The following is a 449696-nucleotide window of genomic DNA, read 5'->3' on the forward strand; positions in this document are numbered from 1 at the left end:
ATTACGCCGGCTTCGGCAGTGGCTCTGACCGAAATCATCGAGCGGCAGGATATCCCCAAGGGTCTGTTCAGCCTCGTTATGGGGTCTGGGCGTAGCATCGGCCAACGGCTGGTCGAAAGCCCGAAGGTCGACGCAATTTCCTTCACCGGTTCCGTGCCAGTGGGCAAGGGCATCGCCGCCGCCGCCATTCAGAACCTGACCAAAGTACAGATGGAGATGGGGTCCAAGAACGCACTGGCCGTGATGGACGACGCCGATCTGGATTTGGCGGTGACGCTGGCCTTGGGCGGCGCATTCGGTGGCACAGGGCAGAAATGCACAGCCTCATCGCGGTTGGTGGTCCATGCGGGTATCCACGATGCGTTTGTCGAAAAACTGGTGGCAGGCGCGCAGGCGATGAAGGTTGGGCATGCGCTGGAAGAGGGCACTCAGATGGGTCCCGTTGTCAGCCAGCAGCAGTTGCAGGAAAACCTCGCCTATGTCGATCTGGGCAAAACCGAAGGGGCCGAGCTGGCCTGTGGCGGTCAGCGTCTGGAAATGCCGCATGACGGGTTCTACATGTCGCCGGGCGTGTTCCTGAACACCAATAACGAAATGCGCATCAACCGCGAGGAAATGTTCGCGCCGCTGACCAGCGTCATCAAGGTCGGCAACTATGACGAGGCGCTGAGCGTGGTCAACGACACCAATTTCGGCCTGACCTCAGGCATCGTGACCAAATCGCTGGCCCGGGCCACTCATTTCCGCCGCAACGCGCGCACCGGTGTGGTGACGGTGAACCTGCCCACCGCAGGCACCGACTACCACGTGCCCTTTGGCGGACGCGGCGACAGCTCCTATGGTCCGCGCGAACAGGGCAAGGCGGCGGCGGAATTCTACACTACCGTCAAAACCGCCTATATCAGCGCAGGCCCGGTCTGATGCTGATTGACGGGCTGCAATATGCCAACTGGTCGGAGAAGATTTTCCGCCAACTGCGCGAAGGCGGCGTGGACGCGATCCACGTCACCATCGCATATCACGAAAGCTTCCGCGAAACGGTTCTGAATTTTGAAAAGTGGAACCGTTGGTTCGAACAATACCCCGACCTGATCATGAAAGGCCGCTGGGCCAGCGACATCGACACCGCGCGCGCATCCGGACGGACGGCTGTGTTCTTCGGGTTCCAGAACCCCAGCCCCATCGAGGACGATATCGGGTTGGTCGAGATACTGCATGACCTGGGTGCCCGCTTCATGCAGCTGACCTATAACAACCAGTCGCTGCTGGCGACCGGCTGTTACGAGGCCGAAGACACCGGTATCACCCGCATGGGCAAGCAGGTAATCAAAGAAATGAACCGTGTAGGTCTTGTTGTCGACATGAGCCATTCGGCGGACCGGTCGACCATCGAGGCCGCCGAACTGTCCGAGCGTCCCATCGCTATCACTCACGCCAATCCGCACGAATGGTCACCCGCGTTGCGCAACAAGCGCGACGACGTGATCCGTGCGGTTACACAAAACGGTGGGATGCTCGGCTTTTCGGTCTATCCTCATCACCTGAAAGACAAGTCCGACTGCACGTTGGAGAGTTTCTGTGAGATGATCGCCCGCACGGCTGAGAAATACGGTGCCCACCATCTGGGGATTGGCACCGACCTGTGTCAGGATCAGCCCGACAGCGTGGTTGAATGGATGCGGGTCGGACGCTGGACGAAACAGATCGATTACGGCGAAGGCTCGGCCTCGGCCCCCGGTTTCCCGCCGATGCCGGGCTGGTTTCAGGACAACCGCGACTTTGGAAATATCGCATCCGGCCTGCGCGCCGCAGGCATGAACACCGAAGAGGTCGCCGGGATCATGGGTGGCAACTGGTATCGCTTCTTCACCGACAATTTCGGCCCCCAAAGCGCATGACCGATCAAAGCCCTCATATCGCGCGCCGCGACCCGGCCTTGGTAATGCGCCTGTCGCGATTGGGATCGCTGCATCAATGCCGCCTCAGCTTCATGCGGCAACTGACCCGCCGGATGGCGGCTGAGAACTGGACGTTCACGCGCGCGGTCTTCCAGATTGACGACAAAGGTGTTGGCCACGCGGTCTATACCGCGCAAGGCCCGGAACGGGCCTATTCGCTGGTGGCGTTCGCCCATGATTTGCCGCCTGAGCAACGCTCGGATCGCGTGATTGCCGAAGCCTGGGACGCGACCTTCGCGCTTTTCGACGGTATCCCGACTGAAGATGACATCGACCGCCTGTCGCGGAACGTGCCCCTGCAAGAGGCCGGGCGGGTGAGCGAAAACGAACTGTCTCTGTCGCGTGCCAACCGTTCGGTGCGTCTGTGGGCGCATGTGGTAGACCGTCTGGCTGCCGGTCAGCAACCCGATCTCGAACAGATTTACAAGGTCGGCTACTTGATGCGGACCACCGCCGTTTACGGCTCGGGCAAATTCGGCGCAGCGGATCGCGAGAAGATTGCAGACCGTGATGAGGTCAGCGCGCCATTTCAGGCCGAGATGCTGTCGGTCTATCTGACACGAACTTTCGTGCGTGATCTGGTGCAGCACATGGCCCGCGCCAAAGGCGGCGACCAGACGGCAGAGCTGGACCCCGACATCGCGCGCTGGCTGGGCATCGGCAACTCGACCGGGCTGGGCATGGCGCCCTTCATCGTCAACCATCCCGTTCTGTTCAACAACTGGATCATGGTGCGGGAAGAGGCCATTGCCCGTGTCCGGTCCGTCGAAACAGCCTCAGAGGCTGAATTGGCCTGCTTTCGCGATGTGTTTGAGCGCAGCAAGCTTTCGACCTCGTGGTGGCGGTCCGAACACCCCATTCAGATCGGGAAACTGGCCGCGCTGAATACCGATCTGGGCGCAATATCCGAGTATCTGGACCAAACCGACCTGACCCGGAATTATCCGTGGAACCGGCTGATCCTCTGGTCGCAGGATGCGCTGAGCGAGGAAGGGCAGGAACTGCTGGCCTCGCTGATCCTGGAACCCTACGGCGATCTGGTCGATGGGCTGACCAGCTGTATGGCAGACAGCAGCCGGACGGCGCATGTGATAGACGGCGCGATGCCCGTTGCTGGGGTGCGTGACCTGATCCGCGCCAGCTTTGGCTGGGCGCTGGATCTGGACTGGAGCGCGCCCGAACACTGCGCGCGCGCCTGGTATGTGTCGGAAGAAAAGCTCGAACCGCGACTGGGCGAGCGATTTGATGAGCCGATTGCAGACTATGAACAGCCGCTTGCACCAGCGCGCGATGCCGCTCTGGCTCACAAGTTGCTTTCTCAATGGCCGGAAACAGCACCCGTTGCCGATTTTCTGCTTGAGCATCCCGAACACCGCCACACAATTCGCCGCGCACAAATGAGCCGCGTCGCGCCCTACGGCGAGATCCGCGACAACACGATCAGCGCCGATGTTCTGCCGATCGACATGCTGCGTGCCAAACTCTCGTTTTTTGGTGCAACCCATTTCGACCCCCGTTCGGATCGTTGGGTGCGCATCTGCATGTATGCTGGCGCGCCGTATCCCGAGGATCTGAACAACCGAACCGCTGATATGTGGGTCTATCCGGAGCTTGCACCGTGAATGTGTCGCTGAACGAGATCGAAGCCACCGCCAAGCGCGCCACGCGCGGGGCCGGTTACCCTTGGGGGTTGGCGGAAGAGGCGGGCAAGGCCACGCGCTGGCTCTGTGCGCAAGGGATGGATGGCGCGAAATCCCTGGCGCAGCTGCTCGAACAAGGTCTGGCTGCCTCGCTCAGGGACCATCGACCGGTCGCGGCGCACGCGGATTGGGCCGGGCAGGGCGCGCTTTGTCCGATCATCACGGGCGCTTTACTATCCGATCGATCTGACCTGCTGCGCGCGGGTCCGATACGTATCCGAAACCTTGCGGCACCGATCCTTCTGATGCCCTTCGCGGCGTCTGCGGCCCGCGCTCAGAATTTGGTGATCACCCTTACGACCGGCCAGTTCATGGCCACAACGGACGGTGGATGCCTCACTGCCGGGCAGGACTGGCCCGCGCTTTCTGATGGCGTTGAAGTCGCGCTGGGCGGTCAGATCACCACCCCTCGACCACAAGCAACCCGCGCGACGCCGGATTCGGCAAGCTGGGATACGCTCAACCGATTTGCCCATCGCACCTATGCGCCCGCGACCGAAGAATCCCGCCTGTTGGGGGCCGGGGCTGGCCTATCCGATAACGACTGAATGAGAGACCGACATGATCGAAACCCGTACCCTCACCCTTGCTGAAATCGAGGATTTGTCTTTCCGCGCATTGGTGGCTGCGGGCACCAGCCCCGAGAACGCCCGGCCCCTGGCTGTTGCAACCGCAGCGACCGAGGCGGACGGGGTGGCAAGCCATGGCTTGGCCTATATCCCGATCTACGCCGAGCATGTTCAGTGTGGCAAGGTGGATGGGCAAGCCACGCCTCAACTGTCCCAGCCGCGCCCCGGCGTGGTGACGGTTGATGCAGCGACCGGGTTCGCCCATGCAGCGATTGACAAAGGTTTCGAGGCGCTGATCCCTGCGGCGCGCGCGCAAGGCGTCGCGGTTCTGGCGATCCGCAACAGTTATAATTGCGGCGTTCTGGGCTATCACACCTTCCGGTTGGCACAGTCGGGCCTTGTGGGGCTTGGCTTCACCAATGCACCTGCCTCTATCGCTCCGTCCGGCGGCGCCAAGCCCGTGGTCGGGACCAACCCATTCTCAATCGCGGTCCCCGGAAACGATGGCCAACCCGCCCTGCTGATCGACCAAAGCGCCAGCACCATCGCCAAAAGCGAAGTCATGAAGCATGCGCGCGAAGGCAAACCGATCCCGATTGGCTGGGCGCTGGATGCCGATGGCAATCCGACAACCGATCCGAATGTGGGGCTCAAAGGCTCCATGGCACCATCGGGTGGCTATAAAGGCGTGGGCGTGGCCCTTCTGACCGAGATTCTGGCTGCCGCGCTGACAGGGGCGACGCTGGGTATCCACGCCTCACCCTTTTCGGGAACGGCGGGCGGCCCACCCAAGACAGGGCAGTTCTTCATTGCTATCGACCCAGACGCAACCGCATCCGGCGGTTTCCCGGAAGGTATCGCGCAACTCGTGTCTGCCATTCACACCCAAGAAGGCGCGCATTTGCCCGGAGACGGCCGCCGAAGCTGCCGCGAAACAGCCGCGCAACACGGCGTCGCCGTCAACACCGCTACGCTGTCCAAGATCGAAGCGCTGCTGGGCTAGGTCTGTTCAGGGCACTAGCATAGCATGGGGTGGTGAGATTACGGCAAGTGGGCGGCTTACGCCCACCAACCGTCACAAATCCCGCATCCAGAACTGTAGCGGCTTTTGGCTTTCGCTGTCCTCGCCCACATCCTTCCAGGCGAACTGCGCGACCACCCCGGGCAGAGGCGCGTAGCCTCGGGCGCGCCAGAATGTATTCAGCGGGCGGTAGCCATCAGGCCGCATCGGGTGATCAGCGGGACGTTGCACGCTGCAGAAGGCGCATTTGGTGAAACCCAAAGCACGGGCATGCGCCTCGCGCTGATCAAAGAACTTATGCCCGACACCCTGCCCCCTGTAGGCGGGCAACAACACGGATTCAGCACAATAGAAGATCTCGGAAAGGATCAGATCCGTGTTTGCGAAGGCGGCGGCGAAATCGTCGGCGTGATCGGTCAGCGGGGCACCGGTTGAGGCACCCACCAGCCGGTCGCCATCAAAAGCGCCGACAACGATGGCCTTGTCGCTGTCGCGGTAGGATTGCAGATATTCGCGCTCATAGGCCAGATCACCGTCGTAGAGATAGGGCCAGACCCGGAATACCTCGATCCGCAGACGGGCAACGTCGTCCAGCGCAGCCCCGAGCGCCGCTCCGGTCAGGGGGCGTACATCGGTGATTTCAGCCATTCGAGACCTGTTTGGTCCAATCGGCAAGATTGTAGAAGGTGGTCACGCGGGTAATCTTATCATTTTGAAGATCAAAGAACGAACCCGCCGGAAGGCGATAGGTCTGACCATGCGCGTCGGGCAGGCCCTCATCGGTTTCCAGATAGGTGCCGTTAACGATGAATTCGGCGGCAGCGCGTGTGCCGCCTTCGGCCTCGAAAATCACGATATCAGTCAGATTCTCGCGATAGCAGCGGTTCATATGGGCGCAGAAGGCGGCAAATTTCTCTTTGCCCACGCGAATCTGGCCCTCGTTCACGTGATGGGCCACATCATCGGACAGGCAGGCCAGCATGCCGTCCACATCACCGGCGTTGAAGGCGTCGAAATAGGTTTTCACGGTCAGGTTCATGGTCACTCCGTCGGTTCGCCCCAGCGGTCTTTCAGATGCGAAACGATCTGATCGCGGGTTTGTCGGTAGTGGTGTAGCTTGGCTTCCCGTGTCTCTCCCATCCCGGTAGGGTCCATAATTGGCCAATAATCGACATCGAGGTGAAAAATCCGCGTCAGTTCCAACGCCCGGCGCTGGCTGGCCGGGGACAGCGCGACGATCAGGTCGAACGAACTCAAATCGTCCCCCCATTCCTCCATCTCGTCGAAGGATCGTGTGCGATGGCGGGACAGCTCGACGCCGATCTCCTGGCAGACCGCGATGCAGAACCCATCGATATCCAGATCGCTGTGCACTCCGGCAGACTGTACGTATGTACCTGTGCCGTAGAATTTCTTCATGATGCCTTCAGCCATGGGCGACCGGACCGAATTGTGGTCGCAACAGAACAGGATGGACTGCGGCAGCGGCGTCACCCGTTAGCCTCCGAAATGCAGCACGCAGATCAGCGTGAAGAGGCGGCGGGCAGTATCGGTATCGACCTCGGCTTTGCCCTCCAGTCGCTCCTGCAACACGCGGCTGCCTTCGTTGTGAATGCCGCGCCGGGCCATGTCGATGGTTTCGATCTGGCTGGGCGGCAGGTTCTTCACCGCGTTAAAATAGCTTTCGCAGATCTGGAAGTAATCCTTGACTACCTGCCGGAACGGGCCGAGCGACAGGTGAAATTCGGCCGCCTTCTCACTGGCTTCGGTTTCGATGTCGAAGACCAGCCGTTTGTCGCGGATCGACAGCTGCACATGGTAAGGTCCGTCCGGGATCGCCCGGTCGTCACGCGCTGGAAGGGTGAATGAGTTCTCCTCAAGCAGATCATAGATGGCGACCTTGCGCTCCTGCTCGATCTCGGGGGTCGGCGGAGGCAGGTTTCGGTCATCCAGTTCGATATGCGAGATACGGGTCATCTTAACGGTCACAATCCTTACGTCTGCACAGACCTATAACAACGAATTTCAATGGGCAACGCACAGAAGCGCCATGCGTGCCGGGTCTTTGCGTCACTTCAGTCATTCAGCCGGTTCAGGCGCGCGGAAACGGACAGGCCATGCGCTTCGAGGCTTTCGGATCGCGCAAGCGTTTCCGCCGTCGGGCCGATGGCGCGCAGGGCCTCGGGCGTCATCTGGCTGAGCGTGGTGCGTTTGAGGAAATCCATGACGCTGAGGCCGGACGAAAAGCGCGCCGAACGCGCGGTAGGCAGCACGTGATTGGGGCCGCCGACATAATCGCCAATGGCCTCGGGCGTGTACTGACCGAGGAAGATAGCGCCTGCGTGGATGGTTTGCTGGCTCAGCGCTACCGGATCGGCCACGCAGAGTTCCAGATGTTCGGGCGCGATACGGTTGGACAGCGCGGCTGCCTCGTCCAGATCGCGCACGGTGATCACGGCGCCATAGTCGCGCCAGCTGGCCCCGGCGATGGCGCGGCGTTCCAGGGTTTCGAGGCGTTTGTCGACCGCCTGCGCAACGGCCTGACCAAAGCCCGCGTCGTCCGTGATCAGAATGGACTGGGCGCTTTCGTCATGTTCGGCCTGGCTGAGCAGGTCCAGCGCGATCCAGTCGGGCTCGTTGTCCTTATCGGCGATCACTAGAATCTCTGACGGCCCCGCGATCATGTCGATGCCAACCTTACCGAATACTCGGCGTTTGGCGGCGGCGACAAAGGCATTGCCCGGCCCGGTGATCTTGTCGACCGGCGCAATCGTATCGGTGCCATAAGCCAGCGCGGCCACCGCTTGCGCGCCGCCGATGCGATAGATCTCATCCACGCCCGACAGCTGCGCTGCCAGCAGGACCAGCGGGTTCGCCTGACCGTCAGGTGTTGGCACAACGATGGCCAGCCGCTCGACCCCCGCCACCTTCGCCGGGATCGCGTTCATCAGAACCGACGATGGGTAAGACGCCAATCCGCCCGGCACATAGAGCCCCGCAGCCGACACCGCCGACCAGCGCCAGCCTAGCGTAGCGCCAGACTCATCGGTCCACCGATGATCCTCAGGCATCTGCTTTTCGTGATAGGCCCGGATGCGCGCGGCAGCCAGTTCAAGTGCAGCGCGGTCCTCGGGCGTAACCTGTGCAACAGCCTCGGCAATCTCTTCGGCAGAGAAGGCCATGGTCTCGGGCGTCAGCTCCAACCGATCGAATTTGGCGGTCAGTTCGATCACCGCCGCATCGCCACGGGTCCGCACATCATCGATGATCTGCGCCACGACCGCATCCACATCGGGGCTGTCCTCACGCTTGGCGGACAACAGCGCCTGAAACGCGGGCTCGAAATCGGCGGAGGTCGTGTCGAGGAAAACGGGCATATAAGGGACTCCGAAAGCGTTCCCACGGGTCTTATCGCCGAGACCGGGCGGCCTCAACCCTTAGCCCAAGGGGTGCAGCGATTTGCGCATCGGGAATTGCGGGATGCCGTGCCACTCGGTTGGGCCACCATCATCCTGCCAACCCTGCTTGCGATAGAACGCATGGGCGGTTTTGGTTGCCTGCAAGTGTGCCTCGGTACAGCCTTGCGCATGCAGTTCATTCTCCAAACGGCACAACAGCGCCGTGCCGAGTCCGCAACCGGAACAATCGGGATCGACATAGAGCAGCGATATCTCACCCTCTGCTCGCAACCCGCCAACAGCTGCGATCCCATCCCCCCTGGTCGCGACCCATAGAGAGGCGCCGGCCTCGATCCAGCCCCGGACCGAGGCCGGGTCCTTGTTGGCGATCCACAGAGCAAGCTTTTCGGGGTCACCCAGATTATCCGCCTGACACAGATTGCGGATCGAACGGATCAGGGTGCGACTGATATCGAACACATCAAACACGGTTGCCCGCCGCACTGCAGTGCCTTGCGGCGGGTTCGGGAAGGCCTGCGCTATGCCGCGTTTGTTGTTCACTCGGGGTGATGAGGGGCGTGGCCGGACGGTGCCTTGTAGGGGCGCGTGACATCTTTCAGCGTGGCATCAATGGCCTCGACCGACAGGCGGATCGCGCCATCGCCCGCCAGCGTCAGCAGGATTTGCCCTGCGCCATCTTCCGACGGTTCGAATTCGACCGACAACAGCGACAGGATCATGTCCTTGTCGCTGCGGTCGATGCCTTGACTGGCCACCGACAGAACCGAGCCGAACATCAAAACGGCCTGCACCCGCTCAAACGCACGACCGCGCCGGGCGGCGGCATCCTTGTCTTCCCAGCGAAAGCGATTGAGCAGCAGCGCAAAGCGGCGCTGGCTGGGTTGCCATGTCATCTCGGTGACCGGGAAAATCGCGTCCTGTGTCAGGGTCGCGATGACCTTCAGGTCATCCTCATCCTCGGCCCCAAGGTTCAGTGGTGCCTCGCGGCCGTCTTTGAAACTCGCGTCTGTCATTGACCCTTAATCCGTTCGATCTTTGCGCCCACGCCTTCCAGCTTGCGCACCACATGCTCATATCCGCGATCCAGATGATAGACCCGGCTGACCACCGTCTCACCTTCCGCCGCCAGACCGGCAAGGATCAACGAGACCGAAGCCCGCAGATCCGTCGCCATGACCGGCGCGCCTTTCAAACGCTCAACCCCGGTCACGGTGGCGGTGCCGCCATGCACCTCGATATTCGCACCCATGCGCACCAGTTCGGGCGCATGCATAAAGCGATTCTCGAAAATACGCTCTTCAAGAACGGACACACCTTCGGCAGTGCACATCAATGCCATCATCTGCGCTTGCAGATCGGTCGGGAAACCGGGGAACGGTTCGGTGACCACATCGACCGAGGTCACACGCCCGTTCTTGCGGGACACTTTCAACCCGTTGTTGGTCTCAGAGACGCTGATCCCCGCCGCATCCAACTTGGCCGCAAAGCTTTCGACCAGCGACATGCGCCCGCCCAGCAATTCGACCTCGCCCCCGCAGATGGCCGGGGCCAGCATATACGTTCCAAGTTCGATCCGGTCGGTCACCACCTGATGGGTCGCGCCATGCAGCCGGTCGACGCCTTGAATCTCAATGGTCGAGCTGCCTTCGCCCGAAATCTGAGCCCCCATCTTGCGCAGGCATTCGACCAGATCGACAATCTCGGGCTCGCGCGCGGCGTTCTTCAGCACTGTGGTGCCTTTGGCCAGTGTGGCCGCCATGACGATGTTCTCGGTGGCACCCACGGAGGCAAAGCGCATCTCATGCACCGCGCCTTTCAGACCGCCCGGGGCCTTGGCGTGCAGATACCCGTCTTTCAGCTCGATCTCGGCCCCCAACGCCTCAAGACCTTCGACATGCAGATCCATCGGTCGCGCGCCGATAGCGCAGCCGCCGGGTAGCGAGACAACAGCCTGCCCCAGCCGCGCCAGCATTGGTCCCAACACCAAATTCGAGGCACGCATCTTGCGCACAATTTCATAATCCGCTGTGTGGCTGATCAAGTCATGGCTGGACATCGCCAGCACCTGACCATCCTGCAGCGACGAGACCTCGGCCCCCAGCGATTGCAGCAGCGCGGTCATCGTCTTGATGTCGCTTAGACGCGGCGCATTGGTCAGCGTCAGCGGTTCTTCGCTGAGAAGCGTCGCGGGCATCAGCGTCAGGCACGCATTCTTGGCCCCCGCAATCGGGATCTGCCCGTTCAGCGGGCCGTTGCCCGTTACCAGAATCGAATCCATCTGCTCTTATCCCTCGTCCTTGCCGGCCTTGTCCTCGGATGCCGCCCGCGCCTTGGCCTGCGCCTTGCGCCGCGCCATATTCGCCTTGAGCGCCGCCTTCAGCCGCTCCTCGCGTGCATCACCGGGTTTGCCGTGTTTTTTGGGTGAATTTTTGTCTGCCATTGCCTTTCTCTACAGGAGTGGAAAAAAACCGTCCAGACACCCTTGCGCCGCGTTTCGTTTGAGTCTAATCACCCGCCCACGGCGCTGCTGTAGCTCAGAGGTAGAGCACTCCCTTGGTAAGGGAGAGGTCGAGAGTTCAATTCTCTCCAGCAGCACCATCTCTCCATTCTGACCGTTAAAATTCTTCAACACCTTGAAGAAAAAGGCAGTTTTTATAGTTTCTCGCGCACGATTCCCATCGTGTTGCATCGGCTCTTCAAGGGTCAAATTGAGCGTGGTTTGCACGGCGATATGACCGCTATTTTCATATATACCCCAATGCCTTGAGGGGCATCCCGAGGTAAATACAAAACTTTCCTCAAACCTGACGGTGTTCGGACGTCACCCTTCCGCCTTTGCGACGAGTTCCAAGTTTTTGTTGCCGATCTTGGCTTCTGCCGCGTTGAGCGCTGTCTGTTCTTTCGGACTCGACTATCTAAGGCATTGCAACTGGCCTATACAGCCACCGAATGCGCACCTTAATGTAGCGCGAAATAAACCGTTAAGGATTTCGGGCATGAAAGTCGCAACCGCTGCATATGATCTCGACTGGTTCGACAGCTGGGCGCAGTACGAAGACAAGCTGAATCGTTGGGTGTCCGAGGCCGCGAGGCAGGGGGCCGGGCTGCTGGTCTTTCCCGAATACGGCGCGATGGAGCTTTCGACGCTTGATGGTGCAGCTGCAGCTGGCGATCTGGAACGCTCGATCCGGGCGGTTTCCGACCGCATGGAAGATGTACAACACATACATCAGCGCCTCGCGAAAGAGTACAACACATACATTCTGGGTGCCTCGGCCCCTGTTGTGGATGGACCGGGCCGACCGGTGAATCGGGCCACGCTCTATGCGCCCGACGGTGGCGTTGACCATCAGGACAAGCAGATCATGACCCGGTTCGAACGTGATGCCTGGGACATCGCGCCGGGCGGTCCGCTGAAGCTCTTTGATACGGCTTTGGGAAAGATCGGCGTGCTGATCTGTTATGACAGTGAGTTCCCATTGCTGGGTCGCGCCCTGCAGGATGCCGACCTGATCCTGGTACCATCCTGCACTGAGGCCCTATCAGGATATTGGCGTGTACGCATTGGTGCGATGTCAAGAGCACTTGAAAATCAATGCGTTACAGTTATGTCGTCACTTGTCGGCAACAATGAGTGGTCTGAAGCCGTGGATATGAACACCGGCATGGGCGGTGTTTTTGGCCCGCCCGACAAAGGCTTCCCGCAAACCGGTGTTCTGGCCGAGGGGGTCCTGAACCAGCCGGGATGGACCTATGCCGATGTCGATCTGGGCGCAATCGCTGCTGTCCGCGCTGATGGTCATGTGCTCAATCGTGCTCATTGGGTCGAACAGGGTCCCAGAGTCGATTCAGTCACAATATCACCCCTTTAGGTGATTCCGCCCTTGAAATAAGGCCGAAATAAGCTCATTTAAGCGCACACCCTCGCAGATTCTGCGAGTGCAACTTAGATGTGGAGACAACATGGCCAAGGAAGATACGCTCGAATTTCCCGGTGTCGTGAAGGAACTCCTGCCTAATGCGACGTTTCGGGTCGAGCTGGAAAACGGCCATGAGATCATCGCACATACGGCAGGCAAGATGCGCAAGAACCGCATCCGTGTTCTGGCTGGCGACAAGGTTCAGGTCGAGATGACCCCGTATGATCTGACCAAGGGTCGGATCAACTACCGCTTTAAATAACGCTTCGCCCAATGGCGTTTATCCTCGGATCGGGCAGCCCAAGGCGGCTGGACCTGCTGGCGCAGCTTGGTGTTCATCCTGATGCGATACACCCTCCTGAGATCGACGAAACGCCTTTGAAAGGCGAGTTGCCGCTTCCCTATTGCAGTCGCATCACGCGCGAAAAAGTGCAGGCGGTTCAGGCGGATAGCGGTGATGTCACCCTTTGCGCGGATACCACCGTTGCATTGGGCCGCCGTATTCTGGGCAAGCCTGAAAATGCAGGGCAGGCCGCCGAATTCCTGCATGCGTTGTCCGGCAGACGCCATCGTGTGATCACTTCGGTTGCCGTACGCCGCGGTGAGAAAATTCTGCAACGCGACGTGGTTTCACAGGTCAAGGTAAAGCGCCTCTCGGACACAGAGATCAACGCTTATCTGTCGACGGGGGACTGGCAAGGCAAGGCCGGCGCTTATGCCATCCAAGGCCCCGCCGGAGCGTTCATCCCATGGATTTCTGGTTCGTTCACCGGCATCGTGGGCTTACCTCTGGCCGAGACTGCCTCGCTTTTGCAAGGCATCGGTTACCCCTTGTATCGTGGTGAGGTGTCATGAAAGGCCGCACAATCGTTCTGGACCATATCGAAGGCCGCGAAGCCGCCGCACTCATGATGGATGGCGCACTTGAGGACTTTCTGATTACCGGAGAGGCACCTCCTCCGGGCACCATCTATCGTGCGCGCGCCGAGCGCCCGGTCAAAGGGCAGGGCGGCATGTTTCTGACCACCCCCGACGGCCCCGCTTTTCTGCGGCAGGTCAAGGGGTTGGCTCCGGGGGCGTTGCTGCTGGTCCAGATCAGTGGTTACGCCGAGCCGGGTAAGGCGATACCGGTTACCAACCGCGTTCTGTTCAAAAGCCGCTTCGCCATTGTCACGCCCGATGCACCCGGCCTCAATATCTCGCGCAGCATCCGCGACGAAGACGAGCGAGACCGCTTGCTGGAAATCGCGCACGAGCAGATGGAGGACAGCCCGCATGGCCTGATCCTGAGGTCTTGCTGCGCCGGGGCGGAAAGCGACGAGATCGCGGAAGACATCGCTGCGATGCGTCTCCAGGCCGAACAGGTTCTGAACGACCCGGGCGACCAGCCTGAAACCCTCAGCGAGGGTGATGGCCCGCATATTCTCGCCTGGCGCGACTGGACTGACCCAGCCGAGGTCGTCACCGCCCCGGGTGGTTTCGAGGATCACGGCGTGCTGGATGCGCTGGACGTCGCGCGCGGCATCTCCGAACCTCTTGCGGGTGGCGGGCACCTCTATATCCAGCCCACGCGGGCACTGGTCGCGGTTGATGTTAATACCGGGTCGGACAGTTCGCTGGCGGCAGGAACCAAAGCCAACTTCGCCTGCGCCAAATCACTGCCTCGGGTGCTGAGAGTGCGCGGGCTTGGCGGACAAATCACGCTGGATCTCGCCCCAATGCCCAAGAAAGACCGCCGTGGGTTCGAGGCCGCCTTGCGCGCTGCCTTCAAAACCGATCCCGACGAGACCATTCTGGCCGGCTGGACCCCGCTTGGTCATTATGAATTGCAACGCAAACGTGCTCGCGTTCCGCTGACTGAGGTGCTGAAATGAGTTGCCCGATCTGCGGCGAAGATTCCGTCCACAGCTTCCGCCCCTTCTGTTCAAAACGCTGCGCGGATCTTGATCTGGCCAAATGGCTGAACGGGTCATACTCTGTTCCTTCACAGCGCGAAGAGGATGCGGATCCTGACGTTTCAGACGATGATCAAGGACAACCGCGTCAACATTGAAAAAATGTCAAAAAGCCTCTGGACACTCCCGATGGCAAATCATAGAACGCCTCCACCCAACGGTAAGTTCCGTTCCCGTGCCCGGGTAGCTCAGGGGTAGAGCAGTGGATTGAAAATCCTCGTGTCGGTGGTTCGATTCCGCCCCCGGGCACCACTTAAATGCATGAAATTGCTTGATTTATATTTCATTCCTTAATTCCCTTCTTGTTCAGTTTGACGTTAATTGGCTGGGGTTTGACAGTCTTTGAGCGCTTCTCGTTTTCTTTTTCAAGAGTCGCCACAGTCTCGCGATTTTTGTCTGCAAGGTTCGCCGACCGTGAATAGTGCCGCGCCATTGATGGGGTTTTTTGCCCAAGAAGATCCGCAATGCGCCGTTCGTCTAGTCCTGCTTCGCGTAGGGTTGTTGCCACGGTATGGCGTAGACCTTTGAGCGTAAGGCCCGGAGCAACCAGCCCTTCTTTCTCCAAGTCGCTCTTGAAACGGTGCCACACAGTCGAGAACCCATTGTACGTCCAGGCTTCGCCTCGGGAACTGCAAAGAACAGTTTCGGCTTCATGTTCTGGGATGCTCTTTAGAGCTAACTGCAAAGTTGGACTCACCGGAATTGCAATTTCCTCGCCTGTCTTTCCGCGTAAGCCCCAAATCGTTTCGCCATCGATTTGGTCCTTACGCAATTTCAGCGCGTCGGATGGGTCTAGGCCTGTATTCATCATCAACGTCAAGGCAACCTGCACGTGCGGTTTTGCGTGAAACAGAACTATGTTTCGCTCATCCATGCTCCAAGGGCGGTTGGCATAGGCTTGATCGCGTGGGCGACGCTTCGGAATCACATCCTTGGCATAGTTAGCGTCAATCAGACCTTTGGGGATATTGTGGCGAAAGACTTCACTCAGAAGTGTCCTTACCATGTTGGCACGTCGCCAACCGATCTTCTTAGCGGCCTTGTCGTGAATTCCGGCAACTAAAGGAGTGTCGATTACGTGAATTGGTGTGTTCTTGATTGGCTCAAGGAAGGCGGCGCATTTTAGGTAATCGCCGCGTGTGGCGTCGGCAAGATTCTGATAGTGTTCCGTGTCGAAGTAATTCCTTATCAACTGTGCAAGCAACGTGCCATGTGATTATTTCAAAGCATCCCGGCGTGGTCAAAGAGCCCTTGTATCTATAACCAGCAGGGTGGCCAGGTATCAGATTTTCCGGGGACATCACAATTTCTGGTATCACGAATTGCCCCTTGGCTGGGACGTGGTCTAGCAAGCTTTCCATTTCAACATTCGCCGCGCCGTTCTCTACTAGCACTGCAATTACGAGCAAATCGCCGTCGTCGGATTGGTGCACGAAATGGATTTCCGCATAGCTCTTGGCCAGATGGATCACGGCCAATCGAAGAGCATCATCGTTCTTCTCTTCGGCCTGGTATTGCATGGAGCTGCGTGTAAGGCCGACCACCTTGCAGGTGCGGCGCTCTGATGTGCCGAGCTTCTGGCGAGCATGAATGACGGCCTGACGAAGTTGGCTCGTCGTCAGGCCCTCGGTTTTAGGTAGGTCAGACTTTCCTTGAGGATCAGCTTGTCCAGCTCCAGTTCGGCCACAATCTTCTTCAGCCGGGTATTTTCTTTCTCCAGGCTGCGCAACTCCGACAGTTGCGACTTGCCCATGCCACCGAACCGACGCCGCCAATTGTAGTAGGTCGCATCGCTGACACCGACACCACGACAGGCCGTCCGAACATCCTCGCCATCTGCCAGCTTCAGTTCAATCTCACGCAACAGCTTCAGAATGTCTTCGTCTGAGTAATGCTTCCGCGCCGTCTCTTGTCCCCCTTCTCGGCCAAAGTAGTGGCCCAATTTTAGGGGGAAAAGACGTACGACTTTGTTCTAAGTTTTTGTGACCAATCATTACGCAATGAGGCGCATCCGTCCAATGACGCTCTGGTTCCCGTCGGTTATTGGAGTGTGTTCTCACGCGATGGCGGTTACCGGTCTCATTTTGGGTATCCTGAAGCCGTGGGAGCTTTCGTGGTTGCACTTGTTCGGTCTGCGTATCCACGGCTCACCGCCATTGAAACACAAGAACGAATTATCAGGACTACCCGGAAGTTACCTGACCACAATGTTCCACAGTTAGATGCACTCGCTGCAATTGTGCAAAAGTAGAGCCCAGATTAGACGAACAGCAGGCGCCCTTGATATCTTCTGAGTTATCGTCGAATTTAGATACTATGTGAGACGCGAATATTCTCTTAGGGACCCGCAAGACCGGGGCTGGAGAAGACCAAAGAACGAATAGTCTAGGAACTGTGCATCATTGACTTAGGATGGGTTGAATGAGCAATTATTCTTCCATCCAAGTCTCTTCGTAAACATGTGTAGAACGCAGAGTATCCCCCTCAAACTGGATACTCAGGCCATAGTACTCCTTTCCATCGATTCTGCTTGTTCCGATATCGACCAGTAGATCATTGTCGAAATCATCAAGTGAAAAAACCAGGAAGTCTTCTGGGAATTCCCCCCTGTGGCTCCACGTGCCTGTCAACACTATGCCTGTCGGTGTACGCCACCATAGAACCCCACCCTCCTTCAATTTTAAGAGATTTAAATCGTTTCTCAAAGCTAATTGCGTAATCTCTGAGAGCCGCGGGTCTGGGGCCGAAAGTCCAAGTTTGCCCTTAGCCCGTTCTTTTTCCATGCCGCACTCCAAACTTGTCGTGATGCTCGCGACGCCGTAAACTAAAGAAACTATCAAAAAGGCGTTTACAAGTCCAGGGGGACGGTCGCTGAGAGCAGGCTGTGTCGCCCCTTAAGAACTGTGCAAAGTTACCTATTTCAAATAAGTCCAACTAAAATATGAGGAGACCAAAGTGGCCAACTTTTTCTTGGACCCCGATCAACCTGAAGAAATGGCGATTGTTCCCAATCCTCCGACAGAAAGTCAGCTCGAAGAGTTGCTAGAAAACGCAACAGTTTTTGAAGACGAGGAGGGACGGCAGGTCGTTCAAATAGACTGCATGCGCTTCTTGCTGAACGACATTCGGGTTCGGGGCTTTACAGGCCGTCGCTGGACGAATGGCGAGGTATATTACGCATTTGACGGCAATGTTTCAGCCGACAATAAAGATAAGTTTCGAGACGCAACTCGCGTCTGGAGCCGAGTTGCGAACGTAGCTTTCATAGAATCCACCGCAACAAACTACATTCATGTCAAGGACGACCCTGGGAACTGGTCTTATGTCGGAATGATTGGTGGAAGGCAGGAGATGGGTATTTATAACTGGGGATGGAAGTACATAATTGCACATGAGATAGGGCACGCCCTCGGCCTAAGTCATGAGCAAAGCCGTGTCGACAGGGATACATTTGTGCGGATAAATACCCAAAATATCATTAGCGGAGCGGAGCGCAATTTCGCTAAACGTAACACGGTAAATTACTCGGATTACGATTTTTGTTCCATAATGCACTATGGGCAATATGCTTTCTCAAAGAATAACCTACCTACTATTGAAGCTCAGCCGGGATATGAGAGCAAGGAGCCTTGTATGGGCAACCGCAGATATCTCACCGATCTCGACGGCGCCGGAATGGCTGCAAGGTACGGCAATCGTCAATGGAAGGTATGAAAGGAGCCTAGGTTAGTCCGTTAGTAAAGATATTAGTGCTTCAAAGCATCACCCAGGATGCCAGCGCCATGGCCAACTTCTGTCGCGCCGATTGCAATATTCACACCCCGATTGCTAGTCTTGAGTATAATTTTAGAAGTCCGCGATGCGGCAATGTCGGTCGGGCTCGACCCGATCCCATGTGAAGTTGATGCGAAAGGAAAACTAATCTGGATCGACCAAATCGACAATACCACGCGCTGCCTCAAACCGTCATTGTACGACGACCAGTCCGTCCTCTTGTATAACTGCTTGAGGGCTCCAACTATCATGCTGGGTATCCCCGACCCGGATTCGTCCAACAAATCCACTTATTAGAAAAAGGAAAGCAGCCTCATTCTTCTTCATCAAGACCAGCCAACTGCAAGAGCGCCTCCGCCAAGCTCTCCGACAGGTCATCAAGATTGTTCGATAACACCCTCTCGAGGCTGCTAATCAAGAATGGAGGCTCAATAGCAGTTGCCACATCGATCTTAAATGTAGCAGTTTGTCCTGGTGGCGGAGCGGCCATCATCGGCATGTCCGAGAATCTAGGTCGACTCTCCCGTCTGATTAACAGTCCGCTTTCGCTCGCAACAGAAAGTGGCAATTTGGTGGAAATCACCTGAACCGGGATCTCTTTGCGTCGAGTGCTTTGTACAAAATAAATCGGTTGTACCGACATAACAACAGCCATTATCGTTTCAGAGTCAACCTTGTCCGCGTCCGATGCAATCTTTGGCTGGAACTTCGATGGATCGAACCAGATTGGCTGCAGCTTGATTCCGGTGCCGGGGTAGGTCTGTACCTTAAGTAACAAGATAGGATCAAGTTTGTATTTGACCGCGACACATGCCGATCCTTCTGTTGGGAGTTGGCTCTCGCTGAGAAGACTTGTTTCGCGTGTATATTTTGCTAACTGCTCTTTCAATCGTTGATTGAGGTACTTCAAGGCAAAGTCAGCAAGTTCTCCTGCAATTGCAGAGATGATAGTTGGAACTAAACGACCGGTCGCCGAGCACTCATTATGCGATGCTTTCGCAAAACTCATAGGTTGCAACGCTTGGGAAACGATCCGCGAAGCCACAGGTTTTTGATGGTCATCCAGAAGCGTCGGATTGAAACCTGAGCGACCGCATCCGACCAAAACACTCAAAAGAATACCTAAGCAAAAAACGACATGATAATTCATGAGTATTTCAAAATTCCTCTAGGAATGAACAAAGTGTACCGTGACTTTGAAAGATGAGCCCGGCCAATCGTTCCCATGTGGGCCTACTCTCAGAAACTCGGCGCCGGTTTTGCTGCGGGGAGCAAAACCCAGTTCGCCAATGATGATATGCTTCTGTTTCACTCATAGCTCTGGCGCAACCACAAAGCAACAAAGCCACAAAGCAAATATTATGCAAATAGGTGCGCTGCGAAACTTCATACGAGATCGTACGGGTAAGTTAGAGATACGTCTGGAAGTTGATCAAACGTCAGAGAAATGGCGTAGGTACCTCCACTTTTGATGTTTGCATATCCAATAAGAAGCTTACCGGAAGCCGGATCGCCAGACCTATTTTGTCCCGTGAACTCAACCAGGTAGTCTATACTTGTATCTTTCGCGAAATACTGGGCGTCAATAAGATCAGTGAAAATAGACATTTCCATTCGTCGGCCATCAACGAAAGTGATTGTAACTGCTTCAGAAACGAAGGTTTTTTCAGCAAGCTCACCCACATCAAAGGGCGGTCTTAAGGTAAATTCAAAATCCATCAAATAGCCTTTCTATATGCGCCGGAATCGAACGAGTTTTCTGGGCGCTCCCACCGAAATTATTCATCTTCAGGAAGTATGATCGGGCCTCCGAGCGAAACGGGCGAGCTGGCCATAGAGAACAAAGCTTCTATCTCGTCGCCGCGCTCGTTCAAGACGTCACCGGCCGCTGACGCTAACGCCGCTACTTTCACATCGAAGATGCTCGAGAACCAGTTAAAGGGGTACGAAATTGATCGCTTTCCGTCGCTTGAACCAGCATAATTTACTGCACATGCATAGTTGTTACTTTTTCGAAGCCATATAGAACCCGAGTCACCGGGTAGGCTTATAGGTTTTGAGGAAAGTATAACGGTCTGGCTCTTGAAGCCGATCGTGCCTAATCCGCCGTAGCTACCATAGTTGACCGACAAGTCGGTATTCACGGAATCTACGCGGCCGGTTTGCGGTCCAGTAGTGCGACCGACTTTGAACAATGTCCAACCAACCCTATAGGTTTCATAGTGCCCGGGTAACTGACCAACCGTAGGATAGTCCGGGTTCAGCAAGCTATTACTATCTGGTATCGACATAGCGGCATCAAGGTAGTTGTCAGTTTTCTTCAGCGGAACGTAAGAGTAAGCGCGGCCGATTTTATCACTACCGACAGTACCACCGTCGGCCGCGCCTGGTTGCAACGTGGCGTAATAGCGACTGTCGTTGTTGCCATTGAGAACATGACAGTTGCTTGCAACGTAGAACTGGGTGCGGTCGCTAGAAATCACTATCAGCCCACCAGTGCCAGAGCTTGTAGTTGGGCCAAAAGAGTATCCTGGTTGCGCTGGTCGAATCTTCTTGGAATAGATTGGGTGAGCTGTAGCGCCTGTTCCACTCGGCGTCGCGCTCACCATGTTTGCGGTGAACTCGCCAACCACCTCGATACGGATCGGAATTTCTTCATCAGGTGATGCCCGAGAGACCAACGAACGGATGTCGTTGCTATCGGATGCCGAAAGATCGGTTCGAACGTAAATGACTAGAGCTGCTTCATCGGAGTCAGAGTCTATGTTCTCTAGACCAACGCCAACGCCAATAACGTTATCTTGCTCTAGTAGAGTTGGCGAAACAGTTTCTTTAGTCGATGTTACGGAAGAAATAGACGCCATGTTTACCGCCCTTTTCTACGATGGTTAGTTTCTTTGGTGTTGGCGGTGAGTCATCGATCTATAACGGACCTAGTCCAAACCAATAACGCCGCCAGCTACATTACAATTTGGCGTGATAAGAAATACTGCGCCGGAGCAGTCACCGTTGGCATCTGGCTCAGTGCAAACCAGAAAGTTGAAGTTATTATCACGGCACGACACAGAAAGGACGGTGCTCCATTTCTTATTGTCAAAGCAGCTGTCAAATGTTTCACTCTCGGGGCAAGTACGCCCTGTTCGAGGTATGGGAAAGGGCGTTCCAAATCCACCCCCCTGATCAACTGCACCAAGTACCAACACTAGATTGCTACGGTTTATCAAATTCACATAGTACGTGGTATCGTCACTTGCGGTGACGTTAGGATCATCCGAAGGGATGTTATGGGTTCCGGAAGATTGCAAATCGCCTCGCTCTAGCGGAGCGTTCCATTGAAGATCTTGACCAAAACTTCCAGTGCCAACGAGGATTGCGGTAGCAGCAATAAAGTGAATCTTAAGAAATTTCATCGACCACTCCATAAACTATACAAACTATGAAGAAAGTGTCGGCAGAATCCACGCTGTAGTCAACATTTTTGTTGTAGTTGTGCGTTTGGATAACCTTTAGCCCTTCGCTTAACCACCTGTAAAAACGGCGACTTCTGTTCTCCCTCGCACCTCGCTGCAGCGTCGGAATGCTAGCCATCACAGAACCCGATCGCAAAACCACTAGGGTTTCGCCACGTTTACGCTCACCGGTGTGAGTGGCCGTTCGCTGCAGACTGACCAAGGAACAAGTCGGGCTCTTCCGACACCTTCGCCGCGTTTTGCAGGAATGGCGGTTCTCGCTAACGTACGATCCTGCCCCCTCCCGGAGCAGACCCCAAGTTAGCGCTGTCTGTTCTTGCGCAACTGCACTAAACCAGACTTCAAGATACCAGCCTGTGTAGGAACGCATCCAACGTCTAAAGCTTCCAGAATCATATGGTCAGCTACCTGGCTGGCCTCGTCAAAATTTCCAGCGCGCAAAAAGGCGTCGGCTCTTTGAAACGCCGAGGAAATTTTGGCATGATGCACGGGAGGCAATAACACCCCGATGGCTTCGGCTTCTCGCGGCTCATGCTTCAAAGCGCCTGACCCATAAGAGCGGCCTGCAATTTCAGCGGATATTTGAGAAAACGTTGAAATAGTTGCCAGCGACAGTAGTTTTTTTTGTGCGTTAGGAAGGTTTTGGGTGAAATAAGCGCGATGAATCGAGTTTGTACAATTCACCTTAGCAGTGTTCAGTACTAGCCGAGGGCCATTGTGCTGCATTACCGGGAAAAACGCATCTGGTATAGCGCCATCGTCGGTCTGGCACCATGACGCTCTCTTTTTGAAAGTCGAGCACTTGGCTATTTCTTCTTCAGGGTAAGAGGGATTGAGTTGGCCGGTCCTGTCGTTGGCGAACTGTACCGAAAGCGCTGAGGCAACTGCCTTAGTTGACGAGTTGAGGTCAGCGCATTGCAGAACGGCCTTGAGCCATTCAAAGCGATTGAGCCTAGACATATGCGCCTCCCACGATTGCGGACAGGCTGCGAATTTGGTATTCTGTTCGTGCAGATAGATTTGCATTGCCGTTGAGGTGGGTGGCCGCCCCCTCAGCGGTTTTTCTTTGGCCAGATTGCCCCGCAGATTGGTTTGACAAACAGCGGCTAAGTCTTTGATATTTGGTAGCCGGTTTGACAGTTTGTTCTGATTTAAGATCTTGAAAAGACTGTATTAGTTTTGGATTGAAAATCCTCGTGTCGGTGGTTCGATTCCGCCCCCGGGCACCACTCCCAACAGGTAAACTGCTGTTTCCCTTCAGCTTTAACCGGAGCTGACCAAGGGCGTAGTACGTGCTGGAGAACAAAACCGTTCACTTCTCATTCGTGAAAGCAGGGGCCTTCTACTTCGCGCGGCGGGTCAAGCATTTGCTTTGGCCACTGGGTCGGCTTGTGCTCGGCGGCATGTTGAGCGTTTTGACAAGTCAGCTGGCTTGATGCAGAATTTTGTGAAGCGTGCGGATTTACAAAATTAACAGCTTTTTTCGATGTGCCGTTGGTTGGGAAGTGACAGGTTGTGAGCAATCTAAAAGCCTGGTTGGCCTCCATAAAAATGGAAAAATACCTCACAGTTTTTGAGGAAAACTCTGTTGACCTCGATGTTGTGGCCCTGTTGACCGAAGAAGACCTGATCCGTCTCGATATCCCCTTGGGTGATAGAAAACGTCTCATACGGGCGGCGCAATCGTTGGAACTAAGCACAACTGTTGCGTCGATTCACGACCAAGAACCAACTGTGAAGGACAACCACAAGGAAGCGAGCACCTCTGAAAGGCTGATCGGCGAACTGCGTCAGATGACAATAATGTTTGTGGATTTAGTGAACTCGACTGGCCTGGTTCAGGAACTTGGTGTTGAGGCTTATCGGGATATATTAAAAGAGTTCCAATATTGTAGCACCGAGGCCATTCATGACAACTTTGGGTATTTTGCCCAATTTGTTGGTGACGGGGTCGTTTCTTATTTTGGTTTCCCATACGCGAATGAAGATGATGCTGAGCGAGCGGCATTAAGTGCATTGCAGATAAAGGAAAAAATTCGTCTTTGGGATTTAGAGTCGCCACAGGAGCTATCAGCGCGTATCGGCATCGCTACCGGTGATGTTGTTATTGAAGACTTAGATCATGTTAGTCAGTCAATGGACAACATCGCATTGGGAGATATCCCTAATTTGGCTGCTCGGCTTCAGACAATCGCGACACCTGGCCAAATTGCGATTTCTGAACGTACGCAGCAGATGCTGGGAAGCAATTTCCAATGCAAGGCGATTGGTGCCCACCGATTGAAAGGGTTTGCCGATCCTATTAAGGTTTGGTTGGTTGAGGGGGCCAAAAACACAGAACTTCGCTTTGACAAGCGTAAACGTGGCGATCTGACCCCTCTGGTCGGGCGCAAGCAGGAGCTCGACCTAATACATGGTCGTTGGATGATGTCTTGCCAACGGGAAGGGCAGGCAGTCTTTCTTTCCGGAGAATCCGGAATAGGAAAATCGCGCCTTGCGGAAGAAACCCTTAAGCATTTGGCCGTAGCGAATGGGCGACGCCTGGTGTTTCAGTGTTCACCATATCATCAAAACAGCCCGTTTTATCCGGTCAAGTCGCACCTTGATTATGTTATCGGTCTGGATGATGGGGACACCCAGGAAACGAAACTGAAGAAACTTCAATCATTTGTGGCGTCGGGCGAACAATACGCAAACGAGTTTTTTGCACCGCTTTCAGAATTCCTGTCGATCGAAGGAATTGAAAATAGTGATGTTTCGTCACCCGAAGGAACTAAATCTAGAATAACGAATGCGCTGCTACGTTACGTTGAGAAGATGTCTGAACAAAGTCCAGTCCTTATCCTTTTTGAGGATCTGCACTGGGTAGATCCATCATCAGAAGAATTGCTGAACACTTTGATCGACCGATTGGACGAGTTACGCGTGATGGTGCTTGGCACATATCGGCCTGAATATATTCCGCGTTGGCATGGTAACTCTAAGGTCACTACCCTTTCGTTGTCACGATTGAGCAATCATGAGACGCGTCAGCTTGTGGAGGTACTACTAAATTCGAGCGAATTACTCCGTACCGTTGAAGCGACAATAGCCAAGCGATCAGAGGGTGTTCCGCTGTTTATTGAGGAACTGGTTAACATGTTTCAGCGGGTTGGTCTGGATGGTGTTAATAACGCTCCGCTAAGCGACGGTTCAGTTTTTCCGACAACTTTAAAAGACCTGTTTCGCGCCCGGTTTGATCACCTTAACGTGGCGCCTGATACGATTTCAGTTTGCGCTGCCATGGGAAGAAGTTTTTCATCCCAATTGGTGGCGGCTATGGCTGATCGCGATGTACTTGAAATCGAACAGGAACTCAGCACTCTTGTTCGTGCACAGATTCTGGTTGCGAAATCAGGTAGGACAGAAGCCAGTTTTTCCTTTAGACATGCTCTAATTCGCGACACTGCCTATGATGCGATACTGCCTCAAAAGGCCAAGCAATTACATCTTCGTATCGCAAAAGTTATGATGCGGGATTTCCCCAACTACTGTGATCGCAACCCGGAGATTCTTGCTCTTCATTTAAGAGAAGCCGAAAACCATGCGGCAGCTCGGGATCAATGGAATCTGGCAGCTCAAGTAAGTTTGCAAAAATTTGCGAGCCAAGAAGCGGTCGCGCACCTTTCAGCTGCTCTTGAAGCGCACAATAATCTGGACTGGGAAGCTGGGTCGGATGAGATCGAAATCGATCTGCGACAAAATCTATACCTGGCACTCGAAATGCGTGGCTGGGGATCTCCTGATATTGGCGTAAACCTCGACCGGTTGATCCAACTCAAAGAGAAAGTTGGAGATAAAGAGGCCGTTTTCACCAACCTTAATCAACTCGCAGGGGAAAATCTCATTGCAGGACGGCCAGATGTCGCGTGGGAGCACTGTGAACGTATGGCGCTTGTCATAGAATCCGAAACGTCATCAGCTATGCATACGCTTTGTCACCATTATAAGGGGATGGCGTCCATTCTGTTGGGTGAATTTGACCGAGCGATTTCTCATTTTGATCTCGCCTTGAAATTACACAAACAATCAAACCCCGAGGATATGCACCGCTACTATCCTGCGAACTCAGCCGTCGTTGACACTGTGATGCGGTGTTGGGCCATCGCGCTGAAGGAATTGACGCTCGAAGCGATACAAGATGAGCTTGAGGCCGCGATCGCGCTCACCAACTCGCAGTCAAGCGAGTTTACCAGATGTTATGCGCTTAGCATCATCGCCACGATCTACTGTACAATAAACGACCCTGAACGATCCCGTGAGTTTGCCTCCGAAGCACATCGTATTAGCGAAAAGATCGAGTTCCAGTATTGGGAAGCGTGGTCAAGCATCATTCTGGGGTGGGCAGAAGCCAAATGCGGAAGCGCGGATGGCGGCATCGAAAGGATACGGTCGGGTTTAGAGCGATACAAAGCTACTGGGTCGGGTCAGATCGTAGCTTTTTCTCACACATTGCTTGCCTCAGCATGCCTTTGCAAAGATGAAGTGGAGGAAGCAGCAAGTCAGATTGCCAAAGCAACGAGTCTCTTGGAGGATTCTCCGATAAGATTTCACGATCATCTGACGGACCAAATCGTTAGAGAAGTCGAAACCCAATTGGGCTCGATGGGATCGAATAGCTGATCCAAATTTCGGTCCACGATAGTACCAAGATGCAATTTTTTTAAAATCACTGAGTTTTTAGAGCACTTTGTGGTATGTGTATAACTTACTGTTTTGTCTGGAGGCGATTATGCGAAAGTACTTGTTAGGGACAATTTTGGTGACATCCTTGGGACTTGTTCTGTCTGGTTGTACACCGGGGCCAATTAACCCGAAAACGGGAGAAATTTTTAGTGTACAGGATATACCGGTACAAAAATTTCTTGCCGGAGGATCTAACGGTAATCGTAACGACCTTCCAAAGAAAGTAACAGAGTTGGATGAGCAAGAGTTCGTAAACGTATTTCATGTACTTGCACCGGATCTGTGCGAAAAAAATGGTTCATTGAACGCTTGTATTCAAAGACTAAAGAACAACACCAAGAAGTTTGAAAGCTTATCGGGGATTTCAGGTCAATCTTTGGTTAGAGTTGCGGAAACGACCAGGAAAGCAAACGGGAAAAGGGAGGTCGTCGTTAAAGGCCAAATCCTAGACAGATGCGCTCATGACCCACTTCTGCCAGGCTACCAGTACGAGAATGGCAACTTACGGCTGTGCGTTCTAATGGTGACCGAAATTCCCAAAGCAAAGATTAAGAATAACAAGTTCCGGTATCAGTATTTTCACGTTGAAGCATCAAACGCTCGCGTCGACAAAAGGAACAACAATAATCCTGATGACATTTTTCCGGTCGCGGCTAAGGCAACGGGATTGGAAATAAAGGCTTCTCCAGACAATCAAAACTTTAATTATAAGTTGTACGCAAATGGGCGAAACATTCGCATCGTAAACTACTGGGAGGCGAACGCTAAAGGCGGAAGCAGTAATCCAAAATGGGATATGTACACCAAAACCACTTCGGGTATGCCTCCTCGCATCGCTGCGTACTTCGAGCTCGACCCTGATGCGTGTGTTGACATGCTGTTTCCCACAACTCCACCGACGAAGTTACAACCCGGCGACGCTGCCGGCGTACATTACTGTTTAGGACGCTGCAGAAATCCACCGATCGTGAATACGAAATAAGCCAGCAACACTCTGCGGCGGAAGAGACATGTTTCCAGGCTTTCACCGCAGATAAAGCTCACCACTCGAAGATCGGCAAGTGCGTGAGATATCAATGAGAATGCTACATAACGACAGCCGCAAGAATGAATGGACAAGAACGCTGGCGCGATCATACACGCTTTGGGTTTGTCGCGTTTCTGTGCGGCTCGAAGTGCTCGCTTAGGTTACTTGTTGTTCGAAAGCGACAGGGCTTTTCCAGCCCCAACCTGAGTGCTTTCGGCGTGGACTGCACAAACCGTTGTCTTAGGCGCTTTTAAAGGTGTGTCGGCGGTTGTGACTGAAAGGTGGCGAAGTTTCGGGCATCGACGAGGATGGTGCCCTAAAGCCGACATCGGTTTTGTACTAGTGAGTGTGAAAGCTGCGTAAGTAGGCACTTGTAGATTTCGCGAGGTCAGTGCCCGGTTCTAAGCCGATGCGGTCATATTTTTTCTGATAGAAGCATATGGCCGGCCAGGCCACCGAGGCTGGCAGATGTATCCAGTTTCAGCTGGCTGCCGTATGCGTGCAACAAGTCAACTGTTATGGCCAATCCCAAGCCAGTTCCGCTTACAGAGGTGTCCAGTCGTCCTCCGGAACGCAGCACTCCTTCACGTGCGTCTTCCGGAATTCCTGGCCCGTCATCTTCGATGGATATCTCAATTCCACCCGCAACACGTTTCGCGGTTATGTGAATGCTTGTTCTGCACCACTTGAGGGCGTTGTCGAGTAGGTTTCCAATTACTTCTTCAATGTCCTGAGTGTCCATTCGGACCTGCAGGCCATCCTCGCAATCGGTTGTAAGTGACTTCCCTTCGCGCTCTGCCATTACCGAAAACAGTCTGGATAGTCTGGCGATCGAATTCGAAAGATCAGTTCGGGAGTGCGTAAGTTCAGCGGTGTTTGACGCACGCATGCGCGCGAGAGAACGCTTGAGCTGGGCATCAATCCTGTTCAGCGCGTCTTCGGCAGGTTCTGTATTTGCTCCGTTGTCCGACAAACTTGTCAATTCGTTTCGAAGTATAGCGGTTGGAGTTTTAAGTGCGTGCGCCAAGTCCGCCGCCTGCCGTCGGGAGCCTGATACAATTTCGCGATTTCTGTGCAGCAACTGATTGAGGTCTTCGACAAGCGGTGAAACCTCCTCTGGATAGTCTTCCGGGTTCAGGTCGTCTCCCTTGTCCCAGCGATGCGTCACATCCGTGCGTAGCTTCGTGAGCGGGCCGACAATTGCAGACATTAATAGCAGAGAGCCGGCAACTCCGATTAAGCCGACCAACCCGAAAACCGGAAGTAAGTTGTTTTGAGCAGCCCGACGTTCGCGGATCAACTCAAGCCTGCTTTCGGCGACGGTCACTCCCCATTCGGTTCCGTCTTCAAACGTGATTTTCTGATAAACGCTGCGAACGGCCTCGTTATCCGGGCCTGACGTGTTCCACACGACTGCCTCTTCCTTCGCACGTGCGGGTTCGGAAATTGTTTCGTCAAACAATGAGGCAGAAGTAAATGCAGCTCCGTTTCCGTCCGTCACCTGCCAGTATCGGCCTGAGTACGGCGTACCATAGGCCGGGTCGAACATGAGATCGCGCAAAGCCTCAGGGTCATCCGTGGTCGCGCTCAACCCAACAACGAGTTGGGTGTGCCTATCGCGCAGCGTCTCGTCGAACTGGCCAAGAACGCGGGTGTTGATGTAGGAGAATACAATCAGAGTTCCGACGCCGACAGAAAGCGCTCCGGTGGCGAGGCCGCCAAGCAAAGCGCGTTGGCGCAGTGATAACATCAGACGGTATCGATCATGTAGCCGCGCCCTCTGACCGTTGTGATGAGGTCCGAGCCCAGTTTCTTACGCAGGCGGGTTATGAAAACAGCGATAGTGTTGGAATCCCGGTCGCCGTCGTATTCGTAGATGTGCTCTGACAATTCTGTGCGCGACACCATGCGTCCGATATTGTGCGCAAGGTATGTCAGGACCGCGATCTCCTGCGCGGTCAGATCAACGGGAATTCCGCCCACGCTGACCCGCCCGTTTCGCGTATCCAGGGAAACGTCCCCCATCTCGATCACAGGGTTCAACTGACCGCTCTGTCGACGCAGGATTGCGCGGACACGTGCGGCCAATTCTGGCATATGAAACGGCTTGGTCATGTAGTCGTCCGCACCAGCATCAAGGCCATCCACGCGTTCGCTCCATCCATCGCGGGCCGTAAGGATCAACACCGGTGTCTTAACCCCAGCGCCGCGCCATTCACGCAGGACAGAGATGCCGTCGCGTTCCGGTAAACCAATGTCGAGGATGATCATGTCGTATGGTTCGGTCGACCCCAGGTGAAGCGCGTCCGTTCCATTGTCGGCCACATCTACCACGCGGCCTTCTGCATTTAGAAGTTTCTTAATCTGCTCGCACAGCTGCGGCTCATCTTCGGCCAGAAGTACTCTCATACTCGAAAACTACAGTCACTACCGGTTTGGTTTAAGCTTTATTTTTTACCGTTTCCTTTACCGTTCCCGCCAGAATTGCCGCCACCGTTTCCGCCACCGTTGCCATTCCCGCCACCGTTGCCATTCCCGCCGCCGTTGCCATTGCCACCTCCGTTGCCATTGCCACCTCCGTTGCCGTTGCCATTGCCGCCGCTATTGCCGTTCCCTTTGTTTCCGTTGTTTCCACGGCTCGCTGAGGCTCCGCGGTTGCTATTGGTATTGCGATTGTTCGCTTTAGTGGGATTTGAACGGGCAGCTTTCGATATTTGACGACCAATACTGGATCGATTGGAAACGACGGTACCGGTTTGGGCATTCACAATCACGCTGACGATTTTTCCATCAGGCTTTTTGACGAGAATGCGATAGTAAATCTGATCAGCCTGAAACGCACGCGCATCGACCGGGGTACCGCCATAGGCATTCTCTACACCATCGATAACCCGTTTTAGCCGGATTGTGCCTCCTGTCAGGGTCGCCTTGCGCAGTTCACCTTGCTTGAGCTCGCGTGTTTGGGCAGTCGCTTCCCCATTGGGTGAAGCAACAAGCACGCTTGCAGCCAGCAAGAATACATACGCACGCATGAAAGTCCTCGTATTTCCTGGCGCAAGATTACGCGGCCCGACATGAACCGATGATGAACAAGCAGTTAGCTCTGCGTTCAAGCACACTCAAGTTCAATGGCCAAGAAGATGAACGATTCGTGCATGAATCGAGACCTTCGAACACTGTCATCTGGTTCTGAGAACTGGTGTTTGCTGCCGTCCGGCGAGGAGATCGATATGAAGACCACTACTTTGGGACTGATAAAAGCCTCAACCTTGGCAATCGCTTTGCTGGGGTCGACAGCTATTGTCGCCACCATTGCCGCTCCGGACGTTGCTTTTGCTAAGGAAGGCAAAGGCAAGGGGGGGGGAAACGGCAACGGTGGAAACGGTAACTCCGGCAAAGGAGACCGCGGTGACAACAGCTCTGCCGGAAACAAGGGCGGGAAAAAGGGTGCCGAAAAAAACCGAGTTGGCCGAACTGCAGGAAAATCCAAAGTCGGCAACTCAAAGTCAAAATCTTCGCGTTCTACTACGGGTAAAGCTGGCCGTTTTTCATTGAAGGACATCTTCGGCAGCAAAGACAAATCGCGAACATTAGCTACTTCAAAGAAAAAATCGATCATCGGTGGTGGAAAGCAAAAGCCAAGGACGCAAAAGAAGCCTTCAAAAACAGTGATTGTTGAAGAATCCATTCGCCCAGAAGTCCGGACTAAAGGTAACAGGATAGCTGCGCTTCTTGGTGCCCACCCGTCGGAGTTGGGTGCTTTGAACGCGGCCAACGCCAGCCCAACTGCATTGGCGAATGCATCGCCCAATTCTCGGGTTGGTCGAATCGCCAACTACCGCGATACCGTCTTGGCTGGAGATGCATTGCGTGAGGAGCTTGCAGAACAACTTGAACAGCTCACCGATCTGGAGCCACCGGCGCGGACAGTTCCTGAAATCGAGGAAGATCTGCAAACTGCGCTGGACAATGTTCAGGAAAACCAGGTGCGCGTCGGGGAGCTTGAACAAGCGTTGGAGGACGCGGGTGGAACCGACCCAGAAATAGAAGAACAACTCGAACAAGCGCGCGCAGATTTGGAGAGTTCGGTCGAAGAAGCACAAGACCTGAACGATGAAAGACAAGCCGCAGTTGAGTACGAAGAAGCGACTGAAGAGGTTCAGGAGTTGGTCGATCTGGTTGAAGAACAGGAATTGATCGAACGGGAAGCTTTGGAAGCCGCAGCCAACAAACCTGTCACCGATGCCGTTGAGGCGGAGGTCAAGTCTCTTCTGGGTCTGTAAGCACAGACCAAAGCTCCCTCAGCTCATATAACCCACAGTGCTGACTACTCACGGAAGTACTGAATGCTGGGCCAGCCGCATGCTTCGTAGGGATGGGAAGTGGCTGGCCCACATTATTTCGGGCCTAGCCAAGCCGGCGTAGGCCGCAAGCGTTTTTCGTAACGTGCCAAAAAAAGAAATCCCGCCCCAAAACGGAGCGGGATTTAGTTTTCAATTCCAATAATCAGGACAGATATCGGGAATTGTGTGGGGGTCTGCTGAACTGCCTTCAGACGTTGTTATGTGCCTCGGAAAGCCGCTTGTTTTTGACGATCTGTGTTAATGCATTTTCGATAGGAGGGAAGCGACCACTGCTCGATTTGGTCGTGGTTGACAAACGTTCTTCGGCGCTTTTGCCGGGAGTTTGCATCACAGCTGTTGTGCTGGACTCTTCAGTCACAAAGGCAGGCTTTATCATGCGTTTCCCCTTGTCAGCGATCAAATGGTTTACCACTCGTTTGATCCAACAAGAACACTATGCCTCAGCTTGGTTGAACACTTTGAGAATACATTGTTCACATTCGGTTAATGTTGTTCTCGAAACAAAGACAAACGAACTACCGGGCGGCATGGTGGGTGAAAAGGATCTACTCTGGCCTCTTTGGGGGTAGAGAGAAACGCCCAGCGTTAGCCCCTTTGGTTGCCGACATGGCCGCCGCGCCGAGGACATCGCTTCGCCGATATACTCGTCAATGCCCGTTCACGAGCAATCTGGACCGTTAAGCTGATGAAGGGCGCTGGGAATGATAATAGCTGTTGGAATTTTGACGATAACTTTGACCCTGCAGGGCACGTCAATTGGAAGTTCAAATCACAGATAGTTGGGCTTTGGCACCGGGTAATGTCGTGGAGCCGACACAACTGCGCCTATGCTTGCGAAATCCAAGCCCAGACATTGCCCCTTAGGCCCGCAAAAAAAGGCGACGCAGTGTGTCCCGCTCGGGAAGGCTAAGAACTATCACCGGGTGACTACATCTATGAGGGGTATGTCCGGGACGACGACCCCAGCTGATGGGGATTGCGGTGCAAAGGATATTATGTGCGAGTCGGAGACTAAGTTTGCGATGTAAACCGTGACATGTTCCAAGTGTTGAACCAAATCGGGGCAATCGCCGGTATTCTGAATTGAATGCTTTGGCAGTTCCTCGCACTAAATTCAGTTCGCGACCACAGGTTGTCTTATGGCATTTGAAAGTATGGGATCATAACCGCCGTTTTTTACATGCAGAATAAACGTTATCATCCTGAGAGCCGCACCGAGAGCTCGGAAATCGCCGGGCTCGTTAAGAATACGCGTTTACTTTGTATTCCCCGAGTGATGAAATCATCAAAATTCTTAGCATTCGTGCGGTGGCCGAAGCGCAAGTAAGAAACCGAAGGCAAATATGGTTCAGGAAATCTGGCTGCATATTGGCACTGCCAAAAGCGGTACCACAGCGCTTCAGCACTATTGTAATGAGAACTCTGCCACGCTCGAAGATACAGGGCTATTATATGCTACTGCCAAAGGGCATTCCTCGGTCAATAAGCTTGCTGTTGCGATTAACAAGCACCGTCTGGAGCAGCTAGAAGAGATCTCCTCTCATCTGACACAGCAAATTCGAACTAGCACAGCCCGAAAGGCTCTGATTTCGTCAGAGATGCTGTTTGGAATGTCGCCCGCCGATATCATGGAAGCGCTTCCTGTGCTTGGACAGTATCCTTTGAATTTGTTGGTCTATTTCCGTCGGCAGGATCGCTATATCGAAAGTAAATACCTGCAGAAAATGAAGAACGGTCGATTCCGGGGGACGATCTGGGAATACATCGATAAGTTCGATGGTTCCGGATCGGATTACTACGCGGAATTGCGGCCGTGGTTCAATCTGGAATGCGATATCCATCCACGTATCTGCGAACGCGACAGTCTGATCGGGGGATCGACAGTGACGGACGCTCTGTCAGTGATGGGTTTCGATGACCTGGCGGGTTTGGTGCCCAAGACGCGGGTTGAGAACACCTCTCCCTCCCTTGGGCGCATTCAGTTGCTGCAGGCCTTGGCAGAAGCAGGGCATCCGAAAATCCGTCAAATACAAAGGGCATTGCCACCGGATCAGAGCGGAAAGGCGCGGATGCTGACGCAAGCTCAACGCCGGGACTACGTGAGCAAATATGAACAGGGCAATGAGGCGCTGCGCCAGTCCTTCTTCCCCTCTTTACCGCAGCTGTTTTCGACTGATGATCTGGAAAATGGTTCGGATCAGGTATCTTCGGGCTATACACCAGAGCAGATCGCAGAGATCAAACAAGTGTTTGAAGCGGTATTGCGATCGAAGGCCTGAGTTGAATAAACGCCATACGCGGGTGCGCGTTAGCACGTTTCGGACAATGTTGGGATTTTGGTAGCGGAGGAGGGACTTGAACCCCCGACACGCGGATTATGATTCCGCTGCTCTAACCAACTGAGCTACTCCGCCATGAGTGAGAGGCGATTTAAGCGAGGGGCCGGGGAGGGTCAAGAGGGAAAAGCGTGCCCGTCGAGATTCTTTGCTTGGTCTCTCAGCGAGTGCTACGTTTTGTTGTGAGGCCGTGGGTTTTCTCGGCGATTTGGCGAATGAAACGCGCACAGGCTTCGGGTTCGGTGATCAGGATCATATGGCCGCACTGCTCTAATTCCTCAAAGGTCAGGCCAAATTTCGTCATTGCCGCGCCGTGGACCCTGGCTGACAGGATTGGGTCTTCGCTGCCGTACAGGATACCACCGGGCGTTTGCAGTTCACCATAACGCTGGTTCAATGCGCCCATGCTGGATTCGACACCGATGACGTCTTGCGATGCGGTAATGAAGGCCGAGGGGCGCAGGCCGAGGGCACCTCCGGCACGATCCAGAAAATCATTGGGCGCGGGTTCGGGGGCGAAGACGTCTTTCAAGACGAGGGGCGCAGTTTTTCGGGCCATCGGGACGGCGATCGTGTTGCCGATGAGGTTGCGCAGCCACTCGGTGCGGATTTCCAGTGGTTTGAAGACGGCAGGCGGTGTGGGCATTGCCTGAGTCAGGGGAGCCAGCAGCGCCAGCGCCGCCGTTCTGTCCGGGTAGTCCAGAGCCATTGCCAGTGACACGGCGCCGCCGAGCGAGTGACCAACCAATATGGCTTGATCGACATTCTTGGTTTCGAGAAACGCGTGGATCATGCGGGCCTGTTCAGGCAAGGCCGCCAGTTGAGCAGTATCGCGGGTGGAATAGCCACAGCCCGGACGGTCGACCGCGAGAACGTGATAATCCTGCGCAAGGTCATCCATCAGCGCATAGGTGAAATGCTGCAACTGGCCCGAGAGGCCGTGGATCATGACGATGGTCGGGTTGGCGGGGTCGCCTTTTTCGACATAGTGGATGCTGCCACCCGGAACAGGAACGATCTGTCCCAGTTGCGGCACCATCTCGGTACCCTGCCGCGTCAGGCGGCGGGTCCAAAGGTGCATGCCCAGCAGGCAAGCCGCCAACAGCAAGACAATCGTTAGCAGGATCGACATCAGGGATCTCCGGTTGTTTCTGTTAGGGCATGGTATTGCTCGAGCCCCGATCGCACCATGCGTTTTCTGAACTCGGAGACTGTGCCCGGCCAGAGCGTCGTGTTGCGCCCGTTGGCGTCCTGATACCACGAGGTGCAACCGCCAGATTGCCAAACGCTCTCAAGGTGGCGCTCTTGCATTTCTTGCGTGAACGCAGCCTGCTTGTCGGCATCCGGGGTAATGATGCGGAGGCCATTCGCACGCATCCCCGACAGAACGCGGCCGATATGGGCGACTTGCGCTTCGATCATGAGCACAACCGAATTGTGCCCCAGCCCGGTATGGGGTCCTAGAAGGATGAAGAAGTTGGGAAACCCGGCGATTGCGGTGCCAAGGTTCGCCTTCATGCCATCGGTCCAAGCTTGTTTCAGGGTCAGACCATCAGCACCCGTGATGTCGAGATTGTCGACCATGTCAGTCACATGGAACCCGGTTCCCCAGATCAGAACATCGGCCTCGATCTCATCGCCGTTGCTTGCCGTAAGACGGTTTCCGTCAATCGAAGTGACCGCACGCGGCACCACATCCACGTTGTCTCTGGCCAGTGCCGGGTACCAGTCGTTTGAGCTTAGGATGCGTTTGCACCCGATTGTGTAATCGGGCGTCAGCGCCGCTCTCAGTGTTGGGTCGGATATCGCGCTCTCCAAGGCCTGTCGCCACATTTTCATTGCAAAGTCGACGGCGCGGGGTTCGCCTCGGAATACGCGGTGGCGAAACTCGAACAACATATAGATCAATTGGCGCCGGATGCGGGGCAGCAGCGGAAGGTGCGCGTACAAGCGGCGCACCCATGGAGCAATCGGGCCGTCCGGGCGAGGCAGAACGTAGGGTGCGCTGCGTTGGAAAATGGTGACGCGGGCTGCGGTTTTAGCGATCTCGGGGATGAATTGAACTGCTGAAGCTCCGGTCCCGATAACGGCGATCCGTTTGCCGCTCAGCGAAACGTCATGATCCCATTCCGCGGAATGAAAGCTGAGGCCGGGAAAGCTACTGGCGCCTGGTATCTGCGGAATGCGCGGCACATGCAGTGCGCCGATGGCCGAGACCAGAAAGCGCGCTGACCAGCGGTGGCCATCCTCTGTTTCAACTTGCCATCGGGAGCCGTCCCAATGGGCGGATTTGAGTTTCTGATGAAAATGGCAGAGCTCATATAGCCCTTCGTCCCGCGCGATACGCTGCAGATAGGACTGGATCTCAGGGCCACCGGCATAGGCGCGGGTCCAATGCGGGTTGAGGTGGGTTGCCATTGAATAAAGATGCGAGGGTACATCGCAAGCAACGCCGGGATAGGTGTTTTCGCGCCATGTCCCGCCGATATCGTCGGCTTTTTCCAGAATGGTAATGTCCGATAGCCTGCGCTTGCGTGCCTCAAGCGCCATAGTCAGGCCTGAGAACCCGGCTCCGACGATCAGCATGTCGGTTTGCGCCGTCATCTCTGCCTCCCCTTCGTTTGCGCACTGCATTGATGATAGGGGCAGGCACGCAGTTTGAACAGACTGCCGTATAGTCAGCCATTCCCACTCAGCACGGCTGCCGAAGGGCGCGGTAACACGTCAAGCAGGCCAAACACACGGTCACGGCATGCGGGACCGACCCAGTCCGAAGGGTAGAACCCCGGGGGCAGATCCGGCTGGCGCAGCACAACACGCCGCCATCGATGCACCAGCAGGGTGCGCAAAGTCGCGCTCTGCAAGGGTGTTGGCGTCCACGCCTCGGGGCGGGACTTCGCAGCCTTTTCGACCGCTGCCAAAAGGGTCTGACACGAGGCGCGTAACTCAGGTGGGCACAACCGATCCTGAACCCATTTCGGGGCTGTGTGCGGGAATATGTCCAGAGCGAGCAAGCCATCCCCCTGACTCGGAGCCACGCCTGCGCCCATGGCAACATTGCGCCCTATGGGGATGTAGTCATCGCTGAGCATCACATCCTCAAGCACTTGCGTCCCGGATCCGTCTTCGGCGATCAGCAGATGCCAATGCTCGATGGGTGCCGGACCGCGCGCATAGATGCGCGGCGTGACCATGGCCGATTGGGTTCTGCCGAACTCCGAAAGAACATGGCGCGAGACGCGGCCAATCCGGTCACTCTCGATCCAGCCATCCTTGCGCAAGCGATGTACAGCGACGCGGATGGCTTCGGGCTTGATGCCCATCGGCTCAATAATTCGCGTCAGAGCACCGCCCGATATCTGGGCTCCGGGCTCCTGCGCCATGTCTCCAAACAGCGAGACAATGATCGACCACACCCGCTGGTCTTGCGGGTCCGTCAGCTCGGCCACAGCCGTTTCGAACCACGAGCTTTGGTTGGTCATACGACCAGTTTAACCCATTAGGTCCAATAAGAAAAACAGGTATGTACAGCCCTTCAGCGCGCGTTCATGGTCAGAAGCTCGTATTCTGCAACCGGTTCGTCATCCTGATTGGTCAGGGACACGTGCCAGCGGACCTCACCATAGTCATCATTGCGCGGGGTTTTCTGCTTTACCGTCAGGCGTACCTTGATGCTATCTCCGGCAACAACGGGTTTCATGAAGCGCAGCCCGCCCAGCCCGGTATTGGCCAGCACCGGCCCCTCGTTCGGCTCAACAAACAGGCCCGCAGCAAAGCTCAGCAACAGATAGCCATGCGCCACGCGGCCCGGGAAGAACGGATTTCGCGCTGCTGCGTCCTCGTCCATATGAGCATAGAACGTATCGCCGGTGAAATTGGCGAAATGTTCAATATCGTCCAGCGTGATTTTGCGCGAGGCGGTGTGTAGCGTCTCGCCGATCTGTAGCTCTCCGAACTTGCGGGTAAAGGGGTGTGCAGGGCCATTAACTTCGGTCGCTCCCGGCACCCATTTGGTTCCGATGCTGCTGAGCATCTGCGGTGATCCCTGAATGGCTGTGCGCTGCATATAGTGTTTCACACCGCGCACACCGCCCATTTCCTCACCACCACCCGCACGGCCCGGCCCACCATGCACCATATGCGGCAGCGGAGAGCCATGACCGGTCGATTCCGCCATCGAGTCGCGGTTGTTGATGTAGATACGTCCGTTAAAAGCCGCAGATCCCATCACCACGCCGCGCGCGACGTCGGTGTCATGAGTGATCAGCGACGTGACCAGAGACCCCTGACCGCGATTGGCCAGCGCCACCGCGTGATCCAGATCGCGATATCCCATGAGGGTTGATACTGGGCCAAACGCCTCGGTGTCATGGACTCGCTGCGCTTTGTCTGGGTCGGCGCAGTGAAACAGCATCGGGGGGACGAAGGCTCCGGTCTCGGGGCCGTGCAGGTCGAACGCGTCCGGATCGCCGAAGACCCGTTCAGCCTCTTGTCCGATCAGAGCGGCCTTTTCCAGCACGTCGGCCTTCTGCCCGTTAGACACAAGCGCACCCATGCGCGTGGTCTCGGCCCGCGGGTCGCCGATGGTGATCTTCGCCAGCCGCGCTGACAGCGCGTTGATCACCGCATCGATCTGGCTGTCGGGTGCGATGATGCGTCGAATGGCGGTGCATTTCTGACCCGCCTTGGTGGTCATCTCGCGGGAGACTTCCTTGATGAACAGGTCGAATTCGGGCGTGCCGGGTTTTACATCGGGGCCGAGGATCGAGGCGTTCAAGCTGTCCTGCTCGGCAACGAACCGGACCGAGTTCTGCAAGATCGCAGGTGTCTGCCGTAGCTTCAACGCGGTGTTCGCCGAGCCAGTGAAGCTGACCACATCCTGACAGCCCATGTGATCCAGCATGTCTCCTAACCCGCCCGAGACCAGTTGCAGCGCACCTGCGGGCAAGATGCCGCTGTCCAGCATGATCCGTACAGCGAGTTCGGTGACGTAACAGCTATTGGTGGCCGGTTTCACGATGGCGGGGACGCCCGCAAGCAGCGTCGGGGCCAGTTTCTCCAGCATCCCCCAGACCGGGAAGTTGAACGCATTGATATGAACTGCCACGCCCTGCAGTGGTGTGCAGATATGTTGCCCAAGAAAGGTGCCGTTGCGCGAAAGCTGCTCAATCTCACCGTCTAGGTAGACTTGAGCGTCCGGCATCTCGCGTCTGCCTTTAGAGGCGAAGACAAACATCGTGCCGATGCCGCCGTCGATATCGATCAGGTGGTCCTTCTGCGTGGCCCCGGTCTCAAAGCTCAGGTCGTAAAGGGCCTGCTTGTGCGCAGACAACGCTTGTGCCAACGCCTTGAGCATCCGGGCGCGGTCGTGGAACGTGAGCTCGCGCAGAGCGGGGCCGCCGGTGTTGCGCGCGTAATCCAGCATGGCCTGCATGTCGAGCGCCGCGTTTCCTGCGCTGGCAAATGGTGCGCCGGTGATGGCGGATGCGATGGTGCGTGCGCCTTCGCCGGGCGCGACCCAAGTGCCAGCGGCAAAGCTGGAAATCTGATGCAGGGACATGGTGTTCTCCTGTTTAATGAGGCGGGGCTTAGTGCCCTAATGCGCCCATTTGCTGCGGCAGGTACAGGACCACGATGGGCACCAGCACGATCAGCGTGAGGCGGAAGATATCGGCGATCCAGAATGGTGTAACGCCGCGAAAGATGGTGCCGGTCGAGACATCGCCCACCACGCCTTTCAGGATGAAGACGTTCAGGCCCACAGGCGGGGTGATCAGCGAGATTTCGGTGACAACCACAACAACGATGCCAAACCAGATTGGGTCATAGCCCAGAGACGTGACCAACGGGAAGAAGATCGGAACCGTCAGCAACAGCATCGAGAGAGATTCGAAGACGCAACCCAGAATGATGTAGATACCAAGGATCATCAGGATCACGACAAACGGCGCCACATCATAGGCTGTGACCATTGCAATCAGGGCTTCGGGCAAGCCAGCCAGATTGATGAAGTTCGAAAATATCTGCGCGCCGATCAGCACCGCGAACAAGGCAGACGCCGTAAAGCAGGTCTCTTTCAGCACCTCAAAGGTTGAGCCAACAGTCAGACCACCTCGAAATAGGGCGATCAGAAAGGCTCCCGCGGCACCCATGCCTGCGGCCTCAGTCGGTGAAAAGGTCAGGTTTAGGGGTTCAAAGTCAAAGGCTCCGTACAGCCCGCCGATCACCAGAAAGAACAACAGCAGCACGGCCCAGACCGAGCCCAGTGCACGGATACGCTCCGACCAGGTGGCGCGCTCCCCGGCCGGCCCGGACTCGGGATTGCGCCAAACGGTCCAGCGCACCGCGAAAAGGTAGAAGAGGATACCGAGAATGCCAGGTATGATCCCCGCCATGAACAGTTTCCCGATCGAGGTCTCGGTCAGCAGCCCATAGATGACCAGAATGACCGATGGGGGGATCAGAATGCCCAACGTGCCACCAGCGGCAATCGAGGCGGTCGAAAGTTCGTCGGAATAGCCATAGCGTCGCATCTGCGGCATCGCGACCTTTGACATGGTCGCAGCGGTGGCCAGAGACGAGCCGCAAATGGCCGAGAACCCACCACAGGCTGCGACCGTGGCCATAGCGATTCCGCCGCGCATGTGACCCAAGAAAGCATTGGACACTGCATAAAGCTCGCGCGCCATGCCACCCTTGTTCACGAACAGGCCCATCAAGATGAAAAGCGGAACAACGGATAGACCATAATCCTGAGCAGTATCAGTGATCTGGCGGCCCACCATGGACATGGCAGCCTTCAACCCGCGCTCATCAAAGATCGAGCCGCCACGTTCGTAGGCGAAGCCCAATGTGCCGACCAGTCCCATGGCAAAGACGATGGGCAGGCGCACCAGCACCAGGATCAATACAATCGCAAATCCGATCAGTGCTGCGGTCATTACATAGGCTCCGTCAAAGTATTTGGGGCGAAGGCCTTTAGCAGCCCGGTGGCGATCATCACCAGTGCGGTGATGGCAACAGACAGGGTAATGAACCAGCCGATCAGGTAGGTGGGGATTGAGAGATATTCGGTCACATCCCCATAATCCCGCGCGCGTTCAGCCAGGACCCAAACGCGTTGGACCGGCCAGAACAACATGATGCCGCTGACCACATAGATCACCACGTCCTGCGCACGCGACAGATGCAGACGGTGGAAGAACCCGTCCGTCAGATCGACTGCGATATGGCCGTTGGTGGTTGAGACGATCGGGAGGACTGAAAACACCAGAATGGCCATCAGAATCCGCGTCAGTTCGGTGGCGGCCTCAATGGGCGCATTTAAGACCGAACGCAGGATCACATCGCAAAATGTCATTGCCATCAGGATGAACAGGGCGATGCACGCCACGATCACGGGAAGGGCGCTGGCGCGTCGCACAAGCTGGATTATCGGGGTCATGGGAAACTCGCGCAGGGTAAGTCAGGGCGGCGCAAAGGCCGCCCTGCAGTCGGATCAGTTCGAGGACATTTCCGATTTGATCATGTCATAGGCGGCCTGAGCGTCGACACCTGTTGCGTCAACCTCGGCGATGACCTTGCCGCGGATGTCTTCAGCGATGGCCGAGAACTTCTCCATATCCGCGTCTGTGGCAGCGTTGATGGCATTGCCTTCCGCCGCTTCGGTCGCCTCGCGACCTGTGGCATCAATCTCATCCCAGATCTTGCCGATCTCACGGCTCAGCGGTTCACCGAATACGTTTTCTTCCAACGCCGTCTGAAGCTCGGGTGGCAGATCTGCGAAGGTGTCTTCGTTCATGATGAAGGCAAACGAACCACGATAGAGGCCACCGGGCATCTCATAGACGTTCTGCGCAACCTCGGTTAGCTTGAAACCCTTGCGCGATTCCAGTGGCATGACCACGCCGTCAGCGGCTTTCGATGCCAGCGTCTCGTAGACCTTCGGGGCAGGCACCTGAATGCCGGTTGCACCAAGCGCTGCGCCTACGTCACCGCCAACGCCACCGGGGATGCGCACCTTCAGACCCGATACTTCCTCCAGAGAGGTCACGGGGGTGCTGGAATGCAGCTGTGCAGGGCCATGGGTGTGCAGGGCAATGACCTTCACACCGCGATGTTCGTCAGCAGCTTTGAGGTGCTGGTCATATGCGCGCCAGTAAGCCACCGAAGCGTCCTCGGCCGAACCTTCATAACCCGGCAGCTCGATCAGTTTGGTGGTGACGAAGCGACCCGGCTGATAGCCGTGGAAGATGATCGAGGCATCGGCAGCGCCGTCCATGATCAGGTCCATCTGTGCGGGCGGTGGTGCGATGCCCAGTTTCAGTTCCGCAGTGACCTGCCCGTCGGTGGCCTCTTCCACCATCTCGACGAATTTGGGCCACATCTTTGCGTTGATGCCATGGGTGGGCGGTGCCCAGCTGGAAATCGTCAAAGTGTAGTCGGCAGCAAAGGCGATGGTGCCGGACACCGCCAGCGTTGCCGAGGCCAACAGGGTGGTGAGCTTGGTGAATTTCATGACCGGATCTCCTCCTCAAAAGCGCAAGTCGTGAATTTGGTATTGGTTCGTTTTGTAACTATCAACGGGGCTAAACAGATGTCGTTGACCCGCCGATTCACAAAAGCTTGGAGAATTTATTGACCAACCGTTCGGTTTATGCAAGAAGTTTGTTGTTACTTATGAAAAGCGAACCGGGTATGTCCGACACGATTATTTCGCAGAATATGGGGCAATGGGTTGAAATTACACTCAATCGCCCAGATCGCCTGAACAGTTTCACTGATGAGATGCATTATGCCCTGCGCGCTGCGCTTGAAGCCGCGCGCGACGAAGGCGCCCGTTCTGTGCTGCTGACTGGCGCGGGTCGTGGGTTCTGTGCAGGGCAGGATTTGGGGAATCGAAACCCTGCAACGATGGAGGGGCCGCCTGATCTCGGCCACACAGTGCGTACGTTTTATGCGCCTTTGGTCCGCCTGATCCGGTCGCTGGAATTTCCCGTTGTTTGTGCCGTCAATGGTGTCGCTGCCGGGGCAGGGGCGAATCTCGCCTTGGCCTGCGACGTGGTACTTGCCGCCGAATCTGCGAAGTTCATCCAATCGTTTTCCAAAGTTGGTCTGATCCCCGATACCGGCGGCAGCTGGCATTTGCCGCACCTGCTGGGTGAGGCGCGGGCCAAGGGTCTGGCCCTGACCGGGCAGCCGTTGCCAGCGCAGGAGGCGGCAGATTGGGGGCTGATCTGGAAAGCGATTCCCGACGCCGATCTGGTGGCCGAGGCGCGCGCGCTGACGGAACAATTCGCGAATGGTCCGACGCTGGGGCTTGGCCTGACGAAGCAGACGATACAAGCGGCTGCCACGCATACTCTGACCGATCATCTGGAGATTGAGGCGGACGCAATGAAAACCTGCGGTGAAAGCGCGGATTATGCCGAAGGCGTAACTGCGTTTCTGGAAAAGCGCGCGCCGGTGTTTCGGGGGGAATGAGATGACACCGAAGGAACGCGCCCAAAAAGCCGCCGCTGCCATGTGGGGGCGGGACAATGCCTCGCAATGGGCAGGCATGGAACTGGTCGAGATGGATGAAGGTGTTGCAACGTTGGCGCTGCAGGTCGCCGAGCATCACTGCAACGGGCACGGGATCTGCCATGGCGGCGTGACCTTCATGTTGGCCGACAGCGCCTTTGCCTTTGCCTGCAACAGTCGCAACCAGTCCACAGTGGCGCAGCACAATGTGATCAGCTACGTCGCGCCTGCGCGCTCCGGTGACCTGCTGACGGCCCGCGCAACGGAACAAAGCCTGACCGGGCGCAGCGGCATCTATGACGTAACCGTAACCAACCAGACCGGCCAGAAGATCGCAGAGTTTCGGGGCTTTTCCCGCGCGGTCAAAGGGCCAGTGTTTGATGAGACCTGAGACGAGGGGGATGGCATGAAGGATCTTACTCCGAACAAGGCGGATCTTGATCCGATCGAGATCGCCTCGATTGATGAAATCCGCAGCTTACAGTTGGATCGGCTGAAATGGTCGCTGCGCCATGCCTATGAGAACGTACTTATGTACCGGCAGCGGTTTGATGAGGCCGGGGTGCATCCTGACGACCTGCAATCCCTCAGTGATCTGGCGCGGTTCCCGTTTACCTACAAGAACGATCTGCGGGAAAACTATCCGTTTGGCCTGTTTGCCGTTCCGCGAGAGCAGATCATTCGGGTCCATGCCTCGTCGGGGACCACGGGCAAGCCGACTGTAGTTGGCTATACGCAGGGCGACATCGACAATTGGGCGGATTTGGTGGCGCGGTCCTTGCGGGCCAGCGGCTTGCGCCGGGGCGACATGGTGCACAATGCCTATGGCTATGGCCTGTTCACCGGCGGTTTGGGCGCGCATTACGGGATCGAACGTCTGGGGGCCACGGTCGTCCCGATGAGCGGCGGGCAGACCGCAAAGCAGGTTGATCTGATCACAGATTTCAAACCGGACGGGATTATGGTGACACCGTCCTATATGCTGAACATTCTTGAGCAGTATCATAAGGTTGGCCTTGATCCGCGCGAAAGCTCTCTGGCTGTTGGCGTCTTTGGTGCCGAGCCATGGACGGATTCGATGCGCGCCGAGGTTGAGCAAGCTTTCGACATGCATGCCGTCGATATCTATGGCCTATCCGAGATCATGGGACCGGGCGTCGCAAATGAGTGCGTCGAAACTAAAGACGGTCCGGTGATCTGGGAAGATCACTTCTATCCCGAGATTATTGACCCCGTGACTGGCGAGGTCCTCCCCGATGGCGAGATTGGTGAGCTAGTCTTTACCACTCTGACCAAAGAGGGCCTTCCGATGATCCGCTATCGTACCCGCGACCTGACCCGGCTGCTACCCGGCACCGCGCGATCGATGCGACGGATGGAGAAAATCACCGGGCGTTCGGATGACATGATCATTCTGCGTGGTGTCAATGTCTTCCCCAGCCAGATCGAGGAGCAGGTTCTGGCAACCGGCGGTCTCGCGCCCTATTACCAGATCGAGCTCTACAAAGCGGGTCGGATGGACGCGATGCGCATCCATGTCGAGGCAACGCCGGACGCAGCAGATGAGCTGAGCAAAACCGCTGCTGCCCGGATGCTATCGCGCCGGATTAAAGAGGTGGTTGGCATCTCGACCGAGATCGATATAGGCGAGCCGGGCGAAGTCGAACGCTCGCAGGGCAAAGCCCGGCGCGTGATCGACAATCGGGACAGTTAACGCAGAGACGGAGTGTAGTGTATTGGCGCGCACGATAGCAAAAGACCATGACCACAAACGGGCTCGCATCCTGAAATCCGCCGCGCGCGTTTTCGCGCAGGAAGGGTTTGATCGGGCGTCCATGTCTCAACTGGCGCGGGAATGCGGGATATCGAAGGCCAACATCTATCATTACTATGACAGCAAGGATGCCATTCTGTTCGATATACTCGACAGCTACCTGCTGCAGCTGCGTGACCAGATTTGCGGCCTTGACCTTGATGGGCTGGAGCCTGCGGAACGCCTGAGGCGCGTCGTACGGGAAATTCTGCTGGCCTATCAGGGCGTGGATGATGAGCACCGGGTGCAAACCAGCGGCATGTCGGCCTTGCCCGAGGATCAGCAGAAACTGCTGCGTGGATATCAAAGAGATCTGGTGGTGTTCGTAAGCGACATCATCGCCAGCACCTCGCCTGCAACCTTCAAGGATGACGCAGCCAAGCTGCGAGCGACCACCATGTCCGTGTTCGGGATGCTGAACTGGTTCTACATGTGGAACGCAGGCGCAGATACCGATGCACGCAGCGACTATGCCGCGCTGGTGAGTGACCTGACCTTGTCCGGCGTTGACGGTCTCTAACAGGCGTTTGGCGCAGAGTTGATTTGGTTTCGCAGCACGGATCGGTTTGAATGAGGGCGGAGGCCCCTTATGCAACGCCCTGATCGTTTCGATAAATTCTATTTCGCCAAAGTAGGTCTGGGCGAAGCCTGTGGCTGCGCCGAGCGGGTGATTGACGTCTTCGAGTTCAACCGGAAAAGTGGTGCTCAATCGCTGAAGGCATTGAAGACAGATCGGCGCAACCGTCGTTCACTTCGCGGATTGGCCGTGAAGTATGGGTTGCTGAGTCGCAAGCGCCAACCTTGAAAGCTAGGGCGCTTTGAGGCCCAGTTTCTCGACCTGTTCGGTCGCTCTGGCCACCCACTGATCTTTCATTTCAACCCCGGTCAGCTGCCGCAGCCCAAGCTTGCGGAGCGTTTCGGTTTTCTCGGTGGTGCCGACCCCGAAACTGGCCGCGACGCGGGGCCACCAATAGTCGACTGACGCTTGCATCTCTGCAGCCTTTCCCTGTTCGATCAGCTTGCCCGCACCCTCAAAGGCCAGCTCACCGTGGCGTGCCTCGATCGGGGATATCTCGCGGAAGGCTTCGGCCAGAGGTTGATAGGATATCTGCGAAAACTGAGAGAGTTGAACGGCAACCGCCTGACTCATCAGCAGATTCATCACCACAGCGTCTTCCCACCCCTCGATCGGATAGTTGAACACCGCAAGGCGCATGTCATGCTCAGAGCGGGTCGCCCCGATATCTGCATCACGATCCAGACGCGTGGTCCAGGGGTGGTGATTTGCATAGCGATCCGTATTGGCTCCGAACTCGCCCATGATCTTCAAAACACGATCCGCATTGTCGGTCTTTTCCAGCACAATCTTGGCCGCCGCGATGCGTTCTTTGATGCCGGGGCCCTGATTGATGATATCGGCAAAGCCTGCTGCGCCGGCCAGTTCGCTGTCTACGAAAGTTGCCATCAGCTTCATCAGCTCCGCGCGATAGCGCGGCGGAACATTGGTCGGGTTGCTTAGAACGCCACCTGCTGCGAGATAGCTCTCGATTGTCATGTCTTCAGCCATCATTCCCTCCGTCTACTGGTCGTAGTCCACGACCACGGTGTCGGTCAGCGGATAGGCCTGACAGCTCAGGACATAGCCTTTCTCGACCTCGTAATCTTCCAATGCGTGATTGGCGACCATCTCGACATCGCCTTCAAGCACCCGGCATCGGCAGGTTGAACAGACCCCGGCCTTGCAGGCGTAAGGCGCGTCCATCGCGTTTTCCAAAGCCGCATCAAGGATCGACTGATCCTTGGGCATGGTGACTGTCTGCGTAGCCCCGTCCATCGTGATCGACGCTTTGGTCTGGTTGGCCTGAGATGACGTGTCTGCTCCACTCACCTTTCGCTTGGCGCGACCAGGTTGGGCGCTGGCGAAGAGCTCGAACTTGATCTGCCCGTCATTCAACCCATGTGCGCGCAGCGCTGAGGCAATACCCAGCATCATGGGCTCGGGGCCACAGATAAAGGCTGTGTCGACGTTCTGGATGTCGATCCAGTGCTCAAACAGTTCGGCGCATTTTTCCTGCGTCACCAGACCAGTGAATAGTTCGATCTCTTGCGCGTCTATTTCCAGAATATGGATGACGTTCAGACGCTCCATATAGAGGTTCTTAAGGTCTTCCAGCTCCTCTCGGAACATGATCGTGTTCACGCCTTTGTTGGCATAGACCAACGTGAACCGGGAGTGTGGCTCTCGGGCGAGTGTGGTTTTCAGGATCGACAGAACCGGGGTGATGCCCGACCCACCGGCAAAACCCAGATACTGCTTTTCGGCGGACGGATCGATTGCGGTGTGAAAGCTGCCCATGGGGGGCATCGCCTGCACCGTATCGCCGACCTTCAGATCGCTGTTCGCCCAGGTTGAGAACGCGCCACCATCCACACGCTTGATCCCCACCTGCAGAATTCCGTCATCCTTGCCTGCGCAGATCGAATAAGAGCGACGCAGCTCTTCCCCGTCGAAATCGCGGCGGAAGGTCAGGTATTGGCCTTGGGTAAAGTCGAACTCCTCAGCCGAGCCGTTCATCGGCTTCAACGTCACCACCACCGCATCGCGGATGGTTTTGTGAATGTCGGTGACTTCCAGATCGTGAAAGCGTGCCATCCGGTGATCCTCCCTCAGATGCACTTGAAATAGTCAAAAGGTTCCAGGCAGTCGGTGCAGCGCCAATGGGCCTTGCATGGGGTCGAGCCGAACTGGCTGACCTTCTCAACCGCCTTGCTGCCGCAGTGCGGGCAACGTTCGGGGCCGCCTGCGGGCTGGGGCGGGGCGATGCCGTAATCTTCAAGTTTGGCACGGCCTTTTTTGCTGAGCCAATCGGTGGTCCACGCCGGCGAGATGCTGGTCTCGATCCGCAAATCGCTGATCCCGTGGTCACGTAGTGCGGTTTCGATGTCCATGCTGATCACCGAGGTCGCCGGACAGCCAGAATAGGTCGGCGTGACCGTGACCTTCAGAGTGTCATCATCCCATTGAACATCGCGCACGATACCCAGATCGACGACCGAGATCACTGGAATCTCGGGGTCTGGTACGGCGTCGAGCCATTGCCAAACCTGATCCGTTGAGGCCCGCATCGATCCTTACCACTTTGCGCTGGGATAGGCGCGTTGCAGCCACTGCATTTGCGTCAGCAAGTGGCCCAGATGCTCGGTATGCATGCGACCATCGCGTCCGCCTTTGTGGGCAAAGCGGCTTTCTGGAATGGTCAGGGTCGCTTCGGTCAGGATGCGCTCGACTAGAGCGTCATATTCTGCGCGCAGATCAGCCGGGCTCGGGGCGATCCCCGCCGTAACCATCTCGGCATCCACGTCGTCGCTGGCAAACATCTCGCCCACATAGGGCCAAAGGTAATCCAGCGCCTCTTGCATGCGGGCATGGCTTTCTTCGGTCCCGTCGCCCAGACCGACGACCGTATCGCCCGAACGTTCGAGGTGATAGGTGACCTCTTTGCTGGCTTTGGCAGCGATCGCGGCAACTCGTTCGTCGGATGATTTCATCAGACGCCCGAGCATGATTGAATGCCACGCATCAAACAGGAACTGACGCATCAGAGTGCGTCCGAAATCTCCGTTGGGAACTTCTACCAGCAGTACGTTGCGGAAATCCCAGGCGTCGCGCAGAAAGGCTAGATCATCAGCGCTCTTGCCGCCATTGATCTCTCCTGCAAGGCCCAGCCACATCTGGGTCTGACCGATCAGGTCCAGCGCGGTATTGGCCAGAGCGATGTCTTCCTCAAGCACCGGTGCATGGCCGCACCATTCGCTGACGCGATGGCCAAGGATCAGGGTGTTGTCCCCCATTCGCAGCAGGAACTGCAGCAAAGCGTCATTGGAAACCGGAGCACTCATTACATCGCCCCCACTTCTTCGGGAATGTCGAAGAAGGTTGGATGGCGGTACACCTTGCTTTCGCTGGGCTCGTACAGCGGACCTTTGTCGCTGGGCGATGAGGCCGAGATGTTGTTGGCCTCAACCACCCAGATCGAAACGCCTTCATTGCGGCGGGTATAGACGTCGCGGGCATTTTTGATCGCCATCTCGGCGTCTGGCGCGTGTAACGATCCGACATGGCGGTGGCTCATGCCATGTTGTCCGCGGATGAAGATTTCCCACAGGGGCCATTCGTTGTTCATTTGGTATCCTCCTCAGGGCAGTCTTATTCTGCAGCCAGATTTGTAGCGCGTTTCTTGCGGGCATGGGCCAGCAGCCCGTCACGAACCCATTTACCGTCGTCCCAGGCCTTGTTGCGCGCGGCCAAACGGTCGACGTTACATGGGCCGTTGCCCTTGATCACATCGAAGAACTCGGACCAGTCCGGGTCGGTGTAGTCGTAGTGGCCCCGCTCTTCGTTCCATTTCAGGTCCGGGTCGGGAATGGTCAGACCTAGATACTCGGCCTGTGGCACGGTCTGGTCCACGAACTTCTGGCGCAGCTCATCATTGGTGTTGATCTTGATCTTCCAAGCCATGGATTGCGCGGAATGCACGCTTTCCTTGTCCGATGGCCCGAACATCATCAGCGACGGGTACCACAGACGGTTCATCGCGTCCTGCGCCATCCTGCGCTGTTCGGGCGTGCCTTCGGCCATCTTGCGGATCGCGTCATAACCCTGACGCTGGTGGAACGATTCTTCCTTGCAAATGCGGATCATCGCGCGCGAGTAGGGTCCGAAGGACGTCCGCTGCAACGGAACCTGGTTCATGATCGCGGCCCCATCGACCAGCCATCCGACCGCACCGATATCGGCCCAGTTCAGCGTTGGATAGTTGAAGATCGACGAGTATTTCATGCGTCCATCCAGCAGCATCTCGGTGATCTCATCGCGGCTGACGCCCAGCGTTTCGGCGGCGCAATAGAGATACAGGCCGTGCCCGGCTTCATCCTGCACCTTTGCCAGCAGGATTGCCTTGCGCTCCAGCGTGGGTGCGCGGGTGATCCAGTTGCCTTCGGGCAGCTGACCGACGATCTCGGAATGCGCGTGCTGTCCAATTTGACGGATCAGTGTCGCGCGATAGTCGTCGGGCATCCAGTCCTTGGGCTCGATCTTGATATCGGCGTCAATCTTGTCCTGAAAGGCGCGCTCCTGCTCGGTCATCTCCTCGCGGGATTTCACGCCTGTTCCGGCTGTCTTGATCATCTGAGCATACATGTGAGGTCTCCTCCCTTACACGCGTTCGAGAATAAGTGCGGCCCCCTGGCCAACGCCCACGCACATGGTGCAAAGCGCATAGCGCCCGCCCGTGCGGCGCAGTTGATAGGCGGCGGTCATCACCAGCCGCGCACCGCTCATCCCAAGCGGGTGACCGATCGCAATTGCGCCGCCGTTCGGGTTCACATGCGGCGCGTCGTCTGCCACGCCCAACTCGCGCAACGTCGCCAGCCCTTGTGAGGCAAAGGCCTCATTCAATTCTATCACATCCATCTGTTCGATGCTCAGCCCGGCGCGGGCCAGCACCTTTTGGCTGGCCGGAACCGGGCCAATGCCCATCACGCGCGGTTCGACCCCGGCAACGGACATGCCGACCACACGGGCAATCGGGGTGAGATTGTTCTTTGCTGCGGTTGCCTCATTTGCCATCAGAATGGCGGCGGCCCCGTCGTTTACGCCCGAGGCATTCCCAGCGGTCACGGTTTTGTCCGGTCCGTTGATGCCCTTCAGGCCTGACAGTTTCTCGGCTGTAGTTCCCGGGCGCGGGTGCTCGTCCGTGTCAACCACGACAGGGTCGCCTTTGCGCTGGGGGATTGTGACCGGGGTGATCTCCTCCTGAAACACCCCGGTCTGGTGCGCCGCGGCCCAGCGGGCCTGGCTGCGTTCGGCAAAGGCGTCCTGATCGGAACGGCTGATACCATAAGCTTCCGCTACGTTATCTGCTGTTTCGGGCATCGAGTCGATACCAAAATTTTGCTGCATTTTGGGATTCACGAAGCGCCAGCCGATTGTGGTGTCATAAACCGCATTGGCTCGCGAGAAGGCCGAGGTGGCTTTGGGCATCACAAATGGCGCGCGGGACATGCTCTCGACGCCGCCAGCGATCGCCATGTCATAATCCCCGGCCCGGATTGCACGGGCCGCCATGCCGACCGCATCCATGCCGGAGGCACAAAGCCGGTTGATCGTCGTGCCAGGTACATCCACAGGCAGTCCCGCCAGCAGAGCAGCCATCCGCGCAACGTTGCGGTTGCTTTCCCCGGCCTGATTGGCGTCGCCGTAGATCACATCGTCCACGCTTGTCCAATCGACCTGTGGGTTGCGCGCCATCAGGGCCGAAATCGGGATTGCTGCCAGATCATCCGTGCGCACCTGGCTGAGGCTTCCGCCATACCGTCCGATTGGGGTGCGCTGAGCGTCGCAGATAAAGGCGTCCATAGGGCGAGGGCTCCGAATTTGATGTCACGTCATTAAGTGACCGATGGGTCGGTTAATAGTCATGAAGATGATTCGCGGCAAGTAAAATGTAACGTGATTGCTCCTGTGGTGAAAAATTGGTAACATATTAGCGCAGCCCAAAGAAAAACCCGCAGGGATGCGGGTTTCTCTGAAAAAGGCGATCAAGGTTGGTTAGATCACGTCCGCTATGACCAGACGCACAATGTCTTCGCGGCGCAGGCTGCGGGCGGCCAGCTCTGCGTCGGACAGAGACCAAAGCGCTTGAATCCTGTGAACTTTTACTCGTGCCTCTCCGATTTCTGTGAAGGCCTGCAAAATGCCTCTGGCGATGTCGGTGGTGGCTTCGAAGGCTGACTGCAGCGAGAGGTTTTGCGTTGCTGATGATCGCATATGTTTGAGCCCCGTTGATCGTTGAGTTTCGGGAACGTGTGTATCGCGGGCCAGACAATACAACCACAGCACCCATGACATAGCAGCTGTGCGGCGTGCGCAATTCAAAGCGCGAAAGTGGAATATTTCCCCTAAAAATATGGGCAAAGCCGAAGCTTCGCCCACACGATGCGTCAATTTGCCTACAGATGTCTCAGACCATTGCGAAGATGCGCGCCGGTCCACCCGTTCCGCCACGATGCGCCGGAGCACCCACAATGAGCGTCGCGCCGCTGGCGGGAACCTTGTCGAGATTGGCCAGGTTCTCGATGCCATAACGATTGGTCGGCAGCCACGCATAGTGGGTTGCGAAATCTGCAGATGGCCCATGATCCAGAGACAGAGAGTCGACGGCCAGCGCAACCGCGCCAGTCTCATCTATCAACATCTGAGCGGCTTCGACATGGAATCCAGGGAAGTGCATTTTGCCCTCATCATCGGTATTCCGGAAACCCGCTGTGGCGGTCTTGGTTCCCCAGCCGGAATGCATCGCCACGCAGGCGCCGTCGGGTATTGGGCCGTTTGCGTCAATCCAGACCTTCAGGTCATCCGGGGTGACCTGCGCATCCGCATTCTCGGTCGCCTTGGCAGCGATATCGACCACGCAGAGCGGGCAGACAAGGTTCGATACCGGGATCTCGTCAACCGACTGACCGTCTGCCGAGAAATGCAGCGGCGCATCAATATGCGTGCCGGTATGTTCGTTGACCGCAAGATTGAACAGATTAAATCCGTGATCCTTGAAATTGAAGGATTGCGTGGCTTCGATGCCGGGCTCGCCAAAGTACGTTGGGAAGTCGGCGTCATAGATGTGGGTCATGTCCACAACTTCCCGAAGGCCAGCCGCCAATGCCGGAGGCGCACTGGCCGTCCCAAGCGCTGTACCGGCTGCCACAGCCGCGCCCGCCTTGAAGAAGGATCGCCGTGACATCATCCGATCCTTGACGGCGTTCATTACGCATACATCACACATTTCATGTCTCCCTGTTTTGGTGCCGGTCCAACGAAATTGTCCGGTACGTCCGCGTAGGCTCAATTGAGCTTATTTTGCTCAAGTTAGCGCGTTGGCATGCAGGGGGGCGTCACATAAGCGTTAGAGAGCTCATAATTTAAAAACCGAACGGTTGGTCGAAAATATACTTGAATACGCGGCCCGACCAGTTCAGTCTCTGTCAAATAAGTGACGCGGGTAGAGAGGTCATGCGCATGTCCCAGGTGATCAGCTATGAGAAAATCGAAGATATCGCGGTGCTGGCCGCACAGAATCCGCCCGTAAATGCGCTGGGCGTCGACATGCGCCGCGGCATTCTAGAGGGGGTCGAGCGCGCCGAGTCCGAGGGCGCGCGCGCCGTGCTGATCTATGGAGAGGGACGGACATACTTTGCAGGCGCCGATATCCGGGAGTTCGGCAAATCGCCGCAAAAGCCTTATTTGCCTGCGCTTTGCGACCGTATCGAGGCATCGCCTCTGTTGGTGGTGTCGGCTTTGCACGGGACTGCTCTGGGCGGCGGGCTCGAGGTGGCTTTGTCGTGTCACTACCGTATCGCGGTGCCATCGGCCAAGGTCGGGCTGCCCGAGGTTAATCTGGGTATCCTGCCCGGCGCAGGTGGAACGCAACGCCTGCCGCGCGTAACGGGGGTCGAGAAGGCTTTGGACATGATCACAACCGGGCGGCACGTGCTCGCCCCCGAAGCATTGGAGATGGGAGTGCTGGATCGCGTGCAAGAGGGTGATCCCCGCGAAATCGGGTTGGCCTATACACGTGAACTGCTCGACAGCAACGCGCCGCGCCGCGCAGTCTGCGACATGCCCAAGCCCGCACCAATTGATTTTGACGCTGCTTATGACGCCGTGCTCAAGAAGGGGCGGGGCCAGTTGTCGCCCGCGGTCGCCGTTCGCGCCGTTCAGGCCGCCTGTGAAGCAGAGGATTTCGCAGCGGGCCTGACGCGCGAGCGGGAATTGTTCATGGAGCTCATGGCCTCAGACCAGCGCAAAGGGCTGATCCACGCCTTTTTCGCCGAACGCGCAGTTTCAAAATTGCCGGAATTGGAGGGGGTCGCACCGAAGGAACTGCATCAAGTCGGGGTCATCGGCGGTGGCACCATGGGCGCGGGTATTGCAACGGCGGCTTTGCTGTCAGGCCTGCCGGTCGTTCTGCTCGAAATGTCGTCGGAGGCGGCGCGGGCGGCCAGAGAGCGGATCGCGGGGAATCTGGCTGGCGCAGTGAAACGCGGCAAGCTGAGCCCCGAGGATCATGACGACATACTGCAGAACAAGTTGGTTCTGGCGACCGATTACGAGGCACTGAGCGCTACGGATCTTGTGATCGAAGCCGTCTTTGAAGACATGGACGTCAAGAAACAGGTCTTCGCGCAGCTGGATGCTGTTTGTAAGAAGGGGGCGGTTCTGGCGACCAACACCTCTTATCTCGACATCAATGAGATTGCGGGTTTGATCAGCCGGCCAGATGCGGTCATCGGGTTACACTTTTTCTCGCCTGCCCATGTCATGAAGCTGCTGGAAATCGTTGTGGCTGATCAGACAGCGCCCGAGGTGGTCGCGACTGGCTTTGCGCTGGGCAAACGATTGGGCAAGGTCTCAGTCCGCGCTGGTGTGTGTGACGGGTTTATCGGCAATCGGATCCTCAGCGCCTATCGGGCGTGTGCCGATCACATGGTTCTGGATGGCGCGTCACCGTTTCAGATCGACAAGGCTCTGATAGAGTTCGGGTTTGCGATGGGTCCGTTTGCAGTTTCGGATCTGGCCGGTCTGGATATCGGCTGGGCCACCCGTAAGCGCAAACGCGCGGCAGGTCTAGACCCGCGAGCGCGGGATAGTTTTTATGTCGACAAGCTGTGTGAGGCTGGTCATTTTGGTCAGAAAACCGGCAAGGGGTACTATATTTATCAGAAAGGGCAACGCGGCGGCACTCCCAACCCGGAGGTCATGAATCTGATCGAAGCCGACCGGGTGGCGCAGGGACTGACTGTGCGAAGTTTCTCGGATGAGGAAATTGTGCGACGTTACATGGTTGCGATGGTGAACGAAGCGGCGCGCGTCGTGGGTGAGGGGATTGCACGTCGACCGTTGGATGTGGATGTTACGTTGCTCTACGGTTACGGCTTTCCGCGCTTTTGGGGCGGGCCGCTGAAATGGGCCGACCTGCAGGGGCTGCCGGACCTGTTAAGCGATATTCGCGAATGGTCAGAAGAGGATCCGTATTTCTGGCAACCTGCGCCTTTGCTGGAGCAGTTGGTTGCCGAGGGTCGCAGCTTTGATGACCTGAATAAATCAGAGTGACAACGCCCGCTGGTGTACTCCCGCGCCCGCGCAACATTGGCTGCGCCAATACCGCTTACGGCCTTGGGCCCGGCATCGCGCGTCGCGCGATGCCGGGCCCAACAGGAGGAGGCATTCCGTCAGGAATGTCGATGACTGGCGGGAGCGCTTGTGCTCAGCCGATGGCGCTTTCAGCAGCAGTGCGTACGGCACGAATGTTGTCGCCGTAGACCGACGGATTGGTCACCGATCCGCCTTTGAACACCGCAGACCCGGCAACTAGAACATCAGCACCTGCAGCAGCGACCAGAGGGGCCGTGGCGGGATCAACGCCACCGTCAATCTCGATATGCACGGGGCGATCGCCGATCATTTCGCGCAGTCGACGTACTTTGGCCGTCATGTCGATGAACTTCTGACCGCCAAAGCCGGGGTTTACGGTCATCACGCAGACCAGATCGGTCAGCTCCAGCAAATGCTCAACCGCCTCCGCCGGAGTGCCTGGGTTCAGCGCGACACCTGCCTTCATACCGGCACCGCGGATGGCCTGCAGCGTCCTGTGTGTATGCGGTCCGGCCTCAACATGGGCGGTCAGGATGTCGGCGCCCGCATCGGCATAAGCCTGAATGTAGGGATCGACCGGAGAGATCATCAGGTGCACGTCCATCACTGTTTTCACATGCGGACGGAACGCTTTGACAGCAGGCGGGCCGAAAGTGAGGTTTGGCACGAAATGCCCATCCATCACATCGACGTGGACCCAATCCGCCCCTTGTGCTTCGATGGCCTGAATTTCCTGTCCGAAATTGGCGAAATCGGCAGACAAGATGGAAGGTGCGATCTTGATGGAGCAATCAAAGCTCATGGCGGGCCTCATGTGAGATCTGGTTTGCGAGGCCATATAGCTGCCTGAGGCTTCGATGGGTAGCCCCTACGCTCGTGATTTGGGGCAATCCTCTCTCAAGCGCCCAAGGGGATGCGTTCCAGCAGGTGAAATCGGCCATCAGAAGCTTCTCCGACCAGTGCCAGATCACGGATCTCCAGTGGTTCGGGCAGTATCGGATGTAGCCTCGCCTCTAGCAGGGTTTGAACCTGTCGCAGGGTCGGTTTGCTGAGCTTGCTGCTCAGAGTGATGTGAAAGCGAAAAGTACCCATTACATGCGGATACCCCCAACGGATCAGATTGCTTTCCTGCTCTGTCGTTAGTCTGGCCGTGCGACGGCGCGCCAGTTCAGAGTCAGTCAATGGCATTCGGAACCTGTCCAGATCGCGTACGCAAGCGGCGGCAAGTGTGTTGACAGCTGTGGTGTCACCACCCGGCACAAGAGCCAGAAATCGACCCAGCGGGGCGATGTGCAATCCTGATACAACCGCCAGTCGCTGCGTTTGCGCAAGTTCTCTGCAGGCAGCTTTCAAAGCAGCCAGAGTTTGCCCCTCTCGCAGACGAAATGGTGGCTTCAGGGTCGCGTGCAGGCCGTATCTGCGCGGCGTTTCTGTTGTGGCAGCAACATCAATATCGGAAAGATCTGGATGGGGAATTGGCTGGCCTTCGTCCACGTCCCAGCCCAGCCATGCCTTGCAGAATCGGACCCATTCAGCCTCAGGCGGTGGCAGGAAATAGACTGCGTAGCGTGTGAACTCCATCTCGGTTTCTCGATACATCCTTGCGTCAAATCAGGCGCGGTAGAAAAGATACCGGTCCGGAGCGATGGTTTCGGGTCCCGCGATTTGGTCGAACCCGACCAAGGGTTGGCCCGAGATCAGCAACGCTCCGGGGCGCATCACCTGCGCTATCAAGGGGCTGAGGCGCGCGGCCTCTGCCACATCCTCGGATTTGATGCCGCGCCCGAAATCATAATGCGCCAACGCTATGGTTCGCCCTTGTGTGGCCAGCTTTTCCAACATGGGTTCCGCCTCACCCTGCAGGAAATCCTCTTCCGGAGGCGTACTATCGGGGTGACATTGCAGGACCCGATCCATCACCCAGATTCGACGCGCAGGTAAGATTTCCCGAAGATGATCGTAAGTGCGGCCATTGCCCAACCCCATGTCCAAAACATCGCCATCCTCGCCTTCGATCTGCGCAGCGGCCCAGTTCAGCCCGTCGCGCTGAGCCGTCAGGCGGCGCAGCATTGAATCAAGTCTGCTCATTCGGGCTTTCCTTCCAGTTGAGGGTCTTATGCAGCGGTCCAGGGTTTACCCGGCCCATCGAGCAATCGTTGCAGCAAGTCTCTCGTAAAATCCCAGATGTCTTGATCATGGACCAGATGGTGCGTCAACACACCAAACGGTTCCGTGTTGTCAGTCCGTCCTTCACGGCGATCCTGCAAGAGCTGCACGGTTTGCAAGACAAGGTGCTCGGGGTCGGCCAGACCGCGCGTGCCGTGCCAGTCGATGGGATCCAGATGAGTGTTCACTTGTTTCAAACCCGGCGCTGCCAATTCGGATTTGCGTGGCGTAGACGTCGAGAGAATGCGATAGCCCAAAGCGGGCAGGCGCTCCGCGGCTTCAGGCGCGATCCGGTTCCAGGGGGGAACAAACATCGGGCGCAGGTATTCGCCGAACAACATCTTGAGCCGCATCAGACCCGCCTCAGCGTCAGCGGTGATTGCCTCGATTGGTCGATGGAGGCGAAACTCCGCCTTTTTCTCGCCTTGCGGTGCATGGTTCCGATGCGCCCAACCGTGCACGACCGGGATCAAAGCAGGACTGGCTTGCACATAAGCTACGAGTTCAGCTTCAGCGCCTTGCGGGATCACCGCCAAGTGGGCGGGCAGACCAAGCTCATCAGACAGCGCCGTCAATTGATCGAGCTGCCGGGTGACTGAAACGGCATCGTCGTCTCGCCACCAGAGTGGCAGAGTGAGGCCCGCCTTGCGCCAAAGATCCAGTTCTGCTTGCAAGGGTCGCCAATCGGGGGTCATCCTTTGGCCCTCCGCAAGCTGGTCGCGATCTCCACCGCGCGTTGGGCACCGTTGAATCCGTGGGTCATGGGCGCGCGATCCGGTCCTGACATGACGCGTGCCAATGCGTCAGCAAGGGACGCGCCATCCAGATCGTCACTTTTCAGAACAGTGACGCCATCCAACTTGGCAAGACTGCCTGCGCGCAGACTTTGTTCGACTTCTTTGCCGTCATCGAAGGGTATGAGAACCGAAGGCGTGCCGCTTTGCAGCAAATCCATTGCCGTGTTGTAGCCGCACATACTGACCGACGCGGCAGCAAGCGGCAGCATTTGCCGAAAGTCTGATCGAACAGGTTCAATGGTGATCGGGATATCTCCGGCAAGAGCCGACAATTCATTAATGCGCGACCGTGCGTCTTGCCCACCTACCAACAGGCGCCAACGCCTGTTGGGCATCTTTCGCGCGGCCTCGATGGCCGAGCGAAAGATCGGTTGGCCAACTGACCCTCCGCCTGCGCTGACCACAATTTCATCCTGCCCCAGGCCTTCGGGATGCGGCAGCGGTGCGGCTGCCGCAACAAAGCCTGTATAGTGCAGGCGTGCGGCCAGTTGATCCGATACAGGCCAGCTTATCTGCAGCGGGGCGATGTCGGGATCGGAATGAACAAGAACACTGTCGTAGAACTGTGCAATGATTTCATCCGCGCGTTCGGCTTTAGCGGGTTTCGAGGGCGGCGCGAGGATATCGCGGATCGAACTGAGAATGACTGGCGGGGTCGGCAAGGCTTGTGCGACCTCGAGCGCCGCCAGAAATTCGGGCGCAAGCGAGCGACGGCCGAACGGATAAAGCTCAGTGATGAATATCTCAGGTTGAAACCTGCGCAGCGCCTCTGTCAGTGCGGTAACACGCGCGGCCAGATAGTCCGGGTCTGCCACCTCTCCGCTCTGGTCCAGAAGGCGCGTAAAGTTGGTGCCATCCGATCGCAGCGGCGGCAACCCCAGCAATGTCATCCCGCGCGTGTCAAGCTGTGGCGCAGGCATCCCGCCTGAGATCACAAAAACCTCATGGCCTTGCTGAACAAAGGCGCGACCCAAAGTCAGTGCGCGGCTCAGGTGCCCGGTTCCCAACAAATGAGTTACGGTGATCATGACCCTCATGGATGGGCCTCGCTTCGGATCAGTCTGATTGGTTCGACCTCGGCCCGCATGGTGCTGAGGTCCACGATATATAGTCTGTTTCGCTTGATCTTGAACGGGGCGGGGCCTGAGAAATCCCAGTCCCATGCCTTGGCAAGGATCACCCGCATGATGCCGATGTGGCAGACGGCAAGCGTGTCACCCTGAAGGGTCTCCAGCCATGGTGCAATCCGAGTCCAAAGGTCTGCCGGGCTTTCGCCTCCGGGGGGCCGGAAGCCCCAGCCCCAATCCTCTATGTGCCGGTAGCCGCTGTCCGGTATCTGGATAAGGTCGACGCCACGCTGCCCTTCCCATTCGCCCCAGTTCATTTCGGTCAAGGCTTCGGATGTTTTTGGGGTCTGACCCGAGACCAGCAGCGCGGTTTCCGCTGCTCGTGATAAGGGGCTGGACCAGACCGATGCCGTGTCCCATGGGGCAGGCAGGCAATATACTGACAGTTCGGCGCGTGCATCGGCATCAAGCGGTATGTCACTGCGTCCTTGAATGCGGCCCGCGCGGTTCCAGTCCGTATGTCCGTGGCGTAGTAGCGCTAAACGGCTCATGGTTGATCTTCCAGCAACGGGCGAACGGCGGACCAGAAGGTATTTGTCGCAGCGGGCATCAGATGTCGTTTGGCAATGTGCGCGCGCGCGCGTTCGCCTTCTCTGCGGCGCAAATCAGGATCAGCGCAAAAGGTCTGTATACGTGTGGCCAGCCCGGCCGTTCCGGCCTCAACAGATGGATAATCGGAAGGCAGAAGAACATCGCGCACGCCGGGGCGATCTTGCGCCGCCACGGGTATGCCGCTGGCCTGCGCCTCAAGGTAGACCATTCCGTAAGCTTCATTGAAACCAGGCCAGATCAACAGTGATGCGCGCTCGTAGACCTGTTGCAATGTCGCCCGGTTCAACTGCCCGAGAAACCGGACACGATCTTCAAAGGGTGCCATCAACGCTTCAACCTGTGGGCGGGCGGGACCGTCACCCGCGATGTCCAGAACCCAGTCACCGGTCAGATGCGCCAGAGTTTCAGCCAGAATGGTGTATGAGCTCAGCTTGTCGCCGTCTCGCATCATTCCTACGGTCAGCATGGGGCCATCTTGAGATGAAGCTTTCGGCAGGTCTGTGATCGGCAGGAACGGGGGTAGCTCGGTAAGCTGCTGATTGCCGTAACGCTCTCGCTGCAATGTGATCAGGTCGTTTGCCGTATGGTAGAAGATAACCTGCGCTGCATCACAGGCCGCATGGGCGTAGTGGGCGAAGCGATCCCAAGGGCCGTTCAGCCGACTTGTGGCGCGGGTGCTTTCAAGCTGTACGTACGGGATGCCACGCGCACGGCAGATTTCCGGCCCCAACAGGTCAGGGGCCTTGTAGTAATTGTGATAAGTCACCCAAAGGTTTGTATCAGCAGGCAGGCCCTGAACCAGTCGCTCGGTTTCCGCCTGTGCTTGGGCCAGAAACGTCTCTTGCACCTGTGAATCACCCGTTTTGTCGTAGATGCGGAGTTGCGAGGCGAGCTCGACGCTGTCCCCCTGCGCCGCGATCGCTGTCATGAGGTTCCGTGCCATTTCGCGATCGCCCGAGGGTTTAGGGCTGTCGGGGGATTTCATCGGCGCATAGAATGCAACCCGCGCCATCAGACGTCATCCGTACACAAGGTTTTCAGCCGCTCAGACAGGCGGCGAATGCCTGGGTCCATCTGGAAGTCCGCGATCAACCGATCATGAGCGGCCGCGGCCATACAGATTGAAGTATCGGGATGCTCGGCTAACTTGATGATCGCGCTGGCCAGTGCCGTCGGTTCGTCGCTGGACAAGACGCCGTGGACGCCATCTTCGATGAACTCGGGTATGGCCGAAATCGGAGTGGAGAGGATCGGCAAACGTTGAGACGCCGCTTCCATCAGCACGTTCGGTAACCCGTCCCGGTCGCCGTCTTCCGCGATACGGCTGGGCAGGACAAACAGATCTGAGTGCTGCATTTCGGCAATCACCTCGGGCTGATCGCAGGCTCCCTTCCACGTGATCCGCGAGGTCAACCCCGCCGCATCGGCTTGGGCTTTCAGCGCATCGCCGAGTGTACCGCCGCCGATATGGACCCAGTGCCAATCCAGCGTCTTCGGCAAAAGCGCGAGCGCCTCAAGAAGCCGGTCAATACCTTTCTTTTCGACCAGACGCCCGACCGAGAGCATGCGGAACGGCGAACCCGCCTGACGTGGTGCGCGTTGAGGAGGGGCGGGAAACCGTGACAGATCCAGCCCGTGATAGATCAGGTCGACCCGTTCCGGATCGTCGGCAAGTGAGCGCAAATGCGCGGCACCGATGGCTGTGCAGGTCGCGCCAAAGGCCGCCCCATATGTTGCCGCTTGCAGCTTCTCACGCTTTTCCCAATCGGGTGAGGTCCAGATGTCTTTGGCGTGGGCCGAAAAGCTCCAGGGCAGGCCGCGTATGATTGCGGCATAGCGCGCGACCGATGAGGGCGTGTGCATGAAATGCGCATAAAGCGCTTGTGTCTGCTCGGGAAGCTCGGCAGCCAATACGCAGGCCTGGCCAAAGCGGCGGATACGGTTATGGGAGGGATCGCGTCGCAGATCCTGCCGCCAGATGTCATAGGCTTGTTGATAGCCGGGCAAGCGCATTGCGATCTGGCGCGCAGCCTGCAGACGTTGCGGTTCATCATACAGATATTCCGGCAGGTAATGAACCTGCCCCTGAAATCTGTCGTGCAGCGGGTGGCGTTTGGTGTCGGTGGGGTGGCGCAGGGACCAGATATCGAACTGGTGCCCGGCGTCCTGCAGGGCCACCAGTTCCTGTGCAATGAACGTCTCGGACAGGCGCGGCCAGCCTTTGACCAGCACCGCTAGCTTGGGGGATTTGGCCGTCATCCGATGGCGCGCTCTTGTTCCGCACCCAGCAGGGCATCGATACGATGGGTGACGTATTTCAGGCCATCCAGCAACCCCGCACGAATGGCTTGTGAGGGGAGGGGCTGGTCTGACAGATCACGGATCGCTTGGATCATTGCGTCCGCCGTCAGTCCGTCGCGCGTTTCATCCAACATCTGCACAAGGCCCAGATCTTCCGCGCGTGAGGCGCGGATCCATTGTTCAAGCCGTGGGGTCGTACGCGGCACGATTACGGCGGGCTTGTCGAAGGACAGAACTTCGCAGAAGGTGTTGTATCCGCCCATGCAGACAACACCGGCGGCACCGGCAAAAAGCGTCTCGATCTGGGATTCGAAGCCAACCGCCGTAACCCGGCCGTTCAGTGCGGCGACGCGGGTTTCGAAATCCTCCCGCAGCTCGCCCGACAGGAACGGACCATAAACCAGAACTGCGCGAGGTGACAGATCGGGGTCCTTTTCGTAGGCCGAAAGAACGAGGTTGACCATCGCCTTGCCGTCGCCACCACCGCCGGGGGTGATCAGGATATAAGGCTGCTCGGGCGGCTCACCGACTGGTCCCAGATCGCGCCGCAAGTAGCCTGTCCAATGTATCCGCTGCTGCGTCGCGGGGCTGAGGGGCAACCCTTGCGTGGGATCATAGATCGAGCGCAGGCCATAAACCCAGATTTCGTCGTAGAACCGTTCGGTCGCTGCGATTGCGTCCTTGCGTTGCCATTCAGCGGCCAGAACTTCGGGTTCATCCAGCACGTCACGCAGGCCGAGTACCAATTTTGTCGAGCGAGAATACTCCAGATATTCGAGCGTCGGCAGCAGCTCTCCGCGAAACCCGGTGGGTTCCTTGTCGACGATCAACACGTCAGGATCGAATTGCTCAACCGCGGTCTGGATCAGGCTGGATCGCAGCTCGGTGACTTCCTCGATACCCATGCCGATAGTCCGCGACGCGTAAGAGCCGTCGGCACGCTTGGTAACACCAGGCAGGCGCACATGGTCCACGCGACGCGGGAAAGTGAAGCGCCCGGCCACCGGAGAACCCGTCAGAATCAGAGCTGAGGCGCGCGGATCCGCCTGCGTGATAGCGGCAGCCAATGCCCGGGACCGTCTTAGATGACCCAGACCGAACGTATCGTGACTGTAGAGCAGGATGCGCGGGGCGCGGCCGTGTTTTTCGTGTGCTGTTCTTAGGCTCATGCTTTGCCTGTTTCGGGTTCCAGTGCAATTCCGCGCGTTTGCATCTGTTATCTTATATGTTCCGTGCCTGCTTGCCAAAGCGGCAGAGCGCACCGTGCAAATGTGGCAAACATTGCGAATTGGCAACAGCTTTTGCTGGCCAAGCCATCTGTGGGCCACTTTGAACAGGGGTTTTCGAGGCAGGTCTCCAACATCGTATTTCTCTGAGTTGTCATATTCAATTTTCGTTGGCTTGAAAACACCTTATAGCCAGCGGTGTCACGAGAACACGGATGCAGGACGATGTTGTGATGGCGTGTGGTGAGGATTTGAACCAGCTCGACAGGTTCTATAGGCTGCCCTGCAACCGCGAATTGGATGAAACGTATCATGAAAAAGAAAGTTCTTGCCGGATTGGTGCTGGTGTTTTGGGCGCTGTCGCTGGCATTTGTTTCAGCGGCGGCGGCGCAGTCGCTTATTCCAGGCTATCCCATCGGAGGGACGGAAGAGTCCGGTACCGCGACCTCAGAGAATGAGGATGTGGCGGCGGCTATCCGGGCTGCATCCGAGGCGGGGGCCAGCGTTATCGTGATCGATAGTGCCGGTCAGGTGGTTTCAACACCCGCCTCAGGCAGCGCGGCGAATGAGTCGTCAGCTGCTGACTCCATGGGTGAGGGATCACAGCTTATGAAAGCGCAGGAGCGCTTTTCTGACTTCCGCGAATCCGTTCGTTCGCGACTTGAGGCGCTGCCCTACTCAGTTTTTGAAGTAAAATATGTCCTAAGACAGACCAGCCCGGATGGTCGCATCCAAACCTATGTCGAAGTGCTGTTCTGGAACATTTTATTCCTGTTGCTGGGGCGCTGGTTGTCGACGGAAATCTACGGCAAACGTATCGCCAAGCGCTTTGTCGTGGCGCGGATCAAGGAACAGCCTCATGGCTATCGCGAGAAGATGCCGTTCCTGGTGTTCCGCTTCTTGATGGGGATTGGCGGTACGGTCTTTGCCATGCTCATGGCGCTGATCGTCGGATATCTGTTCTTTGGCGAGGCCGAGGATATCTCGATTCAGTTCACCGTAACTGCGATCTTCACGGCGTTCTTCCTGTCGCGCACAGTGTCGGACCTGTGGCGCATGGTTCTGTCGCCCTACCTCAGCCAATATCGATTGCCGCCCTTCTCGGACCGGGATGCGAAACGGTTGTATGTCTGGGCATCGGCGCTGGCGACCTATGATATTTCGGTGGTTTTGTTCTCGACCTGGGTCGCTGATTTCGGTCTGAACTACAATGTCTATGCCATGGTGTACGGCTCGCTGACCCTGGCCGGGGCGTTGGGTAATGTGTTGATGATCCTGTTCAACGCGCGTGCCATTTCAAATGCGATCCGGGGCGGGCGAGCCCCCGATCAGGTGTCGTGGATTTTGCGTTTCATCTCGTTCGCCTGGGCACCGGTATTGATCCTCTATTTGGTCTTCAGCTGGCTCAAGCTGGCAGTCGATCTTGTGCTTGAGGTCGAGGACTCGATCCCGATTGTGGCCAGCAGCTATGCGATCTTTATGTCGGTTGTCGTGGCCTACGGGGCGATGAACTATCTGCTTGAGCGCTATTTTGATCGCAATCGCAAGATTGAAGAGTTGAATGCGGAAGCGGAAGACGCGGAGGCCAAGGCCGAAGCAGAAACCGCCACACTTGAGGCCGAAAAGCGTAAATACGCTATCCTGACTTACGAGGATCTCGCCCGCCGTGTGGCCGGTATTCTGGCTTTTGTCGTAGGCCTCTATGCCTTGGTAGTGATCTGGAACCCGCAAGCGAACTGGAGCGAGGATCTGCCGGTTGGTCGGGCGCTGGATGTGATGGTAATCCTGTTCATCGGCTATATCCTGTTCCACTTTTTCCGGGTCTGGATTGACAGCAAGATCGCCGAGGAGGTTGACGACGGAGGCGCAGAGGCGGAGCTGGGTGACGAAGGCGGCGAAGGCGGGCAAAGCCGTCTGGCGACGTTGCTGCCCCTGTTTCGCGGGGCGATATTGGCGGTGGTCGTGGTGACGATTGCGCTGATCGTGCTGATGGAACTCGGCATCAATGTCAGCCCCCTGTTTGCAGGTGCCGGTGTCGTCGGTTTGGCCGTTGGCTTTGGGTCGCAGACTTTGGTTCGAGACATCTTTTCGGGGGCGTTCTTCCTGATGGATGATGCGTTCCGGAAGGGCGAATATATCGATATCGGCGACGTGAAGGGAACGGTTGAGAAGATCTCGGTCCGGTCGTTCCAGTTGCGGCATCACCTTGGGGCGCTGAACACTATTCCCTTTGGTGAGATCAAGGTTCTGACCAACTATTCGCGTGATTGGGTGATCATGAAACTGCCCTTGCGGGTGACCTATGACACCGACGTTGAGAAGGTGCGCAAACTGATCAAGAAGCTGGGGCAGGAGTTGCTGAGCGATCCTGTGATCGGCGATAACTTCATCCAACCGCTGAAGTCTCAAGGCGTGATCGAGATGCAGGATTCGGCGATGATCATCCGGGTGAAGTTCATGACCAAGCCGGGCGATCAGTGGCTGGTGCGCAAGAAAGTCTATCAGGATATACGCGAGCTGTTTGCCCGGGAAGGCATCCGTTTCGCGCATCGTGAGGTCACGGTGCGTCTGGCGGATGACAAGGAGGCTGAGGACCTGACACCAAAGCAGCGCGAAGCGGTAACCGGAGCGGTGCAGGCGGCGATTGATGAGGATTATCTGGACGATATCGGACCGGCTGGTGGCGACGATCGGTAAGGTCCTCTCCCGCCCCTTTGATCTGCGTCGCTGACGCGACGCGGCCCAAAGCGTTGGGCCAAGCCGCGCGTTCCGCGCGGCGATTGCGCTAGGCTGAGGGGGTCGGCCAGGCCGCGTCAGACGTCCCGAGTTTGGCGGCGGGCAAGCGCCAGGTCATTGCGGCGGGTCCGACTGTGAGGGCCGGTTTCAGGCGGTGGCCTGGCCCCCAGCCGGAAGCTTCGGTCTGTGCGGCGTAATCTGAAGAAGCTGCGGTGGTAATGTCTTCACCGCCGCTGTTCTTAGCGAGGGTCGCCAGCAGTTCTGCGGTGCGGGCGAGCGATAGGCGGGCATCCATTACAGTGTGACCCGTAGCGGCCTCGGCCATGGCTGAGAGGACTGCCGCGGCCATCAGATAGCCCGTGGCGTGATCGAGAGCTTGCACGGGCAACGGTGTGGGCTTGTCTGCAGAGGCCCAGGCCATACCGGCATGGGCGATCCCTGAACTCATTTGCACAAGGCTGTCGAACCCGCGCCGAGTGGCCCATGGACCTTGCCAGCCATAGGCATCCAGAGTGACCTCGATCCGGTTAGGGGCAAGTTGGTCACGGGTTGCTTTGCCCAGCCCGAGCGCGTCCAGTGCGCCGGGGCGATAGCCATGAACCAGCACATCGGCTTGTGCCAATAGGTCTTTCAGCTGATTCAGCCCGTCCGGCGTTTTCAGATCCAGATAGGCGCAGCGTTTCCCTAGTGAGATATCGGGGATCACTCCGGGTTCATCCCAACCCGGAGGGTCGATGCGCAACACGTCCGCCCCGAATGCTGCAAGTGTCCGTGTCGAGACCGGACCGGCCAGAATGCGGGTCAGGTCGAGTACACGAAGCCCGGCCAACGGTCGCTCGCCCGACGCTTCGGGACGATCACGCAGAGTGACATTGTGCGGTCCGTGCCAGCCGATCAGGGGCTCGCGGGCGACGGCGCGCCCTTGTGGGTGGTCCTGCCATTCGGAGCGGTTGCGCATGGCGGCGGCGACACCTCCCTCAGCGACGATGGCAGCTTCCAGATCGATGATGGACCAGTCTTTGATCGCGCGTGTCACGGTGTCCCGGTCCGCTTCCACCTGCAGTACCTTGAGCGCGGCGGCGCGGTGGTGGGGCAGGTTGGTGTGCAACCTGATCCAGCCATCTGCGGCCTTGTAATCCCCGGCAATGGTATCCCACAAGCTGGGCATCTTCCACCCTTCGGGCTTGAACGAAAAGCCATACCACAAAGAGGCGAGCCGGTGATCCACGGCTATCTCAGGCGGCGTGGCTGACAGGTTGAGGGCTGTCATCAGACGGGCCAGTTCCTGACCCACTGCGGCAAAGCTTGCCGTCGCCAGTTCGGATACCGCAAAGGCGCTGGGGCGGGCTCCGACCCCGATGACCTTGTAGCTGTCGGTTGCGGGCAGGGCAGAGAGCAGGGTCATTGCTGATAGGGATCCAGACTGTCGCGCAATCCGTCACCGAGGAAGTTGAAGGCCAGCACAACGACGATGATCGGCAGCATCGGGATCGCGGTCCACGGGTAGATCTCGATCGAAGCGAGGTTCTGCGCGTCGTTCAGCATCACGCCCCAACTAACCGCTGGGGCCCGCAGGCCAAGGCCAAGGAAGCTGAGTGCGGTTTCGCCAAGGATCATTGCGGGAATCGACAGTGTTGCTGACGCGATCAGGTGTGACATGAAGTTCGGAAGCAGGTGCTTGCGGATCACCCGGCCCGAGCTCGCGCCCATCATCTCGGCGGCGCGCACATATTCCTCTTCCCGCAGCGACAGGAACTTGGCGCGTACAGAGCGGGCGAGGCCTGGCCAGTCGAGTATGCCGAGGATGATCGAGATGATGAAGAACACCGCAACCGGGCTCCAATTCGATGGAACAGCGGCGGACAAGGCCAGCCAAAGGGGCAGTTCCGGCAGCGAGCGCAGGATTTCAATTACACGATTGATGACCCAGTCGATGCGCCCTCCGAAATATCCGGCCATCGAACCGAACAGGATACCCAGGAAGAACGACACCGAGATGCCGATCAGACCCACGGTCAGCGACAATTGCGCGCCATAGAGGATGCGGCTGAAAACGTCTCGACCCAATCGGTCCGAACCCCAAAGGAACAGCGTGGCGCCCTCGGGCGCGCAGAACAGGTGCGTGTCGGATTTGATCAGGCCCGCCAGCTTGTACTCGGACCCTTCACAGAAGAACCGGATCGGGCGCGGGTCCTCGGTATCGGGGACGAATTTCCACTGGAAGGTCTCAAGGTCAGCCTCTGCCACGATGGGATAGACGTAAGGGCCAACGAATTCACCCTCATGGAACCAGTTGATGGATTGAGGCGGGGCGTACAGGTGCTCGCCGTTCCGATCATTGGGACCGTATGGTGCGATGAAACCTGCAAAGGGCAGCATCAGGTAACAGAGCAGCAGGAAGATGCCAGATATCAGGCCCAGCTTATGGGTCTTGAATTTGCGCCAGACCAGCACCCAGTTGGGTGCGTCCAGATCGGCACGTTCCAGCTGTTGGATCGAGGCCTGTGGGTCGAAAGGGGCTTCGTCGACATAGCGACCGTCGGGACGTTGGGTCATGCTTCACGCCCCTCATATCTGATGCGCGGGTCGAGCATGACCAGCAGGATGTCCGAGATCATGGTGCCGATCAGGGTCAGCAAGGCCACAAACATCAGGATGAAAGCCGACAGAAACTGATCCTGTGTTTTCAGCGCCGTCAGCAGGGTCGGGCCGATGGTTTGCAGGCCCAGAACAACCGAGACCAGAACCGAGCCTGATACCATGGACGGCAGCAGGTTGCCGATGTCGGCCACAAAAGGGTTGAAGGCCACGCGCAGGGGGTATTTCGTCAGCATCCGCGATGGCGCCATGCCCTTGGCGATAGCAGTTTCCACATAGGGTTTGCCAAGCTCGTCCAGCATATTGGCCCGCAGGCGCTGCATCATCGCTGACGCGCCCGAGGTGCCGATCACAAAGGTTGGCACGATCAGATGAAGTAGGATGGATTTGAGCTTGTCCCAGCTCATCGGTTCGCCTTCGAACTTTGGGTCCATCAGGCCGCCGATGGGCAGGTTGAAATACTGATGGCCATAGTAGAACAGGATCAATGCCAGCAGAAAGTTAGGCGTGGCGAGGCCCAGATAACCCACAAAGGCCGAGGTATAGTCGATCCATGTCCGCGATCGCGCGGCGGCGATCACGCCGAGGGGCAGGGCGACTGCGTAAACGAAAAGGATAGCGGCCAGATTGACCACGACGGTCAGCCATAGCGTATCGCCGACAATCTCGGACACCGGGCGATCGAATTCGAAGGACCAGCCATAGTTGCCTTGCAACAGCCCTTCGAACCCATGCGGTCCGGGCCAGAAGCCCATCCAGATCAGGTATTGTTCCGGCAGAGACCGATCCAGCGAATATTCCTTTCGAAGGAATTCCGCCTTGGCGACGCCAGCCGATTGCCCCGAGGCCTGCAGCTCGGCGATCTGGTTGCTGAGGTAATCGCCGGGGGGCAGGTTGATGATCACGAAGATCAGGACCGATACCACCAACAACGTCAGCAGCATCGTGAAAAAGCGATACACCGCATAGCGCAGCATGACCATTTAGCTGCTCCTGATCAGTCGGCGAAGAAGAACTCGTCGGGGCGGTGAATGCCGAAATGTGCGCCGGGCTCCCACGCCCACATGGCTTGTTCGGGTACATTGCGCAGACGGTTCGACACCACGACGGGCTGCGGTGCGCCATTCAGAATGCCGATCGCATAAAGTTGCTGAGCATGGATATCCAGCATTTCGCGCCAGGCAGCTTCGCGCTCTGCATCGGTGGTGGCGATTTCCCAGTTGTGCGCCAGCTCCATCAGACGTTCAGCCTCGGGCATGTCAGGCGCCTCGCCCGCATCGCCGCCGGTCTGATAGTATTGGCCCCATTTCGGCCAAGCCAGAAACACCTGATCCGTGGGTGCCAGATAGGCCGGAGAGGTGTGGCCCTGCGGGATCCCATCATCCCAACCGAACCAGACCGATGCCATTGTGTTGCCGGAAAAGACCCGGTTACGCAGGATGTCCCGGTCCAGAGGCCGCATCACCAATTTCACACCAATCTCACGCCAGGTATCGGTGACGATCTGCAGTGCGTTTTCGACCTCTTGCCGTTCTCCGGCGGTTTCGATCACCAGTTCCATCGGGCGACCATCGGGCAGCAGGCGGATGTCATTCTTGTCGCGCTGGCTGAGACCGGCATCATCCAGCAGGGCGTTTGCCATATCGATGTCGTATTGCGCCCAGGCTTGCGCGTTTTCTTCGCTATAGTAGGGCGAAGCTGGCAGAACCGACATCGCACCGGGCTGCGCCAGCTTGAAATAAAGCGCCTGATTAATCGTCTTGCGATCAATTGCCAGCGACAGGGCGCGGCGCACACGCACATCGCGCAGCACGTCACGCCAGGCTTCGTCCTCGAAATTCAGATTGGGGTAGATGGCGATCTGTGACGCAACTCCGGTTTTCCACAGCAGCGTCTTGTACTCGCCCTGCGCCTCGCCCTTTTTCAGGATCGAAGCGTCCCGGAAGGCCAGCCCACGCCCCTGCAGGTCGCTTTCGCCTGCATTGGTCTTCGCGGCAACTAGACCGGGAGCCACGATCTCCATCTCGACTACGTCCATATAGGGCAGTTGCACTCCCTTCGTGTCGATGCGGTGGTAGTAGGGATTGCGTATGAAGCTATGGCGGATTTTCTTACCCGAGCTTGCGTTCAGCCAAGGCTGCAGCGTCGGCAATTCGTGGTTGTCGAACTTATAGAGATTGTCGAGCTTGTTGTGCAGCGCGGCCCAGCTTTTGACACGGGCGTCTTCAACCTGAAAGGCCAGCTCTTCGGGGTCGGCGAATTTCTCGTGATATTGCTTGAGAAACTCGGATGGCCGGTAAATGAAGGGTGGGCGGGCCTGCGCCAGCGATTGCAGGAAGTTCGGGTTCGGGTCCCCCCATTCAAAGATCACCGTTGTCTCATCCGGGAAGCTCACCGCTGGTGGCTGGCCTTCGACAAGCAGGAAATCCGGCGGGCCGGAGGGGCTGAGTAGTTCGTTATTGGCAACATCCTCCCACCAATAGCGGAAATCCTCCGAAGTGAAGGGTGTGCCGTCTGACCACTTGTGACCGGGGCGCAGCTTTAGCGTGAATTTACGATTGTCTTCATTTTCGAACGCGGCCAACAGGTCGGGCACGATGTTGTATTCATGATCGAAACCGACAAGCCGTGCATAGCCGTAAACCACCATCTGCCGGATGTCTTTGGACCGGGTGACCATTGTGCGTAATGTGCCGCCCTGGGTCCCGAACTCGCGCCCTTTGGCGGAAAGGTCAACAATAAGCGGGTCTTGTGGAACACGTTCGGCGGCAGGGGGCAGGTTTCCGCTGTCAACTTCGGACTGCCAGAAGGCGCTCTCTTGCAGGTTTGAGGGAACTTCTGCCATCGCGGATAGAGTGCCCGCAAGGACCAGCGTGGTGGCCAGAAACAATCGGTGAGTGGTCTTAAACATGGCAACGTACCTTATGGCCGGGCTCCATTTCTACCAGTGAAGGTACCACGGAGTCGGAAAATCGGAAGGCATCATCCCAACTGTCCGGCGAACCCGCGCCTAAAGCGACCAGTTTAAGGTCGATCGGGCGATTGATATCGGGCTCAGGCTGGGCAGCGATGAGTGCCTTGGTGTAGGGGTGGTGAGGATTGTAGAACAGGGTTTCGGGCGGGGCCTGTTCAACAACAAGGCCCTGACGCATCACGGCGACCTCATCAGCGATCCGGGCCACAACAGCCAGATCGTGTGAGATGAACAGGTAGGACAGATTCAGACTGTCCTGTAGATCTTCCAGCAGGGTCAGGATCTGTTCTTGCACGGACACATCCAAGGCCGAGGTCGGCTCGTCACAGACAATCAGCGCGGGGTCCAGCATCATCGCGCGCGCGATTGACAGGCGCTGGCGCTGACCGCCCGAGAAAGCATGGGGATAGCGTTTGAGCATATCGGCACTCAGCCCGACCCGTTGCAGCATTTCGGCTGCTTTGTCTCGCTGTTCAGCGGCCGTGCCCAATTTATGGATCTCAAGCGGCTCGGTCATGGCGTCCTGAATGCGCATTCGGGGGCTGAGTGAGCTGTAAGGATCCTGAAACACCATCTGTGCCTTGCGCTGAAAGGCGGTGCGCTCGGCGCGCGACATCTTGTGGACGGTGATCGGCTCGGCATCCACAGAGGTGCGGAATAACACCTCGCCTCCTGGATCGGGCAATTCCGCGCCCAACGCGATCCGGGCGGCGGTGGTCTTGCCTGAGCCGCTTTCGCCTACAATCGCCAGCGTCTTGCCGCGGGCCAACTTCATGTCGACCCCACGGCAGGCATGGATCAGCTTGTCGGCCTTCCAACCCTTGCTGGACCGCATCGTGTAGGTCTTTGATACACCCTTCATCTGCAGGATCAGATCCTCATCGGGCATCGGTAGCCCCACGGCATCCTGATCCGGAATCTCGGGTGCTGCATCAAACAGCTGTTTTGTATAGGGATGCGCCGGTTCGTTCAGAATCGGTGCGGCAGGTCCGGCCTCCATCACGCGGCCCTTGTGCATCACCACGACCTGCTCGGCCATATTGGCGACAACGCCAAGATCGTGGGTCACGAGGATCAGTGCCATACCGGTCTCGCGCTGAAGTTCCTTGATCAGTCCAAGAACCTGCGCCTGCGTCGTCACATCCAACGCGGTTGTCGGCTCATCCGCGATCAACAGTTCGGGTTTTGAGACCATGGCCATGGCGATCATCGCACGTTGACGCATACCACCAGACAGCTCGAACGGGTAACTGTCATAGGCGCGCGCAGGGTCTGGGAAGCCCACGCGTTCGAACTGGGTCAGAACTTCTTTACGGGCCTGAGCCTCGGATGCGCCGCGATGCAGCCAAAGAACCTCACTGACCTGATTGCCGATTTTATGGAGCGGCGACAGCGAGCGCATCGGTTCCTGAAAGATCATCGAAACCCGATTGCCGCGAATGCCGCGCATCTGTTTCTCGCTGATTTCGGTGAGTTCTGCCGTGCCCTTGGAATCGTTCAGCCTGATTGATCCGCTGCGAATCTGTGCCGTACGTGGCAGAATTCTCAGCGCGGCCCTACACGAAATTGTTTTGCCCGATCCTGATTCTCCGACCAGGGCCAGCGTTTGACCCGGTTCAACGTCAAAGTTGACATCCCGAACAACGGCTTCGCCCGCGCCAAAACCTATGCTCAGATCCCGGACGGACAACAATGCATTCATGCGGGAATTCCACCCGGCTGGCCGCTTGATAACATCGGCTTAGTAATCTCCCTGACTTTTTTGACGCAGTTTCGCGCGGTTGGGGCGGCCTAGTCAAACACCTTCTTGCGCAGAAACGTCGCGGAAATATGAAATGCATGCCGGGGCACCTACACAAAGTCTTGAGATTTTGTCATCTAAGGCGCAACCGATGCCTATTAGGCTTGTCCAAAACAATGAGGTTTGCCCGTGTCCCAGCAACAAAGCCGACTGGATCTGTTCATCGATCGCATGGTGTCACAGCGTGCCTGCCTGGATTTTGCGATTGCGCAGACAGCAGGCCAGCCCGGTCCCGTGTTTGAGTTGGGTTTGGGCAATGGGCGCACCTATCACCATATGGTGCAGTATATTCCGGATCGTTCGATCTATGTATTCGAACGTGCGATCGCCTCACATCCGGATTCAACCCCGCCCGACGATCTGGTGATTCTGGGCGATGTACGCGAGACGCTGCCTGCCTCGGTCGAACGGTTCGGTGCATCTGCCAGCCTAATTCATGCCGATCTTGGTGGACATAATCGGGAAAAGAATGACGCTTTTGCCCGCTTCGTCTCGCCTCTGATCGAGCCGTTGCTGGCTCCGGGCGGGCTGATGGTGTCGAGCGACCGGATGTATTTCGAGGCTTTGAAGGAACTGCCCTTGCCAGAAGGCGCGGTTGAAGGGCGCTGCTTCATCTATCAACGCTGAAATGCCGTAGGGTAACTTGCGTATTTAACCGGAAGGGCCGCTAACCTTCGAGATGTCATGCCTCGAAGGAAGTTGCGTCATGTTATTCTACGATTGCTCGACCGCCCCCAATCCACGCCGCGCCCGGATGTTTATCGCCGAGAAGCGCATTCAGATTGAAACGCGTGACATTTCAATCGCTGAGGGAGAGCAGCTGAGCGATGCGTTTCGCGCTGTGAATCCGCGTGCCACCTTGCCCGTTCTGGTGACGGATGAGGGGTCGGTCCTGACTGAGAATTTGGGTATCGCGGCCTATCTCGAAGCACGCTTTCCTGAACCTGCCCTCATGGGTCAAACGCCGGACGAAAAAGGCATGGTGCTGATGTGGAACGCGCTTGTTGAGCAGCAAGGCGGCTTACCGATTGCCGAAACGCTGCGAAATGCGCACCCGGCCTTTAGGGACAGGGCGATTCCCGGCCCGGTGAATTATGCGCAGATCCCCGAGCTGGCGCAGCGCGGGAGCGACCGGGTGCACAAGTTTTTCGATCTGCTCGAAAGTCGTCTGCGCGAGAGTGCGTTCCTCGCCGGTGACGCGTTTTCGCTGGCCGATATCTCGGCCTTTGTCTTCGTCGATTTCGCTCGCGTCATCAAAATGCGTGTCCCCGCCGGGAACACCGCAACGCAAGCTTGGTTTGACGTAATCAAAAGCCGCCCCAGCGCTCAGCTTTAGGTTATTTTTGCATCAAATCTCATCAGGCACAGGACTGTACAGAAATGTCTAGACAGAAGTGAACAGTGCTATTAGCGTCCTCTGCGAGTCATGCAGGGGAGTGCAGGATGAAATCTCAGTATCGTGTCGTAGTCATCGGTGGCGGCGTGGTTGGCGCCTCGGTTCTGTATCATTTGGCCAAGTTCGGTTGGTCCGATGTGGTTATGCTGGAGCGGCGGCGCTTGGCGTCCGGTTCGTCCTGGCATGCGGCCGGTGGCATCCATGCCCTGAACGCCGATCCCAACATGGCATCGCTGCAGGCCTACACCATCGACTTGCTCAGCGAGATCGAAAAGGAGTCGGGTCAGAATATCGGTCTGCACATGACCGGCGGCCTGACATTGGCCGGCACGCCTGAGCGGTGGGAGTGGCTGCAGGCCAATTACCGCATCTTCCAATCCATCGGCATTGATGATTGCGAGCTACTGACCCCGGAAGAAGCACAGCGCCGTTGCCCGATCATGTCTACTGATGGCGTATTGGGCGCGATGTGGGCGGATCGCGAAGGTTACATCGACACCACCGGCACAGTGCAGGCTTATGCCACCGCAGCCAAGAAGCGCGGTGCTGAGTATTACGAAGAGACCAAAGTCGAAGAGCTGATCCAGACCGACGATGGCTGGCAGGTGGTAACCGACAAAGGCACGATCACCTGTGAGCATGTGGTCAACGCTGCTGGTCTCTGGGCCAAACAGGTGGGGCGTATGGCTGGCGTGGAACTGCCTGTTTCGCCGCTCAAACACCACTACCTGATCACTGACTCTGTCCCAGAAGTGGCCGAAGCCGACTTCGAGATGCCGATGACGGTCGATCTCGAAGGCTTTACTTATATGCGGCAGGACCAGAAGGGCGTTCTGGTTGGCATCTACGAGGTTGATCACGAACACTGGGCTATGGACGGTGCGCCTTGGAATTATGGCGAGGAGCTGTTTCAGGAACAACTCGACCGGATCGAAAATGAACTGACGCTGGGCTTTGAGCGTTATCCTTCGATCCAGAATGTGGGCATCAAGACATGGGTGAACGGCGCGTTTACCTTCTCGCCCGATGGAAACCCTCTGGTCGGTCCCGTGCCCGGCAAGCGCGGCTATTGGTCAGCCTGTGCCGTAATGGCCGGGTTCCTGCAAGGCGGTGGCGTCGGCAAGACGCTGGCCGAATGGATGATCCATGGAGAGCCCGAGGCTGATGCGTGGCCGATGGATGTGGCACGATATGGCGATTTTGCACAAAACAAACGCTACATCCGCGAGACGACCGGTCAGTTCTATTCCCGCCGTTTCGTGATGACCTATCCGAATGAGCAATTGCCGGCAGGCCGTCCGCTAAAAATGGCTCCGGCTCATGACGCAATGACCGAGGCGGGTTGCAAATGGGGTGTGAGCTGGGACCTCGAAGTGCCGCTCTATTTCGCGCCGAAAGGGTTCGAGGAGACGCCAACGCTCAAGCGGTCGAACGCACATGATATTGTGGCCGAGGAATGCAAGGTGATCCGCGAAGGGATCGGTCTGTTGGATATCTCGGGCTTTTCACGATTCGAGGTCACTGGGCCGAATGCCGAGGCATGGTTGGACAAGGTCATGGCCTCAAAACTCCCCGCGCCGGGTCGGGCCAAGCTGGCGCCGATGCTGGGTGAGAACGGGCGTCTCAAGGGTGATCTCACCGTGTTGAACTGGGGCGATGGCACCTGGTGGATCATGGGCAGCTACTACCTGCGGGCTTGGCATATGCGCTGGTTCGACGATCATATGATGGATGGCGTTACCGTGCGCGATCTGGGCGAGGAATATTGCGGCTTCGCCGTGGTGGGGCCGAAATCGCAGGCAGTGGTTGAGAAGCTGGCTGAGCAGGATATCTCGGGCCTGAAATTTATGGGCTGCGGTGATTTCGATATCGGTCTGGTTCGCGCCCGCGTTGCGCGCATGTCGGTGACGGGCGAAAAAGGGTATGAGATCAACTGCCGCTATGGCGATCATATCAAACTGCGCCGCATGCTGCTGGACGCCGGAGCTGACGAGGGCATCCGCGAATGTGGTTTCAACGCAATGTTATCGACAAGGTTGGAGAAAAGCTTTGGCATCTGGTCGGCAGAGTTCACGCAGCTCTACACGCCGGGCATGACCGGTATGGATCGCTGGATCGACTGGGATAAGGACTTCGTCGGTAAAGAGGCGGCACTGGCCGAACGTGATGGCAATGGCCCGGCGCAGGTTCAGGTGACACTTGAGGTCGACGCAGATGACGCCGATGCCAGCGGGTATGAACCGATATGGGCCGGAGGAGAGCGTGTGGGCTTTGTCACCTCGGGCGGCTACGGCCATTACACCGGCAAGTCGTTGGCAATGGCTCTGGTCGATCGCGACAAGGCTGAGCCAGGGATCGAGCTGTCGGTCCATGTGGTCGGCGTTGAACGCCCCGCCCGCGTGGTTGCGCCGTCGCCTTACGACTCGCAGGGCAAAGCGATGCGAGGCTGATCATGGAGGCAGAAGTCGGAAGACGCCGTCGCCGGGGGCGTGGGGCCGAGACGGCTCCACAGCCAAGTCGTGATGTGAACTATCGCCAGCTTCGCAATCCGTTTCCGCAGATGGAAGTATTTCCGGCGGATCAGATCGCGGACATGCACGACACCGCCCTGCGCACACTGGAAGAGCTGGGTGTAAAAGTCCTGCTGCCCGAGGCACGCCGGATTTTTGCGCAGGGCGGTGCACGCGTGGATGAAGACAACGAGATGGTCTTTATCGGTCGCGACATGGTCGAGGCTGCAGTGGCTTCTGCCCCCAAATCCATAGCCTGTCGCGCGGGTGCGCGGCGGCGGGATTTCACGTTGGAGCTGGGCTCTTTGGTGTTTCAGCCCGGGGCGGGGGCGCCGAACGCAACTGATCTGGAACGTGGGCGCAGACCGGCGAGCGGACAGGATTATCTGGAGTTTCTCAAGCTCACGCATCACTTCGATGTCTTCCAGATGATCTCGCCCCAAGTGGAGCCGCAGGACGTGCCGACTAACGTGAGGCACTACTTTACGACACAGGCGCAAATGGAGCTGACGGACAAGTTCCCGTTCTTCTTTTCGCGTGGAACGCCGCAGGTGATGGACTGTTTTGAGATGCTGTCCATGGCGCGCGGGCTCAGCGATGATGATTTCCGGGCCAATCCGCATTGCTATACGATCATCAATACCAATAGCCCCCGAACGTTGGATATCCCAATGGCGCAGGGGCTGATCGACTTTGCCCGCCATGGGCAGATGTCGATCATCACGCCGTTTACGCTGATGGGGGCGATGGCACCAATCACCGTTGCCGGGGCCATCACCCTGTCGCATGCCGAGGCGCTTGCGGCTTTGACCCTGACGCAACTGACAAACCCCGGTGCCCCCGTGTGCTATGGGACCTTCACCAGCAATGTTGACATGAAATCCGGTGCACCCGCTTTTGGAACGCCGTCGCATTTCCAGGCCTCGCTGGCTGCCGGTCAATTGGCCCGGCATCTCGGACTTCCCTGGCGCTCAGCAGCCGGGTCTGCGGCCAACATCAACGACGTACAGGCCGCCAATGAAAACCAGTTTGGATTATGGGGCTGCCTGATGGCCGGGGCGACGGTGATCATTCACTCGGCTGGATGGCTCGAAGGTGGCCTGACCGTGTCCTTCGAGAAGATGATCTGCGATGCCGAGGTGCTGAACATGGTGGCCGAGCTATGTGCTGGCGCGCAGGCCGGTGGGGCCGAGATCGGGTTCGACACTGCCCTCAGCGAAGTAGAGCCCAGTGGTCATTTCTTTGCCACCAGCCAAACGATGGAGCGCTATAACACCGCGTTTTATGAGCCCCACCTGCATGATTATGCCAATTTCGGTACTTGGACCGAGCGCGGCTCGATCGATGCCAACCACCGCGCAACGGGTGTGTGGAAGGATATCCTGGCCAATTTCAAAGCGCCGTCGTCGGATATGGATCGCATCGGCGCATTGAAGGATTTCATCGCACGACGCACGGAAGAGGGCGGCGCGCCGCCGGAGAGTTGAATGAACACCAAACCCATCCTTCATCGTGATGACCCGAAGGCCGAGCCGCTGGTCGGGAACATCAAGGTCACGCGTGACGATTGGCTGAACGTGGCGATGGACGTACTGATCTCGGACGGTGTGGATCAGATCAAGGTCCTGAACCTGGCAGAGCGGATGGCCGTGTCGCGGTCATCTTTCTATTGGTATTTCAAATCCCGGCAAGAACTGCTGGACGCGCTGCTGGCACGCTGGCAGGCGATGAACACGGCGGCTCTGGTGGCGCAAGCTGAGGCTCCGGCCGAGACCATAACAGGTGCGGTCTGCAATGTGCATCGCTGCGTGGTGAATACCGATCTGTTCGACACCGCACTGGACTTTGCCATTCGCGACTGGGCGCGTAAATCCGGCAAGGTGCGCCGCGCGCTGGACCAGTCCGATGCACGGCGGCTTGAAGCGTTGCATGCGATGTTCACGCGCTATGGCTATACCGAGGTTGAGGCCGAGACCCGCGCGCGTGTCCTCTATTATATGCAGATCGGTTATGACCTCGCGCAGTTGAATGAACCCATCTCGGTGCGAATCTCGATGGTCCCCCATTACCTTTATGTTTTCACCGGGGTCGAGCCGCGCGCCGAAGAAGTCGAAGAATTCAGCAGATATAGCCGGAGCCACTGGAAAGGAGACCCCGCATGAGTCAGCCAGATGCAATCATCATCGGCACTGGCGTGATCGGCGCAGCCATCGCGTTCGAGATGTCGAAGGCCGGGTGGAAGACCCTGTCGCTGGATCGCAATACGCAGGTCGGACATGGCTCCACCGCCGGATCTTGCGCCATCATCAGAATGCATTACTCGACATTTGATGGAACTGCGTTCGCGTGGGAGGGCTATCATTATTGGCGGGATTGGGCAGAGTATCTGGGGCTGCCGGAGGATGCCAATCTGGCCCAATTTCGGCAGACCGGCTGTCTGGTCATGAAGACCGGAGCCAACGGGTATCTGGACAAACACAAAACCAACAGCACCGAATTGGAGTGCCCGTTCGAGGAATGGTCACCGGAGGACATTAAGAAACACTTGCCGATCTATTCGCTTGATAGCTTTGCCCCGGCAAAGCGCATGGATGATCCCGAATTCGGACAACCCAACGGAGAGAAGATGCAGGGTGCTGTGTTCTGGCCCAAAGCGGGCTATGTCACGGACCCGGCCTTGTCGGCGCAAAACCTGATGGATGCCGCCAAACAACACGGCGCAAAAGTGTGCACAGGTGTTGAGGTGGTGGAGATCCTCACCGACGCTGGGCGTGTCTCGGGCGTCAAACTGGCCTCGGGCGAGGAAATCCACGCGAAAGTCGTCGTGAATGTCGCGGGCCCCGGCTCGGCGATCATCAACGGCATGGCTGGGGTTCTGGACGACATGACCATCGAAACCCGTCCGCTCCGGCAGGAAGTGGTGCACGTTCCAGCGCCCGAAGGTTTTGATTTCGAAAGCCAGGGTACCATCGTTTCGGACAGCGATATCGCGCTTTATTGCCGACCTGAACATGGCAATCACATCCTGATCGGATCTGAAGACCCGGAATGCGACCCGCATCAGTGGTGCGAGGACGATAAGACCTACAATCAAGACTTTACTGATCAGTGGACCACGCAGGCGATGCGATATGCGCAGCGGGTTCCGAGCCTTGGCATTCCATCGAAAACCCGCGGTGTGGTCGATCTCTATGATGCGTCAACCGACTGGATTCCGATCTACGACAAATCTAGCCTTCCGGGGTTCTACATGGCCTGCGGCACCAGCGGGAACCAGTACAAGAACGCCCCGATCGCGGGCAAGATGATGGCGGCCCTGATCGATTATTGCGAGGGCGGGGCGGATCACGATGCAAATCCGCTGCGGTTCGAGCTGCCCTATATCGGGCGCAGCATCGATGTCGGGTTCTACTCGCGCAAACGACCGATCAATAACGAAAGCAGTTTCTCGGTTCTGGGCTAGACGGCAGCGTGGGTCGGCCTGACTTTCCGGGGAACTGGAAAAAAGGCCGTTCCTATGACAGATCAAGCCCCGCATGTTCTGCTCCATGGCCGCGTAAACCCTTCATGCATATTATCACCATCAACAACGCATGGTGTCTCTGCAGTGATTGGGGATTCCTCATCCACCCTGAGAGCTTTCCTGCCGACATCGATATGTTCGACAAACGGTGGCTCAAGATCTTTCGATCCTCATGTCCGCATCAGGTCGCCTGACCGGATTGGCCTTTCAGCAGTCCGTCAGCCTTGAGGCGCGCCGCGCGGGCGGCCTCGATGCGGACCGGACCATATCCCCGGACCTCATCGGCGCAAGCCAACGCATCATACCAAATGGCGTCATCCTCGGAGGAATAGGTTGCCTGCAACTGATCCAGCAGTGACTGATACCATCCCAACATATCCCGATGCAGACGCGCCTCAGCGTGATACCCAAAGGGGTTAAACGCTGATCCGCGCAAACCACGCAGCTGTGATAACCTCTGAAGAACCGGGCGCATCCACGGACCCAATGCAAATTTGAGCGGCCTTCCGCGTTCATCTTTTCGCCAGCTGAACATCGGCGGGGCGAAGTGGTATTTGGTTTTGAAGTCACCCTCGAACTGCTGCGCAAGTTCATCCGTGAAGGCAGAGGATGTGTGCAACCGGGCCACTTCGAACTCGTCCTTATAAGCCATGAATCGGAACAGGTTGCGGGCCACGGACTCCAGGACACGACCAGAAATTTCCGGCTTGGATGCACGGATTGCTTCGATCTGCTGCGCATAGCGTTCAGCATAAGCTGCGTCCTGATATTCTGTCAGATACGCAACCCGACGCGCGATCATCTGATCGAGCGTTTCTTCTGCCTCGGTCGGTTGCGTCAGCCCCTGAACCCGGCCGGGATCAACTGCCAGGCATCGCCCAAGTGCGAAAGCCAGTCGGTTCTTCTCGATCGCGACACCGTTGAGCAGGATGGCCTGAGCCAGCGCGCTGTGCGAGATGGGTACCAGTGCTTTTTGCCACGCGTAGCCCAACATGATGACATTGGCGAAGACCGTATCCCCAAGTAGCGCCTCGGCGATTGCGTTTGCATCAAGGCTGGACAGATTGTCAGCTCCCACCACATCGGCAATGGCCTGTTCCCGTGCATCGACCCGAAGCTGAGCATCACGCCGCAGCACAAGATCTCCGGTCGGCATCTCGGCCAAGTTCAGCACGACCTGTGTGCCATGCGTATAATGGGCGGAGGCTTTGGGTGCCGAACTGACGACCACATCGCAGCCAATCACCGCATCCGCCGCGCCCTGATCAATACGAACCTGGTTAAGCGCATCGGGTGCGGTGCCAAGGCGAATATAGCTCAGCACTGTTCCGAATTTCTGGGCAAAGCCGGTGAAATCAAGAACCGAGGCCCCTTTGCCCTCCAGATGCGCCGCCATGGTGATCAAGGCTCCAACTGTAACTACGCCGGTGCCGCCGACGCCCGTTACCAGAAGATCGAATGGCTTATCCAGTGAGTGAACTTCAGGATTGGGTAAATCCGCCTCAATCACATTGAAGTCCAGTTCGATGGTCTGCTTTCTGCGGGTTGCGCCCTCGATGGTCACGAAACTCGGGCAGAACCCGTTCAGGCACGAGAAATCCTTGTTGCAGGAACTCAGATTGATTTTGCGCTTGCGACCCAGCGGGGTTTCGCGCGGTTCAACGCTCAGGCAATTCGACGCGACTGAACAGTCGCCGCAGCCTTCGCAGACGAGATCGTTGATCCAGCCGAAGGTCGAGGGGTCCTCCATCGTGCCACGCTTGCGGCGGCGGCGCTTTTCGGTGGCGCAGGTTTGTTCATAGATCAGAACCGTGACACCGGAAATGTCGCGCAACTCTCGTTGCAAACTGTCCATCTTTGCCCGGTCATGAAACGTGGTTCCCGCCGGGAAATTGGCGCGGTCGAATTTGGAGATATCATCCGAGACCAGCGCGATCCGTTCTACCCCTTCGGCGCGACAGGTCTGGGCAATACCCGCTACGCTGACAGGTCCATCTACCGGCTGCCCTCCGGTCATCGCGACCGCATCATTGTAGAGGATTTTATACGTGATGTTCGTCCCGGCGGCGACCGCCTGACGGATAGCGAGAGAGCCCGAATGATACCACGTTCCCTCACCAAGGTTCTGGAAGATGTGCTTGCCACCGTTGAATTGCGAAGCCACCACATGGGGCACGCCTTCGCCCCCCATCTGCGCATAGCCGACCGTCTCGCGATCCATCCACGAGGCCATGACGTGGCAACCGATTCCGCTGGCGGCGGTGGAGCCTTGGGGAACCTTGGTCGAAGTATTGTGCGGGCAACCCGAGCAGAAATAAGGCGTCCGCGTTGCGCCGGAAACACTTATGACGGGCGGAGGTGTTTCAGTCAGAGCGCGCGCCTTGGCGGGCAGGTTTTCTTCCGGAAAGAACGTATCAAGGCGGGCGGCCACGATGGGGGCTAGCATCAAGGGGCTGAGCTCCCCGGTCCACGGGATCAGCGGCTCACCATGGCTGTCATACTTCCCCACCATTTTGTGGGGTTTGTCACCGGGCCAGTCATAGAAGTATTCCTTAAACTGGCTTTCGATAATGCCGCGCTTTTCCTCGACGACCAGAACCTCGGCTTTGCCCTTCACAAAGCGCAATGCGTTGCGGCGCGCCAGCGGCCAGACCATGCCAACCTTGTAGATGTCGATCCCCAGACGGCGGCAGGCGGCCTCATCCAGACCCAGCAGACGCAAGGCCTCCATCAGATCCAGATGCCCCTTGCCGGTGGTCACGAAGCCGAACTTCGCATTGTCGATGTCATAAATGCGCCGGTCGATGGGGTTCTCTTCGGCAAAGGCCCGTACGGCACGCAGCTTGTGTTGGATACGAGTTTCAATCTCGGGTGAGGGCAGGTCTGCGGTCCGCACATGCAATCCGCGTTCGGGCAGGTCAAGTCGCGGCAGTGTGAAGCTTCGGTCTGGACGCAGGTTGACGGAGCGTGCGCTCTCGACTGTTTCCGAGATGGCCTTGAACCCGACCCACGTGCCAGAAAAGCGGGACAGGGCGAACCCGTATTCCCCGAATTCGAGATATTCCCCGACCGAGGCGGGGTTCAACGTGGGCATGAACCACGCCATGAAGGCCACATCCGACTGGTGCGGCATCGAAGAGCTGACGCAACCATGGTCATCGCCAGCCACAACCAACACGCCGCCTTTTGGTGCAGAGCCGTAGGCGTTGCCGTGTTTCAAGGCATCCCCGGATCGGTCGACACCGGGGCCTTTGCCGTACCACATGGAAAAGATACCCTCGACCTCGCAATGCGGATCCAGTGTTGCCTGCTGCGCCCCAAGCACAGCCGTCGCCCCGAGGTCTTCGTTCACTGCGGGCATGAAGGTGATGCGGTCGGTTTTTAACCGCTCCTTGGCGCGCCAGAGTTCGAGGTCCAATCCACCCAGAGGAGAGCCGCGATATCCCGAGACAAAACCGGCTGTGTTCAGACCTGCGTCCCGGTCCCTGCGTGCCTGATCCATCATGATCCTAGCCAAAGCTTGGGTGCCCGTCAGAAAGACCCGGCCTTGGGTCAGGGCATAGCGGTCCTCAAGCTGATAGATGCGGGGGTTGGGGTCGTGGTGGCTCATTCCGGCGATCCATGGGTGTTAACTGTAAGAGTTGGAAGTTTATCCCGGCGAGGCTGAATAATTTTGCCTAAAATCGCGAGATATGTGAGTAAACAGGATGAGTATCTCGATTCTTTGAAAGAAATCGGATAAATAAACCACTATGACTGAACTCGATGACAGAGATCGCCGCCTCCTCACTCTGCTGCAAAGTGATTGCCGCATGTCCAATGCCGAATTGGCCGATACCGTCGGAATGTCGGCTTCGGCCCTTTGGCGCAGGGTCAGAGCGCTGGAAGAGGCGGGGGTGATCGAGCGTTATGGTGCATTGGTAAATCCTCCCGCTATAGGGCTTACCTTCGAGGCTATCGTGCATGTACATCTGACGCGCCACGACCCCGAGAAGATCGTGGATTTCATCCGGGCCGTTGAGACCAGCAAGGAAGTTCAGGAGTGTTATGCCACGACCGGGCAGGCGGACTATCACTTGCGCGTTCTGTGCCGCGACCTTGCGGCCTATAACGTTTTCCTCGAGGATTTTTTGTTCCGCTTGCCAGCCGTTGCCAGCGCGCAAACCAATGTCGTGCTGCGCCCGATCAAGCGGAATCGTCCGGTAGTTCCCTGAGTATCAGGTGGCGAAGGACACCCAGGCCCAAGCCATGCCGATATAAGTCAGGTTGTGCATAAGCTGATCCAGACCGGCAGCGCGCCAGAATGCGGCCTGATTGGGTTGCAGCTGCTTTCGCTCTGAATAATGCGCTTTAGCGAAGTCGATGTGGAAATGCACGATCCACTCTAGCGCGGCAATGATCAGGATGAATTCTACCGGCGCGCGAAACAGCGCGAAGATAAGGACTGAGCCCACGACATGCACAGCTGCGTGCTGCGCGCGCCCCACATGGAAATACGAGCCTCGCCCGGAAAGCATTTTGGGCGTCTGTAAATAATAATCGGCAAACATATGTTTGATCTGAAGCAGACAGAGCAACAGAAACACAGCGCCAAAACTGGCAGGCAAATTAATCCTCCCGATATCGTCCTGAATCAGAAGACTAGGGGGTAATTGGCTGCCGCGCAAATGAACTTGTTCACACAAGGGTAATTCGGCGCAATTTGGAAATTTAATTGCGTCCACGGATACGATTGCGGTAACTTCGGGCTGTTGTATTCACGCCAAAAACATCGATTTGAGCGGCGGATCAAAAGCAGGGGCGGGTTCCATAGAACGAACGATTTTTCGGTTCATCTGGAAATACTCCAAGCGCGACCAGTTGATCCTGCTGGCCGTGACGGCGACGCTGTTTCCGTTGTTGTATCTGACGCTGGAACTGCCCAAGCGTATTATCAACGATGCGATCGGCGCGACCAGCGATATTGTCAACGTCTGGGGTTATGCGCTGCCGCAGACGACGTTCCTGATGATCTTGTGCTTTGCCTTCCTGGCGGCCGTTTTGGCCCATGGCTTGATGAAGATGCGCATCAATACCATGAAAGGTGTCCTGAGCGAACGGATGCTGCGCCGTTTCCGGTATCAGTTGATCAGCCGCGCGCTCCGCTTTCCGCAACCCTATTTCGAGCGTGTGAGCCAGGGCGAGATGGTCTCGATGATCACCGCCGAAAGCGAGCCGATGGGCGGGTTAATGGGCGATGCGATCAGCCAGCCAGTGCTGCAGGCCGGGCAAATGATCACCATCCTGTCGTTCCTGTTTTTACAAAGCGTATGGTTCGGGTTGGCAGCGGTTGCATTGATACCTTTGCAGGCTTGGTTGATTCCGCGCTTGCAGCGCCAAATCAATCTTCTGAACAAGAAACGCATACAAGAAGTCCGCGTACTGGCTGCTCAGATCGGCGAGAACGCGGCGGGTGCTTCGACCCTGCGGGCCAATGGCGGTTGGCGCTATCGTCGGGCGATGATCTCGGATCAGTTGGGCCGGTTATTCGGCATCCGGTTCGAGATTTATCAGAAAAAATTCTTTATGAAGTTCATCAACAACTTCATCTCGCAACTGACGCCGTTCATGTTCTATCTGGTGGGTGGCCTGCTGGTGTTGCAGGGTTCGGTTTCGCTAGGGGCGCTGGTGGCCGCGCTGGCGGCGTATAAGGACCTGAGTTCTCCATGGAAGGAATTGCTGACCTATTATAACCAGACGCAGGATATGTCGCTGCGCTGGGAAGTTGTGATTGAACGTTTCGCGCCGGACGGGATGATCAACGAGTCCCTTTTCGATGGCGAGCCCGACCAGCGTCCGCATTTGAATGGCGATATCGTCCTTAACCGGATTTCGGTACGCGATATCGACGGTAATCAGGTGCTGGACGATCTGGATCTGACCTTTCCTGCGGGCCAGACCATCGGTATCGCGGCCCCCAGCGAAGAAGATCGCCACGCCCTGACCGAATTGCTAACGCGCGAGGTTTTGCCCACCTCAGGAAGGCTTGAGGTTGGTGGGGTCGATATGTCAGGGCTGCACCAAAGCGTTGTTGCAGCGCGGATCGGTCTGGCGACCTCGCGCCCGGTCATGTTTCAGGGAACGCTGGGCGAGAACGTCATGATGCCGATCCGGTCGCGTCCGATGTCTACTGCGACCGAGGATCCCGATTTCGCCGAGACATTGCGGGCGGGCAACAGCACAGATCCCTTTCAGGCGGAATGGTTAGACCCCGGACTTGCCGGTTTCGACGATATCACTCATCTGCGTGAATGGTGGCTTAGACTGATCGACGGCATGGGTTCGGGTGCAACGCTGTTCCAGCGGGGCGCCGAACAGGTTTTCAATGCAAAAGAGCGACCGGAACTTGCAGCCAAGTTGGTTGAATTGCGCCCATTGGTGCAAAAAGCTGTGCGCGAGGCTGGGCTGGAACAGCAGGCGTTGGTCTTTGACCGTTGCGCTTACAACCCCGCGCTGCCTGTGGTAGAGAACCTGCTGTTCGCGACCCCTCGTGTGCCGGTCACACAGCAACTGTTGGCAAAACAAACGGTGTTCCTGGGGCAACTGCGGGAGCTAGGGCTGGATGAAACACTGGCCAACCTGACCCGAGATGTAATCGAAATGCTGCGCCAGATCTTTGGATTGGACGGCACAGATCATCCATTATTCCGCAAGCTGGGCCTTGAGGTCACAACCTACGAGGCGGCAGTTGAGCTGGTCGAACAGACCCGCAAGGAAGGCGTCAGCGGGCTAGATGACGAGCAATTGGCCAACCTGCTGGCTGTGCCCTTCGTGATTTCGGCGGAACAGATCGGCCCGGCTTTCTCGGACGAATTGAAGAACCGCATTCTAGAGCTGCGACACAGCCATTCCGAGAAACTGCTGGAACGGTTGCACAACGTCTTTGTGCCACTGGATGAGGCCACCTTTGCACCGGGTTTGACGGTGATGGAGAACGCGCTCTTTGGCAAGGTCAGTCAGATTGGCGGCGCGCGCACGGATGAGGCACGCAAGCTGATTGTGGATGTGTTGGCCGAAAACGGCGCACGCCCGATGGTGGTCGAACTGATCTATGACGTGCCGGTGGCGTTGGGTGGTCAGAACCTGCCTGCAGTTTTTGCCGAACCTCTGGCCTTTACCCGTGCTGCGATCAAGAAGCCGGATATCCTGATCCTCGAAAACGCGCTGGCCAGTTACGATATGCAGACGCAGGTGGCGGTGTATAAGAACCTGCGCGAATTGCTGCCAGAAGCGACCGTTATCTATCTGAATGACCAATTTGAAAGCCCGGACGTATTCGACATGTACGTTGAAATCCGGCAAGGTCGCGTCGTGACGGATGAAGGACCCACCGATGTCGAAGGCGACGGCGCGGCCTCGGCTGACCTTGGGCGCAAGCTGCGGGCGCTGGAGCAGACGCCGCTGTTCTCTGGTCTGGACCGTCGTCAGTTACGCCTGCTGGCCTTTGGTGCGCGCTGGTTCGATGCAAAGCCGGGGCAGGTGATCTTCCTCAAGGATGATCAGCCGACGGATGGTGCTTATGTCATTCTGGAAGGCGAAGCGGGATTGTATCTGCCCCATCCGGGAGAGGCAGATCAGTTAATCACCAAGGTCGGGGCAGGGGCTTTGGTCGGAGAGCTTGGCCTGATCCGCAAGGAGCCACGCGCGCTGAGTATGATCGCCGAAACCGATCTGTCGTGCCTGCGCATCGGGGAAGAGGAATTCCTGGCGGTTGTCGAAAACGATGCCGCGACAGCATTCAAGCTGTTGCAGGTGATTGCGGGATACGTCTCGAACTGACCGGATCAGCTTTCTGGCTGGCAGAACAGGTCATAGAGTAGCGCTATGACGCGTTCGGTCTTGCCGTCGTTCAGTGCGTAGTAGATTGTTTTGCCTTCGCGGCGTGCTTTGACCAGCTGTTCTTCGCGCAAGCGGGCTAGCATCTGGCTGACTGCTGCTTGCCGCATCCCCAGCAGAGCTTCCAATTCGCCCACGGATCGCTCACCTGCACCCAGGTGACACAGGGTCATGAGACGGCCTTCGTGCGCCAGCGCTTTCAGGAACGTGGTCGCTTGAGTGGCGCTTTCTTTCATGTCAGCCGAGGTATCTGCGGATGGTGTCTTGGTTTCAGGGGGCTGCGTCGTCACTTAATAAACCGATATGCCATTAGGGGGTTCGCATAATATGCCCCAACTGGTCGCGGATTGTCACCCCTCGGTTGCCGGAGCACCACCCTGAAAGGCGTTTCCATGCTCATAATCGCAAGGATCTTCCTGCATCTGCAGGTGCAACCCGTCGCCTGAATAAGGGTTGGCGCGGGCAAGGTCCTCGTCCACATCGATCCCCAGGCCGGGTGCGCTCGGTGGGGTGACGAAGCCGTTTTCGACCCGGATCGAGCTTTTGATCAACTGGTCATGGAACGGGGTTTCGATGGTTTCCAGCAGCAGGAGATTTGGAATGGATGCAGCCAGATGGATGTTGGCCGCCCACTCTACCGGTCCGGCGTAGAGGTGAGGTGCCATTTGGGCGTTGAACACTTCGGCCATAGCGGCGACTTTTTTCATCTCCCAGATACCGCCAGCGCGACCAAGCGCGGGTTGCAGGATTTCGGCGGCACCAGCACGCAGAACCGCGCCGAATTCAGCTTTGGTGGTCATCCGCTCACCCGTTGCAACAGGGATGCGTACAGCGCGGGCCACGCGGGCCATGTCCTCGATCATGTCGGGCGGGGTCGGCTCCTCGAACCAGAGCGGCGAATAAGGCTCAAGCGCCTGACCCAGACGAATCGCGCCGGCGGTATTGAACTGCCCATGGGTTCCGAACAGCAGATCGGCTTTGTCGCCCACGGCCTCACGAATGGCTTTGCAGAAGGCCACCGACATTGAGATATCGGTCATCGCAGGCATATGCCCGCCCCGGATGGTATAAGGGCCTGCAGGGTCGAATTTGACGGCCGTATAACCGCGACGCACCATTTCAGCAGCACATTCCCCGGCCTGTTCAGGTGAGGTCCAGAAGTCTGTCAGATTATGCTGAGGCAGGGGGTAGAGATAGGTATAAGACCGAATGCGATCATTCATCCGCCCGCCCAGCAACGCATAAACCGGACGATCCCGGTCTTTGCCAAGGATATCCCAGCAAGCGATCTCAAGCCCTGAAAATGCGCCCATCACGGTCAGATCAGGGCGTTGGGTGAAGCCACTGGAATAAGCGCGGCGGAACATCAGTTCGATATTTTCGGGGTTCTCCCCCATCATGTGTCGTTCGAACACATCGCGGATGACATGGGTCATGGCTTCGGGACCGACGGAAGAGGCGTAGCATTCGCCCCAACCGATCACGCCCGTATCGGTCGTGACCTTGACCAGTATCCAATACCGCCCGCCCCAACCGGGTGCCGGAGGCGCGGTGACGATGACATCGAGATCCTGCAGTTTCACTTGGTATTCCCCCGGTTATCAGTCCCTGTCGAACAGGATCACATTGCGCTTGGCAGCACCGGTTTTGGTGTCCTCGATCGCCTCATTGATCTGCGACAGTGACCAACGACCCGAGATCAGCTCATCCAGTTTCAAACGCCCCTGTTCATAAAGATCGATCATCCACGGAATGTCCCGCTGGATCACAACGTCCCCCATTTTCGAACCGACCATACCCTGTCCCAGCGCGGCGAGAACGACGGGTTCATAGCTGGACATATCGCCCGAATGCGGCATCCCGATCATGATCGCCTTGCCGCCCCGACCCAGATAACGCGGGGCCTGATCATAAGCAGGGATCGCGCCGACGGTGATCAGAACCGCATCCGCGCCACGCCCGCCGAGGGCTTTATATGCGGCCTTCCACGGCGCATCGAGGCTACCCAAAACGCCATGTGTTGCGCCGAATTCCTTGGCGATCTCGAGCTTTTCTTCGGTCATGTCGACCGCAACGATCCGCCGCGCCCCGGCGATGCGTGCGCCCTGTATGGCGTTGAGGCCAACCCCGCCCGCACCAATCACGACAACATCCTGTCCGGGGCGCAACTCTGCGGCGTTCACCGCAGCGCCAACCCCGGTGATCACGCCACATGAAAGCAGGCTGGCGAGGTCCTTTGGCAGTGTTTCAGGGATTTTTACGATCTGACGATGGCTGACCACGACTTTCTCGGCAAAGGCTCCGCAGGCCATGGCTTGTTCCAGAGCGCCGCCGTCAGCGGTGCGCAGTGGGCCCTTAACGGTGTCATACGGCGTTTCGCAAATGGTAGGCTTGCCGCCTGCACAGGATGGGCATGATCCGCAGGCGCGGATCAGGGTCACGACCACGGGATCGCCTATCTTGAATGCCCCGGCGCCCTCTCCGATTGCCGAGATGACACCCGCAGCCTCATGTCCGTAAACGGCGGGCAGATGTCCGCCCCACGCCCCGCTGGCGAAAGAGATGTCCGAGTGGCAGATCGCCACCGCATCGAGCGTGACCTCGACCTCGCCCATACCGGGTGGTGCGATCAGAATATCCTCGATCACCAGTGGCGCGCCGAATTCCCGGCACACGGCTGCTTTGATGGATTGCATGTCTTTCCCCGTTCCTTTTTCAGTCACGGTGACCCGTTGCGGATCAACAGGCAAGGCGGAATCCGCCACCCGGGTGTCGCTGTTGTGCTGAAAGGCAAACGAGGAGGGCGGAAACGCCTAATACACGCCTAAATTCGCTGCGATATCTGGTGCAGCAGTCCGGCCAGATGCTCCGGATGCGAAAAAAACGGTGAATGAGAGCTGTCGATGGTCAGGCTCAGGTTCGGATTTGCGCAATGTGCCATCTCGGCCTGATACTCGGTCGGAACGGTACGATCATCCGCTGTACGGATATAAGCCTTGGGTACGCGTGCGAAATTCTCACTCAGATCCAGCGGAGTATCTTGTGGCGCGATTGCTTGCGGGCAAAGACGCCCGAGAGCATAGGCAACAACTTCGCGCGGACAGTCATGATAGAACAACCCGTGCACCCGGTCCGGCAAAACACTGTAGGACAGACCATCTGCAGATTTCTCGACCGCATCCCCGATCAGCTGGCGCGGTGCACGTTTGCGCATTTCGATCATCGAAAGACCGGATTGCGGGACATATGCGCAGAGATAGACCAAAGCCCGCATCGCGTCGGGCGCGGCTTCGGCTGCCGCGCTGATCGGGTAACCGCCCCAGGAATGCCCAACGATAATTGTCTCTGGCTTTGAGGCATTCAGTACCGCATCCCGGCAAGATTCCAGCGTGACATCGGGAATGGGCGTTGGATCAGAGCCGTGGCTGGGCATGTCGATGGCGCGCGCAGTATGTCCGAACGTGGAAAGCTCGGGGATCAGATCGCGCCAGCACCAGGCACCATGGCAGGATCCGTGAACCAGCAAGAAATCAGCCAAGTCTACACCCCCTCACACATGACCGGTCTCGGCCAGAAAACCGTTAAGAAGTTCGGCATACTCTGCCGGCCGCTCTACACAGGGCAGGTGGCCTGCCTTGCGGATCAGTGCAAATCGCGAGCCGGGGATCAGATCAACCGTTTCGCGCACGAGATCGGGTGGGGTCGAACCATCTTCGCTGCCAGCTACTCCAAGCGTGGGCAGGCGCAGGCCACTGGTCGGCGTATAGAAATCAGTTCCCGAAATTGCCGCGCAGCAGCCGAGATACCCTTCCAAGGGTTGCCGCACCATCATGTTGCGCCACAACTCCAGGTCGACATTGGCGCGGAAGGGTTTTGAGAACCACCGCTCCATGGTGGCATCCGCGAGCGCCTCGATCCCACCTGCGCGGGCTGCGTCCATGCGCTCCTGCCAGATCTTTGGCGTACCGATCTTGGCGGCAGTATTGGAAAGGACCAGCGCCCGGATTTGATCCATGCGCTTTACCGCCAAGCCCTGCGCAATCATCCCGCCAATCGACAGGCCGATAAACATGCAGTCTTTGACTTCAAGATGGTCCAGAAGTCGTTCGGTGTCGCGGACCAACGCCCCCATGGAATATGGACCATCGGGTTGCGAAGACAGGCCATGGCCGCGCTTGTCAAAGCGGATGATGCGCAGGCCTTTTGGAAGCAATGGCAGGATCGGATCCCAAAGGCGCATGTCGGTGCTGAGGGAATTGCCGAAGACCAGTGGCGCACCATCTGGGTCCCCGTCAATGCGGTAGTGTATCTTGACGTCTCCAAGATCGGCGATGTGCATGTGAGAGGTCCCGAGCAAATGGCTTCGAGCTACAATAGTGCACGTGTTGCACGCGCTTGTCAGGTCAGGAATTCCAACGCTTGTTCAAAAATCTGCGGGTCCACATTGCCACCCGAGGCAACGACGATCACCGCATCGCCTTCGATTTCATTGGCCCGAAACAACGCCGAAGCCAGCGACACCGCACCGCCGGGCTCCAATACGATCTTGAGGCGCAGGAATGCCATGGCCATTGCGCGCAGTGCCTCCTGCTCGGTGACCGAAAACCCCGGTCCGCAGAGCCGGTTTAGGATCGGAAAGGTGATCTTTCCCGGTTCTGGTGTTAGGATCGCATCGCAGATATTGCCGGAAGACGCGGTATTGTTCTGAATTGAGCCCGAAGCGAGCGAGCGTTTGACGTCATCAAATCCCTCCGGCTCACACGGGCGGGTGCGCAGACTGGGGGCGTGGCGCTCCAACGCCAGCGCGATGCCCGAGGTCAAGCCGCCGCCGCCGCAACAGATCAACACATCCGCCTGCGTGACGCCCTGCGCCTCAGCTTGTCGCGCCAGTTCCAGCCCGACCGTGCCCTGCCCCGCGATCACCTGTGGTTCGTCATAGGGCCGGATCAGGGTCAGTCCGCGCTGGGCGGCCAGCGCCTCGCCGATCTCCTCCCGGCTTTCATTGGCGCGGTCATATAGAACGACCTCGCCCCCAAGTGCCCGCGTGTTCTCGATCTTCAGCTGCGGCGCGTCCGACGGCATGATGATGACCGACGATATCCCGTGCTGGCTGGCTGCATAAGCAACCCCCTGTGCGTGGTTGCCCGAGGAATAGGCGATGACGCCCCGCTGTCGCGCAGTGTCATCCAGAGCCGAAATCGCGGACCACGCGCCGCGAAACTTGAAACTGCCGGTGTGTTGCAGACATTCAGGTTTCACCAGCACCCTGCGTCCGGCAATCTCGTCCAGAAACGGTGAAGACAGCAGCGGCGTTTCGCGTGCATGTCCCTTCAGCCGCTCTGCGGCGGCTTCGATCATCTCAATACTGCTCATGTCGCGTCCAATGTCTTGCGGATTACGTCGAGGGAGGCGGGCTCATCCAGAAAGGGTACATGCCCCCGATCAGCGATCTCGGCCCAGATCAGGTCGGGATGACGGCTTTGCATTTCGCCGAGCGTAGCGGCTCCGAACACGTCAGAATTTGCGCCCCGGATCACGCCAGTCGAGATATCGCGTAACGCGTCGAACAAGGGCCAGAGATCGGGCGGTAGCCCCGCGGCGGCCTGCTGGATCAGAGCTTCGCGCAGGGCGCTGTCATAGCGCAGATCGAGGCCTGTTTCAGATTGCAGATATTGATGTTCAACCTGCTGACGCCAGATGGTGAGCGGCACGCCGGGAAACCGCGAATCCATGATCTTTTGTAGCGTCTCTGCCGCCTCGTCATAGGTTTTTGCGACGGGCTGTTTGCCCACATAATCCATGATCTTGGCGATACCCTCAGCTTCGATCACAGGCCCGACATCGTTCAGGATGACACCAGACAGACGTTCGGGGTGACTGGCGGCCAGGGCCATGGCGATCAACCCACCGCGAGAAGTGCCGAGGATCGAGACCATTTTTAAGCCCAGATGATCCAGTAACTCGATCACATCCAGCCCTTCGCGCAGGATATTGTAGTTCATGAAATCCGGGTCGTGATCGGACTGTCCGCGCCCGCGATAATCCATCGTGATCATCCGCAGATCGCTGATATGCGGCGCGAGGAACGAGAAATCTCGACTGTTGCGGGTCAGGCCCGCAAGGCAGAGCAAAGGCTGGCCCGATCCGGTGTCTTCAAAGTAGAGGCGTTTGCCATCAGAGGTCGTGAAAAACGCCATCAAAGCCCTGCCAGCTGAGGTATCGCTGTCAGATCAGACATTACATGCGCCGGTTTCCACGGCAGACGGTCCATTGGCTCACCCGCACGGTTGACCCAGGCCGTGACAAAGCCGTAGCCACTGGCGCCGGCGGCATCCCAGCCGTTGGAGCTGACGAACAGAACCTCGTCTCGGGCGCAGCCAAACCGATCTTGGACCAGGTCATAGACGCGGGCATGCGGCTTGAAGACGCCTACGCTTTCGACGGACAGTACATCGTCCAGAACCTCTCCGATCCCGGCAGATTGCACCGCACCATCCAGCATCGGGGGCGATCCGTTGGACAGGATGGCCGTCTGTAAACCACCTGCTTTCAACGCCTTCAGCATCTCGGGAACCTCGGGGTAGGCCTGCAACTCCCAGTAAAGGTCCAGAAGACGTTGGCGCAGAGTGTCATCACCCTGCAAGCCAACCGCTTCTAGCGCCCAATCGAGCCCGTCTTGCGTCACATCCCAGAAATCGCCATGCGCATCAGCAACCGCGCGCAACCAAGTGTATTGCAGCTGTTTCAACCGCCAGTGATTTGCCAACTCAGGCCACTTGTTGGCCAATCTCTCGAACCCCGGCTCGGAGGCGGCCTGTCTTGCTGCGGCGGCAACGTCAAAAAGCGTGCCATAGGCGTCGAATACACAAGTGGTGATTGCCATCTGATCCTCCCCTGATCGGGCGCAGGTAAGCACAACCGCTCCACAGGTTAAAGAGGGCAGGGTTTACAATAGCGTGTCAGCCTATACGCTGCGCCGCTCATTCCCCTTGAGGCCGGAGGCCACCATGACCGCAATCAAACAAGGCGACACCGTTCGCATCCATTACACCGGAACTCTGCTGGACGGTAAAGTCTTTGACAGTTCCGAGGGACGCGATCCGCTTGAGTTTGCGGTTGGCTCAGGTCAAATCATTCCCGGTCTGGACGTGGCGTTGCCGGGTATGGAGATCGGTGAGAAGAAGCGGGTCGAGATCGCCTGCGTCGACGCCTATGGCCCGATCAATCCGGGCATGCGTCAACAGATCCCGCGTGAGGGCATCCCTGATGATATTCCGCTGGAACCCGGTACGCAGCTACAAATGCAGACCCCCGACGGGCAAGCCTTGCCTGTAACGGTGGTAGAGGTTGATGACGCAACCGTGACGCTTGACGCCAATCACCCGCTGGCCGGGCAGGATTTGATCTTCGATATCGAAATCGTTTCGGTCAACTGATCGCGCGGGAGGTTAAAGCCCCGGAATCTGTGCCAGTAACGGCTCAACCGCATCCCGGACATGCGGTTGGGTCAGGAACACCAATGCGAACAACAATATGCTGAGAGTAAGCAACAGCACGCCCGCATGCATGCCTCCGACCTTCCGCCGGAAGTTGAGCGACCGCCCATTGCTGGCAAGGATCTGTTCTAGTTTGCTCATATGCAATCCCTGCAGGCCAAAGATGGTCAAATCTTGACACCCGCAGGGAAAGAAATGGTCACATCGCTTCGGGTTGTGGCATGCCCAGGATGTGGTAACCGCCGTCGACGCGAATGATTTCGCCCGAGGTATATGTTCCTGCATCCGAGGCGAGATATACAGCGGTGCCGCCTACCGCCTCAAGCGTCGCGTTCGAGCGCATGGGCGCGTTCTGGTCGCAGAACTTGTATGTCTTGCGCGCACCACCGATGGCCGCACCAGCCAGCGTCTTCATCGGGCCGGGAGAGATGGCGTTCACGCGAATGCCATCGGGGCCCAGATCATTGGCCAGATAGCGGGTTGCCGATTCCAGTGCCGCCTTGGCCACGCCCATGACATTGTAGTTGGGAACCACCTTGTTCGAGCCCTGATAAGTCAGCGTCAGCAGCGTGCCGCCATTGTCTTTCATCAGCGGATAAGCGCGACGCGCGACTTCGATGAAGGAATAGGCCGACACGTCCAATGAATGTTTGAAATTTGCCCGCGTGGTATTCAGGAACCGACCCGTCAGTTCAGACTTGTCAGAATAGGCGATGGCGTGGACCACGAAATCGATGGTCGGCCAGCGCGTGGCCAGTTCATCGAATGCACGATCCAGCGATTCGTCATTGGTGACATCTGCGTCGACCATGAAATCGCTACCCAGGCTTTGGGCCAACGGTTCCAATCGTTTGCCGAACGCATCGCCCTGATAGGTGAAAGCCAGTTCTGCGCCCGCCTCATGCATGGCTTTGGCGATGCCCCAGGCGATCGAGCGATCATTTGCGACACCCATGATCAGGCCGCGTTTTCCTTTAAGTTGATCTGACATCTTGTTCACCCGTTATACTTCGACAAGATCATGGATCCGTTGGTGCCACCAAAGCCGAAGCTGTTGGTCATCACACTATCCAAGCCTGCGTTTTCAACCAGTTGAGTTGCAATTTCACCGGGCACGATGCCTTCGGCAAGTGTGTCGACATTGATCGACGGTGTTATGAAATCATTGTCCAGCATCAGCAGGCAGAAGATCGTTTCAAGTGCTCCCGCCGCACCCTGTGCGTGGCCGGTCATAGACTTGGTCGATGAAATCGGTGGCACGTTGCCCTCGCCGAAGATGCGGCGAACGGCCTCAACCTCACCGACATCGCCAACCGGGGTCGAGGTGCCATGGGCGTTGATATAGCCGACCTTGCGGCCCTCGGGCAGGGTGGACAGCGCCAGACGCATCGCGCGCTCACCGCCTTCGCCGGACGGGGCCACCATGTCGTGACCATCTGAGGTCGCGGCATAACCGGTGACTTCGGCATAGATCTTTGCGCCGCGCGCCAGTGCGTGGTCCAGATCTTCAAGCACGACAATTCCGCCGCCGCCGGAGATCACGAATCCGTCGCGATTCTCGTCAAACGCACGCGAGGCTTTTTCTGGTGTGTCGTTGTACTTGGACGACATCGCGCCCATCGCGTCGAACAGGCAGGACAGGGTCCAATCCAGTTCTTCGCCACCACCAGCGAACATCACATCCTGCTTGCCCAGCATGATCTGTTCCGCCGCGTTGCCGATGCAATGCAGCGAGGTCGAGCAGGCCGAGGTGATCGAGTAGTTGATGCCTTTGATCTTGAACGCAGTCGCAAGATTCGCCGAAATGGTCGAGCACATGCATTTCGGAACCGCAAACGGGCCGATCCGCTTGGTCGCGCCGTTTTTCAGCACCGTTTGGTGCGCGGTCAGCATGGCGCTGGTTGACGGCCCTCCCGATCCGGCTACGAGGCCGGTGCGGGGATTGACCACCTGTTCTTCGGTCAGACCGGCATCGGCAATCGCCTGGCTCATCGCGATATGGGCATAGGCTGCACCGGGACCCATGAAGCGCAGCGTGCGTTTGTCCACATGCTCGGCTACGTCGATCTTGAGCGTACCGGCGATCTGGCTGCGAAAGCCATGTTCAACCATCTGCTCGCAGGCCTCGATCCCGGATTTGCCTGCTTTGAGTGAGGCCAAGACCTCTTCGGCATTGTTCCCGATGGAGGAGACGACCCCCAGACCGGTGACGACGACGCGACGCATAAGCGTACTCCTGTGTTCCTTGGTTCAGTTCCCTGTCCAACAGCTGGGGTCAGCTTTCGGACAATGCAACTTTCATGTCCTTGACCTGATAGATCACCTCGCCGTCGGCCTCGACCCGGCCATCGGCGACGCCCATGGTCAGGCGACGGGTTTGAACGGCTTTTGTAAAATCAACGTAGTAAGTCAGCATCTTGCGATCGGGCCGGACCATGCCGGTCAACTTGACCTCGCCCACACCCAGCGCATAGCCGCGTCCTTGCCAGCCACGCCAACCCAGGTTGAAACCCGTCAACTGCCACAGGCCGTCCAGACCCAGACAGCCGGGCATGATTGGGTTTCCCGGGAAATGGCAGTCAAAGAACCAAAGGTCCGGAGTGATATCGAACTCGGCCACCACATGACCCTTGCCATGCGCACCGCCATCACCCGAGATATCGGTAATCCGATCCATCATCAGCATCGGCGGAGCAGGCAGTTGAGCGTTGCCGGGGCCGAATAACTCGCCTCGGGCGCATTTCAGCAGATCGTCCTTGTCAAAACTGCTCGGGAATTGGGCCATTCTGCCGCCTCTCCTGCCAGGGGTCTGTTTTGTTACATCTGGCCTCGTCTAGCACCCGTACGCAAGGTCCTGCAAGAGCGGGACGCCATATCATGTTGTGCTTACGACATTCTTTGCGAATGAATTTCATTTGAAATTACGGTGCCAGCGCACTTATATATGGGGTAGCAAAACACAGGTATCGGATTGATGACACCTCAGAGCCGGGAAATCGCTACGAATTGGTTGGTTGGCGCAGGATTGCGACCGACACGTCAGAGGGTTGCTCTGGCGGAACTGCTCGTTGGCGATGGGCTGCATCGTCATGTGACCGCCGAAAGCCTGTTTGAGTCGGCCAAGAACAAGGGCGACGCAGTTTCGCTGGCCACGGTCTACAATACCCTGCGGGCCTTCTGCGAGGCAGGCGTTTTGCAAGAAATCACCGTGGATGGATCCAAGAGCTATTTCGACACCAACACGCATGATCACCCACATTTCTTCTGGGAAGATGAAAGCCGCCTGAGCGATGCGCCCTCGGACCAGTTGGTGATCCAGCAACTGCCCGAAGCCCCGGAAGGGGTTGAAATCGCTTCGGTCGATGTGGTGATCCGCCTGCGCAAAACACAGTAACTATCCAGTCTGCAGTCTTGCGGTGAGCGTCTGTTCAGCCGCTGCAATAATCGAGTCGGTTGGTCCGCTGCCATGACGGGCAAGGACGACGGCCTCACGCGCGCCGGGATCGCTGATCGGCAGGCTGATCAATGGCAACCGGTCATAGCTGTACGTGTTCGCAGGGTTCGCATAGCTGATCCCGACACCTTCGCCATGGGCCGACAAGCTGCGCAGAATCTCAAGCGATTCAGCTCGATGCGAAACCGTTGGGTTCAGGCTGAGTTGTTTGAACAATCCAAGGACATGTTGGGCAGAGAGCCCTTCTTTGGACAGAATCAGCGGATAGGTCTCAAGTTCTTCCAGTGTTGTCTGACGCGATTTCGCCAGAGGGTGGTCCGGACAAACCAATGCACATGGGCTGCTGTCGAACAGCTTTGAACGGGTAAATCCGGCGTCCATGCCCAAGTCATACGTCAATGCAAGATCGAACCGACCTTCGATCAAACCGGTGATCAGATCCTCAAAGCTCTCGACGCCATGGGTCACTTCGACCTCTGGCAAATTGTCCCGAAGTGTGTGAAGGGCCTGGGCCAGCAGAAATGGCGCCAGATCGATGAAACAACCCAGTCGCAGCCTGTTTGCGCCTGCAACGGGCTCTTTCGAAGCTTCCAGCAGGGCGGCACGATTCAGCAGAGCCTCGGCTTCTTCAATGAATTTTCTGCCCTGAGGTGTCAGTACCATTGCCGCCCCGCGTCTGCGTGAGAACAAAGGATAGCTAAGATGCGATTCGACACGGGTCAGGGCGTTGGACAAGGCGGGCTGCGATACATTGACCTGCTCCGCCGCCAAAGAGAGGCTGCCACACCGACCAATGGCGCAAATGTATTCGTATTGGCGTAGAGAAATATATAACATGAAGTTAATAGTTAGTTTGAAAGATATGATTTGAACAGTGGGCGCAATCATGTGCAGATCATGCTGAGCTGTTTATGGAGGCCGACATGCCGCACCGCCTTGTTTCCCAAGAGATGATCGACACCTATCAGTCCGATGGCGTCGTCCTGGTCAAAGGCCTTTTTGCCGATCACGTTGAAGTCTTGCGCGACGGGATAGCGGCCAATATGGCCGAGCCGGGACCCTATGCGTCGGAAAACAAGAAAGAGGGCGAGTCGGGCCGATTCTTTGACGATTATTGCAATTGGTCGCGCATTCCCCAGTTTCGCGACGTGATCCGAGCCTCACCTGCAGCTGAGGTTGCTGCAGACCTGATGCAGTCGAACAGGGTGCAGATGTTCCATGATCATGTGCTGGTGAAAGAGCCGGGCACCTCGATGGCCACACCGTGGCATCAGGACGGGCCGTATTACTTTGTCGAAGGCCAGCAGACGATCAGCTTCTGGTCACCGCTGGATCGGGTCACACATGCGACCTTGCGCTGCGTTGCGGGTTCGCATCGGTGGGAGAAAGAGGTGCTGCCGACCCGTTGGGTCAGCGAAGAGGGGTTCTTCCCCGACGAAGGCCAATACATCCCCGTTCCGGATCCGGACGCCGAGGGTATGCGGGTGGTTGAGTTCGAAATGGAACCCGGTGATGCGGTCGCATTCAACTATCGCACTCTGCATGGTGCGCGGGGGAACCAATCTGATAGTCGTCGGCGTGCGTTCTCTCTGCGGCTGGTGGGGGATGATGCGCGCTATGTCGAGCGCCCGGGTCGCACGTCGCCCCCGTTTCCCGGCCATGACATGGTGCCGGGGCAGCGCTTGCGCGAGGATTGGTTCCCGGTCTTGTTGCAACGGTGAAGCTAGGGGGCTCTGCCCCCGGCCGCGGCGGGCCGCGACTCCCCCGAGGTATTTTTAGCCAGATGAGGAACGGATCAGAACCATTGCCCCGGTTCAATCAGGCCCAGCTGTAACAATTGGGCCGATGTCCATTCGAAGGGCACCGAATGGGTCCAGCGAAAGTCGGAGATGCCGAAGGCGGAGCCCGCATTTGTCTTGAGTGCTTTGGCCGCGCGGAACGAACAGATCGCCGCTGTAAGGTTGTTGTGCCAGGGACAGGCATAGGTGTTGTATTCGGCCTCGTTGAACGTGTGATCCGGATGCAGTTTCAGATCGGGTTTAGTTCTGAACAGCCCGATCCGGTCGATGCGGCGGCGCGCATAGGGGATGTGGTCTTCGAACCTCCAGCGCAGGCCGCCGGACATATCGAGTTGCCGTTCAAGAGGTCTGCCTGCAGCGTCGTGGCGGGTGTGTGCGTAATATCCTGTGCTGTCGAGCATCGCCCGATCCGGGGCCACTCCGTTGGGAAACGCCGTCAGGTCATCGGCATAAAGATCAATCACGTGGGTCAGCATTGCCGAGCGCCGCTCTTCGGTATGGAAGGCCAGCAACTCTCCGATCGTTCGCGTCTCGCAGAACGGAAAGATCAGGTATTCGGCGTTGTAGCAGTAGAACATCCAGAGATCCGGTGCGGTCTGGATGATGCGGTTGATCGTGTCGAACACCACTGTGCGTGGCGCACAGGTCAGAGAAACGCGATGGATCTGATCCGTGAGTTCGTCGCTAAGCGGGAACGCATCGGGCATGAAAGCGATAACGGGATTGAAACCCAGTCTCAGATGATGCCGCAAGGTGCCATCCAGTTCGACGTCATCCTCTGCAAAGATCAGCGCGATGGGACCTTTGCCAAGTGCAGTTTGGCCGGTTTGCAGGAAGTGATCGAGGGATTCGTAGTGCATCGCCTGTCCGGGTTTCGCCTTGCTGGAAGTTCCCGTCAAATTCGGGTAATTGCGCCGGCATTGCAAGCGGCGTTCGTTGCGTATAGACGACGCCGATCCAGCGAACCCAGAGGCCCGATCCATGTCCGAACCGAAGAAGCTGTTTATCAAGACCTATGGCTGTCAGATGAACGTCTATGACAGTGAACGCATGGCCGAAGCGCTGGGCGGGCAGGGCTATGTCGAAACGAAATCCGCCGAAGATGCGGACATGATCCTGCTGAATACCTGCCATATCCGCGAGAAAGCGGCAGAAAAGGTGTATTCGGAACTGGGGCGCTTTAAAGGGCTGAAGGCCGACAAACCTGATCTGAAGATCGGTGTTGCTGGTTGCGTCGCGCAGGCCGAGGGCGAAGAGATCATGCGCCGCCAGCCGCTTGTCGATCTCGTGGTTGGCCCGCAAAGCTATCACCGTTTGCCCGAGATGGAAGCGAAGACCCGCGCGGGCGAAAAGGCACTGGAGACCGACTTTCCTGAAGAGGACAAGTTCGAGAAGCTCAAGAACCGGCCCAAGGCCAAACGTGGTCCCACGGCCTTTCTGACGGTTCAGGAAGGGTGCGATAAATTCTGTGCCTTCTGCGTGGTGCCCTACACCCGCGGGGCCGAGGTCAGCCGACCCGCCGATCGTATCATCCGCGAGGCGCAGGATCTGGTCGAACGGGGCGTGCGTGAAATCACTCTGCTGGGCCAGAACGTCAACGCCTATCACGGGGCAGGCCCGAATGGAGACATGACACTGGCCGCTCTGATCTGGGAGTTGAACAAGGTCGACGGGCTGGAGCGCATTCGCTTCACCACCTCGCATCCCAATGACATGAGCGATGATCTGATCGAGGCGCATGGAACCTGCGAGAAGTTGATGCCTTATCTGCACCTGCCCGTGCAGTCGGGATCGGACAAGATCCTTAAACGGATGAACCGCAGCCATACAGCCGAAAGTTACCTGCGTCTGATCGAACGTATCCGCGAGGCGCGCCCCGATATTCTGATGTCGGGCGACTTTATCGTCGGTTTCCCCGAAGAGACCGAAGAGGATTTTCAGGCGACGCTGGATTTGGTGGAAGCGGTTAAATACGGTTATGCCTATTCGTTCAAATATTCGACTCGGCCCGGTACACCTGCGGCAGAACGGCCACAGGTCGATGCTGAACTGGCCGACGACCGCCTGCAGCGCCTGCAGGCGATGATCACACGTCACCAACGCGAGATTCAGGACGCGATGGTAGGTCGTAGTGTCAGCGTTCTGTTTGAGAAGCCGGGACGCCAACCGGGCCAGATGGTTGGGAAATCCGAATATCTGCACGCGGTCCACGTCGCGAATGCAGATGTGGAAAGTGGCGATTTGCGTCGGGTAAGAATCACCGCTTCTGGCGCGAATTCACTGGCCGGAGAGCTGGTTTAGGCCGTCGTATCTGCGTCATAGGGGAAAAATTCAGTGGAATTTAACCCTTGATTTATTAATCGCAGTCATGTTCCGAGAAAGACCAGATTTCACAGGGATAGGACTCTGGGTGTTTTAATCTGCGCGGGTTGAATGAAACCCTGTCGCGGTGGAGGTATGAGTGGTGAGCCGGATGCGTTTCCCAAGATCAGGACCATTTCGGATTTTGATGTCGGTCGCCGTGATGTTCGGCTGTGCCGCGCCTTCGTTGGCGGGTGATGTGACTGGGGGCGTGGAAGAACCGGAAGTGGTTTCGGCAAACCGTTTTGCACGGGACGTCAGCGCGTTCTATTTGGGTGTGAGCGGTGGTCGCGCCTCGGGCGGCTCAGACGAATTCGGCCTGAGGGTCAATGGCGCAACCCTGTTTGGCCTCGGAGAGTTGAACCCCAGTGGAAATTTCGGCGGCTTCCGCGGCGGTTGGCGTGGTGTTCTGCCTGCCTGGGGTGGGCGAGATTACGTCTATGGTATCGAGCTTGGATACGACTACGGAACGCTGGATGACAGCACAACAACCACGATCGGAGGGGCGGTCGTCTCGGGCAGGTCGGCAATCTCGGATGTATTTTCGGTGCGGTTGAAAAACGGCCTGACCAATCGCAGCGGCAGTGTCTTATATTTTGCGACACTGGGGTACGTGCGGGGCGACATAACCACATCGACCTCTATATCCGATCCCGGCGGGTCATCGCGGTTTGAAGATGTCGACCGGCGTCAGGGGTTTTCGGCAAGTCTGGGCGCGGAGCACAAGCTGAACGAAAACTGGTCGATCACGGGTGAGATCGAATACCTTCAGTTCGATTCGAAAACCGTCGATCTTGGCCCGACGTTCTCCACCAAATCCACACCCAGCTATCGCGGTTTGCGATTTGGATTGAACTACACCTTCTGATCAGTCGGAAAGATCAGTTGCAGCGCCTGGGCTTGCAACACAAATCGACGGTTTTACCATCGGTCCTGCAAAAATTGAATCTGCGGCTTGCGTCTACCTCAGAATGTTGTCTACGCTCAGGTTGAAACGCCAAGACAGGAGAACGGATTGGCCATCGGTGCCCTGACCCCACCGCAAGATGACATGCCCCAGCGTGAGGCGCTTGTTGAATTTCCAGATAACAGATTACTGATCGATCTTTGTGGTGAATATGACCGCAACCTGACTGATATCGAGCAAAAGCTCTCGGTCCAGATCGTTCGGCGCGGCAATCAACTGGTCGTGCTTGGTGACGAAGATTCGCAAAAGCAGGCGATCGAAGTTTTGCAATCGCTCTATACGCGCCTCGAAGGCGGGCGCGATGTCGAAGCCGCAGATGTAGATCGCGAGCTGCGCATGGGTAACTCTGAGGCTGGAACTGGCACTCGGGATGGCGATCAGCTTGAGATGTTCAAGGGCGGCACCGTTGAGATCAAGACCCGCAAGAAACTGGTTGAGCCCCGCACCGACGCCCAGAAAGCCTATGTGCAGTCGCTGTTCAACAATGAGCTGGCCTTTGGCATTGGCCCAGCGGGAACCGGCAAGACCTATCTGGCCGTCGCTGTTGGTGTTTCGATGTTCATCGGCGGCCATGTGGACCGGATCATCCTCAGCCGACCGGCGGTCGAGGCGGGGGAAAAGCTGGGTTATCTGCCAGGCGACATGAAGGATAAGGTCGATCCTTATATGCAGCCGCTTTATGATGCGCTGAACGACTTCCTTCCGGGTAAGCAGCTGGCCAAACTGATCGAGGAAAAACGGATCGAGATTGCGCCGCTGGCCTTTATGCGCGGGCGCACGCTCGCGAATGCCTTTGTTGTCCTGGATGAGGCGCAGAATGCCACCACGATGCAGATGAAGATGTTCCTGACCCGTTTGGGTGAGGGCAGTCGGATGGTGATCACTGGCGACCGGTCTCAGGTTGATCTGCCGCGCGGGGTGCAGTCGGGTTTGGCGGATGCCGAGCGGCTGTTGAAGACGATTCCGAATATCAGCTTCAACTATTTCACTTCGAAGGATGTCGTGCGCCACCCGCTTGTCGCCGCCATCATCGAAGCGTATGAGGCCGACGCGGGCCGCGAAACCGGATAACCTTCGGGCCCAACGATGTTTGGGCCCGGGATCACTGGTATGAATCTGGAAATTACTCTCGAAGATGGGCGTTGGCTCGGTCTGGACGAGCTGGCGACGCGTGCAATCGTGGTCACCCTGGTTCATTGCGATTTGGATGCCGACCTGTGTGAGGTCAGCTTGTTGGGCTGTGACGATCAACGAATCTCGGAACTGAATGCTGAGTTTCGGGACAAGTCCAAGCCGACCAATGTACTCAGCTGGCCTGCGGAAGATCTGGCCGCCGACCGGGCCGGTGATACGCCGCCGCCGCCGCAACCGGATTTCACCGGTGAAATAGCGCTGGGCGACATAGCGATCTCATACGATACCTGCGCGCGCGAGGCTGCAGAAGCAGGTAAAGATATGGACAATCACGTCGTCCATTTGATCGTTCACGGAACATTGCATTTGCTGGGTTACGACCACATTCGTGACCTCGACGCCACTTTGATGGAGGCGGTCGAGGTCGAGATACTTGGCAAACTGGGTATAGATAACCCATATAATGTATGACAGGGGCAGCTTTGCCCGATCATTTGGAACAGGATAATGGGCGATACAGACGGCAGTTCTAGGGCGGCGCAGAGCGCGCAATCTCAGAACAGCAGCAATGATGGCGACGAAAAAGGCGGACTGTTGTCACGCATCTTCGACGCTTTTTCTTCACAGGGTGATGAGGCGGATCAGGCAAACGGTGCCGAGGTCAGCATCCAACAACCCAGAGGCATGATCAACCTGCGCAGGATGCGGGTGGAAGATGTTGCAATCCCGACCGCCGAGATTATCTCGGTCCCCTCGACAACCCCAAAGGATGAGTTGGCGCAGATATTCCGCGACAGCGGCTTGTCCCGAATCCCGGTCTATGAGGGAACGCTCGATACGCCACTGGGATTTGTTCATCTGAAGGATTTCGCACTGACGCACGGGTTCAACGGCAACTCGACCGAGTTCGATCTGAAGTCGATGCTCAGGACATTGCTGTTCGTGCCCCCATCGATGCCGATTGGTGTACTTCTGACCAAGATGCAAACCGAACGACGTCACATGGCGTTGGTCATTGATGAATATGGAGGGGTCGACGGTCTGCTGACCATCGAAGACCTGATCGAGCAGGTCGTAGGTGAGATCGCCGATGAACATGATGCTGATGAAGATCAGTTGTGGATCCAGGAAAAGCCGGGTTGCTACGTTGTTCAAGCCCGTGTCCCGCTCGAAGATTTCGAGGCCGAGATCGGTCGCTCTCTGACCAGCCACGAAGACGTGGATGAGGAGGAGATCGATACGCTGGGTGGTCTGGTCTTCATGCTTTCTGGCCGGGTGCCTACGCGCGGTGAAGTTGTTTGCCATCCCGAAGGCCCCGAGTTTGAAGTGCTTGACGCAGACCCGCGCCGTATCAAGCGTTTGCGGGTCATGCTGCCGGATAGTGCTGCATGAATGCTGCCCGCCGGTGGCCTATGTGGTTGCGGACTGCGTTGGCAGCCGTGCTTGGGGCTATCGGGGCCTTGGGTCTTGCCCCTTTGGGATACTGGTTGGCTACGCTTCTGGCTTTGCTGCTGATCGCACCGCTTTATCTGACCTGCGAGACACCCCGCCGTGCCGCCGCGCTGGGGTGGGCTTTTGCGACCGGGTATTTTGCCCATGCCCTCAGCTGGATTGTCGAGCCGTTTCAGGTTGATGCAGAACGACACGCCTGGATGGCGCCGTTTGCGCTGCTGTTGATGTCCGCCGGTCTCGCTCTGTTCTGGGGTGCGGCTTTCGGCGTTACAAAGCGGATCGGAGGACGACCCGTCGCGCAAGCCGCCATATTGGCCGTAGCACTATCCCTCGCCGAGTTTGGGCGTGGGTATTTGCTGACGGGGTTTCCGTGGGCGGGCATTGCCCAGATTTGGGTGGATACACCGGTTGCCCAACTGCTTTCGCTTATGGGGCCTTATGGCGTTGGTGCATTGACACTGCTGGCGACGCTTCTGTTGGGTGCTGCGCTGTTCAACGATCGCTCGCCGCGCGGGCTGATGATACCCGTCGTCATAATCACTGGATTTGTTGCAGTGACGATCGCTTATGCTTCGACGCGACCCTCTGTCGAACAATCCAGATATATTGTCCGATTGGTCCAGCCCAACGCGCCGCAGCATCAGAAGTGGGACCCGGCATACGCCCCGTTGTTCTTCGCGCGTCAGCTCGAATTTACGGTAGCGGAGCCCAGGCCTGATCTGATCGTCTGGCCTGAAACTTCAGTACCCGCCTGGCTGGGCAGCGCGCAGCCTCATCTGTCCGCCATTGCCGATGCCGCCCAGGGCACGCCGGTCTTTTTGGGTATCCAAAGGGCTGAAGGGCAGCGGACCTACAATTCGATGATCTACCTGGACGCCGAGGGTCAGCAGCAAGGGCTTTATGACAAGCACCATCTCGCTCCGTTTGGCGAATATGTCCCGTTCGGCAATCTGATGGCTCGCTTTGGCATACACGGGATGGCTGCAACTACGGGCAACGGGTTCAGTGCTGGACCGGGTGCTGCGTTGATGGAGGCTGGCCCTCTGGGCAAGGCGTTGCCGTTGATATGCTACGAGGCAGTGTTTACGCAGGATGTCTTGTCCGCACCGGGACGCGCTGATTTCTTGCTCCAGATCACCAATGACGCTTGGTTCGGGACGTGGTCCGGCCCCTATCAGCATCTGGCTCAGGCGCGGATGCGCGCGATAGAGCAGGGGCTGCCGATGATGCGCGCGGCCAATACCGGAATATCGGCCATGATTGACCCTTTGGGGAGGATCACCGCATCCCTACCTTTGGAGCAGGCGGGTTTCATTGATGCTGAATTGCCGCTGGCCCAGCGCGCCACCGTCTATTCCCGGATCGGAGACAATCCGATCCTCTTGGCACTACTGGTGCTGTTCGTGCTGCTCTGGCACCACAACCGTCGCGGCCGAAACCAATTACCGATTGACCCTGACTGATAGCACGCGTATTCGGTCGGTCGCCCGTCACAACGGCTTCCTGGCGTGACGGAGAAATCTTAATGGAGCACTTTCATGTCCCGACAGAACTACACTTTTACTTCGGAGTCTGTATCCGAAGGGCATCCGGACAAGGTCTGTGACCGTATCTCGGACGCCGTACTTGACGCGTTTCTGCGTGAAGAACCCGAAGCCCGCGTCGCGTGTGAGACCTTTGCCACGACCGACCGCGTGGTCATCGGTGGTGAGGTTGGCCTGTCGGATCAGGAAAAACTCCACGATTATATGGCGCATATTGATGACATCGCGCGCGCCTGCATCAAGGATATCGGATACGAGCAGGACAAGTTTCACTATGAAACCGTCGAGGTGACAAACCTGCTGCACGAACAATCCGCCCATATCGCGCAGGGCGTGGACGCGTCGGATAACAAGGACGAGGGCGCTGGCGATCAGGGCATCATGTTTGGCTATGCCACAACTGAAACGCCCGCATTGATGCCCGCGCCGATCCAGTATTCGCACGCGATCCTGCGCCGTTTGGCTGAGGTTCGTAAGAACGGTACCGAACCAGCGCTGGGCCCTGATGCCAAATCGCAGCTCTCGGTGGTCTATCGTGATGGCAAGCCGGTCGGCGTCAGCTCGATCGTGTTGTCGACACAGCATCTTGATGCTGCGCTGACCTCGGATGACATCCGCGCCATTGTTGAGCCCTATATCCGCGAAACCCTGCCCGAAGGCTGGCTGAGCAACGAAACCGAGTGGCACGTCAACCCTACGGGAAAATTCGTCATTGGTGGTCCTGATGGGGATGCTGGTCTGACCGGACGTAAGATTATCGTCGACACTTATGGCGGGGCAGCTCCGCACGGTGGTGGTGCGTTCTCGGGGAAAGATCCAACCAAGGTCGATCGCTCAGCCGCTTATGCCGCGCGCTATCTGGCCAAGAATGTCGTGGCCGCTGGCATGGCCGAACGCTGCACGATCCAGCTGAGCTATGCGATCGGCGTCTCCAAGCCGCTGTCGATCTATGCGGACACACATGGCACCGGTCAGATCGCTGACGCCGTGATCGAAAAGGCAGTGGGCCAGGTTATGGACCTGACACCGCGCGGGATTCGCGAACATCTGCAGTTGAACAAACCGATCTATCAGCGCACCGCAGCTTATGGCCATTTCGGCCGCGAGCCGGATGCTGACGGAGGCTTCAGCTGGGAACGCCCCGATCTGACTGCGGCGCTGAAGTCTGCTGTCTGATCGACTGCTATATCGCGCGCCCTGATAGGCGCGCTATGCATTCTCTTCGAAATTACAGCACGAGCGTGGAGGTTGCCCTCCACCTCTTGCCACATCGCGCGCACCGCAGTATGGCGACCGCCATGAGCACGCAGACCCCACAACGCCCGCGCAGAAACTTTTACGGTCGCTTCAAGGGCAAAACCCTGAAGCCCAGCCAAAAGACCTATCTGAACGAGGATCTTGCTGCGCTGTCCCCCGGTGCCGTCGATTGGGATAGCAATCCCGAACGAAACCCGCTGGATCTTGATGCGCTGTTTGGTGGCAAACCGGTCTGGCTTGAAGTCGGCTTTGGCGGCGGCGAGCATCTTATTCATCAGGCGCAAAGCAACCCCGATATCGGGATCATCGGGGCCGAGCCCTATATCAACGGCGTAGCCATGCTGCTTGGTAAGATCCGTCAGGCGGGTGTCGAAAACCTGGCCGTGCATCCTGGCGATGCGCGTGACCTGTTCGACGTGCTGCCTGAGGCCAGTATCTCGCGTGCGTTTCTACTCTATCCTGATCCCTGGCCCAAGAAGCGACATCACCGACGCCGTTTCGTAACCCCAGAACATCTCGAGCCTCTGGCGCGGGTCCTGAAGCCCGGCACGATCTTTCGCGTTGCAACCGATATTCCGGATTACGTCCGCCAGACCTTGGAAGAGGTGCCGCGCGCCGGGTTCGAATGGCTGGCCGAGCGCCCGGCGGATTGGCGTGAGCCGTGGGATGACTGGATTTCCACCCGCTATGAACAGAAAGCCCTGCGTGAAGGGCGCACGCCTCATTACCTGACCTTCCGCCGCAAAGGCTGATTGCTGCTGGACCATCGGCCCTCAATTCGCTAATCCGCCTTGAACTGATAGCGAAAACAGGAGCCCCCATGTCCGGACACGGCACGCCCATCCCGATGACGTCGCACCCCTGCGGCCCGCTGACCGGCACGGCAGAGGTGCCCGGGGACAAGTCGATCTCGCACCGGTCGCTGATCCTGGGCGCGATGGCTGTGGGTGAGACCCGGATTTCGGGCCTGCTAGAAGGTGAGGATGTTCTGGACACCGCCAAAGCCATGCGCGCCTTTGGGGCTGAAGTGACGGATCACGGCGGTGGTGAATGGACGGTGCACGGCGTGGGTGTCGGTGGGTTTGCCGAGCCGGATCAGGTCATTGATTGCGGCAACTCCGGCACCGGTGTGCGGTTGATCATGGGCGCGATGGCGACGTGCCCGATCACGGCAACGTTCACCGGCGATGCAAGCTTGAACAAACGCCCGATGGCGCGGGTCACCGAGCCGCTTTCGTTGTTTGGGACGCGGTCCGTTGGCCGATCTGGTGGGCGCTTGCCGATGACGATCATCGGCGCGGCGGATCCCACTCCGGTACGATATGAAGTCCCAGTTCCATCGGCGCAGGTGAAATCGGCTGTGTTGCTGGCTGGTCTTAATGCGCCCGGCAAGACTGTGGTGATTGAGAAAGAGGCGACCCGCGATCACTCGGAACGCATGCTGGCCGGGTTTGGTGCTGAGATCACTGTCGAAGACACGGAGGAAGGGCGCGTTATCACTCTAACAGGCCGGCCAGAGCTGAAACCCCAGGTCATCGCCGTGCCGCGCGATCCGTCCAGTGCGGCCTTTCCAGTTTGCGCCGCGCTGATCACACCGGGCTCGGATGTGCTGGTTCCCGGCATCGGTCTGAACCCGACGCGCGCGGGCCTGTTCACCACGTTGCGCGAAATGGGTGCCGACCTGACCTATGAAAACGAGCGGGAAGAGGGTGGCGAACCTGTTGCCGACCTACGGGCGAAATACTCTCCGAACATGAATGGGATCGAGGTGCCAGCGGAACGTGCGGCCTCGATGATCGACGAATATCCGGTGTTGTCTGTCGTTGCCGCGAATGCCACCGGAACCACCATGATGGGTGGCGTCAAAGAGCTGCGCGTGAAGGAAAGCGACCGGATCGACGCCATGGCCAAAGGTCTGCGCGCCAATGGTGTAACCGTGGAAGAGGGCGAAGACTGGTGGTCGGTCGAAGGCCTGGGCATCGGCAACGTTCCCGGCGGCGGCACCTGCGAAAGCTTTCTGGATCACCGCATCGCCATGTCCTTCATGGTGATGGGCATGGGCGCCAAAGCTCCGGTTTCGGTAGATGATGGCGGCCCCATCGCGACCTCTTTCCCGATCTTCGAGCCATTGATGGCTGCGCTGGGGGCCAGGGTCGAACGCACATGAGCTTTACCGTCGCAATCGACGGCCCGGCAGCGGCGGGGAAGGGGACCATCTCGAAAGGTGTGGCCGCGCATTTCGGTTTCGCACATCTGGATACGGGTCTTTTGTACCGTGCTGTCGGTCGGCGCACTCTCGAAGGTACAGACCCGGTCGAAGCAGCGCAGGCCCTGACGGCGGAAGAACTTGGGCGGGGTGATCTGCGCACCGCCGAGATCGCGCAGGCTGCGTCCAAAGTGGCTGTGATACCCGAGGTCCGCGCCGCTTTGGTGGACTTCCAACGCAGCTTTGCACGTCGCGCCGGAGGCGCTGTGCTGGATGGGCGCGATATCGGCACGGTGATTTGCCCCGAAGCCGAGGTGAAGCTGTTCGTTACCGCCAGCGCCGAAGTTCGGGCCGAGCGCCGGTATCGTGAGCTCAGCGCCAAGGGATCGGATGTGAAGCCAGAGCAAGTTCTGGCCGATGTGCGCGAACGCGATGCGCGGGATGCCGAGCGCAGCACTGCGCCGATGAAACCAGCCGAAGATGCCATTCTACTGGATACTTCTGAGCTGAGCATTGACGAAGCGTTGGCGCAGGCCATCTCGCTCATCGCAGAAAAAATGCCCGCGGCGTAGCTTCGCCACGGGCACCAACAAGGTTTACAGTTCGCCGACTGCGATGCTCTTGATGTTGGCCCACTGGTCGTCCGCGGTTTTCGCGGTGCCGGTGACGTCCTTCAGGAACGCGGTGCGGGTTTCGGCATTCAGGAACAGGTACAGCTTGCCGTCCGCAACCAGGTATTGATCCGGGTCACCATCGAACTTCTTGCCTACGGACACACCGAACGAGCAGTAGCCGCCATGCTGAGGCAGATAGGCCGCCGGATTGGCCTCGAACGCTTCGCGGTTTTCCGAGCTGGTGAAATAGTAAGACGCGCCGTCATAGGTGGCAGAGTGGGTGGCAAAACCTTCAACCGGGTTGCCGTTGGTAACGAGCGCGACCAGATCGACACCATGTGCGGCCAGGGGGGCACCAGCCGCTGAGATGCCTTTTGAGACGTTGATTTCATCCGCCGCAAAAACCGGAGCCGTCAGGGCCAGTGTTACAGCAAGTGCAGTGAGAAACTGAGATTTCATGGCAGTAGTCCTTTCTGTTTTCAGATCGGGGTCAGTGTGCACCTCGACCGATGTGACAAGGTTAGGAGGATCTGATCGGACGTTTAATTGCAGATATGCCGTGAAACATTGCAGATCATTCGAATGGCTGGATTTGTCGTAAAAACTGTTCACACAGCTTTGTTTAGCCAGCCGCTGTCTTGCCGCCTAAAGTCAGGGGGCAATCGCAGGAGTGGCCTCATGATCCGACTAGCATTGATTTTGTTCTTCGTCGCGGGCGGGCTTGCCGCACAAGAGGCTGAGGCCCCGACGCCTGAGGCTGAACCTCCGATGACTTACGAGCGTCTGGGCAAGATCATCTTCGCGCTCGATCCTGAGGCGCGACCGGTTGGGCCGGGATTTGAAATGACGGTCTCGGACGTAACAGTGCTTGTCGTGACGGATACCAATGCGGATCGGATGCGCGCGATGGTTGCGATTGGGCGGGCCGCGGATTTATCGCCTAAAGATCTGCAACGCGTGATGCAGGCGAATTTCGACAGTACGCTGGATGCACGGTACGCCATTGCCAATGGCACCTTATGGGCTGCGTATATTCACCCATTGTCTCCATTGCAAAGGGACCAACTGATCTCAGGGTTGGCCCAGACTGTGAATATCGCCAATACATACGGCACCCTGTATTCCGGGGGAGCGGCGGAGTTCGGCGGGGGCGACAGTCATGATTTGCAGCGCGATCTGATCGAAGACCTTCTGAAGAAGGGCGAGGAGATCTGAGATCGGCAGAGTTCTCCATATTCGCCGATATCATAAGAGCATGTTGATGTGGGAGCGCGGCGCGGCGGCCTCTGACGCTTCTCGCTCTGGCACCGCCTTGGTCTTACGGCTGTGTCAGCACGGATCAAAGAAGCCACAGTGGCACTCTCACCAAAAGCCTTAACCCTAGCTGGATGCGGGAAAGCTGTTATAGTTTCCGATACGCCATGAGGGAAAGCTGCAAAAAAGCTCAAAAAAAGGGCAGCAGCTAAATAATCCCTCAAGCCAACAGGGACAGAATAATATGAATAATCGTTTGCGTAAGATCACCATAGTAGGTGGTGGCACGGCTGGTTGGATGACCGCGCTGATACTTGAGATGGTGCTTTCCCGCACGTCGGGACCCAAAGATCGCCCGCGCATATGCCTGATCGAAAGCCCCAATATCTCTACAGTCGGAGTCGGCGAGGCCACGGTGCCACGAATGCCGGTCACTCTGCGCCAGGCCGGCATTTCCGAGCGGGACTTTTTCCGCGAAACCAACGCGTCGTTCAAGCTGGGAGTGAAGTTTTGCAACTGGAACAACGATGCCAAGGGCAATCGCATCGATTATGTGAACCCGTTTGCGCATGGCCAGATGATAGAGGGGTTAGAGGCCGCTGAGTATTTCCTGCGCTTTGGAAATGGCGATCGGGATTTTACACAGTCCATCGCGCCGCATGATGATCTGGCACGTCTGTGCAAGGGCGCGCGGCCTTTGGGTGCCCCGGAGTTCGAGCAGCGGTTCGGCTATGCCTATCATCTGGACGCTGTGAAGTTTGCGGGCATGCTGACCAAGGTCTGTACCAATCGCAGCGTTGAGCACATTCAGGATGAGGTGCAAGCGGTTGAGCTGGATGAGCAGGGTAATGTCAGCCATCTGATGCTGGAGCGGAAGGGCCGTCACGATATCGAGATGGTGGTCGATTGCACCGGTTTCCGGGGGTTGATCATCAACCAAGCTCTGGGCGAGCCGTTTATGGATTATTCGGAATATCTGCCGAATGATCGCGCCATGGCCCTGCAGGTCGAGCATCCTGATCCGGAAAAGATCGAAAGCGTCACACGGTCTACGGCACTTGGCGCAGGCTGGACATGGCGGGTACCGCTCTACAACCGTGTCGGCACGGGCTATGTGTTTTCATCCGCGCATCGCACGGACGATCAGGCGGCAGATGAGTATCTTGAATGGCTGGGGGACAGCGGTAAGGGCCTGACGCCGCGTGTAATCCCGATGCGTGTCGGGCGTGTGCGCAATGCATGGGTCAAGAACTGTGTGGCGATCGGTCTGTCCGGAGGTTTCATCGAGCCATTGGAGAGCACCGCGATCCATATGATTGATCATGCAATCCGCTGGTTTGCCGAGCATTTGCCCACTCAGGACATAGAGCCGTCGCTCAGAGACAGATACAACCGCCAGATGGATAAGCTCTATAATGAAGTTCTGGAGTTCATCTGTCTGCATTATCGGCTGGGCAATCGTACGGATGACCAATATTGGATCGACGCGCGTACCGAGATGAAGTTGCCGGATCGTTTGGCCGAGAATCTTGATTTGTGGCAGTACCGTTTGCCGATGGAGCACGATATCGAGTTCGCGACCCTGTTTGACCATCGCGTCTATCAAACGGTTCTTTTGGGCAAGCGGGTCTATGATACAGGCTATGGACCCGGCATTCGTGATCGTCTGCGACCGCTGAAGAAGCCGATCTGGTTCCAGGGAATGAAGACTGCGAAGGCGCATCTTGCGCAGGTTCTAAAAAGGATGCCAGACCACAAGAATCTGTTGCGCGACATCCGGGGAGAGCTGGATCGACCGGCCTTTAAAAAGGCAGCAGCGAAGCCGACGGTGGCGATGCCGGGTGCGAAACCTGCATCTTTGGTGGTCCAGAACATGCCGAACCTCGCAGAAATCCAAAGCGGTCAGAAGGATCTGCAACTGTTCTAGAAGACCTTTGCTCCTGGTGCAGAGCGTGTCTTGAGAAACGCATAGAGACCGTGAGTTGAGCCTCTGCCTTCGCGATAACCGTCGCGGAGGCGTTAGTTTTTGCGCGTATGATGACTATCAGTAAAAGTGGGGGACTATTTTGCCCTGGCGACCGTTCAATCTACATTGTGCTTGATATTTAGATATGTAATATCATTACGATATGAGAAAGTCGAGAATTGAACAGCGTCCATCTGCTAAGGCTCGTAACCTTCGTAGTGATCTGAAGCGTCGTCGGCGTCGGGGTTCGCCGATGCAGACCTATGATGCTCTGCCGCAAGCACTGCGACAGTGGTTGGCGCAGGCTTGTCTGCCATGGAGCCCGACCTCGGCCCTGAAAATCTGGCGGCAGACAGGTGGCGACAGTGACCCCGCGACCGCGATTGCTCGACTGAACGCAGTCGAGCTTGCAATGCTGCAACGGGATACGAGGGTCTGGGTTCAAAAAGGCTAAGTGCACAACGGTGGCGATATCTGGCCGGGCCTTGGAAATATGGGCTTTGCCCTTGCGCTGCTGGTGAAATCCGCCTATACGCGCGCTGTCGATACAAGGGCGGTCAACGTCCGGATGACGTTTCTGAGCAGGGCCGGGAAACCTCGGCCCTTTGTGTTTGTTTGCTCAGGGGCGCACCGGGTCACGCCTGAAGGCACCATGAAACAAGACCGGCGGAGACAACCGCTCGGCCAGCAAAAACGTACTGTAAAGGAAAATGACGCCACATGGCTAACGCATCCATGGAGGAATTCGAAGCCCTCCTGAATGAAAGCTTCGAAATGGACACGCCCGAAGAGGGTTCTGTTGTCAAAGGCAAGGTTCTGGCGATCGAAGCCGGCCAAGCCATCATCGACGTAGGCTACAAAATGGAAGGCCGCGTTGATCTGAAAGAATTCGCAAATCCCGGCGAAGCTCCTGAAATCGCTGTTGGTGACGAGGTCGAAGTTTACCTGCGCGCCGCAGAAAACGCCCGTGGCGAAGCCGTCATCTCGCGCGAGATGGCCCGCCGTGAAGAGGCATGGGACCGTCTGGAAAAAGCATATGCCGACGACCAGCGTGTCGAAGGTGCTATCTTTGGTCGCGTCAAAGGTGGTTTCACTGTCGATCTGGGTGGCGCAGTTGCGTTCCTGCCCGGCTCGCAGGTTGATGTGCGCCCCGTGCGCGACGCTGGCCCGCTGATGGGTCTGAAGCAGCCGTTCCAGATTCTGAAAATGGACCGCCGCCGTGGCAACATCGTTGTTTCGCGCCGCGCCATCCTGGAAGAATCGCGTGCCGAGCAGCGTGCAGAAGTCATCGGCAACCTGTCCGAAGGTCAGACCGTTGAGGGTGTCGTCAAGAACATCACCGAATACGGTGCGTTCGTTGACCTGGGCGGCGTTGACGGCCTGCTGCACGTCACTGACATGGCATGGCGCCGTGTGAACCACCCGTCCGAGATCCTGACGATCGGCGAAACCATCAAGGTTCAGGTCATCAAGATCAACAAAGAAACCCACCGCATCAGCCTGGGCATGAAGCAGCTTCAGGAAGATCCATGGGATCTGGTTGCTGCCAAGTACCCGCTGGGCTCGGTCCACCAGGGTCGTGTCACCAACATCACCGACTACGGCGCGTTCGTCGAACTGGAAGCTGGTGTGGAAGGTCTGGTGCACGTGTCCGAGATGTCCTGGACCAAGAAAAACGTCCACCCCGGCAAGATCGTTTCGACCAGCCAGGAAGTCGACGTTATGGTTCTGGAAATCGACGGCGCCAAGCGTCGCGTTTCTCTGGGCCTGAAGCAGACTCAGCGCAACCCGTGGGAAGTGTTTGCAGAAACACACCCCGAGGGCACCGAGGTCGAAGGCGAAGTCAAGAACATCACCGAATTCGGTCTGTTCATTGGCCTCGAAGGCGACATCGACGGCATGGTTCACCTCAGCGACCTGTCCTGGGACGAGCGTGGCGAGGATGCCATCCAGAACTACCGCAAGGGCGACATGGTTTCGGCCGTCGTCTCGGAAGTTGACGTTGAGAAGGAGCGTATCTCGCTGTCGATCAAAGCCCTGGGCGGTGACAAGTTCGCCGAAGCCGTGGGCGGCGTGAAGCGTGGCTCGGTCATCACCGTCGAAGTCACCGCAATCGAAGATGGCGGCATCGAGGTCGAGTACGAAGGCATGAAGTCGTTCATCCGTCGTTCGGACCTGAGCCGTGACCGTGCCGAACAGCGCCCCGAGCGTTTCTCGGTCGGTGATAAGGTCGACGTTCGCGTCACCAACGTTGACAGCAAGACCCGTCGTCTGGGCCTGTCTATCAAGGCACGCGAGATCGCCGAAGAGAAAGAGGCCGTGGAACAGTATGGTTCTTCCGACTCGGGTGCATCGCTGGGCGATATCCTGGGTGCGGCGCTGAAGTCCGGCGACTAAGCCTAAGGCTTCAACCCAAGCCGATATTTCGGCCCCGCATGCCAGTGCGGGGCCGTTTTTGTTGCGAATCAACATCTTCCAAATAACCGGCTTAATTCGCCAATCATTCGCGCTTGAAGTGTGTAAATCAGCCCCACGGGCAAAATTTCGCGTGAGTTTGCCGCAAAATGCCGCCTTTGCTGGCAGAGTATCCGTTCCCCCGATCCGGGTTTTTTCCTATACTGTCAGAACAGTAGGCTTGTCACATCGTCCGCCTGGGAGGGTATTGCGAATGATCCGTTCAGAATTGATTCAGAAAATTGCCGACGAAAACCCGCATCTCTATCAACGCGACGTCGAGCGGATCGTGAACACTGTCTTTGAAGAAGTCACCGACGCGATGTCGCGCGGTGACCGTGTCGAGCTGCGCGGCTTTGGCGCGTTTTCGGTGAAGAAGCGTGATGCGCGCGTAGGTCGTAACCCCCGCACCGGCGAGACCGTACAGGTCGAAGAAAAATGTGTTCCGTTTTTTAAAACGGGCAAGTTGCTAAGGGACCGTTTGAACGGTAAAGCCTAAGCCATGATGCGCTACATTCGTTACGCCTTTTTGGCTGCCTTGGGAATTATTCTGGTTTCTGTCTCGCTGGCCAACCGCCAGATTGTTGAACTGAAACTGATGCCGGACGCTCTGTCCGAATTGCTGGGGTTCAACCTGACCACATCCCTGCCGCTGTTTCTGGTGGTGCTGGGCGGCGTTGTGGCCGGTCTGGTTATTGGCTTCCTCTGGGAATGGCTGCGCGAGCACAAGCACCGCAAAGACGCGACCGTTAAGACAGGCGAAGTGCGCAAGCTTGAGCGCGAGGTCAAAAAGCTCAAGAAAAAGCAGAATGAAGGTCAGGATGACGTTCTGGCTCTGCTGGATGAGGCAAGCTGAGGCCCCACCATGCCTTCTGATATTCGTGTCAAAATATGCGGCCTGACCGCCCCTGATCACGTGCGCGCCGCGGTAGATGCCGGTGCGGGCTATTTGGGGTTTAACTTTTTCCCGAAATCACCCCGGTATGTCGCACCTGCCGAGGTTGCCGCTTTGACGTCCGAAGTTCCCGCAGGGGTGGCAAGTGTGGCGCTGGTGGTGAACGCTTCAGACGAACTTCTGGATAGCATCACGCAATCTGCGCCGTTCGATATGCTCCAATTACACGGCAGTGAGAGCGTTGAGCGTGTTCGAGAGATCAAGCAGCGCTATGGATTGCCAGTGATGAAAGTCATTGGCGTGGCCGAGGCCGAGGATCTGGCCAAAATCGATACCTATAGCGAAGTGGCCGATCAGCTCTTGATCGATGCCAAAGCTCCGAAAAACGCGGTTTTGCCGGGCGGAAACGGTTTGGCGTTTGATTGGCGCCTGTTGGCAGGGCGAAAATACTGGCGCAAGCCGTGGATGCTTGCCGGTGGATTGACCCCTGACAATGTGGCCGAAGCGATTCGAATGACAGGAGCGCGTCAGGTAGACGTTGCATCTGGGGTCGAAAGTGCTCCGGGGGTCAAGGACGCGGAGCTGATCCGCGCCTTCATCGAAGCTGCCAGCTGATCCCATTGCCGCACCACGTGCTTACGTTTTGCGATGGCAAATCCTAGCGCTACCTCCTATGAACATCAGGTACGACGAGGGAGATATCCATGGCTAACGATCTATTTAATTCCTTCATGTCCGGCCCGGATGAGCAGGGTCGCTTCGGCATCTATGGCGGACGCTTTGTCAGCGAAACGCTGATGCCGCTGATCCTGTCGCTGGAAGAGGAATACGACAAAGCCAAGGACGACCCCACTTTCTGGGCCGAAATGGACGATCTGTGGGCTAACTACGTCGGTCGCCCCTCGCCGCTGTATTTCGCAGAACGCCTGACCGAACATCTGGGTGGCGCGAAAATCTATCTGAAGCGGGATGAGCTGAACCACACCGGTGCGCATAAGATCAATAACGTGTTGGGCCAGATCATTCTGGCACGCCGTATGGGCAAGACCCGGATCATTGCGGAAACCGGAGCAGGGCAGCATGGCGTCGCCACTGCAACTGTCTGCGCCAAGTTCGGTCTGAAATGCATCGTTTATATGGGTGCCCATGACGTACAGCGTCAGGCCCCCAACGTGTTCCGCATGCGTCTGTTGGGGGCCGAGGTGATCCCGGTGACCTCGGGCCGTGGCACGCTGAAAGATGCCATGAACGATGCGCTGCGCGATTGGGTGACCAATGTGCGCGACACCTTCTATTGCATCGGTACCGTGGCTGGCCCGCACCCGTACCCGGCTATGGTTCGCGATTTCCAGTCGATTATCGGCAAGGAAGCCAAAGAGCAGATGATGAAAGCCGAGGGCCGTCTGCCCGATACCATCATCGCTGCCATCGGCGGTGGCTCGAACGCGATGGGGCTGTTCTACCCGTTCCTTGACGACAAGGATGTGAACATCATCGGCGTTGAAGCGGGCGGCAAAGGCGTGAACGAGAAAATGGAGCACTGCGCCTCGCTGACCGGCGGTCGACCGGGCGTGCTGCATGGCAACCGTACCTATCTGCTGCAGGACGATGACGGGCAGATTTTGGAAGGCTATTCGATTTCGGCCGGCCTCGATTATCCCGGTATTGGGCCCGAGCACTCCTGGTTGCATGAGATTGGCCGCGCCAACTATGTCTCGATCACCGACAAAGAGGCGCTTGAGGCGTTCCAGCTGTGCTGCGCGACTGAGGGCATCATCCCGGCGCTGGAACCCAGCCATGCGTTGGCGCATGTGATGAAAATCGCGCCCGAGCTGCCAAAGGATCACCTGATCTGCATGAACATGTGCGGGCGCGGTGACAAGGATGTGCAGACCGTGGCGAAATATCTGAACTTCGATATGTCGGATACTGAGGGGCGTACAGCTGACTGACCCTAGGGCTATGCGTTCCGATTGAATTGTGTCAGGTTGCGCCCATGCGCAACCCGTCCCATTCCATCAGGTCTGAGCGGCTCGATCAGAAATACGATGCCGCTGCGCCCGGATGGGCGGACAAGATGCGGTTGCTCGGTTATTTCGACGCCTACCTTGGATTTCTTTCGTCTGATCCCTCGGCGCACTACGGGCATAATGTCCTCGACGTTGGGTGTGGAACGGGTGCCTTTGCTGAGGCGCGCGCGGTGGTTCAAACGGACGGTTCGGTAACCTTGCTGGAACCGTCAGAGAAAATGCTGAGTCAGGCCAAAAGCGCGTTGGCCAAACGTGGTATAGATGCGGCGATAGACAACACTCGGCTGGAAGATTTCAAAGCGACGCAGCCCTTTGATTGCATCTTAGCTGCACATGTATTGGAGCATTGCCCGAACCCGGTCGATGCCTTGCGCCGGATGCGTGATCTGGCTGCCGCGGGCGCGGCGTTGTGGTTGGTCGTAAGCAAACCGCATTGGTGCAATGCAATCATATGGTTGCAGTGGCGACATCGGACATATCGACCTGAGGCGGTGGCGGATATGCTGGCGCGCTCAGGTTGGGAATTGTTGGCTGAACACAGTTTCCCCACCGGCCCCCCATCGCGCACATCCCGCGGGTATCGGGCAAGAGCGATCTAGTCTTCGACCCGTTTGGCTTTCAGAACGTCCAGCGGCACGATATCCAAGGCACTTTGGTGCGTCGCCTCAAGATGTACCATCGGGGCGCAGCCTTCGTCGTAGGCCTGAAGAAAACGGCCCGCACAGAGGCACCAGCTGTCCCCCGGCTTGAGGCCCGGGAAATCGAACTCAGGGCGTGGGGTGCTCAGGTCATTGCCGACATATTTGGAGAAGGCCAGAAACTCGGCCGTCATCACCGCGCAGACCGTGTGGCTGCCCTGATCTTCAGGGCAGGTGTTGCAGGCACCATCGCGGAAGAACCCGGTCAGAGGATCGCGCGAACAGGGTGCCAGCACGCCACCCAGGACATTGATGCTGTCTTGCTTTTGCATGCCGCCACCTTACAGGCTTTCCGCGAGCTTGCGGAACATTTCGACATTCTGCGCGCTGACGCCCGGTTCGCGGAATTTGCGATCGGCACCTGTTGTGACGATCAGCAGGCCGCGCGGTTGGTCGAAATACAGGTATTGCCCATAAACGCCGCGCGCCATGAACTCTCCTTCATGCGCGTCAACGGGTACCCACCATTGGTAGCCGTATCCGATCTTGCCCGGTTCAGTGGGGGCGCTGGGCCATGTTGAATCACTGATCCATCCGGCTGGAACTACCTGTTGCCCATCGCGCGCGCCGTTCTGCAAAATCAGCTGCCCGAAACGTGCAAAGTCCTTTGTCGTGAAGTTCAGCCCGCCCAGCACAAAGGCCACACCCGCGCCGTCGGTGATGTAATACCCATCCCGTTCAAGCCCAAGCGGTTGGATGATTTTCTCGGTCAACAGGTCCGCCACGCTGCGCCCGGTCGCACCGCGAATGACCATCCCGATGACATGAGTGTCGATCGATACATATTGCCAGGCCTCGCCAGGTGTGGCGAAGCTGTCCTGCAAAGAGGCGGCGAAATCATCCAGTTCTCCGCCCAGTGCCACAACGCGGCCCATCCTGTTAATGTCTGAATTGTAGTCCAGATAATCCTCGTCAAAGGTCACGCCGCTGGCCATGTTCAATACGTTGCGGATCGTGGCGGCCTCATAGGCGCTGCCCTTTAGCTCGGGGGCATATTGTACAACGGGATCATCCAGAGATGTAATTGCGCCTTCCTCCATCAGGATACCGAACAAGGCCGACAGATAGCTCTTTGCGACCGACCATGAGATCCTGCGGTCCTCAGGCCCAGTATCCAGATAGTACTCCTCAAACCTGATCTCACCATTCTGCATCACGAGCAGCGAGGTCACGGCGCGTTCCTCAATCCACTGATCTGTGCCTGCGGGCAGGTCGAAGCCGGGACCATAGGGCAGCTCCCATGTCGGACCGGTGCCGCGTGGCAGGTCGACGGTCAGGAAGGCCTTATCCATATTTGAGAAGTTGTGGATGATTTTGTCTTCGGAAAACAAAGAGTTCACCGCCATTAACCGCTGAATCTCTTCGCGTTTCCAGACCCCGACAACAACCGCTGCCAGCACCAGCATCAAAACGATGCGCAGCACCCACTTCAACAGTGTTCTCATATGTCCTCTCCCAAACGGCTGCCGTATTGGAGCGTGCCGAATGTCGATCCGCAATTACGACGTTGCGGCAACAGCCAAAGATCTATCTGAATTTATCAAGCAGCTTTTGCATGGCCGAGCGGTCATCAACCTCGGGTTCTGGCGCAGGTTTGGGAGCTGCTTTCGCCTTCTCGGCAGGGGTTTTTGAAGACCTCGGCGGGGCGGTGCGTAGCGCGACCGCGTTCATGAACTTTCCGCCATCTCCATCGGCTAAGTATCCCGCACCATCCGATACTCCACGCAACACGTCGTCCAGCCAGTCTGCATCGGCCTTGGCGAAGTCCCCCAGAACGTAGGGCGAGACCATCTCTTTCCGCCCCGGATGCCCAATCCCCAGCCGAACCCGGTCGTAGGCCGGGCTGATGTGTTCGTGGATTGAGCGCAATCCGTTGTGACCGGCATGGCCTCCGCCCGCCTTGACGCGCACCTTTCCGGGCGCAAGATCCAGCTCGTCGTGAAAGACGGTCACGTCGGTCGAATCTAGCTTGTAGAACCGCATCGCCTCGCCCACGGACTGGCCGGAACGATTCATAAATGTCTGGGGTTTGATCAACAGAACCTTTTCGCGACCGAGCCGCCCCTCGGCAATCTCGGCCTGGAACTTGGATTTCCACGGGCCGAAACCGTGATCTTCAGCGATCCGATCCACGGCCATAAAGCCGATATTGTGCCGGTTCCGGGCATATTTTGATCCGGGGTTTCCCAATCCGACAAACAGTTTCATGGGCTCGTCCTTGTTCGCTGAAACCAGTGCAGCAGGTTGATGGCACGGAATGCCCCCGGTTTTCCAGCCCGGGCGACAAAAGAAAACGGGGCCCGATAGAGGCCCCGTTTCAAACTCCGGTATGTTCCGACCGGGTTTATTCCTCGGCTTCTTCTTGGCCGACGACTTCAACCTCGTCTGCGGCCACTTCTTCGCCTTCCTCTTCATCGTCGGTCGACAGGCCTGTCGGTGCCGAGATGTTGGCGATCACGAAGTCACGGTCGATGGTCGGCTTGGTGCCCGTGGGCAGGTCAACCGATGAGATGGTGACAACATCATTAATGTTCAGACCGGTCAGATCAACGGTGATCTTCTCGGGAATGTCACCAGCGGTGCACATCAGTTCGACTTCCGGACGGACAACGGTCAGAACGCCGCCCTTCTTGATGCCGGGGGCTGCTTCTTCGTTGACGAACTCAACAGGAATGAACAACGCGATCTTCGTGGTCCGACGCAGGCGCATCAGGTCCAGGTGGGTCGGCAGATCTTTGACGACGTCACGCTGAACGTCGCGGCAGATGACGCGAACGTCTTCGTGGCCTTCAACCTTCAGGTTCCACAGGGTCGACTTGAACCGGCCCGCTTTCAGGCGCTTGAACAGGACGTTGAACGGGATTTGGATCGGCAGCGGCTCTTTGTCGCCACCAAAAACAATGCCCGGAACCATGCCGTCGCGGCGTGCCTGACGAGCGGCGCCCTTGCCTGTCCCCGTCCGTTCCAGAGCTACGAGATCAGGAATCTCTCCAGCCATGATAATTCTCCAATGTTAGGGCGGGCATCCTCCAAGGCTGTATGCCCGCGTGAAGCCGCGTCCTTAGCTTGATTCACCCAGTTTGGAAAGGGCTTTTTGGTCAGCAGGGAATTTTGCGAGGCTCTGCCTCGCGCTCCGAGATATTTATAGCCAGATGAAGAACGGATCCCCTGCTTCATCTGGCTATAGATATCCCGGGGGAGACGCCCGAAGGGCGGCGGGGGCAGAGCCCCCATCCTTGATTGCGGCTGCAAATCAATCCTGCCAGCGACCGCCAAAATCCTCGGGTATCAGAAGATTATGACGCCCCAGATCAGCCACGTTGCGTTCGCCGCAGAGCGCCATTGTCGTGTCCAGCTCTTTCTGGATCACTTCCAGAGCGGTCGTCACGCCTTTCTGGCCCATCGCCCCCAGACCGTAGACAAAGGCGCGGCCAATGAAAGTGCCCTTGGCGCCAAGCGCCAGCGCTTTCAGCACATCCTGACCCGAGCGGATGCCGCTGTCGAGATGCACCTCGACGTCGCCGCCGACCGCGTCCATGATCTCAGGCAAAACTCGGATCGAGCTGAGTGCGCCATCCAGCTGTCGCCCCCCGTGGTTCGAAACCACGATTGCATCCGCACCCAGCTTGGCGGCCATTTTGGCATCTTCCGCATCCAGAATGCCTTTGAGGATCACTTTGCCGCCCCATTGCTCCATCAACTTCTCGACCTTACCCCAGTCGAGGCTAGGGTCGAACTGCTCTGCCGTCCACGTGCCCAGTGATCTGGTGTCGGTTACGTTGTCGACATGACCGACGATGTTGCCGAATTCTCGCCGCTTGGCGCCGAGCATCTCGATACCCCAAGCCCATTTTGTCATCAGGTTGGCAATGGTTTTGGGGGTTAGCTTCGGCGGGGCGGAGAGGCCGTTTTTCAGGTCTTTGTGCCGTTGACCCAGGATCTGCAGGTCGAGCGTGATGACAAGGGCTGAACATTTTGCGTCTTTGGCCCGCTGGATCAGTCGACCGACATAGTCCTGATCCTTCATGGTATAGAGCTGGAACCAGAATGGTGCCGAGGTGTTTTCGGCGACATCCTCGATCGAGTTGATCGACATTGTCGAAAGCGTAAACGGAACACCAAAAGCTTCGGCAGCTTTGGCCGCTTTGATCTCACCATCGGCGTGCTGCATCCCGGTCAGGCCCACAGGTGCCAACGCGACCGGCATCGACACATCCTGCCCAATCATCTGCGATGCTGTCGAGCGTCCGGTCATGTCGACTGCAACCCGCTGCCGCAGGCGAATGTCTTCGAAATCCGAGCTGTTCTCGCGGAAAGTCTGCTCAGTCCAGCTGCCGCTTTCGGCATAATCATAAAACATACGTGGAACGCGACGTTCGTAGATTCGTTTGAGGTCTTCGATATTGGTGATCACGGGCATGACATCAGGCCTTTGCAGGATTGGTTAAGTTTCTTTACCAATTCTTGAAGCCCTGTGCAACATCGCGTGAATGCGGTGGGTTGCCGCGCTGATCACGAGGTCCAATGACAAAGCCCCAGCCGACAGGATGTCCGCTGGGGCTTGTAGAAAAAGTTGTAACTCAGAAGGTCAGTCAGGCTGAATGCGCGCCGTCTGCCAGAGACTTGACGAAATCAAGGACCTCAGCCGCCGGTTTGCCCGCGCCAATCTGGCTGACAATGGCCGAACCAACCACTGCTCCATCGGCGACACTGGCGATTGCGCGCGACTTTTCGGGCGTGTTGATGCCAAAGCCGACAATGACGGGCAGGTCGGTCTTGGCCTTGATCCGTGACACTTCGGGGCCGACATCGGTCGCCTGAGCCTCGGCAGCGCCTGTGATGCCCGTGATCGAGACATAGTAGACGAAGCCAGATGTGTTCTGCAAAACGCGTGGCAAACGTTTGTCGTCGGTGGTTGGCGTTGCCAGTCGAATGAAGTTCAGACCCGCGGCCTGTGCTGGGAGGCACAGCTCCTCGTCTTCCTCAGGCGGCAGATCGACCACGATCAGCCCGTCTATCCCCGCTGCTTTGGCGTCTTCCAAAAAGGTGTCGACGCCCCGGCTGTAGATCGGGTTGTAATACCCCATCAGCACGATCGGGGTTGTATCATCCGTTTCGCGAAATGCGCGCGCGAGATCCAGAGTACGCTGCAGGGTCATACCACCATCAAGCGCGCGCTGACCTGCGGCCTGAATGGTTGGCCCATCTGCCATCGGGTCGGTAAACGGCAACCCCAGTTCGATCACATCAACCCCTGCACCGGGCAAACCCTTGACCACCTCAAGCGACGTTTCATAGTCCGGATCACCGGCCATGATATAGGCAACAAAGGCCTTCTTCCCTTCGGCTTTCAAAGCGGCGAATTTGGCGTCGATACGGGTCATCGGAATTCCTTGCACACGAGGTTTGGACCTGATGTGCAGAAACTTGACCCGAAAATCAATCCCGGTTGCCTCAGAACGCGTAATGATATCTCAGGAACACCGAGTTCACGCCCGGATTGTCATCCTGGGTGCTGGCGTTCGAGATGTGCGTGATTGCCAGGGACACCTTGTTGCCGCTGTCGAGCGTATACCCCAAACCCAGCAGGCTGCGGATCTGGAAGCTACCACCCAGATCGTTTGCTGCGTTTGATTCATTATAGTAGCCCGGGAAGACGCTTCCTTCGACGAACCAGCGATCTGCAAAACTGTAGAGCCCGACCAAACCGGCACCCAGATGCGTGTCACCATCGGAATCGACTGTCAGGGCAGCCCCCCATGTGGCGCTGAACCGGGTTGCCTCGTGAAACGGGCGGTGCTGATATTCCAGCGAGAATATTGCCTGATCGTCACCCGAGCCAGCCGAGTAGTCCGCATATCCTGCGCCAAAGATAACAGATTGTGCCTGAGCTGCACCTGCTGCAGCCAGTGTAAATGCCAATACAAGAAGGGATTTCATCTTCACTACTATGTCCGTCGTTTTCTGATTACTTTTATTGGTGACTGTAAGTGCGTGATTTCAATACGCGCAAGAACACAATGCGATCTCGCTTTCGTGATGTGGCAGAATGGACTCGGCGCAAGACGGACACCCATGCCTTGCGCATTGCCGCTGACCTGCATAGAAGCAGCGCGCAACCGGTATGCAGGAGGCCGTGATGGGCTTTAAAATGGGAATTGTGGGTCTGCCGAATGTGGGCAAGTCGACCTTGTTCAACGCGTTGACCAAAACCGCAGCCGCGCAGGCGGCGAATTTCCCCTTCTGCACCATTGAACCCAATGTGGGCGATGTAGCCGTTCCTGATGATCGGCTGGACAAATTGGCGGCGATTGCGTCATCCAAGCAGATCATTCCCACGCGGATGACATTTGTGGATATCGCCGGTCTGGTAAAAGGGGCCTCGAAAGGCGAGGGTCTGGGCAACCAGTTCCTGGCGAATATCCGCGAGACTGACGCCATTGCCCATGTGCTGCGTTGTTTCGAAGATGGTGACGTGACCCATGTCGATGGCCGCGTTGATCCGGTTGCCGATGCCGACACGATTGAGACCGAGCTGATGCTGGCCGATCTGGAAAGCATCGAAAAGCGCCGCGCCAATCTGGTGCGCAAGCTGAAAGGCAACGACAAAGAGGCGCAGCAGCAGGACCGCCTGTTGGCCGAGGCACAGGAAATGCTGGAAAGCGGCAAGCCTGCGCGTCTGGTCGAGGTGTCGGACGAAGACGCCAAGGCGTGGAAGATGCTGCAACTGCTGACCACAAAACCGGTGCTCTATGTCTGCAACGTGTCCGAGGAAGAAGCCGCCGAAGGCAACGAATATTCGGCTAAGGTTGCCGAGATGGCAGCGGAGCAGGGCAACTCTCATGTCATCATCAGTGCCAAGATCGAAGAAGAGATCAGCCTGCTGGAAGACGACGAAGCGCAGATGTTCCTTGAGGAGATGGGTCTGGAAGAACCCGGTCTCGACCGCCTGATCCGCGCGGGCTACGACCTGCTGAAACTGGAAACCTATTTCACCGTCGGCCCGAAAGAGGCCCGTGCCTGGACCATCCGCACCGGAACCGCCGCGCCGCAGGCGGCAGGTGTGATCCATGGCGATTTCGAAAAGGGTTTCATCCGCGCCGAGACCATCGCCTATGACGACTACATCGCCGCGAATGGTGAGCAGGGAGCGAAAGAAGCGGGCAAGATGCGGGCCGAGGGCAAGGGCTACATCGTCAAGGACGGTGATGTGATGCACTTCCTCTTCAATACCTGAAGCGGTGCAATTGCTTCGAGAAATGTGCTATCTGCAACGGAGTTTTTTCTAAACTTGGTTGGGTTGGGATGGAAAACGCAACTCTCGAAGCAAACAAGGCCGTTGTGAAGAGATATATCGACGAAATACAAAACGGTCATTCGCTCGACGCTATTTACGACATTTTCGCGGAAGACTTCGTCGATCACACATCGAGCGGGGGAGGTGCGTTTGTCGGCGGCATTGAAGGTCTAAAAAATGGATATGCAACTTTCTTGCAGGCGTTCCCCGATTTACATGCAACTGTAGAAATGATGATCGCCGAGGGCGATAACGTTGTCGCGTACAAGACGCTTACGGGAACGCATACGGCTGAGTGGTTGGGCGTTCCTGCGACCGGGCACCCGGTAAAGTTCAAGATTATCAGTATCTATAAAATCAAAGACGGAAAGCTCTCCGAATTTTGGGGATTGCAGGACGAGAATACGCTCAGGCAGCAATTGGCAAACACTCCAACTGGTTAGTCAAAGCACGCGCACTATAGCCCTAAAATGCTATCTGTGTTTGAAATCCAAGCGCCGGGTTTCAGTAACATAATCAGGACGCTAAGAAGAATAGATGCGGGCTTACTTTTTTCCGTCCGATACGCTGTAGTGTTGGGCCGACCCGTAACCCGAGAAAAGATAGATGATTGAAATCCGTGACCTACAACTCCTCAGCGCCTTGGCGCGGCATCGGCATTTTGCCAAGGCGGCGGAAGAATGCGGAATTTCTCAGCCTGCGTTTTCAATGCGCATCCGCAATCTTGAGGATCGTCTGGGCGTCTCCATCGTCCGTCGCGCCAACCGGTTTCAGGGCCTGACTGAAGAGGGCGAGATGATCGTGCAGCGTGCGCGGCGTATCCTTGACGATACCAAGGCCCTGGAGCAGCAGGTGCTTGCCTCGAAGGGTGAAATTACAGGTACATTGATCTTGGGCGTGATTCCGACGGCGATCGCCTTCACTGGCCGGTTGATAAAGCGCCTGCAGTTGGCGCATCCGCGTATTCTCTCTCGAATCGAAACCATGTCCGCGACAGCGATCCAGCACCGGTTAGATGAAGGCAGCCTGGATGCGGGCATTACATATGGCGACAGTATCGGCACAGATTTGAGGCAGGTGCAGCCGCTCTATGAGGAAACTTATGTTTTGTTGGTTCCATCGCATATGACGGATGAAACCGACCCGATCCCGTGGGCGCGGGTTGCCGAGTTTCCCATCAGCCTGTTGGAGCCGCAGATGCAGAACCGACGTATTCTGGATCGCATTTTTGCCGAGCAGGGCCTGCATCCCCATGTGGTTGCCGAAACCAGCGGTTTTACCGCCTCGATGGTGATGGCGCGCGAGGGGTTGGCGGCTACCGTGGTTCCTCGGGTGTTGGTCCGCGCGCTGGGCGATTTGAAGGGGACAAAAGTGCTGCCTTTGGTCGATCCTCTTGTCAGCAAACCGATTTGTCTGGCGACCCTGACCCGCGATCCTGAACTGCCAACGGTCGAGGCTTTGCGTGCCGTGGTGACGTCTTTACGGTGATAAGCTGTCGTTATCGTGCGATTGCGACAAGCGATTTGACGATATGCTATTCTGATGAGACACGGAGCCTCAATCGGAGGGCATCATGGCACCATTAGATACCAAGCCATCAGGCGCGCCAAAGGGCGTCTGGAAGTCAGGTAAAGGCAAGGGGCGGCACACGCCCAAAGGCCGTCAATTCTCGGATGAGGCACAGGCAGAGATTCATCGCCTGCTGGGTGATCGCCCGCGCCGCCGCGACCTGCTGATCGAATTCTTGCATTTGATACAGGACGAACACGGCCACATCAGCGCCGACCACATCGCAGCACTTGCGGTTGAGATGCGCATCGGTCAGGCCGAGATCTATGAGACCGCCACCTTCTATGCCCATTTCGACGTCGTGAAAGAAGGCGAGACGCCTCCTCCTGCGTTGACGATCCGCGTCTGTGATTCTCTGTCCTGCGAGATGGCTGGTGCCCAACAGTTGCAGAAAGCTCTGGAAGACGGTCTGGACCCGGCTGAGGTGCGCGTTGTCCGCGCGCCCTGCATGGGCCGATGCGACACGGCTCCGGTGCTTGAGATCGGTCACAACCATATCGATCATGCGACCCCCGAAAAGGTGCAGGCCGCAATTGCCGCCGATGATACCCATGCGCACCTGCCCGTCTACGAAACCTTCGCGGCCTATGAGGCGGATGGCGGTTACGCCAAGCTGAAAGAACTGCGCGATGGCGGTGATTGGGAAAAGGTGCAGGAAGATGTCCTGACCTCGGGCCTGCGCGGTCTGGGCGGCGCAGGATTCCCGTCCGGCAAGAAATGGGGCTTCGTTCGCATGAACGAAGGTCCGCGCTATCTGGCCGTGAACGGGGACGAAGGCGAGCCCGGCACGTTCAAGGACCGTTACTATCTGGAACGCACGCCGCATGTCTTCCTTGAAGGGATGCTGATCGCCGCATGGGCGGTCGAGGCCGAGACCTGCTTTATCTACATGCGTGACGAATATCCGGCGGTTCTGGAGATTCTGCGTCGGGAGATTGCTGCGCTGGAGCAGGCCGGGATTGTTGAGCCCGGTTACATCGATCTACGCCGGGGTGCTGGTGCTTACATCTGTGGTGAAGAGTCCGCGATGATCGAGTCGATCGAAGGCAAGAAGGGCCTGCCGCGCCATCGTCCTCCGTTCGTGGCGCAGGTTGGGGTCTTTAACCGCCCGACCTTGGTGCACAATGTTGAGACGCTCTATTGGGTCACCAAAGTGTGCCGCGAGGGGCCGGAATGCCTCAACAGCACTGAAAAGAATGGCCGCAAAGGTCTGCGCAGCTATTCGGTCTCGGGCCGAGTGGCCAAGCCGGGGGTCTACCTGCTGCCTGCGGGGTCAACCATTCTGGATGTGATCGAAGCTGCTGGAGGCATGGCCGAAGGTCATGTGTTCAAAGCGTATCAGCCGGGCGGCCCGTCCTCGGGCCTGCTGCCCGCATCGATTGACGATGTGCCGCTGGACTTCGACACCTTGCAGCCGCTGGGCACCTTCATCGGCTCCGCCGCCGTGGTGGTTCTGTCCGATCAGGACACCGCGCGGGATGCGGCGCTGAACATGCTGCGCTTCTTCGAAGACGAAAGCTGCGGCCAGTGTACGCCCTGCCGTGCCGGCTGTGAAAAGGCGGTGAAGCTGATGCAGGCCGACAAGTGGGATCAGGACCTGCTGGAAGACCTGTGTCAGGTGATGGGCGACGCCTCGATCTGCGGTCTGGGGCAGGCGGCCCCGAACCCGATCCGCCTTGTCATGAAACACTTCGCTGACGAAATCTGAGGGAGACAGAGCCATGCTTGATGCAAGCCCAAACAAGACCGTCACCTTCAACCTGAACGGCGAAGATGTCACCGTGCCCGAAGGCTGGACCATCTGGGAAGCCGCCAAGGGGCAGGGGTTCACCATCCCGCACCTGTGCCACAAGCCACAGCCGGGCTACAAGCCCGATGGCAACTGCCGCGCCTGTATGGTCGAGGTGGAAGGCGAGCGCACGCTGGTCGCCTCGTGCATCCGCCCTGCAGCGGACGGTATGGTTGTGAAGACCGACAGCGAGCGTGCTGAGAAGTCGCGTGCTATGGTCATGGAGCTTCTGGTAGCTGACCAGCCTGAAGAAGCACACGACACGTCCAGCCATTTCTGGGACATGGCCAAGCTGAACGATGTCAGTGAAAGCCGTTTCCCAGCCAAAGAGGCCGAGAAGATCCCGCTGCTGGATGACAGCCACGTTGCGATGCGTGTCAATCTGGATGCCTGCATCAACTGCAACCTCTGCGTCCGCGCCTGCCGTGACGTGCAGGTGAATGACGTAATCGGTATGGCCGGTCGCGGTCACACTGCGCAGGTGGTGTTCGACCAGAACGATCCGATGGGCGCCTCGACCTGCGTGGCCTGTGGTGAATGCGTTCAGGCCTGTCCGACAGGAGCGCTGATGCCCGCTACGGTGCTGGATGACCAGCAACAGGGCGACAGCAAAGACTACGATTCCGAGACCGAAAGCGTCTGCCCGTTCTGCGGGGTTGGCTGCAAGGTCTCGCTGAAGGTCAAAGATGGTAAGGTCAAATATGTCGAGGGCATTAACGGTCCCGCCAACGAAGGCCGCCTCTGCGTCAAAGGCCGCTTTGGCTTTGATTACATCCACCACCCGCATCGCCTGACCAAACCGCTGATCCGACGCGAGGATGCGCCTGAGAAAGGTCTGAATGTCGATCCATCGGACCTGTCGACCCATTTCCGCGAAGCGACATGGGAAGAGGCGATGGATTTGGCTGCCTCCAAACTGATGGCCTTGCGTGAGGAAGACCCGCGCAACGTTGCAGGCTTTGGCTCGGCCAAGTGTACCAACGAAGAGGCCTATCTGTTCCAGAAGTTCATCCGTCAGGGCTTCAAACACAACAATGTCGACCACTGCACCCGTCTGTGCCACGCGTCGTCTGTGGCGGCTCTGATCGAGAACGTTGGCTCGGGTGCCGTGACCGCGACTTTCAACGAGATCGAAAACGCGGATGTGGCGATCATCATCGGGGCCAACCCGATTGAAAACCACCCCGTTGCGGCCACCTACTTCAAGCAGTTCACCAAACGCGGCGGCAAGCTGATCGTCATGGACCCGCGCGGCGTTGGCATGCGCAAGTTTGCCGATGAAATGCTGCAATTCCGCCCCGGCGCGGATGTCTCGATGCTGAACGCGATCATGAACGTGATCGTCGAGGAAGAGCTGTATGACAGCCAGTATATCCATCGCTGGACCGAAAACTGGGAGGCAGAGAAAGAACACCTGCGCCAGTTCACGCCCGAGGCGATGGCGCCGATCTGCGGTATCGAACCGGATCAGCTGCGCCGTGTTGCGCGCACCTTTGCGCAGGCCAAGGCCGGTCTGATCTTCTGGGGCATGGGCGTCAGCCAGCACATCCACGGCACGGATAACTCGCGCTGCCTGATCAGCCTTGCGTTGATGACCGGTAATGTCGGCAAACCCGGTGCGGGTCTGCACCCGCTGCGTGGTCAGAACAACGTGCAAGGTGCGTCTGACGCAGGCCTGATCCCGATGTTCCTGCCGGACTACAAGACGGTCACGGATGACAGTATCCGGGCGCAGTTTACGGATGTCTGGGGCTCGGACGATTTCTCGAACGAGAAGGGGCTGACCGTTACCGAGATCATCGACCAGGCCTATGAAGGCAACATCAAGGGTATGTACATCATGGGTGAAAACCCGGCCATGTCCGACCCTGATGTGGGCCACGCGCGCGAGGCTCTGGCCAAGCTGGAGCTGATGATCGTGCAGGATATCTTCCTGACCGAAACGGCGAACTATGCCGACATCATCCTGCCCGCCTCAGCGCTGTATGAGAAGAACGGCACCGTGTCGAACACCAACCGTCAGGTTCAGCGGGTGCGCCCGGCTGTGACCCCTCCGGGTGAGGCGCGCGAGGATTGGCGGATCACCGTCGAGCTGGCGCAGCGCATCGGATTGAACTGGGATTACACCGATGTGTCTCAGGTCTTTGCCGAGATGAAGCTGACCATGGAGTCGCTGAACAATATCACCTGGGAACGGCTTGAGAGCGAGACGATCACATACCCGTCTCTCAGCGAAACCGATCCAGGGCAGTCCATCGTGTTCGGCGACGGGTTCCCCCGCGCGGATGGTAAGGCCAGATTCACACCGGCCAGCATCATCCCGCCGGATGAGGCCCCGGATGAAGACTATCCGATGATCGCCACCACCGGACGTCAGCTGGAGCATTGGCACACAGGTTCGATGACTCGACGTGCAACCGTTCTGGACGCGGTGGAACCCGAGGCGAACTGCTCGATGAACCCGCGCACGCTCAAACTGATGGGGATTGAGCCGGGTGAAACGATCCGTCTGACCACCCGTCGCGGTTCGATTGAGATCATGGTTCGCGCGGACCGGGCGATTGCCGAGGATATGGTGTTCATCCCGTTTGCATATGTCGAGGCGGCGGCGAATATCCTGACCAACTCGGCCATCGATCCTTATGGTAAGATCCCAGAGTTCAAGTTCTCGGCAGTCCGGATTGAAAAGATCGAAGACGCCATCGCTGCGGAATAGCGGAAGCAGTGATTTGACATAATTTTTAGGGCGGCTCTGAACAAGGCCGCCCTTTTTTGTTTCACCATCGAAACCCGCGATAAAGATGTTGAATTTGCTGGCTGCCAACGTTCGATTGCCCAGTGCAATCGCTCATGAGAACGGACGGGTTCATCGGAAAAAACGGGCCATTAATCACTCAATGTAACGTTTCAATGGTTGGTAAGACACACGATAACGTTATGCCGAAATCTGTGACTTTCAGGCCGCGTCGAAGGCTGAGAAACAAAAGGCATTTTGCGAGTATAGCGCAATCGAAAGAATGGGATTTGACAAGTGAAGTCGCGCGAATCCTGATATAATAAGTTATATTTATCAAAATGTTATGAGTGCATCGTGGGCGAATTTATGGACCTGTCATGTGGCCCGATTTCTGTTTTTTTGTGAATTGATCTTCATTAAGCACATCCGATCCAGAGGGGCAGATATCGTGTGGTCTTTCCTGAATTGACCCGGGCGTATTGCAGGTCAATCGGATTTGACCGATGAGGACCCGTGCCAGCTTTTGCAGCAAGCTCATTCACTCAAATTACGGAACACGACATGAAACATGTTCTCTTCGCTTCTGCGGCGCTGTTTGCGACCGCAAACGTCGCCGTGGCTGACGTAAAGTTCAGTGGTTTTGCCCGCTTTGGTATCGGCTATCAGGAAGATCGCTCAGCTGATGAAAATGTTGACGACACCATTTTGGTTTCGCGCTTCCGCCTGAATCTCGACGGGGATGCGGAAACCGATACAGGCATCAAATTCTCGGCACGAGTTCGTCTTCAGGCGGACGAAAGCAGCAGCACTGGTGAGGCTAATCAGGCCGGGCTGAACGGCGCGCGGTTCTCTGTCATCTATGGCGGCCTACGAATTGATGCTGGCAACGTTGCAGGCTCCTTTGACAACTCGGACCTCTATTTCGGGAATGAGCCGGGTCTGGAAGAATTTTTGGGTCAGTATTCGGGGGTCGATTATGAGTTCCTTGAATATTCATCGACCGGAGCAGGTTCGAACGCCGTATTCTTCCAGTACCATATTGATGGTTTTTCCTTCACCGGGTCCTATGATTCCGATAGCGAAGAAGGTGCAGATCGTTGGGATGTCAGCGCTATTTACGCCATAGACAACATTTCAGCCACGCTGATCTACGGTAAGACCGATGGTGTAAACGGAGAGAGCAGCCAGAATCTTGTCGTTCTGGCTTTGGGTGCCGATTTTGGCGATTTCAGCGGCACCCTGCTTGTCGGTCGTGACGGTGATACGCCTGACAATGATTTTGGTGAAGAAACTGATGGTACGACCTATGGTCTGTCACTGGCCTATAACATTGGCGCAGCGACCACATTGACTGCGGCATATGGTGATGGTTCTGCCGAAGGCGATACGCAGCAGTATGGCGTTGGTATTATTCACGATCTGGGCGGTGGTGCCTCGCTGCGCGGCGCTGTTGGGCGCGAAAAAGTTGGCCGTGAAGGTGACGGCCAGGTGCTTGCCGATTTTGGTGTTCGCTTCAATTTCTGAGCCGTTTCGAAACCAAAGAGGGGGTTGCCCATAGGGCAGCCCCTTTTTTTGCCCTAGTAGTCGCGCTCGAAAAAGATACCCAGTCCGGTCTCGCCACGCCCGTCTACTGTGCCCCGAACCGTGAAGCTGTCGGTGACATCCAGATTCAGATTCACTTCGGTATCGCCCTCAGTGTTGACGGTGAAATCGGTATAAAGGTTATCGCTGAGATAGGCACCGGCGCCCAGACGGCCTGCGCCGCCTTCGGTCGCGCCAATATCGATCGTATCTACCCCGGTTGCATCGCGCACGCCTTTGGTGGCATCCCCGCCCGCGCCGCTGAGTTGTGCCAGCGAGGCCGCCATCTGCGCAATCACGAACGGCGAAAGCTCTGAGAAACGGTTGCCGAACAGCAGCATCGCCAATGCCTCTTCAGTGGGGCGTTCAGGGTCCGAGAATACATCGATTTCCGGTGCATCCAACGGACCTTCAATCTCGATGGTCGCGGTGCCATCGGATGTGCTGGTTGAGGATTCGAATTCGATATAGGGCGTCAGGTCACCCTGCAGCGTGACCACACCCTTGGTTAATGCCAGACGGCGGCCCAATATGTCGATGCTGCCCCGGATCAGTTCGATCTGACCGGAGGGAACGACCGCTGTCGTCGTGCCGCCGATCTGAATGCGTCCGCCCAGTTCCGCGTTAACGCCACGGCCCCGCACAAAGACCGCCTTCGGGGCGAGCAGAGCGATATCCAGCGCGATGCGAGAGTTGCTCTTTTCAGCGTCCTCGCGTTCTACCAGATTGGCGCGCTCTCGGGTAACGAAGCTAGCCTGGCTTTCGTTGAGATGTTCGATTGATGGGATCGGGGCGGCACCAACCGCGCCGGACGCTGCGGCAAGGTTGATGTTTGTCTCGCCGAAATTGATCTGTCCGGCGACCGAGCTGTTGCCCGCCAATGCCCCTGTCATCGCAATCTGGCCGTTCAGCGTAGTTTCGAACAGCAACTTATCAGTTAGAACCAGATTGTTGATTGCCGTGGTGATCTGTGCGTTGAACGGTGGCGTCAGATCGACCGGGCCTCTGACTGTAAAGCCGCCTCCGGCGCGCACGCCGCCTTGCAGGTCGATTGTGGCACGGCTCTGCCCGAGCGTGACTGCGCCGCTGATACCGGTGATTGTCTGACCGACTTCCGGCAGCGCCATTGATGTGCCCGAGGTTGAGATCGTTCCACTGAGCGCGCCAAGCGATGGCGCTCCGTTCAGGGCGAGGTCGAATTGCGCAGTGCCCTGCAAACTGTTCGGGGTGATAAAGGTATTGGCGATGCCAATATTGACGCCGCCCCGCATTTTCAGATCGGCGGTACCGCTGGTTTCATCAAACGTGCCGGTGACCGTGCTGTTGATCTGTGCCGGACCTTCTGCCCTGGCATCGATAACCCATTTGCCCGCATCGCGTTGGGCCTTGCCCGTCGCAGAGATGGTGCCGGGGAAATCCGGTGCAAACCGTTCAATCCGATTGAGTCGGGCATCAAAATCCAGATTGGCCGAGCCATTGGTATCGAAATCTCCCGACAGGCTGGCATATGAACTCTCTGGCCCCAAAAGCCGCGCGGTCCCTTCCAGCCCAGACGCCGTGGGGGCAACATTACCTTCTAACCGCAACGGACCCGACAGGGTGGGCGAGAGACGGGCCATATCGTCCAGCGCTGCTGAAAAGGTCAAGCCGCCAGCCGAGCGATCCAGTTGACCCGAGGCGTTTGCGGTCAGCGCTGTGCCATTCAGGCGGAAGGTGCGAATGTTCAGCCCTTGATCGTCATTCACGGCATCCACGTTGAGCGTGGTCCGACCCTGAACAAGGTTGTCAACCACATCCATCCCGGTGCCGATGTCATCGGCCGTTACGTTGCCTTTCACGTCGAAGGTCCTGGATCCTTGAGCACCCTTTCCCAAGAGGTCGGCATTGACCGATCCAGCCAATTCACGCCCCGCGAGGCCGGAAAACAGTGACAGATCAGGCACATCTACCTTGGCTGAGCCATCTACAGCGAAGTCTCCCGTGGGGTCGTCAATCGTTGCTGAGACCTGCGCTGTCAGAGCTTTGCCGTTCACTGTGGCATCGCGAATGACGATCTGGTCCCCCGAACGCGCACCATCGAAGCTGATCGTGATGCGGCCCGTTAGCAAGGGATCGATATCGCTCATCCCGGTCTGGATATCGGTGCCGATCACGCTGGCCTGGCCGTCAAACTCAAGCGTCTGAACGGTACCTTTGCCGTCCAGCCGTGCCTGAACAGTTCCGGCCAATTCGCGTTTGGCCAGACCAGAGAAGACCGAAAGATCAGGCGCATTTACGCTAGCCTGACCGTCGATAGTGACATTGCCATCAGGTGTTGTGACAGTGCCGCTAGCCTGAGCGGTCAGTGCGTCGCCGTCGATGCTGAACGCTCGGATGGTGACGCCATCGGACCCACGTTTGGCATCCAGTGTGATCTCGGTCTCGCCCGTGATCACCGGATCGATATCATCACGACCTGTCGACAGGTCACGTCCGTTGACGACCACCGTGCCGTCAAAGCTGCGTTCGAGCGGTGAACCCTTGCCCTGCACCCGAACCGAAGCCTCGCCACCCAGCTGAAGCTGTGCCAGATCGGAAAACCGTGACAGATCGGTGGCCTTTAGCGTTGCAGCGCCGTCGACCTGCAATCCCGTTGCAAGCCCACTGATCAACGCATCCGCGCCGAGCGTATAGTCGCTGCCTACCAGCTCGAACTCGGAAAGCTGCAGGGACTGATCGCTGCCGTAGTCAAATTGTCCGTCCAGTGTGACCTGATCCCCAACGGCTTTGTTGAGCGCCGGATCGGCGAGGTCGATACCGTTCAGGGCCGCCTGTAGATCGCCCTCGATCGACAGCCCGTCGGTCTGATCCAGCGTGCCTTGGCCAGAGATCCGAGCATCGTCCAGTTTCAGATTAGGCGTTGTGACCGCGTTCGTGGTCAGGCTCAAATCCCAGAGGTTGCCGTTCTCGGCGTTAAACAGGGCCGAGATCTGTGCCGCTCCGATTGAGGTGTCGCCACCACTGATCGGCAGCACGACACTGTCTCCTTCCGGCGGCGTTATCCGGCCTTGCAACGCGGCCAGTTCCAGTGTGCCTCCTGCCCCAAGGCTGAGCTGGCTTTTCAATTCCAGTGCCTGCGACGTGATTTCGATATCCGAGATATCCAGCGCGCCGTCCGGATGTGTCCGCCCATCCACGAACAGCTTGGTATCGGTGCCAAAGAATGTGTCCATCTCTTCGGCCAGAAACGGGGTCAGATCGCCGCCCAGATCGGCAGTGAAGGCGATGCCGTCCGCCGCCGTGCCGCCCTCGACAGCGCTACGCAGCCGAACCTGTCCGGTGACCCGCAACTGCTGATCGCTGCTGAGACCGATATCAGCGGTGAAGTCACTGACAGGGCCTGACCCTTTCGCGGTCAACTCGATTGGCGGCGTGTCGGGAACTCCTAGCGCGGTGGCAATCAACCCGCCCGATGCCTCGGCAACGGTCAGGTCAAGGTCTATCTGGCGGCTTGAGTTGTCGAACCCGGCAGTCAGATCGATAGTGTCACCTGCTCGGTCCAGCCGGTCGATGTCGAGCGTGGTATCCAGCGCACCATCGGCCAGCGAAAGGTTCCCATTGACCTGCAATTCGGCGGCAACACCGATCAGGGGTTCACCCAGCGACAGATCATCGATACGAAGCTCTCCGATCTCTATCGAGACGGGCAGTTCGGGCAATTGGAACGGCTGTGTTTCGGCAGAGGGAGGGGGCGCATCCTTGGTTGTCGTTCCGGGCGCGCGCGCGATGTCAATCTCTTGCGCTGTCAGCGCATTGACTGAAAAACGGCCCCGCAGCAGCCCCAGCCGGTTCCAGTCCAACTCGGCATTTTTGATGGTCAGCCAGACGCCTTGATCATCGGCAACTGTGATCTCCTGGATGGTCGCGCGCGAACTCAGCGCGCCTTGCAACCCGATCACGCGGACATTCTGATCGTCGCCGGACAGGGTATCCTGTAGGAAGCGTTCGATCATGCTGCCACCTTCGTCCTGCGCGGCCACAGGGACAGGTGCGGTGAAGGCCACCGAGCAGAGCAGCAGGGGATATGTCACGCGACGCATCAAAAGGCCTGTCCGATCCCAAGGTAGAATTGCAGCCCGCTGCCGGTATCGCCCTGAACCGGTACTGCAAGGTCAAAACGCAGGGGGCCAAAACCACCCAGATCATAGCGGATGCCAATCCCCGCGCCAGAGTGTTCCTGTGACCCGTTACCCACGAAGGATGAAGTGTCGACAACGCCATAGTCATAAAATCCGACCAGAGAGATGGCGTCGGTCACGCGTCCCCGTACTTCGGCAGACAGACCCAGAAAGGATCTGCCGCCTGCGACTTCGTCGCCGATGGGGATGCCGAGGCTTTCAAACGGCTGCCCGCGTACGGTGCCCGCACCACCCGAGAAGAACAGGAAGTCCGGGGTCACGCCATCGGCAGGCGGCCCCAGGACCGAGCCCAGCTGGACACGTCCCGCCAGCACCAATCGCCCACCTGTGCCCAGATCATTATAGGCGCGCCCGTCAAAGAACATTCGCAGGCCTGAGTCCGAGCCCGAAAAGCCGACAAATGGCATGATCTGCGAATCCAGATAATAGCCGCGCGTGGCGCTGACCTTGCTGTCGCGTTCATCCCATTCCGATCGGAACGGAATGATGAAATACCTGAACTTTCGCCCATCCCCATAGGCGTCATCCGCATCCGACCACTGGAAGCCAGCTGATGCTTCGGCATAGAGCCGGTCCGAGAACGTGCGTCGCGCACCATAGGCAAGCGAAGCGACCGAGACGTTGTAATTCTCAGTATTGCGACGCTCCAGCAGTGCGCTCCAGAAGGTATTGTCGTCGGGGCCCAGCCGGTCGGGCTGATCCAGACGCAGGCCAATACGTCCGTCGATATCCTCGGCCCCGCCGATATTGCGGATGGCGGCCTCGAACCGCAGACGCTCGGCCCGGCGAAACACGTTGCGATGGGTCCATGTGGCTGTCACATCGACCCCATCGCGCGAGGCAATCTCAGCCCCGAATGTCAACCGGCGCGGCGGCAGGTCTTCGAATGTGGCATCGAAATCCAGGGTGCCATCGGGGTTTGGTGTCTCGCGTTCCTGTATCGACACAGTGCTGAACGTGCCTGTGCGGCGCAGCCGGGTCCCCACCTTTTGTACCTGTTGTGGAGAATACACCTCACCCGATGGGAAACCGGCGATATCTCTGATCGATTTGTGCCGGACTCGCGTATCGCCCTGAATGATCATCTTGCCGAATGTCAGACGCCGCCCCGGATTCAGATCAATTGTTGCATCCAGCCGGGCCTGCGCATGACGGGCAATCACTTTCTGATCTGCAACTTCTGCTTTGGCATGGCCTGCATCTCGCCAGCCTTGAACCCCGGCCGAGGCCGCCTGCTGAATAGCGCCGGTCGTTGCCAGTTTGCCGGTCGAAAAATCCTCGGGCAGAACCGTTTCGGGGGCCAGAGGTTGCACGACCGCTGTGCCGAACTTGAATTTCGGTCCAGATTGAACGGATATCGTGGCGCGGCCAAATTGCGCCGGCACGTTCAGCGAGTTGATCTTGGTTGCTTCTTGCCCGTCCAGTTTGATGCTGACCACGGGACTGAAATATCCTTCGTCATACATGATCTGCACGATGGTGCGATAATCCGATAGTGCCGCCGATAGAATCTCAAGCGAGGTATCCAGATCTCGTGAGTCTGCGTTGAAGACCGAAGACGTCTCCTCCAGTCGTTCAACAAGAGCTTTCGATGCGCCCGGTGCGGACAACGTTGTTTCCAGCGCAGAAGCAAGGGTGGGGGACAGGGCTACAAGCGTACCAAAAAACCAGCTTTTCAGAGCGCTGCGCGGTCTGCTCCCTGTCATTCTATGGCTCCAACTGCCCCAAGTCGAAATCACTACAGCCGCGAAGTACATTACCGCAGCTCGTTGAGTTCTTGTTAGAGCATCTGAAGGCGCGTAGGGGAAGCACTAAACGCCAGAACCACAGGATTAATGGCTTATAGATCGGCGTTGCGGAACCAGCGAATGATCGCTTCGCGGTCCTCGGGTTCCATATAGGTCACATTGGCCGGAGGCATGGCATGGGTCACGCCCGATTGCAGATAGATCTGCTGTGCATTTCTGGCAATGTCCGCTTCGGTTTCCAGCAGAACGCCTTTCGGGGCCCATAGGATGCCTTCCCAAACCGGTTCGCGCGCGTGGCACATCGAGCAGCGGCCCAGCACAACGTCATGCGCCTCTTCAAACCCGTCCGCAGCAGCAAATTTCTGTTCATAGGGTGTGAGCGTTGCGGCCTCGGCCTCTTCCAGAGTTTGGTGCATCGGCGCGGTCGACAGCCACATGATGGCGATGAACAGCAGCGCGGTGACGGCCCAGGTCCAGGTGGGATTCCCGGCGCGGGCGTGGCGGGTGTTGAAGTAATGCCGGATGGTGACCCCCATCAGGAAAACCAGCGCAGCGATGATCCAGTTATATTCCGTCGCAAAGGCCAGCGGATAATGGTTCGACAGCATCAGGAACACGACTGGCAGGGTCAGATAGTTGTTATGGGTCGAACGCAGTTTGGCGATCTTACCGTATTTCGGATCCGGCGTGCGGCCGTTCTTGAGATCATCCACCACGATGCGCTGGTTTGGCATGATGATAAAGAACACGTTGGCGGTCATGATCGTCGCAGTGAACGCGCCCAGATGCAGCATCATCGCGCGACCGGTGAAAATCTGGTTATACCCCCAGCCCATGGCAACCAGCAGGACGAACAGCAGAACCATCAGCAGCGTCGGTCGCTCACCCAGCCCGGATTTGCAAAGGAAATCATAGACCAGCCAACCAATAGTCAGTGACGCAGCCGAGATCAGAATACCTTGCCACAACGCCAGATCGGCCTTTTGGGCGTCGATCAGATAGAGCTCTCCACCCACCCAATAGACAATCATCAACAGCGCCGCACCGCTGAGCCAGGTTGCGTAGCTTTCCCATTTGAACCACGTCAGATGCTCTGGCATCCGTTCCGGGGCCACCAGGTATTTCTGGATGTGATAGAAGCCGCCGCCATGTACCTGCCATTCTTCGCCATCCGCCGGGCCGGGGATGTTGCGGTTCAGGCCAAGGTCCAGCGCAATGAAGTAAAAGGACGATCCGATCCAGGCGATGGCGGTGATGACATGCAGCCAGCGCACACCAAAACCCATCCAATCCCAGAAAACGGCGAAGTCGTACATCGATTAGGTCTCCGATAAGTTACCGCCACACTAGGCAAACGGGCTTTTCTTCGGTATTCCCGTATATTGTCAAACTGTATCAAAAAAAACGATAAGATGTCCTATCTCGACAATATTCGCACCTTCGTCAGAGTTTACGATCTGGGTAGCATGTCTGCCGCTGGGCGTGACCTACGGATTTCGCCAGCTGTGACCTCGGCGCGAATTTCTCAGTTGGAAGATCATCTCGGCGTGCGCCTGTTTCAGCGCACAACGCGCAACCTGTCTCCGACCGAGCAGGGCAAGGCTTTTTACCCCGGTGCCGTGGCGGTGCTGGATGCGGTGGACGAGGCCGAGGCGCAGGTTACCCATCTGACCGAAGCGCCACGCGGTTCGCTGTTCGTTGCCGCGCCTTTGGGTGTAGGGCGACGGTTGTTGGCACCCTATGTGCCTGATTTTCTGTCGGAATATCCGGAGATCGATGTCCGCTTGCGATTGACGGACCGATCGGTTGATCTGACGACCGAGGGGCTGGATCTGGCTTTCTTCATTGGTCAGCCCGAGGATAGCACCTTGCGCATTCGTAAGATCGCCGATTGCCAGCGCGTGCTCTGCGCGGCCCCCGAATATGTTGCACGACGAGGCATGCCAGCGACCGGTGCCGATTTGATCGCAGATAAGCATGAATGCCTGAATCTTCGCTTTCCCGGCGCGACAGAATTTCAGTGGATGCTGGAAACGCCTGACGGTCCGAAGCGGTTTGCAGTGTCCGGGCGTTTTGAATGCGATGACGGAGACGTCCTGACTGATTGGGCGCTGTCTGGACAGGGCATCGCCATGAAACCAGTGTTTGAAGTATCAGACCACCTGAAAGCGGGTAGTCTGGTGCCAGTGGCTGCCGAGACGCCGCCAGTCTCAGTTCAGATGGCGTGCCTTTATACCCATCGGCGCCATCAAGACCCCAAGGCCCGCCTTTTTATGGACTTCATGATCGAGCGGATCGGCAAGGTGGTCCGTACTGCGGAATATTCATCCTAGGAATGCTCCCGCCCCTGTTTGTGCCGTTCCGGCACCGCACAGCGTTGGGCCGGGCGCCGCGGCAAAGCCGCGGCGCAGTTGCGCTCTGAATGCGCGCGTGTACGTGCGGATACGTGCGAAGCCGCAGCGCGCCAGCATGGCGCGCTGCCTCGCCCAACGGGAGGCGACCCCGCAAGGGGGCGTCCGACGGGCGGGAGTGTTTGGGATTAGCTGCCGCGATAGGTGGAGTAGCCGTAAGGCGATAACAGCAGCGGCACATGGTAATGTGCGTCGGGGTCGGACATACCGAAGCGGATTGGCACCTGATCCAGAAACAGCGGATCATCGCCATCCTGACTGGTTGCACGCAAGTAGTCCCCGGCAAAGAAGATTAACTCGTAGGTGCCGGTTTCGAACACATCCTGTGGCAGGATCGGGCTGTTGGTGCGTCCGTCCTCGTTCGTTTCTGTCTCGGCGAGTTTGTGGTGCTCTTCGCCGGAAATCCGATAGAGCGTAATGCGCAGTCCCTCAGCCGGACAGCCGCGCGCCGTATCAAGAACATGGGTCGTCAGATAGCCTGCCACTCGCCTTCTCCTATGATTTGTCTTTCGGTTTGCCACAGTCTGGCGCAAAGTTCCAAACAGTGGAAATGCCGAAAGAACCGGAAACAGCGTTCGGATTGATTTGATAATCCCGCCAGACTTTCTGGGCTATGGCTGTTGGGAACAGAAAATGAAACTGGAAGAGACCATGCAGCCGCCTCGTTACCCAAGGGACATGATCGGACACGGAGCCACCCCGCCGGATGCCAAATGGCCGGGCGGCGCAAAGTTGGCGGTGCAGATTGTGCTGAATTATGAAGAAGGCGGCGAGAATTGTGTGCTGCACGGCGATGCCGCGTCCGAGGCCTTTCTGTCCGAGATTGTCGGTGCCGCGCAATGGCCGGGGCAGCGGCACTGGAATATGGAATCGATCTATGAATACGGCGCACGCGCCGGGTTCTGGCGGTTGCATCGGTTGTTGCAGGACCTACCGATTACCGTTTATGGCGTCGCGACAGCTCTGGCGCGCTCGCCCGATCAGGTCGCCGCAATGAAATCCGCCGGGTGGGAGATCGCCAGCCACGGGCTGAAATGGGTCGATCATAAAGATATGCCCGAAGACGACGAGCGGGCACAGATCGCTGAGGCCATCCGTCTGCACACCGAAGTGGTCGGAGAACGGCCGCGCGGTTGGTACACCGGGCGCTGTTCCGACAATACGGTCCGTCTGGTGGCGGAAGAAGGCGGCTTCGCCTATGTGGCAGACACTTATGCCGATGATTTGCCGTACTGGATGCAGACAGGTGGGCGTGATCAATTGATTGTGCCCTACACGCTGGATTGCAACGACATGCGCTTTGCCACGCCGCAAGGGTTCAACGCGGGCGAACAGTTCTACTCCTATCTCAAGGACAGCTTTGATGCGCTTTATGAAGAGGGTGAGGCCGGTGCGCCGAAGATGCTCTCGATTGGTTTGCACTGCCGCCTGATCGGACGCCCCGGACGGGTCATGGCGCTGAAACGTTTTCTGGATTATGCGCGCGGTTTCTCGGATGTCTGGTTCGCCACGCGGCTGCAAATTGCTGAACACTGGGCCGAGACGCATCCACCCGCGCAGCACCCCAAACCATCGCAGATGGATCGCGCCGCGTTTGTAGCCGCTTATGGGGGTATCTTTGAGCATTCGGCATGGATTGCCGAACGGGCCTATGATCTGGAATTGGGACCAGCACATGATACGGCTGGCGGGCTGCACAATGCGTTGGTGCGGATGTTTCGCTCAGCCTCTGAGGAGGAACGCCTGGGCGTGCTAACCGCCCATCCGGATCTTGCAGGCAAGCTGGCGCAGGCCAAGCGGCTGACACAGGAAAGCACATCCGAGCAGGCCTCGGCAGGGCTGGATGCGTTGACGGATGCCGAGCGTGCGCGCTTTACCGAACTGAACCAGCGCTACACCGAAAGGTTTGGGTTTCCGTTCATCATTGCGGTGCGGGATCATGACAAGGCTTCGATCCTGCAGGCTTTTGAACGGCGGATTGATCAGGATCGGGACACGGAGTTTGCCGAAGCCTGCCGTCAGGTCGAACGTATCGCCGAATTCCGCCTGCAAGACCTGTTGCCCTCATGACGCGCATCGTGGTTGAGCCGATCTCGGTTGAGGAATTTGCACCCTTTGGGGACCTCATTGAAGTCGCGGGGGAGCCGGACAAGATCATCAATCAAGGGCAGTGCGGGCGGTATCATGACCGGGCATCGTTGGAGTTTGCCGAGGGGCGCGCGGGCCTCAGTTTGTTCAATGCCAATCCGCGCGCTCTGCCCTATCGGCTTGAGATGGTCGAACGGCATCCAGAAGGCAGCCAGGCATTTGTCCCAATGACACATCAACCGTTTCTGGTGATTGTCGCCCCGGATGCGGGCGGACGACCGGGGCGTCCTCGGGCCTTTGTCACGCAACCGGGGCAGGCGGTGAACTATCATCGTGGTATCTGGCATGGTGTGCTGACGCCGCTGCATGGTCCGGGCCTGTTTGCGGTGGTGGACCGGATCGGTGAAGGCGACAATCTGGAAGAGTTCTGGTTCGAGACACCTTACGATGTGGCCCAAGGCTGAGCCGGGATGCTCCCGCCCGGTCGGGGTGCATCGAAGATGCCCCAAGACCGGTTGGGCCAAGCAGCGCGCGGGCAAGCCCACCCGCTGCGGTCAGGCGCTGATCATCAGGCGGGCCACATCCAGCATCCGCGCCGAGAACCCCCATTCATTGTCGTACCATCCGAACACGCGGATCTGATGGTCTCCGATCTGACGGGTCTCGGGGCCTGCGAGGATCAGGGATTCGGCGCGCGCGCGTAGGTCGGATGAAACGAGGGGATGATCTGTCCAGCCAAGAACAGCGGTCGCAGCAACCGCGTCTCGCAGCGCGTCGTCGAACTGCTTGGCGGTCATGCCGCGTTCGAGCGTTGCCACGAGGTCAACGGCCGAGACGCTGGCAGTGGGAACCCGAACCGCCGCACCCGAGATGCGACCGGCCAGATGGGGCAGGACCACATCGATCAGATGTGTGGCACTGGAGGTCGTCGGGACCATCGACAGCGCGCCTGCGCGGGATCGCGCAAGGTCGCCGCGCGGGGCATCGACCATGGGCTGGCTGTTGGTATAGCAGTGGATCGTGGTCATATGGGCCGAGACCAGCCCGCCCAGCGTATCAAGCAGTTTGACCAGCGGTGCGAGGCCGTTTGTGGTGCACGAGGCATTGGACACGATTCGCGCGTTACCAAGCTGATCCTCGTTCGCACCCAGAACCACCGTCACTTCGGCGGCGGGAGAGGGGCCGGAAATCAGGACTTTGCCAGCACCCGCGCTCAGCCCTCGACTGGCGACATCAGAGGTCCGTGCGATGCCGGTGCAATCCAGCATGACGTCTACGCCGGACAGATCTACGCGCGCCAGATCGGTGCTATGCGACATGGGAATGGCGCGCCCATCGACGATCAGCGTGGCGTCCTGATGTGTGACGGAGCCGGGGTAGGGTCCGAAGGTGCTGTCGTATTGAAACAGATAAGCGCAGGTCTCGATCGGCGCGATGTCGTTGATCAACACCAGCTCAATATCCGAATACTGCGGCAGGCTGAGGACCTGACGCAGAAGCGTGCGGCCAATGCGGCCGAATCCATTGATCGCTATTCTCATGGCCAAGCTATGGCAGGCCGATTATGCGACCTCAATGATTGGATTGTACCAATTTTCAGCTGCAGCTGACCTGCGAGAAGAACTGGCCAGAGATGTTCTGATACATGCTGGAAACAATAACCTTACAGCCCGTTGCCTGCTGAATGGCGGCAATCGCCTGGATCGTGCGCAAACGTGGCGGAGGGCCGAACGGGTTCAGATTGTTGTTGTCGCGCGTTGCGCGATAGACCACCGGCGCGTCCGCGACCTGCGTAACCGCCCAGGTGCGGCTCATGACGAAGACGGACTTGGTTTCTTCCTTGGCCGCGACCGGAGCCGCGTTAAATGCCGTAAGCCCAAGGGTGGCCGCCAATGCAATCATCGTTCCGCGCAGTAACATCGAACTATCTCCAGTGCTGAAAACTCATGTGATTTCATCAGATTCCAGCGATTCTGGGAACCCCTGTACGGCAATTTGACCATGAGGCGGTCAATCGCGGATCAGCGGGCAGGCATCGAAAGCGGCATGTGGCGGTTTACGTCCTTATAGAGCAGATAGCGGAACCGGCCCGGACCACCGGCGTAACAGGCTTGCGGGCAGAAGGCGCGCAGCCACATGTAATCGCCTGCCTCAACCTCAACCCAATCCTGATTCAACCGATACACGGCCTTGCCTTCAAGCACATAAAGCCCGTGTTCCATCACGTGGGTTTCGGCAAAGGGAATCACGCCGCCGGGCTCAAAGGTGACGATGTTGACATGCATGTCGTGGCGCAGGTCTTCGGGGTCGGCAAAGCGGGTGGTGGCCCAACGCCCCTCGGTTCCGGGCATCGGTGTAGGTGCGATGTCGCGCTCGTTGGTGATGATCGGGTCAGGGGCGGGCAGGCCGGGCACTGCCTGATAGGCTTTGCGTACCCAATGGAAGCGGGCAACCGTCTCGGACAGGTTGCGCAGCGTCCAATCGCTGCCGGGCGGGATATAAGCGTAGCCGCCGGTATCCAGTTCATGCGTTGATCCGCCGAGCGTCAGTGTCACGCGCCCTTCAACCACAAAGATCACCCCTTGTGCGTTCGGATCGGTTTCGGGCTGATCGCTGCCGCCATTGGGCTGAACTTCCATGATGTATTGCGAGAAGGTCTCGGCAAACCCGCTGAGCGGGCGGGACAGGACCCAAAGGCGCGTTCCTTCCCAAAATGGCAGAAAGCTGGTGACGATGTCGCGCATAGTGCCTTTGGGGATCACCGCATAAGCATCAGTAAACATGGCGCGATCGGTCAGAAGTTGCTCTTGCCCTGGATGCCCGCCGGTGGGCGCGTAATACTGTGGATGTGTCATCGAAAGCCTCTGCTGCGTCTTGCGTCACTATCTGCTGAATGCCGCACGCATCCTAGCGGCTGCCTTGCGATAGGTTTGTTCGGGATAATTTGAAGGTGGCAGGCTGGGGCTTGGCCGCGGTCGCTTGGCGGTATATCCTTGAGAGCAAATGTATTTCAGCTCAGAGAGACGCTCATGAAAGCCCGAATTTCTGTTGTATTGGCTGCCGCATTGGCCTTCGCCGCAGGCGGAGCCGTGCAGGCCAAATCAATTTCACGGATCATCGCCGAAATGGGGTTGAGCCCCGCCGATTTCGAAGTGGTGAGCGCCACATCGAACGGGTTGCTGAACGCGGGCACGCCTTCAGTCGGAGCAGAGAGGGCTTGGGTCAACGAAGACACAGGTTCAAACGGGACGGTTCGCATTCAAAGCGTACAAGGCAACTGCGTGGTTCTGCAGCATGTTGTCCAACCCGAGGGCACTGGCAATACGCGCGACATCAGAACCCGTCGGTGCAAGAGCGCAGATGGCAACTGGTTGCTGGCGCCGTAAGCTTCAGTAACCCAACTGCCGGTCGACCTCGTGCAGAAGTGCCGTGCCGGATTGCAGCCTGCGGAAATTCTCGGCCACATCCGACAGCGCATCGCCCAGATGCCAACCCGAGACGTGAGGTGTAATCGTCACGCCCGGATGCTGCCAGAGAGGGCTTTCCGCGGGCAGCGGCTCTTGTCGTGTGACATCTAGAACCGCGTGGGCGGGCGTGCCCTGATCTAAGGCGCTGATCAACGCTGCCTCGTCAATCAGATCTCCGCGACCCGCGTTCAACAGGTGACTGCCGGGCTTCATAGTGGCCAGCATACGCGCGTCGAACAGATTCACCGTTGCGGGCGTCGACGGCAGAATGGCGCAGACATGATCGCATTGGCCTAGCAGTTCAGGCAGGGCGTCATCGCCATGCAGGCATGTGACACCTTCGAACTGTTTGGGTGAGCGGCTCCACCCCATCACCTGAAACCCCACGGCGCGCAGCATATCGGCGGTTCGTCCGCCGATATGTCCCAGCCCCAAAACGCCGACCACGGTATCTGGCGTAAAGATCGGAGCTTGCGGAGCCCATTCAGCGCGCGCTTGCGCGCCTTCGTATTGCGCCATATGGCGCTGGGCACGCAGAATATAGGCCAGAAACCACTCGGCGATACCCTGTGCCGGAGCGTCGGGCTTCAGGCGCGTCACGCGGACATGATCGGGCAGGCTGGGATGGCCGACGATTGTCTCAACTCCCGCCCCGAGCTTTTGCACCAGTTTCAGATTGGACAGCCGTTGGGGGAGGTCCGCTTTCAAGACCGAGACTGCGATCATCGTGATCTCATCTACGTTCCCCACGGTTTCGGGGGTGCGCACATCTGTCTCCGGATCGTGCTTCTGGATTTCGCGCGCGATTTCTTCGTTGCTCAGCCAGCCCGAAAGGCCTGTATCCACCAACAACGCCATTTGCGCCGCTCCTTCATTCATTTTGTCCAAGTGACGTGCCGTCACTCAACTGGACAGCGCCCCAGCAGCTAAGCCATCCTCTTGGCAAAGGTAAAGGCCGGCGCGCCACCGGACGGAGGATTTTTCATGACCATGACATTCGGACTGCGCGAGGAAAACCGCGCCCTGCTGCAGCGTGTTGCCGACATGATCCGTGATGAGGTCATGCCGCTGGAGGGAGAATACCAAGCCGAGATCAACAAAGGTGATCGCTGGCAATATACCGAGCGCCAGTCTGAGATACTCGAAGGGCTCAAGGCTAAGGCCAAGGCGGCGGGCCTGTGGAACTTCTGGTTGACCGACAGCGACAAGGGTTTTGGCCTCAGCACGGTTGAATACGCTTATTTTGCCGAGGAGATGGGCAAGACTCCATTAGGCGCGGAAGTGTTCAACTGCTCGGCCCCAGACACCGGGAACATGGAGGTTTTTGAACGCTACGGGTCCGACGCGATGAAAGAGCAGTGGCTGAAGCCGTTGCTCGACGGGCAGATTCGGTCTGCCTATCTGATGACCGAGCCTGATGTGGCCTCATCAGATGCCACCAATATCTCGATGTCCTGCGTACGGGACGGGGAGGACTACGTTCTAAATGGCGAGAAATGGTGGTCTTCTGGCGCAGGTGATCCACGCTGCAAGGTCTATATCGTGATGGTCAAAACGGGCGGAGACGATCTGCCCAAGCATCAGCGCCAGTCGATGATCGTGGTTCCAGCGGATGCTCCGGGGATCGAGGTGCTGCGCCCGATGGAGGTTTATGGTCACGACGACGCCCCCCACGGGCATATGCACATACGGTTCACGAATGTCCGGGTGCCGGCTGAAAACATACTGCTGGGTGAGGGGCGCGGATTCGAGATCGCCCAAGGCCGGTTGGGGCCGGGCCGTATTCATCATTGCATGCGCGCCATCGGTCAGGCTGAGGCGGCGCTGGAACAGATGTGCAAGCGCGCGCTGCAGCGCGAGGCGTTCGGAAAGAAGCTGGCGCAATTGGGCGCAAACTACGACATCATTGCCGAATGCCGGATGGAGATCGAGATGGCGCGTCTGCTCTGTCTGAAGGCGGCGTGGTACATGGATCAGGGTGATGCGCGTGCAGCGGCCCCATGGATCAGTCAGATCAAGGTTGTGGCACCTAAAGTGGCGTTGAAGGTGATCGACGAGGCCGTGCAGATGTTCGGCGCACAGGGGATCAGTCAGGATACACCGTTGGCGAATGCCTGGACTCATGTGCGTACCCTGCGTCTAGCGGATGGGCCAGACGCAGTGCATCGCCGTCAGGTCGCGCGCGCAGAATTGAAGAAATACACGCAAGAGAAAGTCTGAGGCGACAGAACCACGATGGCATTGGATGTGTTGGGGCAAGCGTATTTCCATCAGAATGCGCAGGGTGTGTTTGTCGGCAATGATCCCGCGCGCGGGCCGTGGTCTGCGGATCACTGCCACGCGGGGCCTGTCAGTGGTCTGATCGTGCGGGCGGCAGAAACCGAAGTGGGCCCTGACAAGATGCTGACCCGGCTGACAGTCGATCTGCTGCGTCCGCTGCCTTTGGCGGGCCTGAGGGTTGCCGCCGAGACCACGCGCCATACCAAGACGCTGGCGACCACGCGGGTTACGGTACATGACCTTGATGACACGCTTTGCGCCACGGCCACCACGATGCACATGATACGCAAAGACCTTGGGTCAGTGCCCGATGTCGACCTACCCGCGCCGCGGGTCGAGGAAATGGTCGACGGGCCGTTCCCAATTGGTGAAATGCGGCATGATCTGCCGGGCTTCGCCCATCACTCCCAAATCGGCTATCCCGCAGGCGGCAATCAGGGGGCGGGTCCCAAAACGGTCTGGATGCGCACGCCCCCATTGCTGGACGGAGAAGAGCCGTCGCCTATTCAGGCCCTTTGTCCGCTGGCTGATTGCGGCAATGGTATCTCGTGGAATGCGCCCACGACCGAGATGGGGTTCATGAACACGGATCTGACAGTGCAAATTCACCGAGAGCCGGTTTCGGATTGGCTGGCCTCCGAGTCGATCTCGCATTGGCAATCCTCTGGCATTGGCATGTCGCAGTCGGTGCTGTTTGACACGCAGGGACCAGTTGGGACGGCGCTGCAGACATTGGTTCTGTTCCCGCCAGGCTAAGGCGGCGGGTTTCTGCACGATTTCGCGCAATCGGATTGCCGATGCCTGTCGTCTGGCCTATCTTTTTGCCATGCGTTGGCTTGCCCTCTCTCTGACCTGCTGCCTGCCGATTCCGGCCTTGGCCCACCCGCATGTCTTCATCGACACGGGGTTGGAATTCATTGTGGACGACGCAGGCAATCTGACCCATGTGCGCGTAACTTGGGCCTATGATGAGTTCTACTCGCTACTGGTTCTCGAGGAATACCGTTTGGATCAGGATGCGGATGGCGTCCTGACCGAAGCAGAAGAACAGCAGCTGTCGGGTTTCGATGCGCAATGGGTCGATGGTTATAATGGCGATCTGGTCATCCGCATAGGCGAGACAATCGTCCCGCTTTCTGGTCCGTTGGAGCCTCAGGCCACGACCGAGGATGCGCGCATCGTCACCACCCATCTGCGCGCGGTCGAAGGTGGGCCGGTTCCGGCAAACGCCCTATCGATCAAAGCCTTCGATGAGAGCTTTTATACCGCATATGAAATGACCCGTCCCGTCACGGTCTCGGGCCCTACGACCTGCGAGGTCGAGCGGACCGACCCGGATATAGATGCAGAGCTGGCGCAGATGCAGGCATTCTTGCTGACGCTCGATACAAATTACGATCTTGAGGAAAATGATATCCCGCTGGTCGGCGAGAAATTCGCAACCGAGATTCGGCTTTCATGTCCAAATACCTGATCGTCCCCGTTGCCATCGCTTGCGGGGCGCTTCTGTGGTTCTGGGGCAGCGGCGGCTTTGACCATCTCGCCGCCTGGGCCGCCGGAGAGCAGCGGGAATTCCAGAACCAGATCGCCCGCGCTCTGCGCGCGGCGCGTGCCGAACAGCCCGAGGCTGTCGCGACGCTACTGACTGTCTGTTTTGCTTATGGGTTTTTCCATGCCATCGGGCCGGGCCACGGCAAGGTCCTTATCGGAGGTTATGGGCTGGGTCGTCGCGTGGCGTTCTGGCGGCTGTCCGCGATCAGCGTCCTTTCTAGCCTTGGGCAATCCGTAACTGCCGTTGTGCTGGTCTATTCAGGGGTTCTGGTATTCCAGACGTCGCGCGAGTCGCTGGTGAGCACCACCGAACAGGTTATGGCCCCGATCAGCTATGGCGCGATTGCTGCAATTGGCTTGTGGCTGATCTTTCGCGCGCTTCGCAGTTTCGCGCGGCGTCATAGAAACCGAGGATCGCATCTGCATGACCACGATCACCATGCGCATGATCATGACCACCACCATCACGATCATGAGGTCTGCTCGGATTGCGGCCACCGCCATGGTCCGACCGCCGAAGAGGTCGCTCAGGTCGGCAGCCTGCGCGAGGCGCTGGTTCTGATCGCAGGCATCGCCGCACGCCCCTGCACAGGCGCGTTGTTTGTGCTCATCCTGACATGGCAAATGGGTATCGCGATGGTTGGTATTGCAGGTGCATTCGCCATGGCGCTGGGCACCGCAACTGTCACGACTCTCGTCGGGTGGACGTCCTTTGGGTTGCGCGGTGGATTGTTGGCCTCAGCCTCGGCCACGCGCTTTGCATCGGTGCTGGCCCCGACCATCGAACTGGTGGCAGGTCTTATCATCGCCGTGATTGCAAGCGGGCTTTTGATGCGCGCTTTGTAATCTTAGTCGAAAACCGGCTCAGGATACCCGACCCGTGCCAGATAGAGCCCCTGCGGGGGGCAAACCGGGCCACAAGCCGCACGATCAACCGCCTCCAGAGCATTACGCACATCCTCCGGCGTCCATGCTCCGGCCCCCACACGCTCTAACGTGCCAACAAAGCTGCGTACCTGATTGTGCAGAAACGACCGGGCGCGGACGTGGAAATGGATTTCGGGGCCCGAGAAGCCTTCAACCTGCTCTACGCGCAGCTCATCCAATGTTTTGACCGGGCTGGCGGCCTGACAGATGGAGGATCGGAAGGTAGTGAAGTCATGTCGTCCGATCAGCATATCCGCCCCGGCCTGCATCGCCGCGACATCGAGCGAATGATTGATCTGCCAGACTTGCCCCCGATCATGGGTCGCGGGCGCACGGCGCATCAGGATGCGGAACAGATACTGCCGCTCGAGCGCTGAAAAGCGCGCGTGCCAGTCGTCATCGACCCGCGCAGCTTTGATAATGGCGACAGGCTGCGGCTTGAGGTGATAGTTCAACGCTTCGGACAGGCGGAACGGGTCCCAGTCCTTGACCAGATCGCAATGGGCCACTTGCCCCAACGCGTGAACGCCCGCGTCAGTACGACCGGCGGCGGCGATGGTGTGGTCTCCGGGTTCGATCCGTGACAAAGCCTGTTCGATTGCCCCCTGAGCTGAGGGCAGTTCTTTCTGCCGTTGCCATCCGGCGAACGGTTCCCCCTGGTATTCGACTTTTAACGCATATCTGGGCATGGGGCGCTGGTATCGCGCCTTGGGCGGGCGGGCAAGAGGGCGAAAGCTCTGGCATGTGCCGCGACCGCTACCTATCTTGGGCGAAACGATAATTGCGGGGCGACGGCTTGGTCATCTCATCATTGGCAGACAGCTTGGTGCGCGGCGTCGAATCCGTGGGCGACCGCGTGTCTGAGACATTCTTCGAGCCGGTTATCCGGTTGGGCGTCACGGGATTGGCGCGGTCCGGCAAGACGGTGTTCATCACATCTCTGGTGGCCAACCTGCTGGATCGAGGCCGCATGACCAGCCTTGTTGCGCAGCAAGAGGGGCGGATCACCGCCAGCTATCTGCAACCGCAACCCGACGATACCGTGCCCCGGTTTGATTTCGAATCCCACTTGGCCGCTCTGACCGATCCCACTCCGCACTGGCCGGACAGCACCCGCGCCGTGTCCGAACTGCGCTTGTCGTTCAAAGTCCAGCCTGCGGGGTTGTTGTCAGGTCTGCAGGGGCCTCGCACGCTGCATCTGGACATCGTGGATTATCCCGGCGAATGGCTGCTGGATTTGGCCCTGCTGGACAAATCCTACGAGGCTTGGTCGCGGGATACGCTGGACCATATTTCGAACCGTCCACAGGCCGAGGCATTTCTGGCTAAGGCTCAGGCGGTCGACCCAATGGCCCCACATGATGAGCCGCAGGCCCAGGACCTTGCTCGCCGCTTCACAGCCTATCTGAACGCCGCGCGCGAGGCAGGGTTCTATGATTGCACTCCCGGTCGGTTCCTTCTGCCGGGGGACCTCGCTGGTTCCCCTGTGCTTACCTTCGCGCCTTTGTCGGTGTCGGAGGCGTCGCGCCGCCGGTCCCTGCATCGCGAGATGGAGCGGCGTTATGAGGCTTATAAATCGCAAGTGGTCAAACCGTTCTTCCGCGATCATTTTGCCCGGATCGACCGTCAGATCGTACTGGTCGATGCGTTGGGCGCGATCCACAAAGGCCCGCAGGCGGTCGAGGATATGCGCCGCGCAATGGCCGATATCCTGTCGGCCTTCCGCCCCGGTCGCAACGCATGGCTGAACAAGCTGCTGCTGGGCAAGCGGGTTGAGCGTATCCTGTTTGCCGCCACCAAAGCCGATCACCTGCACCACCTGCAGCACCCGCGCCTGACCTCAATCATCGAAGCCCTGACCCGTGAGGCGCGTGATCGCGCCAGTTTTGCCGGGGCTGAGACGGCGGCGCTGTCGCTGGCCTCGCTCCGGACCACCACGGAAGAGATGCGCAGCCATAACGGCGTCGAACTTCCTTGCGTGCGCGGCACCTTGCTGGACAGCGGCAAGCAGGCGGCTTTTTATCCCGGTGATCTGCCAGAAGACCCGGCCCATCTACTGGGCCCTGCGCGCAACGGGGCTGAGGGTTGGTTGGACGAGGATTATGGTTACATGGCCTTTGCGCCCGCCCATCTGACCCTGAACCCTGGCGACGGACCCCCGCATATCCGGCTAGACCGAGCCGCGCAGTTTCTGATCGGAGATCGGTTGTGAACGCGATCCTCCGCCCTGCGCGCAGCACTGATGCTGGAACCACAGGCGCGATTCTACATGGGTTCGCGCGCGAGAACGACTGGATGCCAGAATTGCATTCCGAGGCTGAAACCATCGCGTTTTGTGGCAAGATGATCGATCTCGGCTGGGTCACGGTGGCTGAAATGCAGGGGCGGGTGGTCGGATTTCTTGTGCTGAACGGCGACGAGGTGCAGTCACTCTATCTGGCAGCCCCGGCGCGCGGGCAGGGGATCGGGCAGAAGTTGCTGGATCACGCGAAAGCACAACACATAGAGCTCAATCTCTATGCGTTTCAAGCCAATCACCCCGCCTGCCGCTTCTATGAACGCAATGGATTTGCCGAGGTTTCACGTGGCGATGGGTCCGAGAATGACGAAAACCTACCCGACATCAAATATATCTGGAAACGCAAGGAGGTGACCGATGGCTAAAGGTCCGGTCCTGATCGATCTGGAAGACGACCCGCAGGCAGCGGACGTTTCAACCGCACCTCCGGTACCCGATATCACGCCGCCGCAGGGGCAGGCGATGCAGGCAGCGGCACGGTTTGCGGCACGGAAACCTTCGGCCTTGGCACGCTGGTTCTGGGGTTTGGCTCTTGCGGTCGTGGGGGCGGTGGTTTCGGTCGCGGCTTGGGATTTCGCCATCTCGCTACTGGAGCGCGCACCAATTCTGGGTTGGATCGTTACCGGTCTGATTGCCGCTCTGCTGCTGGTCGTGCTGATCATTGCGTTGCGTGAACTGGCTGCAATCAGCCGCCTGTCTCGCGTAGATGGGCTGCGCCGCGCCGCTGATGCCGCATTGGCGGATGAAGACCTGTCGCAAGCTCGCGCCGTCACCAATCGCCTGATCACATTCTACAACGGACGCGACGAAACGCGCTGGGGTCGAGATCGCCTGAAGGAGCGGATGGGTGAACAATTCGATGCGGCAACCCTTCTGACGCTGGCCGAAGACGAGCTTCTGGCCCCGCTGGATGCTGCCGCCAGCCGCGAGGTTGAGGCCGCAGCGCGGCAGGTTGCGACCGTGACCGCTCTGGTTCCGCTTGCGCTGGCTGATGTCGCGACGGCGCTGGCAAGCTCATTGCGCATGATCCGGCGGATTGCGGAAATCTATGGCGGGCGCGCAGGTGCCTTGGGCAGTTGGCGCCTGACCCGTGCCGTATTCGTACATCTTGTGGCAACCGGTGCAGTGGCGGTTGGGGATGATCTGCTGGAACCGATTTTGGGCGGTTCAGTCCTCAGCAAACTGTCCCGCCGGTTCGGCGAGGGGCTGGTCAATGGCGCGCTTACTGCCCGCGTGGGCGTTGCCGCGATGGAGGTCTGCCGCCCGCTGCCTTTCTCGGCACGCCACAAACCCTCGACCCGCGGCATGATCAAACGCGCGCTCAGCGGGCTGTTTTCCAGGACTTGATCTGGCGCAAGGCCGTGTTTGGTGCCGTCCTGCATAAACAGGGCGGAGCCAGCCATGACCGACCACGGCCACAGTCAGCAAGAGATTTCCGAGCGGATCAACGCCCCTCCGGGACGTGGGGTGCTGCGCGATGTGGTTTATGGCGGCATCGATGGCTCGGTCACAACTTTCGCCATCGTTGCAGGTGTCGCAGGTGCAGGGTTATCGCCTTTTGTCATTGTTGCTCTCGGGCTGGCCAATGTGCTGGCGGATGGATTCTCGATGGCGGCGGGGAATTATTCAGGAACCAAAGCCGAACTCGACAACATCTACCGGATTCGCGCGATCGAAGAACGGCATATCAAGCTTTATCCGGATGGAGAGCGCCAAGAGGTAAGGGAAATCCTTGCTCAAAAGGGCCTTTCGGGCAGCGTGCTGGACGAGGCGACGGATGAGATCACCTCCAACCATGACAACTGGATCAACCTGATGATCGAAGGCGAATATGGGCTGGGAAGCGTCGATCCGCACCCCCTCAAAGCCGCGATGGCGACATTCTTTGCCTTTCTGGTCGCGGGGATGATCCCGTTGCTCCCGTTCATTTTGTCGATCGCGAATGCATTCACCGTGTCAGCGTGGATGACGGCAGGCGTGTTCTTTGCCATCGGTGCGATGAAAAGCCGTTGGTCCCTTGCGCCGTGGTGGCGGTCAGGTGGTGAAACTTTGTTGATCGGAGGGGCTGCGGCGACCATCGCCTATTGGGTTGGATCACTGTTTCACCCGTGATGGGCAATGGTGTCGCAGATGTAAGACCAAAGCTGGTGCGAGCTGTATGACCCGCTAGGGTGTTTCAAACAGCTCCGATGAGACAGGCGTTTATCATGCGCGAGACAAAAACCGTATTGGTTCTGGGTGCTTATGGCTTCATCGGCGCATCTGTTGTGAGGCGATTGCGGGCCGAGGGAATTGCGGTCAGGGGTTTGGTGCGAAACCTCGGCATCGCTACTCGGGTTTTGCCAGATGTTGAACTTATCCAGGCTGATCTTCGAACGCTCACGCAAGTGCACGACTGGCAGGCCATCCTGCGCGAGATTGAAATCGTGGTGAATTGCTCCGGGGCATTGCAGGATGGCGGGCAGGACGATCTGCGCGCAGTGCATCAGCTGGCAATCGCAGCTCTGGGACAAGCCTGCACGGACAACGGGGTGGCGATCATTCAGGTCTCGGCCATCGGGGCCTCGCCTGACGCTACAACCACATTCATGCGCAGCAAGGCCGAGGGCGATGCAGCCCTGCGCGCCAGTGGTGCCGTATTGTGGGTGCTCAGGCCCGGTCTGGTCATCGGGCAGAGCGACTATGGCGGCACCGCTCTGCTGCGCATGCTGGCGGCGGTGCCTGTCGTGCAACCCGTCGCTTATCCGCAGACACCGGTTCAATGCGTCGGCATGGAGGACCTATGTACCGTGATCCTCTCATGCGTTCAGGGCGATCTGCCCGAAGGCGACTATGATCTGGTTGAAGACAGTCCACACACGCTGGCTGAGGTTCTGGCGGCCACCCGCCATTGGCTCGGGTTTCCTGTCGCACACCGTGTCATATTGGTGCCTTCTGTACTGACCAAAGCGGTTGCTGGGGCTGCCGACCGGCTCGCGCGGCTGGGGTGGAGGTCGCCCTTGCGCAGCACGGCGATGATGGTGATGGAACAGGGCGTCGTGGGTGACCCTGAACCTTTCCGCGCTGCGACTGGTCGGTCCCTGCGCGGACTTAGCGAGATTTACGATAACTTAACCTGCGCGCGTGAACACCGGTTGAGCGCTCGGATGACACTGCTGATGCCCGTAGTGATCGGAGCGCTATGCCTGTTCTGGTTGCTGTCGGGGTTGTTTGGCTTAATAGGGCTGTCGCAAGCATCCGAGATTCTCACCCGTGCCGGGTGGTCCGCCGGATGGGCAGGCACATGTGTCGTACTGTGGTCGCTGGTTGATATTGCATTGGGGATGGCGTTGCTGTGGCGACCCTGGGCGGCGCGAGTCTGTCTGGCTCAGGCCGCGGTCGCTGCTTTTTATTTGATTGCAGCGACACTGTTGGTGCCTGCGCTATGGCTCGATCCGCTGGGGCCACTGCTCAAGGTCATCCCGGCGCTTTTGCTGTCCGTGGCCGCAATCCCCATGCTTGAGAGCCGCTGATGGATCCCAACCTTATCCTGCGTTGGTTACACGTGATCGGGGCTTGCGTATTGCTGGGAACCGGCGCTGGGATTGCGTTCTTCATGTTGATGGCACATCGCACAAAGGACGCGCGCGTTATTGCCCACACTGCGGGTATTGTCGTGCTGGCCGATCTACTGTTCACGAGCTCGGCGGTTGTGCTGCAACCTCTCACAGGCTTTCTGCTGGCGTGGCGGCTTGGATGGTCGCTTGGTGAAAGTTGGTTGCTGATGTCGATCCTTCTTTATGTCGTGACCGGCCTGTTCTGGCTGCCGGTGGTCTGGATACAAATCCGCCTGCGCGCTTATGCGCAGCACGCTGCAAGCACCGGTAGCGAACTCCCGCTGGCCTATTTCCGTCTGTTTCGCATCTGGTTTGCCTGCGGCATACCAGCTTTTACTGCGGTATTGGCGATCCTGTGGTTGATGCTATCGCGACCCGATCTTGCGCTGTTTTAACCTGCCTGAGCAACTGGTCGTAGGTATCGGGATTTCCAGACTATTAACCTCAGCGCGCGAAGCGTAGATTCGAGACATCACTGCGCGGAGGTCTCGATTGGAATCCTTGCTTGTCCTTGTTGGTCTGATCGTATTGGCCATTCCTGTATTGATCATCGTTTTGTTGGTTGGCCAGTCCCGGCTGCGCAAGCGTGTTGAGCAGTTGGAGCGGCAACTGGCCGGGCAATTGCCTGAGATCCCAGCTGAAACCGAGGCGCCGGTTGCACTGCAAGCCAAGCCAGGGCCATGGGCAGCACGGCCGAAAGAGGATGTCTTCACCGAAGAACCTAAGGAGGCTTCCGAAAATGTGCCCTCTGCCGCGATCGTCATGCGCAAGGATCGTTTTGCAGCGCTTGGCGCATGGCTGCGCGAGAACTGGTTTTACGCGGTCTCGGCGCTGTCGTTGGCGCTGGCAGGGATATTTCTGGTTCAGTACGGGGTCGAGAACGGATTGCTGCCTCCGACCGCGCGCGTTGCAGCCGCACTGATCTTTGGCGCGTTGCTGATCACCGCCGGAGAAGTGGTGCGCCGTCGCTTTGGCGATGACGAAAGTGCTGCGACCGCGTATCTGCCTTCGGTTTTCTCAGGCGCCGGGCTGGTGACGCTGTTCGGTGCCATTCTAGCCGCGCGTCAACTGTATGACCTCATAAGCCCCGAAATTGCCCTGACGGGTATGATCGCCGTTGCCCTGATTGGCTTGGTGCTTGGCTGGTTCCACGGCCCGCTGCTGGCAGCGGTTGGCCTGATCGGAGCCTTCACGGCCCCTTTTGTCGTTGGCGGATCATCAGATGACCCCACGTGGCTCTATGGTTATTTCTTCGTGATCACTGTTCTCGGACTGGGTATCGACACAGTCCGGCTCTGGGCCTGGATATCCGTTCTGACGCTTGTCGGAGCTTATGGCGCGGCGTTTCTTTTGGTGCTGTCCTCACCACTCACCGAGCCCGGATACCTGACCTGCATTACAGCCTTCGCATTGATTGCCATCGCGATCCCGGTCCGGCGTTTTTGGCCCAACCACTTCGGTCCGATGATCGCGGAAGTGGTTCGACGACAAAAAGGTGATACTTGGCCTGAGTTTCCTACTCGATTAGCCTTTGGTGCGGTCGCGGCCAGTTCGGTGATCCTGTCGATGCATTGGGCGGATTCGGCCAGCGAGTTTTGGCAGGGCGTAATACTGCTGGCCGGACTGACGTTGGCTCTGATTCTATGGGCAAAAGATGCACGTGCGTTGCAGGATCTCACGGTGCTGCCCGCGCTGGGGTTGGTCTGGTTTGTATTGGTGCATGGTCTGGATTTTGGCGCAGCGGCGCGCGCTTTTGCAGACACTTATGCGGAAACCGTTGAGGCCGATTTTCCGCTAATTGTCACTCTGCTGGTGGGATTGGGTGCTCTGATTTCGGTATTGGCGGCATGGCGATCTTTCTCAGGCGGGCGCGTGGCTGTGATCTGGGCTGGGGCCGCAGTTTTATTCGCACCGCTGATGGCGATTGCGCTCGAGGTTGGGTGGCGTCCGGCTGAGGTGATCGGAGCCTACCCTTGGGCACTACACGCCATCGCACTGGGGGCGATGATGGTTTTTCTGGCCGAGCGGTTTGCGCGGGTGGACGGAGACAACCGCATGCGGGCTTCTCTGGCCACGCTCTCAGCGCTGTCCTGTCTGAGCTTTGCCTGCATCATCGTACTCAGTTCAGCAGCGCTGACAGTAGCATTAACCACCATGATCGTTGTAGCCGCAGCTTTGGACCGGCGTTTTGCACTGCCGCCAATGAGCTGGTTCATCTGGGTCGGAGTGCTCACGGTGACGGTCCGGCTGGTACTGGATCCGGGCCTGGATTGGGCCAACACCGCACCGCTGGCCGAAATGGTGCTGGTCTATGCCGCCGCCGTGATCGGGTTCGTGGCAGGCTGGGCTTTGCTGAGGCCGCTGAACCGACCCATTGCGTCTCTGCTGCTGGAAAGCGCGGCCTGGGCGACGGCGGGCATCCTGCTGTCGCTGCTTCTGTTGCGCTGGCTTGAGGGGTTCGGCGAAGGTGGGGCGAAAGACAGTCATTGGGGGCTGGGCCTGCTGGCGGTGATCTGGTTGCTGTTGGCCTATGCGCAGGTTCAGCGCTTTTCGCTCGGCGGAAAGTTGAACTACGCACGCTATCTGCTGGCTGGTTTTTTTGCTGCGCACGGGATCGCGCGATTGGCGCAGGCGCTGTCCGAGGCGAACCCGTTGCTGAATCCGCTGACAGACCCTGTGCTTGGCCCACCAGTTCTGAATACCCTTGCGGTGGCTTATCTTGTTCCTGCGCTGGCTATCGGCTTTTCCGCTTGGCGTATTCCAACGATGCCGGTTTTACTGCGGCAGGCCAGCTATGGGGGCGCCTGCGCTCTGACTGCTGTCTGGCTGGGGCTGGCGATCCGGCATGTCTGGCAGGGCGCTGGTGGCATGTTCGAGGGCAATGGCGTCACGCAGCCTGAGCTTTACACTTATACCATCACCTTGCTGGTGGTTGGGGGCACACTGTTCTATCAGTCGTTGGCACGCGGGTCCGATCTGATGCGCAAGGCAGGGCTGGCCGTGATTGGGCTGGCCGTGGCCAAGGTGTTTCTGATCGATATCGCAGGGCTGGGCGGGTTGATCCGGGTCTTCTCACTGCTCGCGTTGGGCCTCGCGCTGGCGGGGTTGGCGTGGCTCAATCGCTGGGCCAAACTGCGCCATTCGCCGCAAGGCTCGGAACCTCTGGACCATTAGGCTGTGGCGTCCTATAAGCCCGCCATGCATGACCGTTTGGCCATCATTATTCGAATTATATCCCCGGCGCTCTGATATCGCGAGACGCCGGGCAAAGGTGCTTGAGATATCGCACTGACCGCTTCGATCCATACACGACCCGAACATCCTGAGGACGCCCCAAATGTGCGCCGACACGACCCAAGCACCTGATTACAAAGACACGCTGAACCTGCCCAAGACCGACTTCCCCATGCGCGCCGGATTGCCCAAGCGCGAACCCGCATGGCTGGAGCGTTGGGAAAAGATCGGCGTCTACGACCGCCTGCGCGAGAAAGAGGGCCGCAAACCCTTTACCCTGCATGACGGCCCTCCTTACGCGAACGGTCACCTGCATATCGGCCACGCGCTGAACAAGACCATCAAGGACATGATCGTGCGGTCGCATCAGATGATGGGTTTCGACTCGCGCTATGTACCCGGCTGGGATTGCCATGGTTTGCCCATCGAATGGAAGATCGAGGAGCAGTACCGCAAGAAGGGCAAGAACAAGGATGAGGTGAACGTTGTCGACTTCCGTCAGGAATGCCGCAAGTTCGCCGAAGGCTGGATCGACATCCAGCGGGAAGAGTTCAAGCGTCTGGGCATCACCGGCAACTGGCCCGATCCCTATATCACCATGGACTATCACGCCGAGGCCGTGATCGCGGACGAGTTCATGAAGTTCCTAATGAACGGCACGCTTTATCAAGGCTCGAAACCCGTGATGTGGTCGCCCATCGAGAAGACGGCTCTGGCCGAGGCCGAGGTCGAGTATCACGACAAGGAAAGCTTCACCATCTGGGTGAAGTTCAAGGTCGTGAACACGGGCGATGTAACGCTGGACAATGCCTATGTGGTGATCTGGACGACGACCCCATGGACCATGCCGTCGAACAAGGCTGTGGTGTACGGTGAGGACATCTCCTACGGTCTCTACGAGGTTACAGGTCGCCCCGAGGAGTGCTGGGCGCGGATCGGTGAGCGTTATCTGCTGGCCGATGATCGCGCGGCGGACGTGTTTGCGCGTGCGCGTCTGGATGACTCGATGTACCGCCGTTTGTGCGATGTCACGCAGGAAGATCTGGCCAAGATCCAGCTGACCCACCCGCTGGCCGGGGCCGAGGGTGGCAATGGCGAATGGGACGACATCCGCGATTTCCGCGCTGCTGAGTTTGTGACCGACACCGAAGGCACCGGCTTTGTCCACTGTGCGCCGTCGCACGGGATGGAGGAATTCGAGCTCTACCGCGATCTGGGCATGTTGGAGCAGGTCATCACTTACAACGTGATGGACGATGGCAGCTTCCGCGCCGATCTGCCGTTCTTTGGCGGCAAGTACATCCTGTCCCGTAAAGGCGGCGAAGGTGATGCGAACAAAGCGGTCATCGACAAGCTGGCCGAGGTTGGTGGGCTGCTGGCGCGCGGCAAGATCAAGCACAGCTACCCGCATTCATGGCGCTCGAAGGCGCCGATCATCTACAGCAACACGCCGCAGTGGTTTGCATCGGTCGACCGCAAGCTGGACGATGGCATGGGTGAGATGGGCGACACGATCCGCGAACGCGCCCTGCGCTCGATCGACGAGCTGGTGAAATGGACCCCGCAGACCGGCCGCAACCGCCTGTATTCCATGATCGAAGCGCGCCCGGATTGGGTTCTGTCCCGCCAGCGCGCCTGGGGCGTGCCTCTGACCTGCTTCACCAAGAAGGGTGCGCTGCCGACAGATGCGGATTACCTTCTGCGCAACGAAGACCTCAACGCCCGCATCAAAGCGGCGTTCGAGAAAGACGGCGCGGATATCTGGTACACCGACGGCTTCAAAGAGAAGATCCTCGACGGCATCGCGAACCCGGATGACTACGATCAGGTCTTCGATGTGCTGGACGTATGGTTCGACTCGGGTTCGACCCACGCTTTCGTTCTGCGCGACCGCGAGGACGGAACCAAGGACGGCATCGCCGATGTCTATATGGAAGGTACCGACCAGCACCGCGGGTGGTTCCATTCCTCGATGCTGCAGGCCTGTGGCACCAAGGGCCGCGCGCCATACCGAAACGTGGTGACCCACGGCTTCACGCTGGATGCCAAGGGCAACAAGATGTCCAAATCGCTGGGCAACACCATCGTGCCGGAAGAGGTTGTCAAGCAATACGGCGCCGATATCCTGCGCCTGTGGGTGGCTCAGACCGACTACACCGCCGACCAGCGGATCGGGCCCGAGATCCTGAAAGGCACCGCAGACAGCTATCGCCGCCTACGCAATACCATGCGGTTCATGTTGGGCTCACTGGCCGACTTCACCGAGGCTGACCGGGTGGAGCCGCAGGATATGCCGCGTCTGGAACGTTGGGTGCTGAGCCGTCTGGCCGAACTGGATGAACAAGTGCGCAAGGGCTATGCCGCGTTTGACTTCCAGGGCGTATTCAGTGCCGTGTTCACCTTTGCCACGGTTGACTTGTCGTCTTTCTACTTCGACGTCCGCAAGGATGCGCTCTATTGCGACGGCGATACGTTGCGCCGCCGTGCTGCGCGAACTGTCCTCGATATCCTGTTCCACCGCCTGACCACATGGCTGGCACCGGTACTGGTCTTCACCATGGAAGAGGTCTGGCTGGAGCGTTTCCCCGGCGATGACAGTTCTGTTCATCTGGTGGATTTCCCCGACACACCCGCCGACTGGCGCGATACAGAGCTTGAGGCCAACATGGCCAAGGTGCGCCGCGTGCGCCGCGCCGTAACCGCCGCCCTGGAAGTGCAGCGGCAAGAGAAGGTCATTGGTTCAAGCCTTGAGGCCGCTCCGATCGTCTATGTCGCGGATGCGGAAACGCGCGATTTGCTGGCCACCTTCGATGTGGATGATCTGTGCATCACTTCGGGATTGACCGTCACGGGAGATCCGAAACCTGCCGAAGCATTCCGTGTGCCGGAAATCGAAGGTGTCGGAGTGGTGTTCGAGCAGGCCGAGGGGGCGAAATGCCAGCGCTGCTGGAAGATCCTCCCCGACGTCGGACTTCACGCGCATTCGGGTGTCTGCGGAAGGTGTGACGAAGCACTAAGCTAAATCAGCGGCGGAGCGCATTTGGTAGGGCCTATTGTAAGGCCCTCCCGCGCTCCGACGCATTTTTGAACGGAAGACGCAGTGGTAGCGCATGATCCGGGTTGCGCTTTACCTGCAAACGCTGTCAGCATCTGGCCATGCCTATGATTGCAGTGGATACCCGGTTCGGACGCCTTGGGATTGAAGAAGAGGGCGAGGCGGTAACGCGCCTTGTCTGGAACGGTCGTGATGAGGGTACCAGGACGCCCTTGTTACTTGAGGTGGCGGCGCAACTGCGGGCCTATGATGAAGGGCGACTAACGCGGTTTGATCTGCCCTATCGCGTGGATGGGTCTAGGTTTCAACAGCAGGTTTGCGACATCATGTATGCCATCCCGTTTGGTGAGACGCTAACCTATGGTGATATTGCCAAGCAGCTGGGGCAGCCGGCGCAGCCCGTGGGTCAGGCCTGCGGTGCAAATCCTATTCCCGTGATCATTCCGTGTCACAGGGTTTTGTCTGCAACGGGGTTGGGAGGGTTCTCTGGAGCCGGAGGAGTTGAAACCAAAGTGGCTTTGCTGCGCCATGAGGGCGCAGCGAGCCTATTGATCTGAGACCGCAAATAGCTGTTGCAATCAAAGAGGCGCGGTTCCAACTTATACCAAATACCGAATTTGAAGGACCTGATCATATGACCGGCCAGACAGACCCTGCAGCACGTAAGAAAGCCATTATCGATCATCTGATGTCGCTTGAGGCGGAAGAGCTTGCGACGGCACAGGCCCACTACGATGCGTTCCTGAAGGATTCCCAGCTGGATGACCGGGAAGGACACGATAAGGACGATATTGCCGCGTCGCGCGAAAATGCAGATTTGGCTGCGGCTTTCGACGCGCCGGTGCATGCGCATCATGCCAAGATCGACGTAATCGAAAACACTGATTTCAGTTTGACCGACAGGGTGCAGCCTGGTGCCGTGGTTAAGTTCAACAACCGATGTTTCGTGGTTTGCGTGTCGACCACACGGTTCGAGGTGGACGGGAAGACCTATATGGGCATTTCAACCCAAAGCCCGATCTATCTGGCCATGACTGGCCTGCAGGAGGGGGATGTGTTCACCCACAACGGTACCGAATTTGAGGTTCAGGAGGTTCTGTAACCTCAGGCCTTGCGTGGCGGGATGATCTGCTGCGCAATACCCGCGAAGACCAGATAGAGGCTGGTGATCACCAGACCCCAATGGGCCCAGCTTTCGGGGTGGAAATCAACCCATGCAGCCCAGCCGGCAAAGAAGGTCCAGCCGAAGGCCATGGGTAGTGTCAGGGACCGCCAACGCTCGGTTCTGACCGGATGGACGAACTTCAGCGGGACGAACATCGCGATCGACAGTAATGTCACCAGCATCAGGATCACCCAGAAATTCGGCTCAAGCGCGAAGATCACGATGACGAACATGTTCCAACAGCCCGGAAAGCCAGAGAAAGAATTGTCTTTGGTTTTCATGCGCGTATCGGCGAAATACATTGCGCTGGCGAAGGTGATGACAATGATGGCAAACCAGCCTGTCCATCCGTCCATCAGGCCCGATTTGAACAGCGCAAAAGCCGGGATGAAAACGTAAGTCAGGTAGTCGATGATCAGGTCCAGAAGCACTCCGTCAAACTCGGGGGCGTTCTTTTTGACGTGGTAGTGACGCGCCAGCGGCCCGTCGATCCCGTCGACGATGAACGAGACCACCAGCCAGAGATACATTAGGCTCCATTTCTCCTCGACAGCGGCCAGCATGGCCAGCATCGCGAAAACGGCTCCGGTAGCAGTAAATAGATGAACGGAAAGAGCTTTGAATCTGAGTGTCATGGGCGTGTCATGTACGATGCGTGCGGCAGATGCAAAGCAAAAAGACGTACGGTGAAGGGATTTACGTCAGGCTTTGGGATGGGCGCGATTGTAGACTTCCATCAGGCGGGCGGTGTCCACGGCGGTATAAGTCTGAGTGGTTGAGAGAGAGGCGTGGCCCAATAACTCCTGAATCGCCCGCAGATCACCTCCGGCGGATAGAAGATGGGTGGCAAAGCTATGGCGCATGGCATGGGGGGTGGCGGTTGCAGGCAGGCCGAGTTGCATGCGTGCCTTGGCCATCACACCCTGGATTGCGCTCGGGTTCAGCGCGCCACCGCGGACGCCTCGGAACAAAGGGGCCTCGGGCGAATGGGGGTGAGGACAGAGCCGCTGATAGCGGTCGACAGCTGCGCGGGCAGCAGGGATGACCGGGACGATCCGCTCTTTGTCACCTTTGCCGAGGATGCGGAGTGTTTCTGGTAGCGGTGCGTCCTGTCCCGTCAGCGACAGGGCCTCGGAGATGCGCAAGCCGCAACCGTAAAGCAAGGTCACGACCGCGACATCGCGCGCTGCGACCCAATCCGAGGTCGACTGCATCTCGACCGTTTCGATCATGGCGCGGGCAGCGTCCTCGGCCAGAGGGCGGGGGAGCTTCTTGGTGAACTTGGGCGCGCGCGTGGATAGGACGGCGGTGGGCTCGAACCCTTCCCGTTCGGCGAGCCAGCGGTAGAAGCTTTTGACAGCTGAAAGCTTGCGGGCAAGCGATCGTGCGCCGACGCCCGAACCGCGCTGATCTGCCATCCACGCCCGCATATCCGAGACGGTGATGCGTTCGAGCGCGGCCAGCCCCTGTCGTTCGCTATGGTGCAGGGTCATGAACGAGAGGAACTCGGTCACGTCCCCACGATAGGCGTTCTGGGTATTCTCGGACCGGCCTTCTAGCGCCCGCAGGCTGTCCAGCCAGTGCTGTAATGCATCGCGACAGGCTGGTGAAATCAGGCTCACGACAGCCAGTGGCGCATGGAGCGTTCGAATACGCCTGCGAAGAATGACAGAAGATCGGTACCCAATTGCGGCGTGAAATGCCGTGGATCGCGGGCGCCCATGACGATCATGCCGGGCAGCCGACCGGTGCCGAGGTCCAGCTTGAGGCAGGCCTCGGACCGCAAATCCTCGGCTTGTGTGCCATAGACCTGAGGGTTGGGGCGGCTGATCTCGCGCAGAGTGACATCTAGCGTGGCGCCGCTACGGTCGGTGCTGAGATAGCCGTCGATAAAGTCAGGCTCAACGATGGTCAAAACACCGCCCAGCTGAGCCACGGCGGGATCGTCCTGAACGACGGTGGTTTCCAGCACCAAAGTAATGTGATCGACGCGCAGGATTTCGGCGACGTCATTGCCCAGAGCGCGCAGGAAGTCCTCGAACACCGTGGGCTCCAGCAAGCGCAGAATGGCGCGGTGGACCTGATTGGTGCCCGCCAAGTTCTCATAGGCTGCTGCGATGACCGAGCGGTGGGTGTCTTCCAACCGGTCCAGACGTTCCTCGAGCCGCTGCATCGCGATTCCGCGCAGATCGATAACGTTATCGCCGCGCGCCTGTTCGTTGGCGGCAACAAGGGCCTGCATCAGATCTTTGTCGTCCAGAACGGCGTCAGGCTCGGCCAGAATCGCCGCGCGGAGGTTGTCTTTCAATTTGGGGTCGCTGCTCATGTCCCGTCCGGTCGTTTTTTTGTTTTGCGGGCTTATACCATGAGTTGCCGGATTTGCCTTGGGAAAAATGCACGCAAAGGGCGAAATTCGTTTGCGCTGTGGCGGGGCTCCCGCCCGCCATGTGCTGATCAGAGATCAGCTTTGGCCGTTGGGCCGGGCGCGATGCCTGACGGCATCGCGCGGCAGCACCAGTGATCAGAGGATTTTCTGACCGGTTTTGGCCCAATCGGCTAGGAAGGTTTCCAGACCTTTGTCGGTCAGCGGATGGTCGGCCAGTTTTTTGATCACGGCGGGCGGCGCAGTGATCACGTCAGCCCCGATGCGGGCACTGTCAGTCACATGGTTCACAGTGCGGATCGACGCGGCGAGGATTTCGGTTTCGAACCCGTAATTGTCATAAACCTGACGGATGTCTGCGATCAGATCCATGCCGTCGAGGTTGATGTCGTCAAGGCGTCCGATGAAGGGCGAGATGAAGGTCGCGCCCGCCTTGGCGGCCAGAATCGCCTGATTGGTCGAGAAGCACAAGGTCACGTTGACCATCTGACCTTCATCGGTCAGCGTCTTGCAGGTCTTCAGGCCAGCCCATGTCAGTGGCACTTTGACGGCGATGTTCGGGGCGATCTTAGCCAGCTTGCGGCCTTCGGCGATCATGTCTTCGGCTTCGGTGGCGACAACTTCGGCCGAGACTGGACCGTCGACCAGATCGCAGATCTCTTTGGTCACTTCCAGAATGTCGCGGCCCGATTTCAGGATCAGCGAGGGGTTGGTGGTCACGCCGTCCACCATGCCCAGATCGTTCAGTTCGGCGATGGCGTCGATCTCGGCTGTGTCTACGAAGAATTTCATGCGGGCAGTCCTTTGATGGGTTGGCCTTGGTCGCGGATGGCTTTACCCCAAAGAGAGACATGCTGAAACCCCCCGGCCAAGGATATGCGGTGAGCGTTCAGGAGTATTTCGACCAAGGTGAGCTGGTGGCGGTGCTGACCACGCAGCCGCTGGACCGGACGCTGGATTATAAAGCGCCTGAGGGTGGGTGCTTTCTGGGCGCGTTTGTCGAGGTTCCGCTGGGGCCGCGCAAGGTGCTGGGTGTGGTCTGGGGGCCGGGGCGGGGCGGTTTTGATCTGGCCAAGGCGCGGTCGGTGATCCGGGTGCTTGAAGTTGCACCGATGCGCGAAGAGATGCGGGTATTTCTGGGCAAGGTGGCCGACTATACCCTGACACCGATGCCTGCGATGCTGCGACTGGCAACCCGCGCGCCGGGGTTGGGTGATCCTCCATCGATGCGCAAGATCTACCGGTTGGGGGACGCGGAACCGGATCGGATGACCGATGCGCGAACCCGTGTGCTGGAAGTGTTGCGCGAGTATGGCGGGTTGGCCTTCACCTTGAAAGAACTGGCCGAGCAGGCGGGGGTGACTTCGTCCGTGGTCAAGGGGCTGGTGAAACAGGGCGCGGTAAGGGAAGAGGACAGCCCGCGCGATCTGCCCTATCCACATCTTGATCCCGATCTGCCGGGGAAAGATCTGACCGAAGATCAGGCCACCGCAGTTGCCTGTCTTCAAGCCGGGCAGCGGACCGGAGATTACGGCACTACGTTGCTCAAAGGTGTGACCGGATCGGGCAAAACCGAGGTGTATCTGGAGGCTGTGGCCGAAGCGCTACGCATGGGGCGGCAGGCGTTGGTTCTGCTGCCTGAGATCGCTTTGACCGCCGAATTCTTGACCCGCGTTGAGGCGAGGTTCGGCGCGCGTCCGGCTGAATGGCATTCCGGGGCCACCATGACCGAGCGCCGCCGGGTCTGGCGCATGGTTGGGCAGGGGGAGGCGCAGTTGGTCGTGGGCGCGCGGTCGGCATTGTTTCTGCCATTCCGTGATCTGGGGCTGGTCGTCGTCGATGAGGAACACGACACCTCGTACAAGCAGGAAGACGGGGTGCATTACAGCGCACGGGACATGGCGGTTCTGCGGTCCTCAATCTGCGGCGCACGGGTTGTACTCGCCAGTGCGACGCCTTCGCTGGAAAGCTGGGCCAACGCCGAGGCCGGGAAGTACGAGCGGCTTGACCTGACCTCGCGCTTTGGGGCGGCGGTACTGCCTGAGATGAAGCCCATCGACATGCGGGCCGAGCAGATGCAGCCAGGGACGTGGATTTCTCCATCTCTGCGACAGGCGGTGCGGCAACGGATCGAAAAGGGCGAACAATCGTTGCTGTTCATCAACCGCCGGGGCTATGCGCCGGTTACGCTGTGCCGGGCCTGCGGGGAGCAGATCGCCTGTGATCATTGCGATGCGCGGATGGTGGAACATCGGTTCCTCAAACGTCTGATGTGCCACCAATGTGGTGAGACCAAACCGATGCCCGAGGCCTGCCCGTCTTGCGGGGTCGAAGGCAAGCTGGCTCCGGTCGGGCCGGGGATCGAACGGCTGGCGGAAGAGGCCGAGGTGACTTTCCCCGAGGCCAAAATTGCGATGCTCAGCTCTGACCTGTTTGGCTCGGCGCGGGCGCTGAAGGCCAAGATCGAAGAGATTGCCGAGGGGGACGCGGATATTGTCATTGGCACGCAGCTGGTGGCCAAGGGGCATAACTTTCCCAAGTTAACCCTGGTGGGGGTGATTGACGCAGATCTCAGCCTGCATGGCGCTGATTTGCGCGCGGCAGAGCGGACATTTCAACTCATGCGGCAGGTTGCTGGACGGGCAGGCCGGGCGGATAAGCCGGGTCAGGCGCTGTTGCAGACCTTTCAACCGGAACATCCGGTGATCCGCGCCATTCTATCAGGCGATGAGGAGGGTTTCTGGAAAGCCGAAGCCGCCGGTCGACAAGCCGCCGGAGTGCCGCCCTATGGGCGCATGGCGGGCATCGTCTTGTCCGGGCCCGAGGTCGGGCCGGTGTTTGACATCGGCAACGCGATGGCGCGAAACGATGCGCCTCTGCGAGAAATCGGAGCGCAGGTGTTTGGTCCGGCACCAGCGCCGATTGCGCGCATCCGAGGCAGACACCGCGTGCGCCTGCTGGTCAAAGCCCCCAAAGGTGCGCCCATTCAGGACGCCATCGCGCGTTGGATCGCGCCCCTGCGTCTAAAAGGTGACATTCGCCTTGCCGTCGATATCGACCCGCAAAGCTTCTACTGACCCTGCGCCAGTGCAGAGCCAATGTGCGCCGCGCCCTAGGCCCTCGCCAAAGCGCAAAAATGGGCGTAGACGGAGTCCCATGTTGAAACCCATGCCGCTTTCCGAGGCGAAGAGCCTGCCATTCTGGCGCCGTCCCATGACGCTCCTGTTCATGATGGCGTTGATGATGCCGATTGCGTTCAACGCGTGGAGTGCGCTGCTCAATAACTTCGTCATCGAGGTGGCGAATTTCGACGGGGCCGACATAGGTCTGCTGCACACGGTGCGCGAAATTCCCGGTTTTCTGGCCGTTGGTGTGATCGCAGTGATCATCTTTATCCGCGAACAGGTTCTGGCCATGATCTCGCTGATGATGCTGGGGGTTGCGACGGCGGTCACGGCCTGGTTCCCCAGCCTGGGCGGGTTGTTGTTCGTGACGTTGTTCAGTTCGATCGGCTTTCACTATTACGAGACCGTAAATCAGTCACTGCAACTGCAATGGCTGCCCAAAGACCGCGCACCGCAGATGCTGGGATGGCTGGTGGCGATGGGTTCCGCCGCGACGGCGGTGGTCTATGGGTTGATCGTGCTGACATGGGATCGTTTCGATCTGTCCTATAACTATGTCTTCATCGCGGCGGGTGGTGTGACTGCCCTGCTGGCGCTGTTCTGCTTGGTCGCCTATCCGCAGTTCGAAGCTCCCACGCCGCAGACCAAGAAGCTGATCCTGCGCAAACGGTATTGGCTGTATTACGCGTTGCAGTTCATGGCAGGTGCCCGACGGCAGATATTTGTCGTTTTCGCTGGCTTCATGATGGTCGAGAAGTTCGGCTTCAAAGTGCATGAACTGACAAGCCTCTATCTGATCAATCTGATGATCAACATGATGGCAGCGCCTCTTCTGGGCAAAGCAGTGGCCAAGTTCGGTGAGCGCCGCACGCTGATCTTCGAATACACCGGTTTGGCCATTGTCTTTGCGGCCTATGGCGGGATTTATTGGTTCAGCTGGGGCGTGTTGCTGGCCGCAATTCTATATGTGATCGACCACGTGCTGTTTGCTCTGGCGCTGGCGCTGAAGACCTACTTTCAGAAAATCGCCGATCCGGCGGATATCGCACCCACCGCCGCCGTAGCCTTTACCATCAACCACATCGCCGCTGTGTTCCTGCCAGCGCTGTTGGGGTTGCTGTGGGTGGTGTCTCCGGGTGCGGTCTTTGGGTTGGCGGCGGCGATGGCGTTGGTCTCTCTGGCCTTGTCCCTGCTGATCCCGCGCCATCCGGAACCGGGCAACGAAACCATTTTGTCGAAATATGCCCCTGCACCCGCCGAGTGAGCACCGCGCTTGACCTTGGCGGCCTCTGGGCCTAGGCGCTGTTTCAAATGAAACAGGAGGCCTCCATGCCCACATTCACCGCGCTGACCACTCTGACCGGCAAGAAAGCGGCCGAAAGCCTGGGCGAAGCCATGGGACGTCTGGAACCCGAACCCACCGGCGTAGGTGTGTTCGAGGTTGAGGATGGTTCGGGTCTGTGGGAAGTGGGCGGCTATTTCACCGAAACCCCGGACGAGGCAGCGCTGGCCCTTCTGGCCACCGCGTTTGAGGCCAAGCCTTTCGTAGTCTCGGAACTACCCGAAACCGATTGGGTTGCCCATGTCCGTCGTGAGCTGGCCCCGGTCGAGGCCGGACGCTTCTTTGTCTATGGCAGTCATGATGCAGATAAGCTGCCTGAAGGCATCATTCCGTTGCTGATCGAGGCCGCGATGGCCTTTGGCACCGGTCATCACGGAACGACTCTGGGCTGTTTGAAAGCTCTGGATTTTCTTCTGGACCAGGGTTTTTCGGCCTCCAGGGTCGCCGATATCGGGTGTGGTACCGCCGTGTTGGCGATGGCGGCAGCTCGGGTCTGGGATGGCGATATCATCGCCAGTGATATCGACGAGGTTGCGGTTGATGTGGCCGAGGCCAACCTGAGGGCAAATGGTATGGCCGGTCAGGTCCACTGCGTCGAAGCCGCCGGTTTCGATCACCCGGAACTTAAGGCCCACGCGCCTTATGATCTGATCTTTGCCAACATTCTCAAAGGCCCGCTTGTGGCACTGGCCCCCGAAATCGGGGCGAATCTGCGCGCAGACGGTAAGGCGATCCTGTCGGGAATCCTCAATGAACAGGCCGATGACGTGATCTCGGTTTATCTGCAAAACGCGTTCAATCTGGTCCGCAGGGATGAGATTGGTGAATGGACGACGCTAATCTTAAGCAAACAGGGCTAAATCTGGGCCATTTGCAGGAGTTTTGTGGTTTTTTGCCACGTTTTCGTCGCATTCTCTAATTACCGTCTTTGGATGCAATCGGGGGGCGGTTTTCGGAGGCTGCCATGACAGGAAAACAACTCGAATTCGATCAGCGCATCACGCGTCTGAACAAGAAACACCAGAAACTCAGCCGGGGCTATCGGGCCACGATGCGCTCGGATGGACTGGTTGTTATGAAACCTCAGCGGATGAGATCGGCCATCCCGGCGAAGGTTCTGGTTCTTTGTTTGCTGGGTTTCTTCGGTTTCAAAGCATTCTTATTGTCGAATATCGGCGCATCTGCGTATGACACACGCGTTGCAAGCCTGGATCAGGGTACACCCGTTGAAAAGGCCGGAGCCTGGATCATGCAGGCGGATCCGGTTACTCAACTCCTCGCAGCCCAGCTGACCAAGGTTCTTTACTAAGGATAAGATGTCCTTCCTAACGAAAACACCGCGGGCCATTCGGCGCGCGGTGTTTCTGTTCGCCCCACAGGGAGGAGGAAGGGGCGTGAGCGGTATTGCGTTGACTTAGTAACGGCGGCCTTCGGCAACAACGTCGATGTCGCCGCGGCACAGACCGATATCGTCCAGCTCGCGGTCGGTCAGACCGCTCAGCGCGTTGCGGGTTGCGCGGGCGTCATTCCATTCTACAACGGCGTTTGCGACCGATGCGAAAGTTACGCCGATACGGCCGACGAGGCCGAATGAGCCAGTGGTGGTGCGGGTGGTATCCAATGCAGCCATATCCTGTTTCCTTCTGGTTTGCGTTAATCTCTGATCTTGCGATCTGACGGGCATCTAGGGATGTATACCGCCCCATGCAAGCGCAGAATTTGCATGTGTCCTATGCGTTTTTTGCAATGCTCGAGATTCATGAAAGCCCCTTAATTCATTGATTAATTCCAGTTTATAAAAGCGTCGAAAACATACGGATTGCTGTCGCAAACAAGCCTCCATGCTGCAGGTGCGACATGGATGTCGTTTTCAGATCGTGTGTTGAATTCCTTGGAAAATGTTCACGCTTCGTGCTAATCGATGGAAAAAGGTCACACGAACCCGAGCAGGCCAATACAAAATATGCGAATTCTGGGCATTGATCCGGGTCTCAGGACCCTGGGATGGGGCATCATCGAATCGACAGGCAGCCGTCTAAGTCACGTGGCGAACGGCTTGTGCAAATCCGACGGCGATGATCTGGGTGAACGGCTTCTGTCGCTGCACAACCAGATTGTCGAAGTCATTGCCGAGCATCAGCCCGATCAGGCCGCCATAGAACAGACCTTTGTCAACAAAGACGGGGCAGGGACATTGAAGCTGGGTCAGGCGCGCGGTGTGGCGTTGTTGACCTTGGCGCAAGCGGGCCTGCCTGTGGGCGAATACGCCCCCAATCGGGTCAAGAAAACTGTGGTCGGCGTCGGCCATGCTGAGAAAGAGCAGGTTCTGCATATGGTCAAGTTACAGCTGCCGGGGTGCTCTCCCAAGGGTGCGGACGCTGCGGATGCTCTAGCGATCGCGATCTGTCATTCCTACTATGGGGCCACCCCGCGGGCGCGGGTGAAAGAGGTGCGTGCATGATCGGCAAACTTACGGGACGGCTGGATTACCGCGCCGCGGATCATGTTCTGATCGACGTGCGCGGGGTCGGTTATATCGTCTATTGCTCGGACAGGACCATGGCAGCTTTGCCGGGTGTGGGTGAGGCGGTCTCGATCTACACCGACATGGTCGTACGCGAAGACCTGATGCAGCTTTATGGGTTTCTATCCTTGGTTGAGAAAGAATGGCACCGCCTGCTGTGCTCGGTTCAAGGTGTGGGCGCCAAGGTGTCGCTGGCCATTCTCAGTGCGCTGGGGCCGGATGGCGTGAGCCGCGCGATTGCGTTGGGCGATTGGGGCGCGGTCAAGGCGGCCAAAGGCGTTGGCCCGAAGACGGCGCAGCGCATTGTGCTGGACCTCAAGGACAAGGCCCCGGGCGTGATGGCCATGGGGGGCACCGTGACCGAAGCGATGGATGGACCGGCGCTGGAAGTGGTCGAAACTGAGCCTTCGCCTACACCGGCGCGCGTGGCGAAACCGGTCTCGGGCTCAGCGGCGGCCTCGGCCGGGGCGCTGTCTGCGCTGGGTAATTTGGGCTATGGCCCGTCCGAGGCGGCCTCGGCGGTGGCTGAAGCAGCGGCGAACCTGCCCGATGCAGGTGAGGCCGAACTGATCCGCGCCGCGTTGAAACTGCTGGCTCCGAAAGGGTGATTGAATGGTAGACGCCGACCCCACCCTGCGTCCCGAGCCGATGCCCGAGGACAATGACCGCGCCTTGCGTCCGCAAGGCCTGGATGAATTCATCGGTCAGGCAGAGGCACGTGCAAATTTACGCATCTTCATCCAATCGGCCCGACAACGGGGCGAGGCGATGGATCATACGTTGTTCCATGGCCCTCCGGGATTGGGCAAGACGACGCTGGCGCAGATCATGGCGCGGGAATTGGGGGTGAATTTCCGCATGACCTCGGGGCCGGTGTTGGCCAAGGCGGGTGATCTGGCGGCGATCCTGACCAATCTGGAATCGCGCGATGTGCTGTTCATCGATGAGATCCACCGCCTGAACCCGGCGGTCGAAGAGGTGCTGTACCCCGCGATGGAGGATTTCGAGCTGGATCTGGTGATCGGCGAAGGCCCTGCCGCCCGGACCGTCCGGATCGAGCTGCAGCCGTTTACGCTGGTCGGGGCCACCACGCGGATGGGGTTGCTGACAACCCCGCTCCGGGATCGCTTTGGCATTCCGACACGATTGCAGTTTTACACCGTCGATGAGCTGCACGAGATCGTCACGCGGAATGCGCGCAAGTTGGGCGCACCCGCCGATGATGCGGGCGCGCGCGAGATCGCGCGGCGCTCGCGTGGAACACCGCGGATTGCAGGGCGCTTGCTGCGACGGGTTGTGGACTTTGCCATTGTCGAGGGCGATGGGCGGATCACACGCGATCTGGCAGACGGGGCGCTGACCCGGCTTGGCGTGGACAATCTGGGGCTGGACGGGGCGGACCGCCGCTATCTGAAACTGATTGCCGAGAACTACGCGGGCGGTCCCGTGGGGATTGAAACCCTCTCGGCGGCCTTGTCCGAAAGCCGGGATTCGCTGGAAGAGGTGATCGAGCCCTATCTTCTGCAGCAAGGCCTGATTCAGCGCACACCGCGCGGGCGGATGTTGGCGCAGAAGGCCTGGACCCATCTGGGAATGGCGGCACCCAAAGGGCAGAGCGATCTGTTTGGTTGAAGCTGTGCGCTTAAGAACTTATGCCTCTCGGCGAGAGATTTGTTAGAATGAAGGGCCAAGCGTGACTCCGGAAGAGATTGAGGCGCTGTTCACCCGCGAAAGTGGAGAATTCCTGTTTGCGCGTTGGGGGCGCCCCATCGTGCCGATTGTGTTCGGTGTCGAGGATGAGACGCTCTCGACCGTCAAGGGCGCGTTTGAGGCGGTCGTCACGCTGGCCGGTCACAAGATGGCCGAGACGGATCCCGAACTCGGCGCCAATTGCATGGTTTTTTTCTTCCGCGATTGGCAAGAGCTGCTTGAGGTTCCCGATCTGGACCGGCTTATCCCGGATTTGGCACCGCTGGTTGAACGACTGGTGGCTGCTGACGCCAACCAGTACCGTATTTTCCGGTTCGAGGAAGATGGCGCCATACGTGCGGCTTTTGTATTTCTGCGCATGGACAAAGAACTCTCTAAAGTGCCGGCAGAGACCTTGGCGCTCAGCCAGGTGGTGCAGACCATCCTGCTGTGGTCCGATGCTGCATTTCGCAGCACTTCTCCTTTGGCTATCGCCGGTGAGGCGACGATCCTGCGGCCCGATATTGCCGCGTTGATCCAGGCCGCCTACGATCCTATTCTGCCCGGTGCTGCGCAGGACCCCTCTCATGCGTTGCGCTTGTTCGCCAGATTGGAGCCGCCGCAATGAAGCATCACTACCCGGTCCGTGTTTATTACGAAGACACCGACATGGGCGGCGTGGTCTATCATGCGAATTATCTGAAATTCATCGAACGCGCCCGGTCGGACTGGGTGCGTAAGCTGGGTAATGATCAGAACGCGATGCGGGACGCAGGTATCGTCTGGGTCGTGCGGCGGATCGAGGCGGATTATCTCGCAGCCGCTAGGTTTGAAGACGAGCTAATGGTCGAGACCGAGATGGTCTCGCTCTCGGGTGCGCGGCTAACGATGTCCCAGTCGGTCAAACGCGGCGAGACGGAAGTTTTCCGCGCCGAGGTGACGGCTGTCTGCATGAATGCCGAGGGCAAACCGGTACGCCTTCCGGCAGAGATTCGCGCATTGATGTAACAATTTCACCCTTGGGGGTGGTTCTGTTGGCTTTTCACATCCATCTGCGCTAGCGTTTGGCAAAACAAGGCCAAATGGCCATCAGGCAAAACAAAGAGCAGGTTCATGGAAGCTGAAACGCTGGCGCTGGCGCAGGAGATCGATTTCTCCATGTGGGGGCTGTATGCCCGCGCGACCTTTATCGTCAAACTGGTAATGCTGATGCTGATCGGTGCATCCATCTGGTCCTGGGGCATTATCATTCAGAAGCTGATCAACTACCGCGCTGCGCGTCGCGAGGCGCAGGTGTTTGACGAAAGCTTCTGGTCTGGCAATCCGCTGGATGAATTGTTCGAGCAGATCGGAACGCAGCCCGATGGCAGTTCTGAGAAGATTTTTGCGGCTGGAATGATAGAATGGCGGCGCTCACACCGCACCGATGGCGGGCTGATCGCAGGGGCGACTGCGCGGATTGACCGGTCGATGGATGTGGCAATCGCCAAAGAGGCTGAGGGGCTGCAGAAGGGGTTGCCCATTCTGGCAACCGTGGGTTCGACAGCTCCGTTCATCGGTCTGTTTGGCACGGTCTGGGGTATCATGAATGCCTTTATCGAGATTGCCGAGCAACAGAACACAAACCTCGCCGTCGTGGCCCCCGGCATTGCCGAGGCGCTGCTGGCCACGGGTCTTGGCCTGCTGGCTGCGATCCCGGCGGTGATTTTCTACAACAAGCTCAGCGCGGATAGTGATCGGATCGTGGGCGGCTATGAGGCCTTTGCCGACGAGTTCGCCACCATCCTGTCGCGTCAGTTGGATAGCTGACGATGGGTGCGGCGGTTCAGCAAAGCTCGAGCGGGAACGGACGCAGGCGTGGGCGGCGGCGTGGGCGCGCGCAGCCGATGGCCGAAATCAATGTGACGCCTTTTGTCGATGTCATGCTGGTGCTGCTGATTATCTTCATGGTGGCCGCGCCACTTCTGACGGTTGGCGTTCCGGTTGATCTGCCCAAGACGGCTGCCAGCGCTTTGCCCGGTGATAACGAAGAACCGCTGACCGTGACCCTGACGGCCGATGGTCGGGTACAGATTCAGACCACTGACATTCAGCGCGAAGAGTTGATTGGCAGGCTGCGCGCGATTGCGGCAGAACGCAGCAGCGACCGGGTGTTCCTGCGCGCGGATGGTGCGATCCCGTACGCGCAAGTGATGCAGGTGATGGGCGCGCTTAATGCGGGTGGGTTTTCCAATGTGGGCCTTGTGACCGATACCGGCGGGCCAACGCTGGACGATGGGTGAGAGTGAGGTCGCACGGTGGATACCGGCACCAAGATTTCAGCAATTGCGCATGTCAGCCTTATCAGCTGGGCGCTGTTCGGAGGCACGTTCCGATCCGAGCCGCTGCCGATGGCTGTGCAGGATGTCTCGGTGATTTCATCCGAACAGTTTGCGGCGCTGAGCGCGCAGCGCAATGCACCCGAAATGCCAACCGATCCGGAAGAGCTCGAGCAGCCCGAGACCCCGGATCAGATCACCGCACCGGACCCCGTGCCGGACACTCCGCCAGAGCCGGAAGCTGTACCGCAACCGGAGCCAGAGCCCGAGCCGGAGGTCCAGCCGGAAACCGTCGAGATCGCGCCTGAACCTGAACTGATCGAGGAGCTGCCAACGCTGGATCAGCCCGAACCGGAAGTGGCCGCACTGCCTGTGCCTCCGGGCCCTGAGGCTGAGCCGCAGCCTGCGGACAGAGTTGCACCTGAGGCGATTGCACCGCCTCCGCCAGAGGCGAAACCGGATGACATCGAAACCCCTCCGGTCTCATTGGACGAAGGGGCAGAGACGCAGCAGGAGCAGCAGGATCAGACCGCGCCGGAAGAGGCCGCGCCCGAGATCGTGACCGAGGCGGAAGAAGTTGAAGATCCGGCCCCGCGCACCTCTCCGCGCCCGCGTGTGCGCCCCAATCGCCCGACGCCTGAGCCCGAACCCGAGGTGGCCGAGACGCCCGAGCCCGCGCCGACAGAACCTGCACCGACCGAGCCCGTTCAGGATGAGCAGGCCATCAATGACGCACTGGCCGAGGCATTGGGGAGTGGCTCCGAGCCTTCAGGTCCGCCGCTGACCAGCGGGGAAAAGGATGCGATGCGGGTGGCCGTGTCGCAGTGCTGGAATGTCGGATCGTTGTCGACCGACGCGCTGCAGACCGTGGTGGTCGTCGGTTTCTCGCTGACACCAGATGGTAAGGTAGTCGGCGGTAGCCTGAGGATGCTGGATAGTACTGGTGGCTCTGCAGCGTCTGCCAAACAAGCTTATGAAGCTGCGCGTCGCGCGGTTTTACGCTGTGGGGCAAAAGGATACGACCTGCCTGCTGACAAATACAGCCAGTGGCAGGATATTGAGATTACATTCAATCCCGAGAGGATGCGGATCAAATGATGAAACTTCTGACCAGCCTCTTTATTGGCCTGACCCTGCTGACGGCTCCGGCCTATGCTCAAAGCGGGCCGCTTCGTCTGGAAATTGACGAAGGCATTATTGAGCCGATGCCCTTTGCGGTCCCAAACTTCGTCCCGGACAACGCGGCGGCTGCGCAATATGCGCAGGATATCTCTCGCGTGGTGGTGTCGGACCTGACGGGAACTGGCCTGTTCCGCGAGATTTCGTCGGATGCATTCATCAGCCGGGTCAGCAGCTTTGATGCTCCGGTGCAGTTCGCGGATTGGAAGGCGATCAACGCGCAGGCACTCGTGACGGGGGCCGTGAATGTCTCGGGCAAGCGGCTGACGGTGCGGTTCCGGGTGTGGGATGTGTTCTCGGGTCAGGAACTGGGCAACGGGTTGCAGTTTGCGGGCACTACGGACGGTTGGCGGCGCATGGCGCATAAGGTGGCTGATCAGGTCTATACAAGGATAACGGGCGAGGGGGCCTATTTCGACAGCCGTGTGGCCTTTGTTTCGGAAAGCGGGCCTAAGGATCAGCGGCTTAAGCGGCTGGCGATCATGGATTATGATGGCGCGAATGTACAGTATCTGACAGACAGTGCGGCCATCGTGTTGGCCCCTCGGTTCTCGCCCACCGGCGATCGGTTGCTTTACACCGGCTATGAGACTGGCCAACCACGGATCTATCTGCTGGATGTGGGGCGCGTACAACGTCAGGAATTGCCGACACTGGAAGGTACCATGAGCTTTTCTCCGCGCTTTTCGCCGGATGGGCGCTCGATTGTCTATTCGCTGACGCAGGGCGGGAATACCGACCTTTGGAAAATGGATCTGGCCTCGGGCCAAAGCGCGCGCTTAACCAATACGCCGGCCATTGAAACCGCGCCCAGCTATTCGCCGGATGGCAGCCAGATCGTGTTTGAAAGCGACCGCTCGGGGACGCCGCAGCTCTATGTCATGCCCGCAAACGGAGGTGAGGCAACGCGGATCAGCTTTGGGCAAGGTCGCTACGGCACGCCCGTCTGGTCCCCGCGCGGCGATCTGATTGCGTTCACCAAACAGAACAAAGGCCGGTTCCATATCGGTGTAATGCGCACCAACGGAGACGAGGAACGTCTGCTGACCGCTTCGTTCCTTGATGAGGGGCCGACGTGGTCACCCAATGGCCGTGTCATCATGTTCACGCGCGAAACGCAGGGGGCCAGCGGTCGCTCGACACTGTATTCGGTCGATATATCGGGCCGTAATCTACGTCCGGTCCGCACGCCGGACGGGGGTAGCGATCCATCCTGGGGTCCATTGCAGAATTGATCTGTGCTGGCTGTGGATAACGTTCACAACGAAGATGCGGTGTGATAGAAACGCGCCAATAAACAAACGAAACACGAGGCACCTGAAATGAAACTATTGAGCAAAATCGCGGCTGTCGGGGCGCTGACCCTGATCGCCGCATGTTCCAACAATGATCCTTCCGCATTGGGCGGTGGTGGTCCCGGCGCCAACGGAGCGCTGGTGCCGGGTTCGCCGAGTGATCCGCGCTCGCCAGCCTATTTCCAGCAGACCGTGGGAGATCGGGTTCTGTTTGCGGTCGATCAATCCACGCTCAGCCCGCAGGCCCAGACCGTTCTGCAAGGGCAGGCCGACTGGCTACTGGCCAACCCCGATTTTGTGGCCAACATCGAAGGTCATGCGGATGAGCAGGGCACGCGGGAATATAACCTTGCCCTGGGCGCGCGCCGGGCGAATGCGGCGCGTGAATATCTGATCTCGCGCGGGGTGGCGGGCAACCGTCTGACCACGGTCAGCTTTGGTAAAGAGCGCCCGATTGAAATTTGCAGCACCGAGGAATGCTATTCCAAGAACCGCCGCGCGGTGACGGTGCTGACCGGCTCAACCTTGGGGTAAGATGATGCGATTTGCAGGATTGGTTCTGGCGACGGTTGTGACCGTCGCTGGTGTGGCACGGGCACAGGATCAGCAAACGCTGGCGGATATCCGTCAGGAGTTGACGGTGCTGCATGTGGAAATCCAGCGCCTCAAGCGCGAGTTCTCGACCACTGGTTCGCCCGCGCCCAACCTATCCGGCAGTTCCGTGCTGGAGCGCGTTGACGCCATCGAGGCGGAACTGCAGCGCCTGACGCGTCAGACCGAGCAATTGAACCAGCGGGTCCAGAATATCGTTACCGATGGCACCAACCGTATCGGCGATCTGGAGTTCCGTCTGGTCGAACTGGAAGGTGGCGATCTCAGCACACTGGGTGAGACCTCGACGCTGGGTGGTGAGACGTCGACCGAGGTTGCAGTTGCCCCGACGCCCCCCCAGCCCGAGGTGACTGAACAAGGTGAGTTGGCGATCGGAGAGCAGGCAGATTTCGATGCGGCCTCACAAGCGCTCGTGGATGGGGATTTCCAGACCGCAGCCAATCTGTTCTCGCAATTTGATCAGGCCTACCCGGGCAGCCCGCTGGCGGCACAGGCCAACTTGCGGCGCGGTCAGGCTTTGGAAGGGTTGGGTGATACGCGCGAGGCTGCCCGGGCATTCCTGGCCAGCTTCACCGGTGATTCCGAAGGACCGCTGGCCCCCGAAGCTTTGTTTGAGCTGGGTGCGGCGCTTGGACGTCTGGGCCAGACCGATCAGGCTTGCATCACGCTCGGCGAGGTTGGCGTGCGCTTCCCAAGCTCGGCCCCGGCAAGCTCGGCCACGCAGGAAATGGCGGCGCTGGGCTGTTCTTGACCTCTGACACCGATACGCTTCGGTCCGAAATTCTGGCACGCCTGCCAGACCCGCTGCCGCGCCGTCTGGGTGTGGCCGTGTCCGGTGGCAGCGATTCGACGGCTCTGTTGCATCTGCTTGCAAGCATCGCTCGGGAAACGCAGGTCGCGTTATTTGCAGCAACTATTGATCATGGGCTGAGGCCCGAATCGGCTGCCGAGGCTGCATCGGTTGCGGTATTGGCGCAAAGCTGGGGCATTCCGCATCAAACCTTGAAGTGGCGAGATTGGGACGGGTCCGGCAATCTGCAGGATCAAGCGCGACGAGCGCGATATCGGTTGTTGGTGGAATGGGCAGATGATCTTGGGCTTGAGGCTATCGCATTGGGACATACGGCAGATGATCAGGCTGAAACCGTTCTGATGCGGCTTGCCCGGTCGGCGGGCGTTTCTGGCCTGTCCGGCATGGCGGGAGAACGTGCTGAGGGCGGTGTCTCCTTGCTACGCCCGATGCTTTCGATCACGCGTGCGCGGCTGCGCGACTACCTGACAGCGCAGGGGATCAAATGGATCGACGACCCTTCGAATCAGGACGCGCGCTTTGATCGGATCAAGGCGCGCGACGCACTGACCCGGCTGGATCAGATCGGTATTACGGCTGAAGGTCTTTCGCGCGTTGCTGACAATCTCGCACAAGCTCGCGAGGCTTTGGCGCGATACGCGCAGGAATCCGCCCGTCATCATGTGAAGGTTGTGGACGGCGATTTGTGTTTCGATCGAGAGGGTGCCACGGCGTTGCCGCACGAGATTCGACGGCGTCTTTTGGTGGCTGCGGTCATGTGGCAGGCAAACAAAGACTATCCACCCCGTCAAAGCGCCATTGATCAGGCGGTTCAGGCGCTGCTGAAAGGTCAGGCGACCACTCTGAGCGGCTGTCACCTGATTCCGGATGGTAAAAATACGTGGATTTGCAGAGAGCTAAATGCCGTCAGCGCCCAGACAACACGTCCCGGCACCGTGTGGGATGGGCGCTGGGTTTTGACAGGACCCGAAGCATCCGGTGCTGAAATTCGCCCTCTGGGTGAGGATGGCATCCTGCAACTGACGGATTGGCGGTTGGTGACCAAGCCCCGCGCGGTATTGATGTCGACACCGGCTGTTTGGGTCGATGAAACCGTTCTGGCCGCCCCATTGGCCGGTTTTTCCAATGGATGGACGGTAAATGCTCCCTCTGGCAGGCCTGACTTCTATGCCGCAATTTTATCTCATTGAACCTGCCACAATCCTCTCTATTTTAAGGAACAACCCCGGCGGGTCCCCATCCGCCGAAACCTTCTAGGAGAATTTCCTTGGGCAACGCTCGCAACATCGCCTTCTGGGTCGTTCTGTTTCTGCTGATCCTGGCACTGTTTAACCTGTTCAGTGGCCCCAGCGGATCGCTTCAGAACAACGAACGCACTTATTCCGAATTCGTCAGCGCCGTGGACGCCGGAGACGTCACCAGCGTGACGCTGGATGGCGAACAGATCCGCTATCGCACGAATGACAATCAGGATTATGTCACCATCAAACCCGGCGATGCCGAGGTGACCAAGCTGCTGATCGACAAGAACATCCCCGTGCGTGCTGAAAAGCAGCAGCAATCCGGGTTCCAGTCGTTCCTGATCACGCTTCTGCCCTTCCTGCTGCTGATCGGTGTCTGGGTCTATTTCATGAACCGGATGCAAGGCGGCGGCAAAGGTGGCGCGATGGGCTTCGGCAAGTCCAAGGCCAAAATGCTGACCGAAAAGCATGGCCGCGTGACGTTTGATGACGTGGCAGGCATCGACGAAGCCAAGGAAGAGCTGGAAGAGATCGTGGAGTTCCTACGCAACCCGCAGAAGTTCTCGCGCCTTGGTGGCAAAATCCCCAAAGGCGCGTTGCTCGTTGGCCCTCCGGGGACTGGTAAGACGCTGCTCGCCCGCGCCATTGCGGGTGAGGCGGGCGTGCCATTCTTTACCATTTCGGGTTCGGATTTCGTTGAGATGTTCGTCGGTGTCGGTGCATCCCGTGTGCGCGACATGTTCGAGCAGGCCAAGAAGAACGCGCCTTGTATCGTTTTCATCGACGAGATTGACGCCGTGGGCCGTCATCGTGGTGCCGGTTATGGCGGCGGCAATGATGAGCGCGAACAAACCCTCAACCAGTTGCTGGTTGAAATGGACGGGTTCGAGGCCAATGAAGGCGTGATCATTCTGGCGGCCACCAACCGTAAGGACGTTCTCGACCCCGCGCTGCTGCGTCCGGGCCGGTTCGACCGTCAGGTCACTGTTGGCAACCCCGATATCAAAGGCCGCGAGAAAATTTTGGGCGTTCACGCGCGCAAGACACCTTTGGGCCCCGATGTCGATCTGCGCATCATCGCACGTGGCACTCCGGGCTTCTCGGGTGCCGATCTGGCGAACCTCGTGAACGAGGCCGCTTTGATGGCCGCGCGTGTGGGCCGCCGCTTTGTCACCATGGAAGACTTCGAGAACGCGAAGGACAAGGTGATGATGGGGGCCGAGCGCCGCTCGATGGTGCTGACCCAAGACCAGAAGGAAAAGACCGCCTATCACGAGGCCGGTCACGCCGTGGTTGGTCTGGAACTGCCGCTGTGCGACCCGGTTTACAAGGCGACGATCATTCCGCGCGGTGGTGCGCTGGGTATGGTTGTGTCTCTGCCCGAAATGGACCGTCTGAACTATCACCGCGATGAGTGTGAGCAGAAGCTGGCCATGACCATGGCAGGCAAGGCCGCCGAGGTCATCAAATACGGTGAAGATCACGTTTCGAATGGACCTGCGGGTGACATCATGCAGGCCAGCCAGTTGGCGCGCGCCATGGTGATGCGTTGGGGTATGTCGGACAAGGTCGGCAACATCGACTATGCCGAAGCCCATGAAGGCTATCAGGGCAACACAGCCGGCTTCTCGGTGTCCGCTCATACCAAAGAGCTGATCGAGGAAGAAGTGAAGCGCCTGATCCAACAAGGCTATGAGCGCGCGCACCAGATTCTGAGTGACAAGAACGAAGAATGGGAGCGTCTGGCGCAGGGTCTGCTGGAATACGAAACCCTGACCGGGGATGAGATCAAGCGGGTCATGAATGGCGAGCCGCCCAGCGAAAGCGATGATGAAGGCGATAAGCCGGACGAGGGCAACGCGCCCAGTGTCACCGCGATTCCGAAAACCAAGGCCAAGAAATCTCCGCCCGAAGGCGGAATGGAGCCGGAACCTTCGACATAAACGTAAAAACCCGGGTCTTGACCCGGGTTTTTCTTTTCAATCTGCGCCGGGTGATCTCTGGCGCATTCATACGCGATGAGAGAGAGGTACCATGCCGGTCCTGATAGAAACCGAGTTTGTGGCCGAAACCGTCTGGCTGGGACATGTTCCAGCGGGTCAATCGCTGCGGGCGCAACCTGTCGAGGCATTAACGCTCGGCTTCTCGGGCGACCAGGGTGCGCGGCATGAGGGAGAGACACGAGCGTCCTGCGTGCGGGTCAAGAATCTGTATCCCGAGGGCACCGAAATTCGCAACGTACGCCAATTGTCGGTTCTTTCTGCTGAAGAGGTGCAGATGATTGCGGACGACATGGGATTGGATCAACTGGACCCGGCCCTGATGGGGGCCAGCATCGTGTTGTGCGGTATCCCGGATTTTACCCATGTTCCCCCCTCGTCACGCCTGCAGGCAGAAAGCGGTCTAACCATAGTGATCGACATGGAAAACCGTCCCTGTGTTTTGCCGGGGCGCGAGATCGAAGCGGAAACGCCGGGTAAGGGCGCGGCGTTCAAACCTGCCGCGAAGGATCGCCGAGGTGTAACCGCCTGGGTGGAACGCCCCGGCTCTCTGCGTGTCGGAGAAAAAATGAAGCTGTTCGTTCCGGATCAGCGCCCGTGGGCGCCTGTGGTTTCCGATTAGAAACTGTTGATTGATCTTACGACGCTTCGCGACACCAGAATGTCGGAAACCAGAGTTATCTGAATGGTACACAACGGTATGGATTGCGCAGCGCCGACGCCCTGCGTCGGTTTTGCACGGCATTCAACTAAGGACTCCGGCCAATGAGCTATAAATCCGACATCGAAATCGCTCGCGAGGCGAACAAGAAGCCGATTCAGGAAATCGGTGCAAAGATCGGCATCGAATCTGCGGATCTGCTGCCCTATGGCCATGACAAGGCGAAGGTTAGCCAGGACTTCATCAACTCGGTTCAGGACCGCGAAGATGGCAAGCTGATTCTCGTGACCGCGATCAACCCGACCCCCGCAGGCGAAGGTAAAACCACGACCACCGTTGGTCTGGGTGACGGCCTGAACCGCATCGGCAAGAACGCGATGATCTGTATCCGTGAAGCCTCGCTTGGCCCGAACTTCGGCATGAAAGGCGGCGCTGCAGGTGGCGGTTACGCGCAGGTTGTTCCGATGGAGGAAATGAACCTACACTTCACCGGTGACTTCCACGCGATCACCTCGGCCCACTCGCTGCTGTCGGCGATGATCGACAACCACATCTACTGGGGCAACGAAGCTGAAATCGACACCCGCCGCGTTGCATGGCGTCGTGTGGTCGACATGAACGACCGCGCTCTGCGTCAGATCACGGCGTCTCTGGGCGGCGTGTCGAACGGCTTCCCGCGTGAGGCAGGCTTTGACATCACCGTGGCCTCCGAAGTTATGGCGATCCTGTGCCTGGCGAACGACCTGAAAGATCTGGAAAAGCGTCTGGGTGACATCATCGTTGCTTACCGCCGCGACAAGACCCCGGTTTACTGCCGCGACATCAAAGCAGAAGGCGCAATGACCGTTCTGCTGAAAGACGCAATGCAGCCGAACCTGGTTCAGACGCTGGAAAACAACCCGGCATTCGTCCACGGCGGGCCTTTCGCGAACATCGCGCACGGCTGTAACTCGGTCATCGCAACCAAAACCGCCCTCAAAGTGGCCGACTACGTTGTGACCGAAGCGGGCTTTGGTGCGGACCTGGGTGCTGAGAAGTTCATGAACATCAAGTGCCGCAAGGCAGGCATCGCCCCGTCGGCAGTGGTTCTGGTTGCCACCGTTCGCGCGATGAAGATGAACGGCGGCGTTGCCAAGGCCGATCTGGGTGCTGAAAACGTCGACGCCGTGAAGTCGGGTTGCGCCAACCTGGGCCGTCACATCGAGAACGTGAAATCCTTCGGTGTTCCGGTTGTTGTCGCCATCAACCACTTCGTCACCGATACCGATGCCGAAGTTCAGGCGGTGAAAGACTACTGCGGTGAGCACGGGGTTGAAGCGATCCTGTCGCGCCACTGGGAACTGGGTTCGGAAGGCTCTGCGCCGCTGGCCGAGAAGGTTGTCGAGATCGTTGAAGGTGGTTCCGCGAACTTCTCGCCGATCTATCCAGATGAGATGCCGCTGTTCGCGAAGATCGAAACCATCGCCAAGCGTATCTATCGTGCCGACGAAGTTCTGGCCGACAACAAGATCCGCAATCAGCTGCGCGAATGGGAAGAAGCCGGATATGGCAACCTGCCGGTCTGCATGGCGAAAACGCAGTACTCGTTCTCGACCGATCCGACCCTGCGCGGCGCGCCGACCGGTCACTCGGTTCCTGTACGTGAGGTTCGCCTGAGCGCCGGTGCTGGCTTCATCGTGGTTGTCTGTGGTGAGATCATGACCATGCCCGGCCTGCCGCGCAAACCAGCCGCTGAGACGATTCGCCTCAACGAAGAAGGCCAGATCGAGGGCTTGTTCTAAGCGCTTGAATGATACATCTCGTGGTCCGGGGACTTCCCCGGGCCGTGAGGAGAATAGAATGCCCACTCTGACACCGCCGCGAGACTGTCATACGATGCAGGAATTGCGGCCTCAGATCGACAAGCTGGACCGCCAACTGATCGAATTGTTGGTAACGCGCGCAAGCTACATCGACCGCGCGTCCGAGCTGAAACCCGGCGAGGGGCTGCCCGCCCGCATCCCGGAACGTGTCGAAGATGTGGTGCAGCGCGTGCGCAAGAGTTCGGATGAATTGGGTATGGATCCCGATCTTGCAGAGAAACTCTGGCGCATCTTGATTGATTGGTCGATCGCTCGCGAAGAGCGTGTGCTCGGCCCCGACTGAAGACCCGGGCGCTTTCGGCGCCCGATCCGTTTTTGAAAGAAGGGATCAAAGGATGGTAGCGCAGGTTATCGACGGTAAGGCTTTTGCGGCCAAGGTTCGCGCTCAGGTGGCCGATCAGGTGGCAAAGCTGAAGGAAGAAAACGGTATCACGCCTGGTTTGGCTGTGGTGCTGGTGGGTGAAGACCCGGCGAGCCAGGTTTATGTCCGCTCGAAGGGAAAGATGACCGTTGAAGTCGGCATGAACTCTTATGAGCATAAGTTAGATGCCGACACCTCGGAAGAGGACCTGCTGGCCCTGATCGACAAACTGAACAACGACCCTGCCGTCCACGGCATTCTTGTACAGCTGCCGCTGCCGAAGCATCTGAACGAGGATCTGGTGATCAATTCGATCGACCCGGCCAAGGATGTCGATGGGTTCCACATCTCGAACGTGGGCTTGCTGGGCACTGGCCAGAAGTCGATGGTCCCCTGTACCCCTCTGGGCTGCCTGATGATGCTGCGCGATTACCACGGCTCGCTGTCGGGCATGGATGCGGTTGTCATTGGTCGTTCGAACATCGTGGGCAAACCGATGGCGCAGCTGCTATTGGGCGACAGCTGTACGGTGACCATCGCGCATTCGCGCACCAAGGACCTGCCGGATGTTGTGCGCCGCGCCGATATCGTTGTGGCCGCGGTTGGCCGCCCCGAGATGGTTCCGGGCGACTGGATCAAGGAAGGCGCGACCGTCATTGACGTGGGCATCAACCGGATCGAACGTGACGGCAAGAACAAACTGGTTGGCGACGTCGACTATGCCAGCGCCGCCGAACGCGCGGGCGCGATCACACCGGTTCCGGGTGGTGTAGGTCCGATGACCATTGCCTGCCTGCTGGCCAACACTCTGACCGCCTGCTGCCGCGCGAATGATCTGCCCGAACCAGAAGGCCTGACAGCGTAACTCTGCTTTACAGGGGCTTCGACGCAACCCCTGACATCTCATCCGGGCCGGAAAGCACCTGCGCTTTTCGGCCCGTTTTGCATCTGCATCCCAGAAAATTAATTCGCATATTAACGGGTTTGACTTAACGTCAACCGGTGATAAGCCTTCTGCTCCAGCTGGTTAGGAGGATAAGATGCCTTCCAACTAAGCGAATTCGAGAATGCGTTAGGGGCGCGCGGGTTTGTATGAGATCTAAACTGGAACCTATATTGGCGCAGGTCTACCTGCAGCGCATTCTGGCTGGCCTCGTATTCATTCCGTTGATGGCCTACTCATTCGCGCCATTTCGGGACATGACCCTATCTTTCGTCGAACGACTGGTGTTCTGGTCGGGTGTCATGCTGTTGGCCCTGGCGGCGACCTGGGCCGCGGGCAAGCTGGTGCGCGACCGATTGCTGCGCGCAGGCCTGTTGCTGCGTGACCTCGCGTTTGCGCTGTTGATCCTGATACTCTTCGCCCCGGCGTTATGGGGGCTGACCTGGGTTCTGTTCACGCTCAACGGTCTGATGGCGCCCGGATTGTTGGTGGTTGTGCCATATGGTGTGCTGTTTGCTACGGGCCTGTTGCTGGTTCGTGAGCGGGATCAGCCCGATGTGCTGGAGGAAGAGGTCAAACCACGCCTGTGCAGTCGGCTACCGTCTGGTTTTCAGGGTCAGATCTATCGGCTAACCGTCCGCGATCACTCTGTCGACGTTGTGACGTCAGAGGGGACCTTCACGATCCGCTCACGCTTTACGGACGCGATTGCCGAGATGGAGCCCGTGTCGGGCCATTGTACCCATCGGTCGCATTGGATCGTGGATGCGGCAATTACCGGGATTGAGAAGCAGAACGGCAAGACTTTCCTGCGTTTGTGCAATGATGACCTTGTTCCGGTTAGCCGGAAATACAAACCAATGCTGGAAGAGGACGGACTTCTCTGATCCTCACCTTGGCATTGGAACCATCCGGGGATGAGCTCCGGTCAGGATCGCCCGTGCATCTGCAGCCATCAGATTGGACAGCGCAACATCTGAGCTGCGCAACCCACCGGTATAAGTGCCATAGGCCGGTAAGATCAGGCGTTTATGATCGATAAGGAAAGCTGGGCGGGTGACGTGACGGCCACGCACGGATAGGCCGACTTTGGGATGATAATGCCCCGAGATCTCACCCTTCCCACGGGGCTCGGCGATATGACGGAATGTCAGCCCCTCGCAAGTCCACTCGGCCAGATGCGTTCCACCCAGTTCAACCGGACCGGGGTCGTGATTGCCCTCAATCCAGATCCAGTGCCGTCCGGCCTGTAGGGTGGCGATCTGCAGCCGGTCTTCCCGTGGTAGTGATTGAGAAGCACGCAGATCATCAAAACTGTCGCCCAGACAGATGACGATGGCCGCATTCGTCAGCGCCAAATCAGTTGTCAGTCGGGTCAGGGTTTCGCGGTTGTCATACGGAGGCAGGGCAGGGCCGCCTCTGCGGGCTGCCCGCTCGGACTTGCCCAGATGCAGGTCTGAGACACATAAAAGCTTCTGATCTGGCCACCACAAGGCGCCAGAGCCCAGGGCAGACAACCCATGATTCATGAACGTAAAGTCAAGCGTGTTCATGATCCGTTCTTTGCGTGTTTTCGCGTTTCGTGCAAGCGGAATCAACCGGGCACCAAGCCAGCCGCTTGCATTAACCGGGCGCTTTCTTCGGCCAGAAGACGCTCTTCGGCTTCGCCTTTGACGGGGACTTTGCCGACCTCGAGAAAAAGAGGTGCGGCCAATGGTGAGACCCGACTCAATCGTAACAAATCAACACGATCCCCGATCCGGGCAATCATCGCTTCGATTCGCCCGAAATCGACCAGCCCGCGCATGGCCTCTTCGCGAGTGATCTGCATCAGCAGGTGGTCGGGGTCGTATTTCAGTAGCGTGTCGTACAGGATATCGGATGAAAACGTCGCCTGCCGCCCGCTTTTGCGTTGCCCGCCGGTGTTGCGTTCGATCAGGCCCGCAATGGTGGCTGAGGCGCGAAATGTTCGCTTCATTACGGCATTGCCCGCCAACCACGTTTCCAGCCCGTCTCGCAGCGCATCAAGCTGGAACAAAGGGCGCGGATCGGTCACCGCATCCAGCCCCCAGATCAGCGTGGCGTAGTCGGTGGCGACAAAGCCCAGAGGGGCGAGCCCTGTCTCCTCCATCCGCTTGGTCAGCAGCAGCCCCAGTGTCTGCTGCGCATTACGACCGGCAAAGCCATAGACGCATAAATGTTCACGCCCGTTATCAGGAAAGCTCTCGATCAACAGGCGGTCGCGTTGTGGCAGCCGCGAAACGTCGCGCTGCAAAGCCAGCCAATCGGCAGTGTGGGTGGGCAACTGAGGCCAATCGGGCTGTGCAAACATGCGCAGAATGCGATCGCTCAGCTGTGTCGAGGTGGCGAATTTCGTGCCCATGAAGGTCGCGATCTTGGGTTTCTTGTCCGCGCGACGGCTGACCTCAACCACCATCTCGCGCAGACCTTCATAGCGGACGATCTGGCCGCCGATCAGAAACGTGTCGCCCGGTGTCAAAGACGCGGCAAAGCCTTCCTCCACCTCACCCAACGGTTTGCCGCCGCGATTGCGTCTCAGCCGAACCTTCAGGGTATCGGTGTCTTGGATCGTACCCAGATTCATCCGGATGCGTTGTGCGGCGCGCGGGTCACGCAGCTGCCAGCGCCCGTCAGGCCGCTGCTGCAGGCGTTGCCAACGATCATAGGCGCGCAGGGCGTAACCTCCGGTGGCGCAGAAATCCAGACAAGCGTCAAACGCGGTGCGGGTGAGGGAGGCATAGGGCCCCGCTGCGGTCATCTCAGAGAAAAGTGCATCGGCCTCAAATGGCCCTGCTGCAGCGGCGATCAGGATATGTTGGCAGAGCACGTCCCGAGGGCCCGGTCCGCGAGGATCGCCGTCCAGATCATGCTCTTGCACCGCTTGCAGCGCAGCGACGCATTCGACCACTTCGAACCGGTTGGCGGGCACCAGAAGAGCCTTCGACGGCGCGTTGTAGCGATGATTTGCCCGCCCGATCCGCTGCACCAGCCGTTTGACATTTTTTGGCGCGCCGATCTGTATCACCAAGTCGACGTCACCCCAATCGATCCCAAGATCGAGGCTGCCTGTGCAAACGATGGCGCGCAGGTCACCACGCACCATCGCGGCCTCGACCCGCTCGCGTTGCTGCCGATCCAGACTGCCGTGATGGATGCCAATCGGCAGACCCTCGTCATTGGCGAGCCACAGGTTGTGGAAGAATATCTCGGCTTGCGCGCGGGTGTTGTGGAAGATCAAAGTGGTCTTGTGCTGCCTGATTTGCTCCAACACTGCGGGGATGGAATAGGCGGCGCCACCGCCAGACCAAGGGGGCATTTCTTCGGTCTGCAGCATGGCGATATCGGGATCGGGGCCTGGATCGGCCTGAATAATCCTGCAAGGGTCTGGATGACGGGCCAGAAAGCGCGCAATGCCCCCCGGGTCTTCCACGGTTGCCGACAGACCTACGCGACGCAGATCGGGGCAGAGCGCCTGCAACCGTGCCAGTGCCAGCATCAGTTGATCGCCGCGCTTGCTTTCGGCCAGAGCATGGATTTCATCGACAATAATGCGCTGCACCCCGGCAAACATGCGCGGGGCGTCTTCGTACGAAGTCAGCAAAGCAAGGCTTTCGGGCGTGGTCAGCAGGATATGCGGAGGATCGGCGCGTTGACGTTTCTTTTGGGTTGCAGACGTGTCGCCTGTGCGGTCCTCAATCCGGATGGGCAGGCCGATCTCATCCACTGGGGTGCGCAGGTTGCGGCGAATGTCGGCTGCCAGCGCCTTGAGCGGAGAGACATAAATGGTGTGCAGCCCGTCATGCGCACCGTCGGACAGCTCGGATAAGGAAGGCAGAAACCCCGCCATCGTCTTGCCACCCCCTGTAGGGGCAATCAGCAACGTCGCCGGGTCCTGTGACCGGTCGAACATCGCTTGCTGATGCGGATGGATGGACCATCCTTTGGCGACAAACCAATCGTTAATCCGGGCGGGAATCTGCTTCATCGCTGCAGATTACCCGCCCGGGATCAGAAGGACAGGGGGTCAGTGAATGATCTTTTCTTCCTTGACGAACATGTTCGCCCAGGCGCGGTCGATCAGATCGGGGTTCATCTGGTAGGGGATGCCTTCGAATTCGCAGATCGAGATCATCTGATCGATCAGGAAGATCGGCTGGTAGTTCGCATAAATGTTGTTGATCGTCGGGTATTTGACCTTCAACAAGTGCACCAGTGCGGCCTCGTCCAATGGCATCCCGCGCTTGCGGGCCACCATGGCGAAGATCTTCAGGAAGTTCTCCTGGTTCGGACCATCGATCTTGATCTTGAAGAAGATCCGGCGCAGGGCCGCTTGGTCGAAGATCTCGTTCGGGTGGAAGTTGGTCGAGAAGATGACCAGCGTATCGAAGGGAACCTCGAACTTTTCACCCGATTGCAGACCAAGGATATCCTTGCTTTCTTCCAGCGGAACGATCCAGCGGTTGATCAGGGCCTGAGGGGGTTCGGCCTGACGTCCAAGGTCGTCCACGATGAAAATGCCACCGGTGGACTTCAATTGCAGGGGGGCCTGATAGGTCCGCGCGGTGGGGTTATAGACGAGGTCGAGCATGCTCAGCGACAGTTCACCACCGGTTACAACGGTGGGACGTTCGCATTGCACATACCGTGTATCGAAGCGTTTGCGGCGGCGCAGGCTGTTGGGGTCGTCGGCTTCTTGTTCAATCGCGGTGTGCACGATCGGGTCATAAACCGTAATCACCTGTCCAGCATACTCGATAGCCCACGGGACATAAACATTGTCACCCAGCGCGTCCCGGATCCCGTTCGAGATTGAGGACTTACCGTTACCCGGCGGGCCATACATCAGGATCGAGCGGCCAGCACTCACCGCTGGGCCCAGATGATCCAGCAGGCTGTCGGGCAGAACCAGATGGCCCATCGCCCCGGTCAGCTGATCGCGTGTGACCTGAATATTGCGGATCGATTGGCGTTTGACTTGCTCGCGATAGATGTCCAGCGGCACGGGCATCGCGCCGAAATATTCCGATTGGCTGAGGGCGTCCAAAGCACGCGCCTTGCCTGCATCAGTCAACTGATAACCCATCTCATTGCCTGAGTTGGCATTCAGGGTGCCCGTCGCCTCCAGCAGTTTCTGTTCGCGCGCAATATCGATGAGTTCCTGCGTGACCGAACCGGGCAGACAGATTGCCGCCGCGATCTCGGTGACTGTGTCTACATTCTTGCGAAAGATCGTTTTCAGCAGAATGTCACGCATCATCACCAGCGGAAGCTGCATCTCAGCCAACCCTTTGGGGGCAGGGGGGGCCATAACGGAGGTCGTCTGCATGTTCATGAGCGGGGCTCGTCTGTCAATGTTCACACCAAAGGCCCCCTAAAGGGCCGTTTGAGGAAAATTTGACGCGGCTTTGTGGCAGGACCAAGGCGCGGGCAAGGCGCACAGATGATTGTTTACGATCCGTGAATTATGCCCAAGATCAGATAGATGGCGAGACTTCCTGCCAGAGGGAGGCCCATAGGAAACTTCTTACCCTGATCCCAGCTTTCCCAGTCCGGCGCGACTTGGCGTAACTTGGTGTGCTTGGCCAATCGGTGGGCTGTAACGGCGCCAAGCGTTGTCGCGGTCAGGATCACTATCACAAACATCAGGTCTCCCGTCCAGATAAACGGCGCAGCGGCAGCGCAGAATTTGGCATCTCCAGCACCCATCACCCCGGCGGCGTTCAGGACAATGCCAAGCAGCAAAATAACAATGATGTGAAGCAGTTGCCAACCATAGACCGGAAGTGACACTGACAGCGGGCCAAAGCTCCCAGCCACCCAGTCACCGGACCATGGCGGCAGGACAAAGAGTCCGACAACAACAAAGACCAAGGCCAGCGCCATGACTGCGTGGTTCTTGATCTTCATCTCGCGCATATCCGTGAACGCGACATAGAAACAGATCGGCAGCACGAAAGGCAAAAACCACGCCGCTGCTGCCGCTGGGATGATCATGGATCAGGCTTCCTCAAGCGCGCGGAGCGAACGGACGGCCTCGTCAAAATGCTGTGGATGGGTCGCGATGGCTTCGCGATACAGGTTTTTGGCGAGGTTGATGTCACCCTGTTTGACGGCAGAAATTGCCAGCGTATTCAGCAGCCTCGCTCGTTCGGCCTGAGTCATGGGCACTACAGGTACGCTGTAATTCCCTTGCGCGCTGCGCGCCAATACCAGGTTGTTCTTTGCGGTGAACAAAGACTGATCATGACGGATGGCTTCTGTGAAAAGCCGTTCTGCTTCGGCATATTGTCCGCGAGTCAGCTTGGAATACCCCCAGTTGTTCATCACACCTGCTGGGCGGGTCGTCAGACCAACAGCCGTTTCGTAGAAGTGGTCGGCGCTTTTCCAATCCTTTCTGGAATCAGCAACCAGCGCTTCGAGCCTATAACGTTTGAAGGTTTCATAAGTCGGGGGGATGCTATCGAGAGTTGCTTTCGCGCCGTTCCAGTTTCCGCTGCGCACTTGTGCGTCCGCGTATTCAACCTGGTCAGCGTTGTTGGCACCCTTCATGGTCAGCACGCGTTTCCACGCGGCGGCGGCCTCGGTATTGCGCTTTGCACGGGTCAGGCTGATCGCCAGCCCGCGTTGCAGATCGATGCGGTCGGGGTTCTTGATAGCTGCACCTTGGAAATAGGTAGCGGCCTCGTTGGGGTCGGCCGCGTTCAGCATCACGTCATTCAGGTTGGTCTCGTCGATGACGTTGACTTCCTGAAAGGTGCGCTCGACCTTTTCCTCTTCGGTTTCTTTGGCACAGGCGGTCAAAACCAACCCGCACGCAAACATCGTCGGAATCAAGAAGGGGTGGCGCATTTTTTGCGTCCTTTTACTGCTCTGCCTCTGTTGCCGGGTTTCTGCGCAGAACGAATTCTCCGTTACCGCGCTGCTCCAGCTCAAATTCTTGTTCTTGAGGGGTATTATTAACAGGATTTTCCATTTTTGCGAGTGCTAACCGTAAATTGTCACGGATTGCGTCACTTTCGCCATTGTCCAGCGCAAAGGCCTTGCGGAACACCTGCGAGGCCTCGGCATATTGCCCAGTCTCCATCAGGAAAACGCCCAGATTGTTCCAGGCGACAGGCCAGTCCGGATCATCTTCGACCGCACGGCGCAGCAGGGGTTCTGCTTGCCCAATCCGGCGCAGACCCAGATTGGCAGTTCCGAGCGAGGTCAGGATTTCCGGGGTCATGCCTTGCTGAAGGGCAGCACGTGTGAACGATTCCAGCGCCAGTTCATACTCACCCGCTGCCATCAGCCGATTGCCGATCGCAACCTCATCTACCGCAGGACCATCGGGATCAACCCCCGGTGCAAACGGACCATTGGCAGAGGGCGTTTCAGTGCAAGAAGCCACCATGGCAAGAACCATGGTGGCCAATATCGTTTTGCGAAGGCTCCGATCAGAGCGCCGATTGCCTTGCTTGATCGGGAATTGTTCTACCCTAGTTCCCAAAGTCCGCGATACCTTTTGCCGAAGGGCCAACAAGGATCACCAATAGCGGAGGAACGGTCAAAGTCATAGTTGCGAGTGTCATTTTGGTAGGCAATTTGTTGGCGGCCTCTTCTGCGCGCATCACGCGCTTGTCGCGCATTTCATCGGCATAAACCCTGAGCGCATCGGCGATTGGAGTACCAAATGAGGCAGATTGGATCATGACTGTGACAAACGCGCTCACGTCCTGGACACCACATCGTGTCGCGAAATCGCGCAGGACGACGTCTTTCTCTTTACCAGCTTTCATCTCGTGAGCGACAACCTCGAACTCATCCGCAATGTCGGGGTATGAAGCTTTCATTTCTGCAGCGACCCTGACGATCGCCTGATCCAACGATTGCCCAGCTTCGACGCAGACAAGCATCAAATCGAGTGTATCCGGAAATCCAGCGGTAATAGCCTCTTGGCGTTCAGCCACGCGCCGAGTGATCCAGTATTTTGGAATGAAGTAGCCGATTGCACCCGGGACAAGCACGCGGATGGCCATATCTTGAGTTGTCAGTTCTTCTCCATTCGAGAAGACGGTCACGAATAAAACACCCAGGATTACTCCGATAATTCCAAGAGCAAATTGAGCAAAGTGATAGAAGCGGACTGCGTCTTTCGATTGATACCCGGCCTGGCGGAGCTTGAGTTGAACCGCTGAATATTCCTCTTTGTTTTGCGGCTCGAGGAAATTTGCGAATTTCTCAAGCTGTTCGTTACGCCCTGCCGCCCTCAACCGGTCCTTTTTATTTTTCTTGGTCTTTTTGGGAGCTGCCGTCGATCGCTGCAGCTTCTTTAGCGGATCTTCCGGCTGATTCAGTATTAGCGGGATGGTGACCAGTATCATGAACAGCCCTAGGACACCGGCGACGATCAAAGGCCCGAATTCGCCAAGATTTTCTGTGAGCATATCGTTTATTTGGGTCAGAAATTCCATTGATATGTCCTCAGACTTTGATGTTCGTGAGAATGCGCATGACGATCAGGTTCAGCGTCAGCATGATACCGACAAAGAAACAGGCCGGTATGAAAAGTGAGTGGTCAATTACGTTGTCGTAATAGCCGGGGTCTTTGACCATAATAAAGACAAGACAGAACACGGGAAACCCCGACAGGAATTTGCCCGACCATTGCGCTTCTGCAGTGATCGCCTTGACGCGTCGGAATAGGCGGAACCGGGCGCGGATGACTTTAGCCAAACCCGCGAGAATTTCGGCAAGATTACCACCGGACTGCTGTTGAATCGAAACAGCAACCGCCAGAAAACGTAAATCCTGCATGTCCAGACGCTCCGCCAGATCCTTGAGCGCTTCGCCGACATCCCGGCCATAAGCACATTCATCCGATATGACACCGAACTCGGTCGCAAGTGGGTCTTCTACCTCGTTGGCAACGATCTGCACGGAAGACACAAACGGGTTACCGACACGAAGTGATCGCACCATCAGTTCAACGGCGTCGGGCAACTGCTCTTCAATCAGCGCCATACGCTTCTTTGCCTTATTGTTTACCCACGCATAGACAGCGCCAACCCCGATCGCGATAGAGATGGCGACGCGAAGTGATGTCTCAGTGGCCGTACCTATGCTCAGCCCCAGAAAGGCAAGGACTGAGACCAGAACCATAATCAAGATCAACTGCTTGGGCGAAAAGGCAATTGCAGCTTTTTGGGCCTTATCAGCAAGCAGAGAATACAGAGGTATCGTCTGCGACTTCATATGCTGCTGCATTTCTTTGCGCAGCTGCTCGAGAACCTGATCCCGCGCAATACCTTTGTCGATCATGTCCAGGCGTCTGTTGACGCGGCTGTTCAGGCTGATCGACTTACCAAAGGCAACCAGATAGATGCCCTCGACCAGGGCCAGAACCCCGACGAAGATACCGATATAGATAAGAGCCTCAACGGGCAGTTGCATTTCTCCGGTCTCCTACATCGTGGTTGGGTCGTAGATCGACGGTGGCAGGTCAAAGCCCCACAGACGGAAGCGTTCGGAATAGTGGCTGCGCACGCCGGTGGCTGTGAAATGGCCGATGATCTTGTTGTCAGGTGTCAGTCCAACCCGTTGAAACCTAAAGATTTCTTGCATCGAAATCACATCACCTTCCATCCCGGTAATCTCGGTGATCGAAGTCATACGACGTGAACCATCCTGCAGACGGCTGGCCTGTACGATCAGGTTCACAGCCGATGAGATCTGGCTGCGGACCGCCTTGATCGGCATCTCGATGCCTGCCATTGCGATCATGTTTTCCAGACGAGAGATGCCGTCCCGGGCCGAGTTGGCGTGGATCGTGGTCATCGAGCCGTCGTGACCGGTGTTCATGGCCTGCAGCATGTCAATCACCTCGGCACCACGCGTCTCGCCCACAATGATGCGGTCAGGGCGCATACGCAGGGCGTTCTTCAGACAGTCGCGTGGACTGACCTCGCCTTTGCCTTCCACGTTGGGCGGACGGCTTTCCATCCGGCCCACATGGGTCTGCTGCAGCTGAAGTTCCGCCGTATCCTCGATGGTCAGAATGCGTTCAGCGTCATCAATGAAGCTGGACAGGGCGTTCAGTGTTGTTGTTTTACCCGAACCTGTACCGCCCGAAACGATGATGTTCAGTCGAGTCGACACTGCGGCTTGAAGATAAGCGGCCATTTCTTCGGTAAACGCGCCGAAATTGACCAGATCGTCGATGCCCAGTTTGTCTTTTTTGAACTTACGAATGGAAACCAGAGAACCATCCACCGCGATCGGCGGCACCATTGCGTTGAAACGCGATCCGTCAGCAAGGCGGGCGTCGACATAAGGGTTCGATTCATCGACGCGACGACCCACGGCGGAGACGATCTTGTCGATGATCCGCATCAGATGCTTTTCATCTTTGAAGGTGATGTCGCTGATTTCCAGCTTACCCGCACGTTCCACAAAGATCTGCTGCGGTCCGTTCACCAGAATATCGTTGACCGTGTCATCCTGCAGCAACGTCTCAAGCGGGCCGAGGCCCGTGACCTCGTCGTACAGTTCCTTGTTGAGTTGGCTGCGATCTTCTCGGTTCAGAACGATGTTGCGCGCTTCCAGAACTTCGCTTGCGATTGCGCTGATCTCGGTGCGTAGCTCGGCCTCACTGGCCTTTTCGAGGGCTGCGAGATTGAGATTTTCAAGCAGTTCGCGGTGCAGTTCCAGCTTGATCTCGCCCAACCGTTCTTTGCGTTTGCGCTCTTTGTCGTTACTTACAACCTCGGCTGCTTTCTTCTGCACCGGTTTGCGGGCGACGGCCGTTGCAGTAGGGGGTGCAGCAGGCGCAGCGGGCGCGGCCGCGGGGGCAGCGGCGGGCGCTTTGGCTTCAACCGGCTGAGCCGAGGGCTGTTTCTTGTATCTTGAAAACACGGGCAGCTCCCCTTCGTGTTATGCGGCTTCGGCGTCGCTGCTGCCGAGGCTATGGAGCGATTGAGCCAGTTTGGCGATTTCCCGACGGAGCGGGTTCTTGGCTGCTGAACTGGCCAGCGGCAGGCCATGATCACCGGCTTGCATGACCGATTTGCCGCCATCGGGCAAAAGCAAGTCGATCGAAATGCCCAGGCTTTCACCCATGCGCTTGACCCGGCTCTTGCCGTTCAGATCGGTGAATTTAGGCGCCCGGTTCATTGCAAAGCGCAGTTTATTGAAAGGCAGCTCTTCGGCTTGCAGCGCGCGTTTCAGGCGCAGCGCATTCTGGGCCGAGCGCATATCCAATTCGATCAGGGCGAAATAGACATGCGCCGCATTCAGGATCGTCTCGGACCACTGAACAAGCGTTTTGGGCATGTCGACCACCACATAGTCGAAATGCGCGCGCGCGGTATCGATCACGCGCTGAATATCTTCCGGAGTGATGATGTCGAGCGGGATCATGTCCGAAGGGGCGGTCAATACCTGCAGCTTATCCTCAAAATTCTGCAGTGCCTGACCAAAGGATTCTTCGTCCATCGAGTCGGTATCCGATAGCATTTCGAAAACCGCTTCGTGGCGTGGCAGGTCCAGGTAGGTGGAAACCGTGCCGTATTGCAGATCCAGATCGATCAGACAAACCTTGGGCGCTTCCTTGGCCGAAACGGTTGCCAATTCCCAGGCGAGGTTTACAGCCATAGTTGTCGACCCAACGCCTCCGGCAAGCCCTTGAACCACAAACAGTGCACCTTCCTTTGATGCGCCACTGGCAAGAGGTGCAGCGGCGGGCTGAGGTGCAACAACCGGATCAGGTTTGTTCATCCGGTCGATTGCTTCCTGCAATTCATTCTCTGGAAGGGGGTAGGGCACGAATTCGTCGGCGCCTTTGCGCAGCAATTGATGCAGCGAGGCCGGCGTGACATCTTCTGCGATCAGGACAACCTTGATGCCTTTTTCTTTGGCCCGCACGATGATCTCGCCCATCAGCGTCAGATTGTCTTCGTCATCACCGTCCAGTGCCAGTGCCACGAATTGCAGCGATTGAGCTTCCGGTTGACTGAAAAACGCAAGCGCTTCTGCAAATCCAAGATCGCCCCAGCGCTCACCCAGCGCGGCTTCCATATCTTCGATCAAAAGATCGAAGTTCTGAACATCCCGGCTTATGGTGCAAGCCAGAATGGCGGTATTTTCGTCTTGCGGCGTCGCGCTCGTCATTAACACAATCCTCGTCGAGAGGGCTGAGCAAACCGATTGAACGCGTGGAAGGTCAGTTCTGGTTTGCTGTCGCCCGGTGCGGTCAATTTTGGCCGCAGGTCACCCAATTGTTCACAACGTCGCTTGGAAGTTGGGCAAGAATTGGGCGCAAAAGAACCAATTGTAGGGAAATGGGCGACAATGCCGCCCATGACTTGAGTATTATTCGCTGCCGCTGGTGTCGCCGTCGCGCTGAATATAGCTCAGTGGAGTGGCGCTCGCGATGTATTCTCGATAGATCACGCGGGCATATTTTCCGTCCAGCAGGTTCGGATGACGATCCACAAACCCGGATACCTCGGTTACAGTGCGACGGTTGCGTCGGTCGCGATCTGGTGTCGCCACAAGTGGTCTGGATTTTCCAAAGGAAACAACTGCTTCAAGCCTTGAGCGTGAAATCCCTTGTTGTGTCAGGAAAGCGACGGCGGCGTTCGCACGCCGCTGCCCCAAACGCTTGTTGTACGAGTCAGATCCAACCGCATCCGTATGACCATAAACGCGGAAGCGCGCCTCGGGGAATTGCTTAATCCAAGCCGCTTGCTGCAGTAGGATTCGCTGCGCCGAGACATCAAGCTTTGCACTATCAAACGCAAAGTTGATCTGTGTTGGAACTTCAGCTGCGAACCGTTGTGCCAGAATCTGGCTATACGTCAGTTCGCCATTCATGACCTGGATGTTGTTCAAGGTCGCATTGCCGAAGGTGCCAGCATCGATCTCATATCCGGCTTCGCGTGTACAACCTGCGACAGCAACCGAAAGAGCCAGTGTAATGATCCACTTATCCATTGGTTCTATCCTCTCCTATCAATCCAGGACGTAGCCATAAGACTGACCGAAATCCTGCTTGGCTACTTCGGACGCGGCACCGTTTCCAGCACGTTCTGTTCGGGCGACCTTGCCGTTTACAAAGAGATCAAACTCGCTCGGTGGTTTTACCCGGTCAGTTGGCAGAGCCAGAGCTTCGCCACGCGTTGGTGATACCAGATGTGCGGTGACAATGATGATGAGTTCGCTTTGTTCGCGTTGATACTGAGCGCTGCGGAACAGGGCACCTAAAACCGGTACATCACCCAGCCAAGGTACTTGGTTACTCAGATCGGCGAAATCATCCTGGATTAAACCCGCGATTGCAAAGCTCTCACCATCGCGAAGCTCGACAGTAGTCTTGGTTTGACGCACGATGAAGCTTGGAACGTTGTCCCCGTTGATGGTGAAGTTAGAGTTCGGGTCGATACTCGAAACTGTTGCCCCCATCTCGAGATTGATCAGATTACCGTCGACCACACGAGGCACGAACAGAACCTGCACGCCGAATTGGCGATATTCGATAGCGACGACCCCATCATCTTGCGGTACAGGGATCGGAACCTCGCCACCTGCTAGGAATTCGGCTTCCTGACCTGACAGGGCTGACAGATTCGGTTCAGCAAGGCTTCGGGCCAACCCTTTGGATTCAAGCGCTTCCAACAGCAGACGAACCTGAGTGGAGCCCGCCCCGAAACCAAAGAGGATGGCGCCGGTATTGGTTTGCACCAGCGGAATGTTGTTGCTCAAAGCGTTGGTCAGCGAACCCTGGTTGTTCAAGGTATTGAAACCAGCAGTTACGTCGCCGCCGCCAAAGCCCAGCGAAGCAGACAGGTTCTTCGCGACCGAGCGATTCATTTCTGCAAAGCGCACCTTCAACATGACCTGCTGCACGCCGCCAACATTCATCAGATTTGATACACGTTCAGGCGCGTAGCGTTCGGCCAGCTCAAGAGCGCGTGCAAGACGAGCGCTGCTGGAGACTGTGCCCGACAGGACGATGCCGTCATTGGCCGTGCGCACTTCGATCTGCTCATTTGGCAGGATCTGGCGCAGCCTTTCTTTGAACTCAGTGACATCCGGTGCAACCCGTACCCGTACATTGGTCAGAAGGTTGCCCGCTCCGTCGAACAGGGTCAGCGTGGTCATGCCTGGGGCGCGACCTAATACATAGATTGTCCGATCCGACAGCGTCGAAACGTCCGCGATTCCCGCATTTGCGATGCTGATCTCAGCAAACGGTTCTTCGCTCTCCACAACGATTGCGCGGTTGACCGGGACGTCCAGCGATTCTGCCGTCCCTTTCTTGACCACGCGAAGATTTTGGGCCCAAGCGGCATCGCCGATTGAGCTCACTACAAGCGTCAACCCCAGCAGGGTTGCGCTGATCCAGGAACGTATTGTCATGTGACCTGCCTCTCCGATCACCACTCGATTTTATGGGTCTTATGCCCTCTATCCGGAAACCCTGCGCGAAAACCGGATTTATTGCAATAATCAATGGTTTCTGGAATTTTCTTTATGTGGACAATGCGCAACATCACAACGAAATAGGCCGCGCGTAATGCGCGGCCTTTGGTCCGTAACAGACTGAATTGACGTTAGTTTGTGCAAGGGATTGGGGTTTCGACGATTTCGTTCCCACGTCGAGTTCGGACGGTGCAGACTTGTTTCTTGGGTGCCTGCGGCGCCGGGGCTGCTTCTTTGATTCCAAGCAGTTTTCGTTGATCGACTTCGATAGCGCTCGCAACCGCTTCATCCTGCGCTCCAACCAGAGCCAATGATAGCCGTCCAGTGTTTTGGGCTTGCGCGAGCGCTGCAATTTGTTCAGGTGTCGCTGCAACAGTGACCGTACGTGCAATCGTCGCACCGGTTATGTCCGATCCAGCGATTTGATCGACCGCGATCAACTGGATCTTGCTTTGAATTAAGCGCGTGATTTCCCCCTGAGCGCCTTCAACCGCGCCACGCAACGAGCCTGTCCAATAGACATCAATGTTATCTCCAGGGCGCAGAAAGCCCGATACGCCGGAGGCGACGTCAACACTGATGGCGAACGCGCGCATTCCTTTTTCAAGTTGCGACGTAAGGCCTGCGGCTTCACCGGGCCTTGTAACTTTCACCTTCATGAGTGCTTCGTCTTTTTCCATCGCTCTGAGAACGAAGCGTTCGCTGTCATCGGTCTCAGGAAAAAGCACGGCTATGTCAGTGAAGCTGCCTTCAGGCACTGCTGATTCAGGCCATTGAACCATACGGACATCATCTTGCGACAGAGGTTCGCCATATCTTAGCTTACGATTCGATACGACTACGCCGACGGTTGGAACAACGCCTTCTTTGGCGCTGGCCAGCGCCTCTTGCGCCGCCAGCCGCTCGCGGGCAAGTGCACTCTGATGCTCAGTTATATAGCCCCGCGCCATATAAACTGCGCCGCCTGCCAGGACGACGCCGATGATTAAGACAAGACCAAACATAGCTCGCATATTATTACCTCACGTTCATCGTCGCGCGGATGAGTATTCAAAGCGGATGGGATGTTTTGATTGTACCCCAACGTGTTCGCGATCAACGCTAGCTTTGAATTGTGTCGAAATAAGGGACAATAAGAACAAATTCATTGTCGTATTGAGGTCGTATACCAATCGCCCCAGTTGTTTGCCGCTAAGAAAGAATAGAAAAGAGCCACATCAGATCTCTCTGATATGGCTCCAAGATTTGGCTTAGCACTAGCCGTGCTTCGATATCTTAGCCGCCGGTGCCGCTGTCAGAGCTGTCAGCGCTTGTTGCTCCGGTAACGCCACCAGCCGATGTGGTGCTTACAGTTGCGCCGGTCATCGCTGCTTCCACATTGTCAGCCATGCCCGAAGCACCGCCTGAGATGCCGCTGTATGCAACAGCTGCCAGGCCCACAACAGCTGCGGTCAGAACGACCCAGTCTACAGTTACGGCGCCGTCTTCGTCTTTGCGGAAGTTCTTGATGAACTTGATCATGTTACGTCCCTCCTAAAGGATCAAAAAGTAATTAACCTCGGCGTCTTCCAGAGCTTTCTCTCTCAGTCCGCTCCCGATCGTCTCGGCATGGATATATGTTTGACCCTTGTGCGTGGCAGGAATTGGGCCAATCGCGATTTTTTTCACTCAAAGCTTAACTTTTTGATGAGAAATATTGTAACATACGGAAAATAAACGAAAAAAAATATCTCCTTTTTACTTCCACCCGCCACGAGCGATGCAAAATAGCGGCAAATGAGGCGAAATTGCCCCAATTCGCGTTGTTTTTCTGGTGTAATGAGCTGTTCTCAGGTTCAAACTGTTCCAAAAGATAAAAATCGAGGCAGGCAAATGTATCTCCGGGACGCACTTATATGCGCCGGCGCGGTCGCGTTGCTAATAGGTGGCGCAGCGCAGGTCTTTGCGACCGAGCAAGAACCGCGCGGTGTTTACAAGCGGCTCTCAGCCCCCAAGCCGGGAGCGCGCGTGCGAGTCACCATCCAAATCACACCAGAACAGCATGCGACTGCTCCTTCGGCCCCCAGCACCGGGGCTTTGCTTGAGGTGCCAGACGATGTGACGCCAGCAAAGGTGCCCGCCTCGACGCCACCCAAGATTGCCGGGGCTGGGACCGGGATCGCTAAGCCTGTTGGATCCTACAAAGCGTTCTGGAATCGGGTGTCGCCCGAACTGGCGCAGGCAAATGCAGGGCGGTTGCGTGAGGCTGTGCAGGCGCTGACCGCCACGGGTGTTGCTGCGCCACGCCTGCAGACATTGCAGGAAATCGTCAATCAGCGGGGTGTTGATATTCTGCGGTCCACCGTGGGCACCAATGTGTCACCCGCGCTGGTGCTGGCCGTGATCTCGGTAGAATCGGCAGGAAAGACTGAGGCCGTGAGCTCTGCGGGTGCACAGGGCCTGATGCAGCTGATGCCGGCGACGGCCGAGCGCTTTGGGGTAAAAGACAGTTTCAAGCCCGAACAGAATATCGAGGGCGGCGTACGGTATCTGCATTGGTTGATGGAAGAGTTTGGGCAGGATCCGATTCTGGTCCTGGCTGGCTATAACGCGGGTGAGGGAGCCGTGCATAAGCACAGCGGAGTGCCGCCCTACGCCGAAACGCGGGATTATGTGCCAAAGGTCCTTGCGGCGTTTCAGGTTGCCAGCGCCTTATGTACGACGACACCTCAATTTGTCTCGGACCCCTGCGTCTTTCAGACCACCAACTAAAAAAGGCCCGCATAGCAGCGGGCCTTCTGATTCATAGACGGGGCACTCAACCGACAATCGTCGCCTGAGTGGCTGCGCGCATATCGTCTTCGCTGACACCATCGGCCAGCTCTACGATCTTAAGCCCGCCTTCGACAACATCCAGCACGCCAAGATTGGTGATGATGCGATCAACGACGCCCTGGCCAGTCAGTGGCAGAGTGCACTCTTTCAGCACTTTTGAATCGCCGTGCTTGTTGGTGTGATCCATGACCACGATTACGCGGCCCACACCGGCCACCAGATCCATCGCGCCGCCCATGCCTTTGACCAACTTGCCGGGAATCATCCAGTTCGCCAGATCGCCTTTCTCGTCCACTTCCATCGCACCCAGAATCGCAGCGGCGATTTTACCGCCTCGGATCATGGCAAACGAAGTCGCGCTATCGAAATAGGACGTGCGAGACAGTTCGGTGATTGTCTGTTTCCCTGCGTTGATCAGGTCCGCGTCTTCCTCGCCTTCGAACGGGAAGGGGCCCATGCCCAGCATGCCGTTCTCGGATTGCAGCGTAATATCCTTGTCACCCACATAGTTCGCCACCAGCGTCGGAATCCCGATGCCGAGGTTTACATACATGCCGTCTTCCAGCTCTTCTGCCGCGCGTGCGGCCATCTGATTGCGATCCCAGGGCATTATGCGTCCTCCTTCTTGCGGGTGGTGCGCTGTTCGATGCGCTTTTCGTGGCTGCCTTGAATGATGCGATGCACATAGATGCCGGGCAGGTGGATCGAATCCGGTTCAAGTGAGCCGCGCGGGACGATCTCTTCGACCTCAGCCACACAGATTTTACCGCAGGTCGCGGCGGGCACGTTGAAGTTACGAGCGGTCTTGCGGAACACGAGGTTCCCGGTGTCATCGGCTTTCCACGCCTTCACGATGGCGAGGTCGGCGAAGATGCCTTCCTCCATGATATAGGTCTCGCCGTTGAATTCCTTGTGCTCTTTACCCTCCGCAATCACCGTGCCTACACCTGTCTTGGTGTAGAACCCGGGGATGCCAGCACCACCGGCGCGCATCCGCTCGGCCAGCGTGCCTTGCGGGTTGAATTCCAGCTCAAGTTCACCGCTCAGGTATTGGCGCATGAACTCGGCGTTTTCGCCGACATATGAGCTGATCATCTTCTTGACCTGCTTGGTCTGCAGCAGGATGCCGATACCGAAATCATCAACACCTGCGTTGTTCGAGGCAAAGGTCAGATCCTTGGCACCCGAGGCCTTGATCGCCTCAAGCAGCATCTCTGGGATACCGCACAGCCCAAAGCCGCCCGCCGCGATGAGCATGCCGTCCGAGATCACCCCATCGAGCGCCTCATCGGCATTGTCATAGATTTTCTTCATGGAAAACTCCCCCAATGACATGGTGTTGGGCCGAGTTGTGCCGTCACGTCATTGGGAAGTCAATGAAACCCGGGCGAGGGTGGTATTTCTACCTAGCCCGCCGCCTTCTTTTTCGGCGCTGCCTTTTTCTTGGCACCCTTCTTGGCCGCGCGTTCATTGACCAGTTCGATGGCCATTTCCTGCGTCACATCCTCGGGCTTGATGTCCTTGGGGATGGTCGCATTGACCTTTTCCCACTTCACATAGGGCCCATAGCGCCCATCCAGAACCTGCATTGTGCCGCCGTCGGGGTGCTCACCCAGTTCTTTCAACGGTTTTGCCGCTGCGCGCCGCCCGCGCCCCGGATTAGCGCGCTTTTCGGCCAGCAGCTCCACGGCGCGGTTCATACCGATCTCGAATACATCATTGGGGTCTTTGAGGTTGGCATAGACCGGTTTGGCCTCGTCGGCGAGCTGATGCATCAGGTACGGGCCAAAGCGGCCAAAGTTTGACGTGATCATACCGCCTTCAGGATGTTCCCCGATCTGACGCGGCAGGCTGAGCAGCGTCAGCGCTTTCTCCAAATCCATGTCATCCTTGCTCCAGCCGCGGGGTAGGGACGCACGCGGGGGCTTCTTATTCTCGGGCGTGGGTTCGCCGCGCTGAACATATGGCCCGAACCGGCCGGATTTCAACCAGATTTCATCGCCCGCATCCTCGCCCAGCAGCCGTTCGTCGCCTTCTGCGCCTTCGCCCGCGATGGGGCGGGTATAGGTGCATTCGGGGTAGTTGCCGCAGCCCACAAAACCACCGGTGCGAGAGGTCTTCAGGTGCAATTGACCGACACCGCATTTCGGGCAGATGCGCGGATCAGAGCCGTCTTCGCGCGGCGGATACAGCTGCGGTGCCAGCGCCTCGTCCAGCTTGTCTAGCACCTCTGAGATGCGCAATTCCGACGTCTCGCCAATCGCCGCCGAGAAATCACGCCAGAATTTGCCCAGCAGATCCTTGTAGTCACGGTCACCCGCACTAACGTCGTCAAGTTCCTCTTCCAGATTGGCGGTGAACTCATAGCCCACATATTGCCGGAAGAAGTTCAGAAGGAAGATCGTCACGATCCGGCCCTTCTCCTCGGGGATTAGCCGGTTCTTGTCTTTGCGCACATATTCGCGGTCCTGAATCGTGGTCACGATCGAGGCATAGGTCGAGGGCCGCCCGATCCCCAGCTCTTCCATCCGTTTGACCAGAGTGGCCTCGGTATAGCGCGGAGGCGGCTGAGTGTGGTGCTGCAATGCAAGTACGGCCTCATTGTCAGACAGGATCGCGGCTTTGTCCGAGTCGCCGGTGGCCTTGGCAAACTGATCGCGCAGCGATGTTTTGGCAAAACGCGCCGGATCGCCCTGCATGATCTGTGGCAGGCGCTTGTCATCATCGTCGACAACGTCATCGCGGCCTTCTTCATAGACACGCATGAAACCATCGAACAGTACCACCTGACCGGTGGCGCGCAGACCAACCTGACCGTCTGTGCTGGTGATCTCAACTGTCGTACGCTCCAGCCGCGCGGCGGCCATCTGGCAGGCGATGGTGCGCTTCCAGATCAGATCATAGAGCTTGCGCTGATCCTCATCGGTCACCTTCAGCGCCTTGGCATCGCGCGACATATCTGTCGGGCGAATACACTCGTGCGCTTCCTGCGCGTTTTTGGCTTTGTTCTTGTAGATGCGCGGGCTGTCCGGCACGTATTCCGCACCATAACGGTCGGTGATCGCATCGCGCGTCGCAGCCACGGCCTCGGGGGCCATGTCGATGCCATCAGTCCGCATATAGGTAATGTATCCCGCCTCATAGAGACGCTGCGCCACCTGCATCGCATGGCGTGCACCCATCCCGAACTTGCGGCTAGCTTCCTGCTGTAGGGTCGAGGTCATGAACGGGGCAGAGGGGTTACGGGCGGCAGGCTTGGCCTCGACCGACGACACACTTAGATCGCGGCTGGTGATGGCTTGGACGGCCAGTTCAGCTTGCGTTGCGTTTGTCAGATCATGCTTGTCCAGCTTTTTACCGGCCAGAGTGACCAGACGTGCCTCATAGGTCTGACCCCGGGGCGTCTCGAACACAGCCTTGACCGACCAGTATTCGACCGGCTTGAAGGCTTCGATCTCCATCTCGCGTTCGACGATCAGGCGCAGGCAAACCGACTGCACGCGCCCCGCCGAACGCGCTCCCGGCAGTTTGCGCCACAGAACGGGCGACAGGTTGAAGCCCACCAGATAATCCAGCGCGCGGCGGGCCAGATAGGCCTCGACCAGAGGCATATCGACCTCACGCGGGTTCTGCATCGCCTCGGTCACGGCGTCCTTGGTAATGGCGTTGAACGTCACACGACTGACCGGCGTGTCCTTCTTGATCGAGCGGCGCTTGGTAAGCGCTTCCTGCAGATGCCAGCTGATCGCTTCGCCCTCGCGGTCAGGGTCAGTTGCGAGGATCAGAGCGTTGTCTTCTTTGAGAGCGTCTGCGATGGCTTTGACATGCTTTTTGCTGTCATTGCCGACCTCCCATTTCATCGAAAACTCGTGCTCAGGATCGACTGAACCATCTTTCGGCGGCAGGTCCCGCACATGGCCGTACGAGGCCAAAACCGTGTAGTCGGGGCCGAGATATTTGTTGATTGTTTTTGCTTTGGCCGGAGATTCTACAACAACTACAGGCATTTAAGTGGAAACCTCGCTCGACGAATTGGGCGCCTTCTATGGTGGTGCAAAATGTGTGGGGCAAGACAGAATTGTCAATGCGTTCCTTTTACCGCCTGAAAAGCGGCGTGATTTCAGCATGCTAGGGGGCATTTGAGCGATATGCGCGCATCAAAACATCAGCCGATTCAAAGGACGCGCCTCAGCTCGCCAGGGATAATAGCCCGCCCGGTTGGCGCTGGATCCGCCCCTCAAGCTCAAGATCAACCAGTGCAGGGCCCAGCTCTCCGGCGGTGGCGGCAATGTCGCGCAGCAACTGATCCTCGGCAATAGGTGAAGGGCCAAGGCGATCGAGGATCTGCGCATGAATTGCCTGCACAGGGTTGCGTTTGGGGGCTGCGGTTGGCGTTTCAGGTTCCGAGAAATGCGCGACCTGTGCTGGCAGGGCTTCGAGAACATCGTCGGCGGACCGCACGAGCGTTGCCCCGTCGCGAATCAATAAATTGCATCCAGCGGCTCTTGCATCAAAAGGATGACCTGGAACAGCCAGCACCTCGCGCCCCTGATCCAGAGCGTCCCGGGCGGTAATGAGGCTTCCTGACTTGGCAGCAGCCTCAACCACGACAACCGCCTGTGCCAGCCCCGATATAATGCGATTGCGGCGGGGGAAGTGGCGCGCCTGGGGCGTCATACCCATCGGCTGTTCGGACAGGCGCAGACCCTTGCGGGCGATATCATGCGCCAGATCGGTGTTCTCTGCCGGGTAAATCACATCAACGCCCCCGGCAATGACCGCTATTGTGCCGGTCTCCAACGATGCCAGATGCGCTGCGGTATCGATGCCGCGCGCCAGCCCTGAGACGATGGTATGTCCTTTGTTGCCCAGATCAGAGGCTAACCCCCGCGCCATGCGCGCGCCTAGAGAGGAGCAATTGCGGGCTCCCACCATGGCGATCGCAGGTTTTTGAAGAAGCGACATGTCCCCGACGGCCCATAGCAAGGGCGGAGCGTCGTTCAGATCATCCAAGGCAGCAGGAAAATCGGCGGCCCCAAGGCACAAAAGCCGCGCCTTGGCGGCTTTTGCAGCCTTGAGCTCCGCCTCGATGACGCCGGGAGGGCAGATTTCATACCCTTCTATTCCGACAGCGCGTGCCATTTCGGGCAGCGCGACCAGCGCGTTCTGCGCCGATCCATGTTCACGCAGCAGCCTGCGAAATGTCGCTGGGCCAACCTTGCGTGAGCGCAACAGGCGAAGCCACGAAAACCGGTCCTCTTCCGTGGTGGGTGGGAGTGGGGGGTGATTGGAAGAAAGCTGCTCCTCGGTCATCCGGTGCTCCGCCTGATTGCAGAACTGGTTTACGGGTTCGGGGGTTAACAGCCTGTAAATTGCGGAAAATTAGATGCGATTTGTTGAAGGAATTTGGTTGAAGATCTATCTATGGTTTTGAAAATAGATGAGAAAATTCGTGCGAATTTTCTTGGCCCGGTTGGCGGACGGATTGCGCTCAGGCGAATTGGAAGGGTAACGTGTTAACGGTGCGCCCATGTATTTTTTCTTGGGTCCGACTCAGGCGGCAGACCCACCGACAGTCAGGCCATCCATCAAAACGGTTGGCTGCCCGACACCGACCGGCACCCATTGCCCGTCTTTGCCGCACGTCCCCATGCCGGGATCCAATGCCATATCATTGCCCAGACCGCGGATACGCTTCAATGCCGAGGGCCCGTCGCCAATCAACGTAGCACCTTTAACGGGTGCGCCGATCTTGCCGTTTTCGACGCGGTAGGCCTCGGTGCAGGAGAAGACGAACTTGCCGTTGGTAATATCGACCTGACCGCCGCCGAATCCCACGGCCCAGATTCCGTCCTTGATATCGGCGACCAGCGCCGCCGGATCGGAGTCACCGCCGAGCATGATGGTATTGGTCATGCGTGGCATGGGTTTGTGCGCATAACTCTGCCGGCGCCCGTTCCCGGTAGGTGATACCCCCATAAGGCGGGCGTTCTGGCGGTCTTGCATGTAACCGGTCAGGATACCGTCCTCAATCAGCACCGTTCGCGAGCTTGGTGTGCCTTCGTCATCCACGGTTATCGAGCCGCGCCGATCAGCGATGGTGCCATCATCCACCACAGTGACGCCCTTTGAGGCAATCTGCTGCCCCATCAGACCAGCAAAGGCCGAGCTTCCCTTGCGATTGAAATCGCCTTCAAGCCCGTGGCCGATGGCTTCGTGCAACAGGATACCGGGCCAGCCGGGGCCAAGCGCAACCTCCATCACACCGGCGGGTGCGGGGATTGCATCTAGGTTCACTAGTGCAATCCGTAGCGCCTCGCGTGTCTTGTCCTGCCAGTCAGCAGGGTCGATCAGGCCGTCCAGCCCCACACGACCTCCGCCCCCGGCCGAGCCGCTCTCACGTCGTCCGTTCTGTTCGACGATGACCGAAACATTCAGGCGTGTCATCGGGCGCACATCGCGCACCAGCACACCGTCGGGGCGCAGAATTTCAACTTCTTGAACTGCGGCAGCGATGGTGGCGCTGACCTGCACCACGCGCTGGTCCAGATCGCGGGCAAAGGCGTCAACCGCACGCAGGGTCTCTATCTTGACTGGGAAATCGGCAGATTCGATGGGATCTTCATCCGTATAAAGCCGGATATTGGTTGATCGCGGAGGCTCAGCCAACGTACCGCCACCATCACCTACCGCAAGGCGTGCCGTTTCCGCGGCGCGTTTCAGGGCAGGGATCGAAACATCTGTTGAATGAGCATATCCCGCCACTTCGCCCTGAACAGCGCGTAGACCGAAGCCTTCGGATGCGTCATAAGATGCTGTGCGCAGACGCCCGTCATCGAACACCAGAGACTCGGACTTTCGGCGTTCGACAAAAAGCTCTCCGTCTTCGGCCCCGGCTGTTGCGGACTGCAAGACAGCAAGCGCTTCGTCTTGCGGAAGAGTGCTCTCAAAAGGGCGAAATGGGGCCTGAGTCATGGGTTGCGACCTTTCGGGTTTGATCCAGATCAAAAATAGCGTCTGTTTGACGCAAGCATTTTGCTTTATCTACCTCCCGGAATATGGTTTTTAACGCGGCCAAAGACAACGGGAGAGGTGCGACCGATTCACACCTTTTCGCCAGGGACGCAAAGATCAAACGATCAGGACAGAACATGAAGAATGCTTTGATGCTTTCGGGGCTTGCAACAGCCCTCTCCAGCCTTCCAGCCATGGCTCAGGAGCTTGAGATTATTGGCAAGCCGGTCGATGGTGGCATGGGTTTCCAGCCTGCCGCGACAAGCCTCGCGGAAGGTATCCAGCGGTTGGACGGAATGATTCTCGTGATCATCACCGCAATCTGCCTGCTGGTCGCGGGTCTGCTGGTGTACTGCATCATGCGCTACAACCAGCGCGTCAACCCGAATCCTGCGCGATTCTCGCACTACACCCCGGTTGAGATTGCGTGGACGCTTGGCCCGATCCTGATTCTGGTCTTTATCGGAGCGTTTTCGCTGCCGGTGCTGTTCAAGCAGCAGGAAATTCCGGAAGGTGACGTGGTGATCAAAGTCGTGGGCAACCAGTGGTACTGGACCTACGAATATGTGGATCACGATTTTGCCTTCGACAGCTATCTTCTGGGCCATCCGGCCACTCTGGATGAGGGCGCGCGCCCGGCGGATGCCGACGTAACGCCGTTTGTTCTGGACGATGCGATGCGTGCGAAGCTCGCGGATTCCGGTTATGGCGACGATGAATGGCTTCTGGCCACCGACACGGCTGTTGTCGTACCGGTTGGCAAGATCATCGTGATGCAGGTCACGGCGTCGGACGTGATCCACTCTTGGGCCATCCCTTCCTTTGGCGTGAAGCAGGACGGTGTACCAGGTCGCCTGGCCGAGCTGTGGTTCCAGGCCGACAAGGAAGGCGTCTATTTCGGCCAGTGCTCGGAACTGTGCGGCAAGGACCATGCCTATATGCCGATCACGGTGAAAGTGGTCAGCGAAGAAGCCTATGAAGAATGGCTGCAAGGTGCTCTGGAAGAGTATGCAGGTCAGCCTGCTGCTTACCAGGTGGCCTCGAACTAAGCCCATCGCGGGCTAGGTAAACACAAGCGGGCTGCGCGGTAATCGCGCGGCTTTTGCCCCAGAAGGACCGGATATGAGCGACGCAAGCTTCAATGCCAGCACCGTTTCTGCACAACCCCGTGCGGATGAGGCGGGCTTTGGTGATTATTTCGCCTTGCTGAAGCCGCGCGTGATGTCGCTGGTGGTGTTCACCGCTCTGGTCGGGCTGCTGGCCGCGCCGGTTCCTGTGCATCCGTTTGTCGGGTTTTGCGCCATTTTGTTCATTGCTATCGGTGGCGGCGCATCGGGTGCGCTGAACATGTGGTGGGACGCGGATATCGACCGTGTCATGAAGCGCACCAAAGGCCGCCCGATCCCGTCCGGCAAGGTCGAAGAGGGTGAGGCATTGGCGCTGGGTCTGGCTCTGTCCGGCCTGTCCGTCATCATGCTCGGCTTGGCGACGAACTGGTTTGCAGGCGCGTTCCTGGGTTTCACCATTTTCTTCTATGTCGCCGTCTACACCATGTGGCTCAAGCGCTCGACCCCGCAGAACATCGTGATCGGTGGCGCGGCCGGGGCGTTCCCGCCGGTGATCGGCTGGGTCGCCGCGACGGGATCAATGTCGATCGAACCGTGGCTGATGTTTGCTCTGACCTTCATGTGGACGCCGCCGCATTTCTGGGCGTTGGCGCTGTTCATGCGTTCGGACTACGATGATGCGGGCGTGCCGATGCTGACCGTGACTCATGGACGTCGGGCGACGCGCTGGCATATTCTGGTTTACACGGCTTTGCTGGCCCTGCTGGCCGTCGGCACAGCCTTCTCGGGCATTGGCGGGCCGATCTACCTGACTGTTGCAGTGGTAATGAACGCCCTGTTCCTGCGTGGCGCGTGGCTGATTTTCCGCCGCAGCGAGGATGACTCAGAGGCTGACAATTTCAAGGTGGAGCGCAGCTTCTTCAAGCTGTCGCTGGTGTATCTCTTCCTGCATTTCGGTGCGATCCTCTTTGAGGCCTTGCTGAAACCCTATGGATTGGGAGGCTGGTCATGAGCCTGCGCAAAACCCATGAGCTTCACCAGCGCCGGTTCAGCCGCAATCTGGGCGTAGGCCTGACGCTGGCGGCCTTCATCGTGATCATCTTTGGTCTGACCGTCGTGAAGGTGTCGGGCACGGACTTCAACATGGCGACGCAAGAGGTGCAGAACTGATGGCGCTTTCGGGTCCTCAGAAGACTGTTGCCCAGACTGTGGGTGTTGTGGTGCTGATGGGCAGCCTCGCTTGGGCGGCAGTGCCGTTCTACGACTGGTTCTGCCGGGTTACCGGATTTGGTGGCACTACCGGTGTGGCGGAAACCGCACCCGAAGATATTCTGGATCGCACCATCACCGTGCGCTTTGACGCCTCAAAGGCCAAGGATATGGACTGGGAGTTCAAGCCGGTTGAGCGCGAAATGGAGGTGCGTATCGGTGAAACCGGTCTGGCCTTCTATGAAGCCTACAACCCCACCGATCGCCCGATTGCCGGGCAGGCGTCTTACAATGTCGCGCCCTATTCGGCGGGTGGATATTTTCAGAAAATCGCCTGTTTCTGCTTTGAAGAGCAGGTACTGCAACCCGGTGAGCGGGTTGAGATGCCGGTGACTTTCTTCGTCGCCCCCGAAATGGTCGAAGATCTGGAAGCCAAGTATGTTCATACGATCACGCTGTCGTATACATTCTACGAAATTGACCTGCCCGAGGGCTATGCCGCCCTTGACGTGCAGGCTGATACAAACAAGAACTAACGCCTGTAGGTGAGGGACGCTGATGGCACACGCAAAAGACCATGATTATCACATTCTGAACCCGTCGATCTGGCCACTGGTCGGCGCGGCGGCCGGCTTTGTGATGCTGTTCGGAGCTGTTCTGTGGATGCACGGGGTGACCCCGTGGATTTTCTGGATGGGGCTGATCGGTGTTCTGTACACCATGTTTGCCTGGTGGTCCGAAGTGGTGGTCGAAAGCCGCCAGGGCGATCATACGCCGGTTGTGCGCATCGGCCTGCGCTATGGCTTCATCCTCTTCGTGATGTCCGAGGTGATGTTCTTCTTCGCCTGGTTCTGGTCGTTCTTCAAACATCGCATGTATCCGATGTACGACTATGCTGGAACCGAATACATCCAGCCGAACATCCATGCGGTCGACCCGTTCCACCTGCCGCTGATCAATACTCTGGTCCTGCTGCTGTCGGGCTGTGCGATCACATGGGCGCACCATGCGCTGGTACATAACAATGACCGCAAGGCGTTGGTGCAGGGTCTGGCGATCGGGATCGCACTGGGCATCGCCTTTACCGCGCTGCAGGGGTTCGAATATTACGAACTGCTGGCTCATGAAGGCTGGAAATTTGGTGGCGACCAGTTCTACTCGAACTTCTTCATGGCGACCGGTTTCCACGGCGCGCATGTGATCATCGGGACGATCTTCCTGTCGGTCTGTCTGATCCGGGCGCTAAAGGGTGACTTCACCCCTGAGAAACATGTCGGGTTCGAAGCCGCAGCCTGGTACTGGCACTTCGTCGACGTCGTCTGGTTGTTCCTGTTCTTCGCCGTCTACATCTGGGGTCAGGCCCCGCTGATGTAAGTCGCGTCAGGTGATTCAATTGCAAAAGCCGCCCCTCTGGGGCGGCTTTTTCTCGATTAGGGGCGCAAGATTGCGCCCCGTACAATTGCATGGTTGCAATTCAGCCCGCGCGCGCCTTAACAAGACGCCGGTTCCCGATACGAGGTTTTACCCTGACATGCGCCGCACCCTGTTCCTGCTGATCATCGGCCTTGCCGGATTGGGCATATTGCTGTCGCTGGGCACCTGGCAGATTCAGCGGCTGGCATGGAAACAGAGCATACTGGCCGAAATCGAAGCCCGTATCGCGGCCGCTCCGGTGACCTTGCCTGAGGTGGTTTCAGAGGATGCAGACAAGTACCTGCCCGTGACCGTGACCGGCGAGATGCTTCCGGGTGAAATCCATGTCCTGGTTTCGGTCAAGCAGGTGGGGGCAGGGTACCGGGTCATTCAGGCTTTCCGCAGCGAAGATCGGGAAATCTTGGTGGATCGGGGTTTTGTACCGACGACCGCGAAACAGACCGAACGGCTGACCGGGCCGATGGAGATCACGGGAAACCTGCACTGGCCGGATGAAGTGGACAGCTATACCCCTGAGGCGGATACCAGCAGCAACATCTGGTTCGCGCGGGATGTGCCCTCTCTGGCTGCGGCGTTGAAGACCGAGCCTGTGCTGCTGATTGCCCGGTCTGAAACCGACCCGAATGTGACGCCCTTGCCTGTGGACACGGCGGGCATCCCGAACGATCACCTGCAATATGCAATCACATGGTTTGGCCTGGCCCTGGTCTGGGCTGCGATGACCGGATACTTCCTGTGGCGCAACCGCGCCAATTCTGAGAGTGACGCGATATGAAATACATCTCGACCCGTGGGCAAGCGCCCGAACTGACCTTTGAAGAGGCGATGCTGACCGGGCTTGCCCGTGACGGGGGCCTGTACTTGCCCGCCGAGATTCCGGTGATGACACAGGACGAGATCGCCGCTCTGGCCGGTCTGCCTTATGAGGAAATCGCGATTCGCGTCATGTGGCCCTATGTCAGCGGCTCCTTTGCCGAGGATGAGTTCAAGGCGATCATCACCCGTGCCTATGAAGGCTTCGGCCATGACGCCCGCGCGCCGTTGAAGCAGCTCAACGAGAACCACTTCCTGTTGGAACTGTTCCACGGCCCCACGTTGGCCTTCAAAGACTTCGCAATGCAGTTGATCGGCCAGCTGTTTCAAGTGGCCCTTAAGCGGCGCAATGACCGCGTGACCATCGTTGGCGCGACCAGCGGCGACACAGGCTCAGCAGCTATCGAAGCGTTCCGGGGGCTGGACGCGGTCGACGTATTTATCTTGTTCCCGCATGGTCGCGTGTCCGAGGTGCAGCGCCGTCAGATGACGACGCCTGCAGACAGCAATGTGCACGCGCTGGCCGTCGATGGAGATTTTGACGATTGCCAAGCCGCGCTGAAGGATATGTTCAACGATTTCGACTTCCGCGATGGTGTGAAACTGGCCGGGGTGAACTCGATCAACTTTGCCCGGGTGTTGGCGCAGATCGTTTATTACTTTTCGGCCGCCGTCAGCCTCGGCGCGCCGCACCGGAAGGTCAGTTTCACTGTGCCAACCGGCAATTTCGGCGATATCTTCGCAGGCTATCTGGCCAAACGCATGGGTCTTCCTATCGATCGATTGGTGGTGGCAACCAACCAGAACGACATCCTGCATCGCTGTCTCTCGGGCGAGGGCTATTTCAAGGGCGACACCATCCCCTCGATCAGCCCGTCGATGGACATTCAGGTCAGCTCGAACTTTGAGCGTGCGCTGTATTATGCCTATGGCGAAGACGGCGGCGCGGTCGCGCAGTTGATGGATGAACTCAAGACCGGGGGCTTCAACGTCAGTCAAGGCGCGATGGAAGCGCTGCGTGAAAGTTTCGATTCAGGCCGTGCGTCCGAGGACGAGACGCTTGAAACGATTAAGCATACTCTGGCCCACAGCGCTGAACTGGTCTGCCCGCACACTGCCGTTGGTATCAAGGTTGCCGAAGAACGCCGCGCGGCAGAGGTGCCGATGATCACGCTGGCCACCGCGCACCCTGCAAAATTCCCGGCAGCGGTCGAGAAGGCGAGCGGCGAACATCCGCCTCTTCCATCCCGCATGTCTGATCTGTATGAACGTCCGGAACGGGTGACCCGCATTGCCAACGATCTGGGCGCCCTTGAGGATCATATCAAAAGGCACATCGCTGAGTGACTGTCAGACAAGACCAACTGAAGAACGGCTTTCGTATCGTCAGTGAACATATGCCGGGGCTGCAATCTGCGGCCATCGGCATCTGGGTGACCGCCGGCGGGCGGCATGAGCGGATCGAACAGAACGGAATTGCGCATTTCCTTGAACATATGGCGTTCAAAGGAACCGAGCGACGTTCCGCGCTGCAAATCGCCGAGGCCATCGAGGATGTGGGCGGCTATATCAACGCCTATACCTCGCGTGAGGTCACAGCCTACTACGCGCGCGTCTTGAAAGACGATGTGGCGCTGGCGATGGACGTGATCGGTGACATCGTTCTGAACCCGGTCTTTGATCCGCGCGAGATCGAGGTTGAGCGTGGCGTGATCCTGCAGGAGATCGGTCAGGCCTATGACACGCCCGACGATGTGATCTTTGACTGGCTGCAGGAGCAGAGCTATCACGACCAGCCCCTTGGCCGCACCATTCTGGGACCGACCGAGCGCGTCAGTGCGTTTTCACGCGAGGACTTGTCGGGTTTCGTGGCCGAACACTACGGGCCGGAACAGATGATCCTGTCTGCCGCAGGGGCGGTGGATCACGACCAACTGATGAAAATGGCCGAAGAGATGTTTGGCCATCTGCAGCCGCGCAAGGGTTTGACGCCCGACGCCGCGCGGTTCACAGGAGGTGAAGCTCGGCAGGAAAAAGAGCTGGAGCAAGCCCATTTTGCACTGGCGCTGGAAAGCCCAGGGTATCGCGATGACGCGATCTATACAGCGCAGATCTATTCGACGGCATTGGGTGGCGGCATGTCCTCGCGCCTGTTTCAGGAAGTGCGCGAGACGCGCGGGCTGTGCTATACGATCTTTGCTCAGACCGGGGCCTACGCGGACACCGGGACGACCACGATCTATGCCGGGACCTCGGCGGATCAGGTGGGCGAGCTAGCGACGATCACCATCGACGAGATGAAGCGCGCGGCGGAAGACATGAGCCCTGAAGAGGTCGCACGTGCCCGTGCTCAGATGAAAGCCGGGATGCTGATGGGGCTGGAAAGCCCGTCGAACCGGGCCGAACGACTGGCGCGGCTGGTGCAGATCTGGGGGCGGGTGCCTTCGCTTGAGGACACGGTCGCCAAGATCGATGCGGTCAGCACCGAAGATGTGCGCGCCTTTGCGGAAGAAATGGCAGTGCAGGCCCCGGCGGCGCTGGCGCTTTATGGCCCCATCTCGGGCGCGCCGACATTGGGGGAACTGCAGGAGAGGCGTGCGGCGTGATGCTGTTGGGCAGACGCAAGCTGAAACTCGAAACCGAGCGCCTGACTCTGCGCCCGCCCATCCATTCCGACTTCAACGACTGGACCGCGCTGCGGCGGTCGTCAAAAGATTATCTGGTGCCGTGGGAGCCTGTCTGGGCCAACGATCATCTGAGCCGGAAATCGTTTACCAACCGGGTCTATTGGGCGCAGCGTTCGGTGGCCAGTGGAACGGCGATCCCGTTGTTTCTGTTCCGCCGCAGCGATGATGTGCTGCTGGGGGCGATCACGCTGGACAATATACGGCGGGGTCCGGCGCAGGCGGGAACGCTGGGCTATTGGACCGGTGAGACCTATGCGCGGCAGGGCTTCATGCGTGAGGCGATCGGGGCGGTTGTGCATTACGCCTTTACCCGGCTGGATCTGAGCCGGATCGAGGCGGCCTGTCTTCCGGAAAACAAGGCCTCTCGCGGGTTGTTGGAAAGCTCGGGGTTCAAATACGAAGGCGTGGCGCAGTCTTATCTGCAGATCAATGGGCGGTGGCGGACGCATGTACTCTATGCCTCTTTGCGGTCCGATCGGCGGGGCAAGACGGACGCTGGGTAGGGGCTCTGCCCCCGCCGCGGCAAGCCGCGTCTCCCCCGGGATATTTTTGGCCAGATGAACAAGGGGCATGACTTGGTTGCGTTCTGCGCTACACTCCCTTCATGCGGTGGATTGTTTTTGGGCTGATGATGTTTGCAGGCGGGGCGGTGGCGCAGGAGCGTCGGCCAAGCCATTGCATAGCTATCGCGGATGCGGCGCCCGGGATCGAGTATCTGCACAAGGCGGCCTGGCAGGATCCGGTGCCCGAGTTTTCGGTGCGGATCAGCTATGTCGCCCATGCCTCGTTTCTGATCCAGACACAGGGCGGGTTGAATGCGGTTACGGATTTTACCGGGTTCATCGGAGGCGCCGATCTGATTCCGGATGTGGTGACCATGAATCACGCGCATAGCACCCATTGGACGGCGTACCCTGATCCAGCTATTCCACATGTCTTGCCGGGCTGGGGCGAGTTCGGGCAGGGGGTCGACCACTACCTCGATCTGGGTGAGATGCTGGTGCGCAATGTCTCGACCGACATTCGGTCAACCTATGGTGGGGTCGAGGAACGCGGGAATTCGATCTTCGTGTTCGAAGTAGAGGGGCTGTGTATCGGGCATCTGGGTCATCTGCATCATATCCCCTCGGACGAGCAGTTTGCGGCGCTTGGGCGGCTGGATGTGGTCATGGCAGCGGTGGATGGCGGCACGACGATGCCGTTGCCCGAGATGATCGAGGTGCTGAAACGGCTGAAAAGCTCGGTGATCATACCGATGCACTGGTTCTCGGGCTTTTCGCTGGAGCGATTTCTGGTGGATATCCGGGATACGTTTCCGGTGCAGCGCGATGGGGTGTCCGAGATCGTTGTTTCGTTGCGGACCTTGCCGGACCGTCCCACCGTAGTGGTGTTGGAGCCGCAATATCTGATCGATCTGGAATAGGGCTTGTCGCTGGTGATCGCCTTTGGCAGGGATGGGGTATGGAACTGAACCCCGCCGATGAAAATTTTGCCCGCGTTATCCGCGATGCGCTCGGCAATGATGTGCTGCGCCCGCTTGAGGATAGCTATCTCGAAGAACCGCGTCGGCGGTTTGTCGGTCGGGGCGGTTTGCTGGCGATGCCGCGTTCGGTTGAGGAAGTCTCGGCGCTTGTGCGATATGCGCATAAGTCGCGAGTCCCGGTCGTACCTTATGGCGGCGGGACCGGGCTGGTTGGCGGTCAGGTGATGGCAGAGGGTCCTGTGCCGTTGATCCTGTCACTGGAGCGCATGACCGCGATCCGTGCGATCTATCCAACCGAGAACATAATGATCGCCGAGGGTGGTGCGATCCTGGCGGATATACAGGCCTCAGCAGAACAGGCTGACCGGTTGTTCCCGCTGTCACTGGCGGCGCAGGGCTCTTGCCGGATCGGCGGCAATCTGGCCACCAATGCGGGCGGAGTGAACGTGCTGCGCTATGGCAACGCGCGCGATCTGTGTCTGGGGCTTGAGGCGGTTTTGCCCAGTGGCGAGATCTGGCATGGGCTGAGCCGGTTGCGCAAGGACAACACCGGCTATGATCTGCGCAACCTTCTGATCGGGTCCGAGGGAACGCTGGGCATCATAACCGCAGCGGCGTTGAAGCTGTTCCCGCGACCCAATGCGGTCGGAACGGCGATGTTTCAGGTGGCATCACCCGAAGCCGCGATTGACCTGCTGTCACTGTCGCGCGATCGGGTGGGCGAGGCCGTCAGTACCTTCGAGCTGATCCACCGGCAAGGTTTGCAATTTCTGACCGAGGTTCTGCCTGATATCCGGCAACCCTTTACGGAGCAGCCCGAATGGTCCGTTCTGATCGAACTCGGCCTGTCAGAGGGACAGGCCCCTTCTGAGATCCTTGAGACGCTTTATGCGAATGCCGAGGCACGCGGGTTGGTCAATGACGGCGTGATTGCCCAGAGCGAGGCACAACGTGCCGAGCTTTGGGCCGTGCGCGAGAATATACCGGAAGCCAACCGGTTGATCGGGTCCGTGTCCAGCCACGATATTTCGGTTCCGATCTCTGACATCCCCGAGTTCATTCGGCAGGGTGAAAAGGTTGTCGCCGCACTAGGGTCTTTTCGCCTGAATTGTTTTGGGCATCTGGGGGACGGTAATCTGCATTACAACGTCTTTCCTCCGCCGGAGCATGACCGGGCGGAATACGTTGGGCAAAGGGCCGCAATCAAACGCGCCGTGCATGACCTTGTGCATGCGTTTGGCGGCTCGGTCAGTGCGGAACACGGTATCGGGCGTCTGAAGACGGAAGATCTGGCGCGGTATGGCGATCCGGTCAGGTTGAGCGCGATGCGGGCCATCAAGGATGCATTGGACCCGCTCGGGATCATGAACCCCGGCGCCGTATTGCCGGGGTGACCGCGGCCCGGGACAGGGCCAGGCCGCGATCCTGCGTTAGGACGCCGGCAAAATGACTTTGTCGATCACATGGATCACGCCATTTTCAGCCTCGATATCGGCCTGGACGACGTTGGCGTCATTGATCATCACGCCGTTATCCAGATCCACCGTGATATCTCCGCCCTGAACGGTTGCAGCGGTCATATCGTCGGACAGATCGCCCGACATCACCTTACCCGGCACCACGTGATAGGTCAGAATGGCGACCAGCTGATCCTTGTTTTCCGGCTTCAGCAGGTTTTCCACCGTACCTTCGGGCAGGGCAGCGAACGCTTCATCGGTGGGGGCAAAGACAGTGAAAGGGCCTTCACCCTTCAGCGTATCGACCAGCTCGGCGGCCTGGACCGCAGCAACAAGTGTTTCAAAGCTGCCCGCGTTCACCGCAGTGTCGACGATATCTTTGGAGTGGCCGTCCGCGAGGGCTGCGGTGGACAACAGAATGCCAGCTACTCCGGCAACAGCGTATTTGCGCAACATGATAAGGTTCCCTGGTTGAGAATGCCCTAAGTGGCATCAACCAATCTACGCAGTCGGGTCGCTGGGGGATCACAGATTTTGAACGCTGTTGTTTCTTGAATAAAGCGGCTTGCGCGCTAAGCCATCGGGCCGCTCAAATTCCAATCACAAGTTTGTGAAAAGCGTGACGGTCAGAGCCCTTCGAACTCGCACAGAACATGCACGTCCATGCCCAGATCTTCCAGAACTTTGCGCCCGCCCAATTCGGGCAGGTCAATGATGAACGCGCAGGAAATGATTTCTCCGCCCAGCCGTTCGATCAGTTTGATCCCAGCTGCGGCGGTGCCGCCGGTGGCCAGAAGATCATCGACGACCAGGATCTTCTCGCCCGGCTGGATGGCGTCGTCGTGGATTTCCACGATGGCCTCGCCATATTCCAGCTTATAATCCTGACTGATCGTGGTGCCCGGCAGTTTGCCTTTCTTGCGGATCGGCACGAAACCAACGCTCAGTTGGTGCGCTATGGCGCCGCCCAGGATGAAGCCTCGCGCCTCAAGGCCCACAACCTTGTCGATCCGCTCGCCCGCATAGGGGTGCAGCATCTGGTCAATCGCCATGCGGAATCCGCGCGGGTCGGCAAACAGGGTGGTGACATCGCGGAACATGATCCCCTCATGCGGGAAATCGACGATGGTCCGAATGTAATCCTTGACCGTTTTGTTTCTGGACATGGGTCACCCTTTTGGCATCAAACACGCGGGGGTGTTTGGCCCATCAGGGACGGTCATGCAAGAGAACTTTGGGCCCTGCGGCTACTTGCGGCGGCGGCTGATGACGTTTGGCAGGCCATAGTACCGATACAAGGCGTCCGGCAACCATGACAGGTGCGGTTTACGCCAGTTGCGTTGATCCCGAAGAAGAAAAGCCTGCGCGACATGAAGGTTCATTGCTTTAATCTCACTTTTGTTGTTATGTGCCCGATATCTACATTTTCTATGCTATGTATATACATTGCATCGCGATATGAATCAAGGTCTGAACGGGGTCAGGGCGCGTGGCTAAGAAAGACGGAAAGAAATCCACAAAGAAAAACAGTCAGTTGGTCCTGCGTCTCGATAAGGATGAGCGGGACGCATTTGTAGAGCTGTGTAAGGAACTGGACACGTCAGCCGCCCGCGAAATCCGCCGGTTCATCCGGGGATTCATGAAGGAAAACGCGGAAGAATAAGTTCAGGCCGGGCGACGCAGGACTGCGGTGGCGACGCCCATTCCGATCAAGGTCAATCCTCCGAACCGGGTCATGGCGGTGATGACGCTTGCGCGCCCGATCATGCGGCGCAACCGGTCCGCCAGCAGCGCATAGGCCAGCGCGTTCAGCCCAGCTAGGCCAACAAAAGTGGCAATCAGGATCGCGAACTGCGGGCCGAGCGGGTCCGCCGGGCGCAGAAACTGCGGCACGAACGCGATGAAGAACGCGATGGATTTCGGGTTCAATGCGGTTACCGCCGCGGCGTGGCCAAAAACGCTGCGGGCGGTGACATCGCGTTTGGTCTCGACAGCCTGCAACCCGCCCGAAGGTGCACTGCGCAGCAGCTTGATGCCCAGCCAAACCAGATAAACAGCACCAACCCATTTCAGCACAGTGAACAAAGTGGCTGAGGCCAGCACCAGCGCGCCCAATCCCAATAGCGACGCAGTCATCGCCACCAGATCACCCAGAGCCACGCCGGTCGCCGAGGCAACGGCGACGCTGCGCCCTTTCGACAACGCATAGCTGAGTACCAGCAACACGGTGGGGCCGGGGATCAGCAGCAGCGCTGTCGATGCGGCCACAAAAGCCAGCCAGAGTTCTAACGACATGGGTTATCCTATCGGTGCGTTTCCGACACCAAGCCCCGTTGCGACGGCAACGTCAACCCTTTGCGCGCTCGGTCACACGCCGCATCACCGCCTCTAACGGGCCGCGCTTGAATCTAAGGGACCAAAGTCGTGCAAAAACTGAAGACAGCGCGCAAAAAAGCAGCGCGAGTAGCGCAATCTGCGGTGCGCTCAGCGACCCGTCGAGCAACCCTAACCCTTCCAACAGGCCCATCCCGATCAGAATATGCGCCATGTAAAGCGTCAGGCTCTGCCGCCCCGGTGCGGTCAGGAACGGACCGATCCGGCTGCGCTCGACCAATGGCCAGAGTTTCAGCAGCAGACCGATCACGACGCAGGCTGTGCCGGTCCCCGCCACGATATAGAACGGTCCGGGTGGGATGGATGCGGTTCCCAGATAGGCGACCAATTCAGGGTCTGATGTCATCATCTGTGGAAACAGCGCCAGCACCGCAGCGCCAAAGCCCCACATGATCAACCGATGCTGAATGCAAAGCGTCCGGATATCGGATCGCGCAATCGCCATCCCGATCAGCAGAAAAGCGGCCCAAGGCAGCACCGGGTGCCAGCCGTTGAACATTGTGTTGCGCAGAAAACCGGGCAGGGTCCAGAGGTCGGTATAAACCAGTGCCTGCCAATCCCAGCCCCGGTCATAGTCAAGAACCAGATTGGCGATCACCGCGAGCATAACGATCCCCAGCGCGCCCAGCCATAACCCGCGTTGCGAGGCTGTCAGAAACATCGCCCCCACCACAAAATAGAGCGCGTAGAAATGGAGGATATCGGCATCAAACACTGTCATGTTGATCAGGCCGATTACAAACAGAAACGCAGCACGGCACAGCAGCACTCCCGCCGGGATGCGCGACAACCCGATGCCGATCCCCGCCAGAACAACAAATAAAGCCGCTGCGCGCCCTTCAAGTGCATTGATCAGGATCGAGGCCCAATCTGTGCCTGGTGCAACCTCAGCGGCGATGCGGAAATTCACCAAAACCATGCCGCAAAAGGCCAAAAACCGGGCCGCGTCCAACGCCTCTAATCGTTTCATCAGACCTCGCAAATTTGGTGGTGGGCGGCTAAGTGCCTGCTCTTTCTCTGATATTCAGCATCAACATGGCAAGGCATGAGGCCAATTCAACCTTTTACGAGCGCAATAGCCGGGTGTTCTGACACCAGCGCAATAGGCTTAAGACTGGATGAAGCTTGATTCATATATCTTGAAACCTCCCTATGAGCCCCCAGACTCGCAGTGCAACCCAAAGGAAGAGGCGATGGCAGAGACGCAGTATTCAGATGCGAGATTGGGCAACGTCCATTTCGGTGTCGGGCGCGCGAAACGCGTTTTGCTTGGCCTCCTGCTGGCCGGGGCCGTTATCTATGCCTCTGTCCTTGGCTATATGTATTTCAACCAGCAATCGCTGCTATACAAGCCCGATGGCGAGTTGCCTGATCCGGCTTCTGTCGGGTTGGCGGATGTCGATGCGTTGTCGCTGCCAATGGCCGATGGCACCGTGCTGACTGTCTGGGCTGCTCCTGCTGCAATCGCTGATGCGCCGACGGTTCTGTTCTTCCACGGTCAAAGCGGCAATCTGGGCGACCGGGCCGACCGGCTGCGTGAGATCCTCAACTCAGGATACGGACTGCTTGCGCCCAGCTATCGCGGATTTCCGGGTAGCGAGGGCGAACCCTTTGAACTGGCTCTGATCTCTGACGGTATTCAGCTTTACGATAGGCTGATCGGAGAAGGCGAGAAAGTGGTCCTGCATGGTCAGAGCCTCGGCACCGGCATCGCTGCTGCCGTAGCCCAGCAACGGCCCGGCGCAGAATTGTTAGTACTTGAGGCTCCGTTCACCGCAACCGTCGACGTCGCGGCTGAACGTTACCCGCTGCTGCCGGTCTCAGCGCTGATGAAAGATCAATTTGCAACGCGCAATCTGATCGAAAAGATCACAGTGCCAACGCTGATCTTCCATGGCACCATGGACGAGACCATCCCCCTGCACCACGGACAAGCCCTGGCCGAGATGTCCGACACCGCGCAGCTTTATGTGATCCCCGACGGCACTCATAACGACCTCTGGTCACATGGTCTGTGGGATAATGTACAGCAAACCCTGTCGCAAAACTGAGGTCAGAGCACCCGCCCAGCCACCGCATCCAGCTTGGCCAGCAAAGCCGGGTCGCGTTTTTCAGGGGCGGTCAGGATGGCATATTCCAATGCCCGGTCACAGCCATGCGGGCAGGGCTCACGCTTGGCCCCCAGCAAGGCGGGCAGGCCCTTGACCAGCGCCCGGCCTTTCTCGGCATTGCCGGTCAGCGTGGCGATGATGGCGGCCACGTCGACCTCGCCGTGATCCGGGTGCCAACTGTCATAGTCGGTGACCATGGCGATTGAGGCATAACAAAGCTCGGCTTCGCGGGCCAATTTCGCTTCGGGCATGTTCGTCATGCCGATCACGTCACACCCCCATTGCTCGCGATACATCTTGGATTCCGCCAGCGAGGAAAACTGCGGCCCCTCCATCGCCAGATAAGTGCCACCGCGATGGATGGTAATGCCGGCGGCCTTGCCTGCGGTTTCGCAGGCATCAGACAGGCGCGGGCAGGTGGGATGCGCCACACTGACATGGGCAACGCAGCCGGTTCCAAAAAAGCTCTTTTCCCGCGCAAAGGTCCGGTCGATGAACTGATCCACAATCACGAAGTCGCCCGGTGCCATATGTTCGCGAAACGATCCGCAGGCCGAGACCGAGATCACATCCGTCATCCCCAACCGCTTCAGCGCGTCGATATTGGCGCGATAGGGCACCTCGGTAGGGGAGTGCACATGGCCGCGCCCGTGTCGCGGCAGGAACGCCATCTCGACCCCGCCCAGCGATCCGGTCAGGATCTGATCTGACGGCGCGCCCCAAGGCGTTTCCACCATAACCCATTCGGCATTTTCCAGACCATCGATGTCATAAATGCCCGATCCTCCGATGACGGCGATTTTTGTTTGGGTCACGATCATTCTCCGTTGAAAATTCCTGCTGAGAGAGTTCTGCGGGCCACAGCCGTTTTTGACAAGTGGCTTCAACGGTTTGCGCGCATTTCGCGCAAGCTATGCGCGCGACGCATGTCTGGGTCCCACCAGGCGCAGTATCTCAAGATGCTTTTGACCGCTAGAAGGCCCCTTTCGCGCGAACATAACCGACCGACAGGACTGATCCATGCCCCGAGCCTTGCTGGCAAGCTTTGCCAATCGCCTAGCCATACCCGATCTGCGCTGGGTGCCCGACGAAGGGCTGACCTTCTCCCGCCTGCGGATCGAGCTGCTGTCAGGTCTTACCGTTGCTCTGGCGCTCGTACCCGAAGCCGTGGCCTTCGCCTTTGTTGCAGGGGTGCACCCGCTGGTCGGCCTGTATGCCGCCTTTCTGGTAGGCCTGATCACGGCGCTGATCGGTGGTCGTCCGGGCATGATCTCAGGCGCAACCGGCGCGCTGGCTGTGGTCATGGTAGCGCTGGTCGCACAGCACGGGGTCGAATATCTGTTCGCGACTGTAGTGCTGATGGGGATCATGCAGATCATCGCGGGGGCGATGCATTGGGGCCGCTTCATACGCCTTGTTCCGCATCCGGTGATGCTGGGCTTTGTGAACGGCCTGGCGATTGTGATTTTTCTGGCGCAGTTGGGTCAGTTCAAAGTCCCCGGCACCATGGAAAACACGGGCCACGGTATGGGCGGCGGAGAATGGCTCTCGGGCATGCAGCTTTATACCATGCTGGGTCTGGTCGCGCTGACCATGGCAGTGATCTGGGTCATGCCCCGCATCACCCGCATCATCCCCGCGCCTCTGGCCGGCATTGTGGTTGTGGCCGCATTGGTCATCGGCATCGGGCTGGACGTTCCGCGCGTGGGCGATCTGGCCTCGATCGAAGGTGGCCTGCCAAGCTTCCACATCCCGATGGTGCCGCTGAACTGGGAAACTTTCGAGATCATCCTGCCCTATGCCCTGATCCTGGCCGCAATCGGCCTGATTGAATCCTTGCTGACCCTGAACCTCGTGGGTGAGATTACCAACAAACGCGGAGGTGCCTCGCAGGAGTGCATCGCGCAGGGCACCGCCAATGTGGTTACCGGCTTCTTCGGAGGCATGGGCGGCTGCGCGATGATCGGTCAGTCGATGATCAACGTGAAATCGGGCGGGCGCACGCGTATCGCAGGCATCGCTGCGGCGCTGTTCCTGCTGCTGTTCATCCTCGTCGGGTCATCCCTGATCGAGCAGATCCCGCTGGCCGCGCTGGTGGGTGTGATGTTCATGGTTGTGATCGGAACCTTCGCCTGGAATTCTCTGAACATCCTGCGCAAAGTGCCTCTGACAGACGCGTTCGTGATCGTACTGGTGACTGTGGTGACGGTGATGGAAGACCTTGCTGTCGCGGTTGTGGTTGGTGTGATTGTCTCGGCCCTGGCCTATGCATGGAACAACGCCAAACGTATCCACGCCGTCACCCGGGACTCCGCTACCGAAGAGGGCGCAAAGGTTTACGAAATCCAGGGTCCGCTGTTCTTTGGTTCGTCCGAAGGGTTTGTGGAACTGTTTGACGTACCCAATGACCCTGAAACCGTGATCATCGACTTTGCAGCCAGCCGCGTAGTTGACCAATCCGCCCTTCAGGCCATCGAGAACATTGCCGCCAAATACGAGGCGGCCGGCAAGCGCGTCATGCTGCGGCACCTGAGCCGCGACTGTCATAAGCTGCTGAACAAGGCCGGCCACCTGATGGTCGACAGCGATGACGACCCGGATTACGAACTGGCTGTTGATTATTCTGTCCGAACCGGCATTTTGGGCGGCCATTGATGATATTTTGCGAGGCTCTGCCTCGCGCTCCGAGATATTTTGGGGCCAGATGAAGAACGGATCCCCCGCTTCATCTGGCTATAAATATCTCGGGGGAGACGCCCGAGGGGCGGCGGGGGCAGAGCCCCCATTTCCACCCTTTCAATCGTCGGGACGGTTGAGCGAGAACAATTGCGTCACAACTGAATAATCCCGATAGCCCAATCTGGCGACGGGGTTGAACGAGGTGACGTCAAACTTGCCATCGATGATGTGATCGTCGTGCAGATGCACGCCGGTGACCTCTCCGAACACCACCCGGTTGGCCTCACCGGGAAGCGTGACGATCTGCGTGAGCTTGCATTCCAGCGCCGCGGGTGCCCCTGCAACCCGCGCGCAACTGATGGTTTCACATTCAACCGGTGTCAGCCCTGCATGGGCGAACTCATCGATATGCTTCGGCAGACCTTCCGAGCTGGCATTCATGGCGTCGCGATGCGCGTGCGCCACGATGTTGACACAGAATACGCCCGTGGCCTCGATATTGGCGATACTGTCCTTGCCGCCATTCTGATCGTGTTTCGTGCCGGTTGAGGCAAACATCACCTGCGGCGGTGTATAGGCGACCCCGTTGAAGAAGGAATAGGGGGCCAGGTTATTGATCCCTTCAGCATCGCGCGTCGATATCCAGCCGATCGGACGGGGCGTTATGATGGCGTTGAAAGGGTTGTGCGGCAGGCCGTGGCCGTCTTCGGGGCGATAGAACATCAAGGTCTCCAAGCATTTGCCCAAGGCGTATCGAAGTGCTAGGGCGAATTCCAGCAAGGAAAAGAGGGCGCGCGTGCAGCAATTCAGGATCAGGCCGGAGGCGCCGGATGATTGGTGGGAGGTCGAGGCCCTTTATGACCTGTGCTTTGCGCCCGGGCGCGAGGCGCTGTCATCCTACCGTTTGCGCGATGATGTGCCGCCTGTCGCGGGCCTTTCGCAGGTCGCACGCGACGGGCAGGGTATTCTGGCGGGCGCAATCCGGTTCTGGCCTGTGCATGTGGGTGAACACGACGCGTTATTGCTGGGCCCTGTCGCCGTGCATCCGACCCATCAGGGGGAGGGGCTGGGCGGTTATCTGATCCATCAGGGTGTCGAGGCCGGGCGCGCCAAAGGCTGGGATCGCGTCATGCTGGTGGGCGATGCACCCTATTATGCGCGGTTTGGTTTCTCTCGGCTCACAGGTGTTGAGATGCCGCCGCCTACAAACCCGGAGCGGGTACTAGGGCTGGAGCTCAACCCCGGGGTTTGGTCTGGAATTCAAGGGCTTGTCACTCGTTGGAGCCATTGAGCTATTGAAAAGCCTCTGCAAAGTGCCGATGTTTTTAAGACAGGAGGGCACTGATGCAGGACGTAGTTCTTGTCGAAAAACTTGATCCCGAGGCCGAGCTTGACCGCTTGGCGCAGCTTTATGCCTCTGCCGGAGGCTCCGGGGTTACTTTATTGAACAAGCTGGGCGGATCGGCGGAGTCTTTGCTGGAACAGCTGCCCGAACCGGTGCGGCTTGGCCTGACCGAGGCCACCGAGCAGGCGCTTTGGCTTGCGATGCATGCCGCCGAGGGCTCGCGTCGTGCCGTGCCGGATCAAAAACCTTGGATCAATACGGCGTTGACTACGGCGATGGGTGCCGCCGGGGGCCTTGGGGGCGTGTCGACTGCCTTGATCGAGTTGCCCGCCACCACGGCGATGATCCTGCGTGCGATACAGGGCGCTGCGGCGCGGGAAGGATTTGATCCGACGGCCGAGAATGTGAAATTCGACTCGATCCGGGTGCTGTCCGCCGCTGGGCCGCTAGAGAAGGATGATGGCGCTGATCTGGGGTTCTTTTCGATGCGTCTGACGCTGACTGGCCCTGCTATGCAACGCCTGATTGCCATGGTGGCGCCGCGTCTGTCCGTTGTTCTTGGGCAGAAACTTGCGGCTCAGTCTGTTCCGCTTTTGGGCGCGCTGGCCGGAGGGGGCACGAACTTCATTTACACGCGGTATTATCAGCAGATCGCGCATGTCCATTTTGGGCTGCGGCGTTTGGCAATCGACGCGGATATCCCGCATGATGATCTGGTGAGACGTCTTTCGGGGCGCATGACTGCCTGAGGCAAGCCGCGCAAAGAGCTTGGCTTATGTCCCCGTATGTGGTATTTTTCACTGTATAAACCGCAACATAAGCGGAGCGAGCAGTGAGTATGGACCGTGTTTGATGGGCGCAGTCGCGCGACGACAGACGGGCTTTCGACCGAAAGCCTCTCGCTTTCCGGGGCGCTGCCGATCTACTCTCAGGCGGCGGCCTTGTGTTACCGGGTCGATGCGGGCCAGCCTCAGATATTGCTGGTAACGACACGCAGGGCGCGGCGTTGGATCATTCCCAAAGGGTGGTTGATCAACGGGATCAGCCCGTCACAGACAGCCGCCCGCGAGGCCTGGGAAGAGGCTGGTGTGCTGGGCGTTTGCGGCACCGAGAGGCTTGGGCGTTTCGCCTATGTCAAGAACAGGCCCAACAAGGCGTCGGCGTTGTGTCTGGTTGATGTGTTTCCGCTGCATGTGCGGCAGATGGCGACACATTTCCCCGAGGCCGGAGAACGCAGGCGCAAATGGCTGTCGCCCAAAAAGGCTGCACAGCGGGTGGGGTCGCCTGAACTGGCTTCACTCTTGCGGGGATTCGGACATCTCGCGCAATAGAGGCAATATCAAGTCTTGATCTTGCCATGTTGGTCGGTATCTATTCGGCAACCGTATTCTGGACCTGTGATGATTCAATACGCATTGAAATGTAGCAACGGCCACAGCTTTGACAGCTGGTTTCAGTCCGCAGCCGCTTACGACAAACTGTCGGCTGCCGGGATGGTCACCTGCGCTGTTTGTGGCTGCAAGAACGTGGAAAAGGCGATCATGACGCCGCGGGTCCGGCCTGCGCGCACGGCGGTTGCCGAACAGGTTCCGACCAGCCCGGACTCTGATCAGATCAGCATGTCTACCCCGTCGCCTGACGTCGAACAGGTTCTGTCCGAATTGCGCCGCAAGGTCGAAGAGAATTCGGATTACGTCGGTCAGGATTTCGCCAAGGAAGCCCGCAAGATACATCTGGGCGACGCGCCTGAACGTGCGATCTATGGCGAAGCCAAGCCCGAGGAAGCCCGCGCATTGGTCGAAGACGGTGTGCCGGTGGCTCCCCTGCCTTTTGTCCCCTCGCGAAAGACCAACTGATCAATGCATATCGTGATTACAGGCGCAGGGCGTGGGATCGGAAAAACCCTTGCAGAACAATATCGTGCCAATGGTCACGCTGTTACCGGCACGGCCCGCGACGGCAGTGCCGAGGTTCGGCTGGATGTCTCTGACCCGGCGCAACAGCAGGCAATGTCTGAACAATTGCGGGACCAGCCCGTCGATCTGCTGGTCTGCAACGCAGGCGTCTATCTGGACAAAGGCCATGATCTGGACGGCTACCCGGCAGAGATGTGGGACCAGACTTTCTCAGCCAATGTGACCGGCGTGTTTCTGACCATTCAGTCTTTGCTGCCCAATCTGCGTGCAGCAAAGGGCAGAATCGCGATTTTGTCGTCTCAGATGGCGTCGCACACCCACGCGCCGGGGGGCAGTTACATCTATCGGGCTTCCAAAGCCGCTGCGCTGAATCTGGGGCGCAATTTGGCGACCGACCTGCGCGGTGATGGCATCGCGGTCGGCATTTACCACCCTGGTTGGGTCCAGACAGATATGGGCACGAATGCCGCAGATATCACCGTCGATCAGTCCGCCAAGGGCCTGCTCGAACGGTTTGATGCGCTATCGATTGAGACCACAGGCTGTTTCGAAACCTGGGACGGTCGCGCGCATCCCTATTGATTGGCCAATGCTGCCTTGGGAATTTCGTAGACCTCACCGGGTTCGATGAAGATCACCATGATGTCATCCGGCGTCTCATAGGTCAGCTTCGCGGTCGAGCTGCTGGAATCAGGTATTCCGTTTGTAAAGTAGATCCGCCGTACCTCTCCGGTTTTCAACTGAACGGCCAGCGTCGCGGTTCCATCTTCACGCTTGCGCAATTCGGCGGGGCAGCTGCCCATCGGCTCGCCCGAAAGTGCGGCGCAGGGCACGGTACCCAGCGAATTCTCGCCATCGGTGCCCGACAGGGTCGCGACCTGCGCGTGGGCAGCGGTTGAGATCAGGGTCAGGGCGGCGGCAAAACGATACATGGAAATCCTCATGGTCGAACAGATGCCGGCAGGCTGGCACCGGCAGGCTGCAATGTAAAGCGGCCCTGCGCCGCAGGTGAAACTTCTTTGCGCCCTTGCCCTTGCGTCCCCCCTCGCATAAGAGGCACGGGATCAGAAATCCCTGGCGCGGAGACTTTTGCCCCCATGCCCGTACTTGTGATGAAATTCGGCGGCACCTCGGTCGCTAATCTTGACCGTATCCGCCGCGCTGCCAAGCGCGTGGGTGTTGAGGTTGCCAAGGGGTATGACGTCATCGTCATCGTCTCGGCCATGTCGGGTAAAACCAATGAGTTGGTCGGTTGGGTTGACGAGATCTCACCGCTTTATGACGCGCGTGAATATGATGCCGTGGTGTCCTCGGGCGAGAATGTCACCGCGGGTCTGATGGCATTGACCTTGCAGGAAATGGATATCCCGGCGCGCAGCTGGCAGGGCTGGCAAGTGCCGCTGATCACCAATGGCGCGCATTCGGCAGCCCGGATCGAAGAGATCCCGCCTGAAAACATCAATCAGAAGTTCGGCGAAGGCATGCGTGTCGCGGTGGTCGCAGGCTTTCAGGGCATCAGCCCCGAAGGACGCATCACCACGCTGGGCCGGGGTGGTTCGGACACCACGGCGGTGGCCTTTGCCGCCGCGTTTGAGGCCGAGCGCTGCGATATCTACACGGACGTAGACGGCGTCTATACCACTGACCCGCGCATCTGCGAAAAGGCGCGCAAGCTGGACCGGATTTCGTTCGAGGAAATGCTCGAACTGGCCTCGCTGGGGGCCAAGGTGCTGCAAACCCGCTCGGTCGAGCTGGCGATGCGTTATAAGGTGAAACTGCGCGTTCTCTCAAGTTTTGAAGAACAATCCGACGAGGCCGGTACACTGGTCTGCGACGAGGAGGATATCATGGAATCCAATGTTGTGGCCGGTGTGGCCTATTCCCGCGACGAAGCCAAGATGACCGTCGTATCCGTGGCCGACCGCCCGGGCATCGCCTCGATCATCTTTACCGCGCTCAGCGATGAAGGCGTCAACGTCGACATGATCGTCCAGAACATCTCGGACGAAGGGCGCACGGACATGACCTTCTCATGCCCCACCAATCAGGTGACCCGCGCTGAAAAAGCGTTGCTGGCGATCAAGGAACAGGGTGAGCTGAACTATGCCGAACTGGTTGCGGACGAAGACGTCTGCAAGGTCTCGGTCGTGGGGATCGGCATGCGCTCGCAATCCGGTGTTGCGGCGAAGATGTTCAAAATCCTCTCGGATGAAGGGATCAACATCAAGGTCATCACAACCTCCGAGATCAAAATTTCCGTGTTGATCGACAGGAAATACATGGAACTTGCGGTTCAGGCGCTGCATGATGCGTTTGAACTGGACAAGGCGGCCTGAGCGTTTCAGCCAAGGGTCACGCCTGACACCATAAAACGGTTGGGCCATGGCGGACGGTACGGAAACAGAATCCCGCAAGCTGCTCGGGCGGTTACGCGAGGAGATGGCCAGCGAGGCCGCCGGTCAGGAACGCCTTGACCGGATCACGCAGTTGATTGCCGACAGTATCCGGGCAGAGGTCTGCTCGATCTATCTGTTCCGGGATGAAGAGACGCTTGAACTTTGCGCCACCGAAGGTCTTTCGCCTGAGGCGGTGCACAAGACCCGGATGCGGATGGGCGAGGGGCTGGTGGGTCGCGTCGCCAAGTCCGGCAAGGTGGTGAATGCCGCCGACGCACCCTCGGCCAAAGGTTTCCGCTACATGCCGGAAACCGGAGAAGAACGGTTCTCGTCGTTCCTTGGCGTGCCCGTGCAGCGACTGGGTCAGAAACTGGGCGTTCTGGTGGTCCAGTCCCGCGAGGCGCGTGAGTTTTCGGCGGATGAGGTTTACGCTCTGGAAGTAGTCGCCATGGTTCTGGCCGAAATGGCCGAACTGGGCGCTTTTGTGGGCGAAGGCGCAGCCCTGTCGCCGCTACACCAGCAATCTGTACAGCTGGAAGGTGGCCCGGCGCAGGAAGGGTCTGCCGAAGGCCATGTCTGGCTGCATGAACCCCGCGTTGTCATCACCAACCCGATTGCGGACGATCCGCACCGCGAACGCGAGCGCCTGTCCGAGGCGGTCGAAGAACTGCGCGTCGGTGTCGACAAGATGCTCGAAATATCTCAGGGCGGCGATACCGAGCAGCTGCAGGTGCTCGAAGCCTATCGGATGTTCGCCAATTCCAAAGGCTGGATGCGCCGGATGGAAGAGGATATTGCACTTGGCCTCAGCGCTGAGGCTGCGGTTGAGAAAGAGCAATCTCAGGCCCGCGCCCGCATGGGGCAGGTGACCGATCCCTATTTGCGCGAACGGCTGGCGGACCTGGATGATCTCAGCAACCGTTTGCTGCGGATCCTGACCGGGCAGGGGGCCACCAATGGCGCAGACCTGCCGCCCGATCCGATTCTGATCGCCCGCAATATCGGTCCCGGTGACCTGTTGGAATATGGCCGCTCGCTTAAGGGTATCGTGCTTGAGGAAGGCTCGGTCGGCAGTCATGCCACCATCGTTGCCCGCGCGTTGGCGATCCCGCTGGTGGTGCATGTGGGCCGGATCACGACCGAGGCGTTGAACGGTGACCATATCCTTGTGGATGGCGACAATGGAGTTGTCCATCTGCGCCCCGAAGATACCGTCGTCAGCGCCTTCCGCGACAAGATCGCGATGCAGGCCAAGGCGCAGGAGCGATATGCCTCGATCCGCGAAACGCCTACGGTCACGCAGGACGGCGCGCGCATCAATATGGTGATGAATGCGGGTCTAATGGCCGATCTGCCGTCGCTGGGCAATTCCGGCGCCGAGGGCGTTGGTCTGTTCCGGACCGAGCTGCAGTTCCTGATCCGGAACCAGATGCCGAAACGGTCCGAGCTTGTGACCCAGTATCAGCGCGTTCTGGATGCCGCGGGTGAGAAGCGCGTGGTGTTCCGGACGCTGGATATCGGCTCGGACAAGGTGCTGCCCTATATGAAGCATGTGGCCGAGCCGAACCCGGCGTTGGGCTGGCGTGCGATCCGGGTTGGCCTCGACAAGCGCGGCGTGATGCGGATGCAGTTACAGGCGCTGCTGCGCGCGGCCAACGGGCGTCCGTTGACGGTCATGTTCCCCTTTGTGGCGCAGGCCGATGAGTTCCGCGAAGCCAGGTGGGAGGTCAACAAGACCATCGAGCGTGAAAAACGGCTGGGCCATGCCCTGCCGGAATCGCTTGAGGTCGGTGCGATGCTGGAAACCCCATCGCTGGCATTTGCGCCGCAAAAGTTCTTTGACGAGGTCGATTTCATCTCGATCGGCGGCAACGATCTGAAGCAGTTTTTCTTCGCCGCCGACCGCGAAAACGAACTGGTGCGCCGCCGCTATGATACGCTGAATGTCAGCTTCCTCAGCTTCATCGAACGCATTGTTGAGCGTTGCAACATCTCGGACACGCCGCTCAGCTTCTGCGGCGAAGACGCCGGGCGTCCGGTCGAAGCACTGTGTCTGGCGGCGATGGGTATCCGAACCCTGTCGATGCGCCCGGCCTCAATCGGGCCGGTCAAAAGCCTGCTTTTGCGGTCGAACCTGCAGGATGTTCGCAAGATCATCGCCGATGCTCGGCACCGTGGCGAGCAATCCGTGCGCCCGTCGGTGATGGACTGGTTGCGGTCGCAATCGTGATGGCCCTGACAGCACAAGGACAATTCCGGGCTTGATTTTCGTGTCCGGTTTCCGTATCCAGCCGGTAAATGTTAGCGATAACATAGATTGGAGCGTATCCACGCCTCACATCCCGGCTGAAGCCCTAGATAGCAGGGTGGGGAATTCGAAAGGAAGCGGACCATGGTTTCACGCGTAATTCCGGTAGATCCGTTTGACCTCGTGCTGTTCGGCGCGACGGGTGATCTGGCGCAACGCAAGATCCTGCCGGGGCTCTATCATCGGTTCGCGGTCGGGCAGATGCCCGAAGATGCGCGCATCATCGGTACCGCGCGGTCCGAGGTCGACAGCGACGGGTTTCGCGCCCAACTGCGCGTGTCGATGGATGAATTCGCCCCGAAATACGACAAAGACACTCTGGATCGTTTCCTGTCGCGTGTTGACTATGTTCCGGTGGATGCGTTGGGGGATGCGGGCTGGCCTGATCTGGCCAAGGCACTGCGCCCGGATGTCGTGCGCGCCTTTTACCTGTCCGTGGGGCCAAGCCTTTTTTCTGGCATCGCGCAACGGCTGAACGATCACGGGCTGGCCACGCCTGACAGCCGGATCGTGGTTGAAAAACCCTTCGGCCATGATCTGGCCTCGGCCAAGGCGCTGAATGGGGGCCTGCGCGCCTGTTTCGAAGAGCATCAAATCTATCGGATCGACCATTATCTGGGCAAGGAAACCGTGCAGAACCTGATGGCCCTGCGCTTTGCCAATTCGCTGTTCGAACCGCTCTGGAACGCGACCCATGTCGATCACGTTCAGATCACCGTGGCCGAGACCGTGGGTGTCGAAGGGCGCGGCGCGTACTACGATCAATCCGGTGCGATGCGTGACATGATCCAGAACCATCTGGTGCAACTGCTGTGCCTGACGGCGATGGAGCCGCCCTCGAAATTCTCGCCCAACGCGGTACGCGATGAGAAGGTGAAGGTCATCGAAGCGCTGGAGCCGGTGGAACCCAAGGATATCGCTCGTGGCCAGTACCGCACCGAAAAAGGGGGCGATGGCTATCTGGATCACGTCGGCAACCCCGCCAGCCGCTCCGAAAGCTTCATCGCGCTGAAGGCGCATATCGGCAACTGGCGCTGGGCCGGGGTGCCGTTTTACCTGCGCACCGGTAAGCGCCTGCGGGCTCGGGAATCCGAGATCGCCGTGTTCTTCCGCGATCCGCCGCATACGATTTTTCCGAATGTCGGGCCTCTGCATGGCAATGTGCTGGTGATCCGCCTGCAACCAGACGAAGGCATCACCCTCCGCACGACCATCAAGGAACCGGGGCAGGGCGGCTTCCGCCTGTCCGACGTGGCGCTCGACATGAGCTTTGCTGATGCGCTGGGCGACCACTCACAATCGCCTGACGCCTATGAACGCCTGATAATGGACGTGATCCGCGGTGATCAGACCCTGTTCATGCGCGGTGATGAGGCCGAGGCCGCCTGGGCCTGGGTCGATCCCATCATTCACGGCTGGGAAGAGCGTGGCGACAAGCCTGCGAAATATGATCAGGGCAGTTCCGGCCCCGAAGAGGCATTGATGCTGATGCATCGCGATGGGCGCCGCTGGCGTCAGATCGGAGGGTAATCATGGTCAACACAGTCATATCCGACGTCACCAAACGCATCATCGACCGCAGCGCCGATCTGCGCGGCCCGCATTTGGAACGGATGGAGCAGGCCAAATCCAAAGGCCCAGCCCGCGCGCATCTGTCCTGCAGTGGCCAGGCCCACGCCTATGCGGGGGCTGGTGAGGATCAGGACTCCATGGCCACCGGCACTGCGGGAAACCTCGGAATCGTCACCGCCTATAACGACATGCTCTCTGCCCACCAGCCTTTCGAACGCTATCCCGCCTTGATCCGCGATGCGATCCGCGTGGCGGGCGGCACCGCGCAGGTCGCGGGCGGCGTTCCGGCCATGTGCGACGGCGTGACCCAAGGCGAGGCCGGGATGGAGCTGTCCCTGTTCTCACGCGACGTGATTGCCTTGGCGACGGGTGTTGCGCTCAGCCACAACACCTATGACGCAGCGGTGTTTCTGGGCGTCTGCGACAAGATCGTCCCCGGCTTGATTATTGGCGCTCAGGCCTTTGGCCATCTGCCCGCCGTCTTCCTGCCAGCCGGCCCGATGACCAGCGGCTTGCCGAACGACGAAAAGGCAAAGGTCCGCCAGAAATTCGCTGCCGGTGAAGTGGGCCGCGAAGAGCTGATGAAGGCCGAAATGGCCGCCTATCATGGCCCCGGCACCTGCACCTTCTACGGCACTGCCAACACCAACCAGATGCTGATGGAATTCATGGGCCTGCACCTGCCAGGGTCCAGCTTTATTAACCCGAATACGCCTCTGCGCGACGCCCTGACCGAGGAAGGCGCCCGTCGCGCCCTGTCGCTCAGCGCGCTGGGCAATCACTACACGCCCGTCTGCCAGATCCTCGACGAGCGCGCTTTTGTCAACGGCATCGTCGGCCTGATGGCTACCGGAGGGTCCACCAACCTGCTGATCCACCTGATCGCCATGGCGCGGGCCGGGGGTATCGTGCTGGATTGGGAGGATTTTTCCGACATCTCCGCTGTGGTCCCTCTGGTCGCGCGGGTTTATCCGAACGGTCTGGCCGACGTAAACCACTTCCACGCTGCCGGGGGCTTGGGCTTTGCCATCGGCACGCTGCTTGAGGAAGGATTGCTGCACCCCGATACGCTCACCGTTGCGGGGCAGGGCCTGCACAACTACACCAAGGAACCCAAGCTTAAGAACGGCGAACTGGTCTGGGAAGACGGCGCAGGCCACAGCCTGAACGAAAAGATCGTCCGTCCCGCCAACGATCCGTTCCAACCCACGGGCGGCCTCTCGCGCCTGACCGGTAATCTGGGCACCGGCGTCATGAAGGTCTCGGCCGTGGCGCCAGAACACCAAGTGGTCGAAGCACCCGTGCGTGTGTTCCACGATCAGAACGCCGTGAAAGCTGCCTTCAAAGCCGGAGAGTTCACCGATGACGTCATCGTTGTTGTTCGCTTCCAGGGACCAAAGGCCAATGGCATGCCTGAACTGCACTCGCTGACCCCAATCCTCTCAATCCTGCAGGGCCGGGGCCAAAAGGTCGCTCTGGTCACCGATGGCCGTATGTCCGGCGCATCTGGCAAGGTACCCGCCGCCATCCATGTCTGCCCCGAAGCACTGGACGGCGGGGCCATCGCCTATCTGCAGGATGGAGATCTCCTGCGCGTCGATGCCGTCAAAGGCGAGCTTGAAATCCTCACCCCCGGCGTTCTCGACCGCACCCCGGCCACTGCAGATCTCACCGCAAACCAACACGGCGTTGGCCGTGACCTCTTCAGCGCCTTCCGTCAGAATGTCGGCTCAGCCGACACCGGCGCCAGCATTTTCGGAGTTTGAACCCATGTCCAAAACTCAACGCACCCGCGAGATCTGCGCGCTGGCCCCGATCGTCCCGGTTCTGGTCGTGGATGACGCCGCCCACGCCCGCCCGCTGGCCGAAGCTCTGGTCGCCGGAGGCCTTCCCGCGCTTGAGGTCACTTTGCGCACCCCTGCCGCGCTCGATGCGATCCGCGCAATGGCCGATGTCCCCGGCGGTGTTGTTGGTGCAGGCACGCTGATCACCCCCGAGGACGTCCGCGCCGCCAAAGAAGCGGGTGCACAATTCGGCGTCTCCCCCGGTGCAACTGATGCCCTGATCGCCGCCTGCGAAGCCGAAGGCTTGCCTCTTCTCCCCGGTGCGGCCACCGCAAGTGAAGCCATGGCTCTACTGGAAAAGGGCTATGACATGCTGAAATTCTTCCCCGCCGAAGCCTCCGGCGGGGCACCCGCCCTGAAAGCCATCGGCGCACCCCTGCCGCAGATCGCCTTCTGTCCCACAGGTGGCGTGTCGCCCTCAAACGCCCTCGATTACTTGTCGCTATCGAATGTTGTCTGCGCAGGCGGCAGCTGGGTTGCGCCCAAACAGATGGTTCAAAACGGCGATTGGGCCGGGATCGAAACACTTGCGCGCGAGGCGGCAAGCCTGACGGATTGACGCCACAGGGCGAAACGCTAGGGTAGGCCTCAATTCAAACAGGTTGCCCTCATGACAAACCAGCTCTCCCTCGCGCATGGGCGCGAGTATCTGGCCATTCCCGGCCCTTCGGTCATGCCCGACGCGGTGCTGCAAGCCATGCACCGCCCGTCGCCCAATATCTATGACGGCGAACTGATCGAGATGATGCCCGCGCTGACACGTGATCTGAAGCGTGTGGCCGGGACCCAACATAACGTCGCCATCTACATCGCCAACGGCCACGGCACGTGGGAGGCCGCGCTTTCCAACGTCATCGCCCCGGGCGAAACTGTGCTCGCTCCAGCCTCGGGCCGCTTCACCCATGGCTGGGCAGAGATGGCCGAGGGGATCGGCGCAAAGATCGAGTTGATCGATTTCGGCATGTCCTCACCCTGGGATCTCGACCGTATCGCCGAAGCTCTGCGTGCTGATACCAGCCACAAAATCAAAGCGGTGCTCGCGGTTCATGTCGACACGTCCACGTCGATCCGGAACAATATCCCGGCTCTGCGCGCCTTGCTCGACGATCTTGATCACCCCGCTTTGCTGATGGCGGATTGCATCGCCTCGATGGGTTGCGACCGGTTCGAGATGGATGCCTGGGGCGTCGATGTCACGGTCACCGCCTGCCAAAAGGGGCTGATGACCCCGGCAGGTACCGGCTTTGTCTTTTTCAACGACAAAGCACTGGCCAAACGGGCCTCCATGCCCCGCGTCTCGCAATACTGGGACTGGCAGCCCCGCGCCAACCCCGATCTGTTCTACCAGTATTTCAACGGCACCGCGCCAACTCACCACCTCTATGGTTTGCGCGCAGCACTCGATCTGATCCATGGCGAAGGCTTGGAACATGTCTGGGCCCGCCACGAACACCTTGCCAAAGCCATCTGGGCCGCTTGCGAGATCTGGACGCAAGGCGGAGCGCTTCAATTCAATGTCACCGACCCAGCGCATCGCAGCCACGCGGTCACCGCCCTGCGCCTGACCGAAGGACGTGGTACGCTGCTGCGGAACTACACTGAAAACCAGCTCGGCCTGACTCTGGGCATCGGTCTGGGGATGGAGGATTGGGACGGCTGTTTCCGGCTCGGCCATATGGGCCATGTAAACGCGCAAATGATCATGGCCATGCTTGGTGGTATCGAAACCGCCATGGCCGCGCTCGATATTCCCCGCGGCAAAGGCGCCCTCGAAGCCGCTGCAGCAGCACTCGCCGACCAGAGCTGATCCGCATCTTCATCTGGCCATAAATATCTTCGGGGGGATCGCGCCATGGCGCGATGGGGGGCAGACAGCCCCCTACACGGCCCGGGCCTTCGCCAAAGCCACAGGCAAAGCAGCTTCAAAGGCCGACATCTCAGTCTCCCCCCCGCAACTCACCCGAATACACCGGTTCTGAGGTGCCGCGAACGGCATCCGCACGAACACACGCTGTTCGACCAGCGAGTCCAGAACAGCCTTGGCAAACACCCCATCGCGCCCGCAATCGATCGCCACGAAATTCGTGGCAGAACTTATAGGCTCCAGCCCGTTCTCTCGCGCAATTTGTCCGATCCGGTCGCGCGCTTCGGCAATCTGCGTCTGAACTTGCACTAGCCAATCGCCATCTTCCAACGCCGCCAATGCTCCGGCCTGCGCGGCGCGATTCATGCCAAAGTGATTGCGCACTTTGTTAAAGCCCGCAATCAACTCCGGCGCACCGATGGCGTAACCCACCCGCGCCCCGGCCATGCCATAGACTTTGGAAAAGGTCCGCATCCGGATCACACGCGGATCGTCTGCAGCAACGGGCGCGGCGGTGCCTTCGGGCGCGCATTCCACATAAGCCTCGTCAAGGACCAGCAAGCAGCCGTCGGGCAGCGCCTCCATCGCGGCAACGATAGCCGCCCCTGAATGCCAGGTTCCCATCGGGTTATCCGGGTTGGCCAGATAAACCAGCTTTGCGCCCATCTCTGCCGCTTTGGCGAACAAGGCCGCCGGGTCCTCGTGATCGTCGCGATAGGGAACCGTGTGCAAAATCCCTCCGAACCCCGCCACGTGATAGTTGAATGTGGGATAAGCCCCGTCCGAGGTCACGACTGTATTGCCCGACCCGACCAGCAGCCGCACCAGATAGCCCAGCAACCCATCAATACCTTCCCCAACCACGATATTCTCGGGCGTGACGCCATGATGCGCCGCCAGTGCATGGCGTAGGTCAAAGTTCTCGGGATCGCCATACATCCAGACCTCTCCCGCCGCCCGTTGCATCGCCTCAATGGCACGAGGTGAGGGGCCAAACACGCTCTCATTCGCGCCGATCCGGGCAACGAAAGGCGCGCCACGCTGGCGCTCCTGCGTTTCGGGGCCGACAAAAGGCACGGTAGCGGGCAGGGATTGCGCAAGCGGGGTAAAACGAGGACCAGTCATGGCCGCAGATAAGCGCAACCTCTGCAGAGGGGCAAGCCTTGCACCCTGTCGCAATCACCGTCAGGGTGTCCGCAACCATGGTTCGGAGGTGGCATGCGTTTTCTACTGGGGCTTGTCCTGATCGGTCTTGCTTATCTGTCGTTCTGGCCGGTCCCTGTTGATCCCGTCGCGCATGAGATGCCCAAGCCGCCCGGTTTCACTGGTGATTTTGCTGAGAACACCCATCTCGATAAAGCGCAGCTGATCTCCCTCCCGGACGGAGAGATCGGCCCCGAAGATATTGCGATCCTGCCCGGTGGTGCGGTCTACACCACCAGCCTGTCTGGCGCTCTTTATCGCATCGACGGGGATCAGCCGACCCAGGTCGATCAACTCGACGGTCGCCCTCTGGGTCTGCGTGCAGGACCGGATGGTGCGCTCTACATTGCTGACAGCTTTCGCGGTCTGATGCGCTGGTCCGGACCAGGAACGCTGGAGACGCTGGCCTCCGAGATCGACGGAGCGCCCATGATTTATGCCAACAACCTCGATGTGGCGCAGGATGGCATGGTTTATTTTTCGAACTCTTCGGACCGCTTCGATCCTGAAACGATGGGCGGCACCAAACCCACCTCGGTCATGACCATTTGGGAGCAATCTCCGACCGGCTACGTCGCGCGATATTCTCCCGACGGCAGCGTCGAGAAGATCGCCGAGGGATTTGTTTATACCAACGGTATCGCCCTTTCGCCGGACGAAGATTTCCTGCTGATCGCCGAAACGGGACGGGCGCGGGTACACAAACTCTGGCTCTCCGGCCCGAAGGTCGGAACGCAGGAGGTTTTACTCGATAACCTGCCGGGCTATCCCGACAACATCAAAGCGCAGGGCGATGGCACCTATTGGATGGCCTTCGCCAGCCCGCGCGTGCCATCCGAGGCGCTGATGCCTTATCCCTTCCTGCGCAAGGTGATCTGGCGGCTGGGCCCGATGGTGCGCCCTGCGCCGATTCACCGCGGTATGTTGGTGCAGTTCGACGGCGACGGAACCATCCTGCGGACGCTGCAGGACCCGGACGGACGGTTGGGCATTACCACCAGCGGGCAAGTTGTCGACGACCAGTTCTATGTGATGACGCTGGATTCTCCGTGGTTTGGCCGGATGCCACTCTCCGATATGCCCTGACGTCGCAGTGGCGCCGACCGTCCCGAGCTGGCATGGTTGCCGCAACAAAGAACACCCCGGAGGTCCCATGTCCCGCGTATCCGTCGAATACAAAGACCACATCGCCCATGTCACGCTGACCCGCGGCGACAAGATGAACGCGCTGGATGATGCGATGATCAAGGCGATCCTTTCGGCAGGACAAGAGGTCGCCGCCGCCGATATCCGCGCCGTGGTGCTGTCGGGCGAAGGTAAAAGCTTCTGCGCCGGACTCGACATGGCCAGCTTTGCCAGCATGGCACATACCGATCCAACCGAATGGCTGATGACCCGCAGCCACGAGGACGCCAACGAGATGCAGGAGCTCGCCCTGACCTGGCGGCGCGTTCCGGTTCCGGTGATCTGTGCCATTCAGGGCGTCGCCTATGGCGGAGGTCTTCAGATCGCGCTGGGCGCAGATATCCGCATTGCGCATCCCGAAGCCAAGCTGGCGGTGATGGAGATGAAATGGGGCATCATCCCCGACATGGGTGGCATGGTTCTGCTGCCCCAGCTTGTGCGTTCAGACGTGCTGCGTCTGCTGACTTACACGGCCCGTCCCATCGGCGCGCCACAGGCGGCGGATTGGGGGCTGGTGACAAAACTTTCCGACGACCCTCTGACCGAAGCGCTTGCTCTGGCCGAGGATATTGCTGGTAAAAGCCCCTCGGCCATCCGCGCGGCCAAGCGCCTGATCGAAGTGGCCGAAAGCAAATCCCGCGCTGAGGTTCTGATCGAGGAATCCGCCGAACAGGTGGAGCTTATCGGAAAGCCGGATCAGATCGAGGTCATCACGGCCCAGATGCAGGGCCGCAAGCCCGAGTTCAAATAATCAGCGCATAAAACTGCGCCGCGCGTCGCGGGCCATATTGTACCGCATCTCCAGCTCGGCGATGCGGGCCATGGCGGCTTTTCTGTCCGCGGGATCGGTCAGCGCTGCATAGTCCTGCCGTGCCGCGTCCAGCTCTTTCTTGATGTTGAACTCCTCGGGCAACACCCCAGCCTGCGCCATGATCCGATGACCCGCTGCAATAGCGGGATCGCCCTGAGCTTCGGATGAGCGGTCGGGCAGGGGCTCACCTTCGCCTTCAAGACCCTGTAACTGGCCCTCGGCCTGCGCCTTTTTGATCTGGCGTTCCACCAGTTTTCCAAGCGACCCGAACATGTGCGCATCATACCGATTACGGCGACAAGGCGAAAGGGATCAACGCATTCTGCTTGTCACAAGATGCGCGATGCCACCGGCCAGAAGCCCCCAGACCGCAGCACCCAGCCCAAAGACCGTGATGCCGGACGCGGTGATGGCCAGCGTCAGAATGGCCGCTTCACGCTCAGCAGGCACATCCAGCGCGGCATGCATCGAATTGGCCATTACGCCGATCAGTGCAACCCCGGCCAGAGTGCCCATCAACATCGGATCAGCATGGGCGGCAAAGCTGGTGATCGCCACGGCAAAGACGCCAAACAGGCAGTAGAACACACCGCCCATGATCGCAGACCAGTATCGCTGCGCAGGGTCGGGATGGCTGTCCTCGTTGGAACACATCGCGGCCGTGATGGCGGCCAGACAGGTCGCGGGGGCGCCGAACGGGGCCGAAAGCAGGCTCGCGCCACCGACGGATGAAAACAGCTTGCCGGGAACGGGGGCAAAACCAAAGCTGCGCATCACTGCGACGCCGGGGATATTCTGCGTTGCCATGGTGACGATGAACAGCGGAACGCCGATGCCGATGGCGGACGCGGCTGAGAAGGACGGCGTGGTCCAGATCGGAGCCGCGATCAGTCGGTCCGGCATCAGTTGCGTATCTCCTGCGTTCAGAGACACCACGACGGCCGCGGCGACCACGGCTGCCGGGACCGCGAACAACCGGTTGAAGCGACCCGCGATGAACCATGTCAGGATCACCGGCAGCGCCTGCCATGGAATTTCAACCGCAGCTTTGAAGGGCACAAGGCAGAGCGGCAACAACACCCCAGCCAGCATCGCCTGCGCCAGCGATGTTGGGATTGCTGCAGCCAGCCGCCCAAGGGGCTTCCACAGCCCCGCCAGCACGGTCAGAGCTCCGGCGCATAGGAACGCTCCGGTCGCGCCTGAAAACCCCTCGACCGGGGCGGCAGACACCGCCAGCAATGCGGCCCCTGGCGTAGACCACGCGACGCTGATTGGCATTTTATACCGCAGGCTGAGGACGATGGCCGCAAGCCCCATGGCAATTGCTGCGCTCATTAGGCCCGACGCTGCTTGCGTAGGCGAAGCCCCCATGGCGCCCAGCCCTTGCAGGACGATGGGGAACGAACTGAAGAACCCGACAATGGCCACAACCAACCCGGTTGAGACGGTCTGCATCGGAGGGAAAGGTCGCGCCATCGGGGCCTCGGAGGATTGTGTCGCCGAAGTGCTACCAAGCGCGGGTGGGCGCGAACAAGAGGGAAAGCCTTGAGGTTAAAGAAAAACCCCTCCGTCAGGTTTGGCGGAGGGGTTTGGATCTGAATATTTGTGAAAAGATGAAGATCAGGCGATTTCGGCCAGACGGGCGAGGGCCTCGTTCAGCTTGGCCTCTTCTTCTTCACGGGCGGCGAGGTTGGCCTTGGCTTCCTCAACCACCTCTTCCGGGGCCGAGGCCACGAATTTGGGGTTGTTCAGACGCCCGCGCAAGCCGCCCAGTTCCTTGGCCAGTTTGCCCTTAGCTTTCTCCAACCGTTCCTTCTCGGCGCCGATATCGATGATATCCGCCAGCGGCAGGCCGAAGCTCGCGCCGGGGGCGGCGATCGAGATCGTGCCTTTGGGCAGTTCATCCGCTTTGGTCAGGCTGTCGATCCGCGCCAAGCGCTTGATCAGCGCTTCGTTGCGGTCCCATGCAGCCTGTCCATTGGCGTCGATCTCGGTCACCAGCATAGGCACATAGAGGCCCGCCGGAACCCGCATCTGCGCACGGGCCGAGCGGGTGTTTTCGATCACCGAGATCACCCAGTTCATCTCGCGATCCGCCTCTGCGTCGATCAGATCGGCGGCGGAATAGCTCGGCCAGTCGGCGTGGACGACCATCTTGGGCCGCGCGCCGGTCAGGCCCCAAAGCTCCTCGGTGATGAAGGGCATGATCGGGTGCAGCAGGACCATACACTGGTCCAGAACCCAGCGCATGGTGGCGCGGGTCTCGGCCTGTGCCTCGGCGTCGTCGCCTTGCAGCAGCGGTTTTGAAAGTTCCACATACCAGTCGCAGACCTTACCCCAGACAAAGGCGTAAAGCCCGTTGGCCGCGTCGTTGAAGCGATAGCTCTCCAGCGCCGCATCGACTTCTTCGCGCACGCGGGCGGTTTCGCCGATGATCCAGCGGTTTACAGCCGCTTTGGGCTTCAGGTCGGCCACGTCCAGTAACGGCACGGCGTCGGTGAAGACCTCGTTCATCTCGGCAAAGCGGACGGCGTTCCATAGCTTGGTGCCAAAGTTGCGGTAACCGGTGATGCGCTCGCGGGATAGTTTCAGCACCCCGCCGATGGCCGCCATCGAGGCGTTGGTGAACCGCAGCGCATCGGCGCCGAATTCGTCCACGATCTCCAACGGGTCGATGACGTTGCCGGTGGTCTTGGACATCTTCTTGCCCTTCTCGTCGCGGACGAGCTGGTGCAGGTAAACAGTGTGGAACGGGATCTGGTCGACCACGGCCAGCTGCATCATCATCATCCGGGCGACCCAGAAGAACAGGATGTCGAAACCGGTGACCAGAACGTCCGTGGGGAAGTAGCGCTCCAGTTCTTCTGTCTGTTCCGGCCAGCCCAGCGTGCCGATGGGCCAGAGGCCGGAGGAGAACCATGTGTCGAGGACATCGGGATCGCGCCAAACCGGGTAGACCAGCCTGGTCGGGTCTTGTTCGACCGCGTATTGAGCAAGGCTTTCAGCGAACTGATGGATCGCTTCCTGCTTGTCGGCAACTTCGACAACCGTCGCATGGCTCAGCGGGCTGGGAATGTTTGCATTGTCGTCGAGGAATTTCTCGGTAACGGCTTTAAGGCTCGCAGCGCATTCCATGACATTGCCACGGTGCAGCATGCCGCCTTCGTTCAGCAAACGGCCCAATTCGACCAAATCAAGGTCGCCGTCGTTTTCATCGTCCTTAAAGTTCTCAGCCGATAGATCGAGACCATACCAAACCGGTATCTGATGTCCCCACCACAGCTGGCGCGAGATGCACCAGGGCTCGATGTTTTCCAGCCAGTGGTAATAGGTTTTCTCGCCCGACTCGGGGATGATCTTGACCGTACCGTCCTTGACCGCATCCAGCGCGGGGCCGACGACCTTGGCTGCATCGACGAACCATTGGTCGGTGAACATCGGTTCGATGACCACTTTCGAGCGGTCGCCAAACGGCTGCATGATCGGTTTGCTCTCGACCAGCGGGACCAGCTTGTCCGCGCCTTCATGATCGGGCTTCAGGGCGGTTGATCCCAGACGGGGATCATCCGCGCGGGTCATCACGGCCAGACCGTCAGCGGTAATCTCTTCCACAACCTTCGCGCGCGCTTCGAACCGGTCGAGCCCGCGCAGGTGATCGGGGATCAGGTTGATCGCGTCGATCTCGTTCTCGGTGAACTCTTTGCCGCGTGCGTATTCCTGCGCCTTGTCAGCCTCTTCGGCATAAGGCGCCCCATCGGCCCGCATCGCGCCTTTGGTGTCCATGAGACGATACATCGGAATGCCGCCGCGCTTGGCGACCATGTTGTCGTTGAAGTCATGCGCGCCGGTGATCTTCACCGCGCCCGAGCCGAAATCGGGGTCCGGATACTCATCGGTGATAATCGGGATCTGACGGCGATGCTCTTTCGGGCCAACCGGGATTTCGCAGAGTTTGCCGACGATTGGCGCGTATCGTTCATCCGACGGATGAACCGCAACCGCGCCGTCGCCCAGCATGGTTTCGGGGCGGGTTGTGGCGATCGAGATATAGTCGCGCTCTTCCTCCAGCACGATATTCCCGTCCTCATCTTTCTCGACGTAGGTATAGGTCTCACCGCCCGCCAGCGGATACTTGAAGTGCCACATATGGCCCGCAACTTCGATATTCTCGACCTCAAGGTCCGAGATTGCGGTCTCGAAATGCGGGTCCCAGTTGACCAGACGCTTGCCGCGATAGATCAGGCTCTTTTCGTACATGTCGACGAAGACCTTGATCACCGCATCGTGAAAATTCGCAGAATTTTCGTGCCCCGTGCGCGGATCACCCGCCGCGCCGGCCATGGTAAACGCGTTGCGCGACCAGTCGCAGGAGGAGCCAAGACGCTTCAACTGCTCAATGATCGTACCGCCGTATTCACCTTTCCATTCCCAGACCTTCTCAAGGAATTTCTCACGCCCCAACTCACGGCGGCCGGGCTGCTGCGTGGCGGCCAACATCTTTTCCACCTGCATCTGCGTGGCGATACCAGCATGGTCCTGACCGGGTTGCCAAAGCGTGTCGAAACCGCGCATCCGGTGCCAGCGGATCAGGATGTCCTGCAGCGTGTTGTTGAACGCGTGGCCCACATGCAGCGCGCCCGTCACGTTGGGCGGTGGGATCATGATGGTAAAGCTTTCATCGCGCGATTTGTTCGCGCCTGCCTTGAAGGCTCCGGCCTGTTCCCAGGCCTGATAAATGCGGGCCTCGGCCTCGGCCGCGTTGAATGTCTTTTCCATCGCCATGGGGTGCGTCCTGCGTCATCAATCTCGGGTCAGCGCCTGCAATAACGAATGCGTGCGGGAAGGGGAAGGGTCTGCGCGCTCTGGACAACGAACCCGTTCAGCCTAATGTCGCCCCTGACGCAGCCCAAAGGATCGCCCCATGGAAAAGTTCGGCAAAAGCCAGCCCGTCAAACGGACCGAGGACCTGCGGTTTTTGACCGGGAACGGCCAATACATGGATGACGCGGTACCCGAAAACGCGCTGCACGTGGCGTTTTTCCGCAGCCCGGTGGCGCATGGCCAGATCACGGCGCTGGATCTGGAAGCCGCGCGCGCGGCAGAGGGCGTGCGGCTGGCGATGGCGCTCGACGATCTGCAGGCGACAGGCATCGACACCGTGATGAACGGGGCCACTGTGCCCAACCGCGACGGCACTCAGGCTGCATCCCCCGAGAGGCACATGCTGGCCAACAAACGCGTCCGCTTCGTGGGTGAGCCGGTGGCAGTCGTGGTGGCTGATACGCTGCTGCAGGCACGCGACGCGGCTGAGTTGATCTGGATGGAGACTGAAGACCTGCCCGTAAAGATGGACGTTGGCGCGGGCGGCGAAACACTGCACCCCGAGGCCCCCGACAACCACGCCTTTGACTGGGGCCTGGGCGATGAGGCCGCGACCGAGGCAGCCTTTGCCACCGCCGCCCACATCGTCTCGCTGAACGTCGAAGATAACCGTGTCATCATCACCTCACTTGAGCCGCGCGGGTGTCAGGCCAACTGGGAAGATGGGCGCCTGCATTTTTCCTATGGCGGGCAGGGTGTCTGGGCGATGCGGACGCAATTGGCGCAAAAGCTGAAGCTGGATGCGGAAGACGTCCGCGTCACCACCCCGGATGTGGGCGGCGGCTTCGGTATGAAGGTGATGCCTTACCCTGAATATTTCTGCACCGCCGTTGCCGCCAAGAAACTGGGCCAGCCGGTGCACTGGATGTCGGACCGGTCCGAGGCGATGCTATCCGATCACCATGGCCGCGACCTGACCTCGCTGGGTGAACTGGCCTTTGATGCCGATCACCGAATTACCGCCTATCGCGTGCACAGCAAGGTCAATCTGGGTGCCTATAACAGCCATTTCGGGCAGGCGATCCAGACCAGCCTTTTCAGCAAGGTGCTGATGGGCGTTTATGACGTGCAAACCACCTATCTGCGGGTCGAAGGGTTCTATACCAACACCACGCAGGTCGACGCTTATCGCGGCGCCGGACGGCCCGAGGCGATCTATGTGCTGGAACGGGTCATGGACCGCGCAGCGCGCGAGCTGGGCGTCGATCCGTGGGAGCTGCGGCGCAAGAACTTCATTCGTCCCGCCGATTTCCCTTATACCTCGGCCACCGGTGAAACCTATGACGTCGGCGATTTCGACATGGTCCTCAGCCGCGCGGCCAGCCAGACCAGCGGGTTTGCAACCCGCAAGGCGGCGGATGCCGAACGGGGCCTGATCCGCGGACAGGGCCTCTGTTACTATATCGAAAGTATTTTGGGTGACCCTTCCGAGAACTCGAAGGTCGAGTTTTGCGAGGATGGCGCGGTGAACCTATACGTCGGCACCCAATCGAACGGGCAGGGGCACGAGACTGTCTATGCCCATTTCCTGTCAGATCAGACCGGGATTCCGATGGACCGGATCACCGTCGTTCAGGGCGACACGGACAGGCTCGCCCATGGTGGCGGCACGGGCGGGTCGCGCTCGGTCACGGTGCAAAGCACGGCGACGCTGGCCACCATCGACATAATGATCGCCGCATTCACGCCTTATCTCGCGGATAAGATGGGGGTCGAGGAAGACGACGTGCATTTTGATCATGAAACATTCCGGGCACCCGGCTCGAACCTGACCCCAACCCTGATCGAAGCGGCCGAGATGGCGCGTGCAGACGGGCGCATGGATCTGCTGAAGCACGAGGCCCGCGCCAATCTGGATGCCCGCAGCTATCCCAATGGCGCACATGTTGCCGAAATCGTTATCGATTCTTACACGGGCGAGACATGGGTTGATCGCTATACGGTCGTGGATGATTTCGGCAATCTTATCAATCCGATGCTTGCCGAAGGGCAGGTGCATGGCGGGGTGGGTCAGGGCATCGGCCAGGCGCTGACCGAGCATGTCGTTCACGATGCACATGGGCAACTGCTCACGGCTTCGTTGATGGATTACGCCTTGCCGCGCGCGGCTGAGATACCCATGATTAAGTTTACCTCGGCGCCGGTTCCGTCAACGTCCAACCCGATGGGGATGAAAGGATGTGGCGAGGCTGGCACGGTGGGCGCGCTGGCCGCAGTGGCAAACGCGGTTCAGGATGCGCTCTGGGATCACGGGGTGCGGCAGGCAGATATGCCTTTCACACCTCACAGAGTATGGGAATTGCTGAACGATGGTTCTGTCGCGGCTGAGTAGAAAGGTACTGGGATGGCTCGGACGGCCTCTGCGGTCCGAGCACTCGGCCGAGACGCGCCACCGCGAACCGATCAGCCATGTCATCATTCTGGACGGCACCATGTCGACGCTGGAGCCGGGCCGCGAAACCCATGCGGGTCAGACCCTGCGCCTGTGTTGCGAGATGGGCAGCAAGGTTTCGGTCTTCTACGAATCTGGTGTGCAATGGGAAAGCTGGAAATCCTCGCTGGACGTGATGATGGGGCGCGGCATCAACCGCCAGATCCGCCGCGCCTATGGCTATCTCGCCTCGCGCTACAAACCCGGCGACAAGATCTTTTTCATCGGCTATTCGCGCGGCGCTTACGGGGTGCGCAGCCTTGCGGGGGTGATTGATGCGATTGGCCTGCTCAAGGCCGAACACGCCACCGTTCGCAACATCAAACAGGCCTATCGCCATTATGAATGTGCCGCCAACGGCAAGGCAGCGGCTGAATTCCGGCAGGCCTTCTGTCACGAGGATGTGGCCATCGAAATGGTCGGCGTCTGGGACACGGTCAAGGCGCTGGGTCTGCGCCTGCCGCTGCTCTGGCGCTGGGCCGAGGAACGCCACGCTTTCCACAACCATCAGCTTGGCCCGGCCACCCGCCACGGCTATCACGCCATGGCGCTGGACGAGACCCGCGAGGTGTTCGAGCCGGTCTTGTGGAAATGCACCCCTGAATTCAAAGGACATATCGAGCAGGTCTGGTTCCGTGGTACCCACGGCGATGTCGGCGGTCAGTTGAACGGGTTCGAAGAGGCACGACCGCTCAGCAACATTTCCCTGATCTGGATGCTGGACAAGGCCGAGCTGCACGGGTTGCCCCTGCCCGAAGGCTGGCGCGACCGATATCCGACCGATACCCATGCGCCCTCGGTCGGCACATGGCGCGGCTGGGGCAAGATTTTCCTGCTGCGCAAGCATCGCAAGGTGGGCAAGGACCGGTCAGAGAAACTGCATGTTTCAGTCTCACCGGATGAGTTGCCCGGTTGGGTGCCGATGCCAGATTTACCGTCGCATCCGGCGCAGTAGGCAACGCTGTATCTTATCGATTTACGTGTTTTATATATATGCTGTTTACGTTGGTGCCGGGTAGACATTTCGGTGCTATTGAAAGACACACGACCCCATGCCGGATCCATATTTTTCAGAATTGAAATACCTGGGCGGACCGACTCTCGATTTCATCGAGATCGCAGTCGACGCAGGCACCGATGTGTCCGGCCTGGTCGTGACCATCTACCAGAGCAGTGGTGAGATTCGATCCACCAACACACTGGCTGGTATTACGCCGACAACGGTGGCGGGGCGCGATATTTACGTCATCGATACGACCAGTTCCGGTACATTTACCGGACTTGGGAAAACGAATGGCATCTCGCTTTCCGAGGGGTCGACGGTTTACCAGTTCAACTCTTTCAGCGATCCGCCAAGCCCCGGGCCGATTACTGCAACGGCCGGACCCGCCAGCGGCATGCAATCGACTGTCATCGGTCAGGCCGGAGCGGGCGATTCTCTGATTTCCACGGACGATGGCGGCACCTACTCGGTAAATACCGATCCCACCCCGGGAAGCATCCCTTGCCTGACCGCAGGTACATTGGTTGCCACTGATGTAGGGCCGGTTCCGGTTGAGGATCTTGAACCCGACCAACCGATCCGTTTGGCATGCGGCGGCGCGCAACCGCTTCTGAAGGTCATGTGCCGCTCGGTTAACTCACGCGAGCTACGCCGTAACCCGAAGCTCTATCCAGTACGAATATGTGCAGGTGCATTGGGACAGGGCCTGCCCCGCCGGGATTTGCTTGTCTCGCGCCAACACCGCATGCTGGTGTCCTCTGCCATTGTGAAGCGTATGTTTGGCCGCCCCGAAGCTCTAGTTGCCGCCATACGGCTTGCCGGGCTGCCGGGCATCTATGTTGATGATACGGTTGACGGCATCACATACGTTCATCTGGTTCTTGCGACACACGAAGTGATATTCGCCGAAGGTGCCCCGACCGAGAGCTTGCTGATTGCTGAGGAGGCACTGAAATCAATGCCCCCCGAGACGGTTGAAGAACTACACGCGCTGTTTCCCGAGTTGTCGATCAACGCGATGGCAACAACCAAGTATCTGGTGCCGGACAATGCGCGCCAGAAAAGACTGGCGGCGCGGCATGCCCAGAACGGGTTGCATCTGCTTTCGGAATACTCCGACAGCAGATATCACGCAGACTGACATAACGCAGCCTGCGCTTCGCACAGCTTGCAAAGTTGCAGATTTACCGCCGCCGGTCGCGGCGAGAGCTCATGGGCTGGAACGCCACGCCCACATGCGCCTCGCAATAGGGCTTGCCTGCCTCAACCGGCAGGCCGCAGAACCAGAAATCCTCGGTCGCGGGGTCGCCGACGGGCCATTTGCAGGTCTTCTCGGTCAACTCCATCAGCGTCAGCTTCTTGGCCTTCTTCTCGACCTCGTTGACCTTGGCCAGCGCCTCGGGGCTGATTTCGTTGGCCGAGGGCTGCGGTGGCAGCGGCTGACCGGCGGGGATGATCTGACGACGGGCCGGAGTGGCCGGTTTTGCTTCCGGGGCAGGGGCCGGACGGGCCGGTTCGGTCTTGGGTGCTGGTTTGGGCTTGGCCTCGGCCTTGGGTGCGGGTGCCGGTTTCTCCTTAGCTTCGGCCTTGGCCGGGCTGGCACCGGTGGCGCGGTTTGACAGGCCCAGACGGTGGACCTTGCCGATCACCGCGTTGCGGGTCACGCCGCCCAGTTCCTTGGCAATCTGGCTGGCCGACTGGCCCTCGCCCCACATCTTTTTCAGCAGCTCTACACGCTCGTCAGTCCAGGACATCATTTGCCTTTCAAAAGCGGAAAGCGGCCCCGGATTCGGGCCGCCTTGGGAATTCGTCTCAGCGCCCTATTCTAAACACTGCGGGCCGAGTTACAAGCGGTCTTCGAATCAGGTATGGGGCAGATCATGCAGAATCTCATGGATCAGGACACACGCCGCTTTGGTACGGTAAACTGGATGGGCCTCTATACGCTGGCGCGGCGCGAAACACTACGCTTTCTGGCCGTGTGGACGCAGACTCTGTTAGCCCCTCTGGTGACGGCGGGATTGTTCTTGCTGATCTTCACCATTGCCATTGGTCCAAGCCGGCCCGACGTGATGGGCGTTCCGTTCCTGATCTTTCTGGCGCCGGGCATCATGATGATGACGGTGATCCAGAACGCTTTTGCCAACACCTCGTCGTCGATGGTGATCGCCAAGGTGCAGGGCAATATCGTGGACACGCTGATGCCGCCCCTGTCGCCGCTGGAAATCCTACTGGGGTATCTGGCCGGCGGTATTGCCCGAGGTGTCCTGATTGCATTTGTCGTGGCCGCTGCGTTTCTGATCTTTCTGTCGATCGTGCCCCAGAACCTGCTGATCACGCTGATCTTCGTCATCCTCGGCGGGGCCTTCATGGGCGCGCTGGGCCTGTTTGCCGGGATATTTGCCAACAAGTTCGACCAGATGGCGGCGATCACCAACTTCATTGTCACGCCGCTGGCCTTCCTGTCTGGTACCTTTTATTCGGTTGAAGCACTTCCGCCGGTCCTGAACCGCCTGAGCCATATGAACCCGGTGTTCTATCTGATCGACGGGCTGCGCTATGGCATGATCGGGGTATCTGACAGCTCTCCTTGGTTGGGCATGGCAGTCTGTGGCGCAGCAACGCTATTGGTCGGAGCTGCGACATGGCAGATGCTGCGAACGGGTTATCGTCTCAAGGCTTAGGTTGCATCGGCCAGTGATCCGGGCTGCAGGGCGACGCGTGGGCGCCCGAGCCGTGGATGCAGCCGCGCCGCTACGGCCCAGGCTCCGAACAAGGCCAGGCCGCCAGCCGCGAACACGCCAGCGACCGGTGTGATCAGCAGCACCAGCGAGGCCACGCCGGGCGTCAGAATGCCTGACACGTCGCGATAGCTGGAATAGATCGCTGACATCTCGGTCCGTTCCGAGGGTTTCACTGCCATGAGAAATGGCAATCCTGCACAGATATCCAGCACGATCAGCCATACCGATCCCAAAACCAGCGCTACGACTGAAGCGACCGGCCAGCCGGAGATCGCTGCGGCGATCACGAAACAGACCCCGCAGGCGGCAAAACCCGTGCGCACCGCCACCCGCAGCGACCGCCCCTGCACCCAGCGCAGGATCAAAGGTGCGCCGAACAACATGGCATTCGTGCTCGACAACAGGATGCCCCCGAGCTGTTCACCCAGCCCGTTCTGAATGGCAAAGATCGGCAGGTAGACCACATAGATCCACCACCCGCAGGACCGAATCATTGCAAACAGATACCCCGCCAACAGCCGCGGCTGCGAAAAAAAGCGCGGCAGATAGGCCAGTGGATTGCTTGCCGGTCCGCGCGCCTTGGTGATCAGCTTGCCGTTGCCCAAACGCATGCTCCAGAACAGGATCAACATGGCGACTGAGGCGACTGCGCTGATGACGAATGGGGCAGGGGCCCAGCGTTCCATCAACAACACGCCGATCATGGGGCCTCCGGTCCAGCCAAGGGCGCTGTAGAACATGCGGCTGGTCTCGCATCGGCCAAGTTCGATCTTGCTGATGTAATCCAGCACATAAGCGTTGAAACAGACAAAAGTCGTGACCGTGGCCACCGTGTTCAGCGCCAGTGCCAGCACGATAGAACCGGGGCTGCCCTCGATCGCCAGAACGGCGCTGATCACGAACAGGACGCATCCGGCGGTATAGGCCCAGCGCCGGGGGACGTAGCGGATAACAAACGGTATCATCAGCCCGGCAACAAGCGAGACGATCCCCACCAGAAAGTACACAAACGACACAGAGGACGCGTCGCCCAGCGCGCGGTACATCACAAGCGGAAAGACCGAGATCAGGATGCCTCGGACAATGGCCTCGAACCCTGCCAGGATGCCGAAATCGCGGACCGATGGTGCAGGGGCATGGCGGACCCATTCAGGGATACGGCGTTCATGCATCTGACAATCTTTCTAATCAACTATGATCAGATTGCGCCCGGCTAAGATGATTTCATGGGGGTTTGCGACATGGGTGTCGCGCGCAGACATCGCCTTGAAAAAACTTTCCGCCTATGACCGACGCAGCCGCGCCTCGCGCCAGACCAGGATCAGACCTCCGGTCAGGATAATGGCTGACCCGATCAAGCTGACCCCATCCGGGATCACTTTGAACACCACGAAATCGTAGAAGGCGGCAAAGATCAGTGTGGCATAGCTGATGGGGGCCACAAAGGAAGCATCCGCCCGCGCCATTCCGTTGACGAAACAGGCCTGCGCACAAGCCATCAGCACGCCAATCCCCGCCAGCGCTGCCCATTGCTGGGGCGTCGGAATCTGAAACACGAAGCTGACCGCGACCGAGGCGATGGTCAGCCCCATCGCATTGTTGATCAGCAAAATCTGGATCGGAATTTCACGGCCAGAAAGTTTCTTGATGAAAATCAACTCCATCCCGATGATCGCCGCCGCCGTCAGCGCCAGCAACGCAGCGGGCTGAAAGCTGGCGGGCGTGGGGCGCAGCAGTACCAATGCGCCGATCAGCGCCACGATGGCGGCCAGCCAGCGCCAGGGGCCGACCCCTTCTTTCAGCAGCGGGATCGCCAGCATCATCGCAAAGACCGGGTTCAGGAACGAGATCGCCGTCGCATCTGCAATCGGGATGAACGCGACCGCAGCAAACATCAACGTGACCCCGAGCCAGCCAAAGCTTGTTCGCCCGATATGCAGGCCCCAATGCGGGCGGCTCAAGCGCGGGCGCAGGATACCCACGGCTGTGACGATCACTAGAAAGGCAAACAGAAACCGCCCGTGACTGATCTGCAAAGGATGCAGCGCCGGGCCCAACGTATCTGTCCCCAGCGCTTTGGCCAGCAACGTAGTCCCCGCGAGAAGGGCGCTCGCCGCAAGGATCAGCAGGGCCGCAAGGGCAGGGTTCTGGCGTATCGGGGTCATGGCTCACCCGTGCGCCAGCGTCGGGTAAATGACAAGCGGTAAATCCCGGTCTCAGAGTGATTTTTGCCCCGATCATAAAAACGGGGTTTTCAGATCGATTGCACCCCGTTATACGACCCGCCATGATCAAACCCGCACATATCCTGCGCCTCCGACGCCGACGCCTGACCGCGTAACCGGCCCGTTTGATCCATTTGCGCTGCTCAAATGCGCGCAATCTCCACCAAATCAGTTGACGACCATGGCCCCAGTGTATCACTCACAGGGCTCAACCTATTCGAAAAGGATGATCCGATGATCCCGTCCGTTCTGCCGACCTATAACCGTGCGCCCCTGACATTCGTAAAGGGCGAAGGCGCCTGGCTGACCGAGGCGGATGGCCGACGTTTTCTGGACCTCGGCGCGGGGATTGCGGTGAACGCGCTGGGCCATGCGCATCCGGCTTTGGTGGCTGCGCTGACTGAACAGGCGCATGCGTTGTGGCATGTCTCGAACCTCTACAACATCCCGCAACAGCAAGCGCTGGCCGACAGGCTAGTCGAGCACACCTTTGCCGATACGGTCTTCTTCACCAATTCCGGCACCGAGTCCTGCGAACTGGCCGTAAAAATGGCCCGCAAGTATTTCTATGACAAAGGTCAACCTGAGAAGGTCGAGATCATCACCTTCGATGGCTCATTCCATGGGCGGTCATCGGCGGGTATCGCCGCCGCCGGGTCCGAGAAAATGACCAAAGGCTTCGGCCCGCTGCTGCCCGGCTTTGTGCATCTGACGTTCGGAGACCTCGACGGCATCACCAACGCCATCACTGACAAAACCGCAGCCATCCTGATTGAACCGGTTCAGGGTGAAGGCGGCATTCGCCCCGTTCCGGATGCAGAACTCAAAGCCCTGCGCCAAATCTGCGACGACAATGGCCTTCTGCTGATCCTGGATGAGGTCCAGTGCGGCATGGGCCGCACCGGCAAGCTCTTCGCGCATGAATGGGCGGGCATCACTCCAGATATTATGATGGTCGCCAAAGGCATCGGCGGCGGCTTCCCCCTGGGCGCTGTGCTGGCCACAGAAGAGGCGGCCAGCGGTATGACCGCAGGCACCCATGGCTCCACCTATGGCGGCAACCCGCTGGGCTGCGCTGTGGGCTGTGCGGTGATCGATCAGGTCGCGACACCCGCTTTCCTTGAAGGCGTCAACCGCAAGGCGGGCCTGCTGCGTCAGAAGCTCGAAGGCCTGATCGCGGACCACCCCGATGTGTTCGAAGAGGTTCGCGGCTCAGGTCTGATGCTGGGCCTGAAATGCAAGCCCGCCAATATCGACGTGGTCAATGCAGGTTATGACAACGAGGTTATCACTGTCCCCGCCGCCGATAACGTGATCCGCCTGCTGCCACCGCTCACCTTGACCGAAGACGACATCGCGCAAGCCCTGATCCGTTTGGAAAAAGCCGCGACGCAAGTCGAAAACGCAATGGCTTCGGCCTGAACTCGCCTGATTGAAAAGTGAAATAAAATGAACCACTTCCTTGATATCCACAAAACGGACGCAGGTGATCTGCGGAACATGATCGATCAGGCCGGCGCGATGAAACAGGCGCGCCTCGGTCGTCCCAAAGCCGCCCCGGACGATGAGCAGCCTCTGGCAGGCCGCATGGTTGCGCTGATCTTTGAAAAGCCGTCAACCCGGACCCGTGTGTCCTTCGACGTTGGCGTGCGCCAAATGGGCGGGCAGACCATGGTGCTGTCCGGCAAGGACATGCAGCTGGGCCATGGTGAAACCATCGCCGACACCGCCCGCGTCCTGTCGCGCTATGTCGACATGATCATGATCCGGACCTTTGACGAAACGATCCTGACCGAGATGGCAGAATACTCGGACGTGCCCGTCATTAACGGCCTGACCGATCGCACGCATCCCTGTCAGATCATGGCCGATGTCCTGACTTTCGAGGAACACCGAGGCCCCATCGCAGGCAAAAAGGTGGTCTGGACCGGTGATGGCAACAATGTCTGTGCTTCGTTCCTGCACGCCGCAGGTCAGTTCGGTTTCGACCTGACCTTCACCGGCCCGGCACAGTTCGACCCCGAGGAGGAGTTCATGGGCTTCGCCCGCCAGAAGGGCTCGAAGATTGTGGTCGAACGGGATGCCTACAAGGCGGTTGAAGGGGCCGACCTCGTGGTCGCCGACACCTGGGTCTCGATGCACGATTCCCAGTCCGCCAAGGAACGCCGCCACAATCTGCTGCGCCCCTATCAGGTCAATGCCGACCTCATGTCGCATGCCAAGCCGGATGCGCTGTTCATGCACTGCCTGCCCGCGCATCGCGAGGAAGAGGCCACATCCGAGGTCATGGATGGCCCGAACTCGGTGATCTTTGACGAGGCTGAAAACCGCCTGCACGCGCAAAAGGCGGTCATGCGCTGGTGTCTGGGCGTCTGAGGCTCGCAGCAATCAGAGAGAGCCATAAAGGGCTCTCTTAAATCTCGGAGCATTCAATGCCACACGTCACCCTGGAATTCTCTGCCGGGCTCGAAAACTCTCATGATTTTCAAGCCATCTGCGAACAGCTCTATTCTGTGCTCGCCGCGCATGAAGAATTCGATGCCCCAACGCTTAAAATCCGTGCCACCTCGTTCCGGTATTTCCACATCGGGACCGAACCGCAAACCTTCATCCACGCCACGCTCTTGTTGCTGCAGGGCCGGGATGAGGCGACGCGCGCCGAGTTGAACGCGATTATTCTGAATGTTCTGGCTGCGTCTGCGCCCACGGTCGGCAGCATCACCGTGCGGGATGTTGAAATTGATCGCGCGACCTATGCCAAACGCCTGTCAGTCTGACGCGGCCTTGGCTCGCGCATGGGACCTCTAAGCGCGCCGGGTCACATCCCAGATCCGCAATCTGGCGAGCGTAGCTACGCACGCTAGAACTACTAGCACACACAATGCGATCTTGGTCATGATCTCCATCGTGCCTTCAATCAGCAGGGCATGCACGACACTGCCCAGAATGGTCACCAGCGCCAGCCCGGCATGACCCAGACGCCAGAGCCGAAATCGCAGGTTCAGGCGTAGCCGCAGAACGCCCATCGTTGCTGCAGCAAAACCCGTCCACATCGCGATCACACCCCAAACGGAAAAAGGCGTGGCCGACACGAACAGCAGCGCGTCCACAACATCCGGCGGGCTCGTGATCCACAAACCACCCACATGGATCAAAATCGCGGCGACAAGGGCCAGACCGCACCGCCTGTGCCACACGCGGCTGCACACTGGTGAAAGCCCAGGCAACCAGCGTCCGGCGAGCAAAGGTTGCATCAGCAGAAGGCACATCCCGAAGATGCCCGCAAACCCAGCGAGGATATAGATCGGCTCACGCCACGCCAGATACGGGCTGAACGTCGCCGCGATGACCGGCACCAGAAGGGCGGCGGACAACGCCGCCCAGATCAATACACGCCTCAACACGTATCAGGCGGGCTGCAAGACGAAATGCGCGGCAAGCGTTTTGTCCTTCGCGCTCGACATCACCGGGCGCAGGAACACCGTCTCGAATTCGCCGCTGTCATAAGCCAGATGCCCGTGCGGTTGACCAAAGGCGGGCACAATCTGCGGCATCTCAAGCCGGAATTCTCCGTTGGCATCCGTCAGCGTCGCGCCATGGCTGCGCTGATCGCGCTCATGGCCTTCGGTCGTATGCGCCCAGATCTGGATTCGCTGGCCGGGCAGGGGGGCTCCGTCGCCCGCGCGCCGCACGGTGCCAGTCATCCAGAACCCGCCACCGCCGATGCGCTCCACGATCGGTGCGCCCGGACGATAGTTGTTCGACCCACCTCGCATCGACGGGGTGGGGGCCAAACCATTGGCCCGCGCGGGAACCATCAGCCCCGAAGCCAAAACCGCCCCGCCCGAGGCGATCAGAGAACGACGCGTGAGTAATGAACCGGTCATGGAACCCTCTTTTTGCGACCTCATCTGCCCCTGAAATATAGCACGCTTCTCGCGCATTCCGAGGTTGCGTTGCGAATTGTGATTTACTTTGACGCGGCAGGTGACCGCTGCAATCCTGACCACAGCTTGGTTTCCATCAGAAAGGCCGGTGTCATGAGCTTGACGGATCGCATCACACTAGATGAGATCGCCGCATTCCAGCGCGACGGAGCCGTGGTTCTGCGGTCCAAATTTTCGGATCATTGGCTGACCCAGCTGCGCAACGGCATCGACGCGGACCTTGCCAATCCAACCGAAAACCTGACGCGGCACACCAAAGACCCCGATGCGCCCGCATATTTCGAGGATTATTGGGCCTGGAACAAGATCCCCGAATTCAGGGATTTCGTCCACAACTCCCCCTGCGCACCACTGGCTGCTCAGCTTCTCGACGCGCCTTCGATCAATCTGGTGATGGACAATTGGTTCCTGCGTGAGGCCGGATCAACCTCGCGCCCACCCTTCCATCAGGACCTGTCTTATTTTGATTTCGAGGGCACGATGTGCGTGCTGTGGCTGCCGCTTGAACCGGTAACCAAAGAAAACGGCATCGCCTTCGTCCGCGGCTCGCACCTTTGGGATAAGCTCTTCATGCGGGTGCGCTTTGCCGACGGGCATCCCAGCTATGACCCGACCGAGGTCGCGGGCCTGACCTATCATCCGCCCCCGGACGTGAACGCCGACTCCGCAGCGTATGACCTGCTGCAATGGGATATGGAGCCCGGCGATTGCATCTTTTTCGACATGCGCACCCTGCATGGCGGGCTGTCCTCGGTAACGCCGACCGAAACGGTGCGCCGTTTCACGCTGAGGATGACCGCACCCGATGGCGTGATCCGCTATCGCGGGGATTGGGCCAAGGGTGAGCGCGCGCAGTTCGCGGCGGAAGGCTACAGCGAAGGCGACCGGATCGACGGCGCCTTCTTTCCGCAGCTTTGGCCGCGCGATGCATGAGGGCGCTGGGGTTGGTCCATAACGGAAGAACTGCACGATTTATGTGCGATTATGCGAATTACTTTCCGAATATTTGCCTTATATTCTGCATGAGTGAACCAAAACCCCTTGCCAATGGGAGATGCAGGAATGAGCTGGAACCCAACCCACAATCCCGAATGCCTGTCCGAGAACCCCGCGCTTGAGACATTGATCATCCCGCGCGCCCGCGATCTGGGCGGGTTCGAGGTGCGCCGCGCGCTGCCTTCCGTCAAACGGCAACTGGTTGGCCCGTTCATCTTCTTCGACCAGATGGGCCCGGCCGAATTCATCACCGAAGGCGGCATCGATGTCCGCCCGCACCCCCATATCGGCCTCGGTACCGTGACCTACCTGTATCAGGGAGAGTTCGAACATCGCGACAGCCTCGGCACCCATCAGATGATCTATCCGGGCGAGGTCAACTGGATGGTTGCCGGGCGTGGCGTGACCCATTCCGAACGCACCAGCGATGAGACGCGCGGCAAGAAACACAGCCTGTTCGGTATCCAGACCTGGATCGCCTTGCCCGAAGCGCATGAGGACATGGCCCCCGATTTCGAACATCACAAACAGGGCGCGCTGCCGCATATTCAGGATACCGGCGTCAGCGCCCGCCTGATCCTCGGCTCGGCCTATGGCGAGACCAGCCCGGTTACTATGCTGTCCGAGACCTTCTATCTCGACGTCCAGCTTGCCCCGGGCGCGTCCTTCCCGTTGCCCGACAACCACGAGGACCGGGGTGTCTACGTCACCGAAGGTTCGGTCGAAATCGCGGGCGACAGCTTTGACGCAGGCCGCATGATGGTGTTCCGCCCCGGCGACCACCTCTCGGTCAAGGCCGGACCTCTGGGCGCGCGCCTGATGCTGCTGGGCGGCGCGACCCTGAACGAAGATCGTTATATCTGGTGGAATTTCGTGTCTTCTTCGAAAGAAAAGATCGAAACCGCCACCCGCGAATGGAAAACCGCAGATTGGGCAAACGGGGCCTTCCACCTGCCGCCCGGAGACGATCAGGAGTTCATCCCGATCTCGGAAGAACTGGAACGCACACGACCAAGACTGGCACGGGTCTGACCTCACGTAACGCTGGTCTCCTTCGCCCGTCCCGGCGATCCTTCCCGATAACGGAGGGTGCATCATGAAGATCGTCATTGCGGGGGCGGGCAGCATCGGTTGCTATTGCGGCGCATTGCTGGCTACTGCAGGTCATGGCGTGACACTTCTGGGCCGCGCCCGCGTGCTTAACCCCATCCGTGCCCAGGGACTTACGGTGACGGATTTCGCCGGCCTGACCCGGACCATTCCCGCCGATCAGCTGACTCTCACCCAGGAACCCGCCTGCCTCGCCGATGCGGATCTGATTATTGTCACGGTAAAATCCGGCGCAACTGTGCAGATGGCAGACTTGATCGCGGCTTATGCCCCGGCGAATACCACGGTTCTGTCCTGGCAAAACGGCATGGACAACATCCAAGCCTTGCGCGCCGCATTGCCTAAACATGATGTCCGCGCGGGCATGATCCCCTTTAATGTCGTCCCAACAAAGGAGGCCACTTATCACCGCGCCACCTCAGGCGAGATCATCATCGAAACCGGCCCCGGCGCTTTGGCCGATCACCTCAACTCCGCCGATCTGCCGGTTCAGGAAAGCGATCAAATCGAAGCAGTGCAATGGGGCAAACTGGTGATCAACCTCAACAACGCATTGAACGCGCTCTCGGGCCTGACCCTGCAGGCGCAACTGCGTGACCGCAACTGGCGCCGCCTGATGGCCGATCAGATGGCCGAGGCGCTTATGGTCCTCAAAACCTCCGGTATTCCCGTCGCCTCCACCACGCCGCTGCCCGCTTGGACGACCCCGTATATCCTGCGCCTGCCCACACCGCTTTTTACCCGCATCGCCGCAAAGATGCTGACCATCGATCCCAACGCGCGCACCTCGATGGCATATGACCTGATGGCTGGCCGCCCCACGGAAATCGACAGCCTGCAAGGCGAAATCATCCAGCTGGGGCGCAGTTGCAACCTCCCCACACCACTCAACAACCAAGTTGCCCGATTGATCAAAGAGGCTCCGAACACACCTCTCAAACCCCACCAGATCAGGCTCTGATCCGCTGCTTCATCTGGCCAAAAATATCCCGGAGCGCGAGGCAGAGCCTCGCAAAATCCTCAAACTCAGCCAAATGCCGTAAGTATCCAGAAAATCACCGCGGATATCACGGCCGCAGCCGGTACAGTCACGACCCAGGCCGCAATGATGGTCATGAAATGCGACCGCCGCACCAGCTTGCGTCGACGGTGTTCCTCCCGTGCCAGCCGCAACTCGGCCGGGCGCTGGCGGTTTGATAGTTTCCACCGCCGATCCGCCTGCCATTCGCGATAGAACCCCACGCCAAATACCGCGCCCACAGCGATATGGGTCGAGCTGACAGGCAGCCCCAGCCAGCTTGCCACGATTACGGTAATCGCCGCCGACAACGCCACGCAGAAGGCGCGCATCGGGTTCAGCTTAGTGATCTGGCTGCCCACCATGCGGATCAGCTTGGGGCCGAACAGGAACAGGCCAAAGGAAATCCCAAAGGCCCCGATCACCATGACCCAGCTCGGGATCGAGACCTTCGCAGCAAAATCCCCGAACTCTGCGGCATGTACAATCGCTGCCAGCGGACCCACCGCATTGGCCACGTCATTCGCACCATGGGCAAAGCTCAGAAATGTGGCCGAGATCACCAGCGGCAGGCCAAACAAGGTCTTCAGCGACCGGGTACGGTTTTCCATCCCCTCAGATTTACGCCGCACCCAGGGCACGGTCACGGCCCAGGCCAGCGCGCCAAATATCAGCCCGATCAGCAGCGCCATCTGCAGGTCGATCTTGACGATCCGCTTCAACCCCTTGACCGCAAGATAGGTGGCAAAAGCCCCGGCCATCACCGCGACCAATATGGGAACCCAGCGCCGGGCCGCCGCGATCTTGTCGTCCTGATACTGGATTTTCGACTTGATCAGCGCCAGAAACCCGGCGGCAATCACCCCGCCCAAAACTGGAGAGATCACCCAACTGGCCGCAATCGCACTCATCGTGCCCCAGCTCACCGCGCTCAGCCCTGCCGCCGCGATGCCTGCCCCCATGACACCACCCACAACCGAATGTGTCGTCGAGACCGGCGCACCCACCCAGGTCGCCAGATTGACCCACAGCGCAGATGAGATCAGCGCCGCCATCATCGCCCAGATGAACACGTTGCTGTTTTGCACCGACATCGGGTCGATGATCCCCTTGGAAATGGTCGAGACCACGTCGCCCCCCGCCAGCAGCGCACCGGCGCTTTCGGCAATGGCTGCGATCAGAATGGCGCCGCCCATGGTCAGCGCATTGGCCCCCACCGCCGGACCCATGTTGTTGGCCACGTCATTGGCACCGATATTGATCGCCATATAGGCCCCGAACGCCGCCGCGGCTGCCACAAGCAGCCCGCCTTCGGCCTGGCCAAACAGCACCGCAGCGATCAGCCCGGCCAGGGCGATGAACGCCAGCGCGATGCCGGGGGCCAGCATGGGACGGGCCACATGCGCATTGGCGTATTCCACACGTGAAATGCGGTGAAGATCGCTGTCCAGCGCGTGCCAGCGGGATTTGGGGGTCATGTCAGACATCAGATTTTCAGGGCCTGTTTGAATTGGCCCACGCCGCTACTCCTTTCCTCAAGGGGCAGCAACCGGTGTCGTCAAAATTTTACAAAATTGTTACATTTGCCGTAGCAAATCCTGCAATTCGGGCTCCTGCACCCGTTCTGCCGCAACCTGAGGCGAGACCCAGCAGCGGGTGCGTTGATCGACCTCGGGATAGTCCTCGGCCAGCTCGGTCACCTCGACATGGTAGACACTGGTTCGGACAGGTTGGGCCGAGCCATCTTTCAGGGTCTTATTGTACGAAAACTGCCCAACCGGGTCTTTGCGAACACCTGCGGCGCACACACCGGCCTCTTCCCACGCTTCCTGCAACGCAGTCTCAGCGCCATCCAGCCCGTCAATCGGCCAGCCCTTGGGGATGATCCAGCGCCCGGTGTCGCGGCTTGTGATCAGAAGAACCTCTTCGCGCGACCCCGCACCACGGGTGCAAAGCGCCGCGACCTGTACCCGGTTTGGGCGCAGGATCATCGGTCGGGCAACTTCTTCCCAGATATTACGCAGCCATTTCGTCATATATCGCTTGCCTGAACAGGTTCATTCTTACTTTGAGACCTTAATTAATGATGTATAGCACATGAAACAATATTGCTGTTGGAAAATGGGTGATTTTGACCGAATTTAAAGGGCGTGAGTCATATATGTGACCTTTGAGTCAAAATTTGTGGCCGTTTTTTCGCAAAACCCACGCCGCCCGGCTCACGGTTTTCGCCGTTTCGCCCTCAGGGTCGGGTCAGCCTGGGTGGGATCTTCGGGCCAGGGATGTTTGGGATATTCCGCCCGCATGTCCTTGCGCACATCCGCATATGACCCGGCCCAGAATCCGGGCAGGTCGCGGGTGATCTGAATAGGGCGCTGGGCGGGTGACAGCAGAGTGATCTTCAACGGCTCACGCCCAACTACCGGGTGCTGGGTCACACCGAACAGCTCTTGCAGCCGAACCGAGATTTCCGGCACCGCGCCGCCATAATCAATCGGCACCTTGCGCCCCAAGGGCGTCACGAACGACCCCGGCGCGCGCCGGTCCAGTTCCTGCGTCTGCGCCCAATCCAGTCGGGCGCGCAGTGCGGGCAACAGATCAAAACGCTTCCAATCCTCGGCGCTGCGCACACCCGAAAGCATCGGAAGCAGCCAATCCTCCAACCCATCCAGCAACCCCTGATCCGAGAAATCGGGCAGGTCGATCCCGCCCGCCCGTACCAGTTCCACCCGTGCCGCCAGCCGGGCCGAGGCCCCTTGCAGCCGAATACCCAGATCGCGCACCCCGTCCAGCATCGCCCGCGCCACCGCGTCCTCGGGCACATCCTTCCAGATGCGGTCGTCCAGAGTGATCGCCCCGAACCGCTCCTGTCGCCGGGCCACCACGCGGCGTTCCCGTTTGGACCACGCGCAGCTGTCGACCCATGCAATCTGGTCGCCAAACAGATCGCGGATTTCCCCTTCGGAAATCTGCGCCGCCATGCGGACCCGAGCCTCGCGCGGGTTTCCATCGGTATCCGTCACCACCAGATAAGGCGCACTTGCCAGCGTATCACCGCTCTCCAGCACCACGCCTTTGCCACCCGAGAGCACATAGCGCGGGATATCGCCCTTGCGCCGCTGTCCGACCCGGTCGGGGTAAGCCAATGCGGCCATCGCCGCTGGGCTTAGATCGCCTGCGCCCTTGGCCTGCGCCTTCAAGCGCTTGGTTTCGCCCTTTATCCGATCCAAAGCCCCGAGATTGACCTGCCAGACCCGATTGCGCTGAAACGCCCGCACGTCACGCAGCGCCTCCAACCGCAGCGACAGATCAACCGGGGCACCCCGCAGCGGGTCCCGGTCCGCCATCAGTGCCGCCAAAGGCGCAGCCTCTGCCCCTGCGCGCACCAGCATATGCCCCAGACGGGGATGTAGCGGCAGCGCGGCAAGCGCGCGTCCATGATCGGTGATCCGCCCATTGCCATCTAATGCGCCCAGCATCCGCAACAAGGCTCGCGCCTCGGCCAACGTCCCGTCAGGCGGCGCGGTCAGAAACGCCAGATCATCGGGTTCTGCGCCCCACAGCGCCAGTTCCAACGCCAGCCCCGTCAAGTCGGCCGCCTCAATCTCGGCAGGCGGGTAGGCGGCCAGCGCGCCTTCTTCGCCTTTGGCCCACAGGCGATAGCACACACCCTCTGCCACGCGGCCTGCACGCCCCGCGCGCTGCGTGGCCTCGGCGCGCGTCACGCGTTCGGTCACCAGTCGCGACATGCCGGACCCCGGATCGAACCGCGCCCGCCGCGCTTGCCCCATATCCACTACCACGCGGATATCGGGAATGGTCAGCGAGGTCTCGGCAATCGACGTTGCCAGCACCACCTTGCGCCCTTCCTTGACCGGCGCAATCGCCGCGCGCTGCGCTGCGAAGGGCAGGGCACCGAACAAAGGTCGCACAGTGCAGGCGTCGGGCAACCGGCTGTTCAGCGCGGTTTCGGCGCGGCGTATCTCTCCCTCGCCGGGCAGGAAGACCAGCATCCCCCCGCTCGTTTCTCGCTCGGCCCGCACCACCAGATCGATCAGCGCATCCAGCCGCCGGGCCTGCGCGCCCAGAGGTTTCTCAAGCCAGCGCGTTTCAACCGGATAGCTGCGCCCCTCGGACGTCACCAAAGGCGCATCCATCAGCCGGCCCACCGGTTCCGCATCCAGGGTGGCCGACATGGCCAACAATATCAGGTCATCGCGCAGCGCCCCGGTCACCTCAAGACACAGCGCAAGCCCCAGATCGGCATTCAGAGAGCGTTCGTGAAATTCATCGAAAATCACCGCGCCCACGCCCGGCAGGTCGGGCTCGGATTGCAGCATCCGGGTCAGAATGCCTTCGGTCACCACTTCGATCCGCGTGGCCTTCGACACCTTCACCTCGCCGCGGACGCGATAACCCACGGTCTGCCCCACCGGTTCGCCCAGCGTCTCAGCCATGCGCTCGGCGGCGGCGCGTGCGGCCAGCCGCCGGGGCTCCAACATCACGATCCGGCCTTCGCACAGGTCTGCCTGCAACATCTCAAGCGGCACGCGTGTCGTCTTACCCGCGCCCGGAGGCGCCTGCAGCACCGCGCGTCCATGCGCATGCAAGGCGTTCAGAAGATCGGGAATGGCGTCATCGATGGGCAACCGGGTCATATCGCCTTATCGCCAAAGCCCCGGCCAAGGTCCAGCATCCCATGGCCGCGTCAGAGTAGGGGCTGGACAAACCGGTGCATCCCCCCTCATCTAAGGCAAATTCCAGCCGGGGGCTTACCAATGAACACTGCCGAGCTTGGCGACAGGATCTTGAACGGAGACCGCAGGGCACTGGCCCGCGCGATCACGCTTGTCGAAAGCGGGCGCGCCGACCATCGCGCGCAGGCCACCGCGTTGCTCGATCAACTGGCCAAAGCCGAACGTCAGGCGCTGCGCATCGGGCTGTCGGGCACGCCCGGTGTGGGCAAGTCCACCTTCATCGAAAGCTTCGGCATGATGCTGACGGATCAGGGGCTGCGCGTTGCCGTACTGGCCGTCGACCCCAGCTCGGCCCGGTCGGGCGGGTCCATTCTGGGCGACAAGACCCGGATGGAGCGGCTGAGCCGCGAGAAAAACGCCTTTATCCGCCCGTCGCCCAGCCAAAGCCACCTCGGCGGTGTGGCCCGGCGCACGCGCGAAGCCATCGCGCTGTGCGAGGCGGCCGGGTTCGACGTGGTGTTGATTGAAACCGTCGGTGTCGGCCAATCGGAAACCGTGGTGGCCGAGATGTCTGACCTGTTCCTGCTGCTGCTTGCGCCTGCGGGCGGGGATGAGTTGCAGGGCGTCAAGCGCGGCATCATGGAGATGGCCGACGTCATCCTGATCAACAAGGCCGATGGCGATCTGAAAGCCACCGCCACCCGCACCTGCGCCGACTATGCGGGCGCGCTGCGCCTGTTGCGGAAACGCCCGCAAGACCCCGAGGGCTTTCCCAAGGCCATGACCGTCTCGGCGGTCGAAGAACACGGGCTCGACCAGGCCTGGGCCGAGATGCAGGATCTGACCAAATGGAGGAGAGAGGCCGGTCACTGGGACAGCAACCGCGCCGCTCAGGCGCAATACTGGTTCGAGCAGGAGGTCCGCGCCGCGCTGTTGGCCCGCCTGTCGACCGCGCAGTCGCGCTCGGAGATGGAGCGTCTTGGGGCTGAGGTCAGCAGCGGGCATCTCAGCCCCTCGGCGGCCGCGGAACAGATGCTGAGCACGCTGATGCCGGAACGGGCCTGACCCTTTATCCGGGCCGGTTCACGCGGCGGAGTTCAGCTATAGGTTGTGCTCTGGGCTGACCTGTGGTGAAAATGGTGATATCATCAGACTTTAGACCGTCAGGCTGAATGCTCAGGAGCCGCCGCCAATGCCCGATATCAACGGCACCAATGGCAATGATGATATCGATGTCACCAATGACAACGGTACCCTGAACGGGAATCCGGCCACGCCGCCAGTGACAGGTGTGCGGGGGCTTGGTGGCGATGACGATATCGACATCATCAACAGCACGATTACCGGCAATGTTCTAGGTAACGCTGGCATTGACACAATCACCGTCTCGGGCAGTACGATCGGCGGGCGCGTTGCGGGCGGGGCCGATGCTGACACCATCGATATCAATGGATCGACGGTTGGCAATATCCGGTTGGGCGGCGGCAACGACACGCTGAACTTCACCGCCACCACGGTCACCGGCGACATTCGCGGCGGCGGCGGCACAGATACGCTGAACCTACCGGTCGGAACCGTGATCAATGATGATGTATTCGGTACCATCACCGTTGAAGATGGGGTCGGCTACTCGATTTCCAGCGGCACCTTCACTCTGCCGTCGGGCATTACCGTCACCTATTCCGCCTTTGAAAATGGCAGCGGGATTCCCTGTTTTACCCGCGATACACGGATCACGACACCGCATGGGTCTGCTCCGATCCAGTCCCTGCGCACCGGTGATCTGATCCCCGCATTGGGGCCGGGGCCTCAGCCCATCCGCTGGATCGGTCGCCGTCGCTTTGAAAGGGCGCACCTGCAAGCCAATCCCAAACTCTGGCCCGTGCGCATCCTTGCCGGCGCGCTGGGCGGTGGGTTGCCTGCGCGCGATCTTCTGGTTTCGCGCCAGCACCGTATGCTGGTGCAGTCCAGAATCGCGCAGCGCATGTTCGGTGAAACCGAGGTGCTGATCCCGGCCATCAAACTTACAGCGCTGCCGGGCATCTATGTCGATGACAGCGTTGATAGCGTCGAGTATTTCCACCTGCTATTCGACCGCCACCAAGTGATTTTTGCCGAGGATGCCCCGACCGAAAGCCTCTATACCGGGCCCGAAGCGCTGAAATCGCTTAGTCTTGCATCACGGCATGAAATCTTCGGAATCTTTCCCGAACTGGCCGAGATGAACTACGTCACGGACCCGGCCCGTCTGATCCCGCGCGGGCGTTTGCAGGCACAGCTGATCGCCCGGCATCTGAGGAACAACAAACCCCTGTTGCAGACCCCGGTGATGTAGCGGAAAAGGAATTCAGCGCCTGCGCAAAGATTTCGCTGCAGCCGTCTTGACCCTCCGCGCGATTCCCACTACACGCATCCAACCAGTTTTCGGGCGCGACTTCGGGTTGCGCCCCTTGTGATTTGGCCGCGGGTCTTGTACCCGGCCTCCAGAAACAAAGGAAGAAACCATGTCGCGCCGTTGCGAACTGACCGGAAAAGGCCCGATGACTGGCAACAATGTCAGCCACGCCAAAAACAGAACTCGTCGTCGTTTTCTGCCGAACCTGAACGACGTCACCCTGCAGTCCGAAACCCTGGGCCGCGGCGTCAAGCTGCGCATCTCGGCGGCTGCCCTGCGCTCGGTCGACCACCGTGGTGGTCTGGACGCGTTCCTGGCGAAAGCCAAGGATGACGAGCTGTCCGCGAACGCTCTGAAAGTGAAGAAAGAAATCGCCAAGGCACAAGCTTCGGCCTGATCGCTTTCTCAAGCGAGAATTCAGCCCTGCACCTCGCGGTGTGGGGCTTTTTCTTTTTTGTCTCTGCGTGCACGCACGGGATTGTCCTCGAATTAATGATAAAATGCCCCGTTTGGTGATGTTGTTCACAGAACGCCCGATGAATATTGCATATGTTTACGCCTATTCATGGTGAGGGGGGCCTCATGTCTTTTAAAGTAACGAATTTCCTGTTGTTGTTGCCAACCACGATCATAACCGCAGTGACGCGCTGCACCCGGATGCAACGCCGGGTGAACCGTCTGCATACGGGTCTGAACACCGAGTCGGTCAAGCCGCCCAAAAACTGAACCGAGCCATACTGTCTCAACCCTCCCTTTCTGCTTGATGCGGTTCGGGAGGGAAGCCTATATCTTGGCCTGAGATGACGAGCTTTTTTCGCACATTGCTGCCTTATGCGCTGTCCCTGCTGCTGATCCTCACCGGGCAAGGGCTGGCTGGGTCGCGCGGTATGGATCGCGCGGTCGGGCAGATGGTGCTGTGCACCGGCTCGGGGCCCGTTGTCGTCTATATGGACGCCGAGGGCCAGCCGACCCACGCTCCGCACTATTGTCCGGACTATGCGCTGGCGCTGCTTGGCGCGATCCACGAAGCGCCCATTGTTGTACCTCAGGCCCCGTCCCGGATGCAGGCCGCGCCTCTGTTGCGGTCGCATGACCTGATTTCCGCACCGCTGCCGCTGCACCCGGCACGTGCGCCTCCGTTCTTTGTCTGATTCCGATTCCCAAACCAAATTCAGACATTTACTTGAGGAGAGGTCAAAATGACTCTCAAATCCACCCTGCTTGCAACCCTGACCACAGTGGCCCTTGCGACTGGAGCCATGGCCGCTGATGGGATCACGGTCGACGACCCCTATGCGCGGTCTTCGAGCAAGACTGCCAAGGCCGGTGCGGCCTTCATGATGATCCAGAACCAGAGCGACACCGACGACCGCCTGATCGGCGCAAGCTCGGACGTGGCGGCGCGGGTCGAGCTTCACACGCACGTGGTCGATGACAACGGCGTCGCCAAGATGATGCATGTCGAGGAGGGCTTTGCCATTCCGGCCGGTGGAACCCACATGCTGCAGCGCGGGGGTGATCACGTCATGTTCATGGGCATCAAGGCTCCGTTCGAACAGGGGGCGACCGTTCCTGTTACGCTGATTTTCGAACAGGCCGGAGAGGTCGAGATCGAAATCCCCGTCGATCTAGAGCGATAAGCCAAAGGCAGGGGCTGGTATCAACGCCTGTCTTCGGGCCGCGCAGCGGCCGTCATCCATGCGTCAGGCCGGGCATTGCCCGGCCTGTTTCGCTACCGGTTGACGACTCGCATTTCCAGCCGATCGCCAGCCTTTTTGAACCGTGCGGCCAGAAAGAACATCACTACGGCAGAGGTCAGCGCGAAGAATGCAATCGCCCAGCCCAGTGCAACCATCCCGCTGCCGGGCCAGAAGATCAGCACCAAACCAATGATCAGCGCGAAGATGCCTGAGTTGCGCACCGTCGCGCGTTCCGGGTCTTGGGGGTGCATCTGCGGCAGCGCCATGAGCGAGCCGATGGCCACGAACAGCGCCATTGCCCCCATCAGCGTGAATGCCAGCCAAGCCACACCCTGTGGCCAGATCAGCAGCACCAGTCCGATCAGCGCAGTGCCGATCCCGACGCCGCCGACCAGCCCGCGCCGCCCGAACCCCAGCCAGGTCAGCGCGCCATCCAAAATCAGCAGCGCCCCGACCAGCCGCAGCAGCAGCGATATGCTGCTGGTGGGCCAGAACAGAGCTGCGATGCCGATCAGACCAGCCAGAATCCCGCGCAGCAGAAAAGTCCACCACAGGCTGGCCAGATTGGTGCTCAGCGTATCACGGGCGTCGATGCTGCTCTCGTCAAGGATCTCTCCATCTTTGGGCGGTAGATTAGTCATGTCACTCACTCGGCTTCCTGTTTCCTGCACCATAGACGGGAGGATGCGCCATTGTCTGCCCTTATCACGTGCTGCCGCGGGCCAGCAGCCCGTCGACCCAGCGCGGGATCACCTCCGACGCGGGCCCCAGATGGGTTTCGTCGAAGATCGAGCCTCCGGCAGACGGTTCAAGGTTCAACTCGACCGTTCGCGCGCCCACAGCCCGCGCCTCTTGCACGAAACCCGCCGCAGGATAGACCTGACCCGAGGTCCCGATTGAGGCAAACAGGGTGGCTTCGGTCAGGTGATCGTAAATTTCATCGATGAAATAAGGCATCTCGCCGAACCACACCACGTCCGGCCGGGCCGAGGGCTGCTGACAGACGGGGCAGGGTTCGCCCACCTCCATCTCGGGCGGTGAGGTCCAACGGTGCCCGCAAACTCCGCACAGAGCCCCCGCCAAGGTGCCATGCATATGGATCACCCGCTCTGCCCCTCCGGCCTCGTGCAGGCTGTCGACATTCTGGGTAACGATGACCACCTCTCCGGGCCAGTCCTTCTGCAGCCGCGCCAGCGCCTGATGGGCGGCGTTGGGCTGAGCCTTGGCGGCCTGAACGCGGCGGGCATTGTAGAACTGATGCACAAGCGCCGGGTTTCGGGCAAAACCCTCGGGCGTCGCCACATCCTCGATCCTGTGCTGCGCCCATAGCCCGCCTTCGTCGCGGAAGGTGCCCAGCCCACTTTCGGCCGATATCCCGGCCCCGGTCAGAATGACGATCTTTTCCATGCCCGCCTCTCGCGCTACACCAGTCCTATGACACAGCGTATCCTTTTCGTCTGCCTGGGCAATATCTGCCGCTCTCCCGCCGCCGAGGGTGTTTTTCGCGCGCGCGCCCCGCACCATCAGACCGACAGTGCCGGAACCTCGGGCTGGCATATCGGAGACCCGCCCTACGGCCCGATGCAACAGGCCGCCCGTGCCCGCGACATTGACCTCAGCGACCTGCGCGCCCGTCAGTTCGTGGCCGAGGATTTCTACCGCTTCGACCTGATCATTGGCATGGATGCCGACAACATCACCAATATCGAAGCCCTGCGCCCCGACGGCAACGGAACCCCGGTCCGCCTTCTAACCGAATTCGCGCCTCACACCGATGCAATCCATGTGCCCGATCCGTACTACACCCGAGATTTTGACGGAGCATTGGATTTGATTGAGGCAGCGGTGGACGGGCTCGCGCTTCACCTGCGGAGCCAAAACTGATCGCTCTGGCAGTTTTTCAGACGCGTCAAAACGGGTTAATGGCGACTTCAGAGGCCAATCTGGGCAATAATCAGCAGACTATCAAATGTGAGGATGATTGAGGAAGAGATCCTCAATACAAACCTTCCAGGCTGGCGGCATCGAAATAGTCCCAAAAAACAAGCGAAACAACTCTGTGATTGCCAGGCATTCGCTTGACCTGCAATGCTCAAGGAAATTCTCCAACCGGAAAAGGTCCGCGCATGTCTCAACTTTCAGAACGCAGAGATTTTGCCATCGCGGTCTGCGAGGAGGCTGGGGTAATTGCCCAAAAGTACTTCGCGGATCGAGGTAGTCTTGTTGTTGATCAAAAAGGCGCTCAGGACTGGGTCAGCGAGGCGGACAGGAATGTCGAAACTTTCATCCGCCAAAAGATAGCAGAGGCGTGGCCCAAAGATGGGGTTTTTGGTGAAGAGCACGGTGCGGCCACGGGAGAGAGCGGTTTTGACTGGGTGATTGACCCAATTGATGGGACAACGAATTTCGTCAACGGCATACCAGCATGGACTATTGTTCTTGCCGGTGTCACCCGAGGACACGCGGCGGTAGGTGTGATCCGCGATCCAAATATGGATGAAACTTTTGTGGCAACGCGCGGAGAAGCTTCGACACTTAACGGATCACCAATGCGCGTCGCATCAGGGGTAGCGCTGCGGGACGGAACAGTCGCCGTGGGGTATTCTAACCGGGTCGAGACCCGCCATGTTTTACCAGTTGTCGAGAAGCTGATCGAGCACGGAGCTATGTTCCACAGAAACGCTAGCGGAGCGCTTTCGTTGGCCTACGTCGCTGCTGGGCGACTTTTGGGTTACGTGGAAGAACACATGAACGCCTGGGATTGTCTGGCTGGGCAATTGCTGATCTCGGAAGCCGGGGGCGTTGTTGAGGATCAGAATGCCGATGCGATGATCCGAGAAGGCGGGCGCGTAATCGTGGGGACTCCGGAAGTGTTCGAGACGCTGCGCGAAATCGCAGAGAGCGCTTGGAACGCCTAACGTCTATGCCAAGGCGACCCAACATGAGTTAGGCCTAAGCGTCTTTAAATCTGCCTGCCAGAAATGGCCTTGTGAGGGCTGGTCGTGTTTACGGTCTATCGAACACTCCGACAGTGCGCACCATAGCAACGTGCCGACCGCTCCGTGCGTAACAATTGCAAGATCACCGGTGTCATGCGTCTGGATAATCTCGGTGACTGTTCGATGAATGCGTATCTGCGCCTCGATAGCTGTTTCCCAACCGCGATAGCTGACTTCCGGCTGAGCAAAGAAAGCATCAGCCGCTGCCTCGAATTCGTCCCGGGGCAAATAACCGGTAGCGCTGCGGTCGTTCTCGCCAAGACCCAAATGGTAATTCACGGGAAGCGTTCGTAGTGCAGCAAGAATTGTGCCTGTTTCATGGGCCTTTTGCTCGTTGCTTGCCCAGATTTGCGTGATATTCGACAAGATTTCACTGGTTGCAAATTCAGTGGCGCGTCTGCGGCCCGTCGCGCTCAGACCCCAATCTGTGATCGGGACGTCCGGATCGATTGAGACCTCGGGGTGTGTGATGACAATAAGTTTCGGCATTTAGTCTGGCAAAAGCACTGGCCCTTTTTCGGTAAAACCCATCCTGATTTCGGTGCCGGGTTCAAGCGGCGCATCAACATCGTCGTGGACGGCAAACACCTGTCCAAATTCACCTGTCAGCGTGTATTCCATCCGAACGCCCACATAAGTCGCCTTGGCCACCGTGGCCGGTATGCCCTGATTGGAACCGATCACCAGACGTGAGGGTCGCACCGCGATGGTCGCTGTCCCTTCGGACAATCCGCGGTGTGGCAGCGTATGGCGATAGCCTTCGATCTCGATGGTTGCCACGTCGCCATCGATATCAACAATCTGGCAATTCAAAAGGTTTGCCTCGCCTATGAAATCGGCAACAAACCGGTCATTGGGGGCATCGTAAAGCTGGCGTGGAGTGCCTATTTGAGCGATCGCTGCGTTACGCATAACAACAATCTCATCCGAGACCGCCAGTGCCTCTTCCTGATCGTGGGTCACGTAAACCACTGTCAGGCCAAGGTCTTGCTGGATTGCCCGAATGTCCTCACGCACCTGACGGCGAAGTTTGGCGTCGAGATTGGACAGCGGCTCGTCGAACAGCAACACTTGTGGTTCAAGAACCAGCGCGCGCGCGACGGCAACACGCTGTTGCTGGCCGCCGGATAGTTCCGAAGGAAGGCGATTGTCGAACCCCTGAAGACCAACCAACTCCAAACCATACAATGCGCGGCTGCGAGCCTCATCTTTTGCAAAGCCCGAGAATGTGAGGCCATACATCACGTTCTCCAGCACGCTCATATGAGGGAACAGAGCGTATGACTGAAATACCATGGATACGTCGCGGTCGGTGGCTGGCAGTTTGGTCACGTCCCGGTCACCAATCAGGATCTTGCCAGAGCTTGCCATCTCCAACCCTGCAATCATGCGCAGCGTTGTTGTTTTTCCGCAGCCCGACGGACCAAGTAGTGTGACGAGTTTTCCCGCCTCTACGTGCAGATTGATGTTATCGACGGCGACGACGTCCTTGCCGAACACTTTCGACACATCCTCAAAGCGTACCGGGGCGGCCTTGGAACCGATTTTGGTGTCGGTCATGGCGATGTCTCCGTTCCGTGCTGCGTGCGCCGGCCAATCTGGACCCGGCCGACGAGAAGTTGCAATAAGCCGACTGCCGCGAGCATCACGAAGATCAGCGTCGTCGAATAGGCGATCGCAAGGCCATAGTCGTTATTCTCGACCCGACCGATGATGTAGCTGGTTGCCATGTCATACTCCGCGCTGACCAGAAAGATGACGGCTGAGATTGCCGTCATGGCCCGAACAAAACTGTAGACAAGCGCAGCAAGTATCGCAGGGCGCAGCAGCGGAAGGATGACATTTCGGAACGTCTGCCATGAGTTCGCGCCAAGAGTCAGCGAGGATTCATCAAGACTGCGGTCCAGCTGTGACATGCTCGCGATTCCCGCACGAACGCCGACCGGCATGTTTCGGAAGATGAAGCTGACCACGAGGATGACGCCTGTGCCAGTGATTTCGATTGGCGGAACATTGAAGGCCAGAATGTAGCTAACGCCAATTACCGTGCCGGGGATGGCGAAGGACAGCATGGTGCCGAACTCAAAGGCGTTCTTGCCCGCAAAACTCTGTCTGGTCAGCAGATAGGCCGTTACCAGCCCAACGGCGGCAGTCAATGGCGCTGCAATGGCTGCGATTGTGATGGTGGTCCAGAAACTGTCCCACGCGGCGCCGGTCCAGCGTATGCCCTCTTCTTCGAAGCGAACTGAGAATGCGGTGATGTAGTGCTTGATTGTCAGTGAATTATCGACTCCCCACAGCTCGACCACACTGCCGTAGATGATCATCGCATAGACAATAATTGTGAACAGTGCCCAACCCAAAGCGATGAGCAGTACAGGAACCGAAAGGCCGGTTGGCATCAACGGATGCACTCCCGCATCGCCTTTGCCTGTGACGGTTGTGTAGCTCTTCTTTCCCAGCCAGACGCGCTGCGCATAAAAGGCCGAAAGAGTAAAGAATAGCAGAACCATGGCTAGAACCGCGGCTCGGCCCTGATCGTATTGAGCACCGACGATTGCGAAGAATATCTCGGTCGACAGCACGTCGAAATTCCCGCCCAATACAAGCGGGTTTCCGAAATCAGCCATGCTTTCGATGAAGCCCAGAAGAAATGCGTTCGCAAGACCCGGTCGCATCAGGGGCAAGGAAACCGTCTTGAACGTCTGCCATCTGCTGGCGCGGAGCGTTTGGGCTGCTTCCTCCATCGACGGAGAGACGCCTTCAACCACGCCTATGAGTACGAGAAACGCAATTGGCGTAAACGCGAGTGTCTGCGCGATCAGAATGCCTGGCATTCCGTAAAGCCAGCGCGTCGGTTGTGTGCCGAGAAGTTCGGCAAAAAAACGGGTGACAGAGCCGGACAGGCCAAAAAGCAGGATGAGCGCTAGGCCGATCACGAATGGCGGGGTGATTATTGGCAAAACCGTCAGGGCCCGCAGTGCGCGCTTGTAGCGAAAGCCCGAGCGCGTCACGACCAACGCGAAGCACAGACCCAGGACCGTGGTGATGACGCCGACAAGGATGGCGAGGAACAGTGAATTCCAGGCGGCACCGCAGCGCGCGCCCTGAAAACACCCCAGACCCCACAGTCGATCATCAAAAAACTTCGAGAAGAATACCGCGATGGAATACGCACCGTCTTCGGTGATGAAGGCTGCGAAAAGCATCTTGGCGATAGGGAAAAAGACAAACGCGGTGACAATTGTAATTACGCCGCCGATAGCGCTGACGACAAATACATCACCGTTAATGGCACCCCTTGCCGCGATCCCCTGAGTAAGCAGGAACAGAAAGCTCGAGGCACATATCATCGCGCCATAGCCCATGCCGAACTGACGATCGCCAAGTTCGCCAAACATCGCCTCCAACCAATCGAAGTTGAAGCCCCTGATACCGATGCTGAATCCCTGAGCGATCAGCCAGCCAAAGCCGAGCGCTCCGGACAGGATCAGCATGCGGGCGTAAAGCGGGTCAGATTTGGTGCGCTTCAACACCAGAAGCGGGAGGGCGAGGGCGATTAGAAGCGGAGCGAGCCAAAGTTTTTCGCCTTGTCCAATCAGAAACGCAGCGGGGGCATAATCCTCATCGAACGGGTAGCCATCCAAAAGCCACTCGAACGACCACAGGCCGCCGTCAACCATGTACCAGGGCAGCAGGCAGAATCCGACCCACCCGGCGATGATCCAAAAGATCAGGACCGGATGGGTCGTTTTTGAGTTCTGGTCAGTCATTTATTGCGGCAGAGTCGAAACCTCTTCGTCCCATTTTTGCAATAGACGCTTCCGTTCGTCTGACGAGCCATACTTTTTAAAGTCGTAGTCAATCAGCTTGATCTGGCTCATGTCAGGCGCGCTTTCCGAAGTTTCCGCGCCCTTGTTCGATGGCACCTGAAACGCGTTGACTTGAAGGGCAAGGTTCTGAGCTTCGGGCGACAGGGCCCAGTCATAGAACTTCTTCGCCTCTTCTTCGTTGCGGGCTCCGTCAATAATCGACATGGAGCCAATTTCGTACCCGGTGCCTTCGCAGGGTGCGACGACCTTGATCGGGAACCCGGAAACGGCCTGTTTCACGGCGTCATGCATGAAGACGATACCAATTGTGTTCTCGCCACGACCGGCGGCCTTGATCGGCGCCGAGCCTGACTTGGTATATTGGTTGATGTTCGAATGCAGGCCCTTCATGAACTCAAAGCCTTCATCCTCACCGAAGATCTGCACCATTGAGGCCAGCGTCGTATAGGCCGTGCCCGACGAGTTCGGGTTGGCCATCTGAACGTGCCCTTTGTATTCGGGCTTCAGCAGGTCTTTCCAGCAGGCAGGTTCGGGCAGGTTGTTTGCCGCCACAAGATCGGCGTTGTAGCCATATCCAAGCGCGCCCGAATAGATGCCGATCGTCCTATTGCCAGCACTCTCGGCCTGAGATATCGCCCAATCATGAAGCTGGTCGCGCATTGGCGATACATATTCCATTGTCAGACCTTCTTCAGCGGCTTGCAAATGCGGATCACCCGTGCCACCCCACCAGACGTCTCCTTTGGGGTTCGAACTTTCGGCGCGGATTTGCGCAAAGGTCTCGCCTGACGATTTTCGCGTCATATTGACGTCGATGCCGGTCGCATCTTCAAAGCTGCGCGCCATCAGTTGGCACCAATCTTCTTGCGCCGAACAATAGAGGGTCAGCTTCTCGGCCTGTGCTGCCGACAGTGACGCGGCAAGGGCAATCAGTGATCCGACTGCAGTGGATGTCAATTTTCTCATCTTTTCCTCCCTTTTGTGCTTAATGCATCCCGGCTTCCCGGTCTTTTATGTCTTTCCTCAAGCAGCTTTTCGAAGCTTCTTCACGACAGATTTAACTTCTTGATCGTCTGTTAGATTTTTCAGCAATTGTGACAGGTCTCTTTCTTCGACCAGCTTTGCGGCTTTTGCCGGTGAAAACCAGTGACGCGTCCGCTCACCTTCTTCCTTCCAGCGTCGCTTCAGCTTTTCAACGACCATTGGATAAAGGGTGACGCGGCAACGAACGCTGCTTCGACCTTCGTACCGCTTGTCGTAGAAAAAATGGCCGATTGACCGTTTCGAGATCGTACCGACTGCGCCCGCTTCTTCCTGAGCTTCTATTTCAGCGGCATGCCATGGCTTTTTGCCGTCCATCAGCCATCCCTTTGGGATAACCCACCGACCAGTATCTCGTGAAGTGACCATCAGAACACGCAACTTGCCAGCCTTGTCCCAGCGCATCGGAAGCGCCGCAATCTGATCTGCCGTTTCGCCGTCGCTCATACTGTCTCTCAATGCCATATGATCAAATCCCAAAAGGAAACTGCCTTACTAGCAAATTGGCTGGTTAAGACGTCCCTTCGATTTTCATTCTGAATTTGATCAGTCTGTGCATCTTTACTCTGTGCTTTGAAATATTTGGAACTTCTCGAATTCTCACAACCTTTCGAGGGTTATGCAACAAAAATTATTGCAAAATGTCCGAAAGCCCACAAAAGTAGATTTCGAAACCTAGTCGGGTCGTCGGATGTCCAAAACCAAAACGCGCGGTAAAGTGTCTGAGAAGAACCAGAGCAGGGTCAAGAAGTCCGACCGGCGCCAACAGATATTGTTGGAGTTGAAGTTGCGCCCGCACGTTCGCATCAACGAACTCGCACAACGGTTCAACGTCTCCAACGAGACGGTACGCAGGGATTTCGATGCCCTGTCGAATGACGGCTTGATCGCGCGCGCGCATGGGGGGGCATCAGCCCCTGCGCAAGGGCACTATCCAGGTTTGGATGAACGGACAAATGCGCAGGTTGAGGAACGCGAGCGGATAGGTGTTACGGCGGCAGAACTGATCCGGGCCGGTGAAACGGTCATGATCGATTCCGGCTCGACCACCATCGAGATGGCGCGTGCGCTGGCTTATCTCGGCACCCATTGCACGGTGATTACCAATTCAATTCCCGTTGCGATGACCCTCGGCCATGGGGCTGCGCAGGTGCTGTTGTGTCCGGGGGAATATCTGGCAACTGAATCTGCAACGATCGGAACCGAAACGCTGGAATTTCTGTCCCGTTTCAACGTCGACAGGTGCATGATCGGATCTTCGGGCTTCTCTACCGAAGGTCCGTCAGAGACAGTGCAGGGTTTTGCTGCAGTAAAGAGGATGATGCTGACGCGTGCCGAAAAGCGACATCTTCTTATTGATTCCGGGAAGTTCGGCCGCAAGGGTCTGTCCCAAGTGGGAGATATCAACGGCCTGGATTCTATAGTTACCGACAAAAAACCAACAGGAGAATTGCGTAACGCTATTGAGGGCGCCGAGGTCGATATTCTCGTCGCCGGGTAGGCAAGACATGATTCATTAACAGCGGATCGATAGAGGACCGCGAATGACTGGGAGGAAAATATGAAGATCGATATCAAACTGTTGATTGGGGCATCCGCAATCGCGCTCATGTCGCTGAGCGGGACGGCGTCGGCGCAGGATTGTCCGCGCGGTGACCTGGACGAGCGTTTTTGTGACGCAGATGGGGATTTGATTGCGGATATCCCCACCGATCCCTCTGAACAAATTGATCCTGACACCCTGATTTTTGCATATACGCCGGTTGAAGATCCCGCCGTATACAAAACCGCCTGGTCTGATTTTCTTGACCACTTGAAAGCGGAAACCGGCAAGGACGTTGTCTTCTTTCCAGTTCAGAACAATGCGGCCCAGATCGAAGCGATGCGTTCTGGGCGTCTGCATATCGCGGGCTTCAACACCGGCTCTAACCCGTTGGCGGTAAACTGCGCCGGGTTCCGGCCATTCACGATCATGGCTTCGAAAGACGGTAATTTCGGTTATGAGATGGAAATCATCACTTATCCGGGTTCGGGCATCGAAAAGGTCGAGGACATCAAGGGCAAGCAACTGGCCTTTACCTCACCCACATCCAACTCAGGCTTCAAAGCGCCCTCGGCAATCCTGAAAAGCGACTTTGATCTTTTGCCCGAACGGGATTTCGAACCTGTCTACTCGGGCAAGCACGACAACTCGATCCTGGGTGTTGCCAACAAGGATTACCTGGCGGCGTCGATCGCGAACTCGGTAAAATCGCGGATGATCTTGCGCGATGTGATCAAGGAAGATGATGTTGTAACGATCTACAAGTCGCAGACCTTTCCAACCACCGGGTTTGGTACCGTCTACAACCTGACGCCCGAGTTACAAGAGAAGATCCGCAATGCCTTCTTCAACTTTGACTGGGACGGCACGACCCTGGAAGCTGAGTTCTCGAAATCGAACGAAGGCCAGTTCCTTGAGATGACCTATCAGGAATTCTGGGATGTCATCCGTAAGATTGACGCAGCAAATGGCGTCTCCTACGCCTGCCAGTGATCTTTGGCTAATTCGGCGGGCCTGAAAGGGCCCGCTATTCACCCTAATCTGGGGCATTTTATGCTGCGTCTTCAAAAGCTGACGAAAACATACAAAACCGGAGATCAGGCTCTGAAGGCCATTGATCTTGAGGTTCCAAAAGGACAGGTTCTTGCGTTGATTGGGCCCTCGGGGGCAGGCAAATCGACCATGATCCGCTGCATTAACCGGTTGGTTGAACCCACAAGCGGTGGCGTCCTTCTGGATGACGTGGACCTGACCAAACTCGGATCGGGCGCCTTGCGGAAAGCGCGCCGTGAAATGGGCATGATCTTTCAGGAATATGCCTTGGTCGAACGCCTCACGGTGATGGAAAACGTGTTGTCGGGACGGCTGGGATATGTGGGGTTCTGGCGCAGCTTTCTGCGGCGGTATCCGCAATCGGATGTCGACGAGGCCTTCCGCCTGCTTGATCGGGTAGGGCTTTTACATATGGCCGACAAACGTGCGGATGAACTGTCCGGTGGTCAACGCCAAAGGGTCGGCATCTGCCGCGCCTTGATTCAGAACCCGAAACTGTTGCTGGTTGATGAGCCGACTGCGTCGCTGGACCCAAAGACCAGTCGCCAGATTATGCGCCTGATCACCGAGCTGTGTCAGGAACGCGGACTGGCGGCCATTATCAATATCCATGATGTGGCGCTTGCCCAAATGTTCGTTCCGCGCGTCGTGGGCCTCCGCTTTGGCGAAATCGTTTATGACGGTCTTCCAACAGGCCTTACCCCCGAGAAGCTGACCGAAATCTATGGGGAAGAGGACTGGGAAGCGACCATCGAAAAAGTCGACGAAGATGAAGATGTCGAGGCTGCGGAATGAGCCATCGAGAACTAGACGACATGTTGGGAAAGGGTTGGCGTAAGCCTGCCTTTGTCAAAAACCCGTTGCTCCGCTGGGCATTGTTCTTGGGTTTTTTCGCCTACCTGATCGCGGCCTTTATGACCATCGAAGTTGATTGGGGTCGGGTCTATGAAGGACTGGACCGGGGGTGGGCATTTGTACTTGCGTTTACCAGCCCGGACTTCATTTCACGGTGGTCAGACATTTGGAGCGGCCTTCTGGAAAGTATCATAATGACCGTGGCTGCGTCGGTCGTGGGCATCCTGATTTCGATCCCGATTGGATTGGGTGCGGCCCGCAATATCGCTCCGCTGCCAATCTACATGATTTGCCGGGGCATCGTCGCGATAAGTCGAGCATTGCAAGAGATCATCGTCGCCATTTTGCTGGTGGCTATCTTCGGCTTTGGTCCACTGGCAGGGTTTCTTACGCTTTCCTTCGCGACCATTGGGTTTCTCTCTAAACTTCTGGCCGAAGATATCGAAGCCATGGACAAGGTTCAGGCCGAGGCGATCAAGGCCTCTGGCGCGCGCTGGCCACAATGGATCAACTATGGCGTTCAGCCTCAGGTGATGCCGCGGCTTGTGGGGCTTTCCATGTATCGGATCGACATCAATTTCCGAGAAAGCGCAATTCTTGGGCTCGTGGGCGCTGGCGGTATCGGTGCAACATTGAACACTGCGTTTGATCGCTATGAATACGACACGGCAGCAGCCATTCTTATACTCATCATCGGGATCGTCATGGCACTTGAATACCTTTCCGGAATTATCCGCGCGAGGGTTCAGTAATGCCGGTACTTGAACGCGACGACACACAAATCTGGCGCCGGCGAACGACGGGTCAAAGTCTGGTTCGATGGTTCGGCTGGCTGTTGGGCGTGGCAGTCTTTGTCTACTGCTGGCAGTTCATCTCGGAATCAACGACCTGGTTTTTCGTCTGGGACGCGCCCCGCATCGCCAACGATATCTGGACCCGTGCAACGCCTCCCAAATGGGACTACATCACCCAACTGGGCCGTCCGATTTGGGATACTCTGAACATCGCCACCCTGGGTACAATCATCGCTCTGTGCATGGCCGTTCCGGTTGCCTTTTTAGCGGCCCGCAACACCACACCATCGGCTTTGTTCATCCGACCCATTGCCCTGTTGATCATTGTCTCGACCCGCTCAATCAACTCGTTGATCTGGGCGCTTTTGCTAATCGCGATTATTGGTCCGGGTGTCTTTGCCGGTGTCATAGCAATCGCCATCCGTTCAATCGGGTTCTGTGCAAAGCTTCTTTATGAAGCAATCGAGGAAATTGATCACTCTCAGGTCGAGGCTATCACGGCAACCGGTGCATCGCGTTGGCAGGTCATGGCTTACGGAATCGTTCCGCAAATTCTACCCGCTTTTGCAGGCATTGCTGTCTTCCGTTGGGATATCAACATCCGCGAATCCACAGTGCTTGGGCTGGTCGGAGCCGGCGGCATCGGGTTGCAATTGTCAGCTTCACTCAACGTTCTGGCTTGGCCACAAGTCAGCCTGATCCTGATTGTAATTCTTGTCGCGGTCATGATCAGCGAATGGGTTTCGGCGAAAGTACGAGGGGCCATCATTTGACCGGTTTCTCTGCGCAAGAGGCTTTTGAAGCCTACGAGGCGGTACGACACCGCCTTCCGAAAACCTGCACAACTGAAGTGAGCTATCGTCAGGTCGAGACGCTAGAGGATATCGCTCATGAGTTCGACGTGTTTCTCCTCGACGCCTTCGGAGTTCTTAATATTGGCGACACGGCGATCCCGGAGACGCCGGATCGGGTCAGGTCACTGCAAGCCGCCGGCAAGCGTGTTCTGGTCGTGTCGAATGCCGCGGGGTTTCCCCACGCAACTCTTTTGGAGAAATATTCCAGGCTCGGCTATGACTTCGCACCGCAGGATGTGATCACTAGCCGGGCCACATTGTTGTCTGAGCTAAACGGCCAAAGTGAATTGCACTGGGGATTGATGGCAACCCCCAGCGCCGGTCTTCGAGATTTGGAGGGGCTGAAGCTATCCTACCTGGAAGATGACCCGACGCCCTACGAAACCGTCGACGGGTTTCTGATGATCGGGTCGGCAGTATGGACCGAAACGCGTCAGGCCATGTTGGAGGCCGCCTTGCTGGAGCGCCCCCGCCCGGTAATGGTCGGCAACCCCGACATTGTCGCTCCTCGTGAATACGGTTTTTCCCAAGAGCCCGGCCTTTTTGCGCACCGGCTGGCAGATCGGACAGGTGTCGTCCCTCAGTTCTTTGGCAAGCCTTTCGCCAACATCTATGACCTTGCGTTCCAACGCCTCGGGCACATCGACAAGTCCCGCGTTCTGATGGTTGGTGACAGCCTGCACACCGACGTTCTGGGCGCACGCAGTGCGGGCATAGCTTCGGCACTCATCTCAGGATTTGGGTTCTTTGCAGGGCATGATGTCGAAGCAGCGATCAGGCAGGCAGGGATAGTACCGAACTTTGTGGTAACCCGCCCCTGAGTTTAGGGCATTCTCTTTCGATGGATATTTAGTCCAACTCGAATAGCAGATCTCTCGGGCTTAGCCGCCCCTTATCTCCGCCGGGTACAAATTCGAACTCGTCTGTCCTCTGCTCTAACTCATCACCTTCAGCTGCCCGCTCAACCACGGCAGCTGCGCCACGGCAGGATCGACGATCTGGCTCTGCATCAGCCGCCGGATCATGTCCGCCACCTCCTGCGGCACCTGATCTGACCAGTCGGTACGGGTGAACAGCGAGATTGTGCGCGCGAATTCGCCAAACGGGGCAGGGTGGGCCTCCATCCCGTCATGGAACCGGGCCGCGCGCATATAACCCAGCGGCGTGGTGATCGCCCAGCCCAGACCCCGCGCAACCATCGCCATCAAGGCAAGGTGCGAGCCGATCTCGAACCGTTCCTCGAACTCCATCTGCTGCCGGGCCAGATGGCCCTCGATCTGGCGGCTGATCAACTGTTCACGGGCGTATCGCAGAAAGGGCAGGTCCTGCATCGGGTTGTCGGCCCCTTTGGGTGCGACCAGAATGAATGGGTCCTGCACCAGCGGGTATTCGACCACGCCCTCCAGCACCTCGCCGGAATGGGCCGACACGGCCATGTGCAGCCGCTGCGCCTCCAGCGCTTCGAACAGATCGAGGCTCGACAGGGTGATAAGTTTGAATTTCGACCGGGTGAGGCTGTCGGCCAGCAGGGTGGCCAGCCGGGGCGTCAGATCATTGTCGAAATCGTCGATCAACCCGATGGACAGCGTGGTCAGATGCCCCAGATCCATCACCGCCAGCTCGCTCTGGGCCACCTGCAGCTCGGCCAGAACCGCCTGCGCGCGGGCCAAAAAGCTGCGCCCGGCCTGCGTCAGCCGCATCGGCCGTCGCCCATGATCGACCAGATCAGTACCCAGAGCCTTTTCGAGATTGCGCAACTGCTGAGACACCGATGGCTGGCTGAGCCCCGTGATCTCGGCCGCCTGCGCCACCGATCCGGTCCGCGCCAGCGCCTCGAACACCTCAAGGCCCCGCAGGGTCAGCCCTTTCATCACCATCGCATATACCTTTCGCTGCGCCTTTCTGGGGCGCAGCGGGCATCAGGTCAAGGATTGCCTTGGGCTTAACTGCAGATCGCCTGCGCCATCTGGCCAAAGTTCTGATACCGATCCCACAGCGCATCATCGCGCGCGGTCTGCGACATCTTCAACTCCTGCGCCTGATGGGGGTCTTCGAACCACTTGGCCACGGTCTTCTGATCACCACGCGTCAACGCCTGATCTGCCACGCGCTGGATGCAAGTACACCGCGCCCGCGTCGCCGCCTCGCGGTCCGACGCCAAACACGCCCGCTTGATCTGCGCCGCGTCCACCGGCGGAGCAACCGCCGTCACCGATGCCGCACAAAATGCGATTAGGAGGAACTGTTTCATACTCGAGCCTCGTTTTTTGCCTGCCCGGACGGGTCTTATGCCCCTCTCGGTCTGCGGCGGAGTATGAATCAAAGTGGATTCGGGATCAATCACACGTTGCGAAAAAGTGAATACCCGAGTCGGAAACACCCCACCCCGTAGGCCGGGCCTCAGCCCGGTACTGGTTAGTGCAAGTAGGGCAACCAGTCTTCGAGGGCTTTGATAAGCTTGTCGAGCGCATAGTAACCGCCCACCAATGGCCCGCCCTGCTTTATCGCCGTCACAATAGCTGTATCCACTGCTAGGTCGGCCTTGCGACCAATCCACTTGGTGATAGCAAGAAAGCCGGCCTTTATTTTTTCAAGTATGCGCTCAATTTGCTCGAGAGCAGGATTTACCTCCTCTAAGGCAGTTGAAAGCTCTTTTTCCGCTTCCCGGATCAACCTTGCCGCACCAGACAAACGTTCATCGTCGATGCTCTCAGGAGGATTATTCCCCCCGATGCTGTGGCGAGCGGAAGCCTGTATGCTAAGGTTTTCTCTCAGGTCAAATAGGGCACTCTCGACCTCCCATCGCGCCCGGATTTGTTCAATCTCACGGGCAATTGCGTCAGCGCCAGAGTTCCATATGCTCTCATCGATCAGTGCAATCTTTCGTTGAAGTTCCCAGTCTAGCGGATTTCCCTCGAAAAAACCCTGGTGCCACTCTCGCCAGAACGAGTAGCTACTACTCTGGAAGTAATCTCGGAAATTGACTCTTTGATCTAAAGGAACCTTGAACGTGACCTTTTCAACCCAGAGTTTTTGATCGAAAACTCCATCACTAGGGAAAGCAAAGTCATTCAGGCTTGCTTTCGTCAAATTGATGAACGCCGAGTCATATGCATGCCTTGTTGACCAATCTTTGCGAGTCTTGGCATAGAGGAATTGTTCGTCGTCAGCGGCGGTTCCGAATGCAGCTGCCACGTTCTCAATTGTTTCCATTGCCTTGTCGTGGCTGTTTTCGAGCGTGGCAATGGCAGAAATGTGGGCAGAGGACTGATCTATGAAACGGTTTCCCTTCATTGGATTGGCAAGCGACTTCACCAAAGCTTCTCGTGATGCCGTGCAACCGAACCTAGAATAAACAAGTGCTTGCAAAAGTAACTTTCCGCGAGGGATCTAATGGCTCTCACTCGCGTCCTTGTTGCCACTAAAGTTTGCAGGAGGAAATCCTCGAATAGAAGCGTGCAACGCTATCGATGTGCATTTTTCTACAGTTTGATGCTCGAATTCTGAATTGAGACGCTCAAAAATATCAATTTCATTCATGGTTTCCCCGTTATGGAAAATCGGTGTTCCTACACACTAAACGTGCCACCTTGACCAACCCACGATTCCTCTACATATCCCCAACCCATGACAGACCTCGCTCATATCCGCAATTTCTCCATCGTCGCGCATATCGACCATGGCAAATCCACCCTTGCTGACCGGCTCATCCAAGAGACCGGAACGGTCAAGGATCGCGACATGAAGGAACAGCTGCTCGACAGCATGGATATCGAGCGCGAGCGTGGCATCACCATCAAGGCCAACACGGTTCGCATCGACTATACCGCCGACAATGGCGAGGCATACGTGCTGAACCTGATCGACACCCCCGGCCACGTGGACTTTGCCTATGAGGTCAGCCGGTCCATGCGCGCGGTCGAAGGCTCTCTACTGGTTGTGGACTCGACCCAGGGGGTCGAGGCGCAGACGCTGGCGAATGTCTATCAGGCCATCGACGCGGATCATGAGATCGTGCCGGTGCTGAACAAGATCGACCTGCCCGCGTCCGATTGTGACCGCGTGGCCGAACAGATCGAGGATGTGATCGGCATCGACGCGACCGATGCCATTCAGGTCAGCGCCAAGACAGGGCAGGGCATCCACGAGACGCTTGAGGCCATCGTGCACCAACTGCCCGCACCGCAGGGCAATCTTGACGCGCCGCTCAAGGCGATGCTGGTGGATTCGTGGTACGACGCCTATCTCGGCGTCATCGTTCTGGTCCGCATCATGGACGGCACGCTGAAAAAGGGGATGCGTGTCAAGTTCATGTCGAACAACACCCTGCACCATGTGGACCGCGTCGGTGTCTTCCGGCCTGAGATGGAGATGGTGGACAGCCTCGGCCCGGGTGAGATCGGCTTCCTGACTGCCTCGATCAAACAAGTCCGCGACACCCGCGTCGGTGACACCATCACCAATGACCGCAACGGCAGCGAAGAGGCCCTGACGGGCTTCAAACCCGCGCAGCCGGTGGTGTTCTGCGGCCTCTTCCCCGTCGACAGTTCCGAATTCGAAGACCTGCGCGATGCGATCGACAAACTGGCGCTGAACGACGCCAGCTTCAGCTTTGAAATGGAAACCTCGGCCGCGCTTGGTTTTGGCTTCCGCTGCGGCTTCCTTGGCCTTCTGCACCTAGAGGTCATCCGCGACCGCATCGAACGCGAATATGATATCGAGCTCATCACCACCGCGCCGTCGGTGATCTATCACGTCTACATGAAAGACGGCGAAATGATCGAGCTGCACAACCCCGCCGACATGCCCGATCCGTCCAAGGTCGACCATATCGAGGAGCCGCGCATCAAGGCGACCATTCTTGTTCCGGATGAATACCTCGGCGACGTGCTGAAACTCTGCCAGGACCGCCGCGGCATCCAGCTGGACCTGACTTATGCGGGCAGCCGCGCGATGGTCGTCTATGACCTGCCGCTGAACGAGGTTGTCTTTGACTTCTACGACCGCCTGAAATCGGTGACCAAGGGCTATGCCTCGTTCGACTACCAGATGACCGGCTATACCGAGGACAATCTGGTCAAGATGTCGGTGCTGGTGAATGACGAACCGGTCGATGCGCTGTCAACCATGGTTCACCGCGACCGGGCCGAGATGCGGGGCCGGGCGATGTGCGAAAAGCTCAAGGACCTGATCCCGCGCCACATGTTCAAAATCCCGATCCAGGCCGCCATCGGAGGCAAGGTCATCGCCCGCGAGACCCTCTCGGCCCTGCGCAAGGACGTGACCGCCAAATGCTACGGAGGCGACGCCACGCGGAAACGCAAACTGCTGGACAAGCAGAAGGCGGGTAAGAAGAAAATGCGTCAGTTCGGGAAGGTCGATATCCCGCAGGAGGCGTTTATTAGCGCCTTAAAAATGGACAGCTAACAGCTGGCCATTTTTACGGCGGGTGGGCGAAAGCGGTTGGCGCAGCCAACTGCATCTGGACCATTTAACTCAAGCGGCAGTAACAAAAAAATTACACAATTTCTTGGTTGTGTGCCTATTGTGGGTAGCTACATTTCGTGTAAATTTTTCAACATACACAGTATGTTGTGGAACTGTTATCCGATTGCAACGCATGCTCAATAAACTATTTGTCAAGACACTTGCGCAAACTTATCAAAATGATAAATGATGAGTCGAGCAGCAAAACAAAACCGCGGCGAGAATGGCTGATCAACAACCTTGGACTACTGCAAACGCAACAAGCAACATCAACGCAATTGCGCGTGATCGAACATGCGATTTCGCGTATACTGCGCACTCTAGAGAAAGGATGAACGAACGTGGTCTAATTATGTCTGATGTTCTTTTCGTATTGAAGCATGGCTTCGTTTACGAGGAACCTGAACCTTCGACTGTACCTGGCCTTTATAAATATAGGGTTGATAGCCAGTCCCCGAATTCGGGCGCTAGATATCTAAGAGTCGTTGCAATTCCAGACAAAGAATCGTGCCAAATCAAAGTTGTAACAATAATGTGGCGCGACGAACCATGATGGAGAAAAAATGGGAGCTTACCACTATACTGAGTGTGGCTTGGACAATGTGTTCATAGAGGACATGAACATGGTTCAAGATCACGCAGGAGAAGCGACTGTTACTGTGCCGGCGATTGGCCTGCTGCATCAAGTAATCGCCGAGGGCATCGTGACATTGCCTTCGAAAATGAGCGGCAAAGAACTGCGCTTCCTGCGCACAGAAATGGGACTAACACAAGAAAAACTGGCAGATATCCTCAAAGTGACACTTCTCACCGTAAGTCGATGGGAACGTGAGGAAACACCAATTAAAGATACTGCGGAAATGCTTATTCGCCTAATGGCGGTCGAGCGACTGGAGTTAGATGTCGACATGGACATTGATGAGGTGTCGGCGAAGGTGACATTGGGTCCGAGAAAAGACCCGATAAGAATCGACGGTAGTGATCCCAAGCACTATCAGCTAATGGCCGCATGACTCGAACAAAGGCCCCCTCGGGGGCCTTTTTTTATTGCATTTATCCTTTCTGCAGGTTGCCAGATTCTTTGAGGTTGTTTCAAAGCTCAAATCCGCCCACCCGCCCGGCGGCACCGCCGGGCCGCGCCGACCCGCCCCCATGGGGCGGCGCGTTTGCGCCTCCCCTCGGGCCGGCGCTGCCCTCAGATCTTTTGATCGAACGGTATTCATAAACTGTAGGGCGGGCTTCAGCCCGCCACTCGCGCCTGACCCAAACTCAACGCGCGTGGAGCGGAAGGGTTTGACGGCGGGCTGAAGCCCGCCCTACGGGTGGATTGGTGGGTTGAAAACCCACCCTACGTAGGATGGGTTTTCAACCCATCACCCACACTGTGACCCACCTCACAGCCCCAAACCCTCACACCTGCTACACTTGACCCAACGGAACCCTCGGCAGGAGGCCCATATGTCCACATCCATGATCCCCATCATCGCCCTCGGATCGGCAGGTCTCTATTCCGTGGCCATGATCGCGATGAAATTCTGGTGGAAAATCCCCGGTATCGGCCTCAGCCTGCTGATCGTCGGGGCCCTGCTGGCCGCTGCAACGCTGGAACTCGCCGCGCTGCGCGAGGAACGGCTGGGTATCATCTATACTGGCATTCTGGGGGCCGAGGTCATCCTGATCGCCATCGCCTCTTATTTTCTGTTCGGCGAGAATTTTTCGCATCGCGAAGTCGCCGGGATCGGTCTGGTTCTGATCGGCACCGCATTGGCATGGGCCTGAGGCGAACATTAAGCGATTATGAACTTTCCCTTAGGTAAGTTGTAACCGGCCCACACTCTCCCAATCTGTATCCCACAGCAAGGATGTTCGCATTTGAACTCCAAAGGGTCGCTTTCAGGAGGAGATCCCCATGACCAGATACATGACTGCCGGAGCAGCCGCTCTGGCCACGAGCCTCACCCTTGCCACCGCCGCGATGGCCGATACGCCGGACCTGCGCGGAACATGGGTGGGCAGCTATACCACCGTTGGCCCGAACCGGACCACAACCGGGGATGCGCCGCGTTTCAACAATGCCGAGTGGGTGCTGGACATCCAGAAGCAGCAGGACAACGTGTTCTGGGGGCCCAGTAAGTGGCGTCCGAATGCGGCTCAGGACTGGCGCGTCATGGATGCCACCGGGACCATCTCGCTGGATGATCCGACCCGGGTCAGCATCGTGGAAAGCTCGGCCAATCCCGAGATCGGCGTCAACGCCTTGATCGATGCCCGGTATCAGGATGGCAAGATTTATGCGGATTTCCGTAGCCTGCGTCGAGGAACGACCTACAGCACCGTTCTGGAACGTCAGGTGAACTGAAGCGTCTTCGGCCTGACCGGATGTTAAAGGGGGTATATGCCGCTGCGTATTGTGAGTGCGGCAGGAGTAGTAGGTACCCCGGTCAGGTTGGAGCGCTTCTCAGGAACATGCGCCTCCACAGGGAGGAGCAGGGCCGGGCGGCGATCTCGCCGCCCGCGACAGGATCCAGCCCCCCGCGTTTGAGGATGCGGCGTTCCTCGGCTCGGGTCATCTGGATCTCGCGGACCTTCAGCGCGGCGTCGCGCGCGGTGAGGTAAGAACCGTCCGGCCCAGGTTCCATCCCCGGAATACCACGCCCTTTCGACCACCACCCGCGCAGCCCGCTGAGCGGGTGTTTGCGTCCGATCCGGCCATCATCCTGCAACTGCCAGATCCGCTCGGCCTCGGCCATCGAGACCAGAGCAGCGAGCGGTTTGCCATAGCGGGTCAGCACGATCACCTGTCGGGGGTCTTGTGAGAGGGTGGTCAGCTCTCCCAGCCGGGCACGGGCTTCTGAGATGGTCAGGCGCATGGGCGAATCTCCGGTTGTACGATTCGAAAGATTGGGGGTCTGAGTGTTGTACAACTCGGACAATTCGCCCCTAACGCAGCGCACGGAGGCTTTGCAGGTGCAGAAACTGGTGAAAATCGGGGTGGTTTCTTAAGTCTGGACTTATCCCCACACAACCCCGCCGAGTTGTGTCGATTTCAGAGTTGTCCACATGCCTCTCCCGCTGGATATCAACAGTTTATCCCCGTCTAATTTTCATGCTGCAGTGCTATTTTCTTGCCGGTTCAGGGTGCTGATGCAACAGTCTGATCACTGCTTCAGTTCTTCGCAACAGGGGCGGGACGCAAAGGCCAAGGGGGTCGCGGCGGCGAAGGCAAGTTCTAGGATTTGTTCTTGGTTGCAATGACTTACCGGTGGTGGATCAGGTGATCCGGGCTTCGTGTTCGGGTCAGGTGGTTAGCCTCTCAGAAGGTCGATGCGGGCTGCGGCGCGACATAGCGCGTGCGGCAGTCGCCAAGGTCCCTTCGGGGGCGGCGGCAACTGGATCGAGATGCCCCTCGGGCGGATCGGACCGGCAAGGCGTCAGGAGTGTCCGCAAGGATGCATGCAAAGACCGCGTCTGAGCACCTGACGCCTTTTCCTTTTTCAGAACCATCGGTTCATACAGGCTACCACGCACCACCACCCTTCAGATGAAAACGGGGTTCTTTCGCATGAACGAAAGAACCCCGTTGGTTCGTCAGAAATGCAATGCCGCGTCTATGCACCTGTCTTGTCAGATTAGCCGCCTGCAGGAACCAAGGCAACAACATATTGCGGCCTGTTGCATCGTTGCCGCAATATGCTGGAGAGGTTTAGATGTTCTCCTGAACATCCTCGGCAGCGTTCTGAATGGCGTCACCCGCCTTTTCGATGTCTTTGCCCGCGCCTTTTGCAGTTTCACATGCGGTCAATGTGAACAAGGCCAAGCCAATCATGAATGCACGGATCATCGGGAACTCCATCAGTGTTTGTTTGGTTTTGGTTAGCAGCTTTGAGAACAAACAGCTACCGGTTTTAGCGAGGAGCGAGCCACGATGCCGGCCTTCGGAAAAAACGCTCGATTAACAGACTCATCCGAATGTCAAAGCAAACCACAAAGATGAAATGACAGGAGTGATCAGGACGCTTTGGAACTGCAAAAGAGCTCATAAACCACTTCCAGCATGCGGACGGGTCGATCGTCTGCCAGCCGGTAGTATATGGCCTTACCCTCGCGCCGGGGCACAACCAGACCTTCGAGCCTGAGCCGCGATAGCTGTTGCGAAACGGCTGCCTGCCGGGCGGACAAAAGCCGCTCCAACTCGGTCACCGATTTCTCGCCAGAGACGAGATGGCACAGGATCATCAAGCGCCCTTCATGGCTGATTGCCTTTAGGAAATTTGACGCTCGCGTCGCGTTTTCAACCATCTGGTCCAGATCGTTGGGCGACATATCCTTGGTCAGCTGAGAAAGAGCCATTTTCGTGTTCCTTACAAGTCCCGCAGTGTAATTGAGGCAGCGCGCAGCAGCCGACGCGGTGGTGTATCTTGGTACAGATATCAGGCGTGTTTTTCTATATGCACGGATCAAAATGGCGTGATGTGTCGAACACGAATGCGCGGGGTCATTCTGAATGCTTGCTCGCAAAGCCACACGCGCCGATGAACGCGCGGCCCCCCTTGCAGCCCCTCTGTGGCGGCACTAAGACTCAGGTAACTCTTCTCCGGGTAATGTCCCGATCAACATCAAAGCAGGCAGGTTCCCATGTTCGATCCAGTTGACACATACATGAACACACTCGTCCCCATGGTCGTCGAACAGACCAGCCGGGGTGAGCGCGCATACGACATCTTCTCGCGCCTCCTTAAAGAGCGGATCATTTTCATCAATGGCCCGATCCATGATGGGATGAGCCATCTTGTGGTCGCGCAACTGCTGCATCTTGAAGCGGAAAACCCGAGCAAAGAGATCTCAATCTACATCAACTCGCCCGGTGGCGTGGTGACCAGTGGTTTGTCGATTTACGACACAATGCAGTATATCAAGCCGAAATGTTCCACTTTGGTGATCGGTCAGGCGGCCTCGATGGGTTCAGTTCTGCTGGCCGGTGGCGAGAAGGGGATGCGGTTTTCGCTGCCTAACAGCCGCATCATGGTGCACCAGCCCAGCGGCGGCTATCAAGGGCAGGCCAGTGATATCATGATCCACGCGGCTGAGACGCAAAAGCTGAAAGATCGCTTGTATGATATCTATGTGCGTCATACCGGACAGACCAAGAAGGCGGTTGAAAAGGCGCTGGATCGTGACAATTTCATGAGCCCGGAAGAGGCCAAGGACTGGGGTCACATCGACGAGATCGTCGAAAACCGCGCCAAGATGGACGGTGACGAGGACTAAGTTCAAAACCGCGCGCTTCCGGCGTGAGGGATGATTTTGAGATTGTAGCCGCCAGAACGCTGGCCTAAGCTGCAGGCATTGACGGCAAACGCGGCCCCTTGGGTGGGGTCGCCGAGACGGAGCCCGAGGGGTAAATCATGGCGACCAATTCTGGTGGTGACGGCAAAAACACGCTCTACTGCAGCTTCTGCGGCAAAAGCCAGCATGAGGTGCGCAAGCTGATCGCGGGCCCGACCGTGTTCATCTGTGATGAGTGTGTCGAGCTCTGCATGGATATCATCCGTGAAGAGACCAAGGCCAGCGGCCTGAAATCCTCGGACGGCGTGCCGACTCCCAAGGATATCTGTGAGGTGCTGGACGATTATGTGATCGGACAGGCCACCGCCAAGCGTGTTCTGTCGGTTGCGGTGCACAACCACTACAAGCGCCTGAATCACGCCCAGAAGGCGGGCAACGATATTGAGCTGGCCAAGTCCAACATCCTGCTGATCGGCCCGACCGGCTGCGGTAAGACGCTGCTGGCGCAGACACTGGCGCGGATTCTGGATGTGCCGTTCACCATGGCGGATGCAACCACGCTGACCGAAGCCGGATACGTGGGCGAGGATGTTGAGAACATCATTCTCAAGCTGTTGCAGGCGAGCGAATACAATGTCGAACGCGCGCAGCGCGGCATTGTCTATATCGACGAGGTCGACAAGATCACGCGCAAGTCCGAAAACCCCTCGATCACGCGCGACGTATCGGGTGAGGGCGTGCAGCAGGCTCTGCTGAAACTGATGGAAGGTACAGTGGCCTCGGTACCGCCGCAAGGCGGGCGCAAGCATCCGCAGCAGGAATTCCTGCAAGTGGATACCACGAACATCCTGTTCATCTGTGGCGGCGCGTTTGCTGGTCTGGATAAGATCATCGCACAGCGCGGCAAAGGCTCTGCTATGGGCTTCGGCGCGGATGTCCGCGACAATGATGAGCGTGGCGTTGGCGAGATCTTTAAGGATCTCGAGCCCGAAGATTTGCTGAAATTCGGCCTGATCCCGGAATTTGTTGGCCGCCTGCCGGTTCTGGCGACGCTGGAAGATCTGGACGAAGATGCGCTGGTCACCATTCTGACAAGCCCGAAAAACGCTCTGGTCAAGCAATACCAACGGTTGTTCGAGTTGGAAGACGCAGAGCTGGCTTTCACGGATGATGCGCTGAAAGCCATTGCGAAAAAAGCTATTGAGCGCAAAACCGGTGCGCGAGGTCTGCGGTCGATCCTCGAAGACATCCTGCTGGATACGATGTTCGAATTGCCGGGTATGAAGAATGTGACCGAAGTAGTGGTCAATGAAGAGGCGGTTACATCCGAGTCTCAGCCTTTGATCATCTATGCAGACACGGCAGAGTCGGCGTCCGCTGGCTAAGCACGTTCCTCAATTCACTTGGATCATATTCGGAGACGTGAGTAAGGGGCACTGCCCCCGCCGCGGCAAGCCGCGACACCCCCGAAGTATTTAATGCCAGATGAAGCAGGGGATCCGTCCTTCATCTGGCCGAATATATCCCGGAGCGCGAGGCAGAGCCTCGCATTTTCGACGATTATGCCAAACGGCAATTGGTTTCTGAGAGGGCTCGAATGACAATCAGGCGCATATCTTCAGGTGGTGAGTTCGAGGTTAAGGCAGGCTATTGCCGGGCAGTTGTCGCCGGTGGTTGGGTACATGTCGCAGGCACAGTCGGGCAGGGTGACACTGTTGTCGAACAATGCCGGTCCGCCCTTGATATCATCGGGAACGCCTTAGAGGAGGCGGGCACTTCATTCTCGAACGTGGTGCGTGTGACCTATATGCTGCCAGATCGCACCGAATTTGCGCCTTGTTGGCCTGTGTTGGCCGAGACGTTCGGTGCAAATCCGCCTGCAGCGACGATGATTGAATGCGGTTTGATCGACCCGAAGTACCGGATCGAAATCGAAGTGACCGCGATTTTGCCGGATTGACGCAGACAAGCTCCGTTGCACTGGACCTTGGCGAGCCTTTGGTCCATATCTGCGGAGACAGAAATGCCGGAGGCAGCCGATGGGAATCCTGAACAGTCTTTTGCGGGCCGTGACCTGGTGGAACGGGGCCACTCTGAACACGCAGATCTATACCTCGCGGAAAGGTGTCAAAGTCGGTGAAGACAACGAAGGCAACGTGTTCTATCGCACCGCTGATGACAGCAAGCGCTGGGTGATTTTCAATGGCGAGGCTGAGGCAAGCCGGATTGATCCCGACTGGCATGGCTGGCTGCACCGTACCTGGGATGAGCCACCAACGGACAAGCCGCTGGCGCATAAGTCCTGGGAAAAACCGCATCAGGAGAATCTGACCGGAACCGCGCTGGCTTACACCCCTGCGGGGTCTTTGCGTCGTCCTGACCCGGTTGAACGCAGCGATTACGAGGCGTGGAGCCCGGAATAGGCGAGGCCAGATGTCTACTCATACCAAGACCGAAGTTATTGTCGGCGGGGTCGTGCTCGCCTGTGCCATCGCGTTTGGCGTCTACGCAAGCCAGTCCACAGGCCTGTCTCAAACCCGCGTTGGTTATGAGTTGGGCGCGTCGTTCCGCTCGCTCGAGGGCGTGGGTGTCGGTACAGACGTGCGGCTTGCGGGCGTGAAGATCGGGACAGTAACCGACGTGACCCTGAACTCTGATACCTACCGGGCCGATACACGTTTCTCTGTGGCGGATGGAATTCTCATCCCCGATGACAGCGCGATTGTGATTTCCTCCGAGGGTTTGCTGGGCGGGAACTTTGTTGAAGTGATGCCCGGTGGGTCCCCGTTTTATTTCGAGGCGGGTGATGAGATTACGGATACGCAGGGTGCGGTCAGCCTGATCTCGTTGCTGGTGAAATTCGTGGCCGGGGACGGTAGCGAATGATGCGTATGGCTCTGATGGCTGTTCTGCTGTCGACCAGTGTCGCCTCGGCCCAGCAAAAGGTTGAGTCCGGACCGGGCGCGATGTTGCGCGGGCTTGATAAGGTCAGCGGTCAGACCGTGGATGTCGAGGTGCGGAACGGGCAGACAGAGAGTGTGTTCGGGTTGGACGTCGCTTTGGGCGATTGCCGTTATCCGGCCGAGAACCCGACCGGGGACGCGTTTGCCTATCTCACGATTTGGGAGCAGGGCAAGGCGCAGCAATTGTTTGATGGCTGGATGATCGCAACTTCACCGGCGCTGAATGCGCTGGATCATGCGCGTTACGATGTCTGGGTGATCCGCTGTATGACCCCCTGAGGTCGCTGCTTTAGATCAGCAGTGAAATCCGCGCTGACCTCAAGCGCTTGCTTTAATTCGCTATGATAGGCTGCGCGCGGTATTTCGATGGCGCCCAGCGAGGCGAGATGTGCGGTCAGAAACTGCGTGTCGAACAGGACAAATCCAGTTTGCCGCAAGCGGTCCACCAGATAGGCCAATGCGATCTTGGACGCATCGGTGCGACGCGAAAACATGCTTTCACCAAAGAAGGCCGCGCCTAAAACCACGCCATAGACACCGCCAACCAGGCGATCTGCGTCCCAGACTTCGAGAGAGTGGGCGTGGCCGGTCTTATGCAATTCGTCGTAAAGCCGACGCAGTTCCGGGTTGATCCAAGTGTCCGCCCGGTCAGCGCAACCCTCTACCACGCCTGCAAAGTCGCGATTGATGCTGATGGTGAATCCGCAGGTTCGCAGACGGCGGGCCAGACTGCGCGAGATGTGGAAACCGTCCAAAGGAAAAACGCCTCGGAACTTCGGGTCGACCCAGAAAAGTTCGGGGTCATCACGGTGTTCGGCCATCGGAAAGATACCGATGGAATAGCCGTGCAGCAGAAGTTCGGGGGAAAGGCTCATGCTGGATGCCCTGGGACCGGAAGGCCGTAACCTTCCGATCCCGTGTTCTTATTGGGCCATATTCTCCGCAAGCCAGTGCTCCAGCCAGTGGATGTTGTAGTCACCGCTGTGTAGATCGGGTTCCTGCAGCAGCGCGTGGAACAGGGGAACAGTGGTGTCGATGCCGTCGACGATCAGTTCGCCCAATGCGCGTTCCAAACGTGCCAGCGCCTCGGCCCGGTCACGGCCCTGCACGATCAGCTTGGCAATCAGCGAGTCGTAGTAGGGCGGGATCGAATAGCCGTCATAGAGTGCTGAATCCATCCGAACCCCCAGACCGCCCGGAGCGTGATACGCAGTGATCTTGCCGGGGCAGGGCGAGAAATTTGGCAGCTTCTCAGCGTTGATCCGTACTTCGATGGCGTGGCCATTGATCTCAAGATCGTCCTGACCAAACGACATATCCTCACCAGCGGCGACAAGGATTTGTTCGCGCACCAGATCGACGCCAAAGATGCCTTCGGTCACGGGGTGTTCCACCTGTAGGCGGGTGTTCATTTCGATGAAATAGAACTCGCCATTTTCGTACAGGAACTCGATGGTGCCCGCGCCGATATAGTTGATTTTGGCAACCGCATCCGCACAGACCTTACCGATCTTGGCGCGTTCTTCCGGGGTGATGCAGGGGCCAGGGGCCTCTTCGAACACCTTCTGGTGGCGGCGCTGCAGCGAACAGTCGCGTTCACCCAAGTGAACCGCCTTGCCTTTGCCATCGCCAAAGACCTGAATCTCGATATGGCGCGGCGTGGTGAGGTATTTCTCGATATAGACCTCGTCATTGCCAAAGGCAGCCTTGCCCTCGGCGCGCGCGGTCATGAAAGCGCTTTCCATCTCGTCGGCGCTCATCGCGACTTTCATGCCACGGCCGCCGCCACCGGCGGTGGCTTTGATGATAACGGGATAGCCGAATTCCTCACCGATGCGCTTGGCGTCTTCCAGAGTCGGAACGCCGCCATCGGAGCCGGGAACGCAGGGCACACCCAGTTCCTTCATGGTGTCCTTGGCGGTGATCTTGTCACCCATGACGCGAATATGTTCTGCGGTGGGGCCAATGAAGGTGATGCCGTGATCTTCGACGATCTGCACGAACTCGGCATTTTCGGACAGGAAGCCATAGCCCGGGTGGATCGCCTGCGCGCCGGTGATTTCACAGGCCGAGATGATCGCGGGCACGGACAGATAGCTTTGCGGGCTGGGCGGAGGGCCAATGCAGACCGATTCGTCCGCCATGCGCACATGCATCGCGTCGCTGTCGGCGGTCGAATGCACGGCAACCGTCTTGATCCCCATCTCGCGCGCGGCGCGGATCACGCGCAGGGCGATCTCGCCTCGGTTGGCAATCAGGATTTTGTCGAACATGGGCCCGCCTTACTCAACGATGACCAAAGGCGTGCCGAATTCCACAGCGTCGCCATCGCCCACCAGGATACGTTTGATGGTGCCGGATTTGGGCGCGTGGATGTGGTTCATGGTCTTCATTGCTTCGACGATCAGCAGCGTGTCGCCTTCGGACACTGAAGCGCCAACCGAGATAAACGAAGGCGCGCCCGGTTCGGGCTGCATATAGACCGTGCCGACCATGGGCGAGGTCACGGCGCCGGGGTGGCTGGCAGGATCATCCACAGCGGCAGGAGCTTCGGCAGCGGCAGGGGCGGCGACCGGAGCGGGCGCTGCGGGGGCGGCTGCTGGAACGGCGACCTGAACCGGAGCGGCAACAGTCTGCGACATACGGCTCACACGGACATTCAGGCTGTCTTCTTCGCCATATTCACGTTTGACCTGCAGTTCGGTCAGATCATTTTCGCGCAGCAATTCGGCCAGTGCCTTGATGAACGCCACATCCGCTTCGTGTTTGGTATCTGTCATGAGTGTCCTCGAAGGTTCCCCTATGGCCCGTCTGTTTCCTGCGGGCTTGGTCTGATTACGCTGGGTTATATGCTATGCGGGCGGTCATGAAAAGCGCCGTTTGGGCCTTCGATTATGGGGTTTTGCGTCGTATTTCGGACGTGGCGCCGCTCATAAGGGCATCCCTGACAGTTTGGCCACCAGCTCTGGCAGCTTTCGGGCTCCGAATTTTTCCAGCAGCCGGGCGCGATAGGCTTCGATGGTGCGATAGCTCAACCCAAGTTCGACGCCGATTTCCTTGGCCGAGAGACCCCGGCACGACAGGATCGCCACTTCACGCTCGCGCGTGGTCAGTTCAACCAGCGGACGTTCCTCAGAGATGTCGGAAAAGCTCCAGATGCCATGCCGGAAAGGATCATCTGGCGTGAGGGATCGCCCCCGTGCGCGGCACCAGAACAGGTCGCCATCACGGCGGCGCATAACCCGTTCATCGGTGTAATATCCGGTGTCGCGCATTACCTGAAGGCTGCGTGCGCCGATACGTTCCCAATCAGCAACCGATGGGTAAAGGTGCAGCAGAGGCATATTGCGATACTCGGCCTCATCCCCGCCGAAGGTCCGCGCGAACTGTAGATTGCAACGTCGGATGATCCGGTTTTCAAGCTCGACAAGGCCGATGGGGGCGTATTCGAAGGCGGGATCGCTCATATACCTATGGTGACGCGTATTGTGCTGAAAGAGAAGGGGAGGCAACAGGTTTCCCCGATTCCAGACATCTGGATTTGTTAAGCTTGTAAATTTGCTTTGAAAACACTTGGGCAACTGTTAAAAATTATAGACTAATTCTGAAAACCATAGCGACGATCCCAAAGGTCCAGCAGCGATGCGAGACACTCTGACAGGCAGCCGGATACGCGAAAGGCGGCAGATTTCGGGATTGCGGCAGGCCGAACTGGCGCGGCAGGTTGGAATTTCGGCCTCTTATCTGAACCTGATTGAACACAATCGCCGCCGGATCGGGGGCAAGCTGCTGGTCGATATTGCCTCGGCTCTGTCGGTTGAACCGTCGCTGCTGACACAGGGGATTGAGGCTACGCTGATCGCGGCGCTGCGCGAGGCTGCGGCGGACGCGCTGGGCCAGCAGGCGGAATTGGATGCGCTTGAGGAATTTGCCGGACGTTTTCCCGGCTGGTCCGGGGTTTTGGCGCAGATGCACCGCCGCGTGGTTTCGCTGGAGCGGACGGTGGAAACACTCTCGGACCGGCTGACCCATGACCCGCATCTGGCCGCTTCGATGCATGAGGTGCTGTCGACCGCTGCCGCGATCCGATCCACCGCCGCCATTCTGGCCGAACCCGGCGACATCGAGGCCGAGTGGCAGGACCGCTTTCACAGCAATCTCCATCAGGATGCGGAACGATTGGCCGAAAGCTCCAAGGCACTGGTGGCCTATCTGGATGACAGTCAGGAGCAGGGCGACTTAAGGGGTATTCCGCTAGACGCGGTCGAGGCTTTCTTTGCTGAGCGGGGCTTTAACTTTCCTGAGATTGAGACAGGAGGGAAAGGCGTTGATGTGGCGTTGGACAAGCTGGAGTCGTCCGCCGCCAGAACGGTGGCGACCGAGCTTCTGGACCTTTATGCCGCAGACGCGCGTGCCATGCCGCTTGATCAGGTTGAGGCCGCGTTGGATCCGACAAACTCTGATCCGCTGGCCCTTGCGGCGGCCTTTTCTGTTGATTTGCCTACGGCGCTACGACGGCTGGCGTCCTTGCCCGAAGGCGTGCTGGCACGCCCTGCCGGGCTGGTCATCTGCGATACTTCGGGCAGTGTTTTGTTTTACAAGCCCACCCAGGGGTTCGGGCTGCCGCGTCACGGCGAAGCGTGCCCGCTCTGGCCCTTGTTTAGCGCGTTGAATCGCCCTCTGGTCCCGATTCGCAGACGTGTAGTGCAACTGGGTCGAACGGCAGCTGAGTTTGAGTGCATCGCAATCGCCTGGCCCCAACCTGTCGCAGCGTTCGGGGATGAGCCCGTATATCGGTCAATCATGCTGGTTCTGCCGGTAGAAGGTTCTGCGCAACCCGCTGAAGGTGCGGCGCAAGTGGGGGCAAGTTGCCGAATTTGCCCGAAACGTGATTGCCATGCACGGCGTGAGCCTTCGATCCTGCGCGAAGGGTTTTGACAGTTTCCGGGCAGAACGCTTAAGCTGTTTTAGACAGGTGGCCGGACGTGCGACCGGTCATGGGGAGGAATTGCAAATATGAGCCGTAAGGTTCTGCTGATCGAGGATGAGCCCAACATCACCGAAGCGATCCGGTTTCTGCTGACGCGCGAGGGTTGGCAGGTCGAGACCCATGCCGAGGGCACGAATGCAGTGCAGGTCGTGCTGGCGGCCCGGCCCGATCTGGTCATTCTGGATGTGATGCTGCCGGGCAAAAACGGCATGGAGATATTGCGTGATCTGCGCGAGCACGATGAGATGCAGGGCCTGCCGGTTCTGATGCTGACCGCGCGCGGGCAATCCCGCGACCGCGAGATGGCAGAGCAGGCCGGGGTCAGCCGTTTCATGACCAAGCCGTTCTCGAATACCGAGGTTCTGACAGCTGTGCGTGATCTGCACGCGCAGGCCTCGCGATCATGAGCCCCTCGGACGAGGGTGAGGACTCTGGCGGTCCGGTTCGACCGTCGCTTTTTCTGGAGCGTCAAAGCTATCGCCGCCGCAGACTGGCTGACGCGGCGCGCCTGTTGCCGTTTCTGGGGGCGGCATTGCTGGCCCTTCCGTTGCTCTGGCCTGACAGCAATGGTGAAACCGATGCGCTGTCGCTGTCGTCAGCGATGTTCTACATCTTTGCGTGCTGGGGTGTTCTGATCCTGATCAGCCTGATTTTCGGTTTTGCAGCCCGGCGTATGGCCGCGCGTGAGAAAGCCGAATCCGGGGCCGAGCTATGGCAACGCTGAACGTCCTGATACTGGTCTGTCTGGGCTATGTCGTGTTGTTGTTCGGCGTGGCCTTTGCCGCCGACCGGCTTGCTGCGCGCGGAGGCGGGAAGTGGTTGCGTTCACCACTGATCTACACGTTATCGCTGTCGATCTACTGCACGGCCTGGACGTTCTATGGAGCCGTCGGCAATGCCGCGCGGTCGGGGCTTGAGTTCGTCACCATCTATCTGGGTCCGACGCTGGTGATGGTGAGTTGGTGGTGGGGTCTGCGCAAGCTGGTGCGGATCGGACGCAGCCAGCGGGTGACCTCGATCGCTGACTTGATCTCGTCGCGCTATGGCAAGTCGAACACGCTGGCGGTTTGCGTGACCATTCTGGCGGTTCTGGGGGGCACTCCGTATATCGCGTTGCAGCTGCAGTCGATCACGCTGTCGTTTTCGATCTTTGCCGAGGCAGATCCGACCGGCCTCTATCGCGAAGGCTCCAGCGTGTTCTGGGTGGCCACTGGGCTTGCAGTGTTTGCGATCCTGTTCGGCACGCGAAACCTGGACGCCAACGAGCGGCACCACGGCGTTGTCACGGCCATCGCATTGGAGTCGGTGGTCAAACTGTTTGCCTTGCTGGCGGTTGGTATCTTCGTCGTGTGGGGTATCGCCGGTGGAATCGGCCCGATGATGGATCGAATTGATGCATCGGAAATCGGTCAGTGGAGAGTGGATGCCGGGCGGTGGACCACCTTCATCTTCCTGTCGGCTGCGGCCTTTGTCTGTCTGCCGCGGATGTTCCAGGTGATGGTTGTCGAAAACGATGACGAAAGCCATCTGCGCACCGCGGCCTGGGCCTTTCCGCTGTATCTGCTGTTGATGAGCCTCTTTGTGGTGCCGATTGCCGTGGTCGGTCTGGACTTGCTGCCGGAGGGGTCGAACCCGGACCTGTTCGTACTGACGGTGCCCCTGTCACAAGGCAATGACTGGCTGGCGATGCTCTCCTTTATCGGCGGCTTCTCATCTGCCACTTCGATGGTGATCGTGACCGCCATGGCGTTGTCGACGATGGTTTCGAACCATGTGGTCATGCCGATCTGGCTGAATACGCATGAGGGGGCGGGTTCGGTTTCAGGCGATGTGCGCACGATCGTGCTGATGGCCCGGCGGGTATCAATCGCAGCGATTATGGCGCTGGGTTATTTTTACTATCGCCTGTCCGGAGGCGGTGCGGCGCTGGCCTCCATCGGGTTGGTGGCTTTTGCCGGGATTTCGCAGATTTTGCCGGCCCTTGTGGGGGGATTGTTTTGGCGCGGGGCGACGCGAACAGGGGCTCTGGTCGGACTGAGCGTCGGCTTCTTCCTTTGGATTTACACGTTGCTGTTGCCGGGCATGGGCGGAGGAATCATCGCACCTTCGGTAATTGAGAACGGCCCCTTCGGCTGGGGTTGGCTGCGCCCGCAAGCCTTGTTCGGGATCGAGGGGATCGATCCGATGGTGCATACTGTGATGTGGTCCCTGTCGCTGAATACGATCGCCTTCTGCGTTGCCTCGATGCTGAGTTTTCCCAGTCCGCTCGAACGCCTTCAGGGGGCACAGTTCGTCAACGTCTTCGATCATTCCGCCGCACCGCGCGGATGGACCGGATCAGTGGCGCAGAGCGAAGATTTGATGATCATGACCCAGCGTATTCTGGGAACGTTGCCTGCGCAGGAGTTTTTTCAGGCCGAGGTTGCGCGGCAAAAGGGCCGCCCCGGTCGTTTGCCCGAACCTACGCCGCAATTTCTGGAGCGTCTTGAGCGCGAATTGAGCGGCTCGGTCGGTGCCGCAACCGCGCATGCCATGATCGGGCAGATTGTCGGCGGCGCGTCGGTCTCGGTCGAGGACCTGCTGGCCGTGGCCGACGAATCTGCGCAGCTGCTTGAGTATTCCGGCCAGCTCGAAGTGAAGTCGGCCGAGCTGAGCCGTACTGCGCGGCAGCTGCGCGAGGCGAACGCAAAGCTGACTCAGGTATCGATGCAGAAAGATGCGTTTCTCAGCCAGGTCAGTCACGAATTGCGGACCCCGATGACCTCGATCCGGGCGTTCTCTGAGATCATGCGCGACACTGATGGATTGAGTGATGCCGAGCAGACCCGTTACGCGGCGATCATTCATGATGAAGCGCTGCGTCTGACGCGCCTTTTGGATGATCTGCTGGACTTGAGCGTATTGGAAAGTGGTCAAGTCAGTCTGAACATAGGTGAGGCGACGCTGAGCCAGGTGCTGGACCGCGCTGTTTCGAGCGCGCTTACGGGTGGCGAGCGGAAACTGGCGGTGAAACGTGTGCGCCCGTCCGAGCGGATTCAGCTCCACACGGATCTGGACCGTCTGGGGCAAGTGTTTATCAACCTGATCTCGAACGCGCAGAAGTATTGCAACGCGGCCGAGCCGGTGCTGACCATTTCCGCTCATGATGTGGGCGGCCAAGTGGTGATCGATTTCATCGACAATGGGAGTGGTATCCCGTTCGAGGCGCAATCGATGGTGTTCGAGAAATTCGCCCGCGTCGGTTCCGACAAGGCAGGCGGGGCCGGGCTGGGCCTCGCGATTTGTCGCGAGATCATGCAGCGCCTTGGAGGCGAAGTGGCTTATCTGCCCGGGCAGGGCGGTGCAGCATTCCGGGTCAGCCTACCGCTGGCTTATCGGCAGGCGGCACAATGACGATGATATAAAGACATTCGTAACGCCCGCCGGGCTACACCAAGAGTCGCAATATCGACAAACGGTGGATTCGGGCGATGACAGTTCAGGCCAAGCCAGCATTGGCGCGCAAGCTTTCGGCAGGACAGGACAGCGTGGCTGAACCGCCTCGTTCGATCCTGCGCGCCTTGCGGCTCGGGTTGGCGCGCGCTGCAGGCGATGGGCTGGGGCTGGGCTTGTCGGTGATCGGGGCAAAGCATACCAAGCGCGCGCAGCCCGAGTTGGCCGAAAGACTGCAAGACAGCTGGCTGTTGTTGCTTTTTCTATCCGAGCAGGCAGGTGCGACAGCGGTGTGTCTGGATCCGGGATGTGTTTCGGCCATTGTCCAGCAGCAAACAATCGGGATGGTCACATCCGACCCTCCGTCTGAACGCGTCTTTACCGAGACCGATGCGGCAATGACCGCGCCATTGTTCGAGGATATGTTGGACCGTGCGCGCGGTCTTGTTGACGGGCCGGCGGATCTTATCAGTCTTTCGGGGTATGAATATGCCTCGCGGTCCGAGGATGTGCAGGCGCTGCTGCTTGCGATGACGTATGACAGTTGCCGTGTTGTAGAACTGACGGTCGAGCTCGCCGGTGGTGCGCGGCAGGGTGAGATTTGTATTTTGCTGCCTGACCCTCCGCTGTCAGAAAAGGAACAGGCTGAGCAGGAAAACAGTTCGGGTCTGAGGCTACAGCAGGCCTCAGGCGTGATGAGGGCCGAGTTGCATGCCGTGCTCTGTCGCATGTCCCTACCGCTGACCAGCCTGTCTGAACTGGACGTGGGGGATGTTCTTCCGCTGAGCGTGGCAAAGCTGGATAAGGTTCAGATTACAACGATCGAGCGGGGGCGGATGGCGATAGGGCGGTTGGGGCAGTGCGGCGGAATGCGGGCAGTTCGGATCAACGAACACCGCGCCTCCACGGCCTTGACCTATTCAGAGCCGCAACCGTTTCTGCCCAGACAGCCTCGAACTGACAACGCGGGTGGACAAGATATCTCGACGGCATCTGAAATCGGACTGACCGAGGGTTTGAGTAATCTCACGTCGATCGGCGTTGATGGCGATGCCGGTGAATTGCTACTCACCGATTCCAAGCAAATGATCTCAGAGATTTCGCAGCTCGCAGGTCTTCCGAGGTCTGATGAAACGAGCTGAAGCGTCAGCTCTGGTCTCTCATCTGGTTCAGCGCGGGACGCAGGTTATCCAGCGCGTAGCCTGCCTTGCTGGTGGCATCGAGAATGTCATCCGTGCTCAGCCGGTCGCATTGCCCAAACGCCCAGACCACCGAACACCGCGTTCCCGAGGCGCAATACGCCAGGACAGGCCCGCTGCAATTCTCAGCCATATCGCGCTGACGGGCGACATTTTCGGGCGTCATTGTTTGGTGCGTCAATTCCAACACCTCGTACTCCAGCCCGGCGTCGCGCACGGCCTGACCGATTGCATCGGATTGCTGATCCGGCGGCACCTCGGAATTGGGTCGGTTGCAGATCACCTTGACAAATCCTGCAGCGGCGATGGCTGGCACGTCCTCAACCGTGATCTGAGGCGAGACGGCGTAGCGGGGGGTAATCGGTCGAATCTCCATGGCAATTGCTTAGGCCGCGTTTGCGATCCTGTCCAGTTGCGCCCCCACCTTCGGGGCCGCAAACATGCCTGCGATCATCGCAATCAGGAACACAATTCCGCCAGCACCGCCATAACTCAGCGACGCCATGGCTGGACCCGGGCACAAACCCGCTAGCCCCCAACCAACACCGAACAGTACCGAACCGACAACGAGACGGCGATCAAGCTCCACCCGCGGCGGGGCAGGGAAGGTGCCGCCGACCAGCGGGGTCCCGCTTCGTGTCAGCCGCCACGCGACCAGCATTGGCAGGATCGCTCCGCCCATGACAAAGGCAAGCGTCGGGTCCCAATTGCCGAACACATCCAGCCAGCCCTGCACCTTGGTGGTGTCGGTCATGCCTGAAATTAAAAGCCCTGTACCAAACAGAGATCCTGCGAGGAAAGCAAACAGTCCGCGCATCAGATAACTCCCAAAGTATGGCGAAACAGAACAACGGTCAGCCCGCCTGCCAGAATGTAGAAAACGGTTGCCACGATACCCCGAAGCGAAAACCGAGTAATGCCGCAAACCCCGTGTCCCGACGTGCAGCCATTGGCGATGCGGGTGCCAACACCTACCAACAGGCCAGCCATGATTATGATGGCCATGTCACCCGTCAGATGGGTCTGCGACTGCGGCGCGATCAGCGGGCGCAGCAGAAACGGCATTAGGATCAGCCCGGCCAGGAATGCCAGTCGCTCAGTGATCACGCTGCGGTCGTTGCGTTCGAGCAGCCCGCCAAGGATGCCGCTCGCGCCCATGATGCGACCGTTGCAAAGAAGATAAACGGCGGCACCTAGTCCGATCAGAAGCCCTCCGACCAGACCCCAGACCCATTCAATCATCATGGTCGATTCCTCTTACTTTCATGTGTCAAAGTTTGTTGACCGGGATCTTCATGAAGACGTCGCCCTTTTCATCCGCTGGCGGCATCTGCCCAGCCCGCATATTCACCTGCAATGACGGCAGGATAAGGCGTGGCATCGCAAGTGTTGCGTCACGGGCGTCGCGCATCTCGACGAATTCCTCGACGCTGCGGCCCTGACCAATATGGATGTTCAGCGCCTTCTGCTCGCCCACCGTGGTCTCCCATGCATACTCATCCCGGCCTGGGGCCTTGTAGTCATGCCCGACATAGATGCGTGTTTCATCCGGTAAGGACAGGATCTTCTGGATCGAGGCATAAAGGTCGGCCGACGATCCGCCCGGAAAATCGCAGCGCGCGGTTCCGAAATCAGGCATGAATAGCGTGTCCCCCACGAAGGCGGCATCGCCGATGACGTAGGTCATGCAAGCAGGCGTATGCCCGGGCGTGTGCAGAACGTCCCCGCGCATCTGCCCGATGTGAAAGCTGTCGCCTTCGGAAAACAGCGCGTCGAACTGGCTGCCATCCCGCTGGAATTCGGTCCCTTCGTTGAACACTTTGCCAAATGTGTCCTGCACAACAACGATGTTCTCGCCAATCCCGATTTTCCCGCCCAATCTCTCCTGAAGGTAAGGTGCGGCCGAGAGATGGTCGGCGTGAACATGGCTCTCCAAGATCCACTCGACCTTCAGCCCGTTCTCTCGGACATACTCCACGATTTGATCCGCCGAGGCTGTATCGGTGCGCCCGGAAGCATGATCAAAATCCAACACGCTGTCGATAATGGCGCAGGCTTGACCTTCGGGTTCTTGCACGACGTATGACACGGTGAAGGTCTGAGGATCGAAAAAGGCTTTCACAATAGGCGTCATGAGTTCCTCCGAGGGTTTCAGTACATATAGTAATAGTGGAATATGATGCAAGTTCCAAATCACGATTTGATGTCTGTCAAGGCAAACCGTCTGTTGTTTGTATATCCTTTAAGCGACCTGCGGCGTATCGCCAATTTTTTGCAGGGTCTTGGCAAGAATTTGCGATACGTTGATCGAGTCTCATGCTGATCTTATTTCTGTTACGTAAATGAGGCAGACTGGCATTTAGTGGGAGGACGCAAATGACTGCTCAGGATCTCTACACCGAAGCGGAACGTCTTGAACAAAAGCTTCACGGTGCATGTCTGGACACGCGGCTGGAACTGCAACCTTGTGTCAGCGAAGTGTTGGACAAGATGCGCGCGCGGGGCGTTCAGATACCGTCGCGGCTGCGGCGGCTTGACGCGGCGCTGGTCGAGGATGCGCTGGAAGCGCGGTTTGACAATATGCCGGTCTGACCGGAGTGGTCACCCAAAGGAAATCCCGAGGATGACCAGCATCAAACCGATAACGGACAGGAATAATGACGCAAGGTTCCAGGGCAGAACTGCCTGAACCGCTGCGCGCAACTCGTCATCCGTAAGGCCGGATTTGCGCGCCTTCATCACACGCAGGATACACCAGACAAGGCCGAGCAACCCGGCCAGCGATAGGGCGGCTCCGCCCCAGACGATCATGTCGAACATGGTATCTTAACCACCCTTCTGAACTGAGACCGCGCTTAGCGGATCAAAGAACGCCAGACAAGCCTGCCATATAGAAAGCAAGCTTGCGGTCGGGCGGACGGCGATGTATCCGGCAAACTGCCCGGTGATCCGGTATCATTTTCAGCCCTTGGGAGACACACAGATGGAAGATATCACCGAAGATCAGGCCGCAGCCAACTACCGCGTGACAGCAGGTGAGCTGCGCCAGTTCGTCGAACGGTTCGAACGTCTGGAGGCTGAAAAGAAAGACATAGCGGATCAGCAGAAAGAGGTCATGGCCGAAGCCAAGGCGCGCGGCTACGACACTAAAGTGATGCGCAAGGTCATCGCACTACGCAAGCGTGACAAGGACGACATCGCTGAAGAGGAAGCGGTGCTTGAAATGTATAAAGAAGCGCTTGGCATGTAGCGCGCGCCTTCAGGGTTTAATGAACCGGATATCTGGCATGCTTTGCAATCGTGCCAGATCCTGTTCATAGAGCTCTGTAAAGGCGCTGACGATACCCTGATCCCAGCCGGTCAGCTCAACTTCTTCCTCGATCGCTTCGATTTGTGCGTGTTCCTGAAAGATCTTCGCCAGTTCGGCTTTCAGACCGGCGTCGTTGGGCAGTAGGCCCTGTCCTGTCAATTGCTGAAGTTCCTGTTTTCCAGCAGCGGACAAGAGAGACGACAAAAACTCATACTCCGATTCCAGTGGCGTATCTTCGGGCAATCCCGCCAGCATCCGAGCGAGATCACCCCAGATTAACGGGGAATCTTCATTGCTCCAAAGCGTTATCTTCACATCAGGCGCCAAGTCGCGCACATCTTCGATCATAGTGAGCCAGCTCAGGCAGCTCAGGTCGGTTGATCGTAGGATGCCTTCCCGTTCAGCTGGGGAGAGTGACATCAAAACCTTCGGAATATAGCTGCCGGGATTGCGCAATCCGACAAATAGCTCGACCGTATCTTCCGCAAAAAGCTGATCGAGCAGCGCCAACCGTTTCCCGGCCTGCGAATAGAACTGCCCGTCCATTAAGGCGGTTGTTCGTTCGCCGATATATTCTGTACTGGACAGCACGGCGCGGTTAATCTCACGCGCTTTCGGGACGATTTTCCGAAATCTTCCGAGCGTTATTTCGGCAGGCGGCCTGTCGCCAACCGGTCCCAAAGCCGGTTTGAACGTGTTTTTGTAAGCTCGGCCACCCCAATACGCCGCGCCATGCTGTCCTATGGCCTTTGCATTTGTCTGGAGCAGCTTGAGCAGAGTGCCCTGGTCAGTAAAGTGCGCTCCGGCGTGGATGGCCACTTGCATCGATTTGTTCCCTCCATCCGTCCGGTCGTGCCAGTTGGGTTACAGCCTGCCTTCGACGCAGTCAAATTGCTATTCTGAAGGTTGATTTTCTGATGAACCGGCAGAAAAGCAGTCGCGTATTAAGATCACGCAAAAATTCGCACTTGCAGTCGCTGGCCCAAGGCATTAATCGGCTCCCAGTGCCCCTATAGCTCAGCTGGTAGAGCAACTGATTTGTAATCAGTAGGTCCGCGGTTCGAGTCCGTGTGGGGGCACCACTTCTAGCCAAGTCCTCCCTTCTGCCCTTATTCCTTGGTTTGATGCGCTTTACGTATTGGACAAGACACGCGTAGACACGCACATCAGTAAGGCGCGAATGGCTCTCCATATTAAGATCAAGCACATCGATAACTCATAGTGAACACTACATCACAACCCGGGTCTGATCTGCGGTTTAAGCCGCTTGGATTTATATCCCCAGATTCAGTGGACAGACAAATGGATCAAGATGTGATATAATCACCACGTGCCCGAAATGGGTGCCCTAAGGGGAGAAACCCACCGTCTCACAAATGGTAGAGAGTGGAGGTGGTGTGAGGGGCTGGATGAGGGGGTCTTGGCCAGCCCCTCTCTCTTTGGGGAAGCGGAATGGTGATAGCTGCCCGTTGAAGGCCCATTAGCAACTACGATTGAATACTGAAATTGAGGTTGTCCTTATGGCAGTCTCTGGTCGAGGTTGGCAGATAGCCGCCGCTGCTTCGCGTATGGTGCAGTTTCTTGCTTACATGGCCCCAGAACTGCATGGCGGGCTTTGGTGCGCCAGAGGTCGGACTTAGGGTGAAATCGCCTTATTCCTGTCGCAGCCGGGTCAAAGTTCGATGGATACAATCAACAAAAGTGAACCATGCACCAAGATTGAGCAGTCAGATAAAATGCTGTCAGACCACATCATCGCTGGCTCCAAACTGGAGCGATGCTTCCGAACCTACGATCCCTGGGTCGTCGTCCTGCAGGCCGTATTCGTTACCTCTTTTAGTCTGATCGGGTTGGCCGTGAGCATGCTGGCTTATCGGACTCTGGAATTGCCCAGCCTGCCTTATCTTTGGCAGTTGATTATGTCCTTATGTGAGTAAGCGTCAGGTTATCCTGGCGGCTTTGCATCTGGCGTCATCCTAGAGTGCGATTTTCATTTTTGTGAGAAAATATGCCGTGGATGTGAACTGCATCACTGATCGGTTCAATAAAATCTTTCATAAACGAGATGTTAACGAGTGAACGTCTCTTTTGTTTCGGACGTTATGTTTTTCATAATCCTCCCTTTTTATTGGGCGCGCTGTACAAAAGCGCGCCCTTCTTTTTCGTGACGCCCATGGGGGATCTGATGGCCGGTAATGCTCAGACAGGGAACCCGAGTCGCTTGATCAGGTTCCAGATGTCATTGTTCGCTGTAGAGAGTTGTGCGACCACGTCCTCGATCTCTTTCATGGCCTCGTCATCCACCGTATCTTCGCGCCCCAGCTTGATATCGGTCTTGCGGTCGGCGATGCGCATCAGGATGGTCTTGGGGTTGCCGCTTTCCTGGTCGAACGAATAGATGCAGTGATTGTATTTGTTCCGGACCGACGACAGGCGCGACAGGCGCTGGGTATGTTTGAGGATCGGATCGCGTATTTCAGCGGGGCGGCCCTCCATCTTCGCTAGGCGCTCGACAAGATCGATGCGGGCGCGAGTCGTGTTCAGGGTCAGAAAGATGATGACGGCCACGTCCTTGTTGGATCCGGTCAACCCCGCGATCAGATGGATCAGCAGGCTTTCCGTGTTCGTCCACATATAGTTCAACCGGCCCACCAGAAGGATAAGCCGGTCAAACCGGGTTTCGAAGGCTTCATCCAACAGGGGCATTGCGCGCCTCATTGGGCGCGACCTCGAAATAAAAATGCGCCGCAGCTGTTCGGTTGCTGACGTCGATCTTGCCCGAGACGTTATGCATATGCAGCTTCACAGTATGCTCGGTTATACCCAGTTTGGCAGCGATGGCCTTGTTGCTTTTGCCCTGAGCGACCTGTCTCAGCACCTGTTTTTCCCGGCGGGTGAGTTTGGCATAGAGCAGCAGTTTCTCGGGTGATCGGGTCCGGGTAGCAGGCTGCTTTTCGATCGGCGCATTTGCCGCGTCTTGCAAGGCGGCCATGCTGTCGGCCAGGAAACAGGGCAGGTGTAACTCTTCATGCATCAGCAGACGTAAAATTGCGCGCCATACGTCTGGGGCGACATTCATCGGTAGATATCCGATATTGCCAAACCGCGCGCGGTCCCAGTGTTCGAACAGAAAGCGGGCCGGGCTTTTCTTGCGATAGGCGAAAGCCAGACACCCGGCCTCGGCCAGTTTTGTATATTCGGCGGGGCGGGATAAGAGATCCTCAATCATCATCTGGTCCACGACGATGATACGTTCGGCGGGCGAGTTCGCTTCGTTTTCCGCCAGGAGCGAATCCAGGTTCTCGTAGCGTGCTGCGCGCACGCCAAATTCGTTCTGAACACTTCTCAGGGTTTGGTTGGAATAAAACAGTTCCTTGCCAATAAATGCGATCGAAAGTTCTTCAGGGTATTCAATCTGACCACGTGAGTCATCTTGCAATGAGATATTCACTGTCCTTCCCCCACTAATAAAAGCGCCAGCCGCTGGAATTGAAATTGGGTGCAGGTTCAGCCGGCGCGAAACGGTAACGTAAATAGTCAAATTATCATTTGATCATAGCTGAAAGTACGAATTTCAGCAAGGGAACGCGGGAAATTGAGGCGCTGTTATAGAACTTTTGATCAGGTCGGAGTTTCGAAATTTGTCTGTAACTTTCTGAAATAAAACAGTGAATTCTTCAAAGCGCAAAAATGTTCTTCATTCCCCACAAGGTTTGCCCTTTCTAAAGGCAGTTTCTTAAAAAACCACTTTTTTAACAAAGAGTTGCCACATTTAATGCTTTCGGCCAGCTATGCACACCCTCGCATCGCTGCAAACATGACCCTGCTTCAATTGGCGAAGTTTCATTGAACCTGGCATGCCTGCGGCCCGTTTATTTCAACGACATCCCCGTGGACATGGAATCGGCTGGGCCGAGAAAGGGGGACTGACCAGACAGAAGACCAGAACTGCCGCATAAGCGTCCGTTGTGACGCTCTGTGCGTGAAATCTGTTTCAACCGCGCCTGTAGCCGCTTTGTAGATGAATGGCGGTCCGGTGCTTCAGTAAAAGTGGAATTTATTATGGAACGCAGACTAGCTCCTGTAGCGGACGTCCAAGAGATTATCGATGATCAGGACCCTGTTGTAGATGAACCATCGTCAGAAGAAGAAGTAGAACTGTCGGTTGAAGACATTAACGCTCAGCAGCAACAGCAGCAGCAGCAACAAGGTGATGACAGCAACACCAACGGTGGCGACGATAGCAACACCAACGGTGGTAACGACAGCAACACCAACGGTGGCAACGACAGTAACACCAACGGTGGTAACGACAGCAACTCGCAGTCAAATGGTGGTGACGACAGTAACACCAACAACAACAACGCATCGGTCGACATTGATTTCTCGGGCGGTGAGTGGATCCCGCGTGATGACGACAAAGTTGACGTCGACATCAAAGATGTAGAAGGCGATGTTGGTGACGTGATCACCGCGGGTGACGATGTGAATTATGATCCGGGCGACGATATCAACATCGATATCGATCTGAGCGGCCCCGGAAACGACTTCGCGTCAATCAACAGCCAGTATGCGAGTCTGAACGACAATGACACTCTGGGCACTGCAAGCGTAGAAAACTCGGGTGACTTCACCCAGAGCGGCGACGCAAATGGCGGTGAGGCCTATGCCGAAGACGGTATCGACGTAAATACCGACGGCGGTGACTCGGGTGATGGCGGCATGAGCTATGGCGGTGACGCATATGGCGACACCAATGGCAGCCATTCACTGGCCCTTGGTGGTCATTCCGGACATGCCGATGGTACGGCATCCGGCGGTAATGGTGCCGCTTCTGGTAACGCCAATAATACCAGCGTTGGTCTTGGATTGTCGGGCGCGCATGCCGATGGCAACAGCGCGGGCGGAAACGGTGGAAACGCCGATAACGATTCCGGTGCAGTCAATCTTGGAGTAGCGGGTTCCAATGCAGAATCCACCGGTGGTGAAGGTGGTAACGCCGGATCGATTGGTCTGGGTCTGGGTCTGGGACTTGCCGGATCTAATGCCGAAGGCGATGCGGGCGGTGGCGACAACGCCTCTGGTTCGCTTGCAGCTGGTCTGGGACTGGCGGGAACCGACGCTTCGAACGGTAATGCTGATGGTGGAGATGGCGACGCGCAAACCAGCGGTAACGCCGACAACACCAGTGAAGGTACCAACGAAGCCAATGATTCATCGGCTGGCGGCAATATCGGTCTTGGACTGGCAGGCGCAGGCGCGCTGGGTGCCAATGACGGGTCCGGTGGCAACGGCAATGGTGGCCAGGGTGATGGCGGCCAGGGCGACGGCGGTAACGGAAACGGTGGTTCTGGCGACGGTGGAAATGGGCCTGGTGGTGACGGATCAGGTGGTCCGGGTACCGGTGGGAACACGGGTGTAATTGAAGAAACCCTGCCATTCCTGCGTGTTGCGCCGTTGGTCGAAGAGCCCGGCGATGAAGAAGAAGAGGGCGAAGAAGAATCTGCCGCAGCTGGTGTTTCGACAGGTGATGCCAACGGTACTGGTGGAAACGGACCCGGCGGTGACGGATCTGGTGGTGCCGGTGACGGCGGTAACGGTCCTGGCGGCGACGGCGACGGTGGCAACGGTTCCGGTGGTTCCGGTGACGGTGGCCAAGGTGGCGGTCAGGCCGACGCGGATGCCGACGCAAGTGGCGTTGGTGACCAGACTGCAGCCGGACCAGTGATCGCGCAGACACCTGGCGATATCGACGGTATGACCTCGAACTGGCAAGCTCCGGACGGATCTGGTGGTGCTGGTGGCACCAACAATTCCAACGGTTCGGCTGATGCCGATGGTACCGGTACGTCAACCGCTGAAGGTACTGGTGGTGACGGCGGAACGGCCAACCCGGACGCAAGCTCGGCCGGTAGCGGTGCGGGATCTGCGGATGCGACCAACGAAGCCGGAAACGGTGGCGCGGCCGACTCCTGGGCAGATGCAGCCAATGACGGCTATGCAGAAAGCCTGGCCGAAGCGATTGCCGGATACGGTGGCGATGCCATGTCCGACAATGACGCGACATCGACCGGTACCGGTAGCGGAACAGGTACCGCGACATCTGGCGCAGGTGGCGCAGGTGGTGCTGCCGCTGCAACTGGCGGAACCAGCGGTGACGTCATGGGTACCTCGACCGGTGGTGCAACCACAGGTGCGACAAACACCGGTGGCGAAGCTTCGGGTGCCTATTCCGGCGCTGGCGGTGCAGGCGGTAACGCCGGCAGCTGGGGTTCGGATAACGGCGGTGACGGTATCGTCAACGGTGAGTCCTATGCTTCTGCAGCGGCCGTCGTCGACACATCGGCCTTCAACCAGTCGATCGTTCAGGGTGCCAACGTGCTTGGTAACTCGGTCGATACGACCATGGTTGGTGGTTCGATGACCTCGAGCTACTCGAGCGACGACACCGACGTGTAAGGCGCAAGTCTCGGGGGCCGCATTACTGGCCCCCGCACAAATGAAAACGCCGGGGCCGCATGATGCGGCCTCGGCCCAGCAAATCCAGAGCCGGAAATTTCCTGCCGGTGACGGAGTTAGGGGTCATCGAAATGTCATTCGATAGTGTTACCGAAAAGATTGCACACTTTATTGGAACTTTTGATCTTACGATTGAGCAAGCCCGCCTGAGGGATCAGTACGAAGAGTTCACCGCGATGCGCCGCAAGGCCGAGCTGGAAGAACTGGAAGACCCCATCAAAATCAGAGTCAAAGCGGAATTGGATCTGGATCCGGGTAAGTATGGCCCACTGTCCTATCTGATCAACACGCCTCCTCCTAATCCTGAGTTGCCACCTGACGTCGAGGGCCCGGCGCTTCAGACAGTGGACGCTCTGCCACCACCGCCTGCGCCCGGCTCACCGTTGCCTGATGCCGCAATGGCCGAGGCTGCTCAGGCCGTTATCATTCTTGAACCCCAGCTTGTGACCGAGCTGATCGGATCGGCTGTGACCTATACGTTCCAGTCGATCTTTTTACGCGACAACGACGTCGTCGGTGAAGGCGACTTCCGCGATCCCGAGCAGCTGACGGCTTTGGCCGAAGCGGCAATGGAGATCGCGATGTCGTTGCACGCCTTCTCAAGCCTCTCCTTTGCAATCTCGGATTACCTTTCGGTCGAATATGTCGAAGACATGGCCGAACAGATGTTGGCTCCGGTCTATGCTGATGTCGAAGGCGCAGTTGTCTATCAATTCCACGGCGAAGACGCGATGGGCGTGATCGTCAACGGCGAATACGTGAATGAAGCGCCGGTTTGGGAGGATCTTCTGCCTGCACATCATCAGCCAGAGGACGAGGAAGAAGACGCATCCCCCGATCCGTACCCGGTAGAGTGGGATCAGGATGCAAATCCGGAATTTTCCGACGGTCATGAAGTGATTGTAGGTGGCAATCTGGCCATCAATGCAGTTTCCGCCACAGTCGCCTGGGTCGATGCGCCCTACATTGCGGTTGGCGGTAAGTCGATTGAACTGACCATGGTCAGCCAGGTCGCCGTCGTTTCTGACATGGATGAAGGTACCAAGGGCGAATCCGGTACAAAAGTCGTGCAATCCTCATCGATTGAGGTCGAAGGAAACGCCGCCTATTGGGTTTCGGAAGGCGGCGAGGATGCACCGGGTCTTGTGCACGTCGATTGGATTCACGGTGATCTGATCGTGGCGAATTTCGTCAAACAGACGATCGATGCCACAGATATCGACCATATTGAAACTGAGATCTCTGCCTCGACCACGCTATACGCGATGGGCGACAATGAATTGGTCGACGTGACCAACATCCTGCAATTGGGCAGCTACTATGATCTGGTCATGATCGACGGAGACATGATCTCGGTCGATGCATTCGTTCAAACGCTGGTGCTGATGGACGATGACATTGTGACCGGCGGCCTGCCTGAACCGCTGGGCGGTTCGGATGAAAACCTCGTGATGAACGAAGTCTCACTGCTCACGGAAGGGGAAGACACCCATGAACTGATGCAGGCGCCGATGGCTGAGGCCATGGCGCTGAAGGAATCGGACATGGAAGCGTTGGAAGATGCGCTGATGAACGATCCGATGTTTGCGGGGATGGAACAGATGCGTGTCCTGAAGGTGGACGGTTCACTGGTTCAGCTGAACGTTGTGGAACAGTCGACCATGCTCGCGGATCAGGATGACGTACATCTGAGCGGCCCGAACGCCGATGAGACTGAGGTGATCGCGGGCAGCAATGCTCTGCTGAACGCGGCGAACATAACCAAGGCCGGGGTCGACTCGGTGGTGATGGCTCAGGACGGATCATATTCGGATCTGCTCTTGCATCAGGCCAGCCTGATGGACATGCCCACAAACGAGGAAATCTCTGAAATGACCAATGAGGCGATTGCCGCCCTGATGGATGAGATGGGGATGCCGGGCCATGGTGCTGAGATCGGGCCAAATGGCAATGATCTGACGCCAAGCGAGATGGCGAATGCTTCGGATGGCCTGCAAACCATGTTGGCCTGAGTTTTCTGTACATTACGAGTGACCCAAAGGTTTATTATATATGTCGATCGTTTTTTCGTCGCGACGAACCCGTTATGCCAGCCCGCTGGACCGACACGGAGGCGGCCGCCCATTTGCGCCTGAAAACTGTGAGCGGGTGACAAAGCCCTTGAAGGCCGATGCGCCTGCGGCAGAGGCCAAGTTGCGTCTGACCAAGGAGATGCGTTTGTCCGATTTCCGACCCAGTTCTGCAGCCATGACTGGTGATGTGGACGAACCAGATCCGCCCTCAGATCAGGTGCCTCAGGATGAGGCGCCCAACAATAGTTCGAAACCGGATGAAACCGGCCAGAGGCATGCGCAGCAGTCAGATTCAATGTCACAATCGCGCGTCGGCTCTCCCCTTCGGCGTGCGTCGTCGCGGCCCGCGCAAGATCAGGATCCGGTGGGCGGCGATACTGGGGTGGCCAAGCCGGAGGCCCCGGATCGTGAGAAAGCCGATCACTCGACTGCGCGCATGACCCCCTCTGCGCCATCGGACGGCAAAGACCGCATGGGCACCACGATCGAGGCGAAGGCGAACGAACCGTTGATGCGCACCAGCAAGGGCGGAGGAGACGGCAAGGGGCCACCCCAAACCTTCCACAAGCGAACCCCGCCTGAGGATTTCCAGAAAACCCTGCGCACCTCATTGAAGGCGATCTGGCGCAATCTGGCCTTTGTGCTGGTGCTGACCTGCGCCACCAACGTCCTGATCCTGGCGATCCCGATCTATCTGTTCCAGATCAGCGACCGGGTGCTGACCAGCCGCTCGTTGGACACGTTGATCATGTTGACCGCGATCGTCGCAGGGGCGGTGATTTTTCAGGCTGCCTTCGATGCGGTGCGTCGGTTCATGCTTATGCGCACTGCGGTCGAGGTGGCGGCACGGCTCGGCGCTCCGGTGCTGAGCGCGGCGGCGCATGCCTCGCTGCATGGCAACGGGCGCGAGTATCAGACGTTGGGTGACCTGCAGCAAGTGCGCGGATTTCTGGTTTCAGGCACACTGATCTCATTCCTCGATGTGCCTTTTGCACCGCTGTTCATCCTGATGATCTTTCTGGTGCATCCGCAGCTTGGCATGATTGTTGTGACCACTGCTCTGATCCTGATGGTTATTGCGCTGATCAACCAGAAAATGACGGCGAAACCTTTTGCCAAGGCAAATCAGGCGCAGTCGCTAGCCAACCAGCATCTGGATTCGATGTCGCGCAACAGCCAGATCATCAATGCATTGGCGATGATCCCCGAGGCGGTGCGCATCTGGGGCCGTGACACGGCGCAATCGCTGACCTGGCAGGTCAAGGCGCAGGATCGCAATGTGATCTTCGCTGCCATATCGCGGGCTGTGCGTCTGCTGACGCAGATCGGCATCCTGGGGTGGGGGGCGTTTCTGGCCCTGCAAGGCGAGATCACCGGTGGCATGGTCATCGCAGCCTCGATCATTGCAGGCCGTGCCTTTGCTCCGATCGAGGGCTCGATTGAAGGCTGGAACACTTTCCTGCTGACCCGTGGTGCCTTTGGCCGGATCAAGGCGTTGCTGTCCAGTTCTGCCCTGCAATACGAAAAACTGCGCCTGCCGCGTCCCGAAGGCCGACTGGATGTAGAACGTCTGCTTTACGTACCCGGCGGCACCAAGCGGGTGGTTTTGAATGGGATCACCTTTGCGCTGAACCCCGGAGAGACTCTGGCGATCATCGGCAATTCCGGCGCGGGTAAAACCACGCTTGGCAAGACGCTGGTGGGGTCGATTCTACCGACCTCGGGAAGTGTGAGGCTGGACCTGATGGACATCCGCAACTGGGACCCACGCCAGTTCGGTGAAAGCATCGGGTATCTACCGCAGGACGTTCAACTGTTCCCCGGCACGATCAAGGACAATATCGGTCGCATGCGTGATGATGCCACGGATGAGCAGATCCATGACGCCGCGGTTCTGGCGGATGTACACAACATGATCGCGACGCTGCCGCAGGGGTATGAGACGGTCGTTGCCGCCGATGGTTCGCCGTTGTCGGGCGGTCAGAAACAGCGCATCGCGCTGGCGCGCGCGTTCTTTGGCAATCCGCGACTGGTGGTGCTGGACGAGCCGAACTCGAACCTGGACGTCGCGGGCGACAAGGCCCTGGCGCGTGCAATCGAGCAAGCCAAGGAAAGCAAGATCACTGTTGTCGTTATTACGCAAAAGCCGACGTTGTTGAGTGTGGTCGACAAGATCATGCTGCTGACAGACGGCCGTGTGGCGCTGTTTGGTCAGCGCGAACAGGTCCTGCAGCAGCTGAACAGCTCGCGACAGCAGCCGCCTGAAATTCAGGGCAATGGGGGATAAGTTATGAACGAGCTGGTAGTCCGCAAGGAAGACCCAAGCCTCTGGTATTCTGAGGTTCCGCGATCGATCACCAAGTTCATCGTGATTGGCCTGATCATGTTGGTTGTCTGCTTTGGCGGCTTTGGCGTGTGGTCCTTCCGGGCCCCACTTGCGGCGGCGGTCATCGCGCAGGGCAGCTTTGTCGCCACGGGACGCAACAAGATCGTGCAGCATCTTGAGGGCGGGATTATTGAAAACATCCTTGTCACCGAAGGCGAGGCGGTCGAGGCCGGTCAGATCATGATGACGCTGGACCAGACCTCGGCGGCGGCCAATGAGCGCGAGCTGTTCATCCGCAAAATCCGCCTGCAGGCCATGACAGAACGTCTGCTGGCCGAGCATAGCGAGCAGGAAAACCTGATTTTCTCCCCCGATCTGGTCAAAGCATCGGATGATGTCGAGGTCATGACCATCCTCGACAACCAAAAACTCAGTTTCAATGTCTCGCGCAAGACGTTGCTGAACGATATCGCGTTGCTGCAGCGGAACATGGAGGCGCTCAGGATTCGCGCCACCGGGTTCGAGGCGCAATTGACCAGCATGCAACGGCGCTCTGATATTCTTCAGGAAGAATACGACACGAAATATGCGCTGTTCGAAAAGGGATTGGTGCGCAAAGGCGACCTGAACACAATTCGCCGTGTGCAGGCTGAAGCAGAGGGGCAGTTGGCCCGCCTGCAGGCCGAAACGGCTGAGGTCAACCAAATGCTGCTGAAATACGAAGAGCAGATTCTACGCACTCGCTCGGCCTACCGCGAAGCGGCATTGGACGAGCTTGGCGTGATTGAAGCTGATCTTGAAAGTGTACGCGAAAAGGCGCGGCAGGCCCGCAGTGTTCTGGATCGCGCCGTCGTGCGGGCGCCGGTGACTGGGACTGTCGTACGTCTGCATCATCACACGCCCGGCGGTGTGATCGAAACCGGCGAGCAGATCGCGGAAATCCTGCCCGCCGATGCCCCGCTTATCATCGAGGCGCAAATCCCGCGCACCGAGATCGACAGTGTTGTAACCGGCCAAATCGCAACTGTGCGTCTGGTGGCGCTCAATCAGCGAACAACCCCGGTGCTCAACGGCGAGGTATTTTACGTCTCTGCCGACTCACTGGTCGAAGACTCAGCTGGTATGCCGCAAGAGGTCTATCTGGCACGCATCTCTCTGACTTCGGATGAGATGAGCCGCGTGCGGGGCTTTGTCCCGACACCTGGTATGCCTGCCGAGATCATGATCCAAACTGAAGAGCGTACGTTTGCCGCCTATATCGCCAAGCCGGTGGTCGACAGCATGTCGCGCGCCTTCCGCGAACATTAACGTGATCACTATCGCTGCATAACGGCTACATCTTCCAGATTTTGCATGTTAGTTTCCTGCGAACTCAATTCGCAGGAGATGTAGCGATGCCTTTGACAGTCAAGGAGATGGTAGAGGCCGCGAATGCCGTGGTCGAACGCATTGATGCGGGCAGGGCGCAAGAGCTTCTGGCACAAGGTGCGCTGTTGTTGGACATCCGCGATGCGCTCGAATTGGAGAAGGTAGGTCGCGCCGCTGGCTCTCATCACATTCCGCGTGGAATGCTGGAATTTCGCGCTGACCAAGAACTGCCATCCTATGACCCCGAACTGCGCAAGGACCGCACCATTATCCTGCATTGCGCTTCGGGGGGTCGAGCGTCTCTGGCTGGGAAGTTGCTGAAGGACATGGGGTACGAACGTGTCTATAATCTAGGCGGGTTCACGGACTGGGTGAATGGCGGTGGTGATATTGTCGAACCGATTGATCCGGGGATGTAGTAGCCCCCTGACCTGATACAGGTCAAAGTAGAACACATTCTGTCGTTGTAATGTGAGGCGCAGATATTCACAAACAGGACGACAGGCCATGCTACGCCTTGCAACCATGCTCTATTCTCTGATTGCCGCTGCCCTTGCAGGCAGCGCCGTCATCGCCGTATTGGCGGCTGGAATGGTGACGGCGATGGCCATTATCTCTGCCGCAGTAGCGGGGGCGGTTGTGGCTGCGCCCGTGTCGTGGCTGGTGGCCAATCGTCTCTACACGAGCGGTTGATCAGGCGTTCAGGAAGGTTCTGACGGCGGCTTCGAATTCGCGGGGTTTCTCGGCGTGCAGCCAGTGACCTGCGCCGGGAATTTTTGCGAACCGGGCAGCAGGGAACAGGGCGCGAATCCGGTCACGGTGTTCGGGCAACACATAATCCGAGGCTGCGCCGGACAGGAACAGGGCAGGGCCATTCCAGCTGCTTGAAATCTCAGGAAAGCTCATGATCTTGGGCATTTCGCCGGCGAGAACGTCCAGGTTCAGCCGCCAGCGTCCGCCTTCGACATCCAAAGATTGCGTAAAGAAGCTCTGCAGGGACTTTTCCACGCCGAGATCGGCCAGCTGTGCTTCGGCGTCCGAGCGGCGTTGAACGCGGGACATGTCGACCGCTCGCATTGCCTCAATGAACTGGATCTGACTGTGGCCGTATGTGACGGGCGCTATGTCCGCAACGACCAGTTTACGCACCAGTTCACCATGTTCCAAGGCGAGCATCATCGAGGCCTTCCCGCCCATGGAATGCCCGACAATGTCGGCGGTGCCTCCGACGCTGTCGATCACCTCGGCCAGATCCTGTGCCAGTTGAGGATAGCGATGTTGGGCGTCCCAAAAGCTGTAGGCATGATTGCGCATGTCCACCGCAATCACCTGCCGTTCGTCCGAGAGTCGCCGCGCAATTACCCCCCAGTTGCGCGCCGAGCCATATAGGCCATGCGCAATCAGCAGGGGCGGGTGATCGGTCGGGTCGCCATGGATGATCGTATTCAGCATGCCCCTGTGATACGCGTCGCCGGGCAGAACAACCAGCCCCATTGTCGCCCGCGTGGCACAAGGTTAAATTGCCCCGTCAGGAGGCGCAGATGACGCAGGAAACCGATATCCAGACCCAAATCGCGCAGACCATTCGTTTGCTGCGCAAAAAGCTTGGGGTGAAGGACAAGACCCTGATTGCCTCGGTTCGGCGGGCGAAGCGTCGTTTGCCGCGCAAGGTCTACAAGCAGGCGATGGTGCTGGCCCGCGCTGAACAGATGGCTGAACACCCGAAGCTTAGGATGGTTTTGGATATGCCAAAGCTCGAGAAAGCGTCGGATGACGTGCAGACCCATCTGAACGCGATCAATCTGGCGGATCGGCGTTGGGGCTGGTTTCTGAGTTTTCTGGGCTCGCTGGCGCTGGGCCTGATCGCATTGGCAGCGCTGACGATTGTCGTAATGCGCTGGCGCGGGTTCATCTGAACCGGTTCCAAGCCAAAGAAAAACGGCGCCCACTGAGGCGCCGTTTTCTGTTTCAGAACCTGCGTGGGATCAGAGGTTCGGATAGATCGGGAAGCGCGCGCACAGTTCTGCGACTTCTGCCTTCACCTTGGCCTCAACAGCGGCGTTGCCGTCTTCACCGTTGGCGGCCAGACCATCCACAACTTCGATGATCCAGTCCGCGATCTGGCGGAATTCCGTCTCGCCAAAACCGCGCGTGGTTCCGGCGGGCGAACCCAGACGGATGCCGCTGGTGATAGTCGGCTTTTCGGGGTCAAACGGAACGCCGTTCTTGTTGCAGGTGATATGCGCACGACCCAGGGCTTTCTCGGTCGCATTGCCTTTGACGCCTTTGGGGCGCAGGTCGACCAGAACAACATGAGTGTCGGTGCCGTGGGTCACAGTATCCAGACCGCCTTTGATCAGTTGATCCGACAATGCCTGCGAGTTGACGACAACCTGTTTGATGTAGTCTTTGAAGGCAGGCTGCAGCGCCTCGCCAAAAGCCACGGCCTTGGCCGCGATCACGTGCATCAGCGGGCCACCCTGAATGCCGGGGAAGATCGCCGAGTTCACTTTCTTGGCGATATCCTCGTCATTGGTCAGGATCATGCCGCCGCGCGGGCCGCGCAGAGTCTTGTGCGTTGTGGTGGTTGCCACATGTGCATGCGGGAAGGGCGAGGGGTGTTCGCCTGCTGCAACCAGACCGGCGAAATGCGCCATGTCCACATGCAAATACGCTCCGACCATATCCGCAATCTCACGCATGCGGGCAAAGTCGATCTGGCGCGGGATGGCCGAACCGCCGGCGATGATCAGTTTGGGCTGATGCTCTTTCGCCAGCGCCTCGACCTGATCGTAATCCAGCATGTTGTCTTGCTGGCGCACACCGTATTGCACGGCGTTGAACCACTTGCCCGACTGGTTCGGACGTGCACCGTGGGTCAGGTGACCGCCTGCATCCAGTGACATGCCCAGAATGGTGTCGCCGGGTTTGATCAGCGCCTGAAATACGCCCTGGTTCGCTTGCGAACCCGAGTTCGGCTGCACGTTGGCGAACTCACAACCAAACAGCTGCTTGGCGCGGTCGATGGCCAGGTTCTCGGCGATATCGACGAACTGGCAGCCGCCATAGTAGCGGCGGCCCGGATACCCTTCGGCATATTTGTTGGTCATCACCGAGCCCTGCGCCTCCATCACGGCGGCAGAGACGATGTTCTCGGACGCGATCAGCTCGATCTCGTCGCGCTGACGGCCCAGTTCGGATGTGATTGATCCAAACAGCTCGGGGTCACGATCCGCAAGGGACTGGGTAAAGAAACCGGTATCACGAAGGTTGGCGTTCATAATGGCTCCACAGGGCTGGGGTTTATCTGGCGGATTTCCTATCGGAAACCGAACGGTCGAGAAAGGTTGTAAAGCGACGAATTGGCCCGCTATGGCGTCAACTCTGGCGTAACGCGGAAAGGTATGTTTGTTTCGGAACCAAATGTGCAGCACTGGAAACCGCAAACCATGACCAAAAGAATCGCCTTCCTGGCCAGCGACGCCAAAGTGGCGCAAACCGCCCGCGACGCTTTGGTGGCTCGGTATGGCAACGCGGCGCCCAGAGATGCAGATGTGGTCGTGGCGCTGGGCGGCGACGGGTTCATGCTGCATACACTGAATGGGATTCAGCACCTCGACACACCGGTTTACGGAATGAATCGCGGCACCATCGGATTCTTGATGAATGAATATGCCGAAACCGACCTGATGGCGCGCCTCGCCGAGGCCGAAGAAGAGGTGATCAATCCACTCAGCATGACCGCGATGGATCAGTCCGGTAAGCAACATGAGGCGCTCGCCATTAACGAGGTCTCTCTGCTGCGCGCCGGCCCGCAGGCAGCCCGCCTGAAGATCAGTGTCGATGGACGGGTGCGCATGGCCGAGCTTGTTTGCGACGGGGCGCTTTTGTCCACACCTGCCGGGTCCACAGCCTATAACTACTCGGCCCATGGACCAATTGTTCCGATTGGCGCGGATGTATTGGCGCTGACGCCGATCGCTGCATTTCGTCCTCGTCGCTGGCGCGGGGCACTTCTGCCAAAAATGGCACGGGTCAGATTCGAAGTGATCGAGGCTGACAAGCGCCCGGTCATTGTCGCGGCTGATTCGATAGCCTTCCCCGATATTGACTGGGTCGAGATCAGCTCCGAACCCAGCGTCCAGCACCGTATCCTGTTCGACCCGGGGCACGGTCTGGAAGAGCGATTGATCTCAGAGCAGTTCACGTAATCGTGATCGATATTCTCGATTTCCTCTCTGTTGTGTGAACCAGTTCACATGCGAGGGGCTTATCCTTTGTTAATTTTAATTTACTCGGAGATCACGCCAAGGTGGAAGTGAGTGGCCACCTAACGGTGTTTTCGAATGATTGCGTGTTTTATGCGCTGGCGAGGGTGGGTGGTGCTACGCTCGTCATCAGATCTCCGGGCATATTTTAGTATGCGGACCCCGGGCACAAAACCCCGGGGTCTATTTACTTCGAGAACTCCCTCAGACATGCGCTGCCATCCTGTCCCACAGAATCGGAGCCATTTGCCCAACACGCTCTTCGATGGCAGCAGCGGCGTCGACGGCCATATCCTCGCGCCAACGTTGCGCGGTGACTTGTACGTTGATCGGCTGTGGTCCGTTTGGTAGCTCTGCCAGTCGCGCAGGCACGCTCGCGGCAGGCAGGCCGAGGAAGTTCATCGCATAGGAATAAACCGCGCAGCCCAACACCTCATGCACTCCTTCTGCTCCTTCGGTGTCCCGGTCGGGTTTGAAGAAGGGCTGCGGCAGGAACGGGGACAGTATCAGCGGATAATCCTGCATGAACAGCGACCATTCGCGCGCGTAGTGGGTGCGTTGCGCCAGCGCATGTATCAGCTCGGTTCCGACAATCGGCGGAAATTCCTGAAAATAGACCTCAAAAATCTCACGAATGGTCTCTGAGCCCGCAGCCTCTATGTCACCCTTCATCAGGGTCAGCACTTCGCCCATCAGGGCGCGATAACCCAAACGCCCGCATTCAAACACATCGGGCGGATCAATCTCGGTCACTGCATAGCCCGCATCGCTCAGGGCCTCCCGTGCGGTGTCCAGCGCCTTTGCCACCTCGGGATGCAAGTCGTAGCCAAATGTGTTCTTGGTATAGGCAACCTTTATTGGCTCTTCGAGCCGCGCCCCGTGCCAGGGCATCGGCACATGGAAGGGATCGCGAGGATCCGCTGCGATCAGAGAAGGCATCGACAAATGCAGATCTGCCGCCGATCGCGTGATCACCCCCTGCACCGACATGGACTGAGCAAGCAATCCACGTTCCACTTTCTGGCTCGGGTTCCACGCAGGCACACGTCCGAGGCCGGGTTTGACGGTGACGGCACCATTGGCCGCGGCAGGGAATCGCAGGCTGCCACCGATGTCATTGCCATGTCCCAGCGCCCCTATCCCGGCCATAACAGCAGCCCCGGCGCCGCCTGATGAGCCGCCCGGCGAGATATGGCTTCCCCAGGGATTATGCGTCCGCCCATAAAGAGGGTTGTCCGTGTCGGCGCGAAAGGAAAACTCGGGTGTATTGGTCCGCCCAATCACGACGGCTCCGGCGTTTTGAAGGTTCGAAACCACAGGCGCGTCATCGGGGGCGACTACATCCTTCAGGGCAGTTACCCCGTTGTTGGTGGAGTGTCCCTTCTGATCGACATTGACCTTGATGGTAACCGGAACACCATGCAAAGGCCCAACCGGAGCGCCGCCATCTCGCGCCTGATCAAGCGCGCGGGCGCGCTCCAAGGCTTCCGTACCAAGGTCCTCCACTACCGCATTCAGCGCGGGATTTACCTGATGCATCCGCGCCAAGGCGTCCTGAATAACCTCTTCCGCGCTTAGATCGCCTGTTCGCGTTAGCGCAGTCAGTTCGGATGCACCAAGACGCCAGATGTTGCCATTTGCCATGCTCGTCCTCCTCGCCTCAACCTGAGGCGACGAACAGCCAATGACAAGACCCGCTCCCACAAAATGGCTCCGCCCTTCATCTGGCCCAAAATATCTCGGAGCGCGAGGCGGAGCCTCGCACTGGCGCGTCAGCGCAAACAGGGCGCGCCGTAAGGCGCACCTTTGGTTTGCTGATTATTTACGGCGCGTAGCCAATGGTCCGCAGGGCCGAGGTGATTTCGTCCAGGATAGCCGGATCATCGATCGTGGCCGGCATCTTGTAGTCCTTGCCATCCGCGATCGACACCATCGTCCCACGCAAGATCTTGCCGGAACGTGTCTTGGGCAGACGATCCACCACCACCGCTTTCTTGAACGCTGCGACGGGGCCAATCTTGTCACGGACCATCTTGACCACATCGGCCACCACGTCATCGTGGTTCCGGTCCGAACCTGCGTTGAGGCACAGGAACCCAACCGGCATTTGCCCTTTCAACTGGTCTGAAACCCCGATCACGGCGCATTCAGCAACATCGGGATGGGCAGCCAGAACCTCTTCCATCCCGCCCGTCGACAGACGATGGCCCGCGACGTTGATCACGTCATCGGTCCGGGCCATGATGTAGAGGTATCCATCCTCATCAATCATCCCTGCATCGCCGGTTTCATAATAACCTGGGAAATGCTCCAGATAGGATTTCTTGAACCGCGCCTCCGCGTTCCAAAGCGTCGGCAACGTACCCGGAGGCAAGGGCAGTTTGACAGCGATTGCGCCCAACTCACCGGGTTTCATCGGATGGCCGCCTTCGTCCAGAATTTGGACGTCATAGCCCGGCATCGGTTTCGCGGGCGAGCCGAGCTTGACCGGCAATTCCTCGATCCCCAGCGGGTTTCCGGCAATGGCCCAACCGGTCTCGGTCTGCCACCAGTGATCGATAACCGGAACCTTCAATGCATCCTGTGCCCAGATGATCGTGTCGGGATCGGCACGTTCGCCCGCAAGATATAGGGCTTTCAGACACGACAGATCGTATTGCGCCATCATCTCGGCCTTGGGATCCTCGCGCTTGACGGCGCGGATCGCGGTGGGTGCGGTGAAGAAGCTTTTGACCTTATGTTCGGAAATCACGCGCCAGAACGTGCCGGCGTCGGGTGTGCCGACGGGTTTGCCTTCGAACACGATGGTGGTGTTTCCGTGGATCAGCGGGGCGTAGCAGATATAGGAATGCCCAACGACCCAGCCCACATCCGAGGCCGCCCAAAAAACATCACCGGGGTCGACATTATAGATGTTCTTCATCGTCCAGTTCAGCGCAACCAGATGGCCCGCTGTCGGACGCACCACGCCTTTGGGGGCTCCGGTCGTGCCAGAGGTATAGAGGATATAGGCCGGATCGTTGCCGCTGACGGGTACACATTCTGCAGGCTCGGTTCCGTATTGGAACCCGTGCCAGTTCACATCGCGCCCCTCGATCAGCTGCGCAACCTCCTGTTCGCGCTGGAAGATCACGCAGAATTCGGGCTTGTGGCTGGCAAGATCGATGGCGCCGTCCAGCAGGGGTTTATAGTGCACAACGCGACCCGGCTCCATCCCGCAGGAGGCTGCGATGATCGCTTTGGGTTTCGCGTCGTCGATGCGCACCGCCAGTTCGTTGCTGGCAAAACCGCCAAACACAACCGAATGCACCGCACCCAGACGGGCGCATGCCAGCATCGCCTCCAGCGCTTCGGGGATCATCGGCATATAGATGATGACCCGGTCACCTTTCTCAACACCCTTTGCCCGCAATGCACCGGCGAGGTTGGCGACACGGTTACGCAGCTCGACATATGAGATTTCGCGTTTGGTGTGGGTGATCGGGCTGTCATAAATGATGGCTGTCTGTTCGCCCCGGCCATTCTCGACATGCCGGTCTACCGCGTTCCAACAGGTGTTCACCTTGGCGTCGCTGAACCATTCGTACAAAGGCGCATTGTCGTCAAACAGGGCCTTGCTGGGGGCCTGAACCCAGTCGATCCCTTTTGCGGCTTCCATCCAGAAAGCGTCGGGGTCGGTTTTCCAACTCTCGTAAACGTCTTTGTACGCCATGATGGCCTCCTCCAAAACTCCTTGCGCTTTGTGTAAGGGGTACGACGCAAAGGCGACAAGCGATGCGAACAACGGCGCGTCAGTTTATCGCAAAATCTTTGCAGAATCTTTCTGTTTTGGCTGCAAACTTTTGCAAATACACTGGCGGAAGGGTTGTTTGCAGCATCCGATGCAGCTTTTTGCAAAGCTGCAAATTTATGAGTGCAAAAACCATCGCGCCTACAGAATCGCACCGAGCGCCTGTATGGGCGCCCGGGGTTATCTTGGAGTTATGCCGATGCTGCTCTACCCATAATGGGCCACTGGCGTTCCCGCAATCGCAGCCATGTTCAGCAATCCGCGGGCGGTGATCGACGGGGTCACGATATGCGCTTTATTTCCCATTCCCATCAGGATCGGCCCAACCTCAAGCCCGTCCGCTTTCATCTTCAGGATATTGCGCACGCCGCTCGCCGCATCCGCATGGGCAAAGATCAAAACGTTTGCCGCTCCTTCCAATCGCGAGCTGGGGAATATCCGCGAACGCAATTCAGGGTCCAGCGCCACATCCAGGTTCATTTCGCCTTCATAGGTGAAATCGCGCGGTTCGGAATCGAGGATTTCCAGTGCTGCCCGCAGTCGCTTGCCCGAGCCTTCGGCCTGATTGCCGAATTGCGATTGCGAACAGAAGGCGATCTTTGGTTCCAGTCCAAAACGCCGGACGTGACGCGCTGCGCCCAATGTTGTTTCGGCCAATTCTTCAGGAGTTGGTAGTTGCCGAACATGCGTATCCGCGATGAACAGAGGACCGTCTTCGAGGATCATCAGCGACAGCGCCCCGTGTGGGCGCAAGTCCCCTTCATCCAGGACCTGTTGGACATAATTCAGATGCCAACGATACTCGCCGAATGTGCCGCAGATCATGCTGTCAGCTTCTCCGCGATGTACCATGATTGCCGCGATGGCTGTGTTGTTGGTGCGCATGATGGCCTTGGCCAGATCGGGCGTCACGCCCCGTCGCTGCATGATCTGATGGTATGAATTCCAATAGTCGTAGTATCTCGGGTCATCTTGCGGGTTCACAATCTGGAAATCCTGGCCAGGACGCACGGTCAAACCCAATCGCTCGCAGCGTGCGTTGATCACATCCGGACGGCCGATCAGGATCGGGGTTTCAGTGGTCTCCTCAAGAATAGCCTGGGCTGCACGCAGCACGCGCTCGTCCTCGCCCTCGGCAAAGACGATCCGGCGCGAGGCGGCAGCAGCAGCTTCGAACACCGGTCGCATCAGCAGAGCCGATTTGAAGACGGTTTGGTTCAGACGCTCTTTATAAGTCTCAAGGTCGTCGATGGGGCGTTTGGCAACACCGCTCTCCATCGCCGCCTTTGCGACAGATGAAGACACAACGCCCACCAAACGCGGGTCAAAGGGCTTTGGAATCAGATAATCTGGTCCGAAAGTCAGTTGTTCGCCTTTGTAGGCCGCAGCGGCTTCGGCACTGGTGGTCGCCCGCGCCATCTCAGCGATGCCGTCGACACAGGCGATCTGCATGGCGTCATTGATCTCGGTCGCGCCAACATCCAACGCGCCACGGAAGATGAACGGAAAACACAGGACATTGTTCACCTGGTTCGGGAAGTCGCTGCGGCCCGTCGCGATGATCGCATCGGGTGCGACCTCTCGCGCGGCTTGCGGCAGGATTTCGGGCGTTGGGTTGGCCAGCGCAAAGATGATCGGCGTCTTCGCCATCTTCTCGACCATCTCGGGTTTGAGCACATTCGGCCCGCTGAGCCCAAGAAACAGGTCGGCCCCTCCGATCACATCGTCCAGTGTACGCAGATCGGTTTTCTGCGCGAACTGGTCCTTATGCGGGTTCATATCCTCGGTGCGGCCTTCATAGACCAGCCCATGAATGTCACACAGCCAGATATTCTCGCGCTTAACACCCAGCTTGACCAGCATGCTGAGGCAGGCAATCCCGGCAGCACCACCCCCGGTCGAGACGATCTTGATATCCTCGAACCTCTTGCCTGCGACATGCAGGGCGTTCTTCGCCGCAGCGCCGACAACGATGGCGGTGCCGTGTTGATCGTCGTGGAAAACGGGGATGTTCATCCGTTCGCGGCAGAGTTTTTCGACGATGAAGCAATCGGGGGCCTTGATGTCTTCAAGGTTGATGGCACCGAAGGTGGGCTCGAGCGCGCAGACGATATCGGCCAGTTTCTCGGGGTCGGGTTGGTCCACTTCGATGTCGAAGCAATCGATCCCGGCGAACTTTTTGAACAGAACCGCCTTGCCTTCCATCACCGGTTTCGAAGCCAGCGCGCCGATATTGCCCAATCCCAGAACCGCTGTGCCATTGGACACCACAGCGACGAGGTTGCCGCGCGCGGTGTACTTCTCGGCATTTGCCGCATCGTCCTTAATTTCAAGGCTGGCCTCAGCCACACCCGGCGAGTAGGCGCGCGCAAGATCGCGGCCATTCGCCATAGGTTTGGTGGCTTTGATCTCAAGCTTTCCGGGCTTTGGATGGGCGTGATAGTCAAGGGCGGCCTGCCGCAGGCTGGGTGTGTCAGACATCGGCGATTTAACTCCGTTCCAGAATTTGTTTGATCGTTAAACTATTTTTTCGGGCTTGGCTACGTTGCGTCACTTCCACACCTCACAGAGACGTTTGTTGTACTTTGTCACAAATCCTTTACATACGGCCAATTCGCCAGAATATTACTAGTTTCGCAGGCGGCAGGGCTTCGAGCATGAGCTACAAAGACGATCACCGCAGCGTGCCGGTTGGCACTCACACCTATTCCACGTCTGGCACAGGCTGGTTTCCACTTGGCTTGGCGCTGTCTGTGGCTGCCGTGTTCCTGTGTGCAGTCGCGATCTGGCCACAGCAGGCCGCCACTTTCAACCAGGAAGGCGGTTTGATTGAGACCCTTTCGGCGGCGGCCTTGTTCATGGCGGGACCGGTGGCGTTGATCCGGTATCGCGGACTGACGCGGATGTATATCGGGCTCGTCTGTCTGCTTTTGGCGGAACGAGAGCTTGAGGCTGATATCTATGCCGAAAGCAGCCTGCCTTTCATGGTGCTAAACAGTTTTGATACGCTACTGGACCTGACCGCAGTGCGGGTCGCGCTGGCGTTGGTGGTCATAGGCGGAGCCGTATGGCATGGCATCCCCAACGCCTGGAGGGCGATCAAGCTCCGCGCTCCGTTCATGCTGGTGTTTTTGGGGGCCGGAAGCGTGGCCGTGATCGCGCAGCTTCTGGAGGAAGTAAGTGGTTTTTTCGAGGCCAGCCTTTCGGTCACGATGGCCGCGCGGTTGTTTGCTCTCGAAGAAACGCTCGAGATGTACTTTTCGGTTGGCATTTTGGCCGCTGTTCTGATCGGATGGCCAAAATCGAAGACTGAAGAGACAACAAATGACCTCCACCGAAAGCCAGACGCGCGCTGAAATTCGCCTACCGACCCAGGAATTACGGAACGATATCCCGTTTTACACCAAAGTTCTTGGGATGCGGATGGATATGATCTATCCGGCCGATGACCCACGGATCGCGGTTTTTTCGGGTCATGGGCTGCGGCTGCGGGTTGAAAAGGACGCGCCAGAGGCCGCAGGTACTCTGCGCATTCTCACAGACGACCCGGACGGCTTTGCCGATGGTCAGCGCAGTCTTATCGCTCCGAATGGCACGCGGGTTGAGATTGAGGAATTGAACCCTCCGATGGTGATGCCCGACACGGTACACTCCTTCGTGGTGCGCAGGCTGAAGGATCAGGCACCCTGGATCATCGGACGCGCCGGGATGCACTACCGCGATCTGGTGCCGGATCGGTTGGGTGGGTCGATCATCGCCAGCCATATCCGCATTCCCGATGGCGGCCCGGTGCCGGATATGGTGCATTTCCATAAGGTCGGATTTCAGCTGATCTTCTGCATCCATGGCTGGGTCGATGTGGTTTACGAGGATCAGGGCGACAAGATGCGTCTGACCGCCGGAGATTGCTTTATCCAGCCGCCGGAAATTCGCCACCGGGTGCTTGAGGCGTCTGACAATGTTCAGGTGATCGAGATCGGCGTGCCCGCCGAACACGTGACCGAAATCGACCATCAGATGGAGCTTCCGACGTCGCAGTATCGCCCAGATCGAGAATGGCAAGGACAGCGTTTCGTCTACAATCAGGCCAAAGACGCCGAATGGGGTCCCTTCCGCCTGCAGGGCTATATTTGTCGCGACACGACAATTGCCGAGAACACCAAGGGGGTGGCCGGTGTGCAGGTCGTACGCCTGGGACAGGGCACGCCGGAATGGGCCAGCCATGATACGGATATTCACTTTACCTTCGTCATGAATGGCGAGGTCACGTTGGAGGGCGAGGGGCGCGAACCCTATCGGTTGGAACAGGGTGATGCTTTCGTGATCCCGCCCGGTATGCGCACTCGCCTGGCCGAACCTTCCGACGATGTCGAACTGCTCGAGGTCACGTTGCCCGGAACGTTCAATACCACGATTGGCTAGAAGGCTGTGGAAATCAGCGCTTGAAGGGCTTCAAATTCTGCTACGCTTTCCGTTAGAGTGGGGTTTTCTGACCAGATGATCAAAAATCGGGAATCGCCCATGTCTCTGAAAGATGCCGCGCTCGCCGTTCGGGAAAACGCCCATGCGCCTTATTCCAATTTCAAGGTTGGGGCCGCGATCCGGTCAGGCTCGGGTACGGTATATTCCGGATGTAATGTCGAGAACGTAGCTTATCCCGAAGGCACTTGCGCCGAGGCCGGGGCAATCGCGGCAATGGTGGCCGCCGGCGAGAAAGAACTGACCGAAGTCTATGTGGTCGCCAGCAGCCCGCAGCCTGTGCCGCCTTGCGGCGGGTGCCGCCAGAAGCTGGCCGAGTTCGGAAAAGGAGACGTCGTGGTCACGATGGCGACGGTTGACGGTCTGGAAACCAGTACGACAATTGCCGACCTGTTGCCGGGTGCTTTTGACGCTTCGCATATGGAAGACAGCTGAATGGACGCGCGTTCGATCATCGCCAAGCTGCGCCGTCATGAGGTGCCTACAGGCGAAGAGGTGCGCTGGTTCGCGCAGGGTCTGGCCGATGGTGGCGTCAGCGACGCGCAGGCCGGGGCCTTTGCCATGGCCGTCTGCATGGGTGGGCTAGGCGCGCAGGGTCGGGCCGATCTGACCATTGCCATGCGCGACAGCGGCGAGGTGCTGCACTGGGATTTGGATGGCCCGGTGATCGATAAGCATTCAACCGGTGGGGTGGGGGATTGCGTCAGCCTCGTGCTGGCCCCGGCGCTGGCGGAATGCGGGGCCTATGTGCCGATGATCTCAGGGCGTGGACTAGGTCATACCGGCGGCACGCTGGACAAGCTTGAGGCGATCCCGGGTGTGGCCACACAAATCGGACAGGGCCGTCTGGCGCAGGTCCTGAAAGAAACCGGTGCCGCGATTGTTGGCGCGACGGGACAGATCGCACCAGCGGACAAAAGGCTCTATGCAATACGCGATGTGACGGCAACGGTGGAAAGCCTCGATCTGATCACGGCGTCGATCCTGTCCAAGAAACTGGCGGCCAGCCCCGATGCGCTGGTGCTGGACGTCAAGGTGGGAAGCGGTGCGTTCATGAAAACGCTGGATGATGCACGCAAGCTGGCAAAGGCGCTAACCGAGACGGCGAATACGGCGGGGTGTAAAACCTCGGCTGTGATTACCGACATGAACCAACCGCTGGCCCCGGCGCTGGGCAACGCGCTGGAAGTGGCTGAGGTGATGAAGGTTATGACCAGCGGACAAGACTCGCCCCTGGCCCATATCTCTGCTGAATTGGGCGGCGTTTTGATGGCCGATGCGGGAATGTGCGCCTCGGCTGAAGAGGGCACGGCGCAGGTCACCGAAGTGATCCGCGATGGTCGTGCTGCCGAACGGTTTGGCCGCATGATGGCTGCCATGGGCGGGCCGGTGCATTTCGTCGACACCTGGGCGCGCTTCCTGCCCGAGGCAAATGTGATTCAGGAGGTGCCCGCTCCGCGCGATGGCTATGTCTCGACCATTGATGGTGAGGCGCTTGGCCTGGCCGTGGTCGCGCTGGGCGGCGGACGTCAGGTCGAAAGCGACGAGATTGATCCGGCGGTCGGGTTGTCGGGCATCTTGCGGCTGGGCGAGAAGGTCCAGAAAGGCGCACCATTGGCCGTGGTCCACGCGGCGCGCGAAGACGCGGCGCGGCAGGCGTCTGAGGCGGTGTTGAACGCAATGACGCTCAGCGATGCACCCGCCGACCAACCACCCCATGTGCACGAGAGGATCAGCGCATGAGCCGCGCTTTCCTTGTGGTCATGGACTCGGTTGGGATCGGTGGTGCGCCGGATGCCGATCAGTTCTTCAACGGCACCGCGCCGGATACTGGCGCGAACACCTTGGCCCATATCGCGCAGGCGTGTGCGGAAGGGCGCGCTGAAGATGGACGCTCAGGCCCTTTACACCTGCCCAATCTTGATGCGTTGGGGCTGGGCGCGGCAGTGCGGCTGGCCTCGGGTGATGACGCGCCGGGGTTGGAAGCCGCGCCAACAGGGCTTTGGGGCTGCGCGCGCGAGTATTCACCGGGGAAGGATACGCCCTCGGGCCATTGGGAACTGGCGGGATTGCCCGTCCCGTGGGACTGGCACTATTTCCCGGATACCAAACCTGCGTTTCCCGTCGATCTTAGCCGCGCTGCTGCCGATGCCGCAGGCACCGAAGGTATCCTTGGCAATTGCCACGCATCGGGCACAGCCATCATCGCCGATCTTGGGGGCGAGCATATGCGTACTGGCTGGCCCATCTGCTATACCTCTGCTGACAGCGTGTTCCAGATTACCGCGCATGAGGAGAGCTTTGGCCTCGACCGTTTGCTGGACATGTGCCGCACGCTTGCACCGCAATTGCATGAGATGAAGGTGGGCCGCGTGATCGCGCGGCCTTTCGTTGGAACGGTTGAGGACGGTTTCACCCGCACCACCAATCGCAAAGACTTTGCCATCCTCCCGCCCGCGCCGGTGCTGACGAACTGGGTGCAGGACGCAGGCCGTCGTGTTCATGCGGTGGGCAAGATCGGTGATATCTTCTCGATGCAGGGGATCGATACGCTGCGCAAAGGCTCGGACGCCGAACTGATGGGCCACCTGTCCGATCTGGTCGACGAGGCCGAAGAGGGCAGCCTGACATTCGCCAATTTCGTCGAGTTCGACAGCCTCTATGGTCATCGCCGGGATATCAGTGGCTATGCCCGTGCGCTGGAATGGTTCGACCGCGAAATCGGATTGATCCTGCAAAAGCTGCGCCCCGGTGACCTGATGCTGCTGACTGCCGATCACGGTAATGATCCCAGTTGGACAGGCACCGATCACACACGCGAACAGGTTCCGGTACTGGTGGCCGGGCAGGGCGCGGGCGAGATTGGGCAGATCAATTTCGCCGATGTCGCTGCCAGCATCGCGCACCATCTGGACATCCCGGCACAAGGGCCGGGGCGGAGTTTTCTATGACCGTAGCCGACCTGCCCAAGATCGAACTGCACCTGCATCACGAAGGCGCGGCTCCACCCGCGTTCATCCGCCAGTTGGCGCATGAAAAGCGCGTCGATCTGAGCGGTATTTTCAAAACCGACGGAACCTATGATTTCCGTGACTTTACTCATTTCCTCAGCGTCTACGAGGCCGCCTGCGAAGTGCTGAAATCGCCTGAAGATTTTTGCCGCCTGACGCTGGCGATCCTCGAAGAAAGCGCTGCGAATGGTGTAGTCTATTCCGAGACCTTCCTTAGCCCGGATTTCTGCGGTGGTGGCGATCTGCACGCGTGGAAAGATTATCTGACCGCCATTCAGGATGCGGCGGACGAAGCCGAACGCAAATTCAACATCACCCTGCGTGGGGTTGTTACCTGCGTTCGCCATTTTGGCCCCGAACAAGCCAAGCACAGCGCCTTTTGTGCGGCTGAGACAGCAGGCGAATGGATCACCGGCTTTGGCATGGGCGGTAATGAAGGCGTTCATACGCAGGGCGATTTCGCGTGGGCTTTTGATTGCGCCCGCGAGGCAGGATTGCGGCTGACCACCCATGCCGGAGAATTTGGCGGACCGGAAAGCGTGCGCGATGCCATTCGAGATCTGGGAGTCGAGCGGGTCGGGCACGGCGTGCGCGCGATCGAGGACCCGGACCTGATCCGCGAACTCGTTGACAGAGACGTGACGCTTGAAGTTTGTCCAGGCTCGAATGTGGTGCTGGGTCTGTTTCCCGAATTCGCTGCCCACCCGATTGCCAGATTGCGCGATGCGGGTGTGAAGGTCACGGTTTCAACTGATGATCCGCCGTTTTTCCACACCACAATGCGGCGCGAATATGAGATGCTGGCCGCAGCCTTTGGCTGGGATGCCGAAGATTTCGCCGCGTTGAATCAGAATGCCCTGAATGCGGCCTTTTGCGATGAAGACACCCGTGCGCGGGTCAAGAAAAGACTGGAGAACTCATGAGCGAACATCTGACCGTCGTCGACCACCCGCTGGTGCAACACAAGCTGACGCTCATGCGGGACAAAGGCACCTCGACCGCAGTGTTCCGGCAGTTGCTGCGCGAGATCACGCTGCTGCTGGCTTATGAGGTTACCCGAGAGATGTCGCTGACCACTCGCCACATCGAAACCCCTATGGAGGAGATGGATGCCCCCATTCTGGCGGGCAAGAAACTGGCTCTGGTCTCGATCCTGCGGGCCGGGAACGGCATGCTGGACGGGGTGCTGGAACTCATCCCTTCGGCCCGTGTGGGCTTTGTCGGACTCTATCGGGATGAAGAGACGTTGAAGCCGGTGCAGTATTACTTCAAGGCACCGGAAGGGCTGAAAGACCGGTTGGTGATTGCGGTTGATCCGATGTTGGCCACGGGCAACAGCTCGGCTGCAGCGATCGATCTGCTGAAAGAGCAGGGCGCCACGGATATCCGCTTCCTCTGCCTGCTGGCCGCCCCCGAAGGCGTGGCACGTATGAAAGAGGCGCATCCCGATGTGAAAATCGTTACGGCTGCGCTGGATCGCGAGTTGAACTCGAAGGGCTATATCATGCCCGGGCTGGGTGATGCCGGCGACCGGATGTTTGGCACCAAATAGGCGCTATTGTCCGCAAATATTCTGCAGCCGGACCCAATCGCGGTCCGGCAGTACTTGTTCAAGTGCCCGTCCTGCCATCGGGTCGGCTTCGATCAGGCTCAGAACCGTTTCTCCGGTAATATCATGCGCGTAAGCGTATGGGGTTGAGGGCAGGGCGGCTTGCGCGAAGACTGCTAGCAGCGCATCGTCGGTGATCACAGGGCGCGGTTCTGACAGCACTTCCTCGGTGTAGGTGTCTATGATCTCGGGCGTCAGCCCGCCTGTGGTTAGCAACCGGAATGCCGCGGCGGGGCCGGTTCGGTCCAACAACTCATCCAACGGATCCTGCTGCGCTGCGCGTGCCCGCGCTGCAATCACGTAGCCTGCTGCGACGGCGGGATCCTCGTGATCCTCGACCAATGCCCGGTTCAACAGGACCGTCCCACCCGGAAGGCTGAGGCTGTCCGACAAGCCTGCTGGCAGGATCACGATCTGTCGTACACCTGTTCGGCGGGCCAACTGGTCCAGCGAGGCTTGCGCGTCCGGCGAGGCGCAGGCCTTGCCCGAGACGCGTTCGATCCGGTGCAGGATCGTATCGCCGATCTCCTGCCGCTTGATCTCGGGCACAACGGCGACCACATGGCGCTGTAGCGCACCGGGCAGCCAGAACAGCAGCAGTGCAGTAACCGCCAGCACCACGCCTGCCACACTGAGCCAGCGCAGCCGACCGGGATGTGGTCGGGCACGATCAATGGCGCGTTGCAGGCGATCAATGGCCTCGATCATGGTGGTCTCGGTCTCAGGCAGCTCCAGCGTTTCGCCCGGATCGCCATCGGGATTGAAAATCGCCGGATAGGCACCGGGGTTTTGACGTTCCAATGCAGCCAGCGACCAGTGGGTCAGAGCCCGGTCATTGAAATCCGAGATTGTCAAAGTTGCTTCCCCAATGGACACAACAACCTCACGCCGTTGCTCATCGGGCGTAGGGCGCCACAGACCGGTAGCTTCGATCCGCTGGTACTGTTTGAGTGCCGTCATCGGGTAATGCTGCTCGAGTAATATTTTCCTCTGAGTCTAGCATGTTGAAAACCAACGGCGCAAACCTGTTGCGCATGGTTCCGAAAATATGCTGACTGTGCCGGACCGGGCAGGCGAATTTGAGGCTAGGGTGGAGGCACGGGTGGAACAAGACAGATCCTCGGTACTGGCATCGCTTCTGATGGTCTGCTCGATGATGATCATCGGGGTTATCGACAATTTTGTGATTCGTCTGGCAGAGACCATTGGGCTTTGGCAGTTTCACCTGAGCCGCGCCCTGTTGATGCTGCCTTTGATCGGTTGCCTGTCTCTGCTGGGGCTGGGCAGCCTCAGGCCACAGCGATACGGTATCGTGGCTTTGCGCAGCATTCTGATTACTGTGGCAATGCTATTTTATTTTAGTGCACTTGCTTTGATGCCAATTGCACAGGCGCTTGCAGGTTTGTTCACATCGCCGATCTTTGTGCTGCTCATTTCTGCCCTGGTCCTGAAGCAAAACATCGGCCCGTGGAGGATTACCGCAGTCCTGCTGGGCTTTGCAGGCATCCTTTGTGTGTTGCAACCCGATCCGAATGCTTTTGATTTCAAAACGCTGCTTCCGGTCGCCGGTGGATTCTTCTATGCCCTGAGCGCGGTCGTGACACGGACGCATTGTTCGAACGAGAGCACGGTCGCTCTGCTGGCCGCGATGGTGGTGACACTCGGTCTGGCTGGCGGCGTAGGTTTGGTATGGCTGGCGTTGTTCCCGCTTGAGGCCACGCCGGGCCCAGATGGCTTTGCAATGCGCGGCTGGGTTTGGCCAATATACGAAGCAGCCCCCTGGCTCGCGATACAAGCCGTCTGCTCGACGATCGCGGTGTTCATGCTGATCAAGGCCTATCAGTTGGGCGAGCCGTCATATGTCGCGGTATTCGAATACTCGGTCATGATCTTCGGCCCGCTGTTCGCGTGGGTGGCCTTTGGGCAGTCGGTTGGCCCCATGCAGATTCTGGGTATCGGTATGATCGCCACGACCGGAGTGTTACTGGGCTGGAGAGAGCGTCAGCTGCTGTTAAGGCAATCTCAGGCAAGCTGATCGGCAATCCGGATTCGGGTCTGGCTGTCTGCTTTCGTTTCCTCAAACTGCCTAAATCTACTTTCGTGCGTGGGTTTGTTCATGGAATCCCGGTGAAAAACGCCGAAATTAGGCCAAATTAGCCATAAATATGGCGAAACTAAGATGCTTTGAGGCACAAAGATCTCACCCTTCTGAATTTGTTTGAAGGTGCCAAAAGGGGGGAAGGCACGTGTTAGAAGTAGTGAGTGTTTCGGGGTATTCGAAACAAGAAGACAGAGGCCGAGAGGCCTTTTCGGGGAAAGCCGTGTCAGTACGTCGTGGGGGCCTGCTGCACGGAACCAAGGTGGCAACGACCAGTGGCTGGAAGCTGGTTGAAACGCTGGTTGCGGGTGATCTGGTGCGCACATTGGATCATGGCTTTCGCGAGCTCAGGCGCATTTGCGTCGACCGCATCGTTGTCCCCGGCGATGAGAGACGGGCCGAGCATCTGCCAGTGCTCGTTCCGTCCCGCGCCGCCTATAACGGGCGGCCTGTCTGGCTGATGCCTGAACAGGGCATGGCGTTGGATCAGGGCAAGCTGGGGCTGGGGATAGAGGGCATCTCAATCGTGCCTGCACGTATGCTCAGCGGGGTGGGGCGGTTGCAGTCGCAAACACCGGCCCAGACCTTTGATGTAACGTCATTATTTTTCGATCAGGATGAGGTTGTCTTTATCGAAGGTGGTTTTCAGGCTTATTGCCCATCGGGACGCATGGTCGCCTCTGCGGGGATATCAAACGCCTATGAAGTCGCTGACGCCGAAGATGCCGAACTGCTGGTCGAAGCGGTTGCGACCAAGGGCGATATATCCGCCTTTGCAAACCCGTTGGGTGCGCTGCCTGCACCCATCCCGCAAGAACCAATATTCCCGATCCGGCCTCCCCTAGGGATACGCCGACCAGGGCGTCCGGGTCGGCCAAATGTGCCGCCCCTGTTTCTGCGGCCTGAATGGCAGACCTAACTTAACACTTCAAAAGAAAGATGCAGGCGCATGACCTCATGCGCCTGCATCACCTTGTTTAGGCGGCCTGAGCCTCGGGGTTGAAGCGGCCATAGAAGCTCTGACCTTTTTCCGCCATCTCGAGCAGCAGAGGCGGACAGGCGAAACGCTCGCCATAGGCCTCGGCCAGCTGATCGCAGCGTTCGGCGGCGTAAGGCGTGCCGATGATGTCCAGCCAGCTGAGCGGACCACCGGACCACGGCGCAAAGCCCCAACCCAGAATAGCGCCTACGTCGCCTTCGCGGATATCTTCCAGAACACCTTCTTCCAGCGCGCGGACCGCTTCCAGAACCTGCGCGAACATCAGACGTTCCTGCACTTCGATCAGGTCGGGCTGCGTCTCGGCCAAGGGGTACTTGTCTTGTAGGCCCTTCCAGTATTCGACGCGCTTGCCCTTGTCGTCATAGTCAAAGAAACCTGCGTTGGCCTTGCGGCCCAGACGGCCCTGTTCCTCCATCCAGAAGATCAGATCGTCTGACGGGCTTTCGGGATAGGCATTGCCCATTGCCGCCTTGGTCGCGCGTGCGATCTTGGCACCCAGATCGATCGAGGTCTCATCCGTCAACTGGATCGGCCCGACCGGGAAACCCAACTGGCGCGCGGCATTGTCGACCAGTACGGGGCTGATGCCCTCGGTGATCATGCGCGCGCCTTCGTTGATGTACGGGATGATGCAGCGGTTGGCGTAGAAGAAGCGTGCATCGTTGACCACGATCGGCGTCTTTCGAATCTGGCGCACATAGTCCAGAGCCTTAGCAACCGCACGATCACCGGTTTCCTTGCCCTTGATGATCTCGACCAGGAACATCTTTTCAACAGGTGAGAAGAAGTGGATGCCGATGAACTGCTCGGGCCGCACCGAGGCTTTCGCCAGATCGGTGATCGGCAGGGTCGAGGTGTTCGAGGCAAAGATGCAATCCTCGGGGATGATCGCCTCGACTTTCTTGGTCATTTCGGCCTTTACACCGGGATCCTCGAACACGGCTTCGATGATCAGGTCGCAGCCTTTCAGATGCTCCAGATCAGGGGTCGCTGTGATGCGGGCCAGCAGGGCCTCTTTCTTCTCAGCGGTGGCTTTGCCGCGTTTGATGCCCTTGTCCATGTAGCTTTCGCTATAGGCCTTGCCCTTGTCGGCAGCTTCCTGATCACGGTCGATTAGAACGACTTCCATACCAGCTTGAGCGGAGACCAGAGCGATACCGGCACCCATCATGCCAGCGCCTAGAACACCGATCTTCTTGACCCGCTGATCAGGTACATCCTTGGGCCGCACTGCGCCTTTCTCAAGCGCTTCCTTGTTCAGGAACAACGACCGGATCATCGCAGATGAGGACGGGTTCATCAGCACATTGGTAAACCAGCGCGCCTCGATCTTCAGGGCGGTGTCGAAATCGACCAGCGCGCCTTCGTAGATCGAACTCAGCAGAGCTTTGGCTGCCGGGAATGCACCTTGGGTTTTGCCGTTCACCATCGCGTTCGCACCAACGAAGGTCATGAAGCCAGCTGGGTGGTAGGGTGCGCCGCCGGGCATCTTGTAGCCCTTCGCGTCCCACGGTTTGACCAGATCGGCATCCTTGGCGTTCAGAACCCATTCTTTCGCCGCTGCGACCGGATCATCTGCAACCGCGTCGATCAGTTGTGCGCCTTTGGCTTTTTTCGGATCCATCATCTTGCCTTCCAGCAAGACGGGGGCTGCCGCCATCGCGCCGACCATACGGCTGAAACGCATGGTGCCGCCGCCGCCGGGGAAGATACCCAGCAGAATCTCGGGTAGGCCGATCTTGGCCTTTGGATTTGAAGTCATGACGCGGTGATGACAGGCCAACGCGATCTCGGTTCCGATCCCGGCGCATGTGCCGTTGATCGCGCACGCGACCGGTTTGCCGCCTTTTTTCGACTTGGGGTCCATGCCCGCCAGCTCCAGCCGACGCAGGATGTTGTGACCGCTCATGACGAAATCGAACAGAGCCTGAGCGGGTTCGTCACCAGCTTCCTGGCGGATCGTGGCCAGTGTGCTGAGGTCCATGCCGCCCGCAAACGAGCCTTCCTTGCCGCTGGTGATGACGATACCTTTGATCTCATCATCCGCCAGCGCCTGATCGATCAGTTCGCCGACCAGAGTGAACGCCTCGCGCGACAGCACGTTCATGGATTTGCCCGGAACGTCCCAGGTGATGAAGGCGACGCCGTCTGCGTCTTTGCTGAGGGTGAAATCAGTCATTGTCATCTCCAATCTGGTCAGCCGTCAGCGGGCTGCCGTCTTTCCGGGTGAAGGAGAATCCGTTCTCATCATCCTTCACCATCATGTCTATGTCGCTGTAATAGCCGGTCTCGGTCGGGGTCCGTGTGCCCACCACCAGAAAGGTCGCGGGCGCATCGGTCTTGTTCACAAGGTGATGGCCATTGGCCTCACCCGCGGGCCAGGCGGCACAGTCACCGGGCAGCATCTCATGCTCGCCATCATCGTCGATCAGCACGCATTGGCCGCTGAGCATGATGGCGAACTCGTCCTGTTCCATGTGGTAATGGCGCAGCGAGGACAGGGCCCCGGGTTCAAGCCGCACGATGTTGACTCCGTATTGGGTCAGACCTCCAGCATCTCCGACGCCTTGATTGAAACGGCCTCCGACCGCTTCGGCCAGTTTGCCGGGATAGGAGGAACCACCCCGAAACGGGATTTGGGAAAGGTCAAGCTTGGGCATCAGACACGCTCGATTATGGTTGCCGCACCCATGCCTGACGCAATGCAGAGCGTAGCCAAACCGGTTTCCTTGTCCTGACGTTCCAGCTCATCCAGCAGGGTGCCGATGATCATCGCACCGGTTGCACCCAGCGGGTGGCCCATCGCGATGGAGCCGCCGTTCACGTTGACCAACGCAGGGTCCACATCGAACGCCTGCTGGAAACGCAGCACGACCGATGCGAAGGCTTCGTTCACTTCGAACAGGTCCAGATCGCTGATCTTCATGCCGTTGTCGGCAAGGATCTTCTCGGTCACCGGAACTGGGCCGGTTAGCATGATTGTCGGGTCGGTGCCGATCTTGGCGGTCGCCTTGATGCGGGCGCGCGGCTTGAGGCCGTATTTCTCACCGAATTCCTTGTTGCCGATCAGAACAGCGGCAGAGCCGTCCACGATGCCCGAGCTGTTGCCTGCGTGGTGGATGTGGTTGATCCGCTCCAGATGCGGGTATTTCAGCATCGCGACTTTGTCGAAGCCGGGCATCTGCTCACCCATCATCTGGAAAGATGGGTTCAACGCGCCGAGGCTCTGCATGTCGGTGCCGGGGCGCATGTATTCGTCACGGTCCAGAATGGTCAGGCCGTTCTGGTCCTTGATGGTGATCACCGACTTTTCAAACCGGTTATCTTCCCAAGCCGCAGCTGCGCGTTTCTGAGATTCAACGGCCAGCGCATCGGCGTCGTCGCGGCTGAAACCATACTCGGTGGCGATAATGTCAGCCGAGATGCCTTGTGGTACGAAGTAGGTATCCATTGCCAGCGTCGGATCTACGGCAATCGCGGCACCATCGCTGCCCATGGCCACGCGGCCCATCATTTCAACGCCGCCCGCGATATAGGCTTCGCCTGCGCCGCCTTTGACTTGGTTCGCGGCCAGGTTCACGGCTTCCATTCCGCTCGCGCAGAACCGGTTGATCGCCAGACCGGGGATCGATTGGTCGAGGTCAGAAGCCAAAACCGCCGAGCGTGCCAGACAGCCGCCTTGCTCCATCACCTGCGTGACGTTGCCCCAGATCACATCCTCAACGGCGTGACCTTCCAGGTTGTTGCGCTCTTTCATCGCGTTCAGGGTCAGGGCGGACAGGCGCACCGAGGTTACCTCGTGCAGGCTGCCATCCTTGCGGCCCTTGCCGCGCGGAGTGCGCAGGGCGTCATAGATATAGGCTTCGGTCATGGGGTCTTCTCCTTAAGCTCGATCCGACGGGTTGCCGGGCATCAGGTCGTAGGGGTGTTTCCAGCCGGGCTGTTCGCTGAGGCGCGTCAGCCAGGCGTCGATGTTGGGCCAGTCGGCACGGTCAAAGCCGAATGGTTCGGGGTAGTAGAGGTAGCCGCAGCAGCTGAGATCGGCGTTGGTCACGCCGTCGCCAACGATCCAGTCGCGGCCCTCAAGGTGGGTATTCAGAACATCATAGGCCGCTTTCAGGCGGCCTTGGTTGAAGGCAATCACATCCGCATTGCGGTGTTCTTCGGGCAGGAAGTTGCACAAGAATCGGGTCATCCCCGCGTTTGAGCTGAGCTTGTGATTGTCCCACAGCACCCAGCGCAGGATGTCGTAGTTTTCTTCCCGTGTCTTACCGCCGAACTTACCCGACTTCTCGGTGACATAAGCCTGAATGGCGCCAGATTGGGAGGTCTTGAAATCACCATCGATCAGGAAAGGCGCTTCGCCCATCACGTTGACGTCCGTGCGGAACTCGGGGCTGCGGGTGACGCCCTTGAAGAAATCCACGAAGACCGGCTCCCAATCGAGCCCCGACATTTCGAGCGCGAGTGCCGCTTTGTATGAGTTGCCGCTTTCACCGAAGCAGTGCAGTTTAATAGTCATGCGATCGCCCCTCCCGTGGCGTTTTGTGCATTGTCCGCCCAAGCTTACCGGCCTTGGTGCCTAGCGCTTGCGTGCCTCCAACTCGGAATTGAAAAGACGCAACCGATGGGTCAGGTTGTCTTCGTCAATGACGCTGTTGAAGTTCTCGAAGAGAAAAGACAGCGCTTCGCCTTCGTCCAACCCTGCCTCGCGGGCAAAGCCACGGAGTTTGCGATAGCCGTCCTCGGTCATGGCGACGGGAAATCGGCGGGTCAGGCGAAAGCGTTTTGGCATCTTGTCTCCTCCGGGATTGGGCTCGGGCAATATCGCCCGAACCCAGACTGAGATCAGAAGTTCGCCGCGTCCAGTGCCATCACCGTGTCTGCGCCGGTCTGAATGCGGGCCAGATGCATCGCTGTCGCGGGCAGGCGGCGCGCCATGTAGAAACGGCCAGTGGTGATCTTGGTCTCGTAGAACTCTTTGTCCGAGGCCCCATCGTCCAGCGCTTCTTGTGCGGCTTTTGCCATCTGCGCCCACATCAGGCCCAGGCAAACATGGCCGAACATGTGCATGAAGTCATAGGACCCGGACAGAGCGTTGTTCGGGTTCTTCATGCCTTCTTGCATGAAGTACATGCCAGCTGCTTGCAGGTCTTTCGACGCAGCTTTCAGCGGTTCGATGAAGGCTTTGTCATAGGCTTCGTTTTGACCGGCGTTTTCCTTGCAGAAGGATTTGACCATTTCGAAGAACGCCATGACGTGCTTGCCGCCATCCTGCGCCAGCTTGCGGCCGACAAGGTCCAGCGCCTGAACACCGTTTGCACCTTCGTAGATCATCGCGATACGAGCATCGCGTGTGTATTGCGACATACCCCACTCTTCGATGTAGCCATGGCCGCCGTAGACCTGCTGCGCCTGAACGGTCATGTCGTAACCTTCGTCCGTCAGGAAGCCCTTGATGACCGGTGTCAGCAGCGAGATCAGCCCGTCTGCGTCTTTGTCACCCGAGCGGTGCGCCTTGTCGATCATGGTCGCACCCCACAAGATGAACGCGCGTGCGCCCTCGGTGAAGCTTTTCTGATCCATCAGGTTGCGGCGGATATCCGGGTGAACGATCAGCGGGTCGGCGGGGCCATCCGGGTTCTTCACACCTGTTACGTCGCGGCCCTGTAGGCGATCCTTGGCGTATTCAACAGCGTTCTGATACGCAGCTTCGGCCTGTGACAGGCCTTGCATGCCGACACCCAGACGCGCTTCGTTCATCATGGTGAACATGGCGCGCATGCCTTTGTGCTCGTCGCCCAGCAGCCAGCCGGTTGCCTCGTCATAGTTCATGACGCAGGTTGAGTTGCCGTGGATGCCCATCTTCTCTTCGATCTTGCCGACCGAAACACCGTTACGCTCACCCGGGGTGCCGTCTTCGTTCACGATGAACTTGGGTACGATGAACAGCGACACGCCCTTGATGCCTTCGGGGCCACCTGGGATTTTCGCCAGCACCAAGTGGATGATGTTGTCGGCCATGTCGTGATCGCCAGCCGAGATGAAGATCTTCTGGCCCGAGATTTTGTAGCTGCCGTCGCCCTGCGGTTCGGCCTTGGTGCGCATCAGGCCCAGATCGGTGCCACAATGCGGCTCGGTCAGGTTCATAGTGCCGGTCCATTCACAGCTGACCATGTTGGGCAGGTAAGTGTTCTTCTGCTCGTCGGTGCCGTGCGCCAGGATCGCCGAGGCCGCGCCGTGGGTCAGGCCCTGATACATGGTGAAGGCCTGATTGGAGCCCGAGAACATCTCACCCACTGCAGTACCGATCACGTAGGGCATGTTCTGGCCGCCATACTCTTCCGGCATGTCGAGGCCAGTCCAGCCGCCTTCCTTCATCTGCTCGAAGGCGTCTTTGAACCCGGTAGGGGAGTACACAATCCCGTTTTCCAACCGGCACCCTTCGGTGTCGCCGACGACGTTCAGCGGGTGCAGTACATTGGTGGCCACTTTGCCAGCCTCTTCCAGAACCGCGCCGGTAAACTCGGCCTCCAGTTCGTCATAGCCGGGGATGTCCGACTGCGAGACTTTCAGAACGTCGTGCAGGATGAACTGCATATCTTTGGTTGGCGCGTTGTAGACGGGCATGTGAAGCTCCCTTAATTCATATGTCCGGAGGCGGGTTTATTCGGCCGCCTTCTTTTCCTGTTTCATCGAGGCGATAACCTTTTCGCCCCAGCGCAACTGCTCTTTCAGTTCGTCGATGGCCTGTGTCAGCTCTTCGCGACGCGATTCCATGTCGGCCAGACGCTCGCACGCGATTTCATAGGTGCGGGACATCTGGGTCAGCTGCTGGTCACCCACGTGATACAGGTCCAGAAGCTGGCGGATTTCTTCGAGGCTGAAGCCAAAGCGCTTGCCGCGCAGGATCAGTTTCAGGCGCGCACGGTCCCGTTTGGTGAACAGGCGTTTTTGGCCTTCGCGGATCGGAAACAAAAGTTCTTTGGCCTCGTAGAACCGCAAAGTGCGGGGCGTGACATCATAGGTCTCGCACATTTCGCGGATGGTCAGTAGATCTTCGGTCATGGTTCAAACTCTCATCACTGGCGTCATGCATTCTGAGTTGCGCAGTCGATGGGCGTTTTACAACACACAAGTGACGTTTACGTAATGCGGACGCTGCGTCACAAAAAGGTTGACGTAACATCCGGTCGCGTAAACGCAGATTTCGGCAATTATCTTGCCGTAAGGGAAGGGGCTATTTCAGTAGTTCTACGGTCTGATCGCGCAACTGTTTCAGCGCATCCATCGCCTCATCCAGTTGCGCGCGTTGCTGACGCAGCTCTTCCATCTGCCGATCCGCCATCTCGATAAAGGTAGCCATCTGCGCCTGATTGCCCTGATCTTCATAGATCAGCAGCCACTGACGAATCTCTTCCAAAGGAAATCCAAACTTGCGACCACGCATGATCAGTTTCATCCGGGCACATTCACGAGGACCATAAAATCGCGATCTGCCTTCGCGGTCAGGTTGCAGCAATTCAATGTATTCGTAATAGCGCAGGGTGCGCGGGGTCACGTCGAACTCGGCGCACATTTCTTTGAATGACAAACGGGTGTCGGACATTCCGGGTCTCCTTGGCTGCAACCTAGGGCGTCGTTGCCGTAAGCGCAACAGGCGGGCTTGCCCTTGGCGCAAACGCAGGCCCATAAAGGGTCAACACAAGGACAGGACCGAACCCCATGGTCGACAAGACAGTTTTAGCGCGCCAGTTCATCGAGGCGATCCCGCACGCCAAGGCCCTTGGGCTTGATCTGACCCATATCGGAGAAGGTGAGGCCGAAATCTCGATGCCTTATAACGAGCAACTGATCGGCGACCCGCGGACCGGCGTGATCCATGGCGGGGCTGTGTCGGCCATGCTGGATACCTGTTGCGGTGCCGCAGTGATGAGCCACCCCTCGGCCCCCGGCGGGACGGCGACCATCGATTTGCGCATCGACTACATGCGGGCCGCAACACCGGGGCAAAATATCCGAACCCGCGCCACCTGCTACCACATCACACGCAACGTCGCCTTTGTCCGGGCAACGGCGACGGATGACGATAACGAACGCCCCGTTGCAACCGCCTCGGGTGCCTTCACCGTGGAGGGGCGCTGAGATGGCACGACCTCGTCCCGAACCCGTACAGGTGGTCAAACAACGCCGCGATGCCGCTTTGACGGCGCTGGTTGAGGGAGTGCCGTATATCCGGTTCCTCAACATCACCTTTGATCGGCGCGGCGATGAACTGACAGGTGTGCTGAATTTCGATGAAAAGCTGATCGGCAATCCCTTTCTGCCCGCCATCCATGGCGGCGTGACCGCGGCCTTTCTGGAAGTCACCGCCGTGATAACGCTGAGTTGGGAGCATATGTTTCCTAGGATCGAAAGCGGTGAAATCGGTGCAGAGGATATTCTGACCGACGAAAACATCCGCTTTCCCAAGACCATAGATTTCACCGTCGATTATCTGCGCTCGGGCCTGCCGCGAGACGCCTATGCGCGTGCGTTCATCAACCGCTCGGGGCGGCGCTATGCCTCGGTCCGGGTTGAGGCCTGGCAGGACAACCATGCCAAGCTGTTTGCACAAGGCACAGGGCATTTCCTGATGCCACAGCCTTCGACAAAGGCATAAGCGTGGAGGACGCGACCGCGCCCATCACCCATCGGCGCGTTCTGAAGATTGCGTTGCCGATCGTGCTGTCGAATGCGACAGTGCCGATCCTCGGGGCGGTCGATACAGGCGTTGTTGGCCAGATGGGGCAGGCGGCTCCGATCGGGGCGGTCGGTATGGGCGCGGTGATCCTGTCCACCATCTACTGGATTTTCGGTTTCCTGCGCATGGGCACCACCGGGTTGGCCGCGCAAGCGCGCGGGGCCGGTGATACTGCCGAAACCGGAGCGTTGCTGATGCGCGGCCTGTTGCTGGGCGGCACGGCGGGGCTGTTCTTCATTGCAACTCAGGTCTGGGTGTTTCTTGGGGCCTTTGCATTGTCCCCTGCCAGCGCCGAGGTCGAGGCGCTGACCCGCGCCTATCTGGAAATTCGCATCTGGGGCGCGCCCGCCACCATTGCCTTATACGCGGTGACAGGCTGGCTGATCGCAGTCGAGCGGACGCGCGGCGTGTTCATCCTGCAGGTCTGGATGAATGGGCTGAATATCGTGCTGGATCTGTGGTTCGTGCTCGGCCTCGGCTGGGGCGTCGAGGGCGTCGCCATTGCCACCCTGATCGCGGAATGGACCGGCCTTGCGCTGGGGCTGTGGCTGTGTGGTGAGGCATTTGGCGGCAAGCAATGGCGGGACTGGCCGCGCATTTTTGACGCCAGCCGCTTACGTCGGATGATGCAGGTGAATGGCGATATCATGGTGCGCTCGGTTCTGCTGACCGGAGCCTTCACAACGTTTCTGTTCGTTGGCTCAGATCTCGGGGACGTAAATCTGGCGGCCAACCAAGTGCTGCTGCAGTTTCTGGAAATCACTGCCTTTGCGTTGGACGGTTTTGCTTTCTCCGCCGAGGCGTTGGTTGGGGGTGCCGTCGGTGCGCGGGATCGCCTCCAGGTCAGGCGCGCATCGGTCATGGCCTCGCAATGGGGCGTTGGCGGGGCTGTTGCGCTGGGGGTGGTGTTCTATCTGGCAGGGCCTGCACTGATTGACCTGATGTCGACCTCGCCCGAAGTGCGGAGCGCCGCGCGTGAGTTCCTGTTCTGGGCTGCGCTCGCCCCTGTGATCGGGGTAGCAAGCTGGATGTTCGACGGCATCTATATCGGTGCCACATGGACTCGCGACATGCGCAACGCAATGATCCAGTCAGTCGCGCTTTACGTGGTGGGGTTGTTTGTACTCGTGCCGATGATGGGCAATCACGGGCTCTGGGCCGCGCTGATGGTTTTGAACATCGCACGCGGCATCACGCTTGGATGGCGCTATCCCAGACTAGAGGCACAGATCGCCTAGAGCAGGTCCAACAGTTTTTCGGGCGGACGTCCGATCGCTGCTTTGTCACCCGCGATGGCCAGAGGGCGCTCAATCAGGATCGGGTGGTTGGCCATGGCCTGGATCAGCGCCTCATCGGGTGAGGTTTTGCTCAGGCCTAGCTCTTTGAATGCCTTCTCACCGGTCCGCATCATGTTGATCGCCGGAAGGCCCAGTTTCGACTGAACAGCCCGGATTTCATCGGCCGAGGGCGCATCTTCAAGATACTTACGCACCTCAGGCTGGGCGCCGTTTTCCTGCAGCAACGCCAATCCGGCGCGCGATTTGGAACATCGTGGATTGTGCCAATATTCTATCATAGCCAGTCCTCTCGTTTGCTGCCCACGGCCTGCGCGACCGAAGTGAACCCGTCGCGTGCCAGCAATGCGTCCAGACCTTCCGGGATATCAGAGGCCAGAGAGATGCCGCCATAGACCATCGCGGTGTAGAACTGCACCGCAGAAGCTCCTGAGCAGATTTTGGCATAGGCTTGCTCGGGTGTACCGATGCCGCCAACCCCGATCAGAGGGATTTCTCCGTTGGTCAACTGGCTAAGCTGCGCCAGCACGCGGGTTGATTTCTCGAACAAGGGCGCGCCGGATAAACCTCCTGCCTGCTCCCCGTGCGCGCTGCGCAACCCGTCGCGCGACAGTGTGGTGTTGGTGGCAATCACCGCGTCTACACCGGTTTCTCGGGCGACATCGGCAATGTCCTGCAACTCGACCTCGGTCAGGTCCGGCGCGATCTTCAGGAAGATCGGGATCGGACGGAGCAAGGCATCGCGCGTTTCGATTACACCGCTCAGCAAAGCGCTCAACGCCGCTTTGCCCTGCAGATCCCTCAGCTTTTCGGTGTTGGGCGATGACACGTTGACGGTGGCAAAATCCAGATGCGCCGCGCAATGGGCGAGTACCTTGGCAAAGTCTCCGGGACGATCGTCACTGTCTTTGTTCGCACCGAGGTTCAATCCGATCACTGCGTTCTTGGGACGGCGAGCCAGACGCTCGGCCATGACTTCCATCCCGTCGTTGTTGAAGCCAAAGCGGTTGATGGCTGCACGATCTTCTGACAGGCGGAACAGGCGTGGTTTCGGGTTGCCGGGCTGGGGCCGCGGGGTCACTGCTCCCACTTCGATAAACCCGAAACCGGCATGCGAGAGCGGCTCCAGCGCCTCACCGTTCTTGTCGAACCCTGCGGCCAGACCGACCGGATTCGGCAATTCCAGACCTGCGACTTGGGTTTTCAGCCTGTCTGATGTGACAGGCCCAGGTGTTGGCGCAAGCCCCGACGTCAGGGCCTTGATCGAAAGCCCATGTGCGGTTTCTGGGTCAAGGCGATGCAGGGCTGCCAGCCCCAGTTTCTCGGTCAGTTTCATCCGAAGGAAGCTCCACCTTCTGTTGGCGCGCAGCGGATCAGGCGCGAGGTTTCAACAGCGGCCTGCCGGTGTATCACCGCAGCGCGATAGATGGGGTCCGTCACCATTTCCAGAAACGCGTGGGCGGTGGGATAGCGGGCGATGAATACCTCGTCCCACGCCTCATCCTTCGGTCCGATCAGGATTGTCTGAAATGCACCGCGCCAGAGTATCGAAGCACCAATGCGTGCAATGATCGGCGCGGTCTCGGACCCATAGTTGCGATAGGCCTGTGCGCCGGTCAGGCTGGCGTTGGCCAGCGGGTGATCGGATGGGTAATCTGCCGTTTCACGGAATTTCACCAGATTGAGCATCTCGATCGGATGGTCCCGATTGAGGTTCTTGAAAGCTTCGAATTGTTCGCGCTCGGGGTCGATGAAGCGGGTCATGCCATCTCCTCCGGAAACTGATGAGCCGTTCCATCGAAGGGCAGGTCACGCGACCAGATCACGTCGGACAGGCGAATCTGACGGTAGAGATGGGGAAACAGCGCGCCGCCACGCGAAACCTCCCACTTCAGATCATCGCCCATTGCGTCCGCATCACAAGCCAGAAGGGTCAGGCCTTCGACACCGGCAAAGTGCTTGGCTGCCGTCTCAGCCGCCTGCGCGGCGGTCGAGAAATGGACGAACCCATCCGTCACATCAATCGGTGCGCCATCCGAGGCTCCTTGTGCCTGCAAGGTCGCCCATTCATCAGCGCGGAAAATCTTGTAAATCAGCATGAGGTCCTGATGCCTCGCGTGACGGGCAGAATCAAGCCGGATTTCCCCCTTTGACTCTCTTGGCTTCGCGGCGCACGATCTATGCAATCACTAATAGGGAGTTTCAGATGTTTACCCGATTTCTTGCATCGGCTGCAGTGCTCGGCCTGACCGCAGGTATGGCGGCGGCTGAATATAAGCTGACCATTCTGCACACCAACGACATTCACAGTCGCATCGAATCCATCAACAAGTATGATTCCACTTGCGACGCGGAAGACGAAGCCGAGGGGAAGTGCTTTGGCGGCGTTGCGCGCCTTAAAACAATGGTGGATGGCAAGCGCGATGAGCTTGCAGGTCAGAATGTGCTGCTGCTCGACGCAGGCGACCCGTTCCAGGGTTCGCTGTTCTACACCACCTACAAAGGGGCTGCCGAGGCCGAGTTTATGGAAGCCATCGGTTATGATGTGATGGCCGTTGGCAATCACGAATTCGACGACGGCCCTGCAGGCTTGGCGGCTTTCATTGATACAGTCAGTTTCCCCGTGATCTCGGGCAACTTGGACCTGTCATCGTCGACTGAACTGAAAGGCAAGGTGGATAACCACGTTGTTTTGGAAGTTGGTGGCCAAAAAATAGGCATCATTTCAGCACTGGCTACAGATACGGTCGAAACCTCCAGCCCGGGCAAAGATGTCGTGTTCCAGGATGAGATCGACAGCCTGTCGGCCGATGTCGCGGCGCTGCAGGACGAGGGTGTGAACATCATCATTGCCCTCAACCACGTTGGTCTGGCCAAAGATATCGAGATCGCAGAGAAAGTACCGGGTCTGGATCTGGTGGTCGGCGGGCACTCGCACACGTTGCTGTCGAACACGGATGAGGACGCAGCAGGTGCCTACCCGACGATGGTCGGCGATGTCCCTGTTGTTCAGGCCTATGCCTATTCGAAGTATCTGGGCGAAATCACGCTGACCTTTGACGACGACGGCAACCTGATTTCGGCAGAAGGTGAGCCGATCCTGCTGGATGCCTCGGTCACCCCAGACGCAGATATCGCGGCGCGTGTCGCGGAGATGGGTGCCCCCATTGAAGAGATGAAGCAGCGCGTCGTGGCCAATTCTGCCGCTGCGATCGAGGGCTCTCGCGATATCTGCCGCGTGCAGGAATGCGAGATGGGCAATCTGGTTGCGGATGCGATGCTCGCACGTGTGGCGGATCAGGGCGCACAGATTTCGATTGCAAATGCGGGCGGGCTGCGTGCCTCGATCGACGAAGGCGAGGTGACCATGGGCGAGGTGTTGACGGTTCTGCCGTTCCAGAACACGCTCTCGACCTTCGAGATCAGCGGCCAGGGTGTCATTGACGCGTTGGAAAACGGTGTGAGCCAGGTGGAAGAGGTCAAAGGCCGCTTCCCACAGGTGGCAGGCATGTCCTTCACGTGGGACCCCTCGGTCGCTCCGAATGAGGGTCGCATAACCGAAGTCATGATTGCCAAGGACGGTGGCTTTGAGCCGATTGATCCGGCTGCGACCTATCTGGTGGTGACCAACAACTATGTCCGCAATGGTGGGGACGGATATTCCGTGTTCTCGGGCGACGACAAGAACGCCTATGATTTCGGGCCCGATCTGGCGGATGTTACCGCTGAGTATCTGGCCGAGAATGCGCCTTACCAGCCTTACGTGGATGGACGCATCAAACAGAAATAAACTGTTTCCTCAGAAAGCAAAGGCCGCCTGAATCGGCGGCCTTTGTCGTTTAGCTGAACTCGTATTCTGGCCAGAGATCGGAGTCGAACCCGTCCAGCATCGGTTGAATGTGTTCTGCAACCTCGCGCCATCCCCCGATGGAGCGGGTCGAGATTTTCTTGCGCACCTGATCAGCGCTGGCCGTGCGGACCTGCTTGTCGCTTTCTTCGGGATGCATCATCCGCTCATCCCATTCGATGTCACAGAACGCGGCGACCTTTTGGCTGTTGATCTGGGGGTCAGACACAAGCTCTTCATACGAGATGGTGAGGATACGATCACCGAACATCTTGTCCCAATGCGTCATGTACCGCCGGTAAAGGTTGGCGGAATGTGCGATTGCCTCAAAGTTTGACGCATAGCGCATGCCCGGAGCTGGGAACCGCCTGATCCATTTTGACAGCCCCACATCTCTGGGGTCGCGCAGCATATTGATCACGCGGGCATTGGGAAACGCGGATAGCAGGAAACCAATGCGCTGATAGTTATGTGGCATCTTGTCGACAAATGCAGCAGGCTCACGCGGGAGCGGCGGCGTCAGTCGGAGATACTCCCGGGCAAACTCCGCTGCAGCGTCTGCATCAAACGGTGTCTGGTCTTCAACGAACGGCCGAGAAAGATCGATGGCTAACGTGAGCTCACCGCAGCCGACAACACCCGGAGACGTACTGAGCATCACTTCCATCAACGTTGTGCCGGACCTGGGCTGACCGACCACGAAGATCGGCTTGGGCGTGTCAGAATCCTCGGCGGCCTCTACGGCCTCACGCTTCGGAAAGATTTTGCAGGTATTCTGATATTTATGTTCCTCATGGGCAGAGCGATACGGGTCGGCTTCATGCTGCATCTGATTGGCTCGTGCGAACTGCGGTAGGGCTGCAGCCAAACCTTTGCTGCGCCTGATGACCTGAGCCTTGGCAAATTCAAGCATCGAATCGTTGTGGTCACTTTTGGCGATGGCAAAGTCGATGCTTTCGGAAAGGCGCACGGCCTCTTCTTTTGTGACTGATCTGGACAGTTGATAAAGTGCCGGGGCGCATAGCGGATTGGCCTCGAACACCGTCTGAACAATGGCGGTCGCGGCTTCTGTCTCTCCATTGCGGTATAGGTCATCCGCTTTTCCAAGTGCGATTTCTTCATTGCGCGGTTCTAACTCATAGGCTCGCGATATATCGTTCGAGCTTTGATCGACAAAACCGATATGCCCATAGGCGCGGGCACGGGCTGACAACAGATCGGCATTGTCTGGATCTTTCTCCAACCGTTGCGTGGCGTGCTCAACGATCGACCGCCAGTTCTGGCCTTTCAGCTGAATTTCGTCGATGACGCGGTTCAATTCCTTGTTGTTCGGAAATTGCTTGAGCTTTTTCTCGGCATAGAGCAGCGCACGCAGTGTCTGACCTGTTTGCATCAGTGCGTTTGCCAGATTTTCGACGAACTGCGGATCGTCGGGTTTTTTCCGCGAAGCCTCTGCAAAATGTGGGATGGCTTGGGCATATCGCTTCATTTCGGTCAACACGAAACCCGCAATTGCGTGATAGGCTGGGTCTTTGGGAAATTTCTTGATCCCCAACTGCGCCTTCTTCAGGGCTTGCGGCAGCTTGCCCGCTTCAATATCGCTCAGCGCTTTGCTCTTGAGGGTTTTTACATTTTGTTGTGCCATCTGAGAGCGCCTGCCCTGTGTCATTACGAAACCAGTTCTACTGGTTCATTATCGATGCATGGTCGGTTTGCAATATCCCTTCCGCAGACATGCAATAGGCTCGCTGCCTTTCCTTTCGCCAATGCTCAGGCTAGACCACTGACATGGCGTTGAATTTCTCTGATCTGCCGCAGCTTTATGACCATGCGTTCGACGACATTATCGACGTACGCAGTCCGGCGGAATTTGCCGAGGATCATCTGCCCGGCGCTATCAACCTGCCGGTTCTCGACAATGAAGAACGTGCTCGGGTTGGCACGATCTATGTGCAGCAAAGCCCGTTTCTGGCGCGCAAGCTTGGTGCCGCGCTGGTCTTTCGAAATGCAGCAGCGCATGTTGAAAACAGCCTGAGCCATCACGAAGGCGACTGGCGGCCTCTGGTCTATTGCTGGCGCGGCGGTCAACGTTCGGGCTCGTTTACCTGGATGTTGCAACAGATCGGCTGGCGAGCTGAGGTGGTCGAAGGTGGCTATCGCACTTATCGCCGGTTGGTGAAACGGTATCTCTACGACGACCCATTGCCGCACCGATTTGTGGCGCTGGATGGCTATACCGGTACTGCCAAAACCGAGCTTCTGGCGCATCTGCAGGCCCAGGATGTGCAGGTGCTGGACCTTGAAGGGCTGGCCAATCATCGGGGTTCTCTGCTCGGTGAAATGCCGGGCGGTCAGCCTGGCCAGAAGGCTTTCGAATCCGCGCTGGCTGCGGCCTTGTGCAAGCTGGATGCAAACCGGCCTGTGGTGGTTGAGGCAGAATCGTCCAAGATCGGTACTTTGATCCTGCCACCCTCAGTCTGGACGGCGTTGCGTGCCGCGCCTCGTGTTCAGGTTACTGCTTCCATCGTGGCCCGGACCGCCTATCTGGTTCGCGCTTATGACGACATCCTGTCTGATACTGAGCGTCTGCGGGATCGCCTTTCTCCATTGCGTTTTCATCGCGGTCATGAAGTCGTCGATGGGTGGATGGCACTGATCGATGCAGGCGACAAGCCGGGGCTGACCCGGGCTTTGATGGAGCAGCACTATGATCCGGCCTATGCCAAATCCCGCCGGGCCCGAACTGCCGATCTTATTGCCGAAGTCGAAGCTCCGACACTGGATAACAAGGGCCTTTCGGCTACGGCTGAAAGGATCGCGGTGATGCTGGATCAGCTTTGAAGTCGTAACCCGGATTCCCGATCCAAGCGCCCGATGATCACTGCCGGATAGCCTGCGGCTTTCAAATCAGAGCAAAGGCATTCAGCCTGATCGGCTGGGACGGTCGCCAGAAGGCCCCCGGCGGTTTGCGGGTCATACAGCAGATCGGCTTTACCACCGCTGGGCAGATCCGGAGTGATCATGCGATTGTCGGGATAGAGGGTCGAACGGGCGCCTCGTTCGCTCAGCTGCAGCGCACCCTGCATCACCGGGATCGCGTCGAGATACAACGTCGCCCCGCAGCCGGATGCCTCGCACATGCCGTGCAAATGGCCGGCCAGACCAAAGCCGGTGATATCTGTCATCGCATGTGCATTACGCAACAAGCGCGAGGCATCCCCTTGCGGCTGGACCATTTGTGCGAAGGCTGCAGCGACCCAAGCACCATCGGCCTGACCGGCCATTTCGGCGGCCATCAGAACACCGCTGCCGAGAGGTTTGGTCAGAATCATCGCGTCGCCGGGCTTCGCGCCGTTCAGGGTGATCGGATCGGCGTCACACAGGCCGGTCAAAGTGAACCCGATGGTCATCTCATCACCCATCGAGCTGTGGCCGCCGACGATCTCGGCCCCGGCTTCGCGCATAACCTCGGTGGCGGTTGTCATGATTTCGGCCATCGTCCGCTGTTGCAGCTCTGCCGACATGCGGGGCAGGATGATCGTTGCGGTTGTGGCCTGTGGTTGCGCGCCCATAGCCCATATGTCGCCAAGCGCATGGACGGCGGCAATCCGGGTCATCAGCGCGGGGTCTTCGGTGAAGCTGCGCAGATGGTCCGAAGTCATGACCTGCCGCGCACCGCCCGTGGTGATCAACGCTGCGTCGTCACCGGGCAGAGGGGCTATGTCTGGCCGATCAGGCGCTGGCAGGTTCTGAAGCACGGTTTGCAATGCGCCGCGTCCCACCTTGGCTCCACAGCCACCGCACATAGGTTTTTCACCTAAGGCTTCTTGCATTCCCGCGGTATGAAGCCGAGGCAGGGCGGAGGGCTGCATCTGTGGCAAATCACGGAAACGGTTCATAAAACTCTGATCGATGCGGTTTTTCCATTTCCACATCAGCGGGCCGCTGAATGAGGTGCCCAAACGCTCGGCCAGTGCCGACTTGCCGCCCAGTGAGATCAGCTTCAGATAATCTTTCTGCGGCGTGTACTTGCGCATCCGACCAGCGCCCAGGGCCGCCCTGAGATTGTCAAACAGCACCGGCGCCTCGCGCACGGCGTAAACCCCGGCTTTGGGGCGCGGGTTGTCAGAGAGGTGCGCGCAATCGCCAGCGGCGAAGATCACCGGATCGCTGGACTGCAGATAGCCGTTGACGCGAATGTAACCTTCGTGAAGGTCCAGACCGCTCTCGGCCATCCATTCATAGGGCCGCGCACCAGCGGCCCCGGTTATGAAATCAGCGGGTATTTCCCGGCCATCGGTTAGCTCGACCTGTCCAGCTGATATCTGCTTGATTGCGCTGTGCTCCAGAACCTCGATACCCAGTTGCGCCATCGCTTGTCGGATCGTCGCAGCAGCTTTCGGGACCGTTGCGGTCAGGGCGGTGGCATTGTCGATCAGTGTCACCTGCGCGATGCGTCCTTTGCTGCGTAGCGCATGCGCCATGGCCATTACGAGTTCGACACCCGCGACCCCTCCGCCAATCACTGCGACCGATGCAGGGCCGGAGCCTGCCAGATACGCGGCCCATTGCGCAGCGAACGGCCCCAGCGGTTTGGCCGGAACCGCGTGTTCCGCAAAACCGGGCAGGGCGGGCATGTCGGATGTGATCCCCACATTCACCGATGCGACGTCAAAGGCGACCGGCGCGCGCCCGGGCACGTGAACTTTCTGCATGACGGGATCAATACCGTTGACCGCGCCCAGAATGACACGCGCACCAGCGAAACGCGCGAGCCTGACCAGATCGATATCCAATTCCCCACGCTCATAGTGACCGGCGACAAAGCCGGGCAGCATCCCGGAGTAGGGCGCGGTGGGGCCAGGATTGATCACCGTGACCCGCGCGCCGGGCAGCGGGTTCATGCCCCATTTTCGCAGCAGCAGCGCATGCGTGTGGCCTCCGCCTATCAGAACCAGATCGCGGGTCAGGGGCAGCGGAGGTGTGTGCATGGGTCTCAGTTCGTGCTGTGGTCAGGGACGTCCTCGACCTGTTCGACCGCGTGGGTGGCCCAAAGCTCATCCTCGCCCGCGTCCGGCAGATCGCTGGGCTTTTCATGACGATGAATGTGCCATTTGGCAATGAACAGCGCCGTGATCGGAGCAGTCAGGAACAAGAACAGCGTGATCAGAAGCTCGTGCATGGACAGCTTGCCCTCAAGCAGAACCGAATGCGCGATCGAGGCCAGCAGGACGCCGCCGACACCCAACGTCGTTGCCTTGGTGGGGGCGTGCAGACGGGACATGGGGTCTTTCAGCTTGATCATGCCGAAGGAGCCGACAAAGCCGAAAATACCCGAAATGACCAGAAAGAAGGTGATGAGCAGTTCGTAGAAAAATGTCATACTGCCCTCACTCGATGATATTGCCGCGCAGCATGAAGCGCGCATAGGCCACGGTCGAGACAAAGCCCAGCATGGCGATGATCATGGCGGATTCGAAGAAGATTTCGGTTTCGACACTCAGACCGTAAAGGATCAGCAGAGCGATAGTGTTGATCACCATGGTATCCAGCGCCAGAACGCGGGTACCGACGCCGTCGGCGGTGATGATACGCCACAAACACATCATGATCGCGGTGCCGAAACAGGCGAAAGCAAAGTAAATCGCATAGGTGATCATTCGAAAATCTCCTTCAAGCGCCGCTCGTAACGTTGTTTTATCTGATCGCGCACCTCCTCGGGGTTGGGCGCGTCAAGGCAATGGACCAGCAGACAGTGCCCTTGTGCGGACAGATCGCAGCTGACTGTGCCGGGGGTCATGGTGATGGTTCCCGCCAGCACGGTGATGGCCTCGGGCGTCCGCAGTTCCAGCGGAACGTTCACAAAGGCGGGCTGGCGATCCGCGTCGCGTTTGAACAGGATGATCCGGGCCACCGCGATATTGGCCATCACGATATCCCAAAGGACCACCAACATGTACTCGGTAATCATCGGCCAATTGCGCAGCTTGGGGCGATCCGGCCAGTAGGGTTGCGTGATGAAGGGAATGATAATCCCCAACAACAGGCCAAAGACCAATGAGTTCAATGACCCGTTATTGGCCAACAGGACCCATACGAGCGTCAGCAAAGCGGTCAGATGGGGGTGCGGAAATATCCGGCGCAGAAGCTTCATCATTCTTCCCCTCCCAGCACGGCCGAGATGTAGTCATCCGGTGTAAAAAGCTGCGCGGCAGTGTTGCTGGAGTATTCCAATGCCGGACCCGCAAAAAGCGTCAGCAGGATGAGACCCAGAACCGCTCCGAACACCGAAGTGAAGGCAAGGCCCGGATAGGGCTCGGGCGCGGTTGAGGCGCTGATGTTTTCCTCTGTTGGATCAGGCGGAACACTATATTGCGCATCATAGCATTTCCAGAAGATCATTGTGCCCGCCCGGGCCAGTCCGACGATGGTGACGAAGGATCCGATCAAGATCACGGCCCAAACCGCGTTGGCATCCGGCGCCCCGCGTGAGGCATCCAGAACCAGCAGCTTGCCGATAAAGCCTGACAAGGGGGGCATCCCCGCCATTGCAATAGCTCCAACAAAGAACAGGGCCGAGATCAGCCCGGTTTGCGGCATAGGTGCTTTGGGCGCGATGGCTCCGCCGCGGCGCTCCATCACCAAATCCGCGACCAGGAACATCAGGGCCGTCGCCAGCGTGGAATGGAAGATGTAATAAAGTGCCGCTGCTGTCGCGGCCTCGCTGAACAGCGAGATAGCGATCAGCAATGTGCCCATCGAGGCAATGGCACAGAAAGCCACCATGCGGGCGATATGTTGCGAGCCCAGAATGCCGATGGCACCAACGGCCAAGGTGAGCAGTGCCGCGGGCTGCAACCACGTGCCGACCAGCCCGTCGGTTACGGCAACATCCGGGCCGAAGACCAAGGTATAGACCCGCAGGATCGAATAGGCACCCACTTTGGTCATGATCGCGAACAGGGCCGCAACGGGCAGCGGTGCGTTTGCATAGCTGGCAGGCAACCAGAAATGCAGTGGCAGGACTGCGGCCTTGATGCAGAACACCAGCAAGAGCAGAACCGCCCCGACCCGTAGCAAGGCGGTGTCTTCGGGTGGAATCTCGGCCACGCGCACGGCCAGATCGGCCATGTTAAGCGTGCCGGTTACGGCATAGATCGTGCCCAACGCAAACAGAAACAGGGTCGAGCCGAGCAGGTTGTAGGCAACATACTGTACCCCGGCTTTTAGCCGCACTGAGCCGCCCGCATGCGTCATCAGACCGTAGGACGCGATCAGAAGCACCTCGAAAAATACGAATAGGTTGAATGCGTCGCCGGTCAGGAATGCTCCGCAGACACCCATAAGCTGGAAATGGAACAGCGCGTGGAAGTGCTTGCCCCGCTCATCCCAGCCAGAACCTATGGCGTAAAGGACGATCGGCAGGGCCAGCAGGGCGGTCAGCAGCACCATCATGGCCGACAGTTTATCCAGCACCATGACGATGCCGAACGGTGCGGGCCAGTTGCCCAGCTCATAAACCTGTATATCCCCACCCGAGGCCTGAGCGGTGATGGTCAGCGCAATCCCCAGCAAACCCACCACGCCCGCGACCGAGAAGATGCGTTGCAGGTCCAGGTGATAACGCAGGACCATGATGATGAATGGGGCCAGGATCGCGGGCAGGACGATCGGCGCAACGATCCAGTGGTTCATGCGTCTTCTCCCGTCGCGTCCACGCTGTCGCTTGCGCTCATGTCGATATGGTCATCCTTCGAGGACAGATAGGCGCTGAGTGCGATCATCACGATCACCGCAGTCATCCCGAAAGAGATCACGATGGCTGTCAGCACCAGCGCCTGCGGTAGCGGGTCGGTATAGGGGACGTCCTTGTATTTGTTCAGCACGGCAGGTGCGTTCAACGCAAGCCGCCCGGTGGCAAATAGGAATACGTTTACCGCATAGGTGATCAGGGACAGGCCCAAAATTACAGGGAATGTACGGCGGCGCAGGATCAGGAAAATCCCGGCTGCGGTCATGACGCCGACTGCAGAGGCTACGAGCGCTTCCATCAGGCCTGCTCCTTCTCATTATCTTTTTCCTGAGGATGATCCCGCAGCGGGTTGATATCCATCGGGAATTCTTGCGCCATACCCGGCTGCCAGGCAAATCGCGACAGACTGTCGAGCGCCAGCATCACTGCACCCAATACTGCCAGGAACACGCCCGTATCAAACAGGATTGCAGTGGCCCATTCGAACTCTTCCAGCGGTGGCCAGTTGATATAGCCGAAGTCGCTGGTCAGGAAGGGACGCTCGTTGAACCAGGCGCCCAGCCCTGTGGCCGCAGCGATCAGGACACCCCAGCCGATGGTGCCGTGGTAGTAGAACCTTTGCCGCTCAATCGCCCAGGTATAGCCGCTCGCCATGTATTGCATCAGGAAGGCGATGGCGACGATCAGGCCCGCAATAAAGCCGCCTCCGGGCTGATTGTGGCCGCGGAAGAAGATGTAAGCGCCGACCATCAATGCGATGGGCATCATAACGCGAGTGACGACCACCATCATCAGAGGATGCGAATCTCCTGATTGCGGCCAGTGCGGTTTGCGGTTCAGAAGATAACCACGCACGTTTGTGCTCAAGACCGCCTCGGTCAGGGCATAGATGATCAGCGCGGCAATACCCAGAACGATAATCTCGCCAAAGGTATCAAAGCCCCGGAAGTCGACGAGGATGACGTTCACGACGTTGGTGCCGCCACCGCCTTTGTAGGAATTCGCCAGATGGAATTCCGAGATTGTCGGGAAAGCAAAATCCCGCATCATCAACGCATAGATCAATGCACCCGTGCCGATCCCCGCAATCACCGAGATTGCTGCATCGCGCCAACGCCGCGCGGCGCTGCTGTCCCATGGTGTCTCGGTGGGCAGGAAGTTCAGTGACAACAGCAGCAGGATCATAGTCACCACCTCGACCGAGATCTGGGTCAGGGCGAGGTCCGGGGCTGAGAGGTAGTTGAACGCCATCGATACGATCAGGCCAACAACGCCGATCAGTACCAGTGAGAGCAAGCGATTGCGATGGAACCACATGATTGCCAGTGTCGCGCCCACCAGACAGATCCAGCCGATGATCGGGATAATCTGCGCCGGAACAGGCATCCGAGTTTCAACACCGATGGTCCCCGTTGTGTACGCGTAGTAGCCAAGCCCGACGGTGAAGGCGACGAAGATGATCGCATAACGGCTGAGGACACCGTTATGCAGCTCATCGGTGATCCAGCGACTAAGACGCGTGAACGCTTCGATGATCGCCTCAAAGATCACTTTAGCTTCAGGGCGAGGCAGAGCGTTCCAGAGCTGGTCGCCGCGTTTATGCAGTGACAGCAGGAACAGACCGCCCAGCGTTGCCACTACGGACATATAAAGCGCAGGCGTAAACCCGTGCCAGAGTTTCAGCGAGTAATAGGGCAGCTTCTCGCCCCCGATCACCGCGCTGGACACAACCGCCACCAAAGATCCGACGATTGCCGCCGAATAGAGACCAATCAGAACAACCAACACCACAAGGAACGCCGGGGCCAGCCAAAGGCCCACGGGCGGGTCATGAGGATGCGCGGGATAGTCGTCCCGTTCGGGACCCAGGAACACATGGCTGACGAAGCGTAAAGAGTAGGCCGCCGAGAACAGCGCAGCCAGCAACGCCAGACCAGGCACCAGATAATGCGAGTTCAGCCAGGTGGTGTGGACTGTCTCTTCCAGCATCATCTCTTTCGACAGGAATCCGTTCAGCGGAGGCAAGCCAGCCATCGATAGGGCTGCGATGGTGCCAATCGTGAAAGTGATCGGCATCAGGTGTCGCAAACCGCCCAGCCGTTTGACATCACGCGTTCCGGTCTCGTGATCGACGATCCCGGCGGTCATAAAGAGGGCTGCTTTGAACGTTGCATGGTTGATAATGTGGAAGATGGCAGCGACGGCGGCGAACTTGGTGCCAAAGCCCAAGAGCATAGTCACCAGCCCAAGATGAGATACCGTTGAAAACGCCAGCAGCGCTTTGAGGTCATCCTTGAACAGAGCAATCACCGCACCCAGCAGCATGGTGATCAGACCGGTGGTGGCAACGATATAGAACCACGCATCGGTGCCCGCGAGAACGGGCCACATCCGCGCCATCAGGAACAGGCCAGCCTTCACCATCGTGGCCGAGTGCAGATAGGCTGATACGGGCGTTGGTGCGGCCATCGCGTGCGGCAGCCAGAAGTGGAACGGGAATTGAGCCGACTTGGTGAAACAGCCCAGCAGGATCAGGATCAGCGCAGGCATATAATAAGGCGAGCTTTGGATCAGTTCCTTGTTCTGAAGGATCACGCTCAGGTCATAAGATCCCACGATATTGCCCAGTATCAGCATCCCAGCGATCATTGCCAGACCACCCGAGCCGGTCACGGCCAGCGCCATACGCGCACCCTGCCGCCCCTCGGGTAGGTGTTTCCAATAGCCGATCAGCAAGAATGAGCTGAGTGATGTAAGTTCCCAGAAAATAAGCAGAAGAAGGATGTTGTCCGACAGAACGATCCCGACCATCGCGCCCTGAAACAGCAACAGATAGGTATAGAACTGCCCCATCGGGTCTTCACGTGACAGGTAGAACCGGGCGTAGAGGATGATCAGCAGGCCAATGCCGAGGATAAGAAGCGCAAAAAGAAAGCCCAGCCCATCCAGCATGAAGTTTGCATTCAGACCCAAACCCGGCATCCAGTCGAACCTTGCGGTAACAACCTCGCCGCGCATCACGGACGGAATGTGGATGAGCAGCCCCATCAGGGCAAGGAAAGTGGTCAACCCTGCGGCTGAAGCAGCTGCATTTCGTCCCGCCCGGATCAGGAGGGCTGGGAATACAGCTCCGATGAAGGGAAGGGCCGCGATGAGGAATAGGGACAAGTGCGATACTCCGGTCTTGGCGGTCGATATGACTGAATTGCTAAGGATAATTTATTGGCTGCATGGAAAATGCAAGGTTTCGAAAGGCTCTAAAGATACATTCTGGATTTGAATTGCGTGCTTAACAATGACGTGAACTTGATCTGGTAGCCCGATTTGCCGAGAGCGTCGCCATTTTCGGTATGATAGAAACAGGCAGAAAGTTCAGGAGGATGCTGCATGGCAGACGTGAAGAACCGAACCCGAAGGTGGGTTTTGCTGGGCGGAAGCGCTGCGATCGCCTCGGGATTCGTGATACGTGAATACCTCCTGATCCCGCAGGATTACGTGGGCGGGCAGTTGCAAGTGGCGCAGGCCCATCAGAAAGCTGTGTCAGGTGAAGTGCTGCTGGTCGATATTCGCACCCCACGCGAATGGCGATCAACGGGTATTGGGGAAGGCGCGCGGCCACTCGATATGCGTCGTGAAGATTTTGTATCGGCGTTGATGGAACTGACGGGTGGCGACGTCTCGGCTCCTGTTGCTTTGATCTGCGCTCGTGGTGTCCGATCCGCGCGGCTGAGCAATCGGCTGACCGAGGCGGGATTTACCAATGTCATTGATGTGCCCGAGGGGATGCTTGGCTCTGCCGCCGGGCCGGGTTGGGTGCGCGTCGGATTGCCGGTTGAAGCTTTCTCTGAGGGGGCGTGATGAAAACGCAGTACTGGATGTCTCTCTGTTTGGCGGTAGCTGGGCAATCTGCTTTCGCGGCATGCGGTCTGGTCGAGGGAACATGTGAAACCGCCTCGGGCGTGTATCACATTGAACTGCCTGCGGCTGAAAACCCGCCACTGCTGGTGTTCCTGCATGGATATGGCGGCAGTGGTGCAGGTACCATGAAAAACCGTGGCATGGTCGATCCGTTGCTCGACCGCGGTTATGCGGTGATGGCACCCGAAGGTCTGGAGCGGCCTGACCGCGGTGGCACCAAAAGCTGGAACTTCTATCCGGGTTTCGGCGATCGTGATGAGACCGCGTTTCTCAGCGAAGCGGTCGAGGATGCAGCCGAACGATTTGGCATCGACAGTGATCGTGTGGTTCTGGGCGGATTTTCGGCCGGTGCCTTTATGGTGAACTATCTTGCCTGCGAAGCACCCGAGACCTTTTCGGCCTATGTGCCTGTTTCAGGCGGCTTCTGGCGTCCGCATCCTGAAGCCTGCGAAGGGCCCGTTCGGATGTTCCACACCCATGGCTGGACGGACAATGTGGTTCCATTGGAAGGTCGCCTTCTGGGTGGTGGCCGCTTTCATCAAGGCGACATCTTCGCCGGGCTGGAAATCTGGCGCATTGCCAATGGCTGTGTCGACACTAAGCCCAGTGGGTTTTCGACCACGGGCCAGTTCATGCGTCGGAACTGGATGGGATGCGCCGAAGGCAGCGCGCTGGAAATCGCGCTGTTTCCCGGCGGGCATGCGGTGCCCAAGGGTTGGGCTGACATGATGGTGGATTGGTACGAAGGATTGCCCGGCAGCTAATTATTCCGCCGGGGTGACGATGCCTTTACCCTCGATCAAGCGCTTCAACTCATCGCGATAGCGCCGTGCCGAGCGTGTGATGGCAGGCTCACTGACGTCTTCACGCATCCCGACCATGCGGCGCGCAGCGCCTGCCGATACGCCGCTAAGCGCTGATAGCGGGATCGCCAACGCCAGGCTGATCGCTATGGGGGCCAGCCAAACCGAGACCAGACCGGCGAGGATACCCACGCTCAGCGCAATGCCGCTGACAGTTTCCAGCGTGTGGCACAGCACCAGCGTGCGCAGCCCGTAGCTGCCGCCGTCGCGTGCCTGCGGGGACCAGCCCTTTTGAATGCCTAAGGCGGTGCGGAACACTGCGATCATCTGCTGCACCATCAAGATCGGAGCATAGAGGATGGACAGGACGACTTCGGACAGGAACGAGGTGAAGAACTTCCGCGTGCCGCCGAAATCCGAATAGCGCACACCGCTGAGGGGCAGGGCAGCCACGCCCAGCACCTTGGGGGCCAGCAGCATGGCGTACATCACCAGAATGATAAGTACGTGTCGCGTCTCGGACATCTCGGGCCATTGCGGGAACAGTGGATTGTCCGGGCTGAAGTAGTGCAGGACCGAGGCTTCTTTTCCCTGACCGATCAGCGCCCACATCACCAGCAGAGCAAACCAGAGCGGGGACATCAGATAACCGACCGCACCGTGGAACATATGGAACCGTGACACCGCACGGAACCCGGTCGAGCCCAATAGCTTCAGGTGCTGCAGGTTACCCTGACACCAGCGACGATCCCGCATGGCGTGGTCGATGAGGGTGGGCGGAGTTTCTTCATATGAACCGCGAATGCGTGGCAGAAAGCGCACGGCCCAACCGGCACGACGCAGCAGACCGGCCTCGACGAAATCGTGGCTCATGATCAGCTTGTCCTGGCCATTGAACGACCGCAGCTTTGGCAGACCCGCGCTTGAGGCAAACGCACAGGTGCGAATGATGGCGTTGTGCCCCCAATAATTGCCCTCTTGCCCGCACCAGCGTGCAAGCCCTTCGGCGAATGCAATGCCATAGACGCCGTTAGCAAACTGCTGCATCCGGGCAAAGACCGATTGCGCGCCGATCAGTTGCGGATAGCTCTGGATCAAACCTGCGCCCGGATCACGCGCCAGCGCATCGGTCAAGCGGGCAATTGCGCGACCAGTCATCAGGCTGTCAGCGTCCAGCACCAGCATCGCATCCCAGTCCGCACCCCAGCGGCTGACCCAATCTGCGATATTGCCGACCTTCCTATCCGTATTCTGGGGGCGGCGGCGGTAATAGAGCTCCAACCCCGGTGCAAGCGTGGTCCGCAGCGCCTCGACACTGGCCTGCTCCTGCGCCGCAATCTCGGGATCGCGCGTGTCGGACAGGATGAACATGGCATAGTGGTGCTGACCGCCACGCTTTTGCAGGTCTTCCAGCATCGTACGAGCGTTGCCCAGCACGTTCCACGGCACCTCGTTATAGACGGGCGTCAAAAGCGCCACGCGCAGTGGTTGGGGGCGGCCCTCACGCTTTGGCTGCTCTTGCCGGGACAGCGAGACCATGCCCAGCAGCACAGTGCAGACGGTGAAAGAGATCCAGAAGAAGTTGAACGAGATCAGGGTCAGCAGGATTGCTTCGACCAGATTGATCCCCTCGGCGCTGAACCAATCGGACATGACCCAGAGCAAACCCAGCGTCGCCGCCATGGCCGGCGAAAATGCGAGCGCACGCCAGAACCCGGCAGAGGGTTTCTGCCCTCCCGCAGGCACCTGCGCATCACGGAAGCCCCGCGCAAAGTTCTGCGCAGGCATCGCCAGAGGAGCCTCAGGCGGCATGATATGAAGATCGCGACTCATGTGGTCCAACGGTAGAGCCAGACCTCGGAGGCCGGCTGTTTGTCTTTCAGCAATTGCGCGCGCAGTTCGACGTGGTTGCGTTCGCCTGGTTCGAACGAAAACGCCAGCCGCAGACCGCCAGTGTCCGGGTTTCGCTGTAGAACGCCGTCTGAGGTCTCGGCATGGGGCGAGTCCACGAACACGGTGATGGCCTCGGGGTCGTCGAACAGCTCGCTGTCTTCGAAATCGATCACGGCCAGGCGACCCTCGCCAAATGTATTGTCACCCATTGCAGTATTGATCACGCGCGGCATTGGCGTGCGCTGGGGTTCCTCACCCCAGATCAGGCGATAGGACAGGTCGATCTGGCTGCCTGCCGCGTAGGGCTCCATCGGACGCCAATAGGCGACGATGTTGTCATAAATCTCCTGATCCGCGGGGATTTCCACCAGCGTGACAGTACCTTTGCCCCAATCGCCATTCGGCTCGACCCACAGGCCGGGGCGCTTGTGATAATTGGCCTCAAGGTCAGCGTAATCCGAGAATTCGCGCTTACGCTGCATCAGGCCAAAGCCGCGCGGGTTCATATCCACGAAGGACGAGATTTGCAGGCGCGTCGGGTTGGCCAGCGGTCGCCACAGGACTTCTCCGGCGCCGTTACGGATCAACAACCCGTCGCTGTCGTGGACGGCGGGGCGGAAGTCGTCAAACCGGCTGTGGTTGGTCTGATCGAACAGGAACATCGAGGTGCCGGGCGCGATGCCCACGTGAGGCAGCTCGGTGCGCGGGAAAAGCGTCGCTTCGACTTCCATGACGCAATCGGCCCCGGCAGTGACATTGAAGCGATAGGCCCCGGTGACACTGGGGCTGTCCATCAGGGCGTGCACAACCATGTCGCGCTGGCCGGGTTTTGGACGTTCAAGCCAGAACCGGATGAATTCAGGGAACTCCTCGCCATCCGGATCGCCGGTTTTCAGCGCCAGTCCACGGGCGGACAGGCCATAGACCTCGTGCAGGCCGATGGCGCGGAAATAGCTGGCACCCTGCCAGACGCAGAATTCGTCGGTCTTGCCGGGCCGGTGCATTTCGGTGCGCAGGCGCAGGCCCGAAAAGCCCAGCGTGTCGTCGATGGGCAGCTGCGGCACGTCTTCGGATTTGTCAAACATCGCCAGATCGAAGGCGACCGGCTTGGTCATGCCGTCTTCAACAGTTGAAACCTTGACGGTGCGCGGGAAGTACAGGCCCGGGGTGAAGAAATCGACGTTGAAGGGGGTCTCGGTCTGGTACCACAGCGCGCGATCCAGCCGGAATCGGATCGAACGGTATTGCTGATAGGTCAGGTCCTGCCATTCCTGCGGAACCATCTCACGCTCGGCATAGTCACGGCTGGCCAGATCGCGGGCCATGGCGATGACATCATCACGGCTGAATGGGGTCTCTCCGCCCGTTGCGTATGCGGCAGGGGCGAAAGCCAATGCCGTTGATGAAGCAAGAAATGCGCGACGTGTAAAATTCATTTCTTCGATTTCCAGGGATGAGACTTAAACCACGCGGCCAGATAGGCCACGCCGATGATCATGGCAAAGCCAATCATGTTAGCGACAAAGACACTGGCAACATCCCGCCCACTCAGGTCCAGTCCGACGCCGATAAGCCGTGCTGCCGCCATGGAAAATACGAAAACCGCGAGCGATTGCTGGCCCACTTTGGTGATGACCATCAGCAGGAATTGCCAGACCTTAGCGGCGGCACCTTGGCCGGTTGCGATCAGGCGGTGGCCGTGTTCTCCGGCGACAACCCAGCCCAGATAGGCCAGTGACAGGAAGTGCATATAACGGAACAGGCCAAAGTCGGTCTTGTCACGGAATTCCTTCGTCACAGGCCAGACCTTGCGGATTTCGTCAGCCAGATCAGGTGCTGCTGCATTGATCCATGTGAACACCTTCCACGAGCCGAACGGCATCGAGAAGATCAGGAACAGTGCCGCCGCCCAGATCAGGGTTTTTGACACCGGCGGCGCGGGAATCCAGCCCCGCATGAAGGCAAAGCCGGTGAAGAACAGCAATTGCCAGCCGAACGGGTTGAAGAACCATTGCCGCTCGGACCACGGCTCGGCTGGAAGGTCGAGGTAGTCGAATTGCGCGATGAACCAGATCGCGACCGAGGCCACAGCCACCGCCCAGAACCCGATCCGGTGCAATCCCATGAACAGGGGCATCATCGCCAGAACCACCAGATACATCGGCAGAATGTCGAAGTAGTTCGGCACGTAGGTCAGGGTAAACAGCCCGACCATCTGCGATGCAGGATCATTGAAGAAATGCTGCAGGTTCAGAGAGGAGATATAGTTCTTCTCGAACAACCCACTCTGATTCAGGGCTGCCATCGTCATTGCGACGAAGAAGAACAGGCAGATATGCGCCCAATAAACCTGCCAGATGCGGAAGGTCACGCGGGCGGTGCCCATCCACCAGCCCTTGCGCATGAATGCCCCGCCAAAGGCAATGGCCGAGGCCATGCCCGAGCAAAAAACAAAGATCTCGGTTGCGTCCGAGAACCCGAACCGGGCGGGGATCCACTTGGCCCACGGGTCGTTGGGAATGTGGGCAATCAGGATGATGAACATCGCGATACCACGATAGAAATCCAGTCGCGGATCGCGCGTGCGGGCAGGGGCAGCGGTCTGAGACGCCACCGGAGCAAAATCAGAAGCGGGCGAAGCAGTCGCCATACAGTTCTGTCCTTCTTGGTCTTTTCTTGTTGTTATTCGGCTGGGACGCTTTGTGCGTCGTCGCTGTCGCGTGCGGCCTCGATCAGTGCACGGCGGGCGAGTGCATAGTTGTCCTCTCCCCCGGCGCGCTTGGCGCGGCGATCGTCCAGGATGTGCTCGACCTCATCCAGACGGCCCGCGCGCAGGCCGGAATCAATTGTGATGCGCTCGAATACATCACGTTGGGCGTGGCTGCCACCCGCCAGTTGCATCCCGGCGCGGGCATTCGACAAGAAATCAAAGGCTTGACCGTACAAACCGTCGCCGAAGGCCTCAAGCCCCTTGGCGGCAGCGATGCCCGGATCGGACATGCGGATCGGAGTGTCACCCTGATTGCGCTGGGCGTCCTTCTGGATACGCTGCAACATCTTGCCAGTCGCATCCGAACGATTGTCCCCGGTCAGCGCCAGCAAGTAGTGCAGATCGGCGAAGATCAGGCACCCGTCTTCGGTACGGGCGGCGCTGAGGTCGGCCAGTTCTTCCCAACGGTTGCCGACATCAATGCCCTCAAGCTCCATCCGTGAAAGCAGCGAGGTTGCGTTCGAGATATCACGGTAATCGTCCGTTTTGTCCTGGCGAATATGGTGATCGTAAAGTTCCATCACCTGATCGACCTGACCCAAATCCAGATGCATCAGCGCCTTGTGCCACCAGACGTGGTAGCGGAAGTTGTTGCAATGCGCCCAGGCATCCTCGCGCCCCGCAAGCCAGTCGAGCCCCAGCTGTGCGTTGCCTGTCATTTCATGAACATGCGCCACGGCGTGCAGACCCCAGGCATCATCTGACACCATCCACAGAGCCTGACGGCCAGCGATCTCGGCCTTTTCATAAGCGCCGGTTTCCTCAAGCGCAAAAGAATGGCATCCCAGCAGATAACCACGGCCTGCATGATCAGGTTCGTAAGCTGGCATGATGCGCTCGATCGACCGGCGCATGCCTTTCGCATCGCCCAGAACAAAACGGGTCGCGTGGCTGAGTTTCATAGCCAGAGTATCCGTGGGGTGCGCCCGCAGAATCTCTTCGAACTTTTGTACTGCCTGCGAGGGCAGGTCGGCCATGTATAGCGCCAAGGCTTCAACATAGAGCCGTTCGCGGGCTGAGACTGGCTGACGTTCCATCGCCGCATTGGCCGCGTTCAGCGCTTCGGCTGCAACGGCGATCATCTCGCGCCGACCCAGCAGAACCATAAACAGACCCTTGACCGCATGACCCAGCGCAAAATCCGGCTCAAGTTCCAGCACTTTGCCCAAGTGCTGGGGGGTGACAGCCGCATGCGCCATGAACCCGAGCAGAACACCATTCCATGCCTCGACACTGGCGGGCTGGCTCAGGGTGTTCATCTGTCCAAAAACGTCTTGTTTCATACTCGGGTCCAATCTGGTTTCGATTTGTACACTTTACGACTTAGCAGAGTGTGCAAGCGGGTCGTAACAGTATCGACCATGCTCTCGAATTGGTGAAAACCCGTGTGTGTAAAACGCGAAAAAAACCGCCGATTCAACGGCATGTTTCAGCAACTTGCCGCCGAATTAGGCACAGTGTTTCAATCTTCAAAGGGGTTTTTGGCGCTCAGAACCGCATCTGTATCGGCCCCGCATACCGGCGGCGCACTGCGATATGTTACAGGCGTGCGCGACAGGTTGAGCGGATTCCCGATCAGTTTGACTTCTCCGGGGTCGGCCTGCATCGAAATCTGCATTCGGCGCGCGGCGACCTGTTCAGTGTCAAAGACCTGATCCAATGTCTGCACCGGCCCAACCGGAACTTTCAACGCCTCAAGCCCGGCAATGACGGTATTGGTCTCCAGCCCCCGCATGGCAGGGCGCAGGACGGCATTCAGGGCGTCGCGGTGTTCCAGACGTGCGGGGTTGGTGGCAAAGCGGGGATCGTCGGCAAGGTCGGTCTTTTCGATGAAACTGCAAAATCTTCTGAACTGACTGTCATTTCCGACCGCCAGAATCACGTGTCCATCGGCGGTCTGATAGACCTCATATGGCACGATATTCGGATGCCCGTTGCCGCGCCGCTGGGGCACGTCACCCGAGGTCAGATAGTTCACGCCCTCATTGATCAACCACGCGATCTGAGCATCTACAAGCGCCAGATCGATCTGCTGACCTTCACCGGTCAGGTCGCGATGGCGCAGAGCGGCGAGGATACCCACACAGGCATACATTCCGCACATGACATCGGCGATACCCACGCCAACTTTCATCGGGGCACCTTCAGGATCACCCGTCAGCGACATGATCCCACCATAGCCTTGCGCCATCAGGTCATAGCCGGGCTTCGATGCATTCGGGCCGGTCTGCCCATATCCTGAGATCGAGCAATAGACGAGGTTGGGAAACTCTTGCGACAGGGTGGCATAATCCAGGCCGTATTTCGCCAAACCGCCTGGTTTGAAGTTCTCGATCAGGATGTCCGCATGCGCTGCCAAGCGCCGGATTTCCGCCTGACCTTCGGGGCTGGCAATGTCCAGTGCAACAGATTTCTTATTGCGATTGGAAGACATGAAATAGGCGCTCAGGTCGGATCGGTTGCCCTTGGCATCTTCGACATAGGGAGGGCCCCACTGCCGTGTGTCATCACCGCCGGTGGCAGGGTTTTCGATCTTGATGACTGTTGCACCCAGATCGCCCAGCAACTGCGTGCAGGTCGGTCCGGCAAGAATGCGTGACAGATCCAGAACCTTGACGCCCTTCAGCGGTCCCTCAGATGCGGCCATCATATCCTCCACGCTCGATCTCTGCTGCAATCACGGTAAATTTGTCCGCTTTTACAGCATCCTCCAGCGCGGAACGCAACTCGGAACGGTTGCGCACGGTATGGCCGTACCCACCAAAGGCCCGGCCCATGGCGGCAAAGTCGTGACGGTCGAAATCAACACCACGATTGCCCATCTGCCTTTGACGTTGCTTCAACTCGATCAGAGCGAGGCTTGCATCGACAAAGACCAGAAAGATCGGGTTGCCGCCCATCTCGGCGGCGGTCGACAGCTCTCCGGCGACCATGAGGAACCCGGCATCGCCTGAGAAACTGATCACCGGACGGTCCGGCTCGGCCAGTTTCAGACCGATTGCCATCGGTACGGCGCAGCCCATAGTGCACAGCGCCGAAGACTGGATCAGGCCACGTTCTTCCGCGCATTCCCACATCTGGCTGAGCAGAATACGGTGCGCGCCACTGTCTGCAGTGGCCAGCGTCTCGGGCGGCAGCGCGGCACGCGTTTCAGCAATGATGGCCGCTGGCCCCCAATCTTCATCCGAGGGAAAAGCCTGTGCCAACGCAGCTTTGACCTGTTCTGGCTCTCCATTCGGCCACGTCTTGCGGGCAGGGTTGCCCTTGGCGATGGCCTCAAGCGTTGCGCCCGTGTCCGCCACGAGATGCAATCCGGCCTGATGCATATAGTGGTCATTCACCACCGCCGAGATATCGATAACCCGCTTGTCCTCGGGGTCCCAAATCTCGCGCCAGCCGGGGCGCATTTCGATTGGGTCATAGCCCAGACACAATATCAGATCGGCCTGTTCAACCAGCGGGACCAGATGCTTGTCGGCTAACGGGGACAAACCCGCGCCGCCCAGACACAAAGCATGATCTTCGGGTACCACCCCCTTGGCCTTGTAGGTGGTGACGAACGGAATGCCGAAATGCTCCAGAAACGCCCGCACGACGCAACGCGAGTCGTCATAGAGAACATCCAGACCGATAATCGCGAGGGGCCGTTCGGCCTGTGCCACCCAGCGGCGGGCCTTTTCCAGACATTCACCCTCGGGGGCGACGGGGGCGACCTTGACGAGACGACGGCGTTTCACGTTCGACACGCGGATATCGGCCACCGAGATCGGAACGTCGATATGCACCGGGCCGGGGCGTGGTTGATTGGCCAGCGAAACGGCTTTGTCAGCGATGATGTCAGCTCCTTGGGCGGTCAGCATGAAGGTGCCTTTGGTGATCGAGCGATAGACCTGCGCGTGATCCATCACTTGATGCGTATAGGTCAGCGCCTCGTCCGCATCGACGCAGCCGGTCAATACGATCATCGGTACCCGGTCCTGCAAGGCGTTCGCGACCACGTTGATCCCGTTCATCGCTCCAGGACCCAATGTCGCCACCAGGATCGCAGGCGCGCCATCGCGGTGGTGCACGGCCTCGGCCATGAAACCGGCGGAATTTTCGTGTTTGGCTAGGTGAAAGGTGATCCCTGCCTGTTCCAGCGCATCGACCAGTGTCAGCACCTCGCCGCCGGGCATGCCGAAAGCGTGGCGGCATCCGGCCTCATAGAGGCGTTGTGCCAATAGATCCGCGGCGCGGGGGGACAGGTCCTGCATCAATCAAGCTCCGATCATCGTGTTATGCTGCAGATTGCGGAGGACTCACCCAGACGCAAGCAGGTTAACGCCACTGTGACTATTTGACGGCGCTTTCAGCAACCGCCTGAAACTTCGTATCCAGCTCCGCAGCAATTTCGCGCAATGTTTCGCCGCCCTCGTAGACATAGGGGGCAAAAACGAAACCGGGTGTTTTGTAGGACAAGGTCGCAGTCCCGTCCTCGTTTTCTGTCACATAGAAGCGAATGGGGGCTTCGATCATCGCGTTGGTCGAAGTCTCAAGCACCCGCACCGCGTAATCGTTGTTGAATGCACCGATCACCCGATTGCCGGGAATGGTGATGCCACGCGCGGCTGCGGCTTTGGTCGGACCGGCCTGCGTGACCACGATCAGCCCGTTTTCCTTAACGGCGGCTTTGGTGTCTTCGACCAGTTGCTCGTAGCTTTTGTCGCTGGGGTAGACCGCCCAGCCAGAGAGCGGTTCGGTACTGTCTGCCCAGGCTGGCGAGGCCAGCAGAGCAAATGCGATCCAGAATGCCTTCATGTGCCGACCCTCCTTCGGTGATCCCACGACTGATGGCAGAAAACCGATGAAACCGGGCTCACAATCTCGTGGGTCGCGCGAGAATGGCCGCTCAGTCCGCACGCTTTCTCAGCAAATAGATATCCATGATCCAACCATGATCTTCACGAGCGCGGGCGCGCGTGTCGATAATTTGCTGCGCCACTTCGATCAGGGGACCCTTGATCAGGATTTCCTCCTTCATGCCGACATATGCTCCCCACCAGATGTCAAAATCGGCCATCTCAAGACTCTGGAACGAACATTCTCCGTCCAGCATCACCGCGACGGTCGAAGTCGTGTTAGGCCAGCCCTCATCCCGGATGCGCCGCCCAGTAGTGACTATGTAAGGCGCGCCCAGTTCATTGATCGGTATTGCATGCGCCGCCGTCAGCGCCTGCAGGGCGGAGATGCCGGGGATCACCTTTGTCGTTGGTTGCGGTTCTAGCCGTGCCGCAATGCGCAGCGAACTGTCATAAAGCGAGGGATCCCCCCAAATCAGCAGCGCCACGCGGCGTGCATCGGGGTGCGCGCCCATTGCCTCATGCCAGCGCAATGCGATGGCATCATGCCACTCGTCCACCCCGCGCAGATATCCGTCATCCGAGCGTCGCTTGGGGATGTCGAAATAGGCAATACACGGTTCGGTTTCGGTGACTTGAGCGATGATCTCTTCGCGTATCCCGGCCAGATCGGCCTTGTTTTCACCCTTGCGCGGGATCAGGATCAGATCCGCCGCCTGAATCGCCTGCGCCCCCTGAAAGGTCACATGATCCGGGTTTCCGGTGCCGATCCCGATCAGGCTCAGCTCAATCATCCTCGAACTCCGCCAGCGGCCCATACAGAATTAACGCCGGAGCCGTTCCAATTTCAGAACGCAGCGTCTCGGCCAAAGCACCGATGGTTGATCGGTGCAATTTCTGTTCGGGGGTCGAGACAGACTCGGCCATGAGCGCAGGTGTGTCCAGAGGCAGGCCATGCGATTGTAATGCCTCGACCAATAGCGGGAAGGTGCGCTTGCCCATGAACACGACGGTTGTCGCCCCGGCATCGGCCAAAGCGGGCAGGTTCAGATCGGTGGGAAGTTTGCCGCTGACATCGTGGCCGGTGACAAACTGAACTCGCCGCGCCGTTAATCGCCGGGTCAACGGGATGCCCGCCGCTGCCGCCGCCGCGATGGCCGATGGGATGCCCGGAATGATCTCATAGTCTATCCCGGCCTCGCGCAGAGCGATGAGTTCTTCTTCAAGGCGCCCGAACATACCGCCATCGCCGGATTTCAACCGTACAACATGCTGCCCGGTCTGCGCATACTCGACCAGCAACCGGCTGACATGATCCTGCTTGGGCGAGGGGCGTCCAGCGCGTTTGCCGACGCCCACCAGATCGGCGTCGTCGCGTACGTGGGTCAGGATAGGGCCGCTGCTGAGGTCGTCAAACAACACTGTATCGGCTTTTTGCATCCGATCGACCGCCTTCAGTGTCAACAGTTCGGGGTCACCGGGGCCTGATCCGATGAAAGACACAAACCCGCTCATGCCGACGCCTCCGCGATCAGGTGAAAGAATGTGCCGGTAACAGTGCCACGGACCGACCCGGTCTGAGGCCCTTCCGCGCCTTCTGCGTCAAACACTCGTGCCAGAGGGGCATCGGGCTGTTCAACGATCGAAGAATAGTGGAACTCGTGCCCCCGAAGAGCGGTTCCCGCTGGCAAGCCCGGCATCGGGGCAAGTAATTCGGCCTTGCGATAACCCAGATTGAACTTGCGCTTTTGGTAGGAGGTCACCAACCCCAATAGGCCCGCCATCTCGTGCTGCACGCCGTCCTTGTCGATCAGGGCCTGACCCAAAGCCATATACCCTCCGCATTCACCATGCACAGGCTTGGTCTCGGCATGCTTGCGCAAACCGCTCTGGAAGGTCTGGGCCGCAGCCAGAGTGCCTGCATGCAATTCCGGATACCCGCCGGGTAACCATACCAGATCCGCGTTCCTCGCCGGAGCCTCATCGGCCAGCGGTGAAAATGGTACAATCTCAGCCCCTGCCGTGCGCCACCCTTCCAGCAAATGCGGGTAGGTAAACGAAAATGCAGCGTCTCGCGCCAGTGCGATCCGCTGTGCCGGGGGCCGCGGCAGCGCGGCTGACGATGGCCCTGCTGGGCCTGAGGAAGCCGCCCGCTTGATCGCCTCAAGATCGACATGCTCCCGCAGGAACGCGGCATACCCGACGATCGCGCTTTCCAGATCAGGATGTTCGACCGCTTGTATCAAGCCCAGATGTCGCTCGGGCAGGGTCAGATCACCCCTCCTCGGTAATACGCCCAGAACCGGCAGGCTTGCGCGCTCCATGCCCAGTCGCGTCAGGCGCTCGTGGCGCGGGCTGGCGCAGCGGTTCAGGATTACGCCGGCAAAGGGCAGATCAGGATTGTACATCTTGAAGCCCAGTGCCGTGGCCGCAGCTGATTGAGCCTGACCGCCCACATCCAGTACCAGCACGACCGGCCAGCCCATCCGCTGTGCGGTCTCGGCGCTTGATCCATGACCTAACTCGCCGGGTTTGGCGACACCGTCAAACAGCCCCATCGACCCCTCGGCCACGACGATATCAGCCCCTTCGGCCTGTATAGATATCGCATTCAGCAACGGTTCTCCCATCGCCCAGCTGTCCAGATTGAACGAGGCGCGCCCCGCAGCTGCCCGGTGAAAAGCTGGATCGATGTAATCCGGTCCGCTTTTGAAAGGCTGCACAGCAAGCCCATCCTCGGCCAGTGCACGTAACAGGCCCAGCATGACCGTGGTTTTGCCGGTGCCCGAAGACGGTGCGGAAATCAAAACGCCGGGAGGGTTAGTCATCACCATGACTCCAGCTTGACCAGGGGCTATCTGCGTTTTGCGGGCGATAGCGGCGGTCATAGTCTTTGGAATAGAGGCAGCTTTCGTCGAACCCTTCACCCGCAAGCGCAGGTCCAACTATGATCAGCGCCGTACGCGAGATGCTTTCATCCAGCGACTCTTTCAACGTTTTCAGTGTCGCACGGATGATCCGCTCATCCGGCCAGCTGGCGCGGTAGACTACGGCCACGGGACAATCGGCGCCGTAGGCCGGAGTCAGGTCGGCGACCACTTGATCAAGATTGCCGATCGACAAGTGAATGGCCAGCGTCGCTCCGGTTCGTGCGAAATTCTCCAGTGTCTCGCCTTCGGGCATCGAGGATGCACGTCCGGGTGTCCGCGTCAGAACCACCGATTGCGCCAAACCGGGCAGAGTCAGTTCGGTGCCTAAAGCGGCGGCCGCCGCTGCAAAGGACGGCACGCCGGGTGTTACGCTGACCGGAATCCCCATCTCTTTCAGGCGACGAATTTGTTCCCCCATGGCGGACCAGACTGACAGATCACCTGAATGCAGGCGTGCTACGTCCTGACCCGCCTTATGGGCGGCCTCGATCTCGGCCATGATCTGATCCAGATTCATCGGCGCAGTGTTGATGATCTTCGCGCCCTCGGGGCAATGGCTCAGGATTTCTTCGGGCACCAGCGATCCCGCATAGAGGCACACAGGGCACGAGGCGATGATATCGCGCCCGCGCAGGGTCAGCAGGTCGGCAGCGCCCGGTCCGGCGCCGATGAAATGAACGGTCATGTTTGTCCTCCGATGGCGATGGCGCAGGTGGCCAGCCGGTCGTCTGATATCTGTCTAGGTGAGAGCAGTCGCGCGCCCGGTCCGGCGGCGGCCAAGGCGGATGCTTCGGCGACGCTGCCGGTGCCATAGGTGGCCCGGCTGCGGTTCGAGCATGTCAGAGTGCGTTGCCCGGTCAGATCGGCAGCCGCAACGAAATGCAGGGGCAGGGCGAGGTCTTCGGCGAAAGCCGACAGCGCCGGGTGCCCCTCTTTGTCGGCAACTGTCGCCAACGCTTCGACAATTTGCCCGGACACTGCCGCTTCATAGGCGGTGCGCAGGCTGTCAGCAGTAGCTTTTGATGAGAAGCCCAGGCCAGCGACGATCATAGCGTCACGCTCCATTGAACCACCGGATAGGCCGATTTCCAACCGCGGCGCGGCCCCAGCGGGGCGGAATGCGCCAGCTCTACGCGCAGAAGCTCTCCGCCCAAGTCTTCATGCCACCGAGCTAACAGTGCCTCGCTTTCCAGCGTTACCGCGTTGGCGACCAACCGAGTTCCAGCGGGCAGCGCATCACGCAGCCAGATCAGCAGGTCAGGGCTCAGGCCTCCGCCGATGAAGACCACATCAGGCAACGGCAGGCCGGTCAACGCATCCGGTGCGGCACCATGCACGACGTTCAGGCGATCCTGCCCCAGCATATCTGCGTTGCGGCGGATGCGCTCGGCGCGATCTTCGCGCGGCTCGATCGTCGTCGCGGTCAGGGTCGGGTCACACATCAGCCACTCGATACTGATTGAGCCGGTGCCTCCACCGATATCCCACAAGTGCTCGCCCCTTTGAGGGGCCAATGCAGACAGGGTCAGCGCACGGATCGGGCGTTTGGTGATCTGGCCGTCGGTTTCGAAAATCTCGTCTGGTTTTCCTGTTGCCTTGGGCAGGGCGCGGCCTTGGCCAGCGACCTCGAGCGCAACGCAGACAGGGTGATCGAAGGTGCCCAGCAGCGCTTCGGTCAATGATACAGCCCGGGCGCGTTCGCGTGGGCCGCCCAACGCCTCCATCACGTGCAGCCGGGTATCCGCGAAGCGTGTCTCGGTCAGATACTGGGCCAATTCTGCAACCGCCGCACCATTGCGCAACAGGATGATGGCGCGCAGGCCGGGCGACAAATGCGGGCGCAGGCGGGTCAGCGGGGCCGCGTGCAGGCCAAAGGTTTGCGTGCTCTCCAGCGGCCAGCCCAGACGCGCCGCGGCGAGCGAGAATGTCGACTGGCCGGGCAGAGCGATCCATTCCCCGGCCTCAAAATTGCGTGCGATCACCGAACCCGCACCGAACCAGAACGGATCGCCTGATGCCAGAACCACGGTCGCGCGCCCGCGTTCCTGCTGCAGCAATGGCAAACCGTCCGAGAAGGGTACAGGCCATTCGATCCGTCGGGCGCCGGTTTCGGGCAACAGCGAAAGATGCCGGGGAGGGCCCATGATAACTTCGGCCCGGTCCAGCACTTGACGGCTTGCGGGCGACAGGCCATCAAGCCCATCTTCGCCCAAGCCCAGAACGGTCAGCCACGGAGATTCAGACATGCCAAACCTCCTGATTCTTGGTGGTACGACCGAGGCCAACGCTCTGGCCAAAGCTGTATCCGAACAGGGGATTACGGCGATCTATTCTTACGCCGGACGGGTGGAGAAACCTCGCCCTCAGCCGTTGCCGACCCGTGTTGGCGGGTATGGTGGGGTTGACGGGCTGGCCAGTTATATCCGCGAAAACGGCGTTACTCACGTCGTGGATGCCACTCATCCGTTTGCCGCTCAGATGAGCCGGAACGCGATCGCGGCCTGCAATGAGACGCAAATTCCGCTTGCTGCTCTGACGCGCGGGGCATGGGTGCCGCAACCCGGTGACAGATGGCATCATGTGCCCGATATCGCCGCCGCGGTTGAGGCGCTTTCCGGAGTGCCACAGCGCGTGTTTCTGGCAGTTGGACGTATGCATCTTGAAGACTTCGCGGCGAAACCTCAGCACCATTACCTTCTGCGGCTGGTGGATGAACCCGAAGACCTGCCGCTGCCGAATGCAGATGTGATCGTGGCCCGAGGGCCCTTCACCGAGGCCGATGACCGCGCACTGATGCAAGATCACGGCACGCAGCTTGTTGTGTCCAAGAACGCTGGCGGCTCTGGCGCGCGCGCGAAGCTCGACGCGGCGCGGGCGCTGGGCTTGCCGGTGCTGATGATCGATCGTCCGGCCCTGCCGCAGCGGATCGAACTGAGCCATGTCACACAGATTTTGGACTGGTTGACTCATCCCTGACCCTCATCGAGCGTAAATCGTGGTGTATAGACGATGGGCGCGCCATTCCGTTCGATCAAACGCGTGCGAGATGAGCCGACGATGACCACGGTCTGCATATCCGCCATTTCGGGTGTCGCCTCGGCCAGTGTGGAAATTCGGATCGCCTCATCCGCGCGCGATACAGCACGGGCAAACAGGATCAGCCGTTCGGGTTCGCATTCCTCACGCAGGATTTCCAGCGTCTTCACAAAGCCTTCTGGTCGAGACTTCGAGCGTGGATTGTAGAACGCCATTGAAAAGTCCGCCTGCGCGGCCAGCCGCAATCGTTTTTCGATCAGTGACCATGGTTTGAGGTTGTCACTGAGGTTGATGGCGCAAAAATCGTGCCCCATCGGCGCGCCTGCCCGTGCAGAGGCCGCCAACATCGCAGTAATTCCGGGCAGAACGTCGATCTGAATATCGCGCCATACAGCAGGGCCGTTCTCCAGCGCTTCAAACACCGCGGCAGCCATTGCAAATACGCCGGGATCTCCGGACGAGACGACCACAACCTTTTTGCCCTCGGCCGCCATTTGCAGCGCGTGCTGAGATCGGTCGATCTCGACTCGGTTATCGCTGGCGTGCAGGGTCAGCCCTTCGCGTTCTGCCACGCGGGCGACGTAGGGGATGTAGCCGACCACATCGGTCGCATCGGCCAAGGCCGCCGTGACTTCGGGGGTCACGAGGGCCTCGTCGCCCGGTCCAAGCCCTGCGATCTTGACCCAACCACTCATGGTCGCCGTCCCTGTCCATGAACGATGATGATCGAGAAATAGGGGGTGATCTTATCGCAGGCCTCGGACAGTTTCGTCACGGTCTGGTTTGGCATCTGGGCGAATTCAACGATCCAGGCACGGTCATACAGACCGGCCGTCTTCAGAGCACGCTTCACCTTGTCGATATTGCGCCCGATCTTCATCACCACCAACGCATCGGTTTGTCCCATGCGTTCTGCCAGAGATTCCTCGGGCAGAGTGCCAACCAGCACGGTCAGAACGTCATCGCCCCAGGTGATCGGGTCGCCCGTCGCTGTCCAGGCGCCGGACATGCCCGTGATTGCAGGGACGACTTCTACATCGGCATCGTCTCTTAAGCGGCTGTAAAGATGCATGAAAGATCCATAGAAAAACGGATCTCCCTCACACAGGACCACAACGTCCTCTCCTTGCTCGGACAGTGCTTTCAGATGCGCTGCGCAGTCTTTGTAGAAGGCGGATAGAAGCTCATTATAGCGCGGATCGGTCACCGGTATTTCGGTTGTGACCGGGTATTCCATCGGGAATTCGACCGCATCTCCCGGGATCATCCCGTTGACGATCTTGCGCGCCTGACCGCTGCGGCCCGGCTTGCGAAAGAAAGCCACGTGGCGTGCATTGCGCAGCAAGCGGTCGGCCCGAACGCTCATCAGGTCCGGGTCGCCGGGGCCGAGGCCCACGCCATATATTTTGCCCCCGCTCATTCCGCGCGGCTCGCGATGGCGTTGATGGCTGCCACGGTAATGGCGCTGCCGCCCAGACGTCCCTTGACGATACAGGACGGGACCGGCTGTGCCTCCCACAGGGCATCCTTGGATTCGACGGCGCCGACAAAGCCCACCGGGCAACCGATGATGGCGGCGGGGCGCGGGCATTCGGGGTCTTCCAACATATTCAGCAGATGGAACAGCGCGGTGGGCGCATTGCCGATGGCGACCAGCGCGCCCTCCAGATGCGGACGCCAAAGCTCCAGCGCGGCGGCTGAGCGGGTGTTGCTCATCTCGGCGGCCAGAGGGCGCACACGGTCGTCATGCAGGGTGCAGATGACCTCGTTATCGGCAGGCAGGCGGAAGCGAGTTACGCCCTCGCTAACCATGCGGGCGTCACACAGGATCGGCGCGCCATTTTCCAGCGCGGCGCGTGCTGCGGTTACGAAACCGGGAGAGAAGTGCACGAACTCTTCCAGACCGACCATACCGGCGGCGTGGATCATGCGAACGGCGACCTGTTCCTCGTCGGCGTCGAACCGAGTCAGATCGGATTCGGACCGGATGGTGGCGAAGCTTTCCTTATAGATCGCCGCGCCATCGGTTTCATACGTGTAGGGCATCAGGTGAAGTCCATGTTCATTAGTGTTTCTTCGGTCAAGCCACGCTGGCAGGGCTCATCCTCCGCGCGGCCTTGTTTGACAAGATCGAATCGTCCCTCACGGCCCACCAAAGTGACATCGGCGGCACTCATGCGGGCACAACCCTTGGCACAGCCCGATACGTGCAGGTTGCCGGGAATGCGCGCGGCTAGGGCGCGTGCGATCCCGCGGGTTTCCACCTGGGCCTGCGGGCAGAATGGAGCGCCGGGGCAGGCGTCAGTGGTCATTAGCGGGTCGGTTTCGTTTGTGACAAATGCCGGAGCAGGTATCGCTGCCCCGCCTTCCAGCAGGATCAGCCGCCACGGCGTGACCCGAAGGGCAGAGGCGCCACTCTTCTCGATCAAATCACAGAGTTCGCGCGCAGGCAGTTGACCGAAAGTCGCGCCATAAATGGTGCCTTGCGGTCGGACACCGGGTTGAAGCGGCGTGCCAACTGGACCGGGCAAGGTGCCTTGCCAGTCGTCGGGCAAACCAATTGAAGCTACAACCCGCGTCATGCGTCGCGTCTCGGGTGTGTGATGTTCTGCAAACCAGTTCGCCAACGCGATCAACTGATCGATGGCTTGGGTTTCAGACACACAACGTCCGGTATCAGCCCCGTCAGCGCGTAGGACCAGACCATCAGGGCTGGTTTCAAGCCTGATATCCGCTGAATTCGCCGCCAGCAGACGCTCGGGTCCGGTGTCGATGGCAAAGCCGAATTTGGCAGGCAAGGCGGGCAACTCGGCCAGTCGGTCGATCAACTCCTGTGTCAGACGTGCGGTCAGGTCGAGGGGTTCATAGAGCGGCGAGACCAGAATGTTGCGCCGAACCTCAATGCCGGGCTCCGCGTCCAAAAGATTCAGCGCCGAAAGCTCCGCAAGCAACGGCTGATGGTCCGCTTCGGCAACGCCGCGCAATTGAAGGTTGGCTCGGTTGGTCAGGTCTATGGTGCCGTTGCCGAACCGCTCGGCCAGAGTGCACAGACCCATCGCTTGTTGGGCGTCCAGACGTGCCAGTCGGGGGCGGACCCGGACCACCAAGCCATCACCCGACATCATCGGTCGATGGGCGCCCGGGCACCAGCCCTGTACGATTGGGGCGCTCATCATAACCCCTCCAAATCGGCCCGGATCGAGTTCCGGCGCGTATTCCAAAGACCAGCCTCCAGCAGAGCGCGGAAACGGTCCTGCATGGCCTGATGCGCCTGAGGGTTGGCCTCTTGCAGGAAGGCATCTACGTCGGAGTCCCCCAGCGTCGCATCATGATAAAGATCGAACAGATGAGGTGCGACCGTGCCGGACAGATGGGCAAAGGAGGCCATATGGTCCAGAGTTGCCGCAATTTCGGCTGCACCCCGGAACCCATGCCGTTGCATTCCGGCGATCCAGCCCGGATTTGCCGCGCGGGCATGCACGACACGGCTGATTTCCTCGGGCAAGGTGCGGGCGCGTGGGTTGTCCGGGTTAGTATTGTCCAGATGATAAAGCTGCGCGCTTCCGCCGGAGATCTTCTTGGCGGCGGCAAACCCTGCCTCATGCGTGGCATAGTCGCTGGCCAGCAGCAGATCGGTTTCAGTCAGGTCCTGAAGATGGACGAAGCTGTCGGCATTGGCGACGCGCTGCGAGATGCCGTCCTTATCTTGGGCGATATGTTCCCCCTCCAGCGCGAAAGAACTGGCCTCGAGCCACGCCTCGCCGGCCTGAACGCGAGCTTCGTCCGTATAGGTCTCGGAAAGATGGGTCATGTTCAACCCATAGCTGCCCGGGGCAGGGCCAAAGACGCGCGCCGCCAGTTCCTGACCGGCATAGGGGTTCCAGTCAGACGCCTCATCGCGCGTCGAAAGGGCTCGTACCGCCTGACCATAGAGCGCTGACAGGGTCGGGAATACATCGCGGAACAAGCCGGAGACCCGTAGCGTGACATCCAGACGTGGACGACTGAGATCGGTGATCGGCAAGACCTCGATTCCCGATACCCGTTCCGAGCCCTTGTCCCAGACAGGTTTGACGCCCAGCAGGTGCAGAGCCATGGCGAATTCCTCGCCCGCTGTGCGCATGGTGGCCGAGCCCCAGAGGTCAACGATCAAGCCCTTGGGGTAATCGCCTTCTTCTTGTAGGTGTCGTCGCACCAGTTCTTCGGCCAGCTTCACACCTTGGGTATAGGCCGCGCGCGTCGGTACTGAACGCGGATCGGTGGTGTAGAGGTTCCGTCCGGTTGGTAGCACGTCCGAGCGACCGCGATAGGGGGAACCGGACGGGCCAGCCTCAATCCGTTTACCCGCCAGTGCGTCGATCAGGGCGCTGCGTTCGGCATGGGCCGAGGGCGCAGGGTCGAAATTACCTATCACCTCGGGCACGCGGCCAAAGATATGTAACCCGTCGCCGAATTGGCTTTCCTTGATATCGCAGACGAAGCGGTCGATGCGGGTGATCGCCTCAGCGGTGCAGGTGGCCTGATCAAGGCCAAGATCGCTTTCAAGGCCGATGGCTTGCGCCTCGTCCCGGATGTTTTCCTGCAGCCGGTCGCGGCGCTTGGGGTCCAATCCGTCGGCGTTCGAGAATTCATCGAGCAGCGATTCCAGCCGTACCATCCGGTCGGGTGTACCGCTTTCCTTCAATGGGGGCGGTATGTGACCCAGCGTAACGGCCCCGATCCGGCGCTTGGCCTGCGCGGCTTCGCCGGGGTCGTTGACAATGAAGGGATAGATCACCGGCAGATCGCGGATCAGCGCTTCGGGCCAGCAATCGGCGGACAGGGCGACCGATTTGCCCGGCAGCCATTCCAGTGTGCCATGCGCGCCGATATGGATCAGCGCATCCGCGCCCAATCCCTTACGGAGCCACAGGTAGAAGGCGACATAGCTGTGACGCGGGGTGCGCGACAGGTCGTGGTAGTCGTCATCCCGCAGTTCGGGCGTGCCGCGTTCGGGTTGCAACGCGATCAGAGCTTTGCCCCGCCGCAGGGCGGTGAAATGGAACGCGTCATCGGTGAAGGTTGGATCGTCCTCGGGCTTGCCCCAGACGGTTTGCAGATCGGTGCGCAGTTGGTCGGGCAGATCCGCCAGCGCGGTTTGATAGTCAGTCAGCGGCCACGAAATCCGAGCTTCCAACAGTGTTTCGCCAATCGGTTCGGCAGGCGCGGTATCATAACCCTCGGCCTGCAAGTCGGACAGTATCGCCTCGGCAGAGGCCAGCGCGTCCAACCCAACCGCATGGGCCATTTGCCAATCCTTGCCGGGATAAGTGGACAGCACCAGCGCGGGCACTTGATCCGCCTTGGGTTTATCGTTGAGGGTCAGCCAACCAATCACACGATCAATGATTGCTTCGATCCGTTCAGGTTCAGCCCGGTGGGCAAAACGGGAATACTCAAGGTGCGGGTCGCGCTTTCCCGGTTCTTTAAACGAGGCGATGCCTGCCGAGATACGCCCATCTACCTCGGGCAGAACCACATGCATGGCGAGGTCGGCGGGCGAAAGCCCACGTTCGGCTTCGGCCCACGCCTTGCGGCGCGAGGTGGCCAGAGCGACCTGAAATACCGGCACATCCGCTGCATCGAGCGGAGAGGTGCCCGACGCGCCTTTGCCCGAGAACGAAGTGGCGTTGATGATCGCGGATGGGCTTAACGCAACGACCTGATCCCGCAGCCAGTCGGCGGCAGCGGGCGCTTTCAGAGATGGAGCGAACAGACCGACAGCGTCATATCCGCGGGCACGCAGGCTGCGGATCAAGGCTGCGACCGGGGCGGTGTCCGCCGAAGTCAGGTAAGCGCGGTAAAAGGTGACGAGGATGCGTTTCGCGTCACCTGTGAACGCTTTTTCCGCCGGGATTACACCGCGATCCGGGCACCATGCGCCACACTCGGGCAAGGTCTTGGCCCCCATCACCGGCCCAGCATAAAGACCTGCCGCCAGTGCCATTTGCGCCAAGGCCGCCTGTGCCGCGACCTCACCGCCGGTGTCGCACAGATGCGCCAGCCGCCGCAGGGTCGAGACGGGTAAGGTGGAGTAGTCGTCCAGCCGGGTATCTTCGCGCCCATCCGCAGGCAGGACGGCCAGTGCAATGCCCTTGGCCTGCGCCAGCGCCAGAACCTGCTGCAAGCCGTACGCCCAATAGGGCACTCCACCGATCAGACGGATCAGTATGCCCTTGGCCCCCTCCAACGTCTGTTCGACATAGGTGTCGACGGACAGAGGGTGTTTCAGCGCCGTCAGATTGGCCAGCCGCATCGTCGGCATCCGCCCGTCGGGTCCGCCTCCACGGTGCCATCCCGCCGCGAAAGCGCCGAGGTCGCTGTCGGAAAAGGACAGCACCACCAAATCCGCCGGGCTTTGGCCCAGATCGGTCGGGGTTTCCGTTTCCTCTAACCCGTGGCTTTCGCGGAAGACGACGTGCATGGCTTTACTCGGCTGCCTCGGTCACACCCACGAGGATATCGCGGATTTCGGCCTCTTTGATATCGTCATGCTCGGCAATGACGACTAGACGCGAGCGGCGCTCCTCGCCGGGTTCCCAAGGGCGGTCATACTGATGGCGCACGCGCGCACCGACGGCCTGAACCAGCAGGCGCATGGGCTTGCCTTGAACGGCGGCATAGCCTTTGACGCGCAGGATGTTCAGTTCTTTGGCCAGACGTTCGATTTTCGTCACCAGATCGAGCGGATCGCTCTGTTCGGGCAACTCGACGATGATGCTTTCGAAATCGTCATGTTCGTGATCGTGATGGCCGTCGTGATGCGATGGGCGTGCGTCCATGTCATCCTCGGCGGCGGCTTCCAGACCCAACACGACGCGGACGTCAACGACGCCCTCGGCCACTTCAACAACGGGCAGGGGGCGCGGGGCCTCTGCAGCGATGACCTCTTTGGCCTTGGCGACACCTTCGGGACCGGCCAGATCAGGCTTGGTCAGCAGGATGATATCGGCGCAGGAAATCTGATCTTCGAACACTTCGGACAGCGGCGTTTCATGATCAATCGAGTCATCGGCCATGCGCTGGGCATCCACCGCCTCGACATTCGGGGCAAAGCGACCGGCAGCGACCGCCTCGGCATCGGCCAGCGCGATGACACCATCGACGGTGATTTTCGAACGGATATCAGGCCAGTCGAAGGCCTTTAGCAGCGGTTTCGGCAGCGCCAGACCGCTGGTTTCGATCAGGATGTGATCAGGGCGCGGCTCCAGCGCCATCAGCACTTCGATGGTCGGGATGAAATCGTCCGCCACGGTGCAGCAGATGCAGCCATTGGCCAGTTCCATGATGTTTTCCGCCGGGCAATCGGGGATCGCGCAGGATTTCAGGATATCGCCATCAACGCCAACATCGCCGAATTCATTGACCACAACGGCCAGACGCTTGCCCTGCGGGTTCTGCATCAGGTGGCGCACCAGCGTTGTCTTGCCCGAGCCCAGAAAGCCGGTGATCACAGTGACGGGAAGTTTCTCAAGGTTGCTCATTTCAGGGCTCCAATCGGGGGAATGCGGGCTGCGCAGTTCTTGCGGAAATGTTCGGGGCGCTCGCGCCATTTGACCAGACCATCCTCGGTCGCGAGGTATTTGGTGGCACCCTCCACGATCATGTCGACGTGGTCGGTTTCGTTGAGGTGTTCATACACGAAGGTCCAGCGATCCGGCCCCCCGCGCAAGACGATGGAACAGCCCTCATCGCAGTTCGACAAGCATTCCACGGCTTTCAAGGTGATCCCTTCGGGCAGATCGGCCTGCTCAAGCGCCTTGTGCAGAAGTGCACCGGGGCGCTGCGCATCATCTTCGACAGGCAGCCCGCGACGGCAGGTGGTGCAAACCAGCAGCTCGACCGGAGCGGTCTCGGTCATGTCTCTCATCCCCCCAAATCCTCTTCGTGGGGGACGGGGTTTCATGCGGGTCGCTTTTGACCCGACACCGGAACACCCCGTCCGGTTTAAATCTCGGGCGTTGGCAGGTCTCCCGGCTTGCGGATGTCAGAGGCGGGCCTCTGTCGGATGTCCCGCCTTCCCGGCCTTGCGGCCAGTGGCTTGGGCACCCTCTCCGTTCACGGTCGCGGGGGCGGCTGCGTTTGACGGAAAACCCGCTGACGCATTCCCTTTTCATCTGCGCACGCAGACACCAACGAAAGGGACATGCGGCACGCTTGGGCTGCTTGTCAAGCGAGTCGCGATGATCAGCGAAGAAGCAGGTAAAAAGCGACCTGTCGAGGTCGCTGGGCGGCATGATCCATCTGTGGTGACGTGTTGGCATGGATCACAAGACGCGAACAGGAGGATGCGGCGCATGAAAGTAGGGTTTATCGGGCTGGGAAATGTTGGGGGCAAGCTCTCGGGATCGCTGCTGCGTAACGGAATCGATTTGACGGTTCATGACCTGAACCCGGATCAGGTGACCCGATTTGTCACCGAGGGTGCCAAAGCCGCTGAAAGTCCGGCGCAGTTGATGCGTGATTGCGACGCGGTGATCACTTGCTTGCCTTCACCCGCCGCCTCGGACGCCGTGATGCAAGAGATGTTGCCCGAGGTCGGCCCCGGCAAAATCTGGATGGAGATGTCGACCACCGATGAGGCTGAGGTCAAACGCCTTGGTGCCATGGTCATCGAACAAGGCGGCGCAGCGGTGGATTGTCCGGTTTCAGGCGGATGTCACCGGGCTGCGACGGGCAATATCTCGATCTTCGCTGGCTGTGACCGCGAAACGTTCGAGCGTATTATGCCCTTCCTGACGACCATGGGGCGGCGCATTCTGCACACAGGTGAACTGGGGTCGGCCTCGGTGCTGAAAGTGCTGACCAACTATCTGGCCACCGCTAACCTGATCACCTGCGCCGAGGCTTTGGTGACCGCCAAAGCAGCTGGAATGGATCTTGGAACCACCTATGAGGCGATCAAGATTTCGTCGGGCACCTCGTTCGTGCACGAAACCGAAAGCCAGGTCATCTTGAACGGTTCACGCGATATCTCGTTCACCATGGACCTGGTGAAAAAGGATATCGGCCTGTTTCAGGAGGTTGCCGACCGCGCCGGTGTCCCCCTTGAGGTGAATCCGGTGATGATCAAGATATTCGAAGACGGCATCGCACGCTACGGCGAGCGCGAGTTGTCCCCGAACATCATCAAACGCCTCGAAGATGCGACCGGACTTGAGATTCAAGCACCGGGCTTTCCACCCGAAATGCTGGATGATGAACCCGAAGAGCCCGGCTATGAGGTCATTCCGCAAAACCGCGCTGCGCCGTAAGCCTGTCTGTTGTCATTGAGCCAAACCAAGTCGGCCGCTTGCAGCGGTCGGCCTGTTTCGGGTTGATCACTGACCGCATTCCGTGTCTTTGTTTGGGTAAATTTGGGAAATACGGAGCGTCCAGTGAAAACCCGCAGCCCGCACACCCATCGTGAGCTTGAACTTCTGGATGTTCTCCGTCGTCTGGGCGGGACAGCCCGAAACTCGGAACTGGCCAAAACACTAGGGGTCTCTGAGGAAACCGTGCGGCGCACGATCAAGTCGCTCTCAGCCTCGGGCGCGGTCGAACGTGTGCATGGCGGCGCTTATCTCGCCGGCACCCAAGGCGACCCCAGTTTTTTTCGCCGTATAGCGCAACACTCTGAAGAAAAGCGGTTGATCGCGGGGCATGTGGCGAGCCTGATACGGGACGGGATGACCGTCTTTCTGGATGTCGGCTCGACCACCGCTTATGTGGCCGAAGAGCTGCGGCAGTCGGGAAACCTGACCGTCGTGACCAACTCGATCGGGGTGGGGCAGACCCTGGCCGGAACCAATGGCAATCGTGTGCATTTGCTTGGGGGCGAACTGCAAAGCGATGAGCGCGGCGCATTCGGTCACGTCACGCATCGGCAGGTACAGCGTTATGCGTTTGACATCGCAGTGCTCAGCATCGATGCGATTTCGGCACGTCGAGGTTTCTTGTACCACAGTTCAGTTGAGGCAGACCTTGCGACTGTTGTCGCCAGCAACACCGACCGACTGTTTGTGGCTGCGGCGCATTTTAAATTTGGTGAAACCGCGCCTTATGTCGGACCCGAGCCGCGTATGATCGATCTACTGGTCACGGACCAAGCACCTACCGGGGATGTTGCCAAGGCATTGAAGCAATGGGGTATTCGGATCGAGATTGCAGAAACCAATCACCGGCAAGCTGGCTAGTCGTTGCGCTTAAGCGTAGCCACAATCATTCAATCAGAGATCACGATGAGTGGATTGGAAAAATGGCAGCCCGTAGGGGAATCGAACCCCTCTTTCCAGGTTGAAAACCTGGCGTCCTAACCGATAGACGAACGGGCCACTTGGTCCAGACAAGCAAAGTGGCAGCCCGTAGGGGAATCGAACCCCTCTTTCCAGGTTGAAAACCTGGCGTCCTAACCGATAGACGAACGGGCCACGCTGGCTTGTGGAGGGCCTTTTACGGTTTACCTTCCCCCCCCGCAAGACGAAAAACGCAAGCCTGCGAAACTTTTTTGACCGTTTTCGAGGTGCGTTGAAGCAGGTGTCAGACGGCCTCTGCAGCGTCTTCCAGCCGCAGCTGTACGCTCTGTCGGCCACCCCAGGTATTCACCTCAAGCCGACCCGCAAAATGGAACCGAGCGCCGCCGTGATTGGACAGGCGATCTCCCAACGGACCCTCGAATGCGCCAAAGGCGATAGCGTCCAGTCCACCGGACATGCCATCGGACAGGGACAGTTTCAGATGTGTCTCACCTACGCGCTTGGCAAAGCGCACTTGCAAGTCGGGCAGGGCATATCGAGGGGCAGGGGCCGCAGCCCCGAATGGTCCTGCTTTTTCAATCTGTTCGATCAGATCAACTGTCGCGGCCCCCGGCATCAGCGCCCCGTCCAGTTTCAAGTCGGCTGGGCCACCTTGGCCCGCGCCCTGCTTGGCGAGAAGTTCCGACAGCCGCTCCATGGCAGGCTCCAGCTGATCGCGCATCACTGTCAGACCCGCCGCCATCTTGTGGCCGCCGCCCTTGACCAGCAGTCCCTCAGACGCCAGACGCTGGATCGACACGCCGAGGTCGACGCCCGAGACCGACCGGCCAGAGCCCTTGCCCTCATCCCCGTCAAATCCGATGACGATGGCGGGGCGTTTTGCGGTCTCTTTCAGTCGCGATGCGACGATGCCAACGACGCCGGGATGCCAACCGTCGCCCGCAGCCCAAACCAACGGCGCATCCAGTCCGCGTTCTTCGGCCTGCGCCATGGCTGCTGCGCGCACCGCGTTCTCAATTTCGCGCCGTTCCGTGTTCAGAGCATCCAGCCGCTCGGACAGGGCTTCGGCCTCGGAAACCGAGTCTGTGCTTAGCAAACGTGCGCCCAGATCGGCCTGCCCGATGCGCCCACCCGCATTTACACGCGGCCCCAGCAGAAACCCCAGGTGATAGCTGTTGGGCGCGGTATCCATGCGCGCCACGTCCGATAGCGCGACCAGCCCCGGTCTTTGCCTTTGGGCCATAACTTTCAACCCCTGCCGGACCAATGCTCTGTTGGCCTCGATCAGCGGCGCAACATCCGCCACCGTGGCCAGTGCAACCAGATCCAGCATCGCCATCAGATCCGGCCCTTTAGCACCCGCCTCGCGCAATTGGCGCCCTGCTTCGACCAGCATCAGGAACACCACGGCAGCGGCGCAGAAATATCCCAGATCGCCGCTTTCATCCTGCCGGTTCGGGTTCACCACGGCCACGCAATCCGGCAGTGTTTCTCCACCCAAGTGGTGGTCCAGAACGATCACATCCGCGCCCTTCGCTGCCGCGATAGGTTCGTGGCTGAGCGTTCCGCAATCCACGCAGATGATCAGATCATGGCTGGCCGCTAGTTCCTGCATGGCAGGCACGTTCGGGCCATAACCTTCGTCGATCCGATCGGGCACATAGAGAGTTGCAGCAATCCCCATCTGACGCAACCAAACCAGCAACAGCGCTGCCGAGCTGCCCCCGTCCACATCATAATCTGCGAAGACCGCGATCTTCTGGCGCTTGCGCACGGCGTCCAGAAATCGGGTCGCAGCGTGTTCCATGTCTTTCATCGAACGCGGATCGGGTAGCAATTCCTTCAGCTTGGGCTCCAGAAATCCAGGGGCCTCCATGGCCGGCACTCCGCGCCGGGCCAGAACCTGACATAGGGCACGCGGCAGATCGGTCTGTTGCGCCATCATCTCAGCCGACCGCTCGACCTCGATCGCCGGTCCAACCCAACGCCGCCCTGTCAACGATTGCTCAACACCCAGAAACGCCACGTCTCACCTCATGCACCAAGGCCGGACCCTATCGGACCCGGCCTTTTATCTTTTTACCAATACGCTCGACGAAGGCAGTGGCGCAAGTCGCTAAGCGTCGTTATGCGACCACATCGGTGTGCGGTAGGACATACGGCGCACCGAGCCCGTCTTGGACCGCATCAGCAGTGTTGTTGTCTCAACCCAGCCCGGCTCGCGCTTGATGCGCGGCAGCAGCGAGCCGCCGGTCACGCCGGTGGCGGCAAAGATCACATCGGCTGTCACCATCTCGTCGCGCGCATACACGCGGTCCAGATCGGTGATGCCTGCCTTGGCGGCGCGGCCACGCTCGTCATCGTTTCGGAACAACAGGCGGCCAAAGATCTGACCGCCCATGCATTTCAGCGCCGCAGCGGCCAGCACACCCTCAGGCGCGCCACCTTGACCCATATACATATCGATGCCGGTCGCTTCGCTCTCGGCACAGTGCATGACACCAGCCACGTCACCATCGGTGATCAGACGGATCGATGCTCCGGTCTCGCGCACTTCGGTGATCATCGCCTCATGGCGTGGACGTTCCAGAATGCAAACAGTGATATCGGCGGGTTCACACCCCTTGGCCTTGGCCAGAGCTTCGACCCGCTCCCGCGGGGTCATGTCCAGATTGACCACGTTCTCAGGATAGCCGGGGCCAACCGCCAGCTTGTCCATATACACATCCGGTGCATGCAACATCGAGCCGCGCGGGCCCATGGCGATGACGGTCAGCGCGTTGGGCATGTCCTTGGCGGTCAGGGTGGTGCCTTCCAGAGGGTCCAGCGCGATATCCACGCCCGGGCCGTTGCCCGTGCCGACCTCTTCGCCAATGTAAAGCATCGGCGCTTCGTCGCGTTCACCTTCGCCGATGACGACAACGCCCGCGATATCCAGCAGGTTCAACTGCTCGCGCATGGCGTTCACCGCAGCCTGATCGGCGGCTTTTTCATCACCCCGTCCAACCAGCGAGGCCGAGGCCAGCGCGGCCTGTTCCGCGACCCTTGCCAGCCCCAAAGACAGCAGGCGGTCGTTAAAATCGATCTTGGCAGCACTCATATTTTGGTATCCTCAGGTCAATAAAGCCGTAATGTCCGGCATAGCTTGCGTTTCATGCAGGCCGCAAGCTCAAACCTCTTCAATCCGCAGAGCAACAGGCTCGCCCGCGATGACATCGGTATCGCGCAAGCCTTCAAGCGCGACGTCCAGTGTTGCGCGGGTGGTCTTGTGCGTGACGATCAGTACGGGCGCGGTGCTTTCGGCATGACCATACTGGCGCATCCGGTCGATTGAGACACCGGCATCCCCCAAAATGGCGGCCACTTTGGCCAACGCACCGGGTTTATCCAGCAGGCCCAGCCGCAGATAGTAGGGCGCGGGCAGCCCTGTGACGGCAGGCTTTGCCTCTTCCAGCGACGTGGCAGGCCGTCCGAATGTCGGGATATGCAGCCCGCGCGCCAGATCACAGACATCGCCCATCACGGCGCTGGCCGTTGGTCCTTCGCCTGCGCCAGGGCCACGTAGAATAATCTGTTCGACCGCATCACCATCCAGCACAACCATATTGGTGCCGCCTTCCAGTTGACCCAGCGGTGAGTCACTGGGAACTAGACAGGGCTGCATCCGTTGCTCCAGCCCCCGCGCGGTGCGTTGCGCTACGCCCAGCAGCTTGATCCGATAGCCCATGTCATCAGCCTGATCGATATCATCCAGGCTGATCTGCTGTATGCCTTCAATCTCGATTCCGTCGAAATTTGGCTTGGTGCCGAATGCAATCGATGACAGCAGCGCCAGTTTGTGCGCCGCGTCGATGCCGCCCACATCCAGATTTGGATCTGCTTCGAGATAGCCCAGCTGCGCACATTCCTCGAACAGCGCGTTATAGCCCAGTTGCTGCGACTGCATCCGCGTCAGGATGTAATTGCAGGTGCCGTTCATCACACCCATGACGCGCGTGATATCGTTCCCTGCCAATCCTTCGGTCAGAGATTTGATGACCGGGATGCCTCCTGCCACTGCGGCTTCAAACCGGATCACACGACCTGCAGCCTCGGCCTTCTCAGCAAGCTCCTGCCCGTGGATCGCCAGCAGCGCCTTGTTGGCTGTAACCACATCCTTGCCGCTGGCCAGCGCAGCCTCGACCGAGGCCTTGGCCGGGCCGTTTTCGCCGCCCATCAGTTCCACAAACACATCGATATCGTCGCGCTTGGCCAAAGCAACGGGATCGGTCTCCCATGCGTAGTCCGACAGGTTCACGCCACGATCCTTGCTGGCGTCACGGGCCGACACGGCGGTGATCTCAATGGGACGTCCGGTGCGCGCCTGTAGCAGGTCCGCATGGCGACGCACAATCTTGACTACGCCCACACCGACGGTTCCCAAACCCGCAATTCCAAGCCGCAGCGCCTGTGTCATTCCCTTGGGTCCTTTCGCTCGAAATTCCGCCGCTGGCGGGCCATCCTTTGCGCGCTGCCTTAGCGGGTTCAGGGCAGGGGTGCAATCCGTCAGAGCGTCTTGCGTGCTAGTTTATCTGGGCGTTTTGAAGGGCCTCGGCCCGTTTCGCCAGTGCCTCGCTGCGGGCAGTCAGGTCCTCTTCGACCTCGGCCGCCTCGTTGACCGGATCAACGGGCGCGCCCAATGTGGCATCCAAAGGAAGCAGCTTGGGGTAGGGGGACCTACGCAACGCTTCGGTTTCGCTGCCTTCCAGCTCGGGGATATCGGCACAGCCTGCGGCGGTGAGCAGCAGGAATATCAGTGGCAGAGGCTTCATGACGATCCAATGGGTTGCGGCATAGTCCCCGTGATGCACCTTTTGTCAGCGCTGTTCAAGCGGGCTTCTATCTGAACAAATGTTCAGATACTGTATTGCCATGGCGCGCACGCAAGGTTCACATTCTGACATCACCGGTCCCCGCATTCGCAAGGCAGCGTTGGGCCTGTTTGCCCGTCATGGTTATGCTGCCGTGTCCATGCGGCAGATCGCGGGTGAGGTTGGCGTGCAGGCCGGCGCGCTCTACAACTACACGCCAGACAAGCAAAGCCTGCTTTATCGCCTGATGCGAGAGCATATGCAGGACCTGCTGTCTGCCTATGACGATCTCACCCGGTTCGACGATCCACAGGATGCGCTGCGCCAGTTCGTAGGCTTCCACATCCGTTTCCATCTGGAGCGCCCGGATGAGGTTTTCATCGCCTATATGGAACTTCGCAACCTGACGCCTGGTAACTTCTCCGAGATCGAATCTTTGCGTCGCCAGTACGAGGATTCACTCGAGAGCATCTTGCAGCGTGGACATCAGACCGGGCAGTTTGCCGTCAGCGATACCAAGATCGCCACCTTGGCGGTCATTGCCATGTTGAACGGTGTGATCACCTGGTATCGCAGCGGCGGGCGGTTGTCTCTGGATGAGGTCGAACAGGTCTATTGGGACATGGTGCGCAAGGCCGTGTCCGCCTGACCCTAGTGGGCCGGGCGGATGAAGGTGCCGTTGCGCAGCTCTCGAAACGCCTGCTGCAACTCAGCCTGAGTGTTCATGACAATCGGACCGTGCCACGCCACGGGTTCGTTGATCGGAGCCCCCGAGATCAGCAGAAACCGCACGCCATTGGGACCGGCCTGAACTGTCACCTCATCGCCTGAGCCGAAGCGGATGAGTGTTCTGTCCCCGGACATATCGCGGATATTGACCTCTTGCCCCGCGATCTCCTTTTCCAGCAATACACCAGTCGGTTGCGACGCATCGGCAAAAGCGGCCTCACCTTCGAACACATAGGCGAAGGCACGGCGATACGTGTCGATGCGAAAGGTCTTCCTCACACCTGCCGGTATGCTGACGTCCAGATATTGCGGATCGGCTGCGATCCCGTCGACCGGGCCGGTGCGCCCCCAGAACTCGCCCACGATCACGCGCACAATGGTGCCATCATCGTCAGTGATTTCGGGAATATCGCGGCTTTGAACATCCTGATAGCGCGGCGCGGTCATCTTCTGATCCGATGGCAGATTGCCCCACAACTGGAACCCGTGCATCTGACCGCTGGCCGCGCCTTTCGGCATCTCCTGATGCAGAATGCCCGATCCGGCGGTCATCCATTGCACGTCACCCGCCCCCAGCGTTCCGCTGTTGCCCAGCGAGTCACTGTGATCGACGGTTCCTGACAAAACATAGGTGATCGTCTCGATCCCGCGATGTGGATGCCACGGGAAACCGGCCATGTAGTCCCGAGGGTGTTCGTTCCGGAAATCGTCAAACAGCAGAAACGGGTCCAGCTCCGACGGATCCTGAAATCCAAACGCCCGGTGCAGTTTAACGCCTGCGCCTTCCATCGTCGGCACGGCCTTGCGGGTTTCCACAGTAGGTCTGAGTGACATCGAAGCCTCCATCATAACTGGACGCAATCTAAGCCGGGGGCCTGTGCAATCAATTCGCGCAGATACACGCGCTCTGTGCAGGGGTGCTCAGACCCAAGACGGAGCACTGTCCTTTGCCCTTCAAAGCGGCTAAAGCAGGCAAGAACGCAGGAGAGACACATGCAAGAAGACGTGCTGGCCACGGTCGCGGCCTCGGCCCCGCGCCGCTGGATGGGGGTAGGGATGCTGACCACGGTAGGAGCGCTGGTGATCTATGTCGCACTGGCCACGCCGCCTCAACTGGGCTGGCAGGTATTCCTGCTTTTGGTCGGATCAGCTTCATTCTGGCTGTCTCGCCGCATGTGGGTTGCAACCGCAGATACAATCGAACTGACCCGATCATCACTGCGAACGGGATCAGGGCAGGTGATATGCAATCTGAATGAGATCGAAGCGGTCGACCGTGGCGTCTTTGCCTTCAAACCATCGAACGGTTTTCTGATCAAAACCCGCAACTCGGGGGCAAACGCCTGGGCCCCCGGTCTCTGGTGGCGCCTGGGCCGCCGCGTCGGCATCGGCGGCATGACAGCCGCCGCCGAAACCAAGTTCATGTCAGAGATGCTGACAGCGATGCTAGTAGAGCAGGGTTAACCCGCTCTGCTCATGCTCCGCTACCCTCTTGCGCGTCATCAATGTCGTTACCGACATCTTCAAGGTCAATAATCAGGGTTCTGAAGTCGGCCGAGATTTCATTTGTGAAACGCGGACGAGTGAATATGAAATTATCGAAAGAAATATCTTTCACCAGGATTTCGTTAAAGATTGGCACATATTCATTCGAGGTCTCGACCAGGATCAAAGTGTCTCGGTTTGGCATCGGAGGTAGCGCTGCGCGTATGTCTTCGACATTGTCGTCCGTCCATATCCAACTGTAACCGCGCGCAGTCGACCACTGTACGTAGTGGCGATCATCGTCCTCATCAAAGACCAGCAGGGAAACACGCATAGACATTGGTGATCCATTGTTCACCATGCGTATCATCAATTCGTAAAGCGAGTTAATATAAGTATCGTTGATGGTCTCGGTTTCGCGCGAGATGAGGTCGCCGATCGTGTAGGCGGCCTTCAAGTTGGATGCGCTTTGGCGAAATCCCTCAAACCAAGTGTAAGTGGCCGTGGCAGTCCAGAGCAGCATTGGGAAAATCAGGACAGCATCAACTGTCATTGTCCCCACTTCATTCCGCTTGAAAAGCCTAAAGCTCTTTAGGAGTTTCTTTATCTGTTTCATGACTTAGATCGGCTCCTGAACAAATGCGGTGGTGGCCGTCAGAGAGTATTGCCCCGTCCCATCCGGTATCTTTTTGCCAATCGCAGAGGTTGGAAAAACCGGATCAATCCGCGCACAGGCTCGTAAGATCATCAACTCGTTCGATTGGCCATTGACGAAGTTTCTTACTGGCCTGATCTCTTCGGAATTGTCCGTGCAATCCGGTTGCGCGTCGAGGACGATGCCCTCAAATGCGCTTTGCTGGATCATCTCAAGGCGCAGATTCACCGAGCAGTTTTTGATGAAATGGGCGCGATCACAGATAACATCCTTGATGTCATCATGCTCTCTTATGGTTCCCGTTCCCAGTCGAATGTCACGAACGGTCAAGTCGACCGCTCTTTCAAGCATAGATTGATGCATCGTGACAAGTGCCAGTTCCACAGCCGACAAGATGAAGAACATGAAAGCGGGAAATATCAATACGAACTCGATCGTCGCCGTACCATTTTCCGAACGGCGAAAGCGCCGTGCAAGAGAAGCCAATTTACCCATCATTGTGTCAGTCTCAGTTTGCGGATTGACGAGGCGATCGATGCGAACGCGTCTTCGAGGTCCAACCCTTTTACATTGTACACGTGGCTATCCGAGCTCGCGCAATCCTGCAGCAATTTGTAACCACTGCGCGGAGCTTCGAATGCGATGCCATAAACGACGATTCCTTGGTCCTTGGCAGAGTTACAGATGTGTTTTGTGCGCTGGTTTTTTGCAGAGGTTTCCACCTTCGAGAAAGCCTTGCTGTACCACTCGGCCCACGCGCTGGATTGCCAGTAGTAGTTATACCGGGCGTTCCAAGCCAGCGAAACGCGATTGAAGAGTTCTGGGTAGGTTAGACGCACTGCCTCGCCGGGCTCTTCATTGGCCGCGGTCTCAGGGTCGGGTGTGCCATAGGGGTGATCCGCCCATTCGTTGCGCTGAGGCCAAAAGAAGTTTGGTTTACCCTGAGAATGATAGATGGTGTAGTCGCCTTCGACGGTGTTACTCCGGCCCCAGTTGGTAAGGTTCCCAGAATCCGGATTGTACCAGACATCCGAATATCCTTGGCGAAGCGAGGGGTTCAACATGTATTGATCGGTGTTCTTGCCATCAGTCATGACAATAGCGATTTTCAACACATCCGAGTTATAGTTTGTCGGGCGTTCGCGGAAGTTCGTCGGAACAATATTTAAGGGCGCAAATTGAGGATCTGGATCGGTTTGTGTCGCTAGTATTCCTACAATGTCGCGCATGCTGGGATCCAGTAAGGCGACACCCCATTTCATGCCAATATCGATAGATGTATTTCCGTTCGGGCTCAATTGGCTGATATGCTTCAACAATTTAGCCCGATTATTGGTGACGGGAGTAATGGCACTACCCGCGCGAACCGGACAGACCGGTATACTGATCCCGTTCTCGGAATAAGTGAACGGATCGAAATGTGCTGTACGTTCGAGCGTGTCACCACGGTGTAAATCTGCATCGCTGTACTGTTCAGGAATGAAGTTCACGCAATGGGAGTAGTTATGCTCATTGGTGACGTTCGTGAACTTGTTCAACAGCTCTTCGCCAGCATTCACCTGGGTTGCGTAGGGGATGATTGAAATCGAAATTTCGTTCTGCCCTGGCTTATCCAGCATTAGGTTCACAAAGTCAGACGCAGCGTCTCTTAGGACCGCCATTTTCGAAAAACTGGGGTCAGCAGACCGTTCGCTCATCGATCCGGAAATATCCAAGATAAGGGAAATCTCGACTGCGCCGATAGATTCTTCCGCGGTGCTTGCAGCCGGCGCAATCATGGATTCAATGCCAGAAAGGCGCATGAAGTTTGTCCGCACAACTGTTTCTGCAGTCGCCGACACCGTGCGCGAGCCAAAGCTCTCTGTAACATCGATAGATTTGAGCCTGTCGCCAAGACCTGCCTTGTCGAGATAAGCTTCTACCACATCTCGCGGTGCTGCGGTTTGGTCGAGGTCCGCGGCCGCGAGAACAGCGCGGTCAAGCGTCGATTGCAGCGTTGCGCGGTCTCGCTCATAGTTCATCATGTCCACGCCAATACCTGTAGCAGCGAGCATCGCGAGGAAAACAAACACTACAAAAAGGGTAAACGCGCCCTCCTCATTTTTGGCGAATTGCCGGAGGGTCGTAAATTTGTTCTTTGGCTTGGCAGAGCCAAAACTAGTTAGATTCTTCTTCATATTGGTGACTCCGCTGAGCAGGCCGATAAAGCCCCCAAGGAAAAAATTACTGTACAACTTTAGTGTTCAAACGTGGCGGGAATTGGGCGAAAAGGGCTTGCTTTTGGCCGGTTTGCGGGCATTTCGAAGATAATCCGGCGGTTGCGCGTGGCTCTGTTGTCGCCCTGTGGACAATTTGGTTCAGAGACGGCTTGAGAGCGACTCAGATCGTTCTGATTTGCGCAGACTTAATGAATTGTTCAAAAGTAGACTTAATGAATTGATCAAAAAATGTGCAGATGGCGATTGCGGCTTAGCGCCAGTGATGCGACAAAACGTCATGACGTTTGCCAGTTACCGGTACGGAGGATTATATGACCGGCATCAAAGAACCCAGCTTTCGTGAGAGTGTTGACCTGATGTTCAATAGGGCCGCGTCCCTGATGGATTTGCCGCCGGGTTTGGAAGAAAAGATACGGGTCTGTAACGCCACCTATACCGTGCGGTTTGGTGTTCGCCTTCGCGGTAAGATCCAGACCTTCACCGGATACCGCTCGGTCCATTCGGAGCACATGGAGCCGGTAAAAGGCGGAATCCGTTATGCGCTGGCTGTGAACCAGGATGAGGTTGAGGCGCTTGCCGCGCTGATGACTTATAAATGTGCGTTGGTTGAAACACCGTTTGGCGGCTCGAAAGGCGGATTGTGCATTGATCCGCGTCAGTATGAAGAACACGAGCTGGAGCAGATCACCCGCCGTTTCGCCTATGAACTGGCCAAGCGTGACCTGATCAACCCGTCTCAGAACGTGCCTGCCCCGGATATGGGAACGGGTGAGCGTGAGATGGCCTGGATGGCTGACCAGTATGCGCGGATGAACACTACAGATATCAACGCGCGGGCCTGTGTGACCGGCAAACCGTTGAATGCGGGCGGCATCTCGGGGCGGGTCGAAGCGACCGGTCGTGGCGTTCAGTATGCGTTGCGTGAATTCTTCCGTCATCCCGAAGACGCCAAGAAAGCCGGGTTGTCCGGGAAACTGGATGGCAAGCGCGTGATCGTGCAGGGTCTGGGGAACGTGGGTTATCACGCGGCCAAGTTCCTGAGCGAAGAGGACGGTGCGCGGATTATCGGCATCATCGAGTGGGATGGGGCACTGTTCAATCCCGATGGCATCGATGTCGAAGCGGTGCGCCAGTGGATCGTCAAGCATGGAGGCGTCAAGGACTATCCGGACGCAACACATACCGCAGAAGGTGCGGCTGTTCTGGAAGAGGATTGCGATATCCTTATTCCGGCGGCTCTGGAGGGCGTGATCAACCTGACGAATGCCGAGCGCATCAAGGCTCCGCTGATCATCGAGGCCGCGAATGGCCCCGTGACGGCAGGTGCGGACGAGATCCTGCGCAAAAAAGGCACCGTCATTATTCCTGACATGTACGCAAACGCCGGGGGTGTTACTGTATCCTATTTCGAATGGGTCAAGAACCTCAGCCATATCCGGTTCGGACGCATGCAGCGCCGTCAGGAAGAAGCGCGGCATGAGCTTATTGTCAGCGAATTGGAACGGCTGGATCGCTATCTGGGTGATGCATGGTCGATGTCGCCGGACTTCAAAGCCAAGTACCTCAAGGGTGCGGATGAGCTGGAGCTGGTTCGTTCGGGCCTCGATGACACGATGCGGATTGCCTATCAGTCGATGAGTGAGGTTTGGCACAGCCGCGCGGATGTCGAAGATCTGCGGACGGCCGCATATATCGTTGCGATCGACCGCGTTTCGAAGAGCTATCGCGCCAAAGGGCTCTGAGCCCAGCGTTCTTAAGAAATATGCCGGACCAGCTTTGTTGGTCCGGTTATTGTTGCCGGATGACATCCACGACAATTGAATAACGACCCCGATGCCTTTGATGGTTTCATTTAGGGTGCCTTCGCTGGTGCCGAGTGTGATGGCGCGCTGACGTTGGAAGACGTCAATGGGCGTAAGATCAGCCAGCTAAGATATGATACGGCTGCAGATTGCAGCCGCTGCATTTCGGCTTCGGCATTGAAGAGGCCCCCGATATCGCATTTCGCCCAGGTTTCGTCGCCCACAGACAAGTCCATGTCGAAAACGGGGGCGGCGCGCTCTGGAGGCGTTGATACTGCTGGTCAGAGTTGGTTTGATGCCGACCAGAACCGCAGGGAGGTCTGAATGCGTTTTTCCGGCTTGAGAGTTCTCAAGGAAGGGTTGACCGGCAACAAGGGTTGGACGCCGCATTGGCGCGACCCTGAGCCGAAGGCCGAATATGACATCGTTATCATAGGCGGCGGCGGTCATGGTCTTAGCACGGCTTATTACCTGGCCAAAGAGCACGGCTTAACCAATGTAGCTGTACTGGAAAAAGGTTATATCGGCGGTGGCAATGTGGGGCGAAACACGACGATCGTCCGGGCGAACTATTTCCTGCAGGGTAATTCCGAGTTCTATTCGCATTCCCTGAAGCTGTGGGAGCGTCTGGAGGAAGACCTGAACTACAACGTCATGCATTCTCAGCGTGGGATCATCAATCTGTTCCACTCGGATGGGCAGCGCGATGCAGCGGCGCGACGTGGGAACATGATGATCAGTCAGGGCGACGACGCGATCCTGTTGAGCCGCGACGAGTTGCGCGAAATGGTGCCCTATCTGAATTTCGACGATCTGCGCTTTCCTCTTTATGGGGCGCTCTATCACCCGCGCGGGGGAACGGCGCGCCATGATGCGGTCGCGTGGGGGTATGCGCGCGGCGCGGATCAGCGTGGTGTTGACCTGATTCAGAACTGCGAAGTGACCGGGGTTGATATCGAAAACGGTACTGTGCGCGGCGTGCAGACCACCCGCGGGCCGATCCGCGCGAAGAAAGTGGCGATGGTCGCAGCAGGCCGGTCGGGACAGGTGGCGGCGATGGCCGGGATGCGGCTACCGATAGAGAGTCATGTTTTGCAGGCCTTTGTGACCGAAGGGCTCAAGCCCTGCATTGATCATGTCGTGACCTTTGGCATGGGGCATTTCTATATCAGCCAGTCCGATAAGGGCGGGCTGGTCTTTGGCGGTGATCTGGATTTCTACGCCTCTTACGCGGCGCGGGGTAATTTGCCGACCGTTGAAAGTGTGATGGAGGCCGGGGTTGCCCTGATGCCGATGATTGGTAAGGCGCGCGTGCTGCGGTCCTGGGGCGGTATCATGGATATGTCGCCCGACGGCTCTCCGATCATTGATCGGACGGATATCGACGGGCTCTATCTGAACTGCGGCTGGAACTACGGCGGGTTCAAGGCGGTTCCGGGCTCGGGCAATGTATTTGCGCATCTGATCGCGACGGATCGGTATCATGAGAACGCCACCGGTTTCCAGCTCGATCGCTTCCGCACCGGGCGCGGGATCATTGATGAAGAGGGCAAGGGCTCTCAACACAATCTGCATTGAGGGTGGCGATGTCGGATTTGAGTATTTCTGAAAAGATGAAGCAGGGGGCGTGGTCATGAGGATCGCATGTCCGTATTGCGGTGAGCGGGATCGTCGCGAGTTCTATTACCGCGGCGCTGCTGTCGATCTGGGACGTCCGGTCCCGGATGCCGGTGAGGCCGCTTGGGATGATTTCGTTTATTTGCGAGACAATCCGGCGGGTCCAACCCGAGAGCTTTGGTATCACGAAGGTGGCTGCGGCGCGTGGATCGTCGTCACCCGCGATACGACCACCCATGAGATGTTGGGAGCGCAATTGGCGTCCGAGGTGAATACATGAGGATCGCGGGCAAGGGGCTGATTGATCGTACGCAAACGGTGCCGTTTGTTTTTGATGGCGTCGGTTATGAGGGGTTTCAGGGCGACACGCTGGCCTCGGCCTTGTTGGCCAATGGCGTCCGCCTCATGGGGCGGTCGTTCAAGTACCACCGCCCGCGCGGTGTTCTGACGGCGGGGAGCGAGGAACCCAACGCCTTGATGACAGTCGGACAGGGCGCAGCGCAAGAGCCCAATGTGCGCGCCACCATGCAGGAGATCTATCCCGGGCTCGACGCGCGCAGCCAGAACCGCTGGCCCAGCCTTGGTTTCGATATCATGGCGGTCAACGATTTGGCGGCTCCGTTTCTGGGGGCGGGGTTTTATTACAAGACCTTCATGTGGCCGAAGAGCTTTTGGGAAAAGCTCTATGAGCCCGTGATCCGCCGCGCGGCGGGGCTTGGTGCTTTGTCTGGTGAGGATAATGTCGACAAGTACGAAAGCGCCTATGCCTTCTGTGATCTGCTTGTCATTGGTGCGGGGCCTGCCGGATTGATGGCCGCGCTGACGGCCGCACGCGCCGGGGCGGATGTCATCTTAGCAGATGAGAATGCGCGGATGGGCGGACGGCTGCTAGCTGAGACCTATGAAGTCGATGACAAGCCGGGTCATGACTGGGCGGGTGAGGTTCTGGCCGAGCTGAGCAGCATGGATAATGTGCGCCTAATGACCCGCACCACTGTTGCGGGGGCATACGATCAGGGCACCTTTGCGGCGTTGGAGAAAGTGCTGCACCACACAGATCGCCGCTCGAACGGCGCTCCGCTAGAGACCTATTGGCGGATCGTGGCAAAACGCTCGGTTCTGGCCGCAGGCGCGTTGGAGCGTCCGGTGGCGTTTCGCGATAATGACCGCCCAGGTATCATGACTGCCGGAGCGGTGCGGGCCTATCTGAACCGCTGGGGTGTCAGCCCGGGAAAGAACGTGACGATCTTTGGCAATACCGACGACATTCATCGTACAGCGCGCGACTTGCTACAGGCCGGTGTCCATGTGGCCGCCGTGATCGACAGCCGCCACGATGCGCCCTTGTCGGATGACTATGAGGTGCTGCGTGGCGCGCAGGTCTGTGGCAGTTCAGGCCGCAAAGGTCTGGAATCGATCACCGTCCGACGAGCTAGTGGCGAAGATCGCATCCATACGGATTGTCTGGCGATGACCGGAGGATGGAACCCCTCGGTACATCTGACCTGCCACATGAATAGTCGTCCGATATGGAAGCGCGAGATTGAAGGCTTTGTGCCAACACCGGGGGCGGTGCCGGGCATGGTGACCGCGGGGGCGTGCAATGGCTCGTTCTCGACTGCGGCCTGCCTGCGCGAAGGCGTTGAGGCGGCTGAAAGCCTACTTGGTGATCTGGGTTTCAAAGTGCCCAAGACCGCTTTGCCGCAGGCCGAGGATACGCCTTACGAGATCGCTCAGCTCTGGGCCGTGCCCGGTAAGGGGCGTGCGTGGCTGGATTTCCAGAACGATGTGACAGTGAAAGACGTCAAACAAGCGGCGACTGAAAACTTCCGGTCGGTTGAGCATATGAAGCGTTACACCACGCAAGGCATGGCGACGGATCAGGGCAAGAACTCGAACGTGGCGGCGCTGGCCATTTTGGCCGATGCAACCGGACGCGGGATACCCGAGACCGGGACCACGACGTTCCGCCCGCCCTATTCTCCGATTGCCATCGCTGCGCTGGGCGCAGGGGCCGAAGGTGCAGGGTTCAAACCGCAGCGCTTTACAACCTCGCACAAGGCGACCGTGGCGCGGAAGGCTCCTCTGATCGAGGCTGGGCTTTGGTATCGGCCCAGCTATTTCCCGAAAGATGGAGAAACCAATTGGCGGCAATCCTGCGACCGTGAGGTCAATATGGTGCGTCAGGCAGTTGGGGTGTGCGATGTGTCGACCCTCGGCAAGATCGACATACAGGGGCTGGATGCGGGTGCGTTTCTGGATTTCGTCTATACGAATATGTTCTCGACCCTGAAAGTTGGTCGTGTGCGTTATGGTCTGATGCTGCGCGAAGACGGGTTTGTCATGGATGACGGCACCACGGCGCGGCTGGGCGAGACGCATTACCTGATGACCACGACCACCGCAGCGGCGGGCGAGGTGATGAAACATCTGGAGTTCGTACATCAGGGCCTGCGGCCCGATCTGGATGTGTCGTTCACTTCCGTTACCGAGCAATGGGCGCAGTTCGCGGTGGCCGGACCGAATTCGCGCGAGTTGTTGAACGGGCTACTGGATGAACCTCTCGATGATGAAAACTGGCCATTCATGGCTTGCGGCCCGGTCTCGGTTCTGGGCGTTCAAGGGCGTTTGTTCCGGATCTCGTTCTCGGGCGAGCATGCCTATGAGATCGCCGTGCCTGCACGCTATGGAGCGAGCCTATTCGACATTCTGACGGAACGGGCCGAGGCGCTGGACGGCGGTCTATACGGGATGGAGGCTCTGAACGTTCTTCGGATCGAAAAGGGCTTTATCACGCATGCCGAGATCCACGGGCGAACGACTGCCTATGACATCGGCATGGGCCGGATGGTGTCGCAGAAGAAAGACTGTATCGGCAAAACCATGTCTGAACGTGCCGGTCTGGAAGAGCCAGGTCGCGAGCGGTTGGTCGGTTTGAAGCCGATCGGTGAAAGCAGGGAACTGCTGGCCGGAGCGCATCTTTACAACGAAGAGGCTGAGCCGGTGCGTGCAAACGACCAAGGATATCTGACCTCGGTCTGTTACTCTCCTACGCTGGAGACGATGTTGGGCTTGGGCTTTCTTGCGGACGGGCCCGAGAGGTATGGGGAAATCGTAAAAATGGTCGATCATCTGCGCGGTGTTACGACTCTGTGCGAAGTGGTGAACCCGGTCTTCTTTGACCCTGAAGGAGGACGCGTCCGTGGATAAGCTGATCGCCAAAACGCCTTGCGACGGGATGCTGCCTCTGACTGTTGGCTCGGTCACGCTCAGCGAAGAAGAAGCGGGGGCGATCCATTCGATCTCGCCTTTCATGGGAAAGAAAAAGGCGCTGTCGGAAGCTCTGAAAGCAGCACATGGGATGACCTACCCATCGGTCAACCGCGCGACGGGTAAAGCGGGTGCGCGGGCGATCTGGTTTGGCCCGGCGCATGCGATGCTGATGGGGCCTGTACCTGACGCGACCTTGACCAAGAATGCAGCTATCGTGGACCAATCAGATGCCTGGGTTGTGGTCCGATTAGAGGGCGCTGACGTCGAAGACGTACTGGCGCGCGTGGTGCCAGTCGATCTGCGCGGCACACAATTCAAGCGTGGGCACACTGCGAGGACCTTGCTGTTTCATATGACCGCATCGATCACGCGCGTTGGTGAGAATGCGTTTCAGATCATGGTCTTCCGATCCATGGCCGAGACACTGGTTCACGATTTGAAAAGGGCGATGGAAGGCGTCGCCGCGCGCGGGTAGTCTATTTGGAACTCAACTGATTCCGGAGACGCGCGATGTTTCGCCCCTTGCTCGCCATTTTGCTTCTGTCGACCCCTGCGTTTGCACAGGAAACAAAGGAGGAAAGCTGCGGCCATCAGGCCGATGTGGTCCGTGCGATTCAGCAGGCCCGGCTGGATCGTGTCAAGGAAGCCGACGTTGCGGGTACAATCGCATCCAGCAATCCGACGTGGCCGTCTAATTTCAATGCTGCGATTCCCCAACTGACCTCGTGGGTTTACGAACAAAAGAGGCGGGATCTACGCAAAAAAGACTTCGGTGAAATTCTTTACCAGCAATGTGTGGATAACTGGGATCAGATTCAGGCCCTAAAAAACAATCTCAATAACTGATATGTCCCTGCCCCCTGGATTTCTGGATGAACTACGCACACGCCTCAGCCTGTCGCAGGTTGTCGGGCGCAAGGTCATGTGGGATCAGCGCAAGTCCAATCAGGGTAAGGGCGACATGTGGGCACCGTGCCCGTTTCATCATGAAAAGACTGCCTCGTTCCACGTCGATGATCAGAAGGGATTCTATTACTGTTTCGGCTGCCACGCCAAAGGGGATGCGATCAGTTTCGTGAAAGAGACTGAGAATGTCTCGTTCATCGAAGCGGTCGAGATTCTGGCGCGCGAGGCCGGGATGCCGATGCCGGCGCGCGATCCTAAAGCCCAGGAGAAACAAGATCGGCGCTCGCAACTGGCCGAGGTGATGGAGCAGGCGGTGCAGTTCTTCCGCCTACAGCTCAAGACCGGGGCTGGGACTGCAGCGCGCGACTACCTGACCCGTCGGGGACTGGACGCACAGGCTTTGGATCGGTGGGAGATCGGGTTTGCCCCTGACGCTTGGCAGGCGTTGTGGGATCATCTGACCGGCAAGAACGTGGCCGAGGACTTGATCCTAGGGGCCGGTCTGGCCAAGCCGTCGAACAAGGGCAAGAAACCCTATGACACCTTCCGCAACCGGATCATGTATCCGATCCGCGACCCGCGCGGACGCTGCATCGCCTTTGGCGGTCGGGCCATGGACCCGAATGACAACGCCAAATATTTGAATTCGCCCGAGACCGATTTGTTCGACAAAGGGCGCAGCCTCTACAACCACGGCCCCGCGCGGCAGGCGGCGGGGAAGGGGCAGTCTCTGATTGTGGCCGAGGGCTACATGGACGTGATCGCTCTAGCCGAGGCCGGATTCGGCGCGTCAGTCGCGCCCTTGGGGACGGCGATCACCGAACATCAGCTGCAATTGCTCTGGCGCATCTCCGATGAGCCGATCATCGCGCTAGATGGCGACACGGCGGGGCTGCGTGCAGCGATGCGGGCGGTTGATCTGGCCTTGCCGCTGCTGGAGGCCGGCAAATCCTTGCGCTTTGCCCTGATGCCCGAAGGCAAGGACCCCGACGATCTGTTGCGCGCCGAAGGGGCGGGGGCGGTTCAGGCTGTGTTGGATGCGGCAATCCCGATGGTCAAACTGTTGTGGCAACGCGAGACCGACGGCAAGGTCTTCGACAGTCCTGAGCGTAAGGCGGCGCTGGATAAATCCCTGCGTGAGAAGATCAAGCTGATCCGCGACCCCTCGATCCGGTCGCATTACGGGCAGGAAATTAAGGACCTGCGCTGGCAATTGTTTCGCCCGCAGAGACAATCGCAAAATCGTGCGTGGCAACCGCGCGGAAAATGGCAGCCGCAGGCGCAACCTGCGACACCAGGCGCGCGCGCGTCGTTTCTGGCGTCGTCCGAGAACGCGGATATCCAGCTACGTGAAGCGGCCATTCTGGCAATTGCCATCCTAAATCCGCAGGTTGTCGTACAATTTGAGCATCAGCTTGAGGAAATGGATTGCCACGATCCCGATCACGCCGCCTTGCGCGAAGCGATCCTGCGCCATGCCATCGATGATCCTGACAACCTGAAAGACCACATCGTTCAAACTTTGGGGCCGGAACCCCTTGAAAACCTGCTGGCCCTTCGCCATGTCGCAGTGATCCCCTGTGTGTACAAACCGGGCGACGTTGAAAAGGCCGAGATGACGTTGGCCGAGGAACTCGCAAAGATCAAAGCGCTCCGGGGGTTGGATGCTGAGATTGCCGAAGCGGCGGAGGAACTGTCCGATCTGGCCGATGAGGCGCTGACATATCGGCTGGCGCAAGCCGCCGAAGAGCGCAACCGCACAAGCCGTAGCCAGAACGAAGACAGGGCCGTTTTCGACATCGCCGACAATGGTGCGCGAATCAACCGCGACGAGAAAGATGCGTTTGAGGCCATCATGTCGGGTATCAATTTCGAACGAAAACGCCGGTAAAGTGGTGTTTTCGTAAGGCACTGGAAAAGAAAAACGGGTAAACGGGTGGCCGAATCACTTCTACGCGCTAATGATTCGGCCAAGACGAATCACCCATCCCTGCAGGAGCATTGAATGGCCGCCAAGGATACGAACGAAGACCGCAAATCCGACGAGCAGGAACAGGAAATCTCGCTGGACATGAGCCAGGCCCAGGTCAAGAAGATGATCGCCGAGGCCCGCGAGAAAGGTTACATCACCTACGACCAGCTTAATCAGGTTCTGCCGCCTGATCAGGTCAGCTCGGAACAGATCGAAGACGTTATGTCGATGCTGTCCGAGATGGGCATCAACATCATCGAAGATGAAGAGGCCGAAGAGGAAGAGAACAAAGGCTCGACCGAGCTGGTCACCACCGAAGGCCCGCGCGAGGTTGCGCTGGCTGGTGCTGCAACCGAAAAGCTGGACCGCACCGACGATCCCGTGCGCATGTATCTGCGCGAGATGGGTTCGGTCGAACTGCTGAGCCGCGAGGGCGAGATTGCGATCGCCAAGCGGATCGAAGCCGGTCGCAACACCATGATTGCCGGTCTGTGCGAAAGCCCGTTGACCTTCCAGGCGATCACCATCTGGCATGACGAATTGCTGAGCGAAGACATTCTGTTGCGTGATGTCATTGATCTTGAGACGACTTTCGGCAATCAGCTGGACGAAGATGGTGAGGTTGAGGAACCGGTCGTAGACACATCCACAGTTCAGGCAGCCAAACCTGAAAAGGATACGGGTCCGGAGCTGGATGCTGACGGCAACCCGATCGCCAGCGACGACGATGACGACGAAGACGATCAGGCCAACATGTCACTTGCCGCGATGGAAGCGGCACTGAAGGATCAGGTTCTGACTACGTTGGAACGCATCTCGACCGACTTCGCAATGCTGTCCGAAATGCAGGACAGCCGGATTTCTGCGACGCTGAATGAGGATGGCACTTTCAGCGCGAAGGACGAAGAAACCTATCAGAAGCTGCGCGCTGAGATTGTTGAACTGGTGAATGGTCTTCACCTGCACAACAACCGGATCGAAGCTCTGATCGACCAGCTTTATGGCATCAATCGCCGGATCATGTCACTGGACAGCTCGATGGTGAAACTGGCTGACCAGGCTCGCATCAACCGTCGCGAGTTCATCGATGCCTATCGTGGCCGCGAGTTGGACCCGAACTGGCTGGCCGAAATGGCCGAGAAGCCGGGGCGGGGTTGGCAGATGTTCATCGAACGCTCGACCGAAAAGGTTGAGGAACTGCGCAACGACATGGCTCAGGTTGGCCAATATGTTGGTCTGGATATCCCTGAATTCCGCCGCATCGTGCAGCAGGTTCAAAAGGGTGAGAAAGAGGCGCGGCAAGCCAAGAAGGAAATGGTCGAAGCCAACCTGCGTCTGGTGATCTCGATTGCCAAAAAGTACACGAACCGTGGCCTGCAGTTCCTTGATCTTATTCAAGAAGGTAACATCGGCCTGATGAAGGCGGTGGACAAGTTCGAATACCGCCGCGGCTACAAGTTCTCGACCTATGCGACCTGGTGGATCAGGCAGGCAATCACGCGCTCGATCGCGGATCAGGCGCGCACGATCCGTATTCCGGTGCATATGATCGAGACGATCAACAAGCTGGTTCGGACCGGTCGTCAGATGCTGCACGAAATCGGCCGCGAGCCGACGCCGGAAGAGCTGGCCGAGAAGCTGCAGATGCCGCTTGAGAAGGTTCGCAAGGTAATGAAGATCGCCAAGGAGCCGATCAGCCTTGAGACGCCCATCGGCGACGAAGAAGACAGCCAACTGGGCGATTTCATCGAGGACAAGAATGCCGTGCTGCCGCTGGACAGCGCCATTCAGGAGAACCTCAAGGAAACCACGACACGGGTTCTGGCCTCGCTTACACCGCGTGAAGAACGTGTTCTGCGGATGCGCTTTGGCATCGGTATGAACACCGACCATACGCTGGAAGAGGTTGGTCAGCAGTTCAGCGTGACCCGCGAACGTATCCGTCAGATCGAGGCGAAAGCGCTGCGGAAGCTGAAACATCCCAGTCGGTCGCGGAAACTTCGGTCGTTCCTGGACCAGTAAGTCAAAGGCGCCCTGGGGCGCCTTTTTCTTTGTGTCGTTCACGATGGCCGAACTTCACTTCAATTTGGCGAGAACGCGCAAGGATCGCGTGGTGGCACGCTCTATATCGCGGGTGTCCACTCATGGGACAGGCCGGGGCGAGGTGGTGACGCTGATGACCCTCGGCCACCCTCAACTGCGGTTCAGAGGATGGTCGACGCGTTTGCGGAATGCGCTAGGGGCTTGTCCGGTCCAGCGCTTGAAGGCAGTGGAAAAGGCGGCCTGGTCAGAATAGCCCAGGCAATAGGAAATCTCGGACAGGTTCATGCCGTTCTTGATGAACGTCTGCGCCAGATCGCAGCGCAAATCCTCGACGATTTCACGATAGCTGGTCCCCTCATCCGACAACCGGCGCGCCAAGGTGCGCGGGCTAAGACCAAGCTCCGCCGCAGCTTCTTCGGCCTGAATGATGCCACCCGGCATTGAACCGGTGATCAGACCTTCGATCTTTGCCCGCGTCTTTTGCTGAGGTGAGCGACGCTCGGACAGCAGGCGCTCGGCATATTCCAGCAAATGAGCGCGCAAACTGGGGTCATAGGTCGGAACCGGGGTGTCCAGAGATGGCAGTGACAGGATGATCTCAAGCCGTTCCGCCCCGAATGCCACGGGGAACCCTCCGATTTTCGCGAATGCGTCCGCGTGCTGACCAACTTCGTGTTGAAAGCGAATTTCAATCGGTTGCAGCTGGGTTTGTGTTAACGCGCGCATCCGGGCAATGGCCGCGAACAACAGGAACTCGGTGCGGCGGTGATAGCGGTGGAATCCGGGGTCCTTCCAGTTCGCCTCGAGCGAGGCGGAGTTGCCCGACACACGCAGGCGGAAGGCCAGAGCCGGGTCGATGATGCCATGAAAACGTGCGGTGTTTTCCATCACCTGTTTCAGATCGCGTGAATATTTACTGATATAGGCCGTGACGCTTGATGAAGAGCTGAACTGCAGCCCTGCGCTTGCGCCAAAGGTGATATCGCCGACCGCGTCGCAGGCATGGCGTACAAACAGCGCCTCTTTATGCGCACTGTACTGAGTTGCTGGTGGAGCGATATCTGACCGTTGCAAATCGCTGTACCCGAGTACGCGATCAACGACCATTGCATTTGCACGGGCCTCAAGTGCGTGGGACAGCAACTGAATTCTGGAGATATCAACGTCCATCTATCCTGCCTGAAACACATGCGAATGTATCTGTACAGCCTAGCGGTAATACTGCACGCAACGCCAGCATTTGGACGATGACCTGAACTCGCAAGGAATTGACCGGAATTGCCAAGACGGACGGCCTGACCCGAAGTATCTTGAAATTGTTGTCGGGTTTGCACCTTTATCGGGGATAAGGTCAGAGCCTGGGCGAGCGGTCTACCAAACCGTCTCAACGGGTTCCCCGGCACCTCCCGTTCCATTCATGTCGCATTGCAGCGGTCCGATGAGCGTGCGAGCATTCCGCAATTCTGCGGCAACTCTTTTAAATATCATGCCAGACCTGACCATGCCGGAAACTGATCTGATCGTCTTTGACGGTGAATGCGTGCTGTGTTCCGGTTTCTTTCGGTTCATGTTGCATCACGACAAGGAACATCGGTTCCGCTTTGCCACTGCGCAGTCTCGGCTTGGGCAACGGCTTTATGCGCAGCTGGGTCTGCCGGTCACGGATTTTGAAACCAATCTGGTCATCATCAACGGGCGGGTTCACCAAAGGCTGGATGCCTTTGCGGCGGCGATGCGGGCTTTGCCGGGGCTGTGGCGGGTTCTTGCACTTTGCCGATACCTGCCGCGCATCGTAAAAGACCCACTTTATCATGCGATTGCCCGAAATCGATACGCGTTGTTTGGGCGGCGTCAGACCTGTCTAATTCCTGATCCGTCGCTAACCGAGCGGTTTGCAATCGATGGATTCTGACGACGATCCGTTTTTGCAAGCGCTCGCTGGAGGGCGGGGTCTGCCGCCAGCCGTCCGAGCCTTGCATCGGCGCGAAGGGCGGTATCTCGGGCGTTGCGATGTCACGCGGGGCAGGGGGCCGTTTGTGGCGATGGCTCTGCGTGCCGGTAGGTTCCCGCCCTCGGGCCAGGACCTGCCCGTATCGCTCAACATTCAGCGCGATGGTGACAGATGGATTTGGACGCGTGACTTCGCGGGTCACAAGACCCGTTCGTGGCTCAGCGTTGATCGATCTCGGGACTGCGTCCGCGAGCAAATCGGAGTGCTGACGATTTGGATGCGGCCCAGCCCTGCCGAAGCAGGATTGAGCATCGCGATCCATCGGCTCTGCCTGTTCGGCATTCCGTGCCCGCGGTCTCTGCTGCCCCGATCGGCTTCGACCGAAGGCGAGGATGATCAATCGCGGTTTTGTTTCGACATCTCAGCATATTTGCCCGGAGGTGGTCTGTTGATCCGATATCAGGGTTGGCTGGCACCCGATAACGAAAATCAGGGTGTCGCCTGAAATGATTGTGAGGCACACTGTTCTGACGAGCGCGCCGGGCTAAGCTATACCTCAGGTGGAAACAGGAAGATGGTAACGATGAAACAGTTTATCTCATTGGTGATTGCGGCTCTGATGGCGCTGAGCGTACCTGTCACCGCAAACGCGTCCCGCAATGGTTTTCAGACCGCGGCGATCAATAATACCGAATTCGAAGTTATTCCGCGCGGGCGCCAGGACATTGACGGTTATTGGTGTGCGGCTGCTGACTTTGCACGCCGAAATCTGGGAGCAGGTTGGCAGGACAGGATCTATGTGCTGCGCGGCTATGGCCCAAGTGTCACGACGGGGCGCAAGACAGCTGTTCAGTTTGCGCTGAAGATGCCCGCCAATGTCGATCAGCAAGGCAGTATCTCTGTCGGGTTCAAAGCCGGTGACAGCATGTCGGTACAAGGTGCGAATGGCCGCTGTAATCGCCGGTTGCTGCGCAATTGATACATGGCGCAGTCTGAATTCACGATCCAGACGCAGGGCGCGGGACTCTATGAGTTTACCGCGCCCGTGCGTACGTGGCTGCAGCCGTTTTCAGATGGTTTGCTGACGCTCTTTGTGCGGCATACGTCGTGCTCATTGCTGATCCAGGAAAATGCCGACCCCGAGGTTCAGACCGACTTGCGCGCCTTCTTCGACCGACTGGTGCCGCCTTCGGATCATCCTACGATGTCCTATCTGCGCCACACTTATGAGGGACCGGACGACATGCCTGCTCATATCAAGGCGGCGATGATGCCGGTTTCGCTGTCGATTCCGGTCACAGCCGGGCAGCCTGTTCTGGGCACATGGCAAGGCATCTATCTGTTTGAACACCGTAACGCCCCGCATTTGCGAAAGGTTGCAGCGCACTTCTCGTGACCCTTTATTTAGCGGTGAAAAATTCCGACTACCCAAATCCTAGCGGCTGTCCTATAGTTGTGGATAAGTAGGCCGTAGTGCTTACAACAAGAGGCGGAACTAGGGACGAGGAGACGGCGGATGCGCTGCCCGTTTTGCGGAAATATCGATACTCAGGTCAAGGATTCACGCCCGGCAGAGGATCACGTGGCGATCCGCAGGCGCCGGTTTTGTCCGGCCTGTGGCGGCCGGTTCACCACCTACGAGCGCGTGCAACTGCGCGATCTGGTTGTCATCAAGACCAACGGAAAACGCGAGGATTTCGACCGCGACAAGCTTGAGCGTTCGATCCGCATTTCGATGCAGAAACGCCCGATTGAGCCGGACCGGATCGACCAGATGATCTCGGGCATCGTGCGCCGACTTGAGAGCATGGGCGAGACGGATATTCCATCCAATAAAATAGGTGAAATCGTCATGGAGGCGCTGGCCCGGATTGACACTGTTGCGTATGTTCGCTTTGCAAGTGTCTACAAGAATTTCCAGGCGGCCGATGATTTCGAGGAGTTCGTCCACGAGTTGCGCCCGCCGCAGCCCACGACGGATGAGTGAGCGAAACAGATAAGCGATTTATGGCGCTGGCCCTGTCACTAGGGCGGCGCGGCCAGGGCCAATGCTGGCCTAATCCCTCCGTCGGGTGCGTTGTCGTGCATAATGGGCGGATTGTCGGGCGCGGCTGGACGCAGCCCGGTGGACGTCCGCATGCAGAAACCGAAGCCTTGACACAGGCCGGGTCAGCGGCGGAGGGCGCGACGGCTTATGTCTCGCTTGAGCCATGCGCGCACCACGGAAAGACACCGCCCTGCGCACAGGCATTGATCGACGCCAAGGTCGCACGCGTCGTCTGCGCAATTGAGGACAGCGATCCGCGGGTGGCCGGGCGGGGCTTTGACATGTTGCGCGCTGCCGGGATCGACGTGCAGACCGGTGTCATGGCTTATGAGGCCGAGCAGGACCATGTCGGGTTCTTCCTAAAAACGGAACAAGGCCGCCCGTTTGTGACGCTCAAACTGGCCAGCAGCTTTGATGGGCGGATCGCAACGGAGAGCGGCCACAGCCAGTGGATCACGGGCCCCGAGGCGCGGCGGGCAGTCCATGCGATGCGTGCCCGGCATGATGCGGTTATGGTCGGGGCAGGGACGGCGCGGGCGGATGATCCGTCGCTGACAGTGCGCGATCTGGGCGTGACGCAGCAACCCGTACGTGTGATCGTGTCTCGCCATCTCGATCTGCCCTTGATGGGGCAACTGGCTCGGACTGCGAAAGATATTCCAGTCTGGCTCTGCCATGGCCCGCACCCCGATGCCGAACGCGCCCGCACGTGGGAGGGGCTGGGCGCAAGGTTAATTCCCTGCGCGCTTCAGGGGCATCACGTCGACGCCGCCGACCTTTTACAACAGCTTGGTCAGGCCGGTCTGACACGCATTTTCTGCGAGGGAGGGTCGGCTTTGGCAGGCTCTCTGCTCAAGGCTGATCTGGTGGACGAGCTGGTGGGCTTCACCGCAGGGTTGATGATCGGGGCCGAGGGGCTGTCTGCAATTGGCGCGCTTGGTCTTGAGACGCTCGAAGCCGCCCCCCGGTTCGATTTGATCGAGACGCGGGTTTTGGGCGGTGACCTCCTGCATCGCTGGGCGCGGACGACGCGCTGAAGGTCAACGCCACAGATGTGCGTAGGTCGCCAATGCGCCTTGGAGTTTCGACAGAATGCGATTGATCGGTCCCCGAGAGTATGACCCCTCCTGCGCCAGTCGCTCAACGGCGATTTCGACCGGGCAGGTTTGTCCGGTCTCTGGATCGAAATAGCGCGGATAATCGATCAGCGCAGCATGCACCAGGCCCAGCAAGGACGGCCGTGCCCCCCTGCGCGCCGGAACCGCTCCCAAGTCAACCGTTAGTCCCCAGCCTGCGTAAAAGGGTGCTCCCAGAGTGGTGACTTTCACATCGCGTAATAGCGCCTCGAAACCCATCAGGGATGTCATGGTCCAAAGCTCATCCACCTGCGTCAGCAGCGTCGCGGGATCGGTCTTGTAAGCGATCACGTCAGCCAGACCCTCGGCATCGATCTGCCCATCGCGCAATCCGGCTTCGACATCAGGATGGGGTTTGTAGATCAGAACCGCATCCGGGTTGGCCCTACGTGCTGCACGCAGTAGCTCCAGATTGGTGCGGACGGTGCTGGTGCCCAACCTGATCGAGGCGTCGTCTTCAACTTGTCCGGGCACCAGTATGCGGCGGCCTTCCGGAAGCAGCGGCGCGGGATCGCCTGTGTTGTACTTGCTCAGCCCGCCTGCCAACAGCTGCGCCAACAGGCGTTCGGCCCGGAGCCGTTGGTCCGGTCGCAGGGTTTCGCGCGCAGCGATCCATTCCTCCAGCCGACTTGGGCGTGTGGGGTCATAGTAGATGCCCAGATCATCCGTCACGAGCGAGAGGGGAGGGACAAGTTCCGCCCCCAGCCCGCGCGAACGCAAGAAGCCATCCTCAACGTGAATAACATCTGCCGATTCCCCGGCCCGGCTGGCCCAGCACATATGCGGCCCAGATGGTGTCTTTGGTGGCTCGGCCACAAACCGGAGCTTGCCATGCTGGCCGAACATCTGCTGCAGATGGCGGCGCTTCCAGACCCGCATGCCTGATGCCGTCCAGCCCTTATGATCCTCGCGCCACGCGCGGGTGGAAGCTTCGAGCGTGTCCAGCACGGTTGCAAGCTCGCACAGCCTGTCATGAAACGGATCATACCAGCGTGGATAAAGGATCATGGCTGCCGCGAACAATTGCGCGCGTGTCAGGTTGCGCTGGCGACGCTGCACGGGAAACTCGTCCTGCGTCAACCCCCAGCCAGCATAGAAGGGCTGACCGAATACACGAGGTTTATGCCCCGTCAATATCGCCTCGAACCCAAGTTGCGAGGACACCGTGTAAACGCCTACCGCCCCTTCGAGTAGGGATAACGGGCTGATCCGGTCGCTCAGGAACGAGATTCTCTCATTCAGGTCTTCTTGCAGGAAATATCCATCCCGATGACCAGTGGCAGTCTCCGGATGGGTTTTGATCAGAATACGTGCGCCCGGGTTTTCCTCTTGCGCGACGAACAGCATTTCCAGAAATCGTGCACGGCTCGCGCCGCTTGCCGTAACGGCTGCATCACCTTCTGTCTGGTCGATGACAAGAACGTAGCCCGGATCGGGGAGCGGCTGATTCAGATCGAAGGCGGAATACTTGCTCAGATGCAGTTCGTGCATGCGTGCGATACTGTCGCGTGCACGGTTCAGCAGTGCAGTGTTGTCCAGCGGGTGGGTGGCGAGAAGCGTTTCCAGATCGGACGGGGTGCTTGGATCGAAATGCAAGCCCGATCGATCCAGTAGCAGGCCAATCGGCGGTTCGCCCTCACGACCGGGGTGGAGCGAACGCAGGAACGCATCCTCGACCCGCAGAACCGCTGCGTCGCGCTTTTCAGCGATCGACAGCCCGCGATGCGCCGTCGGACTGTTGCCCCAGACGCCAACCAGATCTCGGGCCTGCGGCAGGCCGAGCTTTATGTCATAACCTGCTAGCGACAGAATGCGCCGCACCCGTCGCTGTGTCAGGAACCCCCCGTTGTAAACAAAAAGCCGAGAGCGTTCGCCCTCGGCTGGCTGTTCCGGCTCAACACGCATGTATCAGCCACCCGTTAGGGTTGCCACATTCGCGATCGGTGTCAGGCCTCCTGCGATGAGCGAGATGGATTTGGTCCACTGCGCATACGGGGCCTCGGTCACATAGATCGTGTCATCGTCGCGGATGACGAAATCGCGGGCGATGAACAAACCGTTGGGGGCGGTAAGGTTCAGCAGATAGATCATGCGCTGGTCGCCCTGAAGATCGGCTCGACCCACGACGTTTCGTGCGATGTCCTGACGTTCTTTGCGCAGTACGAAGATACCGGTCGGATCTGAAGAGAGCGATTGAAGGCCGCCGACCTGGGCCAGCGCTTCGAGCGCCGAGAGGTCCTGACTTTCAAAAGCCACGCGGGATTGCCCGCCAGTGGAACCCAGTGCGATATAGGACCGGCTGTCCTGTTCGACCAGAATACGGTCACCGCCACGCAGGGCGATGTCTGTTTCAGGGTTGCGGAACAGGTCGTCATACCAGATCGTACCGCGCTGATTGCCGCGAATGACGGTCACCAACGCGATGTCTGAGGCGACAGCCACACCACCCGCACTGGCCAACATGGTCGACAAGGTGCCAGTGGGGCGTTCGATCGGGTAAATCCCCGGCGCACCGATGGTGCCGGTCAGCGAAACCGTCGAGCCATCTCCGGGCGTGCGGCTGACCTGAACCTGCGGATCGGGGGTCTGCTCTTCCAGTTTTGAGGAAATCAGAGCGCGCAGTTGTTCGGGGGTATTGCCCGCGGCGCGAAGACGTCCGGCATAGGGCACGAAGATATAGCCGTCGCTGTCGACCTGCAATTCGGTCAGGCTGGCGGCGCCTCCTGCGGCAGAGGTCAGCAGACCATCCTCGACGTTCTCCCAGACTGTCAGGTTCAGGGTATCGCCGGGGCGAACGGTATCAGAGGCTACGCTCTGCGCGCTGCGGAAGGATTGTGAAAACCCGAATTGTGGAACGGCCGCAGCGGCGCGGGCGACGCGATCATCGACCTCGACAACAAAAGCGTTGCCGCCGTTTTCAAACGATCCGGCCAGGATTTCAGTTTTGTTCGGGCCGGATTTCGGAAGCTGGCACGCTGCCAGCAGGCCGAGAGCTGCCACAAGGACGGCCCCCCGTGTCCATCGGGTTGGAAAGCGCTGCACTGCCGATTTACCTCAGTCGTCTTTGTTTTGGGAAGGTTACCCGGTAGGTTGTGAAACTTCCAGCACCACTTGATCGGGGTCAGCGAACAAGCTGCAACTGTGGCGCGGGGGCCGCGTTGCGGCCAAGAACGACTTGATAGGGGTCCTGAGGCCGTAGCATCATGTCGACGGTCCGTCGCAACAATTGGCGTCGTCCGCGACGCGAATAAAACCCGCCCGGAACCTGGCTGGTTTCCAGCAGGAACCTTCGATAGGTGCGATAAGCCGCGCTGTCAGGTGCGGTTGGTGCGGCAAAAAACGCCTCGATGGATTGGCCGGATACGAATTCTGGCTTGTCATAGACAGACCGCCCGAAAAGCATAAGGGGGATACCGCGCCACAGCGCTTGCTGTCCCGCCGTAGAGTTTACGGTCACCGCTGATCGCGCTTCGGCCAGCAGCTTGGCCAGTTTGCCTCCGGGCACGTAATGCACACGATCACCGAGGCCGTGCGCACGTGCGAACTCCCGAGCAAGCAGTCGCAGAGGTTCGCGATGGTTCTCAAGCGGGTGTTCCTTGATGACCAGATGGTGATGCGCGTGCGCCCCTTTGGCGAAGCCTGCGATCACTTGCTCAAGAAAGCTGCTCATACAGCTGAAATCAGAATGCGATTGGACCGAGCTGTCATGGCCCAATTGCAGCAACACCAGATGATAGGGAAACCCGCCCCATTTGACTTTTGTCGTGGCGATCCTGCGTTGAATGCGATGAAACGGCATCAGGGATAGCCGTTTGAAATACAGCCGGAACTCTGTCGAAACCGGCAAGCTCCGGTGGGGTCGAAAATTGCGATAGCGGTGATTCAGGAACAAGACGAACCAATGGTAAAGAGCGCCATAAAAGATGTGCTGACGCATATCTCCCCAATGCGATGGCGGTGGTGGGGTTGGCCCTTCAGATTGCGCAAGCGCCGCTCGCATGTCGGCCACATCTAGCTTCATCAATCGAGAGTTCCCGTTCGAACCGTTGCGTTCATAGGTCACCCACCAAGGGCGCAGATATCCTTCCTCAAACACATGGACGGTCAGGCCACGCTCATTCGCGATGCGCACTGCCTGCGCGTGTACCGGTCGTGTATCGCCATAGAGCACGATGTCAGTCACGCTGTGGTCGCAGATCAGATCGCTGAACGCTTGCGGCCAGCGTTCGGGTGTGTCGAGATAAGGAATATAGCTGCCCCGGTCAGACCAGAACGCCTGATCACCAGCATTGAAACCAACGCGCCAGACCCGAGCCCCCGCCGCGCGCAGCATCCGACCCAGCGAATTGAAGAACGGGCCATGTGGTCCCTGTAGAAACAGAAACACGCGCCTGTCTGGGCAGGGGGGGCTGAGTGTCATAGGGTCTGCTCTTGCCGTGGTGTTGTGGTGCGTATTGCTAAAATTATGCCTCTTTGCCACTTTGACGGCAAGGCAGGGCTTGCCGGGTGGGTCATCGATCTTTACCTGCGAAGGCGAAGCTATGCTCCGAGGGTTACCAAAATGTTTACAGGCATCGTCACCGACATCGGCACCGTCACCGAACTGGACCAGCAGGGTGATCTGCGCGCCCGGATTGAAACTGCTTATGACACGGCAGGCATCGACATTGGCGCCTCGATCGCAAGCGATGGGGTGTGCCTGACCGTTATCGCGCTTGGTGACAACTGGTATGACGTTCAGATCAGCGCCGAGACGGTTTCGAAAACCAATCTGGACAGCTGGCGAGTCGGTAAACAGATCAATCTGGAGCGCGCCCTGAAAGTGGGTGATGAACTGGGGGGGCACATCGTCTCGGGTCACGTGGATGGCGTGGCCGAGGTCGTGGCCCTCAAGGATGAGGGCGATAGTACGCGGGTCACCCTGCGCGCGCCCGCCGATCTTGCACGGTTCATTGCGCCAAAAGGGTCTGTTGCGCTGAACGGAACCTCGCTGACGGTGAATGATGTAGAGGGTTGCGATTTTGGGATTAACTTCATCCCGCACACCAAAGAAGTCACAACTTGGGGCGATGTATCGGTCGGGGATCGGGTGAACCTCGAGATCGACACGCTGGCGCGGTACGTGGCGCGTTTGGCGGAAATGTCCTGAAACAGGCGCGTTGCTTGAGGTGTGCAGGCTTTGAGGACTGGTCTTTGCACCCTCACTGGTCTATTCCGCCCTGCAAACATGCCATCTGAAAGGCTGCCCCATGAGCTTTGAAACCCCCGGACCGGTCGAGGCCCAATTGCGCGAGGCGATCAGCCCGATCGAAGAGATCATCGAAGAGGCCCGCAGTGGCCGGATGTATATTCTGGTCGACCACGAAGATCGTGAGAACGAGGGTGATCTGGTTATCCCAGCGGAATTTGCTGATGCCGAGGCGATCAACTTCATGGCCACCTATGGGCGCGGCCTGATCTGTCTGCCCATGACGGCAGAGCGTGTCGAGCGTCTGGGTCTGCCGATGATGGCCGTGAACAACTCTTCCCGGCACGAGACAGCGTTCACCGTTTCGATCGAAGCACGTGAGGGAGTATCAACCGGGATATCCGCCGCTGATCGCGCGTTGACGGTGGCAACTGCGATCAACGAGCAGAACACCATGGCGCATATCGCGACCCCCGGTCATATCTTTCCACTGCGTGCCAAGCGGGGCGGGGTGTTGGTGCGCGCGGGCCATACCGAGGCCGCCGTTGATATCTCGCGTCTGGCGGGGCTGAATCCGGCGGGTGTGATTTGCGAGATCATGAAACAGGATGGCACCATGGCCCGCCTGCCTGATCTGGTCACGTTCGCCAAAGAGCATGGCATGAAGATCGGCACGATCAGTGATCTGATCAGTTATCGCTCGCGCAATGACAATCTGGTTGTGGAAACCTCGCGTGAGATGGTGAATTCAGAATATGGCGGCGAGTGGGAGATGCGGATTTTCACCGACCAGACCCATGGCATTGAACACGTTGTCATGATCAAGGGTGATATTACCACGCCAGAGCCGGTCCTGACACGAACCCATGCCTTGCATGAAGCGCCCGATATTCTGGGCCTCGGCCCAAAATCCTCGCGCGAACTGCCGCGGGCGATGGATAAGATTGCCGAAGAAGGGCGGGGCGTCGTTTGCCTGTTCCGTCAACCACGCAATTCGCTCTATGCGGCGGACGATGAGGGGCCGCGCACCATCAAGCAAACCGGTCTGGGCGCGCAGATCCTGTCTAAGATGGGTGTTCAGGAACTGGTGTTGCTGACGGATTCGCCGGAAACCGTGTATCTGGGGCTTGACGCGTTTGGCCTGTCCATCGTCGGCACCCGTTCGATCCTGAAGGAAGACTGATCATGGCTGAACAAGACAAGCACGGCATTCTGCCGACGCCGGCATTCGACAAACCGGTGAAGCTGCTGATCGTAGCCGCTCCGTTCTATCGCGCTATCGCTGACAATCTGATTGCGGGTGCCAAGGCCGAGATCGAGGCCGCTGGCGGTACCTGCGAGGTTGTCGAGGTGCCCGGCGCGCTGGAGATTCCCACCGCCATCGCCATGGCGGACCGTCAGTGCAATTTTGACGGCTATGTCGCGCTGGGCTGCGTCATTCGCGGTGAAACCACGCACTACGAAACCGTCTGCAATGACTCGAGCCGCGCCATCCAGCTGATGGGCCTGCAGGGGCTGTGCATCGGTAACGGCATCCTGACTGTCGAGAATGACGATCAGGCCGAGGTCCGCGCCAACCCCGAAAAGATGAATAAAGGCGGTGGCGCAGCTGCTGCGGCCTTGCATCTGATCGCGCTCAGCCGTAAGTGGGGCTCTTCCAAAAAGGGCGTGGGCTTCAAGCCGCCGTCCGAGTCCATCCTTGTGGCGGGCGACAGCAACGGATCCACGACAGCATGACCCAGACAGACGCGCCGAAACCGGCCAAACAGAAACGCCTGATGAAATCCGCCGCCCGGCTTTATGCCGTGCAGGCGCTGTTCCAGATGGAGCAGTCAGGCCAGACGACCGAACAGGTTGTGAATGAGTTTCTGGATCACCGGTTTGGCGCTGTCTATGAAGGCGAAGAAATGCTGGATGGCGATATCAGCGTCTTCCGCAAGCTGGTTGATGACGCTGTGAACTATCAGGCGCCCATCGACCAGATGACCGACCGGGCTTTGGTGGCAAAATGGCCCATCGCGCGCATCGATCCGACACTGCGCGCTGTGTTCCGTGCGGCTGGTGCAGAGCTGACCCAAAGCGATACACCGCCGAAAGTCGTCATCACCGAATTCGTTGACGTGGCGCGTGCGTTCTTCCCCGATGGTAAAGAGCCCAAATTCGTCAACGCCGTGCTCGACCACATGGCGCGCGAGGCCCAGCCCGAGGCGTTCTGACGCCTTTACCGCGACCAGACATGCGCTAAACTGAATGTCAGAGCGCAAGGAGGTTCGCCATGCCCAAACTGGTCCGTCTCTATATCACGCAGGTTGCTTGGGGTTTTGTCATCTCGGCTGTGTTTGTCGGGGTGCTGCTGGCACTCAACGTAGCCAATCTGCGCCACCTCATTACCAGTTCGGAAATCGGTCTGATCGCACTTGCGATGATCTGGTTCATGAACGGGATTGTCTTTGCGGGTGTTCAGTTCGCCTATGCAATCATGAGCATGGCGGAAAAGCCCAACAAACCACGCGGCGGAACACCTGTTGCGCATGGGCTGAAGCCAGCGCCCATTAAGCAGGAAGCCCACACAGGGCGCTGAATTTTCTGGAAAATATGTGGCGGGACCACCAGTCAACCGTGCGGTTTGATTCCCGAGGACCTGTATGTACAGGTGGGCGCCAGGTAATCAGGCCAGGACCTGAACAGAGCCAGCCCCCTCGGAATTGCTTAAGGCCACCAGAATGCTACCTGTCACAAGAAGGGCAGAACCCGCCACAGGCCTAACTAGGGCGTCTGACGGGTTCGCACAAGGGGTCAGGCGTCAACAGTTTCGTGCAAGGCTGTGCGCATCTTGCCGAAATGTTCGTCCCAACCATTGTCCAGCGCAAGGATCAGACCGAAAGCGTCAGCACTCTGTGGCAGTCCTTCGTGAACTAGCGCGAGGCGAGTGCCGCCCGCAACAGGCTCCAGCGTCCATTTCACAACGCTGACGGCATCACCCATCGGTTTCACTGTGAATGTGTATTCCAGGTAATGCGGTTCACGGGCTTCGCGCACTTCACCCCAGATCAGAAGGTCTCCGCTCGTGGTGCCGAACATCTCGAGCTTTTCTCCTGCCGCAAGAGGGCGCTGTGGTTTATGGAACCATTCGGCCAGACGCTCGGGTTGGGTGAGGTAGGCCCAGACGGTTTCAGGCTCGGCACGCAGGAAGATGGTTTTCTGCAATACGGCGTTCGTCATTTCTTATTCCTTTCAATGGCTTCTTTCAGATTGGCAAGGCGGTCGTCCCAGAACCGGTCGAAGAAACTGAGCCAGTCCAAGACCGGAGCCATCCCTTTGGGTTCAAGGCGATTGATACGTTCACGCCCGCGAGCCTCTACGGTGATCAACCCGCCGTCCGATAGTACGGTCAGGTGCTTTTTGACGGCGGCGCGGGTCATGTCGAAGCGCTCGGTCAATTGCGCGATCGTCATATCCTGCGCCGCCAGCATCTGAACGATGTCGCGGCGGGTCGGGTCCGCCAGTGCGCGGAACGCGTTTTGGGTCTGTGTGTTCATCGGGCACCTCAGATTAGATACCATTTGGTTTCATATTATTGCGATACCAAATGGTACTGTGTCAAGTTGCTTGATTTTTGTTCACGAATTGTTCACATTTGAAGCATGACACTCGACCTGCAACCCGGACAGAAACTTGCGCGCGGCGTATCGCGTCACTTGGCGACCCATGGCTATGTTTCGATTGAAGAATTCGTCCCATCCCGCGGGCTGCGAGTGGATGTGATGGGCCTGGGCCCCAAGGGTGAATTGTGGGTGGTCGAATGCAAGTCCAGCCGCGCCGATTATCAGTCGGATTCCAAGTGGCAGGGCTATCTGGAATGGTGCGACCGATTCTTCTGGGCGGTTGATACGGATTTCCCGACCGAGCTTTTGCCAGCGGAAACAGGTCTGATCATCGCCGATGCTTACGACGCGGAAATAATCCGCATGGGGCCCGAAAGCAAATTGGCCCCTGCGCGACGCAAGAAGATGGTGCAGAAATTCGCAGTGGATGCGGCCCGTCGTCTGCAGACCCTGCGCGACCCTCGGATTTAATCTTTGACCGCCCGAGCTGCCTGCGCGGCCGCGCGGATTTCCTCGGCGATTTCTTCGGCTTCTTCAGGATCGAAATCCATTGGTATCTCGACACCGGGGCCTTCGATGAACAGGCGTACCATGCCATGATCGGTCGGGCCGATCTGCAGGTTCGCTTCGATATCGCGTTCGGTGTTAATACCCATGTTCGCCTCCGGGAAATGCGTCTTGGTGCTAACGTGCGATGGGTTGAGAATCAAGCGGACTATGAGGTCAGATAAAGCATGGAGACGATCACTCTCAGACCATTCCGCGCCGGGGATGCGCCGTGGTTGGTTGAACAACATGATGCGCTGTATACCCGCGACGAAGGATTTGATGACAGTTTTGGCCCTCTGGTGGCGCGCATCTTAGAGGATTTCATCGCGAACAATGATCCGGCTTGCGAACAAGGTTGGATCGCCGAGCGAGAGGGCCAAAGATTAGGCAGTATTTTCTGCGTCAAGCAGGATGATCAAACAGCCAAGCTGCGCCTGTTTCTGTTGGTGCCGGAAGCGCGCGGGAAGGGGCTGGGAAAACGATTGCTGACCACTTGTATGGGCTTTGCGCGTGACGTTAGATATCACGAGATGGTGCTTTGGACGCATGAAAGCCACGCGGCCGCCTGCGGGCTTTACCGCGCTTACGGATGGGAGCTGATTGACAGCAAGCCGGTGCATTCTTTCGGAGTCGATCTGGTCGAACAAAGCTGGCGAATTCGGCTTTAATCCCCTTGCAATCCCCGCACGCCTTCGCTAAATCGCCCTTCACGAGTGCCGCCTTAGCTCAGTTGGTTAGAGCGCTGGATTGTGGATCCAGAGGTCCCCTGTTCAAGCCAGGGAGGCGGTACCATTTCCCAAAACCTCAGAACGGTTTGCCCTATGCAAGTCTTTCGGTATATCCGGTGCTTGGCAAAAGCCGCATCCTGAAGACATGAGCATGACATGCCGGAAAAACATTCCATAGACATCCGCAGAAGCGCACGCCTGAGCGTAGCGCCCATGATGGATGGGAGCGACGCTTTCTGAAACCCCTTGTTTTATTGATCTCTCGGGGGGCTATGGAATTTTGTAGCACCATTTGTAGCACCAAGGTCTTGTTATTCTGAACAATTTACCCAGCTGGGATGAAGTATGAAAGTCGCCCGGAAGATGCTTCGGTGGTTCAAGGAAAGAAGCCACAAGCCATACCATTCCACTGAAACGTCGAGTGGAAAAGCAATCATGGAAAAGTTGTCGTCAATGTCCCATTTGCAAGAATATTTGAGCTACTACACGACGCTCACGGCTCCTGGTTATGCCGTATTGGTCACCGGAGACTGGGGAACCGGTAAGACCTACCAAGTCAAGAGCTGCCTTCCTGAAGAAGATCGACTGTATGTCAGCCTATTCGGTGTTCAGACTGTTGAACAGCTTCATTCCGAGGTATTCGCTGCCGCCGCCCCGACCATGGCGAAAGCCGAGAAGATGGTTGGCAAAGGAAGCGACATCGTCGCGGGAATGAAAGGCCCCTGGGCTTTGGCAGGTGCCATCCCGAGCGTATTTAACGCAGTTTTCAAGCGGGAAATCGAACCCACGAAAACCCTTGTGTTCGATGACCTGGAGCGCAGTGATCTGGAACTCAAGGATGTCTTGGGTGCGATCAATTCTTACGTTGAGCACTTGGGGTTTCGTGTCGTCGTTGTTGCACATGACGAAAAGCTCGCTGAGGAGTTCCTTCAGATGAAGGAGAAGACTTTTGGTCAGAGCATCCGAATTGAGCCTCAAATCGAAGATGCGCTGTCCCACTTCCTTGAGGACATCGGAAACCCGTCAGCAAAGAAATTTGCATCCAATCACAGAGCCCAGATTCAGGACACCTTCCTTCGTTCGGAGGCCCAATCCCTCCGTGTTCTTCGTCATGTGATCGAAGATTTGACGAGGTTGCATGATGCCTTGGGGACGGAACACCTTGAAAATACAGGTGCTATGGAGGAGCTGGTAAACACCTTTGTGGCATTCCAGATCGAGGTGAGAGCGGGAAACCTGAGGGAGAAAGACCTGCGCAATCGGCATGGTGTCCGCGTGGGGTATATGATGCGAATTCAGGGGAATGCGCAGAATCCCCCTGAAACACCCCCGCTGGTGACGGCAGATGAAAAGTATCCTGAGATCGACTTGGAAACTGGGATGCTGAACGATGCCGTCTTGGCTTCTATGTTGATTGATGGACGATTTCCCAAGGAGGAAATCCGTGCTTCGATAGATAATTCACCGCATTTCATAGTTCCTGGTGACGTTCCAGCCTGGAAGGTAGTCTCCCATTTTGATGAGTTGGATGATGAAACTGTTGAAGAAGCTCGAAAGCGGATGGATCATCAGTTTGAAAATCGTGAGGTGACTGAATCCGGCGAGATGCTGCATATCTTTTGTTTGCGAATGATGATGGCTGAATTCGGAATTTCTGAACAGAAAGTGGAAGACGTAGTTTCCGAAAGCAAAATTTACATTGATGACTTGCTGAAAGTGGGGGCACTTCCTCCCCGTGGAACGGACTGGCGATGGTTTGATGGTTTTCAGGACGCTTATGATGGGTTCGTTTACTGGGGGCGAGAACGGCATGCGGCAGCTTTCAAGGAAATCTGGGATCATCTGATCGCTTGTAGGGAAACGGCTTTCCAAAGGACAATACCGGCTATCCTTGATGATCTTCTCCGGCAGGTTGCTGAGGATCCGAAGGAGTTCTTTGAGGCGGTCTCCCCAACCAATAACGGGCCTAATCCGTATGCGATGATCCCGTTACTCCAGGAAGTGCCGCCCAAAAAGTTTGTTGAAGCTTGGTTTTCAGCAGATCGCAACGGCTGGCGAAAAGTAACCTACGCTCTCGAAAATCGGTATAGCTCCAACCTGTTGGAGCGCGACCTTTCTCCGGAGAAGGATTGGGCACTACAAGTACTGAAAGAACTTGAGCGGCGCGCTGATGAAGAGGTTGGCTTCCGGTCGCTGCGTATCAACAGAATTCGACCGAAGGTTCTCGTGGAATTGGCCCAGGCGGTGCAAGATGCTGAGACTGAGGCGATGTCGGATGGGGCATAGAGAGGCCGGATCTCAGAGCGGGAAAGAGGCCGCAAACGATCATTCAGCTGCATAGTCGCCCATCCTGGCTTTTGCAGCGGTGCGTCGTTGCTCAATGTAATGTGCCAAGTGGAGCAGGGGTACCTTGCTTGTGCGTAGATTCTTTCGACAAGCAGGGAACTCAAAACAGATCAGTCCCTTCTTGATCTTTCGTTCAAGAGCTTCTGGTTCAAGGCCAAAGTACTCTCTCGCCATCTGTGAGAAGGAGATCTCGTCGCGTCCATCATGGCGAGCTAACAGCAGCATCAACGTCGTCATATCAGTCTCAGCCAGCATGCATTTTCAGTTCTTTCGCGGCGGCGGCCCGTCTCTCATCAACGTAGTCCGCCAAATCCATCAGATGGACGCCCTTGGCGCATTTCTGGCTTTCTTCCTCCATGAGCACGAGTGGTAGCAGAATTTCCCCAGCTCGGATCTTTTCGTGGAACTTCCCGACAGACAGTTTGAACCAATCGCGCGCGACGGTTTCCGTGTCGATAATCGCTTTTGCATTGTACATTGCCATCATCATGATCGCCGTGTTCATTGGATTTCCTCTTGATTGACAGCCTTTTCGTAGGGGCTGCCTGGGTTGCGAAAACCGCCACCCACGGCGACGGTTTTGAGGAAATGGCTCAAATCGATTTTTGCAGAAGGAATTTTTGTAGGGGTTTGAAACCTCATTTTCGTGCGAAAAAGGTGGCAGAAGTGAAAACCAGTTTCACACTTGAACCAGCAACTTTTCGGTTTCGCGGATGGCAGCGGTTTTGTCATCGAGCGCGCGCTTGGCGCCACGCAGCTGCCGCCATCGCCATGCGAGATTGATGAGATCAATCGCTTTCGCGTCGAAGATCTGCTCGGTCTCGATATTCTGCTTCAGCGCTCGATCACCCAGGCCTTCACGATACTGGTTGGTGAATTTTCTGATATGCTCACCCAGCAGGTGAAGGCGATCCTCATCCAATTCCTCCAATCCGCGTCGCTCATGGAGGTTCTGCAGCAGATCCTGAGTGAGTTGTTTCGTTGTGCCCAGAGGCACGAGCCCCGTTTCCTGCCATTCGCCGGCAAGCAGGCGACCATGATAGATTGCCGCCAGCGTCAGCTCGTGAACCTCGCGTTCGGTCTCGATATCCATGTTGGATCCTCCAGTTGGTGAGGCCGCCCCGTGCGGCCTCTCAAGACGCCGGTGGGAGGAGGACCCTACCGGCGGGTGCGCTCACGCGGCGCGCGGGAAGTCCAGCCGGTCGAAAAGCCGGAGCAGGACATCCTGGAGGGCTTCGGTCAGCAGGCACAGGTCTTCGACGTAAGGGGCACTGGGGTCGAGATCCGCGAAATATGCAGCTTCCGGTCGGTTTGGATCATGCACATGCTCCAGCGAGAGCAACTCATGGAGACGCGCCAGGCCCTGTTGCAGACGCCGGGTGAGTACCGGGGCGTTGCAGACATCGTCGATCAGCGCGAGAGTCGCCTTCAACGCAGGTCTTCCGCCAAGAAGCAGAGATGCATTCTGGAGAGCTTCGGAATGGAACCGCAGAAAGTCCTGCAATTCGCCATGCGCCGGGGTAGTCAGGTCGAACATCACGTTCTCCTCGGTTACCGAGCGCAGGACGCGCGCGGCTTCAAGACCCGGCTGGGCTTGGGCATTCCCGGACCGGCCATTCACAGCCGACCCGGGCACCCACACTCTCGAAACGAGGAACCGTTTTTACCCGACCCCTGAGGAGCTTGCGTTTCCGGTCGCGCCCTCGGCCCAAAGGGTGCGACCGGAAATGCAGGATCCATCAGGGTTTGCCCGACCATCTTGGAAATCCTCGGAGATTTCTCCGGACATGTCTGTGCCGACGCTGTTGCCGCGGGGCTGTCCGCCGTAGGCTTCATGTCCTGATAGCTCGTGGCATATGCCGTTGGGGAGGTGGGTGGGGGCGCTTTTCTCCCCCTGGCGTGGCCAGGGCCGCTGGCTACGCCCCTGAAACGGGCACGGACCTGTCCGGCATCACGCTGCCTCCAGAACAGGGAGCATTCCATCGCGTTTCAGCTCGTAATACTTGGTTCGGCCGATGCCGAGTTTTTCCCAGGGTTTTTCACGCGAGGCGTTGTTCTTTGCCAAGTATTCCTCCCGGGACACGGCACCATTCCCAGAGCGACGCTGCCGTTCCGCCTCCGCCTTACGACGCCTTCTTTCCGAAACCGGGATGACCTGCTGTAGGCCAAGACGGCGCGCCATTTCGGGCGTGACGCCGAGTCCATCGGCGATCGTCGCGCCTTTGTAATGATATCGACCATCCCCCCAGACCGACGCCGTTCTGGTGAGCCTGGCCTTCTTCTCGGCCTGTTTGGCGATCGCATTAACTTCCCCGGGCTTCAGCCCGGGTGTTGCCCTCGCGGCCATCTTCTTCACTTCCCCTTCGATGTCCCTGATGCCGGGAATGTGCGTGAGGCAAGTCGCATGGAAATGCAGCCAGGTGTTCCGCAAGCCTGACGGGATCACGCCGCCGTGGGCATTTCGAAAGATTTCCAGATCATCCAGGATCAGCTTGAAACGCTTCGCCTGCGGCAGCCCTTTGGGCACTGATATGCCGCTGGGCCGCTTCTTCCCTTTCTTTTGCTTTTTACGCTCCTCCAATTCCTCGCGGGTCGGTCTGCCACTGGCCCTGAAGATTTGATTTGCCAGGGCATCAAAGCCATGACGCCTTCCGGTGCCGCCCGAGATACGGACCTCCTTGCCGGATTTTTCATTGATGGTGCCGGGGATACGAAAAACCCTTGTGGCATCCCGGCAGGCCATATCCGCCCCAAAAGATGTGGAGAACTCGATCAGGGCGCGCATCGCCCCTTGCCAGCGCGGGAGCGCCGAAACCGGGGTTTGCTCGATCAGCCAGATAGCAGCGATCCCCCGACCGGTGTGGATGAAGATGGATGGCTGTGGCATTCCAGAAACCAGCAGATGCGCGGAATATGCCGCCTGCACCTCGTCCGGTGATTTCCCACACCATTGCGGGGCGTCGAAATAGTCGAGATCTACATAGAGAGAGTTCAGTGCAGCCAGGTGCCTGCCTTGTCGCCCCTTCCAGAAGCGGTTGAGGGTCAGAAAGCTGGTTTGATCGAGAAACAGCGGCATCTGCATGATCATGCCTGCGTGTTCGAGCGAAAAGTTCTCCACTTCGTCGTCGCCTTGCTTGCACAGAACCGCCGCACGCCCTCGGGAGCCTTCAGGGTGCAACAGGCGGAAGTATTCTTCGGCAGAGAGGTCTGAAATCTGGTCGAGCGGGGCGAATTCGCTGGGATCTACATGCTTCATCCCAGGGAATTACGTCCCGTGTGGAAAGCACGGAAAAAATCGGCTTGAATTGGTTTTCAGGCTGAAACCAGCGCCAGGCAGCAACGCGTCCGAATGTCTGTCAGCGACATTCAGACAAACTTATCTGACTTACTTACCGACGAACTTTCCGACTTTACTAACGAACAAACATACCTATCAACTTACTGACATTCCTTGTTTTTCAAGGTCAGGTAAAAAAGTTTGAAAGTTTGTTTCTCCGTTTTTGGAAACGGACCCAAGTCCCTCCTGCAAACGGCAACAACAGGAGTAAGTCATGCCTCGCACCCCTCTCAATTCCGACGAGAAGATCATCGAAACTGGTGAAATCCTGGAGAAAAAACTCGGTCGAGAGATCACCGCAACAGACATTCACAAAGCCTTGGAAGGCAAGGGCAACTACGCCCGGATTCGCAGGGTCTGGGAAGATCATCTTGCAACGAAAGGTGAAGAACAGCCCCAGGACACCCCGCTGCCAGACGACACTCAAGAACAGATCAGCAAAGCGGTGACTGCACTTGAAGCGAGTGTGGAGACCATCGTTCGGGGGCAGATCGCTCGAATGACAGAACAGAGTGTCCGGCAATTCGCTCTCCGCGAACGCGACTTTGCCATGCTTGAGGCCGCACATGCGAAGAAAGTTCAGGCGCTGGAGGAAGAGATCGCATATTTGACCGACTGCCTCGACCGGATTGAAGCAGAAAAAGTGCTCACATATGTCGATGCCCCCGACGTCGTACCCGCACAACCTGCGGCGTCAAAACCGGCTCCGGCTGCGGCCGCGCTGGCGGAGACTCGTAAGCGTCCAAATCGACCTCTGAAGAAAACTCATCCGGAGGCTCGCAAGACGGCTCTTTCACTCCCGTCTGGGCCGAAGAAATCGCCATCTCCCACATCGAAGCCGACCTGACGCTGTCGAACTGCGCGGAAGTTTCGACGACGGTCTCCGCTTCCGCAGCAGTCCTTGCATCCTGAAGCCGACGTTTTTCAGCGTCGGCTTTTTCCTTTCTTGCGGCTTCCCGTTCCGTTGCAATCCGGGCAGATTCTTCCAACCGGTCCTGTTCGCGCTGCAAGGCCCGCAGTTGCAGCCAAGTGCGCCAGAGCTCATCATTGTGCTCCCGGATTTCGGCCCTGCGTTGCCCCGCCGTGCTGGTATCGCCTCCATCTTCTTCCAGACGGCGTGACCTTTCGGCCCGGCGTGGACCAAGGTGATCCTGAGGAATGAGGCCGGCCGGGGCATCTCCGGCCCTGGCCATATCTTCATAGGATCGCAGATCGACCCGTGCCGGCGAGCCGATCCGTTTCAGCGCCGCATTGGTCCTTTTCTGCCACTCCTGACGAATGCGAAGGATCTCTTCGGGGCCGGTCTTCCTGTCATCCAGAATTCTGGTCTTGTCGCCGAACGAACCGGTTTCCGGGCAAACCTTGCGGGTCGTCAACATGATGTGCGCATGGAAATTCAGGTTGGTCCGCTTGCTGTCGAAGAGAGCGGCTTCATAAATCTTCGGGTTCTTTCGGAAGAACCGCCTCGCCCGTGCTTTCCT

Annotated in this window: 441 protein-coding genes, 7 tRNA genes and 2 riboswitches (2 of these 450 cut by a window edge); of the genes, 224 read left to right on the top strand and 224 right to left on the bottom strand. The window is 58.5% G+C overall.

The annotated features are described in order from the left end of the window. The 5 genes in view from ACR0AZ_RS00535 to ACR0AZ_RS00555 are tightly spaced (at most 13 nt apart) and all read left to right on the top strand, a layout consistent with a single transcriptional unit that may run on beyond the window. Positions 1-921 carry the 3' portion of an aldehyde dehydrogenase family protein gene (locus ACR0AZ_RS00535; RefSeq protein WP_480666517.1) on the top strand. Its footprint begins 522 nt before the window's first position, so 921 of the gene's 1443 nt are visible here — the last part of the coding sequence; the start codon falls outside the window, past its left edge; its stop codon occupies positions 919-921. Next, on the top strand, positions 921-1898 hold the full coding sequence (locus ACR0AZ_RS00540; RefSeq protein WP_480666518.1) for a membrane dipeptidase: 978 nt from the start codon (positions 921-923) through the stop codon (positions 1896-1898). The genes ACR0AZ_RS00535 and ACR0AZ_RS00540 overlap by 1 nt, the downstream gene beginning before the upstream one ends. Beyond that, entirely contained in the window at positions 1895-3580 is a 1686-nt protein-coding gene (locus ACR0AZ_RS00545; protein ID WP_480468977.1) for a hypothetical protein, read from the top strand. Before ACR0AZ_RS00540 ends, ACR0AZ_RS00545 begins: the two co-directional genes overlap by 4 nt. Beyond that, positions 3577-4206, top strand: coding sequence for a DUF3726 domain-containing protein (locus ACR0AZ_RS00550; protein WP_480666519.1), 630 nt, complete (start codon positions 3577-3579; stop codon positions 4204-4206). The genes ACR0AZ_RS00545 and ACR0AZ_RS00550 overlap by 4 nt, the downstream gene beginning before the upstream one ends. Before the next feature lie 13 nt (positions 4207-4219). Further along, entirely contained in the window at positions 4220-5230 is a 1011-nt protein-coding gene (locus ACR0AZ_RS00555; RefSeq protein ID WP_480468979.1) for an Ldh family oxidoreductase, read from the top strand. Between the two features lie 72 nt (positions 5231-5302). On the opposite strand, the gene ACR0AZ_RS00560 is transcribed toward ACR0AZ_RS00555, so the two are convergent. From ACR0AZ_RS00560 to ACR0AZ_RS00600, 9 genes are all read right to left on the bottom strand, one after another. Next, complete coding sequence (locus ACR0AZ_RS00560; RefSeq protein ID WP_480666520.1) at positions 5303-5896, bottom strand: GNAT family N-acetyltransferase; 594 nt, start codon at positions 5894-5896, stop codon at positions 5303-5305. After that, on the bottom strand, positions 5889-6287 hold the full coding sequence (locus tag ACR0AZ_RS00565) for a ketosteroid isomerase-related protein (protein WP_480656966.1): 399 nt from the start codon (positions 6285-6287) through the stop codon (positions 5889-5891). Before ACR0AZ_RS00565 ends, ACR0AZ_RS00560 begins: the two co-directional genes overlap by 8 nt. 2 nt (positions 6288-6289) lie before the next feature. Further along, the gene (locus ACR0AZ_RS00570) at positions 6290-6742 is read right to left on the bottom strand and encodes an arsenate-mycothiol transferase ArsC (RefSeq protein WP_480468982.1); all 453 of its coding nucleotides are present in this window, start codon (positions 6740-6742) and stop codon (positions 6290-6292) included. A gap of 3 nt (positions 6743-6745) precedes the next feature. Beyond that, complete coding sequence (locus ACR0AZ_RS00575; protein ID WP_480468983.1) at positions 6746-7225, bottom strand: UPF0262 family protein; 480 nt, start codon at positions 7223-7225, stop codon at positions 6746-6748. Between the two features lie 98 nt (positions 7226-7323). Then, positions 7324-8625, bottom strand: coding sequence for a histidinol dehydrogenase (hisD, locus tag ACR0AZ_RS00580; protein WP_480666521.1), 1302 nt, complete (start codon positions 8623-8625; stop codon positions 7324-7326). A 60-nt stretch (positions 8626-8685) separates the two neighbouring features. Further along, a complete protein-coding gene (locus tag ACR0AZ_RS00585; protein WP_480468985.1) occupies positions 8686-9207 on the bottom strand; it encodes a GNAT family N-acetyltransferase in 522 nt (173 codons plus the stop codon). After that, positions 9204-9680 (bottom strand): DUF2948 family protein, encoded by a 477-nt coding sequence (locus ACR0AZ_RS00590; protein ID WP_480468986.1) that lies wholly within the window; start codon positions 9678-9680, stop codon positions 9204-9206. Before ACR0AZ_RS00590 ends, ACR0AZ_RS00585 begins: the two co-directional genes overlap by 4 nt. Further along, a complete protein-coding gene (gene murA, locus ACR0AZ_RS00595) occupies positions 9677-10945 on the bottom strand; it encodes a UDP-N-acetylglucosamine 1-carboxyvinyltransferase (RefSeq protein WP_480656970.1) in 1269 nt (422 codons plus the stop codon). The genes ACR0AZ_RS00590 and murA overlap by 4 nt, the downstream gene beginning before the upstream one ends. 6 nt (positions 10946-10951) lie before the next feature. After that, a complete protein-coding gene (locus ACR0AZ_RS00600; protein ID WP_480468988.1) occupies positions 10952-11107 on the bottom strand; it encodes a hypothetical protein in 156 nt (51 codons plus the stop codon). 83 nt (positions 11108-11190) lie between these two features. On the opposite strand from ACR0AZ_RS00600, the gene ACR0AZ_RS00605 reads away from it, so the two are divergent. From ACR0AZ_RS00605 to ACR0AZ_RS00635, 7 genes are all read left to right on the top strand, one after another. Further along, positions 11191-11265, top strand: a tRNA-Thr gene (locus tag ACR0AZ_RS00605). A gap of 398 nt (positions 11266-11663) precedes the next feature. Then, entirely contained in the window at positions 11664-12539 is an 876-nt protein-coding gene (locus ACR0AZ_RS00610) for a carbon-nitrogen hydrolase family protein (protein WP_480468989.1), read from the top strand. A gap of 91 nt (positions 12540-12630) precedes the next feature. Beyond that, entirely contained in the window at positions 12631-12849 is a 219-nt protein-coding gene (infA, locus tag ACR0AZ_RS00615) for a translation initiation factor IF-1 (protein ID WP_005978431.1), read from the top strand. Between the two features lie 11 nt (positions 12850-12860). Continuing rightward, positions 12861-13442: a Maf family protein gene (locus ACR0AZ_RS00620; RefSeq protein WP_480468990.1), complete on the top strand. Its 582-nt coding sequence runs from the start codon at positions 12861-12863 to the stop codon at positions 13440-13442. Beyond that, positions 13439-14461 carry a ribonuclease E/G gene (locus ACR0AZ_RS00625; protein ID WP_480468991.1) on the top strand — a complete coding sequence of 341 codons (1023 nt, stop codon included), beginning with the start codon at positions 13439-13441 and terminating at the stop codon, positions 14459-14461. The genes ACR0AZ_RS00620 and ACR0AZ_RS00625 overlap by 4 nt, the downstream gene beginning before the upstream one ends. Next, positions 14458-14640 (top strand): DNA gyrase inhibitor YacG, encoded by a 183-nt coding sequence (locus ACR0AZ_RS00630; protein WP_480468992.1) that lies wholly within the window; start codon positions 14458-14460, stop codon positions 14638-14640. The genes ACR0AZ_RS00625 and ACR0AZ_RS00630 overlap by 4 nt, the downstream gene beginning before the upstream one ends. A 79-nt stretch (positions 14641-14719) precedes the next feature. Beyond that, positions 14720-14794: transfer RNA gene (locus ACR0AZ_RS00635), tRNA-Phe, on the top strand. A gap of 31 nt (positions 14795-14825) precedes the next feature. Here ACR0AZ_RS00635 and ACR0AZ_RS00640 read toward each other — a convergent pair. The 4 genes from ACR0AZ_RS00640 to ACR0AZ_RS00655 form a co-directional block, all read right to left on the bottom strand. Further along, complete coding sequence (locus ACR0AZ_RS00640; RefSeq protein ID WP_480666523.1) at positions 14826-15746, bottom strand: tyrosine-type recombinase/integrase; 921 nt, start codon at positions 15744-15746, stop codon at positions 14826-14828. Continuing rightward, on the bottom strand, positions 15646-16062 hold the full coding sequence (locus ACR0AZ_RS00645; protein WP_480666524.1) for a carbonic anhydrase family protein: 417 nt from the start codon (positions 16060-16062) through the stop codon (positions 15646-15648). The genes ACR0AZ_RS00640 and ACR0AZ_RS00645 overlap by 101 nt, the downstream gene beginning before the upstream one ends. A gap of 98 nt (positions 16063-16160) precedes the next feature. Then, the gene (locus ACR0AZ_RS00650; RefSeq protein ID WP_480666525.1) at positions 16161-16484 is read right to left on the bottom strand and encodes a transposase; all 324 of its coding nucleotides are present in this window, start codon (positions 16482-16484) and stop codon (positions 16161-16163) included. 487 nt (positions 16485-16971) lie between these two features. Beyond that, positions 16972-17325: a hypothetical protein gene (locus tag ACR0AZ_RS00655; protein ID WP_480666526.1), complete on the bottom strand. Its 354-nt coding sequence runs from the start codon at positions 17323-17325 to the stop codon at positions 16972-16974. A 172-nt stretch (positions 17326-17497) separates the two neighbouring features. On the opposite strand from ACR0AZ_RS00655, the gene ACR0AZ_RS00660 reads away from it, so the two are divergent. Next, positions 17498-18256 carry a M12 family metallopeptidase gene (locus tag ACR0AZ_RS00660; RefSeq protein ID WP_480666527.1) on the top strand — a complete coding sequence of 253 codons (759 nt, stop codon included), beginning with the start codon at positions 17498-17500 and terminating at the stop codon, positions 18254-18256. Between the two features lie 373 nt (positions 18257-18629). On the opposite strand, the gene ACR0AZ_RS00665 is transcribed toward ACR0AZ_RS00660, so the two are convergent. The 5 genes from ACR0AZ_RS00665 to ACR0AZ_RS00685 form a co-directional block, all read right to left on the bottom strand. Next, the gene (locus ACR0AZ_RS00665) at positions 18630-19466 is read right to left on the bottom strand and encodes a hypothetical protein (RefSeq protein ID WP_480666528.1); all 837 of its coding nucleotides are present in this window, start codon (positions 19464-19466) and stop codon (positions 18630-18632) included. 236 nt (positions 19467-19702) lie between these two features. Then, positions 19703-20035, bottom strand: a complete 333-nt coding sequence (locus ACR0AZ_RS00670) for a hypothetical protein (RefSeq protein ID WP_480666529.1) — start codon at positions 20033-20035, stop codon at positions 19703-19705. 59 nt (positions 20036-20094) lie between these two features. After that, positions 20095-21180 carry a hypothetical protein gene (locus ACR0AZ_RS00675; RefSeq protein ID WP_480666530.1) on the bottom strand — a complete coding sequence of 362 codons (1086 nt, stop codon included), beginning with the start codon at positions 21178-21180 and terminating at the stop codon, positions 20095-20097. A gap of 69 nt (positions 21181-21249) precedes the next feature. Next, complete coding sequence (locus tag ACR0AZ_RS00680) at positions 21250-21726, bottom strand: hypothetical protein (RefSeq protein ID WP_480666531.1); 477 nt, start codon at positions 21724-21726, stop codon at positions 21250-21252. 360 nt (positions 21727-22086) lie between these two features. Further along, positions 22087-22812 (bottom strand): hypothetical protein, encoded by a 726-nt coding sequence (locus ACR0AZ_RS00685; RefSeq protein ID WP_480666532.1) that lies wholly within the window; start codon positions 22810-22812, stop codon positions 22087-22089. 489 nt (positions 22813-23301) lie between these two features. Between ACR0AZ_RS00685 and ACR0AZ_RS00690 the strand changes: the two genes are divergently transcribed. Together ACR0AZ_RS00690 and ACR0AZ_RS00695 are read left to right on the top strand one after the other, a co-directional pair. After that, positions 23302-26448: an adenylate/guanylate cyclase domain-containing protein gene (locus ACR0AZ_RS00690; protein WP_480666533.1), complete on the top strand. Its 3147-nt coding sequence runs from the start codon at positions 23302-23304 to the stop codon at positions 26446-26448. A gap of 109 nt (positions 26449-26557) precedes the next feature. Beyond that, the gene (locus ACR0AZ_RS00695; RefSeq protein ID WP_480666534.1) at positions 26558-27493 is read left to right on the top strand and encodes a hypothetical protein; all 936 of its coding nucleotides are present in this window, start codon (positions 26558-26560) and stop codon (positions 27491-27493) included. Positions 27494-27953: 460 nt separating this feature from the next. On the opposite strand, the gene ACR0AZ_RS00700 is transcribed toward ACR0AZ_RS00695, so the two are convergent. Genes ACR0AZ_RS00700 through ACR0AZ_RS00710 form a run of 3 tightly spaced genes read right to left on the bottom strand, consistent with a single transcriptional unit; the run spans position 27954 to position 30570 of the window. Then, complete coding sequence (locus tag ACR0AZ_RS00700; protein WP_480666535.1) at positions 27954-29288, bottom strand: ATP-binding protein; 1335 nt, start codon at positions 29286-29288, stop codon at positions 27954-27956. Beyond that, positions 29288-29947, bottom strand: a complete 660-nt coding sequence (locus ACR0AZ_RS00705; protein WP_480468997.1) for a response regulator transcription factor — start codon at positions 29945-29947, stop codon at positions 29288-29290. Before ACR0AZ_RS00705 ends, ACR0AZ_RS00700 begins: the two co-directional genes overlap by 1 nt. A 38-nt stretch (positions 29948-29985) precedes the next feature. Continuing rightward, positions 29986-30570, bottom strand: coding sequence for a PepSY domain-containing protein (locus ACR0AZ_RS00710; protein WP_480666536.1), 585 nt, complete (start codon positions 30568-30570; stop codon positions 29986-29988). Positions 30571-30666: 96 nt separating this feature from the next. Between ACR0AZ_RS00710 and ACR0AZ_RS00715 the strand changes: the two genes are divergently transcribed. Continuing rightward, a complete protein-coding gene (locus ACR0AZ_RS00715) occupies positions 30667-31821 on the top strand; it encodes a hypothetical protein (protein ID WP_480666537.1) in 1155 nt (384 codons plus the stop codon). Between the two features lie 268 nt (positions 31822-32089). Here ACR0AZ_RS00715 and ACR0AZ_RS00720 read toward each other — a convergent pair whose 3' ends face one another. After that, a complete protein-coding gene (locus ACR0AZ_RS00720; RefSeq protein WP_480656979.1) occupies positions 32090-32278 on the bottom strand; it encodes a hypothetical protein in 189 nt (62 codons plus the stop codon). Between the two features lie 967 nt (positions 32279-33245). Here ACR0AZ_RS00720 and ACR0AZ_RS00725 point away from each other — a divergent pair. Beyond that, on the top strand, positions 33246-34181 hold the full coding sequence (locus tag ACR0AZ_RS00725; RefSeq protein WP_480666538.1) for a hypothetical protein: 936 nt from the start codon (positions 33246-33248) through the stop codon (positions 34179-34181). A gap of 58 nt (positions 34182-34239) precedes the next feature. Here the strand turns inward: ACR0AZ_RS00725 and ACR0AZ_RS00730 are convergent. The 8 genes from ACR0AZ_RS00730 to ACR0AZ_RS00765 all read right to left on the bottom strand — a co-directional run bounded on the left by ACR0AZ_RS00730 (position 34240) and on the right by ACR0AZ_RS00765 (position 42756). Further along, positions 34240-34316 (bottom strand) — tRNA-Met (locus ACR0AZ_RS00730). A gap of 82 nt (positions 34317-34398) precedes the next feature. Then, positions 34399-35370, bottom strand: coding sequence for an alpha/beta fold hydrolase (locus ACR0AZ_RS00735; protein ID WP_480666539.1), 972 nt, complete (start codon positions 35368-35370; stop codon positions 34399-34401). Beyond that, positions 35370-36842, bottom strand: coding sequence for a flavin-containing monooxygenase (locus ACR0AZ_RS00740; protein WP_480666540.1), 1473 nt, complete (start codon positions 36840-36842; stop codon positions 35370-35372). Before ACR0AZ_RS00740 ends, ACR0AZ_RS00735 begins: the two co-directional genes overlap by 1 nt. A gap of 74 nt (positions 36843-36916) precedes the next feature. Next, positions 36917-37720: a PaaX family transcriptional regulator C-terminal domain-containing protein gene (locus ACR0AZ_RS00745; RefSeq protein WP_480666541.1), complete on the bottom strand. Its 804-nt coding sequence runs from the start codon at positions 37718-37720 to the stop codon at positions 36917-36919. Positions 37721-37773: 53 nt separating this feature from the next. Beyond that, the gene (paaZ, locus tag ACR0AZ_RS00750) at positions 37774-39798 is read right to left on the bottom strand and encodes a phenylacetic acid degradation bifunctional protein PaaZ (protein ID WP_480666542.1); all 2025 of its coding nucleotides are present in this window, start codon (positions 39796-39798) and stop codon (positions 37774-37776) included. A 28-nt stretch (positions 39799-39826) separates the two neighbouring features. Then, positions 39827-41179, bottom strand: a complete 1353-nt coding sequence (locus ACR0AZ_RS00755; protein WP_480469006.1) for a TRAP transporter large permease — start codon at positions 41177-41179, stop codon at positions 39827-39829. Next, complete coding sequence (locus ACR0AZ_RS00760; protein ID WP_480469007.1) at positions 41179-41682, bottom strand: TRAP transporter small permease; 504 nt, start codon at positions 41680-41682, stop codon at positions 41179-41181. The genes ACR0AZ_RS00755 and ACR0AZ_RS00760 overlap by 1 nt, the downstream gene beginning before the upstream one ends. A gap of 54 nt (positions 41683-41736) precedes the next feature. Next, a complete protein-coding gene (locus ACR0AZ_RS00765; RefSeq protein ID WP_480469008.1) occupies positions 41737-42756 on the bottom strand; it encodes a TRAP transporter substrate-binding protein in 1020 nt (339 codons plus the stop codon). Between the two features lie 179 nt (positions 42757-42935). On the opposite strand from ACR0AZ_RS00765, the gene paaG reads away from it, so the two are divergent. The 5 genes from paaG (at position 42936) to ACR0AZ_RS00790 (ending at position 46378) form a co-directional block, all read left to right on the top strand. Beyond that, positions 42936-43721, top strand: a complete 786-nt coding sequence (gene paaG, locus ACR0AZ_RS00770) for a 2-(1,2-epoxy-1,2-dihydrophenyl)acetyl-CoA isomerase PaaG (RefSeq protein WP_480469009.1) — start codon at positions 42936-42938, stop codon at positions 43719-43721. Position 43722: 1 nt separating this feature from the next. Beyond that, positions 43723-44151, top strand: coding sequence for a hydroxyphenylacetyl-CoA thioesterase PaaI (gene paaI, locus ACR0AZ_RS00775; protein ID WP_480469010.1), 429 nt, complete (start codon positions 43723-43725; stop codon positions 44149-44151). Positions 44152-44166: 15 nt separating this feature from the next. Beyond that, positions 44167-45474: a phenylacetate--CoA ligase PaaK gene (gene paaK, locus ACR0AZ_RS00780; protein WP_480469011.1), complete on the top strand. Its 1308-nt coding sequence runs from the start codon at positions 44167-44169 to the stop codon at positions 45472-45474. Between the two features lie 22 nt (positions 45475-45496). After that, the gene (locus tag ACR0AZ_RS00785; protein ID WP_480469012.1) at positions 45497-46093 is read left to right on the top strand and encodes a TetR/AcrR family transcriptional regulator; all 597 of its coding nucleotides are present in this window, start codon (positions 45497-45499) and stop codon (positions 46091-46093) included. A 69-nt stretch (positions 46094-46162) separates the two neighbouring features. Beyond that, positions 46163-46378 carry a hypothetical protein gene (locus ACR0AZ_RS00790; RefSeq protein WP_480656992.1) on the top strand — a complete coding sequence of 72 codons (216 nt, stop codon included), beginning with the start codon at positions 46163-46165 and terminating at the stop codon, positions 46376-46378. A gap of 3 nt (positions 46379-46381) precedes the next feature. Here ACR0AZ_RS00790 and ACR0AZ_RS00795 read toward each other — a convergent pair whose 3' ends face one another. The 9 genes from ACR0AZ_RS00795 to ACR0AZ_RS00835 all read right to left on the bottom strand — a co-directional run bounded on the left by ACR0AZ_RS00795 (position 46382) and on the right by ACR0AZ_RS00835 (position 53414). Next, complete coding sequence (locus ACR0AZ_RS00795; protein ID WP_480666543.1) at positions 46382-47140, bottom strand: Phenylacetic acid catabolic protein; 759 nt, start codon at positions 47138-47140, stop codon at positions 46382-46384. A 12-nt stretch (positions 47141-47152) separates the two neighbouring features. Further along, positions 47153-48226, bottom strand: coding sequence for a 1,2-phenylacetyl-CoA epoxidase subunit PaaE (gene paaE / locus ACR0AZ_RS00800; RefSeq protein WP_480469015.1), 1074 nt, complete (start codon positions 48224-48226; stop codon positions 47153-47155). Positions 48227-48240: 14 nt separating this feature from the next. Next, on the bottom strand, positions 48241-48699 hold the full coding sequence (paaD, locus tag ACR0AZ_RS00805; RefSeq protein ID WP_480469016.1) for a 1,2-phenylacetyl-CoA epoxidase subunit PaaD: 459 nt from the start codon (positions 48697-48699) through the stop codon (positions 48241-48243). Between the two features lie 6 nt (positions 48700-48705). Next, positions 48706-49473, bottom strand: coding sequence for a 1,2-phenylacetyl-CoA epoxidase subunit PaaC (paaC, locus tag ACR0AZ_RS00810; RefSeq protein ID WP_480469017.1), 768 nt, complete (start codon positions 49471-49473; stop codon positions 48706-48708). Continuing rightward, entirely contained in the window at positions 49473-49757 is a 285-nt protein-coding gene (paaB, locus tag ACR0AZ_RS00815; RefSeq protein ID WP_170404692.1) for a 1,2-phenylacetyl-CoA epoxidase subunit PaaB, read from the bottom strand. The genes paaC and paaB overlap by 1 nt, the downstream gene beginning before the upstream one ends. A 23-nt stretch (positions 49758-49780) precedes the next feature. Next, the gene (gene paaA, locus ACR0AZ_RS00820) at positions 49781-50773 is read right to left on the bottom strand and encodes a 1,2-phenylacetyl-CoA epoxidase subunit PaaA (RefSeq protein WP_480469018.1); all 993 of its coding nucleotides are present in this window, start codon (positions 50771-50773) and stop codon (positions 49781-49783) included. A 15-nt stretch (positions 50774-50788) separates the two neighbouring features. Next, positions 50789-51991: a 3-oxoadipyl-CoA thiolase gene (gene pcaF / locus ACR0AZ_RS00825; RefSeq protein WP_480469019.1), complete on the bottom strand. Its 1203-nt coding sequence runs from the start codon at positions 51989-51991 to the stop codon at positions 50789-50791. Positions 51992-52183: 192 nt separating this feature from the next. Then, positions 52184-52402 (bottom strand): DUF1127 domain-containing protein, encoded by a 219-nt coding sequence (locus tag ACR0AZ_RS00830; RefSeq protein WP_480469020.1) that lies wholly within the window; start codon positions 52400-52402, stop codon positions 52184-52186. A 193-nt stretch (positions 52403-52595) separates the two neighbouring features. Then, on the bottom strand, positions 52596-53414 hold the full coding sequence (locus ACR0AZ_RS00835) for a cyclase family protein (protein ID WP_480666544.1): 819 nt from the start codon (positions 53412-53414) through the stop codon (positions 52596-52598). Positions 53415-53647: 233 nt separating this feature from the next. Here ACR0AZ_RS00835 and ACR0AZ_RS00840 point away from each other — a divergent pair, with 233 nt between their 5' ends. Continuing rightward, the gene (locus ACR0AZ_RS00840) at positions 53648-55741 is read left to right on the top strand and encodes a 3-hydroxyacyl-CoA dehydrogenase NAD-binding domain-containing protein (protein ID WP_480666545.1); all 2094 of its coding nucleotides are present in this window, start codon (positions 53648-53650) and stop codon (positions 55739-55741) included. A gap of 154 nt (positions 55742-55895) precedes the next feature. Here the strand turns inward: ACR0AZ_RS00840 and rpe are convergent, their stop codons facing one another. The 9 genes from rpe to ACR0AZ_RS00885 form a co-directional block, all read right to left on the bottom strand. Next, positions 55896-56585 carry a ribulose-phosphate 3-epimerase gene (gene rpe, locus ACR0AZ_RS00845; RefSeq protein ID WP_480666546.1) on the bottom strand — a complete coding sequence of 230 codons (690 nt, stop codon included), beginning with the start codon at positions 56583-56585 and terminating at the stop codon, positions 55896-55898. Between the two features lie 95 nt (positions 56586-56680). After that, positions 56681-57382, bottom strand: a complete 702-nt coding sequence (locus tag ACR0AZ_RS00850; protein WP_480666548.1) for a DUF1045 domain-containing protein — start codon at positions 57380-57382, stop codon at positions 56681-56683. 12 nt (positions 57383-57394) lie between these two features. Then, positions 57395-57871 carry a class I SAM-dependent methyltransferase gene (locus ACR0AZ_RS00855; protein ID WP_480469025.1) on the bottom strand — a complete coding sequence of 159 codons (477 nt, stop codon included), beginning with the start codon at positions 57869-57871 and terminating at the stop codon, positions 57395-57397. Positions 57872-57897: 26 nt separating this feature from the next. Further along, positions 57898-58644: a polysaccharide deacetylase family protein gene (locus tag ACR0AZ_RS00860; protein ID WP_480666549.1), complete on the bottom strand. Its 747-nt coding sequence runs from the start codon at positions 58642-58644 to the stop codon at positions 57898-57900. Further along, entirely contained in the window at positions 58641-59783 is a 1143-nt protein-coding gene (locus ACR0AZ_RS00865; protein ID WP_480666550.1) for a glycosyltransferase family protein, read from the bottom strand. Before ACR0AZ_RS00865 ends, ACR0AZ_RS00860 begins: the two co-directional genes overlap by 4 nt. Beyond that, a complete protein-coding gene (locus ACR0AZ_RS00870) occupies positions 59780-60364 on the bottom strand; it encodes a histidine phosphatase family protein (protein WP_480469028.1) in 585 nt (194 codons plus the stop codon). Before ACR0AZ_RS00870 ends, ACR0AZ_RS00865 begins: the two co-directional genes overlap by 4 nt. Beyond that, positions 60361-61437, bottom strand: coding sequence for a glycosyltransferase family 4 protein (locus ACR0AZ_RS00875; RefSeq protein WP_480469029.1), 1077 nt, complete (start codon positions 61435-61437; stop codon positions 60361-60363). The genes ACR0AZ_RS00870 and ACR0AZ_RS00875 overlap by 4 nt, the downstream gene beginning before the upstream one ends. Next, positions 61437-62684, bottom strand: coding sequence for a glycosyltransferase (locus tag ACR0AZ_RS00880; RefSeq protein ID WP_480469030.1), 1248 nt, complete (start codon positions 62682-62684; stop codon positions 61437-61439). Before ACR0AZ_RS00880 ends, ACR0AZ_RS00875 begins: the two co-directional genes overlap by 1 nt. Continuing rightward, positions 62681-63895, bottom strand: coding sequence for a glycosyltransferase family protein (locus tag ACR0AZ_RS00885; protein ID WP_480469031.1), 1215 nt, complete (start codon positions 63893-63895; stop codon positions 62681-62683). The genes ACR0AZ_RS00880 and ACR0AZ_RS00885 overlap by 4 nt, the downstream gene beginning before the upstream one ends. A gap of 369 nt (positions 63896-64264) precedes the next feature. Between ACR0AZ_RS00885 and ACR0AZ_RS00890 the strand changes: the two genes are divergently transcribed. After that, positions 64265-66649 (top strand): mechanosensitive ion channel domain-containing protein, encoded by a 2385-nt coding sequence (locus ACR0AZ_RS00890; RefSeq protein WP_480469032.1) that lies wholly within the window; start codon positions 64265-64267, stop codon positions 66647-66649. Positions 66650-66737: 88 nt separating this feature from the next. Here the strand turns inward: ACR0AZ_RS00890 and ACR0AZ_RS00895 are convergent, their stop codons facing one another. Genes ACR0AZ_RS00895 through ACR0AZ_RS00915 form a run of 5 tightly spaced genes read right to left on the bottom strand, consistent with a single transcriptional unit; the run spans position 66738 to position 73962 of the window. Continuing rightward, positions 66738-68093 (bottom strand): CoA transferase, encoded by a 1356-nt coding sequence (locus tag ACR0AZ_RS00895; RefSeq protein WP_480469033.1) that lies wholly within the window; start codon positions 68091-68093, stop codon positions 66738-66740. Beyond that, entirely contained in the window at positions 68090-69244 is a 1155-nt protein-coding gene (locus ACR0AZ_RS00900; protein ID WP_480469034.1) for an ABC transporter permease, read from the bottom strand. The genes ACR0AZ_RS00895 and ACR0AZ_RS00900 overlap by 4 nt, the downstream gene beginning before the upstream one ends. Then, the gene (locus tag ACR0AZ_RS00905; RefSeq protein ID WP_480469035.1) at positions 69241-70269 is read right to left on the bottom strand and encodes an ABC transporter permease; all 1029 of its coding nucleotides are present in this window, start codon (positions 70267-70269) and stop codon (positions 69241-69243) included. The genes ACR0AZ_RS00900 and ACR0AZ_RS00905 overlap by 4 nt, the downstream gene beginning before the upstream one ends. A 14-nt stretch (positions 70270-70283) precedes the next feature. After that, positions 70284-72197: an ABC transporter substrate-binding protein gene (locus ACR0AZ_RS00910; RefSeq protein ID WP_480469036.1), complete on the bottom strand. Its 1914-nt coding sequence runs from the start codon at positions 72195-72197 to the stop codon at positions 70284-70286. Next, positions 72190-73962 (bottom strand): ABC transporter ATP-binding protein, encoded by a 1773-nt coding sequence (locus tag ACR0AZ_RS00915; RefSeq protein ID WP_480469037.1) that lies wholly within the window; start codon positions 73960-73962, stop codon positions 72190-72192. Before ACR0AZ_RS00915 ends, ACR0AZ_RS00910 begins: the two co-directional genes overlap by 8 nt. A 228-nt stretch (positions 73963-74190) precedes the next feature. On the opposite strand from ACR0AZ_RS00915, the gene ACR0AZ_RS00920 reads away from it, so the two are divergent. From ACR0AZ_RS00920 to ACR0AZ_RS00945, 6 genes are all read left to right on the top strand, one after another. Further along, a complete protein-coding gene (locus ACR0AZ_RS00920) occupies positions 74191-74688 on the top strand; it encodes a class I SAM-dependent methyltransferase (RefSeq protein WP_480469038.1) in 498 nt (165 codons plus the stop codon). Positions 74689-74767: 79 nt separating this feature from the next. Next, positions 74768-75397, top strand: coding sequence for a glutathione S-transferase (locus ACR0AZ_RS00925; protein ID WP_480469039.1), 630 nt, complete (start codon positions 74768-74770; stop codon positions 75395-75397). Positions 75398-75504: 107 nt separating this feature from the next. Then, positions 75505-77907 carry a GcvT family protein gene (locus ACR0AZ_RS00930; protein ID WP_480666551.1) on the top strand — a complete coding sequence of 801 codons (2403 nt, stop codon included), beginning with the start codon at positions 75505-75507 and terminating at the stop codon, positions 77905-77907. Between the two features lie 2 nt (positions 77908-77909). Continuing rightward, positions 77910-79454, top strand: a complete 1545-nt coding sequence (locus ACR0AZ_RS00935) for a trimethylamine methyltransferase family protein (protein ID WP_480666552.1) — start codon at positions 77910-77912, stop codon at positions 79452-79454. Next, the gene (locus ACR0AZ_RS00940) at positions 79455-80129 is read left to right on the top strand and encodes a TetR/AcrR family transcriptional regulator (protein ID WP_480469042.1); all 675 of its coding nucleotides are present in this window, start codon (positions 79455-79457) and stop codon (positions 80127-80129) included. Then, a complete protein-coding gene (locus ACR0AZ_RS00945) occupies positions 80126-81430 on the top strand; it encodes an NAD(P)/FAD-dependent oxidoreductase (protein WP_480469043.1) in 1305 nt (434 codons plus the stop codon). The genes ACR0AZ_RS00940 and ACR0AZ_RS00945 overlap by 4 nt, the downstream gene beginning before the upstream one ends. A 241-nt stretch (positions 81431-81671) precedes the next feature. On the opposite strand, the gene ACR0AZ_RS00950 is transcribed toward ACR0AZ_RS00945, so the two are convergent. After that, positions 81672-85100, bottom strand: a complete 3429-nt coding sequence (locus tag ACR0AZ_RS00950; RefSeq protein WP_480666553.1) for an indolepyruvate ferredoxin oxidoreductase family protein — start codon at positions 85098-85100, stop codon at positions 81672-81674. A gap of 142 nt (positions 85101-85242) precedes the next feature. Between ACR0AZ_RS00950 and ACR0AZ_RS00955 the strand changes: the two genes are divergently transcribed. After that, positions 85243-85704, top strand: a complete 462-nt coding sequence (locus tag ACR0AZ_RS00955; RefSeq protein ID WP_480469045.1) for an Lrp/AsnC family transcriptional regulator — start codon at positions 85243-85245, stop codon at positions 85702-85704. 3 nt (positions 85705-85707) lie between these two features. Here ACR0AZ_RS00955 and ACR0AZ_RS00960 read toward each other — a convergent pair whose 3' ends face one another. After that, positions 85708-86097 carry a DUF3307 domain-containing protein gene (locus tag ACR0AZ_RS00960; RefSeq protein ID WP_480471876.1) on the bottom strand — a complete coding sequence of 130 codons (390 nt, stop codon included), beginning with the start codon at positions 86095-86097 and terminating at the stop codon, positions 85708-85710. A 169-nt stretch (positions 86098-86266) separates the two neighbouring features. Here ACR0AZ_RS00960 and ACR0AZ_RS00965 point away from each other — a divergent pair, with 169 nt between their 5' ends. Beyond that, a complete protein-coding gene (locus tag ACR0AZ_RS00965) occupies positions 86267-89308 on the top strand; it encodes an ABC transporter transmembrane domain-containing protein (protein WP_480469046.1) in 3042 nt (1013 codons plus the stop codon). Between the two features lie 5 nt (positions 89309-89313). Here ACR0AZ_RS00965 and ACR0AZ_RS00970 read toward each other — a convergent pair whose 3' ends face one another. From ACR0AZ_RS00970 to ACR0AZ_RS01005, 8 genes are all read right to left on the bottom strand, one after another. Further along, complete coding sequence (locus ACR0AZ_RS00970) at positions 89314-89601, bottom strand: ArsR/SmtB family transcription factor (RefSeq protein ID WP_480471877.1); 288 nt, start codon at positions 89599-89601, stop codon at positions 89314-89316. Positions 89602-89715: 114 nt separating this feature from the next. Beyond that, positions 89716-90948, bottom strand: a complete 1233-nt coding sequence (locus tag ACR0AZ_RS00975; RefSeq protein WP_480469047.1) for a mandelate racemase/muconate lactonizing enzyme family protein — start codon at positions 90946-90948, stop codon at positions 89716-89718. A gap of 18 nt (positions 90949-90966) precedes the next feature. After that, positions 90967-92061 (bottom strand): Zn-dependent alcohol dehydrogenase, encoded by a 1095-nt coding sequence (locus ACR0AZ_RS00980; RefSeq protein WP_480469048.1) that lies wholly within the window; start codon positions 92059-92061, stop codon positions 90967-90969. Positions 92062-92189: 128 nt separating this feature from the next. Beyond that, on the bottom strand, positions 92190-92903 hold the full coding sequence (locus ACR0AZ_RS00985; protein ID WP_480469049.1) for an alpha/beta fold hydrolase: 714 nt from the start codon (positions 92901-92903) through the stop codon (positions 92190-92192). A gap of 12 nt (positions 92904-92915) precedes the next feature. Continuing rightward, complete coding sequence (gene pcaD / locus ACR0AZ_RS00990) at positions 92916-93704, bottom strand: 3-oxoadipate enol-lactonase (protein ID WP_480666554.1); 789 nt, start codon at positions 93702-93704, stop codon at positions 92916-92918. A gap of 59 nt (positions 93705-93763) precedes the next feature. Then, positions 93764-94738, bottom strand: coding sequence for a threonine ammonia-lyase (locus tag ACR0AZ_RS00995; protein WP_480469051.1), 975 nt, complete (start codon positions 94736-94738; stop codon positions 93764-93766). Further along, on the bottom strand, positions 94735-95562 hold the full coding sequence (locus ACR0AZ_RS01000; RefSeq protein WP_480666556.1) for an alpha/beta fold hydrolase: 828 nt from the start codon (positions 95560-95562) through the stop codon (positions 94735-94737). Before ACR0AZ_RS01000 ends, ACR0AZ_RS00995 begins: the two co-directional genes overlap by 4 nt. Next, on the bottom strand, positions 95562-96248 hold the full coding sequence (locus ACR0AZ_RS01005; RefSeq protein WP_480469053.1) for a haloacid dehalogenase type II: 687 nt from the start codon (positions 96246-96248) through the stop codon (positions 95562-95564). The genes ACR0AZ_RS01000 and ACR0AZ_RS01005 overlap by 1 nt, the downstream gene beginning before the upstream one ends. Positions 96249-96372: 124 nt before the next feature. Here ACR0AZ_RS01005 and ACR0AZ_RS01010 point away from each other — a divergent pair, with 124 nt between their 5' ends. Then, positions 96373-96801, top strand: coding sequence for an FKBP-type peptidyl-prolyl cis-trans isomerase (locus ACR0AZ_RS01010; RefSeq protein ID WP_480469054.1), 429 nt, complete (start codon positions 96373-96375; stop codon positions 96799-96801). A gap of 12 nt (positions 96802-96813) precedes the next feature. On the opposite strand, the gene ACR0AZ_RS01015 is transcribed toward ACR0AZ_RS01010, so the two are convergent. Genes ACR0AZ_RS01015 through fabA form a run of 4 tightly spaced genes read right to left on the bottom strand, consistent with a single transcriptional unit; the run spans position 96814 to position 99646 of the window. Continuing rightward, positions 96814-97002, bottom strand: a complete 189-nt coding sequence (locus ACR0AZ_RS01015) for a hypothetical protein (protein WP_480469055.1) — start codon at positions 97000-97002, stop codon at positions 96814-96816. Positions 97003-97060: 58 nt separating this feature from the next. Next, a complete protein-coding gene (locus ACR0AZ_RS01020; protein ID WP_480666557.1) occupies positions 97061-97852 on the bottom strand; it encodes an enoyl-ACP reductase FabI in 792 nt (263 codons plus the stop codon). Positions 97853-97857: 5 nt separating this feature from the next. Next, complete coding sequence (fabB, locus tag ACR0AZ_RS01025; protein ID WP_480666558.1) at positions 97858-99087, bottom strand: beta-ketoacyl-ACP synthase I; 1230 nt, start codon at positions 99085-99087, stop codon at positions 97858-97860. Between the two features lie 49 nt (positions 99088-99136). Continuing rightward, a complete protein-coding gene (fabA, locus tag ACR0AZ_RS01030; RefSeq protein WP_093964585.1) occupies positions 99137-99646 on the bottom strand; it encodes a bifunctional 3-hydroxydecanoyl-ACP dehydratase/trans-2-decenoyl-ACP isomerase in 510 nt (169 codons plus the stop codon). A gap of 189 nt (positions 99647-99835) precedes the next feature. Here fabA and irrA point away from each other — a divergent pair, with 189 nt between their 5' ends. Beyond that, positions 99836-100255 (top strand): iron response transcriptional regulator IrrA, encoded by a 420-nt coding sequence (irrA, locus tag ACR0AZ_RS01035; RefSeq protein ID WP_480469058.1) that lies wholly within the window; start codon positions 99836-99838, stop codon positions 100253-100255. Here irrA and ACR0AZ_RS01040 read toward each other — a convergent pair whose 3' ends face one another. Then, a complete protein-coding gene (locus tag ACR0AZ_RS01040) occupies positions 100256-101152 on the bottom strand; it encodes a LysR family transcriptional regulator (RefSeq protein ID WP_480666559.1) in 897 nt (298 codons plus the stop codon). 86 nt (positions 101153-101238) lie between these two features. Here ACR0AZ_RS01040 and ACR0AZ_RS01045 point away from each other — a divergent pair, with 86 nt between their 5' ends. Continuing rightward, on the top strand, positions 101239-102036 hold the full coding sequence (locus tag ACR0AZ_RS01045) for a phytanoyl-CoA dioxygenase family protein (protein ID WP_480666560.1): 798 nt from the start codon (positions 101239-101241) through the stop codon (positions 102034-102036). 74 nt (positions 102037-102110) lie between these two features. Here the strand turns inward: ACR0AZ_RS01045 and ACR0AZ_RS01050 are convergent, their stop codons facing one another. Further along, on the bottom strand, positions 102111-102974 hold the full coding sequence (locus ACR0AZ_RS01050) for a hypothetical protein (RefSeq protein WP_480666561.1): 864 nt from the start codon (positions 102972-102974) through the stop codon (positions 102111-102113). A gap of 121 nt (positions 102975-103095) precedes the next feature. Between ACR0AZ_RS01050 and miaB the strand changes: the two genes are divergently transcribed. From miaB to cmk, 10 genes are all read left to right on the top strand, one after another. Beyond that, complete coding sequence (gene miaB / locus ACR0AZ_RS01055) at positions 103096-104415, top strand: tRNA (N6-isopentenyl adenosine(37)-C2)-methylthiotransferase MiaB (RefSeq protein WP_480666562.1); 1320 nt, start codon at positions 103096-103098, stop codon at positions 104413-104415. Between the two features lie 172 nt (positions 104416-104587). Continuing rightward, on the top strand, positions 104588-105343 hold the full coding sequence (locus ACR0AZ_RS01060) for an outer membrane protein (protein ID WP_480561650.1): 756 nt from the start codon (positions 104588-104590) through the stop codon (positions 105341-105343). Positions 105344-105490: 147 nt separating this feature from the next. Beyond that, entirely contained in the window at positions 105491-106513 is a 1023-nt protein-coding gene (locus ACR0AZ_RS01065) for a PhoH family protein (RefSeq protein WP_480469064.1), read from the top strand. Positions 106514-106552: 39 nt separating this feature from the next. After that, complete coding sequence (ybeY, locus tag ACR0AZ_RS01070; RefSeq protein ID WP_480469065.1) at positions 106553-107047, top strand: rRNA maturation RNase YbeY; 495 nt, start codon at positions 106553-106555, stop codon at positions 107045-107047. Between the two features lie 36 nt (positions 107048-107083). Beyond that, complete coding sequence (locus ACR0AZ_RS01075) at positions 107084-107968, top strand: hemolysin family protein (protein WP_480469066.1); 885 nt, start codon at positions 107084-107086, stop codon at positions 107966-107968. Further along, positions 107965-109491 (top strand): apolipoprotein N-acyltransferase, encoded by a 1527-nt coding sequence (gene lnt / locus ACR0AZ_RS01080; protein WP_480666563.1) that lies wholly within the window; start codon positions 107965-107967, stop codon positions 109489-109491. The genes ACR0AZ_RS01075 and lnt overlap by 4 nt, the downstream gene beginning before the upstream one ends. A 21-nt stretch (positions 109492-109512) precedes the next feature. After that, positions 109513-109561: riboswitch (SAM-SAH riboswitch) on the top strand. 5 nt (positions 109562-109566) lie between these two features. Further along, positions 109567-110748, top strand: coding sequence for a methionine adenosyltransferase (metK, locus tag ACR0AZ_RS01085; RefSeq protein WP_480469068.1), 1182 nt, complete (start codon positions 109567-109569; stop codon positions 110746-110748). Positions 110749-110870: 122 nt separating this feature from the next. Further along, complete coding sequence (gene trmB / locus ACR0AZ_RS01090; RefSeq protein ID WP_480469069.1) at positions 110871-111581, top strand: tRNA (guanosine(46)-N7)-methyltransferase TrmB; 711 nt, start codon at positions 110871-110873, stop codon at positions 111579-111581. Positions 111582-111649: 68 nt separating this feature from the next. After that, on the top strand, positions 111650-112996 hold the full coding sequence (gene aroA / locus ACR0AZ_RS01095; RefSeq protein WP_480666564.1) for a 3-phosphoshikimate 1-carboxyvinyltransferase: 1347 nt from the start codon (positions 111650-111652) through the stop codon (positions 112994-112996). Then, complete coding sequence (gene cmk, locus ACR0AZ_RS01100; protein ID WP_480666565.1) at positions 112993-113607, top strand: (d)CMP kinase; 615 nt, start codon at positions 112993-112995, stop codon at positions 113605-113607. Before aroA ends, cmk begins: the two co-directional genes overlap by 4 nt. A gap of 24 nt (positions 113608-113631) precedes the next feature. Here the strand turns inward: cmk and ACR0AZ_RS01105 are convergent, their stop codons facing one another. After that, positions 113632-114108: a YHS domain-containing (seleno)protein gene (locus ACR0AZ_RS01105; protein ID WP_480469072.1), complete on the bottom strand. Its 477-nt coding sequence runs from the start codon at positions 114106-114108 to the stop codon at positions 113632-113634. 219 nt (positions 114109-114327) lie between these two features. Between ACR0AZ_RS01105 and ACR0AZ_RS01110 the strand changes: the two genes are divergently transcribed. The 9 genes from ACR0AZ_RS01110 (at position 114328) to ACR0AZ_RS01150 (ending at position 122847) form a co-directional block, all read left to right on the top strand. Next, positions 114328-114864 carry a hypothetical protein gene (locus ACR0AZ_RS01110; RefSeq protein WP_480469073.1) on the top strand — a complete coding sequence of 179 codons (537 nt, stop codon included), beginning with the start codon at positions 114328-114330 and terminating at the stop codon, positions 114862-114864. A gap of 283 nt (positions 114865-115147) precedes the next feature. Then, positions 115148-116830 (top strand): tryptophan halogenase family protein, encoded by a 1683-nt coding sequence (locus tag ACR0AZ_RS01115; RefSeq protein ID WP_480666566.1) that lies wholly within the window; start codon positions 115148-115150, stop codon positions 116828-116830. Positions 116831-117032: 202 nt separating this feature from the next. Next, positions 117033-117323 carry a DUF6525 family protein gene (locus ACR0AZ_RS01120; RefSeq protein WP_480666567.1) on the top strand — a complete coding sequence of 97 codons (291 nt, stop codon included), beginning with the start codon at positions 117033-117035 and terminating at the stop codon, positions 117321-117323. Positions 117324-117589: 266 nt separating this feature from the next. Beyond that, positions 117590-119266: a 30S ribosomal protein S1 gene (gene rpsA, locus ACR0AZ_RS01125; RefSeq protein WP_039532111.1), complete on the top strand. Its 1677-nt coding sequence runs from the start codon at positions 117590-117592 to the stop codon at positions 119264-119266. 271 nt (positions 119267-119537) lie between these two features. Beyond that, positions 119538-119822, top strand: a complete 285-nt coding sequence (ihfB, locus tag ACR0AZ_RS01130; RefSeq protein ID WP_008758048.1) for an integration host factor subunit beta — start codon at positions 119538-119540, stop codon at positions 119820-119822. A gap of 6 nt (positions 119823-119828) precedes the next feature. Then, positions 119829-120179, top strand: coding sequence for a LapA family protein (locus ACR0AZ_RS01135; protein ID WP_480471878.1), 351 nt, complete (start codon positions 119829-119831; stop codon positions 120177-120179). A gap of 9 nt (positions 120180-120188) precedes the next feature. Beyond that, a complete protein-coding gene (locus ACR0AZ_RS01140; RefSeq protein ID WP_480666568.1) occupies positions 120189-120833 on the top strand; it encodes a phosphoribosylanthranilate isomerase in 645 nt (214 codons plus the stop codon). Between the two features lie 89 nt (positions 120834-120922). Continuing rightward, entirely contained in the window at positions 120923-122170 is a 1248-nt protein-coding gene (gene trpB / locus ACR0AZ_RS01145) for a tryptophan synthase subunit beta (RefSeq protein WP_480469077.1), read from the top strand. Between the two features lie 44 nt (positions 122171-122214). Further along, on the top strand, positions 122215-122847 hold the full coding sequence (locus ACR0AZ_RS01150) for a class I SAM-dependent methyltransferase (protein ID WP_480666570.1): 633 nt from the start codon (positions 122215-122217) through the stop codon (positions 122845-122847). Here the strand turns inward: ACR0AZ_RS01150 and ACR0AZ_RS01155 are convergent. The 7 genes from ACR0AZ_RS01155 to ACR0AZ_RS01185 form a co-directional block, all read right to left on the bottom strand. Next, positions 122844-123218, bottom strand: a complete 375-nt coding sequence (locus ACR0AZ_RS01155; protein ID WP_480666571.1) for a DUF2237 family protein — start codon at positions 123216-123218, stop codon at positions 122844-122846. The two genes, ACR0AZ_RS01150 and ACR0AZ_RS01155, sit on opposite strands and share 4 nt — an antisense overlap. Positions 123219-123227: 9 nt before the next feature. After that, a complete protein-coding gene (locus ACR0AZ_RS01160; RefSeq protein WP_480666572.1) occupies positions 123228-124391 on the bottom strand; it encodes a serine hydrolase domain-containing protein in 1164 nt (387 codons plus the stop codon). A gap of 82 nt (positions 124392-124473) precedes the next feature. Next, positions 124474-125154, bottom strand: a complete 681-nt coding sequence (gene pth, locus ACR0AZ_RS01165; RefSeq protein WP_480666573.1) for an aminoacyl-tRNA hydrolase — start codon at positions 125152-125154, stop codon at positions 124474-124476. A gap of 136 nt (positions 125155-125290) precedes the next feature. Next, a complete protein-coding gene (locus ACR0AZ_RS01170) occupies positions 125291-125944 on the bottom strand; it encodes a 50S ribosomal protein L25/general stress protein Ctc (RefSeq protein ID WP_480657049.1) in 654 nt (217 codons plus the stop codon). Positions 125945-126199: 255 nt separating this feature from the next. Continuing rightward, on the bottom strand, positions 126200-127366 hold the full coding sequence (locus ACR0AZ_RS01175) for an alpha-hydroxy acid oxidase (protein WP_480469083.1): 1167 nt from the start codon (positions 127364-127366) through the stop codon (positions 126200-126202). A gap of 172 nt (positions 127367-127538) precedes the next feature. Beyond that, a complete protein-coding gene (trpA, locus tag ACR0AZ_RS01180; RefSeq protein WP_480666574.1) occupies positions 127539-128330 on the bottom strand; it encodes a tryptophan synthase subunit alpha in 792 nt (263 codons plus the stop codon). A 70-nt stretch (positions 128331-128400) separates the two neighbouring features. Next, positions 128401-128886: an acyloxyacyl hydrolase gene (locus ACR0AZ_RS01185; protein WP_480469085.1), complete on the bottom strand. Its 486-nt coding sequence runs from the start codon at positions 128884-128886 to the stop codon at positions 128401-128403. A 199-nt stretch (positions 128887-129085) separates the two neighbouring features. On the opposite strand from ACR0AZ_RS01185, the gene ychF reads away from it, so the two are divergent. The 6 genes from ychF (at position 129086) to ACR0AZ_RS01215 (ending at position 137862) form a co-directional block, all read left to right on the top strand. Beyond that, positions 129086-130183, top strand: a complete 1098-nt coding sequence (gene ychF, locus ACR0AZ_RS01190) for a redox-regulated ATPase YchF (protein WP_480469086.1) — start codon at positions 129086-129088, stop codon at positions 130181-130183. 68 nt (positions 130184-130251) lie between these two features. Further along, the gene (locus ACR0AZ_RS01195; protein ID WP_480469087.1) at positions 130252-130686 is read left to right on the top strand and encodes an ester cyclase; all 435 of its coding nucleotides are present in this window, start codon (positions 130252-130254) and stop codon (positions 130684-130686) included. 163 nt (positions 130687-130849) lie between these two features. Next, positions 130850-131731 carry a LysR family transcriptional regulator gene (locus ACR0AZ_RS01200; RefSeq protein ID WP_480469088.1) on the top strand — a complete coding sequence of 294 codons (882 nt, stop codon included), beginning with the start codon at positions 130850-130852 and terminating at the stop codon, positions 131729-131731. Positions 131732-131816: 85 nt separating this feature from the next. Then, positions 131817-133520, top strand: a complete 1704-nt coding sequence (locus ACR0AZ_RS01205; RefSeq protein ID WP_480666575.1) for an NAD(P)H-dependent oxidoreductase subunit E — start codon at positions 131817-131819, stop codon at positions 133518-133520. Between the two features lie 13 nt (positions 133521-133533). Beyond that, the gene (gene fdhF, locus ACR0AZ_RS01210) at positions 133534-136317 is read left to right on the top strand and encodes a formate dehydrogenase subunit alpha (RefSeq protein WP_480666577.1); all 2784 of its coding nucleotides are present in this window, start codon (positions 133534-133536) and stop codon (positions 136315-136317) included. Between the two features lie 582 nt (positions 136318-136899). Continuing rightward, positions 136900-137862 (top strand): porin, encoded by a 963-nt coding sequence (locus tag ACR0AZ_RS01215; protein ID WP_480469091.1) that lies wholly within the window; start codon positions 136900-136902, stop codon positions 137860-137862. A gap of 53 nt (positions 137863-137915) precedes the next feature. On the opposite strand, the gene ACR0AZ_RS01220 is transcribed toward ACR0AZ_RS01215, so the two are convergent. The 3 genes from ACR0AZ_RS01220 to ACR0AZ_RS01230 all read right to left on the bottom strand — a co-directional run bounded on the left by ACR0AZ_RS01220 (position 137916) and on the right by ACR0AZ_RS01230 (position 145161). After that, positions 137916-141998, bottom strand: coding sequence for a translocation/assembly module TamB domain-containing protein (locus ACR0AZ_RS01220; protein ID WP_480666578.1), 4083 nt, complete (start codon positions 141996-141998; stop codon positions 137916-137918). Continuing rightward, positions 141998-143803 (bottom strand): autotransporter assembly complex protein TamA, encoded by a 1806-nt coding sequence (locus ACR0AZ_RS01225; protein WP_480469093.1) that lies wholly within the window; start codon positions 143801-143803, stop codon positions 141998-142000. Before ACR0AZ_RS01225 ends, ACR0AZ_RS01220 begins: the two co-directional genes overlap by 1 nt. A gap of 134 nt (positions 143804-143937) precedes the next feature. After that, the gene (locus ACR0AZ_RS01230; protein WP_480666579.1) at positions 143938-145161 is read right to left on the bottom strand and encodes a urate hydroxylase PuuD; all 1224 of its coding nucleotides are present in this window, start codon (positions 145159-145161) and stop codon (positions 143938-143940) included. Between the two features lie 96 nt (positions 145162-145257). Between ACR0AZ_RS01230 and ACR0AZ_RS01235 the strand changes: the two genes are divergently transcribed. Further along, positions 145258-146178, top strand: coding sequence for a LysR family transcriptional regulator (locus ACR0AZ_RS01235; protein WP_480469095.1), 921 nt, complete (start codon positions 145258-145260; stop codon positions 146176-146178). A gap of 206 nt (positions 146179-146384) precedes the next feature. Here ACR0AZ_RS01235 and uraH read toward each other — a convergent pair whose 3' ends face one another. Beyond that, a complete protein-coding gene (gene uraH, locus ACR0AZ_RS01240; protein ID WP_480469096.1) occupies positions 146385-146741 on the bottom strand; it encodes a hydroxyisourate hydrolase in 357 nt (118 codons plus the stop codon). A gap of 166 nt (positions 146742-146907) precedes the next feature. Between uraH and puuE the strand changes: the two genes are divergently transcribed. Together puuE and ACR0AZ_RS01250 are read left to right on the top strand one after the other, a co-directional pair. After that, positions 146908-148326 (top strand): allantoinase PuuE, encoded by a 1419-nt coding sequence (gene puuE, locus ACR0AZ_RS01245; RefSeq protein ID WP_480471879.1) that lies wholly within the window; start codon positions 146908-146910, stop codon positions 148324-148326. After that, entirely contained in the window at positions 148323-148808 is a 486-nt protein-coding gene (locus ACR0AZ_RS01250; RefSeq protein WP_480469097.1) for an ureidoglycolate lyase, read from the top strand. Before puuE ends, ACR0AZ_RS01250 begins: the two co-directional genes overlap by 4 nt. Before the next feature lie 90 nt (positions 148809-148898). Here ACR0AZ_RS01250 and ACR0AZ_RS01255 read toward each other — a convergent pair whose 3' ends face one another. The 3 genes from ACR0AZ_RS01255 to ACR0AZ_RS01265 form a co-directional block, all read right to left on the bottom strand. After that, a complete protein-coding gene (locus tag ACR0AZ_RS01255) occupies positions 148899-149885 on the bottom strand; it encodes a type I glyceraldehyde-3-phosphate dehydrogenase (RefSeq protein WP_480469098.1) in 987 nt (328 codons plus the stop codon). A gap of 55 nt (positions 149886-149940) precedes the next feature. Further along, positions 149941-150264 carry a hypothetical protein gene (locus ACR0AZ_RS01260; protein ID WP_480469099.1) on the bottom strand — a complete coding sequence of 108 codons (324 nt, stop codon included), beginning with the start codon at positions 150262-150264 and terminating at the stop codon, positions 149941-149943. A 101-nt stretch (positions 150265-150365) separates the two neighbouring features. Continuing rightward, positions 150366-151199 carry a bifunctional allantoicase/(S)-ureidoglycine aminohydrolase gene (locus ACR0AZ_RS01265; RefSeq protein ID WP_480469100.1) on the bottom strand — a complete coding sequence of 278 codons (834 nt, stop codon included), beginning with the start codon at positions 151197-151199 and terminating at the stop codon, positions 150366-150368. 174 nt (positions 151200-151373) lie between these two features. On the opposite strand from ACR0AZ_RS01265, the gene ACR0AZ_RS01270 reads away from it, so the two are divergent. Beyond that, entirely contained in the window at positions 151374-151730 is a 357-nt protein-coding gene (locus ACR0AZ_RS01270) for a hypothetical protein (protein ID WP_480469101.1), read from the top strand. A 3-nt stretch (positions 151731-151733) separates the two neighbouring features. On the opposite strand, the gene ACR0AZ_RS01275 is transcribed toward ACR0AZ_RS01270, so the two are convergent. Next, a complete protein-coding gene (locus ACR0AZ_RS01275; RefSeq protein WP_480666580.1) occupies positions 151734-152669 on the bottom strand; it encodes a 2-hydroxyacid dehydrogenase in 936 nt (311 codons plus the stop codon). Between the two features lie 126 nt (positions 152670-152795). On the opposite strand from ACR0AZ_RS01275, the gene ACR0AZ_RS01280 reads away from it, so the two are divergent. The 4 genes from ACR0AZ_RS01280 to ACR0AZ_RS01295 all read left to right on the top strand — a co-directional run bounded on the left by ACR0AZ_RS01280 (position 152796) and on the right by ACR0AZ_RS01295 (position 156488). Beyond that, positions 152796-154031, top strand: a complete 1236-nt coding sequence (locus tag ACR0AZ_RS01280) for an acyl-CoA dehydrogenase family protein (protein WP_480469103.1) — start codon at positions 152796-152798, stop codon at positions 154029-154031. A gap of 15 nt (positions 154032-154046) precedes the next feature. After that, positions 154047-154847, top strand: coding sequence for a thioesterase family protein (locus tag ACR0AZ_RS01285; protein ID WP_480469104.1), 801 nt, complete (start codon positions 154047-154049; stop codon positions 154845-154847). Positions 154848-154917: 70 nt separating this feature from the next. Next, positions 154918-155565 carry a DUF1007 family protein gene (locus ACR0AZ_RS01290; protein ID WP_480666581.1) on the top strand — a complete coding sequence of 216 codons (648 nt, stop codon included), beginning with the start codon at positions 154918-154920 and terminating at the stop codon, positions 155563-155565. Next, a complete protein-coding gene (locus ACR0AZ_RS01295) occupies positions 155550-156488 on the top strand; it encodes a nickel/cobalt transporter (RefSeq protein WP_480666582.1) in 939 nt (312 codons plus the stop codon). The genes ACR0AZ_RS01290 and ACR0AZ_RS01295 overlap by 16 nt, the downstream gene beginning before the upstream one ends. Before the next feature lie 2 nt (positions 156489-156490). Here ACR0AZ_RS01295 and truA read toward each other — a convergent pair whose 3' ends face one another. Then, positions 156491-157258, bottom strand: a complete 768-nt coding sequence (gene truA, locus ACR0AZ_RS01300) for a tRNA pseudouridine(38-40) synthase TruA (RefSeq protein ID WP_480666583.1) — start codon at positions 157256-157258, stop codon at positions 156491-156493. A gap of 107 nt (positions 157259-157365) precedes the next feature. On the opposite strand from truA, the gene ACR0AZ_RS01305 reads away from it, so the two are divergent. The 10 genes from ACR0AZ_RS01305 (at position 157366) to ACR0AZ_RS01350 (ending at position 169855) form a co-directional block, all read left to right on the top strand. Then, on the top strand, positions 157366-158781 hold the full coding sequence (locus tag ACR0AZ_RS01305; RefSeq protein WP_480469108.1) for a YcjX family GTP-binding protein: 1416 nt from the start codon (positions 157366-157368) through the stop codon (positions 158779-158781). Further along, positions 158778-159233 (top strand): N-acetyltransferase family protein, encoded by a 456-nt coding sequence (locus ACR0AZ_RS01310; protein WP_480666584.1) that lies wholly within the window; start codon positions 158778-158780, stop codon positions 159231-159233. The genes ACR0AZ_RS01305 and ACR0AZ_RS01310 overlap by 4 nt, the downstream gene beginning before the upstream one ends. After that, entirely contained in the window at positions 159226-160215 is a 990-nt protein-coding gene (locus ACR0AZ_RS01315) for a YcjF family protein (RefSeq protein ID WP_480666585.1), read from the top strand. Before ACR0AZ_RS01310 ends, ACR0AZ_RS01315 begins: the two co-directional genes overlap by 8 nt. Before the next feature lie 54 nt (positions 160216-160269). Continuing rightward, positions 160270-160980, top strand: coding sequence for a VIT1/CCC1 transporter family protein (locus ACR0AZ_RS01320; RefSeq protein ID WP_480666586.1), 711 nt, complete (start codon positions 160270-160272; stop codon positions 160978-160980). Positions 160981-161075: 95 nt separating this feature from the next. Beyond that, positions 161076-162380 carry an SDR family oxidoreductase gene (locus ACR0AZ_RS01325; protein ID WP_480666587.1) on the top strand — a complete coding sequence of 435 codons (1305 nt, stop codon included), beginning with the start codon at positions 161076-161078 and terminating at the stop codon, positions 162378-162380. Then, positions 162380-162859: a DUF2269 family protein gene (locus ACR0AZ_RS01330; protein ID WP_480666588.1), complete on the top strand. Its 480-nt coding sequence runs from the start codon at positions 162380-162382 to the stop codon at positions 162857-162859. Before ACR0AZ_RS01325 ends, ACR0AZ_RS01330 begins: the two co-directional genes overlap by 1 nt. Positions 162860-162956: 97 nt before the next feature. After that, a complete protein-coding gene (locus ACR0AZ_RS01335) occupies positions 162957-165638 on the top strand; it encodes a DUF2339 domain-containing protein (RefSeq protein ID WP_480666589.1) in 2682 nt (893 codons plus the stop codon). A gap of 163 nt (positions 165639-165801) precedes the next feature. After that, on the top strand, positions 165802-168720 hold the full coding sequence (ileS, locus tag ACR0AZ_RS01340; RefSeq protein WP_480666590.1) for an isoleucine--tRNA ligase: 2919 nt from the start codon (positions 165802-165804) through the stop codon (positions 168718-168720). A gap of 134 nt (positions 168721-168854) precedes the next feature. Continuing rightward, positions 168855-169310 carry a methylated-DNA--[protein]-cysteine S-methyltransferase gene (locus ACR0AZ_RS01345; protein WP_480666591.1) on the top strand — a complete coding sequence of 152 codons (456 nt, stop codon included), beginning with the start codon at positions 168855-168857 and terminating at the stop codon, positions 169308-169310. A gap of 77 nt (positions 169311-169387) precedes the next feature. Beyond that, positions 169388-169855, top strand: a complete 468-nt coding sequence (locus ACR0AZ_RS01350) for a hypothetical protein (protein WP_480469117.1) — start codon at positions 169388-169390, stop codon at positions 169853-169855. A gap of 2 nt (positions 169856-169857) precedes the next feature. On the opposite strand, the gene ACR0AZ_RS01355 is transcribed toward ACR0AZ_RS01350, so the two are convergent. The 4 genes from ACR0AZ_RS01355 to fsa all read right to left on the bottom strand — a co-directional run bounded on the left by ACR0AZ_RS01355 (position 169858) and on the right by fsa (position 173093). After that, positions 169858-170553, bottom strand: coding sequence for a CDP-alcohol phosphatidyltransferase family protein (locus tag ACR0AZ_RS01355; protein ID WP_480469118.1), 696 nt, complete (start codon positions 170551-170553; stop codon positions 169858-169860). A 66-nt stretch (positions 170554-170619) separates the two neighbouring features. Beyond that, positions 170620-171540 carry a tyrosine recombinase XerC gene (locus ACR0AZ_RS01360; RefSeq protein WP_480469119.1) on the bottom strand — a complete coding sequence of 307 codons (921 nt, stop codon included), beginning with the start codon at positions 171538-171540 and terminating at the stop codon, positions 170620-170622. Next, entirely contained in the window at positions 171537-172244 is a 708-nt protein-coding gene (locus ACR0AZ_RS01365; RefSeq protein WP_480666592.1) for a DUF484 family protein, read from the bottom strand. Before ACR0AZ_RS01365 ends, ACR0AZ_RS01360 begins: the two co-directional genes overlap by 4 nt. A gap of 195 nt (positions 172245-172439) precedes the next feature. Beyond that, positions 172440-173093, bottom strand: coding sequence for a fructose-6-phosphate aldolase (gene fsa / locus ACR0AZ_RS01370; protein ID WP_480469121.1), 654 nt, complete (start codon positions 173091-173093; stop codon positions 172440-172442). A gap of 59 nt (positions 173094-173152) precedes the next feature. On the opposite strand from fsa, the gene ACR0AZ_RS01375 reads away from it, so the two are divergent. The 4 genes from ACR0AZ_RS01375 (at position 173153) to ACR0AZ_RS01390 (ending at position 178077) form a co-directional block, all read left to right on the top strand. Then, positions 173153-175378, top strand: coding sequence for a primosomal protein N' (locus ACR0AZ_RS01375; protein ID WP_480657083.1), 2226 nt, complete (start codon positions 173153-173155; stop codon positions 175376-175378). A gap of 79 nt (positions 175379-175457) precedes the next feature. Then, on the top strand, positions 175458-176690 hold the full coding sequence (locus tag ACR0AZ_RS01380) for an MFS transporter (protein WP_480666593.1): 1233 nt from the start codon (positions 175458-175460) through the stop codon (positions 176688-176690). A gap of 65 nt (positions 176691-176755) precedes the next feature. Next, entirely contained in the window at positions 176756-177628 is an 873-nt protein-coding gene (locus ACR0AZ_RS01385; RefSeq protein WP_480666594.1) for a 50S ribosomal protein L11 methyltransferase, read from the top strand. A gap of 104 nt (positions 177629-177732) precedes the next feature. Next, positions 177733-178077 carry a hypothetical protein gene (locus ACR0AZ_RS01390; RefSeq protein ID WP_480469125.1) on the top strand — a complete coding sequence of 115 codons (345 nt, stop codon included), beginning with the start codon at positions 177733-177735 and terminating at the stop codon, positions 178075-178077. A 105-nt stretch (positions 178078-178182) separates the two neighbouring features. On the opposite strand, the gene ACR0AZ_RS01395 is transcribed toward ACR0AZ_RS01390, so the two are convergent. After that, a complete protein-coding gene (locus ACR0AZ_RS01395; RefSeq protein WP_480469126.1) occupies positions 178183-178398 on the bottom strand; it encodes a DUF1127 domain-containing protein in 216 nt (71 codons plus the stop codon). Positions 178399-178731: 333 nt separating this feature from the next. Here ACR0AZ_RS01395 and ruvC point away from each other — a divergent pair, with 333 nt between their 5' ends. The 18 genes from ruvC to ACR0AZ_RS01485 all read left to right on the top strand — a co-directional run bounded on the left by ruvC (position 178732) and on the right by ACR0AZ_RS01485 (position 195151). Further along, the gene (ruvC, locus tag ACR0AZ_RS01400; protein ID WP_480666595.1) at positions 178732-179229 is read left to right on the top strand and encodes a crossover junction endodeoxyribonuclease RuvC; all 498 of its coding nucleotides are present in this window, start codon (positions 178732-178734) and stop codon (positions 179227-179229) included. Then, positions 179226-179900 carry a Holliday junction branch migration protein RuvA gene (gene ruvA / locus ACR0AZ_RS01405; RefSeq protein WP_480469128.1) on the top strand — a complete coding sequence of 225 codons (675 nt, stop codon included), beginning with the start codon at positions 179226-179228 and terminating at the stop codon, positions 179898-179900. Before ruvC ends, ruvA begins: the two co-directional genes overlap by 4 nt. A gap of 4 nt (positions 179901-179904) precedes the next feature. Beyond that, positions 179905-180924: a Holliday junction branch migration DNA helicase RuvB gene (ruvB, locus tag ACR0AZ_RS01410; protein ID WP_480666596.1), complete on the top strand. Its 1020-nt coding sequence runs from the start codon at positions 179905-179907 to the stop codon at positions 180922-180924. A 61-nt stretch (positions 180925-180985) separates the two neighbouring features. Beyond that, positions 180986-181609 (top strand): hypothetical protein, encoded by a 624-nt coding sequence (locus ACR0AZ_RS01415; RefSeq protein WP_480469130.1) that lies wholly within the window; start codon positions 180986-180988, stop codon positions 181607-181609. Then, positions 181606-181989, top strand: a complete 384-nt coding sequence (ybgC, locus tag ACR0AZ_RS01420) for a tol-pal system-associated acyl-CoA thioesterase (RefSeq protein ID WP_480469131.1) — start codon at positions 181606-181608, stop codon at positions 181987-181989. The genes ACR0AZ_RS01415 and ybgC overlap by 4 nt, the downstream gene beginning before the upstream one ends. 105 nt (positions 181990-182094) lie before the next feature. Next, positions 182095-182790, top strand: coding sequence for a protein TolQ (gene tolQ / locus ACR0AZ_RS01425; protein ID WP_170397391.1), 696 nt, complete (start codon positions 182095-182097; stop codon positions 182788-182790). Positions 182791-182792: 2 nt separating this feature from the next. Beyond that, positions 182793-183263: a protein TolR gene (tolR, locus tag ACR0AZ_RS01430; protein ID WP_480657086.1), complete on the top strand. Its 471-nt coding sequence runs from the start codon at positions 182793-182795 to the stop codon at positions 183261-183263. A 15-nt stretch (positions 183264-183278) separates the two neighbouring features. Beyond that, positions 183279-184397 (top strand): energy transducer TonB, encoded by a 1119-nt coding sequence (locus ACR0AZ_RS01435; protein WP_480666597.1) that lies wholly within the window; start codon positions 183279-183281, stop codon positions 184395-184397. Next, positions 184394-185713 carry a Tol-Pal system beta propeller repeat protein TolB gene (gene tolB, locus ACR0AZ_RS01440; RefSeq protein WP_480666598.1) on the top strand — a complete coding sequence of 440 codons (1320 nt, stop codon included), beginning with the start codon at positions 184394-184396 and terminating at the stop codon, positions 185711-185713. Before ACR0AZ_RS01435 ends, tolB begins: the two co-directional genes overlap by 4 nt. Before the next feature lie 87 nt (positions 185714-185800). Continuing rightward, positions 185801-186307: a peptidoglycan-associated lipoprotein Pal gene (pal, locus tag ACR0AZ_RS01445; protein ID WP_480469135.1), complete on the top strand. Its 507-nt coding sequence runs from the start codon at positions 185801-185803 to the stop codon at positions 186305-186307. Between the two features lie 4 nt (positions 186308-186311). Continuing rightward, a complete protein-coding gene (ybgF, locus tag ACR0AZ_RS01450; protein ID WP_480471880.1) occupies positions 186312-187136 on the top strand; it encodes a tol-pal system protein YbgF in 825 nt (274 codons plus the stop codon). Next, positions 187133-188386, top strand: a complete 1254-nt coding sequence (tilS, locus tag ACR0AZ_RS01455; protein WP_480469136.1) for a tRNA lysidine(34) synthetase TilS — start codon at positions 187133-187135, stop codon at positions 188384-188386. The genes ybgF and tilS overlap by 4 nt, the downstream gene beginning before the upstream one ends. Before the next feature lie 77 nt (positions 188387-188463). Further along, positions 188464-190380 (top strand): ATP-dependent zinc metalloprotease FtsH, encoded by a 1917-nt coding sequence (gene ftsH / locus ACR0AZ_RS01460; RefSeq protein WP_480666599.1) that lies wholly within the window; start codon positions 188464-188466, stop codon positions 190378-190380. 91 nt (positions 190381-190471) lie between these two features. Further along, entirely contained in the window at positions 190472-191059 is a 588-nt protein-coding gene (locus ACR0AZ_RS01465) for an MOSC domain-containing protein (protein WP_480666600.1), read from the top strand. Between the two features lie 143 nt (positions 191060-191202). Beyond that, on the top strand, positions 191203-192879 hold the full coding sequence (locus ACR0AZ_RS01470) for a formate--tetrahydrofolate ligase (protein ID WP_480666601.1): 1677 nt from the start codon (positions 191203-191205) through the stop codon (positions 192877-192879). 58 nt (positions 192880-192937) lie between these two features. Beyond that, the gene (locus tag ACR0AZ_RS01475; RefSeq protein ID WP_480666602.1) at positions 192938-193243 is read left to right on the top strand and encodes a chorismate mutase; all 306 of its coding nucleotides are present in this window, start codon (positions 192938-192940) and stop codon (positions 193241-193243) included. Between the two features lie 52 nt (positions 193244-193295). After that, a complete protein-coding gene (folD, locus tag ACR0AZ_RS01480) occupies positions 193296-194186 on the top strand; it encodes a bifunctional methylenetetrahydrofolate dehydrogenase/methenyltetrahydrofolate cyclohydrolase FolD (protein ID WP_480469141.1) in 891 nt (296 codons plus the stop codon). A 227-nt stretch (positions 194187-194413) separates the two neighbouring features. Next, on the top strand, positions 194414-195151 hold the full coding sequence (locus ACR0AZ_RS01485; RefSeq protein ID WP_480666603.1) for a LytTR family DNA-binding domain-containing protein: 738 nt from the start codon (positions 194414-194416) through the stop codon (positions 195149-195151). Between the two features lie 3 nt (positions 195152-195154). On the opposite strand, the gene pdeM is transcribed toward ACR0AZ_RS01485, so the two are convergent. The 14 genes from pdeM to ACR0AZ_RS01555 all read right to left on the bottom strand — a co-directional run bounded on the left by pdeM (position 195155) and on the right by ACR0AZ_RS01555 (position 210266). Continuing rightward, entirely contained in the window at positions 195155-195793 is a 639-nt protein-coding gene (pdeM, locus tag ACR0AZ_RS01490) for a ligase-associated DNA damage response endonuclease PdeM (RefSeq protein ID WP_480667132.1), read from the bottom strand. A 65-nt stretch (positions 195794-195858) separates the two neighbouring features. Beyond that, positions 195859-198270, bottom strand: coding sequence for a ligase-associated DNA damage response DEXH box helicase (locus tag ACR0AZ_RS01495; RefSeq protein ID WP_480666604.1), 2412 nt, complete (start codon positions 198268-198270; stop codon positions 195859-195861). 39 nt (positions 198271-198309) lie between these two features. Beyond that, entirely contained in the window at positions 198310-199617 is a 1308-nt protein-coding gene (locus tag ACR0AZ_RS01500; RefSeq protein ID WP_480469144.1) for an ATPase, read from the bottom strand. Between the two features lie 116 nt (positions 199618-199733). Then, on the bottom strand, positions 199734-200279 hold the full coding sequence (locus ACR0AZ_RS01505; protein ID WP_480469145.1) for a prepilin peptidase: 546 nt from the start codon (positions 200277-200279) through the stop codon (positions 199734-199736). A gap of 3 nt (positions 200280-200282) precedes the next feature. Next, positions 200283-201134: a tetratricopeptide repeat protein gene (locus ACR0AZ_RS01510; RefSeq protein WP_480469146.1), complete on the bottom strand. Its 852-nt coding sequence runs from the start codon at positions 201132-201134 to the stop codon at positions 200283-200285. A 13-nt stretch (positions 201135-201147) separates the two neighbouring features. Continuing rightward, positions 201148-201690, bottom strand: coding sequence for a tetratricopeptide repeat protein (locus ACR0AZ_RS01515; protein ID WP_480469147.1), 543 nt, complete (start codon positions 201688-201690; stop codon positions 201148-201150). Between the two features lie 73 nt (positions 201691-201763). After that, positions 201764-202738 carry a type II secretion system F family protein gene (locus tag ACR0AZ_RS01520; protein WP_480469148.1) on the bottom strand — a complete coding sequence of 325 codons (975 nt, stop codon included), beginning with the start codon at positions 202736-202738 and terminating at the stop codon, positions 201764-201766. Between the two features lie 10 nt (positions 202739-202748). Further along, positions 202749-203717 (bottom strand): type II secretion system F family protein, encoded by a 969-nt coding sequence (locus ACR0AZ_RS01525; protein ID WP_480469149.1) that lies wholly within the window; start codon positions 203715-203717, stop codon positions 202749-202751. Positions 203718-203729: 12 nt separating this feature from the next. Beyond that, on the bottom strand, positions 203730-205178 hold the full coding sequence (locus ACR0AZ_RS01530) for a TadA family conjugal transfer-associated ATPase (RefSeq protein WP_480657097.1): 1449 nt from the start codon (positions 205176-205178) through the stop codon (positions 203730-203732). 18 nt (positions 205179-205196) lie between these two features. Continuing rightward, on the bottom strand, positions 205197-206432 hold the full coding sequence (locus ACR0AZ_RS01535; protein ID WP_480469151.1) for a CpaE/TadZ family protein: 1236 nt from the start codon (positions 206430-206432) through the stop codon (positions 205197-205199). 201 nt (positions 206433-206633) lie between these two features. Next, positions 206634-207257, bottom strand: a complete 624-nt coding sequence (locus ACR0AZ_RS01540) for an OmpA family protein (RefSeq protein ID WP_480469152.1) — start codon at positions 207255-207257, stop codon at positions 206634-206636. Positions 207258-207275: 18 nt separating this feature from the next. Continuing rightward, positions 207276-208682: a type II and III secretion system protein family protein gene (locus ACR0AZ_RS01545; protein WP_480469153.1), complete on the bottom strand. Its 1407-nt coding sequence runs from the start codon at positions 208680-208682 to the stop codon at positions 207276-207278. Positions 208683-208876: 194 nt separating this feature from the next. Further along, positions 208877-209758 carry a Flp pilus assembly protein CpaB gene (cpaB, locus tag ACR0AZ_RS01550; protein ID WP_480469154.1) on the bottom strand — a complete coding sequence of 294 codons (882 nt, stop codon included), beginning with the start codon at positions 209756-209758 and terminating at the stop codon, positions 208877-208879. A gap of 262 nt (positions 209759-210020) precedes the next feature. Next, positions 210021-210266: a Flp family type IVb pilin gene (locus ACR0AZ_RS01555; RefSeq protein ID WP_480469155.1), complete on the bottom strand. Its 246-nt coding sequence runs from the start codon at positions 210264-210266 to the stop codon at positions 210021-210023. A 351-nt stretch (positions 210267-210617) separates the two neighbouring features. Here ACR0AZ_RS01555 and ACR0AZ_RS01560 point away from each other — a divergent pair, with 351 nt between their 5' ends. Next, the gene (locus ACR0AZ_RS01560) at positions 210618-211496 is read left to right on the top strand and encodes a lytic transglycosylase domain-containing protein (protein WP_480666605.1); all 879 of its coding nucleotides are present in this window, start codon (positions 210618-210620) and stop codon (positions 211494-211496) included. 46 nt (positions 211497-211542) lie between these two features. Here the strand turns inward: ACR0AZ_RS01560 and ACR0AZ_RS01565 are convergent, their stop codons facing one another. The 5 genes from ACR0AZ_RS01565 to tldD form a co-directional block, all read right to left on the bottom strand. Further along, positions 211543-212169, bottom strand: coding sequence for a 3-oxoacid CoA-transferase subunit B (locus tag ACR0AZ_RS01565; protein WP_480657101.1), 627 nt, complete (start codon positions 212167-212169; stop codon positions 211543-211545). Beyond that, positions 212169-212873, bottom strand: coding sequence for a CoA transferase subunit A (locus ACR0AZ_RS01570; RefSeq protein ID WP_480469158.1), 705 nt, complete (start codon positions 212871-212873; stop codon positions 212169-212171). The genes ACR0AZ_RS01565 and ACR0AZ_RS01570 overlap by 1 nt, the downstream gene beginning before the upstream one ends. A gap of 92 nt (positions 212874-212965) precedes the next feature. Next, positions 212966-215566: a type I DNA topoisomerase gene (topA, locus tag ACR0AZ_RS01575; RefSeq protein ID WP_480666606.1), complete on the bottom strand. Its 2601-nt coding sequence runs from the start codon at positions 215564-215566 to the stop codon at positions 212966-212968. A 181-nt stretch (positions 215567-215747) separates the two neighbouring features. Beyond that, positions 215748-216872 (bottom strand): DNA-processing protein DprA, encoded by a 1125-nt coding sequence (gene dprA, locus ACR0AZ_RS01580; protein WP_480666607.1) that lies wholly within the window; start codon positions 216870-216872, stop codon positions 215748-215750. A gap of 240 nt (positions 216873-217112) precedes the next feature. Then, positions 217113-218534 (bottom strand): metalloprotease TldD, encoded by a 1422-nt coding sequence (tldD, locus tag ACR0AZ_RS01585; RefSeq protein ID WP_480666608.1) that lies wholly within the window; start codon positions 218532-218534, stop codon positions 217113-217115. Between the two features lie 176 nt (positions 218535-218710). Here tldD and coxB point away from each other — a divergent pair, with 176 nt between their 5' ends. The 11 genes from coxB (at position 218711) to ACR0AZ_RS01640 (ending at position 228660) form a co-directional block, all read left to right on the top strand. Continuing rightward, on the top strand, positions 218711-219622 hold the full coding sequence (gene coxB, locus ACR0AZ_RS01590; RefSeq protein ID WP_480469162.1) for a cytochrome c oxidase subunit II: 912 nt from the start codon (positions 218711-218713) through the stop codon (positions 219620-219622). Positions 219623-219695: 73 nt separating this feature from the next. Beyond that, complete coding sequence (gene cyoE, locus ACR0AZ_RS01595) at positions 219696-220652, top strand: heme o synthase (RefSeq protein WP_480666609.1); 957 nt, start codon at positions 219696-219698, stop codon at positions 220650-220652. After that, entirely contained in the window at positions 220649-220810 is a 162-nt protein-coding gene (locus ACR0AZ_RS01600) for a hypothetical protein (protein ID WP_480469164.1), read from the top strand. The genes cyoE and ACR0AZ_RS01600 overlap by 4 nt, the downstream gene beginning before the upstream one ends. Further along, positions 220810-221385, top strand: coding sequence for a cytochrome c oxidase assembly protein (locus ACR0AZ_RS01605; protein ID WP_480666610.1), 576 nt, complete (start codon positions 220810-220812; stop codon positions 221383-221385). Before ACR0AZ_RS01600 ends, ACR0AZ_RS01605 begins: the two co-directional genes overlap by 1 nt. 22 nt (positions 221386-221407) lie before the next feature. Next, entirely contained in the window at positions 221408-222223 is an 816-nt protein-coding gene (locus ACR0AZ_RS01610; protein ID WP_480666611.1) for a cytochrome c oxidase subunit 3, read from the top strand. Between the two features lie 157 nt (positions 222224-222380). Next, positions 222381-223058 carry an SURF1 family protein gene (locus tag ACR0AZ_RS01615; protein WP_480666612.1) on the top strand — a complete coding sequence of 226 codons (678 nt, stop codon included), beginning with the start codon at positions 222381-222383 and terminating at the stop codon, positions 223056-223058. Continuing rightward, positions 223055-224443 (top strand): threonine synthase, encoded by a 1389-nt coding sequence (thrC, locus tag ACR0AZ_RS01620; RefSeq protein ID WP_480666613.1) that lies wholly within the window; start codon positions 223055-223057, stop codon positions 224441-224443. The genes ACR0AZ_RS01615 and thrC overlap by 4 nt, the downstream gene beginning before the upstream one ends. Next, positions 224440-225702 (top strand): M16 family metallopeptidase, encoded by a 1263-nt coding sequence (locus ACR0AZ_RS01625; RefSeq protein ID WP_480666614.1) that lies wholly within the window; start codon positions 224440-224442, stop codon positions 225700-225702. The genes thrC and ACR0AZ_RS01625 overlap by 4 nt, the downstream gene beginning before the upstream one ends. Next, positions 225702-226286, top strand: coding sequence for a GNAT family N-acetyltransferase (locus ACR0AZ_RS01630; protein WP_480469170.1), 585 nt, complete (start codon positions 225702-225704; stop codon positions 226284-226286). Before ACR0AZ_RS01625 ends, ACR0AZ_RS01630 begins: the two co-directional genes overlap by 1 nt. A gap of 101 nt (positions 226287-226387) precedes the next feature. Beyond that, positions 226388-227206 (top strand): MBL fold metallo-hydrolase, encoded by an 819-nt coding sequence (locus tag ACR0AZ_RS01635; RefSeq protein ID WP_480469171.1) that lies wholly within the window; start codon positions 226388-226390, stop codon positions 227204-227206. Between the two features lie 38 nt (positions 227207-227244). Beyond that, positions 227245-228660 (top strand): FAD-binding oxidoreductase, encoded by a 1416-nt coding sequence (locus ACR0AZ_RS01640; RefSeq protein WP_480666615.1) that lies wholly within the window; start codon positions 227245-227247, stop codon positions 228658-228660. Between the two features lie 36 nt (positions 228661-228696). Here ACR0AZ_RS01640 and ACR0AZ_RS01645 read toward each other — a convergent pair whose 3' ends face one another. Next, entirely contained in the window at positions 228697-229179 is a 483-nt protein-coding gene (locus ACR0AZ_RS01645) for a fasciclin domain-containing protein (protein WP_480469173.1), read from the bottom strand. 170 nt (positions 229180-229349) lie between these two features. Further along, on the bottom strand, positions 229350-229889 hold the full coding sequence (locus ACR0AZ_RS01650; RefSeq protein WP_480469174.1) for an adenine phosphoribosyltransferase: 540 nt from the start codon (positions 229887-229889) through the stop codon (positions 229350-229352). 323 nt (positions 229890-230212) lie between these two features. Between ACR0AZ_RS01650 and ACR0AZ_RS01655 the strand changes: the two genes are divergently transcribed. Beyond that, the gene (locus tag ACR0AZ_RS01655) at positions 230213-230386 is read left to right on the top strand and encodes a hypothetical protein (protein ID WP_480469175.1); all 174 of its coding nucleotides are present in this window, start codon (positions 230213-230215) and stop codon (positions 230384-230386) included. Between the two features lie 2 nt (positions 230387-230388). Here ACR0AZ_RS01655 and ACR0AZ_RS01660 read toward each other — a convergent pair whose 3' ends face one another. Both ACR0AZ_RS01660 and ACR0AZ_RS01665 read right to left on the bottom strand, forming a co-directional pair. Next, on the bottom strand, positions 230389-231018 hold the full coding sequence (locus ACR0AZ_RS01660) for a LysE family translocator (RefSeq protein ID WP_480469176.1): 630 nt from the start codon (positions 231016-231018) through the stop codon (positions 230389-230391). 52 nt (positions 231019-231070) lie between these two features. Continuing rightward, positions 231071-232087: a DUF418 domain-containing protein gene (locus ACR0AZ_RS01665; protein WP_480666616.1), complete on the bottom strand. Its 1017-nt coding sequence runs from the start codon at positions 232085-232087 to the stop codon at positions 231071-231073. 223 nt (positions 232088-232310) lie between these two features. On the opposite strand from ACR0AZ_RS01665, the gene ACR0AZ_RS01670 reads away from it, so the two are divergent. Continuing rightward, the gene (locus ACR0AZ_RS01670) at positions 232311-233168 is read left to right on the top strand and encodes an alpha/beta hydrolase (RefSeq protein ID WP_480666617.1); all 858 of its coding nucleotides are present in this window, start codon (positions 232311-232313) and stop codon (positions 233166-233168) included. 2 nt (positions 233169-233170) lie between these two features. Here the strand turns inward: ACR0AZ_RS01670 and ACR0AZ_RS01675 are convergent, their stop codons facing one another. Continuing rightward, on the bottom strand, positions 233171-234043 hold the full coding sequence (locus ACR0AZ_RS01675) for an S-methyl-5'-thioadenosine phosphorylase (RefSeq protein ID WP_480666618.1): 873 nt from the start codon (positions 234041-234043) through the stop codon (positions 233171-233173). A gap of 205 nt (positions 234044-234248) precedes the next feature. On the opposite strand from ACR0AZ_RS01675, the gene ACR0AZ_RS01680 reads away from it, so the two are divergent. Continuing rightward, entirely contained in the window at positions 234249-235883 is a 1635-nt protein-coding gene (locus tag ACR0AZ_RS01680) for a SulP family inorganic anion transporter (protein ID WP_480666619.1), read from the top strand. 141 nt (positions 235884-236024) lie between these two features. Here ACR0AZ_RS01680 and ACR0AZ_RS01685 read toward each other — a convergent pair whose 3' ends face one another. Further along, positions 236025-236630, bottom strand: a complete 606-nt coding sequence (locus ACR0AZ_RS01685) for a flavin reductase family protein (protein ID WP_480469181.1) — start codon at positions 236628-236630, stop codon at positions 236025-236027. 73 nt (positions 236631-236703) lie between these two features. Between ACR0AZ_RS01685 and ACR0AZ_RS01690 the strand changes: the two genes are divergently transcribed. The 5 genes from ACR0AZ_RS01690 to ACR0AZ_RS01710 all read left to right on the top strand — a co-directional run bounded on the left by ACR0AZ_RS01690 (position 236704) and on the right by ACR0AZ_RS01710 (position 239750). Continuing rightward, positions 236704-237198, top strand: coding sequence for a GNAT family N-acetyltransferase (locus tag ACR0AZ_RS01690; protein ID WP_480469182.1), 495 nt, complete (start codon positions 236704-236706; stop codon positions 237196-237198). Between the two features lie 53 nt (positions 237199-237251). Then, complete coding sequence (locus tag ACR0AZ_RS01695; protein ID WP_480469183.1) at positions 237252-238001, top strand: EcsC family protein; 750 nt, start codon at positions 237252-237254, stop codon at positions 237999-238001. Positions 238002-238097: 96 nt separating this feature from the next. Continuing rightward, positions 238098-238583 carry an NUDIX hydrolase gene (locus ACR0AZ_RS01700; RefSeq protein WP_480469184.1) on the top strand — a complete coding sequence of 162 codons (486 nt, stop codon included), beginning with the start codon at positions 238098-238100 and terminating at the stop codon, positions 238581-238583. A gap of 69 nt (positions 238584-238652) precedes the next feature. Further along, on the top strand, positions 238653-239108 hold the full coding sequence (locus tag ACR0AZ_RS01705) for a DUF1178 family protein (protein ID WP_480469185.1): 456 nt from the start codon (positions 238653-238655) through the stop codon (positions 239106-239108). Positions 239109-239111: 3 nt separating this feature from the next. Then, the gene (locus ACR0AZ_RS01710; RefSeq protein WP_480469186.1) at positions 239112-239750 is read left to right on the top strand and encodes an SDR family NAD(P)-dependent oxidoreductase; all 639 of its coding nucleotides are present in this window, start codon (positions 239112-239114) and stop codon (positions 239748-239750) included. On the opposite strand, the gene ACR0AZ_RS01715 is transcribed toward ACR0AZ_RS01710, so the two are convergent. After that, positions 239744-240100: a hypothetical protein gene (locus tag ACR0AZ_RS01715; RefSeq protein WP_480469187.1), complete on the bottom strand. Its 357-nt coding sequence runs from the start codon at positions 240098-240100 to the stop codon at positions 239744-239746. The genes ACR0AZ_RS01710 and ACR0AZ_RS01715 overlap by 7 nt on opposite strands. 165 nt (positions 240101-240265) lie before the next feature. On the opposite strand from ACR0AZ_RS01715, the gene ACR0AZ_RS01720 reads away from it, so the two are divergent. From ACR0AZ_RS01720 to ACR0AZ_RS01745, 6 genes are all read left to right on the top strand, one after another. Next, positions 240266-241504 carry an aspartate kinase gene (locus tag ACR0AZ_RS01720; RefSeq protein ID WP_480469188.1) on the top strand — a complete coding sequence of 413 codons (1239 nt, stop codon included), beginning with the start codon at positions 240266-240268 and terminating at the stop codon, positions 241502-241504. A 46-nt stretch (positions 241505-241550) separates the two neighbouring features. Next, a complete protein-coding gene (ptsP, locus tag ACR0AZ_RS01725; RefSeq protein WP_480469189.1) occupies positions 241551-243794 on the top strand; it encodes a phosphoenolpyruvate--protein phosphotransferase in 2244 nt (747 codons plus the stop codon). A 162-nt stretch (positions 243795-243956) separates the two neighbouring features. Next, positions 243957-245402: a glucose-6-phosphate dehydrogenase gene (gene zwf / locus ACR0AZ_RS01730; protein ID WP_480666620.1), complete on the top strand. Its 1446-nt coding sequence runs from the start codon at positions 243957-243959 to the stop codon at positions 245400-245402. A gap of 2 nt (positions 245403-245404) precedes the next feature. Further along, positions 245405-247210 carry a phosphogluconate dehydratase gene (edd, locus tag ACR0AZ_RS01735; RefSeq protein WP_480469191.1) on the top strand — a complete coding sequence of 602 codons (1806 nt, stop codon included), beginning with the start codon at positions 245405-245407 and terminating at the stop codon, positions 247208-247210. Positions 247211-247214: 4 nt separating this feature from the next. Next, the gene (locus ACR0AZ_RS01740; RefSeq protein ID WP_480469192.1) at positions 247215-247847 is read left to right on the top strand and encodes a bifunctional 4-hydroxy-2-oxoglutarate aldolase/2-dehydro-3-deoxy-phosphogluconate aldolase; all 633 of its coding nucleotides are present in this window, start codon (positions 247215-247217) and stop codon (positions 247845-247847) included. Between the two features lie 51 nt (positions 247848-247898). Then, a complete protein-coding gene (locus tag ACR0AZ_RS01745) occupies positions 247899-249095 on the top strand; it encodes a pyridoxal-phosphate-dependent aminotransferase family protein (RefSeq protein WP_480666621.1) in 1197 nt (398 codons plus the stop codon). A gap of 72 nt (positions 249096-249167) precedes the next feature. On the opposite strand, the gene ACR0AZ_RS01750 is transcribed toward ACR0AZ_RS01745, so the two are convergent. After that, positions 249168-250277: a pyridoxal phosphate-dependent aminotransferase gene (locus ACR0AZ_RS01750; protein WP_480666622.1), complete on the bottom strand. Its 1110-nt coding sequence runs from the start codon at positions 250275-250277 to the stop codon at positions 249168-249170. A 93-nt stretch (positions 250278-250370) separates the two neighbouring features. Between ACR0AZ_RS01750 and ACR0AZ_RS01755 the strand changes: the two genes are divergently transcribed. Both ACR0AZ_RS01755 and ACR0AZ_RS01760 read left to right on the top strand, forming a co-directional pair. Further along, entirely contained in the window at positions 250371-251441 is a 1071-nt protein-coding gene (locus tag ACR0AZ_RS01755; protein WP_480469195.1) for an SMP-30/gluconolactonase/LRE family protein, read from the top strand. 67 nt (positions 251442-251508) lie between these two features. Further along, a complete protein-coding gene (locus ACR0AZ_RS01760) occupies positions 251509-252291 on the top strand; it encodes a crotonase/enoyl-CoA hydratase family protein (protein ID WP_480469196.1) in 783 nt (260 codons plus the stop codon). Here the strand turns inward: ACR0AZ_RS01760 and ACR0AZ_RS01765 are convergent, their stop codons facing one another. The 3 genes from ACR0AZ_RS01765 to ACR0AZ_RS01775 form a co-directional block, all read right to left on the bottom strand. Next, the gene (locus ACR0AZ_RS01765) at positions 252292-252624 is read right to left on the bottom strand and encodes a DnaJ family domain-containing protein (RefSeq protein WP_480469197.1); all 333 of its coding nucleotides are present in this window, start codon (positions 252622-252624) and stop codon (positions 252292-252294) included. Positions 252625-252663: 39 nt separating this feature from the next. Next, complete coding sequence (locus ACR0AZ_RS01770) at positions 252664-253827, bottom strand: benzoate/H(+) symporter BenE family transporter (protein WP_480469198.1); 1164 nt, start codon at positions 253825-253827, stop codon at positions 252664-252666. Between the two features lie 144 nt (positions 253828-253971). Beyond that, positions 253972-257133, bottom strand: a complete 3162-nt coding sequence (locus ACR0AZ_RS01775; protein ID WP_480666623.1) for a valine--tRNA ligase — start codon at positions 257131-257133, stop codon at positions 253972-253974. Positions 257134-257272: 139 nt separating this feature from the next. On the opposite strand from ACR0AZ_RS01775, the gene ACR0AZ_RS01780 reads away from it, so the two are divergent. The 3 genes from ACR0AZ_RS01780 to ACR0AZ_RS01790 all read left to right on the top strand — a co-directional run bounded on the left by ACR0AZ_RS01780 (position 257273) and on the right by ACR0AZ_RS01790 (position 261807). Then, positions 257273-259564 carry a xanthine dehydrogenase family protein molybdopterin-binding subunit gene (locus ACR0AZ_RS01780; protein WP_480666625.1) on the top strand — a complete coding sequence of 764 codons (2292 nt, stop codon included), beginning with the start codon at positions 257273-257275 and terminating at the stop codon, positions 259562-259564. Next, positions 259542-260618 (top strand): DUF2235 domain-containing protein, encoded by a 1077-nt coding sequence (locus ACR0AZ_RS01785; protein WP_480666626.1) that lies wholly within the window; start codon positions 259542-259544, stop codon positions 260616-260618. Before ACR0AZ_RS01780 ends, ACR0AZ_RS01785 begins: the two co-directional genes overlap by 23 nt. 97 nt (positions 260619-260715) lie before the next feature. Continuing rightward, on the top strand, positions 260716-261807 hold the full coding sequence (locus ACR0AZ_RS01790) for a Hint domain-containing protein (RefSeq protein WP_480666627.1): 1092 nt from the start codon (positions 260716-260718) through the stop codon (positions 261805-261807). 43 nt (positions 261808-261850) lie between these two features. Here the strand turns inward: ACR0AZ_RS01790 and ACR0AZ_RS01795 are convergent, their stop codons facing one another. After that, the gene (locus ACR0AZ_RS01795) at positions 261851-262420 is read right to left on the bottom strand and encodes a GcrA family cell cycle regulator (protein ID WP_480469203.1); all 570 of its coding nucleotides are present in this window, start codon (positions 262418-262420) and stop codon (positions 261851-261853) included. A gap of 126 nt (positions 262421-262546) precedes the next feature. Between ACR0AZ_RS01795 and ACR0AZ_RS01800 the strand changes: the two genes are divergently transcribed. Then, entirely contained in the window at positions 262547-263350 is an 804-nt protein-coding gene (locus tag ACR0AZ_RS01800) for an ABC transporter permease (RefSeq protein ID WP_480469204.1), read from the top strand. Here the strand turns inward: ACR0AZ_RS01800 and ACR0AZ_RS01805 are convergent. Together ACR0AZ_RS01805 and ACR0AZ_RS01810 are read right to left on the bottom strand one after the other, a co-directional pair. Next, positions 263347-264582 (bottom strand): MFS transporter, encoded by a 1236-nt coding sequence (locus tag ACR0AZ_RS01805; protein WP_480469205.1) that lies wholly within the window; start codon positions 264580-264582, stop codon positions 263347-263349. The two genes, ACR0AZ_RS01800 and ACR0AZ_RS01805, sit on opposite strands and share 4 nt — an antisense overlap. Before the next feature lie 111 nt (positions 264583-264693). Next, a complete protein-coding gene (locus tag ACR0AZ_RS01810; protein ID WP_480469206.1) occupies positions 264694-265575 on the bottom strand; it encodes a DMT family transporter in 882 nt (293 codons plus the stop codon). 294 nt (positions 265576-265869) lie between these two features. Between ACR0AZ_RS01810 and ACR0AZ_RS01815 the strand changes: the two genes are divergently transcribed. The 3 genes from ACR0AZ_RS01815 to ACR0AZ_RS01825 are packed head-to-tail and all read left to right on the top strand — an operon-like array spanning position 265870 to position 268412. After that, entirely contained in the window at positions 265870-267057 is a 1188-nt protein-coding gene (locus ACR0AZ_RS01815; RefSeq protein WP_480666628.1) for an acetylornithine transaminase, read from the top strand. 27 nt (positions 267058-267084) lie between these two features. Next, complete coding sequence (gene argF, locus ACR0AZ_RS01820; RefSeq protein WP_480657137.1) at positions 267085-268011, top strand: ornithine carbamoyltransferase; 927 nt, start codon at positions 267085-267087, stop codon at positions 268009-268011. A 56-nt stretch (positions 268012-268067) separates the two neighbouring features. Beyond that, a complete protein-coding gene (locus tag ACR0AZ_RS01825) occupies positions 268068-268412 on the top strand; it encodes a 5-carboxymethyl-2-hydroxymuconate Delta-isomerase (protein ID WP_480657138.1) in 345 nt (114 codons plus the stop codon). A gap of 27 nt (positions 268413-268439) precedes the next feature. Here ACR0AZ_RS01825 and ACR0AZ_RS01830 read toward each other — a convergent pair whose 3' ends face one another. Further along, entirely contained in the window at positions 268440-269036 is a 597-nt protein-coding gene (locus ACR0AZ_RS01830) for a ferric reductase-like transmembrane domain-containing protein (protein WP_480667133.1), read from the bottom strand. A 6-nt stretch (positions 269037-269042) separates the two neighbouring features. Beyond that, a complete protein-coding gene (locus ACR0AZ_RS01835; RefSeq protein ID WP_480666629.1) occupies positions 269043-269522 on the bottom strand; it encodes a twin-arginine translocation pathway signal in 480 nt (159 codons plus the stop codon). Positions 269523-269675: 153 nt separating this feature from the next. Here ACR0AZ_RS01835 and ACR0AZ_RS01840 point away from each other — a divergent pair, with 153 nt between their 5' ends. The 3 genes from ACR0AZ_RS01840 (at position 269676) to ACR0AZ_RS01850 (ending at position 272649) form a co-directional block, all read left to right on the top strand. Beyond that, positions 269676-270515, top strand: coding sequence for a phytanoyl-CoA dioxygenase family protein (locus ACR0AZ_RS01840; protein WP_480666630.1), 840 nt, complete (start codon positions 269676-269678; stop codon positions 270513-270515). Positions 270516-270644: 129 nt separating this feature from the next. After that, positions 270645-271610 (top strand): pirin family protein, encoded by a 966-nt coding sequence (locus tag ACR0AZ_RS01845; RefSeq protein WP_480666631.1) that lies wholly within the window; start codon positions 270645-270647, stop codon positions 271608-271610. 64 nt (positions 271611-271674) lie between these two features. After that, positions 271675-272649 (top strand): 2-dehydropantoate 2-reductase, encoded by a 975-nt coding sequence (locus tag ACR0AZ_RS01850; RefSeq protein WP_480666632.1) that lies wholly within the window; start codon positions 271675-271677, stop codon positions 272647-272649. A 65-nt stretch (positions 272650-272714) separates the two neighbouring features. Here the strand turns inward: ACR0AZ_RS01850 and ACR0AZ_RS01855 are convergent, their stop codons facing one another. From ACR0AZ_RS01855 to hrpB, 3 genes are all read right to left on the bottom strand, one after another. Beyond that, positions 272715-274193: an inorganic phosphate transporter gene (locus ACR0AZ_RS01855; protein ID WP_480666633.1), complete on the bottom strand. Its 1479-nt coding sequence runs from the start codon at positions 274191-274193 to the stop codon at positions 272715-272717. A 90-nt stretch (positions 274194-274283) separates the two neighbouring features. Further along, entirely contained in the window at positions 274284-274742 is a 459-nt protein-coding gene (locus ACR0AZ_RS01860; protein WP_480666635.1) for an NUDIX hydrolase, read from the bottom strand. A 183-nt stretch (positions 274743-274925) separates the two neighbouring features. Continuing rightward, positions 274926-277364, bottom strand: a complete 2439-nt coding sequence (gene hrpB, locus ACR0AZ_RS01865; protein WP_480666636.1) for an ATP-dependent helicase HrpB — start codon at positions 277362-277364, stop codon at positions 274926-274928. A gap of 120 nt (positions 277365-277484) precedes the next feature. Here hrpB and meaB point away from each other — a divergent pair, with 120 nt between their 5' ends. From meaB to ACR0AZ_RS01895, 6 genes are all read left to right on the top strand, one after another. Beyond that, entirely contained in the window at positions 277485-278468 is a 984-nt protein-coding gene (meaB, locus tag ACR0AZ_RS01870; protein WP_480469216.1) for a methylmalonyl Co-A mutase-associated GTPase MeaB, read from the top strand. A gap of 127 nt (positions 278469-278595) precedes the next feature. Further along, complete coding sequence (locus ACR0AZ_RS01875) at positions 278596-279738, top strand: Hint domain-containing protein (protein WP_480666637.1); 1143 nt, start codon at positions 278596-278598, stop codon at positions 279736-279738. A gap of 169 nt (positions 279739-279907) precedes the next feature. After that, positions 279908-280195, top strand: a complete 288-nt coding sequence (gene rpmB, locus ACR0AZ_RS01880) for a 50S ribosomal protein L28 (RefSeq protein WP_008756960.1) — start codon at positions 279908-279910, stop codon at positions 280193-280195. 185 nt (positions 280196-280380) lie between these two features. After that, complete coding sequence (locus ACR0AZ_RS01885) at positions 280381-280524, top strand: hypothetical protein (protein ID WP_480469218.1); 144 nt, start codon at positions 280381-280383, stop codon at positions 280522-280524. A gap of 74 nt (positions 280525-280598) precedes the next feature. Beyond that, positions 280599-280949, top strand: a complete 351-nt coding sequence (locus tag ACR0AZ_RS01890; protein WP_480666639.1) for a hypothetical protein — start codon at positions 280599-280601, stop codon at positions 280947-280949. A 48-nt stretch (positions 280950-280997) separates the two neighbouring features. After that, positions 280998-281438 (top strand): copper chaperone PCu(A)C, encoded by a 441-nt coding sequence (locus ACR0AZ_RS01895; protein ID WP_480469220.1) that lies wholly within the window; start codon positions 280998-281000, stop codon positions 281436-281438. Between the two features lie 92 nt (positions 281439-281530). Here the strand turns inward: ACR0AZ_RS01895 and ACR0AZ_RS01900 are convergent, their stop codons facing one another. Both ACR0AZ_RS01900 and ACR0AZ_RS01905 read right to left on the bottom strand, forming a co-directional pair. Beyond that, entirely contained in the window at positions 281531-282139 is a 609-nt protein-coding gene (locus tag ACR0AZ_RS01900; RefSeq protein ID WP_480469221.1) for an HdeD family acid-resistance protein, read from the bottom strand. A gap of 64 nt (positions 282140-282203) precedes the next feature. Beyond that, positions 282204-282905: an NAD-dependent deacylase gene (locus ACR0AZ_RS01905; RefSeq protein WP_480469222.1), complete on the bottom strand. Its 702-nt coding sequence runs from the start codon at positions 282903-282905 to the stop codon at positions 282204-282206. A gap of 27 nt (positions 282906-282932) precedes the next feature. On the opposite strand from ACR0AZ_RS01905, the gene ACR0AZ_RS01910 reads away from it, so the two are divergent. Together ACR0AZ_RS01910 and ACR0AZ_RS01915 are read left to right on the top strand one after the other, a co-directional pair. Next, complete coding sequence (locus tag ACR0AZ_RS01910) at positions 282933-283382, top strand: low molecular weight protein-tyrosine-phosphatase (protein ID WP_480469223.1); 450 nt, start codon at positions 282933-282935, stop codon at positions 283380-283382. Positions 283383-283624: 242 nt separating this feature from the next. Then, positions 283625-284416: an inositol monophosphatase family protein gene (locus tag ACR0AZ_RS01915; RefSeq protein WP_480666640.1), complete on the top strand. Its 792-nt coding sequence runs from the start codon at positions 283625-283627 to the stop codon at positions 284414-284416. 3 nt (positions 284417-284419) lie between these two features. Here ACR0AZ_RS01915 and ACR0AZ_RS01920 read toward each other — a convergent pair whose 3' ends face one another. Genes ACR0AZ_RS01920 through ACR0AZ_RS01940 form a run of 5 tightly spaced genes read right to left on the bottom strand, consistent with a single transcriptional unit; the run spans position 284420 to position 289818 of the window. Beyond that, on the bottom strand, positions 284420-284986 hold the full coding sequence (locus ACR0AZ_RS01920) for a histidine phosphatase family protein (RefSeq protein WP_480666641.1): 567 nt from the start codon (positions 284984-284986) through the stop codon (positions 284420-284422). Continuing rightward, the gene (locus ACR0AZ_RS01925) at positions 284987-286057 is read right to left on the bottom strand and encodes an ABC transporter ATP-binding protein (RefSeq protein ID WP_480469226.1); all 1071 of its coding nucleotides are present in this window, start codon (positions 286055-286057) and stop codon (positions 284987-284989) included. Beyond that, positions 286054-288270: an ABC transporter permease gene (locus ACR0AZ_RS01930; RefSeq protein ID WP_480469227.1), complete on the bottom strand. Its 2217-nt coding sequence runs from the start codon at positions 288268-288270 to the stop codon at positions 286054-286056. Before ACR0AZ_RS01930 ends, ACR0AZ_RS01925 begins: the two co-directional genes overlap by 4 nt. Then, on the bottom strand, positions 288271-289296 hold the full coding sequence (locus ACR0AZ_RS01935; RefSeq protein ID WP_480469228.1) for an ABC transporter substrate-binding protein: 1026 nt from the start codon (positions 289294-289296) through the stop codon (positions 288271-288273). 57 nt (positions 289297-289353) lie between these two features. Next, positions 289354-289818, bottom strand: coding sequence for an NUDIX hydrolase (locus tag ACR0AZ_RS01940; RefSeq protein WP_480469229.1), 465 nt, complete (start codon positions 289816-289818; stop codon positions 289354-289356). Positions 289819-290062: 244 nt separating this feature from the next. On the opposite strand from ACR0AZ_RS01940, the gene ACR0AZ_RS01945 reads away from it, so the two are divergent. The 6 genes from ACR0AZ_RS01945 to ACR0AZ_RS01970 are packed head-to-tail and all read left to right on the top strand — an operon-like array spanning position 290063 to position 295291. Continuing rightward, on the top strand, positions 290063-290872 hold the full coding sequence (locus tag ACR0AZ_RS01945) for a DeoR/GlpR family DNA-binding transcription regulator (protein ID WP_480666642.1): 810 nt from the start codon (positions 290063-290065) through the stop codon (positions 290870-290872). Between the two features lie 60 nt (positions 290873-290932). After that, a complete protein-coding gene (gene phnD, locus ACR0AZ_RS01950; RefSeq protein ID WP_480469231.1) occupies positions 290933-291907 on the top strand; it encodes a phosphate/phosphite/phosphonate ABC transporter substrate-binding protein in 975 nt (324 codons plus the stop codon). Between the two features lie 60 nt (positions 291908-291967). Beyond that, positions 291968-292762, top strand: coding sequence for a phosphonate ABC transporter ATP-binding protein (phnC, locus tag ACR0AZ_RS01955; RefSeq protein ID WP_170352080.1), 795 nt, complete (start codon positions 291968-291970; stop codon positions 292760-292762). Beyond that, a complete protein-coding gene (phnE, locus tag ACR0AZ_RS01960; RefSeq protein ID WP_480666643.1) occupies positions 292759-293574 on the top strand; it encodes a phosphonate ABC transporter, permease protein PhnE in 816 nt (271 codons plus the stop codon). The genes phnC and phnE (ACR0AZ_RS01960) overlap by 4 nt, the downstream gene beginning before the upstream one ends. Next, the gene (phnE, locus tag ACR0AZ_RS01965) at positions 293574-294389 is read left to right on the top strand and encodes a phosphonate ABC transporter, permease protein PhnE (RefSeq protein ID WP_480660912.1); all 816 of its coding nucleotides are present in this window, start codon (positions 293574-293576) and stop codon (positions 294387-294389) included. The genes phnE (ACR0AZ_RS01960) and phnE (ACR0AZ_RS01965) overlap by 1 nt, the downstream gene beginning before the upstream one ends. Continuing rightward, a complete protein-coding gene (locus ACR0AZ_RS01970) occupies positions 294353-295291 on the top strand; it encodes an HAD-IIA family hydrolase (protein ID WP_480666644.1) in 939 nt (312 codons plus the stop codon). Before phnE (ACR0AZ_RS01965) ends, ACR0AZ_RS01970 begins: the two co-directional genes overlap by 37 nt. A 114-nt stretch (positions 295292-295405) precedes the next feature. Here the strand turns inward: ACR0AZ_RS01970 and ACR0AZ_RS01975 are convergent, their stop codons facing one another. The 3 genes from ACR0AZ_RS01975 to ACR0AZ_RS01985 all read right to left on the bottom strand — a co-directional run bounded on the left by ACR0AZ_RS01975 (position 295406) and on the right by ACR0AZ_RS01985 (position 297785). After that, the gene (locus ACR0AZ_RS01975) at positions 295406-296347 is read right to left on the bottom strand and encodes a LysR family transcriptional regulator (protein WP_480666645.1); all 942 of its coding nucleotides are present in this window, start codon (positions 296345-296347) and stop codon (positions 295406-295408) included. A gap of 65 nt (positions 296348-296412) precedes the next feature. Continuing rightward, positions 296413-296721, bottom strand: coding sequence for a hypothetical protein (locus tag ACR0AZ_RS01980; RefSeq protein ID WP_480657156.1), 309 nt, complete (start codon positions 296719-296721; stop codon positions 296413-296415). Positions 296722-296885: 164 nt separating this feature from the next. Continuing rightward, positions 296886-297785 carry a hypothetical protein gene (locus tag ACR0AZ_RS01985; protein WP_480666646.1) on the bottom strand — a complete coding sequence of 300 codons (900 nt, stop codon included), beginning with the start codon at positions 297783-297785 and terminating at the stop codon, positions 296886-296888. A gap of 312 nt (positions 297786-298097) precedes the next feature. Here ACR0AZ_RS01985 and lepA point away from each other — a divergent pair, with 312 nt between their 5' ends. The 5 genes from lepA (at position 298098) to ACR0AZ_RS02010 (ending at position 302316) form a co-directional block, all read left to right on the top strand. Then, entirely contained in the window at positions 298098-299897 is a 1800-nt protein-coding gene (lepA, locus tag ACR0AZ_RS01990; protein WP_480666647.1) for a translation elongation factor 4, read from the top strand. 283 nt (positions 299898-300180) lie between these two features. Next, positions 300181-300510: a DUF4258 domain-containing protein gene (locus ACR0AZ_RS01995; protein WP_480666648.1), complete on the top strand. Its 330-nt coding sequence runs from the start codon at positions 300181-300183 to the stop codon at positions 300508-300510. Positions 300511-300580: 70 nt separating this feature from the next. Then, complete coding sequence (locus tag ACR0AZ_RS02000; RefSeq protein ID WP_480666650.1) at positions 300581-300970, top strand: helix-turn-helix domain-containing protein; 390 nt, start codon at positions 300581-300583, stop codon at positions 300968-300970. Positions 300971-301415: 445 nt separating this feature from the next. Next, positions 301416-301736: a hypothetical protein gene (locus ACR0AZ_RS02005; protein ID WP_480666651.1), complete on the top strand. Its 321-nt coding sequence runs from the start codon at positions 301416-301418 to the stop codon at positions 301734-301736. 130 nt (positions 301737-301866) lie between these two features. Further along, the gene (locus tag ACR0AZ_RS02010; RefSeq protein ID WP_480535918.1) at positions 301867-302316 is read left to right on the top strand and encodes a hypothetical protein; all 450 of its coding nucleotides are present in this window, start codon (positions 301867-301869) and stop codon (positions 302314-302316) included. An 82-nt stretch (positions 302317-302398) separates the two neighbouring features. On the opposite strand, the gene ACR0AZ_RS02015 is transcribed toward ACR0AZ_RS02010, so the two are convergent. The 3 genes from ACR0AZ_RS02015 to ACR0AZ_RS02025 all read right to left on the bottom strand — a co-directional run bounded on the left by ACR0AZ_RS02015 (position 302399) and on the right by ACR0AZ_RS02025 (position 304307). Then, positions 302399-302827 carry a type II toxin-antitoxin system prevent-host-death family antitoxin gene (locus tag ACR0AZ_RS02015; RefSeq protein ID WP_480469241.1) on the bottom strand — a complete coding sequence of 143 codons (429 nt, stop codon included), beginning with the start codon at positions 302825-302827 and terminating at the stop codon, positions 302399-302401. Positions 302828-303660: 833 nt separating this feature from the next. Next, positions 303661-303798: an entericidin A/B family lipoprotein gene (locus ACR0AZ_RS02020; protein ID WP_480469242.1), complete on the bottom strand. Its 138-nt coding sequence runs from the start codon at positions 303796-303798 to the stop codon at positions 303661-303663. A 167-nt stretch (positions 303799-303965) separates the two neighbouring features. Then, positions 303966-304307 (bottom strand): ArsR/SmtB family transcription factor, encoded by a 342-nt coding sequence (locus tag ACR0AZ_RS02025; protein ID WP_480469243.1) that lies wholly within the window; start codon positions 304305-304307, stop codon positions 303966-303968. Between the two features lie 285 nt (positions 304308-304592). Here ACR0AZ_RS02025 and ACR0AZ_RS02030 point away from each other — a divergent pair, with 285 nt between their 5' ends. The 6 genes from ACR0AZ_RS02030 (at position 304593) to ACR0AZ_RS02055 (ending at position 308485) form a co-directional block, all read left to right on the top strand. Continuing rightward, complete coding sequence (locus ACR0AZ_RS02030; RefSeq protein WP_480469244.1) at positions 304593-305225, top strand: ATP-dependent Clp protease proteolytic subunit; 633 nt, start codon at positions 304593-304595, stop codon at positions 305223-305225. Between the two features lie 137 nt (positions 305226-305362). Then, positions 305363-306628 (top strand): ATP-dependent Clp protease ATP-binding subunit ClpX, encoded by a 1266-nt coding sequence (gene clpX / locus ACR0AZ_RS02035; protein ID WP_480469245.1) that lies wholly within the window; start codon positions 305363-305365, stop codon positions 306626-306628. Positions 306629-306840: 212 nt separating this feature from the next. Further along, a complete protein-coding gene (locus ACR0AZ_RS02040; protein ID WP_480469246.1) occupies positions 306841-307203 on the top strand; it encodes a RidA family protein in 363 nt (120 codons plus the stop codon). Between the two features lie 79 nt (positions 307204-307282). Next, positions 307283-307666, top strand: coding sequence for an NADH:ubiquinone oxidoreductase subunit NDUFA12 (locus tag ACR0AZ_RS02045; RefSeq protein WP_480469247.1), 384 nt, complete (start codon positions 307283-307285; stop codon positions 307664-307666). 10 nt (positions 307667-307676) lie between these two features. Continuing rightward, positions 307677-308129, top strand: coding sequence for an outer membrane lipid asymmetry maintenance protein MlaD (gene mlaD / locus ACR0AZ_RS02050; protein ID WP_480469248.1), 453 nt, complete (start codon positions 307677-307679; stop codon positions 308127-308129). Next, positions 308126-308485: a DUF2155 domain-containing protein gene (locus ACR0AZ_RS02055; RefSeq protein ID WP_480469249.1), complete on the top strand. Its 360-nt coding sequence runs from the start codon at positions 308126-308128 to the stop codon at positions 308483-308485. Before mlaD ends, ACR0AZ_RS02055 begins: the two co-directional genes overlap by 4 nt. On the opposite strand, the gene aat is transcribed toward ACR0AZ_RS02055, so the two are convergent. The 4 genes from aat to ACR0AZ_RS02075 form a co-directional block, all read right to left on the bottom strand. Further along, positions 308449-309081 (bottom strand): leucyl/phenylalanyl-tRNA--protein transferase, encoded by a 633-nt coding sequence (gene aat, locus ACR0AZ_RS02060; RefSeq protein ID WP_480469250.1) that lies wholly within the window; start codon positions 309079-309081, stop codon positions 308449-308451. The genes ACR0AZ_RS02055 and aat overlap by 37 nt on opposite strands. A gap of 48 nt (positions 309082-309129) precedes the next feature. Beyond that, positions 309130-310479, bottom strand: a complete 1350-nt coding sequence (gene accC, locus ACR0AZ_RS02065; RefSeq protein WP_480469251.1) for an acetyl-CoA carboxylase biotin carboxylase subunit — start codon at positions 310477-310479, stop codon at positions 309130-309132. 9 nt (positions 310480-310488) lie between these two features. Beyond that, positions 310489-310986, bottom strand: a complete 498-nt coding sequence (gene accB, locus ACR0AZ_RS02070) for an acetyl-CoA carboxylase biotin carboxyl carrier protein (RefSeq protein WP_480469252.1) — start codon at positions 310984-310986, stop codon at positions 310489-310491. Positions 310987-311136: 150 nt separating this feature from the next. Next, positions 311137-311673, bottom strand: coding sequence for a helix-turn-helix transcriptional regulator (locus ACR0AZ_RS02075; protein WP_480469253.1), 537 nt, complete (start codon positions 311671-311673; stop codon positions 311137-311139). Positions 311674-311848: 175 nt separating this feature from the next. On the opposite strand from ACR0AZ_RS02075, the gene ACR0AZ_RS02080 reads away from it, so the two are divergent. From ACR0AZ_RS02080 to ACR0AZ_RS02100, 5 genes are all read left to right on the top strand, one after another. Next, positions 311849-313144, top strand: coding sequence for a short-chain fatty acyl-CoA regulator family protein (locus tag ACR0AZ_RS02080; RefSeq protein ID WP_480666655.1), 1296 nt, complete (start codon positions 311849-311851; stop codon positions 313142-313144). 78 nt (positions 313145-313222) lie between these two features. After that, complete coding sequence (locus tag ACR0AZ_RS02085; protein ID WP_480469255.1) at positions 313223-313603, top strand: response regulator transcription factor; 381 nt, start codon at positions 313223-313225, stop codon at positions 313601-313603. Continuing rightward, a complete protein-coding gene (locus tag ACR0AZ_RS02090) occupies positions 313600-313920 on the top strand; it encodes a hypothetical protein (protein WP_480469256.1) in 321 nt (106 codons plus the stop codon). The genes ACR0AZ_RS02085 and ACR0AZ_RS02090 overlap by 4 nt, the downstream gene beginning before the upstream one ends. Continuing rightward, positions 313908-316589, top strand: a complete 2682-nt coding sequence (locus ACR0AZ_RS02095) for an ATP-binding protein (protein ID WP_480469257.1) — start codon at positions 313908-313910, stop codon at positions 316587-316589. Before ACR0AZ_RS02090 ends, ACR0AZ_RS02095 begins: the two co-directional genes overlap by 13 nt. 77 nt (positions 316590-316666) lie before the next feature. Continuing rightward, positions 316667-317770: a FliM/FliN family flagellar motor switch protein gene (locus tag ACR0AZ_RS02100; RefSeq protein ID WP_480666656.1), complete on the top strand. Its 1104-nt coding sequence runs from the start codon at positions 316667-316669 to the stop codon at positions 317768-317770. Positions 317771-317774: 4 nt separating this feature from the next. On the opposite strand, the gene ACR0AZ_RS02105 is transcribed toward ACR0AZ_RS02100, so the two are convergent. From ACR0AZ_RS02105 to ACR0AZ_RS02120, 4 genes are read right to left on the bottom strand one after another with little or no spacing between them, the layout of a single operon-like run. Continuing rightward, positions 317775-318203 (bottom strand): protein tyrosine phosphatase family protein, encoded by a 429-nt coding sequence (locus ACR0AZ_RS02105; RefSeq protein WP_480657169.1) that lies wholly within the window; start codon positions 318201-318203, stop codon positions 317775-317777. A gap of 9 nt (positions 318204-318212) precedes the next feature. Further along, positions 318213-318644, bottom strand: coding sequence for a DUF6691 family protein (locus ACR0AZ_RS02110; protein ID WP_480666657.1), 432 nt, complete (start codon positions 318642-318644; stop codon positions 318213-318215). Then, positions 318644-319072: a YeeE/YedE family protein gene (locus tag ACR0AZ_RS02115; protein WP_480666658.1), complete on the bottom strand. Its 429-nt coding sequence runs from the start codon at positions 319070-319072 to the stop codon at positions 318644-318646. Before ACR0AZ_RS02115 ends, ACR0AZ_RS02110 begins: the two co-directional genes overlap by 1 nt. Before the next feature lie 25 nt (positions 319073-319097). Further along, positions 319098-319961: an MBL fold metallo-hydrolase gene (locus ACR0AZ_RS02120; RefSeq protein WP_480469262.1), complete on the bottom strand. Its 864-nt coding sequence runs from the start codon at positions 319959-319961 to the stop codon at positions 319098-319100. A 242-nt stretch (positions 319962-320203) separates the two neighbouring features. Between ACR0AZ_RS02120 and ACR0AZ_RS02125 the strand changes: the two genes are divergently transcribed. Next, on the top strand, positions 320204-320419 hold the full coding sequence (locus ACR0AZ_RS02125) for a hypothetical protein (RefSeq protein WP_480469263.1): 216 nt from the start codon (positions 320204-320206) through the stop codon (positions 320417-320419). A gap of 9 nt (positions 320420-320428) precedes the next feature. On the opposite strand, the gene ACR0AZ_RS02130 is transcribed toward ACR0AZ_RS02125, so the two are convergent. Then, the gene (locus ACR0AZ_RS02130; protein ID WP_480469264.1) at positions 320429-320647 is read right to left on the bottom strand and encodes a hypothetical protein; all 219 of its coding nucleotides are present in this window, start codon (positions 320645-320647) and stop codon (positions 320429-320431) included. 163 nt (positions 320648-320810) lie between these two features. Here ACR0AZ_RS02130 and ACR0AZ_RS02135 point away from each other — a divergent pair, with 163 nt between their 5' ends. Further along, the gene (locus ACR0AZ_RS02135) at positions 320811-321077 is read left to right on the top strand and encodes a DUF2312 domain-containing protein (protein ID WP_480469265.1); all 267 of its coding nucleotides are present in this window, start codon (positions 320811-320813) and stop codon (positions 321075-321077) included. 9 nt (positions 321078-321086) lie between these two features. Here the strand turns inward: ACR0AZ_RS02135 and ACR0AZ_RS02140 are convergent, their stop codons facing one another. After that, the gene (locus ACR0AZ_RS02140; protein ID WP_480469266.1) at positions 321087-321962 is read right to left on the bottom strand and encodes a hypothetical protein; all 876 of its coding nucleotides are present in this window, start codon (positions 321960-321962) and stop codon (positions 321087-321089) included. A 181-nt stretch (positions 321963-322143) separates the two neighbouring features. Between ACR0AZ_RS02140 and ACR0AZ_RS02145 the strand changes: the two genes are divergently transcribed. Beyond that, a tRNA-Thr gene (locus ACR0AZ_RS02145) sits at positions 322144-322219 on the top strand. A 654-nt stretch (positions 322220-322873) separates the two neighbouring features. After that, positions 322874-323074, top strand: coding sequence for a hypothetical protein (locus ACR0AZ_RS02150; RefSeq protein ID WP_480469274.1), 201 nt, complete (start codon positions 322874-322876; stop codon positions 323072-323074). Positions 323075-323336: 262 nt separating this feature from the next. On the opposite strand, the gene ACR0AZ_RS02155 is transcribed toward ACR0AZ_RS02150, so the two are convergent. Continuing rightward, positions 323337-323843 (bottom strand): hypothetical protein, encoded by a 507-nt coding sequence (locus ACR0AZ_RS02155; protein ID WP_480469275.1) that lies wholly within the window; start codon positions 323841-323843, stop codon positions 323337-323339. Beyond that, positions 323827-324588, bottom strand: coding sequence for a helix-turn-helix transcriptional regulator (locus ACR0AZ_RS02160; RefSeq protein ID WP_480469276.1), 762 nt, complete (start codon positions 324586-324588; stop codon positions 323827-323829). The genes ACR0AZ_RS02155 and ACR0AZ_RS02160 overlap by 17 nt, the downstream gene beginning before the upstream one ends. Before the next feature lie 611 nt (positions 324589-325199). On the opposite strand from ACR0AZ_RS02160, the gene ACR0AZ_RS02165 reads away from it, so the two are divergent. From ACR0AZ_RS02165 to ACR0AZ_RS02190, 6 genes are all read left to right on the top strand, one after another. Then, positions 325200-327596: a beta strand repeat-containing protein gene (locus ACR0AZ_RS02165; protein WP_480469277.1), complete on the top strand. Its 2397-nt coding sequence runs from the start codon at positions 325200-325202 to the stop codon at positions 327594-327596. A gap of 131 nt (positions 327597-327727) precedes the next feature. Beyond that, positions 327728-329668 (top strand): type I secretion protein, encoded by a 1941-nt coding sequence (locus ACR0AZ_RS02170; RefSeq protein ID WP_480666660.1) that lies wholly within the window; start codon positions 327728-327730, stop codon positions 329666-329668. 40 nt (positions 329669-329708) lie between these two features. Beyond that, positions 329709-332015 (top strand): type I secretion system permease/ATPase, encoded by a 2307-nt coding sequence (locus ACR0AZ_RS02175; RefSeq protein ID WP_480469279.1) that lies wholly within the window; start codon positions 329709-329711, stop codon positions 332013-332015. Between the two features lie 3 nt (positions 332016-332018). Continuing rightward, positions 332019-333362 (top strand): HlyD family type I secretion periplasmic adaptor subunit, encoded by a 1344-nt coding sequence (locus ACR0AZ_RS02180; protein WP_480666661.1) that lies wholly within the window; start codon positions 332019-332021, stop codon positions 333360-333362. A gap of 86 nt (positions 333363-333448) precedes the next feature. After that, positions 333449-333841: a rhodanese-like domain-containing protein gene (locus ACR0AZ_RS02185; RefSeq protein WP_480666662.1), complete on the top strand. Its 393-nt coding sequence runs from the start codon at positions 333449-333451 to the stop codon at positions 333839-333841. A gap of 88 nt (positions 333842-333929) precedes the next feature. Beyond that, positions 333930-334115, top strand: a complete 186-nt coding sequence (locus tag ACR0AZ_RS02190; protein WP_480666664.1) for a hypothetical protein — start codon at positions 333930-333932, stop codon at positions 334113-334115. Here the strand turns inward: ACR0AZ_RS02190 and ACR0AZ_RS02195 are convergent, their stop codons facing one another. After that, a complete protein-coding gene (locus ACR0AZ_RS02195) occupies positions 334116-334916 on the bottom strand; it encodes an alpha/beta fold hydrolase (RefSeq protein ID WP_480666665.1) in 801 nt (266 codons plus the stop codon). Positions 334917-334963: 47 nt separating this feature from the next. On the opposite strand from ACR0AZ_RS02195, the gene ACR0AZ_RS02200 reads away from it, so the two are divergent. Next, a complete protein-coding gene (locus ACR0AZ_RS02200) occupies positions 334964-335338 on the top strand; it encodes a hypothetical protein (RefSeq protein WP_480666666.1) in 375 nt (124 codons plus the stop codon). 69 nt (positions 335339-335407) lie between these two features. Here ACR0AZ_RS02200 and glyA read toward each other — a convergent pair whose 3' ends face one another. Beyond that, positions 335408-336703 (bottom strand): serine hydroxymethyltransferase, encoded by a 1296-nt coding sequence (gene glyA, locus ACR0AZ_RS02205; protein WP_480469285.1) that lies wholly within the window; start codon positions 336701-336703, stop codon positions 335408-335410. Positions 336704-336871: 168 nt separating this feature from the next. Between glyA and ACR0AZ_RS02210 the strand changes: the two genes are divergently transcribed. Then, the gene (locus ACR0AZ_RS02210) at positions 336872-337633 is read left to right on the top strand and encodes an NAD kinase (RefSeq protein ID WP_480469286.1); all 762 of its coding nucleotides are present in this window, start codon (positions 336872-336874) and stop codon (positions 337631-337633) included. Between the two features lie 261 nt (positions 337634-337894). Here the strand turns inward: ACR0AZ_RS02210 and ACR0AZ_RS02215 are convergent, their stop codons facing one another. The 3 genes from ACR0AZ_RS02215 to ACR0AZ_RS02225 all read right to left on the bottom strand — a co-directional run bounded on the left by ACR0AZ_RS02215 (position 337895) and on the right by ACR0AZ_RS02225 (position 343961). Continuing rightward, positions 337895-339334, bottom strand: a complete 1440-nt coding sequence (locus ACR0AZ_RS02215) for an amidase family protein (RefSeq protein WP_480666668.1) — start codon at positions 339332-339334, stop codon at positions 337895-337897. 178 nt (positions 339335-339512) lie between these two features. After that, on the bottom strand, positions 339513-341402 hold the full coding sequence (gene prpE, locus ACR0AZ_RS02220) for a propionate-CoA ligase PrpE (RefSeq protein ID WP_480657200.1): 1890 nt from the start codon (positions 341400-341402) through the stop codon (positions 339513-339515). A 285-nt stretch (positions 341403-341687) separates the two neighbouring features. Then, entirely contained in the window at positions 341688-343961 is a 2274-nt protein-coding gene (locus ACR0AZ_RS02225; RefSeq protein ID WP_480657201.1) for an NADP-dependent malic enzyme, read from the bottom strand. 176 nt (positions 343962-344137) lie between these two features. Between ACR0AZ_RS02225 and ACR0AZ_RS02230 the strand changes: the two genes are divergently transcribed. The 7 genes from ACR0AZ_RS02230 (at position 344138) to upp (ending at position 350522) form a co-directional block, all read left to right on the top strand. After that, positions 344138-344836, top strand: coding sequence for a hypothetical protein (locus ACR0AZ_RS02230; RefSeq protein ID WP_480666669.1), 699 nt, complete (start codon positions 344138-344140; stop codon positions 344834-344836). Further along, on the top strand, positions 344805-345902 hold the full coding sequence (locus ACR0AZ_RS02235; protein ID WP_480657203.1) for a cupin domain-containing protein: 1098 nt from the start codon (positions 344805-344807) through the stop codon (positions 345900-345902). Before ACR0AZ_RS02230 ends, ACR0AZ_RS02235 begins: the two co-directional genes overlap by 32 nt. A 75-nt stretch (positions 345903-345977) precedes the next feature. Continuing rightward, the gene (locus ACR0AZ_RS02240; RefSeq protein WP_480666670.1) at positions 345978-346394 is read left to right on the top strand and encodes a cytidine deaminase; all 417 of its coding nucleotides are present in this window, start codon (positions 345978-345980) and stop codon (positions 346392-346394) included. Beyond that, entirely contained in the window at positions 346395-347702 is a 1308-nt protein-coding gene (locus ACR0AZ_RS02245) for a thymidine phosphorylase (protein WP_480666671.1), read from the top strand. It abuts the gene before it with no gap. After that, the gene (locus ACR0AZ_RS02250; protein WP_480666672.1) at positions 347699-348910 is read left to right on the top strand and encodes a phosphopentomutase; all 1212 of its coding nucleotides are present in this window, start codon (positions 347699-347701) and stop codon (positions 348908-348910) included. The genes ACR0AZ_RS02245 and ACR0AZ_RS02250 overlap by 4 nt, the downstream gene beginning before the upstream one ends. After that, positions 348907-349893 (top strand): adenosine deaminase, encoded by a 987-nt coding sequence (locus ACR0AZ_RS02255; RefSeq protein ID WP_480666673.1) that lies wholly within the window; start codon positions 348907-348909, stop codon positions 349891-349893. Before ACR0AZ_RS02250 ends, ACR0AZ_RS02255 begins: the two co-directional genes overlap by 4 nt. Then, positions 349890-350522 carry a uracil phosphoribosyltransferase gene (upp, locus tag ACR0AZ_RS02260; RefSeq protein ID WP_480469296.1) on the top strand — a complete coding sequence of 211 codons (633 nt, stop codon included), beginning with the start codon at positions 349890-349892 and terminating at the stop codon, positions 350520-350522. Before ACR0AZ_RS02255 ends, upp begins: the two co-directional genes overlap by 4 nt. A gap of 3 nt (positions 350523-350525) precedes the next feature. On the opposite strand, the gene ACR0AZ_RS02265 is transcribed toward upp, so the two are convergent. After that, complete coding sequence (locus tag ACR0AZ_RS02265; RefSeq protein ID WP_480666674.1) at positions 350526-351539, bottom strand: hypothetical protein; 1014 nt, start codon at positions 351537-351539, stop codon at positions 350526-350528. A gap of 142 nt (positions 351540-351681) precedes the next feature. On the opposite strand from ACR0AZ_RS02265, the gene ACR0AZ_RS02270 reads away from it, so the two are divergent. Together ACR0AZ_RS02270 and ACR0AZ_RS02275 are read left to right on the top strand one after the other, a co-directional pair. Further along, complete coding sequence (locus tag ACR0AZ_RS02270) at positions 351682-352614, top strand: DMT family transporter (RefSeq protein WP_480469298.1); 933 nt, start codon at positions 351682-351684, stop codon at positions 352612-352614. Positions 352615-352900: 286 nt separating this feature from the next. Continuing rightward, positions 352901-353596 (top strand): Hint domain-containing protein, encoded by a 696-nt coding sequence (locus tag ACR0AZ_RS02275; protein WP_480469299.1) that lies wholly within the window; start codon positions 352901-352903, stop codon positions 353594-353596. A 58-nt stretch (positions 353597-353654) separates the two neighbouring features. On the opposite strand, the gene ACR0AZ_RS02280 is transcribed toward ACR0AZ_RS02275, so the two are convergent. From ACR0AZ_RS02280 to ACR0AZ_RS02315, 8 genes are all read right to left on the bottom strand, one after another. Beyond that, complete coding sequence (locus ACR0AZ_RS02280; protein WP_480469300.1) at positions 353655-355856, bottom strand: 3-hydroxyacyl-CoA dehydrogenase NAD-binding domain-containing protein; 2202 nt, start codon at positions 355854-355856, stop codon at positions 353655-353657. After that, entirely contained in the window at positions 355849-356337 is a 489-nt protein-coding gene (locus ACR0AZ_RS02285) for a cupin domain-containing protein (RefSeq protein WP_480666675.1), read from the bottom strand. Before ACR0AZ_RS02285 ends, ACR0AZ_RS02280 begins: the two co-directional genes overlap by 8 nt. After that, positions 356337-357548, bottom strand: coding sequence for an acetyl-CoA C-acetyltransferase (locus ACR0AZ_RS02290; protein ID WP_480469302.1), 1212 nt, complete (start codon positions 357546-357548; stop codon positions 356337-356339). The genes ACR0AZ_RS02285 and ACR0AZ_RS02290 overlap by 1 nt, the downstream gene beginning before the upstream one ends. Positions 357549-357560: 12 nt before the next feature. Then, entirely contained in the window at positions 357561-358199 is a 639-nt protein-coding gene (locus ACR0AZ_RS02295; protein ID WP_480469303.1) for a glutathione S-transferase family protein, read from the bottom strand. A gap of 60 nt (positions 358200-358259) precedes the next feature. After that, entirely contained in the window at positions 358260-358472 is a 213-nt protein-coding gene (locus ACR0AZ_RS02300) for a hypothetical protein (RefSeq protein ID WP_170374251.1), read from the bottom strand. Between the two features lie 53 nt (positions 358473-358525). Continuing rightward, positions 358526-360307, bottom strand: a complete 1782-nt coding sequence (locus tag ACR0AZ_RS02305) for an acyl-CoA dehydrogenase C-terminal domain-containing protein (RefSeq protein ID WP_480666677.1) — start codon at positions 360305-360307, stop codon at positions 358526-358528. A 36-nt stretch (positions 360308-360343) separates the two neighbouring features. Beyond that, positions 360344-360745: a MerR family transcriptional regulator gene (locus ACR0AZ_RS02310; RefSeq protein WP_039536426.1), complete on the bottom strand. Its 402-nt coding sequence runs from the start codon at positions 360743-360745 to the stop codon at positions 360344-360346. A 172-nt stretch (positions 360746-360917) separates the two neighbouring features. Continuing rightward, a complete protein-coding gene (locus ACR0AZ_RS02315; RefSeq protein ID WP_480469305.1) occupies positions 360918-361286 on the bottom strand; it encodes a MerR family transcriptional regulator in 369 nt (122 codons plus the stop codon). Positions 361287-361402: 116 nt separating this feature from the next. On the opposite strand from ACR0AZ_RS02315, the gene ACR0AZ_RS02320 reads away from it, so the two are divergent. The 3 genes from ACR0AZ_RS02320 to ACR0AZ_RS02330 are packed head-to-tail and all read left to right on the top strand — an operon-like array spanning position 361403 to position 363658. Next, on the top strand, positions 361403-361822 hold the full coding sequence (locus tag ACR0AZ_RS02320) for a PaaI family thioesterase (RefSeq protein WP_480469306.1): 420 nt from the start codon (positions 361403-361405) through the stop codon (positions 361820-361822). 1 nt (position 361823) lies between these two features. Beyond that, positions 361824-362339, top strand: coding sequence for a PaaI family thioesterase (locus tag ACR0AZ_RS02325; RefSeq protein WP_480469307.1), 516 nt, complete (start codon positions 361824-361826; stop codon positions 362337-362339). Positions 362340-362341: 2 nt separating this feature from the next. Further along, entirely contained in the window at positions 362342-363658 is a 1317-nt protein-coding gene (locus ACR0AZ_RS02330; RefSeq protein WP_480666678.1) for an MATE family efflux transporter, read from the top strand. On the opposite strand, the gene arsC is transcribed toward ACR0AZ_RS02330, so the two are convergent. Genes arsC through ACR0AZ_RS02350 form a run of 4 tightly spaced genes read right to left on the bottom strand, consistent with a single transcriptional unit; the run spans position 363655 to position 365814 of the window. Continuing rightward, complete coding sequence (arsC, locus tag ACR0AZ_RS02335) at positions 363655-363996, bottom strand: arsenate reductase (glutaredoxin) (protein ID WP_480469309.1); 342 nt, start codon at positions 363994-363996, stop codon at positions 363655-363657. The two genes, ACR0AZ_RS02330 and arsC, sit on opposite strands and share 4 nt — an antisense overlap. Continuing rightward, the gene (locus tag ACR0AZ_RS02340) at positions 363993-365051 is read right to left on the bottom strand and encodes a quinone-dependent dihydroorotate dehydrogenase (protein ID WP_480469310.1); all 1059 of its coding nucleotides are present in this window, start codon (positions 365049-365051) and stop codon (positions 363993-363995) included. Before ACR0AZ_RS02340 ends, arsC begins: the two co-directional genes overlap by 4 nt. Next, positions 365048-365479 (bottom strand): DUF1330 domain-containing protein, encoded by a 432-nt coding sequence (locus ACR0AZ_RS02345; RefSeq protein ID WP_480666680.1) that lies wholly within the window; start codon positions 365477-365479, stop codon positions 365048-365050. Before ACR0AZ_RS02345 ends, ACR0AZ_RS02340 begins: the two co-directional genes overlap by 4 nt. Then, positions 365476-365814 (bottom strand): DUF952 domain-containing protein, encoded by a 339-nt coding sequence (locus ACR0AZ_RS02350; protein ID WP_480469312.1) that lies wholly within the window; start codon positions 365812-365814, stop codon positions 365476-365478. The genes ACR0AZ_RS02345 and ACR0AZ_RS02350 overlap by 4 nt, the downstream gene beginning before the upstream one ends. Positions 365815-365921: 107 nt before the next feature. On the opposite strand from ACR0AZ_RS02350, the gene ACR0AZ_RS02355 reads away from it, so the two are divergent. Next, positions 365922-367505, top strand: a complete 1584-nt coding sequence (locus ACR0AZ_RS02355; protein ID WP_480469313.1) for a bifunctional metallophosphatase/5'-nucleotidase — start codon at positions 365922-365924, stop codon at positions 367503-367505. Positions 367506-367554: 49 nt separating this feature from the next. On the opposite strand, the gene ACR0AZ_RS02360 is transcribed toward ACR0AZ_RS02355, so the two are convergent. Further along, positions 367555-369207 carry a tetratricopeptide repeat-containing sulfotransferase family protein gene (locus tag ACR0AZ_RS02360; protein ID WP_480666681.1) on the bottom strand — a complete coding sequence of 551 codons (1653 nt, stop codon included), beginning with the start codon at positions 369205-369207 and terminating at the stop codon, positions 367555-367557. Positions 369208-369350: 143 nt separating this feature from the next. On the opposite strand from ACR0AZ_RS02360, the gene mnmH reads away from it, so the two are divergent. Then, on the top strand, positions 369351-370403 hold the full coding sequence (gene mnmH / locus ACR0AZ_RS02365) for a tRNA 2-selenouridine(34) synthase MnmH (RefSeq protein ID WP_480666682.1): 1053 nt from the start codon (positions 369351-369353) through the stop codon (positions 370401-370403). Here the strand turns inward: mnmH and selD are convergent. The 7 genes from selD to ACR0AZ_RS02400 are packed head-to-tail and all read right to left on the bottom strand — an operon-like array spanning position 370394 to position 378483. Then, positions 370394-372553, bottom strand: a complete 2160-nt coding sequence (selD, locus tag ACR0AZ_RS02370) for a selenide, water dikinase SelD (RefSeq protein WP_480666683.1) — start codon at positions 372551-372553, stop codon at positions 370394-370396. The genes mnmH and selD overlap by 10 nt on opposite strands. A gap of 5 nt (positions 372554-372558) precedes the next feature. Beyond that, positions 372559-372945, bottom strand: a complete 387-nt coding sequence (locus tag ACR0AZ_RS02375) for a Na+/H+ antiporter subunit G (RefSeq protein WP_480469317.1) — start codon at positions 372943-372945, stop codon at positions 372559-372561. Positions 372946-372952: 7 nt separating this feature from the next. Then, complete coding sequence (locus ACR0AZ_RS02380) at positions 372953-373222, bottom strand: K+/H+ antiporter subunit F (protein WP_480469318.1); 270 nt, start codon at positions 373220-373222, stop codon at positions 372953-372955. Beyond that, complete coding sequence (locus tag ACR0AZ_RS02385; protein WP_480471885.1) at positions 373219-373716, bottom strand: Na+/H+ antiporter subunit E; 498 nt, start codon at positions 373714-373716, stop codon at positions 373219-373221. Before ACR0AZ_RS02385 ends, ACR0AZ_RS02380 begins: the two co-directional genes overlap by 4 nt. Further along, on the bottom strand, positions 373716-375257 hold the full coding sequence (locus tag ACR0AZ_RS02390; RefSeq protein WP_480666684.1) for a monovalent cation/H+ antiporter subunit D: 1542 nt from the start codon (positions 375255-375257) through the stop codon (positions 373716-373718). The genes ACR0AZ_RS02385 and ACR0AZ_RS02390 overlap by 1 nt, the downstream gene beginning before the upstream one ends. After that, positions 375254-375613, bottom strand: coding sequence for a Na+/H+ antiporter subunit C (locus tag ACR0AZ_RS02395; protein WP_480469320.1), 360 nt, complete (start codon positions 375611-375613; stop codon positions 375254-375256). The genes ACR0AZ_RS02390 and ACR0AZ_RS02395 overlap by 4 nt, the downstream gene beginning before the upstream one ends. Next, on the bottom strand, positions 375613-378483 hold the full coding sequence (locus ACR0AZ_RS02400) for a monovalent cation/H+ antiporter subunit A (protein ID WP_480666685.1): 2871 nt from the start codon (positions 378481-378483) through the stop codon (positions 375613-375615). Before ACR0AZ_RS02400 ends, ACR0AZ_RS02395 begins: the two co-directional genes overlap by 1 nt. Positions 378484-378702: 219 nt before the next feature. Between ACR0AZ_RS02400 and ACR0AZ_RS02405 the strand changes: the two genes are divergently transcribed. Both ACR0AZ_RS02405 and ACR0AZ_RS02410 read left to right on the top strand, forming a co-directional pair. After that, positions 378703-379173 carry a rhodanese-like domain-containing protein gene (locus tag ACR0AZ_RS02405; protein WP_480666686.1) on the top strand — a complete coding sequence of 157 codons (471 nt, stop codon included), beginning with the start codon at positions 378703-378705 and terminating at the stop codon, positions 379171-379173. Next, positions 379173-379997 carry a CE1 family esterase gene (locus tag ACR0AZ_RS02410; protein WP_480469323.1) on the top strand — a complete coding sequence of 275 codons (825 nt, stop codon included), beginning with the start codon at positions 379173-379175 and terminating at the stop codon, positions 379995-379997. The genes ACR0AZ_RS02405 and ACR0AZ_RS02410 overlap by 1 nt, the downstream gene beginning before the upstream one ends. Here the strand turns inward: ACR0AZ_RS02410 and mdoH are convergent, their stop codons facing one another. The 13 genes from mdoH to cbiE form a co-directional block, all read right to left on the bottom strand. Beyond that, positions 379998-381869 (bottom strand): glucans biosynthesis glucosyltransferase MdoH, encoded by a 1872-nt coding sequence (mdoH, locus tag ACR0AZ_RS02415; RefSeq protein WP_480469324.1) that lies wholly within the window; start codon positions 381867-381869, stop codon positions 379998-380000. Next, entirely contained in the window at positions 381866-383365 is a 1500-nt protein-coding gene (locus ACR0AZ_RS02420; RefSeq protein ID WP_480469325.1) for an OpgD/OpgG family glucan biosynthesis protein, read from the bottom strand. Before ACR0AZ_RS02420 ends, mdoH begins: the two co-directional genes overlap by 4 nt. Further along, a complete protein-coding gene (locus ACR0AZ_RS02425; RefSeq protein WP_480469326.1) occupies positions 383362-384579 on the bottom strand; it encodes an OpgC family protein in 1218 nt (405 codons plus the stop codon). The genes ACR0AZ_RS02420 and ACR0AZ_RS02425 overlap by 4 nt, the downstream gene beginning before the upstream one ends. 32 nt (positions 384580-384611) lie before the next feature. After that, positions 384612-385982: a tetratricopeptide repeat protein gene (locus ACR0AZ_RS02430; protein WP_480469327.1), complete on the bottom strand. Its 1371-nt coding sequence runs from the start codon at positions 385980-385982 to the stop codon at positions 384612-384614. Between the two features lie 179 nt (positions 385983-386161). Then, entirely contained in the window at positions 386162-387346 is a 1185-nt protein-coding gene (locus tag ACR0AZ_RS02435) for a CaiB/BaiF CoA transferase family protein (RefSeq protein ID WP_480469328.1), read from the bottom strand. Further along, positions 387333-388952, bottom strand: a complete 1620-nt coding sequence (locus tag ACR0AZ_RS02440; RefSeq protein ID WP_480666687.1) for a thiamine pyrophosphate-binding protein — start codon at positions 388950-388952, stop codon at positions 387333-387335. Before ACR0AZ_RS02440 ends, ACR0AZ_RS02435 begins: the two co-directional genes overlap by 14 nt. A 79-nt stretch (positions 388953-389031) precedes the next feature. Then, positions 389032-389496, bottom strand: coding sequence for a DUF302 domain-containing protein (locus ACR0AZ_RS02445; RefSeq protein WP_480666688.1), 465 nt, complete (start codon positions 389494-389496; stop codon positions 389032-389034). 91 nt (positions 389497-389587) lie between these two features. Then, on the bottom strand, positions 389588-390331 hold the full coding sequence (cobF, locus tag ACR0AZ_RS02450) for a precorrin-6A synthase (deacetylating) (RefSeq protein ID WP_480666689.1): 744 nt from the start codon (positions 390329-390331) through the stop codon (positions 389588-389590). After that, positions 390324-391052 carry a uroporphyrinogen-III C-methyltransferase gene (gene cobA / locus ACR0AZ_RS02455; protein WP_480666691.1) on the bottom strand — a complete coding sequence of 243 codons (729 nt, stop codon included), beginning with the start codon at positions 391050-391052 and terminating at the stop codon, positions 390324-390326. The genes cobF and cobA overlap by 8 nt, the downstream gene beginning before the upstream one ends. After that, positions 391049-392371, bottom strand: coding sequence for a cobyrinic acid a,c-diamide synthase CobB (locus ACR0AZ_RS02460; RefSeq protein ID WP_480666692.1), 1323 nt, complete (start codon positions 392369-392371; stop codon positions 391049-391051). Before ACR0AZ_RS02460 ends, cobA begins: the two co-directional genes overlap by 4 nt. Next, entirely contained in the window at positions 392358-393152 is a 795-nt protein-coding gene (gene cobM / locus ACR0AZ_RS02465; protein WP_480666693.1) for a precorrin-4 C(11)-methyltransferase, read from the bottom strand. The genes ACR0AZ_RS02460 and cobM overlap by 14 nt, the downstream gene beginning before the upstream one ends. Continuing rightward, complete coding sequence (locus ACR0AZ_RS02470) at positions 393149-393517, bottom strand: cobalamin biosynthesis protein (RefSeq protein WP_480471886.1); 369 nt, start codon at positions 393515-393517, stop codon at positions 393149-393151. The genes cobM and ACR0AZ_RS02470 overlap by 4 nt, the downstream gene beginning before the upstream one ends. Next, positions 393514-394713 (bottom strand): precorrin-6y C5,15-methyltransferase (decarboxylating) subunit CbiE, encoded by a 1200-nt coding sequence (cbiE, locus tag ACR0AZ_RS02475; RefSeq protein WP_480469335.1) that lies wholly within the window; start codon positions 394711-394713, stop codon positions 393514-393516. The genes ACR0AZ_RS02470 and cbiE overlap by 4 nt, the downstream gene beginning before the upstream one ends. Between cbiE and ACR0AZ_RS02480 the strand changes: the two genes are divergently transcribed. After that, on the top strand, positions 394712-395443 hold the full coding sequence (locus tag ACR0AZ_RS02480; RefSeq protein ID WP_480469336.1) for a cobalt-precorrin-6A reductase: 732 nt from the start codon (positions 394712-394714) through the stop codon (positions 395441-395443). The two genes, cbiE and ACR0AZ_RS02480, sit on opposite strands and share 2 nt — an antisense overlap. On the opposite strand, the gene cobJ is transcribed toward ACR0AZ_RS02480, so the two are convergent. The 7 genes from cobJ to ACR0AZ_RS02515 are packed head-to-tail and all read right to left on the bottom strand — an operon-like array spanning position 395434 to position 403403. Continuing rightward, a complete protein-coding gene (cobJ, locus tag ACR0AZ_RS02485; protein WP_480666694.1) occupies positions 395434-396198 on the bottom strand; it encodes a precorrin-3B C(17)-methyltransferase in 765 nt (254 codons plus the stop codon). The two genes, ACR0AZ_RS02480 and cobJ, sit on opposite strands and share 10 nt — an antisense overlap. Then, positions 396195-396923: a precorrin-2 C(20)-methyltransferase gene (locus tag ACR0AZ_RS02490; protein ID WP_480469338.1), complete on the bottom strand. Its 729-nt coding sequence runs from the start codon at positions 396921-396923 to the stop codon at positions 396195-396197. The genes cobJ and ACR0AZ_RS02490 overlap by 4 nt, the downstream gene beginning before the upstream one ends. Further along, positions 396920-397549: a precorrin-8X methylmutase gene (locus ACR0AZ_RS02495; protein WP_480469339.1), complete on the bottom strand. Its 630-nt coding sequence runs from the start codon at positions 397547-397549 to the stop codon at positions 396920-396922. The genes ACR0AZ_RS02490 and ACR0AZ_RS02495 overlap by 4 nt, the downstream gene beginning before the upstream one ends. Further along, a complete protein-coding gene (gene cobG / locus ACR0AZ_RS02500; protein WP_480666695.1) occupies positions 397549-398676 on the bottom strand; it encodes a precorrin-3B synthase in 1128 nt (375 codons plus the stop codon). The genes ACR0AZ_RS02495 and cobG overlap by 1 nt, the downstream gene beginning before the upstream one ends. Continuing rightward, positions 398676-401966, bottom strand: coding sequence for a cobaltochelatase subunit CobN (gene cobN, locus ACR0AZ_RS02505; protein ID WP_480666696.1), 3291 nt, complete (start codon positions 401964-401966; stop codon positions 398676-398678). The genes cobG and cobN overlap by 1 nt, the downstream gene beginning before the upstream one ends. Positions 401967-401970: 4 nt before the next feature. Beyond that, positions 401971-403026: a cobalamin biosynthesis protein CobW gene (cobW, locus tag ACR0AZ_RS02510; protein ID WP_480469342.1), complete on the bottom strand. Its 1056-nt coding sequence runs from the start codon at positions 403024-403026 to the stop codon at positions 401971-401973. After that, on the bottom strand, positions 403023-403403 hold the full coding sequence (locus ACR0AZ_RS02515; protein ID WP_480469343.1) for a DUF1636 family protein: 381 nt from the start codon (positions 403401-403403) through the stop codon (positions 403023-403025). Before ACR0AZ_RS02515 ends, cobW begins: the two co-directional genes overlap by 4 nt. 85 nt (positions 403404-403488) lie before the next feature. Further along, positions 403489-403694, bottom strand: a riboswitch (cobalamin riboswitch). A 31-nt stretch (positions 403695-403725) separates the two neighbouring features. Between ACR0AZ_RS02515 and ACR0AZ_RS02520 the strand changes: the two genes are divergently transcribed. Next, complete coding sequence (locus ACR0AZ_RS02520; protein WP_480469344.1) at positions 403726-404796, top strand: NAD(P)-dependent oxidoreductase; 1071 nt, start codon at positions 403726-403728, stop codon at positions 404794-404796. Positions 404797-404919: 123 nt separating this feature from the next. Next, a complete protein-coding gene (locus ACR0AZ_RS02525) occupies positions 404920-405717 on the top strand; it encodes a DeoR/GlpR family DNA-binding transcription regulator (RefSeq protein WP_480469345.1) in 798 nt (265 codons plus the stop codon). Positions 405718-405780: 63 nt separating this feature from the next. Here ACR0AZ_RS02525 and ACR0AZ_RS02530 read toward each other — a convergent pair. The 6 genes from ACR0AZ_RS02530 to ACR0AZ_RS02555 form a co-directional block, all read right to left on the bottom strand. Further along, positions 405781-405855: transfer RNA gene (locus tag ACR0AZ_RS02530), tRNA-Glu, on the bottom strand. Positions 405856-405876: 21 nt separating this feature from the next. Then, positions 405877-405951: transfer RNA gene (locus ACR0AZ_RS02535), tRNA-Glu, on the bottom strand. Positions 405952-406060: 109 nt separating this feature from the next. After that, positions 406061-407803 carry a single-stranded-DNA-specific exonuclease RecJ gene (gene recJ / locus ACR0AZ_RS02540; RefSeq protein ID WP_480666697.1) on the bottom strand — a complete coding sequence of 581 codons (1743 nt, stop codon included), beginning with the start codon at positions 407801-407803 and terminating at the stop codon, positions 406061-406063. 90 nt (positions 407804-407893) lie between these two features. Beyond that, positions 407894-408877: a class II fructose-bisphosphatase gene (gene glpX, locus ACR0AZ_RS02545; RefSeq protein ID WP_480666698.1), complete on the bottom strand. Its 984-nt coding sequence runs from the start codon at positions 408875-408877 to the stop codon at positions 407894-407896. A 69-nt stretch (positions 408878-408946) separates the two neighbouring features. After that, a complete protein-coding gene (locus ACR0AZ_RS02550) occupies positions 408947-410233 on the bottom strand; it encodes a homoserine dehydrogenase (RefSeq protein WP_480666699.1) in 1287 nt (428 codons plus the stop codon). A gap of 106 nt (positions 410234-410339) precedes the next feature. Then, the gene (locus ACR0AZ_RS02555) at positions 410340-410588 is read right to left on the bottom strand and encodes a hypothetical protein (protein WP_480469349.1); all 249 of its coding nucleotides are present in this window, start codon (positions 410586-410588) and stop codon (positions 410340-410342) included. Between the two features lie 100 nt (positions 410589-410688). Here ACR0AZ_RS02555 and ACR0AZ_RS02560 point away from each other — a divergent pair, with 100 nt between their 5' ends. Next, positions 410689-411276 (top strand): TetR/AcrR family transcriptional regulator, encoded by a 588-nt coding sequence (locus tag ACR0AZ_RS02560; RefSeq protein ID WP_480469350.1) that lies wholly within the window; start codon positions 410689-410691, stop codon positions 411274-411276. Between the two features lie 2 nt (positions 411277-411278). Here ACR0AZ_RS02560 and ACR0AZ_RS02565 read toward each other — a convergent pair whose 3' ends face one another. Continuing rightward, positions 411279-412190 carry a pirin family protein gene (locus ACR0AZ_RS02565; RefSeq protein WP_480469351.1) on the bottom strand — a complete coding sequence of 304 codons (912 nt, stop codon included), beginning with the start codon at positions 412188-412190 and terminating at the stop codon, positions 411279-411281. Between the two features lie 159 nt (positions 412191-412349). Here ACR0AZ_RS02565 and ACR0AZ_RS02570 point away from each other — a divergent pair, with 159 nt between their 5' ends. Then, positions 412350-412820: a hypothetical protein gene (locus ACR0AZ_RS02570; RefSeq protein WP_480666700.1), complete on the top strand. Its 471-nt coding sequence runs from the start codon at positions 412350-412352 to the stop codon at positions 412818-412820. 10 nt (positions 412821-412830) lie between these two features. Here ACR0AZ_RS02570 and ACR0AZ_RS02575 read toward each other — a convergent pair whose 3' ends face one another. Genes ACR0AZ_RS02575 through ACR0AZ_RS02585 form a run of 3 tightly spaced genes read right to left on the bottom strand, consistent with a single transcriptional unit; the run spans position 412831 to position 415730 of the window. Then, complete coding sequence (locus tag ACR0AZ_RS02575) at positions 412831-413457, bottom strand: TadE/TadG family type IV pilus assembly protein (protein WP_480469353.1); 627 nt, start codon at positions 413455-413457, stop codon at positions 412831-412833. A 3-nt stretch (positions 413458-413460) separates the two neighbouring features. Next, positions 413461-413991 (bottom strand): TadE/TadG family type IV pilus assembly protein, encoded by a 531-nt coding sequence (locus tag ACR0AZ_RS02580; RefSeq protein ID WP_480469354.1) that lies wholly within the window; start codon positions 413989-413991, stop codon positions 413461-413463. Further along, positions 413991-415730 (bottom strand): TadE/TadG family type IV pilus assembly protein, encoded by a 1740-nt coding sequence (locus tag ACR0AZ_RS02585; protein WP_480469355.1) that lies wholly within the window; start codon positions 415728-415730, stop codon positions 413991-413993. The genes ACR0AZ_RS02580 and ACR0AZ_RS02585 overlap by 1 nt, the downstream gene beginning before the upstream one ends. A gap of 296 nt (positions 415731-416026) precedes the next feature. On the opposite strand from ACR0AZ_RS02585, the gene ACR0AZ_RS02590 reads away from it, so the two are divergent. The 8 genes from ACR0AZ_RS02590 to rpoD all read left to right on the top strand — a co-directional run bounded on the left by ACR0AZ_RS02590 (position 416027) and on the right by rpoD (position 427307). After that, positions 416027-417457, top strand: coding sequence for a Glu/Leu/Phe/Val family dehydrogenase (locus tag ACR0AZ_RS02590; protein ID WP_480469356.1), 1431 nt, complete (start codon positions 416027-416029; stop codon positions 417455-417457). Positions 417458-417841: 384 nt separating this feature from the next. After that, positions 417842-419095 (top strand): sarcosine oxidase subunit beta family protein, encoded by a 1254-nt coding sequence (locus ACR0AZ_RS02595; RefSeq protein WP_480469357.1) that lies wholly within the window; start codon positions 417842-417844, stop codon positions 419093-419095. 55 nt (positions 419096-419150) lie between these two features. Beyond that, complete coding sequence (locus ACR0AZ_RS02600) at positions 419151-419414, top strand: sarcosine oxidase subunit delta (protein ID WP_480666701.1); 264 nt, start codon at positions 419151-419153, stop codon at positions 419412-419414. Further along, on the top strand, positions 419411-422344 hold the full coding sequence (locus ACR0AZ_RS02605; protein ID WP_480666702.1) for a sarcosine oxidase subunit alpha family protein: 2934 nt from the start codon (positions 419411-419413) through the stop codon (positions 422342-422344). Before ACR0AZ_RS02600 ends, ACR0AZ_RS02605 begins: the two co-directional genes overlap by 4 nt. Then, positions 422337-422882, top strand: coding sequence for a sarcosine oxidase subunit gamma (locus ACR0AZ_RS02610; RefSeq protein ID WP_480666703.1), 546 nt, complete (start codon positions 422337-422339; stop codon positions 422880-422882). Before ACR0AZ_RS02605 ends, ACR0AZ_RS02610 begins: the two co-directional genes overlap by 8 nt. 35 nt (positions 422883-422917) lie before the next feature. Continuing rightward, positions 422918-423253 (top strand): hypothetical protein, encoded by a 336-nt coding sequence (locus ACR0AZ_RS02615; RefSeq protein ID WP_480469361.1) that lies wholly within the window; start codon positions 422918-422920, stop codon positions 423251-423253. 1 nt (position 423254) lies between these two features. Continuing rightward, a complete protein-coding gene (gene dnaG / locus ACR0AZ_RS02620) occupies positions 423255-425204 on the top strand; it encodes a DNA primase (protein WP_480469362.1) in 1950 nt (649 codons plus the stop codon). Between the two features lie 114 nt (positions 425205-425318). Next, positions 425319-427307, top strand: coding sequence for an RNA polymerase sigma factor RpoD (gene rpoD, locus ACR0AZ_RS02625; RefSeq protein ID WP_480469363.1), 1989 nt, complete (start codon positions 425319-425321; stop codon positions 427305-427307). 171 nt (positions 427308-427478) lie between these two features. Here rpoD and ACR0AZ_RS02630 read toward each other — a convergent pair whose 3' ends face one another. Beyond that, a complete protein-coding gene (locus tag ACR0AZ_RS02630) occupies positions 427479-428498 on the bottom strand; it encodes a helix-turn-helix domain-containing protein (protein WP_480666704.1) in 1020 nt (339 codons plus the stop codon). A gap of 316 nt (positions 428499-428814) precedes the next feature. Between ACR0AZ_RS02630 and ACR0AZ_RS02635 the strand changes: the two genes are divergently transcribed. The 6 genes from ACR0AZ_RS02635 (at position 428815) to ribD (ending at position 432363) form a co-directional block, all read left to right on the top strand. Beyond that, positions 428815-429240, top strand: a complete 426-nt coding sequence (locus ACR0AZ_RS02635; protein ID WP_480666705.1) for a thiol-disulfide oxidoreductase DCC family protein — start codon at positions 428815-428817, stop codon at positions 429238-429240. Then, the gene (locus tag ACR0AZ_RS02640; RefSeq protein WP_480666707.1) at positions 429230-429784 is read left to right on the top strand and encodes a DUF4166 domain-containing protein; all 555 of its coding nucleotides are present in this window, start codon (positions 429230-429232) and stop codon (positions 429782-429784) included. Before ACR0AZ_RS02635 ends, ACR0AZ_RS02640 begins: the two co-directional genes overlap by 11 nt. Positions 429785-429862: 78 nt before the next feature. Next, complete coding sequence (locus ACR0AZ_RS02645; RefSeq protein ID WP_480657264.1) at positions 429863-430258, top strand: hypothetical protein; 396 nt, start codon at positions 429863-429865, stop codon at positions 430256-430258. Between the two features lie 3 nt (positions 430259-430261). After that, positions 430262-430675, top strand: coding sequence for a secondary thiamine-phosphate synthase enzyme YjbQ (locus tag ACR0AZ_RS02650; RefSeq protein ID WP_480657265.1), 414 nt, complete (start codon positions 430262-430264; stop codon positions 430673-430675). Between the two features lie 120 nt (positions 430676-430795). Beyond that, positions 430796-431266, top strand: a complete 471-nt coding sequence (gene nrdR, locus ACR0AZ_RS02655; RefSeq protein ID WP_480469369.1) for a transcriptional regulator NrdR — start codon at positions 430796-430798, stop codon at positions 431264-431266. Beyond that, the gene (gene ribD / locus ACR0AZ_RS02660) at positions 431263-432363 is read left to right on the top strand and encodes a bifunctional diaminohydroxyphosphoribosylaminopyrimidine deaminase/5-amino-6-(5-phosphoribosylamino)uracil reductase RibD (RefSeq protein WP_480469370.1); all 1101 of its coding nucleotides are present in this window, start codon (positions 431263-431265) and stop codon (positions 432361-432363) included. Before nrdR ends, ribD begins: the two co-directional genes overlap by 4 nt. A gap of 3 nt (positions 432364-432366) precedes the next feature. On the opposite strand, the gene ACR0AZ_RS02665 is transcribed toward ribD, so the two are convergent. The 3 genes from ACR0AZ_RS02665 to ACR0AZ_RS02675 form a co-directional block, all read right to left on the bottom strand. Beyond that, complete coding sequence (locus tag ACR0AZ_RS02665) at positions 432367-434367, bottom strand: capsular polysaccharide biosynthesis protein (RefSeq protein WP_480666708.1); 2001 nt, start codon at positions 434365-434367, stop codon at positions 432367-432369. Between the two features lie 3 nt (positions 434368-434370). Further along, positions 434371-435504 (bottom strand): polysaccharide biosynthesis/export family protein, encoded by a 1134-nt coding sequence (locus ACR0AZ_RS02670; protein WP_480469372.1) that lies wholly within the window; start codon positions 435502-435504, stop codon positions 434371-434373. A gap of 79 nt (positions 435505-435583) precedes the next feature. Next, the gene (locus ACR0AZ_RS02675) at positions 435584-436882 is read right to left on the bottom strand and encodes a capsule biosynthesis protein (protein ID WP_480666709.1); all 1299 of its coding nucleotides are present in this window, start codon (positions 436880-436882) and stop codon (positions 435584-435586) included. Positions 436883-437023: 141 nt separating this feature from the next. On the opposite strand from ACR0AZ_RS02675, the gene ACR0AZ_RS02680 reads away from it, so the two are divergent. The 5 genes from ACR0AZ_RS02680 (at position 437024) to ACR0AZ_RS02700 (ending at position 440231) form a co-directional block, all read left to right on the top strand. Beyond that, a complete protein-coding gene (locus ACR0AZ_RS02680; RefSeq protein WP_480469374.1) occupies positions 437024-437611 on the top strand; it encodes a riboflavin synthase in 588 nt (195 codons plus the stop codon). A 100-nt stretch (positions 437612-437711) separates the two neighbouring features. Next, on the top strand, positions 437712-438833 hold the full coding sequence (ribB, locus tag ACR0AZ_RS02685; protein ID WP_480666710.1) for a 3,4-dihydroxy-2-butanone-4-phosphate synthase: 1122 nt from the start codon (positions 437712-437714) through the stop codon (positions 438831-438833). 2 nt (positions 438834-438835) lie between these two features. After that, on the top strand, positions 438836-439387 hold the full coding sequence (locus tag ACR0AZ_RS02690) for a 6,7-dimethyl-8-ribityllumazine synthase (protein ID WP_480469376.1): 552 nt from the start codon (positions 438836-438838) through the stop codon (positions 439385-439387). Further along, positions 439384-439866, top strand: coding sequence for a transcription antitermination factor NusB (gene nusB / locus ACR0AZ_RS02695; protein WP_480469377.1), 483 nt, complete (start codon positions 439384-439386; stop codon positions 439864-439866). Before ACR0AZ_RS02690 ends, nusB begins: the two co-directional genes overlap by 4 nt. Before the next feature lie 59 nt (positions 439867-439925). Further along, positions 439926-440231: a hypothetical protein gene (locus tag ACR0AZ_RS02700; protein WP_480469378.1), complete on the top strand. Its 306-nt coding sequence runs from the start codon at positions 439926-439928 to the stop codon at positions 440229-440231. A 215-nt stretch (positions 440232-440446) separates the two neighbouring features. On the opposite strand, the gene ACR0AZ_RS02705 is transcribed toward ACR0AZ_RS02700, so the two are convergent. Then, positions 440447-440872: an SRPBCC family protein gene (locus tag ACR0AZ_RS02705; protein WP_480469379.1), complete on the bottom strand. Its 426-nt coding sequence runs from the start codon at positions 440870-440872 to the stop codon at positions 440447-440449. Beyond that, a complete protein-coding gene (locus tag ACR0AZ_RS02710) occupies positions 440869-441189 on the bottom strand; it encodes an ArsR/SmtB family transcription factor (protein WP_480469380.1) in 321 nt (106 codons plus the stop codon). The genes ACR0AZ_RS02705 and ACR0AZ_RS02710 overlap by 4 nt, the downstream gene beginning before the upstream one ends. A gap of 105 nt (positions 441190-441294) precedes the next feature. Between ACR0AZ_RS02710 and ACR0AZ_RS02715 the strand changes: the two genes are divergently transcribed. Further along, the gene (locus ACR0AZ_RS02715) at positions 441295-441726 is read left to right on the top strand and encodes an MmcB family DNA repair protein (protein WP_480657275.1); all 432 of its coding nucleotides are present in this window, start codon (positions 441295-441297) and stop codon (positions 441724-441726) included. On the opposite strand, the gene ACR0AZ_RS02720 is transcribed toward ACR0AZ_RS02715, so the two are convergent. Further along, complete coding sequence (locus tag ACR0AZ_RS02720; RefSeq protein WP_480657276.1) at positions 441723-441911, bottom strand: DUF6324 family protein; 189 nt, start codon at positions 441909-441911, stop codon at positions 441723-441725. The genes ACR0AZ_RS02715 and ACR0AZ_RS02720 overlap by 4 nt on opposite strands. 78 nt (positions 441912-441989) lie before the next feature. On the opposite strand from ACR0AZ_RS02720, the gene ACR0AZ_RS02725 reads away from it, so the two are divergent. The 3 genes from ACR0AZ_RS02725 to ACR0AZ_RS02735 all read left to right on the top strand — a co-directional run bounded on the left by ACR0AZ_RS02725 (position 441990) and on the right by ACR0AZ_RS02735 (position 444818). Beyond that, positions 441990-442472: an N-acetyltransferase family protein gene (locus ACR0AZ_RS02725; protein WP_480657277.1), complete on the top strand. Its 483-nt coding sequence runs from the start codon at positions 441990-441992 to the stop codon at positions 442470-442472. Between the two features lie 47 nt (positions 442473-442519). Further along, positions 442520-442596: transfer RNA gene (locus tag ACR0AZ_RS02730), tRNA-His, on the top strand. Between the two features lie 371 nt (positions 442597-442967). After that, a complete protein-coding gene (locus tag ACR0AZ_RS02735; protein WP_480666711.1) occupies positions 442968-444818 on the top strand; it encodes a hypothetical protein in 1851 nt (616 codons plus the stop codon). 39 nt (positions 444819-444857) lie between these two features. Here ACR0AZ_RS02735 and ACR0AZ_RS02740 read toward each other — a convergent pair whose 3' ends face one another. The 7 genes from ACR0AZ_RS02740 to ACR0AZ_RS02770 form a co-directional block, all read right to left on the bottom strand. Then, entirely contained in the window at positions 444858-445115 is a 258-nt protein-coding gene (locus ACR0AZ_RS02740) for a pyocin activator PrtN family protein (protein ID WP_480666712.1), read from the bottom strand. A gap of 7 nt (positions 445116-445122) precedes the next feature. Next, positions 445123-445383, bottom strand: coding sequence for a pyocin activator PrtN family protein (locus tag ACR0AZ_RS02745; protein ID WP_480666713.1), 261 nt, complete (start codon positions 445381-445383; stop codon positions 445123-445125). Between the two features lie 174 nt (positions 445384-445557). Beyond that, a complete protein-coding gene (locus ACR0AZ_RS02750) occupies positions 445558-445971 on the bottom strand; it encodes a hypothetical protein (protein WP_480666714.1) in 414 nt (137 codons plus the stop codon). An 81-nt stretch (positions 445972-446052) separates the two neighbouring features. Continuing rightward, the gene (locus ACR0AZ_RS02755; RefSeq protein ID WP_480666715.1) at positions 446053-446415 is read right to left on the bottom strand and encodes a hypothetical protein; all 363 of its coding nucleotides are present in this window, start codon (positions 446413-446415) and stop codon (positions 446053-446055) included. A 414-nt stretch (positions 446416-446829) separates the two neighbouring features. Continuing rightward, positions 446830-448134 carry a hypothetical protein gene (locus tag ACR0AZ_RS02760; RefSeq protein ID WP_480666716.1) on the bottom strand — a complete coding sequence of 435 codons (1305 nt, stop codon included), beginning with the start codon at positions 448132-448134 and terminating at the stop codon, positions 446830-446832. A 208-nt stretch (positions 448135-448342) separates the two neighbouring features. Further along, positions 448343-448738, bottom strand: a complete 396-nt coding sequence (locus tag ACR0AZ_RS02765) for a hypothetical protein (RefSeq protein ID WP_480666717.1) — start codon at positions 448736-448738, stop codon at positions 448343-448345. A gap of 124 nt (positions 448739-448862) precedes the next feature. Beyond that, positions 448863-449696 carry the 3' portion of a MobA/MobL family protein gene (locus ACR0AZ_RS02770; protein WP_480666718.1) on the bottom strand. Its footprint extends 393 nt past the window's final position, so 834 of the gene's 1227 nt are visible here — the last part of the coding sequence; its start codon lies beyond the right edge, outside the window; it ends in the stop codon at positions 448863-448865.

Source organism: Ruegeria sp. BE3, assembly GCF_056538865.1.

Bases quoted from the DNA above. Each gene is read 5' to 3' on its own strand.
- ACR0AZ_RS02120 (WP_480469262.1), bottom strand. From the start codon at position 319,961: ATGACGCCTATTGTGAAAGCCTTTTTCGATCCTCAGACCTTCACCGTG.
- ACR0AZ_RS01875 (WP_480666637.1), top strand. From the start codon at position 278,596: ATGCCCGATATCAACGGCACCAATGGCAATGATGATATCGATGTCACC.
- cobA (WP_480666691.1), bottom strand. From the start codon at position 391,052: ATGAGCGGGTTTGTGTCTTTCATCGGATCAGGCCCCGGTGACCCCGAA.
- ileS (WP_480666590.1), top strand. From the start codon at position 165,802: ATGTGCGCCGACACGACCCAAGCACCTGATTACAAAGACACGCTGAAC.
- ACR0AZ_RS01500 (WP_480469144.1), bottom strand. From the start codon at position 199,617: ATGAACATGCAGACGACCTCCGTTATGGCCCCCCCTGCCCCCAAAGGG.
- ACR0AZ_RS01560 (WP_480666605.1), top strand. From the start codon at position 210,618: ATGTATCTCCGGGACGCACTTATATGCGCCGGCGCGGTCGCGTTGCTA.
- ACR0AZ_RS00620 (WP_480468990.1), top strand. From the start codon at position 12,861: ATGGCGTTTATCCTCGGATCGGGCAGCCCAAGGCGGCTGGACCTGCTG.
- ACR0AZ_RS01720 (WP_480469188.1), top strand. From the start codon at position 240,266: ATGCCCGTACTTGTGATGAAATTCGGCGGCACCTCGGTCGCTAATCTT.
- ruvC (WP_480666595.1), top strand. From the start codon at position 178,732: ATGCGAATTCTGGGCATTGATCCGGGTCTCAGGACCCTGGGATGGGGC.
- ACR0AZ_RS02310 (WP_039536426.1), bottom strand. From the start codon at position 360,745: ATGACCGAAGATCTACTGACCATCCGCGAAATGTGCGAGACCTATGAT.
- ACR0AZ_RS00565 (WP_480656966.1), bottom strand. From the start codon at position 6,287: ATGAACCTGACCGTGAAAACCTATTTCGACGCCTTCAACGCCGGTGAT.
- ACR0AZ_RS00600 (WP_480468988.1), bottom strand. From the start codon at position 11,107: ATGGCAGACAAAAATTCACCCAAAAAACACGGCAAACCCGGTGATGCA.
- ACR0AZ_RS01510 (WP_480469146.1), bottom strand. From the start codon at position 201,134: ATGCGCCACCCCTTCTTGATTCCGACGATGTTTGCGTGCGGGTTGGTT.
- ACR0AZ_RS01900 (WP_480469221.1), bottom strand. From the start codon at position 282,139: ATGACTAATCTACCGCCCAAAGATGGAGAGATCCTTGACGAGAGCAGC.
- paaD (WP_480469016.1), bottom strand. From the start codon at position 48,699: ATGCGGGCCTCAACGGATCAGGTTTGGCAATGGCTCGACGCCGTACCA.
- ACR0AZ_RS00855 (WP_480469025.1), bottom strand. From the start codon at position 57,871: ATGAGCAGACTTGATTCAATGCTGCGCCGCCTGACGGCTCAGCGCGAC.
- ACR0AZ_RS01805 (WP_480469205.1), bottom strand. From the start codon at position 264,582: ATGCATGAACGCCGTATCCCTGAATGGGTCCGCCATGCCCCTGCACCA.
- glpX (WP_480666698.1), bottom strand. From the start codon at position 408,877: ATGAGTGCTGCCAAGATCGATTTTAACGACCGCCTGCTGTCTTTGGGG.
- ybgF (WP_480471880.1), top strand. From the start codon at position 186,312: ATGCGATTTGCAGGATTGGTTCTGGCGACGGTTGTGACCGTCGCTGGT.
- ACR0AZ_RS02405 (WP_480666686.1), top strand. From the start codon at position 378,703: ATGGCAGACGTGAAGAACCGAACCCGAAGGTGGGTTTTGCTGGGCGGA.
- ACR0AZ_RS00685 (WP_480666532.1), bottom strand. From the start codon at position 22,812: ATGCAAATCTATCTGCACGAACAGAATACCAAATTCGCAGCCTGTCCG.
- truA (WP_480666583.1), bottom strand. From the start codon at position 157,258: ATGCCCAGATATGCGTTAAAAGTCGAATACCAGGGGGAACCGTTCGCC.
- ACR0AZ_RS01630 (WP_480469170.1), top strand. From the start codon at position 225,702: ATGCTGTTGGGCAGACGCAAGCTGAAACTCGAAACCGAGCGCCTGACT.
- phnC (WP_170352080.1), top strand. From the start codon at position 291,968: ATGCTGCGTCTTCAAAAGCTGACGAAAACATACAAAACCGGAGATCAG.
- ACR0AZ_RS02305 (WP_480666677.1), bottom strand. From the start codon at position 360,307: ATGCCCGTCTACAACGCGCCAACCAAAGATATGCAGTTCATCCTGCAC.
- pcaF (WP_480469019.1), bottom strand. From the start codon at position 51,991: ATGGACGCCTTTATCTGCGACGCTCAGCGCACCCCAATCGGACGGTAT.
- ACR0AZ_RS01680 (WP_480666619.1), top strand. From the start codon at position 234,249: ATGCCCCGAGCCTTGCTGGCAAGCTTTGCCAATCGCCTAGCCATACCC.
- ACR0AZ_RS01970 (WP_480666644.1), top strand. From the start codon at position 294,353: ATGGGTTTCGGCGAAAGTACGAGGGGCCATCATTTGACCGGTTTCTCT.
- trpA (WP_480666574.1), bottom strand. From the start codon at position 128,330: ATGACCCGTATCGACGCCAAATTCGCCGCTTTGAAAGCCGAAGGGAAG.
- ybgC (WP_480469131.1), top strand. From the start codon at position 181,606: ATGAAGCATCACTACCCGGTCCGTGTTTATTACGAAGACACCGACATG.
- aroA (WP_480666564.1), top strand. From the start codon at position 111,650: ATGTCCGGACACGGCACGCCCATCCCGATGACGTCGCACCCCTGCGGC.
- ACR0AZ_RS02250 (WP_480666672.1), top strand. From the start codon at position 347,699: ATGAGCCGCGCTTTCCTTGTGGTCATGGACTCGGTTGGGATCGGTGGT.
- nrdR (WP_480469369.1), top strand. From the start codon at position 430,796: ATGCGCTGCCCGTTTTGCGGAAATATCGATACTCAGGTCAAGGATTCA.
- cpaB (WP_480469154.1), bottom strand. From the start codon at position 209,758: ATGCGAGCTATGTTTGGTCTTGTCTTAATCATCGGCGTCGTCCTGGCA.
- ACR0AZ_RS01800 (WP_480469204.1), top strand. From the start codon at position 262,547: ATGCAGAATCTCATGGATCAGGACACACGCCGCTTTGGTACGGTAAAC.
- ACR0AZ_RS02195 (WP_480666665.1), bottom strand. From the start codon at position 334,916: ATGGGGCTGGTTGTTCTGCCCGGCGACGCGTATCACAGGGGCATGCTG.
- ACR0AZ_RS02345 (WP_480666680.1), bottom strand. From the start codon at position 365,479: ATGACCCGCTTCATCGACCCCGAGCGCGAACAATTCGAAGCTTTCAAG.
- ACR0AZ_RS02410 (WP_480469323.1), top strand. From the start codon at position 379,173: ATGAAAACGCAGTACTGGATGTCTCTCTGTTTGGCGGTAGCTGGGCAA.
- ACR0AZ_RS02635 (WP_480666705.1), top strand. From the start codon at position 428,815: ATGCCAGACCTGACCATGCCGGAAACTGATCTGATCGTCTTTGACGGT.
- ACR0AZ_RS01395 (WP_480469126.1), bottom strand. From the start codon at position 178,398: ATGGCTGCATTGGATACCACCCGCACCACCACTGGCTCATTCGGCCTC.
- ACR0AZ_RS01150 (WP_480666570.1), top strand. From the start codon at position 122,215: ATGCGCAACCCGTCCCATTCCATCAGGTCTGAGCGGCTCGATCAGAAA.
- ACR0AZ_RS02570 (WP_480666700.1), top strand. From the start codon at position 412,350: ATGCAAGAAGACGTGCTGGCCACGGTCGCGGCCTCGGCCCCGCGCCGC.
- ACR0AZ_RS01350 (WP_480469117.1), top strand. From the start codon at position 169,388: ATGACCGGCCAGACAGACCCTGCAGCACGTAAGAAAGCCATTATCGAT.
- ACR0AZ_RS01790 (WP_480666627.1), top strand. From the start codon at position 260,716: ATGCCGGATCCATATTTTTCAGAATTGAAATACCTGGGCGGACCGACT.
- ACR0AZ_RS00950 (WP_480666553.1), bottom strand. From the start codon at position 85,100: ATGAGCCACCACGACCCCAACCCCCGCATCTATCAGCTTGAGGACCGC.
- ACR0AZ_RS02240 (WP_480666670.1), top strand. From the start codon at position 345,978: ATGATCAAAAATCGGGAATCGCCCATGTCTCTGAAAGATGCCGCGCTC.
- ACR0AZ_RS01195 (WP_480469087.1), top strand. From the start codon at position 130,252: ATGGAAAACGCAACTCTCGAAGCAAACAAGGCCGTTGTGAAGAGATAT.
- ACR0AZ_RS02650 (WP_480657265.1), top strand. From the start codon at position 430,262: ATGGCGCAGTCTGAATTCACGATCCAGACGCAGGGCGCGGGACTCTAT.
- ACR0AZ_RS00560 (WP_480666520.1), bottom strand. From the start codon at position 5,896: ATGGCTGAAATCACCGATGTACGCCCCCTGACCGGAGCGGCGCTCGGG.
- ACR0AZ_RS02755 (WP_480666715.1), bottom strand. From the start codon at position 446,415: ATGTTCGACCTGACTACCCCGGCGCATGGCGAATTGCAGGACTTTCTG.
- selD (WP_480666683.1), bottom strand. From the start codon at position 372,553: ATGCACACACCTCCGCTGCCCCTGACCCGCGATCTGGTTCTGATAGGC.
- ACR0AZ_RS02690 (WP_480469376.1), top strand. From the start codon at position 438,836: ATGGCTGAACAAGACAAGCACGGCATTCTGCCGACGCCGGCATTCGAC.
- ACR0AZ_RS02010 (WP_480535918.1), top strand. From the start codon at position 301,867: ATGACCAGATACATGACTGCCGGAGCAGCCGCTCTGGCCACGAGCCTC.
- ACR0AZ_RS02425 (WP_480469326.1), bottom strand. From the start codon at position 384,579: ATGGCGACTGCTTCGCCCGCTTCTGATTTTGCTCCGGTGGCGTCTCAG.
- ACR0AZ_RS00905 (WP_480469035.1), bottom strand. From the start codon at position 70,269: ATGGTCATGCTGCGCTATGCGGTGTATCGCTTTTTCACGATGCTGCTG.
- ACR0AZ_RS01290 (WP_480666581.1), top strand. From the start codon at position 154,918: ATGCGTTGGCTTGCCCTCTCTCTGACCTGCTGCCTGCCGATTCCGGCC.
- ACR0AZ_RS01185 (WP_480469085.1), bottom strand. From the start codon at position 128,886: ATGAAATCCCTTCTTGTATTGGCATTTACACTGGCTGCAGCAGGTGCA.
- ACR0AZ_RS01105 (WP_480469072.1), bottom strand. From the start codon at position 114,108: ATGAAATCTCAGTTTCTCACTGCACTTGCTGTAACACTGGCCCTGACG.
- ACR0AZ_RS01795 (WP_480469203.1), bottom strand. From the start codon at position 262,420: ATGTCCTGGACTGACGAGCGTGTAGAGCTGCTGAAAAAGATGTGGGGC.
- ACR0AZ_RS00945 (WP_480469043.1), top strand. From the start codon at position 80,126: ATGAGTCAGCCAGATGCAATCATCATCGGCACTGGCGTGATCGGCGCA.
- ACR0AZ_RS00900 (WP_480469034.1), bottom strand. From the start codon at position 69,244: ATGACCCAACGTCCCGACGGTCGCTATGTCGACGAAGCCCCTTTCGAC.
- hrpB (WP_480666636.1), bottom strand. From the start codon at position 277,364: ATGACCCGGTTGCCCATCGATGACGCCATTCCCGATCTTCTGAACGCC.
- ACR0AZ_RS01235 (WP_480469095.1), top strand. From the start codon at position 145,258: ATGTCCTATCTCGACAATATTCGCACCTTCGTCAGAGTTTACGATCTG.
- ACR0AZ_RS02300 (WP_170374251.1), bottom strand. From the start codon at position 358,472: ATGCCAAAACGCTTTCGCCTGACCCGCCGATTTCCCGTCGCCATGACC.
- ACR0AZ_RS02080 (WP_480666655.1), top strand. From the start codon at position 311,849: ATGCGAGACACTCTGACAGGCAGCCGGATACGCGAAAGGCGGCAGATT.
- ACR0AZ_RS01260 (WP_480469099.1), bottom strand. From the start codon at position 150,264: ATGTTACTGCGCGGAACGATGATTGCATTGGCGGCCACCCTTGGGCTT.
- ACR0AZ_RS02550 (WP_480666699.1), bottom strand. From the start codon at position 410,233: ATGACACAGGCGCTGCGGCTTGGAATTGCGGGTTTGGGAACCGTCGGT.
- ACR0AZ_RS00695 (WP_480666534.1), top strand. From the start codon at position 26,558: ATGCGAAAGTACTTGTTAGGGACAATTTTGGTGACATCCTTGGGACTT.
- ACR0AZ_RS00795 (WP_480666543.1), bottom strand. From the start codon at position 47,140: ATGGCTGAAGACATGACAATCGAGAGCTATCTCGCAGCAGGTGGCGTT.
- ACR0AZ_RS01765 (WP_480469197.1), bottom strand. From the start codon at position 252,624: ATGTTCGGGTCGCTTGGAAAACTGGTGGAACGCCAGATCAAAAAGGCG.
- ACR0AZ_RS01760 (WP_480469196.1), top strand. From the start codon at position 251,509: ATGTCCCGCGTATCCGTCGAATACAAAGACCACATCGCCCATGTCACG.
- cbiE (WP_480469335.1), bottom strand. From the start codon at position 394,713: ATGTCTGAATCTCCGTGGCTGACCGTTCTGGGCTTGGGCGAAGATGGG.
- pth (WP_480666573.1), bottom strand. From the start codon at position 125,154: ATGAAACTGTTTGTCGGATTGGGAAACCCCGGATCAAAATATGCCCGG.
- paaB (WP_170404692.1), bottom strand. From the start codon at position 49,757: ATGAACAACGAATGGCCCCTGTGGGAAATCTTCATCCGCGGACAACAT.
- ACR0AZ_RS02580 (WP_480469354.1), bottom strand. From the start codon at position 413,991: ATGGGTAAATTGGCTTCTCTTGCACGGCGCTTTCGCCGTTCGGAAAAT.
- ACR0AZ_RS01885 (WP_480469218.1), top strand. From the start codon at position 280,381: ATGTCTTTTAAAGTAACGAATTTCCTGTTGTTGTTGCCAACCACGATC.
- ACR0AZ_RS01980 (WP_480657156.1), bottom strand. From the start codon at position 296,721: ATGAAACAGTTCCTCCTAATCGCATTTTGTGCGGCATCGGTGACGGCG.
- ACR0AZ_RS01825 (WP_480657138.1), top strand. From the start codon at position 268,068: ATGCCACACGTCACCCTGGAATTCTCTGCCGGGCTCGAAAACTCTCAT.
- ACR0AZ_RS02665 (WP_480666708.1), bottom strand. From the start codon at position 434,367: ATGCGTGTTGAGCCGGAACAGCCAGCCGAGGGCGAACGCTCTCGGCTT.
- ACR0AZ_RS01715 (WP_480469187.1), bottom strand. From the start codon at position 240,100: ATGTATCGTTTTGCCGCCGCCCTGACCCTGATCTCAACCGCTGCCCAC.
- ACR0AZ_RS02095 (WP_480469257.1), top strand. From the start codon at position 313,908: ATGGCAACGCTGAACGTCCTGATACTGGTCTGTCTGGGCTATGTCGTG.
- ACR0AZ_RS00875 (WP_480469029.1), bottom strand. From the start codon at position 61,437: ATGGCGCGGGTTGCATTCTATGCGCCGATGAAATCCCCCGACAGCCCT.
- ACR0AZ_RS02430 (WP_480469327.1), bottom strand. From the start codon at position 385,982: ATGAAACAAGACGTTTTTGGACAGATGAACACCCTGAGCCAGCCCGCC.
- ACR0AZ_RS01005 (WP_480469053.1), bottom strand. From the start codon at position 96,248: ATGGCAATCACCACTTGTGTATTCGACGCCTATGGCACGCTTTTTGAC.
- ACR0AZ_RS01745 (WP_480666621.1), top strand. From the start codon at position 247,899: ATGACAAACCAGCTCTCCCTCGCGCATGGGCGCGAGTATCTGGCCATT.
- ACR0AZ_RS00720 (WP_480656979.1), bottom strand. From the start codon at position 32,278: ATGATAAAGCCTGCCTTTGTGACTGAAGAGTCCAGCACAACAGCTGTG.
- ACR0AZ_RS00850 (WP_480666548.1), bottom strand. From the start codon at position 57,382: ATGTATCGAGAAACCGAGATGGAGTTCACACGCTACGCAGTCTATTTC.
- tolB (WP_480666598.1), top strand. From the start codon at position 184,394: ATGATGAAACTTCTGACCAGCCTCTTTATTGGCCTGACCCTGCTGACG.
- ACR0AZ_RS02440 (WP_480666687.1), bottom strand. From the start codon at position 388,952: ATGCAGGACCTGTCCCCCCGCGCCGCGGATCTATTGGCACAACGCCTC.
- ACR0AZ_RS01230 (WP_480666579.1), bottom strand. From the start codon at position 145,161: ATGTACGACTTCGCCGTTTTCTGGGATTGGATGGGTTTTGGTGTGCGC.
- ACR0AZ_RS02575 (WP_480469353.1), bottom strand. From the start codon at position 413,457: ATGAAACAGATAAAGAAACTCCTAAAGAGCTTTAGGCTTTTCAAGCGG.
- ACR0AZ_RS01175 (WP_480469083.1), bottom strand. From the start codon at position 127,366: ATGCCCGTGATCACCAATATCGAAGACCTCAAACGAATCTACGAACGT.
- ACR0AZ_RS00700 (WP_480666535.1), bottom strand. From the start codon at position 29,288: ATGTTATCACTGCGCCAACGCGCTTTGCTTGGCGGCCTCGCCACCGGA.
- ACR0AZ_RS00760 (WP_480469007.1), bottom strand. From the start codon at position 41,682: ATGACCCCGATAATCCAGCTTGTGCGACGCGCCAGCGCCCTTCCCGTG.
- ACR0AZ_RS02740 (WP_480666712.1), bottom strand. From the start codon at position 445,115: ATGACGACGTTGATGCTGCTGTTAGCTCGCCATGATGGACGCGACGAG.
- ACR0AZ_RS02560 (WP_480469350.1), top strand. From the start codon at position 410,689: ATGGCGCGCACGCAAGGTTCACATTCTGACATCACCGGTCCCCGCATT.
- nusB (WP_480469377.1), top strand. From the start codon at position 439,384: ATGACCCAGACAGACGCGCCGAAACCGGCCAAACAGAAACGCCTGATG.
- ACR0AZ_RS02100 (WP_480666656.1), top strand. From the start codon at position 316,667: ATGACAGTTCAGGCCAAGCCAGCATTGGCGCGCAAGCTTTCGGCAGGA.
- ACR0AZ_RS01075 (WP_480469066.1), top strand. From the start codon at position 107,084: ATGGGCGATACAGACGGCAGTTCTAGGGCGGCGCAGAGCGCGCAATCT.
- ACR0AZ_RS00755 (WP_480469006.1), bottom strand. From the start codon at position 41,179: ATGACCGCAGCACTGATCGGATTTGCGATTGTATTGATCCTGGTGCTG.
- ACR0AZ_RS02515 (WP_480469343.1), bottom strand. From the start codon at position 403,403: ATGACCGAGACCGCTCCGGTCGAGCTGCTGGTTTGCACCACCTGCCGT.
- ACR0AZ_RS02215 (WP_480666668.1), bottom strand. From the start codon at position 339,334: ATGGCAAATGGCAACATCTGGCGTCTTGGTGCATCCGAACTGACTGCG.
- ACR0AZ_RS00655 (WP_480666526.1), bottom strand. From the start codon at position 17,325: ATGGAAAAAGAACGGGCTAAGGGCAAACTTGGACTTTCGGCCCCAGAC.
- topA (WP_480666606.1), bottom strand. From the start codon at position 215,566: ATGCCTGTAGTTGTTGTAGAATCTCCGGCCAAAGCAAAAACAATCAAC.
- ACR0AZ_RS02315 (WP_480469305.1), bottom strand. From the start codon at position 361,286: ATGTCCGACACCCGTTTGTCATTCAAAGAAATGTGCGCCGAGTTCGAC.
- ACR0AZ_RS02085 (WP_480469255.1), top strand. From the start codon at position 313,223: ATGAGCCGTAAGGTTCTGCTGATCGAGGATGAGCCCAACATCACCGAA.
- trpB (WP_480469077.1), top strand. From the start codon at position 120,923: ATGGCTAACGATCTATTTAATTCCTTCATGTCCGGCCCGGATGAGCAG.
- ACR0AZ_RS02155 (WP_480469275.1), bottom strand. From the start codon at position 323,843: ATGCCCCTGTTGGATGAAGCCTTCGAAACCCGGTTTGACCGGCTTATC.
- ACR0AZ_RS01605 (WP_480666610.1), top strand. From the start codon at position 220,810: ATGGCGCTTTCGGGTCCTCAGAAGACTGTTGCCCAGACTGTGGGTGTT.
- ACR0AZ_RS00735 (WP_480666539.1), bottom strand. From the start codon at position 35,370: ATGTCGATCCTGCTAACGATTGTCTTGCTGTTGGCGGCTTGCCTGCTG.
- accB (WP_480469252.1), bottom strand. From the start codon at position 310,986: ATGACAGATACCAAACACGAAGCGGATGTGGCGTTCATCAAGGCACTG.
- ACR0AZ_RS00915 (WP_480469037.1), bottom strand. From the start codon at position 73,962: ATGAATGCATTGTTGTCCGTCCGGGATCTGAGCATAGGTTTTGGCGCG.
- ACR0AZ_RS01610 (WP_480666611.1), top strand. From the start codon at position 221,408: ATGGCACACGCAAAAGACCATGATTATCACATTCTGAACCCGTCGATC.
- ACR0AZ_RS01670 (WP_480666617.1), top strand. From the start codon at position 232,311: ATGGCAGAGACGCAGTATTCAGATGCGAGATTGGGCAACGTCCATTTC.
- tolQ (WP_170397391.1), top strand. From the start codon at position 182,095: ATGGAAGCTGAAACGCTGGCGCTGGCGCAGGAGATCGATTTCTCCATG.
- tldD (WP_480666608.1), bottom strand. From the start codon at position 218,534: ATGACTCAGGCCCCATTTCGCCCTTTTGAGAGCACTCTTCCGCAAGAC.
- ACR0AZ_RS02290 (WP_480469302.1), bottom strand. From the start codon at position 357,548: ATGACCGAAGCCTATATCTATGACGCCCTGCGCACTCCGCGCGGCAAG.
- ACR0AZ_RS02230 (WP_480666669.1), top strand. From the start codon at position 344,138: ATGAGCTACAAAGACGATCACCGCAGCGTGCCGGTTGGCACTCACACC.
- ACR0AZ_RS01110 (WP_480469073.1), top strand. From the start codon at position 114,328: ATGATCCGACTAGCATTGATTTTGTTCTTCGTCGCGGGCGGGCTTGCC.
- ACR0AZ_RS00745 (WP_480666541.1), bottom strand. From the start codon at position 37,720: ATGACCAACCAAAGCTCGTGGTTCGAAACGGCTGTGGCCGAGCTGACG.
- thrC (WP_480666613.1), top strand. From the start codon at position 223,055: ATGAAATACATCTCGACCCGTGGGCAAGCGCCCGAACTGACCTTTGAA.
- ptsP (WP_480469189.1), top strand. From the start codon at position 241,551: ATGGCGGACGGTACGGAAACAGAATCCCGCAAGCTGCTCGGGCGGTTA.
- ACR0AZ_RS02705 (WP_480469379.1), bottom strand. From the start codon at position 440,872: ATGACGAACGCCGTATTGCAGAAAACCATCTTCCTGCGTGCCGAGCCT.
- ACR0AZ_RS02605 (WP_480666702.1), top strand. From the start codon at position 419,411: ATGAGGATCGCGGGCAAGGGGCTGATTGATCGTACGCAAACGGTGCCG.
- ACR0AZ_RS01330 (WP_480666588.1), top strand. From the start codon at position 162,380: ATGGATCCCAACCTTATCCTGCGTTGGTTACACGTGATCGGGGCTTGC.
- ACR0AZ_RS01995 (WP_480666648.1), top strand. From the start codon at position 300,181: ATGGCTGATCAACAACCTTGGACTACTGCAAACGCAACAAGCAACATC.
- paaI (WP_480469010.1), top strand. From the start codon at position 43,723: ATGACACCGAAGGAACGCGCCCAAAAAGCCGCCGCTGCCATGTGGGGG.
- ACR0AZ_RS01170 (WP_480657049.1), bottom strand. From the start codon at position 125,944: ATGGCTGGAGAGATTCCTGATCTCGTAGCTCTGGAACGGACGGGGACA.
- ACR0AZ_RS01855 (WP_480666633.1), bottom strand. From the start codon at position 274,193: ATGTCTGACATGACCCCCAAATCCCGCTGGCACGCGCTGGACAGCGAT.
- ACR0AZ_RS02245 (WP_480666671.1), top strand. From the start codon at position 346,395: ATGGACGCGCGTTCGATCATCGCCAAGCTGCGCCGTCATGAGGTGCCT.
- ACR0AZ_RS01140 (WP_480666568.1), top strand. From the start codon at position 120,189: ATGCCTTCTGATATTCGTGTCAAAATATGCGGCCTGACCGCCCCTGAT.
- ACR0AZ_RS01380 (WP_480666593.1), top strand. From the start codon at position 175,458: ATGTTGAAACCCATGCCGCTTTCCGAGGCGAAGAGCCTGCCATTCTGG.
- ACR0AZ_RS02725 (WP_480657277.1), top strand. From the start codon at position 441,990: ATGGAGACGATCACTCTCAGACCATTCCGCGCCGGGGATGCGCCGTGG.
- ACR0AZ_RS01010 (WP_480469054.1), top strand. From the start codon at position 96,373: ATGACCGCAATCAAACAAGGCGACACCGTTCGCATCCATTACACCGGA.
- ACR0AZ_RS02130 (WP_480469264.1), bottom strand. From the start codon at position 320,647: ATGTTCGACATGATCGTCTGGGGCGGAGCCGCCCTATCGCTGGCCGGG.
- pcaD (WP_480666554.1), bottom strand. From the start codon at position 93,704: ATGCACATCGCCGATCTTGGAGACGTCAAGATACACTACCGCATTGAC.
- ribB (WP_480666710.1), top strand. From the start codon at position 437,712: ATGAGCTTTGAAACCCCCGGACCGGTCGAGGCCCAATTGCGCGAGGCG.
- ACR0AZ_RS02150 (WP_480469274.1), top strand. From the start codon at position 322,874: ATGCTGTCAGACCACATCATCGCTGGCTCCAAACTGGAGCGATGCTTC.
- ACR0AZ_RS02115 (WP_480666658.1), bottom strand. From the start codon at position 319,072: ATGATGATTGAATGGGTCTGGGGTCTGGTCGGAGGGCTTCTGATCGGA.
- ACR0AZ_RS01915 (WP_480666640.1), top strand. From the start codon at position 283,625: ATGTCTCAACTTTCAGAACGCAGAGATTTTGCCATCGCGGTCTGCGAG.
- ACR0AZ_RS01365 (WP_480666592.1), bottom strand. From the start codon at position 172,244: ATGAGCAGCGACCCCAAATTGAAAGACAACCTCCGCGCGGCGATTCTG.
- ACR0AZ_RS01475 (WP_480666602.1), top strand. From the start codon at position 192,938: ATGCCCACTCTGACACCGCCGCGAGACTGTCATACGATGCAGGAATTG.
- ACR0AZ_RS02615 (WP_480469361.1), top strand. From the start codon at position 422,918: ATGTTTCGCCCCTTGCTCGCCATTTTGCTTCTGTCGACCCCTGCGTTT.
- ACR0AZ_RS01135 (WP_480471878.1), top strand. From the start codon at position 119,829: ATGCGCTACATTCGTTACGCCTTTTTGGCTGCCTTGGGAATTATTCTG.
- ACR0AZ_RS02420 (WP_480469325.1), bottom strand. From the start codon at position 383,365: ATGAATTTTACACGTCGCGCATTTCTTGCTTCATCAACGGCATTGGCT.
- ihfB (WP_008758048.1), top strand. From the start codon at position 119,538: ATGATCCGTTCAGAATTGATTCAGAAAATTGCCGACGAAAACCCGCAT.
- ACR0AZ_RS01325 (WP_480666587.1), top strand. From the start codon at position 161,076: ATGCGCGAGACAAAAACCGTATTGGTTCTGGGTGCTTATGGCTTCATC.
- ACR0AZ_RS02380 (WP_480469318.1), bottom strand. From the start codon at position 373,222: ATGATCACCTATGCGATTTACTTTGCTTTCGCCTGTTTCGGCACCGCG.
- pdeM (WP_480667132.1), bottom strand. From the start codon at position 195,793: ATGAATCATGGGTTGTCTGCCCTGGGCTCTGGCGCCTTGTGGTGGCCA.
- puuE (WP_480471879.1), top strand. From the start codon at position 146,908: ATGCAGCCGCCTCGTTACCCAAGGGACATGATCGGACACGGAGCCACC.
- ACR0AZ_RS00790 (WP_480656992.1), top strand. From the start codon at position 46,163: ATGCAACGCCCTGATCGTTTCGATAAATTCTATTTCGCCAAAGTAGGT.
- ACR0AZ_RS02020 (WP_480469242.1), bottom strand. From the start codon at position 303,798: ATGATCCGTGCATTCATGATTGGCTTGGCCTTGTTCACATTGACCGCA.
- cobW (WP_480469342.1), bottom strand. From the start codon at position 403,026: ATGAGCAACCTTGAGAAACTTCCCGTCACTGTGATCACCGGCTTTCTG.
- ACR0AZ_RS00995 (WP_480469051.1), bottom strand. From the start codon at position 94,738: ATGAGCAGTATTGAGATGATCGAAGCCGCCGCAGAGCGGCTGAAGGGA.
- ACR0AZ_RS01540 (WP_480469152.1), bottom strand. From the start codon at position 207,257: ATGGATAAGTGGATCATTACACTGGCTCTTTCGGTTGCTGTCGCAGGT.
- ACR0AZ_RS00610 (WP_480468989.1), top strand. From the start codon at position 11,664: ATGAAAGTCGCAACCGCTGCATATGATCTCGACTGGTTCGACAGCTGG.
- paaA (WP_480469018.1), bottom strand. From the start codon at position 50,773: ATGTATGCTCAGATGATCAAGACAGCCGGAACAGGCGTGAAATCCCGC.
- cobG (WP_480666695.1), bottom strand. From the start codon at position 398,676: ATGAGCGCCCCAATCGTACAGGGCTGGTGCCCGGGCGCCCATCGACCG.
- ACR0AZ_RS01250 (WP_480469097.1), top strand. From the start codon at position 148,323: ATGACGCGCATCGTGGTTGAGCCGATCTCGGTTGAGGAATTTGCACCC.
- ACR0AZ_RS01120 (WP_480666567.1), top strand. From the start codon at position 117,033: ATGAGAAAGTCGAGAATTGAACAGCGTCCATCTGCTAAGGCTCGTAAC.
- ACR0AZ_RS02165 (WP_480469277.1), top strand. From the start codon at position 325,200: ATGGAACGCAGACTAGCTCCTGTAGCGGACGTCCAAGAGATTATCGAT.
- ACR0AZ_RS01750 (WP_480666622.1), bottom strand. From the start codon at position 250,277: ATGACTGGTCCTCGTTTTACCCCGCTTGCGCAATCCCTGCCCGCTACC.
- rpe (WP_480666546.1), bottom strand. From the start codon at position 56,585: ATGAGCTTTGATTGCTCCATCAAGATCGCACCTTCCATCTTGTCTGCC.
- ACR0AZ_RS01295 (WP_480666582.1), top strand. From the start codon at position 155,550: ATGTCCAAATACCTGATCGTCCCCGTTGCCATCGCTTGCGGGGCGCTT.
- ACR0AZ_RS01940 (WP_480469229.1), bottom strand. From the start codon at position 289,818: ATGAGCGACGGCGAAACGGCAGATCAGATTGCGGCGCTTCCGATGCGC.
- ACR0AZ_RS02565 (WP_480469351.1), bottom strand. From the start codon at position 412,190: ATGTCACTCAGACCTACTGTGGAAACCCGCAAGGCCGTGCCGACGATG.
- paaG (WP_480469009.1), top strand. From the start codon at position 42,936: ATGTCCGACACGATTATTTCGCAGAATATGGGGCAATGGGTTGAAATT.
- ACR0AZ_RS02745 (WP_480666713.1), bottom strand. From the start codon at position 445,383: ATGAACACGGCGATCATGATGATGGCAATGTACAATGCAAAAGCGATT.
- tolR (WP_480657086.1), top strand. From the start codon at position 182,793: ATGGGTGCGGCGGTTCAGCAAAGCTCGAGCGGGAACGGACGCAGGCGT.
- ACR0AZ_RS02760 (WP_480666716.1), bottom strand. From the start codon at position 448,134: ATGAAGCATGTAGATCCCAGCGAATTCGCCCCGCTCGACCAGATTTCA.
- ACR0AZ_RS02030 (WP_480469244.1), top strand. From the start codon at position 304,593: ATGTTCGATCCAGTTGACACATACATGAACACACTCGTCCCCATGGTC.
- metK (WP_480469068.1), top strand. From the start codon at position 109,567: ATGTCCCGACAGAACTACACTTTTACTTCGGAGTCTGTATCCGAAGGG.
- ACR0AZ_RS00625 (WP_480468991.1), top strand. From the start codon at position 13,439: ATGAAAGGCCGCACAATCGTTCTGGACCATATCGAAGGCCGCGAAGCC.
- ACR0AZ_RS01270 (WP_480469101.1), top strand. From the start codon at position 151,374: ATGAAAGCCCGAATTTCTGTTGTATTGGCTGCCGCATTGGCCTTCGCC.
- ACR0AZ_RS02595 (WP_480469357.1), top strand. From the start codon at position 417,842: ATGCGTTTTTCCGGCTTGAGAGTTCTCAAGGAAGGGTTGACCGGCAAC.
- ACR0AZ_RS00765 (WP_480469008.1), bottom strand. From the start codon at position 42,756: ATGAAATTCACCAAGCTCACCACCCTGTTGGCCTCGGCAACGCTGGCG.
- ACR0AZ_RS02555 (WP_480469349.1), bottom strand. From the start codon at position 410,588: ATGAAGCCTCTGCCACTGATATTCCTGCTGCTCACCGCCGCAGGCTGT.
- ACR0AZ_RS01495 (WP_480666604.1), bottom strand. From the start codon at position 198,270: ATGAAGCAGATTCCCGCCCGGATTAACGATTGGTTTGTCGCCAAAGGA.
- ACR0AZ_RS01925 (WP_480469226.1), bottom strand. From the start codon at position 286,057: ATGACCGACACCAAAATCGGTTCCAAGGCCGCCCCGGTACGCTTTGAG.
- dprA (WP_480666607.1), bottom strand. From the start codon at position 216,872: ATGACCGAGGAGCAGCTTTCTTCCAATCACCCCCCACTCCCACCCACC.
- rpmB (WP_008756960.1), top strand. From the start codon at position 279,908: ATGTCGCGCCGTTGCGAACTGACCGGAAAAGGCCCGATGACTGGCAAC.
- ACR0AZ_RS01215 (WP_480469091.1), top strand. From the start codon at position 136,900: ATGAAACATGTTCTCTTCGCTTCTGCGGCGCTGTTTGCGACCGCAAAC.
- ACR0AZ_RS01220 (WP_480666578.1), bottom strand. From the start codon at position 141,998: ATGCGTCGCGTGACATATCCCCTGCTGCTCTGCTCGGTGGCCTTCACC.
- ACR0AZ_RS01535 (WP_480469151.1), bottom strand. From the start codon at position 206,432: ATGACGAGCGCGACGCCGCAAGACGAAAATACCGCCATTCTGGCTTGC.
- ACR0AZ_RS01660 (WP_480469176.1), bottom strand. From the start codon at position 231,018: ATGTCGTTAGAACTCTGGCTGGCTTTTGTGGCCGCATCGACAGCGCTG.
- ACR0AZ_RS02175 (WP_480469279.1), top strand. From the start codon at position 329,709: ATGTCGATCGTTTTTTCGTCGCGACGAACCCGTTATGCCAGCCCGCTG.
- argF (WP_480657137.1), top strand. From the start codon at position 267,085: ATGAACCACTTCCTTGATATCCACAAAACGGACGCAGGTGATCTGCGG.
- phnE (WP_480666643.1), top strand. From the start codon at position 292,759: ATGAGCCATCGAGAACTAGACGACATGTTGGGAAAGGGTTGGCGTAAG.
- ACR0AZ_RS02360 (WP_480666681.1), bottom strand. From the start codon at position 369,207: ATGGCACAACAAAATGTAAAAACCCTCAAGAGCAAAGCGCTGAGCGAT.
- ACR0AZ_RS01635 (WP_480469171.1), top strand. From the start codon at position 226,388: ATGCGGTGGATTGTTTTTGGGCTGATGATGTTTGCAGGCGGGGCGGTG.
- ACR0AZ_RS00540 (WP_480666518.1), top strand. From the start codon at position 921: ATGCTGATTGACGGGCTGCAATATGCCAACTGGTCGGAGAAGATTTTC.
- ACR0AZ_RS00675 (WP_480666530.1), bottom strand. From the start codon at position 21,180: ATGGCGTCTATTTCTTCCGTAACATCGACTAAAGAAACTGTTTCGCCA.
- rpoD (WP_480469363.1), top strand. From the start codon at position 425,319: ATGGCCGCCAAGGATACGAACGAAGACCGCAAATCCGACGAGCAGGAA.
- ACR0AZ_RS02295 (WP_480469303.1), bottom strand. From the start codon at position 358,199: ATGACTATTAAACTGCACTGCTTCGGTGAAAGCGGCAACTCATACAAA.
- ACR0AZ_RS01770 (WP_480469198.1), bottom strand. From the start codon at position 253,827: ATGGCGCGACCTTTCCCTCCGATGCAGACCGTCTCAACCGGGTTGGTT.
- mlaD (WP_480469248.1), top strand. From the start codon at position 307,677: ATGTCTACTCATACCAAGACCGAAGTTATTGTCGGCGGGGTCGTGCTC.
- ACR0AZ_RS01615 (WP_480666612.1), top strand. From the start codon at position 222,381: ATGCGCCGCACCCTGTTCCTGCTGATCATCGGCCTTGCCGGATTGGGC.
- ACR0AZ_RS01275 (WP_480666580.1), bottom strand. From the start codon at position 152,669: ATGGCGTTGTTGGTGGATACAGGCCTTTCGGGCTGGCTGAGCAACGAA.
- ACR0AZ_RS00935 (WP_480666552.1), top strand. From the start codon at position 77,910: ATGGAGGCAGAAGTCGGAAGACGCCGTCGCCGGGGGCGTGGGGCCGAG.
- accC (WP_480469251.1), bottom strand. From the start codon at position 310,479: ATGTTCGACAAAATCCTGATTGCCAACCGAGGCGAGATCGCCCTGCGC.
- ACR0AZ_RS01935 (WP_480469228.1), bottom strand. From the start codon at position 289,296: ATGAGAAAATTGACATCCACTGCAGTCGGATCACTGATTGCCCTTGCC.
- ACR0AZ_RS00880 (WP_480469030.1), bottom strand. From the start codon at position 62,684: ATGACGGCCAAATCCCCCAAGCTAGCGGTGCTGGTCAAAGGCTGGCCG.
- lepA (WP_480666647.1), top strand. From the start codon at position 298,098: ATGACAGACCTCGCTCATATCCGCAATTTCTCCATCGTCGCGCATATC.
- ACR0AZ_RS01775 (WP_480666623.1), bottom strand. From the start codon at position 257,133: ATGGCGATGGAAAAGACATTCAACGCGGCCGAGGCCGAGGCCCGCATT.
- ACR0AZ_RS01375 (WP_480657083.1), top strand. From the start codon at position 173,153: ATGCTGAAACCCCCCGGCCAAGGATATGCGGTGAGCGTTCAGGAGTAT.
- ACR0AZ_RS01650 (WP_480469174.1), bottom strand. From the start codon at position 229,889: ATGTCCAGAAACAAAACGGTCAAGGATTACATTCGGACCATCGTCGAT.
- ACR0AZ_RS02600 (WP_480666701.1), top strand. From the start codon at position 419,151: ATGAGGATCGCATGTCCGTATTGCGGTGAGCGGGATCGTCGCGAGTTC.
- clpX (WP_480469245.1), top strand. From the start codon at position 305,363: ATGGCGACCAATTCTGGTGGTGACGGCAAAAACACGCTCTACTGCAGC.
- ACR0AZ_RS01565 (WP_480657101.1), bottom strand. From the start codon at position 212,169: ATGCCCTGGGATCGCAATCAGATGGCCGCACGCGCGGCAGAAGAGCTG.
- ACR0AZ_RS01930 (WP_480469227.1), bottom strand. From the start codon at position 288,270: ATGACTGACCAGAACTCAAAAACGACCCATCCGGTCCTGATCTTTTGG.
- ACR0AZ_RS00680 (WP_480666531.1), bottom strand. From the start codon at position 21,726: ATGAAATTTCTTAAGATTCACTTTATTGCTGCTACCGCAATCCTCGTT.
- ACR0AZ_RS02040 (WP_480469246.1), top strand. From the start codon at position 306,841: ATGACAATCAGGCGCATATCTTCAGGTGGTGAGTTCGAGGTTAAGGCA.
- ACR0AZ_RS01975 (WP_480666645.1), bottom strand. From the start codon at position 296,347: ATGGTGATGAAAGGGCTGACCCTGCGGGGCCTTGAGGTGTTCGAGGCG.
- ACR0AZ_RS00665 (WP_480666528.1), bottom strand. From the start codon at position 19,466: ATGAATTATCATGTCGTTTTTTGCTTAGGTATTCTTTTGAGTGTTTTG.
- ACR0AZ_RS02280 (WP_480469300.1), bottom strand. From the start codon at position 355,856: ATGACTGATTTCACCCTCAGCAAAGACGCAGACGGCGTCGCCTTCATC.
- ACR0AZ_RS01840 (WP_480666630.1), top strand. From the start codon at position 269,676: ATGAGCTTGACGGATCGCATCACACTAGATGAGATCGCCGCATTCCAG.
- ACR0AZ_RS00895 (WP_480469033.1), bottom strand. From the start codon at position 68,093: ATGACCCTGCTCTCTGCCCTGCCCGCAACCGACAGCTACAAGGTCATC.
- ACR0AZ_RS01115 (WP_480666566.1), top strand. From the start codon at position 115,148: ATGAATAATCGTTTGCGTAAGATCACCATAGTAGGTGGTGGCACGGCT.
- ACR0AZ_RS01315 (WP_480666585.1), top strand. From the start codon at position 159,226: ATGGCTAAAGGTCCGGTCCTGATCGATCTGGAAGACGACCCGCAGGCA.
- paaZ (WP_480666542.1), bottom strand. From the start codon at position 39,798: ATGTCCCTGCATCAGATTTCCAGCTTTGCCGCTGGCACTTGGGTCGCG.
- ACR0AZ_RS02680 (WP_480469374.1), top strand. From the start codon at position 437,024: ATGTTTACAGGCATCGTCACCGACATCGGCACCGTCACCGAACTGGAC.
- ACR0AZ_RS01515 (WP_480469147.1), bottom strand. From the start codon at position 201,690: ATGGTTCTTGCCATGGTGGCTTCTTGCACTGAAACGCCCTCTGCCAAT.
- ACR0AZ_RS02235 (WP_480657203.1), top strand. From the start codon at position 344,805: ATGACCTCCACCGAAAGCCAGACGCGCGCTGAAATTCGCCTACCGACC.
- ACR0AZ_RS02055 (WP_480469249.1), top strand. From the start codon at position 308,126: ATGATGCGTATGGCTCTGATGGCTGTTCTGCTGTCGACCAGTGTCGCC.
- dnaG (WP_480469362.1), top strand. From the start codon at position 423,255: ATGTCCCTGCCCCCTGGATTTCTGGATGAACTACGCACACGCCTCAGC.
- ACR0AZ_RS01645 (WP_480469173.1), bottom strand. From the start codon at position 229,179: ATGTTGCGCAAATACGCTGTTGCCGGAGTAGCTGGCATTCTGTTGTCC.
- ybeY (WP_480469065.1), top strand. From the start codon at position 106,553: ATGAATCTGGAAATTACTCTCGAAGATGGGCGTTGGCTCGGTCTGGAC.
- cobM (WP_480666693.1), bottom strand. From the start codon at position 393,152: ATGACCGTTCATTTCATCGGCGCCGGACCGGGCGCTGCCGACCTGCTG.
- cobF (WP_480666689.1), bottom strand. From the start codon at position 390,331: ATGATTGAGCTGAGCCTGATCGGGATCGGCACCGGAAACCCGGATCAT.
- ACR0AZ_RS01545 (WP_480469153.1), bottom strand. From the start codon at position 208,682: ATGACAATACGTTCCTGGATCAGCGCAACCCTGCTGGGGTTGACGCTT.
- ACR0AZ_RS02180 (WP_480666661.1), top strand. From the start codon at position 332,019: ATGAACGAGCTGGTAGTCCGCAAGGAAGACCCAAGCCTCTGGTATTCT.
- ACR0AZ_RS00835 (WP_480666544.1), bottom strand. From the start codon at position 53,414: ATGTGTGATGTATGCGTAATGAACGCCGTCAAGGATCGGATGATGTCA.
- fabB (WP_480666558.1), bottom strand. From the start codon at position 99,087: ATGCGTCGCGTCGTCGTCACCGGTCTGGGGGTCGTCTCCTCCATCGGG.
- ACR0AZ_RS01160 (WP_480666572.1), bottom strand. From the start codon at position 124,391: ATGAGAACACTGTTGAAGTGGGTGCTGCGCATCGTTTTGATGCTGGTG.
- ACR0AZ_RS02645 (WP_480657264.1), top strand. From the start codon at position 429,863: ATGAAACAGTTTATCTCATTGGTGATTGCGGCTCTGATGGCGCTGAGC.
- mdoH (WP_480469324.1), bottom strand. From the start codon at position 381,869: ATGAGTCGCGATCTTCATATCATGCCGCCTGAGGCTCCTCTGGCGATG.
- pal (WP_480469135.1), top strand. From the start codon at position 185,801: ATGAAACTATTGAGCAAAATCGCGGCTGTCGGGGCGCTGACCCTGATC.
- ACR0AZ_RS01040 (WP_480666559.1), bottom strand. From the start codon at position 101,152: ATGTTATATATTTCTCTACGCCAATACGAATACATTTGCGCCATTGGT.
- ACR0AZ_RS01910 (WP_480469223.1), top strand. From the start codon at position 282,933: ATGACACAGCGTATCCTTTTCGTCTGCCTGGGCAATATCTGCCGCTCT.
- ACR0AZ_RS02445 (WP_480666688.1), bottom strand. From the start codon at position 389,496: ATGAAGGCATTCTGGATCGCATTTGCTCTGCTGGCCTCGCCAGCCTGG.
- ACR0AZ_RS02435 (WP_480469328.1), bottom strand. From the start codon at position 387,346: ATGGCCGCATCTGAGGGACCGCTGAAGGGCGTCAAGGTTCTGGATCTG.
- ACR0AZ_RS00715 (WP_480666537.1), top strand. From the start codon at position 30,667: ATGGCCAAGAAGATGAACGATTCGTGCATGAATCGAGACCTTCGAACA.
- ACR0AZ_RS02750 (WP_480666714.1), bottom strand. From the start codon at position 445,971: ATGGATATCGAGACCGAACGCGAGGTTCACGAGCTGACGCTGGCGGCA.
- ACR0AZ_RS02350 (WP_480469312.1), bottom strand. From the start codon at position 365,814: ATGCTGATTTACAAGATTTTCCGCGCTGATGAATGGGCGACCTTGCAG.
- ACR0AZ_RS01265 (WP_480469100.1), bottom strand. From the start codon at position 151,199: ATGACACATCCACAGTATTACGCGCCCACCGGCGGGCATCCAGGGCAA.
- ACR0AZ_RS00830 (WP_480469020.1), bottom strand. From the start codon at position 52,402: ATGCGATCATCAGCAACGCAAAACCTCTCGCTGCAGTCAGCCTTCGAA.
- ACR0AZ_RS01780 (WP_480666625.1), top strand. From the start codon at position 257,273: ATGGAAAAGTTCGGCAAAAGCCAGCCCGTCAAACGGACCGAGGACCTG.
- ACR0AZ_RS00725 (WP_480666538.1), top strand. From the start codon at position 33,246: ATGGTTCAGGAAATCTGGCTGCATATTGGCACTGCCAAAAGCGGTACC.
- ACR0AZ_RS00930 (WP_480666551.1), top strand. From the start codon at position 75,505: ATGAAATCTCAGTATCGTGTCGTAGTCATCGGTGGCGGCGTGGTTGGC.
- edd (WP_480469191.1), top strand. From the start codon at position 245,405: ATGGTCAACACAGTCATATCCGACGTCACCAAACGCATCATCGACCGC.
- paaC (WP_480469017.1), bottom strand. From the start codon at position 49,473: ATGAGTGCTCCGGTTTCCAATGACGCTTTGCTGCAGTTCCTGCTGCGA.
- phnD (WP_480469231.1), top strand. From the start codon at position 290,933: ATGAAGATCGATATCAAACTGTTGATTGGGGCATCCGCAATCGCGCTC.
- ruvB (WP_480666596.1), top strand. From the start codon at position 179,905: ATGGTAGACGCCGACCCCACCCTGCGTCCCGAGCCGATGCCCGAGGAC.
- ACR0AZ_RS01600 (WP_480469164.1), top strand. From the start codon at position 220,649: ATGAGCCTGCGCAAAACCCATGAGCTTCACCAGCGCCGGTTCAGCCGC.
- ACR0AZ_RS02710 (WP_480469380.1), bottom strand. From the start codon at position 441,189: ATGAACACACAGACCCAAAACGCGTTCCGCGCACTGGCGGACCCGACC.
- ACR0AZ_RS01785 (WP_480666626.1), top strand. From the start codon at position 259,542: ATGGTTCTGTCGCGGCTGAGTAGAAAGGTACTGGGATGGCTCGGACGG.
- ACR0AZ_RS00885 (WP_480469031.1), bottom strand. From the start codon at position 63,895: ATGAGCCTAAGAACAGCACACGAAAAACACGGCCGCGCCCCGCGCATC.
- ACR0AZ_RS01060 (WP_480561650.1), top strand. From the start codon at position 104,588: ATGCGTTTCCCAAGATCAGGACCATTTCGGATTTTGATGTCGGTCGCC.
- ACR0AZ_RS02090 (WP_480469256.1), top strand. From the start codon at position 313,600: ATGAGCCCCTCGGACGAGGGTGAGGACTCTGGCGGTCCGGTTCGACCG.
- ACR0AZ_RS02715 (WP_480657275.1), top strand. From the start codon at position 441,295: ATGACACTCGACCTGCAACCCGGACAGAAACTTGCGCGCGGCGTATCG.
- fabA (WP_093964585.1), bottom strand. From the start codon at position 99,646: ATGGCCCAATTCCCGAGCAGTTTTGACAAGGACGATCTGCTGAAATGC.
- ACR0AZ_RS01640 (WP_480666615.1), top strand. From the start codon at position 227,245: ATGGAACTGAACCCCGCCGATGAAAATTTTGCCCGCGTTATCCGCGAT.
- ACR0AZ_RS01465 (WP_480666600.1), top strand. From the start codon at position 190,472: ATGCCGGTCCTGATAGAAACCGAGTTTGTGGCCGAAACCGTCTGGCTG.
- ACR0AZ_RS00940 (WP_480469042.1), top strand. From the start codon at position 79,455: ATGAACACCAAACCCATCCTTCATCGTGATGACCCGAAGGCCGAGCCG.
- ACR0AZ_RS01905 (WP_480469222.1), bottom strand. From the start codon at position 282,905: ATGGAAAAGATCGTCATTCTGACCGGGGCCGGGATATCGGCCGAAAGT.
- ACR0AZ_RS01320 (WP_480666586.1), top strand. From the start codon at position 160,270: ATGACCGACCACGGCCACAGTCAGCAAGAGATTTCCGAGCGGATCAAC.
- ACR0AZ_RS01045 (WP_480666560.1), top strand. From the start codon at position 101,239: ATGCCGCACCGCCTTGTTTCCCAAGAGATGATCGACACCTATCAGTCC.
- irrA (WP_480469058.1), top strand. From the start codon at position 99,836: ATGACACCTCAGAGCCGGGAAATCGCTACGAATTGGTTGGTTGGCGCA.
- ACR0AZ_RS00955 (WP_480469045.1), top strand. From the start codon at position 85,243: ATGACTGAACTCGATGACAGAGATCGCCGCCTCCTCACTCTGCTGCAA.
- ACR0AZ_RS02110 (WP_480666657.1), bottom strand. From the start codon at position 318,644: ATGCGCGGACTGTTTGCTTTCCTCGCAGGATCTCTGTTTGGTACAGGG.
- ACR0AZ_RS00910 (WP_480469036.1), bottom strand. From the start codon at position 72,197: ATGTTTAAGACCACTCACCGATTGTTTCTGGCCACCACGCTGGTCCTT.
- ACR0AZ_RS01740 (WP_480469192.1), top strand. From the start codon at position 247,215: ATGTCCAAAACTCAACGCACCCGCGAGATCTGCGCGCTGGCCCCGATC.
- ACR0AZ_RS01280 (WP_480469103.1), top strand. From the start codon at position 152,796: ATGACCATGACATTCGGACTGCGCGAGGAAAACCGCGCCCTGCTGCAG.
- ACR0AZ_RS02520 (WP_480469344.1), top strand. From the start codon at position 403,726: ATGATCAGCGAAGAAGCAGGTAAAAAGCGACCTGTCGAGGTCGCTGGG.
- ACR0AZ_RS01685 (WP_480469181.1), bottom strand. From the start codon at position 236,630: ATGTTCTATCGCCCCGAAGACGGCCACGGCCTGCCGCACAACCCTTTC.
- folD (WP_480469141.1), top strand. From the start codon at position 193,296: ATGGTAGCGCAGGTTATCGACGGTAAGGCTTTTGCGGCCAAGGTTCGC.
- ACR0AZ_RS01520 (WP_480469148.1), bottom strand. From the start codon at position 202,738: ATGGAATTTCTGACCCAAATAAACGATATGCTCACAGAAAATCTTGGC.
- lnt (WP_480666563.1), top strand. From the start codon at position 107,965: ATGAATGCTGCCCGCCGGTGGCCTATGTGGTTGCGGACTGCGTTGGCA.
- ACR0AZ_RS01665 (WP_480666616.1), bottom strand. From the start codon at position 232,087: ATGAAACGATTAGAGGCGTTGGACGCGGCCCGGTTTTTGGCCTTTTGC.
- cobN (WP_480666696.1), bottom strand. From the start codon at position 401,966: ATGCACGTCGTCTTCCGCGAAAGCCACGGGTTAGAGGAAACGGAAACC.
- ACR0AZ_RS01945 (WP_480666642.1), top strand. From the start codon at position 290,063: ATGTCCAAAACCAAAACGCGCGGTAAAGTGTCTGAGAAGAACCAGAGC.
- ACR0AZ_RS02375 (WP_480469317.1), bottom strand. From the start codon at position 372,945: ATGACATTTTTCTACGAACTGCTCATCACCTTCTTTCTGGTCATTTCG.
- ACR0AZ_RS01920 (WP_480666641.1), bottom strand. From the start codon at position 284,986: ATGCCGAAACTTATTGTCATCACACACCCCGAGGTCTCAATCGATCCG.
- ACR0AZ_RS02105 (WP_480657169.1), bottom strand. From the start codon at position 318,203: ATGGAGATTCGACCGATTACCCCCCGCTACGCCGTCTCGCCTCAGATC.
- ACR0AZ_RS00575 (WP_480468983.1), bottom strand. From the start codon at position 7,225: ATGACCCGTATCTCGCATATCGAACTGGATGACCGAAACCTGCCTCCG.
- hisD (WP_480666521.1), bottom strand. From the start codon at position 8,625: ATGCCCGTTTTCCTCGACACGACCTCCGCCGATTTCGAGCCCGCGTTT.
- ACR0AZ_RS02125 (WP_480469263.1), top strand. From the start codon at position 320,204: ATGACTGCTCAGGATCTCTACACCGAAGCGGAACGTCTTGAACAAAAG.
- ACR0AZ_RS01020 (WP_480666557.1), bottom strand. From the start codon at position 97,852: ATGTCAGATCAACTTAAAGGAAAACGCGGCCTGATCATGGGTGTCGCA.
- ACR0AZ_RS01845 (WP_480666631.1), top strand. From the start codon at position 270,645: ATGAGCTGGAACCCAACCCACAATCCCGAATGCCTGTCCGAGAACCCC.
- ACR0AZ_RS01835 (WP_480666629.1), bottom strand. From the start codon at position 269,522: ATGACCGGTTCATTACTCACGCGTCGTTCTCTGATCGCCTCGGGCGGG.
- murA (WP_480656970.1), bottom strand. From the start codon at position 10,945: ATGGATTCGATTCTGGTAACGGGCAACGGCCCGCTGAACGGGCAGATC.
- ACR0AZ_RS02720 (WP_480657276.1), bottom strand. From the start codon at position 441,911: ATGGGTATTAACACCGAACGCGATATCGAAGCGAACCTGCAGATCGGC.
- ACR0AZ_RS02700 (WP_480469378.1), top strand. From the start codon at position 439,926: ATGCCCAAACTGGTCCGTCTCTATATCACGCAGGTTGCTTGGGGTTTT.
- ACR0AZ_RS02355 (WP_480469313.1), top strand. From the start codon at position 365,922: ATGTTTACCCGATTTCTTGCATCGGCTGCAGTGCTCGGCCTGACCGCA.
- ACR0AZ_RS00670 (WP_480666529.1), bottom strand. From the start codon at position 20,035: ATGGATTTTGAATTTACCTTAAGACCGCCCTTTGATGTGGGTGAGCTT.
- ACR0AZ_RS01525 (WP_480469149.1), bottom strand. From the start codon at position 203,717: ATGCAACTGCCCGTTGAGGCTCTTATCTATATCGGTATCTTCGTCGGG.
- ACR0AZ_RS02075 (WP_480469253.1), bottom strand. From the start codon at position 311,673: ATGAGCGATCCCGCCTTCGAATACGCCCCCATCGGCCTTGTCGAGCTT.
- ACR0AZ_RS01355 (WP_480469118.1), bottom strand. From the start codon at position 170,553: ATGACACTCAGATTCAAAGCTCTTTCCGTTCATCTATTTACTGCTACC.
- ACR0AZ_RS02015 (WP_480469241.1), bottom strand. From the start codon at position 302,827: ATGCGCCTGACCATCTCAGAAGCCCGTGCCCGGCTGGGAGAGCTGACC.
- ACR0AZ_RS02225 (WP_480657201.1), bottom strand. From the start codon at position 343,961: ATGTCTGACACACCCAGCCTGCGGCAGGCCGCCCTTGACTATCACGCC.
- ACR0AZ_RS02640 (WP_480666707.1), top strand. From the start codon at position 429,230: ATGGATTCTGACGACGATCCGTTTTTGCAAGCGCTCGCTGGAGGGCGG.
- glyA (WP_480469285.1), bottom strand. From the start codon at position 336,703: ATGAACGCCAACCTTCGTGATACCGGTTTCTTTACCCAGTCCCTTGCG.
- ACR0AZ_RS01015 (WP_480469055.1), bottom strand. From the start codon at position 97,002: ATGAGCAAACTAGAACAGATCCTTGCCAGCAATGGGCGGTCGCTCAAC.
- aat (WP_480469250.1), bottom strand. From the start codon at position 309,081: ATGAGCCTTTCCCCCGAACTTCTGCTGCACGGCTATTCCATCGGTATC.
- ACR0AZ_RS00705 (WP_480468997.1), bottom strand. From the start codon at position 29,947: ATGAGAGTACTTCTGGCCGAAGATGAGCCGCAGCTGTGCGAGCAGATT.
- ACR0AZ_RS02045 (WP_480469247.1), top strand. From the start codon at position 307,283: ATGGGAATCCTGAACAGTCTTTTGCGGGCCGTGACCTGGTGGAACGGG.
- ACR0AZ_RS02460 (WP_480666692.1), bottom strand. From the start codon at position 392,371: ATGGTGATGACTAACCCTCCCGGCGTTTTGATTTCCGCACCGTCTTCG.
- ACR0AZ_RS01755 (WP_480469195.1), top strand. From the start codon at position 250,371: ATGCGTTTTCTACTGGGGCTTGTCCTGATCGGTCTTGCTTATCTGTCG.
- ACR0AZ_RS01155 (WP_480666571.1), bottom strand. From the start codon at position 123,218: ATGCAAAAGCAAGACAGCATCAATGTCCTGGGTGGCGTGCTGGCACCC.
- zwf (WP_480666620.1), top strand. From the start codon at position 243,957: ATGGTTTCACGCGTAATTCCGGTAGATCCGTTTGACCTCGTGCTGTTC.
- ACR0AZ_RS02470 (WP_480471886.1), bottom strand. From the start codon at position 393,517: ATGATCGTCGCTGGCCTGGGCTTCTCATCAAAAGCTACTGCTGACAGC.
- fsa (WP_480469121.1), bottom strand. From the start codon at position 173,093: ATGAAATTCTTCGTAGACACAGCCGAGATCGACGCCATCGCCGAACTG.
- ACR0AZ_RS01470 (WP_480666601.1), top strand. From the start codon at position 191,203: ATGAGCTATAAATCCGACATCGAAATCGCTCGCGAGGCGAACAAGAAG.
- ACR0AZ_RS02590 (WP_480469356.1), top strand. From the start codon at position 416,027: ATGACCGGCATCAAAGAACCCAGCTTTCGTGAGAGTGTTGACCTGATG.
- ACR0AZ_RS01895 (WP_480469220.1), top strand. From the start codon at position 280,998: ATGACTCTCAAATCCACCCTGCTTGCAACCCTGACCACAGTGGCCCTT.
- cmk (WP_480666565.1), top strand. From the start codon at position 112,993: ATGAGCTTTACCGTCGCAATCGACGGCCCGGCAGCGGCGGGGAAGGGG.
- ychF (WP_480469086.1), top strand. From the start codon at position 129,086: ATGGGCTTTAAAATGGGAATTGTGGGTCTGCCGAATGTGGGCAAGTCG.
- ACR0AZ_RS02630 (WP_480666704.1), bottom strand. From the start codon at position 428,498: ATGGACGTTGATATCTCCAGAATTCAGTTGCTGTCCCACGCACTTGAG.
- ACR0AZ_RS02025 (WP_480469243.1), bottom strand. From the start codon at position 304,307: ATGGCTCTTTCTCAGCTGACCAAGGATATGTCGCCCAACGATCTGGAC.
- prpE (WP_480657200.1), bottom strand. From the start codon at position 341,402: ATGGCGTACAAAGACGTTTACGAGAGTTGGAAAACCGACCCCGACGCT.
- ACR0AZ_RS00710 (WP_480666536.1), bottom strand. From the start codon at position 30,570: ATGCGTGCGTATGTATTCTTGCTGGCTGCAAGCGTGCTTGTTGCTTCA.
- ACR0AZ_RS00555 (WP_480468979.1), top strand. From the start codon at position 4,220: ATGATCGAAACCCGTACCCTCACCCTTGCTGAAATCGAGGATTTGTCT.
- ACR0AZ_RS00860 (WP_480666549.1), bottom strand. From the start codon at position 58,644: ATGACCCCCGATTGGCGACCCTTGCAAGCAGAACTGGATCTTTGGCGC.
- ACR0AZ_RS02285 (WP_480666675.1), bottom strand. From the start codon at position 356,337: ATGCCCAAGCTTGACCTTTCCCAAATCCCGTTTCGGGGTGGTTCCTCC.
- meaB (WP_480469216.1), top strand. From the start codon at position 277,485: ATGAACACTGCCGAGCTTGGCGACAGGATCTTGAACGGAGACCGCAGG.
- ACR0AZ_RS02395 (WP_480469320.1), bottom strand. From the start codon at position 375,613: ATGGAAGCGCTCGTAGCCTCTGCAGTCGGCGTCATGACCGCAGCCGGG.
- ACR0AZ_RS00840 (WP_480666545.1), top strand. From the start codon at position 53,648: ATGTCCCAGGTGATCAGCTATGAGAAAATCGAAGATATCGCGGTGCTG.
- ACR0AZ_RS01285 (WP_480469104.1), top strand. From the start codon at position 154,047: ATGGCATTGGATGTGTTGGGGCAAGCGTATTTCCATCAGAATGCGCAG.
- ACR0AZ_RS02005 (WP_480666651.1), top strand. From the start codon at position 301,416: ATGTCCACATCCATGATCCCCATCATCGCCCTCGGATCGGCAGGTCTC.
- phnE (WP_480660912.1), top strand. From the start codon at position 293,574: ATGCCGGTACTTGAACGCGACGACACACAAATCTGGCGCCGGCGAACG.
- ACR0AZ_RS02385 (WP_480471885.1), bottom strand. From the start codon at position 373,716: ATGAAGCTTCTGCGCCGGATATTTCCGCACCCCCATCTGACCGCTTTG.
- ACR0AZ_RS02200 (WP_480666666.1), top strand. From the start codon at position 334,964: ATGACGCAGGAAACCGATATCCAGACCCAAATCGCGCAGACCATTCGT.
- ACR0AZ_RS02000 (WP_480666650.1), top strand. From the start codon at position 300,581: ATGGTTCAAGATCACGCAGGAGAAGCGACTGTTACTGTGCCGGCGATT.
- ACR0AZ_RS00590 (WP_480468986.1), bottom strand. From the start codon at position 9,680: ATGACAGACGCGAGTTTCAAAGACGGCCGCGAGGCACCACTGAACCTT.
- ruvA (WP_480469128.1), top strand. From the start codon at position 179,226: ATGATCGGCAAACTTACGGGACGGCTGGATTACCGCGCCGCGGATCAT.
- ACR0AZ_RS00870 (WP_480469028.1), bottom strand. From the start codon at position 60,364: ATGAGCCGTTTAGCGCTACTACGCCACGGACATACGGACTGGAACCGC.
- ACR0AZ_RS01255 (WP_480469098.1), bottom strand. From the start codon at position 149,885: ATGAGAATAGCGATCAATGGATTCGGCCGCATTGGCCGCACGCTTCTG.
- ACR0AZ_RS01695 (WP_480469183.1), top strand. From the start codon at position 237,252: ATGCAGGACGTAGTTCTTGTCGAAAAACTTGATCCCGAGGCCGAGCTT.
- ACR0AZ_RS02190 (WP_480666664.1), top strand. From the start codon at position 333,930: ATGCTACGCCTTGCAACCATGCTCTATTCTCTGATTGCCGCTGCCCTT.
- ACR0AZ_RS01810 (WP_480469206.1), bottom strand. From the start codon at position 265,575: ATGACCCCGATACGCCAGAACCCTGCCCTTGCGGCCCTGCTGATCCTT.
- ACR0AZ_RS00890 (WP_480469032.1), top strand. From the start codon at position 64,265: ATGAAAAAGAAAGTTCTTGCCGGATTGGTGCTGGTGTTTTGGGCGCTG.
- ACR0AZ_RS01345 (WP_480666591.1), top strand. From the start codon at position 168,855: ATGCCTATGATTGCAGTGGATACCCGGTTCGGACGCCTTGGGATTGAA.
- ACR0AZ_RS01000 (WP_480666556.1), bottom strand. From the start codon at position 95,562: ATGGCGTTTTTCACGACCTCTGATGGCAAACGCCTCTACTTTGAAGAC.
- ACR0AZ_RS00545 (WP_480468977.1), top strand. From the start codon at position 1,895: ATGACCGATCAAAGCCCTCATATCGCGCGCCGCGACCCGGCCTTGGTA.
- ACR0AZ_RS01710 (WP_480469186.1), top strand. From the start codon at position 239,112: ATGCATATCGTGATTACAGGCGCAGGGCGTGGGATCGGAAAAACCCTT.
- ACR0AZ_RS02255 (WP_480666673.1), top strand. From the start codon at position 348,907: ATGACCGTAGCCGACCTGCCCAAGATCGAACTGCACCTGCATCACGAA.
- ACR0AZ_RS02140 (WP_480469266.1), bottom strand. From the start codon at position 321,962: ATGCAAGTGGCCATCCACGCCGGAGCGCACTTTACTGACCAGGGCACT.
- rpsA (WP_039532111.1), top strand. From the start codon at position 117,590: ATGGCTAACGCATCCATGGAGGAATTCGAAGCCCTCCTGAATGAAAGC.
- coxB (WP_480469162.1), top strand. From the start codon at position 218,711: ATGAAGAATGCTTTGATGCTTTCGGGGCTTGCAACAGCCCTCTCCAGC.
- cyoE (WP_480666609.1), top strand. From the start codon at position 219,696: ATGAGCGACGCAAGCTTCAATGCCAGCACCGTTTCTGCACAACCCCGT.
- ACR0AZ_RS00740 (WP_480666540.1), bottom strand. From the start codon at position 36,842: ATGACGGCGCAAACCGACATGCTGATCGTCGGAGCCGGGTTCTCAGGC.
- ACR0AZ_RS02675 (WP_480666709.1), bottom strand. From the start codon at position 436,882: ATGACACTCAGCCCCCCCTGCCCAGACAGGCGCGTGTTTCTGTTTCTA.
- trmB (WP_480469069.1), top strand. From the start codon at position 110,871: ATGAGCACGCAGACCCCACAACGCCCGCGCAGAAACTTTTACGGTCGC.
- mnmH (WP_480666682.1), top strand. From the start codon at position 369,351: ATGGCGTTGAATTTCTCTGATCTGCCGCAGCTTTATGACCATGCGTTC.
- ACR0AZ_RS00645 (WP_480666524.1), bottom strand. From the start codon at position 16,062: ATGCAATACCAGGCCGAAGAGAAGAACGATGATGCTCTTCGATTGGCC.
- ACR0AZ_RS01705 (WP_480469185.1), top strand. From the start codon at position 238,653: ATGATTCAATACGCATTGAAATGTAGCAACGGCCACAGCTTTGACAGC.
- arsC (WP_480469309.1), bottom strand. From the start codon at position 363,996: ATGATAGAATATTGGCACAATCCACGATGTTCCAAATCGCGCGCCGGA.
- ACR0AZ_RS02490 (WP_480469338.1), bottom strand. From the start codon at position 396,923: ATGAGCGGGGGCAAAATATATGGCGTGGGCCTCGGCCCCGGCGACCCG.
- ACR0AZ_RS00630 (WP_480468992.1), top strand. From the start codon at position 14,458: ATGAGTTGCCCGATCTGCGGCGAAGATTCCGTCCACAGCTTCCGCCCC.
- ACR0AZ_RS02325 (WP_480469307.1), top strand. From the start codon at position 361,824: ATGGCACGACCTCGTCCCGAACCCGTACAGGTGGTCAAACAACGCCGC.
- ACR0AZ_RS02390 (WP_480666684.1), bottom strand. From the start codon at position 375,257: ATGAACCACTGGATCGTTGCGCCGATCGTCCTGCCCGCGATCCTGGCC.
- cobJ (WP_480666694.1), bottom strand. From the start codon at position 396,198: ATGAGTGGTTGGGTCAAGATCGCAGGGCTTGGACCGGGCGACGAGGCC.
- ACR0AZ_RS02265 (WP_480666674.1), bottom strand. From the start codon at position 351,539: ATGACGGCACTCAAACAGTACCAGCGGATCGAAGCTACCGGTCTGTGG.
- ACR0AZ_RS02170 (WP_480666660.1), top strand. From the start codon at position 327,728: ATGTCATTCGATAGTGTTACCGAAAAGATTGCACACTTTATTGGAACT.
- ACR0AZ_RS01850 (WP_480666632.1), top strand. From the start codon at position 271,675: ATGAAGATCGTCATTGCGGGGGCGGGCAGCATCGGTTGCTATTGCGGC.
- paaE (WP_480469015.1), bottom strand. From the start codon at position 48,226: ATGGCACGCTTTCACGATCTGGAAGTCACCGACATTCACAAAACCATC.
- ACR0AZ_RS01505 (WP_480469145.1), bottom strand. From the start codon at position 200,279: ATGATCATCCCAGCGGCAGCAGCGGCGTGGTTTTTGCCTTTCGTGCTG.
- ACR0AZ_RS01570 (WP_480469158.1), bottom strand. From the start codon at position 212,873: ATGAAGAAAATCTATGACAATGCCGATGAGGCGCTCGATGGGGTGATC.
- ACR0AZ_RS01385 (WP_480666594.1), top strand. From the start codon at position 176,756: ATGCCCACATTCACCGCGCTGACCACTCTGACCGGCAAGAAAGCGGCC.
- ACR0AZ_RS02480 (WP_480469336.1), top strand. From the start codon at position 394,712: ATGCCAAACCTCCTGATTCTTGGTGGTACGACCGAGGCCAACGCTCTG.
- ACR0AZ_RS00980 (WP_480469048.1), bottom strand. From the start codon at position 92,061: ATGCAATCCATCAAAGCAGCCGTGTGCCGGGAATTCGGCGCGCCACTG.
- ACR0AZ_RS02210 (WP_480469286.1), top strand. From the start codon at position 336,872: ATGACCAAAAGAATCGCCTTCCTGGCCAGCGACGCCAAAGTGGCGCAA.
- ACR0AZ_RS02135 (WP_480469265.1), top strand. From the start codon at position 320,811: ATGGAAGATATCACCGAAGATCAGGCCGCAGCCAACTACCGCGTGACA.
- miaB (WP_480666562.1), top strand. From the start codon at position 103,096: ATGTCCGAACCGAAGAAGCTGTTTATCAAGACCTATGGCTGTCAGATG.
- ACR0AZ_RS01890 (WP_480666639.1), top strand. From the start codon at position 280,599: ATGACGAGCTTTTTTCGCACATTGCTGCCTTATGCGCTGTCCCTGCTG.
- ACR0AZ_RS01555 (WP_480469155.1), bottom strand. From the start codon at position 210,266: ATGATCAAGTTCATCAAGAACTTCCGCAAAGACGAAGACGGCGCCGTA.
- ACR0AZ_RS00865 (WP_480666550.1), bottom strand. From the start codon at position 59,783: ATGAGGGTCATGATCACCGTAACTCATTTGTTGGGAACCGGGCACCTG.
- ACR0AZ_RS01200 (WP_480469088.1), top strand. From the start codon at position 130,850: ATGATTGAAATCCGTGACCTACAACTCCTCAGCGCCTTGGCGCGGCAT.
- ACR0AZ_RS01390 (WP_480469125.1), top strand. From the start codon at position 177,733: ATGACAGGAAAACAACTCGAATTCGATCAGCGCATCACGCGTCTGAAC.
- ACR0AZ_RS01815 (WP_480666628.1), top strand. From the start codon at position 265,870: ATGATCCCGTCCGTTCTGCCGACCTATAACCGTGCGCCCCTGACATTC.
- ACR0AZ_RS01485 (WP_480666603.1), top strand. From the start codon at position 194,414: ATGAGATCTAAACTGGAACCTATATTGGCGCAGGTCTACCTGCAGCGC.
- ACR0AZ_RS01205 (WP_480666575.1), top strand. From the start codon at position 131,817: ATGGCACCATTAGATACCAAGCCATCAGGCGCGCCAAAGGGCGTCTGG.
- ACR0AZ_RS02185 (WP_480666662.1), top strand. From the start codon at position 333,449: ATGCCTTTGACAGTCAAGGAGATGGTAGAGGCCGCGAATGCCGTGGTC.
- ACR0AZ_RS00925 (WP_480469039.1), top strand. From the start codon at position 74,768: ATGTTATTCTACGATTGCTCGACCGCCCCCAATCCACGCCGCGCCCGG.
- fdhF (WP_480666577.1), top strand. From the start codon at position 133,534: ATGCTTGATGCAAGCCCAAACAAGACCGTCACCTTCAACCTGAACGGC.
- ACR0AZ_RS01860 (WP_480666635.1), bottom strand. From the start codon at position 274,742: ATGACGAAATGGCTGCGTAATATCTGGGAAGAAGTTGCCCGACCGATG.
- paaK (WP_480469011.1), top strand. From the start codon at position 44,167: ATGAAGGATCTTACTCCGAACAAGGCGGATCTTGATCCGATCGAGATC.
- ACR0AZ_RS01050 (WP_480666561.1), bottom strand. From the start codon at position 102,974: ATGCACTACGAATCCCTCGATCACTTCCTGCAAACCGGCCAAACTGCA.
- ACR0AZ_RS02735 (WP_480666711.1), top strand. From the start codon at position 442,968: ATGGAAAAGTTGTCGTCAATGTCCCATTTGCAAGAATATTTGAGCTAC.
- ACR0AZ_RS01225 (WP_480469093.1), bottom strand. From the start codon at position 143,803: ATGACAGGGAGCAGACCGCGCAGCGCTCTGAAAAGCTGGTTTTTTGGT.
- ACR0AZ_RS00970 (WP_480471877.1), bottom strand. From the start codon at position 89,601: ATGAAAGAAAGCGCCACTCAAGCGACCACGTTCCTGAAAGCGCTGGCG.
- ACR0AZ_RS02340 (WP_480469310.1), bottom strand. From the start codon at position 365,051: ATGAAACTGACCGAGAAACTGGGGCTGGCAGCCCTGCATCGCCTTGAC.
- infA (WP_005978431.1), top strand. From the start codon at position 12,631: ATGGCCAAGGAAGATACGCTCGAATTTCCCGGTGTCGTGAAGGAACTC.
- upp (WP_480469296.1), top strand. From the start codon at position 349,890: ATGAGCGAACATCTGACCGTCGTCGACCACCCGCTGGTGCAACACAAG.
- ACR0AZ_RS02320 (WP_480469306.1), top strand. From the start codon at position 361,403: ATGGTCGACAAGACAGTTTTAGCGCGCCAGTTCATCGAGGCGATCCCG.
- ACR0AZ_RS02495 (WP_480469339.1), bottom strand. From the start codon at position 397,549: ATGCCCTACACGTATGAAACCGATGGCGCGGCGATCTATAAGGAAAGC.